General features: G+C 45.4%; 329 protein-coding genes, 9 tRNA genes, 3 rRNA genes, 3 pseudogenes, 2 riboswitches and 1 other annotated feature. Of the genes and pseudogenes, 290 read left to right on the forward strand and 54 right to left on the reverse strand.

Translation table 11 applies throughout. The features are described from left to right. Positions 1-30 precede the first annotated feature (30 nt). The 36 genes from CCC17_RS01275 (at position 31) to CCC17_RS01450 (ending at position 41263) form a co-directional block, all read left to right on the forward strand. Positions 31-249 carry a FeoA family protein gene (locus CCC17_RS01275; RefSeq protein WP_015525998.1) on the forward strand — a complete coding sequence of 73 codons (219 nt, stop codon included), beginning with the start codon at positions 31-33 and terminating at the stop codon, positions 247-249. Positions 250-307: 58 nt separating this feature from the next. Next, entirely contained in the window at positions 308-2491 is a 2184-nt protein-coding gene (feoB, locus tag CCC17_RS01280; RefSeq protein ID WP_287082370.1) for a ferrous iron transport protein B, read from the forward strand. A gap of 72 nt (positions 2492-2563) precedes the next feature. After that, positions 2564-2908, forward strand: a complete 345-nt coding sequence (locus CCC17_RS01285) for a FeoB-associated Cys-rich membrane protein (protein ID WP_287082372.1) — start codon at positions 2564-2566, stop codon at positions 2906-2908. 18 nt (positions 2909-2926) lie between these two features. Further along, positions 2927-3283 carry a heavy-metal-associated domain-containing protein gene (locus CCC17_RS01290; RefSeq protein ID WP_270484977.1) on the forward strand — a complete coding sequence of 119 codons (357 nt, stop codon included), beginning with the start codon at positions 2927-2929 and terminating at the stop codon, positions 3281-3283. 470 nt (positions 3284-3753) lie between these two features. Then, positions 3754-4527 carry a nucleotide-binding protein gene (locus CCC17_RS01295; RefSeq protein ID WP_021651581.1) on the forward strand — a complete coding sequence of 258 codons (774 nt, stop codon included), beginning with the start codon at positions 3754-3756 and terminating at the stop codon, positions 4525-4527. Beyond that, entirely contained in the window at positions 4524-5828 is a 1305-nt protein-coding gene (locus tag CCC17_RS01300; protein WP_287082373.1) for a nitrogenase component 1, read from the forward strand. Before CCC17_RS01295 ends, CCC17_RS01300 begins: the two co-directional genes overlap by 4 nt. Beyond that, positions 5825-6862, forward strand: coding sequence for a nitrogenase component 1 (locus CCC17_RS01305; protein ID WP_287082374.1), 1038 nt, complete (start codon positions 5825-5827; stop codon positions 6860-6862). The genes CCC17_RS01300 and CCC17_RS01305 overlap by 4 nt, the downstream gene beginning before the upstream one ends. Positions 6863-6940: 78 nt before the next feature. Beyond that, positions 6941-9313 (forward strand): carbamoyltransferase HypF, encoded by a 2373-nt coding sequence (hypF, locus tag CCC17_RS01310; RefSeq protein WP_287082375.1) that lies wholly within the window; start codon positions 6941-6943, stop codon positions 9311-9313. A 90-nt stretch (positions 9314-9403) separates the two neighbouring features. After that, positions 9404-9613, forward strand: a complete 210-nt coding sequence (locus CCC17_RS01315) for a HypC/HybG/HupF family hydrogenase formation chaperone (RefSeq protein ID WP_022426401.1) — start codon at positions 9404-9406, stop codon at positions 9611-9613. Further along, the gene (gene hypD, locus CCC17_RS01320) at positions 9613-10656 is read left to right on the forward strand and encodes a hydrogenase formation protein HypD (protein ID WP_015525988.1); all 1044 of its coding nucleotides are present in this window, start codon (positions 9613-9615) and stop codon (positions 10654-10656) included. The genes CCC17_RS01315 and hypD overlap by 1 nt, the downstream gene beginning before the upstream one ends. Positions 10657-10786: 130 nt before the next feature. Then, entirely contained in the window at positions 10787-11794 is a 1008-nt protein-coding gene (gene hypE, locus CCC17_RS01325; RefSeq protein WP_015525987.1) for a hydrogenase expression/formation protein HypE, read from the forward strand. Between the two features lie 27 nt (positions 11795-11821). Then, a complete protein-coding gene (locus CCC17_RS01330; protein WP_015525986.1) occupies positions 11822-12091 on the forward strand; it encodes a TM1266 family iron-only hydrogenase system putative regulator in 270 nt (89 codons plus the stop codon). Beyond that, positions 12088-12855, forward strand: coding sequence for a nitrogenase iron protein NifH (locus CCC17_RS01335; RefSeq protein ID WP_173758555.1), 768 nt, complete (start codon positions 12088-12090; stop codon positions 12853-12855). Before CCC17_RS01330 ends, CCC17_RS01335 begins: the two co-directional genes overlap by 4 nt. After that, positions 12849-14192, forward strand: coding sequence for a nitrogenase component 1 (locus tag CCC17_RS01340; protein WP_015525984.1), 1344 nt, complete (start codon positions 12849-12851; stop codon positions 14190-14192). Before CCC17_RS01335 ends, CCC17_RS01340 begins: the two co-directional genes overlap by 7 nt. Continuing rightward, positions 14189-15505 (forward strand): nitrogenase component 1, encoded by a 1317-nt coding sequence (locus CCC17_RS01345; protein ID WP_173761118.1) that lies wholly within the window; start codon positions 14189-14191, stop codon positions 15503-15505. The genes CCC17_RS01340 and CCC17_RS01345 overlap by 4 nt, the downstream gene beginning before the upstream one ends. Positions 15506-15685: 180 nt before the next feature. Next, the gene (locus CCC17_RS01350; RefSeq protein ID WP_015525981.1) at positions 15686-16117 is read left to right on the forward strand and encodes a DMT family transporter; all 432 of its coding nucleotides are present in this window, start codon (positions 15686-15688) and stop codon (positions 16115-16117) included. Positions 16118-16227: 110 nt separating this feature from the next. Beyond that, positions 16228-17055 (forward strand): ComEA family DNA-binding protein, encoded by an 828-nt coding sequence (locus CCC17_RS01355; protein WP_287082377.1) that lies wholly within the window; start codon positions 16228-16230, stop codon positions 17053-17055. Positions 17056-17065: 10 nt separating this feature from the next. Next, entirely contained in the window at positions 17066-17755 is a 690-nt protein-coding gene (locus tag CCC17_RS01360) for a response regulator transcription factor (RefSeq protein ID WP_015525979.1), read from the forward strand. Positions 17756-17758: 3 nt separating this feature from the next. After that, entirely contained in the window at positions 17759-19189 is a 1431-nt protein-coding gene (locus tag CCC17_RS01365; protein WP_021651567.1) for a sensor histidine kinase, read from the forward strand. 10 nt (positions 19190-19199) lie between these two features. Then, entirely contained in the window at positions 19200-20147 is a 948-nt protein-coding gene (locus CCC17_RS01370) for a GerMN domain-containing protein (protein WP_021651566.1), read from the forward strand. A 44-nt stretch (positions 20148-20191) separates the two neighbouring features. Next, the gene (locus CCC17_RS01375; protein ID WP_287082379.1) at positions 20192-22471 is read left to right on the forward strand and encodes a DNA internalization-related competence protein ComEC/Rec2; all 2280 of its coding nucleotides are present in this window, start codon (positions 20192-20194) and stop codon (positions 22469-22471) included. Positions 22472-22560: 89 nt separating this feature from the next. Further along, the gene (locus tag CCC17_RS01380) at positions 22561-23940 is read left to right on the forward strand and encodes an NAD(P)/FAD-dependent oxidoreductase (protein ID WP_015525975.1); all 1380 of its coding nucleotides are present in this window, start codon (positions 22561-22563) and stop codon (positions 23938-23940) included. A gap of 319 nt (positions 23941-24259) precedes the next feature. Beyond that, a riboswitch (cobalamin riboswitch) is annotated at positions 24260-24434 on the forward strand. Positions 24435-24596: 162 nt separating this feature from the next. After that, positions 24597-25889: a sirohydrochlorin cobaltochelatase gene (locus tag CCC17_RS01385; RefSeq protein WP_015525974.1), complete on the forward strand. Its 1293-nt coding sequence runs from the start codon at positions 24597-24599 to the stop codon at positions 25887-25889. Between the two features lie 121 nt (positions 25890-26010). Further along, complete coding sequence (locus tag CCC17_RS01390; protein WP_092070160.1) at positions 26011-26910, forward strand: hypothetical protein; 900 nt, start codon at positions 26011-26013, stop codon at positions 26908-26910. Beyond that, complete coding sequence (locus tag CCC17_RS01395; RefSeq protein ID WP_114002183.1) at positions 26907-28052, forward strand: ABC transporter substrate-binding protein; 1146 nt, start codon at positions 26907-26909, stop codon at positions 28050-28052. The genes CCC17_RS01390 and CCC17_RS01395 overlap by 4 nt, the downstream gene beginning before the upstream one ends. Before the next feature lie 96 nt (positions 28053-28148). After that, positions 28149-29168 carry a FecCD family ABC transporter permease gene (locus CCC17_RS01400; protein ID WP_173722773.1) on the forward strand — a complete coding sequence of 340 codons (1020 nt, stop codon included), beginning with the start codon at positions 28149-28151 and terminating at the stop codon, positions 29166-29168. Positions 29169-29171: 3 nt separating this feature from the next. Next, positions 29172-30275 (forward strand): ABC transporter ATP-binding protein, encoded by a 1104-nt coding sequence (locus tag CCC17_RS01405; protein ID WP_021651559.1) that lies wholly within the window; start codon positions 29172-29174, stop codon positions 30273-30275. Positions 30276-30520: 245 nt separating this feature from the next. Next, a complete protein-coding gene (locus CCC17_RS01410; protein ID WP_287082380.1) occupies positions 30521-32194 on the forward strand; it encodes a DUF1002 domain-containing protein in 1674 nt (557 codons plus the stop codon). A gap of 231 nt (positions 32195-32425) precedes the next feature. Next, on the forward strand, positions 32426-33628 hold the full coding sequence (locus CCC17_RS01415; protein WP_059086808.1) for a class I SAM-dependent rRNA methyltransferase: 1203 nt from the start codon (positions 32426-32428) through the stop codon (positions 33626-33628). A 74-nt stretch (positions 33629-33702) separates the two neighbouring features. Beyond that, positions 33703-34116 (forward strand): hypothetical protein, encoded by a 414-nt coding sequence (locus tag CCC17_RS01420; RefSeq protein ID WP_015525969.1) that lies wholly within the window; start codon positions 33703-33705, stop codon positions 34114-34116. A gap of 1 nt (position 34117) precedes the next feature. Next, a complete protein-coding gene (locus tag CCC17_RS01425; protein WP_015525968.1) occupies positions 34118-34966 on the forward strand; it encodes a DUF5685 family protein in 849 nt (282 codons plus the stop codon). Beyond that, positions 34960-35607 (forward strand): J domain-containing protein, encoded by a 648-nt coding sequence (locus CCC17_RS01430; protein ID WP_015525967.1) that lies wholly within the window; start codon positions 34960-34962, stop codon positions 35605-35607. Before CCC17_RS01425 ends, CCC17_RS01430 begins: the two co-directional genes overlap by 7 nt. 193 nt (positions 35608-35800) lie before the next feature. Continuing rightward, positions 35801-36787, forward strand: a complete 987-nt coding sequence (locus CCC17_RS01435; RefSeq protein ID WP_015525965.1) for a diaminopimelate dehydrogenase — start codon at positions 35801-35803, stop codon at positions 36785-36787. A 284-nt stretch (positions 36788-37071) separates the two neighbouring features. Further along, complete coding sequence (locus CCC17_RS01440; protein WP_287082381.1) at positions 37072-38562, forward strand: N-acetylmuramoyl-L-alanine amidase family protein; 1491 nt, start codon at positions 37072-37074, stop codon at positions 38560-38562. A 283-nt stretch (positions 38563-38845) separates the two neighbouring features. Next, positions 38846-40306 carry a C40 family peptidase gene (locus tag CCC17_RS01445; RefSeq protein WP_092070151.1) on the forward strand — a complete coding sequence of 487 codons (1461 nt, stop codon included), beginning with the start codon at positions 38846-38848 and terminating at the stop codon, positions 40304-40306. Positions 40307-40537: 231 nt separating this feature from the next. After that, positions 40538-40707, forward strand: a riboswitch (cobalamin riboswitch). A gap of 268 nt (positions 40708-40975) precedes the next feature. Then, entirely contained in the window at positions 40976-41263 is a 288-nt protein-coding gene (locus CCC17_RS01450) for a cysteine-rich small domain-containing protein (RefSeq protein ID WP_287082382.1), read from the forward strand. A 106-nt stretch (positions 41264-41369) separates the two neighbouring features. Here CCC17_RS01450 and CCC17_RS01455 read toward each other — a convergent pair whose 3' ends face one another. Next, entirely contained in the window at positions 41370-42086 is a 717-nt protein-coding gene (locus CCC17_RS01455; protein WP_021651550.1) for a phosphatase, read from the reverse strand. Between the two features lie 354 nt (positions 42087-42440). On the opposite strand from CCC17_RS01455, the gene CCC17_RS01460 reads away from it, so the two are divergent. From CCC17_RS01460 to CCC17_RS01535, 16 genes are all read left to right on the forward strand, one after another. After that, entirely contained in the window at positions 42441-44966 is a 2526-nt protein-coding gene (locus tag CCC17_RS01460) for a glycyl radical protein (protein ID WP_278655148.1), read from the forward strand. A gap of 11 nt (positions 44967-44977) precedes the next feature. Continuing rightward, positions 44978-45769, forward strand: coding sequence for a glycyl-radical enzyme activating protein (locus tag CCC17_RS01465; protein ID WP_021651548.1), 792 nt, complete (start codon positions 44978-44980; stop codon positions 45767-45769). 186 nt (positions 45770-45955) lie between these two features. Next, positions 45956-46843: a class II aldolase/adducin family protein gene (locus CCC17_RS01470; RefSeq protein WP_059086812.1), complete on the forward strand. Its 888-nt coding sequence runs from the start codon at positions 45956-45958 to the stop codon at positions 46841-46843. A 33-nt stretch (positions 46844-46876) separates the two neighbouring features. Further along, on the forward strand, positions 46877-48265 hold the full coding sequence (locus CCC17_RS01475; protein ID WP_092070142.1) for an aldehyde dehydrogenase family protein: 1389 nt from the start codon (positions 46877-46879) through the stop codon (positions 48263-48265). Positions 48266-48283: 18 nt separating this feature from the next. Beyond that, complete coding sequence (locus CCC17_RS01480; RefSeq protein WP_015525954.1) at positions 48284-49516, forward strand: zinc-binding dehydrogenase; 1233 nt, start codon at positions 48284-48286, stop codon at positions 49514-49516. A gap of 24 nt (positions 49517-49540) precedes the next feature. Then, positions 49541-49855: a BMC domain-containing protein gene (locus CCC17_RS01485; protein WP_015525953.1), complete on the forward strand. Its 315-nt coding sequence runs from the start codon at positions 49541-49543 to the stop codon at positions 49853-49855. A gap of 84 nt (positions 49856-49939) precedes the next feature. After that, entirely contained in the window at positions 49940-50215 is a 276-nt protein-coding gene (gene pduA, locus CCC17_RS01490) for a propanediol utilization microcompartment protein PduA (protein WP_015525952.1), read from the forward strand. Positions 50216-50259: 44 nt separating this feature from the next. After that, entirely contained in the window at positions 50260-50601 is a 342-nt protein-coding gene (locus CCC17_RS01495) for a BMC domain-containing protein (RefSeq protein WP_021977483.1), read from the forward strand. 72 nt (positions 50602-50673) lie between these two features. Continuing rightward, a complete protein-coding gene (locus tag CCC17_RS01500; protein ID WP_005427721.1) occupies positions 50674-50952 on the forward strand; it encodes a BMC domain-containing protein in 279 nt (92 codons plus the stop codon). A 138-nt stretch (positions 50953-51090) separates the two neighbouring features. Then, the gene (locus CCC17_RS01505) at positions 51091-51702 is read left to right on the forward strand and encodes a phosphate propanoyltransferase (RefSeq protein ID WP_370816971.1); all 612 of its coding nucleotides are present in this window, start codon (positions 51091-51093) and stop codon (positions 51700-51702) included. Positions 51703-51771: 69 nt separating this feature from the next. Next, positions 51772-52038, forward strand: a complete 267-nt coding sequence (locus CCC17_RS01510; protein ID WP_015525950.1) for a EutN/CcmL family microcompartment protein — start codon at positions 51772-51774, stop codon at positions 52036-52038. Between the two features lie 4 nt (positions 52039-52042). Beyond that, a complete protein-coding gene (locus tag CCC17_RS01515) occupies positions 52043-53371 on the forward strand; it encodes a 4Fe-4S dicluster domain-containing protein (RefSeq protein ID WP_021977480.1) in 1329 nt (442 codons plus the stop codon). 16 nt (positions 53372-53387) lie between these two features. Then, positions 53388-53936, forward strand: a complete 549-nt coding sequence (locus CCC17_RS01520) for a BMC domain-containing protein (RefSeq protein ID WP_015525948.1) — start codon at positions 53388-53390, stop codon at positions 53934-53936. A gap of 72 nt (positions 53937-54008) precedes the next feature. Continuing rightward, positions 54009-54773, forward strand: a complete 765-nt coding sequence (locus CCC17_RS01525; RefSeq protein WP_022426929.1) for a DeoR/GlpR family DNA-binding transcription regulator — start codon at positions 54009-54011, stop codon at positions 54771-54773. 136 nt (positions 54774-54909) lie between these two features. After that, complete coding sequence (locus tag CCC17_RS01530) at positions 54910-56061, forward strand: 1-propanol dehydrogenase PduQ (protein ID WP_015525945.1); 1152 nt, start codon at positions 54910-54912, stop codon at positions 56059-56061. A 487-nt stretch (positions 56062-56548) separates the two neighbouring features. Continuing rightward, positions 56549-57775 (forward strand): cob(I)yrinic acid a,c-diamide adenosyltransferase, encoded by a 1227-nt coding sequence (locus CCC17_RS01535; RefSeq protein ID WP_287082384.1) that lies wholly within the window; start codon positions 56549-56551, stop codon positions 57773-57775. A 110-nt stretch (positions 57776-57885) separates the two neighbouring features. Here CCC17_RS01535 and CCC17_RS01540 read toward each other — a convergent pair whose 3' ends face one another. Then, positions 57886-59196 (reverse strand): hypothetical protein, encoded by a 1311-nt coding sequence (locus CCC17_RS01540; protein WP_287082385.1) that lies wholly within the window; start codon positions 59194-59196, stop codon positions 57886-57888. 287 nt (positions 59197-59483) lie between these two features. Between CCC17_RS01540 and recQ the strand changes: the two genes are divergently transcribed. Then, on the forward strand, positions 59484-61313 hold the full coding sequence (gene recQ / locus CCC17_RS01545; protein WP_287082387.1) for a DNA helicase RecQ: 1830 nt from the start codon (positions 59484-59486) through the stop codon (positions 61311-61313). Positions 61314-61928: 615 nt separating this feature from the next. Here the strand turns inward: recQ and CCC17_RS01550 are convergent. Further along, the gene (locus tag CCC17_RS01550; protein ID WP_021651531.1) at positions 61929-62777 is read right to left on the reverse strand and encodes an AraC family transcriptional regulator; all 849 of its coding nucleotides are present in this window, start codon (positions 62775-62777) and stop codon (positions 61929-61931) included. A 206-nt stretch (positions 62778-62983) separates the two neighbouring features. On the opposite strand from CCC17_RS01550, the gene CCC17_RS01555 reads away from it, so the two are divergent. The 4 genes from CCC17_RS01555 to CCC17_RS01570 all read left to right on the forward strand — a co-directional run bounded on the left by CCC17_RS01555 (position 62984) and on the right by CCC17_RS01570 (position 70408). Then, positions 62984-64780, forward strand: coding sequence for an L-fucose isomerase (locus CCC17_RS01555; protein ID WP_015525941.1), 1797 nt, complete (start codon positions 62984-62986; stop codon positions 64778-64780). Positions 64781-64941: 161 nt separating this feature from the next. Then, the gene (locus tag CCC17_RS01560; protein WP_287082389.1) at positions 64942-65982 is read left to right on the forward strand and encodes an aldo/keto reductase; all 1041 of its coding nucleotides are present in this window, start codon (positions 64942-64944) and stop codon (positions 65980-65982) included. Beyond that, positions 65979-67127 (forward strand): exonuclease SbcCD subunit D, encoded by a 1149-nt coding sequence (locus tag CCC17_RS01565; protein ID WP_015525939.1) that lies wholly within the window; start codon positions 65979-65981, stop codon positions 67125-67127. Before CCC17_RS01560 ends, CCC17_RS01565 begins: the two co-directional genes overlap by 4 nt. After that, positions 67124-70408, forward strand: a complete 3285-nt coding sequence (locus CCC17_RS01570) for an SbcC/MukB-like Walker B domain-containing protein (RefSeq protein ID WP_287082390.1) — start codon at positions 67124-67126, stop codon at positions 70406-70408. The genes CCC17_RS01565 and CCC17_RS01570 overlap by 4 nt, the downstream gene beginning before the upstream one ends. Here the strand turns inward: CCC17_RS01570 and CCC17_RS01575 are convergent. Then, complete coding sequence (locus CCC17_RS01575) at positions 70402-71973, reverse strand: response regulator transcription factor (RefSeq protein ID WP_287082391.1); 1572 nt, start codon at positions 71971-71973, stop codon at positions 70402-70404. The two genes, CCC17_RS01570 and CCC17_RS01575, sit on opposite strands and share 7 nt — an antisense overlap. Continuing rightward, positions 71970-73715 carry a sensor histidine kinase gene (locus CCC17_RS01580; RefSeq protein ID WP_287082392.1) on the reverse strand — a complete coding sequence of 582 codons (1746 nt, stop codon included), beginning with the start codon at positions 73713-73715 and terminating at the stop codon, positions 71970-71972. Before CCC17_RS01580 ends, CCC17_RS01575 begins: the two co-directional genes overlap by 4 nt. A gap of 156 nt (positions 73716-73871) precedes the next feature. Here CCC17_RS01580 and CCC17_RS01585 point away from each other — a divergent pair, with 156 nt between their 5' ends. The 4 genes from CCC17_RS01585 to CCC17_RS01600 all read left to right on the forward strand — a co-directional run bounded on the left by CCC17_RS01585 (position 73872) and on the right by CCC17_RS01600 (position 77789). Continuing rightward, positions 73872-75161 (forward strand): ABC transporter substrate-binding protein, encoded by a 1290-nt coding sequence (locus CCC17_RS01585; protein ID WP_021651522.1) that lies wholly within the window; start codon positions 73872-73874, stop codon positions 75159-75161. A gap of 60 nt (positions 75162-75221) precedes the next feature. Continuing rightward, on the forward strand, positions 75222-76109 hold the full coding sequence (locus CCC17_RS01590) for a carbohydrate ABC transporter permease (RefSeq protein WP_118513151.1): 888 nt from the start codon (positions 75222-75224) through the stop codon (positions 76107-76109). An 83-nt stretch (positions 76110-76192) separates the two neighbouring features. Then, entirely contained in the window at positions 76193-76927 is a 735-nt protein-coding gene (locus tag CCC17_RS01595) for a carbohydrate ABC transporter permease (RefSeq protein WP_243101071.1), read from the forward strand. 13 nt (positions 76928-76940) lie between these two features. Beyond that, on the forward strand, positions 76941-77789 hold the full coding sequence (locus CCC17_RS01600) for an MBL fold metallo-hydrolase (protein WP_182433930.1): 849 nt from the start codon (positions 76941-76943) through the stop codon (positions 77787-77789). A gap of 111 nt (positions 77790-77900) precedes the next feature. Here CCC17_RS01600 and CCC17_RS01605 read toward each other — a convergent pair whose 3' ends face one another. Continuing rightward, positions 77901-79385, reverse strand: a complete 1485-nt coding sequence (locus CCC17_RS01605; protein WP_118513148.1) for a DUF1846 domain-containing protein — start codon at positions 79383-79385, stop codon at positions 77901-77903. 175 nt (positions 79386-79560) lie between these two features. Between CCC17_RS01605 and ftsH (CCC17_RS01610) the strand changes: the two genes are divergently transcribed. The 4 genes from ftsH (CCC17_RS01610) (at position 79561) to CCC17_RS01625 (ending at position 85626) form a co-directional block, all read left to right on the forward strand. Then, positions 79561-81699, forward strand: a complete 2139-nt coding sequence (gene ftsH / locus CCC17_RS01610; protein ID WP_118513147.1) for an ATP-dependent zinc metalloprotease FtsH — start codon at positions 79561-79563, stop codon at positions 81697-81699. Between the two features lie 72 nt (positions 81700-81771). Beyond that, positions 81772-83619, forward strand: a complete 1848-nt coding sequence (uvrC, locus tag CCC17_RS01615; RefSeq protein WP_118513146.1) for an excinuclease ABC subunit UvrC — start codon at positions 81772-81774, stop codon at positions 83617-83619. A gap of 110 nt (positions 83620-83729) precedes the next feature. Further along, positions 83730-84677, forward strand: a complete 948-nt coding sequence (gene hprK, locus CCC17_RS01620) for an HPr(Ser) kinase/phosphatase (protein WP_021651515.1) — start codon at positions 83730-83732, stop codon at positions 84675-84677. 13 nt (positions 84678-84690) lie between these two features. Then, positions 84691-85626, forward strand: a complete 936-nt coding sequence (locus tag CCC17_RS01625; protein WP_138277122.1) for an ROK family glucokinase — start codon at positions 84691-84693, stop codon at positions 85624-85626. 177 nt (positions 85627-85803) lie between these two features. Here CCC17_RS01625 and CCC17_RS01630 read toward each other — a convergent pair whose 3' ends face one another. Beyond that, positions 85804-88401, reverse strand: a complete 2598-nt coding sequence (locus CCC17_RS01630; RefSeq protein WP_287082393.1) for a transglycosylase domain-containing protein — start codon at positions 88399-88401, stop codon at positions 85804-85806. Positions 88402-88580: 179 nt separating this feature from the next. On the opposite strand from CCC17_RS01630, the gene CCC17_RS01635 reads away from it, so the two are divergent. Continuing rightward, a complete protein-coding gene (locus tag CCC17_RS01635; protein WP_138277124.1) occupies positions 88581-89237 on the forward strand; it encodes a YigZ family protein in 657 nt (218 codons plus the stop codon). A 104-nt stretch (positions 89238-89341) separates the two neighbouring features. On the opposite strand, the gene CCC17_RS01640 is transcribed toward CCC17_RS01635, so the two are convergent. Next, positions 89342-89860, reverse strand: a complete 519-nt coding sequence (locus CCC17_RS01640) for a peptidylprolyl isomerase (protein WP_118623612.1) — start codon at positions 89858-89860, stop codon at positions 89342-89344. A 93-nt stretch (positions 89861-89953) separates the two neighbouring features. On the opposite strand from CCC17_RS01640, the gene tsaE reads away from it, so the two are divergent. The 13 genes from tsaE to CCC17_RS01705 all read left to right on the forward strand — a co-directional run bounded on the left by tsaE (position 89954) and on the right by CCC17_RS01705 (position 100177). Then, a complete protein-coding gene (tsaE, locus tag CCC17_RS01645) occupies positions 89954-90394 on the forward strand; it encodes a tRNA (adenosine(37)-N6)-threonylcarbamoyltransferase complex ATPase subunit type 1 TsaE (protein WP_015525922.1) in 441 nt (146 codons plus the stop codon). Then, entirely contained in the window at positions 90391-91116 is a 726-nt protein-coding gene (gene tsaB / locus CCC17_RS01650) for a tRNA (adenosine(37)-N6)-threonylcarbamoyltransferase complex dimerization subunit type 1 TsaB (protein ID WP_138277125.1), read from the forward strand. Before tsaE ends, tsaB begins: the two co-directional genes overlap by 4 nt. Further along, the gene (gene rimI / locus CCC17_RS01655; protein WP_138277126.1) at positions 91113-91556 is read left to right on the forward strand and encodes a ribosomal protein S18-alanine N-acetyltransferase; all 444 of its coding nucleotides are present in this window, start codon (positions 91113-91115) and stop codon (positions 91554-91556) included. The genes tsaB and rimI overlap by 4 nt, the downstream gene beginning before the upstream one ends. A gap of 77 nt (positions 91557-91633) precedes the next feature. Further along, entirely contained in the window at positions 91634-92545 is a 912-nt protein-coding gene (locus tag CCC17_RS01660; protein ID WP_118513248.1) for a ribonuclease Z, read from the forward strand. 5 nt (positions 92546-92550) lie between these two features. Continuing rightward, positions 92551-93570: a tRNA (adenosine(37)-N6)-threonylcarbamoyltransferase complex transferase subunit TsaD gene (tsaD, locus tag CCC17_RS01665; protein ID WP_138277127.1), complete on the forward strand. Its 1020-nt coding sequence runs from the start codon at positions 92551-92553 to the stop codon at positions 93568-93570. A gap of 21 nt (positions 93571-93591) precedes the next feature. Further along, positions 93592-94296 carry a 2-C-methyl-D-erythritol 4-phosphate cytidylyltransferase gene (ispD, locus tag CCC17_RS01670; RefSeq protein WP_138277128.1) on the forward strand — a complete coding sequence of 235 codons (705 nt, stop codon included), beginning with the start codon at positions 93592-93594 and terminating at the stop codon, positions 94294-94296. Positions 94297-94462: 166 nt separating this feature from the next. Then, positions 94463-94548 (forward strand) — tRNA-Ser (locus CCC17_RS01675). Between the two features lie 138 nt (positions 94549-94686). Further along, a tRNA-Ser gene (locus tag CCC17_RS01680) sits at positions 94687-94775 on the forward strand. Positions 94776-95019: 244 nt separating this feature from the next. Further along, positions 95020-96549: ribosomal RNA gene (locus CCC17_RS01685) — 16S ribosomal RNA — on the forward strand. A gap of 61 nt (positions 96550-96610) precedes the next feature. Next, a 5S ribosomal RNA gene (gene rrf / locus CCC17_RS01690) occupies positions 96611-96728 on the forward strand. Between the two features lie 324 nt (positions 96729-97052). Beyond that, positions 97053-99940: ribosomal RNA gene (locus CCC17_RS01695) — 23S ribosomal RNA — on the forward strand. The 16S, 23S and 5S rRNA genes sit together here with 4 tRNA genes alongside, the layout of an rRNA operon. A 90-nt stretch (positions 99941-100030) precedes the next feature. Then, positions 100031-100103, forward strand: a tRNA-Asn gene (locus tag CCC17_RS01700). A 3-nt stretch (positions 100104-100106) separates the two neighbouring features. Further along, a tRNA-Cys gene (locus tag CCC17_RS01705) sits at positions 100107-100177 on the forward strand. A gap of 180 nt (positions 100178-100357) precedes the next feature. Here the strand turns inward: CCC17_RS01705 and CCC17_RS01710 are convergent. Further along, positions 100358-100696: a hypothetical protein gene (locus CCC17_RS01710; protein ID WP_138277129.1), complete on the reverse strand. Its 339-nt coding sequence runs from the start codon at positions 100694-100696 to the stop codon at positions 100358-100360. 327 nt (positions 100697-101023) lie between these two features. Between CCC17_RS01710 and CCC17_RS01715 the strand changes: the two genes are divergently transcribed. The 11 genes from CCC17_RS01715 (at position 101024) to CCC17_RS01765 (ending at position 116173) form a co-directional block, all read left to right on the forward strand. After that, positions 101024-101737 carry an ABC transporter ATP-binding protein gene (locus CCC17_RS01715; protein ID WP_118512987.1) on the forward strand — a complete coding sequence of 238 codons (714 nt, stop codon included), beginning with the start codon at positions 101024-101026 and terminating at the stop codon, positions 101735-101737. Next, on the forward strand, positions 101731-105603 hold the full coding sequence (locus tag CCC17_RS01720; RefSeq protein WP_270483670.1) for an FtsX-like permease family protein: 3873 nt from the start codon (positions 101731-101733) through the stop codon (positions 105601-105603). Before CCC17_RS01715 ends, CCC17_RS01720 begins: the two co-directional genes overlap by 7 nt. Before the next feature lie 64 nt (positions 105604-105667). After that, complete coding sequence (locus tag CCC17_RS01725; protein WP_118512989.1) at positions 105668-106411, forward strand: creatininase family protein; 744 nt, start codon at positions 105668-105670, stop codon at positions 106409-106411. A gap of 413 nt (positions 106412-106824) precedes the next feature. Further along, a complete protein-coding gene (locus CCC17_RS01730; protein WP_118513122.1) occupies positions 106825-109479 on the forward strand; it encodes a valine--tRNA ligase in 2655 nt (884 codons plus the stop codon). Between the two features lie 15 nt (positions 109480-109494). After that, positions 109495-111606, forward strand: coding sequence for an LTA synthase family protein (locus CCC17_RS01735; protein ID WP_118624211.1), 2112 nt, complete (start codon positions 109495-109497; stop codon positions 111604-111606). A 171-nt stretch (positions 111607-111777) separates the two neighbouring features. After that, on the forward strand, positions 111778-113076 hold the full coding sequence (locus CCC17_RS01740; protein WP_138277132.1) for a bifunctional folylpolyglutamate synthase/dihydrofolate synthase: 1299 nt from the start codon (positions 111778-111780) through the stop codon (positions 113074-113076). Continuing rightward, on the forward strand, positions 113073-113225 hold the full coding sequence (locus CCC17_RS01745; protein WP_021977044.1) for a hypothetical protein: 153 nt from the start codon (positions 113073-113075) through the stop codon (positions 113223-113225). Before CCC17_RS01740 ends, CCC17_RS01745 begins: the two co-directional genes overlap by 4 nt. A gap of 10 nt (positions 113226-113235) precedes the next feature. Further along, entirely contained in the window at positions 113236-114555 is a 1320-nt protein-coding gene (locus tag CCC17_RS01750) for a hypothetical protein (RefSeq protein WP_287082394.1), read from the forward strand. A gap of 124 nt (positions 114556-114679) precedes the next feature. Further along, positions 114680-115039, forward strand: coding sequence for an STAS domain-containing protein (locus CCC17_RS01755; protein WP_287082395.1), 360 nt, complete (start codon positions 114680-114682; stop codon positions 115037-115039). Beyond that, positions 115023-115448 (forward strand): anti-sigma F factor, encoded by a 426-nt coding sequence (gene spoIIAB / locus CCC17_RS01760; protein ID WP_015526893.1) that lies wholly within the window; start codon positions 115023-115025, stop codon positions 115446-115448. The genes CCC17_RS01755 and spoIIAB overlap by 17 nt, the downstream gene beginning before the upstream one ends. Positions 115449-115450: 2 nt before the next feature. After that, positions 115451-116173: a SigF/SigG family RNA polymerase sporulation sigma factor gene (locus tag CCC17_RS01765; RefSeq protein WP_287082396.1), complete on the forward strand. Its 723-nt coding sequence runs from the start codon at positions 115451-115453 to the stop codon at positions 116171-116173. A gap of 62 nt (positions 116174-116235) precedes the next feature. Here the strand turns inward: CCC17_RS01765 and CCC17_RS01770 are convergent, their stop codons facing one another. Next, positions 116236-116733 carry a QueT transporter family protein gene (locus CCC17_RS01770; RefSeq protein WP_287082398.1) on the reverse strand — a complete coding sequence of 166 codons (498 nt, stop codon included), beginning with the start codon at positions 116731-116733 and terminating at the stop codon, positions 116236-116238. A 169-nt stretch (positions 116734-116902) separates the two neighbouring features. Then, on the reverse strand, positions 116903-119434 hold the full coding sequence (locus tag CCC17_RS01775; RefSeq protein WP_287082400.1) for a leucine-rich repeat domain-containing protein: 2532 nt from the start codon (positions 119432-119434) through the stop codon (positions 116903-116905). 333 nt (positions 119435-119767) lie between these two features. On the opposite strand from CCC17_RS01775, the gene rfbD reads away from it, so the two are divergent. After that, positions 119768-120619, forward strand: coding sequence for a dTDP-4-dehydrorhamnose reductase (gene rfbD / locus CCC17_RS01780; RefSeq protein ID WP_118071093.1), 852 nt, complete (start codon positions 119768-119770; stop codon positions 120617-120619). Position 120620: 1 nt separating this feature from the next. Further along, the gene (locus CCC17_RS01785; RefSeq protein WP_287082402.1) at positions 120621-121919 is read left to right on the forward strand and encodes a dicarboxylate/amino acid:cation symporter; all 1299 of its coding nucleotides are present in this window, start codon (positions 120621-120623) and stop codon (positions 121917-121919) included. A 120-nt stretch (positions 121920-122039) separates the two neighbouring features. On the opposite strand, the gene CCC17_RS01790 is transcribed toward CCC17_RS01785, so the two are convergent. Beyond that, entirely contained in the window at positions 122040-122957 is a 918-nt protein-coding gene (locus tag CCC17_RS01790; RefSeq protein ID WP_287082404.1) for a LysR family transcriptional regulator, read from the reverse strand. 191 nt (positions 122958-123148) lie between these two features. Between CCC17_RS01790 and CCC17_RS01795 the strand changes: the two genes are divergently transcribed. Then, a complete protein-coding gene (locus CCC17_RS01795; protein ID WP_015526902.1) occupies positions 123149-124072 on the forward strand; it encodes a 4Fe-4S binding protein in 924 nt (307 codons plus the stop codon). Positions 124073-124267: 195 nt separating this feature from the next. After that, the gene (locus CCC17_RS01800) at positions 124268-126250 is read left to right on the forward strand and encodes a sodium-translocating pyrophosphatase (RefSeq protein WP_044961021.1); all 1983 of its coding nucleotides are present in this window, start codon (positions 124268-124270) and stop codon (positions 126248-126250) included. 123 nt (positions 126251-126373) lie between these two features. On the opposite strand, the gene CCC17_RS01805 is transcribed toward CCC17_RS01800, so the two are convergent. From CCC17_RS01805 to CCC17_RS01825, 5 genes are read right to left on the reverse strand one after another with little or no spacing between them, the layout of a single operon-like run. Next, complete coding sequence (locus tag CCC17_RS01805) at positions 126374-127000, reverse strand: stage V sporulation protein AA (protein WP_015526904.1); 627 nt, start codon at positions 126998-127000, stop codon at positions 126374-126376. A gap of 24 nt (positions 127001-127024) precedes the next feature. After that, positions 127025-127381 (reverse strand): SpoVA/SpoVAEb family sporulation membrane protein, encoded by a 357-nt coding sequence (locus tag CCC17_RS01810; protein WP_059085334.1) that lies wholly within the window; start codon positions 127379-127381, stop codon positions 127025-127027. Positions 127382-127383: 2 nt separating this feature from the next. Continuing rightward, on the reverse strand, positions 127384-128439 hold the full coding sequence (locus CCC17_RS01815) for a stage V sporulation protein AD (protein WP_015526906.1): 1056 nt from the start codon (positions 128437-128439) through the stop codon (positions 127384-127386). Further along, positions 128436-128894 (reverse strand): SpoVA/SpoVAEb family sporulation membrane protein, encoded by a 459-nt coding sequence (locus CCC17_RS01820; protein ID WP_270388719.1) that lies wholly within the window; start codon positions 128892-128894, stop codon positions 128436-128438. Before CCC17_RS01820 ends, CCC17_RS01815 begins: the two co-directional genes overlap by 4 nt. Before the next feature lie 41 nt (positions 128895-128935). Further along, positions 128936-129352 carry a stage V sporulation protein AB gene (locus CCC17_RS01825; protein ID WP_015526908.1) on the reverse strand — a complete coding sequence of 139 codons (417 nt, stop codon included), beginning with the start codon at positions 129350-129352 and terminating at the stop codon, positions 128936-128938. 191 nt (positions 129353-129543) lie between these two features. On the opposite strand from CCC17_RS01825, the gene CCC17_RS01830 reads away from it, so the two are divergent. The 32 genes from CCC17_RS01830 to CCC17_RS01985 all read left to right on the forward strand — a co-directional run bounded on the left by CCC17_RS01830 (position 129544) and on the right by CCC17_RS01985 (position 149864). Then, positions 129544-130275: a tRNA threonylcarbamoyladenosine dehydratase gene (locus tag CCC17_RS01830; RefSeq protein WP_044961026.1), complete on the forward strand. Its 732-nt coding sequence runs from the start codon at positions 129544-129546 to the stop codon at positions 130273-130275. Positions 130276-130392: 117 nt separating this feature from the next. Then, positions 130393-131310 (forward strand): UDP-N-acetylmuramate dehydrogenase, encoded by a 918-nt coding sequence (murB, locus tag CCC17_RS01835; RefSeq protein ID WP_021650759.1) that lies wholly within the window; start codon positions 130393-130395, stop codon positions 131308-131310. Positions 131311-131497: 187 nt separating this feature from the next. Further along, a complete protein-coding gene (rapZ, locus tag CCC17_RS01840) occupies positions 131498-132376 on the forward strand; it encodes an RNase adapter RapZ (protein ID WP_015526911.1) in 879 nt (292 codons plus the stop codon). 48 nt (positions 132377-132424) lie between these two features. Then, positions 132425-133381 (forward strand): DNA-binding protein WhiA, encoded by a 957-nt coding sequence (gene whiA, locus CCC17_RS01845; RefSeq protein WP_287082405.1) that lies wholly within the window; start codon positions 132425-132427, stop codon positions 133379-133381. Next, entirely contained in the window at positions 133378-133632 is a 255-nt protein-coding gene (locus tag CCC17_RS01850) for an HPr family phosphocarrier protein (RefSeq protein WP_015526913.1), read from the forward strand. Before whiA ends, CCC17_RS01850 begins: the two co-directional genes overlap by 4 nt. Before the next feature lie 145 nt (positions 133633-133777). Beyond that, positions 133778-134857 (forward strand): hypothetical protein, encoded by a 1080-nt coding sequence (locus CCC17_RS01855; protein WP_022427085.1) that lies wholly within the window; start codon positions 133778-133780, stop codon positions 134855-134857. A gap of 350 nt (positions 134858-135207) precedes the next feature. Continuing rightward, entirely contained in the window at positions 135208-135525 is a 318-nt protein-coding gene (gene rpsJ / locus CCC17_RS01860; protein ID WP_015526916.1) for a 30S ribosomal protein S10, read from the forward strand. Between the two features lie 65 nt (positions 135526-135590). Continuing rightward, positions 135591-136223, forward strand: a complete 633-nt coding sequence (gene rplC, locus CCC17_RS01865) for a 50S ribosomal protein L3 (RefSeq protein ID WP_015526917.1) — start codon at positions 135591-135593, stop codon at positions 136221-136223. A 21-nt stretch (positions 136224-136244) separates the two neighbouring features. Further along, the gene (rplD, locus tag CCC17_RS01870; protein ID WP_015526918.1) at positions 136245-136865 is read left to right on the forward strand and encodes a 50S ribosomal protein L4; all 621 of its coding nucleotides are present in this window, start codon (positions 136245-136247) and stop codon (positions 136863-136865) included. Then, positions 136865-137164 (forward strand): 50S ribosomal protein L23, encoded by a 300-nt coding sequence (gene rplW, locus CCC17_RS01875; RefSeq protein WP_015526919.1) that lies wholly within the window; start codon positions 136865-136867, stop codon positions 137162-137164. Before rplD ends, rplW begins: the two co-directional genes overlap by 1 nt. 62 nt (positions 137165-137226) lie before the next feature. Further along, a complete protein-coding gene (rplB, locus tag CCC17_RS01880; protein ID WP_015526920.1) occupies positions 137227-138072 on the forward strand; it encodes a 50S ribosomal protein L2 in 846 nt (281 codons plus the stop codon). 15 nt (positions 138073-138087) lie between these two features. Then, positions 138088-138369, forward strand: coding sequence for a 30S ribosomal protein S19 (gene rpsS, locus CCC17_RS01885; protein ID WP_015526921.1), 282 nt, complete (start codon positions 138088-138090; stop codon positions 138367-138369). A gap of 86 nt (positions 138370-138455) precedes the next feature. Continuing rightward, entirely contained in the window at positions 138456-138845 is a 390-nt protein-coding gene (rplV, locus tag CCC17_RS01890; protein WP_015526922.1) for a 50S ribosomal protein L22, read from the forward strand. 11 nt (positions 138846-138856) lie between these two features. Beyond that, a complete protein-coding gene (rpsC, locus tag CCC17_RS01895; RefSeq protein WP_015526923.1) occupies positions 138857-139513 on the forward strand; it encodes a 30S ribosomal protein S3 in 657 nt (218 codons plus the stop codon). After that, the gene (gene rplP, locus CCC17_RS01900; protein ID WP_015526924.1) at positions 139513-139950 is read left to right on the forward strand and encodes a 50S ribosomal protein L16; all 438 of its coding nucleotides are present in this window, start codon (positions 139513-139515) and stop codon (positions 139948-139950) included. The genes rpsC and rplP overlap by 1 nt, the downstream gene beginning before the upstream one ends. Continuing rightward, positions 139940-140149, forward strand: a complete 210-nt coding sequence (gene rpmC, locus CCC17_RS01905; protein WP_021650762.1) for a 50S ribosomal protein L29 — start codon at positions 139940-139942, stop codon at positions 140147-140149. Before rplP ends, rpmC begins: the two co-directional genes overlap by 11 nt. Before the next feature lie 17 nt (positions 140150-140166). Further along, entirely contained in the window at positions 140167-140421 is a 255-nt protein-coding gene (gene rpsQ / locus CCC17_RS01910) for a 30S ribosomal protein S17 (protein ID WP_021650763.1), read from the forward strand. Positions 140422-140434: 13 nt separating this feature from the next. Then, positions 140435-140803 (forward strand): 50S ribosomal protein L14, encoded by a 369-nt coding sequence (rplN, locus tag CCC17_RS01915; RefSeq protein WP_019162495.1) that lies wholly within the window; start codon positions 140435-140437, stop codon positions 140801-140803. A gap of 11 nt (positions 140804-140814) precedes the next feature. Further along, positions 140815-141126: a 50S ribosomal protein L24 gene (gene rplX, locus CCC17_RS01920; protein ID WP_021650764.1), complete on the forward strand. Its 312-nt coding sequence runs from the start codon at positions 140815-140817 to the stop codon at positions 141124-141126. A 22-nt stretch (positions 141127-141148) separates the two neighbouring features. Then, positions 141149-141688 (forward strand): 50S ribosomal protein L5, encoded by a 540-nt coding sequence (gene rplE, locus CCC17_RS01925; protein ID WP_021650765.1) that lies wholly within the window; start codon positions 141149-141151, stop codon positions 141686-141688. A gap of 13 nt (positions 141689-141701) precedes the next feature. After that, positions 141702-141887 carry a type Z 30S ribosomal protein S14 gene (locus tag CCC17_RS01930; protein ID WP_015526927.1) on the forward strand — a complete coding sequence of 62 codons (186 nt, stop codon included), beginning with the start codon at positions 141702-141704 and terminating at the stop codon, positions 141885-141887. Between the two features lie 81 nt (positions 141888-141968). Then, positions 141969-142370, forward strand: coding sequence for a 30S ribosomal protein S8 (rpsH, locus tag CCC17_RS01935; RefSeq protein WP_015526928.1), 402 nt, complete (start codon positions 141969-141971; stop codon positions 142368-142370). A gap of 96 nt (positions 142371-142466) precedes the next feature. Further along, entirely contained in the window at positions 142467-143006 is a 540-nt protein-coding gene (gene rplF / locus CCC17_RS01940) for a 50S ribosomal protein L6 (protein WP_015526929.1), read from the forward strand. Positions 143007-143023: 17 nt separating this feature from the next. Then, complete coding sequence (gene rplR, locus CCC17_RS01945) at positions 143024-143392, forward strand: 50S ribosomal protein L18 (RefSeq protein ID WP_015526930.1); 369 nt, start codon at positions 143024-143026, stop codon at positions 143390-143392. Positions 143393-143409: 17 nt separating this feature from the next. Further along, positions 143410-143919 carry a 30S ribosomal protein S5 gene (gene rpsE / locus CCC17_RS01950; protein ID WP_015526931.1) on the forward strand — a complete coding sequence of 170 codons (510 nt, stop codon included), beginning with the start codon at positions 143410-143412 and terminating at the stop codon, positions 143917-143919. A gap of 13 nt (positions 143920-143932) precedes the next feature. Then, positions 143933-144112 (forward strand): 50S ribosomal protein L30, encoded by a 180-nt coding sequence (rpmD, locus tag CCC17_RS01955; protein WP_015526932.1) that lies wholly within the window; start codon positions 143933-143935, stop codon positions 144110-144112. A 12-nt stretch (positions 144113-144124) separates the two neighbouring features. Continuing rightward, on the forward strand, positions 144125-144565 hold the full coding sequence (gene rplO, locus CCC17_RS01960) for a 50S ribosomal protein L15 (protein WP_015526933.1): 441 nt from the start codon (positions 144125-144127) through the stop codon (positions 144563-144565). Beyond that, positions 144565-145878, forward strand: coding sequence for a preprotein translocase subunit SecY (gene secY / locus CCC17_RS01965; RefSeq protein WP_015526934.1), 1314 nt, complete (start codon positions 144565-144567; stop codon positions 145876-145878). Before rplO ends, secY begins: the two co-directional genes overlap by 1 nt. 98 nt (positions 145879-145976) lie before the next feature. After that, on the forward strand, positions 145977-146621 hold the full coding sequence (locus CCC17_RS01970; RefSeq protein WP_015526935.1) for an adenylate kinase: 645 nt from the start codon (positions 145977-145979) through the stop codon (positions 146619-146621). Between the two features lie 2 nt (positions 146622-146623). Continuing rightward, entirely contained in the window at positions 146624-147382 is a 759-nt protein-coding gene (gene map / locus CCC17_RS01975) for a type I methionyl aminopeptidase (RefSeq protein ID WP_015526936.1), read from the forward strand. 34 nt (positions 147383-147416) lie between these two features. Beyond that, the gene (gene infA / locus CCC17_RS01980; RefSeq protein WP_005428560.1) at positions 147417-147635 is read left to right on the forward strand and encodes a translation initiation factor IF-1; all 219 of its coding nucleotides are present in this window, start codon (positions 147417-147419) and stop codon (positions 147633-147635) included. A 183-nt stretch (positions 147636-147818) separates the two neighbouring features. Continuing rightward, positions 147819-149864 carry a hypothetical protein gene (locus CCC17_RS01985; protein ID WP_287082406.1) on the forward strand — a complete coding sequence of 682 codons (2046 nt, stop codon included), beginning with the start codon at positions 147819-147821 and terminating at the stop codon, positions 149862-149864. Between the two features lie 176 nt (positions 149865-150040). Here CCC17_RS01985 and CCC17_RS01990 read toward each other — a convergent pair whose 3' ends face one another. The 6 genes from CCC17_RS01990 to CCC17_RS02015 form a co-directional block, all read right to left on the reverse strand. Further along, positions 150041-150283, reverse strand: coding sequence for a GlsB/YeaQ/YmgE family stress response membrane protein (locus CCC17_RS01990; RefSeq protein WP_287082407.1), 243 nt, complete (start codon positions 150281-150283; stop codon positions 150041-150043). A 19-nt stretch (positions 150284-150302) separates the two neighbouring features. Then, entirely contained in the window at positions 150303-151754 is a 1452-nt protein-coding gene (locus tag CCC17_RS01995) for a hypothetical protein (RefSeq protein ID WP_287082408.1), read from the reverse strand. A gap of 43 nt (positions 151755-151797) precedes the next feature. Further along, positions 151798-152961: a hypothetical protein gene (locus tag CCC17_RS02000; protein ID WP_287082410.1), complete on the reverse strand. Its 1164-nt coding sequence runs from the start codon at positions 152959-152961 to the stop codon at positions 151798-151800. 639 nt (positions 152962-153600) lie between these two features. Beyond that, entirely contained in the window at positions 153601-154923 is a 1323-nt protein-coding gene (locus CCC17_RS02005; RefSeq protein WP_287082411.1) for a sodium-dependent transporter, read from the reverse strand. A gap of 174 nt (positions 154924-155097) precedes the next feature. Continuing rightward, positions 155098-155823 carry a UTRA domain-containing protein gene (locus CCC17_RS02010; protein ID WP_287082412.1) on the reverse strand — a complete coding sequence of 242 codons (726 nt, stop codon included), beginning with the start codon at positions 155821-155823 and terminating at the stop codon, positions 155098-155100. Between the two features lie 319 nt (positions 155824-156142). Further along, positions 156143-156874, reverse strand: coding sequence for a YoaK family protein (locus CCC17_RS02015; protein WP_114002452.1), 732 nt, complete (start codon positions 156872-156874; stop codon positions 156143-156145). 221 nt (positions 156875-157095) lie between these two features. Between CCC17_RS02015 and rpmJ the strand changes: the two genes are divergently transcribed. The 13 genes from rpmJ (at position 157096) to CCC17_RS02080 (ending at position 166399) form a co-directional block, all read left to right on the forward strand. Next, entirely contained in the window at positions 157096-157209 is a 114-nt protein-coding gene (rpmJ, locus tag CCC17_RS02020; protein ID WP_003022746.1) for a 50S ribosomal protein L36, read from the forward strand. A gap of 307 nt (positions 157210-157516) precedes the next feature. After that, complete coding sequence (rpsM, locus tag CCC17_RS02025; protein ID WP_008707282.1) at positions 157517-157885, forward strand: 30S ribosomal protein S13; 369 nt, start codon at positions 157517-157519, stop codon at positions 157883-157885. A gap of 55 nt (positions 157886-157940) precedes the next feature. Then, on the forward strand, positions 157941-158333 hold the full coding sequence (gene rpsK, locus CCC17_RS02030) for a 30S ribosomal protein S11 (protein WP_015526942.1): 393 nt from the start codon (positions 157941-157943) through the stop codon (positions 158331-158333). A 16-nt stretch (positions 158334-158349) separates the two neighbouring features. Continuing rightward, entirely contained in the window at positions 158350-158943 is a 594-nt protein-coding gene (rpsD, locus tag CCC17_RS02035) for a 30S ribosomal protein S4 (RefSeq protein WP_015526943.1), read from the forward strand. Positions 158944-159027: 84 nt separating this feature from the next. Next, on the forward strand, positions 159028-159987 hold the full coding sequence (locus CCC17_RS02040) for a DNA-directed RNA polymerase subunit alpha (RefSeq protein ID WP_059085345.1): 960 nt from the start codon (positions 159028-159030) through the stop codon (positions 159985-159987). 91 nt (positions 159988-160078) lie between these two features. Then, positions 160079-160615: a bL17 family ribosomal protein gene (locus CCC17_RS02045; protein WP_287082414.1), complete on the forward strand. Its 537-nt coding sequence runs from the start codon at positions 160079-160081 to the stop codon at positions 160613-160615. Between the two features lie 198 nt (positions 160616-160813). Then, positions 160814-160978, forward strand: a complete 165-nt coding sequence (locus CCC17_RS02050; protein WP_015526945.1) for a hypothetical protein — start codon at positions 160814-160816, stop codon at positions 160976-160978. A gap of 35 nt (positions 160979-161013) precedes the next feature. Next, positions 161014-161193, forward strand: a complete 180-nt coding sequence (locus CCC17_RS02055) for a LytTR family transcriptional regulator DNA-binding domain-containing protein (RefSeq protein WP_287082416.1) — start codon at positions 161014-161016, stop codon at positions 161191-161193. 379 nt (positions 161194-161572) lie between these two features. Then, positions 161573-162277 carry a phosphatidylinositol-specific phospholipase C/glycerophosphodiester phosphodiesterase family protein gene (locus tag CCC17_RS02060; RefSeq protein ID WP_227588377.1) on the forward strand — a complete coding sequence of 235 codons (705 nt, stop codon included), beginning with the start codon at positions 161573-161575 and terminating at the stop codon, positions 162275-162277. A gap of 30 nt (positions 162278-162307) precedes the next feature. Beyond that, on the forward strand, positions 162308-163642 hold the full coding sequence (locus CCC17_RS02065; protein WP_015526950.1) for a MurT ligase domain-containing protein: 1335 nt from the start codon (positions 162308-162310) through the stop codon (positions 163640-163642). Further along, entirely contained in the window at positions 163639-164367 is a 729-nt protein-coding gene (locus tag CCC17_RS02070) for a type 1 glutamine amidotransferase (protein WP_173723135.1), read from the forward strand. Before CCC17_RS02065 ends, CCC17_RS02070 begins: the two co-directional genes overlap by 4 nt. Positions 164368-164376: 9 nt before the next feature. Beyond that, entirely contained in the window at positions 164377-164994 is a 618-nt protein-coding gene (locus CCC17_RS02075) for a WYL domain-containing protein (RefSeq protein WP_015526952.1), read from the forward strand. A gap of 13 nt (positions 164995-165007) precedes the next feature. Next, positions 165008-166399 (forward strand): substrate-binding domain-containing protein, encoded by a 1392-nt coding sequence (locus tag CCC17_RS02080; protein ID WP_173776188.1) that lies wholly within the window; start codon positions 165008-165010, stop codon positions 166397-166399. 95 nt (positions 166400-166494) lie between these two features. On the opposite strand, the gene CCC17_RS02085 is transcribed toward CCC17_RS02080, so the two are convergent. Continuing rightward, positions 166495-167067, reverse strand: a complete 573-nt coding sequence (locus CCC17_RS02085) for a xanthine phosphoribosyltransferase (protein ID WP_015526955.1) — start codon at positions 167065-167067, stop codon at positions 166495-166497. Between the two features lie 173 nt (positions 167068-167240). Between CCC17_RS02085 and CCC17_RS02090 the strand changes: the two genes are divergently transcribed. The 3 genes from CCC17_RS02090 to CCC17_RS02100 all read left to right on the forward strand — a co-directional run bounded on the left by CCC17_RS02090 (position 167241) and on the right by CCC17_RS02100 (position 168782). Then, entirely contained in the window at positions 167241-167468 is a 228-nt protein-coding gene (locus CCC17_RS02090) for a hypothetical protein (RefSeq protein WP_015526956.1), read from the forward strand. 14 nt (positions 167469-167482) lie between these two features. Beyond that, positions 167483-167851 carry a metal-sensing transcriptional repressor gene (locus CCC17_RS02095; protein WP_015526957.1) on the forward strand — a complete coding sequence of 123 codons (369 nt, stop codon included), beginning with the start codon at positions 167483-167485 and terminating at the stop codon, positions 167849-167851. A gap of 94 nt (positions 167852-167945) precedes the next feature. After that, positions 167946-168782, forward strand: a complete 837-nt coding sequence (locus CCC17_RS02100; RefSeq protein WP_015526958.1) for an Mrp/NBP35 family ATP-binding protein — start codon at positions 167946-167948, stop codon at positions 168780-168782. A 167-nt stretch (positions 168783-168949) separates the two neighbouring features. On the opposite strand, the gene CCC17_RS02105 is transcribed toward CCC17_RS02100, so the two are convergent. Further along, positions 168950-169828: a LysR family transcriptional regulator gene (locus CCC17_RS02105; RefSeq protein WP_021650784.1), complete on the reverse strand. Its 879-nt coding sequence runs from the start codon at positions 169826-169828 to the stop codon at positions 168950-168952. Positions 169829-169982: 154 nt separating this feature from the next. On the opposite strand from CCC17_RS02105, the gene CCC17_RS02110 reads away from it, so the two are divergent. The 28 genes from CCC17_RS02110 (at position 169983) to CCC17_RS02245 (ending at position 200656) form a co-directional block, all read left to right on the forward strand. After that, positions 169983-173738 (forward strand): phosphoribosylformylglycinamidine synthase, encoded by a 3756-nt coding sequence (locus tag CCC17_RS02110; protein WP_287082417.1) that lies wholly within the window; start codon positions 169983-169985, stop codon positions 173736-173738. Positions 173739-173931: 193 nt separating this feature from the next. Next, a tRNA-Val gene (locus tag CCC17_RS02115) sits at positions 173932-174004 on the forward strand. A 16-nt stretch (positions 174005-174020) separates the two neighbouring features. Next, positions 174021-174094: transfer RNA gene (locus CCC17_RS02120), tRNA-Met, on the forward strand. A 7-nt stretch (positions 174095-174101) separates the two neighbouring features. After that, positions 174102-174174, forward strand: a tRNA-Val gene (locus tag CCC17_RS02125). Between the two features lie 16 nt (positions 174175-174190). Further along, a tRNA-Met gene (locus CCC17_RS02130) sits at positions 174191-174264 on the forward strand. Between the two features lie 179 nt (positions 174265-174443). After that, positions 174444-175409 (forward strand): diacylglycerol/lipid kinase family protein, encoded by a 966-nt coding sequence (locus tag CCC17_RS02135; RefSeq protein ID WP_059085348.1) that lies wholly within the window; start codon positions 174444-174446, stop codon positions 175407-175409. Between the two features lie 93 nt (positions 175410-175502). Beyond that, positions 175503-177620, forward strand: a complete 2118-nt coding sequence (locus CCC17_RS02140) for a glutamine synthetase III family protein (RefSeq protein WP_287082418.1) — start codon at positions 175503-175505, stop codon at positions 177618-177620. A gap of 203 nt (positions 177621-177823) precedes the next feature. Next, complete coding sequence (locus CCC17_RS02145) at positions 177824-178741, forward strand: AAA family ATPase (RefSeq protein WP_015526964.1); 918 nt, start codon at positions 177824-177826, stop codon at positions 178739-178741. Further along, the gene (locus CCC17_RS02150; RefSeq protein ID WP_173740425.1) at positions 178734-180533 is read left to right on the forward strand and encodes a nitric oxide reductase activation protein; all 1800 of its coding nucleotides are present in this window, start codon (positions 178734-178736) and stop codon (positions 180531-180533) included. Before CCC17_RS02145 ends, CCC17_RS02150 begins: the two co-directional genes overlap by 8 nt. A 218-nt stretch (positions 180534-180751) precedes the next feature. After that, a complete protein-coding gene (locus CCC17_RS02155; RefSeq protein ID WP_059085350.1) occupies positions 180752-182650 on the forward strand; it encodes an OPT family oligopeptide transporter in 1899 nt (632 codons plus the stop codon). Beyond that, entirely contained in the window at positions 182650-183024 is a 375-nt protein-coding gene (locus CCC17_RS02160; protein WP_021650789.1) for a PqqD family protein, read from the forward strand. Before CCC17_RS02155 ends, CCC17_RS02160 begins: the two co-directional genes overlap by 1 nt. 191 nt (positions 183025-183215) lie before the next feature. Then, entirely contained in the window at positions 183216-184085 is an 870-nt protein-coding gene (locus tag CCC17_RS02165) for a YitT family protein (protein ID WP_147603372.1), read from the forward strand. A gap of 136 nt (positions 184086-184221) precedes the next feature. Continuing rightward, positions 184222-185313 (forward strand): PucR family transcriptional regulator, encoded by a 1092-nt coding sequence (locus CCC17_RS02170; RefSeq protein ID WP_015526970.1) that lies wholly within the window; start codon positions 184222-184224, stop codon positions 185311-185313. 608 nt (positions 185314-185921) lie between these two features. Beyond that, on the forward strand, positions 185922-186605 hold the full coding sequence (gene ftsE / locus CCC17_RS02175) for a cell division ATP-binding protein FtsE (protein ID WP_015526972.1): 684 nt from the start codon (positions 185922-185924) through the stop codon (positions 186603-186605). Further along, complete coding sequence (ftsX, locus tag CCC17_RS02180; RefSeq protein ID WP_114002027.1) at positions 186595-187500, forward strand: permease-like cell division protein FtsX; 906 nt, start codon at positions 186595-186597, stop codon at positions 187498-187500. Before ftsE ends, ftsX begins: the two co-directional genes overlap by 11 nt. Before the next feature lie 172 nt (positions 187501-187672). Further along, positions 187673-188860, forward strand: a complete 1188-nt coding sequence (locus CCC17_RS02185; RefSeq protein WP_287082419.1) for a S41 family peptidase — start codon at positions 187673-187675, stop codon at positions 188858-188860. A gap of 21 nt (positions 188861-188881) precedes the next feature. Further along, a complete protein-coding gene (locus tag CCC17_RS02190) occupies positions 188882-189805 on the forward strand; it encodes an AEC family transporter (protein ID WP_287082421.1) in 924 nt (307 codons plus the stop codon). Between the two features lie 206 nt (positions 189806-190011). Further along, the gene (locus CCC17_RS02195) at positions 190012-190659 is read left to right on the forward strand and encodes an L-rhamnose mutarotase (protein ID WP_287082422.1); all 648 of its coding nucleotides are present in this window, start codon (positions 190012-190014) and stop codon (positions 190657-190659) included. Positions 190660-190983: 324 nt separating this feature from the next. Then, positions 190984-191682 (forward strand): phosphatase PAP2 family protein, encoded by a 699-nt coding sequence (locus CCC17_RS02200; RefSeq protein ID WP_044961052.1) that lies wholly within the window; start codon positions 190984-190986, stop codon positions 191680-191682. Continuing rightward, the gene (locus tag CCC17_RS02205) at positions 191682-192704 is read left to right on the forward strand and encodes a lysylphosphatidylglycerol synthase transmembrane domain-containing protein (protein ID WP_022426551.1); all 1023 of its coding nucleotides are present in this window, start codon (positions 191682-191684) and stop codon (positions 192702-192704) included. The genes CCC17_RS02200 and CCC17_RS02205 overlap by 1 nt, the downstream gene beginning before the upstream one ends. 110 nt (positions 192705-192814) lie before the next feature. Further along, positions 192815-193498 carry a CDP-alcohol phosphatidyltransferase family protein gene (locus CCC17_RS02210; RefSeq protein WP_021650799.1) on the forward strand — a complete coding sequence of 228 codons (684 nt, stop codon included), beginning with the start codon at positions 192815-192817 and terminating at the stop codon, positions 193496-193498. Further along, complete coding sequence (locus CCC17_RS02215) at positions 193495-194361, forward strand: phosphatidylserine decarboxylase (protein ID WP_287082423.1); 867 nt, start codon at positions 193495-193497, stop codon at positions 194359-194361. Before CCC17_RS02210 ends, CCC17_RS02215 begins: the two co-directional genes overlap by 4 nt. A gap of 226 nt (positions 194362-194587) precedes the next feature. Beyond that, entirely contained in the window at positions 194588-195268 is a 681-nt protein-coding gene (locus tag CCC17_RS02220; RefSeq protein ID WP_015526981.1) for a response regulator transcription factor, read from the forward strand. Continuing rightward, a complete protein-coding gene (locus CCC17_RS02225; RefSeq protein ID WP_287082424.1) occupies positions 195265-196782 on the forward strand; it encodes a sensor histidine kinase in 1518 nt (505 codons plus the stop codon). Before CCC17_RS02220 ends, CCC17_RS02225 begins: the two co-directional genes overlap by 4 nt. A 146-nt stretch (positions 196783-196928) precedes the next feature. Continuing rightward, positions 196929-197558 (forward strand): imidazole glycerol phosphate synthase subunit HisH, encoded by a 630-nt coding sequence (gene hisH, locus CCC17_RS02230; protein WP_021650803.1) that lies wholly within the window; start codon positions 196929-196931, stop codon positions 197556-197558. A gap of 2 nt (positions 197559-197560) precedes the next feature. Further along, entirely contained in the window at positions 197561-198319 is a 759-nt protein-coding gene (gene hisF / locus CCC17_RS02235) for an imidazole glycerol phosphate synthase subunit HisF (RefSeq protein WP_059085355.1), read from the forward strand. A 21-nt stretch (positions 198320-198340) separates the two neighbouring features. Next, positions 198341-199015: a uracil-DNA glycosylase gene (ung, locus tag CCC17_RS02240; RefSeq protein ID WP_118513038.1), complete on the forward strand. Its 675-nt coding sequence runs from the start codon at positions 198341-198343 to the stop codon at positions 199013-199015. A 15-nt stretch (positions 199016-199030) separates the two neighbouring features. Beyond that, a complete protein-coding gene (locus CCC17_RS02245) occupies positions 199031-200656 on the forward strand; it encodes a putative polysaccharide biosynthesis protein (protein ID WP_287082426.1) in 1626 nt (541 codons plus the stop codon). Between the two features lie 133 nt (positions 200657-200789). On the opposite strand, the gene pepT is transcribed toward CCC17_RS02245, so the two are convergent. Further along, entirely contained in the window at positions 200790-202016 is a 1227-nt protein-coding gene (gene pepT / locus CCC17_RS02250) for a peptidase T (RefSeq protein ID WP_287082427.1), read from the reverse strand. Positions 202017-202204: 188 nt separating this feature from the next. Between pepT and uraA the strand changes: the two genes are divergently transcribed. From uraA to xerD, 6 genes are all read left to right on the forward strand, one after another. Next, positions 202205-203455, forward strand: coding sequence for a uracil permease (gene uraA / locus CCC17_RS02255; protein WP_021650809.1), 1251 nt, complete (start codon positions 202205-202207; stop codon positions 203453-203455). A 264-nt stretch (positions 203456-203719) separates the two neighbouring features. Further along, on the forward strand, positions 203720-204772 hold the full coding sequence (gene recA / locus CCC17_RS02260; RefSeq protein WP_015526986.1) for a recombinase RecA: 1053 nt from the start codon (positions 203720-203722) through the stop codon (positions 204770-204772). A gap of 3 nt (positions 204773-204775) precedes the next feature. Then, a complete protein-coding gene (locus CCC17_RS02265) occupies positions 204776-205264 on the forward strand; it encodes a regulatory protein RecX (RefSeq protein WP_195635124.1) in 489 nt (162 codons plus the stop codon). A 293-nt stretch (positions 205265-205557) separates the two neighbouring features. Next, the gene (gene rny, locus CCC17_RS02270) at positions 205558-207117 is read left to right on the forward strand and encodes a ribonuclease Y (RefSeq protein WP_021650814.1); all 1560 of its coding nucleotides are present in this window, start codon (positions 205558-205560) and stop codon (positions 207115-207117) included. A gap of 131 nt (positions 207118-207248) precedes the next feature. Beyond that, positions 207249-207857 carry a stage II sporulation protein M gene (locus CCC17_RS02275; protein WP_021650815.1) on the forward strand — a complete coding sequence of 203 codons (609 nt, stop codon included), beginning with the start codon at positions 207249-207251 and terminating at the stop codon, positions 207855-207857. Between the two features lie 179 nt (positions 207858-208036). Further along, positions 208037-208921 carry a site-specific tyrosine recombinase XerD gene (gene xerD, locus CCC17_RS02280; protein WP_287082428.1) on the forward strand — a complete coding sequence of 295 codons (885 nt, stop codon included), beginning with the start codon at positions 208037-208039 and terminating at the stop codon, positions 208919-208921. Between the two features lie 139 nt (positions 208922-209060). On the opposite strand, the gene CCC17_RS02285 is transcribed toward xerD, so the two are convergent. Both CCC17_RS02285 and CCC17_RS02290 read right to left on the reverse strand, forming a co-directional pair. Beyond that, positions 209061-210092 (reverse strand): 3-deoxy-7-phosphoheptulonate synthase, encoded by a 1032-nt coding sequence (locus CCC17_RS02285; protein ID WP_015526991.1) that lies wholly within the window; start codon positions 210090-210092, stop codon positions 209061-209063. A gap of 42 nt (positions 210093-210134) precedes the next feature. Then, positions 210135-211469: a polysaccharide biosynthesis protein gene (locus CCC17_RS02290; protein ID WP_287082430.1), complete on the reverse strand. Its 1335-nt coding sequence runs from the start codon at positions 211467-211469 to the stop codon at positions 210135-210137. A 123-nt stretch (positions 211470-211592) separates the two neighbouring features. Here CCC17_RS02290 and CCC17_RS02295 point away from each other — a divergent pair, with 123 nt between their 5' ends. The 4 genes from CCC17_RS02295 to CCC17_RS02310 all read left to right on the forward strand — a co-directional run bounded on the left by CCC17_RS02295 (position 211593) and on the right by CCC17_RS02310 (position 216357). After that, positions 211593-212021: an RrF2 family transcriptional regulator gene (locus CCC17_RS02295; protein WP_015526993.1), complete on the forward strand. Its 429-nt coding sequence runs from the start codon at positions 211593-211595 to the stop codon at positions 212019-212021. A 25-nt stretch (positions 212022-212046) separates the two neighbouring features. Then, complete coding sequence (gene nifS / locus CCC17_RS02300; protein ID WP_021650819.1) at positions 212047-213234, forward strand: cysteine desulfurase NifS; 1188 nt, start codon at positions 212047-212049, stop codon at positions 213232-213234. 28 nt (positions 213235-213262) lie between these two features. Next, on the forward strand, positions 213263-213709 hold the full coding sequence (gene nifU / locus CCC17_RS02305) for a Fe-S cluster assembly scaffold protein NifU (protein WP_015526995.1): 447 nt from the start codon (positions 213263-213265) through the stop codon (positions 213707-213709). An 89-nt stretch (positions 213710-213798) separates the two neighbouring features. Then, positions 213799-216357, forward strand: a complete 2559-nt coding sequence (locus tag CCC17_RS02310) for an HAD-IC family P-type ATPase (protein ID WP_287082431.1) — start codon at positions 213799-213801, stop codon at positions 216355-216357. A 143-nt stretch (positions 216358-216500) separates the two neighbouring features. On the opposite strand, the gene CCC17_RS02315 is transcribed toward CCC17_RS02310, so the two are convergent. Together CCC17_RS02315 and CCC17_RS02320 are read right to left on the reverse strand one after the other, a co-directional pair. Further along, entirely contained in the window at positions 216501-218675 is a 2175-nt protein-coding gene (locus CCC17_RS02315) for an alpha-amylase family glycosyl hydrolase (protein ID WP_287082432.1), read from the reverse strand. Between the two features lie 75 nt (positions 218676-218750). Then, on the reverse strand, positions 218751-219569 hold the full coding sequence (locus CCC17_RS02320) for a histidinol-phosphatase HisJ family protein (protein WP_022426901.1): 819 nt from the start codon (positions 219567-219569) through the stop codon (positions 218751-218753). 305 nt (positions 219570-219874) lie between these two features. Between CCC17_RS02320 and gap the strand changes: the two genes are divergently transcribed. From gap to tpiA, 3 genes are all read left to right on the forward strand, one after another. Next, positions 219875-220894, forward strand: a complete 1020-nt coding sequence (gap, locus tag CCC17_RS02325; RefSeq protein ID WP_021652276.1) for a type I glyceraldehyde-3-phosphate dehydrogenase — start codon at positions 219875-219877, stop codon at positions 220892-220894. 185 nt (positions 220895-221079) lie between these two features. Continuing rightward, on the forward strand, positions 221080-222276 hold the full coding sequence (locus CCC17_RS02330) for a phosphoglycerate kinase (RefSeq protein WP_110102521.1): 1197 nt from the start codon (positions 221080-221082) through the stop codon (positions 222274-222276). 44 nt (positions 222277-222320) lie between these two features. Further along, entirely contained in the window at positions 222321-223070 is a 750-nt protein-coding gene (gene tpiA, locus CCC17_RS02335; protein ID WP_015527001.1) for a triose-phosphate isomerase, read from the forward strand. 115 nt (positions 223071-223185) lie between these two features. On the opposite strand, the gene CCC17_RS02340 is transcribed toward tpiA, so the two are convergent. Then, positions 223186-223464: a helix-turn-helix domain-containing protein gene (locus CCC17_RS02340; RefSeq protein ID WP_015527002.1), complete on the reverse strand. Its 279-nt coding sequence runs from the start codon at positions 223462-223464 to the stop codon at positions 223186-223188. Between the two features lie 101 nt (positions 223465-223565). Here CCC17_RS02340 and CCC17_RS02345 point away from each other — a divergent pair, with 101 nt between their 5' ends. The 7 genes from CCC17_RS02345 to CCC17_RS02375 all read left to right on the forward strand — a co-directional run bounded on the left by CCC17_RS02345 (position 223566) and on the right by CCC17_RS02375 (position 231945). Next, the gene (locus CCC17_RS02345) at positions 223566-223787 is read left to right on the forward strand and encodes a hypothetical protein (RefSeq protein WP_021652279.1); all 222 of its coding nucleotides are present in this window, start codon (positions 223566-223568) and stop codon (positions 223785-223787) included. Positions 223788-223970: 183 nt separating this feature from the next. Then, positions 223971-225089, forward strand: a complete 1119-nt coding sequence (locus CCC17_RS02350; protein WP_287082433.1) for an Mbeg1-like protein — start codon at positions 223971-223973, stop codon at positions 225087-225089. 53 nt (positions 225090-225142) lie between these two features. After that, positions 225143-226438: a homoserine dehydrogenase gene (locus tag CCC17_RS02355; protein WP_287082434.1), complete on the forward strand. Its 1296-nt coding sequence runs from the start codon at positions 225143-225145 to the stop codon at positions 226436-226438. A 211-nt stretch (positions 226439-226649) separates the two neighbouring features. Beyond that, a complete protein-coding gene (gene gpmI / locus CCC17_RS02360; RefSeq protein ID WP_287082435.1) occupies positions 226650-228191 on the forward strand; it encodes a 2,3-bisphosphoglycerate-independent phosphoglycerate mutase in 1542 nt (513 codons plus the stop codon). 257 nt (positions 228192-228448) lie between these two features. Continuing rightward, positions 228449-229801, forward strand: coding sequence for an MATE family efflux transporter (locus CCC17_RS02365; protein WP_287082437.1), 1353 nt, complete (start codon positions 228449-228451; stop codon positions 229799-229801). A 127-nt stretch (positions 229802-229928) separates the two neighbouring features. Further along, on the forward strand, positions 229929-231563 hold the full coding sequence (locus CCC17_RS02370; RefSeq protein WP_021652284.1) for a L,D-transpeptidase family protein: 1635 nt from the start codon (positions 229929-229931) through the stop codon (positions 231561-231563). Between the two features lie 82 nt (positions 231564-231645). Further along, on the forward strand, positions 231646-231945 hold the full coding sequence (locus CCC17_RS02375) for a DUF3784 domain-containing protein (RefSeq protein WP_015527011.1): 300 nt from the start codon (positions 231646-231648) through the stop codon (positions 231943-231945). A 106-nt stretch (positions 231946-232051) separates the two neighbouring features. On the opposite strand, the gene CCC17_RS02380 is transcribed toward CCC17_RS02375, so the two are convergent. Both CCC17_RS02380 and CCC17_RS02385 read right to left on the reverse strand, forming a co-directional pair. After that, on the reverse strand, positions 232052-233410 hold the full coding sequence (locus CCC17_RS02380) for an MATE family efflux transporter (protein ID WP_442859765.1): 1359 nt from the start codon (positions 233408-233410) through the stop codon (positions 232052-232054). Between the two features lie 2 nt (positions 233411-233412). After that, a complete protein-coding gene (locus CCC17_RS02385) occupies positions 233413-234033 on the reverse strand; it encodes an HAD family hydrolase (protein ID WP_021652286.1) in 621 nt (206 codons plus the stop codon). A 303-nt stretch (positions 234034-234336) separates the two neighbouring features. Here CCC17_RS02385 and sfsA point away from each other — a divergent pair, with 303 nt between their 5' ends. The 3 genes from sfsA to CCC17_RS02400 are packed head-to-tail and all read left to right on the forward strand — an operon-like array spanning position 234337 to position 237098. Then, on the forward strand, positions 234337-235017 hold the full coding sequence (gene sfsA, locus CCC17_RS02390) for a DNA/RNA nuclease SfsA (RefSeq protein ID WP_044961964.1): 681 nt from the start codon (positions 234337-234339) through the stop codon (positions 235015-235017). A 12-nt stretch (positions 235018-235029) separates the two neighbouring features. Then, on the forward strand, positions 235030-236085 hold the full coding sequence (mutY, locus tag CCC17_RS02395; RefSeq protein ID WP_250789486.1) for an A/G-specific adenine glycosylase: 1056 nt from the start codon (positions 235030-235032) through the stop codon (positions 236083-236085). Continuing rightward, positions 236082-237098: a glycosyltransferase family 2 protein gene (locus CCC17_RS02400; RefSeq protein WP_287082441.1), complete on the forward strand. Its 1017-nt coding sequence runs from the start codon at positions 236082-236084 to the stop codon at positions 237096-237098. The genes mutY and CCC17_RS02400 overlap by 4 nt, the downstream gene beginning before the upstream one ends. A gap of 25 nt (positions 237099-237123) precedes the next feature. Here the strand turns inward: CCC17_RS02400 and CCC17_RS02405 are convergent, their stop codons facing one another. Beyond that, positions 237124-237813 (reverse strand): phosphatase PAP2 family protein, encoded by a 690-nt coding sequence (locus tag CCC17_RS02405; RefSeq protein ID WP_287082443.1) that lies wholly within the window; start codon positions 237811-237813, stop codon positions 237124-237126. 73 nt (positions 237814-237886) lie between these two features. Further along, the gene (locus CCC17_RS02410; RefSeq protein ID WP_059085371.1) at positions 237887-238819 is read right to left on the reverse strand and encodes a diacylglycerol/lipid kinase family protein; all 933 of its coding nucleotides are present in this window, start codon (positions 238817-238819) and stop codon (positions 237887-237889) included. A 180-nt stretch (positions 238820-238999) separates the two neighbouring features. On the opposite strand from CCC17_RS02410, the gene CCC17_RS02415 reads away from it, so the two are divergent. The 6 genes from CCC17_RS02415 to CCC17_RS02440 all read left to right on the forward strand — a co-directional run bounded on the left by CCC17_RS02415 (position 239000) and on the right by CCC17_RS02440 (position 245280). Beyond that, positions 239000-239674, forward strand: a complete 675-nt coding sequence (locus CCC17_RS02415) for a response regulator transcription factor (protein WP_148447401.1) — start codon at positions 239000-239002, stop codon at positions 239672-239674. 150 nt (positions 239675-239824) lie between these two features. Then, the gene (locus CCC17_RS02420; RefSeq protein ID WP_287082445.1) at positions 239825-242020 is read left to right on the forward strand and encodes a DNA topoisomerase III; all 2196 of its coding nucleotides are present in this window, start codon (positions 239825-239827) and stop codon (positions 242018-242020) included. Positions 242021-242068: 48 nt separating this feature from the next. After that, positions 242069-242515, forward strand: coding sequence for a DUF6483 family protein (locus CCC17_RS02425; protein ID WP_242981955.1), 447 nt, complete (start codon positions 242069-242071; stop codon positions 242513-242515). After that, a complete protein-coding gene (locus CCC17_RS02430; RefSeq protein WP_114002017.1) occupies positions 242515-243186 on the forward strand; it encodes a YkgJ family cysteine cluster protein in 672 nt (223 codons plus the stop codon). Before CCC17_RS02425 ends, CCC17_RS02430 begins: the two co-directional genes overlap by 1 nt. A gap of 79 nt (positions 243187-243265) precedes the next feature. Then, complete coding sequence (locus tag CCC17_RS02435; RefSeq protein WP_015527022.1) at positions 243266-244165, forward strand: LysR family transcriptional regulator; 900 nt, start codon at positions 243266-243268, stop codon at positions 244163-244165. 326 nt (positions 244166-244491) lie between these two features. Continuing rightward, the gene (locus CCC17_RS02440; protein ID WP_021652296.1) at positions 244492-245280 is read left to right on the forward strand and encodes a shikimate kinase; all 789 of its coding nucleotides are present in this window, start codon (positions 244492-244494) and stop codon (positions 245278-245280) included. A 141-nt stretch (positions 245281-245421) separates the two neighbouring features. Here the strand turns inward: CCC17_RS02440 and CCC17_RS02445 are convergent, their stop codons facing one another. Further along, positions 245422-246330, reverse strand: a complete 909-nt coding sequence (locus tag CCC17_RS02445) for a LysR family transcriptional regulator (RefSeq protein WP_173775628.1) — start codon at positions 246328-246330, stop codon at positions 245422-245424. A 286-nt stretch (positions 246331-246616) separates the two neighbouring features. Between CCC17_RS02445 and CCC17_RS02450 the strand changes: the two genes are divergently transcribed. The 5 genes from CCC17_RS02450 to CCC17_RS02470 all read left to right on the forward strand — a co-directional run bounded on the left by CCC17_RS02450 (position 246617) and on the right by CCC17_RS02470 (position 253323). Next, positions 246617-247456, forward strand: a complete 840-nt coding sequence (locus tag CCC17_RS02450; RefSeq protein WP_022426446.1) for a sugar phosphate isomerase/epimerase family protein — start codon at positions 246617-246619, stop codon at positions 247454-247456. Between the two features lie 113 nt (positions 247457-247569). Further along, on the forward strand, positions 247570-249495 hold the full coding sequence (locus tag CCC17_RS02455) for an FAD-dependent oxidoreductase (RefSeq protein WP_287082447.1): 1926 nt from the start codon (positions 247570-247572) through the stop codon (positions 249493-249495). A 114-nt stretch (positions 249496-249609) separates the two neighbouring features. Next, a complete protein-coding gene (gene aroE, locus CCC17_RS02460) occupies positions 249610-250491 on the forward strand; it encodes a shikimate dehydrogenase (protein WP_015527027.1) in 882 nt (293 codons plus the stop codon). A 5-nt stretch (positions 250492-250496) separates the two neighbouring features. Further along, on the forward strand, positions 250497-251696 hold the full coding sequence (locus CCC17_RS02465) for an MFS transporter (RefSeq protein ID WP_021652301.1): 1200 nt from the start codon (positions 250497-250499) through the stop codon (positions 251694-251696). A 232-nt stretch (positions 251697-251928) separates the two neighbouring features. Continuing rightward, positions 251929-253323, forward strand: coding sequence for a hypothetical protein (locus tag CCC17_RS02470; RefSeq protein ID WP_287082449.1), 1395 nt, complete (start codon positions 251929-251931; stop codon positions 253321-253323). Positions 253324-253546: 223 nt separating this feature from the next. Here CCC17_RS02470 and aroD read toward each other — a convergent pair whose 3' ends face one another. From aroD to CCC17_RS02485, 3 genes are all read right to left on the reverse strand, one after another. After that, entirely contained in the window at positions 253547-254308 is a 762-nt protein-coding gene (gene aroD, locus CCC17_RS02475; protein WP_287082450.1) for a type I 3-dehydroquinate dehydratase, read from the reverse strand. 37 nt (positions 254309-254345) lie between these two features. Beyond that, on the reverse strand, positions 254346-255224 hold the full coding sequence (locus tag CCC17_RS02480; RefSeq protein ID WP_118608570.1) for a shikimate dehydrogenase: 879 nt from the start codon (positions 255222-255224) through the stop codon (positions 254346-254348). Between the two features lie 221 nt (positions 255225-255445). Further along, positions 255446-257443, reverse strand: a complete 1998-nt coding sequence (locus CCC17_RS02485) for an oxidoreductase (protein ID WP_287082451.1) — start codon at positions 257441-257443, stop codon at positions 255446-255448. A gap of 357 nt (positions 257444-257800) precedes the next feature. Here CCC17_RS02485 and CCC17_RS02490 point away from each other — a divergent pair, with 357 nt between their 5' ends. The 8 genes and pseudogenes from CCC17_RS02490 to CCC17_RS02525 form a co-directional block, all read left to right on the forward strand. After that, a complete protein-coding gene (locus tag CCC17_RS02490) occupies positions 257801-258304 on the forward strand; it encodes an NUDIX hydrolase (protein ID WP_118624127.1) in 504 nt (167 codons plus the stop codon). Between the two features lie 341 nt (positions 258305-258645). Then, a complete protein-coding gene (locus CCC17_RS02495) occupies positions 258646-259011 on the forward strand; it encodes a BMC domain-containing protein (RefSeq protein WP_015527035.1) in 366 nt (121 codons plus the stop codon). 11 nt (positions 259012-259022) lie between these two features. After that, positions 259023-259454: a BMC domain-containing protein gene (locus CCC17_RS02500; RefSeq protein ID WP_044961969.1), complete on the forward strand. Its 432-nt coding sequence runs from the start codon at positions 259023-259025 to the stop codon at positions 259452-259454. Positions 259455-259472: 18 nt separating this feature from the next. Further along, on the forward strand, positions 259473-260003 hold the full coding sequence (locus CCC17_RS02505; RefSeq protein ID WP_022426452.1) for a EutP/PduV family microcompartment system protein: 531 nt from the start codon (positions 259473-259475) through the stop codon (positions 260001-260003). A gap of 129 nt (positions 260004-260132) precedes the next feature. Beyond that, a complete protein-coding gene (locus tag CCC17_RS02510; RefSeq protein WP_015527038.1) occupies positions 260133-260315 on the forward strand; it encodes a hypothetical protein in 183 nt (60 codons plus the stop codon). After that, the gene (locus CCC17_RS02515) at positions 260308-261759 is read left to right on the forward strand and encodes an alanine/glycine:cation symporter family protein (protein WP_021652308.1); all 1452 of its coding nucleotides are present in this window, start codon (positions 260308-260310) and stop codon (positions 261757-261759) included. Before CCC17_RS02510 ends, CCC17_RS02515 begins: the two co-directional genes overlap by 8 nt. A gap of 3 nt (positions 261760-261762) precedes the next feature. Next, positions 261763-263373: an amidohydrolase gene (locus CCC17_RS02520; protein WP_021652309.1), complete on the forward strand. Its 1611-nt coding sequence runs from the start codon at positions 261763-261765 to the stop codon at positions 263371-263373. 228 nt (positions 263374-263601) lie between these two features. Further along, positions 263602-263832: pseudogene (locus tag CCC17_RS02525) on the forward strand (DEAD/DEAH box helicase family protein); the annotation flags it as partial. Positions 263833-264145: 313 nt separating this feature from the next. On the opposite strand, the gene CCC17_RS02530 reads toward CCC17_RS02525, so the two are convergent. Further along, positions 264146-265009, reverse strand: a complete 864-nt coding sequence (locus CCC17_RS02530) for an AraC family transcriptional regulator (protein ID WP_092069611.1) — start codon at positions 265007-265009, stop codon at positions 264146-264148. 201 nt (positions 265010-265210) lie between these two features. Between CCC17_RS02530 and CCC17_RS02535 the strand changes: the two genes are divergently transcribed. The 6 genes from CCC17_RS02535 (at position 265211) to uvrB (ending at position 275029) form a co-directional block, all read left to right on the forward strand. After that, positions 265211-268249, forward strand: coding sequence for a glycoside hydrolase family 2 TIM barrel-domain containing protein (locus tag CCC17_RS02535; RefSeq protein ID WP_287082452.1), 3039 nt, complete (start codon positions 265211-265213; stop codon positions 268247-268249). Between the two features lie 167 nt (positions 268250-268416). Further along, positions 268417-269814, forward strand: coding sequence for an MFS transporter (locus CCC17_RS02540; RefSeq protein WP_114002010.1), 1398 nt, complete (start codon positions 268417-268419; stop codon positions 269812-269814). Between the two features lie 351 nt (positions 269815-270165). Beyond that, positions 270166-270966: a helix-turn-helix transcriptional regulator gene (locus CCC17_RS02545; protein WP_015527044.1), complete on the forward strand. Its 801-nt coding sequence runs from the start codon at positions 270166-270168 to the stop codon at positions 270964-270966. 161 nt (positions 270967-271127) lie between these two features. Beyond that, the gene (locus tag CCC17_RS02550; protein ID WP_021652318.1) at positions 271128-271940 is read left to right on the forward strand and encodes an HAD-IIA family hydrolase; all 813 of its coding nucleotides are present in this window, start codon (positions 271128-271130) and stop codon (positions 271938-271940) included. A gap of 32 nt (positions 271941-271972) precedes the next feature. Then, a complete protein-coding gene (locus CCC17_RS02555; RefSeq protein WP_015527045.1) occupies positions 271973-272521 on the forward strand; it encodes a hypothetical protein in 549 nt (182 codons plus the stop codon). 519 nt (positions 272522-273040) lie between these two features. After that, entirely contained in the window at positions 273041-275029 is a 1989-nt protein-coding gene (gene uvrB / locus CCC17_RS02560; protein WP_287082454.1) for an excinuclease ABC subunit UvrB, read from the forward strand. An 86-nt stretch (positions 275030-275115) separates the two neighbouring features. Here the strand turns inward: uvrB and CCC17_RS02565 are convergent, their stop codons facing one another. The 3 genes from CCC17_RS02565 to CCC17_RS02575 all read right to left on the reverse strand — a co-directional run bounded on the left by CCC17_RS02565 (position 275116) and on the right by CCC17_RS02575 (position 278899). Continuing rightward, complete coding sequence (locus CCC17_RS02565; protein ID WP_287082456.1) at positions 275116-275385, reverse strand: hypothetical protein; 270 nt, start codon at positions 275383-275385, stop codon at positions 275116-275118. A 117-nt stretch (positions 275386-275502) separates the two neighbouring features. Beyond that, positions 275503-277098: a response regulator gene (locus CCC17_RS02570; RefSeq protein WP_021652321.1), complete on the reverse strand. Its 1596-nt coding sequence runs from the start codon at positions 277096-277098 to the stop codon at positions 275503-275505. After that, positions 277073-278899 (reverse strand): sensor histidine kinase, encoded by a 1827-nt coding sequence (locus CCC17_RS02575; RefSeq protein ID WP_059085385.1) that lies wholly within the window; start codon positions 278897-278899, stop codon positions 277073-277075. Before CCC17_RS02575 ends, CCC17_RS02570 begins: the two co-directional genes overlap by 26 nt. Before the next feature lie 245 nt (positions 278900-279144). Here CCC17_RS02575 and CCC17_RS02580 point away from each other — a divergent pair, with 245 nt between their 5' ends. From CCC17_RS02580 to thiI, 14 genes are all read left to right on the forward strand, one after another. Next, positions 279145-280380 (forward strand): ABC transporter substrate-binding protein, encoded by a 1236-nt coding sequence (locus CCC17_RS02580; protein ID WP_287082457.1) that lies wholly within the window; start codon positions 279145-279147, stop codon positions 280378-280380. A 78-nt stretch (positions 280381-280458) separates the two neighbouring features. Then, on the forward strand, positions 280459-281337 hold the full coding sequence (locus tag CCC17_RS02585) for a carbohydrate ABC transporter permease (protein ID WP_044961978.1): 879 nt from the start codon (positions 280459-280461) through the stop codon (positions 281335-281337). Positions 281338-281348: 11 nt separating this feature from the next. Continuing rightward, positions 281349-282203, forward strand: a complete 855-nt coding sequence (locus CCC17_RS02590) for a carbohydrate ABC transporter permease (RefSeq protein WP_021652326.1) — start codon at positions 281349-281351, stop codon at positions 282201-282203. Positions 282204-282244: 41 nt separating this feature from the next. Further along, a complete protein-coding gene (locus tag CCC17_RS02595) occupies positions 282245-283354 on the forward strand; it encodes a glycoside hydrolase family 172 protein (RefSeq protein WP_021652327.1) in 1110 nt (369 codons plus the stop codon). Between the two features lie 15 nt (positions 283355-283369). Further along, positions 283370-284056 carry an ABC transporter substrate-binding protein gene (locus CCC17_RS02600; protein ID WP_287082458.1) on the forward strand — a complete coding sequence of 229 codons (687 nt, stop codon included), beginning with the start codon at positions 283370-283372 and terminating at the stop codon, positions 284054-284056. Next, positions 283963-284622: an ABC transporter substrate-binding protein gene (locus tag CCC17_RS02605; RefSeq protein WP_330577286.1), complete on the forward strand. Its 660-nt coding sequence runs from the start codon at positions 283963-283965 to the stop codon at positions 284620-284622. The genes CCC17_RS02600 and CCC17_RS02605 overlap by 94 nt, the downstream gene beginning before the upstream one ends. Positions 284623-284797: 175 nt before the next feature. Continuing rightward, on the forward strand, positions 284798-285841 hold the full coding sequence (gene hrcA, locus CCC17_RS02610) for a heat-inducible transcriptional repressor HrcA (protein ID WP_015527075.1): 1044 nt from the start codon (positions 284798-284800) through the stop codon (positions 285839-285841). 18 nt (positions 285842-285859) lie between these two features. After that, positions 285860-286495: a nucleotide exchange factor GrpE gene (gene grpE, locus CCC17_RS02615; RefSeq protein ID WP_021976671.1), complete on the forward strand. Its 636-nt coding sequence runs from the start codon at positions 285860-285862 to the stop codon at positions 286493-286495. A 53-nt stretch (positions 286496-286548) separates the two neighbouring features. Next, positions 286549-288441 carry a molecular chaperone DnaK gene (gene dnaK / locus CCC17_RS02620; RefSeq protein ID WP_270614351.1) on the forward strand — a complete coding sequence of 631 codons (1893 nt, stop codon included), beginning with the start codon at positions 286549-286551 and terminating at the stop codon, positions 288439-288441. Positions 288442-288462: 21 nt separating this feature from the next. Continuing rightward, positions 288463-289653 (forward strand): molecular chaperone DnaJ, encoded by a 1191-nt coding sequence (dnaJ, locus tag CCC17_RS02625; RefSeq protein ID WP_021652330.1) that lies wholly within the window; start codon positions 288463-288465, stop codon positions 289651-289653. Between the two features lie 158 nt (positions 289654-289811). Then, positions 289812-290765, forward strand: a complete 954-nt coding sequence (gene prmA, locus CCC17_RS02630) for a 50S ribosomal protein L11 methyltransferase (RefSeq protein ID WP_195274178.1) — start codon at positions 289812-289814, stop codon at positions 290763-290765. A 4-nt stretch (positions 290766-290769) separates the two neighbouring features. After that, the gene (locus CCC17_RS02635; RefSeq protein ID WP_092071274.1) at positions 290770-291513 is read left to right on the forward strand and encodes a 16S rRNA (uracil(1498)-N(3))-methyltransferase; all 744 of its coding nucleotides are present in this window, start codon (positions 290770-290772) and stop codon (positions 291511-291513) included. Positions 291514-291516: 3 nt separating this feature from the next. Then, positions 291517-292671 carry a cysteine desulfurase family protein gene (locus CCC17_RS02640; RefSeq protein ID WP_287082459.1) on the forward strand — a complete coding sequence of 385 codons (1155 nt, stop codon included), beginning with the start codon at positions 291517-291519 and terminating at the stop codon, positions 292669-292671. A 24-nt stretch (positions 292672-292695) separates the two neighbouring features. Beyond that, the gene (gene thiI / locus CCC17_RS02645; protein ID WP_015527083.1) at positions 292696-293877 is read left to right on the forward strand and encodes a tRNA uracil 4-sulfurtransferase ThiI; all 1182 of its coding nucleotides are present in this window, start codon (positions 292696-292698) and stop codon (positions 293875-293877) included. Between the two features lie 165 nt (positions 293878-294042). On the opposite strand, the gene CCC17_RS02650 is transcribed toward thiI, so the two are convergent. Further along, entirely contained in the window at positions 294043-294279 is a 237-nt protein-coding gene (locus CCC17_RS02650) for an HPr family phosphocarrier protein (RefSeq protein ID WP_015527084.1), read from the reverse strand. Between the two features lie 133 nt (positions 294280-294412). Here CCC17_RS02650 and mtaB point away from each other — a divergent pair, with 133 nt between their 5' ends. The 9 genes from mtaB (at position 294413) to CCC17_RS02695 (ending at position 301562) form a co-directional block, all read left to right on the forward strand. Beyond that, the gene (gene mtaB, locus CCC17_RS02655; RefSeq protein ID WP_287082461.1) at positions 294413-295741 is read left to right on the forward strand and encodes a tRNA (N(6)-L-threonylcarbamoyladenosine(37)-C(2))-methylthiotransferase MtaB; all 1329 of its coding nucleotides are present in this window, start codon (positions 294413-294415) and stop codon (positions 295739-295741) included. A gap of 185 nt (positions 295742-295926) precedes the next feature. Continuing rightward, positions 295927-296199 (forward strand): IreB family regulatory phosphoprotein, encoded by a 273-nt coding sequence (locus CCC17_RS02660; protein WP_015527087.1) that lies wholly within the window; start codon positions 295927-295929, stop codon positions 296197-296199. A gap of 1 nt (position 296200) precedes the next feature. Further along, on the forward strand, positions 296201-296653 hold the full coding sequence (ruvX, locus tag CCC17_RS02665; protein WP_092071282.1) for a Holliday junction resolvase RuvX: 453 nt from the start codon (positions 296201-296203) through the stop codon (positions 296651-296653). 92 nt (positions 296654-296745) lie between these two features. After that, positions 296746-297015, forward strand: coding sequence for a DUF1292 domain-containing protein (locus CCC17_RS02670; protein WP_059086846.1), 270 nt, complete (start codon positions 296746-296748; stop codon positions 297013-297015). 281 nt (positions 297016-297296) lie between these two features. Next, positions 297297-298931: a ribonuclease J gene (locus tag CCC17_RS02675; RefSeq protein WP_118513134.1), complete on the forward strand. Its 1635-nt coding sequence runs from the start codon at positions 297297-297299 to the stop codon at positions 298929-298931. A gap of 4 nt (positions 298932-298935) precedes the next feature. After that, positions 298936-299274, forward strand: coding sequence for a YlbF family regulator (locus CCC17_RS02680; RefSeq protein ID WP_015527090.1), 339 nt, complete (start codon positions 298936-298938; stop codon positions 299272-299274). Positions 299275-299285: 11 nt separating this feature from the next. Then, on the forward strand, positions 299286-299690 hold the full coding sequence (locus tag CCC17_RS02685) for an endolytic transglycosylase MltG (protein ID WP_015527091.1): 405 nt from the start codon (positions 299286-299288) through the stop codon (positions 299688-299690). Next, positions 299687-300379, forward strand: a complete 693-nt coding sequence (locus CCC17_RS02690; protein ID WP_021652340.1) for an O-methyltransferase — start codon at positions 299687-299689, stop codon at positions 300377-300379. The genes CCC17_RS02685 and CCC17_RS02690 overlap by 4 nt, the downstream gene beginning before the upstream one ends. Continuing rightward, complete coding sequence (locus CCC17_RS02695; RefSeq protein WP_015527092.1) at positions 300339-301562, forward strand: peptidase U32 family protein; 1224 nt, start codon at positions 300339-300341, stop codon at positions 301560-301562. The genes CCC17_RS02690 and CCC17_RS02695 overlap by 41 nt, the downstream gene beginning before the upstream one ends. A gap of 54 nt (positions 301563-301616) precedes the next feature. Here the strand turns inward: CCC17_RS02695 and sigK are convergent, their stop codons facing one another. Further along, entirely contained in the window at positions 301617-302246 is a 630-nt protein-coding gene (sigK, locus tag CCC17_RS02700; RefSeq protein WP_144094545.1) for an RNA polymerase sporulation sigma factor SigK, read from the reverse strand. A 181-nt stretch (positions 302247-302427) separates the two neighbouring features. Between sigK and CCC17_RS02705 the strand changes: the two genes are divergently transcribed. The 3 genes from CCC17_RS02705 to CCC17_RS02715 are packed head-to-tail and all read left to right on the forward strand — an operon-like array spanning position 302428 to position 308014. Further along, the gene (locus CCC17_RS02705; protein ID WP_287082464.1) at positions 302428-305967 is read left to right on the forward strand and encodes a DUF5717 family protein; all 3540 of its coding nucleotides are present in this window, start codon (positions 302428-302430) and stop codon (positions 305965-305967) included. Then, a complete protein-coding gene (locus CCC17_RS02710) occupies positions 305964-307238 on the forward strand; it encodes a DUF5716 family protein (protein WP_244790294.1) in 1275 nt (424 codons plus the stop codon). The genes CCC17_RS02705 and CCC17_RS02710 overlap by 4 nt, the downstream gene beginning before the upstream one ends. Continuing rightward, the gene (locus CCC17_RS02715; protein ID WP_173753885.1) at positions 307235-308014 is read left to right on the forward strand and encodes a hypothetical protein; all 780 of its coding nucleotides are present in this window, start codon (positions 307235-307237) and stop codon (positions 308012-308014) included. The genes CCC17_RS02710 and CCC17_RS02715 overlap by 4 nt, the downstream gene beginning before the upstream one ends. Here the strand turns inward: CCC17_RS02715 and CCC17_RS02720 are convergent. Then, positions 308011-309450, reverse strand: coding sequence for a hypothetical protein (locus CCC17_RS02720; protein WP_287082466.1), 1440 nt, complete (start codon positions 309448-309450; stop codon positions 308011-308013). The genes CCC17_RS02715 and CCC17_RS02720 overlap by 4 nt on opposite strands. A gap of 167 nt (positions 309451-309617) precedes the next feature. On the opposite strand from CCC17_RS02720, the gene CCC17_RS02725 reads away from it, so the two are divergent. The 7 genes from CCC17_RS02725 to CCC17_RS02755 all read left to right on the forward strand — a co-directional run bounded on the left by CCC17_RS02725 (position 309618) and on the right by CCC17_RS02755 (position 316824). Next, positions 309618-310340, forward strand: a complete 723-nt coding sequence (locus tag CCC17_RS02725; RefSeq protein WP_287082467.1) for a LytR/AlgR family response regulator transcription factor — start codon at positions 309618-309620, stop codon at positions 310338-310340. A gap of 92 nt (positions 310341-310432) precedes the next feature. After that, complete coding sequence (locus CCC17_RS02730; RefSeq protein ID WP_138277206.1) at positions 310433-311323, forward strand: amino acid ABC transporter substrate-binding protein; 891 nt, start codon at positions 310433-310435, stop codon at positions 311321-311323. A 228-nt stretch (positions 311324-311551) separates the two neighbouring features. Beyond that, a complete protein-coding gene (locus CCC17_RS02735) occupies positions 311552-312202 on the forward strand; it encodes an amino acid ABC transporter permease (RefSeq protein ID WP_022426149.1) in 651 nt (216 codons plus the stop codon). A gap of 21 nt (positions 312203-312223) precedes the next feature. Then, complete coding sequence (locus CCC17_RS02740; protein WP_110102490.1) at positions 312224-312916, forward strand: amino acid ABC transporter ATP-binding protein; 693 nt, start codon at positions 312224-312226, stop codon at positions 312914-312916. A 122-nt stretch (positions 312917-313038) separates the two neighbouring features. Continuing rightward, the gene (purB, locus tag CCC17_RS02745; protein WP_044961987.1) at positions 313039-314472 is read left to right on the forward strand and encodes an adenylosuccinate lyase; all 1434 of its coding nucleotides are present in this window, start codon (positions 313039-313041) and stop codon (positions 314470-314472) included. Between the two features lie 121 nt (positions 314473-314593). Further along, entirely contained in the window at positions 314594-315868 is a 1275-nt protein-coding gene (locus CCC17_RS02750; RefSeq protein WP_022426147.1) for an adenylosuccinate synthase, read from the forward strand. 134 nt (positions 315869-316002) lie between these two features. Continuing rightward, positions 316003-316824 (forward strand): HAD-IA family hydrolase, encoded by an 822-nt coding sequence (locus tag CCC17_RS02755; RefSeq protein ID WP_015527102.1) that lies wholly within the window; start codon positions 316003-316005, stop codon positions 316822-316824. Positions 316825-316947: 123 nt separating this feature from the next. Here CCC17_RS02755 and CCC17_RS02760 read toward each other — a convergent pair whose 3' ends face one another. From CCC17_RS02760 to CCC17_RS02770, 3 genes and pseudogenes are all read right to left on the reverse strand, one after another. Beyond that, positions 316948-317505, reverse strand: coding sequence for a helix-turn-helix transcriptional regulator (locus CCC17_RS02760; protein WP_287082468.1), 558 nt, complete (start codon positions 317503-317505; stop codon positions 316948-316950). 345 nt (positions 317506-317850) lie between these two features. Then, on the reverse strand, positions 317851-318138 hold the full coding sequence (locus CCC17_RS02765) for a hypothetical protein (protein ID WP_195456655.1): 288 nt from the start codon (positions 318136-318138) through the stop codon (positions 317851-317853). 217 nt (positions 318139-318355) lie between these two features. Continuing rightward, positions 318356-319433, reverse strand: a pseudogene (locus CCC17_RS02770) (IS1380 family transposase); the annotation flags it as partial. Positions 319434-319864: 431 nt separating this feature from the next. Here CCC17_RS02770 and CCC17_RS02775 point away from each other — a divergent pair. The 3 genes from CCC17_RS02775 (at position 319865) to thrS (ending at position 323239) form a co-directional block, all read left to right on the forward strand. After that, the gene (locus CCC17_RS02775; protein ID WP_021652360.1) at positions 319865-320374 is read left to right on the forward strand and encodes an SEC-C metal-binding domain-containing protein; all 510 of its coding nucleotides are present in this window, start codon (positions 319865-319867) and stop codon (positions 320372-320374) included. Further along, complete coding sequence (locus CCC17_RS02780; RefSeq protein ID WP_279201286.1) at positions 320374-320856, forward strand: YdcF family protein; 483 nt, start codon at positions 320374-320376, stop codon at positions 320854-320856. The genes CCC17_RS02775 and CCC17_RS02780 overlap by 1 nt, the downstream gene beginning before the upstream one ends. 421 nt (positions 320857-321277) lie before the next feature. Further along, positions 321278-323239 carry a threonine--tRNA ligase gene (gene thrS, locus CCC17_RS02785; RefSeq protein ID WP_287082469.1) on the forward strand — a complete coding sequence of 654 codons (1962 nt, stop codon included), beginning with the start codon at positions 321278-321280 and terminating at the stop codon, positions 323237-323239. A 126-nt stretch (positions 323240-323365) separates the two neighbouring features. On the opposite strand, the gene CCC17_RS02790 is transcribed toward thrS, so the two are convergent. Beyond that, positions 323366-324232, reverse strand: coding sequence for a shikimate dehydrogenase (locus tag CCC17_RS02790; protein ID WP_287082470.1), 867 nt, complete (start codon positions 324230-324232; stop codon positions 323366-323368). Positions 324233-324529: 297 nt separating this feature from the next. Here CCC17_RS02790 and CCC17_RS02795 point away from each other — a divergent pair, with 297 nt between their 5' ends. From CCC17_RS02795 to CCC17_RS02870, 16 genes are all read left to right on the forward strand, one after another. Then, a complete protein-coding gene (locus tag CCC17_RS02795) occupies positions 324530-325381 on the forward strand; it encodes a sigma-E processing peptidase SpoIIGA (RefSeq protein WP_182465473.1) in 852 nt (283 codons plus the stop codon). Between the two features lie 16 nt (positions 325382-325397). Continuing rightward, positions 325398-326123, forward strand: a complete 726-nt coding sequence (sigE, locus tag CCC17_RS02800) for an RNA polymerase sporulation sigma factor SigE (protein WP_015527110.1) — start codon at positions 325398-325400, stop codon at positions 326121-326123. Between the two features lie 40 nt (positions 326124-326163). Continuing rightward, positions 326164-327318, forward strand: coding sequence for an HD domain-containing protein (locus CCC17_RS02805; RefSeq protein ID WP_287082472.1), 1155 nt, complete (start codon positions 326164-326166; stop codon positions 327316-327318). A 230-nt stretch (positions 327319-327548) separates the two neighbouring features. Continuing rightward, positions 327549-327758 (forward strand) — a binding site (T-box leader). Positions 327759-327916: 158 nt separating this feature from the next. Continuing rightward, positions 327917-329356: a proline--tRNA ligase gene (gene proS, locus CCC17_RS02810; RefSeq protein ID WP_015527114.1), complete on the forward strand. Its 1440-nt coding sequence runs from the start codon at positions 327917-327919 to the stop codon at positions 329354-329356. Between the two features lie 275 nt (positions 329357-329631). Beyond that, positions 329632-330972: a CCA tRNA nucleotidyltransferase gene (locus CCC17_RS02815; RefSeq protein WP_287082473.1), complete on the forward strand. Its 1341-nt coding sequence runs from the start codon at positions 329632-329634 to the stop codon at positions 330970-330972. A gap of 59 nt (positions 330973-331031) precedes the next feature. Next, positions 331032-332006, forward strand: coding sequence for a hypothetical protein (locus tag CCC17_RS02820; protein ID WP_287082474.1), 975 nt, complete (start codon positions 331032-331034; stop codon positions 332004-332006). 98 nt (positions 332007-332104) lie between these two features. Then, complete coding sequence (locus tag CCC17_RS02825) at positions 332105-333838, forward strand: phospho-sugar mutase (RefSeq protein WP_287082476.1); 1734 nt, start codon at positions 332105-332107, stop codon at positions 333836-333838. A gap of 103 nt (positions 333839-333941) precedes the next feature. Continuing rightward, complete coding sequence (locus CCC17_RS02830) at positions 333942-334235, forward strand: HU family DNA-binding protein (protein ID WP_270427032.1); 294 nt, start codon at positions 333942-333944, stop codon at positions 334233-334235. Between the two features lie 74 nt (positions 334236-334309). Beyond that, entirely contained in the window at positions 334310-334549 is a 240-nt protein-coding gene (locus tag CCC17_RS02835) for an RNA-binding S4 domain-containing protein (RefSeq protein WP_015527118.1), read from the forward strand. Positions 334550-334639: 90 nt separating this feature from the next. After that, positions 334640-334921: a sporulation protein YabP gene (yabP, locus tag CCC17_RS02840; protein WP_173753898.1), complete on the forward strand. Its 282-nt coding sequence runs from the start codon at positions 334640-334642 to the stop codon at positions 334919-334921. A gap of 111 nt (positions 334922-335032) precedes the next feature. Continuing rightward, positions 335033-335347, forward strand: a complete 315-nt coding sequence (locus tag CCC17_RS02845; protein ID WP_227752318.1) for an FtsB family cell division protein — start codon at positions 335033-335035, stop codon at positions 335345-335347. Positions 335348-335466: 119 nt separating this feature from the next. Then, positions 335467-336960 carry a SpoIIE family protein phosphatase gene (locus CCC17_RS02850; protein ID WP_287082477.1) on the forward strand — a complete coding sequence of 498 codons (1494 nt, stop codon included), beginning with the start codon at positions 335467-335469 and terminating at the stop codon, positions 336958-336960. A 25-nt stretch (positions 336961-336985) separates the two neighbouring features. Next, positions 336986-338428, forward strand: coding sequence for a tRNA lysidine(34) synthetase TilS (gene tilS / locus CCC17_RS02855; RefSeq protein ID WP_287082479.1), 1443 nt, complete (start codon positions 336986-336988; stop codon positions 338426-338428). Then, the gene (gene hpt / locus CCC17_RS02860; protein ID WP_138277220.1) at positions 338425-338952 is read left to right on the forward strand and encodes a hypoxanthine phosphoribosyltransferase; all 528 of its coding nucleotides are present in this window, start codon (positions 338425-338427) and stop codon (positions 338950-338952) included. The genes tilS and hpt overlap by 4 nt, the downstream gene beginning before the upstream one ends. Positions 338953-338968: 16 nt before the next feature. After that, positions 338969-340816: an ATP-dependent zinc metalloprotease FtsH gene (gene ftsH / locus CCC17_RS02865; RefSeq protein WP_118624037.1), complete on the forward strand. Its 1848-nt coding sequence runs from the start codon at positions 338969-338971 to the stop codon at positions 340814-340816. Between the two features lie 287 nt (positions 340817-341103). Next, complete coding sequence (locus CCC17_RS02870; RefSeq protein WP_287082480.1) at positions 341104-343221, forward strand: glycoside hydrolase family 13 protein; 2118 nt, start codon at positions 341104-341106, stop codon at positions 343219-343221. Positions 343222-343302: 81 nt separating this feature from the next. Here CCC17_RS02870 and CCC17_RS02875 read toward each other — a convergent pair whose 3' ends face one another. Both CCC17_RS02875 and CCC17_RS02880 read right to left on the reverse strand, forming a co-directional pair. Further along, on the reverse strand, positions 343303-343614 hold the full coding sequence (locus CCC17_RS02875; protein ID WP_022427364.1) for an ArsR/SmtB family transcription factor: 312 nt from the start codon (positions 343612-343614) through the stop codon (positions 343303-343305). A gap of 134 nt (positions 343615-343748) precedes the next feature. Next, positions 343749-346061, reverse strand: a complete 2313-nt coding sequence (locus CCC17_RS02880; RefSeq protein ID WP_330577270.1) for a heavy metal translocating P-type ATPase — start codon at positions 346059-346061, stop codon at positions 343749-343751. A gap of 12 nt (positions 346062-346073) precedes the next feature. Between CCC17_RS02880 and CCC17_RS02885 the strand changes: the two genes are divergently transcribed. The 11 genes from CCC17_RS02885 (at position 346074) to CCC17_RS02935 (ending at position 354202) form a co-directional block, all read left to right on the forward strand. Then, positions 346074-346862: a hypothetical protein gene (locus CCC17_RS02885; RefSeq protein WP_287082564.1), complete on the forward strand. Its 789-nt coding sequence runs from the start codon at positions 346074-346076 to the stop codon at positions 346860-346862. A gap of 253 nt (positions 346863-347115) precedes the next feature. Then, positions 347116-347658 (forward strand): 5-oxoprolinase subunit PxpA, encoded by a 543-nt coding sequence (locus CCC17_RS02890; protein WP_022427366.1) that lies wholly within the window; start codon positions 347116-347118, stop codon positions 347656-347658. A 168-nt stretch (positions 347659-347826) separates the two neighbouring features. After that, positions 347827-348609 carry a ZIP family metal transporter gene (locus tag CCC17_RS02895; protein WP_021652375.1) on the forward strand — a complete coding sequence of 261 codons (783 nt, stop codon included), beginning with the start codon at positions 347827-347829 and terminating at the stop codon, positions 348607-348609. A 19-nt stretch (positions 348610-348628) separates the two neighbouring features. Further along, complete coding sequence (locus CCC17_RS02900; protein ID WP_287082481.1) at positions 348629-349540, forward strand: ketopantoate reductase family protein; 912 nt, start codon at positions 348629-348631, stop codon at positions 349538-349540. A gap of 14 nt (positions 349541-349554) precedes the next feature. Next, entirely contained in the window at positions 349555-350223 is a 669-nt protein-coding gene (locus CCC17_RS02905) for a class I SAM-dependent methyltransferase (RefSeq protein ID WP_173741811.1), read from the forward strand. Then, positions 350213-350914: a transglutaminase-like domain-containing protein gene (locus CCC17_RS02910; protein ID WP_287082483.1), complete on the forward strand. Its 702-nt coding sequence runs from the start codon at positions 350213-350215 to the stop codon at positions 350912-350914. Before CCC17_RS02905 ends, CCC17_RS02910 begins: the two co-directional genes overlap by 11 nt. A 40-nt stretch (positions 350915-350954) precedes the next feature. Continuing rightward, the gene (locus CCC17_RS02915) at positions 350955-351506 is read left to right on the forward strand and encodes a class I SAM-dependent methyltransferase (protein ID WP_287082484.1); all 552 of its coding nucleotides are present in this window, start codon (positions 350955-350957) and stop codon (positions 351504-351506) included. 53 nt (positions 351507-351559) lie between these two features. Continuing rightward, complete coding sequence (gene tnpA / locus CCC17_RS02920) at positions 351560-351982, forward strand: IS200/IS605 family transposase (protein WP_287082486.1); 423 nt, start codon at positions 351560-351562, stop codon at positions 351980-351982. After that, positions 351982-353079 (forward strand): IS200/IS605 family element RNA-guided endonuclease TnpB, encoded by a 1098-nt coding sequence (gene tnpB, locus CCC17_RS02925; protein ID WP_287082488.1) that lies wholly within the window; start codon positions 351982-351984, stop codon positions 353077-353079. The genes tnpA and tnpB overlap by 1 nt, the downstream gene beginning before the upstream one ends. 507 nt (positions 353080-353586) lie before the next feature. Next, complete coding sequence (locus tag CCC17_RS02930) at positions 353587-353859, forward strand: hypothetical protein (RefSeq protein WP_021650832.1); 273 nt, start codon at positions 353587-353589, stop codon at positions 353857-353859. A 175-nt stretch (positions 353860-354034) separates the two neighbouring features. Next, a complete protein-coding gene (locus CCC17_RS02935) occupies positions 354035-354202 on the forward strand; it encodes a tyrosine-type recombinase/integrase (protein WP_110925739.1) in 168 nt (55 codons plus the stop codon). A gap of 278 nt (positions 354203-354480) precedes the next feature. Here the strand turns inward: CCC17_RS02935 and CCC17_RS02940 are convergent, their stop codons facing one another. Next, positions 354481-355404 carry a LysR family transcriptional regulator gene (locus CCC17_RS02940; protein ID WP_015527133.1) on the reverse strand — a complete coding sequence of 308 codons (924 nt, stop codon included), beginning with the start codon at positions 355402-355404 and terminating at the stop codon, positions 354481-354483. Between the two features lie 164 nt (positions 355405-355568). On the opposite strand from CCC17_RS02940, the gene CCC17_RS02945 reads away from it, so the two are divergent. Beyond that, a complete protein-coding gene (locus CCC17_RS02945; protein WP_279032182.1) occupies positions 355569-355910 on the forward strand; it encodes a hypothetical protein in 342 nt (113 codons plus the stop codon). Then, positions 355838-356120, forward strand: a pseudogene (locus CCC17_RS02950) (NAD(P)-dependent oxidoreductase); the annotation flags it as partial. The gene CCC17_RS02945 and the pseudogene CCC17_RS02950, both read left to right, overlap by 73 nt. 891 nt (positions 356121-357011) lie before the next feature. On the opposite strand, the gene CCC17_RS02955 reads toward CCC17_RS02950, so the two are convergent. Continuing rightward, a tRNA-Tyr gene (locus CCC17_RS02955) sits at positions 357012-357093 on the reverse strand. 194 nt (positions 357094-357287) lie between these two features. On the opposite strand from CCC17_RS02955, the gene fba reads away from it, so the two are divergent. From fba to CCC17_RS02990, 7 genes are all read left to right on the forward strand, one after another. Then, a complete protein-coding gene (gene fba, locus CCC17_RS02960) occupies positions 357288-358151 on the forward strand; it encodes a class II fructose-1,6-bisphosphate aldolase (RefSeq protein WP_015527136.1) in 864 nt (287 codons plus the stop codon). A gap of 276 nt (positions 358152-358427) precedes the next feature. Further along, entirely contained in the window at positions 358428-359756 is a 1329-nt protein-coding gene (locus tag CCC17_RS02965) for an ABC transporter substrate-binding protein (RefSeq protein ID WP_015527137.1), read from the forward strand. Positions 359757-359874: 118 nt separating this feature from the next. Then, positions 359875-360723 carry a carbohydrate ABC transporter permease gene (locus CCC17_RS02970; RefSeq protein ID WP_110104281.1) on the forward strand — a complete coding sequence of 283 codons (849 nt, stop codon included), beginning with the start codon at positions 359875-359877 and terminating at the stop codon, positions 360721-360723. Next, positions 360723-361559 (forward strand): carbohydrate ABC transporter permease, encoded by an 837-nt coding sequence (locus CCC17_RS02975; RefSeq protein WP_021650827.1) that lies wholly within the window; start codon positions 360723-360725, stop codon positions 361557-361559. The genes CCC17_RS02970 and CCC17_RS02975 overlap by 1 nt, the downstream gene beginning before the upstream one ends. Before the next feature lie 89 nt (positions 361560-361648). Beyond that, positions 361649-363187: a response regulator transcription factor gene (locus CCC17_RS02980; protein WP_059085412.1), complete on the forward strand. Its 1539-nt coding sequence runs from the start codon at positions 361649-361651 to the stop codon at positions 363185-363187. Further along, complete coding sequence (locus CCC17_RS02985; protein ID WP_021650824.1) at positions 363162-364865, forward strand: sensor histidine kinase; 1704 nt, start codon at positions 363162-363164, stop codon at positions 364863-364865. The genes CCC17_RS02980 and CCC17_RS02985 overlap by 26 nt, the downstream gene beginning before the upstream one ends. Further along, positions 364855-366552, forward strand: coding sequence for an extracellular solute-binding protein (locus tag CCC17_RS02990; protein WP_287082489.1), 1698 nt, complete (start codon positions 364855-364857; stop codon positions 366550-366552). The genes CCC17_RS02985 and CCC17_RS02990 overlap by 11 nt, the downstream gene beginning before the upstream one ends. Positions 366553-366815 lie beyond the last annotated feature (263 nt).

Raw genomic sequence — 366815 nt, forward strand, 5'->3', positions numbered from 1 at the left:
ATTGGAATATGAACAGGGAGGAAAAGAGAAATGACTTTACGTGATGCAGCAGTAGGTTCTACAGTAGTTGTTTCCAAGATCACCGGCGACCCGGCTTACAAGCGTCGTATCATGGATATGGGAATCACAAAAGGCAGCGAGGTTTATATCCGAAAGGTAGCTCCTCTTGGAGATCCGGTTGAGATCACCATCAGAGGTTATGAGCTTTCCCTGCGTAAGCATGACGCAGCATGTGTGGAAGTAAAGTAAATAAGCTTCGAAAAATGACAGAGCGTCAGGCTCTGATCTGAAAAAAGGAGGATGCAAAATGTCTGTAACAATAGCTCTTGCCGGAAACCCGAACTGTGGTAAGACTACAATGTTCAATGCTCTTACAGGCGCAAACCAGTACGTTGGTAACTGGCCAGGTGTTACTGTAGAGAAAAAAGAGGGCAAGCTGAAAAACCAGAAGGATGTAACGGTAACAGACCTTCCGGGTATCTATTCACTTTCCCCGTATACACTTGAGGAGGTTGTCAGCCGTGATTACCTTCTGAAAGAGAAACCGGATGTGATCATCGATCTTGTGGATGCAACAAACATCGAGAGAAACCTGTATCTTGCAACTCAGCTTCTTGAAATCGGTATCCCGGTTGTTATCGCTCTTAATATGGTGGATCTTCTGAAAAAGAACAACATCCATATCAATGTAAAAGGCTTAAGCTCCGCGCTTGGATGCCCGATCGTTGAGACCTCTGCTCTTAAAGGAACAGGCCTTAAAGAGGTTGTTGATGAGGCAATCAAATGTGCGAACCAGCACAGAGTACCATCTAAGCAGATGGAATTTCCGAAAGCAGTAGAAAAAGCTGTAAATGAGATCGAGGGATTTGTTCCTGCAAACATCGCTGAGGAGAACAAGAGATGGTATGCAGTAAAGCTTCTTGAGAGAGACAGCAAGGTAAAAGAAGGTCTGAACCTTCCGGCTTCTGCACAGTCCAGGATCGAGGAGATTGCTTCTGGCCTTGAGAAGGCAGAGGATGATGATACAGAGAGTATCGTAACGGATGGAAGATATCAGTACATCCAGAAGGTTGTTTCTGCAAACGTTAAGAGAAGCGGAAATAAGATGACAGTTTCCGATAAGATCGACCGTATCGTAACAAACCGTGTTCTCGGTCTTCCGATCTTTATCCTTACCATGTTCATCGTTTATTATGTATCGGTAACAACAGTTGGTACCATGGTAACAGACTGGACAAACGACAGCTTTGTGGGAACCATCCAGGGTGTTGTATCGGATGGACTCGGCAATGCCGGCGTTGCGGACTGGCTGGTAAGCCTTGTATCAGATGGTATCATCGGTGGTCTTGGTGCAGTGCTTGGATTCGTTCCGCAGATGGCAATCCTGTTCCTGTTCCTTTCCATCCTTGAGGATTGCGGTTACATGGTTCGTATCGCATTCGTCATGGACCGTGTATTCCGTCATTTCGGACTTTCCGGAAAGAGCTTTATCCCGCTTCTTATCTCCTCCGGCTGTGGAATCCCTGGAATCATGGCTTCCAAAACGATCGAGGCAGATAATGACCGTCGTCTGACGATCATGACAGCGACATTTATCCCATGTGGTGCCAAGCTTCCGGTTATCGCCCTTATGGGTGGTATCATGACTGCTTATGCAACCGGTGACTACGTAGCTGCTGGTTTCATCACACCACTGATGTACTTTATCGGTGTTGTAGCAGTTCTTGTATCTGCGATCATCCTGAAGAAAACAAAACCTTTCTCCGGTAAACCTGCTCCGTTCGTAATGGAGCTTCCGCAGTACCACATTCCGTCTGCAAAGACAGTTCTGCTTCACGTTTGGGAGAGACTGAAAGGCTTCATCATCAAAGCCGGTACCATTCTTTTCCTTGCAACCGTTATCATGTGGATCCTTTCCAGCATCGGAAATACAGGAAGCGGAATCGGATTTGTTGAGGACAGCAACGACAGTATCATGGCTATCCTTGGCGGTATCCTTGCTCCGATCTTTGCTCCTCTTGGATTTGGCAAATGGCAGCCGGTTGCAGCCTCCATCTCTGGATTCTCCGCAAAAGAGTCCATCGTAAGTACAATGGGTGTTCTTGCAAACGTAGCTGGTGATGATGCAGAGGATACCATGATCGTTGGTGCAGCGATCAAAGCATGGTTCCCGACAGCAGTAGCAGCATTTTCTTTCCTGCTGTTCAACCTGCTTGACTCTCCGTGCCTTGCAGCTATTTCTACAATGGCACATGAGATGCAGTCCAGAAAATGGTTCTGGTTTGCAATTCTCTTCCAGAACATTTTTGCTTATGTTGTAACACTTTGTGTATACCAGATCGGTCTTGTTGTCACAGGTGCCGGTTCCTTCGGAATTGGAACGATCGTAGCGCTGATCCTTGCAGCGATCCTGCTCTTCCTTCTGTTCAGACCAGATCCGTACAAGAACCAGAACGATGTTACAAAGAGATCTGTACAGGCAGCAGAGTAATTGAAAACCGGTCATACAGTAACGATCCGGTACATATGATAGCTTTGAAATGATGCTGTAAGAACAGCTGAAATGATAAGAAATGCAGGAGACCGGGGATGTAAATACCTGGTCTTCTGTGCTATAATAAGCCTGAAAAAATATGGAAGTTTTTTTACAAAAGTATTCATCAGAGGCTGGCAGCAGTTTACAGGCTGTACAGCGAAAGAAAGGGTGACAGATATGAGTATGATAGCGGATATTATTGTACTGGCACTGGTGATCGCATATGGCGTATTTGTGATCAGTTATCTCTATTCAAGAAAGAAACAGGGGCTCAGCTGTGTCGGCTGTGCCGGTAATACACGTACAGGCGGTTGTGCCGGCCATTGCTCCGGCTGTTCTGGCTGCTCCGGGTGCAATGGAATGCATAAGTGATCAGGAGGGAAAGAAATCATGGCAAATGCAATTGTTGTCATTGCTGTTATCATCATTATGTTGTTTGCCGGAAAAGGTGCATATAAACATCTGAAGGGGGAAGGTGCCTGCTGCGGAGGCGGCAGCAAGCCGGAGATCCCGAAGAAGAAGCTGGATGGAACCAAGCTGGGTGAGAAAACCATGAAGATCACAGGCATGCACTGTGAGAACTGTGTGGCCAGCGTCACAAGAGCGATCAACCGCATTGACGGTGCGGCAGCAAAAGTAAGCCTGAAAAAAGGTGAGGCAGTGGTTTCCTACGACAGAGAGATCTCCAACGAAGAGCTTAAGAAGGTAGTGGAAGACAGAGGATATCACGTAGTTTCTATCCAGTAAAGCTTTATCATAAGAATAACTTTGCCGCGGCTTCTGAGTCGGCAGATCAGAGAAGAGACTTCTCGGCGAAATGCTTAAAAATATTTCGCCTGGAGGTCTTTTTTTGTATAAAAAGTCAGAGTTGCAATTGACTCACTAATGTACACCATTGTATAATAAAAACAGAAAAATTCAGACGGAACGAAATATTTTCTTTCTATCCGGATGAGACATTAAAACAAAATACAGCAGGAAACAGACTTTGACGGCAAGGAATATCCGAGCAGGAATCGTTGTTCATCCGGCACAGCTTAACCGAATCAGCTGCGAAGCAGTTATTCGGTTATGAACAAGCAGCAAATGCGGATCGCGAATATCCGCTTGACTTTGTTTTGTGAGCGGAATACGGGACTCTTTCACCTTGTGCGTGAAAGAGCTTTTTTTATGAAAAATACCTGCGGGAGCGGACAGAATGAATTAGGGAGGATTTTATGCTGAAGGTAGCAGTATACGGAAAGGGCGGTATCGGAAAGTCTACAGTGACGTCCAACCTGGCGGCGGCTTTTGCAGCCATGGGGAAAAGAGTGATCCAGATCGGTTGTGATCCCAAGGCGGATTCCACCATCAATCTTCTTGGGGGAGAACCTCTGCGGCCGGTAATGAATTATATGCGGGAAGAGGATGAGGAGCCGGAAAAGCTGGAGGATATTTCAAAGGAGGGTTTTGGTGGAGTCCTCTGCATTGAGACCGGCGGCCCCACGCCGGGACTTGGCTGTGCAGGCAGAGGTATCATCGCAACCTTTCAGCTTCTGGAGGATCTGAAACTTTTTGAGACCTGGAAGCCGGATGTAGTGCTTTACGATGTTCTTGGAGATGTAGTATGCGGTGGTTTTGCGGCACCGATCCGGGAGGGCTATGCGGAAAAAGTACTCATTGTCACATCCGGAGAGAAAATGGCACTCTATGCAGCCAATAATATTTCCAGTGCTGTGCGGAATTTTGAGGATCGAAGCTATGCGAGGATCTTCGGGATCGTGCTGAATCACAGGAATGTGGAGAATGAAACGGAAAAAGTAAATGCTTTTGCAGAAAAAAATAATATCCCGATCGTGGGTGAGATCCCGAGAAGTGACGAGATCATCCGATGGGAGGATCAGGGCAAAACGGTGATCGAGGGAGATGAGAATTCTGAGATCAGTGAGAAATTTTTTGCACTGGCCAGGAAGCTATTGGAAAGTGAAGAAACGGAGAAGGAGGATATATGAAAAAGGAAGCATATTTTGCAACTGCAGAAGAACTGGCCCGGGGCGGGCTGGAAGCGATCCCTCCGCAGATGATCTCCGGGAAGCATCTGATCTACAGCTCTCCGGCAACTCTGGCATTTAACTCTCCGGGAGCGGAGGGCTTTGGCGTAAAGCGGGCCGGGCTTGCAGTGCCGGATTCCATTATGCTGATCGTGGCACCGGGATGCTGCGGAAGAAATACTTCTCTTATCAGCTCCATGCCGGAGTACAATGATCGATTTTTTTATCTGATGATGGACGAGACGGATATTGTTACAGGCCGTCACCTGAAAAAGATCCCGAAAGCGGTAAAAGAGATCTGCGACTGCTGTGAGAAGAAGCCGTCTGTGGTGATGATCTGTATCACCTGTGTGGATGCACTTCTGGGAACGGATATGGAACGTGTCTGCCGGAAGGCAGAGGAAAAGGTGGATATTCCGGTGCGTCCCTGTTACATGTACGCACTGACACGTGAGGGCAGAAAGCCGCCTATGGTCCATGTGCGCCAGTCCTTATACTCCCTTCTTGAGCCACAGAAGAAAAAGGGAAATGTGGTCAATCTTCTGGGATTTTTTTCGCCGCTGGTTGATGACTGCGAGATGTATGAGCTGCTGCAGCAGGCAGGCGTAAAGACCATCCATGAGATCTCAAGATGTAAGGATTATGAAGAATATCAGACCATGTCACAGGCCAATTTTAATCTGGTGCTTCATCCGGAAGCAAGGTTTGCAGCGGAGGATTTTCATGACCGGCTGAAGATTCCTTTTATTGAGCTTCGGAGGCTCTACCAGACAGATAAGATCGAAAATCAGTATCGTGCCTTGGGACAGGTTCTTGGAGTCTCTTTTGATCAGGAAGTGTATAAAAAAGCAGCAGAAGAGGCAGTGGAGCGATTCCGGGAGGTCTGTCCGGATGCGTCTTTTGCTGTAGGGGAGTGCATGAACGGAGATTCCTTTGAGCTGGCCCTTGCCCTGGTGCGGTATGGTTTCCGGGTGCCGGAGATCTACGGAACTATCACAGCCGAGAATTTTGTATACATACGGCATCTTGCGGAATTGAGTCCGGATACAAAGGTTTTTTCCAATATGGAACCCACCATGCTGTATTACGATCCGTCCGGGAGCGGAGTGAACCTCACTATAGGAAAGGATGCAGGATATTATCACCGGGATCAGCCAAATGCAGTGTGGAATCAGGACCGGCAGCCCTATGGCTATGCAGGGGTACGCAGTCTGTTTGAGACACTGACAGAGAAAGTTTTGCAGAAGGGAGAAAAGGTATGAGAGGACTTCGGAAATATCTGACACCCTTTGCACCAGATCAGTCCGGAGCCGTGTCAGTGCTGTATGAGCTTGGCGGGATCATCGTGATCTGTGATGCAGGAGGATGTGCGGGAAATGTCTGCGGCTTTGATGAACCAAGATGGTTTGAACAGAAAAGCGCGGTATTCAGTGCAGGACTTCGGGATATGGATGCCATCCTGGGACGGGATGACCGCCTGGTTGCCAAGCTTGTGGATGCGGCAGAAAAGGTGGAGGCAGGCTTTGCAGCCATTGTCGGAACACCGGTACCGGCTGTGATCGGAACGGATCATCAGGCACTGCGGCGGATGTGTGAGAAGAAAACAGATCTTCCGGTGCTTGCGGTAAATACCAACGGAATGGAGCTTTATGATGCGGGAGAGCGAAAGGCTTATCTGGAGCTTTTTAAAGCCTTTGCCCGGGAAAAGCTGCCTGTGGAGGCTGGTAAGACAGGAGTTCTCGGAATGACACCTCAGGATGTCAGTGACCTGAAAGCAGCAGATAAGATCCGTGAAAAGTTCCGTACCAGAGGACAGAGAGCCGTCTGCTATGGAATGGGAGACGGGCTTGATGAGGTAAAAAAAGCCTCCTCTGCGGAAAAAAATATCGTGGTTTCTCCTGCGGCACTGGAATGTGCCAGATATCTGGAGAAAACCTTCGGAACACCTTATGAGGTGGGATATCCTCTGGCGGAAGAGCTGGTTCCTGATATGGATTATACAGGAAAAAAGATTCTCATCGTGCAGCAGCAGGTGATGGCCGGTTCCATAAGAGAGGAGCTACGGAAACGTGGTGCGGACGGAGAGCTCACCGTGGCAAGCTGGTTTTCCATGGAAAAAAATCTCCTGGAGGAGGGCGATGTGTCATTAAGGGATGAGGAAGATTACATGGAACTGGCAGAGAAGGGCGGATATGACGTGATCTTTGCAGATCCATGTATGAAGCGGATGACAAAGGCTTTTTCAGGAGTGTTTGTGGATACAGTGCATTTTGCGGTATCCGGAAAATGCAGGTAGTCCATAAGGGCAGGATATAAAGTTACATGCATGCTGCAGCCGGATCAGTGGAAACAGCTGCAGGGAATGGAGAAACATATGGAGCGGGAAATTACGAAAATGATCCGTGTTTACGGGATCGTACAGGGAGTGGGATTTCGCCCTACGGTGAGTCGTCATGCTATGGCAAGAGGAATCCGTGGCAGTGTGTCCAATAAAGGACCCTATGTGGAGATTTTTGCTCAGGGTAAGCAGCAGGATGTGGATGCCTTTATCGCAGATATCGGGAATAAGCCACCGAAGCGTGCAGCTATCCTGAAGCTTCTTGAAGAACCGGTGGAGGAGCCGGAGAAATTTACACAGTTTGATATCATCGAAAGTGAGAAGACAAAGGGCGAAATCTTTGTCTCCCCGGATATCGCGATCTGCGATGAATGTAAGGCGGAGATGTTTGATCCGGAAAACAGGCGGTATCTGCATCCCTTTATCAACTGTACCTGCTGCGGTCCGAGACTGACGATCCTGGATTCCCTTCCTTATGACCGTGAACGGACCAGTATGAAGGAATTTCCTATGTGTCCCTCCTGTGCGGATGAGTACCATAACCCGGATACCAGACGCTATGATGCCCAGCCGGTGTGCTGTAATGACTGCGGCCCTGAGGTATACCTGGCGGGAAGAGAGGAACGGGGACGGGAGGCTATCACTTATACAAGGAAGATCATTGCTTCCGGCGGGATCGTGGCCATCAAAGGGATCGGTGGTTTTCACCTTTGCTGTGATGCTACCAGTGAGGAGGCTGTACAGCGGCTGCGGCAGCGGAAACGGCGTCCGGTGAAGCCTTTTGCAGTGATGGCACAGGATATGGAAGCTGTGAAGAAGATCTGTAAGGTCAGCGAGGAACAGGAGAAGATCCTTACCGGTCATCAGAAGCCGATCCTGCTGTTGGATAAGCTGCCGGGAGAAACGGGGCTTTGTGAGAGCATTGCACCCGGGAATCCCAAGGTGGGTGTCATGCTTCCCTATGCACCGGTTCAGCTGCTTCTTTTTCATTACGATGATGGGATCCGGATGCCCGGGCTTCTGGTAATGACCAGCGGAAATACTTCCGGGGCGCCGATCTGCAGAGATGATGAGGAGGCGGTAGAGGAGCTTTCCCATCTCTGTGACTGCATTCTTTCCCACAACAGGAAGATACGTATCCGGGCCGACGATTCGGTGATGGATTTCTATAAGGGTGAACCCTATATGATCCGCCGTTCCCGCGGGTATGCGCCTCTTCCGTTTATGGTCTCCACACCCTGGAAGGGCCAGGTGATCGCAGCAGGTGGAGAACTTAAGAACACCTTCTGCATTGGTGTGGATAACCGTTTTTATCCTTCCCCTTATGTGGGAGATCTGGAGGATCTTCGAACGGTAAAAGCCCTGAAGGAAACGATCGGGCGGTTGGAAACACTTCTGGAGGTGCAGCCGGAGGTAGTGGTCTGTGATCTTCACCCTAAATATAATTCCACAGTGGTGGCAGAGGAGCTAGGGCTTCCGGTTCTGAGGGTGCAGCATCATTATGCACACATTTTATCCTGCATGGCAGAAAATGACTGCGAAGAAAAGGTGATAGGGGTTTCCTTTGACGGAACAGGCTATGGAACCGATGGAACCATCTGGGGCGGAGAGCTCCTGGTTGCAGACTGTCAAGGATTTACAAGGCTTGGAAGTATAGAACCCTTTGTCCAGGTTGGCGGAGATATTTCCGCAAAAGAAGGCTGGCGGATCGCCGTTTCCCTGATCTGGAAGAATATGGGAAATCTGGAAAAAACCCTGGATACTATCCGTAAATTGGGACTTTGTACAGATCAGGAAGCAAAGGTACTGGTGACTATGGCACAGCGGAAGATCAATGCCGTGACTTCCACCAGTGCAGGAAGACTTTTTGACGGAGTCAGTGCGATCCTGGGGATCCGGAGAGCGTCTACCTTTGAGGGAGAAGCGTCCACAGCATTGGAATTTGCGGCGGAGGCCTGGAGAAAGCAGCGGGAGATGCAGAAGAAAAATCCGGAAGAAAATCTGAAGATACGGATGTCAGAAAAGGAAGACATTCCGGAAAGCACAGGCATCTCAGAAGCGTCTGAAGATGAACGAAAATTTATTTTAAATACAGGTGAGATCGTTGCATATCTGGTCCGGGCAAGGCTTGCAGGAGAGGATCCCGGGAAGCTGGCTTATGGATTTCACCGGGCACTGGCAGATGAGATCCTTGCAGCCTGTGAGGAAGCAGAGCGGCAGACCGGAATCCGGAAAGTGGCATTAAGTGGCGGTGTCTTTCAGAACCGGCTGCTTCTGGAGCTGGTAGATGACGGCCTTACGGAAATGGGGTTTAAAGTTTTGAAGCACAGCCTGATCCCGCCGAATGACGGAGGGATCGCACTGGGACAGGCGGTGTATGGGATGGCTTATGTGCAGCGGCACAGATAAATATAGACGAGATTATGCAGATACGGATCAAAAATGTTTTATGATAACGCATGGAGCATACAGCAGAAATGCAGGATGGGAGGCACAGATATGTGTGTAGGATTATCAGCAAAAGTAGTAAAGATCAGTGACGGAACAGCAGTGGTGGATGCAGGCGGCGCAAAGAGAGAGGTTTCCGCCCAGCTCCTGGGAGACCTGGAGCCGGGGGATTATGTGATGGTGCATGCAGGTGTTGCCATTGCAAAGATCACCGATGATGACGAGGAAGAGACAGACCAGCTGATGGAGGAACTGCTGTGATGGAAGAGAGGAAAAAAACAGCAAGAGAGATCATAGAAGGATATCAGGGGCCGCCGGTGCGGATCATGGAGGTCTGCGGAACACATACCCACGAGATCTTCCGTCTGGGGATCCGCAAGCTTCTGCCGCCGCAGGTGGAGCTGATCTCAGGACCGGGATGTCCGGTCTGTGTAACACCGGTAGGGTTTATTGACGAGGCCGTTTATCTTGCTCTGGAAAAACAGGTGACGATCTGCACATTCGGTGATCTTGTCCGCGTACCGGGAACAAAGAAAAGCCTTGCAGATGCCAGGGCAGAAGGCGCCAGGATACGGATCGTCTATTCACCGGCAGATGCAGAAAAATATGCGAAAGAGCATCCAAAAGAGCAGGTGGTATTTCTTTCCGTTGGCTTTGAGACCACCACGCCTGCCGGCTGTCTTTCCGTGAAAAAGGCCGGAGAGGACGGACTTTCCAATTATTCGCTCCTTGTGGCAAACAAGACCATGCCCCAGGCTTATCAGGCATTAAAGGGCAGTGCGGATGTGTTCCTTTATCCGGGACATGTCAATGCGATCACAGGAACTGCGCTCTGTGAGCAGCTGGCAGAGGAAGGTATCAGTGGTGTGGTGGCAGGCTTTACAGCGAAGGAGCTGCTTACGGCACTGGCTGTTGCACTGGTACGTTTTCAGGAAGGAAAACCGTTCTTTGTGAACTGCTATCCCCGTGTGGTAAAAAGTGAGGGAAGCCCGGAGGCACAGAAGCTGATCGAAGAACTGATGGAGCCCTGTGATTCCGAATGGCGCGGTCTGGGTGTGATCCCGGGGTCCGGCCTGGTGCTCCGGAAGGAGTGGGAAGCCTTTGATGCCAGAAAAAAATATGCAGTGCCGCCGATCCAGGGCAGGCCAAATCCGGCCTGTCGCTGTGGGGATGTGCTTCAGGGAAAATGCAGGCCATCAGATTGTAAGGTATTCGGAAAGGTCTGTACCCCGCAGCATCCGGTAGGTGCCTGTATGGTATCCAATGAAGGAGCATGTTCCGCATATTTTATGTACGGAAACTGATGTCCGCTTTAATGGACTGCGAAATATGATACATTACATATAGTACAAACGAAGGATCGTATCCGGAAGATCTGACAGGATGAAACCGATATGAAATTCCTTTGACCCAGCATAGAAAGAAGATAATATTATGGAAAATAAAACAGTGACCATGGCACACGGTGCCGGAGGCCGTCAGACCTCAGAACTGATCGATGAAGTATTCAAAGCGCATTTTGCAAACCCGGATCTCACAGCCGATGATGCGGCCGTGCTGGTTCCGCCTGCAGGAAAAATGGCAGTATCCACCGATGGATTTATTGTTTCTCCGGCATTTTTTCCGGGGGGAAATATCGGCAAGCTTTCCATCTGCGGAACCGTTAATGACCTTGCCTGTATGGGAGCAAAACCGATGTATCTTACCTGCGCTTTTGTCATTGAGGAGGGTTTTCCCATGGAGAAGCTGGAGGAGATCGCCGCAGCCATGGAAAAAACAGCAAAAGAAGCCGGAGTGCGTATTGTTTCCGGAGATACTAAGGTGGCAGGAAAAGGTCAGGTTGACGGTGTGTTTATCACAACAACCGGAATGGGTGAGATCCAGGAGGGCGTTCAGGTAGGCGGTGAGCTGGCAAAACCGGGAGATGCCATTATTGTAACCGGTGATGTGGGAAGACATGGATGCACCATTCTTCTGGCAAGAGAGGATTTCGGCATTGACGCAGATGTGACAAGTGACTGCGCACCGCTGTGGGGAGCTGTAAAAGAGGTACTGGATGCCACCCACAACATTCATGTGATCCGTGATGCCACAAGAGGTGGTGTCGGAACGGTTCTTTATGAGATCGCAGGACAGAGTAACGTAGGAATCCGCCTGGATGCAGCAGCTGTTCCGGTAGCTCCGGAGGTAAAGGGTGTCTGCGGCATGCTTGGCCTGGAGCCTCTTTATCTGGCATGTGAGGGACGAATGGTGATCATGGCACCAAAGGAAGAGGCAGGAAGGATCGTGGAAGCACTGCGTAAATGTCCTTATTCCAGGGACGCAGCCATTATCGGTGAAGTTACGGAAGAACAGTCGGGAAAGGTTGTCATGACTACGGAGATCGGAACGCAGGCACTTCTTCCGCAGCCGGGAGGAGAGCTTCTGCCGAGGATCTGCTGATAATATCGGAAAGGAGAGTCAGATCTTATGGAGACAAGAGTGGCATTGATCTCGATCATTGTGGAAAACAATGACGTGATCGATGATATCAACCGTTTTCTTCATGAAGCGGGAAAATATATTATCGGGAGAATGGGGATCCCTTACCGGGAAAAAGGCATCAATATCATCAGTATTGCCATTGACGCACCACAGGATGTGATCAGCTCCTTATCCGGAAAGATCGGACGCCTCAGTGGAGTTTCCGCCAAAACGGCATATTCCAATGTGATCACAAAAGCGGAGGACAGAAAATGATAAAAGTTGCGGTATACGGAAAGGGCGGCATCGGAAAATCTACTACGGTTTCCAATGTGGCAGCTGCCCTTGCGGAAAAAGGAATGAAAGTGATGCAGATCGGCTGTGATCCCAAGGCAGATTCCACGATCCTTCTCAGGCATGGAAAAAAAGTTCCCACTGTGCTGGAGCTTTATAACGAAAAACGCCAGGAGCTGAAGCTTACGGATATGGTGCAGATCGGATATGGGGGTGTAGTCTGTGTGGAAGCCGGCGGTCCTGCACCGGGGCTTGGATGTGCGGGAAGAGGTATCATTACTGCTCTCGAGAAGCTTAAGGAAAACGGAGCCTATGAGACCTATAAACCGGACATTGTTTTTTATGACGTACTGGGAGATGTTGTCTGCGGTGGATTTTCCATGCCCATGCGAAATGGGTATGCAGATAAGGTATTTATCATCACCTCCGGAGAAAACATGGCCATCCATGCAGGGGCAAATATTGCCATGGCAGTGGATAATTTTAGAAACAGAGGATATGCATCTCTTGGCGGCGTGATCCTGAACCGGCGGAACGTGCCGGGAGAGGAAGAAAAAGTCCGGGAGCTGGCAGAGGATTTTCATACGCGGGTAGTGGGAACGCTTTCCAGAAGTGCTCTGGTTCTGGAAGCAGAGAATCGAGGAAAAACTCTTCTGGAAGCTTATCCGGATTGTGAGATGGCAGAGGAGTACCGGACACTGGCCGAGCAGATTCTGAATGCATGCAGGGAGGAAGGCTCATGTTAAAAAGAGTTGGTAACAGAGAGCTTTCGGGAAAAACAGAAATATTTATAAAGGAAGCCTCTTTTCCGGTTCCCTTTCAGCCGGGGCTGGAATTTAATTCACCGGTCCATGGAAACTGGAATATCGTACATACGGGAATGCTGGTTCCGGAAGCAAGGCAGATCTACGTCTGTGCGGATAACTGCATGCGTGGCGTTGTGCTGACTGCCGCAGAGATGAATGCGGCAGACCGTTTTTCCTTTGTGATCGTGGAGGAAAAGGATCTTCTGGGCGGAAATCTGGAGGATGTGACCATTGAAGGAGTGACGGACATTCTGAACCGGCTGGATGAGAAGCCAAAGGCAGTCTTGCTTTTTACCGTGTGTCTTCATCATTTTCTGGGAAGTGATCTGGACCGCATCTACGGCGAACTGGAAGAAAGATTTCCGGAGATCTTTTTTATGCGATGCTTTATGGATCCTGTCATGCAGAAAACAGGTCCGACTCCGGATCAGAAGCTGCGCCGTGCCATGTATGATGCAGTACCGGAGAGGAAAGCAGATCCGGAATGTGTCACAGTCCTGGGCAGTGATTTTGTGCTGGATGAGAGTGCAGATATCTGCCGGATCCTGAAAAAGAACGGAATCCGTCTCCGGGAAGCACCGGCCTGTAAGAACTGGGAGGATTATCAGAGCCTGGGAGAGGGAAGCCTGATCCTTAACTGCTATCCGGCAGGAAAATTCGGAGTACAGCAGCAGGCGGAGAGACTTGGAAGGCCGTTTTTATATCTGCCCGGAAGCTTTGACTATGAGGAGATAGAGACGCAGGAAAAGTATTTGCTGGAGCTGCTGGATCAGCACAGCTGCGGTAAAAATGGCCTGGATATCAAAACGGAGATCCGAAAATGCGAGGAGGCTCTTTCCCATGCACACCAGATCATCGGTGACACTCCCATAGCTGTGGATTATCTTTTTCATCCAAGACCTCTGGGACTTGCAAAGCTTCTCCTTACCCATGGATTTCAGGTACAGTCCGTTTTTCTGGACAGTATCAGCCCGGAAGAAAAAGAAGTATTTTTCTGGCTGAAGGAGAATTATCCGGAACTCAGGCTGATTTCGACTGTTCGCCCGGAGATGAGAGTGCGGCCACGGCAGCATTTCGGAAAAATCCTTGCCGTCGGACAAAAAGCAGCCTGGTTTACCGGAAGCCGGAATTTTGTCAATATGGTACAGGGCGGCGGGCTCTGGGGCTTTGACGGGATTAGACGTACTGCACAGCTGATGCTGGAGGCATTTAATGAGGAAAAAGCTCCGGAGGATCTGATCGTTCGAAAGGGATGGGGGTGCGAAAGCTGCATATGAGACAGGCATATCGGATCATACCAATCTACACGGCAGACGTGTCGGGTGTCTGCTCCGCGTTGTATGAGCTTGGAGGAATGACAGTGATGCATGATCCCTCCGGCTGTAATTCTACCTATAATACCCATGATGAGATCCGGTGGTACGACCAGGACAGTCTGATCTTTATCTCAGGTCTTACGGATATCGATGCCATTATGGGAAATGATGAGAAATTTCTTCAGGATATCGAAGAGGCGGAAAAGGAGCTGAAACCGAAATTTATTGCACTTGCAAGTTCACCGATCCCCTTTATGAACGGAACAGATTTTCAGGGACTGGCCCGTGCACTTACAGCAAGGACCGAAATTCCGGTATTTTCGGTTCCGACCAGCGGCATGCACGACTATGTATACGGAGCAGGGCTGGCACTGGCGGAAATCGCCGGACATTTCACAGGAGCAGCAGAGAAAACCGGAAGGTGTTTAGAAGTACCGACGGGATCTGCGGAAAGATCTACAGAGAAGAGAAGCAGGAAATTAAATCTTCTTGGAGCAACACCCCTCGATCTTGGCCCGCAGTCTGCAGTAGATGCAATGAAAAAACGTCTGAAAAACTATGGCTGGGAGATACTTTCCACCTGGGCTATGGGGGATACGCTGGAAGCTTTGTCCCGTGCCGGTGAAGCAGCGGTAAACCTTGTGGTATCCTCTGTGGGGATCCCGGCGGCCAATGTGCTGAAAGAAAAATTCGGTACGCCATTTCTCGTGGGGACTCCTGTGGAAGGCTATGAGGGACAGATTTCAGATGCACTTGAGCGGATCGCGGATAGATCCTGTGGAGAGTGGGTAAATAAGAAGGATGACTCCGCAGAGGAAAGCGGAGGGCAGATCTTAGGAAAACAGGAGGAACTGTGGAAAGTAACTCCGGAGCAGGTAATCTATTTTCAGGGAAGGAACAGTCTGTCAGCAGTATCTGACCCTTCAGGAGAAAGCAGGGAAATGCCCGACAAAGATGAGATATTTTTTTCCGTACCGGACATTACCATCATCGGAGAACCGGTTACCATGGGCTCCCTGGCAGCAGTCATAGAGCAGAAATACGGAAAAAAGGTTCAGCTGCTCTGTCCGCTGGAGATCACAGAGGGACTTTTGCGCAAGGGAGATGAAACCATCTGTGGCGAGGAAGCCATGGAAGAAAAGCTGAAAACAGCCAGGATCATTGTGGCAGACCCACTCTATCGTCCAATCTGTCCGAAAACAGCCATTTTTTATGAGATGCCGCATATTGCGTTTTCCGGAAGGATATATCTCAGAAAATATTTTCCGGAATAAAGAGCGTTTCGTGATCATGTATATAAATATTATGCGGATGAGAAAACAGAGCAGCAGTGTGTATAATTGCAGGAAAATCACATAAACTAAATTATAAGAAACCGTAAAGGCGTTGCAGAAATATGCAGCGCCTTTTTCCAACAGTAATACCGGAAATGGAGTATATATGGAGGGATTTTTATGTGGGGATTTTGGTCAGCACTGCTCTCAGGTGCACTGATGAGTATTCAAGGGGTATTTAACACAAATGTAACAAAACAGACCAGTCTGTGGGTTTCAACCGGCTGGGTACAGTTTTCTGCATTTCTGGTCTGTGTGGCAGCATGGTTTTTCACAGGCAGAGAAAGTATCGGCATGCTGTGGCAGGTAGAGGATAAATATAATTTACTCGGAGGAGTGATCGGTGCATTTATCACTATCACAGTGATCCGGAGTATGGGAAGTCTGGGGCCTGCGCGGGCGGTTATGCTTATTGTCATTTCTCAGCTTGCGGTGGCTTATCTTATAGAATTGTTGGGGATTTTCGGTGTGGAAAGAGCAGATTTTCAGTGGAGAAAGCTGTTGGGAATGCTGATCTGTATTGCAGGTGTGGTTATTTTCAAATGGAAATAGAAATAAAAGTATTGTAATATTTGTAATACTTCGTTAAAATAAGGTATGGTTTTGCATGAGTAACGGGGCACCTGCCGCCACATCGGCGGAAAGGAGTGAACCGCCTACCTATGAAAATAAGATCACATATCAGAAGTGTTCGGTTTGTTTTTTACATATTTTTGTTACAAATCCTGGCAGGGCTGACAGGCTGTAAGGATAACGGAACAGAATTTCTGGAGAAAGAACTGGTGCAGGAAGAAAGTACGGAAGCATCCGGAATGGATGCAGAGCAGGAAAAACCGAAGGATACGGAAAGTGAAGTATCCGGGAAGGCATCCGCAGGGGCTGCGGCAGATATATCACAGAAGAAACAGAATGAGTCTGCGGAGGAACCGGCTCCGGAGGTTGAAAAACAGCTGCCGGAGATCTCAGACACCCCTCAGACCATTTATGTAGATATATGTGGAGCAGTGACCAGTCCGGGAGTCTATGAGCTTCCATATGGCAGCCGTGTTTTTCAGGCTATCGAGCAGGCCGGAGGATATCTTCCGGAAGCTGCAGCAAGCTATCTCAACCGTGCTAAGGGACTTTCCGATGGACAGCAGGTTTATGTGCCTACCCAGGCGGAGGTGGACAGCCAGCGGATCGCAGCTACCCAGGATGGATCGGAAGTCACAGCAGAAAACAGTACCGAAACGGCGAGCGGACAGAAATCCGCCGGAGAGGATTCCGGTGAAGCTGAGACTGCATCTTCCACAGAGCAGAAGATCGATCTGAACACCGCTGATGTATCCCAGCTTACTACTCTCACAGGTGTAGGGGAGTCCAAGGCCCTGGCGATCATCGCTTACAGGGAAGAGAACGGTCCCTTTACTTCAGCAGAGGATATCATGAATGTACCAGGCATCAAAGAAGGAACCTATGAGAAGATAAAGGATAAAATAGCAATAAAGTAAGGAGCGCTAAATGAGCAGGAAAGTATTGGTAGTAGATGATGAGAAACTGATTGTCAAGGGACTTCGCTTCAGTCTGGAGCAGGACGGAATGGAAGTGGACTGTGCCTATGACGGAGAGGAAGCACTGGAAAAAGCAAAAGCAGGAGAGTACGATATCATCCTTCTTGACCTGATGCTTCCAAAAATGGACGGTCTTGAGGTATGCCAGCAGATCCGTGAATTTTCCAATGTTCCGATCATCATGCTTACAGCAAAAGGAGAAGATATGGATAAGATCCTGGGTCTGGAATACGGAGCTGATGATTATGTCACCAAGCCTTTCAACATCCTGGAAGTCAAAGCCCGCATCAAGGCAATCATCCGCCGTGCAGGCAGCAAACAGGACAAGCAGGAGAAGGCCAAGACTGTGGAAGTCGGAGAACTGAAGCTGGACTGCGAAGGACGCCGCGTATTTATCTCCGGAAAAGAGATCAACCTCACAGCCAAGGAATTTGATGTGCTGGAGCTGCTGGTATTCAATCCGAACAAGGTATACAGCAGAGAAAATCTTCTGAATATCGTATGGGGCTATGAATATCCGGGAGATGTCCGTACCGTAGATGTACATATCCGCCGCCTGAGAGAAAAGATCGAGGCCAATCCCAGTGAGCCGAAATATGTACACACCAAATGGGGTGTGGGCTACTATTTCCAGGCATAACCTGTGAAGTTCAAAAAGAACGGCAAATTTTTCAAAAGTCTCCGCTTTCGTATTCTGATCATCCTGATCATACTGGGAATCGTACCGAGTGTCATCGTAACGGAAATGGTCATTGCCAACTATGAAGATCGTGCCATTGCCAACCGTGTGCAGAGCATGGAGAACATCTGTGACATCATGTGCGACCTGCTGATCAAGGAGAATTATCTGAATGACACCAGCTCTCAGACGGTGAACAGCAAGCTGGAATTACTGTCCAACAGCTATGGTGGCAGGATTCTCATTGTAGACAGGGATTTCAGGATCATCAAGGATACCTATGGCGTGGATGAGGGCAGGACTCTGGTTTCCCAGAAAGTATTGAACTGTTTTAAAGGAGAAGATGCCTACCAATATGACTCTGACAGCCAGAAGCTGATCCTGGCAGTTCCGGTAAAAAGTCCGGATGTAAAACAGGTGCAGGGTGCCATGATGATCATGGCATCTTCCAGTGAGGTGACAGCAACCATCCATGAACTGGAGCAGAAAGGGATTCTGATCATCGGTATCATTGTAGTGCTGGCCATTTTTCTGGGATATATTCTTTCCACGATCCTGGTGAAGCCATTTGCCAGGGTAACGAAAGCAATCGAGGACCTTACAGACGGATATCAGAATGAGGAGATCTCGGTACCGGATTATACAGAGACAGCTTTGATCACAGATGCATTTAACAAGATGCTTTCCAGAATGAAGACGTTGGATGAATCCAGACAGGAGTTTGTATCCAATGTGTCTCATGAGCTGAAGACACCTATGACTTCAATGAAGGTTCTGGCGGATTCGCTGGTAGGACAGCAGGGGGTTCCGGAGGAACTGTATCAGGAATTTCTTTCTGATATCACAGAAGAGATTGACAGAGAGAACAAGATCATCACCGATTTGCTCTCCCTGGTAAAAATGGACAAAAAAGCAGCAGATATGAATATCCGTAATATGAATATCAATGAGCTGCTGGAGAATATTCTGAAGCGTCTCCGTCCTATTGCAGATCAGAGAAGGATTGACCTGATCCTGGATTCGTTCCGACCGGTAACGGCAGATGTGGATGAGGTGAAATTTACCCTTGCCATCAGTAACCTGGTCGAAAATGGTATCAAATACAATGTAGATGAGGGATGGGTCCGCGTAACACTGGATGCGGATCATAAGGATTTCTATGTGACGGTTGCAGATTCCGGCCTGGGAATACCGGAAGATTCCATTGAACGGATCTTTGAGCGTTTTTATCGTGTGGATAAATCCCATTCCAGAGAGATCGGCGGAACCGGTCTTGGACTTGCTATTACAAGAAGTTCTATAGCCATGCATCATGGGATCATCAAGGTATCCAGCAAAGAGGGCGAGGGAACCACATTTACCGTGAAAATCCCGCTGTCCTATATCCCGTCCTAGGAGGTACAGCATGAAAAAAACGATTTTGATCATCTGTGTGGCCGCTGCCTGCATCCTTTTTGGTCTGGTTGCTTTCATAGGTTTGTCGGGAAGAAATAAAAACGAAGAACAGCAGTATAGATTTTATTATATCAACAGCGATGAAACGAGACTGAAAGAAGAAAAATATACTCCTGAGAAAGAAACAACAGAAGTGATGCTGCGCAATTTTTCCGAGAGTCTGAATAACCGTGAGACCCGGGAAGACGGAATCTCACTTTTTCCGGATGGGGTAAAGATTTCTTCTTATTCCATACAGGATGGAGTCCTGAACGTAGAATTCAATGAGGCCTATGATAAAATGTCACGTACCAGAGAACTTCTGGTGCGGGCAGGTATAGTGAAGATCTTTTTACAGGTTCCAGGAGTGGATTCTGTGGAGATCTATGTGGGTAAAAAGCCGCTGACAGATACCAGGGGTGAAGAAGTGGGAGCCATGAACAACGACACCTTTGTGGAGTTTTCCGGGTCCGATGGGGATGTGTACAGCTATGACACCTTTACTCTGTATTTCACAAATAAAAACGGAGATAAACTGGTAGCGGAACAGAGAAGTGTCCGCTACAGACGAAATCTTCCGAAGGCTACGGTGGTTCTGGAGCAGCTTGCAAGAGGTCCGCTGGAAAAAGGACATTATCCTACAATACCGGAGAATTCAGAGGTACTTTCCCTGACGAGAGCAAACGGAATCTGCTATGTGGATTATAATTCCGTATTTCAGGATTATGCGCTGGATGTTTCGGAACAGATTGCCGTGTATTCGGTGGTAAATACGCTGATCGCGGCAACGGATGTGGACAAAGTTGAGATTTCCATCGAAGGAAACAAGGAAGTGACCTTTGGCCAGAATATGCAGCTTTATAAGTTCTATGAATGGAACGACAGCCTGCTGGCACACACAAAGGCTAAAAAAGAATAGAAAAAATAAAACATTTCAAAATATCAGAAAACGGGAGAACATTTATGGCGAAAAGGCCGATGTGTCTTTTGTGTGTTCTTATGGTGCTGAGTCTTGGCGCACTGGAGCTTATGGGGATTCCTCTGATCAGGGGGAATCCCCTTCCGTTAAATGTGCAGGAGCAGATCGAAGCGCACCCTGGTTCCATGATCTGCGGGGAGGTGGAACAGTATGAAAACACAGAATTTTCCCAGTCTGTTTATCTGAAAAAAACATATCTTATCCATCAGTCAAAAAAATTTCCAATTGAAAATGTAAGAATATTTCTCAAAAAAGAAGAAGATCTGAAACCGGGAATGCGGATCCTGGTCAAGGGAACGCTGAAAAGAGTGGAAGGTCCTGCGAATCCGGGGGGCTTTGACAGCCAACACTTTTACGCCTGTCGTCATATTTATTATTTTATGAAGAACGCTGTGCTCCAAAAGAAAACAGCAGTGTATTCCGGCTACAGGCAGCTCCTTTTGGAGATAAAAGAAAGCTGCAGACAGATCCTGAAGGAAGCTGCAGGAAAAGATGCGCCTGTTTTTTGTGCCATAACGCTTGGAGACAAACAGGAACTGGATCCGGAAACACAGATGCGCTATCAGCTGGCCGGGATCATACATATCCTTGCCATCAGCGGACTTCATATCAGTATTCTGGGAATGGGGCTTTACAACCTTCTAAAGAAGATGGGACTGGGAATCTGGCCTGCCGGGATTTTTTCTCTGGGAGTGATGCTGCAGTATGGGATCATGACCGGAGGGAGTGTTTCCACCATGCGTGCAGTAACTATGTTTTTGATCGCTATGGGAGCCAGGATCACCGGACGGATCTATGATATGATGAGTGCTCTTTCCGTAACTGCCATGATGATCCTTGTGGAATCTCCGGCCTATCTCCTGGACAGTGGATTTCTTCTGTCCTTTGGCTGTGTTCTGGGAATGGGGCTCGCTGCGGAAAAGATCTGTGCCCTTGCAGGAGCGGAGAAAAAATGGACAAAGGCACTGGTAAGTCCTATAGCTCTTCAGCTTGTGACTCTGCCGGTGATGCTGAAGTTTTTCGGAGAAGTCTCTATTGCCGGATTTATCTTGAATCTGTTGGTGCTTCCAAGTGTGGGGGTAGTGCTGACTGGAGGAATGGCGGCGCTGCTTCTGGGAATTCTCAGTATTCCCGTGGCAAAACTGGTGCTCCTGCCGGCAAGGGTACTGCTGCTTTTTTATGAACATCTCTGCAGTCTGGCAGGAAGGTCAGGATGGAGTACCTGGATCGGAGGAGAGCCGGAAATATGGCAGATCCTGGTATATTATGGCTTTTTGATCACAGTTCTGTTTATGGGGCAGTATATAAAAGAACAGCTCCGGAAGAAAAAAGCAGTCTGTGAGGAAACGGAGCTAGCAGAGGAGCGGGCGGAAGCAGGTTGTTGGAAGCTATATGCTATCCGGATAACAGCCGGTATTTTTCTGGCAGTCGGAATCCTGATACTGGGATATCATCCAGCAGGAAGTCTGAAGGTGATCTGCCTGGATGTAGGACAGGGGGACGGTATTCTTGTGGAGACCCCGGAGGATCATCATTTTCTGATTGACGGAGGAAGCAGCAGCCAGTCGGATCTTGGAAGATACTGCCTTTTGCCGGCATTGAAAAGTCAGGGGATTTCCTGGCTGGATGGGATTTTTATTTCCCATACAGATCAGGATCATATCAACGGTGTGAAGGAGCTTCTGGAATATATGGGAAAAGGTCTTACAACCATCCGGGCCGGATATCTGATCCTGCCTGCCTGGGCAGAAAGACCAGATGCATGGAGGGAGCTTGCAGAGGCAGCAAAAACAGCCGGAGTTAAGGTCGTGACAGCAGGAAAAGGGGATGAATTGCCTTGCGGCAAAGTATCTTTTTCTGTTCTGTGGCCGGAGAAAAATGCCACAGGAAAAGATGTGAATGAGGAAGCTATGGTGATGGAGCTGTCTTTTGGAGATTTTCAGATGCTTTTTACCGGAGATATCGGTGCAGATACGGAGAAAAAGCTTCTGGCAGCCGGGGGGCTTGAGGATGTTGATTGTCTGAAGGTGGGACATCACGGTTCCCGTTATTCTACCACAGAAGCATTTCTTGAGAAAATAAAGCCGGAAGTGGCGATCATTTCCTGTTCTTCCACCAACACCTACGGACATCCGTCACCGGAAACCGTAGAGCGGCTTAAAGCGGCCGGAAGTCAGGTGGAATACACCATGAAAAACGGTGCTATTACCGTGGAAACAGATGGAAAGAAGCTTAAGATCGGAAGGTTCCGAAAAAACAGGTGACTTTTGAACACACTTGTTGTAGAATAGACAGGGTTTGTGCAAAAACAAAGCACTGAAAATGTGCAATACAAGATAAGGAGTTTTTATTTATGAAATATGATGTACTGATCGTAGGAGCAGGTCCCGGTGGAATCTTTGCGGCCTATGAACTGATGAATAATGATCCGGAGAAAAAGATCGCGGTTTTTGAAGCCGGTCATCCTCTGGAAAAAAGAAAATGTCCCATCGACGGAAAGAAAGTAAAATCCTGTATTCACTGCAAAACCTGTGCGATCATGAAGGGATTTGGCGGTGCAGGCGCTTTCTCCGACGGAAAATACAATATCACCAATCAGTTTGGCGGAACTCTGTACCAGCATATCGGCAAGGATACAGCTACAGAGCTGATGGAATATGTAGATAAACTGAACCTGATGCATGGCGGTGAGGGAACCAAACTTTATTCTACCACAAACAGCGAGATCCGTAAGCTCTGCCTTCAGAACGGCCTGCATCTTCTGGATGCATCAGTCCGCCATCTGGGAACAGATATCAACTATGTGGTACTTCAGAACCTCTATGAAAAAATGAAAGACCATGTGGACTTCTATTTTGACGCATCTGTTGACAAAGTAGAAAAAACTGAAGACGGTTATGCAGTTTTTGTAGGAGATGAGCGTTACGAGGGAACTTACTGTATCATCTCCGCAGGACGAAGCGGAAGTAAATGGATGGAGACGGTATGTACAGAGCTTAAGATCCCGACTCTTTCCAACCGTGTGGACATCGGAGTCCGTGTGGAGCTTCCGGCAGAGGTTTTCAGCCGTCTGACAGATGAGCTTTATGAGAGCAAGATTGTTTACAGAACTGAGAAGTTTGAGGATATGGTCCGTACCTTCTGCATGAACCCGCGAGGTGTTGTCGTGAATGAAAATACCAACGGTATCATCACAGTAAACGGTCACAGCTACGAAGATCCGGCAAAGCATACCAACAATACAAACTTTGCCCTTCTGGTATCCAAGCATTTCTCAGAGCCGTTCCATGACAGCAACGGATACGGTGAGAGCATTGCAAGACTTTCCAATATGCTTGGCGGTGGTGTTATGGTACAGCGGTTTGGAGATCTGATCCGCGGAAGACGAAGCACAAAAGCCCGTATTGAGGAAAGTTTCGTAACACCTACACTTTCTGCGACACCGGGAGATTTAAGTCTTGTTATGCCGAAACGTATCCTGGATGGCATCATCGAGATGATCTATGCTCTGGATAAGATCGCACCGGGAACCGCGGATGACGATACTTTGCTTTATGGCGTGGAGGTTAAATTCTACAACATGGAGGTTGAGATCGACGAAAATCTGGAAACCTGCCACAAGGGTCTCTTTGTTATCGGAGACTGCAGCGGCGTGACCCATTCTCTGTCCCATGCATCTGCCAGCGGAGTCTACGTAGCCAGATACCTGGAGCAGGAGTATTTTAACAGATAAACTGCAAAGCAGTTTATCTGTTATGAGCAAGTAGCGAAGCGGATTGCGAATATCCAGTGTAAGACAGTCCTTTTCTGATATCAGGGTGATGACAGAAAGGGGCTGTTTTTTATGCAGGATGTGCATGAATATTGGAGAAAGTATTCTGATAATAACTGACAGATACAGGGAGAAAACCGGTTACTGTTCACTGGTAATATTTCGCGAGGTGTTTTTGGTGAGCGAAGATCACAGAAAACCGTGAATCGTCTGACATCAATCTTGACAAATTTATGAGTTTGTGGTAAAAGTTAGATAACCAGGTAAAAGAAAATATGTGCAAATGTTATAATGATAAGGTTGCATCCAGTCGGATGTGCAAAAGAGAATCCGGTGAGAATCCGGAACGATACCGTCACTGTGAAAGGGGAGTTGCTTTTATAACCACTGGGAGACCGGGAAGGGAAAGCAGCGTGGAACCAAGTCAGGAGAACTGCCTTATTGTGAGATTCAGGGATTCGCGGTTTACGAATCGGTATTCTCCATAACAATACAGAACTTCTTTTTATGTATTTGTATTGCGCAGAGAATCATGTGTGAGCAGGCGGCCGCAGAGAGCTGCTGCTTTTTTGTACATATCAGTATTCTGGAAATACATGAAAAGAGGACAATGAGAAATGAAAAGAAAAACAATGTTAGCTCTGATGCTCGCAGTTTCCATGACATGCTCTATGGGTGCGGCTACAACAGCAATGGCAGCAGAGGATTCTGCTACAGAAGAGAACGCTGAGGCAGCTGATACCACAGAGGCTTCTGATGCAGATCAGGAAGCAGCAGATAATGTAGCAGCTCTGATCGACAAGATCTATGTACAGGAAAGAAACGACACAACAGATGAGGACTGCAAGGCAGCCAAAGAAGCATGGGATGCTCTGACAGATGCTCAGAAAGAACTGGTAGAGGGTGAGAATGCAGATCCGGATTATTTCGGACGTGACACAGGAGATGCTTCCAAGGACGATCCGCGTAACCAGGATGAGATCGGTGAGAATGAACTTCTTGTTGTAAGCTTTGGTACTTCCTTCAATGACAGCCGTGCAGAGGATGTCAAGGGAATCGAGGATGCTCTTGCAGAAGCTTATCCGGACTGGTCTGTAAGAAGAGCATTTACAGCACAGATCATCATCAACCATGTAGAGGCAAGAGATGATGAAGTGATCGATAACATGCAGCAGGCTCTTGACCGTGCAGTAGAGAATGGTGTTAAGAATCTGGTTGTACAGCCTACCCATCTGATGCATGGTGCTGAGTACGATGAGATGACAGAAGCGATCAATGGCTATAAAGATAAATTCGAGTCTGTAGCTATCGCAGAGCCAATGCTCGGTGAGGTTGGAGACGATGCAACTGTGATCAATGATGACAAGAAAGCCGTTGCTCAGGCGATCACAGATACGGCTTGCAAAGAGGCCGGATTTGACAGCATGGATGCAGCAGCTGAGGCTGGCACAGCATTCGTATTCATGGGACATGGAACATCTCATACAGCTAACGTTACATACGATCAGATGCAGACACAGATGGAAAACCTTGGATTGAAGAACGCATTCATCGGTACTGTAGAGGGTAAGCCGGAAGATACAGCCTGCGACAAGGTTATCGAGAAGGTAAAAGAAGCAGGATACAAGAACGTTGTTCTTCGTCCGCTGATGGTTGTTGCCGGAGACCATGCAAATAACGATATGGCCGGTGATGAGGAGGATTCCTGGAAGAGCCAGTTTGTAGCATCCGGAAACTTCGATAAGGTTGACTGCCAGATCGAGGGTCTTGGAAGAATCGAAGCAGTTGAGAAGCTTTATGTAGAGCATACAAAGGCAGCCATCGATTCTCTGGGAAGCACTGAGGAGTCCGCAGATTCTGATGCAGCAGCAGATACAGAGGCTGATTCTGCTGAGGAGTCCGCAGAATAATAAATATAAAAATATCTGAGTGAGTTCAGATACCTATAAGAAATCAATGTAACTGCCCGGAAAGATCAGGAAGACTGTTTTCCGGGCAGATTGCTGTATCTATGGAAGGGAGAAGATTATCATGAAAAAACGCTATGTAAACTTAATTCTTGCAATGGCAAGTGCATCAGTCCTGGTGCTGGGCTCTGTGCCTGCGATGGCAAAAACAGATGAAACAAAAACAGAGTCCGGTGAGGAAGCAGAAGCTTCCGAAGAAAAGGATACAGATGCAGCCAAAGCAGATACCCTGGAAGATGGCGTTTATACAGCAGAGTTTGGTACAGACAGCAGCATGTTTCATGTAAATGAGGCCAATGACAAAAAAGGAGAGCTCACGGTCAAAGATGGTAAAATGACCATCCACGTAAGTCTGGTTTCCAAGAAGATCGTTAACCTGTTTGCGGGAACTGCCGAGGATGCCCAGAAGGACGGAGCAGAGATCATTGAGCCGACCACAGATACAGTGAAGTACAGCGATGGTTATACAGAGGAGGTTTACGGATTTGATATCCCGGTACCGGCCATTGGTGAGGAATTTAACGTGGCGATCCTGGGAGAAAAAGGCAAATGGTACGACCATAAAGTCAGCGTAAAGAATCCTGTAAAAACCTCTGACGACAAAAAATCCGAAGGGAAAAAACCGGAAGAGCTGAAGCTGGAGGACGGAACCTATGAGACGGATGTAACCCTTACAGGCGGAACAGGAAGAGCATCTGTAGAATCTCCGGCTAAAGTAGAGATCAAGGACAAAGAAGCTACGGCAACCATCATCTGGAGCAGTCCGAATTATGATTACATGATCGTGGACGGCGAAAAATATGAGCCGGTGAACAAAGACGGAAACTCCACATTTGAGATCCCGGTCACAGTCTTTGACGCAGAAATGGAAGTGACTGCAGATACTGTAGCCATGAGTACTCCTCACGAGATTGAGTATACCCTGAATTTTGATTCTTCGAGCATGAAAAAGGAAGAAAAATGAAAAAAATAATTTCATACATATTTCTGACGCTGACCCTGATCCTGGGGTGTGCTTTTGCAGTGCAGGCAGCAGAGACAGAACATAAGCCTGCGGATATTCCAGGCCTTACCTTTGACCACAGTATGGATCTTTCCTACGCAAAGGAATTTAATGTGGATTACTACAACGATGGCTATGCGCTGCTCACCATTGATCAGGAAGGACAGTTTCTTGTAGTTCCCGAAGGCAAGAAAGCACCGGAGGGGCTGGATCCTGACATTGCGGTTCTGCAGCAGCCCATAAACAATATCTATCTGGTAGCAACCTCGGCCATGGATCTTTTCCGCGCTATCGACGGGATTGACAGCATCAAGCTTTCCGGAACCAAGGAAGACGGATGGTATATCCAGGAAGCAAAGGACGCCATGGAACAGAAAAAGATGATTTATGCCGGCAAGTACAGTGCTCCGGATTACGAGCTGATCCTGAACGAGGGCTGTGACCTTGCCATTGAATCCACCATGATCCATCACAATCCGGAGGTACAGGAGAAGCTGGAGCAGTTCGGGATCCCTGTAATGGTAGAGCGTTCCAGCTATGAGAGTCATCCTCTTGGAAGGACCGAGTGGATGAAGCTTTACGCAGTTCTTCTGGGAAAAGAAGATGTAGCAGAAAAGGTTTTCAAAGAGCAGACGGACAAGCTGGATAAGGTTCTCACAGCAGATAAAACAGACAAGACCGTAGCGTTCTTTTATATCAACTCCGTAGGTGCGGTAAATATAAGAAAAAGTGGCGACTATGTTTCGGAAATGATCTCTCTCGCAGGAGGAAATTATGTTCCGGAGGATACGGGAGTAAATGACAATGCTCTTTCCACCATGAATATGCAGATGGAAGAGTTTTATGCCAAGGCGAAGGATGCGGACTATATCATCTATAACAGTACGATTGACGGGGAACTTAAGACCATTGATGAGCTTCTTTCCAAAAGTAAGCTTCTTGCAGATTTCAAGGCAGTGAAGAACGGAAATGTCTGGTGCACAGGCAAAAATCTCTTCCAGGAAACCACCGGACTTGGAACCATGATTGAGGATATCCACACCATGCTGACTACAGACGATGATTCTCTGGATGAGCTGACCTATATGCATAAACTAAAATAAATTCCAGTGTTCGCTTTAACTCCTTTGCCGGTTTCCACCTGTGAGCAGGAAACGAAAGGACAGGATAACAAAACAGAAGAGGAGTGTACCAGAAAAATGAATGACAGAAAACGCGCAGTCCGATACGGGATCTCTTTTGTGATCCTTGCGGTACTTTTGATCTTTTTATTTATATGGAATGTAAATTCAGGAAGTATCCACCTCTCTGTGAAGGAGATCCTGAATATCATATTCCGGCATCAGGGAGATGAAACTTCTTATAATATCGTCTGGGAGATCCGTCTTCCCAGGATACTGGCAGTTATCATCCTTGGCGGAGCACTTTCTGTTTCCGGATTTTTGCTGCAGACCTTTTTTAACAATCCTATCGCGGGACCCTTTGTACTGGGAATCTCTTCCGGTGCCAAGCTGATCGTGGCGCTTCTGATGATCTTTTTTTTAAGCAGATCGGTGTCCATCGGTTCCGGTGCCATGATCCTGGCTGCTTTTGCAGGCTCAATGATTTCCATGGGCTTTGTGCTCCTTGTGGCAAAAAAAGTCCACAACATGTCCATGCTGGTCATCAGTGGTGTTATGATCGGCTATATCTGTTCGGCCATCACAGACTTTGTGGTGACCTTTGCAGATGATTCCAACATAGTCAATCTTCACAACTGGTCACTGGGAAGCTTTTCCGGTATGACCTGGGGGAATGTGCAGACTATGGCTGCTGTGGTACTTCTTACCATGGTGATCGTATTTTTTATGTCAAAACCGATCAGCGCCTATCAGCTGGGGGAGACTTACGCGCAGAATATGGGAGTTAATATCAAGGCTTTCCGGATACTTCTGATCCTGCTTTCCAGTATTCTTTCTGCCTGTGTGACCGCTTTTGCAGGGCCGATCTCCTTCGTGGGGATCGCTGTGCCTCATATTGCAAAAAGTCTCCTGAAGACTGCAAAACCCCTGCTTGTGATCCCGGCCTGTTTTCTGGGCGGTGCAGTGTTCTGCCTGTTCTGTGACCTGATCGCAAGAACTGTATTTGCACCGACGGAGCTGAGCATCAGTTCTGTGACAGCAGTTTTCGGAGCACCGGTAGTTATCTATATCATGATTCACAGACAGCAGAGGATATAAACGATGAAATCATATTTTTTTTATACAGATCAGCTGACCGTAGGCTATGATGGAAAACCGCTGATCAAAGAAATCAATATTCAGCTGAATAAAGGAGAAATCCTGACACTGATCGGTCCCAACGGTGCCGGAAAATCTACTATTTTGAAGAGTATCACAAGACAGCTTTCCCTGATCAGCGGAACGGTATATCTGGAACAGGAACAGATGAGCCGGATGACCAACAGGGAAGTGTCAAAAAAACTGGCTGTAGTACTTACCGAGCGCATGCGACCGGAGCTTATGACCTGTGAGGATGTGGTATCCACCGGACGATATCCCTATACCGGAACTCTCGGGATCCTTTCCGCAGAGGACAAGGAAAAAGTTAAAAGTGCCATGGAGATGGTTCACGCCTGGGATCTGAAGGATCGGGATTTTACAGCCATCAGTGACGGACAGAGACAGCGTATCCTTCTGGCACGCGCCATCTGCCAGGAACCGGAGATCATTATCCTGGATGAACCGACCTCCTTCCTGGATATCCGGCATAAGCTGGAGCTTCTTGCCATTTTGAAGAAGATGGTATTGGAAAAACAGATGACGGTGATCATGTCCCTTCATGAGCTGGATCTTGCCCAGAAGATTTCTGACCAGGTGATCTGTGTTCATGGAGATCACATTGAGAAATATGGTGCACCGGAGGAAATCTTTACTTCCGATTATATTCGGAAGCTTTATGGCATCACCCGTGGAAGCTATAATGCAGAATTCGGCTGCGTGGAAATGGAACCTCCGGCCGGAAAACCGGAGGTGTTTGTGATCGGAGGAAATGGAAGCGGGATTCCGGTATATCGGAAGCTGCAGCGACAGGGGATTCCTTTTGTGACCGGAGTTCTCCATACCAATGATGCAGATTATCAGGTGGCAAAAGAACTGGCTGCAAAAGTGATCACGGAGAAGCCTTTTGAATGCATTTCGGAGTCTGCCTTTGAAGAAGCACTGGAGTTCCTGGGAAAATGTGAAAAAGTGTACTGTCCGCTGAAGGATTTTGGTATCATGAATGAAAAAAACCGGGAATTGTTGAAAAAAGCAAAAGAAACCGGAAAATTAAACCAGATCAGATAAGTTCTCTGGGAAAATGAGAAAAGCAATAAAACGCTGTCAGAAATGAGTGATATAATTTCCGGCAGCGTTTTTTATATAATATAAATTACAAATATTTCAGCAGCTGTGTTATAATATGACAAGAACGACAGATCGTGAAGCGCTCGCATTCGTGGAGATGTAAGTAACGAAGAGGAATGTCCGCTTTACACCGCAAAAGTTAAGCAGATACAATCGATCCGAAAAAATATATGGAGGGAAGATCAATGAAAAAAAGAAACATGATCGCAGCTCTGCTCTGTAGTGCATGCCTTGTGGCAGGAAGTGTAAATCCCGTATTTGCAGATGCATCGAAGGTAGTAACACTTGGAGCAGATCTTACGGATGCCCAGAAGCAGACAATGATGAAATATTTTAATGTAAGTTCCGATCAGGTGCAGGTGATGACCATTACAAATGAGGATGAGCATAAACACCTGGATAATATCGCACCACAGTCCCAGATCGGTTCCAGAACTTTGAGCTGTGCCTATGTGAAGCCTACACAGTCCGGCGGGATCAAGGTCCGCACAGCAAATCTGAACTGGGTGACAGGTAATATGATCGCAACGACACTTTCCACATCCGGTGTGAAGAATTGTGAAGTAGTTGCTGCCTGCCCGATGGAAGTATCCGGAACAGGTGCACTTACCGGTATTCAGATGGCATATGAGAAGGCCAGTGGAGAGAAGCTGGATGAGACCAAGACGAAGCTTGCCAACCAGGAGATCGTAACCACCGGTGAACTTGCAGATAAGGTTGGTAAAAATGAGGCGACAACAGTTGTAAATCAGTCTAAGATGGATGTGATCCAGAACGGAGTACAGAATGCAGATGAGATCCAGAATATTGTCATCAATGTGGCTGAGCAGAACAATATTTCCATAAGCCAGGACGATATTGACAGGATCGTGTCTCTTCTGGGACAGATCGCACAGCAGGATTACAATTATGATGATGTGAAGGAAACACTGGAGCAGGTAGATGCCAATACCACAGGCCAGGCCTCTTCCTCTGATGATACACTGGATGGAGAGAGCAGTGATGACACCGTAGATGTGGATGAAGACTCTTCAGATGATATCGTCAACAATGTAAATGACAGCATTCTTGGGGACGATGTGATCCAGAGCTCCACAGAAGACCCGGGTCTTGAGAAAGAAACAGGAGCAGATTCTCAGGATACAAGCAATGAGACCGGAATTCCGGATGCTACCGACGACGGAACCTATGGCAATGAGGAAAACTCGGACGAAAGCAGCACAGACGAAAGTACCTCTGATGAGAGCAGCACAGATGATAGTGCATCCGACGAGAGCAGTACAGACGAAAGTGCTTCTGACGAGGCTGCATCCGATGAAACCGGAATCCCGGAAGCAACAGAAGACACAGAATCTTCAGAAAGTACAGACAGCTCAGACCAGGCAGACAGTGCAGAAAACGATACTTCTGTGCTCAGCGAAGAAGCAAAGAACAATTATGACAAATTTGTCCTCTTTGTAAAAGGTGAGTATGAGGGCGATGCAGAATCCCTTCTTGCTGCAACGGAAGATACAGAGGCAGTGGCAACTGTAATACTGGATGAGCAGACAGCGAAGAGTGTGGCAGAAACTGTTGAGAAGGATTATTATGACATTCTGAAGGATGGTACAGAATCCTATGAGGCAGATGGTACAGAAAAATATCAGAGTACAGAGCTGAATATGATGGATCAGAAGCTGAAGAAGCTGTTCGGTATTGACAGTTCCCAGGATGCCACAGATGCCACAGACGTGACAGCTACTATTCTTGCAGATGTTCCCCAGGAAGATAAGCAGACGCTTTATAAAGAAACCATGAATTATCTGGCAGGTCTTTACGGCGAGAACACGGACGCTTCTGAGGAATCCGCAGCAGAATAAAAGATCAGCAGAAAAAGAGATGAATACGCCGCAGCAGAGAAAACAACCTCTGCTGCGGTATTTTTTGTCGTGCCGGAAAGATATCATGAAAATTTTGTGATTTACGACAAGGATTTGTGTAAGCACTGGAAAAATGGATTTTTCTGTGATAAAATTGACCGTAAATCGGTTTTGTGGACTCATACATCGCAAACCGTGATAGGGAAACGAGAAAGGGAAAAGGTAGAATTTATGAGCCTGGCAGTAGTAACATTAAAAAAAGGCGAAGGCAGATTCCTGAAATCAGGAGGCCTCTGGGTATATGACAATGAGATCGCAAGCATCATGGGAAGCTTTGTGAACGGAGATATCGTTCTGGTCCGGGACTTTGACGGATATCCAATGGGAAGAGGATTTATCAACACCAATTCCAAGATCACAGTCCGTATGCTTACCAGAGATGAGCGTACAGAGATCAGTCCGGAATTTTTGAAACAACGTGTCCGCGACGCATGGGAGTATCGTAAGAAGGTAGTAGATACCGGAAGCTGCCGTGTGATCTTCGGAGAAGCAGACTTTCTTCCGGGTCTTGTTGTGGATAAGTTTTCAGATGTGCTTGTTGTACAGTCTCTTGCACTGGGAATCGACCGTCTTAAAGAAACGATCCTAGATGCACTGAAGGAAGTCCTTGCTGAGGATGGGATCCGGATCCGTGGAGTCTATGAGCGAAGTGATGCAAAGGTACGCCGCCAGGAAGGAATGGAACTTACCAAGGGATTTATCGGAGAAGAATTTCCGACACTTGTTCAGATTGAAGAGAACGGTGTGAAATATGAAGTAGATATCAGGGACGGGCAGAAGACCGGATTTTTCCTGGATCAGAAATATAACCGTCTTGCTATCCAGAAGCTCTGCAAGGGGGCGAAGGTTCTGGACTGCTTTACACATACCGGCTCTTTTGCCCTGAATGCGGGAATTGCAGGGGCACAGAGTGTTCTCGGTGTGGATGCGTCGGAAACTGCAGTCCTGCAGGCAAGACGAAACGCCAGTCTGAACGGCCTGGACGGAACAGTGAAATTCCTCTGTGAGGATGTTTTTGAACTTCTTCCCGAGCTTGAGGAGAAGGGAGAGAAATTTGATGTTGTGGTACTGGATCCTCCGGCATTTACGAAATCCAGAAGCTCTGTAAAAAATGCCATCAAGGGATACCGTGAGATCAATCTCCGTGCAATGCGTCTTGTAAAGGACGGCGGATTTCTTGCAACCTGTTCCTGCTCTCATTTTATGACGTATGAGCTGTTTACACAGACCATCGGTCAGGCAGCGAAGAATGTCCATAAGAGACTGCGCCAGGTAGAGTACCGTACACAGGCACCGGATCATCCGATCCTCTGGTCAGCAGATGAGTCCTATTATCTGAAATTCTACATTTTCCAGGTATGCAATGACCGTTAGGAACTGCCATCCGGATTTTTTTACGGAAATTTTTGGGCAGTGCCGTCTGGCAGTGAAAAGGAGATGCAGATCATATGAGAGACAAATTCAATAAATTTATGCAGGGACGTTATGGAGTGGATGATCTTTCCAGGTTCACCATGGGAGTCGCACTGGTTCTGATCATTCTGGCAATGTTTGCTAATATATTCAGCAGAACTGTCGGCAGCACCCTTGACATTCTCGGGGTCGCAGCAATCGTATATGCATATATACGTATTTTTTCCAGAAATATCCAGCAGCGTTATGCCGAAAATCAGAAATTCCTTCAGATGACGTCAAAGTTCCGTTTTCGCTTTAATAAAGAAAAGGATCTGATGAAGCAGAGAAAGACCCATCACATCTACAGCTGTCCGGGCTGCGGACAGAAGATACGTATTCCAAAGGGAAAGGGCAAGATCGAGATCGAATGTCCGAAATGCCACACAAAATTCGTAAAAAGGAGCTGACATGTTCGGATATGTGACCGTTAATAAACCGGAAATAAAATTCAAGGATTTTGATGTGTACCGTTCTTTTTACTGCGGTCTTTGCAGAGAATTGCGGGAGAGATACGGGATACCGGGACAGATCTCACTGACTTATGATATGACATTTGTGGTCCTTCTTTTAAGCGCTCTTTATGAACCGCCAACGAAGAAGGGAACCTCCAGGTGTGTGGTCCATCCGCTGAAGCCCCAGCCGGTGCGCAAAAATACAGTAACTGAGTACTGTGCGGATATGAATGTGATCCTTACCTATTACAAATGTATGGATGACTGGCAGGATGAACACAAACCACTGCGCTATGCATATGCAGGAATTCTGAAGAATTGCGGAAATATGCATATGTCCGCTTATCCGGAGAAGATCCAAAGGATCCGAAACGCACTAGAGGAGCTTTCTTCCCTGGAAAAACAGGGGGAAACCGATGTGGACCGTGTAGCCGGATGTTCCGGACGTATCATGGAAGAGATTCTGGCCTTCCGTAAGGATGTCTGGGAATCGTCCCTGCGCCGTCTGGGATTTTATCTCGGAAAATTTATCTACATCCTGGATGCTTATGACGATGTGGAAAAAGATGCAGAAAACGGAAATTACAATCCTTTCCTTGAAAAATATAAGATAGAAGGGTTCGAGGAAGAGGTACGTCGGCTTCTTATGATGATGCTTGCAGAATGCTGCAGAGAATTTGAAAAGCTGCCGATCCTCCGATACGGAGATATCCTTCGAAATATTTTATATTCCGGCGTCTGGTGCCGCTTTGCGGCGATCGGACAGAAGCGCAGGGAAGAACGGGAGAAAGAGAAAAAATGTTAGATCCATACAGCGTGCTGGGAGTTCCCAGAAACGCATCTGATGATGAAATAAAAAAGGCATACCGGAAGCTGAGCCGAAAGTATCACCCGGATGCCAATATCAATAATCCGAATAAGGATCAGGCCGAAGAAAAATTCAAAGAAGTGCAGCAGGCTTACGAGCAGATCATGAAAGAGCGTGAGTACGGAAGTAGTTCCCAGAATGGCTATGGCGGCTACGGAAATTACGGTGGTTTTGGAAATTACGGAAATGCCGGTTCCAGTGCCTATCAGGATGAGGAAAGTATGCGCAGAAGGGCGGCCGCCAATTATGTGCAGAGCGGTCATTTTCAGGAAGCTATGAATGTACTGGATTCTCTTGGTCAGAAAAATGGGGAATGGTATTACCTGGCTGCTATGGCAAATATGGGAATGGGAAATAATGTAACAGCTCTGGATCAGATTCGTGAAGCAGTCCGTCAGGAACCGGATAATATGCAGTACCGTATGCTGCTCCAGAGAATGGAAGGCGGTGGCGGCTGGTATCAGCAGCGGCAGGATCCCTTTGGGGGAATGCCGACTGCAGAAGGGGATATGTGTGATGCCTGCTGCAGGACCATGGCCTGTTTCATGTGCTGGCCGGGCGGCTTTTTCTGCTGCTGATGCAGGAACAAAGCGGTCATCGATATCCCGGAATTGAGAATCGGAATATCCTGAGGCAGCATATCCATATGTTTGTAAGGCGGATCCTGCAGATCCGTTTTGCGATATAGATCGCAGAGGGATTTTTCTGACAGAAATTCACAATGCTGTCCGGAAAATGTCATACTGCAGAGAAAAAGAGGAGGAAATCGTTATGAGTATAAGAATTGGTATTTTAGGTTACGGAAACCTGGGACGCGGCGTGGAGTGCGCCATCAAGCATAATCCGGATACAGAGCTGGTTGCAGTATTTACCAGACGTGATCCAGAGACTGTAAAGATCCTTACAGAGACCGCAAAGGTTTATTCTGTAAAAGATGCGGAGAAGCTGAAGGATGAGATCGATGTCCTGATCATCTGTGGAGGAAGTGCTACAGATCTTCCTGTTCAGACACCGGAGTATGTAAAATATTTCAATGTTGTGGACAGCTTTGATACACATAAGAAAATCCCGGAGCATTTTGCAAATGTTGACAAGGCAGCAGCAGAGAGTGGACATGTAGGAATCATTTCCGTAGGCTGGGATCCAGGAATGTTTTCTCTGAACCGTATGTATGCAAATGCGATCCTTACAAATGGAAACGACTACACATTCTGGGGCAAGGGTGTCAGCCAGGGACATTCTGATGCAGTCCGCCGCATCAAAGGCGTAAAGGATGCAAAGCAGTACACTATTCCGGTAGAAGCTGCACTTGAGGCAGTAAGAAACGGAGAAAATCCGGAGCTTACCACACGCCAGAAACATACAAGAGAGTGCTTCGTAGTTGCTGAGGAAGGTGCTGATCTTGCACGCATCGAGGAAGAGATCAAGACCATGCCGAACTACTTTGACGAGTATGATACAACGGTACATTTCATTTCCCAGGAAGAGCTGGACCGTGACCACAGCGGTATCCCGCACGGCGGTTTTGTGATCCGCAGCGGAAAAACAGGCTGGAACAATGAGAACAGCCATGTGATCGAGTACAGCCTGAAGTTGGATTCCAATCCTGAGTTTACATCTTCTGTGATCGTTGCCTATGCAAGAGCTGCATACCGCATGAACCAGGAAGGACAGAAGGGCTGCAAGACTGTATTTGATGTTGCACCTGCATATTTAAGTGCCCTTGACGGAGCAGAGCTTCGCAAAAAATTCCTGTAAGGATCTGTAACAGATCTGTAACAGACAGGAGCAAAACTGCATAAAAGATCATATCCCCGGAGCATCAGTGAATATTTCTGATGTTTCGGGGCTTTTTTCTGCATAAAATCAACATTGGTAATACCTGGATGATGATTTTTCTGAAAGAAAAGGAAAGAGTTGACGGACCGTAAAGAATGTTATATAATATGGACGTAAAATTGTAACAAAATCGTAATGTTTACGATCAGCCGGACTTAAGAAATAGTAAATATCAATGATCTATCTATCAAAGGAAGGTATGTATGCGAAAATTAAGCAGAAAATGGAAACTCTGGGGACTTTTTTTTGTTCTGATGTTCTTTGCAGCCGGAGCAACTGTACATACAACGGCAACCGATGTACAAGCTGCGGCCAAGAACGGCTTTAAGACCGAAAAAGGAAAATCCTATTATTATCAGAATGGCCAGAAGGTAAAAGGCTGGCTTACACTGAACGGGAAGAAATATTTTTTTAATAAATCCACAGGCGTGCAGATGAAGCGCTGGGCTAAGGATTCCAAGGGCAAACGATATTTTTATAATGTTAACGGTGTCAAGGGCTATATGGCAACAGGCTGGCTTACAGACAGAGAGAACAATACCCGCTATTTTAATCCCACCAGCGGATATATGACAACGAGATGGGCCACGATCAGTAATAAGAAATATTATTTCTACAGCGGCAGTGGTGTTGCTGCAAGAAGCGTATTCCTTACAGACAAGAAGAATGTGACCAGATATTTTACCAGCAAATGCTTTATGGCAAAGGGCTGGGCAACGAATAAGAAAAAGCAGAAGCGTTATTTTGATCCAAACACGGGAGCTATGTATAAGGGCTTTAAGAAGATCGGCAGCAATACCTATTATTTTTACAGCAAGAGCGGCGTGATGGCTACCGGATGGGTCACAAATTCCAAAAAAGGATATAAATATTATTTCGATCCGTCAACCGGTGTCATGGCTACGGGAACGAAGACGATCGATGGCAAGAAGTATACATTTGGCAGCAATGGTGTCCTGGATACCAACCCAAGCACTACTACAGCTACAAGCTCCAGGACCATCAAGAATTTCCTTGCTAATGCACTGCTTCCGGTAGGAAAGACTCTTTACGTATGGGGCGGCGGTCACAACTGGTCGGATGCGACCAGAAAGGGCGTCAGTCCAAAATGGAAACAGTGGTATGACAGCAATTCCAGCTCCTATAATTACAGATATTATATGGATCTCAGTGAAGCTACAGAACAGAAGGGCCTTGACTGCTCCGGCTTTGTAGGATGGTCTGTATATCAGATCATGCAGAGCAGATCCGGTGGACCTATGTACACGGATGTTTCCGGAAATCTTGGATCTTTGTATTCCGGCAAGGGAATGGGTACCGTTGTTTCCCAGTCTCAGCTGGCAAGCTCAAACTGGAAGCTTTATCCGGGAGATATCGGATACAACAGCGGACATACTTGGATCGTTCTCGGACAGTGTTCCGATAAGAGTGTTGTGATCCTCCACTGTACACCGAATGCCGGCGTACAGATTTCCGGAACACCGACACCAAGCGGAACTTACGGAAGCCAGGCAATCAAGCTGGCAGAAACTTATATGTCTAGGTATCCTGGAGCCAGCAAATATGACTATCATGAATCCAGTGGTAACTATATCCGAAACGGTGCATACTTCAGATGGAACAGAAGCACTCTTTCCGATCCCAACGGATATCTGAACAAGACAGCCAATCAGATCCTTGCAGATCTGTTCTGATTAGGATGTGCTGAAAGAAATTTGTATGTAACAAATAGCAATAAGAAACGTGAGAGGAGAACCTGAGATAACCCGGGTTCTCCTTTTTTAATGTCAAAATCATTAATAAATGTTACAAAGTTTTAAACTAATTAATAGAAAATCCTTGCAATCCAAATAACACTGTGTTAATATATAAAAAGATTGAAACAAGATATTGCAAAAGTATTACAAAGAAAACCAACGAAGCGGATGGTCAGATCCGCTGTATTAAATTAGAATCAGATTGCGAGGGTGAACAGTCATGAAGAAAAGGATATTATGTCTGACACTGGCGCTCATCATCAGCGGAGCACAGGTAGTCAGCGTAAGCGCAACAAGAGAAGATGAGGCAGCACTTCAGCAGGAGATGGATGCGACCAACGAACAGCTGAATGCGACTTATTCCAGATTGGATGAGCTTTCCTCACAGAAGTCACAGATTGAAGGCGAGATTTCGACTCTTGATGCCAATCTTGTAAACGTGATGGTTTCGATCCAGACACTGGAGGGAGATATCTCCAATAAGGAAGCCGACATTGCATCTACACAGACCAACCTTGAGAAGGCTAAAAATGCCAAGCAGAAACAGTATGAGGCAATGAAGAAACGTATCCAGTATCTCTATGAGAAGGGTGGAGACGATGCATGGTTCCAGATGATGCTGAATGCAGAGAACCTGTCTGACCTTCTTACAAGAGCAGAGTACACACAGAAGACTTATGAGCAGGACCGTAAGAGTCTTGAAAAATATTCCAATACGATCCAGCAGGTGGCAAACCTGGAGGCACAGTACACACAGGAGAAGGCAGAGCTGGAGGGAATGAAGCAGGAATATGAGGCAGAGTCCCAGAACCTGCAGGCACAGCTGGATGAGAAGCGTGCCACATCCGCAGATTATGATAATGAGATCGCCTACGCACAGCAGCAGGCTACAGATTATGCTAACCTTCTTGCAGAGCAGACTGCAGAGCTTCAGAGATTAGAGGCTGAGCGTATTGCAGCAGAGGAAGAGGCAAGACGTCAGGCCGAGGCTGAAGCAGCAGCGAGAGCACAGGCTGAGGCAGAAGAGGAAGCAAGACGTCAGGCAGAGCAGGAAGCACAGCAGGATGAGGCGGACGAGAGCGAAGACGTACAGCACGATGAGGACGGCGACGTGATCGAGAATGCAGATGAGGATACTGCAGAAGATGACACCGAGGCTGTGGATGAAGATGCAGACAATGGTGAGAATGATGATGCGTCCGAGGATACTGAGAATACAGAGGATAATGCAGACGCAGATTACGATAACAGCACAGACGCATCTGAAGAAAGTGCAGAGGACACATCTAATGCAGAGGATACATCTTCAGACAGTGACAGTTCTTCTTACAGCAGTGGTTCCGGATCTTCTGTTGTGAATTATGCTACACAGTTTGTGGGGAATCCTTACGTATGGGGCGGAACAAGCCTTACCAATGGTGCAGACTGCTCCGGATTTGTACAGAGTGTCTATGCGAACTTCGGAGTCAGCCTTCCGAGAACCTCCTATGAGCAGCAGAATGCAGGTACAGAAGTATCCTACGCAGATGCACAGCCGGGAGATCTGATCTGCTATGGCGGACACGTGGCTATTTACATGGGTAATGGCCAGATCGTTCATGCATCGAACTCTCAGGACGGGATCAAGATCAGCAATGATGCTACATACAGAACAATTGTATCTGTAAGACGTCTTGTATAATAAGAACGTACAACAGAAAATAAAAATACAGCAGCCCGACAGCAGTTTGTCGGGCTGTTTTTGACGTCGGAAAAAATATTGAAAACCCATGGAACGGAGTGAACAGCAACAAAATATGCTCAAAAATGTATAAATATTGAAAACAGTATTGACATATAATTAACAGGATGTTATTATAATGTCAGTATAATTCCATATTGAACATAGCAAGTGCTGAGGATAGCTGACAGTTATATATTGATTATCAGAAGTCCACAGAAAAGGGAATCAGGTGTGAAACCTGAGCGATCCGGTCACTGTAACGGAGGAGCGAATCTCATAGTCCATTGTACGTATGTATGAGAAGGAGAGAGGAGTCATGATCCCGGAGCCAGGAAACCTGCTTGTTATGGCGAGGTTAAACTTCCGTGTAAAGTGTAACAACCATTTCAGGGACTCCGCACCCCTGGGACGTTGTCTACTTTTTTACGAGAGTAGGCATTTTTTTATGGAATGCGCCTGTTCATATGAATTATACATGATTAAATGGCAGGCGATACTACTCCGGATACATTCGTTCCCTCCGCGCACTCATGAACGGATTATATTTCTACCCCGGGGTGGCATCGCTACCTCTTTTTTTATAGGAAAAAATTATGTGTGGTTATGTCAGGAGAGGAGAAAAGAGCCATGGAGAAACCATACTGGGAAGGCAAAGAATACTCTTACTTCAGCCACAAAAACTGTGAATATTTTCCGTGCCATAAAGGAGCAGATCCGGAGAACTTCAATTGTCTGTTCTGCTATTGTCCTTTATATGCACTGGGAGATAAATGTGGTGGTAATTTCCGCTTTACGGAAAGCGGGATCAAAGACTGCACCGAATGCAAGCTTCCTCACAGAAAAGAAAATTTTGGATATGTTACAGGTAAATATAGCGAGCTTGCGGAAATTGTACGAAAGCAGCGGGAAAAATAAAAAACAGGCCAGTTCAGATACAGGAAAATGTATATTCCTGTGTTTGAACTGGCCTGTTTTGTTTTAGGGGACAATATCTGTTATCTGTCGGAAAAGATACAGAAGATCATTCTCTGGTTTGGAGAAAAACCTTGAGTCTGGGAATCTGGTTGTTGAGGATCAGCTGTTCCGGAAACATGGCCTGATGAACAAACTCAGCAGCACAGGTAAAATCTCCGATATGCTCCGGGCCATGGCTGTCACTGGAAAGAAGCAGCGGCAGATCATATTTGCGGCAGCATCGAAGGATCTCGAAACAGTTTTCTCTTGTGTCGCCACGATAGCCATAAGGTGCAAGAGAAGCTTCGTTGATCTCAAAGATCGTGCCGGTTTCCCTGGCAGCCCTTGCAAGCGCATCATAATTAACCGGGTAATGAGTGTTATCACTATGTCCGAGGATCTTTACACAGGGGTTTTTCATTACATTGATAAAAGCTTCTGTGTTTTCGGCTCTGGTACCGCAACGGTAATTCCAGGCATGCATGCTGGCAATGGCGTAATCAAGTTTACATAATAATTCCTGATCTAAATCTACCGTTCCGCTGCGATCAAGGATATTCAGTTCAATTCCGTAGAGTAATTCTACACCGAAATGTTTTTTGGGAGAATAGGTAAGGCTGCGGAAATAGGAGGAAGTTCCGGCTGCCAGAGTGCCGGGACCGTGATCAGTGATCCCGAGAAGCCGGAGACCTTTCTCGGCAGCTGCGCGTGCCATGTTTGTGATGGTACATTCCGTGCCGTGACCACTGGCGATGGAGTGGGTATGCATATCAGAAAGATACATAAAAATACACCTCTTTTACTGTTTGAGAACATGTGACAGAGCGGAATACGAATGTCCGCTTTGCATAAATTTTTTCTGAAAAACAAAGGAATTCCTATATAAATCCAAGTATGGCAGAGCAGAAAAACAAAGTCAATAGAGAAAAACATAAAAATACAAAAAACAAATAAAATCAACAGGGCGCAACCGATAAAAACCACAAAAACAGCTAGAAACACATGTTGGATTTCGTTGACATCGAAGTAGGGGTAAGGTATAATAAAACTACATGAGCACATAGCCGGACAGGAGCGGTTCTGGAAGCGTAGAGGCAGACAGATCACCAGAAACAACCGGTTATGAGAAAGGAGAATCATGGAGAAATTTCATATAGCAGATGTTCCGAAAACAGACAGGATCACACATCTTGTAGATAATCTTTATGCAAAGATGCCGGTGATCGAATCTGCCAGAGCAAAACTGATCACAGAGTCTTACAAAGCAACAGAAGACGAGCCGATTATCACCCGCAGAGCCAAGGCATTTGCCCACATCCTGCACAACATTCCGATCATCATCCGTGATGAGGAGCTGATCGTTGGAAGCAGCACTTTGGCGCCGAGAGGCTGTCAGACGTTTCCGGAGTATTCTTTCCAGTGGCTGGAGGATGAGCTGGATACAGTGGCTACCAGAACAGCCGATCCATTTTATATTGCGGAGGAAACCAAGGCGGAGCTCCGTGAGGTACATAAATACTGGAAAGGCAAGACTACCAGTGAGCTTGCAACCTCCTACATGGCACCGGAAGCGATTCTTGCCATTGACCACAATATTTTTACACCCGGAAACTATTTCTACAATGGTGTAGGACACGTAACCGTTAAATATGAAGAAGTTCTGGCGATCGGTTATGAAGGGATCATTGCCAAAGCTCAGAAGGAACTGGATGAGTGTAATGTAGGAGATGGTGATTACGCAAAGAAATCCCGTTTCCTGGAAGCAGTTATCATGAGCTGTCAGGCAGTTATCGACTATGCACATCGCTATGCCGAGCTCGCAGAGCAGATGGCATATCAGTGTCAGGATCCGACCAGAAAACAGGAACTCCTTCAGATCGCATCCAATTGTACACGCGTACCGGCGAAGGGCGCCCGTAACTTCTATGAGGCGTGCCAGTCCTTCTGGTTTGTACAGCAGCTGATCCAGATGGAAAGCAGCGGACATTCTATTTCTCCGGGACGTTTTGACCAGTATATGTATCCATATTACAAGAGTGATATGGAAGCAGGCAATCTTACCAGAGAATTTGCCCAGGAACTGATGGACTGCATATGGGTAAAATTAAACGACCTGAATAAATGTCGTGATGCTGCATCTGCAGAAGGCTTTGCAGGCTACAGCCTTTTCCAGAACCTGATCGCAGGTGGTCAGAACAAGGATGGCGAGGATGTGACCAATGATCTCTCCTTTATGTGCATCCAGGCGTCTATGCATGTGCACCTTCCGGCACCGTCTCTTTCTGTAAGAGTATGGAACGGATCACCACATGAATTCCTGATCAAGGCTGCAGAGCTTACAAGAACAGGAATCGGACTTCCGGCTTATTATAATGATGAGGTTATCATTCCGGCGCTGCAGAACAGAGGACTTTCTCTTGCAGATGCCAGGGAATATAACATCATTGGATGCGTAGAACCGCAGAAAGCCGGTAAGACAGACGGCTGGCATGATGCGGCATTCTTCAATATGTGCCGCCCGCTGGAGATGGTTTTCTCCAATGGTATGGATAAAGGAGTCCAGATCGGTGTCAGGACAGGCGATGTCACAGAGATGAAGACCTTTGATGAGTTTTATGACGCATATAAGAAACAGATGGAATATTTTATTTCCCTGCTTGTAAATGCAGACAATGCCATTGACGTGGCACATGCTGAGAGGTGTCCGCTTCCATTCCTTTCCTGTATGGTGGATGACTGCATGAAACGTGGTAAATCCGTTCAGGAGGGAGGCGCTGTTTATAACTTTACCGGCCCTCAGGGATTTGGTATTGCAAACATGGCAGATTCTCTGTATGCGATCCGTAAACTTGTTTATGAAGAAAAGAAAGTTACCATGGAAGAGATGAAGGAAGCTCTGGCATGGAACTATGGCAAGGGTATTGATGCACAGTCTGCAGCAGATATTACTACAATTGTAATGCAGAAGCTTCAGGAAAATGGCATCGGTGTAAATGAGCAGACAGCCAAGGCTGTTATGACAGCAGCGCTTGGAGCAGAACCATCTCCGGAGAAAAAGGCAAGATTTGAAGAAATCCACAAACTGATCGATGAAGTTCCGAAATACGGAAACGATATTCCGGATGTGGATTATTTTGCAAGAGATGTTGCCTATACTTACACAAAACCACTTCAGAAATACAAAAACCCGAGAGGCGGACATTATCAGGCCGGACTTTATCCGGTATCCGCAAATGTTCCCCTTGGCGGACAGACCGGTGCTACACCGGATGGCCGTTATGCACATACACCAGTTGCAGATGGTGTTTCTCCGTCAGCAGGCAAGGATGTGAAGGGCCCGACAGCAGCAGCAACTTCCGTATCCCGTCTGGATCATTTTATCGTATCCAACGGAACACTGTTCAATCAGAAATTCCATCCGTCTGCACTTGCAGGAAGAGAGGGCCTGGAGAAATTTGTAGCACTGATCCGTGGATACTTTGATCAGAAGGGTATGCATATGCAGTTCAATGTTGTCGACAGAGAGACACTTCTGGATGCACAGAAGCATCCGGAGAAGTACAAACATCTGGTTGTACGTGTTGCAGGCTACAGCGCATTGTTCACTACACTTTCCAGATCTCTGCAGGACGATATCATCAGAAGAACAGAGCAGGGCTTCTAAAGGAGTAACGAATGGACTATTTGGATACAAAGGGCAGGATCTTTGATATTCAGAAATATTCAGTACACGATGGACCGGGTATCCGTACCATCGTGTTCCTGAAGGGCTGCGTTCTTCGCTGCCGCTGGTGCTGTAATCCGGAATCACAGGAATACCGGATCCAGAACATGAAGGTTCTGGGAGAAGATAAAGTGATCGGCCGCGACGTGACAGTTCGTGAGATGATCGAAGAGGTGGAAAAAGACCGTGCCTATTATTACCGTTCCGGAGGCGGGATCACCCTTTCCGGAGGGGAATGTATGTGCCAGGCGGACTTTTCCAGAGACCTTCTCCGCGCAGCAAAGGAGAGAGGAATCAACACAGCAGTGGAAAGCATGGCCTGTGCCCCATGGGAAAAGATCGAACAGGTACTTCCCTATCTGGATGTATATCTGATGGATATCAAGCATATGGATCAGGAAAAACATAAAGAATTCACAGGACGGGCCAACGGACTGATGCTGGAGAATGCAAGAAGGGTTGCGCTCTACGGAAAAACCAGATTGGTGATCCGCGTTCCGGTGATCCCCACATTTAATGATTCTGTGGAAGAGATCCAGGCGATCGCAAGATTTGCAGCATCCCTTCCGGGCGTAAACAAGATCCATCTTCTTCCGTACCACAGACTGGGGCAGGATAAATATGAAGGACTTGGCAGACCCTATTTAATGGAAGGAATCCTTCCGCCTACAGCAGAACATATGCAGATGTTAAAGAATGCAGTGCATGCGGTATGCAGCCTGGACTGCCAGATCGGCGGCTGAGAGATACAGGATTACAGAAAAAAGATCCTTTACAAACAGAAAATATAAAAAACAATAAAAACAACACAAAATACAACAAGAAACCAACATAAAACAACGGATTGTCCTTGACTTATTTTGTGGTATGGGGTAAAATGTTCTCAGAAACAAAATAGTGCAATCCAATGCTCAAGGAGGAAATTAAGCATGGTAAACGAGTTTGAAATCAAAAAACAGCTTTGTGACATCGGTAAGAGAATCTACAACCGTAACATGGTTGCAGCTAACGACGGAAACTTTTCTGTTAAGATAGCTGAGAATGAATATCTTTGCACACCAACTGGTGTATCCAAAGGATTCATGACACCAGAGTTCATCTGTAAAGTAGATGGTAAAGGTAATGTAATCCAGGCTAACCCGGGATTCAAACCATCATCTGAGATCAAGATGCACATGAGAGTATATGAGAAGAGACCGGACGTAGGATCTGTTGTACATGCTCATCCGATCTATGCAACATCTTTCGCAATCGCAGGTATTCCGCTTACACAGCCGATCATGCCGGAGGCAGTTATCGCTCTTGGATGCGTTCCGATCGCTGAGTATGGTACACCTTCCACAATGGAGATTCCGGACAACCTTGAGAAATACCTTCCATACTTTGATGCAGTACTTCTTGAGAACCACGGAGCACTTACATGGAGCACAGACCTTAACGCTGCATACATGAAGATGGAGTCTGTAGAGTTCTACGCACAGCTTCTGTATCAGACCAAGCTCCTTGGCGGACCGAAGGAATTCGACAAAGAGAACATCGAGAAACTCTATGCGATCCGTCGTAAATTTGGTATGCCTGGTAAACATCCGGCAAGCCTCTGCCTGAACAAAGACGGCAAGAACTGCCACAACTGCGGTGGTGCATGCCACAGTGAGGACTACAAACAGTTCCCGGGATATCAGTATGATTTCGTTGGAAAAGACTGCGGAACAAGCGCTGCTGATCCTCAGGGTGAGGCTCCGGCTGCTGCAAACAACGATGCAGAGCTTGTTGCTCAGATCACAAAACAGGTTATGGCTCAGCTTGGCCTGAAATAATCTTTTGACGGAATAATTAAGGAGGACAATCTCATGCCAATAAGTGAGAATATGGTACAGGAAATTGTACAGGAAGTTATGGCAAAGATGCAGATTGCAGATGCTCCGGCCGGAAAACATGGCGTTTTCAAGGATATGAATGATGCTATCGAAGCAGCCAAGAAGGCTCAGCTGGTAGTTAAGACAATGTCTATGGACCAGAGAGAAAAGATCATCACCTGCATCCGCAAGAAGATCAAAGAGAATGCGGAAGTACTGGCACGTATGGGTGTTGAGGAAACTGGTATGGGTAATGTGGGAGATAAGATCCTGAAGCATCACCTGGTAGCAGACAAGACACCTGGAACAGAAGACATCACAACAACTGCATGGTCCGGAGACAGAGGACTGACTCTGATCGAGATGGGACCGTTTGGTGTTATCGGTGCGATCACACCATGTACTAACCCGAGTGAAACAGTTCTCTGCAACACAATGGGTATGCTGGCAGGTGGAAATACAGTAGTATTCAACCCACATCCGGCAGCAGTTAAAACTTCTATTTACGCAATCAATCTTTTAAATGAGGCTTCCCTGGAATCAGGCGGCCCGGATAATATCGCTGTCACAGTTGAGAAACCAACTCTTGAGACAAGCAATATTATGATGAAACATAAAGATATCCATCTGATCGCAGCAACAGGAGGTCCTGGTGTTGTAACAGCAGTTCTTTCCTCCGGTAAGAGAGGAATCGGTGCAGGAGCAGGTAACCCACCGGCACTGGTTGATGATACTGCTGATATCCGTAAGGCAGCTCAGGATATCGTAAACGGATGTACATTCGATAACAATCTTCCATGTATCGCTGAGAAGGAAGTTGTTGCAGTATCTTCCGTAGTTGATGAGTTAATGCACTACATGCTTACAGAAAATGACTGCTACCTTGCATCCAAGGAAGAGCAGGACAAACTTGTTGAGACTGTACTTGCAGGTGGCAAGCTGAACCGTAAATGTGTAGGACGTGACGCGAAGACACTTCTTTCCATGATCGGAGTTCAGGCACCGGCAAATACCCGCTGCATTATCTTCGAAGGACCGAAGGAACATCCGCTCATCACAACAGAGCTTATGATGCCAATCCTCGGAATCGTAAGAGCTAAGGATTTTGACGATGCTGTAGAGCAGGCTGTATGGCTTGAGCATGGCAACCGTCATTCCGCACATATTCATTCCAAGAATATTGATAACATTACAAAATATGCGAAAGCAATTGATACCGCAATCCTTGTAAAGAACGGCCCGTCCTATTCCGCACTTGGATTCGGAGGAGAAGGTTTCTGTACATTTACCATCGCAAGCCGTACAGGTGAGGGACTTACAAGCGCAAGCACATTCACAAAGAGAAGACGCTGCGTAATGACAGACAGCCTTTGCATTCGTTAATCAGGAGGAACAGAAACAATGGATATGAACAATGTAAATATCGAAGAAATCGTTAAACAGGTTCTCTCCGGCATGACAGGAAACGCTCCTGCAGCAGCTGCTGCAACAAGCGCTCCGGCTGCTCCGGCAGGAAACACAATTCCGAAAAAAGCAAGAGTAGCAATGATGACAGAGAAGAAACATTTTGAGCTTCAGGAGTATGATCTTCCGGAAGTTGGTGACGACGACATCCTCGTTAAAGTTGAGGGCTGCGGCGTCTGCGGAACAGATGCTCATGAGTACAAAAATGACCCGTTTGGTCTTATCCCAGTAGTTCTCGGACATGAGGGAACCGGTGAGATCGTAAAAATGGGTAAAAACGTTAAAGTTGATACAGCTGGTAAACCGGTTAAAGTCGGCGACAAGATCGTTACCTGTATGATCTTCAAAGATGATCCGGAAATCACAATGTTCGACCTTAACAAGAAGAACGTAGGCGGCGCTGACGTATATGGACTTCTTCCGGATGACGACGTTAAATTCAACGGCTGGTTCGCTGATTACATCTTCATCAGAGGCGGAAAATTCGGTTCCACATTCTTTAATGTAAGTGACCTGGATCTTGATTCCCGTATCCTCATCGAGCCATGTGCAGTACTTGTACATGCTGTAGAGAGAGCAAAAACAACAGGAATCCTGAAATTCAACAGCAGAGTTGTTGTTCAGGGTTGCGGACCGATCGGTCTTATCTGCATCGCAGTTCTCCATACAATGGGCGTTCATAATATCTGTGCAGTAGACGGAAATGAGAAACGTCTTGAGTTTGCCAAGAGAATGGGAGCAAACACAACCGTTAACTTCATGAACTTCAAGGGCATTGAGGCACTTACTGAGGCTGTTAAAGAGGCTCAGGGCGGACATCTTGCAGATTTCGCTTTCCAGTGTACTGGAAATCCTCATGCACACTCCAACATCTACAAATTTATCCGCAACGGCGGCGGTCTTTGCGAGCTTGGTTTCTTCATCAACGGTGGAGACGCTACCATCAACCCGCACTTCGACCTCTGCTCCAAAGAGATCAACCTTGTTGGTTCCTGGGTATACAACCTCAGAGACTATGCAACAACATTTGATTTCCTTAAGAGAGCAAAAGCAATCGGACTTCCAATGTCTGAGCTGATCACACACAAGTTCCCGCTTGAGGAGATCAACGAGGCACTTGAGACAAACCTGGCAATGACAGGTCTTAAGATCGCGATTGTTAATAAATAACCTTAACGGGAAAGGAGAAGCAACATGGCAGAAGCTGTAGGAATTCTTGAGGTCTTCGGACTTGCAACAGCCTTTGTGGCAGCTGACGCCGGGTGCAAGGCTGCAAATGTCCACCTGGAGGTATTCGATAAGAATAAACCGGCGAATGCGGACAGCCTGCCAGTACCGCTTCTTGTCTGCATCAAGTACCGCGGAAGCGTGTCAGATGTCACGGCAGCGGTAGAAGCCGGCATGAAAGTTGCAGAGAGCATGACAGGCGTGGTACAGCATTACATAATCCCCAACCCGGAACCAGGTACACAGAAAATGCTGAAAATCAGCGCCTTGGATAAAGATTAAGAGGATTCCGAAGTTCACTTTACAAAAGTGGCGGAATCATATATGATAAAATGTAACGAAGATAAGATTCAGGAGGATAGAATCATGGCACAGGAAGCATTAGGAATGGTTGAGACAAGAGGCCTCACAGCTGCAATCGAGGCAGCAGATGCAATGACAAAAGCAGCAGAGGTTGCACTTGTAGGAACAGAGAAGATCGGTTCCGGTCTTGTAACTGTTATGGTTCGTGGAGACGTAGGCGCTGTAAAAGCAGCAGTAGAGAGCGGAAGCGCAGCAGCATCCAGACTTGGAGAGCTCGTAGCTACACACGTAATCCCGAGACCTCATACAGACGTAGAGAAAATCCTTCCGAAGCTCTGATTTCAGGCTTTGAGAGGAACGGAAATTAATTAAGGAGTTCGCTCATGGGAAAATCATATGGATTTATAGAAATCACAGGTGTGGTTGCGGCGATCAATGCCCTGGACATCATGTGCAAAACGGCAGACGTTGAGCTGGCGTCATGGGAGCGTAAGCTGGGCGGACGACTGGTGACCCTGATCGTACAAGGCGATGTATCAGCAGTTACAGCAGCTGTCAATGCGGCAGTAGAGCAGGCAATCAAGAAACCTGCCAGTTATGCGGTAATTGCCAATCCTCACGAGGAAATCGTCAAACTGGTTGAGCTGAGTGCAAGCCGGTGGAAAAAGAAACAGCAAGAGAATCCGGAAACAGCACTGGAAAGCAAAAACAGCAGCGAAAAATAAACTGCTGCACCAAAAAAGTCAGAAGTAAACAGAACAAATAAAGCATTAGCAATCCATAAGGAGGATATAATCATGACACAGGAAGCATTAGGAATGGTTGAGACAAGAGGACTTACAGCAGCTATCGAGGCAGCTGACCAGATGTGCAAGGCAGCTAACGTTGCACTTGTAGGAACAGAGAAGATCGGTTCCGGTCTTGTAACTGTTATGGTTCGTGGAGATGTAGGAGCAGTTAAATCTGCAGTAGAGAGCGGAAGCGCAGCAGCATCCAGACTTGGAGAGCTTGTAGCTACACACGTAATCCCGAGACCTCATACAGATGTTGAGAAAATCCTTCCGGTTCTTAAATAATTTCAACTGATTCTTACTGATACGCACCGGCCGAAGGGCCATTAAGGCTTCTGGCCGGTGCTTTTCAGTTTTCAGTTATGAGACCGAAAGAAAGCAGGTGTACTCTTGGAAACGAATAATATTGAAATGATCACAAAAATGGTGATCGATGCGATCAACAAAAACGAAGACAAGGGCAATGGTTTTGTTGTACCTATCGGAGTTTCCGCAAGACATATTCACCTGACACAGGAGCATGTGGAGGCACTGTTCGGAGAAGGCTATCAGCTTACCAAGAAAAAAGATCTGATGGGCGGACAGTTTGCATCCAATGAAACAGTTACCATCGTAGGACTGAAGCTCCGTGCGATCGAGAATGTAAGAATCCTCGGACCTGTCCGCAGCAAATCTCAGGTTGAGGTTTCCGCAACAGATGCGATCAAGCTGGGAATGAAGGTTCCGGTACGTATGTCCGGTGACCTTGCCGGAAGCGCGCCGATCGCCATTGTCGGACCGAAAGGTGCTATTTATCTGAAAGAGGGATGTATTGTGGCCATGCGTCACATTCATATGGCTCCGAAGGATGCCCAGGCTGCGGGTGTACATGATGGTGATATTGTTTCTGTTAAAGCGGACAATGAGCGCGGAACAATCTTTAATCAGGTTAAGATCCGTGTAGATGACAGCTTTACACTGGAAATGCATATTGATACAGATGAAGCAAATGCAGCAAGAATTGCCACAGGCAATACAGTTACCATAATCAAATAATATTCCTCCTTTGGGGATGCCACTTTCTGGCATCCCTAACAGAGGATATGGAGAAAAACGGAGGCTCATATGATCGTAGGCAAAGTAGTTGGAAGCATTGTTTCCACACGAAAAAGTGAAAAACTGATAGGAAATAAATTCATGATTGTAGAGCCGGTGCATCATATGAAAGCCGAGCACAGCCAGATTGTTGCCATCGATATCATCGGTGCGGGAATCGGCGAGTATGTATTGGTGGCACAAGGAAGCGCAGCAAGAATAGGCTGCGGCGTAGAAACAGCACCGGTAGATGCCGCAATCGTCGGAATCGTAGATGACGGTGCAGGATTGGAGTAACGCCATGGATATCAAAGAATTACAGAAAATTATGCAGGAGAATGGTGTTGTCGGAGCAGGTGGTGCAGGTTTCCCTACATACATGAAACTGACAGACAAGGCGGATACCATTCTTATGAACTGTGCAGAGTGCGAACCATTACTGAAACTTCACAGACAGTTGTTGGAAAAGCACGCATATGAGATCATGAAAACATTCGATATGGTTGCGGAGACGGTAGGAGCTTCCCAGGCCATCATCGGAATCAAAAAATCTTATGTACAGACAATCAATGCCTTAAATCAGCATATCGAAGAATTCCCAAGGGTTAAGATCCATCTTCTGGATGAGGTTTATCCGATGGGTGATGAGGTTGTTCTTATTTATGAGGCAACCGGACGCGTGGTACGGCCAGGAGGACTGCCTATTGAGCAGGGAGTAGCCGTATTCAATGTAGAGACACTTTACAATGTATATCGCGCGGTAGAAGAACACAAACCGGTCACAAGCAAATATGTTTCCGTTGTTGCAGAGGTTGAGAACCCTGTTACAGTGAAAGTTCCGTTAGGATGTACACTGGAAGAGGTTGTTGCCCAGGCAGGCGGAACAACTGTGAAAGATCCAGTATATTTCGTAGGCGGCCCGATGATGGGACGTATCGGAAATGGTTCTGATCCGGTTACAAAAACAACGAATGCAATCCTGGTTCTTCCAAAGGACCATGTTATTGTCATGAAGAAGCAGCGGACTTCTTCCATAGATTTAAAGAGAGCAGCATCCATCTGCTGCCACTGCCACACATGTACAGATCTTTGCCCGAGACATAATCTGGGACATCCGATCGATCCGGCAATGTTCATGATGGCAGCATCAAACCAGGATTTCAGAAATGTAAATCCTTATATCAATTCTGCATTCTGCAGCTCCTGTGGTGTCTGCGAGATGTATGCGTGTCCGCAGAGCCTGGCTCCGAGAACACTGCTTGCAGATATGAAAGGCGGACTTCGTAAAGCCGGAATCAGACCACCTCAGGGTGTTCAGCCGAAACCGGTACAGGAGTCAAGAGAATACCGCAAGGTTCCTGAGGAGCGCCTGATGGCACGTCTGGGACTTACCAGATATGACAAGGATGCACCGCTTCAGGAAGAGCTTGTAAATGTATCCAAGGTAAAAGTTCTCTTAAGCCAGCATATTGGTGCACCGGCACAGGCAATCGTAAATGTAGGCGATATGGTAACAGAAGGTCAGATGATCGCACAGCCTGCACAGGGATTAAGTGTCGGAATCCATGCAACGATCAGCGGAAAAGTTACAGAAGTAACAGACCGCCATGTTGTAATTGCAAGAAATTAGAAAGGACGTGCACAAAATGAGTAGAGCAATCGGAATGATTGAGTTTAAAACCACACCAGCTGGTATCACTGCAGCAGATGCCATGGTTAAGACATCTGAAGTAGAGATCGTGGAGGCGCAGACAGTATGTCCGGGAAAATATATTGCAATTATCACCGGAGATTTAAGCGCAGTAAAAGCTGCTGTAGACACAGCTGTAACAACATACGAGGACAAATGTATTGACAGTTTTGTACTGGGCAATCCACATGAGTCCATTTTCCCGGCAATCTACGGAACCACACAGGTCGAGGAGATCAGTGCCCTGGGAATTCTTGAGACCTATGATGCAGCATCTATCATCGAGGCGGCAGATCAGGCAGCTAAGACAGCTATCGTTGATCTGATCGAGCTTCGTATCGCCAAGGGTATGTGCGGTAAATCATACATGCTTCTTACCGGCGAGGTTTCTGCAGTGGAGGCTTCTATCGAAAGAGCAAAAGAGCTGGTAGCTGAAAAAGGAATGTACATGGATTCCTCAGTGATCGCTCATCCGGACAAGAGAATGATCGATACGATCCTTTAATATTGTCTTTATATCTGAGGGATATCCTTTTGAAGGGTATCCCTGCAATGACATCTGAAAAGGAGGCATCTTATGCTAGCATTAGAAAGAAGAAATCTGATTCTCGAGAAATTACAGGAAGAGAAAAGGGTTGTTGTAAGTGAACTAAGCCAGCTTTACAGTGTCTCAGAAGAAACCATCCGCCGTGATCTGGACAAGCTGGAAAAAGAGGGACTTGCCACAAAGAGTTATGGCGGTGCGGTGATCAACGAAGATGTCGGTATTGATTTACCATTTAATGTTCGTAAAAACCAGAATGTACAGGGAAAGCAGAAAATGGCGGAGATTGCTGCTTCCATGGTGAATGACGGAGATCACATTTTTCTGGATGCCAGCACAACGGCAGTTTTTGTAGCCAAGGCTCTGAAAGAAAAGGAACGTCTTACCGTTGTTACCAATTCTATGGAGATCCTTCTGGAGCTCTCGGATGTATCCGGCTGGAATATTATTTCCACCGGTGGAGTGATGAAGGAAGGATATCTTGCATTTCTTGGTGCCAGGACCGAGGAAGTGATCCGTTCTTATTATGTGGACAAGGTGATCTTTTCCTGTAAGGCATTAAACGAGGATATGGGGATCATGGAATCCAAAGAAGCCTTTGGAACAACCAAAAAAGCCATGATCAATTCCGGAAAAATGCGTATTCTGGTGGTAGACAGCACGAAATTTGATCAGACTGCTTTTTCCGTGGCAGGACAGCTGCGGGATATCGAGACGATCATCACAGACAAAAAACCGTCTGAAAAGTGGTTGGATCATTTCAACAGGCATAAGATCGAATGCATCTACCCGAAATAGACGGAACATATATTGTGAAACGATTATGTTCATGAGCATGCAGTGTATGCGGAATGCGGAGATCCGCTTTACTTTATCCGAACACAGACAGACAAAAGAGAACTGTGTTTCGGTTTGACGAGAGGGAGCAGTTTCTATGAATACATTTGAAATGAAAACAGCCATCCATTTTGGAGCTGATGCCCTGGGAAGACTGAGAGATATTCCATACAAAAGAGTCCTTGTTATCACAGACCCGTTTGTTGTAAAAAGCGGAATGATCGATATGATCACAAAACCGCTTCAGGCAGGTGGAAAAGAATTTGATATTTTCTGTGATGTTGTTCCGGATGCACCGGTTGGAAAAATTGCCGAAGGAGTTAAGAAATTCCTTCAGTATCAGCCGGAAGCTATTGTTGCAGTAGGTGGTGGTTCTGCCATCGACTCTTCCAAGGCAATCCGTGAGTTTGCCCTGAAGATCAATAATTACGGAAAAGTCGGACTGGTTGCCATTCCTACAACAAGTGGTACCGGTTCCGAGGTTACTTCTTTTGCAGTTGTAAATGATACAGAAGCACATGTGAAGTATCCGCTGATCTCAGACAGCCTGACCGCTGATGAGGCAATTCTGGATGCGGAGCTTGTACGCAGTGTTCCGCCTGCGATTACAGCAGATACGGGTATGGATGTTCTGACTCATGCAATTGAGTCTTATGTCAGCATCAACCATAATGAGTTTACATCTGCACTTGCAGAGAAAGCAATCGAGATCTGTGGCGTATATCTTTATCGTGCATATGTTGACGGTAATGATATGCATGCAAGACAGAAGATGCATGTAGCGTCCTGTCTGGCAGGACTTTCCTTCAATGCAGCAGGTCTTGGAATTACTCACAGTATGGCTCATCAGCTGGGTGCTATTTTCCATATTCCTCACGGAAGAGCTAATGCGATGCTGTTGCCGCATATTGTTGAATATAATGCAAATATCAACAAACGCAGCAGAAGCCAGAAAGAATATCTTCCGGCAGTAAAGAGATATTCCAATATTGCACATCTTCTTGGACTGAGCAATTATAACGAAGTTATGAGCGTAAGATCTCTTGTAAACTGGATTCAGTTTATGCAGAAAGAGATGAATATCCCGCTTACCATCGAAGAGATGAAGACGATCACACCGGATGCTTATTTTGCGGCGGTTGATAAGATGGCGGATATGGCACTTGCGGATGCCTGCACAGCGGCAAATCCGCGTGTACCGAAGAAAGAGGATATTATTAAGATTTATACTAAACTTTGGTCTTTTTAAAAAGACAGTAAAACCGCAAAGGGGCCGCAAAGCCGCGGCCCCTCTGCACACCCCTCGGGCTTTTTTTAGAGTGCTTGACTGTGGCGGGCGGAAGGGTATTGACTTGTGCCTGTATGCTGCGGTTGTTCCGGGTTGAACGTTGTGCCGATGGGGCGCCGTGGGCGCTTTGGATGTGTGACGTTGTTGGCAGGGGCTGGCGCGTTTGTGAACGCCGCGCTTGGTTTGCTGGGATGGTTGTGGTGTGTTACGTTTGCGTGGAATACGTGGGCGCGTTTGTGGACACTGCGCCTAGTTTGCCGGGATGGTTGTGGTGTGTGTTACGTTTGCGTGGAATACGTGGACGCGTTTGTGGACACTGCGCCTGGTTTGCCGGGATGATTGTGGTGTGTGTTTACGTATGTGTGGTATGCGTAGCATTTCGAGGATTGTAAAATTGGTCTGATATGGGTGGATTATTTATCAGGAGTTGCTGGGAGGTTGAGCTGGGATGGAGGTTTATACCGGGTATGGTGATAAGGGGATGACGGATCTTTCCCATACGAAGAATGTTTCAAAGTCGGATGATCGGATTTGTCTGATGGGGTCGGTTGAGGAGCTGATGAGTCATATTGGGCTTGTGCGGGTTCTGGTTGATGATGTGGATGTTGTCCGGATGCTGGAGAAGATCTCGGAGACTTTGAAGAAGATCATAGATGGGGTTTCTGATCCTTATAATCGGGAGTTTAAGGTCAGTGAAGACCGGACGGAGCTTCTGGAGGAGGAGATTGGCCGGATGAAAGAGATTTTTTCCGGAGAGAGGCTTCCGATTCTTCCGGGGGATTCCCGAGTTGCGGCTGAGATCGATGTGACAAGAGCTGTGGCACGGAGGTCTGAGAGAGAGCTTGCGCTGGTCAGCGTGAAGTTTGGATCGGATACCGGAGCCAAGAAATATATGAACCGTCTGTCAGATTATTTTTATGTGCTGGCAAGGTATGTGGATGTTGCGAAGATTGAAGAGAAGAAGACAGATATTTCTGAAAGTGTTCAGAAATCTGTGAAAGCAGAAACTGCTGGGATTGTAGCTAATGTTGGGGTAGAGGCTGTAGGAACTGTTGGAAGTAGTGCGGATGTTGCAGCGGGTACATCGGCGGTGGATGTAAGAGCACAGGATTCGCAGATGGTGCAGAAAAGGGATGTACAGACTTTTAATGCGCAGAATGGAATTGTGACAACAACAGCGGGAGGAAATACGGCAATGGCACAGAATGACAGTATGGCAGCAAATACGGCGATGATCCAGGAAGTGCTGAAGCGTATGGGTATCCAGGGTCGTATCACATTGGATTCTGCCAAGAGGCTTATCGAGAAGATCGAGCAGGAAGCTTTGAGAAGAAACAAGCCTTCTGTAATTGCGGTATGCAGCCCGGATGGAAATCCGGTTGCGGTTCATGTGATGGATGGATCTTTTCTTGTAAGCTTTGATATGGCCGTAAAAAAGGCATATACATCTGTGGCAGTGAAGATGTCCACCATGGAGCTTTCCAGACTGACACAGCCGGGTCAGACATTTTATGGCCTTGGAAAAATGAGTGACAATATTGTGATATTCGGAGGCGGTGTACCCCTGAAGGTTGGAGACACCATCATCGGCGGTCTCGGTATCAGCGGCGGTACCGGCGAAGAGGATAACAGCCTTGCAGAGTATGGACTGCAGGTACTGAATGAGGTACTGTAGGATACAGGATAAAAACAAAACGTATAGACAGCTCAGAGAGAATAAATACAAGGGACGTGTTGCAGTGATGATTTTTAAATCAATACTGCGGCACGTCCCTTTTGAAGTATTTACTTCCAGCTAATCTTCAGGCATTTAACGGAAATATCATTTTTTTCCGGTGCCTGGACCATGTTCTGGATGAAATAGGTTTTTTTCATGGTTTTTCCGGGCTTCAGGTTCAGTGTCAGATTTTTGGTCCAGTACATCTGGTCATAGATACCGGAACCGGTGGTGATCTTTACTTTTGCGGTGGTGATGGTTTTCGCAGAAGTATTGGTGAACTTTAAGGTATAATAGGTCTTCATGTCATTGGGGCCATACTTGATACCGGCAACACTGATCTTCAGATTTTTGACGGTAGGTTTGGCGGCCGGTGCAGATACAGTAATAGTGATCTTACGATTGACACCGTTTAAGTTTGCGGTAACCGTGGCTGACCCTTTTTTCTTTGGGACAAGATAGTTTCCGGAAATGGCAAGTACGGAAGGCTTGCTGGATTTTGCATTTTTGATGGTCAGACTGGTACCGCCCTTCAGATTGATAAGGGAACGCATGCTGACCTTGGAGCCAACCTTGAGTGTAGTTTTGGAAGCACGGAAGGTTGCTACGGTTTTTGAAGGCGAGGTTACTTTTCCGGTCAGCTTACAGGCTGCGGCCTTTGGATAGGATAAAGTGATCTTTGCGGATCCAGCTTTCATGCCCTTCAGGGTGACTGTGAAACGGCTGCGTTTTTTGGAATCCTGAGTGATGCTCTGTACCTTGAGAACAGAGCTGTTGGAAGAAGTAACCTTGAATTTTGATTTGCTGATGGTTTTTACGTAGGGATCAGAAATCTCAATTCCGATGGAAGTGGTTTTTCCGGTTCGGATGCTCTGGTTCAGATAATTGTTGTTGGTGATAAAAATTTCAGGCACTGCCTGTTTGATGGTAACCTCATAGTCACAGTCTACCGGTACCGGACATTTTTTATTGCCGAAATCGAACTCCAGGTAGCCATCCTCTATGTTGTCATCGTAGGTGAAAAAGGTTTCCTTGTATGCCAGTGGTGTATAATTTGAAGTGCTCAGCTTAACCACATTGATCCCATCGATGGAAAATGTGGTGCTCTTTGGGATGACTCCCTTGGGTGAATAAAAGCTTACACGAACTGTCACGGCATAGATCCGTTTTTGGCAGTTTGCATTTTTGATGTTGATCGGGAAATTAATGTCTGAAGACTCATCTTCGATCACACCGTCGGTATCACGGATAGTGGAAGTGGTTCCTTTGGTCACGACCCGGATTCTGGCGTGGGCATCCTGGGGAAGCAGGAGCACAATAACGGAAAAAAGAAACAGGAAAAAAATTGCTTCGATGGTTTTTATTTTTCTTTTACACATAACAAACCTCCTTTTTTTATGAGCATACCGGCTGTTACTGAACAGAGGCTCGGGTACTCCATGAATTCATGGTCCTCTGCTGCGGAACAGTATAAACAGACTCTTTCTCTTATATCATTATGACAGGAAACCAGGGAGGAAGTGCTTTGTGATTTTTTTGTATCAATTGGCAATTTATCTGTAAATATGTTAAAATAAAATATTCGGAAAACAGCAGCGATTCGACAATGAAAAAGAGAAGCGTTACAGTTCCGGTGGGAACGTAACAGAAAGGATCATGTCGATTTATGATGAAACAGGAACTTTTAAAGACCCACTTCGGGTATGATACATTCAGAGAAGGGCAGGAAGCGGTGATCGACGCGCTTCTTGCAGGAAAAGATGTTCTGGCAGTGATGCCAACCGGCGCAGGAAAATCAATCTGCTATCAGGTACCGGCACTGATGATGAAGGGGATCACACTGGTAATATCACCGTTGATCTCCCTTATGAAGGATCAGGTGAGAAGCCTGAACCAGGTCGGCATCTCAGCAGCATACCTCAACAGCTCTCTGACGCAGGGGCAGTATTTCACAGCCTTGCGCTATGCAAAGGCAGGACGATATCCGATCATCTATGTAGCACCGGAGAGGCTTACCACAGAGGCGTTTCTGGATTTTGCGCTGAGCGCGGATATTTCCATGATCGCAGTGGATGAGTCACACTGTGTATCACAGTGGGGACAGGATTTTCGGCCAAGCTATCTGAAGATCGCAGAGTTTGTGGCACAGCTTCCAAAAAGACCGGTGATCGGTGCATTTACAGCTACAGCCACGAAGGAGGTCAGGGAGGATATTGCAAGACTTCTGGGGCTTCAGGATCCCTTTTGCACAACCACAGGATTTGACCGGGAAAACCTTTATTTTGCAGTGAAAACACCGAAAGATAAATATAAGGAAGTACACGATTACATACTGGAGCATCCGGACGACAGTGGAATCATCTACTGTCTCACCAGAAAGCTGGTGGAGGAGGTCTGCGGAAAGCTGATCCGTGACGGCATCACGGCCACCAGATATCATGCAGGACTTTCTGATGAGGAACGCAGGAACAATCAGGATGATTTTATTTATGACCGCTGTCGTGTGATGGTAGCCACCAATGCATTTGGAATGGGAATCGACAAGTCCGATGTGCGTTATGTCATTCATTATAATATGCCGAAGAACATGGAAGGCTATTATCAGGAAGCCGGTCGTGCGGGCCGTGACGGCGATCCTGCGGAATGTATCCTGCTTTACAGCGGGAAGGATGTGGTTACCAATCAGTATCTTATCGAGAGAGGACAGGATAACCAGGAAATGGAAGCGGCAGTCTGGCGCCTTGTCCGGGAGCGTGATCAGGAGAGGCTGAAGCAGATGACCTTTTACTGCTTTACCCATGATTGTCTGCGTGAGTACATCCTGAAATATTTTGGGGAATACGGAAAAAGCTACTGCGGAAACTGCCTGAACTGCCAGACCGAGTTTGAAGAGCAGGATGTGAGCCAGGAGGCCAGGGCAATGATCCGGTGCGTGGAAAGCAGTGGTCAGAGATACGGAGTGAACGTGATCCTGGATACTCTGCGCGGCGCATCTACGGCGAAGATCCGGCAGTATGAGATGGATGGAAATCCGGAATATGGAGTCTGTGCAAAGATTCCGGCACACCGGCTGCGGCAGATCTTTAATTATCTGGTACTGAAGGAATATCTTTATCTGACGGATGACGGATATACGATTGTGAAGCTGACTGCCGCTTCTAGGTCACTTCTGGAGGAGGCGCATATCCTCACAATGAAAATGTCAAAAGAGCTGGAGACGAAGAAAAAAGAGAAACGGAGCAGACTTCCGAAATCTGCAGTCGGGGAGCTGGGAGAACAGGATGAGCCCCTTTTTCAGAAGCTCCGTGCTCTTCGCCTGGAAATCGCCAGAGAGGAAAAAATCCCCCCTTATATGGTCTTTTCCGACAAAACCCTTATCCATATGTGCATTCTAAAGCCTGGAAACGAGGAGGAAATGCTGAATGTGACAGGAGTCGGCAGGCACAAGTACGAAAAATACGGAAAAAGGTTTATAGACGCGGTGAAAAATCTGTAGGAAATAGACTTTTGCCGTCGGAAAATGAAGAGCGAAATGTTCTGAAATTTCTTGCATTTTAAAGAGGCATTTGTTAGAATAAGACAAGCAGGAAACATCCGGCGGCTATAATGCGGCCGGATCGTTTTTAACTGTATCATATTTCTGCTGCATGTTCCGGTGCAGCGTACAGGCATTTCGCAAGCAGAGTTCTATGCAGCAGTGGAATCCCTTCGAGTAGATGGACCAACTGTGTGAGATATCCGTTGGTCAGAAGCAAGCAGTGAGGTGGATGATCGTATCCGCTTTCAATTAAGACATAATCTGGTGCTGGTCACTGCGTAAACAGAGATCAGGCTCCTTCACGATCTGCGTCGGCTTTTTCATGCAGAAAATCTGCCCTGCCGGCTTTTTTTCTCATACAGAAGAGTAGCATGTATTCATAAAGACATGAACATAGCCCGTCTGCAAAACGGGAATCCGTTCCGGCATGACTGTTCTCCGCCAGGCCGAAAAAGCTGTATTTACATAAAACAGCCCAATTCCTCAAAAAGCAGGATATCCGCAATATGTGCGAGATCCTGCTTTTTGTCATGTAATACTCTGATATGTGCCATTAAGACGTGGAAAAATATTTCAGCGTCTTTTATATTTGCCGGGGGTGATCCCCTTGTACTTTTTGAAGGTACGGATAAAATAGCTCAGATCATTAAAGCCATTCCGATAGGCAATCTCTGTGATGGAATCATCGGTGGTAGCCAGCTGGCAGCAGGCCTGCTCGATCCTCTGGCGGTTGAGGTAATCCATTGGTGTCTGATGCGTCATCTCGGAAAAGAACCGGCAGAAATATTTGGGAGACATGGAAACCGAAGCGGAAAGCTCCTGCAGGGTAATGGGGCTGGCATAGTTCTTTTCAATAAATTCCACGACCTGCTTCAGCTGGACAATGCGCTTGTAATCTCGTCTGGTTTTCCGCAGGCTTTCCAGGTAGTAATGATTACCAAAAACCAATCCGAAAAAGTGGTAAAATTGTCCAAACACAACCAGCTCATATCCTGGCTTTCTCTGCCAGAAAGAATCAAAAAGAGAGTTCACTGCTCTCTGGATATCAGGCTGCTTTTCAGTGAAATGGTGATAGATCAGAAGCTCCTGGTGACTGATCTTCTGCATATATTCTGTGCAGACGGAATTAAATTTCAGAAACATGTTCATATCAAAAACAATGCACTGATAGATACAATCCTGAGGAATTCCGGAATGCAGAACTCCACTATTGACAAAAATCACATCTCCGGCTTTTGCTGTAAAACTTTTTTCGTCTAAAGTGACGGTGAGAGTGCCCTGTAATACACGCATGATTTCACATTCCACATGCCAGTGGTAGGACATGACATAGCGTGGGTGGCTGCTGTCAATGTGGTGGAATTCAAAAGGAAATTCATAGGTACCTCGAAGCCTGTCCTCATTTCTTCCAAGATCGTGCAAAATACAACCCTTCTTTCTTAAATTTTATAGATTTTTTAGGAACTCATATGAAAAAAGTGAATATTGTACTGTTTTTTGCTATTATAACACAAGTAATTTAAAAGATGCAATCGTATAATAAAAGCATAGTTCGGACAGGAGTTGTCAGAACGTGAAAAAACTGTAAGTTATAATAGTGAATATAAATTTAGGAGGTAATTGTTACTATGGCAAAGAGCAGATTAGTAGGCAGCTATCCGGTTATCGGTATCAGACCAACCATCGACGGACGTAGAGGCGCCCTCGATGTAAGAGGATCTCTGGAAGATCAGACTATGAACATGGCCAAATCCGCAGCAAAGCTTTTCGAGGAGAACCTGAAATATTCAAATGGTGAGCCTGTAAAAGTTGTTATTGCTGATACCACCATCGGACGTGTTGGTGAGAGCGCTGCATGTGCGGATAAATTCCGTAAAGAGGGTGTAGATATCACTCTTACAGTTACACCATGCTGGTGCTACGGAGCTGAGACTATGGATATGGATCCACAGACCATCAAGGCTGTATGGGGATTTAACGGAACAGAGAGACCTGGTGCTGTATATCTGGCATCCGTTCTTGCTACACATGCACAGAAGGGCCTTCCGGCATTCGGTATCTACGGACATGACGTTCAGGAAGCTGACGACACATCCATTCCGGAAGACGTTAAAGAGAAACTGTTAAGATTCGGCCGTGCAGCAGTTGCAGCTGCATCCATGAGAGGTAAATCCTACCTGCAGATCGGTTCTGTAACAATGGGTATCGGCGGATCTATCATCGATTCTGATTTCATCGAGTCCTATCTCGGAATGAGAGTTGAGTCTGTTGATGAGGTAGAGATCATCCGTCGTATGACCGAGGGTATCTACGATCACGAAGAGTTTGAGAAAGCTCTCAAATGGGCAAAAGAGACCTGCAAGATCGGCTGGGACAAGAACCCGGAAGAGCTTCAGTTCTCACCAGAGAAGAAAGAGGAGCAGTTCGAGTTTGTTGTTAAGATGGCAGTTATCATCAAAGAGCTGATGAACGGCTGTGATAATCTTGCTCCGGAATTCTCCGAGGAAGCAATCGGACACAATGCTCTTGCAGCTGGATTCCAGGGCCAGAGACAGTGGACAGACTTCTATCCGAACGGTGACTTCGCAGAGGCTATGCTGAACACATCCTTCGACTGGAATGGCGCTCGTGAGCCGTACATCCTTGCTACAGAGAACGACGTTCTCAACGGACTTGGAATGCTGTTCATGAAACTTCTTACAGGACGTGCTCAGATCTTCGCTGATGTTCGTACATACTGGAGCCCGGAGGCAGTTAAGAAAGCTACAGGATATGACCTTGAGGGTGTTGCCAAAGAAGCTGGCGGATTCCTTCATCTGATCAACTCCGGTGCTGCTTGCCTGGATGCTAACGGACAGGCTAAAGAGGCTGACGGAACACCAGTTATGAAACAGTGGTGGGATGTTACAGAGGCAGACCAGAAAGCGATTATGGACAATACAGAGTGGTGTATGGCCGACAACGGATACTTCCGTGGAGGCGGATACTCCAGCCGTTATGAAACACGTGCTCAGATGCCTGCAACTATGATCCGTCTGAACCTTGTAAAAGGACTTGGACCGGTTCTTCAGATTGCAGAGGGATGGACAGTAGCCCTTCCGGAAGAGGTATCTGACAAGCTCTGGAAACGTACAGATTACACATGGCCATGTACATGGTTCGCTCCAAGATGCGATGGCAAAGAGGGACCGTTCAAAACAGCTTACGATGTAATGAACAACTGGGGTGCTAACCACGGTGCGATCTCCTACGGACACATCGGTGCAGACCTGATCACAATGTGCTCTATGCTGAGAATCCCGGTATCCATGCACAACGTTCCTGAGAAGGATATCTATCGTCCGGCAGCTTGGAACGCATTCGGTATGGAAAAAGAGGGTGCAGACTTCCGAGCTTGCAAGAACTATGGACCACTTTACAAATAAATCATATTGTTAAGATAACGGAATATCAAATCCTCCGGCATGTATGTGCCGGAGGATTTTTTTGTGCCGTGGTATATGGATAGTTGGGAAATATACTGTTCGGATCTACGGAAAAAAGTTATAATAGAAAAAGATATATATGAATACGGGAGGTTACGTAGATGAAATATATACAGCTGAAAAATACAGATCTGAACATCAGTCCTATCTGCCTCGGAACAGCAGGATTTGGAGATAAATCAGACCTGGAAAAAAGCTTTGAGATTCTGAACGCATTTGTACGCGCAGGCGGAAATTTTATTGATACGGCAAATGTCTATTGCAAATGGCTAAAAGGACATGGAAATTGCAGTGAGCAGATCATAGGAAAATGGCTGAAAGAGAGTGGCATGCAAGGAAAAGTTATTGTGGCAACGAAGGGCGCGCACTATTCCTTTGAGGATCCGGGCCACAGCAGAGTGAACAAAGAAGATATCCGCATGGATCTGGATGAGAGCTGCCGCACACTGGGAAAAGATGAGATGGATTTTTACTGGCTTCACAGAGATGATCCGGAGAAACCGGCGGAGGAAATCGTGGATATTCTGGAAGAATTGAAAAAAGAAGGCAGGATCCGTTATTATGGATTTTCCAATTACCGCACAGAGAGGCTGAAAGAAATTGCTCAGTGTCTGAGAGAACGAAATCTTTCAGGAATCACAGCAGTATCCAATCAGTGGAGTCTTGCAGGAATCAATCCCGGAGGAAATACAAATCCGGATCCTACACTTGTGGAGTTTTCCAGAGAAGAATATCAGTGGCACTGTGAGACAGGTGCTGCTGCCGTTCCGTTTTCTTCCACTGCAATGGGATTTTTTTCAAAACTTCAGAAAATGGGGCTTTCCTTTACAGAAGCAGAGATGGATGAATCCTGGATGCGGGAGAAAGAATCACAGATCACAGATCTTTCAGAAAGTATGAAAAAATCCTACTGGAACGAGACAAACCTTCGCACCTATCAGAAGCTGTTAAAGCTGCAGAAAGAAACCGGCCACAGCCTGCAGGCCCTGTCCCTGGCGTACTTTTTCCATCAGCCATTCCAGGCTGTGCCTGTAACCGGCGTCAGCAATCCTTCACAGCTAAAAGATGTGCTGGATGCCTGTGAGATCGACCTTGCACCGGAACTGTTCGGAGGCTGGGTGAGCGCAGGAGGTGATCGATGAAACTGATCCATTTATCAGACCTTCACCTAGGAAAACGTGTCAATGAGTTTTCCATGATCGAAGATCAGAAATATATTTTGAATGAAATCCTGAGGATCATTGATGAAGAAGCACCGGATGGGATCCTTCTCGCCGGTGATCTTTATGACAGACCGGTTCCTTCGGCGGAGGCAGTGCAGCTTTTTGACCGGTTTCTTACCAGGCTTGCAAAGCGGAAGCTCCCGGTGTATGCCATCAGCGGAAATCATGACAGTGCGGAAAGGATCGCTTTCGGTTCACAGATCATGAGCAGCAGCGGGATCTGTATGTCCCCGGTATACGATGGAAAAACAGAAAAGTACTGTTTAACGGACAGCTATGGAGAAGTTTGGATCCATCTGCTTCCATTTGTGCGTCCGGCAACTGTGAGGCACGGACTGGAAGGAGAAGAAGAGGTGGATGAGATCCGTACCTACCAGGAGGCAGTGCAGGCAGCAGTTGCACATATGGAGATTGATAAACGTTATCGCAATGTATTGATCGCCCATCAGTTTGTGGTCGGTGCCATGCGCTGCGATTCTGAAGAGATCTCCGTTGGAGGTATCGACCAGGTGGAGGCAGATGTGTTCCGGGATTTTGACTATGTGGCACTTGGCCATATCCACAGTCCTCAGAATGTGGGAAGCGAGCACATCCGCTACTGCGGAACTCCTTTGAAATATTCTTTTTCCGAGGCAGGACAGCAGAAATCCGTGACAGTTGTGGAGCTTCTGGAAAAAGGAAATCTCAGGATCAGGGAGATTCCGCTGAAGCCTCTTCGGGATATGCGAAAACTGAAAGGCACATACATGGAGATCACATCACTGTCCAGTTATCAGGACACAAACACAGAGGATTATGTGCAGATCACGCTGACAGATGAAGAAGATATTGTAGATGGAATGCAGAAGCTCCGTACTGTTTATCCGAATCTGATGAGGCTGGAATATGATAACCGACGTACAAGAGAAAACCAGGAGATCGCAGGTACAGAAACGGTGAAAAGGAAATCCGAGCTGGAATATTTTGAGGAATTTTTTGAACTGCAGAATAACCAGCCCATGAATGAAGAACAGCGGAAATATTCCGAAGATCTGATCCGTAAGATCCAGGAGGTGAAACAATGAGACCGGAAAAACTGACCATCAGTGCCTTCGGGCCCTATGCAGACAAAACAGAGATTGATTTTTCAAAGCTTGGAGAGGGCGGTCTCTACCTGATCACCGGTGACACCGGAGCGGGAAAAACTACGATCTTTGATGCGATCACCTTTGCGTTATATGGAAGAGCCAGTGGAGAGGTAAGGGAATCCGCCATGTTCCGGAGTAAGTATGCAAAAGATTCCACGGAGACTTTTGTGGAGCTTGTTTTTTCCTATCAGGGGAAAATCTATCACGTGCGCCGGAGTCCGGAATATATGGCTCCGAAAAAAAGAGGCACCGGACAGACTCTTAGGAAAGCTGAGGCACAGCTGATCTATCCGGATGACCGGCAGCCGGTGACAAAGGCAAAAGATGTTACTGTGGCAGTGGAACAGCTTCTGGGACTGAGTTATGATCAGTTCACACAGATCGCAATGATCGCCCAAGGGGATTTCCAGAAATTACTTCTGGCAGGAACTACACAGAGAGGAGAGATCTTCCGACAGCTCTTTCACACAGGACTTTATCAGCAGATTCAGATGAAACTTAAGGATGCGTCAATAGCCAGATATAAGGAATATGATGAAATGCGCCGCAGTATTGCCCAGTATTTGGATGGAGTGAAAACGGAGACTGCTTCATGGCAGGAGGCAGAGGAATTTGACGAACTGAAAAAGATAAAATTCGAGGGAAAACTGGAGCGGAGTCTGGAACTTCTGAAGCAGTTTCTGGAATATGGTGAAGCACAGGAAAAAGAGCTCCGGGAAAAAGAAGACTCGCTTAATCAGGATATACGAAAATCAGAAGAGGCACAAAATCTTGTGGCTCAGAAACGAAATCTGGAGCTGAAAAAGAAAAAAGCGGAAAAAGATCTGGAAGAATTAACACCACTTCTACAGCTTGCAGTAGAAGTGGCGGAAAAATATAAAGATGCAGATCACAGATGTGAAGAGCTTGGAATCAGGATCCGTGAAAAAGAAGAAAAGCTGAAAAAATATCAGGAGCTGGAAAAGCTGAAAAAAGAGCTGGAAACAATCGAAGGAAAGCTTGAAACAGTCAGTGAAAAAAAAGAGAAGGATATTTCCGAAGAGCAGCTTTTGCAGAAAAAAGATGAGGAAGAAAAAAAACGCCTTTCAATACTGGCAGATGCAGGAGAAGAACTACAAAAATACAAGTTTGAGTACGATAAACTGGACAGTGAAAAACGAAGCTATGACAGCTGTCTGCTGACGGAAGAAGAGATCAAAAAAGAACAGAAACAGATAGATGGATGGCAGGAAGAAATCATCCGGAAAGAAACGCAGCAGAAGGAAGAGCTGGAGCAGCAAAAGAAAGACAAGGCGCTGTTGGACAGCGCGGAGCTGGAACTTCAGAAGGCAGAGACGAAAAAGACAGAAGGGCTTCGGAAAAAGAAAGAATTAGAAGGACTGATTGCTCTGGTTAAGGAGTTTCAAGGGGCTTATAATGCCACGAAAGAGCAGCAGGAAAAATATAAGATTTCCATTGAAAAAGTACAAAAGCAGAGAGAAGTTTACCAGAAACTGTTTCAGAGTTTTCTGGACGCGCAGGCAGGGCTCCTGGCGCAGGAACTGAAAGAGGATTGCCCATGCCCGGTATGTGGTTCTTTCGAGCATCCGCGTCCGGGAATACTTCCCAAAGGACAGGTTGTGGATCAGGAAATCCTGGACAGAGAGAAACAAAAACTGGACAGACTGGAGAATGACGCAAATACGCAGAGTGTGGAAGTAGGAAAACGAAAAGAACGCCAGAAAACATTATGGCATCAGATCCAGAGGGAGGCACAAGAGCTTTTACATGAGACGGAATGGAAAAAGCTGATCCCTTTGCTGAAAGAAAAACAGGACCAATGTGAAAAGCAGCTGGCAGACAGCGAGGAAGAGATTCGCATAGCAATAGAACGTAAAAAAAAGAAGAACGAAACAGAAACGTGGATCGAAAAGCTGGAAACAGAGATCGTTCAGTTACAGGAAGAGAAAAATCAATGTGACAGAAAACAGGCCGGTCTTCAGACAAGAGACGTGGAAAACAAAAAGCAGCAGCAGATAACAGCAGAAGAGATCCGAAAACTGATTCAGAAAAGTCTGGTGTCAGGAAATGGAGAAGTGACGGACAACACAGCTGCAGGATTTGAAAGACAGATACAGGATATGCTCAGCTGCCTGTCAGAAAAAGTTCAGGGAAAGGAAAAAGAAGCAAAACAGAAACAGGATCTTGAGAAGCTGATCATAGAAAGAGAAAAGACTCTGAAAGAACTGGGAAGAGTTATCAATGAAGCTGTACAGGACATCGTACGTCTGGAAACAGAGAGGAAGAATAAAGCACAGAAAGTGGATGAGCTGAACGAAGAGATCGGAGAAGGTGGAAAAGAATCTCTGGAACAGGAAATAAAAACACAGAGGAAGCTGTATGAAGAGCTGAAAGAAAGCAGCAGAAGAGCTCAACAGAAATTACAGGAGATCCGGGCGGAAAAGGAAAGAATAACAGCGGTTGTAAAAAACTTTGAGGAGCAGAAAAAAGAAATCGGAGAAGTAGATGAGGATGCGCTCAGAGAGCAGTACAGCCGTTTTAGGGAAGAGAAAACACAGCTTTCGGAAAAACGAAAAGCACTTTTTTCTGTTCAGAAGGGAAATGAGGAAATATATCATAAAGTGCAGGTACGTCAGACGGAAATGACTGCGGCGGAAAAAGAATATGTCTGGATGAAAAATCTTTCGGATACAGCCAATGGAAAACTGAACGGAAAGGCAAAGATCGAGCTGGAAACTTATATCCAGATGGCATATTTTGACCGGATCCTGCGAAGAGCCAATCTCCGTCTTATGACCATGAGTAGCGGTCAGTACGAACTGAAACGCCAGGAGCAGAGCAAAAATCAGAAAGAAAAAGCAGGTCTCGATCTGAATGTCATAGATCACTATAACGGAACAGAACGAAGTGTAAAGACATTGTCCGGTGGGGAATCCTTCCAGGCATCTCTGTCCCTTGCACTGGGCCTGTCTGATGAGATCCAGGCCTGCGCAGGGGGAATCCGGCTGGATTCCATGTTTGTAGATGAAGGATTCGGATCCTTGGATGAGGAATCCCTGGAACAGGCCCTGAAAGCCCTGACAAGTCTGGCCGACGGAAAACGGCTGGTAGGAATTATCTCACATGTGTCAGAATTGAAAGAGCGGATCGAAAATAAGATCATCGTTACAAAAAAATGCGGTGGGGATAGTGTGGGAAGTAGTATAAAAATTCAGTGAAAACGGCAGGAAATCTTCCGGTAATCATTGGGAGTCATACCGGTCTGCTGCTTGAAAATACGGCTGAAGTAACGAAAATTGGGATATCCTACCATGTGGGATATCTCATTTACGTGATAGGAAGAAGTTTTCAGCAATTCTTTAGCTTTCTGGATACGCAGATCGGTAAGAAGATCCGTAAAATTTTTGCCGGTTGTCTGTTTGATCAGTCTGCTGATATAAGGAGTACTTCGGTTAAATTCATCAGCGATACTGTATAGGCTCAGAGGTTTTTCATAATTTGCGCGGATATATTCAATCAGCTGACTGGTCAGGTAGTTGTTTTTATTAATTTTATCAGTATTCAGAAGGCCTGCAATCTGAAACATCCAGTCCTGAAATATTTCAGTCTTTTTTTCCGGAAGTAAGGAGGTTGAAAAAAGCTCTTTCTGTGTTTTGGTGATCTGACGTACCGAATCTGACAGTTCCGTGGAAGCTGACTGAAAAAAAGAAAGAAAAAGAGTCATAAAACTATACATGAAACTGTTGAACTCATCAGGAGTTTGCCGGGTGAAAAACTGGGAGATTTCATCAAAATGCTTTTGAATCATTGTTTTGTCACCGGAAGACAGGGAATTGAGAAGAACCTGAAAATAGTTGGATTTTTCATACATGACAGCAACGGGGTTGGTTTCCAGATCACGGTAGAGCATGACAAAATGACTGGAATTTTTCAGGGTATTAAAAATTTCTACAGTCTGGCTTCGAAGCAGGGGAATTTCAGACAGATTCTCAGAGTGACTGCTGATGGCTGCGGACATGAGAACGTGATTCTTTTTCAGTTCCCCATGTATGAAATTAGTTATTTTTGTAAGCTGTTTTTCATCAATGTCCGGACATAAGGAATACAAAGCGTTTCCATAAGAAAAAATAAGAGCTCCCGGAATCTGTTCCTGAAGATAATGTTCGGCGATATGCGTAAAGTAATATTCTTTTTCCAGATCTTTTGAAACTGTTGTAGAACATTTGCAGTATAAAAGGTAATAGCTTTTAATATGATCCAGGCGGAGCATGGTGACTTCTTCATGAAAAGAAGAAGAAAGGGAAGTGGTGTTCCTGAAAAGCAACCGTTCAAAAAAATCTTTTTGAAGATTTCTGATATTTTCTTTTAGATAGGATTCATATTTTTTGCGCATGATCGCCTGATTTTTCCGTTCTGTGATAGTATGTATAGCTTTCAATACGGACTCTTTCAGGACGTTTTCGTCTACTGGTTTTAGGATATAATCGAAAACATGGTTTTTAATCGCTGTCTGTGCATACTTGAAATCAGAAAAACCGGTAATCAGTATTACGATCTTATCTGGAAAATTATTATGCACGAAAGAAGAAATATACAGGCCGTCTTTTCCAGGCATACGGATATCCGTAAGAATGATATCTGGTTGCCGGGAGGATATGATCTCCAGTGCTTTTGCTGCATTGTCAGAAGTAAAAATATTCTCTTTTTCTGTAAAAATCTGTGAAATATACATTTTAAGTTTTTCCAGGATGATCTTTTCATCATCAACGATCAGAATTTTCATTTTGTCAGGTCCTCCCTTTGATGTATTTGTGGAATACGGATCGTAACACATACAGAAGTACGGTCTTCCATATTTTCAAGAAGCAGTCCATAGGAATTTCCGAATTGGGACCGTAGCCGCATCTGAATATTTATAAGCCCAATGCTTTTCTGGTCGGAAAAAGAAGTTTGTGATACAGAGTGAATCTTTTCAATTACCTGGTGAGAAAACAGGGGGCCGGTGTTATAGACTTTGATCAGTACATCGTCTTTAAAAGTAAATAATTGAATAGAAAGAAAGCCATTTTCCACAGATTCACTGATACCATGTATGATAGCGTTTTCAACGACCGGCTGTATGATCAGTTTTGGGATATACAGATCTTCCATGGGATCGTTACATTCGATCAGAAAAAGAAGCCGATCCTGGAAACGCATTTTCTGAATATCCAAATATTCTCTTACGTAATTTAGATCTTCTGAAATAGGAAGAAGATCAGGGCCTTTGATGCTCATTCGCATGATATCAGCCAGTTTTGGAACGATATCTGTAATCTGCGCTGTTTTTTCAAGAGATGCCAGGCTTGAGATACAGTCCAGGGTATTGTAAAGAAAATGTGGGTTGATCTGTGCCTGAAGCGTTTTCAGCTCTGCGTTTTTCAGAAGAATCTGCTGTTCTGTGATTTTCTTTCCGGATTCCTGAAGGCGCAGGAGCATATGGTTGTATTCCTTTGTCAGCTCAGAAAATTCGTTGCTGGAAACTGTGTGGATCAGGGCGGTTTCATCGGCAACAGAAGTTTGTTTTAATTTGGTGATAAAAACCTGAAATTCCTGGGATATGGTTCTTGAAATCTGAATAACGGCGAAAACCAGTATCAAGAGAAAAAATATGGAAATAACCAGTAGCTGACGCCATACACGATTGATCGAATGAAATGCGCCGGTTGTGTTGAGAAGCCCTCCGATTTGCAGGAAATCGTTTACAGAATAGCGGATGGCATAAAAATTATTGTTCCCCCTGTGGGAGTGATAATTCATATTCATGCTGGCTGTGACGGATGGGGCGTAGGGGGAAGTTGTATATACCAGGTCACTATTTTGAAAAAGGGAATAATAACTATATTCGGAATCCTGATGTTCCGTGATCATATCCACCATAAACCGGATATTGATCTCAGTCAGTAAAATACCGATCTTTTTTTCCGGCTTCTGGATATCAAAAATATTTTTGGCAGCAGTGATGGTATAAGGTTCCTTTGGAGAATAGTAATAACAGAGGGTTCCCTTTGGTTGTTTTAGATACTCACTGAGCTGCTCCAGTTTTTGTTCCTGTTGTTCCAGGGTGGAATTATAAATAGTCTGATTGGAAATAATCCCATTATCGGTCAGAACAATATAAACCCGTTGAATTTTAGACTGAGCACCTAAAAGATATGTGGAGAAAAGGGTGTTACACTGGGACTGAACTTCTTCCGGACTGAGCTTTTTGTCTGCATAGGAATGGATCAGAGACTGAATTTCTGTTCCGTAAAGCAGCAGATCAATGTTGGAGTTCAGTGAGGAAAAATAACTGGCTGTATTTTTGGCGATAGACAGAGTATTCTTTTCATGTTCCAGAAGAATATTGTTACGGGATTCTTTTACATAAATCATATAAAAAGAAGATAACAAAATGATATAACTGAGGATCACAACTGGAAGAACGATGACAAGAATTCGAAATTTTATAGAGTGTTCTTTAAATTTTGCAGTAATAGAAAACAATTCTTACCCCTCCTTTTGGCATTATTATATAATGATGAGCAAAAAAAACCAATACATATTATGAAAAGTGACACATAATGTCAAGAAGTGTGCACTGTTTTGATATTAAAAATTATAATATAATGAGTTCATCAAAAAAGAACGGAGGGTTTACAAATGAAGAGAAGAAAGGTGACAGCGTGCGCAATGGCAGCGCTCATGGCAATGGGGCTTGTTGGAACAGTGATGCCGGTTTACGCAAAAAGTAATCTGAAAAATGCAGACGATGTAGTTGAGATCAAGATGGCAGTGTGGACTTCCGGAGCTGCGGATATTTACAATAAGGCAGCGGAAGGGTTTAATCAGACTCATGATAATATAAAATTATCTGTGGAGATGCAGTCCGGAGATTATAACCAGTATCTTGGAGCAAAGACAGCGGCAAAAGATCTGCCGGATCTTTTTGAAGTAAGTTCTTATTCCCAGGTATATGATTTTGCACAGAACGGGCTGCTGGCAGACGTAAGCGATCATGAGTTTGTGGACAAACTTTATGACAATGCAAAAGAAGCAGTTACTTATGATGGCAAAGTGTGGGGATTTCCACAGATGTATGAATGGTGGGGTGTACTTTATAATAAAGATCTTTTTAAAAAAGCAGGAATTGAAAAAGTGCCGGAAACTTTTGATGAGATGAAAGCAGTCTGTGAAAAACTTCAGGCTGCGAATATTACACCATTTACCGCTATTTATAAAGATAACTGGACAGTAAGTCAGGAATTCTGCTCCTTGTTCGGAGGAGTACTTGGTGGAAAAGATAAGATCGACAGCTGGCTGGATTCCATGAATAAGGGAGAAGGAAGCTTTAAGGTGGATGGCGTAGACAGAGTCTTTGATTTTATGGATCTTATGAAAGAAAATTCCGGACAGAATTATATGGATTCGGATGCGGCCACAGGATTTTATGCATTTGCAAACCAGGAGGCAGCAATGATCTTTCTTTCAGATGCGGCAACGATTTCTGTAGGAAGTGTAACACAGGATCTTCCCATCGGATTTTTTGCAGTTCCAGTAAGTGACAACGCAGATGATGCAGAAGTTGTGGCATGTGCAACAGATGCGATCGTGGCCAACGCAAACGGGGAACACTTGGATGAAGCCCTGGAGGTGCTTGATTATATCGGAGATGGTGGGGACTGGCTGAAAACAGTGACCAACAGCTACGGCGGCTTTATGGCTTGCATGGACATTGAAGCAGATGATGAAATTGCAAGTAAGGATTATTATAAAGATCTGAAAGCGTATATGGATGCAGGAAAGGTTAGAAGTACTTTGTGGAATCAGCTTCCAAGCGGAGCAAGCGATGTTCTGGGCGATGATGTCCAGGGGTATTTTGCAGGAATAACCGATGAAGATCAGACACTGGATGCGCTTGATGAAGGATTTAAAAAGCTTGCAGAAGAATAAACACACAGGAAAACAGGCGGACTTTTAAAAGTCCGCCTGCTATATACGGGGGTAGGAAACATGTCGGACATTTTATACAGAAAACAGAAAAAATATTATTTCCTTCTTGTGCTGCCGGCACTGTGTATTTATACCTTTGCGCTGGCAGGACCGTTAATTTTTGGAACGATCCCGAATTCATTTTTCAGTTGGAATCTGATCAAAGGAACGCATAACTGGATCGGAATAAAAAACTTTGTCGATTTGGTTCATGATAGAGATTTTATACAATCCATGTTTTTGACGTTTAAACTTGCAGTGGTTACGATTGTTCTGACCAATGTACTGGCTTTTTTTATAGCTCTGGCGTTGAATACACATATTTTCGGTAAGCCAGTGATCCGGGCGTTCTTTTTTATTCCGAATATTATCAGTGGAGTTATGATCGCCTTGGCGTGGACATTTATTTTTCAGAAAGTAACACCAATAATTGGAGAACTCTTACATTCGGAAGCAGTAAAAAGTTTCAGCTGGTTCGGGAGTTCGACAGCAGCATTTGCGGCGGTATCAGTAGTTACCGTGTGGCAGGGTCTGGGATTTTTGATGATCCTTTACATCACAGGTTTGCAGTCGATTCCTCTTGATGTGATGGAAGCGGCATGCATTGACGGATGTGTGGGCCTGAATCGTATTATAAAAATCCAGCTTCCGCTTCTGATGCCAACGATTACGATCAATCTGTTTGTATCTATTGCAAATGCATTTAAAGCATTTGATATTAACTACGCTTTAACAGGCGGCGGACCTTCAAAAACAACACAGACGATTGCCATGAATATTTATGATGATGCATTTGGAACTTTTAATATGGGGTATGGCTGTGCGAAATCGGTGATCCTGTTTTTGATCATAGCAGCAATTTCCTTGATTCAGCTTAATATTACTAGAAAAAGAGAGGTGCAGTCATAATGACATGGAAAAAGAAAATTGCAGGTACCGCAGCAATGTTTATATTGGGCTTTATTTTTATTTTACCGGTATTGTGGATAGTTATGAATTCAATTAAAACAAGTCCGGAAATTGCGGCTGATTTTCTGGCATTACCAAAATTCTTATATCTTGATAATTTTAAAAATGCCATGGAAAGCATGAATTTTTTAGTTGCATTAAAAAATTCTGTTGTGATTACTTTGGGAGCCATGTTGGGCGGGCTGTTTGTATCGTTTGCCGGCGCTTTCGGAATCTCACATCTTCGTGGGAAAATCTCACAGAATCTGTATCTGTATTTTGTTTTCGGACAGATCGTGCCGTTTCATGCAGTTATGATTCCCATTTCTGTACTTGCTACAAATACCAATCTTACCAATTCTCTTGGAGGAATTATCATTCTTGATATTGGATTTTTCTGTGCGTTTGGAATTCTGACATTTACGGGATTTTTGAAAAATGTACCTCGGGAGCTGGAAGAAGCAGCCGCGATAGATGGATGTGGAGTTTTTCGAATTATGACGCAGATCGTATTTCCACTTGTTAAACCAGCAACGGTCACGATTGGTGTATTGTTTTTTATGTGGTCCTGGAATGACTTTCTGCTTCCAAGTATTCTCATTGGAGACAGTGAACTGAGACCGTTGACGGTAAATCTTTTCATGTTCAGAAGTGCTACCAGCACACAGTGGAATCTGTTTATCGCAGGACTCACCTTGTGCATTATTCCCACAATTATCCTTTACATCTGTGCACAAAAATATATTACAAGCGGACTGACAATGGGAGCTGTAAAATAAAGGAGGAATGAAGATGCAGTTATTCAGGATCATTCCGTTGGAAAAAGATCTGTGGGCGATCAATGAAATAGATAAGACGGTTATGTATGTGATAAATGGAACAGAAAGAGCTCTTCTTCTGGATACGGGACTGGGACTTACCGATTTAAAAGAAGAAGTTTTGAAACTTTGTGGAGAAAAATCTCTGATTGTTGTAAATACTCATGCTCATGTGGATCATAATTCAGGAAATCATCAATTTGAAGAAGTATGTGTGGGAAGGTATGACGAACCTTTTTCCCATCAGATCGTAGACCAGGAGCTGAGAGAAATGTCTGAGCTCATGTTCTTTGAAATTCCTGAAAAAGAAGGATTCTCGTTTGAAATGTGGAATCCCGGACCGGCAAGAAAAATCTGTACAGTCAGGGATGGGGATATCTTTGATCTGGGAGATAAAAAGCTTAGAGTTCTGGAAGTTCCCAGTCATACCCTGGGTTGTATTGCATTGTTTGAGGAGAAGAAAGGATGGCTTTTTACAGGAGATATCATGCTCACCTGGGAAGTGTGGGGACATTTGAATCCTGGAAAAAGTCCGCTTGCCCCATCTGCTTCTTTGCGTGTGTACTATGAAAGCCTTTTAAAATTGAAGAAAATCAGAAAAAAAGTAAGCAGCGTTTTTCCTGCCCATGTCTGCGAAAAAGAAAAAGACTGTTATAAAAAGTATGCGTTATCTCCGGAAATTATAAATATATATTGTGACGGAATTGAGAAAATATTTTCAGGAGAACAGAAAGATGAACCTTATTTTCATATGGTCGAAAACGGAAGTGTTGTGAAATTTACAACAGGTGGTATTGTCTATCAGAAAGATAGGATGAATTAAATAGGAAAATATCGGCAAGTTGATTGATTATAGATTCCCTCAAAAAAAATCCCCTGTACGGTTCGGCGTTTGTACGTAGATCCGGCACAGGGGATTTTGGTGTTTATAAGATCAGACTTTCTGATATTCTTTCTTTTTCTCAGCCTTGGCCTCGCAGGTAAGCTCAATACCAAGCTTACGGAAGCTGATCACATCCACATCGGAAAGCATTACGGAAGTATGAACCTGGCATCCACGGAGATTCGGGATCTGTTCCAGGGCAAGGCGTGCGGCATCGCTGGTTGTAGCACTCATGGAAAGGGCGATCAGGATCTCATCAATGTGAAGACGTGGATTTTTGCTTCCAAGATATTTGGTCTTCAGCTGCTGGATCGGATGGATGGCATCAGGGGAGATCACATGGAGATCGTGATCGACACCTGCCAGCTCTTTCAGGGCATTGAGAAGAAGAGCAGCGGATGCGCCGAGAAGATCGGAGGTTTTTCCGCATACAATCTTTCCGTCGGGAAGTTCCAGAGCGGCAGCAGGGCCATTGGTTGCTTTTTCCTTTTCGAGGGCAGCCGGAACAACCTTACGGTCAGTGATCTCTGCATGAGCCTGCTGGAGAAGAAGCTCGATCTTACGTACCTCATTCTCTGTGCCGGAGCCGGAAACCAGAGCGTTCATGCTCTTATAATAACGACGGATGATCTCCTGGCGGGAAGCCTCCTGGCATACTTCATCGTCAACGATGCAGTTACCTGCCATGTTGACACCCATATCTGTCGGAGATTTATAAGGGCAGCTGCCCATGATCTTCTCAAACATGGCCTGTACAACAGGGAAAACTTCTACGTCACGGTTATAGTTGACGGTAGTTTTGCCGTAAGCCTCCAGATGGAACGGGTCGATCATGTTGACATCGTTCAGATCTGCAGTGGCAGCCTCGTAGGCAAGGTTTACCGGATGTTTCAGAGGAATGTTCCAGATCGGGAAGGTCTCGAATTTTGCATAGCCGGCTTTTACTCCACGTTTGTATTCGTGGTAAAGCTGGGAAAGGCAGGTTGCCATCTTTCCACTTCCTGGTCCCGGGGCCGTGATCACGACCAGCGGTCTGGTAGTTTCAATATAATCATTCTTTCCATAACCTTCGTCACTTACAATGAAGGAAGTGTTGCTTGGATAGCCGGGGATCAGGTAAAGCTTGTAGACACGGATTCCCAGCTTCTCCAGACGTTTTTTGAAGAGATCGGCACTTTCCTGGCCGGAGTACTGTGTGATGCATACGCTTCCCACATACAGGCCACGGCTTGTAAACGCATCCATAAGGCGGAGAACGTCTTCGTCATAGGTGATCCCAAGATCGCCACGTACTTTATTCTTGTCAATGTCATTGGCGCTGATAACAATAACGATCTCCGCCTGATCAGAAATCTGCATCAGCATGCGGAGCTTGCTGTCCGGTTCAAAACCCGGAAGAACACGGGATGCATGGTAGTCGTCAAACAGTTTGCCGCCGAATTCAAGATAAAGCTTGTTGCCGAACTGACCGATTCTTTCACGGATGTGTTCTGACTGCATTTTCAGATATTTGTCATTATCAAAACCTATTTTCATTTGTCTGATTTCCTCTCCTATTTAATTTTCCAATTCACTGGGAACAGTATACTACAACTTTACGTTCACTGGCAATATCCAGTGCGGTGTTTTTTTGATGGTATTTTTGTAATCTCGCAGTTGATTTATATGGTTTTTCTCTTTATAATAAAGAAATGACAAGAGGAGGAAAAAAATGAATAATCAATTGAATAATGATCAGGACGGGAAGCGACCTGACAATAAAGATCCCAGGCAGGGATCAGGTAAAAATCATCAGTCGATCCTGGCTTTTCTGATATGCCTCCTGGTCACACTGGTGTGCTTCGCGTTGTTTACCAATATGCTGAAGGATAACAGCAGTGAGATATCCTATGATAAATTTATCGATATGGTGGATAAGGACCAGGTTAAAGAAGTAACGATCCAGTCCAGTACATTGACGATCGTACCCAAGAAAAAGAATTCCAAGTACGAGGATATGAGCTATTACACCACGAAGACCGAAGACAGCACAGCACTTACCAAGAGACTGGAAGGAAAGGGAATCAAGTTTGAGACCGATCCGCCGGATGTTTTTGGTGAGTTTGTTGCGATGATCCTGAGCGTGGTTCTGCCGACACTGCTTCTGTTCGGACTTCTGATGTTCTCCATGCGCCGCATGAACAAAGGCGGCGGGATCATGGGCATGGGCGTAGGCAAGAGCAAAGCCAAGGCCTATGTGCAGCAGGAAACGGGAGTTTCCTTTAAGGATGTGGCAGGTCAGGATGAAGCCAAGGAATCACTCCAGGAAGTTGTGGATTTTCTTCACAACCCCGGAAAATACACAGCCATCGGAGCTAAGCTGCCTAAGGGCGCACTTCTTGTAGGCCCTCCGGGAACCGGTAAGACATTACTTGCCAAGGCAGTTGCAGGTGAAGCGCAGGTGCCGTTCTTCTCTCTTTCCGGATCAGAATTTGTGGAGATGTTTGTGGGCGTGGGTGCCTCACGTGTCCGTGACCTTTTCGAGGAAGCCAAGAAGAATGCTCCGTGTATCGTATTTATCGATGAGATCGATGCCATTGGTAAAAGCCGTGATTCCCGCTATGGCGGCGGAAATGATGAGCGTGAGCAGACATTAAACCAGCTGCTTGCGGAGATGGATGGCTTTGATACATCCAAGGGACTTCTGATCCTTGCTGCAACCAACAGACCGGAGGTTCTTGATCCGGCTCTTCTCCGTCCGGGACGTTTTGACAGACGTGTGATCGTTGACAGACCGGATCTTAAAGGAAGGGTGGATATCCTGAAGGTACATGCCAAGAACGTGCTTCTGGATGACACCGTTGATTTTGAAGCTATTGCACTTGCAACTTCCGGTGCGGTAGGTTCTGATCTTGCTAATATGATCAATGAGGCTGCGATCCTTGCAGTCAAGAAGGGACGTAAAGCTGTATCACAGAAGGACCTGGAGGAATCCGTAGAGGTAGTCCTGGTGGGAAAAGAGAAGAAGGACCGTATCTTAAGCAAACAGGAACGTCGGATCGTATCCTACCATGAAGTCGGACACGCACTGGTAAATGCACTCCAGAAGGATGCGGAGCCTGTACAGAAGATCACCATTGTACCCCGTACCATGGGAGCCCTGGGTTACGTTATGCAGGTACCTGAGGAAGAAAAATATCTTAACACCAAAAAAGAACTGGAAGCTATGCTGGTAGGCTATCTTGGCGGACGTGCTGCAGAGGAGATCGTTTTTGACACAGTCACTACAGGTGCTGCCAATGATATCGAGCAGGCTACCAAGGTGGCCAGAGCCATGATCACACAGTATGGTATGTCTGAGAAGTTCGGACTGATGGGACTTGCTACACAGGAGAACCAGTATCTCAGCGGAAGAGCAGTTTTGAACTGTGGTGATGATACCGCAACAGAGATCGATCATGAGGTGATGAAGCTTCTCCACCATTCCTATGAGGAAGCCAAGAGGATCCTTGGAAGTCACAGAACAGAGATGGATAAGATCGCGGAATATCTGATCCGCAAGGAAACCATTACAGGTAAAGAGTTCATGAAGATCCTCCGTGCAGTTCAGCAGGGCCTGGATATCCCGGAGAATCTGGATGATCTGGTACTTTCCGAGGATGAAAAAGAAGTATCCGATAAACGGGGCATTGAACTGATTGCAGAAAATAACGAGGCAGCAAAAAATACAGAATCGGTTCCGCGCAGAACTGAGATATCCGGGCAGGAACTGACAGAGAATATGCAGGCACCGGAGAAAACAGAAGAATCTGTTCAGAAAACAGATAGCGATCATGCAGAAACAGAAGAAAAGCCGGGATCACAGGCATAAAACAGATCATCATAAAACCGGGAGAAATCCCGGTTTTATTGTTACTGCAATGGTAAAACAGGAGAATAAATTATGTTCATAATCGAGGAAGAATTAAAGAAACTGCCGGCAAAACCGGGAGTTTATATCATGCATGGCGAGAAAGACGAGATCATCTATGTGGGAAAAGCCATCAGTCTGAAGAATCGTGTGCGCCAGTATTTCCAGAGCAGTCGTAATAAAGGTGCCAAGATTGAACGGATGGTTACACATATTACCAGATTTGAGTACATTATTACGGACTCTGAGCTGGAAGCCCTTGTGCTGGAGTGTAATCTTATCAAGGAGCATCGTCCAAAATATAATACCATGCTCAAAGATGACAAGAGCTATCCGTTTATTAAGGTGACAGTTCATGAGCCATACCCGAGAGTGCTTTTTGCCAGGAGAATGAAAAAGGACAAGGCAAGATATTTTGGCCCCTATACAAGCGGCGGAGCAGTAAAGGACGTGATCGAACTGGTGCGGAAACTGTATCAGGTACGCTCCTGCAACCGCAGTCTTCCGAGAGATACCGGAAAGGACCGGCCCTGTCTGTACTATCATATGAAACAGTGCAAGGCACCCTGCCAGGGGTATATCAGCCAGGAAGAATATCGAAAGAATATCAATAAGGTGATCAAATTTCTGAATGGAGATTTTCAGGACGCCATTAGTGAGCTGATGGAAAAAATGCAGAAAGCTTCGGAGGAAATGCGCTACGAAGATGCTATGGAATACCGGGATCTGATCAGCAGTATCCGGAAGATCGGGGAACGGCAGAAAATCACCGGCTACGGGCAGGAGGACAGGGACATCATTGCAGTAGCAATGGATGACAGTGAAGACCTCAGGGATCAGGATGCGGTTGTCCAGGTGTTTTTTATCCGGGATGGCAGGCTGATCGGCAGAGATCATTTTTATCTCCGTGTGGCAAAAGGCGATACAAAGGCGCAGGTCCTTTCAAGCTTTCTGAAACAGTTTTATGCGGGAACGCCATTTATCCCATCTGAGATCATGCTGCAGTGTGAGATCGAAGATGCAAATATCATAGAGGAGTGGCTGTCAGGAAGAAGAAAGCAGAAGGTACACATCCGGGTCCCGAAGAAGGGAACAAAGGAAAAGCTGGTAGAACTTGCCCTGGAAAATGCCCGTATGGTACTTGCCAAGGACAGAGAACGGATCAGGCGGGAGGAAGGACGAACCATCGGAGCTGTTCACGAGGTGGAAGAATGGCTGGGACTGAAAAATGTGGTGCGCATGGAAGCCTATGATATTTCAAATATCAGTGGCTTTGAGTCTGTGGGATCCATGGTAGTTTATGAAAAAGGTCGTCCCAAACGCAGTGATTACCGTAAGTTCAAGATCAAATGGGTACAGGGCCCCAACGATTATGCCAGCATGGAAGAAGTTCTGACCCGAAGGTTCACTCATGAGAGTAACGGCGAATTTGACAGCTTTGCAAGGCTTCCGGATCTGATCCTGATGGATGGTGGAAGAGGGCAGGTAAATATAGCTATGAAGGTGCTGAATGAGCTTGGGATAAGCATCCCGGTTTGCGGTATGGTCAAGGACGATCATCATCGGACGAGAGGCCTGTATTTCAACAATGTGGAGATCCCTATTGATACATCCGGCGAAGGCTTCCGCCTGATCACCAGGATCCAGGATGAAGCCCACCGGTTTGCCATTGAATACCATCGTTCCCTCAGGAGCAGGGAACAGGTCCATTCTATCCTGGATGATATCCCGGGGATCGGTGATACCAGGAGGAAAGCCCTTCTGCGTAAATTTAAATCTGTGGAAAATATCCGGGATGCATCGGAGGAAGAACTGGCACAGACAGAGAGCATGAATGCCAGAAGCGCCCGTCAGGTCTATGAATTTTTTCATAAATCCTGATGCTGCATTGCAGTTTCAGCAGTGATTGTGTATAATTGAAGATAAGGTGTCTCACGCCCCGGTAAAACGGCAGTGAGAATGCAAACTTTCAGCGAAAAGGAGACAAAAGTATGAAGGGTGTACAGTTGACAAAAATGGTACAGGAACTGGAGCTTAATAATCTGACTCCGGAGATCGACCTGTCAGGCATCGTGATCAAGACTGCGGAGATCAACAGACCTGCGCTTCAGCTTACCGGATATCTGGAGCATTTTGCCAATGAACGAGTTCAGATCATCGGATATGTAGAGTATACGTATCTGATGCAGCTTAATGAGGAGGAGAGACGTTTTAAATATGAACGTTTCATTTCCAGCAAGATCCCATGTGTCATTTTCAGTACCATGACCCGTCCGTCTCAGGATATGATCGATCTGGCTGTTAAATATAATGTTCCGACATTCGTGACAGAAAGAACAACTTCCAGCTTTATGGCAGAGATCATCCGCTGGCTGGGCGTGCAGCTTGCACCATGTATTTCGATTCATGGTGTGCTGGTTGATGTTTACGGCGAGGGAATCCTGATCACAGGTGAGAGCGGTATCGGTAAGAGTGAGGCAGCCCTGGAGCTGATCAAGAGAGGCCATCGTCTTGTCAGTGATGATGTTGTTGAGATCCGTAAGGTCAGTGACGTAACACTGGTGGGATCTGCACCGGATATCACACGTCACTTTATCGAACTTCGTGGTATCGGTATCATTGATGTAAAAACACTGTTCGGTGTTGAGAGCGTTAAGGATACCCAGTCTATCGATCTTGTGATCAAGCTTGAGGAGTGGGACAGAGACAAGGAATACGATCGTCTTGGACTGCATGAGGAGTATACAGAGTACCTTGGAAATAAGGTGGTATGCCATTCTCTTCCGATCCGTCCGGGCCGTAACCTGGCGATCATCGTTGAGGCAGCGGCTGTCAACCACAGACAGAAGAAGATGGGATACAATGCGGCAGAGGCTCTGTACAAGCGTGTACAGGCAAATCTTGCGAAAAAAAGAGAAAATCCGGATGACGAAGAATAAGAGAGGGTAAGAAATGAGAACATATTGTTTTGGAATCGATGTAGGTGGAACAACTGTAAAATGCGGACTTTTCCGCACGGATGGTACTCTTGTTGAGAAATGGGAGATTCCCACCCGTAAAGAAAATAATGGAGATCAGATTCTTCCTGATGTGGCAGCAGCAGTAAATGCCAAGATGGAAGAAAAGGGTATCTCCAAAGAGGATGTGGAAGGCGTCGGAATCGGTGTTCCGGGACCGGTAAACTCCAAAGGAGAAGTATCATGTGCAGTAAATCTCTACTGGGGATATAAGAACGTTGTTGGAGAGATGGAAGAACTTACAGGCCTTCATGCTGAAGCCGGAAATGACGCCAATGTAGCGGCATTGGGAGAGGCATGGAAGGGTGCTGCAGCAGGCTCCTCCGATGTGATCATGGTAACACTTGGAACAGGTGTAGGCGGTGGTATCATTGTTGACGGAAAGATCGTGACCGGACATCATGGTGCCGGCGGCGAGATCGGACATGCCAATGTGGATCATCATGAAACAGAAGCCTGCAACTGCGGAAACAGGGGCTGTCTGGAACAGTATGCTTCTGCGACCGGAATTGTCCGCATGGCAAAAAAAGAGCTTGCAGCTTCCGGTGAGAACAGTGTTCTCAGAGATGCCGGAGAGATTTCAGCAAAAGCAGTTCTGGACGCATTTAAGGAGAATGATCCGGTAGCTGTAGCAACCATGGAAAAGGTCGGAGAGCAGCTGGGTGGTGCTCTTGCCATTATTTGCTGTGTGACAGATCCGGAGACCATTGTTGTCGGCGGAGGAGTTTCCAAGGCCGGACAGCCGCTTATTGACTGTATCCGGAAATATTACAGAGAGTATGCTTTTGAATCCTGCAAGGATACTCCTATCGTGATCGCGACACTTGGCAATGATGCAGGAATCTACGGTGCAGCCAGGATGGTACTTTAACCGAACCAGGGAAGTCCCCTGCTTCAATTGCGAAAAGCAATAAGCAGGGGGTGGGACTTGCCTGAACTGATAAACTGCGAGACAGTAAGAAGTTATTAAAAGTAAAAAAAGTGGTTTCCATAATTTCAGGAAACCACTTTTTTATATGGTGTTTATGAAAGATACGTATGCTGGAGGTCATTCATAATATTCTACCGGATCTTCGCCGGTGTCATCGCTGCCATCATCGCCACCGGTGTTGTCGTCTGTTCCGGAATTGTCAGTATCATCACCGGTATTCTCGGAACCGTCATCGGAACCATCATCGGAATTGTCAGTACTGTCCGGAGCTGCGCTTGGAATCGCTTCAGCTGCTGCATCGGTATCGGCGTCCGTATCTTCGTTATAATAATAGTCCTCTTCATCGTAATCGCTGCTGCCGTAGAAATGCTGATCGCAGTATTCGGTGGGAAGACTGGAGATATCAAAATACTCTGTGATAGTCGGGCATCCGGATCTGGGAAGAAGACCGGTTTCTGCGCAGACACTGGCTTTTTCCACACTGGAAGGCATATCGAAATCTCTGTCCTCCAGGCCTTCGTGGATACGGGTCATAACCTTTTTCCAGAGGTTTTTGTGGAAGTTACGGGCATCTTCCGGAATTTTTTCGTTGTTGTCATAGCCGGACCATACTGCACAGGTGTAGTACGGTGTGTAGCCTACAAACCACAGGTCATTGTAGTCCTCTGTAGTACCTGTTTTTCCGGCTACAGTCATATTGTCCAGCTGGCAGGCGGTACCGGTACCTTTTTTTACAACGTCTTCCATGGCGCTTGTAAGAAGATAAGCAGTACTGTCTTTGATCACAGATCTGGAAACGGAGGAGTTCTCGATCAGAACATTTCCGTCATGATCAAGGATCTGTGTATAATAGATCGGTTTGATATAGTTTCCGCCATTGGCAATGGCTGCATATGCAGCACAAAGCTCCACGTTCTTGACACCTTTGGTGATACCGCCAAGAGCAGTAGCCAGGTTGGCGTCACTCCAGATATTTCCGTTGGCATCTTTATCTGCCTCAGTTCCGTGAGCCAGTGTGGTGAAACCGAAATCATCCAGATATTTAAGGCCGAGAGCCGGGGTAACCTGTTCCAGACATTTAACAGCTACAACATTGATGGAATTCTGGATCGCTTTACGGATGGTGGTCTCACCGCCATAGCTTCTTGAGGCATTGTTGACAGGAGATCCGTCTGGGTATTCGTAAGGCTCATCCATAAAGGTTGTAGCAAGTGTATCGCCTTTTTCGTTTAACGCCGGTGCATAGGTGGAAACAATCTTAAAGGTAGAACCAGGCTGTCTGGTCGTATCAGTGGCACGGTTCAGGGTCAGGCTGGCTGTTTTTTCGCCACGGCCTCCGATCAGGGCTTTTACGTAACCGCTATGCTGGTCAATGACAGTCATGGAAGACTGTGGCTGTGGCGCAAAGTTTACACGCTCAGATACTACGGTGCTTCCGTCTGCTAGGATGTTGGCCTTGTACTGATCCACATACTGCTGACCTTCCTCAGGAGAATCAAAGAGAAGATCAAATTCCGGATCCTGATCGCGGAAATACAGCTGCAGCATTTCTTTGCTGTAGTTGGTCTGTTTTCCATCCGGACCTTGTACAGTCAGTGCATAATCCAGTTCATACTGAACATTGGCCGGATAGTTGTCAGGGTTCGCATATTCCTCATCAAGGATCTGCTGCATGTTGGAATCCAGGGTTGTCATGATCTTCAGACCACCGCTGTAAAGAAGATTGGTAGCCTGTGTCTTGGTATATCCTTTAATGTTCATCAGGTCGCTGATGACCTGATTGGTAACCTCATCTTCGAAATACGTGTAAACAGTACTTTCTTCTTCGGTGTTCTCAAGCTGTGCGGCCTGGATACGGGAATAAACGTCATCATTCAGTGCTGCATTATATTCATCCTGTGAGATGTAATTCTGATCCAGCATGTGATCCAGGACTTCCTTACGTCTCTTAGAGTTCGCTTTTGGATTGGTGATCGGATTGAATTTGGTAGGGTTCTGCGTGATGCCGGCAAGGGTGGCACATTCAGAAAGATTCAGATCCCATACGTCTTTGTTAAAGTATTTTTTGGAAGCGGCCTGTACACCGTAGGAACCTGCACCCAGGTTAATGGTATTCAGGTAATTCTCAAGAATCACATTTTTGTCATATTTTTTTTCAATCTGTACAGCAAGGTACTGCTCCTGGAACTTACGTGTGAAACGTTCCAGCTGTGTGGATTCGTTGGTCCAGTCAGTGAAAACATTATTCTTCAGAAGCTGCTGTGTGATGGTACTGGCACCCTCGGAAAAGTTACCGGTGGTGACCGCCTTCATTGCGGCACGTGCGATACCGCGGACATCAATACCGTTATGTTCATAAAAACGCTCATCCTCAATGGCTACCACTGCATGCTGCAGACTGACCGGGATCTGGTCCAGGGAGACCGGAAGACGGTTGGATGTAGGGGCTGAAAGCTGTCGGATCTGTGTTCCCTGGTCATCATACAGGAAGGTTGCATATCCGAGAGGTGAAATATCCACATCGTTGACGTCAGGTGCTCCGGCGATCACGCCCCGGAAGGAGCCGATACCAAGGCAGACAACCATGACGCAGACTGCGATCAGAGCTGTAAATAAAACCCGGATAAACGAAACATGTGCTCTTTTTTCCAGCATGGAAGTACGGGAGATCAGAGCATTCCGCTTCTTGGAAGTGGATCTTTTTCCGTAGTTCATAATATTCCTCCTTTATAATCCGTTTTATTATAACAAATATGGAAAGCCAAATAAAGCCTTAAAAAAAATTTCACAATTCATGATATCTTATACATTGTGCAATGAAGATAATTATTATACAATAAAGAAAACTCTGCCTGAAACAGAGGGTTTGGATACAGATAACGGAGGCGTAAACCATGCTGGAACATTATAAAACCATATACGAAGGTGGCGAAGGCGAACTTGTGGAAAAAAAATCCCGTTTTATCGCAACCGTCCGTCCTGTGGAAACTGAAGAAGAGGCCCTTGCCTTTATCGAAGAAATGAAAAAAAAATACTGGGATGCACGTCATAACTGCTATGTATATTCCGTAGGGATGAACCGGGAAGCCACCCGCTGCAGTGATGACGGAGAACCATCCGGAACAGCCGGAAGGCCTATGCTGGATGTGCTGCTGGGAGCTGGGATCTATAACGCAGCCATTGTGGTGACCAGATATTTTGGAGGTGTCCTTCTTGGGACAGGAGGGCTTGTGCGGGCATATTCCGGTGCAGTCCAGGCAGGACTGGCGGCAAGTACTGTCATTGAAAAGCATCATGGGATATCCCTTCAGGTAACGACGGATTATACAGGAATCGGAAAGATCCAGTATATCGCAGGAGAAAGAAGTCTGCCGATTCTGGATTCCGAATATACCGATAAGGTTGTCCTGAAACTTTTGGTGCCGGATGACCAGATCGAAGAGGTAAAGAAGACGATCACAGAGGGAACAAACGGAAGAGCCGGACTTGAGAAAGATGCAGAGCTGTATTTTGCAAAAGTAAACGGAGAAGTGAAGACCTTCGAAAAATAAAAAAAAAGAGAATGTCGGTATAAAAATACCCCGGGAAGAGGTCAGAGGATCTGCGTTACAGTCTGCTCTTCGCGGGGCTTTTTTATTTCAGAAAATTATGCCTGTCAGCATTTCTCCGGTTCCGGATAATCCACACCAAAGGTATCAACAGTCACGGAGCTGATCTTCTGCTCGTCAAGAGGACGGTCACTGTAGTCCGTGTCTGTCTCTGCGATAGCATTTACAACATCCATACCCTCAATGATCTGACCGAATGCAGCATAGCTTCCGTCAAGATGCGGAGCAGCCTTGTGCATGATAAAGAACTGGCTTCCGGCAGAGTTCGGATTCATGGCTCTTGCCATGGAGAGAACACCTGGTGTATGCTTCAGGTCGTTTTTGAAACGGTTCTGAGAGAACTCACCCTTGATGCTGTATCCCGGGCCACCCATACCGGTTCCGTCCGGGCATCCGCCCTGGATCATAAAGCCGTTGATGACACGGTGGAAGATCAGGCCATCATAAAAGCCTTTTTTAATAAGGCTGATGAAGTTATTTACTGTGTTTGGGGCAACTTCCGGATATAATTCCGCTTTCATTACATCGCCATTATCCATTGTGATGGTAACGATAGGATTTGCCATAGTTTTCGCACTCCTTTTCAAAAAGTATTGTATTTCGCTGTTCGCTCTATTATAATATGCAAAGAATAATTGTGCAAGAAAAAGGTGGAAAATATGGTCATAGAAACGCATGATCCTGAGGAAACATTCGAGGTCGGAAGAACGATCGGAATGAATGCGAAACCGGGACAAATCTACACACTGACAGGCGATCTCGGAGTTGGAAAAACCGTGTTTACACAGGGAGTGGCAGCAGGTCTTGGAATTACAGAACCTGTAAACAGCCCTACATTTACCATTATCCAGGAATATGAAGACGGACGTCTGCCATTTTATCATTTTGATGTATATCGTATCGGGGATCTGGAAGAGATGGAAGAGATCGGATACGATGATTATTTTTTCGGGCAGGGAATCTGTCTGATCGAATGGGCGGAGCTCATTGAGGAGATCCTGCCGGAAAAAAGGATCGAAGTTACCATTGAAAAAGATCTTGAGAAGGGTTTTGAATACAGAAAGATCACCATTGAGGAGAGAGGAGAAAAGACAGAATGAGAGTTTTGGCACTGGACAGTTCCGGAATCGTGGCATCTGTAGCCGTTGTGGAGGACGATACACTGGTAGCGGAATATACAGTTAATTACAAGAAAACACATTCCCAGACTCTTCTTCCCATGCTGGATGAGATCGTGAAGATGACAGAGCTGGATCTGAAGACTATTGACGCTATTGCGGTAGCCAAGGGACCGGGCTCTTTCACCGGACTCCGTATTGGCTCTGCTACAGCCAAGGGACTTGGACTTGCCCTTGACAAACCACTGGTCGGGATTCCGACAGTGGAGGCACTGGCCTATAATCTCTATGATGTAAACGGGCTGATCTGTCCGATCATGGATGCTAGAAGAAAGCAGGTTTATACGGGAATCTACCGTTACGAAGATCACAGGCTCATGACGGTAAAGGATCAGATGGCAGTGGGAATCGAGGAGCTTCTTTCCATGCTGAATGATATGGGAGAAGCCGTAACATTTCTCGGAGACGGAGTCCCGGTATTTAAAAATACCATCGCAGATATGCTTACTGTACCGTTTTCTTTTGCACCGGCCCATCTTTCCAGACAGAGAGCAGGTGCTGTAGGTGCACTAGGTATCCTTTATTATAAAGAAGGCAGAACCGAGACAGCGGCTGAGCACAAACCGGATTATCTCCGCGTCTCACAGGCTGAGCGGGAGCGTGCCCAGAAATTGAAAAAAGGATCAGAAGGGGAAAACGCATGATCTTAAGAGAAATGCTTGTGGATGACCTGGATCAGGTTATGGAGATCGAAGAGGAGCTTTTTTCAGTCCCCTGGACAAAAGAGGGATTTCTGACATTTCTTATGAAAGAGAATGGGATGTTTCTTGTTGTGGAAGAAAAGGACCGGATCCTGGGATATTGCGGTCTTCTTACGGTGCTGGATGAGGGGGATGTGACCAATGTGGCTGTCCGCAGAGACCGTCAGAGAGAGGGAATCGGAAATTTCCTTATGGAAAGCATGATCCGTCTGGCAGAAGAGCGTGGGATCACCATGATCCATCTGGAGGTCCGGGCAGGAAATGAGACTGCGATCCGGCTTTATGAACGTCAGGGATTTGTGCGGGATGGCCTGCGAAAGGGATACTATACAGATCCCACAGAGGATGCTGTTCTTATGACACGCACTGCAGTTTCTGAATAGGCCTACCCGGGAGAGGTACTTGTCTGTACGGGATAAGTATGCTAAACTTTGCCACAGAACAGGAAAAGAGGAAAAATATGTTAGATGTTTGTTTACTTGGCTGCGGAGGAATGATGCCGCTGCCACGCAGATGGCTTACCGCGCTGATGACCCGTTATAACGGCAGCAGTCTGATGATCGATTGCGGGGAAGGCACCCAGGTGGCCATTAAAGAAAAGGGCTGGAGCTTCAAGCCTATTGATGTGATCTGTTTTACCCATTATCATGGGGATCATATCAGCGGACTTCCGGGACTCCTTCTGACTATGGGAAATGCAGACCGCACAGAACCGCTGACTCTGGTAGGCCCAAGAGGACTGGAACGTGTGGTAAGCGCACTTCGTGTGATCGCACCGGAGCTGCCCTTTGAAATTAAATTTATCGAGATCACGAAACCGGAGGAAGTTCTGGAACTGAATGGTTACCGGATCACTGCATTTCGGGTGAACCATAATGTTACATGCTATGGATATACCCTTGAGATCCTGCGCCAGGGAAAATTTTCTCCTGACAGTGCCAGAGAGCATGAGATCCCGCTGAAATTCTGGAATCCGCTGCAGAAGGGACAGACCGTTGAGGATGAAGGAAGGATCTACACACCGGATATGGTGCTTGGTCCGCCGAGAAAAGGGATCAAGCTTACCTATACCACAGATACCAGACCGACAGAGTCTATTTTACGTAATGCAAAAGACTCCGATCTTTTTATCTGTGAGGGAATGTACGGTGAAGATGACAAGATCGAAAAGGCAAAAGGCTACAAACACATGACGTTTCGTGAAGCGGCTACTCTTGCCCGTGATGCGGAAGTGGGGGAAATGTGGCTGACCCATTACAGCCCTTCTCTGGTACGTCCGGATGATTACATGGATACAGTACGTGAGATCTTTCCGAAGGCATGGCCGGGAAAAGACGGGAAGAGTGTGGAACTGAATTTTGAAGAGGACTGAAAAAAATGAAAGATACATTAATTCTTGGTATTGAGAGCTCCTGTGATGAAACAGCAGCCTCCGTTGTAAAAAACGGAAGGACTGTCTTATCAAATGTGATTTCTTCACAGATCGAGATCCATAAACTGTATGGAGGTGTTGTACCGGAGATCGCCTCCAGAAATCATATAGAAAGGATCAATCAGGTCATCCAGGAAGCACTGGACGAGGCAAACGTCACTCTGGATGATATTGATGCTATCGGTGTAACCTATGGACCGGGGCTTGTCGGTGCACTTCTTGTAGGTGTGGCAGAAGCCAAGGCTATTGCCTATGCAAGAAACTTGCCGCTGGTAGGCGTGCATCATATAGAAGGACATGTTTCTGCCAACTATATTGAGCATCCGGATCTGGAACCGCCGTTTCTCTGTGCCATTGTATCCGGTGGACACACCCATCTTGTTATTGTGAAGGATTACGGTCAGTTTGAGATCCTGGGCCGAACCAGAGACGATGCGGCAGGAGAGGCATTTGATAAGGTTGCACGTGCCATTGGGCTCGGATATCCAGGAGGTCCGAAGATCGACAGGCTGGCAAAGGAAGGAAATCCGTATGCTATTGAGTTTCCACGTGCAAAAATCGGTGAAAATCCATATGATTTCAGCTTCAGCGGCGTGAAGTCTGCAGTTCTTAATTATTTAAACGGGGCAAAAATGAAAGGTGAGGAAGTAAACCGTGCAGATATCGCAGCATCCTTCCAGAAGGCGGTTGTTGATGTACTGGTAGAGCATACCATGCAGGCAGCAGCTGATTTTGGCATGAAAAAGGTTGCTATTGCAGGAGGTGTTGCTTCCAATGGAGCACTTCGCACTGCTATGGAAAAAGCGTGTACAGAACATGGATACAAATTTTACCGTCCGTCACCGATCTTCTGTACGGATAACGCAGCGATGATCGGAGTGGCAGCTTACTATGAATATATCAGGGGAACACGCCACAGCTGGGATCTGAATGCGGTTCCGAACCTGAAGCTTGGCGAAAGATAAAAGAATCCGGGGTAATTGATCATGGGAGAGTGCAGAAATACAGCTATTGTTCTGGCAGCAGGTCAGGGAAAGAGAATGCACAGTAAAATACAGAAGCAGTTTATAGAGCTTGACGGGATGCCGGTGCTCTGTTATTCTCTGCGCTGTTTCCAGGAAAGTCCGTTGATCAGGGATGTGATCCTGGTAATAGGGGAAGAGTATGTTTCCTGGTGCAGAGAAGAAATCGTGAAAAAATATGGTTTTACAAAGGTTTCTGCTGTAGTATCCGGCGGAAAAGAACGGTACGATTCCGTTTATGAAGGACTTTGTGCGTGTAAAGACACAGAGTATGTACTGATCCATGACGGTGCCAGACCGTTTATTGATCATGGGATCATTGAAAGAGGACTTATGGCAGCGGCACAGACAGGTGCCAGTGTTACAGGCATGCCTTCCAAGGATACAGTTAAGATCGCAGATGAGGATGGGAATGTCAGTGAAACTCCGGATCGCAGCAGTGTATGGATCGTCCAGACTCCGCAGATCTTTCAGTACTCGCTGATCTATGGCGCATATACCAGTATTCGGCAGAAGGAAATGACCGGAATCACAGATGATGCCATGGTAGCAGAACATGAGACAGGGGTGAAAATCCGCTTTTCAGAAGGTTCTTATCGCAATATCAAGATCACAACGCCGGAAGATCTGGTGGTTGCGGAGGCATTTTTGAAGGAAAACAGAGAGTAGAACCGGGTGAAAATCCCAGTAAATATGGACATATAGCAGAAATTGAAGCTATATGTCCAATTTTTTGAAAAAAATATCAAATTTGTTATTGACAGGGGGGATATTTGATGATAGAATACAACATGCGCTGACAAAACAGCACAAAAAATGTTGAAAAACATTATATGGAGAGATATCGAAGTGGTCATAACGAGGCGGTCTTGAAAACCGTTTGTCCGCAAGGGCGCGTGGGTTCGAATCCCACTCTCTCCGCTTGTTAAGTACAAAATAAAAACTTTTTAAAAAAGTTAAAAAAGTACTTGACAATATAAAACATACGAGATATAATATCACCTGTCGCTGAGAACGACAGAGATGAATATCAGAACTACTTAGTAAGTAGGGCAATTTGGAGAAGTACCCAAGCTGGCCGAAGGGGCTCCCCTGGAAAGGGAGTAGGTCGTTAACGCGGCGCGAGGGTTCAAATCCCTCCTTCTCCGCTTTAATTTTTCTGGAGACTGAATACTTCAAAAAAATTAAAAAAAGTTCTTGACAAACAGTTGAGGATGAGATAAAATAAGCGAGCTGTCTGAGAGACAGACACAACAAACCTTGATAACTAAACAGTGAAACACATACGATTCTCGAAAATTTCTTTACATTTAAAGAACGGTTTAAACAAACCAAAAGCAGTAAAAACGAGAGATAGCCAAACGGTTGTCTTGAGTAAAAGATTCAAACATTTTATCAGAGAGTTTGATCCTGGCTCAGGATGAACGCTGGCGGCGTGCTTAACACATGCAAGTCGAACGGGAATTACTTTATTGAAACTTCGGTCGATTTAATTTAATTCTAGTGGCGGACGGGTGAGTAACGCGTGGGTAACCTGCCTTGTACAGGGGGATAACAGTCAGAAATGACTGCTAATACCGCATAAGCGCACAGAGCTGCATGGCTCAGTGTGAAAAACTCCGGTGGTATAAGATGGACCCGCGTTGGATTAGCTAGTTGGTGAGGTAACGGCCCACCAAGGCGACGATCCATAGCCGGCCTGAGAGGGTGAACGGCCACATTGGGACTGAGACACGGCCCAGACTCCTACGGGAGGCAGCAGTGGGGAATATTGCACAATGGGGGAAACCCTGATGCAGCGACGCCGCGTGAAGGAAGAAGTATCTCGGTATGTAAACTTCTATCAGCAGGGAAGAAAATGACGGTACCTGACTAAGAAGCCCCGGCTAACTACGTGCCAGCAGCCGCGGTAATACGTAGGGGGCAAGCGTTATCCGGATTTACTGGGTGTAAAGGGAGCGTAGACGGATGGACAAGTCTGATGTGAAAGGCTGGGGCTCAACCCCGGGACTGCATTGGAAACTGCCCGTCTTGAGTGCCGGAGAGGTAAGCGGAATTCCTAGTGTAGCGGTGAAATGCGTAGATATTAGGAGGAACACCAGTGGCGAAGGCGGCTTACTGGACGGTAACTGACGTTGAGGCTCGAAAGCGTGGGGAGCAAACAGGATTAGATACCCTGGTAGTCCACGCGGTAAACGATGAATGCTAGGTGTCGGGAAGCAAAGCTTTTCGGTGCCGCCGCAAACGCATTAAGCATTCCACCTGGGGAGTACGTTCGCAAGAATGAAACTCAAAGGAATTGACGGGGACCCGCACAAGCGGTGGAGCATGTGGTTTAATTCGAAGCAACGCGAAGAACCTTACCAAGTCTTGACATCCCTCTGACGGACTCTTAACCGAGTCTTTCCTTCGGGACAGAGGAGACAGGTGGTGCATGGTTGTCGTCAGCTCGTGTCGTGAGATGTTGGGTTAAGTCCCGCAACGAGCGCAACCCCTATCCTCAGTAGCCAGTATTTAAGGTGGGCACTCTGGGGAGACTGCCAGGGATAACCTGGAGGAAGGCGGGGATGACGTCAAATCATCATGCCCCTTATGATTTGGGCTACACACGTGCTACAATGGCGTAAACAAAGGGAAGCGAACCCGCGAGGGTGGGCAAATCCCAAAAATAACGTCCCAGTTCGGACTGTAGTCTGCAACCCGACTACACGAAGCTGGAATCGCTAGTAATCGCGGATCAGAATGCCGCGGTGAATACGTTCCCGGGTCTTGTACACACCGCCCGTCACACCATGGGAGTCAGTAACGCCCGAAGTCAGTGACCTAACCGCAAGGAAGGAGCTGCCGAAGGCGGGACCGATGACTGGGGTGAAGTCGTAACAAGGTAGCCGTATCGGAAGGTGCGGCTGGATCACCTCCTTTCTAGGGAAAAAAGTAGAGAAACAAGATGTGTTTTACTGTTTAGCTATCAAGCTGAAAGATTTCTGGTGCCGATGCGGTTGGGGGACACACCCGTTCCCATCCCGAACACGACGGTTAAGACCCAATCGGCCGATGGTACTGCACTGGAGACGGTGTGGGAGAGCAGGTGGGCGCCAGATCAAAAAAAAGAAAAACAGGAGAGATCCTGATGAGGATAGATGCTGGTTTTACCAGTGATCTGAGAGAAAAAGCTATTTTCCTTTCAGATGGCTGATAAAACATCAGCCAGTATTGTACCTTGAAAACTGCATACATGAGATTTGATTAAGTTAATCAAATATCCTTAAACGCAAAGTATTAAGAAATTAATGCAAACGCAAAGATAGGAAGACATCGATTTATCTGTTATGAACAGAGTAATCAAACACCGTTGTAAAACGCGAGAGGTGATACAACAGAGAATCAAGAGACCGCATCACCTACGCTAGGGTGATGAAGCGAAAGGTCAAGCAATAAGGGCACAGGGCGGATGCCTTGGCACTAAGAGCCGATGAAAGACGTGATAAGCTGCGAAAAGCTTCGGGGAGGAGCAAATATCCCGTGATCCGGAGATGTCTGAATGGGGAAACCCGCATGAGCAGACCTCATGCATCCATACGCCAATCCATAACGTATGGAAGGGAACCCGGGGAACTGAAACATCTAAGTACCCGGAGGAAAAGAAAGAAACATCGATTCCGTAAGTAGCGGCGAGCGAACGCGGAGGAGCCTAAACCGGTGTGCGTGCATGCCGGGGTCATGGACTGCATTTAAGATTCAGCGAAGTTAACAGAACGGTTTTGGGAAAGCCGGCCGGAGAGGGTGAAAGCCCCGTACGTGAAAGCAGAGCTGACTGAGCAGGATCCGGAGTACCACGAGACACGAGGAACCTTGTGGGAAGTAAGGGGGACCACCCCCTAAGGCTAAATACTACTTAGTGACCGATAGCGCATAGTACTGTGAAGGAAAGGTGAAAAGGACCCCGGGAGGGGAGTGAAAGAGAACCTGAAACCCTGTGTCTACAAGCTGTGGGAGTACTTTATATGTACGACCGCGTACTTTTTGTAGAACGGTCCGGCGAGTTACGCTTACTGGCAAGGTTAAGTCCTCAAGGGATGGAGCCGTAGGGAAACCAAGTCTTAACAGGGCCAGAGTCAGTAGGAGTAGACCCGAAACCGGGTGATCTATCCATGTCCAGGTTGAAGCTGCCGTAAGAGGTAGTGGAGGACCGAACCCACATCCGTTGAAAAGGGTGGGGATGAGGTGTGGATAGGGGAGAAATTCCAATCGAACCCGGAGATAGCTGGTTCTCCTCGAAATAGCTTTAGGGCTAGCCTCGGTGTGAGTCTTGCGGAGGTAGAGCACTGAATTTCCTAGGGGGCGTCAAAGCCTACCGAAGAATATCAAACTCCGAATGCCGTGTAGATATCACCGGGAGTCAGACTGCACGAGATAAGTTGGGCGGTCAAAAGGGAAAGAGCCCAGACCTACAGTTAAGGTCCCAAAGTGCGCGTTAAGTGGAAAAGGATGTGGGATTTCGAAGACAACCAGGATGTTGGCTCAGAAGCAGCCATACATTCAAAGAGTGCGTAATAGCTCACTGGTCGAGAGGTCCTGCGCCGAAAATGTCCGGGGCTGAAACGCGCCACCGAAACTAAGGAATCCGTAAGGATTGGTAGAGGAGCATTGCATATGGGAAGAAGCAGTACCGTAAGGAGCTGTGGACTATATGGAAGAGAGAATGCCGGAATGAGTAGCGAGATAGAGGTGGGAATCCTCTAGGCCGAATATCCAAGGTTTCCAGGGTAAAGCTGATCTGCCCTGGGTGAGTCGGGACCTAAGGTGAGGGCGAGAGCCGTAGCCGATGGACAACAGGTTGATATTCCTGTACTGCAGTATGACAGAACTGTGGGGACACGTAAGGAGAGCGGGAGCCGGGAATGGAAAGCCCGGTACAAGCGAGGTACCAGTATGGTAGGAAAATCCGCCATGCAATGGGAAGACGTGATGTGGAGTGAATTTTAGTAGCGAAGCCCGTGAGCCATGCGTCAAGAAAAGCCGCTATCGTTCATATTGTACCCGTACCGTAAACCGACACAGGTGGATGAGGAGAGAATCCTAAGGCCGGCGGAAGAAGTATTGCCAAGGAACTCGGCAAAATGGCCCCGTAACTTAGGGAGAAGGGGTGCCTGCGAGAGCAGGCCGCAGAGAATAGGCTCAAGCAACTGTTTAGCAAAAACACAGGTCTATGCGAAACCGAAAGGTGAGGTATATGGGCTGACGCCTGCCCGGTGCTGGAAGGTTAAGAGGAGAGGTTAGCAGCAATGCGAAGCTTTGAATTTAAGCCCCAGTAAACGGCGGCCGTAACTATAACGGTCCTAAGGTAGCGAAATTCCTTGTCGGGTAAGTTCCGACCCGCACGAAAGGCGTAATGATTTGAGCGCTGTCTCGGCAATACATCCGGTGAAATTGAAGTGCCAGTGAAGATGCTGGCTACCCGCGCCAGGACGGAAAGACCCCATGGAGCTTTACTCCAGTTTGGCACTGGGGTCCGGTGTTGCATGTACAGGATAGGTGGGAGGCTGAGAAACGGTAACGTCAGTTGCCGCGGAGCCGCTGTTGGGATACCACCCTTGTGATATTGGGCTTCTAACCAGCCGCCGTAATCCGGCGGTGGGACAATGCCAGGCGGGGAGTTTGACTGGGGCGGTCGCCTCCGAAAGGGTATCGGAGGCGCCCAAAGGTTCCCTCAGAATGGACGGAAACCATTCGAAGAGTGCAAAGGCAGAAGGGAGCTTGACTGCGACACCGACGGGTGGAGCAGGTACGAAAGTAGGGCTTAGTGATCCGGTGGTATTAAGTGGGAATGCCATCGCTCAACGGATAAAAGCTACCCTGGGGATAACAGGCTTATCACTCCCAAGAGTTCACATCGACGGAGTGGTTTGGCACCTCGATGTCGGCTCATCGCATCCTGGGGCTGTAGTAGGTCCCAAGGGTTGGGCTGTTCGCCCATTAAAGCGGTACGCGAGCTGGGTTCAGAACGTCGTGAGACAGTTCGGTCCCTATCCGGCGTGGGCGCAGGATATCTGAGAGGAGCTGTCCTTAGTACGAGAGGACCGGGATGGACGGACCGCTGGTGGACCGGTTGGCTTGCCAAAGCCATGGCCGGGTAGCCAAGTCCGGAAGGGATAAACGCTGAAGGCATCTAAGCGTGAAGCCCCCCTCAAGATGAGATATCCCATTCTTAGTGAAGTAAACCCCCTTGAAGACGACGAGGTAGATAGGGCAGAGGTGGAAGTGTGGTAACACATGGAGCTGACTGTTACTAATCGGGTGAGGGCTTGACCAAGAAACGCAGGTTAAGAATTGATTCAAGAAGTTTGATTAACGATCAACAAAGCATGTATGTAGTTTTTAAGGTACAAACCTTAATAAGTATTCCTCCTTAGCTCAGTCGGTAGAGCATGCGGCTGTTAACCGCAGTGTCGTTGGTTCGAGTCCAACAGGGGGAGCATGGTGCCATAGCCAAGTGGTAAGGCAAAGGTCTGCAACACCTCTATCCCCGGTTCAAATCCGGGTGGCACCTCTCAGAAAGCCCTGGAAGAATAAATTTCCAGGGCTTATTAATTGTTATTTGACAAAATAAAAGAGCTGACAGCAGAAGCAAAAAAGCTCGCTGATTCCATAAGAAAATAATCAAACTTAATACACATATTCAATAAAAAAAGCAGAACCCTGCACAACCAGGCAGAGTTTTGCTTTTTTGTCAATTATTGTGAAAATAGATCAATGAAGCAGGATCCGCAGAAGCTTTTTCTGGTTCAGCTGCCAGATCAGCGGCAGAATCTGCAGAAGGTTTCTGAAGATCCATTCGGTAAAGATATAAGATCCCACCGAAGAAACCGGGAATCAGTCCGGCGTATCCACCGGCACATAAGATCACAATCAGCTTCACCATCAGTTCTGTCTGAAGTCCCAGACAAACAAGTAATCCGGCAAGAATTCCGGCTACACTCCATCCAGATGTCAAAAGTGTAAGAAAAACAGCTGGCGCAGGGGCCTTTTTTTTATTTTGATCTAAGTGATTCCATAGTGTTTTATACATAATCCATTCCTCCTGTTTTGATGGAATTATACTTCTGCTGTTGTCAGCAACAGTCAGCCATAATATTGATTTCCTTTATCTGTATCTGTCTGTATTATAGAAAAGAAATGTAAAATACAAATGCGCAGGAATGAAAAATTTTTGTAAAATATAAGTAGAAATTGCATTTTGAATTAAGAACCGATATACTTATAAATATAGTTATTGATAATATTCGATCACAGCCGAAAACATTTTTCTATAGCTGTGATACGTGAGTGAGAGAATTAAAAGGGGGCAGATAAAAGCCCCCTGAAATCATATAGAGAGCAAAGAGGAGGGGTGGAAATGGAGCATACGGAAGATTATGTGAAGCTGGAGAATGTATCCAAAATATATGGCTCAAAAGAAGTGAAGATCATAGCAGTGGATGAGATCAGCTTCCGGATAAAAAAAGGAGAATTTGTGGTTGTGGTAGGACCCAGCGGTGCCGGAAAGACGACGGTGCTGAATATCCTGGGCGGAATGGATAAGGCCACATCCGGCAATGTCTGGATCGATGGAAAAAATATCGCAAAATATACAGACCGGCAGCTGACCGGATACCGGCGGAAGGATATTGGATTTGTATTCCAGTTTTATAATCTGGTGCCAAATCTGACTGCATTGGAGAATGTGGAGCTTGCTCTTCAGATCTGTAAGGATCCTCTGGATGCCAGGACAGTTCTGGAGGAAGTGGGTCTGAAGGAGAGACTGACTAATTTTCCGGCACAGTTATCCGGCGGTGAGCAGCAGAGAGTTTCCATAGCCAGAGCTCTGGCGAAGAATCCAAAGCTTCTGCTCTGTGATGAACCTACAGGAGCGTTGGATTATCAGACCGGCAAGGCAATCCTGAAGCTCCTTCAGGATACCAGCAGGGAACGGGGCATGACGGTTATTGTCATTACTCACAACTCTGCACTGACACCTATGGCCGACCGTGTGATCAAGATCAAAAACGGCAAGGTTTCCAGGATGACCGAAAATGCACATCCCACACCAGTGGAAGAGATTGAATGGTAGGTGACGGAATGAAAGCATTGCACAAAGATTTCTGGATGGAGATCCGGAAAAGCAAAGCACGTTTTATCTCGATCTTTCTGATCGTGGCACTGGGCGTTGCATTTTTTTCCGGGATCCAGGCGTCTTCTCCGGATATGAGATATTCCGGAGATGCCTATTATGAAGCAGCAAAGCTGATGGACCTGAAGATCCAGGGAACACTGGGACTGACTGAGCGTGATGTAAAAGCGGTATCAGACATTGACGGTGTGGAATTGGCTGAGGGCGGTTACTCTACGGATGTTATGAGTGGAGAGGACGATGCCAGGAAGGTTCTTCATCTGGAATCCATCAGCAGCAATTTTAATCTGCTCACAGCAGATGAAGGAAGGATACCGAAAAAAAGCGGCGAGATTTTTCTGGACAAGCCATTTGCAAAGAATCGGGGGTATAAAATCGGGGATACCATATCCGTCAGGGAGGATGGAGACAGTGAGCTTCTGAAAAAAACAACCTATACAGTTGTGGGAATCGGAAGCAGCCCTCTTTATATTTCGTTTAACAGAGGAAATACGACTCTTGGATCCGGTGAGGTCAGCGGCTTCGGATACATTCTTCCTGAGGATTTTGAACAGGAAGCTTTTACCCAGATCTATGTTATGGTTCATGAATCCGGGGATGTGATCAGCTATACCGATGCCTATGACAATCTTATCAGGAAAATACAGAAGCGTGTGGAAGGCATCGAAAAAGAACAGTGCAGACTGCGCTATGATGAGATCGTCGCAGAAGCCAATGAAAAACTGGATGATGCCAGAAAAGAGCTTGAGGACGGAAAGAAGGAATCAGAGGAAAAACTTAGCGACGCGAAGAAAAAGCTGGATGATGGGCAGAAGAAGTATGATGATGGAAAAAAAGAGTACGAAGATGGAAAACAGCAGCTCAGCGATGCAAAAAAAGAACTGACCGACGGAAAACAGCAGCTTGCTGACGGAAGAAAGCAGATCGAAGATGGATGGTCTCAGCTTAACAGCGCAAAACAGCAGGTGGAAGACGGTCTGTCCCAGTTAAATGCTGCCAGATCCCAGCTTGCCGACTCCGAAGCACAGATAAATGGGAAGCAGTCAGAGCTGACTGCCGGATATGAACAGCTGACTGCCGCAAAACAGCAGGTAAGTGACGGTGAGGCTCAGCTCCGGGAAGCGGAGAAAACCCTGGAAAGCAAACAGGCTGAGCTTGACAGTGGAAGAGAACAGCTGGAAACGGGAAAGAATACGATCAAAGAAACAAAGGCTGCTCTCACCAGTCAGAAAGAACAGTGTGAGGCAGGACTTGTACAGGTTTCCGAGGGCGAATCCCAGATCAGTTCCGTTGAAGAAGCCCTTTCCGGGCAGCAGGCACAGCTGGATGAACTGACCAGTCAGAAAGAGGCATTAAGCAGTCAGGCGGCGGAGCTGCAGGCGCAGTATGACGCCGGTGCGGAAGCAGGAAAAACTGAGGAAGAGCTGGCGGAGCTTTTCACACAGATTCAGACATTAAATGGTCAGATCAGTGCAATGGAAGAACAGATAAATGCCGGTCAGGCACAGATCGACGGGGCGCGGTCAGAGCTTACTGCAAAAAAATCAGAGCTGGCCCAGACAAGAGCTGAACTGGAGAGCAGCCTAGGTCAGATCAATGAGGGCTTCAGCCAGATCAAAGAACAGGAAGAAACACTTTCCGGGACAGAGGCACAGCTGAACAAAGGCCAGGAAGAACTGGATAAAGGGAAAAAAGAGCTGGAAACAAAGAAAGCAGAGCTTTCAGCGGCAAAAGAAGAAATTGCGGCAAACCAGGCAACTCTGGATGATGGCCAGAATCAGCTGGATTCGGCCAGAGTCCAGCTCAGCTCCGGGAGGCAGCAGCTGGAGGAAAAACAGGCCCAGTTAAATGCCGGTCAGGCAGAAATCCAGGCCAACACAGAAAAGCTTACCAGCAGTCAGGCTGAACTGGATGCAAATGAACAGAAACTCCTGGACGGAGAAAAGGAAATCCAAGAAAACGAACAGAAATTAAAAGATGCAAAAAAAGATCTGGAGGACGCAAAAAAGAAGCTTTCCGATGGAAAGAAAGAATATCAGGATGGCAAAAAAGAGGCCGATGAAAAAATTGCGGAAGCCCAGCAGAAGATCGAGGATGCCCAGAAAGAGGTGGATGATATTGAAACACCGGAGTGGATCATCACAGATCGTAATGACCTTCCGGAATATTCGGATTTTGGTGATAACGCAGAGCGGCTGAAAAACATCGGAAAGGTTTTCCCGATGATATTCTTCCTTGTAGCGGCTCTGATCAGTCTTACCACGATGACACGAATGGTGGAGGAACAGCGAACCCAGATCGGAACCATGAAAGCGCTGGGCTACGGAAAAGCATCCATTGCATCCAAGTATCTCAGCTACGCATTTCTGGCTACAGCAGGCGGAAGCGTTGCAGGAGTACTTTTCGGAGAAAAGGTTCTTCCGTATATCATTATCCAGGCCTATGGGATCATGTACTGGAATATTGGCGATCACATGCAACTGGATTATGAGTTACAATATGCACTGATCGCTTCCGGAGCAGCGGTGATCTGTACTATGGGCGCTACACTGTTTTCCTGTGCAAGAACCCTGGCAGAAACACCGGCATCTCTGATGCGTCCGCCTGCACCGAAAGAGGGAAAACGGATCCTTATTGAACGGATCAGCTTTATCTGGAAGCATCTGAGCTTTTCCTGGAAATCGTCCATGCGAAACCTTTTCCGTTATAAAAAACGTCTTTTTATGACCATTTTCGGAATTGCAGGAAGCATGGGACTGATGCTTGTAGGATTCGGACTTTATGACTCCATTATGGATATTGCGATTCTTCAGTATGATCAGATCCAGCATTACGATGCCATGGTGATCAATGATGAGGATGCCACAGACAGCCAGGAAAAGGATCTTCTGAAATTCCTGGACGAAAACAGCGAGATCGATCACTATACCCGTGTGCAACTCACCAAGATGACGGCACCAAAAGAAAAGGGAAGTGTCAGTATCTATGTGTATGTTCCGGAAAATACGGAAAATTTTAAAGAGGATGTAACGTTACGTGACAGAAAGTCCCACGAGCAGTATGAGCTTACCGACGACGGAGCCGTGATCTGTGAAAAAACAGCTTCACTTATCGGTGTGAAAACAGGAGACGAGATCACCCTGGAGAAAGATAACAGAAAGTATAAAGTAAAGATCACTGCTGTCACAGAGAACTATATGGGACACTACGTTTACATGACCCCATCCTGCTATGAAAAAACATTCGAAGAGAAACCGGAGTATTCAAGTACAGTATATACTATGAAAGAGGATGCAGAGAGTGATCTGGAAACTCTTGGAAATGCGATCCTGAAATATCCGGCGGCTTTAAGTATCAGCTATACAAGCAGCACGGCAGGTCAGGTAGAGCGAATGCTGGGATCCCTCGGAGCGGTGATCTGGGTCCTGATCATTTCGGCCGGAATGCTGGCATTTGTGGTACTGTATAATCTGAACAACATCAATATCACAGAGCGTCAGAGAGAGCTTGCAACATTGAAGGTCCTGGGATTTTATGATGGCGAGGTTTCCCAGTATGTATTCCGGGAAAATATCCTGCTGTCCTTCATAGGAATCCTGGCAGGCGCAGTGTTCGGAATCTTCCTCCATCGGTATGTGATCACAACCGTTGAGGTAGATGCGGTGATGTTCGGAAGAAATATCAAGCCAATAAGCTTTGTTTACAGTGGAATCATTACCTTCGGATTCTCCATGTTTGTAAATATGGTGATGCATTTTAAGCTGAAAAAGATCAATATGGTAGAGTCACTGAAAAGCGTAGAATAAAATAATAAAAAATAAGAAAGCGAAAAATTAATTACCGGAGAGGTAAAAGGATAAGGAGACGAGCATGAAAAAAGTATTATACGAGGAATTACTTCCGGAAGAATGTGTACAGAGGATAAAGGAGATGCCGGTTGCCTATCTGCCACTTGGCACACTGGAATGGCATGGGCCGCATATGCCTCTTGGAGCTGATGGAATCCAGTCAAAAGAACTGTTTGTCCGGGTGGCAGAAAAGGTCGGCGGTGTTGTGCTTCCGATGCTGTTCATGGGACCTGACCGTTTATTTGATGATCGTGGAACTGTATTTTATGGAATGGATATCAATACAGAGGGTGCATTGAATACCTATTATGCCCAACAGATGAAAGGCAGTGCCTACTGGATGGAAAAGGGACTGTTTCAGGATCTGCTGCGCAGTATTTTTGCTCAGCTTTCCAGAGCAGGAGTCCGTATCGTTGTGGGACATGGACACGGTCCGTCGACAAATGTATTTCAGGAAATGAAGGAAGAGGCAGAAGAAAAATACGGACTGTGCATTATGACAGCATGGACCTATGCGGATGATGAGAGACTGAAATATCAGAATGATCATGCCGGAGCAAATGAGACCTCTATTGTAATGGCTGTTCGGCCGGAGCTGGTTGACTTTGGACAGGTAAAAGAAGATGAGAGTAATCTGATCGGTATTGCAGGACGTCATCCGGTCAGAGAATCATCGGAAGCATTCGGAAATGAAATTCTGGAATATACAATGAAAACACTGATCTCAGGCATTGAAAAGGAGTACAAAACAATAAAAGAAAGATAGATACCTGTCTTGACAAAAAAAGAAAATTTCATTATAGTAGGAACATGGCAAAGGCGTTGAATAAGAGGAGTATGCAGATCTACGCTGACAGAGAGAAATGCACAGACGCAAGAGAAGCGCAGGCTGAAAGGCATTTTCAGATGGAAGACTGCAGAAGGTAGCTTAGGAGCCGGGAAACTGAAAGCAGAAATGCAGAACAGATGCTGCTGTGTAGGTTTTCACGTACCCCGCGTTAAGGGACAAGAGATAGACGGGAATAACAGATGTTTTTTCCGGATAATGAAGGTGGTACCGCGAGAATGATCGCCCTTCGCACATTAGTTATTGGCTTTTGTGTGGAGGGCGTGTTTTTTTCTTGCAGAAAACAGGAGCATTTTAAGGTTCCTATAATCAGAAAGATTCAGGAGGAAAACATGAGCAAAGAACTTGCAAAGACTTATGATCCTAAGGGCATTGAGGATCGTCTGTACAAAAAATGGATGGATAACGGATACTTCCATGCAAAAGTTAATCCGGACAAAAAACCTTTTACAATTGTAATGCCGCCGCCCAATGTAACCGGACAGCTGCATATGGGACATGCACTGGATGAGACCATGCAGGATATCCTGATCCGTTTCAAAAGAATGCAGGGCTATGAGGCACTCTGGCAGCCGGGAACTGACCATGCAGCCATTGCTACAGAGGTTAAGGTAACAGAGAAGCTTCGTAAGGAAGGGATTGATAAGAACGAGATCGGCCGTGACGAATTTATGAAACATGCCTGGGCATGGAAAGAGGAGTACGGCGGAAAGATCATCAATCAGCTGAAAAAGCTGGGAGCATCTGCAGACTGGGAGCGTGAGCGCTTTACCATGGATGAGGGCTGTTCCAAGGCTGTTCAGGAAGTATTTATCCGTCTTTATGAGAAAGGATATATCTACAAAGGCTCCAGAATCATCAACTGGTGTCCTGTGTGCCAGACCTCTATTTCTGATGCAGAGGTTGTGCATGAGGACCAGGACGGATTTTTCTGGCACATCAATTATCCCATCGTAGGTGAGGAGGGCCGTTTCGTTGAGATCGCGACCACTCGTCCGGAGACACTTCTCGGCGATACAGCAGTTGCTGTAAACCCGGAGGATGAAAGATATAAAGACCTTGTAGGAAAGATGCTGAAGCTTCCTCTTACAGACAGAGAGATCCCGGTTATTGCCGATGAGTATGTTGACAAGGAATTCGGAACAGGCTGCGTTAAGATCACACCGGCACACGACCCCAACGACTTTGAGGTTGGACGCCGTCATGATCTTGAGGAGATCAACATCTTAAATGATGATGCCACCATCAACAGCCTTGGCGGAAAATATGCAGGTATGGACCGCTACGAGGCACGTAAGGCCATGGTAGAAGACCTGAAGGAGCAGGGACTTCTTGTAAAAGTCGTTCCGCACAGCCACAGTGTTGGTACTCATGACCGATGCGGTACAACGGTAGAGCCGATGATCAAACCACAGTGGTTTGTAAAAATGGACGAAATGGCAAAAGCTGCTATCAAGACTCTGGACGAAGGAAACCTTCAGTTTGTTCCGGCACGTTTTGACAAGACTTACCTGCACTGGCTGGAGAATATCCGTGACTGGTGTATTTCCCGTCAGCTCTGGTGGGGACACAGAATTCCGGCTTATTACTGCGATGAATGCGGTGAGATGGTTGTTGCAAGAGAAATGCCTGAGAAATGCCCGAAATGCGGATGCACACATATGCATCAGGATGAGGACACTCTGGATACCTGGTTCAGTTCCGCACTTTGGCCGTTTTCCACACTTGGATGGCCGGACAAGACACCGGAGCTTGAGTACTTCTATCCTACAGATGTTTTGGTAACCGGATATGATATCATCTTCTTCTGGGTTATCCGTATGGTATTCTCCGCACTGGAGCAGACCGGTGAGACACCGTTCCACCATGTTCTGATCCACGGACTGGTACGTGATTCCCAGGGACGTAAGATGAGTAAATCTCTTGGAAACGGTATCGATCCGCTGGAAGTTATCGACAAATACGGCGCAGATGCCCTTCGTCTTACACTGATGACAGGTAACGCACCTGGAAATGATATGCGTTTCTACTGGGAGCGTGTAGAATCCAGCCGTAACTTTGCAAATAAGATCTGGAATGCTTCCCGTTTCATTATGATGAACCTGGAGGGCAAGACAGTAACAGAGCCGGGAGACCTGAACGCATTGTGCAACGAGGATAAATGGATCCTTTCCAGACTGAACACAGTGATCCGTGATGTTACTGAGAATATGGATAAATATGAGCTTGGAATTGCCGTACAGAAGGTCTATGATTTCCTGTGGGATGAGCTCTGTGACTGGTATATCGAGATGGCAAAGGTAAGACTGTGGAAGGCAGAGGAAAACCCGGCAGCAGCAAACGATGCACTGTGGACACTTCGCACTGCGCTGACACAGGGACTGAAGCTTCTTCATCCGTTCATGCCATTTATCACAGAGGAGATCTACTGCACACTGCTTCCGGATGAAGAGTCCATCATGATCTCTGACTGGCCGGTATACAGAGACGAGATGAATTTTGCAGATGCTGAGAAAGCAGTTTCAAGCTTCCAGGAGGTTGTACGTGGAATCCGTAATACCAGAAACGAGATGAACGTACCGCAGAACAGAAAGACCAATATCTACATCGTAGGCAAAGATGCAGAGTGCTGTGCCCATTTTGAGTCCTGCAAGAAGTCCTTTACAAACCTTGCGTTTGCAAAAGAGATCCACGTACAGCAGGATAAGAACGGAATCGGTGAGGATGCGGTATCCATCGTTGTGGCAGACGGTGTAGTATATCTGCCGCTGGAGGATCTGATCGACCGTGAAAAGGAGATCGAACGTCTCACAAAAGAGCAGGAGCGTCTCACAAAAGAGATCGCACGCTGCGAGGGAATGCTGAACAATCCGAATTTTGTGAACAAGGCACCAGCATCCAAGGTAGAGGCAGAGAAGGAGAAACTTGAGAAATACAAAGAGATGAAAGAGAAAGTGAACCTGCAGTTAACACAGATGGTGAAATAACGAAGGAGTGTTTTAATGAAGTGGTGTAACTTTTTCAATAAGATTTCGCTGATACTTCAGGCTCTGGGCTGTGCAGTCCTGTACTTTGTGATCGAGGCCATATGCAGGCACTCGTTCACAGAGGCGTGGACCTACATGACCACAAGGCCACTTGTATTTGCTTATAATGCGGCGTTTATCTTTACGACGATGCTGATTGTTTATCTCTTCCGAAAGAGAATTTTCTGGCGTATATTTGTGGGCAGCTTATGGCTGTTTCTGGGAATAGTAAACGGTGTGCTTCTTCTCAACCGTGTCACACCGTTTACAGGACCGGATGTGAAGAATCTGACAGATGGACTCAGTATTGCAAAAAAATATCTGACCCGTACCCAGATGACCATAGGTGCAGTTCTTCTGGGGATTGCAGTTCTGATTCTTCTGATCATCCTGATAAGATCGCCGAAGTACAGAGGCAAGCTGAAATATAAGGTAAATATTCCGCTGGTCCTGGTCGGGGTTCTTGCATTTGGAGGAATCACACAGCTTGCTCTGGAAAAAAGAGTTCTTTCCAATTATTTTGGAAACATTGCCATAGCTTATGAGGATTACGGATATCCCTACTGTCTGGCAACGACGATCTTTAATACCGGAATCAGTGCTCCGAGAGACTATTCCGAGAGTGAGATCAAAAGGATCGAGAAGTCGGAAGAAAATCTTCCGGAAACGAAAGAAGGCAGTCATCCGAATATTCTGTTTTTGCAGCTGGAGTCCTTTTTTGATCCTACGCTGGTAAATTATCTGGAACTGTCAGAAGATCCTATTCCGAATTTCAGAAAGCTGATGAAGGAGTATTCCTCCGGATATTATAAGGTACCTTCCGTAGGAGCCGGAACCGCAAATACCGAGTTTGAGTCCATTACCGGAATGAGCCTTCATTATTTTGGACCAGGAGAGTATCCTTACAAGAGTATCCTTAAGGAAACTACCTGTGAGAGCGCACCGTATGTTCTGAAGAATCTGGGCTATACTGCTCATGCAGTACATAACAATGAGGCGAATTTCTACGGAAGAAGAAGCATTTTTCCGAATCTGGGATTTGATACCTTCACTTCGGCAGAGTACATGAAGGATGAAAACCAGAAGAACCCGTTGGGCTGGACAAAGGACAGTGTCCTCACCGATGAGATCGTCAAGTGTCTGGATTCCACAGAAGGACCTGATTATGTATATACTATTTCCGTGCAGGGACATGGAGATTATCCTTCAGAACCGGTACTGGAAAATCCGGAGATCACAGTTTCCGGGGCACCTACTGACGAGCTGAACAATAAGTGGGAGTATTATGTAAATCAGATCCACGAGATGGATAATTTTGTCAAGGAGCTTACTGATAAGCTGGAAGATTATCCGGAGGATGTGGTGCTTGTCATGTATGGTGATCACCTTCCAACCATGGGACTGACCGTGGAGGATGTGGAGAATAAATATCTGTTCCAGACAGAGTATGTGATGTGGGATAATTTCGGACTTAAGAAAAAGAAAGAAAATCTTGCGGCATACCAGATGGCAGCAGAGGTTATGGATCGTGTAGGAATCCATGAGGGAAATGTTTTCAAGTATCACCAGGCAAGAAGAAACACCAAAAATTATCAGGTGGATCTGGAGACCCTGCAGTACGATCTTCTCTACGGAAAACAGTATACATATGACGGAGAGAATCCTTTTGAGCGGACAAAGATGCGTATGGGAATCTATGATACCACACTGGATTCGATTCAGGTTGTGTCTGAGATGGATCACACCTATTATATCCAGGGAACAAACTTTACGCCATCCAGCCAGGTCAAGATCAACGGAGAATGGTACGATACGGTTTACGTGAATCCTACCAAGCTGATCATTACCGGAAAGGAACTGGATGATTTTGACCGGCTCTCGGTAGTGCAGCGAAGCAACAGTTCCACCAGAAAGGCCATGACAAAGAGCCATGACCGGGCAGTTTATGCACTGCTTGCTGACAGCAAGTGGAAGCTTGACAGTGAAAAGAGCAGTTCTGATACAGGGCTAACGGAGGAAACGGATATAGCGTTAGAAACGGGATCCACAGAAGATTCCGGTGAAGAAAACAGTACAGACAACCAGTAAATGGCATAGAAAAAATACTCCGATACAAAAAATGTCGGATAAAATATTACGATTAGGACTGGACATCTTCCACCACTATTATATAATGGTATCGTAACGAACAGGAGGGGAGAAGCTTTTCTCCCCAAAAGTTCTTTACGAATACATTATAGATAAGTGATGGTTTTTTTTATGAATTACGAAGAAGCAGTTGCGTATATTGAAGATATACCGAGATTTACTACTAAGAACAGCCTGGACCATACCAGAGAATGCTTAAGAAGACTTGGAGATCCGCAGGAGAAATTCCGTGTGATCCATGTGGCAGGAACCAACGGAAAGGGAAGTACCTGTGCTTTTATCACATCGGTCCTTCGGGAAGCAGGATATTCCTGCGGACTTTTTACATCTCCTCATCTGGTGGAGATCAACGAGCGTTTTCAGATCAACGAGGAAGTGATCGATGACGATACCTTCCTTCGTGCTTTTGAAAAAGTTAAAAAGCTTTCCGATGAGCTGGTTGCGGAGGGAAGCTATCATCCCACCTATTTCGAGACACTCCTTCTGATGGGAATGGTGATCTTTGCAGAAGCCGGCGTGGATTATGTAACACTGGAGACCGGTCTTGGCGGACGTCTGGATGCAACCACTGCTGTGGAGAATCCGGCAGCCTGTGTGATCACATCCATCAGCCTCGATCATATGCAGTATCTTGGAAATACAGTTTCCGAGATCGCAGGAGAGAAGGCAGGGATCATGGTGCCGGGTGTTCCGGTGATCTACGATGGAAATGATTCGGATGCGGCCGGAGTGATGCGTGAGCATGCAGAGAAGCTGGGATGTCCATATTATGAGCTGAAACGGGAGGATACAGAAATCCATAAGATCACAAAGGACGGAATCAGGTTTTCTCTTAAGGACGAGACATATGGCGATACCGTATTTGATATACCGTTTATCGCTCGTTATCAGGTTATGAATGCAGCTCTTGCGGTGAAAACCATTCAGGTACTGGAAGATCAGATCCCGGTATCTCTGGAGGCGCTGAAGGCCGGTATGGCAAAAACACGCTGGCAGGGAAGGATGGAAACGGTTCTTCCGGGTGTGATCGTGGATGGCGCACATAACGAAGACGGTGTCGAGAAGTTTGTAGAGACAGCAGAACATTTCCAGAAGGAATTTCCTCTGACTCTGCTGTTTTCCGCAGTGGATGACAAGGACTATACGGATATGATCCGCACGATCTGTACCAGGATCCGTTTCCGACATGTGATCGTCACACAGGTAGGCGGATATCGTAAAGTTCCGGTAGAAGAGCTTGCGGAGATCTTCCGTGAAGACGGAGTACCGGAAGTGGAAGCAATAGAGGATGTTCCAGCAGCTTTTGAACGGGCAGTAAAGGAAAAAGGCGAGGATGGAATGCTGTTCTGTGTAGGATCCCTTTATCTGGTCGGTGAGATCAAGGCTGTGATCAGGAGGAAAAAATTATGATCGATTACGAAGAGGAACTGAAGAAATTTGAACCATGTCTGGATGTGGCAGATGTAGAAGGTGCCATTTATGACCGGGAGATCACAGATATCATGGATGTACTCCAGGAGATGCTGCGTGAGGTCAAGAGCAACAGACGTGTAAGATAAGGAGAAGTGAATGAACTGCATAAACTGTGGAGCGTTCCTGACAGATACAGATCTGGATTATTGTCCGCACTGTGGAGCCAATGTACTGATTCAGAAGAAGGTGGATTACCTTTCCAAGCTTTATTATAACCAGGGGCTGGAAAAAGCCAGCATCCGGGATCTGTCCGGGGCGATCAGCTGTCTGAAGCAGAGTCTTGCCTATGACAAACGGAATATCCGTGCAAGAAATCTTCTTGGTCTTGTATATTTTGAGACCGGTGAGGTGGTTGCCGCACTGAGTGAGTGGGTCATTAGCAAGAATATCCAGAAGAACCGAAATCTGGCTTCAGAATATATTGCCAGGCTTCAGGCAAACCAGAACAAACTGGAAACGATCAACGAAAGCATCAAGAAATATAACAATGCCCTCGCCATGTGCAGGGAAGGCCATGAGGATATGGCGGCCATCCGCCTGAAAAAGATCCTGTCCCAGAATCCCAAGCTGATCAAGGGGTATCATCTTCTTGCTCTGATCCAGATGAAGAATCAGGAGTGGAATAAGGCAAGAAGAACCCTGAAAAAAGCAGCCAGGATCGACAAGACCAATACCACCACACTTCGTTTCCTGCGTGAAGTTGACGAGCAGACGGGTGTTACCACAAAGATGGAAAAACGGCGTAAGGGCTTGTTTGGAAATGAAAAAAATGAGAATGATAATATTTCAGGAGAAATCGTTGTAAGGCCGTCGTCTTATAAAGAAAGATCAAAGATATCACTTTTCTTTACCACGGTACTTGGATTTGCGGCAGGAGCGGCAGCATTCTGGCTCCTTGTACTGCCGGCTGTGAAACAGGATATTTACAGGCAGGCCAATCAGCAGATCATACAGTACAGTGATTCTCTTTCCAGCCAGAGCGTGGAGCTTACCAAAGCTCAGGGAGAAGCTGCCCAGTCCAGTGATACGGCAGATGCAGTTGCCAAGCAGGCAGAGGAAGAGCAGAAACGCAGTCAGAGCTATGAAGCTTTGTTTAATGCATATACTGCCATGCAGCAGGATGATCTGGATACAGCGGCGCTGGAACTCCAGAAGGTATATGTGGATACACTGTCAGATTCTGCAAAGGGAATCTATAATACTATCAGCGGAAAGACCGGTGTAAGCGGGGTCGAGAGCGGAGCTTCTGACGGAACGTCCGGTGATGACAGCAGCACAGATGGAACAGCTGGAGCTGATGCCGCAGCTTCGGATGGAGAAGATACACAGAGCTCTGACGGAGATATCGGAGAAGACAGCAGCTACAGTGACGGAGGATATGAGGATTCCTCTTACGATGGAAGTTATACAGAATAAAAAAGATCATAACTCATACAGAGGAGAAACCTCGGATAAGGGGAATGTGCGTTGGCACATTCCCTTTTTTTACCCTTTGGTCATTAAAAATGGAATAAAAAATCAAAAATGGGGGAATGATAGAATGACATCAGGTTTTGAAAAATCCGGAACCGTGCTGACTGTACATCTTCCGGCGGAACTGGATCATCCGGCTTCTGACGAGATTCGGAGAGATTCAGACCGGATTATCGGACATGACTATATAAAAAATATGATTTTTGATTTCTCAGAGACCGTTTTTATGGACAGTTCAGGGATCGGTCTGCTGATGGGGAGGTACCGGGCACTTGGCATGAGAGGGAAATGTGTGCAGGTTATCAATGTGAACAGTCATATTGCAAAGCTTCTGCGGCTATCCGGAGTGGGAAAATATATTGAAATCTGTGGAATTGAAAAATCGGCAGGTGAACAGGAGGGTGTTTATGATGGAAAACACAAATGAAATGACGATCATTTTTGACAGCAGACCGGTAAATGAAGCACTGGCAAGAGTGGCTGTGGCTTCATTCTGCACACAGCTGAATCCTACGCTGGAGGAAATTTCGGATCTGAAGACCGCAGTATCGGAGGCAGTGACCAATTGTATCATACACGGGTATGAAGGAGAGATACATAAGATCCGGGTAGAATGTCGTCTCCGGGGGCAGGAACTTCAGGTAGATGTGACAGATCACGGAGCCGGGATCCCGGATATCAAAAAAGCCATGGAGCCTTTGTTTACCACAAAGGCGGATAAAGACCGCTCCGGTATGGGGTTTACATTCATGGAGGCGTTTATGGATGAGCTTCAGGTGGAATCGGAGGTTGGCCGTGGAACTACAGTGCACATGAAAAAGATCATCAGGAGGTAACTATGGATCGTACTCTTGTCCTCATCGGGCGTGCACACCAGGGGGATAAAGCGGCAAGAGATCTTTTGTTTGAGGAAAATACAGGACTGATATACAGTGTGGCAAAGCGTTTTCTGGGACGTGGGGTGGAGATGGAGGATCTGTTCCAGATCGGCAGCATCGGACTTCTGAAAGCAGTGGATAAGTTTGACATGTCCTATGATGTGAAATTTTCTACTTATGCAGTTCCCATGATCATCGGAGAGATCAAACGTTATCTCAGGGACGACGGGATACTGAAGGTAAGCCGTTCTCTGAAGGAAAATCACTACAGGATCTATCAGGTGAGAGAAGCACTGACGCGCCGGCTGGAGCGGGAACCTACGACGGAGGAAATGGCAGCGGAAATGGGAATTTCCATAGAAGAACTGGTAATGACTATGGAATCCGGTGCAGAGGTGGAATCTCTTCACAAAACGATCTATCAGGGTGAGGGAACGGAGATTTCTCTGATGGACAAGCTCCCGGAAAAAGAAAATCGGCAGGAAAAAGCACTGGATAGGATTTTTCTGGAAGAGATACTGGGGACTCTGGAGGCAAAGGAACGGAGGCTGATCTATATGCGGTATTTTCAGAACATGACCCAGATGGAGATTGCCCGTGAGCTTAGAGTATCCCAGGTACAGGTATCCAGAATGGAAAAAAAGATCCTGCGCAGTCTGCAGGAATCCGCAGAGAAAAAATAAAAGGGAGCCATGAGAAATGCTGCTGTTTTCTCATGGCTCCTTTTTGTGGGCAGCAGATTTAGTCAGACTGCTGCTTTTTTATGAAAAAGTACATTTTTGTATTTGGAAAGCGCTCCAAGAAGGATCATACCGATCACACCGGCTGAGATAAATTCGCCGGCTCCTACTGTGAGCATCATAAACGGGATAGGAAGGTTAATGCCATATCCGTAACGAAGCACAAGAGGAACGATCACAATGTTGGAAACGATAGGCGGGATCGGGGCTGTCCATTTGCCTGTACTGCGAAGCTTGTAGGTAAAGAGTGCACCGATAAGTGTGGCAATGCTTCCGAAAATGATGTCAACCGGAATCGCACCACCAAGAAGATTGGCGATGATACATCCCACGAACAGTCCCGGGATGGCAGCCGGTGTGAAGAACGGAAGTACAGTCAGTGCCTCGGAAAACCGGATCTGAACTTCACCGAAGCTAAGTGGCGCGAATACCAGTGTCAGGACAACATATACAGCTGCTATGGCAGCTCCCTGTACCAGAAAATGAGTACCTTTGTTTTTCATGTTTTTTATTCTCCTTTAGTTTTGTTTTACGAGTGGAAGGTCACGAACACTCGGCACATTTATAGGCGGTGACCGCCGTGTAAGCCCTGTACGACCTTGGTTTTTGCGGGCTTTTGCAGCGGAATTGAGTATAGCATAAGGGGCGTGGAAATGCAAGGTACGATCCTGACTATTTGATAACCCTGGCCTGTGTGGACAGACCCTGGCTCTGAAACAGCTTTTTGTAAGAGGAAAGCCTGTTTGCCGGAACTTTTACAGTCAGTTTTTTGTAATTATTCTGACCTGCTCTTGTGAAGATATATTTACCTGAGCTTTTGGAAGTAAGACGTCCTGTCTGTATGGTGACAGAGGTAAGGGCCTTACAGTCACAGAAAGCTTTCGTGCCGATCACAGAAACTCGGGAACCGATTTTTACAGTACGAAGACTTGTGCATCCCTGGAAGGCTCCGGCACCTATGCTTGTGATATTTCCTGAAATCGTTACCTGTTTCAGGTTTTTACAGTTTTTGAAGGCATTGGCTGCAATGGCCGTGACTTTGTAGGTTTTTCCGTTAGCTTTGACAGTGGCCGGAATCTTTGCAGTGACAGTATTGCGTGAACGCGGTCCCTTCAGTGCTACGGAAGTTCCGGTGGCGTTGACTGTGTAGACATTATAAGCATCCCGGAATGTTTTTGCAGTCTGTGGCTTTGGTGTGGCAGCAGGAGTAATCTGGAAATTTAAGGTGATGGTTCCGTAGAAATGGTTATCGCCGATGATCTTCAGAGTAGCGGTTCCTGCTTTTTTATTGTTCTGGTATGTCACATGATAATCATTGATGCCAGAGAGCTTTGCTTTTCCAAGAGTTACGGTTGGAACGGGCTTTATGTCAGAGCCTGTATAAGTATATGTTTTTTTGATCCCTGTTACAGCTGCACCGGAAATATTGCATGCGTAGCTGATATTGTTTTTCTTGGCATATGTAACTGCGTAAGAGCCGTACGGAGCATGGATCTTGCAAAAATATGCATGAGAACTGTCAGACCAGTAATAGCCGCACCACACAGCATCCATTCCAATGCTTTTAACGGTATCAGGTATGTTGATCCTGGATAGCTTGTCACAGTAGGCGAAAGCTTCTTTTCCGATCTTTGTGACCCCTTTCTGGATGTCCACCTCTTTCAGCTCAGGAAGATAAACAAAGGCCCTTTCAGAAATACTTGTGATCCCGGGTTTTATTATGACTTTTCTGATCTGGTTTTTGATAGCTTTCCAGGAAGAATCGCTGGAGAAGGAAAACCAGCCGTTTGTTGAAGAGACCGGGTACCTGTTGTTTTCCTCTGTGGAAATAGAAAGTGGTCCGTAGCCGGAGATCGTAAGGATACCATTTTTGAAATTCCAGGTTGCGTTGTCACCTGCAATATGGTAAGTTTTTTTGTCAGCTTTTCCGTTGTCGGAATTAATGGAATAAAAGTTCAAGGTGTTGGAGTTTGAAGCATAATAAACGACCTTGGAATCCTTTACCACAGGCTGACAGTCAGAAATCGGAGCAGCTGTTGTAAACTCTTTGCTGAGGCTCTTTCCTTTTCCGTCCACAAAAAGATAATGAAGGGTGCTGGAAGAGAGCGGATCGTTAGCGGAAGAGCTTTTTCTGTCATCGTCGGAAACGTATTCCTCCCAGGAAATCATAAAACGGTTGTCATTTATTTTGGTGATCTTTACGCCCGCAAAGCTTTTTCCTCCGCCTGTAAAGTTGGTAAGCTTCCTGGTAGCGGTTGCTTTTTCGGAAAAGTCAGATATTGGTGTGACGGACAGATAAAGATTATGAGGCGTGTTTTCAGATACCTTATCATATTTGGACTGATCGATGGAAGTGCCGACGCATAATACACTGTCAGAGGAAACAGCCATGCCGTCAACGCTTGCGTAGCAGGCCAGTGCCCACACAGAAGTACGTGAGCCTCCGTATGGCAAAAGTTCTATGGTGGTGCAGTCAAGTGTATTGCTGTCATATCTGGAAAGCTTTGTACATCGTGAACCCTCACTCTGCTCCAGTACGTAGAGATAAGAACCATGTGATTTGATATACTGTGCAAAGGAATGCCACAGATCGCAGGAAACGATCTTTCCTTTCATGGTTGCCTGGTCGATCTCGGCCATAAGGAAGCCCTGATGTCCCCGACCGACAGAGGAATCCACATATCCTTCGTGACCGGTAACAACATAGAGCTTGCCGTTGCTTTCTGTCATTTCCACACAGCCATAGTCAAAGGGCGTGCGGACCTCACCGCCAAAAAGCTCAGGGTTACTGGTAATTGCTGCCGCACCGGTTCGTTTCCAGTTTATATCGTAGCGGATGACGCGGATAACCTCAGCGGAATCGTTTTCCTTGTTGTTTGTCTGGCCTTCTACCAGATAATATCCGTCAGATCCGGCATAAAAGCCACCCCACAGCGGAAGCTCCATGTTGATCTTGCGTTTGCTTCTGATCTTCAGATCATTATCATAGTATTCAACGCCGATAGAATTTTTCTGGTGGAAGAGCCTCATGTATCCGCCGGAAACAGGAACAAGGTCAGAGGTACGGCGTAACCTGACATTGAGATTGTCCTGTGCGGTTGGCGTAAGAGAGCCTGCCCGAGCTGTCTGCGGAAACAGGATCAGACAGAAGCAAAGACAGCAGAACAGAAATAGCAGAGATGTTAATTTTTTTAGCTTTTTCATAAGTTTCTCCTTTGTATGTATTTTTTGATGATCTTCTGTTTAGATTATAATTCATGGGACAGAATTTACAATACAAAATCGGGAGTTATGTAACTACCGGTTCTCAGGATTTCTGTAAATTCTGTTCACAAAAAACATCTTGCGGAAATACTGCCGGTGGGCAGTAACATCAGCAGCAGGAACCTTATGGAAACAGGGGCTTTTTTCTTGACAGCTTTTTGTGATATTGATAAAATATATTACAGTATATAGGTTAAAGGGGCATTGGTTTTGATCTAAATCGATGTCTCTTTATTTTATGTATCACACATATTACACCAGGGAGGTAGAAAGATGTTAAAAGTATGGATCGCAGGTGCCAACGGACAGATCGGACGGGCACTGAATGATGTTCTGGATCCAATGCAGATCGAGACTCTGAACACAGATCTTGATGAGCTGGATATCACAGACACAGATGAAGTGATCAACTTCGGTTCCATTAACCGTCCGGATGTGATCATCAACTGCACCGGTATCACAGATACCGATGAGTGTGAGAAGAATCCGGAACATGCATACCGTGTCAACGCACTGGGAGCAAGAAACTTAAGCATCGTGGCAAGAAAATGCGGGGCAAAGATCGTCCAGCTTTCCACAGATGATGTTTTCGACGGAAAGAGCAAAAAACCGTATACAGAGTTTGACGATACCAATCCGCTGACTGTTTACGGCCGTTCCAAGAGAGCCGGAGAGAACTATGTAAAAGAGTTTACACACAAACATTTCATTATCCGAAGCAACTGGGTATACGGAAAAGGCGGAAACAATTTTGTAAACCGTGTGCTGGAGACAGCAGAAAAAGGCCAGGCACTTTCCGTTGCTTCTGATCAGTTCGGATCACCGACCAGTGCCAAGGATCTGGCAAGAATGATCCTGTATCTTATCGATACCAACGAATATGGAACTTATCACGTAACCTGCAGCGGTGTATGCAACCGCTATGAGTTTGCAACAGAGATCCTTCGCCTTGCAGGAAAGGAGATCGAACTGAGATCCGTGCCGACAGAGCAGTCAGATCTTTCTTCTGTCAGACCGCCTTATGCCGTCCTTGATAATTTTATCCTCCGTATTATTGAAGTGTACGACATGCCGGACTGGAAAGCATCATTGAAAGAATATATGGATGAAAGAACGGAGGACTAGGATGAAAGAAAAAAATATAAAAGAGAAAACACAGCAGAAAAAGAAAATGGGTCTTACCACGAAGATCTTTGTGGCGCTGATCGCAGGTGCGATACTGGGAATCATTCTCTGTTACCTGGTTCCTGACAGCAGCTTCAAGAAAGATGTGATCGTGGAGGGAATCCTTTATGTGATCGGACAGGGATTTATCCGTCTGATGAAAATGCTGGTTGTACCGCTGGTATTCTGTTCCCTTGTCTGCGGAAGTATGTCCATCGGTGATACCAAGAAGCTTGGAACCGTAGGTGTGAGAACACTGGTATTTTATCTGGCGACTACAGCTCTGGCTGTTTCTGTTGCTCTGACTGTGGGTAATCTGATCAATCCGGGTGTGGGACTCGATATGAGCTCTATTCAGTCCTCCGCTTCCTCGGTGGAGACTATGGAGGCTACCTCTCTTACAGATACTATCCTGAATATCATCCCGGACAATCCGATCAATTCCCTGGCAAGCGGAACCATGCTTCAGGTTATCGTATTTGCCCTGATCGTGGGTGTGATCCTTGCGAAAATGGGAGAGCGTGCAGAGACAGTGGCAAACTTTTTCAGCCAGTTCAATGACATCATGATGGAGATGACCATGATGATCATGGCACTTGCACCGATCGGTGTATTCTGTCTCATCAGCAGAACCTTTGCAAACATCGGTTTCAGCGCGTTTATCCCGCTGGCAAAATATATGATCGGTGTTCTCCTTGCACTGGCGATCCAGTGCTTCGGCGTATACCAGATTCTGCTGAAGATATTCACAGGACTGAATCCAATAAAATTCATCAAGAAAATTTTCCCGGTTATGGCATTTGCATTCTCAACAGCTACATCCAATGCCACAATCCCGATGTCCATTGATACTCTGTCCAAGAAAGTGGGTGTTTCCAAGAAGATTTCTTCATTTACCATTCCTCTTGGAGCTACCATCAATATGGACGGTACCTCTATCATGCAGGGTGTTGCCGTAGTATTTGCGGCACAGGCCTTCGGTATCCACTTAAGTCCGATGGATTATGTGACAGTTATCGGAACTGCAACCCTTGCTTCCGTAGGAACTGCCGGTGTACCAAGTGTTGGTCTTGTTACCCTGACCATGGTATTTAACTCTGTAGGACTTCCGGTTGAGGCAATTGGTCTGATCATGGGTATTGACCGTATCCTGGATATGACCAGAACAGCGGTTAACATTACCGGTGATGCAGTCTGCACAACCATCGTTGCACACCAGAACGGTGCGCTGGATAAAAAAGTGTTCAACGAATCAAACTAAATATCCGGTTCAGAAAAAGATCCGACCCTGTCGGGTGAGAAAAAAAACGAAAAACGGCTGTACATATCGTAAGAACGATATGTACGGCCGTTTTTTAACTGAATCAGATAAGTCCCCTGCCTATTCCTGTTCCAGAACCCCCATGACAGAGGGCAGTTCCAGCTGCTGATAGGTGTGAAGGATTTTTTCCAGCTCAAAGATGGCAGGGGTAAGAAACTTATTCTTGTGATAGACCAGCTTGAATTTCCGGTTCCATTCCCCTGCTTCGTTGCAGAAGACCCGGACTGAACGGTGACGGATCTCATGAGGCATAAGACGGATGGACATAACAGATAGCATCTGGTTATACAGCACTGCGTTCAGCAGTGCCTGCGGACTGTTGGCTTCCCAGGCAGTCCGGATCTTCAGATCATGGCGAAGTGTATAGTCCTCAAAAAGCTGTCTGGTACCGCTTCCATATTCCCGGACTGCAAATTTCTGGTTGTTCAGCTCCTGGACATGGATGCGTCCTCTGCGGTAAAACGGATGCTTTTTTCCGGCGGCAAGGACCAGACAGTCGTCGATGATGGGAAGAACGACAAGGTCCGGGGAATGGATCTCACCTTCTACCACAGCAGCGTCCAGCTCAGAACGCAGAAGCTTCTGTTCGATATTTTGCGTGTTGGTGACAAAGGAGTAAACGTCAAGGTCCGGGATTTTTTTCTGCAGATCCAGGATAATGGATGGGGTCAGGCAGGTTCCCACAGTGAGGGTGGAGCCAAGCTTCAGGGTGGAAGACTGTCCCTGGTTCTGCATCAGCTCTTCCAGCTGCTGAAACTGGCGGATCATTTCACGGGCATGGGGAAGAAGAAGCTTTCCCCGTTCTGTGAGATAAAGCTTTTTTCCAAGACGTTCAAAGAGAAGGCCGTTATAATGAGCTTCCAGCTCACGGACGGCCTGACTGACTGTTGGCTGGGAAAGATAAAGATGTTTGGCAGCAGCACTCATGGAGCCCTGTTCCGCAACGGCCGCAAAAACAGTGAGATGGCGGATGGTCATATGGAATCTCCTTTTATTGTAAATTGGTATATAGGTAAAACCTATCATTTTTATAAAATAATATCATTTCTCAAATACATCTTCAAGTGGTATAGTAGGAAGTACGTGAAAACGATTTCAACATTGCAAAATACAGGGCAACGATACCATGGGAAAGTATCGGAATACCGGTGAGACCAGGAGGAGGAAATATGTCAGCATTAACTGTAAGCAAAGAGGAAGAGAAAAGACTGAAGGGGCAGGGTTTTTTAAATAACCGGGGAACCGATGAATTTTCTGCACGGGTGATCACTGTAAACGGAAAGGTGACAGCGGCACAGCACAGATGTATGGCGGAAGCAGCAGAGAAATTCGGCAACGGAAATCTTACCTACACGACCAGGCTCTCCGTGGAGATCCAGGGAATCCCCTATGAAAAGATCGAAGAGTTTCAGGAATTTATTGCGAAGGAAGGTCTGGAGACAGGAGGAACAGGAGCAAAGGTCCGACCGGTAGTATCCTGCAAGGGAACCACCTGTCAGTATGGACTTCTGGATTCCTATGCAATTTCAGAAGAGATTTTCCGGAGATTCTATAAAGGCTACCGTCAGGTTGCACTGCCGCATAAATTTAAGATCGCAGTAGGCGGATGCCCGAATAACTGTGTGAAACCAAATCTGAACGATGTGGGGATCATCGGACAGAGGATCCCGCACTTTGACAGCGAGGCCTGCAAGGGCTGTAAAAAATGTGCCATTGAAGCTACATGTCCAAACAAAGTGGCGAAGGTCGTTGACGGGAAACTGCACATTGATGAGGAGCTTTGCAGACACTGCGGAAGATGTGTGGGAAAATGTCCATTTCATTCCATCCCGGACGGTACCTACGGATTCAAGATCTATATCGGTGGACGCTGGGGAAAGAAAATTTCTCATGGAAAGGCCCTGAACCGGATCTTTACGTCAGAGGAAGAGGCACTGGATGTTATTGAGAAGGCAATCCTGCTTTTTAAGGACCAGGGATTAAAGGGAGAACGTTTTGCCGAGACTATAGAACGAATTGGATTCGAAAATGCAGAAAAACAATTATTGGAAAAAAATCTTCTGGAAAGAAAAATGGAAATTTTGTCCAAATAGAGATATAAAAAAACTTCCTATTATATAAGCTGTCTGAAACTGGAAAAATGCGAGCAATAATATAAAAAAATTTATTTCATTTATATAAAATTTTATTATATCACAATATTAACAGAAAACTAAGTGAAAATTCTATTTGAAATATGCAAAATAATGTGATAAAGTATTAACAATACATGAACGGAGGTAAAAAGAGTGGAAAACTACATGTATTTGGTGCCGGTGGCAGCAGTACTGGCACTTCTGTTCGCAGCATACCTTGCAGCGAAGGTCAGCAAGCAGGATGCAGGAACAGACAGAATGAAGGAGATCGCAGGTGCGATCGCAGAAGGTGCCCGCGCCTTCTTAACAGCAGAGTACAAGATCCTGGTTATTTTTGTAGCCGTACTTTTTGTACTGATCGGAATCGGAGTTGGAAGCTGGGTAACAGCAATCTGCTTCGTAGTAGGTGCTCTGTTTTCAACAATCGCAGGATACTGCGGTATGACCGTTGCAACAAAGGCTAATGTAAGAACAGCAAATGCAGCAAAAGAGGGAGGAATGAACAAGGCTCTTTCCATTGCATTCTCCGGCGGTGCTGTTATGGGTATGTGTGTTGCAGGTCTTGGTGCACTGGGTGTCAGCGTTGTGTATATCATCACAAAGAACGTTGACGTACTTTCTGGATTCAGCCTTGGTGCTTCTTCCATCGCACTGTTTGCACGTGTTGGTGGTGGAATCTATACAAAGGCAGCTGACGTAGGAGCTGACCTTGTAGGTAAGGTTGAGGCAGGAATCCCGGAGGATGACCCTCGTAATCCGGCTGTTATCGCGGATAACGTAGGTGATAACGTAGGTGATGTTGCCGGTATGGGTGCAGACCTTTTTGAGTCCTATGTAGGATCTCTGGTATCTGCCCTTACACTTGGTGCGGTAGCCGGAGCAGTTTCCGGTGTTCTCTATCCGCTGGCTATTGCAGGCTGTGGACTGATCGCATCCATCATTGCAACATTCTTTGTAAAAGGTGATGATAATTCCAATCCGCAGAAAGCCCTCACAAGAGGAAGCTATGTATCTGCAGCACTTGTTATCATCGTGTCCCTGATCCTCAGCAAGACTCTCTTCGGAGACATGAAGGCAGCCATTGCTGTGATCGCAGGTCTTGTTGTCGGTGTCATCATCGGAAACATTACAGAGTATTACACATCTGCAGATTACAAACCGGTTCAGGGAATCGGCGAGCAGTCTGAGACAGGTGCAGCTACAACTATCATCAGTGGTATCGCAGTAGGTATGAAATCTACAGCATTCCCGATCCTGCTGATCTGTGTTGGTATTTTTGTAGCATACGGTGTGGATGGATTATACGGAATCGCTCTTGCAGCAGTTGGTATGCTTTCCACAACAGGAATCACAGTTGCCGTTGACGCGTATGGACCCATCGCTGACAATGCCGGTGGTATTGCAGAGATGTCAGGTCTGGATGAGTCAGTTCGTGAGATCACAGATAAGCTTGATTCTGTAGGTAACACAACAGCAGCTATGGGTAAAGGCTTCGCGATCGGTTCCGCAGCTCTTACAGCGCTTGCTCTGTTTGTATCTTATGCGAATGCAGTAAATCTGGATGCGATCAATATCCTTGCTCCTCGTGTTACGATCGGTATCTTTATCGGTGGTATGCTTACATTCCTCTTCTCGGCCTTCACAATGGAATCCGTTTCCAAGGCTGCTTACAAGATGATCGAGGAAGTAAGACGCCAGTTCCGTGAGAAACCGGGTATCATGAAGGGGACTGAGAAACCGGATTACAAATCATGCGTTGCGATCTCCACAACAGCAGCTCTTCACGAGATGATGCTTCCTGGAATCATGGCGGTCGTTGTTCCGGTTATCGTAGGTGTTGTTCTTGGCGTTGAGGCTCTTGGAGGACTTCTTTCCGGTGCGCTTGTAACAGGTGTACTGATGGCAATCTTCATGTCCAACGCAGGTGGTGCATGGGATAATGCAAAAAAATACATCGAGACAGGTCATCATGGCGGAAAAGGCAGCGAGGCGCACAAAGCAGCCGTTGTCGGCGATACAGTCGGCGATCCGTTCAAAGATACATCAGGGCCTTCCATTAACATCCTGATCAAGCTTATGACTATTGTATCACTGGTATTTGCGCCTCTGTTCTTATCTATCGGAGGACTTCTGTAAATATCATTTCAGAAAAAAAGTAAACCCATATTATATAAAAAAAGCTCTTTGCAGAGAAATCTGCAGGGAGCTTTTTTTGTGCGACAGGCGGCGGAATTGTACGGATATGAGAGTGGGCTCTGGTTATGAGTCAGTTTCTGGATTTTCTGTTCGTGCAGCCTGTTCGATCAGTGTCCGGTTTACATCATCCTCATAGGTCCGCATCTGCACCTGCATAGGTGTGGGATCATCGCTTAGCTTCAGATGCCCGAAATGATTAAAGAAGATCAGTACGCCGAGGCCGATCCCGATGGAGTAGGAAATCTCCAGGATGGTAAAGCCGGAGGAACTTTTTCCCGTAACAAGAGTGTAAAACTGGCTAAAAAGGCTGCCCATATCTACGTCATTATTAAATGTCATAATGGAAAAAGCGGCGCCGAAAAAGGAAACCAGGCATACAAAAAGGATTTTCACATACCGGAAAATTTTCCCTGTGGCAGAGCTGATGCGGTAGGTGATGATAAAATCCGTTTCCCCGATGGGAGAAATATCAATGGAGGGTTCCAGCTTCTGGATCTTTTTCAGAAGATCCGAGACAGACATCACATAGCGTCCGGGCTTTTTCGCATCCAGAACGATCACAGGCATGACCCGCAGACGATTGAGGATTTTGGGGTCACTCATGGAAAGTGCAGCGATATCCTGAAGATATACATGTGGGTTGGTGACTTCAATGTTCTGATCCAGTTGCAGATAAAGAGTATCACTCATGAGAAAAACTCCTTTCCCGAAATATTATTTCTTCATTTTTGGACGGAAGAAGAGACTGGCCAGATAAGAGAAGATCAGGGCGGAGGAAACTCCGGCAGCACAGGCAGTGAAGCCTCCTGTAAAAAGCCCAAGGATGCCGTCTTCTTCAATGGCTTTTTTCATACCCTCCCATAATACATGTCCGAAACCGATCAGCGGGACGGAGGCCCCGGCACCTGCAAAATCCACCAGCGGCCGGTAGACGCCAACGGCACTTAACAGGGCGCCGCTACATACCAGAAGTACCATCACACGGCCAGGCATCAGCTTTGTCTTGTCCAGAAGGATCTGAATCAGGGCACAGACAAGGCCGCCGAACCAGAATGCGTTAAAGTAATCCATGCTCATACCTCCATATGCTCGATGACAACTCCGTGGGCAATACCCGGAATACTGTCACCTTCATTAAAGCTTACTTTGGAAAGAAGCGCTCCTGTTGGTACAAAAAGGATCCGCTTCCATTCTCCGGATACAATCTTCGGAAGGATGTAGGAGGCAAGGACTACAGCAGAACAGCCGCAGCCGCTTCCTCCTGCGTGAGTGTCCTGAGAAGGATTGTCATAGATCAGGATACCGCAGTCTTTATGAATGGGAGAAAGCCGGATATTTTGTTCCTCCAGAAGATCCAGGAGAATTTTCTGCCCGATGATTCCCAGATCCCCGGTAAAGACGGCATCATAATCCGAAGGCGTCCGCCCGAAATCCGAAAAGCTTCGTGCAATGGTATCGCAGGCTGCAGGAGCCATACAGCCTCCCATGTTCATGGAATCCCTGAGACCGTAATCCATCACACGGCCGGCAGTAAGGCCAGTGATAGCAGCACAGCCTTTGCCGGAGCGCAGAGGAGCTTTTTCTCCGGGAGGAGATGTACTTAGGATACAGGCACCGCTTCCGGTTACTGTCCAGGTGGCAGAAAACGGCCGCTGGTTTCCGTATCCCAGAGGAAAACGAAATTCTTTTTCCGCACTTGCGAAATGGCTGGAGGTGGCACATAAGACTCGTGTGCCGAATCCGGCGGTCAGAGCAAGGGAACCGAGAGAAAGTGCTTCCCCTATGGTGGAGCAGGCGCCGTAAAGACCGTAAAAGGGAATTCCAAGTCCAGCGGAGCCGAAACAGGTGGCTGATGTCTGAGCGAGAAGATCTCCGGCGAACATCAGATGGATATCTTCGGAGCTCAGTCCGGCTTTGCTTATGGCCTGAGTGGCAGTTTCTTTCTGCAGTGTGCTTTCCGCAGATTCCCAGGTGTCACAGCCAAACATGGGATCTTCACAGACCAGGTCAAAAAGATCTCCAAGAGGACCGTCCGCCTCTTTCTGACTGACGATGGATGCGGCGCTTTCGATATACAAAGGCTGTGAAAATGCAATGCTGGCTGCGCCAAGTCTGAGATTTTTGCTCATGATATCACCTCCAGGATCTTTAGGATATAATAGATCACACCCAGTCCCCAGGCGCTTAAGATGCCGTAGAGGATCACAGGACCTGCAATAGTAAAGATCTTGCATCCTATGCCGAAAACCTGTCCTTCTGCCCGGAACTCAATGGCGGATGCAGCCACTGAGTTGGCGAATCCGGTAATGGGAACAAGACTTCCTGCACCGCCGAATTTGCCGATTTTGGGATAAATACCAAAGCCTGTGAGAAGGACGCTTAAGAGAATGAGAAGGACAGAACACCAGGTTCTGGAATCGGAAGCATCTGCACCGAGAGCCTGTGCTGTGTTTAAGATAACCTGTCCAAGAAGACAGATCAGTCCGCCTGTGAGAAAAGCTTTTGCCATATTCAGCGGCAGACTGTGGGTGGGAGTAAGCTGCTTGACATATTGTTCATATTTTTTTGGGTTGATATTTTGCATATGGAAAATCCTTTCGTGAGATGGTAGAGTGACAGTAAGAATTACATCCAGCTCATGGCATAATAAAACAGGGAGCCCAGGGCTTTTCCGGCAGCAATGGAAATTATTACCGGAGAAAGCCCCTGAGAGAGCTTCAGCCGTCTGGCAAAGACGGGAAAGACTTTTGCGATTTCTGCCAGTGCAAGGATCCAGCCGCCCAGGAAAATTCCGAAAAATACTCCGCAGACAGCCAGGAAAAAAGGTCCCAGCGGAATTCTGATCGGAAACAGGGTGACGACGGTTCCGGCAACTGTTCCCAGAAGTGTCAGATCTTCATAAAGAAAAATCTGGTCAGCTGTATGCGTGATACCTGCATAGCGGGGAACAATGGAAAGGCCGATCAGCAGTCCGGAGACACCTCCTGCAACGATGATCCCGGCACAGAAACCGATAAAGCACAGAATCAGCTGTTGAAGCATGGACAGAACCTCCTTGTGGGATTGTATGGGAATAGTATGAGAAAATATAAATTTTTTATGCGAAAATCTTAAAAAACAAGAATATCTGTACATTTACGGACAGAGATAGTATAATAAAAAGGAATATAGACAGCGGCGGACAGGCGCTGTCTTTCTCAATCAAAAGAAAAAACAGTGTCAGGAGGACGGATATGCAGGATGCTTTTTCACGTATGGAATTGCTCGTTGGAAATACAGGTGTAAAAAAACTCAGCAGGGCGAAAATTGCAGTATTCGGTCTTGGCGGAGCCGGATCACAGGTGGCAGAGTCACTTGCGCGCTGCGGTGTGGGGAGTCTGACACTGATCGATCATGAAAAGATCACATTGACGAATATCGGAAGCCAGGTGCTGGCACTTCATTCTACTCTGGGAATGAGCAAGGTAGAGGCGGCCAAGAAGAGAATCCGGGATATTGATGAGAATATTTTGGTGCATACCTACGAAACCTTTTATAATGAGGAGACTGCGGGAATGTTTGAATTACGTTCCTTTGATTATATTGTGGATACAATGGGAACACTGTCGTCAAAACTGCTTCTGATCAGCAGAGCAAGGGAGGGACGTGTGCCTGTGATCTCCTGCCTGGACATCGGGGACAAGATAGACCCGTCTAGACTTGAGGTTGCGGATATCAGCAGGACCACAGTATGCCCGGCGGCCAGGATCATAAAAAAAGAACTGCGTAAACAGGGAATACGTAAACTCAAAGTACTGTATTCCAGAGAACAACCGGCAAAAGAAAAGCTTTTCAGACGGAGAAGAACTATGGTGAAGAAGCCTGCCGAAGGAAATATTTCCTTTGTAACAGGGACTGCGGGATATCTGCTGGCGGGAGAAGTTGTGCGGGATATACTGTCAGCCGGAAACGTTTCACACAGCTGACAGCAAATGAGAAATTGAGCGCAGATCACGGACAGATCCAGTTCATGAGCATGAGTCAAGGCGGAACAGTAATGTCTGCTTTACAGAAATAAAACAGAAAGACTGAGGAAATAAAAAGTGAATTCAGAAATCATAAAAAAGTTCTGCGATCTTCTTGGAGAAGAACGTGTTTTTACAGGCGAAGCAATGAGCCGTCATACAACTTTTAAGATCGGAGGTCCGGCGGATTATTTTCTGATGCCGGATAAAGACACAGATGTGGGGCGTATCGTAAAAATCTGTAAAGAAAGTGCGATCCCTTATTTTATCCTCGGAAACGGAAGTAATCTTCTGGTAGGAGACGGCGGTTACCGTGGCGCGGTTATCCAGATCTACAAAAATATGTCTGCCGTTACCGTAGAAGGAACAGAGATTACCGTACAGGCAGGTGCGCTGCTTTCATCGGTGGCAGCAGCAGCAAAAAATGCAGCTCTTACAGGCTTTGAGTTTGCAGGCGGGATCCCGGGAACTATGGGCGGTGCGGTTGTGATGAATGCAGGTGCCTATGGCGGCGAAATGAAGGATGTTCTCACAGAGGTAACTGTGATGGATGAGGAGGGAGAGATCGTTACCCTTCCGGCAGATAAACTGGAACTGGGATATCGTACCAGCATCATCAAAACCGCAGGTTATATCGTGCTGGAAGCAAAGCTGCAGCTGAAGGAGGGAAATCCGGAAGTGATCCGTGAGACCATGAAAGATCTGACGATCCGTCGTACCACCAAACAGCCGTTGGAGTATCCCAGTGCTGGAAGTACCTTTAAGAGACCGGAGGGATATTTTGCAGGTAAGCTGATCATGGACAGCGGTCTTGCTGGATATCAGGTAGGTGGTGCACAGGTTTCTGAGAAACACTGTGGCTTTGTGATCAATGCAGGCGGTGCAACTGCCAGGGATGTCCGCACGCTGATGGATAATGTCAGGGATATCGTTTATAAGAAATATGGAGTTACGCTGGAACCGGAGGTGAAGTTCCTGGGTGATTTTGAAGCCTGATGACCATTTCTGGTACATCGTTTTCAAAATAATTATACCACTTACTTGTCTGTGGATCCGATCGCACAGACCTAAAAGGCTCAGCGTAGTCCGGCTTTCAGGTACCCAGGATACGAAACAGAGGGAACAGGAATGCGTATGTACGCTTTGCAGATAACGGAAGAAGAAATGGAAAGGAAGAGAGACTATGCGTTTTGTGATCGTTACAGGAGTGTCAGGAGCAGGAAAAACAGCTGCACTTAAAATGTTGGAGGATATGGGATATTTCTGCGTGGATAATCTTCCAATCCAGCTTCTGGAAAAATTTGCTTCCCTTCTTCCTGAGATGCAGAGCGAAAATGTTAGAAATGTGGCTCTGGGGATCGATGCCAGAAGCGGAAGTGCCCTTGATGAACTGGAAGTAGTTCTGGACCGTATGAAGCAGACCGGGTATGATTACGAGATCCTGTTTATGGATGCAGAGGATTCTGTCCTTGTAAAACGCTATAAAGAATCCAGAAGAAGCCACCCGCTGGCAAGAGCAGGGAGAGTGGATGAGGGAATCCGCCTGGAACGTGAGAAAACAAAATTTCTCCGGAAACGTGCGGATTATATCATTGATACCAGCCATCTGCTTACTAGGGAGCTTCGCCAGGAAATCGAAAAGATCTTTGTGGATGACAGAGAGTTCAGCAATATCATGATCTCTGTGCTTTCCTTCGGCTTTAAGTATGGAATCCCGGCAGATGCAGATCTTGTGTTTGATGTGCGATTTCTTCCCAATCCCTATTATGTGGATGAACTGCGTCCTCTGACAGGCCTTGACGATGAAGTGTTCAATTATGTGATGGCCAGTGATACGGCGAAAGCCTTCGCGGACAAACTGGAGGATATGATCCGTTTTCTGATCCCTAACTACATTAAAGAAGGGAAAACAAGCCTTGTGATCGGTATCGGATGTACAGGGGGAAAACATCGTTCTGTTACTATTGCCAGAGAACTTTTTTCCAGGCTTTCCAAATCGGATGAATACGGTATCCGCCTGGAGCACAGGGATGCGGAGAAGGACAGACTTCTGAAAAAATAACTGCCGCGATGAAAAGGGTGGCAGGGAAACAGTAAAAGAGGGTTCGGGATGTCATTTTCAGGAAAAGTCAAAGAAGAACTTTCAGGACAGCTTAGTCTGGCCAGGCACTGTCAGGTGGCAGAACTGGCGGCACTGCTCTGCGGCTGCGGCCGTGTGGAAAAAATGTCGGATGGAAACAGAAAACTATGGATCCAGACAGAAAATGAAGCAGTTGCAAGAAAAAGCTTTACATTATTGCGAAAAACCTTTAATATAGAGACAGCGATTGTTATCCGGGAAGGGGCTCATCTCAAACGGGGTAAGGTATATCTTGTTGAGGTTACAGATCCTGCCAGAACAGAGGAAGTACTGCAGGGGACAAAGCTTTCTGTGGATAACGAAACCGGTTTACTTGAAATGGATAATTCGCTTGTGGTTCAGATGAACTGTTGCAAGCGGGCATTTATTCGCGGTACTTTTTTGTCGTCCGGTTCGATCAGTGATCCAGAGAAAGGGTATCATTTTGAGATCGTGTGTCCGGACAGCAGGAAAGCAGAACAATTACAGGGGATTATCCGCAGTTTTCACGTAGAAGCTAAAATTGTGGTGCGCAAGAAATCATATGTGGTCTATGTGAAGGAAGGCGCGCAGATCGTTGACATGCTGGCAGTCATGGAGGCGAACGTAGCCCTTATGGATCTGGAGAACATCCGGATACTTAAGGAAATGCGTAACACGGTAAACCGTAAGGTGAACTGTGAGGCTGCGAATATCAATAAAACGGTAAATGCGGCAGTGAGACAGGGGGAAGATATACAGCTGATCAGCAGAACTATCGGCTTTGAGAGCTTAAGTGATGGACTGGCACAGATAGCCAGGCTGAGACTGCAGTATCCGGATGCCACACTGAAAGAATTAGGTATGATGTTGAATCCGCAGGTGGGCAAATCAGGTGTGAATCACCGGCTTCGCAAGCTGAGTGAGATCGCAGATGAGCTGCGGGAGAACAAGGAGGAGCTATTATGATTAAAAAACCAATCACTATCAACTTATCCACTGGACTGGAGGCAAGACCTGTAGCACAGCTTGTTCAGGTGGCAAGCCAGTTTAACAGTGAAATTTATGTTGAGATTGGCAAAAAAAGAGTCAATGCAAAGAGCATTATGGGAATGATGACTCTGGGACTTGACGCTGGAGAAGAGATTACACTGTCTGCCAACGGTGATGATGAGAATGCAGCGATGGAGAGCATTGAACAGTATTTAAGCAACCAGTAATCAGTTGGAACAGAGCAGTCCGCGGAAAATGGTAGATTCCTGCGGATGTGGAATATAAAGGGATACAGACGGAAAGGAAGACCGATTCCCGCTGTATCCCTTTCCGCTTCAAAGTACCTACAAATATGAAAGAGGAAGATTACCTATGTCAAAAGTATTGAAATTTATCGTACATTTTGTTGTGATATGCACACTGATCTGTGTACTGGGACTTGTTCTTCCGCCGTTCTTCGGGGTGAGAACAGTGATCGTGGATAAATCCGATAAGGCAACGAACCTCCCAGTCGGATCTGTTACATATGCGATCCCGGAGAAGAGTTCTGCGATCAGCGCAGGTACTCCGATCCTTGTACAGAAAGATTCCGAGACATATAAATATACGATCACCAATCTCGATGCCTCCAAGGGAACCGGAACAGTAACAGATCAGTCCGTTTCCGGAGGAAAGACTTTTACCATTAAGGTTGGAGATTATGTTCCGAAAGTTGTAGTTACCATTGGCTATGTGGGATATCTTATGGTGGCTACAGAAAGTATTGAAGGCTTGATCATTCTTGGTCTGGTCGTATTGTTCCTGATCATCCTGTATGTGATCGCAGAGCTCTGGAAGAAAGAGCCGGATGATATTGAGGAAGATGTGAACGATCCGGAACCGGGTTATGTGAAGTCTAGGAAAGAACTGAAGCAGGAAGAAAAAGCACGTGCCAGAAGAATGAAGGAAGAAGAAAAAGAGATCATTCAGGAAGAAAAGGCACGAAAACACAAAAATAAAAAAGCAGATAAGCGTAAGGTCCGTACGGGCGGTTTCGTAGATGAAATTGACGAAGAGGATGTTACAGGCTATTCGGAGAATAAAAAGAAGGCTGCCATACAGCAGACTGCACAGACTGCCGCAAGTGAAGCTCATGCGGAACTTAAGAAAGAGATTGCAGCAGCCACTTCAGAAGAAGCAGATATGCTTTCCAGACTGGAAATGGCAGAACGTACGGTTGAAGAAAACAGAAAGCCGCATCCGGCCGGAAAGGTCGAAGAGGTTCCGGAAGAGGAAGAGGAGCCGGTTACCATTGGAAGCCTTGCGATGCCGTCTTATTCCGCAGCGCAGCTTGCAAGCCGCGTAAAGAAAGCCGGTGATGCACCGGATATCGTTAAGGATGACATCACGAAGGTTACACTGTTTGATTACTCGGATATCATCAGTGGTGATGTGGACGATATGGAAGAATAAAATAAGTACCTATTATATAAGAAGAAAATGGTTCAGAAATGAGCCATTTTCTTCTTTTTTAAAAAAAATCAAAAAAATTAAAAAAAAAGGCTTGCATTCTGAAGAATCATCGTATATACTAATCCTTGCTGTGACATTGATAGCTATGAAGCGCGAGGTTGCTGCCACACTGGCAGGTTTTCCGTGGAGCGAATGTCAAGTTAGGAAACTGACGACAAGTCACTGTACAAAGTTCAATAACCATCTTGGGATGGGACGTGTGTGCAAATATACCATGACACACACGGAGATGTGTACAGTCGCCGCTTGTCGTACTGCTATATAAGTACGAATAGGAGGAGACTTTTTTTATGGCAAATCAGGTAATGAGAATCACATTAAAGGCATATGATCATCAGCTCGTTGATGCATCTGCAGCAAAGATCATCGAGACAGTAAAGAAGAACGGAGCAATGGTAAGTGGACCGGTTCCGCTTCCTACTAAGAAAGAGGTTGTTACAATCTTAAGAGCTGTTCATAAATACAAAGATTCCAGAGAGCAGTTTGAGCAGAGAACACATAAGAGACTTATCGATATCCTGACACCAACTCAGAAAACAGTAGATGCACTTTCCAGACTGGAAATGCCGGCTGGTGTTCACATCGATATCAAGATGAAAAACCGCTAATAATGTCATTTGACATTAACTATATGATTACCGAATGGTAATCCGCTATAAGGAGGAAGAAAGAAATGAAGAAAGCTATTTTAGCTACTAAAGTCGGAATGACTCAGATCTTCAATGAAGATGGAATGTTAATTCCGGTAACTGTTTTACAGGCAGGTCCTTGCGTTGTAACTCAGGTTAAAACTGAGGAGAACGATGGATACACATCAGTTCAGGTTGGCTTCGGCGAGATCAGAGAGAAACTGGTCAACAAACCGGAGAAAGGCCACTTTGACAAAGCTGGTGTAGCTGTAAAGAGATTTGTAAAAGAGTTCAGATTTGACAATGCCGGCGAGTATGAGGTTGGACAGGAGATCAAGGCTGATATCTTTGCAGCAGGAGATCATATCGATGCTACTGCAGTTTCCAAAGGTAAAGGCTTCCAGGGCGCCATCAAGAGACATGGCCAGTCCAGAGGACCTATGGCTCACGGTTCTAAATATCATCGTCATGCAGGTTCCAACGGCGCTTGCTCCGATCCGAGCAAGGTTTTCAAAGGAAAACATATGCCAGGTCACATGGGACATGTTCAGGTAACTGTTCAGAATCTTGAGATCGTACGTGTAGATACAGAAAATAACTTACTGTTAGTTAAGGGTGCTGTTCCAGGACCTAAGAAATCTTTGGTTACAATCAAAGAGACAGTAAAGTCCTTATAATAGGAAAGGAGGAGCATCAGAATGGCTAATGTAACTGTTTATAATATGGAAGGCAATGAAGTTGGCACAATGGAGCTGAATGACGCAGTATTCGGCGTTGAGATCAACGAGCATCTCGTTCATCTTGCAGTTGTTCGTCAGCTTGCAAATAACCGTCAGGGAACTCAGAAAGCGAAAACTCGTTCTGAGGTAAGAGGCGGCGGAAGAAAACCGTGGAGACAGAAAGGAACAGGTCATGCAAGACAGGGTTCCATCCGTGCACCACAGTGGACAGGCGGCGGTGTTGTATTCGCTCCGGTTCCGAGAGATTATGAAGTGAAAATGAACAAGAAGGAAAGAAGAGCAGCTCTTAAATCCGCTCTGACATCCAAGGTTCAGGATAATAAACTTGTTGTTGTTGACAGCCTTGCACTTGCTGAGGTTAAGACAAAAGAGATGCAGAAGGTTCTTACAAACCTGAAAGCAGAGAAAGCTCTTGTAATCACAGCTGACAACGATCAGAACGTAGTTCTTTCCGCAAGAAACATCGCTGACGTGGAAACTGCAACACCGGCTACAATCAACACATACGATGTTATGAAACACAACACCGTAGTTGTTACAAAGGATGCCGTTGCATCTATCGAGGAGGTATACGCATAATGGCAAGTATTCAGTACTATGACGTAATCATCCGTCCGGTTATCACAGAGAAATCCATGGCAGACATGGGTGAGAAGAAATATACATTCCTTGTACATCCGGAAGCTAACAAGACTCAGATCAAAGAGGCTGTTGAGAAGATGTTCGAGGGAACAAAAGTTAAGAGCGTAAACACCATCAACAGTGATGGAAAGAAAAAACGCCGTGGAATGGTAGTTGGAAAAACTGCTAAGACTAAAAAAGCTATCGTAGCTCTTACAGAAGAGAGCAAAGATATCGAGATTTTTGAGGGACTTTAATTAACAGATAAGTCCGAATATGTGCACGAAAGCACGAGAACAAATTCGAAAGGAGAAACATCATGGGAATCAAAAGCTATAACCCATATACACCGTCAAGAAGACATATGACTGGTTCCGACTTCTCTGAGATTACAGCTGCAAAACCAGAGAAATCCCTCGTTACTTCCCTTAAGAAGAACGCTGGACGTAACAATCAGGGTAAGATCACTGTAAGACATCAGGGTGGCGGAAGCAGAAGAAAATACAGAATCATCGACTTCAAGAGAAGAAAAGATGGAATCCCTGCAACAGTTAAAACAATCGAGTACGATCCGAACAGAACAGCTAACATCGCTCTGATCTGCTACGCAGATGGCGAGAAAGCTTACATCCTCGCTCCAGAGGGACTTAAAGTAGGCCAGAAGGTTTACAATGGTCCGGAAGCTGAGGTTCGTGTTGGAAACTGCCTCCCACTGGAGCTTATCCCGGTTGGTACTATGGTTCACAACATTGAGCTTCATCCTGGAAAAGGCGGACAGATGGTTCGTTCTGCAGGAAACGGCGCACAGCTCATGGCTAAAGAAGGAAAGTACGCAACACTTCGTCTTCCTTCCGGTGAGATGAGAATGGTTCCGATCGTATGCCGCGCAACTGTTGGTGTAATCGGAAACGGAGATCACAACCTTATTAACATCGGTAAAGCCGGACGTAAACGTAACATGGGTATCAGACCTACAGTTCGTGGTTCCGTAATGAACCCGAATGACCATCCACATGGTGGTGGTGAAGGTAAGACCGGTATCGGACGCCCAGGTCCTTGCACACCGTGGGGCAAACCTGCTCTCGGCCTGAAGACCAGAAAGAAAAACAAACAGTCCAACAAGTACATCGTAAGAAGACGCGATGGAAAAGCATTATCGAAATAATAAGGAGGAGAAAGCATGTCTCGTTCACTGAAAAAAGGACCTTTTGCAGACCAGAGCTTACTTAAAAAAGTAGACGCTCTTAACGCTGCAAATGATAAATCCGTAATCAAAACTTGGTCTCGCCGTTCCACAATCTTCCCGTCTTTCGTAGGACACACAATCGCTGTTCATGACGGAAGAAAACATGTGCCGGTATATATCACAGAGGATATGGTAGGACACAAACTTGGTGAGTTCGTTGCAACAAGAACTTACAGAGGACACGGAAAAGACGAGAAGAAGTCCGGAGTACGCTAGTCATCAGATTTATAACTGCCCGCTGTCAATTTAAGACAGCTGGCAGATAACTTAGATATCGAATTTAAGAAAGGAGGCACTTTAAGATGGCAAAAGGACATAGAAGCCAGATAAAGAGAGCCAGAAATGAGAATAATAGAGAGACAAGGCCGTCTGCAAAGTTATCTTATGCAAGAATTTCTGTTCAGAAAGCCTGCTACGTATTAGATGCGATCCGTGGCAAAGATGTACAGACAGCACTTGGTATCCTGACATACAATCCGAGATACGCTTCCAGCGTGATCAAAAAACTGCTTGAGTCAGCGGTAGCAAACGCTGAGAACAACAACGGAATGAACGCAGACAACCTTTATGTTGCAGCATGCTATGCAGATAAGGGACCTACAATGAAGAGAATTCAGCCGAGAGCACAGGGTAGAGCTTACAGAATCGAGAAGAGAACTAGCCATATCACAGTTGTGCTTGATGAAAGGTAAGGAGGAAAAGCATGGGACAGAAAGTTAATCCGCATGGCCTTAGAGTCGGAGTTATCAAGGATTGGGATTCCAGATGGTATGCAGAAGACAAGTTTGCTGACTACCTGGTAGAAGACTACAACATCAGAACATTCCTTAAAAAGAAATTATACAGCGCAGGTGTTTCCAAAATCGAGATCGAGAGAGCATCTGACAGAGTTAAGATCATCATCTACACAGCAAAACCTGGTATCGTAATCGGTAAGGGCGGCGCAGAGATCGAGAAAGTTAAAGCTGAGCTTCAGAAATACACAGACAAGAAGCTTATCGTTGACATCAAAGAAGTTAAGAGACCGGACAAAGATGCACAGCTGGTTGCTGAGAACATTGCTCTTCAGCTTGAGAATCGTATTTCCTTCAGACGTGCTATGAAGTCCACAATGCAGAGAACAATGAAGGCTGGCGCTAAGGGAATCAAGACTTCCGTATCCGGACGTCTCGGCGGAGCTGATATGGCTCGTACAGAGTTCTACAGCGAGGGAACAATCCCGCTTCAGACACTTCGTGCAGATATCGACTATGGCTTTGCGGAAGCAGACACCACATACGGTAAAGTTGGTGTTAAGGCATGGATCTACAATGGTGAGATTCTTCCGACAAAAGGAACTAAGGAAGGGAGCGATAAATAATGTTAATGCCAAAAAGAGTAAAACGTCGTAAACAATTCCGTGGCTCCATGAGAGGAAAAGCCCTTAGAGGCAATGTTATCAACTATGGTGATTTCGGTCTTGTTGCTACTGAGCCATGTTGGATCAGATCTAATCAGATCGAGGCAGCCCGTGTTGCTATGACCCGTTACATCAAACGTGGCGGTAAAGTTTGGATTAAGATTTTCCCGGATAAACCGGTAACAGCTAAACCAGCTGAGACTCGAATGGGTTCCGGAAAAGGCGCTCTGGAGTACTGGGTAGCAGTAGTAAAACCAGGTCGTGTTATGTTTGAGATTGCAGGCGTGTCCGAAGAGGTTGCCCGTGAAGCATTACGTCTTGCAATGCACAAGTTACCATGTAAATGTAAAATCGTTTCTCGTGCAGACTTAGAAGGCGGTGATAACAGTGAAAATTAATAAGTTCGTGGAAGATTTAAAAGCAAAGTCAGTTGCAGAACTGAATGAAGAATTAGTAGCTGCTAAAAAAGAGCTTTTCAATCTGAGATTTCAGAATGCAACAAACCAGTTAGACAATACAGGACGAATCAAAGAGGTTCGTAAAAATATTGCCAGAATCCAGACAGTAATCACTGAGCAGGCAAACGCTTCCAAATAGGACAGGAGGACATAATCGTGGAAAGAAATCTGAGAAAAACCCGCGTGGGTAAGGTTATCAGCGACAAAATGGATAAGACCATCGTAGTTGCAATTGAAGACCATGTAAAACATCCTCTTTACAAAAAAATCGTGAAGAGAACATATAAATTAAAAGCTCATGACGAGAACAATGAGTGCAACATCGGAGATACCGTTAAGGTAATGGAGACCAGACCGCTGTCCAAGGACAAGAGATGGAGACTGGTTGAGATCGTAGAGAAAGCTAAATAAGGAGGAAACCAGTATGATTCAGCAGGAAACTAGACTGAAAGTTGCCGACAACACTGGTGCAAAAGAAATCCTTTGTATTCGTGTTATGGGCGGCTCTACAAGAAGATATGCAAACATCGGTGACACAATCGTTGCTACGGTTAAAGATGCAACACCAGGCGGCGTTGTTAAAAAAGGTGACGTTGTTAAAGCTGTAGTTGTTAGAACTAAAAAAGGCGCTCGTCGTAAAGACGGATCTTACATCCGTTTCGATGAAAATGCTGCCGTAATTATCAAGGATGACTTAACTCCGAGAGGAACACGTATCTTTGGACCAGTTGCCAGAGAGCTTCGTGAGAAGAAATTCATGAAGATCGTTTCCTTAGCTCCGGAAGTATTATAGGAGGGTGCCGAATGTCAGCTATGAAAATTAAAAAAGGTGATACTGTAAAGGTAATCGCTGGAAAAGATAAAGGTAAGGACGGAAAGGTCCTTGCAGTTAACGTAAAAGACAACACAGTAGTTGTTGAGAACGTAAACATGGTTACAAAGCACGCTAAACCGTCCGCAGCTAATCAGAACGGTGGAATCGTGACAAAAGAAGCTCCGCTTCACATCTCCAACGTAATGCTCGTTGTAGACGGAAAAGCTACAAGAGTTGGATTCAAGATGGATGGAGACAAAAAAGTTCGTGTTGCTAAAGCAACAGGAAAGACAATCGATTAATTAAGAGAGGAGGCATATAAAGGTGAGTAGATTAAAAGATCTTTACAAGAACGAGATCATGGATGCCATGACCAAGAAATTCGGATACAAAAACGTAATGGAAGTGCCAAAACTCGAGAAAATCGTTGTTAACATGGGTGTTGGCGAGGCAAAAGAGAACGCTAAACTTCTTGACGCTGCAATCGCAGATATGGAACTTGTTACAGGACAGAAAGCAATCGCTACAAAAGCTAAAAAATCTGTCGCTAACTTCAAAATCAGAGAGGGTATGCCGATCGGATGTAAAGTTACTCTGAGAGGCGAGAAGATGTATGAGTTCGCTGATCGTCTTATCAACCTTGCTCTTCCACGTGTACGTGACTTCCGTGGTGTTAACCCGAACGCATTCGACGGCAGAGGAAACTATGCTCTTGGTATCAAAGAGCAGCTGATCTTCCCAGAGGTTGAGTACGATAAGGTTGATAAAGTAAGAGGAATGGACGTTATCTTCGTTACAACTGCTAAAACAGATGAAGAGGCACGCGAATTACTGACATTATTCAACATGCCATTTGCTAAATAGGAGGAAAAGATTCATGGCTAAGACAGCAATGAAAATTAAACAGCAGCGTAAAGCTAAATTCTCCACAAGAGAGTATACTCGCTGCAGAATCTGTGGCCGTCCACATGCATACCTGAGAAAATACGGAATTTGCAGAATCTGCTTCCGTGAGCTGGCATACAAAGGTCAGATCCCGGGTGTTAAGAAAGCTTCCTGGTAGGCCGAGGCGAAAGCAACTTTTTAATCATTTAAATAATATTCACACGACATGTAAAGTCTGAAGAAAGAGGAGGAAACTTACATGACAATGAGCGATCCGATCGCAGATATGCTTACAAGAATCCGTAACGCAAATACTGCAAAACATGACACTGTAGACGTACCGGCATCCAAGATGAAAATTGCTATCGCAAACATCCTTGTAGATGAGGGATACATCGCAAAATATGATCTGGTTGAGGATGGAGTTGTTAAAACTCTTCACATCACACTGAAATATGGTGAGGACAAAAACCAGAAGATCATCACAGGACTTAAGAGAATCTCCAAACCAGGTCTTCGTGTATACGCAGGCAAGGATGAGCTTCCGAAGGTTCTTGGTGGACTTGGTATCGCAATCCTTTCCACAAACAAAGGCGTTATCACTGACAAAGAGGCTCGTAAGCTTCAGGTTGGTGGCGAGGTACTTGCATTCGTTTGGTAGGTCAAAGCCGCTTAACGAAGCAGTCATATAGCTTTTAAACTGAAAACAGAGAGGGCATGGGCCCTCTCCGACAATCTAAGTAAGGAGGACAAATTTATGTCACGAATCGGAAGACTTCCGGTTGCAATTCCAGCTGGCGTTGAGGTTACAGTCGCAGATGGAAACGTTGTAACAGTAAAAGGACCTAAGGGAACACTTGAGAGAGCACTCCCGACAGAGTTAGAGATCAAAGTTGAAGACGGTCATGTAGTTGTAACAAGACCGAACGACTTAAAGAGAATCAAAGCCCTTCACGGCTTAACAAGAAGCCTTATCCACAACATGGTTGTTGGTGTAAGCGAAGGATACAAAAAAGAGCTTGAGGTTAACGGTGTTGGTTACAGAGCTGCTAAGCAGGGCAAGAAACTTGTACTTAACCTCGGATATTCTCACCCGGTAGAGATGGAAGATCCAGAAGGTCTTGAGTCCACAGTTGACGGAAACAAGATCATCGTATCTGGTATCAGCAAAGAAAAAGTTGGCCAGTACGCAGCTGAGATCAGAGACAAGAGAAGACCTGAGCCATACAAGGGCAAGGGAATCAAGTACGTTGACGAAGTTATCAGACGTAAAGTCGGTAAGACCGGTAAGAAATAATTAAGGAGAGTGAGAATATGATTAACAAAGCATCCAGAAGCGAAATTCGCGAAAAGAAGCATAGAAGATTACGTCATCATTTAAACGGAACTGCAACTACTCCTCGTCTGGCAGTATTTCGTTCCAACAAGCACATCTATGCACAGATTATTGATGACACAGTTGGTAAAACTTTAGTATCCGCTTCTACTCTCCAGAAGGACGTAAAAGCAGAGCTTGAGAACACTGATGATGTACAGGCTGCAGCAAAAGTTGGAACAGTGATCGGTAAAAAAGCTGTTGAGGCAGGTATCGAGAGCGTTGTTTTCGACAGAGGTGGATATATCTACCACGGAAAAGTTAAAGCACTGGCAGATGCAGCAAGAGAAGCTGGACTGAAATTCTAAGAGGAGGAAAAGAACACATGAAACGTAATCTTATTGATGCTAGTCAGTTAGAGTTAGAAGATAAAGTAGTATCAATCAAGCGTGTTACCAAGGTTGTTAAAGGTGGTCGTAACTTCCGTTTCACAGCTTTAGTTGTTGTAGGTGACGGCAATGGACACGTTGGTGCAGGTTTAGGAAAAGCAGCAGAAATTCCGGAGGCGATCCGCAAAGGTAAAGAGGACGCTATGAAGAAGCTTGTTACTGTTGCAAGAGACGAGAACAATTCCATTACACATGACTTCATCGGAAAATTCGGAAGCGCTGAGATGCTTCTGAAGAGAGCTCCGGAAGGTACTGGAGTTATCGCCGGTGGCCCGGCACGTGCCGTAATCGAGCTTGCAGGTATCAAAAACATCCGTACAAAATGTATGGGTTCCAGAAATAAACAGAACGTAGTTCTGGCAACAATCGCAGGCCTGAGCCAGTTAAAGACTCCGGAAGAGGTTGCAAAGCTCCGCGGAAAATCTGTAGATGAGATTCTGGGTTAAGGAGGATATGGAAATGGCAGATACAATCAAGGTTACACTGGTAAAATCTCCGATCGGTGCAGTACCGAAACACAAAAAAACTGTAAAAGCTATGGGTCTTACAAAGATGCATAAAACAGTTGAGATGCCAGACAACGCTGCAACTAGAGGAATGATTCAGCAGGTGCAGCACCTGGTAAAAGTAGAAGATTAAGGAGGTGCCAGAATGGAATTATCAAACTTAAGACCCGCAGAGGGTTCCAAGCATAGCGATAACTTCAGAAGAGGCCGTGGACATGGTTCAGGAAACGGCAAAACTGCTGGTAAAGGACATAAAGGACAGCTTGCTCGTTCCGGACACAAGAAACCGGGATTCGAGGGAGGTCAGATGCCTTTATACAGACGTCTTCCTAAGAGAGGTTTCACTAACAGAAACTCTAAAGAAATTATCGCAATCAATGTAGACGTTCTCAATCGTTTTGAGGATGGCGCAGAGGTTACAGTTGACAGCTTACTTGCAAGCGGTGCGATCTCCAAGATCGGTGATGGTGTTAAGATCCTTGGAAACGGCGAGCTTACAAAAAAACTTAATGTTAAAGTAAACGCTGTCAGCGAGACTGCAAAAACAAAAATTGAAGCTGCTGGTGGTACAGTAGAGGTGATCTAATGTTTGAGACTCTTAAGAGTGTTTTCAAAGTAAAGGAAATGAGAAGAAAGCTTCTCTATCTGATCTGGATGATATTCGTGATCAGAATCGGATCCCAGCTTCCTGTACCGGGAGTCGACAGTGACTTCTTTAAGCAGTGGTTTGAATCTAATACCGGTGACGCATTCAATTTCTTTGATGCGTTCACCGGCGGTTCCTTTACTCAGATGTCAATTTTCGCATTGAACATCACACCTTACATTACTTCTTCCATTATCATTCAGCTTCTTACCATTGCCATTCCGGCACTGGAAGAGATGCAGCGTGACGGAGAAGAAGGAAGAAAAAAGCTTACAGCAATCACACGTTATGTAACGGTTGGTCTTGCTCTGTTTGAGTCTGTTGCCATGGCAATCGGATTTGGACGTCAGGGTATGATCCCGAACATGAGCTTCCTTAAAGGAATCGTAGTTGTTGCAAGTTTAACAGCGGGTTCCGCAATGCTTATGTGGCTGGGCGAGCGTATTACAGAGAAGGGCATTGGAAATGGTATTTCCATCGTCCTGACTATCAATATCGTGTCCAGGATCCCGAGTGATATGTCCCTTCTTTATGAGAACTTCGTCAAGGGCAAAACAATTGCAAAAGGAATGCTTGCAGCCTGCATCATTGCTGTGATTATTCTGTTTGTTGTAGTGCTCGTACTTATCCTCAACGGAGCAGAGAGAAGAATTCCGGTTCAGTATTCCAGAAAGATGGTTGGACGTAAAATGATGGGCGGTCAGTCCACAAACATCCCGCTCAAGGTAAATACTGCCGGCGTTATCCCGGTTATTTTTGCTTCCTCTATCATGTCTTTCCCGTCGATCATTGCTCAGTTCGCTGGCAAAGGAAACGGAACGGGCATCGGAAGTGAGATCTTAAGAGGACTTTCCTCCAATAACTGGTGTAATCCAAGTCAGATCCAGTACAGCTGGGGTCTGATCGTGTATGTGGTACTTTGCGTATTCTTCGCATACTTCTATACATCAATTACCTTTAATCCGTTGGAAGTAGCCGATAATATCAAAAAGCAGGGCGGTTTTATCCCAGGCATCCGTCCGGGAAAACCGACTTCAGATTATTTGACTAAAATCCTGAATTATATTATATTTATAGGTGCAGTAGGTCTTGTTATCGTGGCCGTTATACCGTTCTTCTTCAACGGTGTGTTCGGTGCGGATGTTTCCTTCGGCGGTACATCTATCATCATCATCGTAGGTGTTATCCTGGAGACCGTTAAGCAGGTGGAATCTCAGCTGCTTGTACGTAATTACAAAGGCTTCCTGAACTAATTGAAAATGAAGGTTGCGGTGCGAAAGTGTCGCAGCCTTGATTTGTAAACAGGACTGTCTGAAGATCAGGCAGAAAACAGGAAAATGGAGGGTATGCTATGAGAATTATTATGTTGGGTGCACCGGGGGCAGGTAAAGGTACTCAGGCTAAGAAAATTGCGGCGAAATATGGGATTCCGCACATCTCCACAGGAGATATTTTCCGTGCTAACATCAAAAACGGTACCGAGCTTGGAAACAAAGCAAAAACTTACATGGATCAGGGACTTCTTGTTCCGGATGAACTGACCTGCGACCTTGTTGTTGACAGAATCCAGCAGGATGACGCAAGGGAAGGGTATGTTCTGGATGGTTTCCCGAGAACAATTCCGCAGGCAGAATGTCTGACAGAGGCTCTGAACAAACTTGGAAGCAAAATTGACTATGCGATCGATGTGGATGTGCCGGATGATAACATCGTGAAACGTATGGGCGGACGCCGTGCATGTGTGAAATGCGGTGCAACTTATCACGTTGTATTTGCAGCACCGAAGACAGAGGGGGTCTGCGATACCTGTGGTGACAAGCTTGTACTCCGTGATGATGACAAGCCGGAAACAGTCCAGAAGCGTCTGAATGTTTATCATGAGCAGACACAGCCATTGATTGACTATTACACCACACAGGGTGTTTTGAAGACGGTAGACGGAACCAGGGATCTGAATGAGGTATTCCAGGAGATCGTTGACATCTTAGGAGAATAAGAATGTCCGTAACAATTAAGACACAGCATGAAATCGAACTTATGAGAGAAGCAGGCCATCTTCTTGAGAAGGTGCATGACGGTTTGATCCCTTACATCAAACCGGGTGTCAGCACCAAAGAGATTGATAAGATCGGAGAAGAAATGATCCGGTCTATGGGCTGTATTCCGAACTTTCTGAACTACGGAGGTTTTCCGGCTTCTTTCTGCATCAGCCTGAATGATGAGGTTGTGCATGGAATTCCATCCGAGGAGAAGATCATCCAGGACGGGGATCTGGTTAAGATCGACGCCGGCCTGATTTATAAGGGCTACCATTCTGACGCAGCACGTACCTATGCGGTAGGTGAAGTATCCAAAGAAGCACAGCAGCTCATAAAGGTTACAAGAGAGTGCTTTTTTGAAGGACTGAAAATGGCAAAAGCCGGAAATCATTTAAATGATATTTCCAAAGCCATCGGAGCCCACGCAGCGAAATACCGTTATGGTATTGTACGTGACCTTGTAGGACATGGAATCGGAACTCATCTTCATGAGGATCCGCAGATTCCAAACTTCCCGCAGAAGCGCAGGGGCATCAAGCTCCTTCCGGGAATGACCCTGGCCGTCGAGCCCATGATCAACCTTGGTCGTGCGGACGTGGCATGGCTGGACGATGAGTGGACAGTGGTAACCATGGATGGTTCACTTTCCGCCCATTATGAAAACACGATCCTCATCACCGATGGGGAACCAGAGATTCTGACGCTTACGAATCTGTAAGCAGCAATTGTTGTCATGACATAGGAGGTAAAAAATGTCAAAAGCAGATGTGATCGAAGTAGAAGGCACTGTTCTGGAGAAACTGCCTAATGCGATGTTTAAAGTGGAACTGGAAAACAAACATGTGGTACTTGCACATATCAGTGGCAAGCTCCGTATGAATTTTATCCGTATTCTCCCGGGAGATAAAGTAACGATCGAACTTTCTCCGTATGATCTTTCCAAAGGAAGAATCATCTGGAGAGATAAATAAGAAATATTGTAAAAGACGACCTGGTGGCGTTAAGCTGCCGGGTCTTTTTTTGCCTTTTCTGCAGAAAAGGCAAAAAAAGAATTTGAAGTGGAGTTTATCACTCACATTTTTTTCACGCTTTAAACATAAAGTGAACAGATTTTGCTGATATAGTATGAGCATACAAAAAAGAGAGGTGTTCATATGAAGAAAAAATATCTTGCAGCAATAGTGGGAGTTATGATGGCAGCTACATCTGTTACTGCATGCGGGGCAGCGACAACGGATACAAAAGAGACAGTAGCTGAGAGTTCAGATGATAAAGATACGGAAGATACAGCTGCAGACAGCACAGACGAAGAGAGTAGTGACAGCAGTGCAGATGCTGATAAAGAAAGCTCTGATAAAGAGGATTCTGGTAAAGAAGATCCCGAGAAAGAAGATGTGACTTACGGTGAGGTGAAATCCGTGGAGAATGGAAAGATCACCATCGCTGTTGGAACGATGAAAGAAATGGGCGGAAACGGTGAAGTATCTGGAGAAAATCAGGGAGAAGCACCTTCCATGCTGGATCTGACCGGAGATGAGATGACAGTCACAGTGACTGATGATACGGTGATCACGAAAGAAAGCACCGGAGGTCCGGGAGGAGCACCAGGAGGAAAGCAGGGAGAAGTACCTGAGAAACCAGATGGAGATAACGGAAGTGGAGAAGCTCCGGAAAATCCAGACGGAGATAGTGGAAACGGTCAGGCCCAGGGCGGTGCGCCGGACGGCAATAATTCTCAGAGTGAAAACATTGAAATTTCCGACATCCAGGAAGATGACATCGTAGCCATCACAACCGATGATGACGGAAACGCCCTTACCATTAAAGTACAGAGCGAAGAAATGGGCGGCGGTCAGAGAGGCCCTGGTGGAGCACCAGGAGGCCAGGCTCAGGGAGTAGACAGCTACGACGTAGCCAATACCTACGATTCTGATACAAAAGTATCCGATACATCCCTGGAATCCACAGGAACAGATGAAAATGCAGCACTTGTATCATCAGGAGCAAATGTAACCTTTGATAATGTGGACATCACAAGAAATTCTTCCGACAGCACAGGCGGCGATAACTCCAGCTTTTACGGCGTAGGAGCGGCACTCCTTGCAACAGAGGGCAACGCCTATGTAAAAGGCGGAACCGTAACCACTGACGCAGCCGGCGGAGCAGGACTTTTTGCCTACGGCGACGGAACAGTCTACGCGGCAGATACTACCATCAAGACAACACAGGATACTTCCGGTGGGATCCACGCAGCCGGCGGCGGTAAATTATACGCCTGGGATCTGAACGTGGAGACAGACGGAGAGTCCGCAGCTGCCATCCGAAGTGACCGTGGCGGCGGAACCATGGTAGTAGACGGCGGAACCTATACATCCAACGGCGAAGGTTCGCCGGCTGTATATTGCACTGCCGATATTGCGGTAAAGGATGCCACACTTACAGCAAACGGATCAGAAGCAGTATGCATCGAAGGACTGAACTCATTGCATCTGTTTGACTGCGATCTCACCGGAAATATGAGCGATTTAAGCCAGAATGACAGCACCTGGACCGTAATCCTCTACCAGAGCATGTCCGGTGATTCCGAAGTAGGAAACAGCACCTTCCAGATGGATGGAGGAACCCTTACATCACAGAATGGCGGCGTGTTCTACACAACCAACACAGAGAGCGACATCACCCTGAATGCTGTAGATATCACATACAACAATGACAATGAGTATTTTCTACGCTGTACAGGAAATAACAACGAAAGAGGCTGGGGAGAAAGCGGAGCCAACGGAGCAGACTGCGACTTTACCGCGATCAGCCAGGATATGGAAGGTGATGTGATCTGGGACACCATCAGCCAGCTTGATTTCTATATGACAGATGGAAGTAACCTTACCGGAGCCATTGTAGACGATGAAAGATTTGCCGGTAACGGCGGAGATGGCTACTGCAATGTATATGTCAGTGACGACTCTACCTGGACAGTAACCGGCGACAGCACCGTATCCACACTTTCCAATGATGGAACCGTCGTGGATGACTCCGGAAAAACTGTTACGATCAAAGGAACAGACGGAACTGTATATGCAGAGGGCGATAGTGATTATACCATTACTGTAGATAAATATGAAGATACTGCAGACACTTCAGGTATCGATACAATTGCTTCCTGGTCTGATTACGAAGTGGAGAAACCGGATACACTCTAAAATGGAACATCATTTTATATTCGCTTTTTTAGTGAATTAGATATCTATATAGAAAGAGTCATGTATTGGGAATTTAAATTTCAAAATATGTATCGGGCATGATGAAAAGAGAGCTGTTGAAAAATGGATGATTTCTATTCTCCATTTTTCAACAGCGTCTGTAATAATAAATTGAATCATTTCTTTTTTCTTACAAAAATTGCACTAACTAAGAAGATAAATATACAAGCACCGATAAAGGAAATGATTATTTTAGATAATAAACCAAAACTATAAAAGCCAAATACGTAAAAGAGTCGTTCACCGATGATTGAGCCGACAATTCCTAAAAGTGCATTTTGAAGTAAAGTTGTTTTGAACCCCATAATTGAGCTTGCTAGTATTCCTGCAATAACTCCGGCAATGAGATAAGTAAGCATCTTTCGTATCCTCCTTTAATTATTGTTTTTCATATATTGCATTTTGTATAATAAAAGCTTCGTTTTCAGATAATGTAACATAATCATTTCCGTCTATGTAATTTTCTTTATTGAGTAAAAATGTGGTATTAGTAGTATTATAAATAGCCCAATAATGAGAATTATCTGAAGTGTCAGGTATAATTTTATATTCTCCAACAGCGATATCTTTTCCAACTATATAAATTCCTGTAATATCAGGAGAAAGAGATTCAATATCATCGTATTTAACTAAATAAGAATCTTGAGTTACATCGACAATTCCATCTTTCAAATTAAGAATTTTACAGCAATTCAAAGGATTATAATCAATATCTTTTGTAGCACTTGAATCTTTTTTTGTATTAATACTTGATGTCCATTTCTGTGGACCGTAAGCAACATATGTTCCAGCATCGATATCGATTCCGATTCGGTACATATTTTCGGGATATACAGTATTAAACAGCCCCTTCGAAGAGGTATTAATGTTAAGAGATTTACTTGGACATTTAATAGCTTTTGTGTTTTGCAAAATAATAATTTGATCTTTTTTTACGGTTAGGAAAGCTGTATCTGGGTAGTAGTTGTATTCTATTACATTCGATTCAGCAGTATCAGAGTATACGCTATACAAACCGTCATTGCTTGGATCGAGTCTTGTAAGATAATATTCTCCAATGGGAAGTGTATTACCGCCAATAAAAATACCATAATTTTCAGGTCCTTTTGATTCAATATCAGAATATGGAACTAAGGCTAATCCCATTATTTCAAGAAGTTGTCCTTCTTCGATATTGACAAAGCAAAAATAGTTTGACCATCCACCGCCATTTACTGTATCTGATTTAGTACTGTCACTATACAAAGTGGCAAAGCCAGTTCCAGAACCAGTATTAAATGCACCATATTTTCCCGCTGGTATATCTGTGCCAACTTTATAAGTTCCATCTTTATAAATTTTATTGAAATCTGAACCATCGAAGGATGCTACAGATAAGAAAAAATCATCAGGAATCTCATTGATTATATCAGTAGATGATTTTGTTTGGACTTCTTTTTTTATGGTTGGCATAGTGGGAGTTATAGCAGAAAATTTTGGAGCTTCATCAGAATTACTTTGAGAAGAATTAAAATCTTCAGTAGTATATTTTTGTACACCAGTAACCAGACTGTTAGGTCGTGAAATAGAAGAATGCTGGGTGAAAAAATAGGCTACAGAACAAATAATGATTATTAGACATAAAATTCCTGTAAAAAGTAATCTCTTTTTTTTGTAGTCTGTTTCAATTTGAACACGTTTTGTTTTTTCTTTTTCGATGTAAATTTTGTCCATTTCTTCATAGTCAATCATTAATTTTTGACCACAATATGGGCAATAAATTTTGGTATCATCTAAATCAAAATCTAATTTTCCATTGCAACTAGGACAAGTTATGCTGATTATTTTCATTAGAGTTTCCTTTCATCTAAAGAAGCTTTTTATAGGGCAGTTATTACATGGCAAATATTTCTCGATAAAATAATAATTTTTGTTGAGAAATATATTCTCCAGATTTAGTTTGCACAGTAATTTTACAAGAGATTGTATTGAAATTTAATTTACCAGTTTTTTGAAGATCATCAAGTGAAATATAAAAATTACTGCCATATACATATTCGCTAACTTCAAATTCAGAAGAATTTCCCGTTGGCATTAAAAAATTTACATCATCTACCATAATATCAGAAAAGGTAACCGTAATAACTTGCTTAGTAGTATTTTGCACTTCTAATTCAATGACAATATCAGAGGCACCTGGGGTGTAAGAACAATTTCCGATTTTCACGTATGTTTGGTCGTAGGAATATATAAATGGATGAAGATTTTTTTTAGTAATTTCTATCGTATTCCCAGAAGTAGTGACTTGTTCTATTTCTGGTGTGTCCATATTTTTTACAGAAGTATTTTGTAAATCAAATATTTCTCGATAAAATAGTAGATTTTGCTGAGCAAGATATTCTCCAGATTTGGTTTGCACAGTAATTTTACAAGAGATTGTACTGAAATTTGATGTACCAGTTTTTTGAAGATCATCAAGTGAAATATAAAAATTACTGTTGTATGCATATTCGCTAACTTCAAATTCAGAAGAATTTCCCGGTGTCATTGATAAGTTTACATCGTCTACCACGATATCAGAAAAAGAAACAGTAATAATTTGCTTAGTAGTATTTTGTGCTTCTAATTGAATGATGATATCAGAAGCATCCTGAGTATAAGAACAGTTTCCAATTTTCACATATGTATTATCGTTTGAATATATAAATGGATGAAGATTTTTTTTAGTAATTTCTATTGTGTTTTCAGAAGTATTTTGTAAATCAAATGTTTGAAAATATTTGATGATTTTATTATTGTTAAAATAAAGTAATAAAATAAAAGTTATGAGTAGGACTAATATGATTTTCCCTTTTTTTCTGTGGGAATCTTTACGTGCTTGGAGTCTGCCTTTTTCGAATTCATAACCTATAGAATTTGCATTAACAATTTTCAAATTATGTGTTTGTTCATCTATTCGAAATTGAGAATTACAGTATGGACAATAAAATATTGTCGATTTACTGGAAACTGTTAAAGGTGCTCCACAAGAAGGACACTTTATATTTTCAATCTTCATTTTTTCCTTCCTTTAATTTAAATAATGTATAAAAATAATATTGAGTTTTTCATTTATCTCTTAAATATACTCTTCAAAAGTCTTGAGATTTAGCCATAAAATGAGATGTTTCGAATCGCTTGTTGGATAAGAAATATCGTTATGGTTTATTGAAATAGTTTTTTGATTTTTACACAAAGTACTTGAACTCGTAAATAATATCGTAATAAAATCTCATTATATGTAATCAATTTTTGCTCGTCATATACATTTTTGAAATTTTATCCAGAGAGTGTTTTGAACGGAAAATTTATAATTCTTTCTGTGGAATTCTTTATATTTTATCATATTTATCGTTAATCCTCAACAATTAGTATCTGTTCAAGTCAGTTTCATTTTACCATTAATATTTTGCAAAATATATTAGAACTCCACGAGAATAATTAAAAAAAGACTTTCCATTTTATAGAAAAAATCTCTTGGAAATTATAGCGGCTCTTTCTGCGGCCTGAGTAATTACTCTGTTCCATTTTTATTTAGTTAGCCAAATGTCACCTAATAGTGAATTGGGAAACATAAAGATGTTTAAGATGCAAAAGATTATTACTATATTCCAAGAGATTTATTTTTTATAAACTATCAATCTTTATTAATTGCAGATCATCCGATCCCGCCCAGCACAACACCAAGGATCAGCACCAGAAAGCACACCGGAATATAAAGATATTTACACACCGGATAAAAATATTTCGTGAATGGTTTCTCGCGGCCTTTGTTGACCTGGCTTTCCACATAGCTCCGGCCGAAGATCCAGAAGAACATGATCCCTGCAAGTCCTGCGCCGAGAGGACAGATATAGATGGAAAGCACATCCATCCAGTCAGAAACAATGCCCTGGATCAGCAGAGAAGCTACAACGCCGATCACGGCGATCACCATGCAGGAGGGAATCCTGCCAAGACCTGTTTTTTCCTGGACTGTGGCAATGGGTGCTTCATAAAGGTTCATAAGCGAGGTCATGCCTGCAAGGAATACAGCTACGAAAAAGATGATGGCAATGATCCGTCCGCCAGGCATGGTTTTGATCAGGTGCGGCAGGTAGATGAACAGAAGTCCGGGACCGCCCTGGTCAAGCTTGGCACCTGTGGTAGCCATGGCCGGAATGATAACAAGTGCTGCCAGCATAGCAGCCAGAGTATCAAAAAGTGCTACCCTTGCAGCAGATGCAGGGATATCTTCGCTGTCCGGAAGATAAGATCCGTAGATCAGTGTACCGTTGCCTGCAACAGACAGGGAGAAAAATGCCTGTCCAAGTGCGAAGATCCAGGTGGAAGGCTTTGCCAGAACTTCCGGCTCCACGCGGAAGATATAGCGGTATCCGGCAGCAGCTCCCGGCTGAAAGGCAACATAGATGCCAAGGATCACAAATAGTATAAAGAAGATAGGCATCATCACTTTATTGGCCTTTTCGATGCCGCTTCCAACGCCGTACATCAGGATAAACATGCAGATCACAAGAGCAGCCAGCTGCCAGAGATTATTTCCCCAGGCAGAGGCCATGCCTCCGAATTTGGCGCCAAAGGACTCAATATCTGCCGGTGCCAGGGTAGATCCTGTAAAGGTTCCGAGCATATATCGGAAGATCCATCCCATAACAACCGTATAACCGATAGCCATGGCCAGTGCACCGATCACCGGTATCCAGCCTAGTGTTTCACCCAGCCTTCGTCTGCATTTGGTTTCACAGGCCATGCCGAAGGCGTCAATGGGTCCGGAACGTGTCCCGCGGCCAAAGCTCATCTCACCGATCACCCCGGTAAAGCCGATCAGTGCCACAAAAATAAAATACGGGATCAGGAACGATCCCCCGCCATACAGGGAAACTCTGGTGGGAAACATCCAGATATTTCCCATTCCAACCGCAGACCCGATGCAGGCCAGAATGAACCCCCAGCGGCTGTTAAAAGATTCTCGTTTTTTCATAAAAATAAAATTTCCTCTCTCCGTTGATCGTTTCAGTATAACATAATTTTGGAAAATAGGAAACTGCAGCATCTATACAGATCCAGGTATCTATACAGATCTAGGCGGATATTTGTGAGCCACATTTGTCACCTGCTCATAACCGTATAGCTGCGAAGCAGTTATGAGCCGGGCTCATCGGCGCAGGGCATTAGCATAAAATCGAAAATGATCCGGTCTGTGCCGTGACTGGGTATACTCAAACATTACACCGTCACTGTTATAAGTCTGGCTGGACACCACAGCCACGCAGTTATAATCCTTTACATTCAGATGAAGATATTTTTCATCAATTTCTGTAACCTTTTCCACAGTCATGATACGTTTGCTGTTGACAATGGTCATATGAAGCACCTGTTCCAGATATTCATAGATAGAATGACTGGCAATCTCGGCAGTAAGGCCGGGAACGGATTCCTTCAGAAAATAATTATGGTTGATGATCAGCGGGATATCTTCAAGATAATGGATACGCTGAATATAATATACTTCTGCACCAGCGGGAAATCCTGTGTAAGCTGACTGATTTTTGCTGATACAAAGCTCTGCAAAAAGAGCCACCTCCGTATGGGCATTCTGACCGTTCCTTGCAGCAGATTCTTTGAAGGTTTCGATCTCTCCGATGGTGAAAGCAGTCTTCTCGTTTGGACGGTAGATATTGCGGACACCTTTTCCCTGCATGGTCTGTACATAGCCGTCACTGACAAGAAGACTGACCGCACGTCGCAGGGTATTGCGGGAGCAGCCGTAAGTCTGGATCAGAGTGTTTTCGGAAGGCAGAAGCTCCTGATAGGCAAAGGTGTTGTCCTCTATTTTCGTTTTCAGATCTTTATAGATATCTTCGTAAATACTTTTGGGCATTTCAATTCTCCATTCATGTTCGGTCAAAAATATATAGCAGGATTTATGATTTCTGGAATAATTATAAAAGATTTTCCCGGTAAGTGCAATGTAAATACCGTGGAATGTTTAAACAAGTTACAGAGCATATTGATATGTTATGAGGATAGTATGAGAAATATAGATGAAATCAATTTGTGGCCATTCAAAATCATGATACTGGATTTCAAACACATATAAGCTGTAAGCGTCAGAGGGGCTTACGCGTAAACAAAAAAGGAAATGTGACAGTGTAAAAACAGATCACATTTCCTCTTATTTTATCAAAGCTAAAATAAAGTCAGGCCTCTTTTTTCTTATAGGAAAGATTCCTGAAGCTGCTGCCGTCAGAAGCTGTGCTTCGGGTAACTGCCGGTGTATCGGCTGCGGTATTCCGGTCTGCACTGATCAGCCATACAGCATAGAAGGCAGGAACCAGACAGAGCCATACGCCTGAGAGACCGCAGGTCATATACAGGATCAAAGACAAAGCTGCACCTGTATGAAAAGAAAGCAGCGTCATTCCGTAGAATTTTGCTTTATCGCACTGTGCGCTGTCCTTTTTCATAAGGAACTGAGTGACAGCTGTGGTGAACTGGCGAAGGTTGTTGGTGGAAAAGATCGTGGAGCTGTTATATCCGCCGGGAGCCTTGAAGGTACACCACTGGAAAGGCATTGCAAAGAACACGGGGTAAAGAGCCACAACCGGAGACATTCCGGAAGGAAAGAATCCCAGGAGCAGGATCGCAAAGATATCGATCCCGATACTGATAAAACGAAGATCTGTGGAAAAATACTCTGGGATCCAGACCGTAAGGATAACAGCAGCCATATATATGAGAAGCGCACCCACACGCAGAAGCATATCCGAAAAATTCCTGCCTATGAGATCCCGCACAACACCAATAAGATTGGCTGTCTGGGCATTGCCAAAAAGATCTGCTCTTGACACAATGGCATAAAGCCCCAGGTATCCACCGATAAAAGATAAGGTGTAATGTATCAGAAAACGATATTTCATTTCCGTATGCATATGTAAAGATTCCTTTCATTAAAATAGGCAGATTCCATATGTCTGCCGGACTTTGCCACCCATTATAATACAGCCTGCAAAAAAAATCAAAAATTTTTTAAATTTTTTCTTGCATTTCAGGAAAACAGGTGTTAGTATATATTTCAAGCGCGCAAATACTGTGTATGAGTGCGCCTGTGAAACTGCAGATATGAGACTAATTTACGGAAGGAGGATTTCCAGTGAAAGTAAGATCATCTGTAAAGCCGATCTGCGAGAAGTGCAAGGTCATTAAGAGAAAGGGATCCATCAGAATCATCTGTGAGAACCCGAAGCACAAACAGCGTCAGGGTTGATTTCCATATCGGAACTTCTTTGGAATGTTTGTGAAACGTGCGGCTGCAGTATGAAACACCCGGTAGGGTTGTTCTACTGAACAGATAATAAGCATGTATTGCCTAATACCGAGAGGCAACAGCGGTTAAGATCCGCAATTTCGGAAAGGCTGTGATTTGCCAATTACAGCTGGGTGTTTTACCGAGGCACCCCAATTAGGAAACTAGAAAAGAAAGCGGCAGGTCGATATGTCCCATTTCACCTTGCGAGAGCAAGTGACATACGATATGCGGAACTTTCAGAAACAGAAAATGGAGGAAACAGTACATGGCTCGTATAGCTGGTGTAGACTTACCAAGAGAGAAACGTATTGAAATCGGTCTTACCTACATTTATGGAATTGGTAGACCAAGCGCAGATAAAATTCTTGCTAAAGCAGAGGTTAATCCTGACACACGTGTCAGAGATCTGACTGATGACGAGGTTAAGAGACTGAGTGCTGTTATTGATGAGACAATGACAGTAGAAGGTGATCTGAGAAGGGAAATCGCCCTTAACATCAAGAGACTGCAGGAGATTGGATGCTACAGAGGTATCCGTCATCGTAAAGGACTCCCGGTTCGTGGTCAGAAGACTAAGACAAATGCGAGAACTCGCAAGGGACCGAAGAGAACTGTTGCAAACAAGAAGAAATAATTTATAGATATAACTAATTAATTTCAATAAAAGGAAAGTGTAGGTTAGTTTTAAAATGGCAAAAGTTACAAAGAAAACGACAAAACGTCGTGTCAAGAAAAACGTTGAACACGGACAGGCACACATTCAGTCTTCCTTCAACAATACAATCGTCACACTGACAGATAACGAAGGAAACGCTCTTTCATGGGCAAGTGCCGGTGGTCTTGGATTTAAAGGTTCAAGGAAATCTACCCCTTATGCAGCACAGATGGCAGCAGAGACTGCAACAAAGGCTGCTTTAATTCATGGATTAAAAACAGTAGACGTTATGGTAAAAGGCCCGGGCTCAGGCCGTGAAGCTGCAATCCGTGCGCTTCAGGCATGCGGACTTGAAGTAACCAGCATTCGTGACGTAACTCCGGTTCCTCACAACGGATGCCGTCCACCAAAACGCAGAAGAGTCTAATTAGGAGGTAGTTGAAATGGCAGTAAATAGAGTACCTGTTCTGAAAAGATGCAGATCCCTTGGCCTGGATCCGATTTACTTAGGAATTGATAAGAAGTCCACAAGACAGTTAAAACGTGCAAACCGCAAGGTGTCTGAGTATGGTCTTCAGTTAAAAGAGAAACAGAAAGCAAAATTTATCTACGGAGTTCTTGAGAAACCTTTCCGTAACTACTACAAGAAAGCCGACAGAATGCAGGGCCAGACAGGTGAGAACCTTATGGTTATGCTTGAGAGCAGACTTGACAACATCGTTTTCCGTATGGGATTTGCCAGAACAAGAAGAGAGGCTCGTCAGATCGTAGATCACAAGCACGTACTTGTTAACGGAAAATGTGTAAACATTCCGTCCTACCTGTGCAAAGCAGGAGACACAATTGAGATCAGAGAGAAGAGCAAAGGCTCTGAGAGATATAAAGGAATCCTTGAGATCACTGGCGGAAGACTTGTTCCGGAGTGGATCGACGTTGATCAGGAGAACCTGAAGGGTGTAGTTAAAGAGCTTCCTACAAGAGAGCAGATCGATGTTCCTGTAAACGAGATGCTTATCGTCGAGCTGTATTCTAAATAATTAGTAACTGTTTACTGTGTCTACAGTTATAAAAATTGGTAATACCCTCGAATGTTGATTAACCCAGAAGGAGGGAACCTTATAGTGTTTGATTTCAATAAACCAAAAATCGAAATTACCGAAATATCCGAAGATAAGAAGTTTGGAAGATTCGTTGTAGAGCCTCTGGAAAGAGGTTATGGTACTACCCTTGGCAATTCTTTAAGAAGAATTATGCTGTCCTCCCTTCCGGGAGCTGCAGTAAGCCAGGTGAAGATCGATGGTGTACTTCATGAATTCAGCTCCATTCCGGGCGTGAAGGAAGATGTGACCGAAATCATCATGAATCTGAAATCTCTTGCCATTAAGAATCACAGCAGTGATAATGAGCCGAAGACCGCATACATTGAGTGTGAGGGCAAAGGTGTTGTTACAGCAGCTGATATCCAGGCAGATCAGGATATTGAGATCATGAACCCGGATCAGGTGATCGCAACCCTGAACGGTGGAAAAGACTGCAGACTGGCCATGGAGCTTACCATTACCAAGGGACGTGGCTATATCAGTGCAGACAAAGGCAAAACCGATGACATGCCGATCGGTATGATCGCAGTGGATGCGATCTACACACCGGTAGACAGAGTCAACATGATCGTAGAGAATACACGAGTTGGTCAGGTAACTGACTTCGACAAGCTTACACTGGATGTATATACCAATGGAACACTTGATCCGGATGAGGCAGTCAGCCTTGCAGCGAAGGTTCTCAGCGAGCATTTAAACCTGTTCATTGATCTTTCCGAGAATGCTAAGACCGCAGAGGTTATGATCGAGAAAGAAGACAATGAGAAGGAAAAGGTCCTGGAGATGAGCATTGATGAGCTTGAGCTCTCTGTTCGTTCCTACAACTGCCTTAAGAGAGCCGGTATCAATACGGTTGAAGAATTATGCAACAAGACTTCTGACGATATGATGAAGGTTCGTAATCTGGGCCGCAAATCCTTAGAGGAAGTACTTGCAAAACTCAAAGAGCTGGGACTTCAGCTCCAGCCTACAGAGGAATAATCCGGAAACAGAGTAATGAGTGGGGTGTCAGCAGCAGGGCAGTAAGACCGAACAAGCATGTCCTGGTGTCCCACAGATGGAGGATAATAAAATGGCAAAATATAGAAAATTAAGCAGAACATCTAACCAGAGAAAAGCACTTCTCAGAAATCAGGTTACAAACCTTCTTCATCACGGAAAGATCGTGACAACAGAAGCTAAGACTAAAGAGATCCGTAAGATCGCTGAGGGACTTATCGCTATGGCTGTACGTGAGAAAGACAATTTCGAGACAGTTACAGTAACAGCTAAGGTTGCTCGTAAAGATGCTGACGGAAAACGTGTAAAAGAAGTCGTAGACGGCAAAAAGAAAACAGTTTACGATGAAGTTCAGAAAGAGATCAAGAAAGATGCTCCTTCCAGACTTCATGCACGTCGTGAGATGATGAAAGTTTTCTATCCTGTAACAGAGGTTCCTGCTAAGGGCGCTGGCAGAAAGAAAAATACAAAAGAAGTTGACATGGTTGACAAGATGTTCAGCGAGATCGCTCCGAAATACGCAGATCGTAACGGCGGTTACACAAGAATCGTTAAGATCGGACAGCGTAAAGGCGATGCAGCAATGGAAGTTCTTATCGAGCTTGTATAATTTACTTCTGACCGATTTAAAGGACATTTGCAGAAATGCAGATGTCCTTTTTTAATATTCCAAAAAACTCGAAAAAATGCATAAATGGTGGGTTTTCGACCATAAATTACATTAAGATATCATAATTTGAATAATAAATCATGGTATAATATATAGAACAAAAAGTAACAATGATGGAGTAAAAGGGGATACATAAATATGACGATGATGACCATTGCCATTTGTGATGATATGCAGGCGGATGCGAGAAGACTTCACAAACAGCTTGAGCGGATCGTTCCAGGGTCAGAAATTCGGATATTTAAAAGCGGCGAGCTTTTATTGGAAGAATTGGAAAAGAAAAGGAAACCTGAGGTAAGCTGAATGACTTCGAAAAACAGCTTGACGACGGTACATTTTTGCGGTGTCATCAGAGCTTTATAGTAAATATGGAACGGGTCACAGGAGCTGAAAATGTCAGCTTCCATATCGGAGAGCATGTAATACCGATCTCCCGATCCTATAATCGGAATGCACACGAGAAATATGATGAATATCTGAGGCTTCAGCAGGAATATGATGAGGAAGAAGAGGATTAACTTGATTATTATCCTTTTTTAGCGTACAATCGGTAATGTATGAAATACGACTACACGTATGCGAAAGGATGATAAACATGGTCGGTGGGACTTTTGGTATTACCGGACAGAAACAATATAGAAATGATTTGGGACAGGTTCCCGGATATGATAAATTTGCAGAAGATAAAAAGGAAAGCAGCGAGGAAATGTTTTCCTTTACGTCTTGTGCATTTTTTTGTTGCCTGAGATGATGCGACGTTTTATACTGACATTGGAAATACTGTTTGTATCACTTTTTCTTCTGGGAGGAAGTTTTCCGGAAACAGAAACTGCCCGGAATACATCAGGAGGATTTAGCTGGAAGGACTACAGGACCATTGCACATGCTCTGGGAGGTATGGACGGAAAGGATTACCTGAATTCCAGAGAGGGATTTCTGTTCATGTATGAACAGGGAGTTCGTCTTTTTGAATTGGATCTTTCCAGGACATCTGATGGAGTATGGGTCTGCAGGCATAACTGGAACGATTCCATGGGACAGTGGGATGGCAACGGAAAAAAAGTCCTTACAGAAAAGGAATTCAGACAAAGTAAAATATATGGGAAATACACCCCCATGACACTGGAGGATTTTTTCCTTCTTCTGAAAGATTATCCGGATGCATATGTGCTGATCGATTCCAAACAGTATTCTCTTCGCAATTATCAGAGAACACTGGAGGATTACAGTGATTATGTGGAAATCGCCAGGAATGCAGGTGCCGGTGAGACGCTGGATCGGATCATTCCGGAAATCTACAATGAAGCAATGTTTCCCGGAACGGCCATGCTCTATTCTTTTCCTTCCTATGTATATTCACTGTGGCAGGAGTATTCTGTGGAAGAGCTGGAGTATATTGCATCCTTCTGTAAAGAAAAGGGAATTCCGGCAGCAACAGTATACTGGGAGTATTGGTCAGAAGAAACGGAGAAGATCTTTGAAAAAAACGGGATCAGTCTGTATGTTTATACGGTTAATGACCGTGACCAGGCCAGAAGATACATTTCGCAGGGAGCAGAAGGAATCTGTACCGATTTCCTGACAGCGGAAGATCTGTGGTAAGAGAAATAAAAACAAAGGAATCAGAAGATTATGAAAATAAGAACAACCATTGCTGTGATGGCAGCAAAGATCACAGGACATGTCTGTAAGCTTATGGGCCGGCAGGGTGTGACCTGGGCCGGTAAGGTCGCGATGAAGATCTGTCCGGATATCCTGGAAGAGCTTTCTTCTCAGGTAAGAGAAAAAATATTTGTAGTATGCGGAACCAACGGAAAGACCACAACCAATAACATGCTGTGCGCAGGCCTTGAGGCAGAGGGAAAAAAGGTCATCTGCAATCATACCGGTTCCAACATGCTCAACGGAGTTGTGGCAGCCTTTGTATTGGGGGCAAAATTCAGCGGAAAACTGGATGCGGATTATGCCTGTATCGAGGTGGATGAGGCATCCACAAGACATGTGTTCACAAGGATCAGACCGGATTATATGGTTATGACCAATCTGTTCCGTGATCAGCTGGACCGTTATGGCGAGATCGATATCACTATGAACATCCTGGAAGAAATGATGAAAAAGGTTCCGGATATGAAGGTCATTGTCAATGGTGATGATGCACTGTCTGCATATCTTGCCATGGACTGCGGAAATCCTTTTGTAACCTACGGGATCAGCAAACCGGTGATCGAGAACAAAACAAACGAGATCCGTGAGGGCCGGTTCTGTAAGTGCTGTGGAGAAAGGCTGATCTACAGCTTCTATCATTACAGTCAGCTGGGAGACTACAGATGTCCGAAATGCGGCTTTAAACGTCCGGAGATCGACTTTGATGCCACAGATGTGAAGGTGGATGATCAGATTGCCTTTACAGTGGAGGATAAACGGATCGTGGCCAATTATAAGGGATTCTATAATGTGTATAATATTCTGGCTGCCTATGCGGGAATTCGTACCGCAGGCTTTAAGGCGGAGCATTTTAATGAGATGCTCCGGAAGTTTAATCCGGAGAACGGACGCAATGAACAGTTTCGGATCAAGGGCACCAGTGTTGTTCTGAATCTTGCCAAGAATCCGGCCGGTTTTAACCAGAACATTTCAGCTGTGATGCAGGACGGATCACCAAAGGATATCATCATTGTGATCAATGATAATGCACAGGATGGAAAAGATATCTCCTGGCTCTGGGATGTGGATTTTGATCTTTTCGGAGGTGACAATATCAATTCCATCACAGTCAGTGGTATCCGGTGTCAGGATATGCGCCTCCGTCTGAAATATGTGGATATCCCGTCCATGCTGGAAAATGATGTGGAGACAGCCATCCGCAAACGAATCGGGGATGGATGCGGCAATCTTTATGTACTTGTAAATTATACGGCGCTGTTTGGCACCAGAAATATCCTGAAGAAACTGGAGGGTGAGAAATGAAGATAACGATAGGGCATTTATATCCGGATCTTCTGAACCTTTACGGTGACAGAGGAAATATCCAGTGTCTGATGAAGCGCTGTCTCTGGAGAGGAATCGAGGCAGAAACCATAGCTTATGAACTGGATGACAGAATCGATTTTTCCAAACTGGATATCGTACTTCTTGGCGGTGGCTCCGACAGAGAACAGATGCTGGTATGTGAAAAGCTGAAGGAAATCCAGAAGGATTTCAAGGCGTATGTGGAAGACAATGGAGTTGTGATCGCAATCTGTGGAGGGTATCAGCTCCTTGGAAATTATTATAAGACGGATCAGGGAATGATCGAGGGTCTGAAGCTTGTAGATATGAGCACTGAGCAGGGAAAAGGCCGCCTTATTGGAAACATTGTGATGCAGAGCGATCTTTTTGATATGCCCATCGTAGGTTTTGAAAATCATGGAGGGCGTACCACCATCGGAAACAACAGATCCCTGGGAAAGGTTCTGGCAGGATACGGAAATGACGGACAATCCGGTGAGGAAGGGGTTGTATACAAAAATGTGATCGGTACGTATCTTCACGGACCGCTTCTTCCCAAGAACCCGCAGCTTGCAGATCTTCTGATCAGCCGTGCACTGGAAAAGAAATACGGTAAAAAGATCGAACTTGAGAAACTGGACGACAGCGAGGAACAGGAGGCAAACTCCTATATTTTCCATCGCTTTGTAAAAAACGAAGGATAAGAGGACAGTATGGCAAAATCAAACAATCAGAAGGCGAAGATCCTGTACCTTGAAAAAATGCTGCGGGAAACAGGGGAGCATCGGGTAATATCTATGCAGAAGATCCTTGAGAATCTTGAGAAACAGGGAATCCGTGCAGAGCGAAAGAGCATTTATGATGATGTGGAGGTATTACGTTCTTTTGGAATGGATATCCGTTATACAAGAGAACGGCCGGGTGGGTATTATCTTGCCGGTGAGAGTGCCGGAGAGGAACAGCCGTCTGAAGAACCCGGGCTGACTGCGGAAGCTAAGGAGATTCATGAAACTAAAGATATTCATGAGACCTCTGTGACAGGGTACCGGAAGCTTCTTGAGGCTTCAGCCGGAACCATAAAAAAAGAAATAAAACTTCTCTGTACCGGAGCTGTACAGGCGGAGGTGCGTGACTTTTTCGGTACAGATGCAGAATATAAGATGAAAGATAGCGGAGATCTGACGGTAACTGCAGAGCTTCCGGAAAATGGAAAATTCTACGGCTGGCTGACCGGGATGGGCGGCAGTGTACGTATCCTGAAACCCAAGAAATCTGCAGCCGCCTACAGAGACTATCTGAAATCACTGGCAAAGGACTATAAAGGCTTATAGGAGAGATTTGATCATGAAGAAAAAAACAGCAATCCTGCTTGTGGGAGCTTTTGTCTTTACAGCAGCCTTTTCCGGCTGTGGAAAAAACAAAGAGGCGACAGAGGCAGCCAATGAAAGTGTGGAGTCTGAAGACCCGGAGGGAAAAGCCAAAAACAGCAATGATGCAGAGGAAGAAGAAAAAAAAGAAGCAAAAGAAACTGCGGCAGCAGATAAGAAAGTAGGTGTGTTTCTGCCTTCATCAGCAGATGATCCCCGTTGGTCTGCTGATGGAGAAACTCTTCAGAATACACTGGAAGATGATGGATATGATGCAGAGATATTTTGGGCAGATGAAGACAGTGATACGCAGGTATCACAGATCCAGTCCATTCTGGACGATGAAGAGCTTTCTGCACTTGTCATCGCACCTTCAGATGCTTACAGCCTGAACGATGTGCTGGAGCAGGTGTATGAGAAATCTATCCCTGTGATTTCTTACGATCAGCTGATCATGGATACAGATAAGGTCAACTATTATGTTACCTTTAATACAAGAAAAGCCGGAAAAATGGTGGGAGATTCCATCATAAAAAAAATGGATCTGGAGAAAGCCCGGGAAGAAAAGAAAACTCTGACCATTGAGTTCCTTATGGGCTCTCCGGATGATCGTGACGCACTGTTTTTTTATAATGGCGTGATGGAGAAGCTTCAGGAATATTTCGACGACGGAACACTGGTATGTACTTCAGGAAAGCTGACCTTTGATGATACTGCAGTGATGCGTTCCGGAAGAAATACCGCAAAGAATGATATGGCGGAGATCCTTTCTCAGAATTATACAGAGGGTGCGCCGGATATTATCTGCACAGGTGCCGACGACCTTGCACTTGGGGCTGTGGATGCCCTGGAGGATGCAGGACATGTGTCTGGAGAGGATGGTTGGCCTATGATCACAGGAGGCGGCTGTGAGGCAGAAGCAGTGACCGCTGCGATCCAGGGAAAGATTGAGGATGATCTGCTGTTTGATAACCGTGTACTGGCACATGACTGTGTGACGATGGTGGATGCTCTTCTGAAAGGGGAGAAGCCGGAGATCTCCGATTATGAGCAGTATGACAACGGGACCAAGATCGTGGGAACTGTGACCAGTGATATCCAGCTGATCGATGCAGATAATTATCAGATGCTTGTGGATGACGGATATTATGAAGAAAAAGAGATCATGCCGGAGGCAACTGCCACACCAACGCCGACAGTGACATCGGAAGCTACGGTGACGGAAGAACCGGATATAGATGAAAATACACCGGAAGCTGCATCGGCTTCATCGGAAAAGGAAGAAACGGAAATTTCCGGAACACCGACACCGGAGGAAACAGTAACTCCGACACCTTCAGAAAAGTCGGAAAAGGGTGCAGATGCGTAGATCAGAAATGATATCATGATCTGGCTGTGATAAAAATAAAAATACTCCCGGAAACAATGTATATAAGTTTCCAGGAGTATTTTTTATGATAAATCTTATTCACGGAAAGTAAGTTTGCCATCAGCAATGGAATCAATGATAGCAAGGGATTCCAGATGGATACCCATGTCACGGATGGTCTGTCCGCCGGACTGGAAGCCTTTTTCGATAACGATTCCGGCTCCTTCAAGAGTTGCGCCGGATTTCTTAACGATGTCGATCAGACCGAGAAGTGCACAGCCATTGGCAAGAAAATCATCGATCAGGAGTACGTGATCTTCCGGTCCGAGAAATTTCTTGGAAAGGATCACATCGTAAACTTTCTTGTGGGTGAAAGACTCTACCTTGGTGGTGTACATCTCGCCGTCAAGGTTCACACTCTGTGCTTTCTTGGCAAATACAACCGGTACATGGAAATACTGTGCCGCAATGCAGGCAATACCGATACCGGAAGCCTCGATGGTAAGGATCTTGGTGATTGGACAGTGGTCAAAACGTTTCTTGAATTCTTTGCCGACCTCGTTGATCAGGTCAATATCCATCTGATGATTCAGGAAGCTGTCCACTTTTAAAATATTTCCTTCTTTTACTACGCCGTCTGTCAGAATTCTGTCTTTTAAAAGCTGCATGAAATTTATCTCCTTTGATTTATCACATTAATATATGTTTACTGCCCACGGACAGAGCAGTAATATTTTTAATATGTATCATACGACAATATTTGCGTGAGTGCAATTATTTTTGACAAAAAAACATAAAATTATTATAATGGATAGGATGACTAAGAAAGGAACAGGCACAGATGAAAGAGTACGAAGTAATCTGGGAAATTTTTAACAAATGTCCGAGAAATCAGATGCGTGATGTATTTGTGGAAGAAGTGGAGATTGCAGATCCGGAAGCGTATGTGAAACAGAAATTTCAGGGGAAGGATGTCTCCTACGAGAAGACAGTACTGGAAGACGGAACCATCATTTTTGACATTCAGACATCTATGATCCGGCAGCGCTGTTCTTTCACGGAGATCTGAAGGAGGAAATACACATGAAAGAAACACATGTGCACGTTCTCGAGGATGGAACCGTTCTTGAACATACCCACGGGGAACAGGAACATGTGCATACTCACGATGGCACACATCCTCATCATCACAGCCACGCACAGACCAAGGCCGTACTCAACAGACTTTCCAGGGCCATCGGGCATATGGAATCCATTAAGCGTATGGTGGAGGAAGGACGTGACTGCAGCGAAGTGCTGATCCAGCTGTCAGCCGTAAAATCTGCGATCAATAATACAGGCAAGATCATACTGCAGGATCATATAGAACACTGCATCGTGGATGCAGTGGAGCATGGAGACAGGGATGCGATCAAGGAACTGGAAAAAGCGATCGACAGATTTATGAAGTAAGGTAAGGAGTTCATGAGAGATCGTGAATGAGAAAAATACACGGACAGAGAGCCAGTTCTGTCTGTGTAAATACAAAGAATGAGAGGAATCTATTATGGCAAAAGAGTGTAGCAATACATCCTGCAACAAATCAAGCTGTGAAGGCTGCGGACAGAAACAGCCCCAGAGCCTCATGGCAGAACCAAACGTTTTTTCTGACGTAAAACATGTGATCGGAGTTGTCAGCGGAAAGGGAGGCGTGGGTAAATCCTTCGTAACAGGCTCCCTGGCAAACCTGATGGCTTCCAAGGGATATAAAGTGGGCATTATGGATGCTGATATCACCGGTCCGTCCATCCCGAAGATGTATGGCATCAAGGGCAATGCACAGGGCAGTGACAATGGGATCTATCCGATGCCAACTGCAAACGGAATCGAGGTTATGTCTGTAAACCTTCTTCTCCCGGATGAGGAGACACCGGTGATCTGGAGAGGTCCGGTCCTTGCAAATATGGTAAAACAGTTCTGGAGTGATGTGATCTGGGGTGAATTGGATTATCTCTTTGTAGATATGCCGCCAGGAACCGGAGATGTTCCGCTGACAGTATTCCAGTCCCTGCCGATCGAGGGTGTCGTGATCGTTACTTCTCCGCAGGATCTGGTCCGCATGATCGTCAAGAAGGCCTATAACATGGCTGATATGATGAAGGTTCCGGTCCTTGGAATCGTGGAGAACTATAGCTATGTGAAATGTCCGGACTGCGGAAAAGAGATCAAGGTCTTTGGCGAGAGTCATATCGATGAGATCGCTGCAGAACTGAAGGTTCCGGTCCTGGGCAAGATGCCGATTGACGTGAAGCTTGCAGAGCTTGCAGACAGCGGCCTGTTCAGTAAGATCGAGAATGAGTATATCACTGCGGCAGCAGACGTGATGCCGAAGGCTGAAGCGTAAGTAATAAGAATAATATCTGACCGATATCAATAACAGAAAAGACCACCGGAATTGAGTACATAAGGATCGTAATAACCTTATGGCAGATTCCGGTGGCTTTTTTACTGAATCAGGGAAGTATCCTGCTTCGATCGCGAAAAGCAGTAAGCGGCAGGAACTTGATCGTATCAGATCTGGGAAAAATATTTAAGAAAGCACTGGGCAGCCTGGGAAAGCTGCAGTGCTTCATGATGAGCGATCACGGCACTTCTTGCGGGCAGAGGTGTTTTCAGATGGACAGGTTCCAGACCCGGACGGTTGCGGAGCATATAATCCGGGATACAGGCAATACCAAGTCCGATCTCTGCAAGATCGATCAGCAGATCGTTGCTGTTCAGTTCAACCTCAGGCAACAGCTTCAGTCCCTGGGCTGCAAACACCTGATGAAGATATTCGCTGGTGGTACTCTTTGGAGCGAGCATCAGGATGGGATAATCCAGAAGATTTTCCATGGAAAGAGGCGATTTGCCCATGGTGAAATAGTCCGGATTTGCCACGAAGATATCCCGGAATTCCAGCACAGTCTGAAGCTTGGTGTGGGCTGAAAGCCGGGAATTCGGGTAGTTGGTGACGATCAGCTCAGCCTGGCCGTTTTCCAGAAGCTCCGCACATCCGATGGAGGTACTGTTGATGATCTTGATCCGTACCTCCGGATGATCCTTGTGGAAACGGCGGAGATAGGGGATGAGAAAATAGCGGCACAGAGTATCGCTGGCACCGATCCGCAGCTGACCGGTAAGATTTCCTTCTCCGGAAAGGACAGCCTCTCCTTCGTTTAGCATGGAAAGTGCCGGCTTTACATGCTGGAGGAGAAGTTCTCCCTCCGGAGTCAGGATGACCCGTTTGGTACTGCGCACAAACAGAGTATGGCCCAGCTTTTTTTCAAGGTTTTTGACGGCCTGGCTTACTGCAGACTGTGAGATAAAAAGCTGTCTGGAAGCCTCCGAAAAGCTCAGCGTCGTGGCCACGTAATAAAACACTTTGTAAAGTTCAAGATTGATATCCATATGTGAAAAATCCTCCGCTTATAAATGATATAAGATATATTAATTTTACTAATGATATTTCCTATGATACTATATTTTCAGCAGAAAAGAAAGACTGAAATGCTTTCTGCACGTTTACCATCCTTATTATCGGATATAGAGAAAGGAGCCTTCTATGAGCAACGTAAGACGTGTGTATGTAGAAAAGAAACCTGCCTTTGCAGTAAAAGCAAAGGAACTGAAACATGAGATCAAACATTATCTTGGTATCAGCACTGTGACAGCAGTCCGTGAGCTGATCCGTTATGACGTGGAGAATATCTCCGATGAAGTATTTGAGAAAGCCTGCAAGACCGTATTTGCAGAGCCGCCGGTAGATGATCTGTATCTTGAAAAATTTGATGTGACAGAGGGCGCACGTGTATTTTCCGTAGAATTCCTTCCCGGACAGTTTGACCAGAGAGCCGATTCTGCAGTGCAGTGTGTACAGTTCCTGGATGAGAATGCAGCACCGATCATCCGTTCAGCAACTACTTATGTAATCGAAGGAAACGTTACAGATGCAGAGTTTGAGGCGATCAAACATCACTGCATCAACCCTGTGGATTCCCGTGAGACAGGTCTTGAGAAGCCGGAAACACTGGTAACAGTATTCCCGGATCCTGAGAATGTGAAGATTTTTGACGGATTCAAGGATATGGCTGAGGCTGATCTGAAGGAGCTGTACGCTTCTCTGAACCTCGCCATGACATTTAAGGACTTCCAGCATATCCAGAATTATTTCAGAAATGAAGAGAAACGCGATCCTTCCATGACAGAGATCCGTGTTCTGGATACCTATTGGTCTGATCATTGCCGTCATACTACTTTCTCCACAGAGCTTACCAGCGTGAAGTTTGACGAAGGTGATTATAAGACTCCTATTGAAAAAACATACAAAGAATATCTGGATGCCCATAAGGATATGTACAAGGGCCGTGATGATAAGTTTGTCTGTCTGATGGATCTTGCACTTATGGCAATGAAGAAACTGAAAGCAGAAGGCAAGCTTGCAGACCAGGAAGAGTCTGATGAGATCAATGCCTGCAGTATCGTGGTACCGGTGGACGTGGACGGGAAAGAAGAAGAGTGGCTGATCAACTTCAAAAACGAGACACACAACCATCCGACGGAGATCGAGCCTTTTGGTGGTGCGGCAACCTGCCTTGGTGGAGCCATCCGTGATCCGCTTTCCGGACGTACCTATGTATATCAGGCAATGCGTGTGACAGGTGCAGCAGATCCTACCGTATCCGTAAAGGAAACTCTGAAGGGTAAACTTCCGCAGAAGAAGCTTGTCCGCAGCGCAGCCCACGGCTACAGTTCCTACGGAAACCAGATCGGTCTTGCAACCGGTGCTGTAAAAGAAATCTATCATCCGGACTACGTTGCAAAACGTATGGAGATCGGTGCGGTTATGGGTGCGGCTCCGAGACGTGCGGTCATCCGTGAAAATTCCGACCCTGGAGATATCATCATCCTTCTTGGCGGACGTACCGGTCGTGATGGTATCGGCGGTGCAACCGGTTCCTCCAAGGTCCACACAGAGGCTTCCATTGAGGTCTGCGGTGCTGAAGTGCAGAAAGGTAACGCGCCTACCGAGCGTAAGATCCAGAGGATGTTCCGCAGAGAGGAAGTCAGCCATATCATCAAGAAATGTAACGACTTTGGTGCAGGCGGTGTTTCCGTTGCCATCGGCGAGCTGGCACCGGGACTTCAGATCGACCTCGACAAGGTTCCGAAAAAATACGCAGGTCTTGACGGCACTGAGATCGCCATCTCTGAGTCTCAGGAGCGTATGGCTGTTGTAGTTGACCCGAAAGATGTGGATACTTTCCTGAAATTTGCAAATGAAGAGAATCTCGAGGCAATTCCGGTTGCAGTTGTAACGGAGGAGCCACGCCTTGTCCTTAACTGGAGAGGAAAAGAGATCGTAAATATCTCCCGTGCATTCCTGGATACCAACGGTGCACATCAGGAGACCTCCGTTGAGGTTGAGATCCCGTCAAAGGACGGAAATCTTTTCGAGGAACGTCCGGATGTAACAGATGTAAAGAAAAAATGGATGGATACTCTTGCTGACCTGAATGTATGCTCACAGAAGGGTCTTGTGGAGATGTTTGACGGTTCCATCGGCGCAGGCAGTGTATTTATGCCTCACGGTGGCAAATATCAGCTGACAGAGACACAGTCCATGGTTGCAAAGGTTCCGGTACAGAACGGAAAAACAGAGACTGTTACCATGATGAGCTACGGCTTTGATCCATACCTTTCCTCATGGAGTCCGTATCATGGAGCTACCTACGCAGTAACCGAGTCTGTTGCCAAGATCGTTGCAACCGGTGGTGACTATAAGAAGATCCGTTTCACCTTCCAGGAATACTTCCGTCGTATGACAGAAGATCCTAAGAGATGGAGCCAGCCGTTCTCCGCACTGCTTGGTGCTTATGCGGCACAGATCGGATTCGGCCTTCCTTCCATCGGCGGTAAGGACAGTATGTCCGGAACCTTCAATGACATTGATGTTCCTCCGACACTGGTGTCCTTCGCAGTGGATGTTGCAAAGGTAAAAGATGTGATCACACCGGAGCTCAAAAAAGCAGGAAGCAAGCTGGTATGGCTCCGTGCACCGAAGGATTCCTATGATCTTACGGATTACCCGGCTCTTATGGAGCAGTATGATAAATTACACCAGGATATCCAGGCAGGCCGTGTGATCTCCGCATATGCACTTGACCGTCATGGAATCGCTGCTGCAGTCAGCAAGATGGCCTTTGGTAACGGCATGGGTGTAAAGATCGAGCATAACCTTGATCCAAGAGATTTCTTTGCTCCGGCATTCGGCGATATCATCTGTGAGGTTCCGGATGGAAAAGTCGGTGAGCTTGCCATTACCTATACTGTGATCGGTGAGGTTACGGATAATGCGAAGTTCACCTACGGTGATACAGAGATCACTCTGAAAGAGGCGCTTTCCACATGGGAAGGAACTCTGGAGAATGTATTTAAAACAGCAGCAGGAACCGAGGACGTCAAGGCAGATGACGGTTCCCTTTACAAAGCAGACAGCATCTATGTATGCAAACATAAGGTTGCAAAACCGCGTGTATTTATTCCGGTATTCCCTGGAACAAACTGCGAGTATGACAGCACCCGTGCATTTGAGAGAGCAGGCGCTGAGGTAGACGTAAAGGTATTCAAGAACCTTACAGCAGAAGATATCCATGATTCTGTAGAGCTCTTTGAGAAAGCCATCGATCAGGCACAGATGATCATGTTCCCGGGCGGCTTCTCAGCCGGAGATGAGCCGGACGGATCCGCGAAATTCTTTGCTACCGCGTTCCAGAACGAGAAGATCAAGGAGGCAGTTATGAAGCTCCTCAATGAGCGTGACGGTCTTGCTCTTGGTATCTGCAACGGATTCCAGGCACTGATCAAACTGGGACTGGTACCGTACGGTGAGATCTGCGGACAGAAAGAGGATTCTCCGACACTGACCTACAACACCATCGGACGCCACGTATCCAGGATGGTTTACACCAAGGTTGTCAGCAACAAGTCTCCATGGCTTCAGAAAGCACAGCTTGGCGGCGTATACTGTAATCCGGCTTCTCATGGTGAGGGACGTTTTGTCGCAAATGATGAGTGGCTGAAGAAACTCAAGGAAAATGGACAGATCGCAACAGAGTATGTACCGGTAGATGAGACCGGATATGAGGGTGAGTTTAACGTAAACGGCTCTTATATGAACATCGAGGGTATCACAAGCCCGGATGGACGTGTTCTCGGAAAGATGGCACACAGTGAGCGTCGTGACGCAGGCGTGGCTGTCAATATCTACGGAGAGCAGGATATCAAGATTTTCGAATCTGGTGTTGAGTACTTTAGATAATACCAGGGTTGCGTGAGCTGCATGCAGTGGCAGGGGATTTCAGACCTCCCTGCCACTGTAAAAATACAAAAAAGCATATATTTTTTAAAAAATTAAAAAAAGTGAAAAAAACTGTTGACACAAGTCACAAACCATTATATAATAGCAAAGCGAGTTGCGGAACGGAAGAGTTCCTAAGGCGAACAACTGTTATGGGATCTTAGCTCAGCTGGGAGAGCATCTGCCTTACAAGCAGAGGGTCATAGGTTCGAGCCCTATAGGTCCCATGTTACAAAAAGATATGGCGAGATAGCTCAGTTGGCTAGAGCACACGGTTCATACCCGTGGTGTCGAGGGTTCGAATCCCCCTCTCGCTATTTATATGGGATCTTAGCTCAGCTGGGAGAGCATCTGCCTTACAAGCAGAGGGTCATAGGTTCGAGCCCTATAGGTCCCATGTTACAAAAGAATATGGCGAGATAGCTCAGTTGGCTAGAGCACACGGTTCATACCCGTGGTGTCGAGGGTTCGAATCCCCCTCTCGCTACTTAACAAAAGGTCTGAAGATTCAATTTTATTGGGTTTTCGGACTTTTTTTGTTATAAAATTCCGGCTGCCTGTGGTAAGACCAGATGTGAAAAGTTAAGATTGACATTTTACATCGTTTTTTTTATCATAGTAAAAGAATAGACATAACGAATCATTTCGGGAAATGAGGATTGTATAATGAAAAAAAGAATGCTTTTTGTTTTCAACCCCAAAGCAGGAAAAGGAAGAATCAAGATGCATCTGCTGGACATTGTGGATATCTTTAATAAAGGTGGGTACGAAGTGATCATCCGTGCCACGCAGGGACCGAAGGATGCTTATGAACAGGTGAAGGAATATGCAGATCAGGTAGATCTGATCGCCTGCAGTGGAGGTGACGGTACACTGGATGAGGTGGTTACCGGAATCGTGGAAGTGGGCAGCCAGACACCGATCGGGTATATCCCTGCAGGAAGCACCAATGATTTTGCCAACAGTCTGTTTATGCCGAAGAGTATGACTGCAGCTGCCTCTATGATCATGGAGGAGCAGATCTATCACTGTGACATCGGTAAATTTAATAATCAGACATTTGCCTATGTGGCTGCGTTTGGACTGTTTACCAATGTTTCCTATGAGACAGACCAGGATCTGAAAAATATCCTGGGACATGTTGCCTATGTGCTGGAAGGGATGAAGCAGCTTTTTGAGGTGAAATCCTATCATCTGAAGGTAACCTCCGATGAGCTGACTGTGGAGAATGATTTTATCTACGGTATGATCAGCAATTCCAGATCTGTAGGCGGATTTAAGAATCTTACCGGAAAAAACGTGGATATGAATGACGGACTGTTTGAGGTGACACTGATCACCAATCCGAAGAATCCGCTGGAGCTTCAGGAGATCATGACTGCGCTTCTTACTGCAGAGGATAATACAGATCTGATCTATTCTTTTAAGTCTGCGCATGTTGTGATAGAGTCAGAGGAGGCTGTTCCGTGGACGCTGGATGGAGAGTTCGGTGGAGATCAGACCCGTGTGGAGATCGATAATCTTCATGAGGCCATGAACCTTTATCTTACCAGCAGTAAGAAACAGAAAAAAAGCCGGCTGAACCAGAAAATGCAGGAGATCAAGGAGATTACCCAGAAGAGCGAAGAATGATCCGGGTATCCGAAGACAAGGTGATCATACAGAGGTGAAAATGTCTTTCCTCATAAGAAAGACTAGATATACAGGAACGAAAAGGAGGAAGAAATGGGAGATTATATCAACGTAAAGGAAATCTTTGGCTGCGATGTATTTAACGATTCTGTTATGCAGGACCGTTTGCCGAAGAAGGTATACCGCGAACTGAAAAAGACAATAGAAGAGGGTAAGGAGCTGTCCATGGAGATCGCTGATGTGGTTGCACATGAGATGAAGGAATGGGCTATTGAGAAAGGTGCTACTCATTATTGTCACTGGTTTCAGCCGCTGACAGGTGTTACTGCCGAGAAACATGACGCATTTGTCACAGCGCCAAGAGAGGACGGAAAGGTACTCTTAAGCTTTTCTGGCAAGGAGCTGATCAAGGGTGAACCGGATGCATCCTCATTTCCATCCGGAGGACTTCGTGCAACATTCGAGGCAAGAGGCTATACAACATGGGATTGCACATCACCTGCCTTTGTACGTCATGACGCAGCCGGCGGGATCTTATGTATCCCCACAGCATTCTGCTCCTACACAGGAGAGGCGCTTGACCAGAAAACACCGCTTCTTCGTTCCATGGAAGCGGTCAATACACAGGCGCTTCGACTTCTTCGCCTTTTCGGAAATACAACATCAAAAAAAGTAACTCCTTCCGTTGGAGCTGAGCAGGAGTATTTCCTGGTTGATAAGGAGAAATGGCTCCAGAGAAAAGACCTGATCTATACAGGAAGAACTCTTTTCGGTGCTATGCCGCCGAAGGGACAGGAGATGGATGACCATTATTTCGGAACCATCCGTCAGAGAATCTCCGCATACATGAAGGAAGTCAACGAGGAGTGCTGGAAGCTGGGCGTAACAGCAAAGACACAGCACAATGAGGTTGCACCTGCACAGCATGAGCTGGCACCGATCTACGCACCGGTAAATATTGCAGCAGATCACAACCAGATCATGATGCGTATCCTCAAAAAAGTTGCAAGCCGCCATGGTATGCGCTGCCTGCTTCATGAGAAACCGTTTGCAGGAGTTAACGGTTCCGGTAAGCACAACAACTGGTCCCTGACAACGGATGACGGGATCAACCTTCTTGAGCCGGGAAAAACTCCTCATGAGAATATCCAGTTCCTTCTTGTTCTCACCTGTATCCTGAAAGCCGTTGATGAGCATGCAGATCTTCTGAGAGAGTCTGCAGCAGACGTTGGAAACGATGAACGTCTCGGAGGAAATGAGGCACCGCCGGCAGTTATCTCCGTATTCCTTGGTGAGCAGCTTCAGGATGTTCTGGAGCAGCTGATCAGCACAGGTACCGCCACACACAGTAAGACCGGCGAGATTCTGGATACCGGTGTTAAGACACTTCCGGATTTCATGAAGGATGCTACAGATCGAAACAGAACATCACCGTTTGCGTTCACAGGAAACAAATTTGAGTTCCGTATGGTTGGTTCCCGTGATTCCATTTCCGAGTGCAACGTAGTTCTGAACACGATTGCAGCAGAAGTATTCCGCGATGCATGCGACCGTCTGGAAGCAGCAGAAGATTTTGATACTGCAGTACATGACCTGATCAAGGAGTATGCGATCCAGCATCAGCGTATTGTATTCAACGGAAACGGATATGCACCAGAGTGGGAGGCAGAGGCAAAGAGACGTGGACTTCCGATCCTTCCGTCCATGGTAGATGCCATTCCTGCGCTGACTACAGATAAGGCTGTGAAGCTTTTTGAATCCTTTAATGTATTTACAAGAGCAGAGCTTGAGTCCAGAGCAGAGATCCAGTATGAAGGCTATGCAAAGGCTATCAATATTGAGGCCAAGACCATGGTGGATGTAGCTACTAAGCAGATCATCCCGGCAGTGATCCGTTATACAACGGTTCTTGCAGAGTCCATCAATTCTGTGAAGGCAGTGAGCGCAGCGCTTGATGTCAGTGTACAGACAAGTCTTCTGGAAAAAACCTCCGCACTTCTTGCTGAGACCAAGACAGCTATGGATAAGCTTTCCGGACTGATCGCTGAGTCGGAATCCCATGAAGAGGGACGTGACCGTGCTGTATTCTTCAGAGAGAGCGTGGTACCGGCAATGCAGGCTTTAAGAAAACCTGTAGACGAGCTTGAGATGATCGTAGATAAAGATATGTGGCCGATGCCATCCTACGGTGATCTGATCTTTGAGGTATGATCGGTTAAATAAAATCAGGAAATAAGAGATGTTCCCTGGGTGCAGCGGCATCTTTGAAATCAAATGACGGGACAGATGTAAGATCTGTCCCGTTTTTTACCTGGCGGAGAAAAAATCTGTAAGCGGTTATCCGTCATAGGATCATATAATAACTGCGGATGAGGATATCTGCGGCATTCAATCAGATTCAGGAGTAAGTATATATGATAGAATTAGAATTTTTAAAAGAACAGAACGTTTCCGAAAGCCTGATCCACGGCATCGAGGAGTTTCGAAAAAATTATAACGTTGACGAGGGGGCTGCAGCCAGAGTTACCAGACCGTCCATACCGTTCTACGGAAAAGAAATCCTGGAAATGGCCATTGCAGGACTTCTGGAAGGAGAAAATCTTCTTCTTGCAGGCCCAAAGGCCACGGGAAAAAATATCCTGGCAGAAAATCTGGCATATGCTTTTGGCCGCCCGGTTTATAATGTATCTTTCCATGTCAATACAAACAGCGGAGACCTGATCGGAACGGATACCTTTGTAAACAATGAAGTCTGCCTCCGAAAGGGCAGCATCTATCAGTGTGCCGAGTATGGCGGCTTCGGTATTCTGGATGAGATCAATATGGCAAAGAACGATGCGGTTTCTGTCCTTCATGCAACTCTGGACTATCGCCGCTCCATTGATGTTCCGGGCTATGACCGGATCGACCTTCATCCTGCGGCACGTTTTATCGGAACCATGAACTACGGATATGCAGGAACAAAGGAGCTGAACGAAGCTCTGGTTTCTCGTTTCCTGGTGATCGATATGCCAGCGCAGACAGAAGAAACCCTGGGATTTATTTTCCGCAAAATGTTCCCGGAGGCAAAGGAAAAGGCAGTGGAACAGTTTATCGGTGTATTTATGGATCTTCAGAAGAAATCCGTAAACAGTGAGATCTCCACAAAAGCGCTGGATCTTCGAGGACTTCTGGCTGCCATGAAGATTGTTCGTGCAGGACTTTCTCCCCTGGCAGCAGTGCAGATGGGAGTGGTGAACAAAACCTTCGATATTTTTGAAAAGGAGATCGTGGACGATGTAGTCCGTACAAGGATCCCGGAAGAGTGGACAAAGGACGATGTCTATGCATAAAGATCTGACAGAAGAACTTTCTATAGAAGATTACAAGATGGAGCTGGAAAACCGGATCCGTAATCTCCTCTGGACGGTAAGCGGCGACTATACACTGGATGTGAAGCCGGATGTATCGCTGTTTCTCCGCTCAAAAGAGATCGCTCTTTACGATGGAATCAAACAGGGGGCTTTTGCCAGATATTTTGACAAAAATCTGCTTGGCCTTTATCTTGTAAAAAAAATCTATCTGGATGCCTCTGAGACGGAGCTGACCGGGCTGACACAGCTCTGTATCGAAGCGGCAGTGGGAGAGCGGATCTGTGAAGAGCGCCCCGGGGTTCGCCGCATGAGAAAAAAAGCTCTGGAAGATATCCTGGATCAGGAATATGAAACCCTGCCTTTCTACGATAAGTTGTTAGACAGGCTGAAAATTGCAGTATTCCGTGATGTACTTACAGGAAGCGTACAGCCTCTGGAGAAAAAACTGTCTGCATTCCGGGATCAGATTTATGCCTGCGCAGAAAGCAGAGACACCATGGAACTGATTCGGATCATCGACAGCCTCTATAATGCGGTCATCGATCCGGACTTTGAGAAGAAAAACGGTTCCCTTGAACGGGTAATGGCGGTGACGCTGGAAGAACTGACGGAATTTGGCTGGGAAGACTACCTTAATGAAGAGATGTATGAGGAAGCTCTGGAAAATTACGTGGAAAAGCTCACAGACCGGATGACAGATATAGAAGATTCCTCACTGACACAGGATATGGAAGAAAAACGTAAGGTGAAAAACAAGATCACGGTGATTTCAGAGGAAGCTCTTCAGAAAGCTCATACCTATGTGGAACTGAATTTTGGAAAAACCTATCTCACACCTGCGGAAGAAAAAAGAATGAACCATCTTATGTGCCGGGGAATACACGGAGACTGCAGCCTGTATTTTACAGAAGGAATCCTGAAAAATCCGGTTCGTGATAATTATCAGTACCAGTATGCAAAGCGTCTGCGTAATAAGAACATATGGATCTATCATGACAAGCACAGAATTGCAAAACGAAATATTGCCATATTGACTGAACTCCTGAAAAAAGCACTGGTGATCCGAAGTGAAAACCAGGAAGTCCTATCAGACCGGGGAACTATCGTTCCTTCCAGGCTGTGGCGTATAGGCAGAAGCGGTGAGGCAAATCTTTTTAAGAGGATTCTTCGTGGAGACAATACGGATTTTGTGGTGGATATACTGATCGATGCCAGTGGTTCACAGATGAGCCGACAGGGAGATGTGGCACTGCAGGCTTATATGATCAGCTCTGCCCTGAGCAATGTGGAAATCCCTCATCGGGTTATGAGCTACTGCACATTCTGGGATCATACGATCCTGCACAGGTTCCGGGAATATGATGATCCGGTTTCGGCAGATGAGGATATTTTCAATTATGTGACTTCCTCCAATAATCGGGACGGGCTTGCCATAAAAGCAGCGGGATACAGTCTTTTGCAGAGGGAAGAGGAAAAAAAGATCCTGATCATCTTAAGTGACGGACGCCCCTACGATGTGATCATAAACCGCCCCAATGCAAAAAATCCGGCCCCTTATCAGGGAAAATATGCCATTTCAGATACTGCAACAGAGGTGCGGCGTCTTCGGAGCCAGGGCGTCAGTGTTCTGGGGGTATTTGCAGGCGAAGAGAAGGATCTTCCGGCGGAAAAGAAGATTTTTGGAAAGGATTTTGCCTATATCCGGGATATCGGAAATTTCTCGAAGATCGTAGGGCGATATCTGACAAAACAGCTGGAAACGGACAACTGAAAAAAAAAAGTATTTTATTTTAAATGTATAATATTCAATTGTAAGGAATAAGGTCACTATGTTAGCATAAAAGCTGCATAGTGACCAATTATTTGCTTATAATTATACAGAAAATTGTAAATAATATATAATATCTCAGATATAATTTCTTGCAAAATACTGCGAAATTTGCTATACTATATAACGTTACTAATTTACTAGATAAAGGGAGAGGAAATATGAACAAAAACACAGAGTTCAAACCTTACATTCCTGCGGAGAAAATCACTCCGGAGCTCACAGTTACATCTGTGATCATGGGATGTATTCTTGCTGTCATCTTCGGCGCAGCCAATGCTTACCTTGGTCTTCGTGTTGGTATGACAGTATCTGCCTCCATTCCGGCGGCAGTTATCTCCATGGGTGTTATCCGCGTGATTCTTCGCAGAAACTCCATTCTGGAGAGCAATATGGTCCAGACTATCGGTTCAGCCGGTGAGTCTCTTGCAGCAGGTGCTATCTTCACCATGCCTGCACTGTTCCTCTGGGCAGAGGAAGGACTTACAAGCAAACCAGGCATCGTTGAGATCACTCTGATCGCACTTTGCGGTGGTATCCTTGGTGTACTTTTCATGGTACCCCTTCGTAATGCCCTCATTGTTAAAGAGCATGCAACTCTTCTCTATCCGGAAGGAACTGCCTGCGCAGACGTTCTTCTTGCCGGTGAGGAAGGCGGAGCAAATGCTTCCACAGTATTCTCCGGTATGGGACTTGCTGCCATCTTCAAATTTGTTGTTGATGGACTGAAGCTTCTTCCGGCAGATGTTTCTGCAGCATTTAAATCCTTCAAGGGTGAGATCGGTATGGAGGTTTATCCGGCACTTCTCGGTGTTGGTTATATCGTAGGACCGAAGATCGCATCCTACATGTTTACAGGTTCTCTTATCGGCTGGATGGTCATCATTCCGCTGATCTGCCTGTTCGGACCTGATACATGGATGTATCCGGCAGCAGAGGGAACGACCATTGCCCAGCTTTACGCAAACGGCGGAGCATCAGCGATCTGGTCTACTTATGTTAAATATATCGGCGCAGGTGCTATCGCAACAGGCGGTATCATTTCCCTGATCAAATCCCTGCCGCTGATCGTTACAACCTTCCGTGACTCCATGAAGAGTATGAAGGGAAGCAAGAACACAAGCACAGAGAGAACCGCACAGGATCTTCCGATGCAGTTCATCCTTCTCGGTGTTATAGCAATGGTATTTATCATCTGGATCGTTCCGGCAATCCCGGTAACTCTTCTTGGTGCAGTTATCATCGTAGTTTTTGGATTCTTCTTTGCAACAGTATCTTCCCGTATGGTAGGTCTTGTAGGAAGCTCCAACAACCCGGTTTCCGGTATGGCTATCGCTACTCTTCTGATTGCTACATTTGCGATCAAGAGCTCCGGTAAAACAGGTATCGACGGAATGACAGCAGCGATCGCTGTTGGTTCTGTTATCTGTATCATCGCAGCGATCGCCGGTGATACCTCTCAGGACCTTAAGACAGGATACCTTCTCGGTGCTACACCTAAGAAGCAGCAGATGGGCGAGATGCTCGGTGTTGTTGTTTCCGGTCTTGCTATCGGCGGTGTTCTGTATCTTCTGGATGCAGCATGGGGCTACGGTACAGCAGAGATCCCTGCGCCACAGGCTCAGCTTATGAAGATGATCGTTGAGGGAATCATGGGCGGAAACCTTCCATGGGGACTTGTATTTGTAGGTGTATTCCTTGCGATCTGCCTTGAGATCCTCCGTATCCCGGTAATGCCTTTCGCAATCGGTCTTTACCTTCCAATCTACCTGAACGCAACCATCATGATCGGTGGTATCGTTCGTGGATTACTTGACAGCAGAAAAGGTGTTGACGAAAAAACCAAGACAGCTCAGTCCACAGATGGTACCCTGTACTGTGCTGGTATGATCGCCGGCGAGGGTCTTGTTGGAATTCTTCTTGCGATCTTTGCAGTTGTCGGTATCAGCCTTGATATGTCCGGCGTTGTAAACCTTGGAAATATCGGCGGCGTTGTGCTGATGATCATCATGATCCTGTCACTGCTTAAATTCTCTATCTGGAGAAAGAAGAAAGCCTGATGAGAAAAAACAAAAAGGATAAGAAACAGGATATCAACTATCTTGATCTGATCCCGGAAACAAACCAGTCGATCCGGTGGCACCGGGACCTGAAGCAGCGGATCATTCTTGAGATAGAGAATAAGGGTATGTTCAATACCATCGCGCAGAAGGTTTTTGGCAAGCCAAGGTTTTCCAAGGTTCATCTTGATGAAATGGGAACTTTTATCTGGCCTGAGATCGATGGAGCCAAAACCGTGCAGGAGCTTGCCCTGCTGGTGAAAGAGCATTTCGGAGATAAGGCAGAACCGCTTTATCCGAGAATCGTAAAATACTTTCAGATAATGGAAAGCTATGAATTTGTTCATTTTATAAATAAAAAGACAGAAAAATAGCATGGAGAACGGGAACGGACGCAGAATAGTGTACGGTCCCGTTCTTTTTATGACACGTCAGTGCGGGAAACTGATGCAGTTGTCATATGATACTATAGCATTTCCGGGATTTTCACAACGGAATAGAAATATTGAGGACATTTCAAGACAGAAATTCCGGGAATTGCTGTAAAAAATGAAAGGAGCACTTTATGAGTCTTGTGAAAAAAAAGGACTGGTATCTGGATTATCTTCTGATCATAGTAGGAACCGGGCTGATGGCACTTGCCATCAATTCCGTTTTTGATGCAACCGGGCTGGTAACAGGCGGCTTTTCCGGTATAGCGATCCTGGTGAAGCACTGGACCGGTGGGATCGTAGATGGCGGGGTTCCACTGTGGCTTACCAATATCACGCTGAACATTCCGCTGTTTTTTCTGGGATGGCGGATCAAAGGCTTTTCCTTTGTAAGAAAAGCTCTGGTCGGTGAGATCTCCCTTTCAACCTGGCTTGCCATTCAGCCGGTGTGGAATATTGCGGGAGATGATCTCCTTCTGGCTGCTGTATACGGTGGTGTGATCCTGGGAATCGGCATTGGAATGGTTTTCCTTGGACAGGGAACCACAGGCGGAACGGATATGATGGCAGCACTGATCCAGAAGTATATGCGTCATTATTCCATCGCACAGATCATGCAGTTTATTGATGGGCTTATTGTGATCGTAGGAATGTATGTGTTCGGTATCCAGCGGGCCCTGTATGCCATCATTGCGGTTTATCTGGTAACAAAAGTATCCGACAGTCTGATCGAAGGTCTGAAGTTTTCCAAACAGACATTTATCGTCACGGAGAAGCCGGATGAGGTTGCCAGAGTTATTATGGAAGACCTGGATCGCGGAGCGACAGGAATCTGTGGCAAGGGGATGTATTCCGGTCAGGAGAAGACGATCATCTTCTGTGTGGTAAACAAAAAGGAAATTGTGAAGCTGAAAGAGCTGGTAGATGATATTGATCCCAACGCTTTTGTGATCGTTTCCGATGCAAGAGAAGTTCATGGAGAAGGTTTTATAGAGAAAAATTAGGCGGATTTCAACAAAAATTTGTAAATTTTTTCAGTTTTACTCTTTCATTTTTGGTGATTTTGTATTAAAATAGCCATAGATAGAGAGGGAAAGACAGAAGATAAGCATACACATAAGTGAGAAGGGATTGAACGGAATGATATCGAATCAGGTGTTACAGAATACGCTCGAGGGACTTAAAGAAATATCAAGGACGGAATTTTGTGTCATTGACACAGACGGCAAGGTACTTGCGTCTACCTTTTCTGATTTTGAGATCCAGCCGGCAGATATCCAGGCTTTTGTAGAATCCCAGGCGGACAGCCAGCTTGTCAAGGGATTTCAGTACTTTAAGGTCTGTGATGATTATCAGTTGGAATATGTCCTGGTAGCCCACGGAGATGATGAGGATACTTATATGGTAGGCAAGCTTGCAGCCTTCCAGATCCAGAATCTGATCGTTGCGTACAAGGAGCGTTTTGACAAAGACAGCTTTATCAAGAATCTTCTTCTTGATAATCTTCTTCTGGTGGATATTTACAACAGAGCGAAGAAGCTTCATATTGAAGCAGATGTCCGTCGTGTAGTTATGATCCTGGAACTGAACCAGGAGAAAGATCACAGCTCTGTAGAGAGCGTGAAAAGCCTTTTTGGCGGAAAGAGCAGAGATTTTATCACTGCTGTTGATGAGAAGAGCATCATTATAGTCAAGGAACTGGAAGAGGGAGAGGGCTATCCGGAGATGGATAAGCTGGCTCATACGATTATGGATACTCTGGATCTGAATAAAGATGGTGAGGATGTCCACATGGCATACGGTACCATTGTCAATGAGTTGAAAGAAGTTTCACGTTCCTACAAGGAAGCGCGTATGGCCCTTGATGTAGGCAAGATCTTCTTCGGAGACAGGGAAGTTATCGCATACAGCTCACTTGGAATCGGACGCCTGATCTATCAGCTGCCTATTCCTCTGTGTAAGATGTTTATCCGCGAGATCTTTGACAACAAATCTCCGGATGATTTCGATGAGGAGACACTTGTCACCATCGATAAATTCTTTGAGAACAGTCTGAACGTATCTGAAACTTCACGTCAGCTGTATATCCACAGAAATACGCTGGTATATCGTCTGGATAAACTCCAGAAGAGTACAGGCCTTGATTTGAGAGTGTTTGAGGATGCCATTACATTTAAGATCGCGCTGATGGTTGTTCGATATATGAAATATATGGAGACATTAGAGTATTAATAGTATTCGGAATGCAGGATGATAGTTTGCTATATTAAGGTAACATATTAGAACTTTTAAACTGCCGCCTATTCCTTCCCGGAATAGGTGGCAGTTTTTGTATGAGCGTTTTTCATCATGGAATATTGTGTAAATGTCCCTCCTGTTTGGAAGCATTCACGAAGTGTGTTACTGAGAACAGAGTGAGCAGTAACGAATTCACATGAACTTCACAGATAACATCCATGACTCTATTGTAATTTTGGTATTTTTACGTTAAAATAAATAATTTGAAGAGGGCCGTTGATTACTGTTCACTGGTAATATTCCGCGGAGCGCATTACTGAGAATGGAGTGAACAGGTTACTGTTCACTGGTAATGTCCCGCGAGGTGTTTTTTGTGAGCGAAGGTCACAGAAAACCCGAGACATATCGCGCGAATTTATGCGATCAGCATAAATTCTGTGCATCGCGAAGCGTGTTACTGAGAACGGAGTGAACAGTAACGTGAACAGTAACAGTTGTAGGGCCCGGGAAATTTATTCTTGCATTTAAACAGAAAATATATTACAATAATATTACAAAAAAATTAAGAAAATTATGCTTTTATAATATAGAGGAGGATATATATGATCGATCTTGTAGATGTGAGCAAATCTTACGGCCCGGGTCTTCCGGCTGTGAATCATGCGAACTTACATGTTGATAAAGGGGAATTCGTATTTGTAGTAGGAAGCAGTGGCTCCGGTAAATCCACACTGATCAAGCTTCTGATGAAAGAACTGGATTCTACCAGCGGAACGATCACAGTCAGCGGGGAACGTCTGGAGAAGATGAAACACAGACGCGTTGCCAAGTATCGCAGAAAGCTTGGGGTAGTATTTCAGGATTTCCGTCTTTTAAAAGACCGTAATGTATATGAGAATGTAGCATTTGCGCAGCGTGTCATAGGAAGACCTACCCGTGTGATACGCAAACGTGTGCCGGAGGTTCTCCAGGAGGTAGGACTTGCAGGAAAGTATAAGGCATACCCGGATGAGCTTTCCGGTGGTGAGCAGCAGAGAGTTGCTCTTGCCAGAGCACTGGTAAACCGCCCGGACATCCTTCTGGCAGATGAGCCGACCGGAAACCTGGATCCGAAAACCTCTGAAGAGATCATGGCTCTGATGGAGCAGATCAATGACAGAGGAACCACAGTTCTGGTAGTTACCCACAATAAGGACATCGTCAATGCCATGCGCAAGCGAGTAGTCACCATGCACAACGGCAAGATCATCAGCGATGAGAAAGAGGGAGGATATCATGAGGCCTAGTACGATCTGGTATACCCTGAAGCAGGGCTTTAAGAATATAAAAAGAAACTGGATGTTTTCCCTGGCATGTATCATCACGATGGCAGCCTGCATTTTTCTGGTAGGCATTTTCTATTCCATCGTGAACAACGTCGGTAATATTGCCCATAAGGTGGAAGAAGAAGTACCGATCACAGTATTCTTTGATGAGGGCACTTCAGAGGAAGAGATCCAGGCGATCGGCGATGCTATTCAGTCCAGGCCGGAAGTGGCCAGGATGGACTATCAGTCCGCAGATCAGGCATGGGAAGAATACAAACAGAAATATTTTGGAGATGAAGATGCGGCAGATGGATTTAAAGATGATAACCCTCTTGCCAATTCATCCAATTATCAGGTATATCTTAATGATATTACCAAGCAGACAGAACTGGTGAATTATATCCAGGGACTGGAACATGTCCGGAAGGTAAATCAGTCTGAACAGGCATCCAGGACACTTGGTTCCATTAACAAGCTGGTTTCTTATGTGTCGATTGCCGTGATCGCAATCCTTTTGGTCATTTCCATATTCCTGATCAGCAATACAGTATCTATGGGTATTTCTGTCCGCAAGGAAGAAATCGGAATTATGAAATACATAGGAGCTACAGATGCTTTTGTACGACTGCCATTCCTTCTGGAAGGTATGGTCCTCGGTGTGATCGGTGCGGCGATACCGCTGATCTGCCTGTTTTTCCTGTATAATTCCGCTGTAGAGTTTATTCTGACAAAATTCAATGTATTGACAGGAATCGTGGATTTCATTCCAATCTGGCAGATTTATGAAGGTCTGGTTCCCATGGGACTTGGACTTGGTGTGGGAATCGGTCTTTTGGGAAGCTTTTTCACAACAAGAAAACATCTCAGAGTATAACCAAATAGCAGAGAATCTTATGTATCCGCATGATGTGTGATCATAAGATATACAGCGGCTGTCGGAATATCGGCAGCCGTTTTCGGTATATAAAAACCGGACGGCGCACAGAGGAGTACAGAAAATCTGTGATCTTATCGGCTTTACCGGCTGTGCAGAAGAAAGGAAAAATATGAAAAATAAAGAATTCAAAAAAGGTATAGCCATTGGAGTGGCAGCAACGCTGGTTGTGACAGGCGCTGTTTTTACCAGCTATCAGAAAGTACTGTTTCCGAAAGGCAATGCGCTTTCCGATGTGAAAACGGTTCAGAAGCTGAATTACCTGGAAGAACTGATCGATGAAGAATATCTGGATGAAAAAGACGAAAGCAGCCTGCGTGAGGGGCTTTATGCTGGCCTGCTTGCCGGCCTGAAGGATCCGTACTCCACCTATTACACAGCAGAACAGTATAAAGAGCTGAATACTTCCAATGAAGGCTCCTACGTAGGGATCGGTGCCGTTCTTCAGAAGGATGACACCGGAGGGGCAAAGATCATACAGCTTTATGAGGGTGGCCCTGGAGAACAGGCGGGACTGAAAAAGGGAGATGTGATCAAGGCAGTAGATGGAGCTGATGTTACAGACAAAGAAACTTCCGATATTGCTGCCATGGTCCGTGACAGTGAGAAAGCTTCCGTAATGCTGACCATACAGCGGGAAAACGAAGAGAAAACCCGGGATGTCAAAGTGGAAATCCGGGATGTGGAGATCCAGATGGTTTCCCATGAGATGCTTTCCGTAGACACCGGCTATATCCGGATCTCCGAATTTTCTGAGGTGACCAGCGATCAGTATAAAAAAGCATTTGCAGATCTGAAGGAACAGGGAATGAAGAAGCTGGTTGTGGATCTCCGTGATAATCCGGGCGGTCTTCTTACTGCAGTCTGCGGCGTGCTACGCCAGATTCTTCCGGAAGGACTGATCGTCTATACAGAGGACAAAAACGGAAAAAGGGAAGAGGAGACCTGCGACGGAAAAAATGAACTGGACATGCCGCTGGCTGTTCTGGTAAACGGAAACAGTGCCAGTGCATCGGAGATCTTTGCGGGGGCGGTAAAGGACTACGGGATTGGAACGATTGTAGGAACAACTACCTATGGGAAGGGCGTGGTGCAGACCATCCAGCCTCTTACCGATGGCAGTGCGGTAAAGATCACCATCGCAAAATATTTTACGCCAAAGGGCAATGATATCAACAAAAAAGGAATCACTCCGGATGTGGAAGCAGAGCTTTCCGGAGACATCACAGACTGGACAGAACTTACACATAAAGAAGACACGCAGCTTCAGACAGCCCTGAAAGAGATCGGACAGAGCTGACGCGTTCGGAGGGGAGAAAAAATGATAACTTTACAATTATTGCAGCAGATCATCGTATTTTTTCTGATGATGTCCTGTGGATTTACAGTGGTAAAATGCGGACTTATCGATGCAAAAAGCAGCAGGACATTTTCAGTCATCTGTATCTACATCATCATGCCCTGTGTAATGATCAATGCTTTTCAGATCGAATATTCCAGAAGCATCCGGAATGGCTTCCTTCTGGCAGTGGCAGCAGCCATCCTGATCCATATTTTTCTTCTGGTATTTGTACAGATCATCGGCAAGCCACTGAAATTAAGTGTGGTAGAAAAAGAATCTATCATCTATTCCAATTCCGGAAATCTGGTGATCCCTCTTGTAACGGTAGTCCTTGGTGAAAAATGGGTGATCTATGCCAGTGCTTTCCTGAGTGTGCAGATGATCCTGATGTGGACCCACGGACAGTCGCTGATGGAGGCGAAGGCCGGCATCAACTGGAAAAAAATCCTCTGCAACATCAATCTGATCGCTATTATCCTTGGAATCGTTCTGTTCTTCACGCAGATCAGACTGCCAGTGATCCTTGGAAACACCATGAGCCAGATTTCAGCCACCCTGGGACCTGTATGTATGATCATGCTTGGAATGACCATGACGGAGGTAAAATGGAAAGATATTTTCAGCCATTCCAGGATCTATCTGATCACGATCTTGAAAATGGTGGTGACTCCGCTGCTCATACTGTTGTTTTTGAAGTATCTGCCCTTGGCTTCAATGGTAAAGGATGGAAAAACCATTCTGCTTATCAGTCTGATGGCAGTGATCACACCGTCGGCAACAACGATTGTACAGCTGGCACAGCTCTACGATCAGGACCCGGTCTATGCCAGCACCATCAATGTAATGACAACGCTGGTAAGTATCATAACCATGCCACTGATGGTCATGTTGTATCTTGCCTGAGCATCTCAGGGAATCGTTACGGATAACTTTGTGTCAGGCAACATGCTTTGCGGATATTACCTGTGAACAGTGATCGGAAATCCTGCCCTCATAATTGTAAAAACAAAATAAAAGTGATAGAATCAAATCATATGAGGGCAGAAGAACTATATCTGCTCATAGTGGAAAACATAGCACAGGATCATCAAAACAGGAGGATAGCATAAATGGAACGACATGCTTTTGCAATGAAAGTAAAAGAAGGAAAAATGAATGATTACCGTAAGACCTTAGGCGAGATCTGGCCGGAGCTTACTGCATATCTTGACCGTAACGGCATCCATAATTTCAGCATCTGGAATGCGGCAGACCTGATCTTCGGATATTACGAAAATGCAGACGGAGAGGTGCTCTCTCCGGAAGAGGAGAAAGTAAAGGCAGCATTGACTGAAAAGATCGGAGATACCTTTACCTGGATCTCTACTCCTGGAAAAGACATGCGCCTGATGTATCATAATTTTGGTGTTGTGAGAGAAAACAAAGAGCTGATCCGCCACAGAATGTTCATGACAAAATTAAAAGACGGCTGTGAGGAAGAATATAAAGCCCGTCATGACGGACTTGTGGCGCAGAGAGGCGAAACAATAGATCCGGGCCCGGACAGCAACTTCAGCATCTGGAGTGCAGGCGGATATATTTTTGGATATGATGAGATCGACACAACTATGGAAGTGGAAGAAACACCGGAAGCAAGAGAGGCAACCATCGCATGGGAGACACGCCAGCTCGGGATCATGGACTGGATCACCAACGATGTGGACTGGATGACAAAAGAAGTACATCCATCCAGTGTACGTCTTGCATGGCATAATTAAAAAATGGGAAAATAAAAAGGAAGGAGGCCGGGGCTTTGTTTGGAGGTAGCCCCGGCAGTATGAAAAAGAAAAAAGTGTTATCAAAGGTAGTACCCTTTGCACATCTAATAATATACTCATATTTTGTGGTCATTCTGTGACGTCATTCTGAAAAAAGTATGAACAAAAAAGAAAAAATAACTGAACTCAAATCTTAACAATTCTTAAACTTTCCATATTTAGTTGAAACCATACGCCCCGACTGTTATACTGTGACTAGCAGATGTTAGCAGGAGAAGAATATGTTTTATTCCTGATATCAATAAAATAATGAGGCGTGAATTTATGAAACGTTTTTGGAAATATGTAACAGGGATCGTACCTGCGTACGGGCTTTTTCCCCTTGTTTTTTCATTTGTATTTAACTGTCTTGTATATTCCGGTTCAAGGGCGATCGCAGGCGGTTGGTATCATCACAATATAGAAAGTAATCTTGATCTGCGGCTCCCATTTGTGCCGCAGTTTTTGATTATCTATTTTGGCTGTTATGTATTCTGGGCAGTGAATTATATCCTTGCGGCAAGGCAGGAGCGGGAACAGGTTTACCGTTTTTTTACTGCGGATATTATATCCCGTTGTGTGTGTCTGATCATATTTCTGGCATATCCCACTACCAATACAAGACCGGTGATCGAAGGAAACGGAATCTGGGATCTGCTGGCCGGCTGGCTGTATTCCATTGATGCGGCAGATAACCTGTTTCCATCTATCCATTGTCTGGTAAGCTGGTTCTGTTTTCTGGGGATTAAGGATCAGAAAAGAATTCCGACATGGTATAAGGGGGTATCGTTTACACTAGCTGTGCTGGTTTTTCTGTCTACCATTTTTACCAAGCAGCATGTACTTGTGGATGTGGCAGGTGGTGTGATCCTGGCTCAGGTATGCTTTATTCTGGGACAGAAAACAAAACTCTGGCATATTTATGAACGGTTTGGAACTAAAATTGAAAAGAAGATCAACAGCTATACAGAAGGTGTCAAGTGATGAAGAGCAGAAAAAAGATCATATTTAACGGAGTGTTCCTGGCAGTAGTTTTTGCCCTGACTATCTACGGCGTTTTTCACGGAGAAGACCTGTCTTCCATGATGGATGCCATACATAGGGCAGATAAACGGTGGCTGCTTCCGGGAATTGCACTGGTAGCATTTTTTATCTGGGGGGAATCCATCATTATCTGGTATATGATGCGTTCCAGCGGGATCCATCTGAAAAAAAGAACCTGCTTTCTGTTTTCGTCTGTAGGATTCTTTTTCAGCTGTATCACACCATCCGCCAGCGGCGGACAGCCCATGCAGATCTACTATATGAAAAAAGAGAAGATTTCCATTCCGGTGTCAACGGTGATCCTGATGATCGTGACGATTACCTATAAGCTGGTGCTTGTGGTAATCGGTATTGGGATCGCGATTTTCGGAAGAGGATTTCTTCACAAATATCTGGAAGGAATCCTGCCGGTGTTTTATCTGGGGCTGATGCTGAATATCTTCTGTGTCACTTTTATGACCATTCTGGTATTTCATCCGCTTTTGGCAAAAGCGATCCTGATGAAGGGCATGAAGCTTCTGGAACGGTTTCATCTGATGAGGAAAAAAGAGGGACGGCTGAAAAAACTGGAAGCTTCCATGGATACTTACCGAAATACTGCGGCATATCTGAAGAATAATCCGCTGGTGATCGTTAAAGTAATAGAGATCACTTTTATCCAGCGTATGGCACTGTTTGCAGTAACCTGGTTCGTATATCAGGCTTTTGGACTCCATGGAACCGGTTTCTGGGATATCCTTTTTCTCCAGGCAGTGATATCGGTATCTGTGGATATGCTGCCGCTTCCGGGAGGAATGGGAATCAGTGAGACTTTGTTTCTTACCATTTTCAGTCCGGTATTCGGTGGCCTGCTGCTTCCGGGAATGGTGCTTAGCAGAGGGCTGGGATATTACGGAGAGCTGCTGATCAGTGCGGTGTTTACTGCGGTGGCTCAGCTCACTATCGGAAAAAAGGAATCCTGAAAAGATTTGATCGAATGCAGATCGCGGAGATCTGCTTGACCCAGATCAGGTAAGTCTCCTGTGGGACTGTGAATATAGCCTGACATGAAAAAGAAAAAAGAGGTGTGCAAATGATAGGATTTTATGATTATACGGTAATAATGACTTACATAAGCGTAGTTTCTTCCATGATCGGAATCTTCTGCGCTGTGACGGACCATATTTCAGCAGCGGTGTGCTGTCTTGCATTTTCCGGACTGTGCGATATGTTTGACGGAAAGATCGCAAGAACCAAGAAGAACAGAACGGAGGAAGAGAAATGCTTCGGGATCCAGATCGATTCCCTTGCAGATATCGTCTGTTTCGGGATCCTTCCCATTGTGCTGGGATTTAAGCTTGGAATGTGTCATATCTACGGAATAGCTATTCTTTTATTTTACGGTCTGGCAGGCCTGATCCGTCTGGCATACTTCAATGTTATGGAGGAAAAACGTCAGAATGAAACCTCCGAAAACCGAAAATATTATCAGGGACTTCCCATCACATCCATGTCTGTGGTCCTGCCGCTTCTATTTGTGGTATCCCTGCTTTTTCCGGAGTATAAATGGTTTGTGGTGCTCCTTCATATCGCAATGCTGACGGTAGGACTTCTGTTTATCCTGGATTTTAAATTCCGTAAGCCCACCAACAGGGAGCTGGTGATCATTGTTGCGGTAGTTGCTGTGGCAGTCCTTCTTGTACTTTTCTACAACGAAGGATGGTGGAAGTTCAATTATCTCTATAAGCTTTCCATGGAGAGAGGTGGTAATCTATGATCCGGACAGCGGACAGAATGGGGCATATTACAGAGGAGGATTCCTTTCAGAACAATCTCCTGGAAAAAATCTACGGTTCTGTAGCCGGACGCATGCTGATCCGGCCGCTGGTCACTCCCGTTGTTTCCATTGCCATGGGATGGCTTCTGGATTCCAGGCTTTCGGCAGCAGCGGTGAAACCCTTTATACGGTTCAATCATCTGGATATGAGTGATTATGAAAAGCGTAAATACATCTCTTACAATGATTTTTTCAAGCGGAAGATCCGGGAGGGTGCCCGCCATATTGATATGGAACCGGGACATTTTATCAGTCCCTGTGACTGCAGGGTGAGTGTGTATCCGGTAGATGAAAAAGCCTATCTTCATATCAAACAGACCGAATATACCATAGATGAGCTTCTCAGGAATCCGTCTCTTGGAAAAAGATATCAGGGTGGCTATGTGTGGGTGCTTCGTCTCTGTGTTCAGGATTATCACAGATATATTTATCCGGACAATGCGGCGGAGTCCGGACGCATCAGGATCCCGGGAATCCTGCATACAGTCAACCCCGTGGCCAACGATGCCTATCCGATCTACAAGGAAAACAGCAGAGAGTATTCTCTTTTGAAAACAGAGAATTTCCGTACCGTGCTGATGATGGAGGTAGGTGCTCTTTTTGTCGGAAGGATTGAAAACCGGCCAGGGAAAGCATTTGTGAAACGGGGAGACGAAAAAGGAAATTTTGCTTTCGGCGGCTCCACCATTGTGCTGATCACCGAAAAAAATGCGGTAAAGCCGGATGAAGATATTTTGAACAATTCCCGTGAAGGAATTGAAACAAGAGTACTCATGGGAGAAAAGATCGGAGAATCCTTTTAGAGGGTTCTCCTTTTTTGGGCGGATAAAATTAAAAAAATGAAATTACGTTCACACACACAACACAAACCTGTGATATATTATGAGCAGTAGCAAAGTGGAATGGAAATATCCGCTTTAGAATGAACCGGAAGTAAAATCGCAGCTTTTTGTAAAGAGGGATAATACAGAGCATTTCGGGCTGTCAGCAGCTGACCGGAACAGCGACTGAGAAACGGAGGAAGATAGAATGGATGCATTAAAAATTCTTGTAGTAGATGACGAGAGCAGAATGAGAAAACTGGTAAAGGATTTTCTCACCAAAAAGAATTTCCAGGTACTGGAAGCCGGTGACGGTGAGGAGGCCATGGATATTTTTTATAAAGAAAAGGACATTGCGCTTCTGATCCTGGATGTGATGATGCCGAAGATGGATGGCTGGGAAGTATGTCGTGAGATCCGCAAAAATTCCAAGGTTCCCATCATTATGCTGACGGCAAGAGGAGATGAGCGTGATGAGCTTCTGGGATTTGAACTCGGGGTGGACGAATATATCTCCAAACCCTTCAGCCCCAAGATCCTTGTAGCACGTGTAGAAGCCATTCTTCGAAGAACGGGACAGAGCAACCCGGATGAGATACTTTCAGCAGGTGGGATTGTCATTGACAAGGCAGCGCATCAGGCAACGGTAGATGATAAACCGATGGATCTGAGCTTCAAGGAATTTGAGCTTCTGACTTATTTCCTGGAGAATGAGGGAATCGCTCTTTCCAGAGAAAAGATCCTGAATTCTGTGTGGAATTATGATTATTTCGGAGATGCCAGAACCATTGATACTCATGTCAAAAAACTGAGAAGTAAAATGGGCGATAAGGGCGAGTATATCAAGACAGTCTGGGGGATGGGCTATAAGTTTGAGGTAGGAGAATGAAAAAACCGAAGGAAAAAATAAAAAAGATCCACAGTCTCCGCCATCAGATCACAGCATACTTTATCGGTCTGCTGTTTTTATCTATTCTGACTATTACCGTGATCAACGGAGCCTTTCTTGAAAAATACTATGTGACAAAAAAGATCGATGTACTTCTGAATCTCCGAACAACTCTGGAAAATACAGATATTGACAAGATGATGAACAGCAACAGCTCGAAAGGTATGGAGAGTATTCCCGATGAAATCCAGAGAGCCTGCTCCAGAAACAATCTTTCCTGGGTTATCATTGACAGCAGCAATACCAGCTGGCTTTCCTGGGGCGAAAATGAAAAAATGCTTCAGAGCAAGCTGTTCGGATATGTCTATGATCTGGATGAGGACGGAGATAAGAGCCGGACCTTGAAGCAGGGTGACAATTATACCATCCAGCAGTCGCATGACCGTTTTGCGGGAATGGATTATGTGGAATGCTGGGGACAGCTGGATGAGGAACGTTATTTTATCATAAGGACACCCCTTGAGAGCATCCGGGAGAGCGCTGATATTTCCAATAAGTTTTACTTTGCGGTAGGTCTGATGATCATAATCTTAAGTGGTCTGGTCATTATGGTCGTGACCAGGAGGATCACCCGTCCCATCAGTGAGCTTACGGAACTTTCCAGAAAAATGTCAGATCTGGATTTTGAGGCAAAATACGAGAGCAAGGTCGGCAATGAGATCGATGTTCTGGGAGATAATTTCAACCGGATGTCCTCACAGCTGGAGACTACCATCAGTGAACTGAAATCTGCAAACAATGAACTGCAGCGTGACATTGAGGACAAGATCAAGATCGACAAGATGCGAAAGGAATTTCTGGATAACGTGTCCCATGAACTGAAAACTCCCATTGCCCTGATCCAGGGCTATGCAGAAGGCTTAAAAGAAAATATTTCTGATGATCCTGAGAGCAGAGAGTTCTATTGCGATGTCATTATGGATGAAGCCTCCAAGATGAATAAATTGGTAAAAAATCTTCTAACACTGAATCAGCTGGAATCCGGCAAAGATGCAGTTGTAATGGAGCGGTTTGATATCGTATCCCTGATCCGCGGCGTGCTTCAGACCATGAATATCATGATCGGGCAGAAGAATGCAAAAGTGATCTTTGAGGCGGAGAAGCCGGTTTATGTATGGGCCGATGAGTTTAAGATCGAAGAGGTTGTGACAAACTATGTAAGCAATGCCCTGAACCATCTGGAGGGAGAGAAAGAAATCGAGATCAAGCTGCAGGATGAGGGTAACCGTGTGAAGATCAGTGTGTTTAACACAGGGACTCCGATCCCTGAGGCAGATGTACCGAATCTCTGGAATAAATTTTATAAAGTTGATAAAGCGAGAACTAGGGAATACGGCGGAAGCGGTATCGGTTTATCCATTGTAAAGGCCATCATGGAAAGCATGAACCAGGAATATGGCGTGCAGAACTTTGATAATGGCGTGGAATTCTGGTTTACACTGGACCGGAAATAATAAAACTTTACCGTGATAATGTGAAAAAATGGGCGGCAGCAGAGAAAAGTCTTTGCAACCGCCTGTTTTTGCGTTATACTAAAGCAATGTAAATCGAAGGTGAGAGAGGAATATCGAGATACAAAAGAGCAGGAGGAAGCATTATTATGATAGGAATCATTGACTATGATGCAGGAAACATCAAAAGTGTGGAAAAAGCACTTCAGTATCTGGGACAGGAGACTGTCGTCTCAAGAGATCCCCAGGTGCTTCTGAAAGCAGATAAAGTAATCCTTCCGGGGGTTGGAAGCTTTGGTGATGCTATGGAAAATCTCAAAAAATACGGACTTGTTCCGGTAATACATGAGATCGTGGAAAAGGGAACGCCCTTTCTTGGGATATGCCTGGGACTGCAGCTGCTTTTTGAGAGCAGTGATGAGACACCGGGAGTGGAAGGTCTTGGAATCCTGAAGGGGAAAATCCTGCGCATCCCGCCAAGTCCGGGACTGAAGATTCCGCATATGGGCTGGAATTCCCTGCATATTCAGAACAGCGGAAGATTATTTAAGGGTATTCCGGAAAACACATACGTTTACTTTGTACATTCCTATTATCTTCAGGCAGAGGAGGAAGAGATCGTGAAAGCGACCACTCAGTACAGCACATGCATCCATGCGTCTGTGGAGAAGGGAAATGTATTTGCGTGTCAGTTCCATCCGGAAAAAAGCAGCCGGTGGGGCTTGAAGATCCTTGAGAATTTTGCGGCACTTGAGTCAGGCACCGGAAAGGAGGCATAATCATGTTTACAAAAAGAATCATTCCATGTCTGGATGTAAATAAAGGACGTGTAGTAAAAGGCGTGAATTTTGTTGATCTTAAGGATGCCGGAGATCCGGTGGAAATTGCCAAAGCTTACGATGCAGCCGGTGCGGACGAGCTTGTTTTTCTTGATATCACTGCCTCCTGCGAGGAGCGTGATACCGTGGTGGATATGGTAAGAGCTGTTGCAGCCAACGTATTTATCCCGTTTACCGTAGGCGGAGGAATCCGTACCGTAGATGATTTCCGGAAGCTTCTCCGTGAAGGTGCAGATAAGATTTCTGTAAATTCCGCAGCTATCGACCGTCCGGAGCTGATCCATGAGGCCGCACAGAAATTCGGAAGCCAGTGTGTAGTAGTTGCCATTGATGCCAAGAGAAGACAGGATGGCGGCTGGAATATCTACAAACATGGCGGAAGACTGGATACCGGTATTGATGCTCTTGAATGGGCAAAGAAGGTGGAAGAACTTGGCGCAGGTGAGATCCTTCTTACCAGCATGGACTGTGACGGAACCAAGGCCGGGTATGATATTGAACTTACAAGAGCCGTTGCAGATGCGGTTTCCATTCCGGTGATCGCCTCCGGTGGTGCCGGAACCCTGGAGCATTTTTATGATGCACTGACAGAAGGCGGAGCAGATGCGGCACTGGCAGCATCTCTGTTCCACTACAAAGAGCTGGAGATCCGGGAAGTGAAGGATTACCTTGCGGAAAAAGGAATTTCCGTGAGAAGATAAGTTGGATGAGAGGTGATAGATATGGCTCCTATAGCAGGAGACTGGCAGGAGGCACTGAAAGGTGAGTTTCATCAGCCCTACTATGCCAAACTTTATAAAACCGTGATGACAGAATACAGAACAAGAAAGATTTTTCCGCCGCCGGAAGATATGTTCAATGCGTTTCATTTTACGCCTCTGCATCAGGTAAAGGTTGTGATCCTGGGACAGGACCCCTATCACAATGACGGACAGGCTCATGGGCTTTGCTTTTCCGTAAAAAAAGGTGTGGAAACACCGCCATCTCTGGTGAATATTTATAAGGAACTTGAGGATGATATGGGATGTTATATCCCAAACAATGGTAATCTGGAAAAATGGGCAAAGCAGGGCGTGCTTCTTTTGAACACAGTGCTGACTGTACGTGCACATCAGGCCAATTCCCACAGAGGAATCGGCTGGGAACAGTTTACCGATGCGGCCATCCGGATCCTGGACCAGGAGGATCGCCCGATCGTGTTTCTTCTCTGGGGGCGGCCTGCTCAGATGAAGGCATCCATGCTTCATAATCCGAAGCATCTGATCCTGGAAGCACCACATCCAAGTCCCCTTTCTGCCTACAGGGGATTTTTCGGATGCAGGCATTTCAGCAAGGCTAATGAATTTTTGAAAGCCAATGGGGTAGAACCTGTTGACTGGCAGATTGAGAATATTTAAGTTAGGGAAAGTAAAATGGGTAAAAAAAATGATAACACACTTGTGAAAAACGCATCTTTTCTTATGGTTGCGGCGCTGATCTCCAAGATCATCGGAATGCTGTATAAGAGTCCGCTTTCAACCACACTGGGAAGTCAGAGCTTTGCACTTTTTCAGTTTGCACAGAATGTATATTTTATTCTGCTGATGATTGCGTCCTTCAGTATTCCTCAGGCTGTATCCAAGATCATGGCGGAGAAGATTGCTTTTCACAGATATAAGGATGCACAGAAGGTATTTTACGGCGCACTGATCTATGCGGCAGTTGCCGGCGGTATCGTGGCGCTGATCTGTGTATTTGGCGCAGGGATCCTGGTTCCGGACAGCATGGCGAACGCCCGTCTGGCACTGCAGATGCTTGCACCCACAATTTTCATGTCCGGTCTCTGCGGTGTATTCCGTGGATATTTCCAGGCATACCGCAATATGATGCCTACATCGATCTCGCAGATCATTGAGCAGATCTTTGTGGCAACCTTTGCGCTTCTGATGTCACATGTATTTATCCAGCATTTTTCCGCAACAGGAGATATGGATCTGGTCCATCGCTGGGGTGCGGCAGGTGCTACCATGGGTACCGGAGCAGGTGTGGCTTCCGCGCTGATCTTTATGCTGATCGTTTATGGGGTAAACCGTAAGATCATCCGGAAAAGGATCGTCAATGACCGCCATTCTGTAAATGAGAGTATGGGTCATGTAATGAGCAATATCGTGCTCATCATCATGCCGATCATTCTCAGTGCTTTTATTTATAATGTAAACGGATATATCAACAGCTATATGTATTCCGGTATCATGGATATCAAGGGTGCTGCCAAGGACGTGATCCAGACCTTGTATTCCGAGTACGGATATTATATGACGCTGATCAATATCCCGCTTACCCTAGCAAGTACAGCACCGACATCTATGATCCCTGAGGTTTCCGCGCATTATGCAATGCACGATATTGAAGGTGCAAATATGAAGACAGACCGTGCCACATGGATCAGTATGCTGATCTCTATTCCGGCGGCAGTAGGTCTTGCAGTTCTTTCCGGACCGATCACGAGACTGATCTTCCCGGGAACCAATGGCGTAGGCGGACAGCTTCTGATCCTGGGAGGAATCACCATTATCCTGAATGGCAACTCCAATATCACCAACGGTGTACTTCAGGGAATCGGCAAGCCGAAGCTCCCGATGATCCATGCAGCCATTGCACTGGTGGCAGATGTGATAGCCATGGCCCTGCTGCTGGTATTTACCAATCTTGGTGTTTATACTATTGTCATCGCCCAGATCGTTTATGCAGTTGTGATGTGTCTTCTCAATGATCGTTCCATCAAGAAATATATGGGCTATAAGAATCCGTGGAGAAGTGCTTATTTAAGCCCGTTCCTTGCATCTATCCCGATGGGAGTTGTTGCGGGAGTGGTGTATTACGGATTGTATGCACTGATCCATTCCAATGTGATCTGTCTTGGTATTTCCGTGATCCTGGCAGCAGGTGTATACTTTATTGTATATCTGTTTGTAAGCAAGCCCGGTGAAGATGAGCTGGGTATGATGCCTGGTGGAAGATATATGAAGAAGCTGGCGAGAATGATGAAGATCATCTGATTTTGAGAGTTTTACAGGATAATAAAAAAATACCCGCAGATTTATTCCGGCGAATGATGGATCGGATGATCTGCGGGTGTTTTTTACATTATCTCAGATTACTGGTAATGCAGGTTTTGAAAAAAGTTTCTTCTCAGTATTCCCTCTGGGAAAACAGCTTTATGATCTCCAGGGTAACTTCTACAGCGGCATCCATTCCTTCCACTGTGATGTGCTCATAAGGCCCGTGATAGGCATGTCCGCCGGTTCCCAGATTCGGGCAGGGCAGTCCCATGAAGCTTAGCTGTGCACCATCTGTGCCGCCGCGGATAGGCAGGATGAGAGGTGCGACATCACAGTTACGGCAGGCTTCCTCTGCCAGGATGATCAGCCACGGGCAGGTATCGATGACCTCTTTCATATTGCGGTACTGCTGGGTGATGGTAAGAGTTACGGTGCCTTTGCCCCATTTTTCATTGAGGATTTCTGCGATATGTGAGAGCGTTTTCTGGCGTACTTCAAAAGAAGCGGCATCGTGATCACGGACAATATACTGAAGTTCAGCCTGGGAAACATCTCCTTTCATGGAGCAAAGATGGAAAAATCCTTCATAGTCCGCTGTGTTCCTTGGAGTATCCGCAGATGGAAGCATGGAATTAAACTCCATGGCAACGAGAGCAGCGTTGACCATGGTATTTTTGGAGGAACCGGGGTGGACATTGACACCCTGGAAAGTCACTTTTGCGCCGCAGGCGTTGAAATTCTCGTACTGGATCTCGCCTTCCGTATCACCGTCCAGGGTATATGCATAATCCGCACCGAATTTTTTTACATCAAAGTGGGCCGGTCCCATGCCGATTTCTTCATCCGGAGTAAAAGCGACGCAGAGAGGTCCGTGAGGTATTTTTTCCGTAAGGATATGCTCCAGCGCAGTGATGATCTCTGCAATGCCGGCCTTGTCGTCTGCGCCCAGGATCGTGGTTCCGTCTGAGGTGATCAGGGTACGCCCGGCAAGTGAAGCAAGATGGGGGAACATTTCCGGGGAAAGAGTTCTGCCGCTTGTGCCGAGAGGGAGCTCTTTTCCATCGTAATCTTCTGTAACCACCGGTGTGACTGCATGGTCGCAGAAATCGGAAACCGTATCCATATGAGCGATAAAGCCCAGTGCTTTGCAGTGCTCCAGACCTTCTGTAGCAGGAAGATGTGCATAAACGTAGCAATGTTCATCCAGAGACACATCGGAGATCCCAAGATCCTTCATTTCCTCCACAAGAAACCGGGCCAGGTCAAACTGGCACTGGGAAGAGGGGGAAGAAGAGCTTTCTTCATTGCTGGGTGTGGATATTTTTACATAGGATAGAAGTCGTTGGTATGCTTTCATAGAAGAATATTCCTTTCTGAAAAAATCTATCCGGAACAGGTTATGGCCGCATTTATGAAGCCGTTCTGTTTTTCCGGAGATAATAACAGTATACCACACAGTATCCGTATATTTTCAGAAAAAATCTCCCACGATATGAAAACCTGTGCTATAATCTGTGAGATAATAAAAAACAGGAGGATTTGAGAGTGGAAAAAAGAATCATACAGGTCGAAGAAAAAGTACCTGCAAAGATGCTGATACCGTTAAGTATCCAGCACATGTTCGCCATGTTCGGAGCATCCGTACTGGTGCCATTCCTTTTTGGTATCAGTCCGGCTATTGTGCTTCTGATGAATGGTGTGGGAACACTCCTTTTTATTTTCATCACAAAAGGAAAGGCACCGGCTTATTTGGGCTCCAGTTTTGCCTTCCTTTCACCGGCTCTTCTGGTGATCAGCAAGTATGGATATGAGTATGCCCTTGGTGGTTTCGTTGTTCTGGGTATTGCTGGTATGTGCGTGGCATTGATCGTCCGCCAGTGCGGAACAGACTGGATCGATATCGTGCTTCCTACAGCGGCAATGGGACCGGTAGTGGCACTGATCGGTCTGGAACTTGCGGGAAATGCAGCAAGTACGGCAGGACTTCTGGACGAGAAGGTAGATCCGAAGAATGTGATAGTATTTCTGGTCACACTTGGAGTTGCGGTATTCGGGCAGATCCTGTTTCGGGGCTTCCTTTCTGTTATTCCGATCCTGATCGCGATCATTGCGGGATATGTGGCAGCAGGTGCATGCGGGCTTCTGGATTTTACACAGGTAAGGGAAGCGGCATTTTTGGCTCTTCCCAACTTTACATCTCCGAAATTTAATTTTGAGGCCATTATGACGATCTTTCCGGCATTGCTTCTGGTAACCTCCGAGCATATCGGCCATCAGATTGTAACCGGAAAGATCGTTGGAAGGAATCTTCTGAAAGATCCGGGTCTCCACAGATCCCTGTTTGCAGATTTCTTCTCTACCACAGTTTCCGGATGCCTTGGTTCTGTGCCGACAACTACTTACGGTGAGAACATCGGTGTCATGGCAGTGACAAAGGTTTACAGTGTACAGGTGATCGGTGGTGCGGCAGTGCTTTCCATCTGCTGTTCCTTCCTTGGTAAACTGGCAGCCCTGATCAGTACCATTCCCGGTCCGGTGATCGGTGGGATTTCTTTCCTTCTTTACGGAATGATCGGAACCTCCGGCCTTCGTATGCTGGTTGACAATCACGTGGATTACAGCAAGTCCAGAAATCTGACGCTGACAAGCGTTGTCTTTGTTGTAGGTCTTTCCGGAATTGCCCTGAAGCTTGGAAATGTTGAGCTTACCGGTATGGTGCTGGCATGTGTGGTTGCCATGGCATTAAGCCTTGTATTCTATATTCTGGACAAACTGAAGCTGACCAACGATCAGTGACAGGAAATATATTGCATAAAAAGCAGATGAAGAGGGAAATCTTTTTATCTGCTTTTTTGCATTCAGAGAGGAAAAAGAAATCATGTATGGGAAGTTTTTTGTCGGATTTTTAGAGATCCTGTCAACAAAAAAACAGAAGGATTTTCAAGTATCTTATTGACAATCATTCCGTTTTATAATACTATGTAATACAGAAAACACGAACAAAGGTTCGGATTAAAGGAAACCTGATTAGAAAGAGAATAAAGAATAGGAGATTACATAATGATCAGTGAAGAGAAGCAGAAGGCGCTGGAAGCGGCTCTTGGAAATATTGAGAAACAGTTCGGTAAAGGCTCTGTCATGAAGCTTGGAGATTCCAGTTCCCATATGCAGGTGGAGGCAGTTCCCACAGGATGCTTAAGCCTGGATATCGCCCTTGGCGTAGGTGGTGTTCCCAAGGGACGTATCGTGGAGATCTACGGACCGGAGTCCAGTGGTAAGACAACGGTAGCCTTACATATGGTCGCTGAAGTGCAGAAGAGAGGCGGAATCGCAGGATTTATCGATGCGGAGCATGCTCTTGATCCTGTTTATGCCAAGAGTATAGGTGTTGATATCGACAACCTTTATATTTCACAGCCGGATAACGGAGAGCAGGCGCTGGAGATCACAGAGACTATGGTACGTTCCGGTGCTGTGGATATCGTGATCGTGGACTCTGTTGCAGCCCTAGTCCCCAAGGCTGAGATCGAAGGAGATATGGGAGACAGCCATGTAGGTCTGCAGGCCCGTCTGATGTCACAGGCACTCCGTAAACTGACAGCTGTTATCAGCAAGTCCAACTGCGTGGTGATCTTTATCAACCAGCTTCGTGAAAAGGTTGGAGTGATGTTTGGCAATCCGGAAACTACAACCGGTGGACGTGCGCTGAAATTCTATGCATCTGTCCGTATGGATGTACGCCGTGTGGAAACATTGAAGCAGGGTGGTGAGATGGTCGGAAACCACACCCGTGTGAAAGTAGTTAAGAACAAGGTGGCTCCGCCATTTAAGCAGGCAGAGTTTGATATCATGTTCGGAACCGGTATTTCCAGAGAGGGAGATATCCTGGATCTGGCTGCAGAATGCTCCATCGTAAACAAGAGCGGAGCCTGGTATGCATATGAAGGGGATAAGATCGGACAGGGACGTGAGAATGCCAAATTATTCCTGAGAGAGCATCCGGAGATCCGCGATGAGATCGAGAAGAAGGTTCGTGTACATTATCATCTGGATCCGGCAGATGAGACAGCAGAAGCAGCAGTACAGGCAGAAGATACAGAGAAGGAAGAGTAATCCATGCTGGATCTGGAAGAACGAAACCGTGCAAGAAAGAAAGCCATGCGGCTTCTGGAACATATGGACCGCACAGAGAAAGGCCTGACGGATAAACTCCGTCAGGCTGAATTTTCACCGGAGGCAGTAGAAGATGCCATTGCTTATGTGAAGTCCTATGGGTATATCAACGATGCCCGTTATGCCAGAACCTATATCTCCTTCCGTATGGAATCCAGAAGTCGTCAGAAGATCCTCTCGGAGCTTCAGTTAAAGGGTGTGGACCGTCAGACTGCCCTGGATGCCTGGAATGAGATGGAAGAGCTTATGGAACCGGACGAGCGGGAGGTATTACGCAGGACGATCGAGAAGAAATATGCGCCGGACACAGAGCTTGATGAAGGACAGATGCGAAGGCTGTATGGATATCTGGCCAGACGAGCGTTCCGGTATGAGGATATTTCCCATACCCTGGAAGAAATGAACATCCGGGTGAACCGTGATATGGAATAACTCGTTACTGTTCACTGGTAATGTCCCGCGAGGTGTTTTTTGTGAGCGAAGGTCACAGAAAACCCGAGACATACCGCGCGAATTTATGCGATCAGCATAAATTCTGTGCATCGCGAAGCGTGTTACTGAGAACGGAGTGAACAGTAACAATAACTCTGCGGAGAAAAAGAGCCAGTTTATATGTGCTAACCAAAATCTGCTTTTTCATGAGAAAAACTTGACATAAATGTGAAAAACAGCTAAACTTGTATTGTTGTATTTGTACAATGAAAACTAAATAAGGAGGTGCTCCTGTGGCAGGCACAATTATCGGTGTTATTGTCGCTGTGGTAGTCACGCTACTTATTGCAGTTCCTGTTACTTGCAAGGTTGCTGTTGACAAGAAAGTACGCAAGGATGCGGAAATCATAGGTACAGCAGAGGATAAGGCAAGGAATATTCTTGATGAAGCATTGAAAGCAGCAGAGACCAAGAAACGCGAAACTTTACTTGAAGTAAAGGAAGAATCTCTGCGAACTAAAAATGAACTGGAAAGGGAAACCAAGGAACGGAGAAACGAGCTGCAGAGATACGAGAAGCGAGTTTTGTCAAAAGAGGAATCTGTTGACAAAAAAGCCAATGCAGTGGAGAAGCGTGAGCTGGAATGTACAGCGAAATTTAACGAGTTACAAGAAAAAGAAAAACGAGTAAATGAACTTGAGGAAAAAGGAGTACAGGAACTGGAACGAGTTTCAGGTCTTACCTCCGAACAGGCAAAAGAAGAATTACTGAAATCTGTAGAAGATGACGTAAAGGTGGATGTTGCAAGACTCTATAAAGAGCTTGAGAACAGAGCCAAGGAAGATGCCAATAAGAAAGCCAGGGAATATGTAGTCAATGCCATTCAGAAATGTGCAGTGGATCATGTTTCCGAGACAACGATTTCTGTGGTACAGCTTCCAAGTGATGAAATGAAGGGAAGGATCATCGGTCGTGAAGGCCGTAACATCCGTACACTTGAGACACTTACCGGTGTGGATCTGATCATTGATGATACACCGGAGGCAGTGGTACTCTCCGCATTTGATCCGATCAGGAGAGAGATCGCCAGAGTGGCTCTTGAGAAACTGATCGTGGATGGACGTATCCATCCGGCAAGAATTGAAGAGATGGTAGAGAAAGCCCAGAAAGAAGTGGAAGCACAGATCCGGGAAGACGGTGAGAATGCTGCCATGGATGTAGGGGTACATGGAATCCATCCGGAACTTCTGAAGCTTCTTGGACGTATGAAATTCCGTTCAAGCTATGGACAGAATGCTCTGAGACATTCAATTGAGGTTGCACAGCTTTCCGGACTCCTTGCAGGAGAAGTTGGTGTGGATGTGCGTATGGCCAAGCGTGCCGGACTTCTTCATGACATTGGTAAATCCATTGACCATGAGGTAGAAGGTTCTCATATTCAGATCGGTGTGGATCTCTGCAAGAAATACAAGGAGTCCCCGATCGTTATCAACACGGTTGCGTCTCATCATGGTGATGTGGAGCCGGAATCTCTGATCGCGTGTATTGTACAGGCTGCTGATGCAATTTCCGCAGCAAGACCTGGAGCAAGACGTGAGACCCTGGAAACCTATACCAATCGTCTGAAACAGCTTGAGGATATCACCAATGAATTCAAGGGTGTAGAGAAATCTTTTGCTATTCAGGCAGGAAGAGAAATTCGTGTTATGGTCGTGCCGGATCATGTAAGTGATGCAGATATGGTTCTCCTTGCAAGAGATATTGCAAAGCAGATCGAGGCAGAGCTTGAGTATCCTGGACAGATCAAAGTTAATGTGATCCGTGAAAGCAGAGCGGTTGACTACGCAAAATAAGCTTTCAATGGAAGAAAGTTCTGGAAATACCAAAGGCCGGACAGCTTTTTAGCTGGCCGGCCTTTTTTTGTCATGTGGAAAAACGGTCATATTACTGGAAAAACAGGCGTAAACTGGTACAGGGTGAGTAAATGGAGAGTAAGACAGAGAACCGGAAGTGGAAAAATGCCGGACGTTTTCCGGCGGAGCTTCTTTTTATGACCGGAGTTTTTGCGGGAAATGTGTTGCCGAATCTGATCTGGAAAATGGAGTGGAAGCAGAAAACCCTGGCTTCTTTTTATCTGATCCGCAGCTTTGCAGGAAAAGATATTTCCGGCGGAGCTTATTTCCTGGAAGTGCTGCGACGAAGAGGAGGTTTTTTTCTTCTGTTGTTTTTATGCGGATTTACAATATTCGGAGTGCCTTTGACGGTCGCATATATGCTGTTTTTGGGAATGGAGACAGGAATGATCCTGGCATTATCGGTTCTGGAATTTGGTATTTATGGCGGTGTGGCCGGTGCCGGACTTCTGATGCCGCAGTATCTGGTCTATATTCCGGCGTATTTTTATCTTGCAGGTATCGTATACAGACAATCGTATGGGATCTGGAAAAATTATGGACTTGTGCCGCAGAAAACAGGGGCTTATTTTCGGCAGGGGATCACAGTTTTTCTGCTGTATACAGGAGGAATCCTTGCAGAAAGTTTTCTGAATCCCTGGATCGTAGAAAAAGTTATAAAGGGCCTGAAATTTTTTTGAGGAAAATTTCCACAATATCTAGTAATGGTTTCCATAAAATCTGCGATATTTGGTGGTTTGTGCCGGAAAGTGTTGAAATTGTGCGGTTTTACGATGAAAAACTGTTTGATTTTATGTAAAATTCACAGTATAATTCAGTCATAAACGAGTATGATTTTAGAGAAACGGGATGCAGAGAAATGGACATAGAGATACGGGAATTTATTACATATTTACATAATAGAAAAAGGACGTCACATAATACAGAAGTATCTTACCAGAGAGACCTGAAGAAGATGGCAGTGTATTTTGCAGATCGTGGGATCTATGATATCCGAGATGTAGGAGAACTGGAGCTGGAAGGCTATCTCAGCTATATGGAGAGAGGACAGTTCGCTTCCTCAACGATCTCCAGAAATGTAGCATCTATCCGTGCCTTGTTTCAGTATCTTTATCAGGAGAACAGGATCGAGAGGGATCCGTCTCTGGAACTGAAGCCGCCCAAGGTTGAGAAGCGGATACCGGAGATCCTTACTGTGGATGAGGTAGACCGCCTTTTGAAACAGCCGGATCTGAATACACCGAAGGGAATCCGGGACAGTGCCATGCTGGAGCTTTTGTATGCTACAGGAATGCGCGTCAGTGAACTTTTGCGGCTGAATCTGGAGGATCTCAATCTGCGGCTTGGTTATGTAGTCTGTCACGATGAGGATAAGGAACGGGTGATCCCGATAGGAAATGTATGCAAAACAGCCATGGAGAAATATCTGAAGGAAGCCCGTGGAAAATTTGTGAAAGAAAATGAGACGGAGAGTCTTTTTACCAACTGTTCAGGAAAATCCATGAGCAGACAGGGATTCTGGAAGGTTCTGAAGGGATATGCAGAGGAAGCCGGGATCCAGCATGATATCACGCCGCATACACTGAGACATTCTTTTGCCGCACATATGCTGCAGAATGGAGCGGACGTGAAGAGTGTGCAGGAAATGCTTGGACATTCGGATATTTCCACCACACAGGTCTATCTGAATTTTGGCGTTGCGAAAATGCGAGACGTATATATGAAAGCACATCCGAGGCATTGATCTGTAAGAAATAATATAAAAAACGCGTTCAAAAAAGAACCGGCAGCTTCCAAAATGGAAGAATGCCGGTTCTTTTTTTGAACATAAAGTGTAAAAGGATCACAAATATCCGTTTCCTGAACTGCAGATCAGATAGATCTTAGCAATTTTCAGCAATCGTGTAAAGCAGCTTCTCAGACTCATCCCAACCAAGGCAGGCATCTGTGATGGATTTTCCGTAGATGTGATCTCCACCGATCTTCTGGTTGCCTGGCTCGATATAGCTCTCGATCATGAGACCCTTTACCATGGAGTGAAGCTCAGGATCTACCTGACGGCTGTGAAGAACCTCACTTGCGATACGAACCTGCTGCTCGTAATGCTTGTTGGAGTTGGAGTGGTTGGTATCCACGATCACTGCCGGGTTGGCAAGGTTCTTTGCATGGTATTTGTCATAGAGAAGACGAAGATCCTCGTAATGGTAGTTCGGGATCGCTTCCCCATGCTTGTTTACTGCACCGCGAAGGATTGCGTGAGAGAGTGGGTTGCCGGTGGTCTCAACCTCCCAGCTTCTGTAAATAAAACGATGAGCGCCCTGTGCTGCAACAATGGAGTTCAGCATAACGCTGTAGTCACCACTGGTAGGGTTCTTCATACCAGCCGGAACATCCATGCCGCTGACAGTGAGTCTGTGCTGCTGATCTTCAACAGAACGTGCGCCTACAGCAACGTAGGAAAGCAGATCAGAGAGATAACGGTAGTTCTCCGGGTAAAGCATCTCATCTGCACAGGTGAAGCCACTTTCGCGGATAGCACGCATGTGCATCTTGCGGATCGCGATCAGTCCGGCAAGAAGGTTCGGTTTTTTCTCAGGATCCGGCTGATGGACCATTCCCTTGTATCCTTCACCGGTCGTACGTGGTTTGTTTGTGTAAACACGCGGGATGATAAGGACTTTATCCTCGATCTTTTCCTGAACTTTGCGAAGTCTTAAAAGATAATCGCATACGGCATCTTCGTTATCTGCAGAACATGGTCCGATGATAGCGAGGAATTTATCGGATTTTCCGGTGAAAACGTCGCGAATCTCAGCATCGCGTTTCTCCTTGAGCGCCTGAAGTTCAGCATCGAGCGGATACTGATTGCGGATTTCCTCAGGAGTTGGCAGTTTTTTTATGAATTCAAAACTCATAGTACTTTATTCCTCCATAACTATAGACATTTCGATTATTTATTATAAACGATTATTGGTCGATTGTCGATAGGGAAATTTTAGCGCTTTCACGTGTAGAAGAGTAAGCAGCAGCTCACCCAGAAAAATTCCGTAAAAATAGCCTCGGATCCCTGTTGCCGGAATTATAAAAACAACGGAGAAAATACGGATGAGAATGCCGGCAATACTGTGGATCAGACAGAGCCCCGGTTTTCCAAGTCCCTGCAGGATGCTGGTGAGCATGGTGTTTGTATAAAGAAAAGGACAGATAAAAGACAGATACCGTATGTAGGTTCCGGCAGTCTGGCTGTGAAAAAGCAATGTTCCGAGGAATGGGCCAAAAAGAAAGAATCCGCTTCCGCACAGAAATCCCAGGAACATGCACAGAAAAAAGGTCTGATCTGTGACACGGCGGATCTGCTTCTGCTTTCCCAGTGCATCAAGCTGTGCGATGGAAGGCATCAGCATTACAGCAGCGGAAGACGTAAGTGTGGAAGGAAACAGGAGCAGGGGCAGTGCCATTCCTGTAAAGATCCCATAGATCTTCAGTGAGTCTGAGGCTGTCATGCCGGAACGCAGAAGCATCTGTGGGATCAGGACCGCTTCTATGCTGCCGAGAAGTGTCAGAAGGATCCTGTTCAGGGAAATGGGAAAAGACAGTGTGAAAAGGTCCTTTATCAGCGGAAAGATCCTGACGGGAGTCTTTTCGTGTACAGGGTGATTTCCGAAATGAAAGGAAACTACCAGCAGCGACACCAGCGAAGCGGCAGTCTCTCCGGCAAGGGAACCTCCCGCTGCAATCAATGCAGTGATCGGACGTCCTTCGGAAAGAAAGATCAGATACAGGATATAGGTAGTGCCGATCCGTGCAGACTGCTCCGAAAGCTGCACGGCTGCCGGAACAGAGGCTTTTTTCCGGGCATAATAATAGCTGTTAATGCAGGAATGAATGGCACAGAGAGGAATACTGACAGCTGTTATTCGAAGAAGACCGGCAGTCTGCGGTGTTTTCAGAATTGCGGAAGCAAAAAAATATGCGTGCTGAAAAAGCAGAAAACCGGCTACAGCAGAAAAAAAGACAGCCATAAGTGTTCCTGTGACCAGCGAAAAACGTGCCTCCTTTTTCTCCTGAAGGGCAAGTCTGGACGCGATCAGTCGGGAAAGGGCAGACTGGATCCCTGTATAGGATAAAGCGGCCATAAGTCCCTGGAGAGGAAGAACCAGCTGATACAAACCAAGACCTTCCGCACCAATGGCATGGGAGAGGAATATTCTATAAAAGAAACCTGCGATACGGCTGATAAGGCCTGTGCAGGCAAGAATCAGGGTTCCTCTGAGAAATATTTTTTTTGACATGGATAACCTTGAGTCTTTTTTGTCAGTATATGAAGAAGTTAGTCTTGACAGAACCATATGTTTCTGATAGAGTAAACATGAAATCCGAGGAAAACACTGGGAATTGAAAAAAGAGGTGAGCGGATGAAACTGTCAACAAGAGCAAAATACGGACTTAAGGCTTTGATAGACCTTGGTCTTTACAGTGAAAAAGAAGCGGTCTCGCTTCAGAGTATTGCGGGCCGTCAGAATATATCAGTCAGCTATCTGGAGCAGCTGATGGCACTTTTGAAGAAAGCGGGCCTTGTGAAGAGTGTCCGCGGTGCAGCCGGAGGATATTTCCTTGGAAGACCGGCAGAAGAGATTTCAGTGGGAGATATCCTTCGTGTCCTGGAGGGTGGCCTGGAGGCTGCAACATGTCCGGGAACAGAAGGTGACGGTGGCTGCCAAGGTTCTGATCTCTGCGTGGCTAAATTAGTGTGGAAGAGGATCAACGACAGCATCACAGATGCAGTGGATACCCTGATGCTCAGTGAGCTGATCGAAGAAAGCCGGAGAATACACGAAAAATAATTATCCTGAACAGGAGGAAAAGAAAATGGGAAAAATGATATATCTGGACAATGCGGCTACCACAAAGACCGCACCGGAAGTTGTGGAGGCTATGCTGCCGTATTTTACAGAGTTTTATGGAAATGCTTCAACCGTTTATGATTTTGCGGCAAACAGCAAGGCTGCCATCGCAAAGGCAAGACAGCAGATCGCAGATGTGATCGGAGCCAAAAAAGAGGAGATCTATTTTACTGCAGGTGGTTCCGAGTCTGATAACTGGGCTCTGAAAGCGACCTTTGAGGCATATAAAAATAAAGGAAACCATATCATCACAACAAAGATCGAGCATCATGCCATCCTTCATACCTGCGAGTACCTTGAAAAAGAGCGTGGTGCCAAGGTCACATACCTGGATGTAGATGAGAATGGTTTCATTGACCTGGATGAGCTTCAGAAAGCCATTACACCGGAGACCATCCTGATCTCTGTTATGGCTGCAAACAATGAGATTGGTACTCTTGAGCCGCTGAAAGAAATCGGACAGATTGCACATGAGCATGGAATCCTGTTCCATACAGACGCTGTTCAGGCATTCGGCCAGATCCCGATCAATGTAGATGAGTTCAATATTGATATGCTCAGCTCCAGCGGACATAAGATCAACGGACCGAAGGGAATCGGCTTCCTCTATATCCGTAAGGGTGTTAAGATCCGCTCCTTCGTACATGGCGGAGCACAGGAGAGAAAACGTCGTGCAGGTACAGAGAACGTTCCTGGTATCGTAGGATACGGTCTTGCAGCAGAGCGTGCAAACAAGTCCATGAAAGAGCGTACTGCAAAAGAAATCGAGATCAGAGATCATATGATCAGCAGGATCCTCACAGAGATCCCGTACGTACGTCTCAATGGAGATAAAGTAAAACGTCTTCCGAACAACGTAAATGTAAGCATCCAGTTCATCGAGGGAGAGTCACTTCTTCTGATGCTTGATAATTTCGGAATCTGTGCATCCAGCGGTTCCGCATGTACATCCGGTTCTCTGGATCCGTCACACGTTCTGTTAGCTATCGGTCTTCCTCATGAGATCGCACACGGATCTCTCCGTATGACCTTAAGCGAGGAGACGACAATGGAGGATGTTGATTTTGTAGTAGATAAGCTGAAAGATATTACTGCAAACTTAAGAAGCATGTCTCCATTATATGAAGATTTTATTAAAAAGCAGAAAAAATAATAAAAATACTTGCCAGGAGGAAAAAATAATGTATAGTGAAAAAGTAATGGATCATTTTCAGCATCCACGTAATGTCGGTGAGATCGAGAACGCAAGCGGCGTGGGTACTGTAGGAAATGCAAAATGCGGTGATATTATGAGAATATTCCTTGATATCGATGACGAAACTCATATTATCAAAGACTGCAAATTTAAAACATTTGGATGCGGTGCAGCAGTTGCAACAAGCAGCATGGCAACAGAACTTGTAATGGGCAAGACCATTGAGGAAGCTATGGAAGTAACCAACAAGGCCGTTATGGAGGCTCTGGACGGACTTCCGCCGGTAAAGATCCACTGTTCCCTGCTTGCTGAGGAAGCAATTCATGCAGCTCTCTGGGATTATGCAGAGAAACATCACATTAAGATCGAGGGTCTTTCCAAACCGAAGTCTGATATCCACGAGGGTGAAGAGGATACAGAAGAGGAGTATTGATTCCTTTTATTTATGATCATAACCGGGGCATGAGCAAGCTTCAGTTGAACAGAACCGTAAGCCATTGAAAGGACAGGTAAGTAAGAAGCATGACAGGACTTACGAACGAAGAAGTTCAGGAAAGAATTGCGCAGGGCCAGGTAAATAATAACGAAAACCCCAACACCAGGACATATAAGCAGATCATTCTGGAGAATACGTTGACATTCTTCAATTTTCTGAACCTGGTGCTGCTGGTTCTCGTACTGCTGGTTGGTTCCTACAAAAACTCCATGTTTGTAGGAATCATTTTTATTAATACCGTGATCGGGATCATTCAGGAGGTCCGTGCTAAGAAGACGATTGACAAGCTGGCCATCCTGACAGAATCCAAGACGGTTGTTCTGCGTGAAGGAAAAAAATGGAAAATTTCTACAGAGAAGCTGGTTGTCGATGATCTGATATTCCTGAAGGCCGGAGAACAGGTTCCGGCAGATGCGAAGATCCTGGAGGGAAGCCTTGAGGTCAATGAATCTCTGCTTACCGGTGAGGCAGACAATCTTCCGAAGAATCCGGGAGATGAACTTTTTTCCGGAAGCTTTGTGACGGCGGGACAGGCCTGCTGCCAGATCATCCATGTGGGAAGTGACAACTATGCGTCAAGGATCACCAGCGAGGCCAAGGAATTCAAACGCCATAATTCAGAGCTTAGAAATTCCCTGAATGCCATTCTGAAGGTGATCAGTATCATTATCGTACCAATGGGTGCGCTGCTTTTTTATAAACAGTATTATTTTGTGGGAGACAATATCCGGGATTCTGTTGTCAATATGGTTGCAGCGGTCCTGGGAATGATCCCGGAGGGACTGGTCCTTCTTACCAGTGTGGCACTGACTCTGGGTGCGCTGAAGCTGGCCCAGAAGAAGACGCTGGTGCAGGAGCTGTACTGTATAGAAACTCTTGCACGCGTGGATACGCTCTGCCTGGATAAGACAGGAACTATCACAGAGGGTACCATGTGTGTGGAGGCGGTGGAGAGCTATCCGCCGGTGTATGATGAGATTTCAGAGACAATATCCGGGAAAGATCCTGAATCCGGCGAAGGTGACAGCAATGGAACTGAGAGTTCTGCGACTTCTGCAGTTTCAGCAACAGATGCGATCGCAAAGGAGGATGGAAGTGCGAATCTCGTATTACAGGAAAAGTCAGAAGCTGACCCGGAGAAACATAGTCAGGAAGATCCGGAGAAGACCCGGGAGATCGAGCATATCATGGGAAATCTGCTTTCTGTGCTGAAGGATCAGAATGCCACTGCCGATGCACTCAGGGCAAGATTTAAAGTATCTCAGGATATGAAGCTGGATCATGTGATCCCGTTTTCTTCTGACAGGAAGTACAGCGGAGCTGCATTTACAGATACAGGTACTTATCTGATGGGGGCAGCGCAGTTTCTTTTTCCGGAAGGGAACCTGGAGCTGATGGAGTATTGTGGAAGATTTGCAGAGGAAGGTCTTCGTGTGCTGGTTCTTGCCCATAGTGTAAATGTGAGTGAGGGAGCGGAGCTTCCGGAGGGACTGGAACCTGTCGGACTTTTGCTTATTACCGATGTGATCCGTGCAGAGGCACCGGATACACTGGCATATTTCGAAAGTCAGGGTGTTGATCTGAAAGTGATCTCCGGTGATGATCCGGTGACAGTTTCTGCCATTGCCAGACGTGCAGGCCTTAAAAATGCAGAGCATTATATCGATGCGACAACGATCACAACCCAGGAACAGATGGACGAGGCAGTTGCAGAATATAGTGTGTTCGGGCGTGTAACACCTCAGCAGAAGCAGGCAATGGTGAAGTCTTTACAGGCTCAGCAGCATACGGTTGCAATGACTGGTGATGGTGTCAATGATGTTCTGGCGCTTAAAGAGGCGGACTGCAGTATTGCCATGGCTGAGGGCAGTGATGCGGCCAAGAATATTGCCAATGTGGTATTGCTGGATTCTAATTTTGCAGCAATGCCGGAAATTGTGAATCAGGGACGCCGGGTTGTAAACAATATCCGTACTGCGGCATCTATGTTTCTGATCAAAACGATTTTTTCCGTGCTGCTGTCACTGATCACGATCTTCTTCGGGGATTCCTATCCCTTTGAGCCGATCCAGATGTCTCTGATCAGTGCCTGCGCTGTTGGTATTCCTACATTCCTTCTGGCACAGGAGAATAATTATGAGAAGATCGACCATACATTTTTGCGTCATGTATTTATGAATGCATTTCCGGCTGCTGTGACCATCACGGGCTGTGTGTTCAGTGTGATGCTGGTATGCCAGAATGTATACCATTCCAATGTTATGCTGAATACAGCTTGTGTGCTTGTAACAGGATGGAATTATATGGCGGCACTTAAGACAGTTTACGCACCTCTGAATAAGTATCGAAAGGTGATCATTTACAGTATGCAGGTGATCTTTTTCGGTGCGGCGGTGGTTCTGCAGAATCTTCTGACACTGGGATCGCTGGAATTCGGAATGATCATTCTGGTGTTCCTTCTGATGACATTTTCTCCGATCCTGATCGATGTGATCACGGCCTGGCTCAGAAATATTTACAGCCGTTCGCTGGATAGTGGGGAACAGGGGAAATTTGCTGCATTTATTGATAAGCTGAGAAAATAATAATATGAGAAATAAAAAAGGACACTGCCCGTTGAAAATGGCAGTGTCCTTTTTTTGCAAATAAACTGTGAAGCAGTTATCCAGTTATCCGGTGCAGAGCTGTGTAGAGAATGCAGATTGTGGATATCCGCCTGACAAAGCTATTATTTTGTGTGCATAAGCCAGATAAATCCGAAGGCCGGGATCTCTACAGCCTGTGCGTCTCTCTGAACTCCTGTGAGAAGATCTGTGTAGGTACCGTCCTGTTCGTTGATCCAGGCTACCTTATCCTGGTCGCTGAAGTTGTAGATGCAGATCAGCTTTTCTTCAGAAGTTTCTCTTACCAGGGCAAGGAGAGCTTTTTCCCAGGTTTCCAGTGTATGTGCAGAAACTTCAGGTGCAAATACCGGATGGCTGGCACGGATGGATTCCAGCTGCTCAAGGCTGTTGAAAATGCGTCCTTGGATCGTTTCGGCATCGGCTCTGTTCCGGGCAAGTGCCCAGTTGAAACGTCCATTGTGGAGCCAGCGGGGATCAGCTGCTTTGGAAATGTCTGTTTTATAGGTGTAGTCATTCAGCTGTCCGACCTCGTCACCGCTTCGAAGTACCGGAATTCCGGGGAGGGAAAGAAGCAATGCATGAAGTGCTACGTCATAGCGGATTCCCCGGCTGACACCCTCCATATTTCCTTCATAATCAAAACGCTCGATTCCTGCAAGAGATGCGGTTGTTCCGCAGAGCTCAGATTCCTCGGTTTCCGGATTTACATAAATTTCACCCCGGGCAAAGGAATCAGGGAAAATACCTGCCAGGAATTCATTCAGATAATCTCTGTGAGGCCCTTCTGTGATAAAGCTTCCTTTCAGGAAATCATAGTCCAGATTCCAGCGTACCGTGTTGCGGTTACGGAGGTAATTCTGGAATACCGGTGCCTGCGGAAGGTTTGCAGCTCTGTCGATTCCCCGGCGGAGAAGGGCAGTGTCCTTTGTGGCAACGGTATGCCAGAGATCGGACATCAGCTGGGTGCTGTTTACAATGTGAAGTTCCGGCATATCGGAAGTTCCGCCAAATGCAGCAGCCTCTGCAGGTGGGCGGTCTGTTTCACCAAGGAGAAGAATTCCGGGGCATACGATCTCACACACCATTCGGGTCATACGCAGCAGAGAGTGAAGCTTCCAGAGATTTTCTTCCGGTATCATCGGAAGGACACCAAGGCTGAATATAGAAGCACCTTCATTTGCAAGCTCCAGGATCTGAAGAAGCATTGCATTGAAATAAGCTGGAGTCTGGAGCACGCATGGCGCACCGGACTGTGGGTCATCCACAGAAAGACTTAACGGGATCTCAAGAGCCAGGCGGATACCTGCTTTCCTACAGTTAGCTGCAAGTGTATGCAGATCTTCGGAGGTTCCGATCTCCGGGATAATGCGAAGGGAGCAGTTGGAGGTTGCCTGGAAAAGATCTGTCAGGTACAGAGTGTCTGCTTTGCATTCACTGATATAGTCCAGTTTATCGGACAGCCCGGAAAGAGTATCTGCGAAGTCAGCAGGATTTACAGCCATTCCGGTGAAAGTAGTCTTACGGAACCAGTCAGGATCAGCAACGCAGGTCTGGTCAGCTTCCTTCATGGAAAGAGAACGCTCACGATAAATCTCTTTCATTTTTTTTGTGAGGCTTGAGAATGTGCCGGCAACTTCCGGATGATCGCGGAACAGCTCGCAGTAGAGCCATTTCAGATCATTGTAGTAGTGTTTCAGACGTTTCTCGTAGAGGGCATCGTAAGCTGTGTCCTCCTTGGAAGTTTCGACTTTCAGAGGCTCGGTCTTGGAAGTAGTAACTTTCGCCGGTTCAGTCTTTGAGGTCTCAACCTTGATCGGCTCGGTCTTGGAAGTCTCGACTTTGATCGGCTCAGTCTTGGAAGTCTCAACCTTGATCGGCTCAGTCTTGGAAGTCTCGACCTTGATCGGTTCGGTCTTGGAAGTCTCAACCTTGATCGGCTCAGTCTTGGAAGTCTCGACCTTGATCGGCTCGGTCTTGGAAGTCTCGACTTTGATCGGCTCGGTCTTGGAAGTCTCGACTTTGATCGGTTCGGTCTTGGAAGTCTCGACCTTGATCGGTTCGGTCTTGGAAGTCTCGACTTTGATCGGTTCAGTTTTGGAAGTTTCGACTTTAAGCGTTTCCTTCTTTACGGTTTCAAGTTTTTTCACTTCGGCTTTAGCATTTTCAACAGATTTGGCAGCACTGGAACTGGTGCCGGCAGCAGAGGTATTTTTTTTCAGCTGCTTTTCTTTTTTTGCCTGCATGGCAGCTTTCTTTTTCTGGAGTCTTTTTGTTGACATATAGAGTTCCTCCTTAGATAAAATGATATTTTCGGTATAAAAATGTAAACTCTCTCACCGGAGAGAGAAACAGAGCTACAGCTTATGAAAAACAGGACGGCGGTTTTTAAATACAGCATAATAGGAAAAACCACATTCACGGAGAACATCAGCCGCCTTGTCAAAAGCATAGCCGATCTTATCCGGAGTATGGGCATCTGCACCGATGGTGATGATCTCACCGCCAAGCTCACGGTAACGTCGGATAATATTGACACAGGGATTCGGTTCACCAAGCCCGTAGTGATAACCGCCTGTGTTCAGCTCGATTCCCACATTTTTGCGGATCAATGTCCGCAGGATCTCGTCCAGGATCTCCTTATATCGTCCGTAAGAATACTGACGGTTCTGATTTGGACCATAACGTACTACATAGTCGATATGTCCGTACACATCCATCTCGTCAAAAGCAGCGATATTTTCCAGGATGGATTCAAAATATTCCATGTAGCATGCGGATTCCTTACGGCCCTCAAAATAAGAAGGATAATAAGGATCGTATCCGTGCACCACATGGGAGGAACCAATAACGAAATCAAAGGGAACTTCTTTCAGAAGATCGGAAAAAGATTCTGCAAGCTGAGGCTGAAGTCCAAGCTCGATCCCGAAGTTAACCTGAATCTGGTCTTTAAAAGCATCCGCAAGACTCTCAAGTTTCTGGCGGTATGCAGGGATGTTCAGGGAAAAATCAAGATTTTCCGGAGTATCGGGATAATCCGGATCAAAATGTTCAGTAAAACAGATTCCCGTGAGACCCTGGTCTGCGGCAGTCTGGATCATTTCTTCCATCGGTGTATCGGAATCTGCGGAAAAAGAGGAGTGCATATGGCAGTCCCATAAAATTTTCTGGTCCATTTTGTACCTCCATATTCAAGCCTTTATATTCTGTGACAATGATCGTATCTGCCTGTTATGAATCCGGGAAAGTCAAACTCCCAGCGGGAATATAGATATCCGTTTTGGGAATCAGCAGGACAGAACTTTCTATCAGAGAATTATAGCACATTTTTCAGAAATTTTCTTAATATTTATTTTAATGTTCTTTTTTATAAATAGCTCTTGAATTTTTGTTTGGAATTAGGTACAATATGAAACAGGTTGATGTTTCTTTAACAAAGGAACGATTTAAATCACCATTCAATTCATAGGAGGAATTTATCATGGCAGTAAAAGTTGCAATTAATGGTTTTGGACGTATCGGTCGTCTTGCATTCCGTCAGATGTTTGGAGCAGAAGGATTTGAGATCGTAGCAATCAACGATCTTACATCTCCTAAGATGCTTGCTCACTTATTAAAATATGATTCTACACAGGGAAGATATGCTCTTGCTGATAAAGTAACAGCAGGCGAGGATTCCATCACAGTAGACGGAAAAGAGATCAAAATCTATGCTAAGGCTAACGCTGCAGAGCTTCCATGGGGAGAGATCGGTGTAGACGTAGTTCTTGAGTGCACAGGTTTCTACACATCCAAAGACAAAGCTCAGGCTCATATCGATGCAGGTGCTAAGCACGTAGTTATTTCCGCTCCGGCTGGAAACGACCTTAAGACAATCGTTTACAACGTAAACCATCAGGGTCTTACAAACGAGGACAAGATCATCTCCGCAGCTTCCTGTACAACAAACTGCCTTGCACCAATGGCTAAGGCTCTTAACGATCTTGCACCGATCAAATCCGGTATCATGTGCACAATCCACGCTTACACAGGCGATCAGATGACACTTGACGGACCGCAGAGAAAAGGCGATCTGAGAAGATCCCGTGCAGCTGCAGTTAACATCGTTCCGAACAGCACAGGTGCTGCTAAAGCTATCGGACTTGTTATCCCAGAGCTTAACGGCAAACTTATCGGTTCTGCACAGCGTGTACCTACCCCAACAGGTTCTACAACAATCCTTACAGCAGTAGTTGAAGGAAACGTTACTAAAGAGCAGATCAACGCAGCTATGAAAGCAGCTTCCAATGAGTCCTTCGGATACAACGAGGATGAGATCGTATCCAGCGATATCGTTGGTATGAGATTTGGTTCCCTCTTCGATGCTACTCAGACAATGGTACTTCCACTTGAGAATGGCACAACAGAGGTTCAGGTAGTTTCCTGGTATGACAACGAGAACTCCTACACAAGCCAGATGGTTCGTACAATCAAGCACTTCGGAAAACTTCTGAACGCTTAATTTTCTGCGAACGGGTGTAGAAGAATAGACTCAGAAAGGGTCCGGTCTGAAGAGGACCGGGCCCTTTTTTTCCAAAAGACCAAACAAAAAAATGTCTGAGGAATGACTGTTAACAGAGCGGACAACAATACCGCTCGCCCTTATTCATCTGCTTTTGCAGAAATAAAAGTTAAGGAGATATAGAGATGCTGAACAAAAAAAGTGTTGACGATATCAATGTAAAAGGACAGAAAGTACTTGTAAGATGCGACTTCAATGTTCCGCTTCAGGATGGAAAGATCACAGATGAGAACCGTCTTGTAGCTGCTCTTCCTACAATCAAGAAACTGATCGCAGACGGCGGAAAGGTTATCCTTTGCTCCCACCTTGGAAAACCGAAGGGAGAGCCGAAACCGGAGCTTTCTCTTGCACCTGTAGCAGTTCGTCTTTCTGAGCTTCTTGGCCAGGAAGTAAAATTTGCAGCAGATCCTGAGGTAGTAGGACCGAACGCAAAAGCTGCTGTAGCAGAGATGAAAGATGGCGATGTAGTTCTTCTTGAGAACACACGTTATCGTGCAGAAGAGACAAAGAACGAAGACAAGTTCAGCGAAGATCTTGCTTCTCTTTGTGATGTATTTGTAAATGATGCATTCGGAACTGCTCACAGAGCTCACTGCTCTAACGTAGGTGTTACCAAATATGTAAAAACAGCAGTTGTAGGATATCTGATGCAAAAAGAGATCGATTTCCTTGGAAACGCTGTAAACAATCCGGAGAGACCATTCGTAGCAATCCTTGGCGGCGCTAAGGTTTCCAGCAAGATCTCTGTTATCAACAACCTTCTTGACAAGGTAGATACACTGATCATCGGTGGTGGTATGTCTTATACATTCTCCAAGGCTATGGGCGGACATATCGGAACATCCCTCTGCGAGGATGATTACCTTCAGTATGCTCTCGACATGATGAAGAAAGCAGAGGAGAAGGGCGTGAAGCTTCTTCTTCCTGTAGATAACAGAATCGGTGATAACTTCTCCAATGACTGCAACATCCAGGTTGTAAAACGTGGTGAGATCCCGGACGGATGGGAAGGAATGGATATCGGACCGGAGACTGAGAAGCTTTTTGCAGACGCTGTTAAAGATGCCAAGACAGTTGTATGGAACGGACCGATGGGATGCTTCGAGATGCCGAACTTCGCACATGGTACAGAGGCAGTTGCAAAAGCTCTTGCTGATACAGACGCAACAACCATCATCGGTGGTGGTGATTCCGCAGCAGCTGTAAATATCCTCGGATATGGCGACAAGATGACACACATCTCCACAGGTGGCGGTGCTTCTCTTGAGTTCCTTGAGGGAAAAGAGCTTCCGGGTGTAGCAGCAGCTAACGATAAAGACTGATAAAAAATAAAGTGTTCCAAGAACACAAAAAAGGAGATAAAACCATGGCAAGAAAGAAAATCATTGCTGGAAACTGGAAAATGAACATGACACCAAGCGAGGCTGTAAAGCTGGTTGAGACTTTAAAACCGCTTGTTGTTAACGACGAAGTTGATGTAGTATTCTGCGTACCGGCTATCGACATCATTCCTGTTGTTGAGGCAGCTAAAGGAACAAACATCCAGGTTGGTGCTGAGAACATGTACTTCGAGGAGAAAGGTGCTTATACAGGCGAGATCGCTCCTGCTATGCTCGTAGACGCAGGCGTTAAGTACGTAGTACTTGGACACTCCGAGAGAAGAGAGTACTTCGGTGAGACAAACGAGGACGTTAACAAAAAAATGCTCAAAGCTTTCGAGCATGGCATCACACCGATCATGTGCTGTGGTGAGACACTTACTCAGAGAGAGCAGGGCGTAACAATGGACTTCATCCGTCAGCAGGTTAAGGTTGGATTCCAGGGTGTTACAGCTGATCAGGCTAAGACAGCAGTTATCGCTTACGAGCCGATCTGGGCTATCGGAACAGGTAAGACAGCTACAACAGAGCAGGCTCAGGAGGTTTGCGCTGATATCCGTAAATGCATCGCTGAGATCTATGATGACGCTACAGCAGCAGAGATCCGTATCCAGTACGGCGGATCTGTAAACGCTGCAACAGCTCCTGACTTATTCGCTCAGGCTGACATCGACGGCGGTCTTGTAGGCGGCGCTTCCCTGAAACCAGATTTCGGAAAGATCGTAAACTACAAATAAGATTCACTTAAAAAGGGGCTTCGGCCCCTTTTTTTATATCTTTTTATAAAAAAACCAGAAAAACTCTCCCTGACACGGATAGCACAGCTAACAAAAAAGCTGCATCTGATCACAGTCAGAGAGAGTTTTTCTTATCTTCAGAGTAAGGATTGTTTTTCTCTGAAGCTTTTTCTGTATGTTCGTTCCTTTCGTCAGGCTCGGGAACGTGTTCCACAATGTCCTCGATCTCGCAGTGGAGAATGGAACACAGCCTGTCTATGGTATAAATTTCAACATTTTTATTTTTTCGAAGTCTGTCCAGAAGTGAACGGGTGATCTGGTAATGTTCATAAAGATCATACTGAGTGATTCCACGCTCCTTCATCGTGACCCAAAATCTGTCATATTTTATCATATATATATCCTGTCCGATTCATCCTTGAATTAATCTTATTATGAAGGTAAAATTGGAATCACAACAGTGTCCTTATATCGACACTACAGAAAGGAGAAGCAATGAGGAAGTTTTTTAAAATCTTAATTTCAGTGGTGATCACACTGTATTTTTCAGCTACCATGTTCTACTGCTTTGTGGCAGGAACACCGGATGACGGAAAAGGGGCAGTGATCTATATGATGTCAGCAGCAGGCCTGTCGATACTGTTTCCGGCTTTTACCTGCGGCTGCATTCATTACATCCTTTATCTCAGAAAAAAAATGGATGAAAGGAGCAAATGATCAGGATTTATGGTATGATAACAATAAATATCTGGCAGGATATGTCGTTTCAGAAAACGGTTATCTGATAACGGCAGAAACGCATCAGATGGCTGCGCTGTGATGCAGCCGTTACGTATTATAATAGAAAGAAAGCCTGCAGCTGTGCGTAAGATGCTTATATGATCATTTGCGGAGGATTTTATGGGGAATATTCTGGATTATCTTGACTGGAGAGGAGATCTTACCTTTGAGCAGTCACCCTTTAATGAAGTTGACAATCTGATACTGGCGTGTTTTTCCTATCTTGATCTGGATGAGAGGGTAGAAGTAAAAAACGGAAATACTCTTTCTGTAGAAGAACTCTTTGCGGCTTTTTCCAGACGGGAAATGAAGAAGGATCTGAAAGCAGAAAGCGCCTTTCTGCAGAATACACCGGTGCTCCTTGAAAAAATGGCCTGTGCGGAGAGATTCCGGAAATGTACAGTAGGAGGCTTTGTCAATGAAATCCTTTCCAGTCAGGCTCAGCAGTTTGCGGCAGTGACTATAGGACTGGATGATGGAACCACATATATTTCCTTTCGGGGAACCGATGATACCATTGTGGGATGGAAGGAGGATTTTAACTTAAGCAACGGAGTTGTTCCTTCGCACAGAAAAGCGTTGGAATATCTGGAAACGCATGGAACTTATATACAGTCCATGCTGCGGATCGGCGGTCATTCCAAAGGAGGAAATCTGGCTATGTATGCAGCGATGCAGTGTAGTGACATCCTGCAGGAAAAGCTTCTTTCTGTCTATGATAATGATGGCCCGGGTTTTCCAGAAGGATTTTTCAGTCCCGGAAGAGTGGAAAGTGTTTTGCCAAAAGTCACTCGTATCATTCCCGAGGCATCTGTGATCGGTATGCTGCTCAGTCACCAGAAAGATCCGCGGATCGTAGCCAGTACACAGAAGGGGATCCTGCAGCATGATGCTTTTACCTGGGAGGTAATGGGGCCATCCTTTATAGAGAAAGAAAGTTTGACAAGAAGAGCTGCGGCGTCAGATCGAAGTCTTCATAAATGGATCGACCATATGGATGAAAAACAGAGAGAGCATCTCATCGGGGAACTCTTTTCTGTGTTGGAAGCAACCGGAGCAGATACCATTTCCCAAATCCAGGAAGGTGGTCTGAAAAGTCTGGCTGCCATGGTGCGCCAGCTGGATAAACTGGATCCACAGTCAAAAGCTATGGTGCAGGAACTGATCACCGGACTTTTTGGCAGCTGGCTGGAATTACTTCCTCTGCCGGAACTTGACAAAAAGCGTTTTCTGCCATAACATAGGAGTTACTCTGATAAAAATTGGAAAAAACGGAAAGGGGACATCAGAAAATGAACGAAAAAGTCGTAAATGCGGCCCTTCTTGGTTTCGGAACAGTAGGAACCGGTGTATATAAAGTGATCAAAAGCCAGGAGCAGGAAATGACAGCCAAGCTTGGATGCCAGGTAAAGATCACAAAGATCCTGGTGCGTAACCTTGAGAAAGCGTCCGGGAAGGTAGACGATCCTTCTGTTCTTACAACAGACTGGGCAGATATTGAGGGAGATCCTTCCATTGATATTGTGATCGAGCTGATCGGCGGGATCGAGCCGGCACGTACTTATATCCTTGCAGCACTGAAAGCCGGCAAGAACGTTGTAACTGCAAACAAGGATCTGATCGCAGTCCACGGAAAAGAGATCCTGGAAACTGCCAGGGCAGCGCAGAAGGATTTTCTGTTTGAGGCAGCAGTTGCCGGAGGAATCCCGATCATCAGCCCGTTGAAGAACAGTCTTGAGGCCAACCATGTAACGGAAGTTATGGGAATCGTAAACGGAACTACGAACTTTATCCTTACCAAGATGTCCCAGGAGGGAATGGAATTTTCAGATGCTCTTGCTCTTGCTACAGAACTTGGATATGCAGAGGCAGATCCTACTGCAGATATCGAGGGAATTGATGCTGGAAGAAAGGTTGCCATCCTTGCATCAGTTGCCTTTAATTCCAGAGTTACCCTTGATAATGTTCATATAGAGGGAATCACAAAGATCACGGCAAAGGATATCCGTTACGCAAAAGAAATGGGCTGCGAGATCAAGCTTCTGGGTGTTGCACGCTGTCAGGAGGACGGCGTTGAGGCCTATGTCTGCCCGATGCTGATCCCGGCAGAGCATCCCCTTGCATCCGTCAATGATTCTTATAATGCAGTTTTTGTACACGGAGATGCAGTAGGAGATACCATGTTCTACGGACGTGGAGCAGGTGAGCTTCCTACAGCAAGTGCGGTTGCCGGTGATGTATTTGAGGTAGTCCGTAATATGAAGGCAGATTGCTGCGGAAGAGTAGGCTGCACCTGCTATAAGACACTTCCGGTAAAAAATATGGCAGATACCCATAACCGTTATTTCCTCCGCCTGCAGGTAGAGGACCGCTGCGGTGTGCTGGCTGAAATCCTGGAGCATTTTGCAAAATATCAGGCAAGCGTGGCACAGATCATGCAGAAAGAAAGCAAGAGACCGGATACCGCAGAGGTTGTTGTGATCACCAAACTTGTAAGCGAGGGCGCTTTCTTTAAGGTTAAGGAAGAACTGGAAAACAGCGCATCTGTAAGAAAGATTTCTTCTATGATCCGTGTATACCAGAAATAATATCTTTCGCGTAAATTTACAGATCAGCCGTATCAGTTGTCGGGAAATTGAAAACAGACAAATTTTTGTCAAAGAAAACGTTGCAAAATTTCTGGATTTTGGTACTATATAAAATGGAAAACAAAAGAATCCTGAATGGTACAGAGGGTTTCAGAATCAGTGAAGAGCTGTGCCGGACAGATTTTCGATCAAAGATAAGAAGGGGAAAATTATGAGCAAAAAACCAACAGTTTTAATGATCCTTGATGGATACGGACTCAATGACAGACATGACGGAAATGCTGTATATGAGGCAAAAACACCGGTTATGGACGGACTCATGAAAGATTATCCGTTTGTAAAAGGCAATGCCAGCGGTCTTGCGGTAGGTCTTCCGGACGGACAGATGGGTAACTCCGAGGTTGGTCATATGAACATGGGCGCAGGCCGTATCGTATACCAGGAGCTTACAAGGATCACAAAAGAGATCCAGGACGGCGATTTTTTCAAGAATGAGGCACTTCTTACTGCTATGAAGAATGCAAAAGATAACGATTCCGCGATCCATTTTATGGGACTTCTTTCTGACGGTGGAGTACACAGCCACAATACACATCTCTACGGACTTCTTGAGATGGCAAAGAGAGAGGGACTCAAGAAAGTTTACGTACACTGCTTCCTGGATGGACGTGACACACCGCCTGCATCCGGTAAAGAGTTTGTAGAGCAGCTGGAAACTAAAATGAAAGAGATCGGCGTTGGTGAAATCGGTGTGATCTCCGGACGTTATTATGCAATGGATCGTGATAACCGCTGGGATCGTGTTGAGCTTGCATATAAAGCTCTTACACAGGGCGAAGGCGTAAAGGGAACAGATGCTGCAGCAGCAGTTCAGGCTTCCTATGATGATGACAAGACAGATGAATTTGTGCTTCCGACTGTTATTGAGAAAGACGGCAAACCGGTTGCAACTATTTCCGATAAGGATTCCGTTGTATTCTTCAACTTCCGTCCGGACCGTGCAAGAGAGATCACAAGAGCTTTCTGTGATGACGATTTTAAGGGCTTTGAGAGAGCAAAGAGACTGGATACCACATTCGTATGCTTCACAGAGTATGATGATACCATCCAGAATAAGCTGGTAGCATTCCACAAGGTTCTTCTTCACAATACCTTTGGTGAGTACCTTGCAGCTCACGATATGACACAGGCACGTATCGCCGAGACAGAGAAATATGCACATGTTACATTCTTCTTCAACGGTGGTGTTGAGGAACCAAACAAAGGAGAGGACAGGATCCTTGTAAAATCCCCGAAGGTTCCGACCTACGATATGCAGCCGGAGATGAGTGCACCGGAGGTTTGTGAAAAGCTTGTAGAGGCGATCAAGTCTGACAAATATGATGTGATCATCATCAACTTTGCGAACCCGGATATGGTTGGCCATACAGGTGTTGAGGCAGCTGCGATCAAGGCTGTTGAGACTGTTGATGCGTGTGTTGGTAAGGCTGTAGAGGCGATCAAAGAGGTTGACGGACAGCTCTTTATCTGCGCTGACCATGGTAACGCAGAGCAGCTTGTAAATTATGAAACAGGTGAGCCGTGGACAGCTCATACAACGAACCCGGTACCGTTTATCCTTGTAAACGCAGATCCGAAATACACACTTCGTGAGAACGGATGTCTTGCAGATATCGTTCCGACTCTGATCCAGCTTATGGGTATGGAGCAGCCGAAGGAAATGACAGGAGAGTCTCTTCTTGTTGAGAAATAAATAAGCTTCACGGAATCCCGGCAGATTTTTACGGATCTGCCGGGATTTTTTCATCCGATTGTTTCTGTTTCCACACATGAAAAAAATTTTCAAAATCATCTTGTAAAATCATTCCATTTCAACTATAATCCCTCTGATACATAAAAACAGGTAACTTTTGAGCAACTGTAAAGTTACAGAAAGAATAATAAAAAGAATAACAAAAAGCAGCACAAAGTTTAGGAACGATCAAATTAAATGGGGGGAAAAAAGATTTCATGAAAACAGACATGACACAGGGAAAACCGGTAAAAGTGCTCCTGGGATTTACGATCCCGGTATTTATTGGTAATGTATTTCAGCAGTTCTACAATATGGTAGATGCGGTGGTTGTAGGAAAATTTGTAGGAACAAAGGCACTGGCGGCAGTTGGCTCAACAGGAACTATCATCTTTTTGATCATAGGCTTTCTTCTGGGACTTACTGCCGGTTTTACCGTACTGACTGCACAGAAGTACGGTGCGGGAAAAATGGATGAGATGCGTCAGACCGTGGGAAATGCACTGATCCTGACAGCGCTGGTCTCGGCAGTGATGACAGCAGTCAGCATGACAGGTATGCATGCACTTCTGAAATTTATGCATACGCCGGATGATATTTTCAAGGATGCATATGCTTACGTTATGATCATCTGCGGAGGGATTTTTGCCCAGGCATTATATAATATCCTGGCCAGTATCCTCCGTGCACTGGGAAACAGTAAGGTACCACTGTATTTTCTGATCTTATCTGCAATGCTGAATATTGTGCTTGACCTTGTATTTATCATCGTGTTTAAGCTGGGAGCGCCTGGAGCAGCCTGGGCTACCATTATTTCCCAGGGAGTTTCAGGAGTCTTATGTCTGGTATATATCTGGAAGTTTGTGCCGGAGCTCCGTATGAAAAAAGAAGACTGGTATTTCAGACGTAACCTCGCAGCCAAGCAGATCGGTGTGGGAATCCCAATGGGACTGCAGTATTCCATTACGGCGATTGGAACCATGATGGTACAGTCAGCCTTAAATATGCTTGGCTCTTATGCGGTGGCGGCGTTTACAGCAGGAAGTAAGATCGAGCAGATCTTCACCCAGGCATATGTGGCACAGGGAACTGCCAGCGCTACCTACAATGCACAGAATATCGGAGCCGGAAAGCTTGAGAGAGTGCGGGAAGGCTTCCGGGCTTCGCATTTTATAGGAATTGTATATTCTGTTGTTGTTGGCAGTTTTCTGTTCTTTGCGGGAAAATATTTCGCATATCTGTTTATCTCAGATAACATTGAAGAAGTGCTTCCTATGGTAGCAATCTATGTAAAATGTGTGGCACTGTTTTTTATTCCTCTGTATTTTGTCAATGTACTGCGAAACGGGATCCAGGGAATGGGATATGGTCTTCTTCCTATGATGGCCGGTGTGGCTGAGCTTGCAGGAAGAGGGATCACCGCTACCATTGCAGCCGGAAAAAGCAGCTATATCGGTACCTGTCTTGCAAGTCCGGTGGCCTGGATCTTTGCGTCAGTGCTCCTTTGGGTAATGTATTTCTATGTTATGAAAGATATGGCGCGGAAGCTGTACGGTACAAATAAGTTATAAAAAAAACGTGAAATGAGATGCAATTTCCGGAAAGTATGATATAATGAAAAAGCTGGTGAGTAAGACCAGAAAGTATCAATGGAAAGATGCCTTTTTTGAAGGCACATGAACATAGAGGTGAATAAATATGAGCAACGATGAAAAGAGGGATATCGAGGACAGGATCAATGATGCCATGGCAAAGATCGTCAGTGATACTGCAGGAGAGCCTCAGCCTGAAAATAAAAATAACAGATCAGCTGCTCACAAGTCGGCACGACCTTCGAAATCAGCAAGGCCAAGGAAGATCACCTACGTACCTATCGATGAATCTGAATTTGAACCTATTGTTATACCCGAAAAGAAAAAGCATAAAGCACTGAAGGTAACTGGAATGATCGCCGCCATGGTTTTGGTAGTGGCAGGCTGTGCATATGCAGGAGTATCTTATTATTACACAAGTCATTTCTTTGAGGGCACAACGATTAACGGGATCGACAGCTCCAACAGGACTGCATATGAGGTTGAGCAGGAGATCGCAAAAAAAATGGAAGGCTATTCCATCCAGGTAAAGGCCAGAGATCAGGAACCGCAGACGATAGAAGGAACGGATATCAGTTATCGTTATATATCCAGTGGTGAAGTTCTGAAGCTTTTGAAAGCGCAGAAGCCCTATGAATGGGTGAGAGGATTTTTTGAAAAGACGACTTACACAGCCAGTGAGCAGACAGCTTTTGACAAGTCAAAGCTGGAGTCAGAAGTGAAAGCACTGAACTGTGCCCAGAAAGAGAATCAGGTAGCACCGGAGAATGCGTACGTAAGCTTTAATGATTCCGAGTTTACGATCGTGCCGGAGACAGTGGGAAGTGAACTGAAGGTAAAAGAAGCCTATCAGATGATCAGTGATGCTATCAGCAGCGATGACGGGGAAGTAGATCTTGGCAGTAACCCGGATGCTTATGTGAAAGCAGATGTGACCAGCGACAGTGCAGATCTGCAGGCAACGGTGGATGCATATAATAACTTTGCGAGGGCAAGCATCACCTACACATTTGGAGATGAGACAGTAACACTTGATGGAAGCACCATCAAGAACTGGCTGCAGTTTGACGAAAAGGGCCAGCTGATCCAGGATGATGCATCCTTCAAACAGCATATCGTGGATTATGTGGCACAGCTTGCAGCGGATCATGATACAGTAGGTACAGAGCGTCAGTTCCAGACAACAAGCGGAAGAACTGTTTCGGTTTCCGGTTCTGCATATGGCTGGAAGATCGATCAGGACGGAGAGGTGGCACAGCTTACCCAGGAGATCCAGTCCGGAGCTCAGACGACCAGAGAGCCGGTTTATTCCATGAGAGCCAATTCCTATGGTGTGAATGATCTGGGAAATACCTACATTGAAGTGGACCTTACAGAACAGTATATGTGGTATTATCAGGATGGAAATGTGATCTTTGAATCAGATATCGTATCCGGACTTGCAAGTGATCCCAAGAGAAAAACACCTCCTGGAATCTTCACCTTGTATTATAAGAAGAGCCCGGATGTGCTACGTGGCACCAAGAAACCAGACGGAACCTATTCCTATGAACAGCCGGTAACCTACTGGATGCCGTTTAACGGAGGCATTGGATTCCATGATGCAGACTGGCAGCCGTATTTTGGAGGCGATCGGTATCTAACCGGAGGTTCCCACGGCTGTATCAATATGCCGCCGGATAAAGCGGGAGAGCTTTACAACATTATCCAGTATAATGTTCCGATCGTCTGTTTCTATTGATCGGATCAGTAGTCAAAAAACAAACAGGAGCCAGCCGGTGATCCGGTGCGTGGCTCCTGTTCTTTAGCAGGAGGAAAATATTATGTTTGATCAGTCATTCAGCTTTATACTTACAATCGCAGCACTGGTAGTAGGATTTATGCTTTTTACCGGACACGGTTCCTTTTTTATGAAAGGCGGAAACACACAGGCCAGAGCCCAGAAGTACGATGAGAAAAAAATGGAAAAAGTTTCAGGAATCTGTCTGATACTTATCGGAGTGGCTACAGGAGTTGACGCATTCACCACAAGTGTAGCAGCAAAGATTGCCTATGTAGTAATTCTGTTTGTGATACTTGCGGTATTTCTGTTTGTACTCAGAACAAAATGTATCAAAAAATGATCAGAAGTATCAGAACTATCCTTTAGGTAAAAAAGCAGAATTCCCCGTGAAACGGTAACCTGTCTGATCAGGCTCCAGTATCCGCGGGGAGTTTTTCTGTCTGTATTTAGTTTAATTTCGTTCGGCTGGTCTGCCGGAATGTCAGAGTAAAGATGATTCCCTTTACGATGGAAGTAAGGGAAAGTGCCCACCAGATACCATTAAGTCCCATTCCCGCATGAGTCAGCAGCATGGCAAGCGGGATTCTGGCCCCTGTCAGGATAATACTGATGATACTGCAGAGCTTGGTCATACCAAGGCCGGACAGTGCACCGATGGTCATCAGCTCAATGGCCATGAAAGCCTCACAGAAGCCGATGATGATCAGGTAATTTACAGAAATCCCAAGGGATTCCGGATCATGGAAAAACAGTCCGGAGATCGGGCGTGGGAGCAGCACAAAGGCTGCAGTTATGATAAGGCCCCAGATTGTCAGGATACCAAAGGAAATACGGTAGCCCTGGCGGATGCGGTCGTATTTTTTTGCACCGAAATTCTGTGCGGTAAAAGCATTTAAGGCAGAGGCAAAGCCGTCCGCGGTGTTCCAGGAAACGGATTCGATCTGTCCGCCCACACGCTGGACAGCAATGGCAGCAGCACCGAAGGCGGAAACCATTCTGGTCAGTACCATGGAGATCATACAGTAGAGCATGCTCTGGATAGCGGTTGGAAAACCAATGCGGAAGATATTTTTATAAAATTTTCTCGGAAAACGTGAAAAAAGATGAAGTTCACGAAGTACATTTGTTTCCAGCCCGGAAGTAAAGATCCGGAAAACCAGCACTGCAAAAACCAGAAACTGTGCAGTTACTGTGGCAATGGCAGCACCTGCCGTTTCAAGCCGTGGAAAAGGTCCAATGCCAAGGATTAGGAGCGGATCCAGGAGCATATTTCCCACAAGTCCAAGAAAATTGGCCATCAGCGGAGATCTGGAATCTCCCTGGGCTGTAAAAAGTCCGGTGAGAGTCAGGTTCAGGAAGGAAAAAATGATCAGTCCGCAGGTGATCAGCATATAAGATCTGGCAGAAGAATATGCTTCCGGGTCTGTCAGATTAAAAAATCCGATCAGAGGATCAAGAAATATAATACTTGCTGCAGAAAATAAGAGACCGAAGAGAATGGTCATCTGCAGGGCACTGGCCGCGTAGGAACGTGCCTCTTTATAATCCTTCCGGCCGCAGGATTGTGCGGTGTTTACCTGTCCGCCCATTCGTGGAAGGGCTACCAGTCCCTGGGAAAGCCACACATACATGCCGCCCACACCGACACCGGCAACTGCCTTGGAGCCCAGAAGCCCGATCCAGGCCATATCTGTGATATTATAGGCAGTTCCAAGAAGGGAAGATGCCATGATAGGAAGAGCAAGCTCTGAAAGCGTTTTCAGGATCGGACCGGAAGTAAGGTCTATGGATTTTGATCTTTTCATACTCATCTGCATATCTCCGTAAGGTCAAAAGGCCTGGTGATCCGGTAATCCGGTTTATCCACCTGACCGAAACCGTATTCAGCAAAGATAAAAGGAACTCCTGCTTTCCGGCAGGCATTAAAGTCTCCTATAGTATCACCGATATAAACCGGATCGGAAAGATTATTATCCTCGCGGATCTTCATGATATTTTCCGCTTTGGCCATGCCGGTGTCACCGGGACAGAGATGGCCCTTGAAATAGTGTCCGAAGCCTGTGGATTTCAGGAACACTTCAATATATCCGGCCTGGCAGTTACTGACGATAAAAAGAGGAAAACGGCTGGAAAGAATCTTCAGTGTTTCCTCAAGATCCGGATACAGCGGAGCACATTTGCGAAGCAGTGCCTCGTGCTCTGCCTGGCAGCAGCCGTCGATGATACGAAGCTGTTCTGCTTCCGGAAGCTCAGGGAAAAGAGCCTTTGCGATATCCGGCAGCAGCTGGCCGAAAAGCCCCATCAGTCGTTTGGCGCTTACATCGGTATCCATGTGCTCCGTATGGATAAGGTAATCACTCCAGGCCTCAGCTACGATCCCGGTGGAATCCCAGAGCGTACCGTCAACATCAAAAATAATACTGTCCATCAGAAAAACCTCCCCAAAAAACTATGATATGTAAAAAAAGCAACCCTTTGTACTGGACATAGTACAAAACAAGTTACTGTTCACTCCGTTCTCAGCAATACGCTTCGCGATGCACAGAATTTATGTTAATCGCATAAATTCGCGCGGTATGTCTCGGGTTTTCTGTGGCCTTCGCTCACAAAAAACACCTCGCGGAATATTACCAGTGAACAGTTATCAAAATAATTCTATATGAGAAAAGAAAAAAAAGCAACTGCGCTTTTGAAGATTTTATGTTATAGTAAGGGTTACGAGGGAAAAACTATGAATTATAAGAATACGATCAGAGGTATATTCAAAGACAGGCCTAACCGTTTTATCGCTCATGTGCAGATCGGGGATCAGCTGGAAACGGTCCATGTGAAGAATACAGGCAGATGCCGGGAACTTCTTGTTCCGGAAGCAGAAGTGATCCTGGAAAAGAGTGATAATCCTGCCAGGAAAACGAAATACGATCTGATCAGTGTGAACAAGGAGGGCCGCTGGATCAATATGGATTCCCAGGCCCCGAATAAAGCAGCAGAAGAGTGGGTGGCGGCCGGAAATCTTTTTCCGGAGAAAGTGACTGTCAGGAGAGAAAAGACATACGGAAATTCCCGTTTTGACCTGTATGTGGAATCCGGGAAGCGAAAGGCTTTTATCGAGGTAAAAGGCGTCACTCTGGAAGAAAATAATATCGTGCGCTTTCCGGACGCACCTACAGAACGGGGGATCAAGCATCTCTGTGAGCTGATGCATGCAGCAGCTGACGGCTATGAGGCGTATCTTCTTCTGGTGATCCAGATGAAGGGTGTAAGGTATTTTGAACCAAATCGGGAGACACATCCGGAATTTGGAGAGACACTTAAGGCGGCAGCAGATGCCGGTGTTCACATCCTGGCCTATGACTGTGCCGTCACGGAAGATTCCATGAAGATCTGTGATCCGATACCGGTAAGATTATAGAAAGGAAACGATATGCCTGAAAACATTGCAGAACCCCTTCTGAAATGGTACGATAAAAACAAAAGGATCCTGCCCTGGAGAGATAAAGACAATGCCTATTATACCTGGGTATCTGAGATCATGCTCCAGCAGACCCGAGTGGAAGCTGTGAAACCTTATTTTCAGCGCTTTATCCAGGAACTTCCGGATGTAGCAGCCCTTGCGGCGGCACCGGAAGAGAGGATCATCAAGCTGTGGGAAGGCCTTGGCTATTACAGCCGTGTCCGCAACATGCAGAAAGCGGCTGTTCAGGTCATGGAAGAATATGGAGGCAGGATCCCTGAGGATTTTGAGACACTTCTCTCGTTAAAAGGAATAGGAAGATATACGGCAGGTGCCATTGCGTCCATTGCCTACGGAAAGAAAGTCCCTGCAGTAGATGGAAATGTGCTGCGGGTATACGCAAGACTCACCGAAAACCGTGGAGATATCATGAAACAGTCTGTACGGAAATCGGTGGAAAATGATCTTACAGAGCAGATGTCTGAGGACAGACCAGGGGATTTCAACCAGGCTATGATGGAGCTGGGAGCTGTAGTCTGTGTTCCAAACGGAGTAGCAAAGTGCGAAGAATGCCCGCTGGGGCATTTTTGCCTTGCCAGAAAGCATGGAACTGTAGAAGAACTTCCCGTAAAAGCACCGAAGAAAGCCCGCACCATAGAACAGCGAACGGTCCTTGTGATCCAGGACGGAGCAGGTACAGCGATCCGTAAACGTCCGGATACAGGACTTCTGGCAGGCCTTTATGAGCTTCCAAATGTGGAAGGACATCTGACGGAGAAGGCGGCACTTGCCCGGGTAAAAGCCATGGGGCTGGAACCACTGCGGATCGAAGCACTGTCGGATGCGAAGCACATTTTTTCCCATATTGAATGGAGGATGTGTGCTTATCGTATCGCTGTATCCTCTCTGGAAGAAGCACCGCAGGGGGAATTCCTGTTTGTGGATAAGAGAGAATCCGATAAAAAATATGCAATACCATCTGCGTTTCGCGCATACACCAGATATATGAAGGAGGAAAACTCATGAAACTTTTGAGCGTAGCAATACCATGCTATAATTCAGAGGCTTATATGTCAAAATGCATCAATTCCCTGCTGATCGGAGGAGAGGAAGTGGAGATCATCATTGTAGATGATGGCTCCAGTGACCGTACTGCCGAGATCGCAGATGATTATGCCGAGAAATATCCAACTATCGTAAAAGCCATACATCAGGAAAATGGCGGCCATGGACAGGCAGTCAACACAGGGATCAAAAATGCAACAGGACTTTATTTCAAGGTTGTGGACAGTGATGACTGGGTAAATCAGGACGCCTACTATGAGGTCCTGAAAACACTTTATGAACTGACACGTGGGGCTGAGATCGTGGATCTTCTCATCAGTAATTTCGTTTATGAGAAGCAGGGAGCTACCCGCAAAAAGATCATGCAGTACAGACACTGTTTTCCGACAAACCAGATTTTCGGATGGGATGAGGTACGCCACATGAAAAAAGGCCAGTATCTCCTTATGCATTCCATGATATACCGTACAAAACTTCTCCATGACTGTGGAATGGAGCTTCCGAAGCATACGTTCTACGTAGATAACCTGTTTGCGTTTGAGCCGCTTCCCTATGTAAAAAATCTCTATTATTTGGATGTAAATTTCTATCGATATTTTATTGGAAGAGATGATCAGTCTGTCAATGAGAAAGTGATGATCAAGCGTATCGATCAGCAGATCCGTGTAAACAAACTGATGGTGGACGCCTATCTGAAGGCTAATGTGAGCAACCGCAGACTTCGTGCTTATATGTTCAGCTATCTGGATATCATCACAACCGTTTCTTCGATCATGCTGGTAAGAGCTGCAACGCAGGAATGCCTGGATAAAAAACAGGAGCTGCAGGATTACATCAAAAACCAGAATATGGGACTGTACCGGAAGCTTCGGAGAAGTCTCTTCGGAAGAGTGTCCAATCTTCCCGGAAAAGGTGGAAGAAAGATGTTTGTGGCAGCCTATAAGATCTGTCAGAAGTTTTATGGATTTAATTAAAAAAAGCCCCCAACGGGGCTTTTTTTTATAAATTCTGTTCCGGCTTCTTCTTACGCATATGGGATAGAGAACGCTGTTCCTCGTAATCATCCACTCTCTGTGGATAGAACAGGAGATGTCCGAACAGTGCCAGTGTGGTGCCAAGACATACATCGATCACAGAATGCTGCTTGATAAACATGGTGGACAGGATGATCAGAACAGAAAGGATCAAAGCTCCTCGCTGAAGCCATTTCCTGTCTTTTAGTGCCTGGCAGTGATGAATGGCAAAATAAACAGCCAGGGAATTAAATACATGGATACTTGGCAGGATGTTGGTGGGAGTATCTGTCCGATAGATCTCGGCCACCAGTCGTGTAAAGATGTTGCTTCTGGGGAATACCGCAGGGCGGAGATACTGAACGTTCGGATAGATGTAGGAAACAACAAGGAAAACCGTCATTCCCATCATCAGGTTGAAGATCAGCTGGAAATATTCCTTTTTATTCTTATTGCGAAACAGGAAATACACAACCGTTATTACCACATATGGAAACCATAAAAGGTACGGAATAATAAAAATCTCGCAGAACGGGATCATATCATCAAAAACAGTATGTACAACATGGTAGGCTCGTACAGGCCGCTGCTCCAGATATCCAAACAGGATAAGATAGGCAACGAAATAGATCGCTATGATAAAACCGTGCCTGTATTTTTTTATTTTACTCAACATTTTGCCGCTCCTTTTCTTGAGGTATGGCTGATGTCAGCCTTAAGCTTCTTTTTTGTTAAGTATCTACCTGCTACTATAACACAGGCATTATGATTTTTAAAGGTTTCTTTTCAATGGTCACAGAAAATTCACGCTGGATTCCGCCGGATTCTCCGTCTTTATGCACAGGAAGGGAATGGGCACTTGTAATATGTACGTTCCTGCACTGTAAAATATGTACACCGCGAATGCGGGTATGTTTTCCCCAGAGAGCGCTCGGCAGGCAGAACAGCATTTTCAGCTTGGAGATTCCTTCAATAACGATCACATCCAGTAAACCATCCTCCGGACTGGCGTTTGGACAGAATTTAAAGCCTCCGCCTTCATATTTCTGGTTCATTACAGCCGCAAACCAAGTCCTGCTGAAGGTTTGTGGCTTGTTCCCGTCAAGTGTTATCGTGACCGGGGACGGAGTAAGGAAGAGAAATTGCTTCAGTGCCACCATAAGGTAGATGAGTTTACCCATATGGAGACGGTTGAGAAATTTTTTGCCAGGTGTGATCAGGACTTCCTGACAGATTGCCGCATCGTAGCCTATTCCTGCACTGATGCCGAAACGGTAGGAATGGCTGCCAAGGTGGAGAACAGGAACATCCATGAAAATGGTCCGTCTGTTCTCAAGAATAGAGCGAAGCGCTTCAAAAGGATCAAAGGGCAGGCCCATACTGCGGCAGAAATCGTTGCCGGACCCGACCGGGATAAATCCGAAAACAACCGAAGACAGATCAATGATCCCGGTAAGTACTTCGTAAATAGTGCCGTCACCGCCTACTGTTACCAGAGTTACCGGGTCCTCCGGTGTTCCGGCAGTACTGATCCTTCGTGCCAGTACTGTGGCGTGTCCCACATATTCTGTGAGAAAATACTGATATGAGATCCCCTGACTTTCCATGATGCTGCGAAGCCGGTTCCAGACATTACGTCCCTCACCGGATCTTGAATTGGGATTCACAATAAAAGAATACATAATAAAAAACCTCCAAACAACTCTCTGCTTTATCATAACATTGACGTTCGGCTTTTACAAATTAAAATTTCTTAAGGATTTCTATATTTTACATAAACTTAACCTTTTTTCTATGTTGGATTTTACGAATGCACTTTATACTTGCACGTATCAGATGAAAAATGAAGCTGGAGGAAAATTATGATATATCTTGTGGAAGATGATGAAAGTATCCGTGAACTTGTTGTATATACATTAAACAGTCAGGGTCTGGAGGCACAGGGTTTTGAACGGCCATCACTTTTCTGGAAAGCGCTGGAAAAAGAACTGCCTTCACTGGTGCTTCTGGACATTATGCTTCCGGAGGAAGACGGACTGTCTATTTTAAAAAAAATCCGTATCCGTCCGGATGTGCGGAAACTTCCGGTGATCATGCTTACTGCAAAAGGAAGTGAGTTTGATACCGTGGTAGGTCTGGACAGCGGTGCAGATGATTACATTCCGAAGCCGTTCCGCATGATGGAACTGATCTCCAGGGTACGTGCCCTTCTTCGGAGATCAGAGGACAATGGCGCAGAGGAGTATCGTATGGAAAATCTTTATGTATGTCCGGGAAGACATGAGGTAACTGTTGATCAGGAGCCTGTGAATCTGACACTGAAAGAATACGAGATGCTTTGTCTCCTTCTGAAAAACAGTGGTACGGTTCTTTCCAGAACACAGCTTTTAAATCAGATCTGGGGATATGAATTCGACGGGGAGAGCAGAACCGTAGATGTACATATCCGTACCCTTCGCCAGAAGCTTGGCTCGGCAGGAGATCTGGTGGAAACAGTTCGTGGAGTGGGTTATAAGATCAGCGGAAAATGTGCATGAACCGTTGCTGGATAATATGAAAGTAAAGAGCATTTCGACGAAAAAGGCTTCGGCCCTTTTCTGGACGAAGTGCTTTTTTCATGCTATAATAGTTGAACCCCGGAGCTCTGAAAAACAGGCTCCAAAGAGTAAGAGGTGAAAGAAAAAAATATGAAATCATTAGTAATTGCGGAGAAGCCATCCGTTGCCAGAGACATTGCCAGAGTCCTCCACTGCAGTCAGAAGGGGAACGGAACCCTGGAAGGAAAAGACTATGTAGTGACCTGGGCCCTGGGACATCTGGTAACACTGGCAGATCCGGAAGAATACGATAAAAAATATACCAAATGGGAGCTTTCCACGCTTCCCATGATGCCGGAGAAAATGAAACTGGTGGTGATACGCCAGACCTCCAAGCAGTACAATGCGGTGAAAACTCAGCTTTACAGGAAGGATATCGGGGAGATCATCATTGCCACAGATGCCGGACGTGAGGGAGAACTGGTAGCAAGGTGGATCCTTGCAAAGGCAGACTGCCATAAACCTATCAAGCGTCTGTGGATCTCATCCGTAACGGACAAAGCAATCCGTGACGGCTTTGCCCACCTTAAAAACGGCCATGATTATGATGATCTTTACCATGCGGCACAGGCCAGGGCGGAGGCGGACTGGCTGGTGGGAATGAACGGGACCAGAGCGCTGACCTGTAAATATAATGCCCAGCTTTCCTGCGGACGTGTGCAGACCCCCACCCTTGCCATGATCGCAAGAAGAGAGCAGGAAATCCGGGAATTTAAGCCGGAGGATTATTACGGGATCACTCTGCAGGCGGGAAATGTACGCTGGACCTGGCGTGACGGAAAAAGCGGAAGCCTCCGCACCTTTAAGAAGGAGCGTGCCCAGGAGATCCAGACAAAGGCAGGAAAAAGCAACCTTACCATAACAAAGGTTTCCAGAAAGCCGAAGAAGACCTATGCGCCGGGGCTTTATGACCTGACCACTCTTCAGAGAGAAGCCAATCAGAAATACGGCTTTTCTGCAAAGGAAACTCTGAATATCATGCAGAGGCTCTACGAGAATCACAAAGTCCTTACCTACCCAAGAACGGATTCAAGATATATAGGAAAAGATGTCGTTCCTACCATTAAAGAGCGTCTTCAGGCATGCGGGACAGGTCCTTATCGAAAACTTGCCGGTGCGCTGGTCAATAAACCGATCCAGACCAGTGCTGGCTTTGTGGATGACAAAAAAGTCAGTGACCATCATGCCATCATTCCTACAGAACAGTTTGTACAGCTGGATCATATGACCAACGAGGAATGGAAGATTTACGATATGGTAGTACGCCGTTTCCTGAGCGTGCTGTATCCGCCGGCTGTATATGAGCTGGTAAGCATGGAAGGAACTGCAGCAGGAGAAACTTTCGCTGCAAGCGGACGTATTGTAAAAAGTGCAGGGTGGAGAGAGGTTTATGAAGGCGGCTGGCAGGATGAGGATGAAGATGAATCCGGTGATAAGCTGAAAGACCAGAAGCTTCCGGAGCTTACGGAAGGTCAGATACTTACTGTGGAAGGAGCAGCTCTTACAGCAGGCAAAACAAAACCACCGGCCAGATTTACAGAGGCCACACTTCTTGGTGCCATGGAAAATCCAGTTCATTTTATGGAAAGCCACGACAAAAAAGCGGCAAAAACCCTTGGTGAGACCGGTGGACTTGGAACGGTAGCCACAAGAGCGGACATCATTGAGAAGCTTTTCAACAGCTTTATGATGGAAAAAAGAGGCAATGAGATCTACATTACCTCCAAGGCGAAACAGCTTCTGGAGCTGGTTCCGGAAGAACTGAAAAAGCCGGAGCTTACCGCAGACTGGGAGATGAAGCTCAGTGATATTGCAAACGGAAAGCTCCGTCAGGATAAATTCCTCACAGGGATCCGTAAATATGCCTGTGAGATCGTAGATGAGATCAAAGGCGGACAGGGAACCTTCCGCCATGACAATATGACAAACAAGAAGTGCCCTAACTGCGGCAAACATCTTCTGGCAGTCAACGGAAAGAATGCCAAAATGCTGGTGTGCGAGGACCGGGAATGCGGATACAGAGAGACAGTATCCAGGACCACCAATGCGCGCTGTCCGAAATGCCATAAGCGTATGGAGATGCTTCTGAAGGGAAAAGAAGAGACCTTTGTATGTCAGTGCGGCTATAAAGAAAAGCTTTCATCCTTCCAGGCAAGACGAGCCAAAGAGGGTGCAGGTGTGAATAAGCGTGATGTGCAGCGTTATCTTAAGAAACAGCAGAAAGAGGCCAATGAGCCGGTGAACAATGCATTTGCACAGGCGTTGTCAGGAATTAAACTGGATTAAATAAATTGCCTGTCCAGATATCCGGGGTTCGGATGAGCGGAGGACCGGATGCAGATACATCGGTCGGAGAAATGTGTCTGGCAGAACAGGACAGCAGAAAGAGAGGAAAACGATTTGGGATTACAGGATGACAGAATGTCAGGAAATATTCAGGATATCGCAAGACTGATCACAAGACTTCTTCTTAAGGGAGATATGCCGCAGTATACACTTCCTGCAGCAGAGGCAGATTATACAGAGGCAGACCAGCTTTTTAAGAAGGTTATCGGACTTGCTGATGAGGGTGATATCAACGGAGCGGAAAATGAGCTTCTTATGAACATGGAGGAAGATGATCCGGATTATCTGGAGCTTGCCCTTACCTTTTATCTGCATCTCAATGATATGGACGTAGATTACCTGGATGATCACGATTATTCCAGGGAGGAGATCCTGGACGGGTTGAAAAGCCTGGCTGAGGACTGGGGAGTTACAGGACTGGAGGCACTTGTCTGATGCGGCGGGAGGTTACACTGGAGGAAATTTCCGACGGTCGTTTATACGAGGCAAATGACATGGTAAAGGCAGACTGTCAGGACTGTAAGGGCTGTTTTGACTGCTGTACGGGAATGGGAGATTCTGTTGTACTGGATCCGCTGGATGTATGGCGGTTAAGTCAGGGACTTCACTTAAGTGTGGACCAGCTGCTTGCCGGAAAAATAGAGCTTGGCGTCACAGACGGAAATATTCTGCCGCATCTTAGGATGACAGGGGCAGAGGAACGATGCGTATTTCTGAATGGCAACGGAAGATGCTCCATCCACAGTTTCCGTCCGGGCTTCTGCCGTTTGTTCCCGCTGGGAAGATACTATGAGGACGGGAGTTTTAAATACATCCTTCAGATCCACGAGTGCAAAAAGACCAGCCGCAGTAAGATCAAGGTCCGGAAATGGGTAGATACTCCGGATTTTCGAAATTACGAAAAATTTGTCTGTGACTGGCATTATTTTCTTCTGGATGTCCAGTCGGTTCTCTATGAGAGCGAGGACAGTGATCTGATCCGAAACCTGAACATGTATGTGGTGAACCAGTTTTACAGGAAGCCTTATGATGAGAAGCGGGATTTTTATGAGCAGTTTTATGAGAGACTTGCGGCGGGAAAAGAACTCCTGAGCCTTGGAGTGTGAAACAGACCAGGCAGCGAGGTGTCTGAGCTTACCTGCCTGAAAGTCTCTCGCGCGGAGGAAAGAAAGGATTTTTTGACATATGAACTTAAATCAGCTCACATATTTTGTGACTCTTGCCCAGATCGAAAATTATACCAGAGCAGCCAAGAGGCTGGATATAACCCAGCCAAGCCTGAGCCATGCGATCTCCAACCTTGAAAAGGAACTGCAGGTTCCACTTTTTGAGCGTCACGGAAGAAATGTGACCATGACCAAATACGGGGAAATGTTTCTGAAATATGTGCAGGACTCCTTACATATCCTGAATCTTGGTGTGGAGAGGATACAGGAAGCGGCAAGGATTCCGGGAGGAAGTATTTCCATCGGGTATATCCATACCCAGGGACGCAGATTTATCCCGGAGCTTGTCCGGGGCTTCCTTAATGAACAGGAGGGGAAGAAGATTGATTTCCGTTTTCAGAATGCAGCTACCGGAAGTCTGATCCGGGGTCTGAAAGAAGAGAAATTCGACGTGATCTTCTGTTCCCGGGCAGAGGGCGAGAAGGAGATCAGCTTCGTGCCGGTGTCAGAAGAAAAGCTGGTGGCTGTAGTGCCTGAGAACCATGCTCTTGCAGACCGAAATTCAGTGACCATAAAAGAGCTGGGGCAGTATCCGCAGGTGACCTTTACCCCTGCAAGCGGACTGTATTTTGTGATCCGGGAGCTTTTCGAAAAGGAAGGACTTTCACCGGAGACGGCCTTTGAGGTAGAAGAGGATGGTGCACTGGCAGGTATGGTGGCGGAGGAATTTGGTGTAGGCATTGTGCCGGATGTACCGGTGATCCATACACTTCCTGTGAAAATCTTAAATATTGAGAATCTGCACTGCCGTCGTTACATATACATGGGAATGATGAAAAACCGGTATCCAAGTGCGCTTGTGGAGCAGTTCCGGGATTATATATACAAGCATTACCGGATCTATGAAGTGATACAGTAGAATCTTGGTGATAAAATTTCTGTAAAAAATCTCTGCTTCTGTAAAAGGGCGGAGATTTTTTTGACACAGATCCTGGCGTGAATACTATAGCAATTCCATAAATTACTGCAAACAATCCAGTCCATCATAGCGTGAAGTCCTGCGTCAGATATCTTTGCCGTGCCTAAAAATTATAAAAATAATCTATAGATCACATGCGTAAATTCAATGAAAATTTGGGTTGAGATAAAAATGACCAGTTGGTATAATAAGGACAGATACTTGGTTTAAAGTGATAAAGTGATGACGGAAATCCGTAATAAAATGAACGAAGTAAAGGAGATATTATGAACCAGTTAGAAGTATTAAGAGAAAGCCTTGGACAGTGCGATGAGATCATCCTGGACGCACTCCTTATGAGAAACAGGATCGTAGAGGACATCATGGTATACAAGGAAGCTAACGATCTTCCGGTACTTCAGCCGGAACAGGAGGCGAAGCAGAAAGGATGGCTGGAAGCTAGAATGGAAGGCAGACGTCATAAGAAAGAGGTCAATGATGTTTTTGCAAGCATCACACAGAACAGTAAAAGAATCCAGTCCAGAAATCTTTTCAATTATAATATCTTCCTGATCGGATTTATGGGAGCTGGTAAATCTACGATCTCCGATTATCTGAAGAATGTTCTTGCCATGGATGTTGTGGAGATGGATCAGTGTATCGTGGAGAGACAGGGAATGAGCATTTCCGATATCTTTGAGACTTACGGTGAAGAGTATTTCCGTGAGCTCGAGACAAATCTTCTGATCGAGATGCAGTCCAGATCTAATGTTGTAGTATCCTGTGGCGGTGGTGTTCCGATGCGGGAGCGCAATGTTACCGAGATGAAAAAAAATGGCCGTGTTGTACTTCTGACTGCAAAGCCGGAAACTATTCTGGAACGTGTAAAGGATAATCATGACCGTCCTTTACTTGAGAACAACAAAAATGTTTCATTTATCGCTGATCTGTTGGAAAAACGTCGCGCGAAATATGAGGCAGCAGCAGATATAGTTGTTGAGACAGACGGAAAGAGTGAGCTTGAGATCTGCGAGGAGCTGATCCACAGACTTCGTGAGGCAGAGGCAAATAAATAACTGCTGATCATAAAACAGAATAGTTTTACATATAAAAGGGACAGCTGTCCGATAAACCGTACAGAAACAGAACGGAGATCAGACAGCTGTCCTTTATGATATAAAAGATCCGGACCATATATTTGCAGATGAACAGATCGTTTAATTGGTCTTATAAAAAATTTCCCTCGAGGTTTCCTCGATCACAAATTTTTTAAAGGCTTCCACGACCGGCGGATGGTATACATCCTTCAGCATGGCCATGTAGAAATTCCGCTGCCAGCTTGGAGAGACAAGGGGCAGGATCTTAAGGTTCAGAGAGTGCAGGATCGGGATATCCGGTGCAATGCAGATGCCGAAATCATTGGCAACAAACCCTGCGGCAACCTGATCCTCATCGATCTCAAAAGCTACATCCGGGTACTGACCGATGCTCTTAAATAACTGGTCAATGATCTGGCGGAGACCGCTTCTCTTCTTGAAGATGATCTGCTTGTATGGAAGCGTTTCCTCCAGATGGATCTCGGATTTCTCAGCAAGAGGATGTTCCGGCGGAACGATGACGACCAGATCCTGCTTGGCAACCGGAATAAATTCGATCAGTGGTTCGTCGTCAAATTTGGAACAGAAGCCGATATCGTATTTCTTCTCTTTCAGTCCGGTGAGGATATCGCCGGTAAGCACCTTATCGCAGAACAGATTGAAATGGATCTGTTTTCCCATATTAGCATTAAGAAAGCTGCGGATGATCTTTGGCATAAAGTCAACACCCAGAGTTCTGAGAAAAGCCACATCGATCTGTCCTTCTCCCTTTCCTGCAAGCTGGAGACCGTTTACAGAGGAATCCAGCCGGTTCAGGGTTTGTTCCACATCCTCCAGAAAAGACTTGCCATATTTGGTGAGAGAAACATTCCGTCCGTTTTTTTCAAATAATTTCACTCCAAGCTCTTCCTCCAGAGAAGAGATCGCGTGACTTAGGCTGGGCTGTGTGATGGCCAGAACATCCGCAGCTTTTGTATAATGTTCCAGATGAGCCAGTGTCACGAAATAGCGAAGATGATACAGATTCATTTTTTAATACTCCTTTCGTAAGTTTATCTGAATGTTTTACTTCGGACAGATCCCCGGTAAGTCTGACAGACATAAGAGATTTGCCGGGCCGTATGCAGTGACGGCGGCAATACGGCTGAATGTGTTTTATATAGTATAACATGATATATTGATAAAATCTATGGATTCTCCTGGTACAATCAATTTGTTTTGTATTTAACAAAGTTATATAATGCTTATAGAAAAAAGATACAAAATAATTTAAAAAAAACAAATAAAATTATTTAAATTTTCAGGAGGAATTATCATGTCAAAAGAATTTCCAATCACAATCAGTTCCTGGACACTGGGAGATCAGTGCAAATTTGAGGACCGTGTAAAAGCTGCCAAAGAGGCTGGCTATGAGGGAATCGGCCTGAGAGCAGAAACCTACGTAGATGCCCTGAATGAGGGACTTTTCGACGAGGATATCCTGGCAATCCTGGATAAATATGACATGAAGGTAACAGAGGTTGAGTACATCGTGCAGTGGGCAGAGGAGCATCGTTCCTATGAGCAGAAATACAAAGAACAGCTCTGCTTCCATATGTGTGAATTATTTAACGTAAAACAGATCAACTGCGGACTGATGGAGAACTATTCCGTAGAGTACACAGCACAGAAGCTTCGTGAGCTTTGCCACAGAGCAGGCAAATACATCATCGGTGTTGAGCCAATGCCATACAGCGGAATCCCGGATGTGAAAAAGGGCTGGGCTGTTGTAAAAGCTGCTGACTGCGAGAATGCGAAACTGATCCTTGATACATGGCACTGGGTAAGAGCAAACCAGCCGATCGAGCTTTCCGTACTTGAGGGAATCCCGGCAGACAAAATCGTATCCATCCAGATCAACGATGTATGGGAAAGACCATATGCAACAACGATCTTAAGAGATGAGTCCATGCATGACCGTCTTGCTCCTGGAACAGGAATCGGAACAACAGTACCGTTCGTAAAAATGATCAAAGAAAAAGGCATCAGACCAAATGCCATCGGCGTAGAGGTTATCAGCGATGCAAACCTTGAAAAAGGTATCGAGTATGCTGCAAAACATACATATGAGAACACAAAGAAGGTACTGGAAGAGGCTTGGCCGGAAGTACTGTAATTAATATAAGAAACTAATATTTCAGACGGGCCCCTGTTTCCGACGTCATACCGGTGACAGGGCGTTACCGTGAAAGAAACAAAAAGATTGTTTCAAAGGAAAGGAGAACGCATATGAAATTCAATGCGATGTTTCAGCCGATCGAGATCGGTCCTATGACAGTAAAGAATCGTTTTGTTGTTCCGCCAATGGGAAATAACTTTGCAAACACAGACGGAACAATGAGTGAGCAGTCCGCTGCATATTACAGAGAAAGAGCAAAAGGCGGATTTGGTCTGATCACCATCGAGGCTACTGTAGTTCACAAGGGCGCAAAGGGCGGCCCGCGTAAACCATGTCTTTATGACGACTCTACGATCGAGAGCTTCCGCAAGGTTATCGACGGATGTCATGCAGAAGGAGCAAAGGTGTCCATCCAGCTTCAGAACGCAGGTCCGGAAGGTAATGCAAAGAACGCAGGAGCACCGATCACAGCAGCAACCAGTATCCCGTCAGTGTGCGGCCGTGATATTCCGAAGCAGCTTACAACTGAGGAAGTTTACGAGCTGATCAAAGGCTACGGTGAGGCAGCAAGAAGAGCAATGGAAGCAGGAGCAGATGCTGTTGAGATCCATATGGCACACGGTTATCTGGTAAGTACCTTCCTTTCTCCGAGAACAAACAAGAGAGTGGATGAGTTTGGCGGATGTTTTGAGAACCGTATGCGTTTCTCCCGTCTGATCATCGAGGAAGTTAAAAAAGCAACACAGGGAAAAATTGCAGTTCTTGCAAGAATCAACTGTGCAGATGAGGTTCCGGGCGGACTTGATGTCCACGACAGTGCAGCAATCGCAGCATATCTGGAAAGCTGCGGACTGGACGGACTCCATGTATCCCGTGCCGTTCATATCAAGGATGAGTTTATGTGGGCACCGACTGCTATCCACGGTGGATTCTCTGCAGCAGAGGTTGAGGAGATCAAACGTGCGGTAAATATCCCGGTGATCACAGTTGGACGTTATACAGAGCCACAGTTCGCAGAACTGATGGTAAAAGAAGGAAGAGCAGACCTTGTAGCATTCGGACGTCAGAGCCTTGCAGATCCGGCTATGCCGAAGAAAGCACAGGAAGAGCGTCTTGAGGATATGACTCCTTGTATCGCCTGTCTTCAGGGCTGTGTTGCAAACATGTATGCAGGAAATCCGGTATGCTGTCTGACAAACCCATTCCTGGGTCATGAGGCAGAGCCGCTTGAGAAAGCGGAAGAGCCGAAGAAGGTTATGGTTATCGGTGGCGGTGTTGCAGGACTTTCCGCTGCATTTATCGCAAAAGAGAGAGGACATGAGGTAACACTTTATGAGGCAGGAGATGTTCTCGGCGGAAACATGAGACTTGCTGCATATCCGCCAGGAAAAGGTGACATCACAAACATGATCCGCAGCTACATCCATCGCTGCCAGAAGGATGGCGTTAAGATCGTGATGAACTGTGAGGTAACTCCGGAGCTTATCAAAGAAGAGAAGCCGGACAGCGTGATCATTGCCACCGGTTCCAAGACTCTGATCCTTCCGATCGAGGGAATCGACAATCCGGCTATCATCCACGGCTCAGACCTTCTGGATGGCAAGAGAGCAGCAGGCAAAAAGGTTCTCGTTGTCGGCGGTGGAATGGTTGGATGCGAGACAGCTGCATTTTTAGGCGAGCAGGAGCATGATGTAACTGTTATCGAGTTCCGTGATACCGTAGGTGCAGACGTGATCCACGAGCACAGAGTATATCTGATGAAGGATTTCGAGGACTACGGAATCAAGGAGATCACCGGAGCAAAGGTATGCAAATTCTATGAAGACGGTGTAGAATATGAGACCGCTGACGGAGTACGTCACGAGTCAAGAGGATATGATTCTGTGATCCTTTCCATGGGATTCCGCAACTACAATCCTCTGGAAGAGAAGATCAAAGACCTTGTACCTGAGACACATGTGATCGGAGATGCTATCCGTGCAAGACGTGCACTGGATGCAACAAAAGAGGCTTATGAGGTAGCTTCCAGGATCTGATCTGCCAATCTATCCAATAAAACGGACAGTACAAAAATTAAAAAGATGACCTGTCAGACACCGGAGAAAATATATCCGGTGTCTGACAGGGGAAAATGCAGGAGGTAAAAAGAAATGGAACAGAGAATTAAAGGAACAACTGGTTTACTTGCACTGATCGGAAGCCCTGTAGGACATTCCGGATCCCCGGCTATGTACAACTTCAGCTTCCAGTACCATAACCTGGACTATGCTTACATGGCATTTGATATCAAAGAGGATCAGGTTCCGGCAGCTCTTGATGCAATGCGTCTGTTCAAAATGAGAGGCTGCAATGTAACCATGCCTTGCAAGAACAAAGTAGCTCAGTGTGTAGACGAGCTTTCACCGGCAGCAAAGATCATCGGCGCTGTAAACACCATCGTAAATGAGGATGGAAAACTTGTTGGACATATCACAGACGGTATCGGATTTGTCCGCAATCTGAAAGAGCACGGTGTTGATGTAAAGGGTAAAAAGATGGTAGTCCTCGGAGCAGGCGGTGCAGCTACAGCCCTTACTGTACAGTGTGCCCTTGACGGCGCTGCATCCATTGCGATCTTCAATCCTGACGATCCATTCCTTGACAGAGCAAAAGGAACTGCTGAGAAGCTTGCAAAAGAAGTACCGGACTGCAAAGTAAGCGTATATTGCCTTGACGACCAGGACAAACTGAGAGAAGAGATCGCAAACGCAGATATCCTCGCGAACGGAACACTTGCAGGAATGAAACCACATGATGACATCACACTGGTTGATAAATCCATGTTCCATAAGGATCTTGTTGTTGCTGACTGCGTATACAATCCGGCCGAGACAAAGATGGTAAAAGAAGCAAAAGAAGCAGGCGTGAAGCTTGCGGTAGGCGGAAAAGGAATGCTTCTGTGGCAGGGTGCAGCATCTTACAAGCTTTACACAGGTCTTGAGATGCCGACAGATGAGTACCAGAAATTTCAGGCTGAGAACGAAGGGAAATAAGAAAAATGAGCCAGACAGGTAAGAAAAATTTAGTGATTACTTCTATCGCGCTGTATTTTACATATTTCATCCATGGAATCGGAGCTTCCATCATGGGTCAGTACAAGCCGGAGCTTGCGGCTCACTGGGGAGCAAAGGCTTTAAGTGATGGAACTATGGATGTCAGCATGGTAGTATCTGTAATTGCCGCACTTGGACTTGGAAGACTGATCTCTCTTCCGTTTTCCGGTCCCCTGTCCGACAAATTCGGACGCAGATTAAGCGGAATCATCGGCGTAATCTGTTATGCAGCATACTTTATGGGAATCGCATTTGCTCCGTCTATGGGAGTTGCCTACGCCTTTGCCATTGTAGGCGGTATCGCAAACTCCTTCCTGGACACCTGCGTAAGCCCGACATGTATGGAGATTTATGTAAACAATCCTTCTGTAGCGAACCTGTTTACAAAATTCTCCATGTGTATCAGCCAGTTTCTGCTTCCTTTCCTCATCGGATTTGTAGCAGCGGCGAATATGTCCTACAGAACCATTTTTATTGTTGCAGGTGCTGCGATCTTTATCGATGGAATCCTGATTCTGTTCCTGCCATTCCCGGAGAGAAATACAGCAGGTACAGTAAAGAAAGAAAAAGCAAAATTAAAGATCACTCCTGCAGCTCTTGCAGCAATCCTCATCGGATTTACAAGCTCTTCTACATTCATGCTGTGGCTGAACTGTAACCAGGAGCTCGGAAAGCTTTATAACTTAAGTGATCCTTCCAAAATCCAATCATTCTATGCAGTAGGAACCTTTGCAGCAATCCTGTGTTCCTCTGTATTTATCAAAAAAGGACTGAAGGAGATCAATATCCTGATCATTTATCCACTGATCTCTTTCATCATGCTGGGACTTTGCTACTTTATCCAGAATCCGACAATCTGTCTTATCGGTGGATTTGTGATCGGTTTTGCAGGCGCAGGCGGTGTGCTTCAGCTGGCTGTTTCCACAACTGCGGAGTTCTTCCCGGAAAACAAGGGAACTGCAACATCCATGGTCATGATCGCATCCAGCGTTGCGAACTACACCATTCTGACACTGGCCGGCTACATTACAAAGACTGCCGGAACCAGTGCTCCGAGAATGATCCTGCTTCTCAATATGGCAGTGACATTCATAGGAATCCTTCTTGCACTGTTCGTTAAGATGAACCGTGGAAAAGAGGCTTGACTGAATCAAGGAAATCCCTTGGGGTGAATATCCGTTTGACTACAGTAAAAAAAGTGAATCATTGTATGGATACAGACAAAGATGACTGAATCTGTGCAAAACAAAGTTCCAATTCGGGAACAATTCCCGGATTGGACTTTACCGTTTCTGAAAATGTTTGTTAATTAACAAACTTACAAAATAAAAGATACTATATATGTATTATCAAAAAAAACGATAAAGGAGAATCGTTATGGCACGTGCAGCAAGACAGCGAAGAGAAAACGAACTGCCCTACATTCCGTTTGGGCCATTTCAGATTCGTTTTCCGTTTATTCACTATAAAATTGAGTCCGTAGAGTTTATCCAGGGTCTGATCCTTGGAGTTACGGCACTGGCGGCTGTTCCTTATCTTGAACAGTATCTGGGACTGCCTTATGAGCTGGCATGGAGCTGTGTGATCATAGAGACCATGCTGTATATGCTACACAGCTTACTTGGCGATCCGGTTGTACCGGGATGGATCACACCGACCCTTCCGCTGACTATCGTATTCCTGGAAGGCTTCCCTATGGGAAAAGAACGTATCCAGGCAATGATCGCCCTGCAGATGCTGGTTGGTCTGGTGTTCATATTTATGGGTGTCACCAAGCTTGCGGATAAATTTGTCCATGCAGTACCAAATTCTGTTAAGGGTGGTATCCTTCTTGCTGCGCCGGTGACGGTTATGGCAGGACAGCTGGGTGATGGCGGCAATATGCATAAGTATCCGCTGGCCATCGTTGCCGGTGTAGGCCTTCTGGTCCTGATCAGCTTTTCGGATAAATATCAGGAGAAGAGAAAGAATAACAAATTCCTGGATCTTGTTGCCAGATATGGAAACCTTTTCCCATATCTGATCGCCATGGTGGTAGGTCTTCTTGTAGGAGAGCTGGATGCGCCTGGTCTTGAGCTGGGAACCTTTATCAAGATCCCCCAGTTCAAAGAGATCATCTCCCAGGTAAGTATCTTTGGTGTGGGAATCCCGCCGGTTTCCATGTTTGTCAAAGCACTTCCTCTGGCACTTGTATGCTATGTTATCGCATTTGGTGATTTTGTTACCACAGAGACACTGGTTACAGAGGCACGTCAGTCCAGAAACGATGAGTATATTGATTTCAATTCCAGCCGTTCCAACCTGGTCAGCGGCCTTAGAAATCTGATCCTTTCCGTCATTGCTCCGTTTCCGCCGCTTTCCGGTCCGTTATGGGTTGGAATGACAGTATCTGTTTCCATCCGTTACAAGGAGGGAAAGAAAGCCATGAAGTCTCTGATCGGTGGTATGGCGTCCTTCCGTATCGCAACGTTTTTAAGTGTGCTGATCATTCCGGTTGTAAGCTTCTTCCGTCCGATCTTCGGAGTCGGTTCATCCATTACTCTGATGTTCCAGGCATTTGTCTGTGCAAGGATTGGTATGGATTACTGCAGAACAGACCGTGACAAGATGATCGCAGGTGTTATGGCAGCAGTGCTTGCAACCCAGGGAACTGCATGGGCATCCGCATGGGCCCTGGCTGTAGGCTTTGGCCTGAATATCTTCCTTTCAAACTGGGATCCCAGAAAGAAAGAGGAGAATGCAATCGAGGATAAAAATCGATCAGAGGAATAACAAAGATATAAAAAAGAAAAAGAAGAAGTGTGCTGGATGGGTCAGCACACTTCTTCTTTTTGTCATGAGATTTGTTGTTTTTAATTATTATTTTTAATAGATTTGCTATTATGGGATTAAGATTGCAAAAATTTGTTACATCAATTGGGTTTAAAATTTGGTTTATAATTCATGTTCTGTTACAAAAATCTACCGTAGATCCTTTTTATGGGAGGTCACAGGATCACAGGCTTTTGTGGATAATGTCAAGAACCTGCGCAAGCTCATTGACATTGATCTGTCCCGGTGCGGAAGCTTTGGTAGCTGCACCGAAGGTAAGGGCGGAACCAAAGGTTTCGCCGGTGAGACGGCTGACAACACCGGTACCTGCCATGGACATGGTAATGATCGGGCGGTCGGCGAACTGCTCGGACATTTCCAGCGTGGCACTTAAGAGTGTAAGCACGTCCTGCTTGTTTCTTGGCATAACAGCCATTTTCGGGATATCTGCACCATAGTCCTGCATCATGCGAAGACGGCGCACGATCTCATCCTTCTCAGGAGTTGCGTCAAAATCATGGTTGGAAGCGATGACCTTTACGCCATAGCTGTGAGCCTCCCGGATCATGCTTTTTACGATATCCTCACCTGTGAAGGCTTCTACATCAATAAGATCTACATAGCCGCTTTTTGCCACAGCCATGTTGAGTGCTTTGTAAGCTTCGTTGGAGATGGCTTTTTCTCCGCCTTCCTTTGCAGTACGGAAGGTGAAGAGGATCGGAGTGTCCTTTAAAACGGTCTGGAGATCTTTTGCCACATCTAGAACCTTGTCTGTGTCAAAAACGTCCTCAAACCAGTCAACACGCCATTCCACAACGTCTACGGGGATCCTTGCGAAGGTCCCTGCCTCAAGGAGGATATCATCCTTTGTCTGTCCCACGATCGGGACACAGATCTTCGGTCTTCCCTCGCCGAGTGTAATATTTCTTACCTGAACTGTTTTCATAATGGTCCTTTCTGATACGACAGGAACAGATAGCAGTTTAGTCGTCGTATCTGATGTTAAGAATCTCTTTCATATGCTCGATCGGCATCGGTTCGCCGGTCCACAGTTCAAATGCAGCGGAGCCCTGGAAAAGCATCATGCCAAGGCCGTTCATTGTCTTGCAGCCAACTTCCTTTGCCATAGAACGCATAGCAGTTTCAAGAGGGGAGTAAGGCACGTCAACAACGATAAGCTCCGGGCGGAAGTAAGACTTGTCCGGAACAACGGACTGACCTTCCAGTGGTTTCATTCCAACACCTGTCGCATTTACGAAAATATAACTGTCAGCCATTTCTTTTTTCAGCTGGTCAAGATCTGCCAGATCATAGAGAACAGCATGGCTTGAAGTTCTGGTGTTGATCTTTTCTACCGTAGATACTGCACGGTCCCAGAATTCATCTTTGCGGTTGAAGATCACGATCTCGCCTACACCGTCAAGTGCTGCCTGAATCTCGATAGCAGTTGCGGCACCACCTGCACCTACGATGGTCATTTTCTTTCCGATGGCGTCGATGTTATTGTCTTTCAGTGCTGCCATAAATCCGATACCGTCTGTGATATGGCCTGTAAGATGACCATGATCATTAACGATGGTGTTTACAGCGCCGCACATTTCTGCTGCCGGTGAAAGCTCATCAAGGTACTGGCCTACCAGAGTTTTGTTCGGCATGGAAACGTTGGAACCTCTCATTTTCAGAGTACGGATGGCTTTTACAGCATCCTCGATCTCGTCTGCGCCAACCTCAAATGCAAGGTATGCATAATCATAGCCAAGCTTTGCGAAAGCCTCGTTCTGCATGGCGGGAGAGCTGGAGTGGCGGATCGGATATGCCATAAGGCCGATCAGTTCGGTATGTCCTGTGATTCTTTCTGACATGGTAATAACTCCTCTCATTGGTAAAATCTGGATGAAGATTTGTCTTTTTAAACCTCCCGCCACATAGGCCTGAAGAAGCTGCGGACATTCTCCGGACGGCTGCGGGGGAGGAAGACGTGGAAAATCTATGTTACGGATCAACGAGTGAACTGTAACAGATCTATATACACTTTCCGGTAGAAGGATTGAAATGTTCCCGGAAAGGGTATAGCGGAAAAATATTAAAGGTATCCCTTCTGCTCAAGAACGGTAAGGATGTTACGTCCTTCCTGGGTACCGTCAATGATTCGTCTTGCTCTCTGGCTGTCGCCGATGTTCATGATCTCAACATCCTCAGAAGAAAATTCCTCTGTGAGACTCTGGTAAAGCTGTCCCTGAGCTCTCATTCCGAGACATACGAAGCCGTACTCAAATGGAAGCTCATAAGGCTCACCGTCGCCCCTGACAAGGAAGGAAGAATCCTTAACCTCAAGGAGAGCAGTTTTTGTAAGCTGATGTACATTGTGTTTTTTCATCATGGTCTTTGTGTCATTTTTGCTTACCGGGTCAAGATCACGTCCGATCTGATCCATCATCTCAACGATAGAGATGTCTGCGTTTCTGTCAGCAAAGAATTCCACAACATCAAGACCTACAGCACCGCCGCCTACAACAACAACCTTTTTGCCTTCCAGATCCTTCGGAAAATCATTAATGTGGCTGATCATACCAAGAATAGAATAAATATTATGGTTCTCGTTGTCAATACGATCCTTCAGTCCTGCGATCGGAGGCAGAAGCGGAGCGGAGCCGGTGGAGCTTACGATGATATTCGGATGGAACTTGCGGATGTTTTCCGGTGTTCCTTCTGTGTTTTTGAAGATGTAAAGATTATCAAGCTGTTCAGCACGATGCATGAGATAGTGAGGGAAATCAGCAAGACGGTTCTTTGCAGGGATCTTTGAGATCAGAGATGCAAGTCCGCCAAGCTCATTGCCTTTTTCCAGAAGGAAGGTATTGCATCCAACCTCTGCGGCTGTACAGGCAGCTTCCAGTCCGGCAGTGCCGCCGCCGATAACGACCACGTTGCAGTTTTTATTTACATGTTTTTTCTTATATACATCGCCCTCAAGAACAGATGGGTTTACAGTACAGCGGATCGGACGGTTTACACCGATACGGTTTCCGGCACAGCCAACGTTACAGGAGATACATTTGCGGAGGTCACACTCATGACCTGTGGCAACCTTGTTTACCCATGCAGGGTCTGCAATCAGACCACGGCCCATACCGATCAGGTCTGCATCACCGTCAGCCAGGATACGCTCAGCAACCTTCGGGTCACGGACATTACCCATGGAGATACATGGCTTGTTGAATTTTTCTCTTACGGCCTTTGCCATGTAGGAACGCCATCCGTCCGGGAGATAATTTGCATCGATCTGGTACTGGATGGAACCGTTAAGTCCGCAGGAGACATCAAAGATATCAACCTCTTCCTGAAGATAATCCAGGTATTCCAGAGTATCCTCCAGTGTATTTCCGCCCTCCATCAGCTCATCCGCACTGAGACGGAGCATGATCGGGAAGAAAGGTCCTACCTGTTTTCTTACCTCATCGATGACCATACGGCAGAAACGGGTACGGTTCTCAACAGATCCGCCGAATTCATCGGTACGTTTGTTTGTGATCGGGGAGAGGAACTGACTAATCAGATAGGAGTGTCCTGCATGGATCTCTACCGCGTCAAAGCCAGCTGTCTGTGCACGTTTTGCAGACTCACCGTATTTTTTTACGATGTGAAGAATCTCGTCTTTGGAAAGAGGACGCGGGATCTCGCCGCCTTCTTTGGATGGAACGTCAGATGCGGAAACCGGCTGCATGTTGATCCTGGAAGAAACAGCGGAAGCTCCGGCATGGTTGATCTGGATCGCGATCTTTGTTCCGTATCTATGAATATTTTCACAGAATTTGAAAAGACGTGGCAGATAGTTGTCATGGTCGATGCGCAGCTGTGTGGTTCCGTTGGAGCCCTGCGGGGAATCGATGCTTGCGTTCTCTACGATGATGAGACCTGTGCCACCCTTTGCACGCTGCTCATAATAATTGATATGAAGAAAACTCATTTCGCCGTTCTGTTCACCGTAGTTGGTGCCCATCGGCATCATAACAATACGGTTCTTGATAGTCATATTTTTAACGGTTAATGGGGAAAAAATATGCGGATAATCATTCTTCATCTGAAAAAAACCTCCCTGGTTATTTTAAATAGAATCGTTTGTTTGTGTTAATTATATAACAGAATAATCTATAAAACTAATTCATAATACGAGCGATATAATAAAAATAATCTATAGATTTTTGTATATCATCTTTCAGGCTGCAGGTACTTGCATGTTTATAATGTGAAAAAAACAGATGTAGAACGGTAACGTTAACTGGAAAATGGTATCGGATCCAGGGGTTTACATATATGATTTTAACGTGTTATCATAACAAATAAAAAAGATACAGAAAACGGAGAAACGGGCAGGCTGAAACGGATCAAATGTAAGACTGTATTTCCGCGTTCTGTAAAAAGACAGGAGATAGATAAAATGGAATTCTGGGATATTTACGATGCAGATAAGAAACCGACAGGACGAACTATGAAGCGCAATGACTGGTGTTTAAAGGATGGAGAGTATCATCTGACAGTTTTGGGCGTGGTAGCAAGACCGGACAAGACCTTTCTTATTACTAAACGTGTGATGACAAAGGCCTGGGCTCCGGGCTGGTGGGAGGTTTCCGGCGGTGCAGCCCAGGCAGGAGAGGCTTCCCGTGATGCAGTACTCCGTGAGGTGAAAGAGGAGACCGGACTGGACGCCAGTGAGGCAGAGGGCGGATACCTTTTTACATATAAAAGAGAGAACCCGGGGGAAGGAGATAATTACTTTGTGGATGTGTATCGTTTTGTCATGGATGTGGAGGATAAGGATCTGAAGCTTCAGACAGAAGAGACAGACGGATATATGTTTGCAACCCTGGAGCAGATCCGGGCGTTTGCCGCAGAGGGAAAATTCCTGCATTATGACAGTATTAAGAAGGCGTTTGAGTTTTAAGCAGATTTTTGAATGATTTTTATCCTGATGTGGAAATAGATGTTGTTTTCTGTGGATTTATATTTCGATTAACGTTGTTTTTTGCCTTATTTTCGAAGAATTGTATTGACATTAAGAGGCTCAGATAGTAAAATTTAACGTAGGGAAATTATAAGCCGGATGAACAGAGTCCGGCTTATCGAATATTACGTACGTCGAGAACATCTGACGCATCAAATTATGTTTTGCACAGCTGAACTTGATGCAGTAATTTCTGAGAGTGCTATAGATCAATCGGGAAGAATATAGCAGTAATTAAAAAAATGCTGTAATACGAAATTTTTGAAAGCGAGGAATCATCAATGGCGGATGAACATAGAGATCAGATCAGAATCGTACAGGAAACCGTAGCCGGTAAGGAGATCACATTTGCCCATATCATGGGTGGTCCGGCACCTATCATATATCAGAAGCTTGGACTGAATCCGCAGGTGGACTATGGATCATCTGCAATTGGTATCATGAACATGACACCTTCCGAGTCTGCTGTGATCGCATCCGATATTGCTGTGAAGAGCGGTAATGTGTATCTTGGATTTGCAGACCGTTTTACAGGAACACTGATCATAACAGGAGAGATTTCCGATGTGCAGACTGCAATGGAGGAGATCGTGGATTATTTCCGTGATACTCTGGGATATGTAGTATGCAATATCACCAAGAGATAAGGAAGTGTACCATGGAAGAACGGATAACAAAGGAAGAACTGCTGGAGAGGCTGTTTCATGATGATTATGAGAACCTTAAGGGAAGAAGACTTCGGCTGACCCGGGTGAGAGTACCTGGAAAGGAGCTTTCCTTTGCACATGTTTTTACACCAAATGACAGATCGATATATGAGAATCTTGCGTTACATATCGGTGTTCATGAAGGTGAAGATCACAGAGGAGATGCCATCGGCATGGTCCGTGTCACACCCTGGGAGGCAATCGTGGTTGCGGCAGATGTTGCAGTGAAGGCAGCTCATGTGGAAGTAGGATTTATGGATCGTTTCTGCGGGACGCTGATCCTGACAGGCGGTTTTACGGAAGTGATGACAGCCGTGGAGGAAGTGGTACGATTTTTCCATGAGACATTGAAATTCGATGTCTGTAAGATCCACAGAAGCTGAGGCAGGACGGGATAAAAAATGAAAAAAATTTTTCTGATGGGTCGAAGTGAAGCTGGCAAAACATCCCTGACACAGGCGCTTAAAGGGGAAGAGCTTCATTATCATAAGACTCAGTATACCAATACAAATGAAGATACTATTGATTCACCGGGAGAATATGCGGAATCCAAGCATTTCAGCGTAGGACTGGCCTGCTTTTCCTTTGAGGCGGATGTGATCGCCATTGTACAGGCAGCCAATGAGCCCTTTAACCTGTTTAGTGACGGCAGCAGGAATTTTCTACTACGGCCGCTGATCGGGATCATCACCAAGGTGGATTCTCCCCATGCCAACATTCCCATGGTCAGACAGTGGATGGAGAACATGGGCTGTGAACGGATCTTCATGGTAAATAACAAGACCAGGGAAGGCATCAGCGAGCTGATGGATTATCTGCAGGATGATCTCCCGACGCTTACGCTTGAACAGGCGAAATTCAAGCAGAGCCTTGGCCTTAACGAATGGGATTCCATGCCGGAAGGGGTGGAGTATCCGGAATCCATACGGTAAAATAGTAATATTCACGAAAAATGAATAAAAATACAAAATTCAAACAGAAAAAGTAGAAATTCCTCCGGAACTGTGATATACTGTCATCGTTTGGAAGATTCGTGGGCTGAAATGTAAGATCCCCAGAGCATGAAGGATAAAGAGGATAGAAACGGGGCTCGCAGATATATGGCAGAAGAGCTGTATGTCGGGAACACCGGATATCCGTATCTGCCTTCATGTTCCGGGGATTTTTTATATTCTATACACAGATTTTCCGAATGGATGCAAAAGACAAAAAATAAGAAGGACAGGAGAGGAAAAGATGTTTGAATTATTTGAAAATCTGACCAACTGGCTCTGGGGACTGCCGCTGCTGATCACGATCCTCGCTACAGGCGTATATCTGACAGTACGTTCCGGTTTCTTCCAGTTTCGCCATTTTGGTTACATTGTGAAAAACATGTTCAGTAAAGAACGTCGCCAGGAAGGCGGAGATGACGGAAAGAGCCTGACACCGTTCCAGGCTATTTCCATTGCGATCGGAGGTACTGTTGGTGTATCCAATATGTCCGGTGTTGCAACGGCTATTGCAACAGGAGGACCTGGGGCATTATTCTGGCTCTGGATCGCAGCGCTTCTTGCCATGGTCATCAAGATGGCAGAGGTAACACTTGCTGTATACTACAGAGAGAAACAGCCAAACGGTGAGTACCAGGGAGGCCCGACCTACTACATGCAGAAGGGTCTTGGCGGAGAGAAAAAGCTTCCTTTCTGGAAACTTTTTGCAGTACTGTTCGGCGGCTGTATTTTCATGACATGGTTCATTACTTTGCAGAATTATACAGTATCAGAGGCTGTCGGAAGTACCTTCCACCTGCCGTACATCGTACCGTCACTTTTGTATGTGGCAGCGATCTATCTGATCATCATCGGCGGTGTAAAGAAAGTCGGCGTGATCTCTTCCTATATGACACCGATCATGTGCATGCTTTACATTGTAGGCTCTCTCGCAATACTGGTAGTGAATTTTGACAAGCTGCCGGAAACCTTTGGACTGATCTTCAAGGGTGCATTTACAACACAGGCGGCAGTCGGCGGATTTATGGGAGCCGGTGTTGCAACAGCAATGCGTCTTGGCTTTGCCCGTTCCGTATACAGCAACGAGGCAGGCTGGGGAACATCTCCTATGATCCATGCTTCCGCAAAGACAGACCATCCTGTAAAACAGGGACTGATGGGAGCATTTGAGGTATTTGCAGACACCATCGTAGTCTGCTCCATGACAGGTCTTGTTGTTATCATTACCGGCTACTGGAATTCAGGACTTCAGGGATCAGAGCTGACACTGACAGCATTTGAGTCTGGAATGGGCTCCATTGCGAGAGCACTGATCGCGATCAGTATTTTTCTTTTTGGATTAACAACATCAACCGGATGGTTCACCTACTACAGCGTGATCCTGAAGCACTGGCTGAAAAATAATCAGAAGGTTCTGAAGATCGCAGAGAAGGTTTTTATCCTTGGAACACCATTATGGGGTCTTCTGGTCACAGTGCTTACTCTTTACGGAAACGGAACACCGGCGCAGCTGTGGGTAATTGCAGACTTTACAACCGTATTCCCTACATTTGTAAATGTTGCCACATTATTTATCTTAAGTGGTACTTTCTTTAAACTGCTGAAGGATTACAAGGCGCGTTACATGGGAATTGGAAAGGTAGACAAGGATATGGCACTTTTCTACGAGGATAAAAAAGAAAAAGAGGAAAAATAAACAGTGGATACAATTTTTTTTAACGGATGTATAAGAACACTGGATGACAGTGAAAAAGTGGCAGAGGCTGTGGGAATCGAAAATGGCCGGATCGTTTTTGTGGGAACGGATAAAGAAGCGGAAGCTTTTTCCTGCAAAAAGCGGATCGACCTTAAGGGAAGGCTGATGCTGCCCGGTTTTGTGGATACACATATGCATATGCTGCATTATGCATTTGTGGAAAGATCTGTAAAACTGTTTGACTGCACAAGTGTTGAGGAAATGCTTGCCGCAGCAAAAAAAAGACTGGAGGAGAGCAAAGGTCAGAAGCTGACCTGGCTCTACTGCAGAGGCTGGAATGAGGAGCATTTTGATAAGCCACGCTATCCGCACAAGGATGAGCTGGATGCGCTCTCAACGGAAATCCCCATCATTATGGTGCGTGTCTGCGGGCATGTGGCTGTGTGCAACAGCTGCGGTCTGGAGCTTCTGAAAAAAATCCCGGAGTTCCCGGAGATTGAGAAGGAGGTTGACCTGGATACCGGACTTCTGAAGGAGAATGCAGTACAGTTTTATTCTTCCGTATTGGAAGCACCATCCCAGGAAGAAGTGGAAGACTACATCAAATACAGTGCGAAGAAGCTGAATGAATGTGGATTTACAGGTGTACAGTCCGATGATCTTGCCTCCCTTCCGGGGAAAAACTGGCGTCGGATCATGGCCTCCTATAAGGCACTGGATGCCAGAGGAGAGCTGAGTATCCGCCATTATGAGCAGTGCCTTTTTGAGCGGGCGGAGGATGCGAAGGCTTTTATTGAGGAAGGATATCGTACCGGACAGAGGGAGGATCACTTTACTGTCGGACCGATGAAGCTGATCCAGGATGGTTCCCTTGGTGCAAGAACAGCGGCCATGAATGAGCCTTACGAGGATTCGCCGGGAAATACCGGGATCATCACATTCAGTCAGGAGGAGCTTGACGATCTGTTTGCTTTTTTTGACCGGCATCAGATGCAGGCAGCGGTACACTGTATTGGCGATCGTGCCATGGATATGGTCATTGAGGCAGCTGCGAAATCTCCTTACCGGAAGGATAATAAAAAGGGCAGACATGGTATCGTACATTGCCAGATCACCAATCCGCGTATTTTGCAGGGGATGAAAGACCAGGATCTTCTGGCATATATCCAGCCGGTATTTATCGATCTGGATATGAACACAGTGGAACCTGCCATCGGCGCACACCGTATGGATAAGGTGTATGCATGGAAGAGCATGCTGGATATGGGAATCCATACGTCCGGCGGTTCGGATGCTCCTGTGGTAAGCTTTGATGCCATGGAGAATATTTATTTTGCAGTCACCCGCAAAAATATCAGCGGTCAGCCACAGGAAGGCTGGATTCCATCCGAAAAAATGTCTGTAGATGAGGCGGTGAAGCTTTTTACAAAAAACGCAGCTTACGCTTCCTATACAGAAGACGAGAACGGAACCATCGAAGTGGAAAAAAATGCAGACTTCGTAGTTCTGGAGAAAGATATTTATAAGATTGATCCGGATGAGATCAAGACCACGAAAGTGGATATGACAGTTCTTGGCGGTGAGATCGTTTATGAGAGAAAAGTAGAAGAATGACGGCAGTATAAAAAGAAAAAAGTGAGAGGCAGAGTCTGAGTGGAGCAGGCTCTGCCTTTTTTGTGTGGTGCAGTAAAAAGTACAGAACAAATATTCGGTTGTCCTATACTTTTTTTACGCTGAATGATATACTGTAAAAGCAACAATAATAAAGATAAAAGCACTCTCTTATATAGTAACAGGCGGTATTTACATATCCACAAATTTCAGAACAACAAGGAGAACCGTATGGATCATTTCAAATTACACTCCGAATACCAACCCACAGGAGACCAGCCTCAGGTTATCGAAAAACTGGTCAAGGGTTTTAAGGAAGGCAACCAGTTCGAGACTTTGCTGGGTGTGACAGGCTCCGGTAAGACCTTCACCATGGCGAATGTCATTGCCCAGTTAAACAAGCCAACTTTGGTACTTGCGCACAATAAAACACTTGCGGCTCAGTTATATGGTGAGTTTAAGTAATTCTTCCCTGAGAACGCAGTGGAATACTTTGTCTCTTAGCAGGGAATATTATGGAAGATCAGCAACGACTATTGAAAACAAATGCAAGATAGAGTATGGAACAGAGCACTGATTTATGGAGAAAAAGGGTTAAGCTCGTTGCCAATACAGGATATTGCAGGGGAGCATATAGATACAGATAATGAGTACATGTATTACTATTCGGTTGAATTTATAAAATAGCACTAATAAAAAGAAGAGGATGTCACGTAATCTGCTTTGATTCGTTGGCATCCTTTTTTGATATTTAGTTTTTATGACATTATAGATTTCATAACCTATTTCTTATTTTTCGGTATTCTCTCGGCGAATATCCTTTCAGCTTGTGAAAAAGCCGACTGAAATAAAGCTGGTTATCATATCCGACAATCTTAGAAATCTCATGGATGGAATAAGTTGTTGTTTCAAGTAACATCTGAGCATTGTTGATGCGGATTCCCACAATGAATTGCATTGGTGTAGAACCGGTATATTTTTTGAAATTTCGGATAAACCAGCTGACACTCATGCCTCGTGAGGTAGCATAATCATCAATATTGATATTTTGATTGTAGTTTTCACTGAAAAAGGTAACAGCATTATCCATCTCATGATCAAGGTATTCATTTTTTAATATGTGCTCTCTTGTCAGTTCCCGGTGGAAACTGATCAGAAGATGACGTAGCAAAAGGACAAGCATTTCCTCATAATTGTCTTGACAGCGTTGCAGCTCGATAATGATACGTTTGAAAATTTGTTCATATTCATTAGATGTACCCACTTGAAAGACACGTTCTTTATCCGGAAACCCATATTGACGTAAGATATTTTTCACATTGCTTCCTGTGAAGTGAATCCAGTATACTTCTGTCTTATCTTTTCCGTAATATTCATATTTTTGGAGTTCTTTCGGTCTGTACAGTACAATGTTGCCGGCTGGAACAATCGTTTCATTATTTACATTATCAAAATGAAAATGCCCACAACCAGCAGTGATATATATAATCTGATAATCCAGACGACCCTTTGGACGGTAGGTCGGAAGTTTGGGATGTCTGGAAAGACGGTAAGTACCACAGCTACCTACAATCAGCGGACGACTTTTGTCTTTGAAATCCATATGTGAGTGGTTCAAATAACCGGTGTTCAAATACATAGGACAGCACCTCTTTTCGTACTTTTTATCATTGTATCATTTAGTGCATATTTTGTCTAATCCAATTCATAGACATATTTTGCGAATTAGGATAAGCTATATATATAGCATAACTAAGGAACGTAAACAAAAAGTAAAGTATAAGGTTTTCTTTAGGAAAACAAAGAACAAAAAAGTATATGTATTGGAGGAGAGCTATTTATGATCGTACCACGTTATTATGAAAATCTAAGCGTACTGCACGAAAACACAATGCCAGCCAGAGCCTATTATATTCCGGCATCCAGAAGAATGGATAACTTGGTGGAACACAGAGAAGAGTCAGATCGTATGCAGTTATTGAATGGAACTTGGAAATTCCAGTATTTTAACAGCATCTATGACATTCAGGATTCTTTCTTTGAGAAGAATTATGATACAGAAAATTTTGATGAGATTCAGGTTCCAAGTGTATGGCAGATGGCTGGATATGATACACACCAGTATACAAACATCCGGTATCCATTTCCGTTTGATCCACCATATGTGCCACAGGACATTCCGTGTGGAGTCTATGTACATACTTTTGAGTACAGTAGAGATGAGAAAGCGCCAAAATCTTTTTTGAACTTTGAAGGAGTAGACAGTTGCTTTTACGTATGGATCAATGGCTCTTACATAGGATACAGCCAGGTTTCGCATATGACCAGTGAGTTTGATGTTACCGATGTACTTCAGGATGGAACGAATACGGTGGCAGTGTTGGTAATGAAGTGGTGTGATGGTTCCTATTTGGAAGATCAGGACAAATTCCGTATGAGTGGTATTTTCCGGGATGTGTACATTTTGAAACGCCCAAAACAGGCAATCAGTGATTATCATATTAAAACAAGAATTGAGGATATGCTTGCGAAAGTAGAAATTGAAATGAAATTCTACTCTCCGTTAAATGTAAAAATTTCGATTGAAGATAGAAACGGAGCAGTTGTAGCACTAGGAAGTATTGCTGAAGAAGGAACAGCTGTATTAGAAATCGCAAGTCCGGAACTTTGGAATACAGAAAATCCATATCTATATAAACTGATTCTTGAGACAGAGAATGAAGTAATTGTAGATCACATTGCATTAAGAAAGATAGAGATTAAAGACCAGGTTATTTATTTAAATGGACAGAAGATTAAATTCCGTGGTGTCAATCGACATGATTCCGATCCGGTTACTGGATTTACAATCAGTCTGGAACAGCTCACAACCGATCTTACGTTAATGAAGCAGCATAATTTTAATGCGATCCGTTCCAGCCACTATCCGAACGCACCATTTTTCTATGAAATGTGTGACAAGTATGGATTCATGGTGATAGATGAAGCAGATATTGAAGCTCATGGTCCATTTATGATCTACAGAAAAGAAGACACCGATTACAATCGGTTCAAACGATGGAATGAGATGATTGCAGATGATCCGGCATGGGAAGAGGCAATCGTTGATCGCGTAAAACTTATGGTGGAACGTGACAAAAACCGTTTCTGTATTGTTATGTGGTCAATGGGAAATGAGAGTGCTTATGGCTGCAACTTTGAAAAAGCACTGGAATGGACAAAGAATTTTGATCCAGACCGTATCACACAATATGAGAGTGCAAGATACCGCAATTATGATGAAACATATGATTACAGCAATCTGGATGTGTACAGCCGGATGTACCCAGCGCTTTCCGAAATTCAGGAATATCTGGATAAAGATGGAAGCAAACCCTTCCTTTTGGTAGAGTACTGTCACAGCATGGGAAACGGACCTGGAGATTTTGAAGATTACTTCCAGATGATTCAGGATAATGATAAAATGTGCGGCGGCTTTGTCTGGGAATGGTGTGACCATGCGATTGCTCATGGAACTGCTGAGAATGGAAAGACTATATATGCTTATGGGGGCGACCATGGCGAAGAAATTCATGATGGCAACTTCTGTATGGATGGATTAGTATATCCGGACAGAACGGTACATACAGGACTTTTGGAATACAAGAATGTTTATCGCCCGGCAAGAGTTATTTCCTATAACAAAGAAATCGGAGAACTGGTGCTTCATAACTACATGGATTTTGATGACTTGAAAGATTATGTGAAGATTAGTTATGAGCTGACACAGGATGGTCTTGTGATCAGCAAAGGCATACTTCCGGAGTTTTCTGTGGCACCACATGGGGAAGGAAAAACAAACCTGAAGATCAATGTTCCAGAGAATGGGAAATGTTATTTAAAACTTATTTACCATCTGAAAAAAGAATTGCCACTGTTGGATGAAGACCATATTCTTGGATTTGATGAAATTGAGGTAAGTAAAGAGGATACAAAATGTAAACTTGCAGAGAAATGGATACCAAAAACAGTAGTGGACTCTGAATTACAGGTAAATGAAAATGATACACAGATTCGTATCAAGGGGCGTGAATTTGCTTATACCATAGACAAACGTACTGCACTCTTTACAGAGATGAAATTCGCAGGGCGGGAATATCTGAACCACCCGATGGAATTAAATATCTGGAGGGCACCAACAGATAATGATATGTACATCAAGTCTGAATGGAAGAAAGCCCACTATGATAAAGCTTATACAAGAGCTTACACGACAGAGGTCGTGCAGGGAAAGCATGGTGTGAAAATTACAAGCCATGCATCCGTTGTGGCAGAGACAGTACAGAAGATTCTTGATGTGACGATTACATGGAAAATAGAAGCTGCTGGAAAGATTGATGCAGATATTGCAGTAACAAAAGACGATGAATTTCCGGACCTGCCAAGATTTGGTGTGAGGATGTTCCTGGATAAAAAACTTTCAGCTGCACGATACTTTGGAATGGGACCACAGGAAAGTTATTGTGATAAACATCAGGCTGCGAGCCACGGTTTGTACCGGGCAGATGTAGGGGATTTACATGAGGACTATATCCGTCCACAGGAAAATGGAAGCCATTATGATTGTGAATATGTGGAGCTTAACAACAGCCGATATGGAATTGTGGCATCCGCAGAAAAGGCATTTTCATTCAATGCTTCTTATTATACACAGGAAGAACTTGAGAAGAAAACGCATAATTATGAATTAATAGAATCAGATAGTGTAGTATTCTGTGTTGACTACGCATTAAATGGCATTGGTTCTAATAGTTGTGGTCCAGTTGTATTGGAGCAGTACCGATTTGATGATGTATTATTCCGGTTTCAGTTTACACTGATACCGTATGTAAAGGGATAATAAAGTTTCATGTAACCCGTAAACAAGGAAAGAGAGTCTGATTGTAATGTAAAGTCCGGATATACAGAGCAATCAGACAAAATCAGAGAAAAAAACAGAATTAGATATCATACGGTTAGCCATATTGAGATTCTAAGTGCGATGAAGATGAGGAGCAAAGAAATTCGATGGAAGAAAAAAAGTATTTGAAATGGTATAACAAAATTGGATACGGATCAGGCGATATTGCAGGTAATGTAGTCTATGCGTTCCTGACATCTTTTATGATGGTCTATCTGACGGACTCAGTAGGACTTGCTGCAGGTGTCGTAGGTACCCTGATTGCCGTATCAAAACTATTTGATGGTTTTACGGATATATTTTTTGGATCAATGATTGACAAAACACACAGTAAAATGGGAAAAGCGAAACCCTGGATGCTATATGGATATATTGGTTGTGCCATTACGCTGGTCTGCTGTTTTGCAATACCAGTCAGCTTGGGAACAACGGCTAAATATGCATGGTTCTTTATCTCTTATACACTGTTAAATGGTGTGTTTTATACAGCAAACAATATTGCTTATTCAGCACTTACGTCACTGATTACAAAGAACAGCAAAGAGCGTGTACAGATGGGATCTTACCGTTTTATTTTTGCATTTTCAACAAGTCTTCTGATTCAGGCGATTACAGTTGGATTTGTAGATAAATGTGGTGGAGACGCTGCGGCATGGAGAACGGTTGCTATTATCTATGCAATCATTGGTCTGGTCGTAAATACGATTTCAGCACTTTCTGTTAAGGAACTTCCGGAGGAAGAACTTAATGAAGGAGAAGTAAAGAATGATAATGAAAAGTATGGAATGGTACAGGCATTCAAGCTTCTTGTCAAAAACAAATATTACATGATGATTTGTGGAACATATATTTTACAGCAGTTATATGGTGCCATGATTGGAGCTGGCATTTATTACATGACATGGGTACTGAAAAATAAGAATTTGTTTGGACAATTTGCATGGGCAGTAAATATTCCACTGATCATTGCCCTGATTTTCACACCGACATTAGTTGGTAAGTGGAAAGGTATGTATAAACTGAACTTAAGAGGTTACGTCTTAGCAGTCATCGGTAGAGCACTTGTTGTTGTTGCCGGATATATGGGCAGTGTTCCGCTGATGATGGCATTTACAGCTCTTGCAGCCTTAGGTCAGGGACCATGGCAGGGAGATATGAATGCAGTTATCGCATCCTGCTCTGAATACACTTATCTTACGCAGGGAAAGAGAATTGACGGAACGATGTACTCTTGTACTTCTCTTGGTGTAAAAATCGGTGGAGGTATTGGAACCGCTGTTGTTGGATGGATGCTTGAGTTCAGTGGATATATCGGAACAAATGCAACTCAGCCGCAGTCTGCACTTGATATGATGCAGTTTATGTATCTTTGGCTTCCGTTAATCTTTGATGTATTGATTATGTTTGTACTTTCAAGAATGAATGTAGAAGATGCAAATAAAAAACTGAAAGCAGAAAAAGGAATTGCTGCAGATGAAGTAACAGATGCATTAGACATAAATTAGAATTGACAGGAGAAAGCGTTGTCTGGTCGTTGCTCGATGAGACAGTGCTTTTTTCTATATATAAAGTGATAGAACTGTATTTTGAAAATAAAAAAGGACCACTTCATTTTTGTGAAATGGCCTTAAGAAAATATTCAGTTTTCACAAAATAGTCCTTTTAGTATTTATACATGGTAAGGATGCTCAAAATATTCAGTGTAGAATACTAAAAGGTCATTCAGATATTTTTTTAGGTTGCTCATTTGCAATTCCTCCTTTCCTTATTTACAAGTTGATTATAAGATAGGTGTAAAAGGATTACTTGCCAAATCGAAAGAAGATATAGACAAATGTTGCAAAGGGGAGTATTTCATGCAGTTAAAATATGTTGACACAAAAGAGGAGATTATAGCAATAAATAGGAAGTCAAAACATATTGAACCACATCTTCATAATGCACTGGAGATCGTTTGTGTAACAAGTGGATCATTAGAACTTGGTGTCGGACAGGAACTATACCATATGGAAAAAGGAGATATAGGCTTTGTATTTCCAGATGTTATTCATCACTATCAGGTACTGACACCCGGTGTAAATAAAGCGACTTATCTGATTGCATCGCCATTTACGATAGCCAAATTTGCAGATATCATGCAATCCATGGCTCCTGAATACCCAATCATCAAAGCGGAAAAGGTTGAACCGGAGGTATATAGGGTTATAAATGCAATTTTAGAGACAGAACAGTCGGATATTACTGTTGCCCAGGCATATCTTCAAATTGTGTTGGCACGCTGCATAGGAAAATTAAATTTGGTAGAAAAGAGCAGTGTGGGGAGCAACGATCTTATTTACCAGACAGTTTCCTATATATCAGCAAATTTTAAGAAGAAGTTTTCGTTGGAAGAGATGGCAAAAGACCTGGGCGTGAGCAAATATGTTTTATCCAGACTCTTTTCCAAGACATTCCATAGAAACTTTAATCAATATCTTAATGATGCAAGGCTGAACTATGCATGCCATCGTTTGGAAAATACGAGTGATTCTATTACAAATATTTGTCTGGATAGTGGATTTGAAAGTCAGAGAACGTTTAACCGAGTATTTAAAGAAAGATATAAAATATCACCAAGTGATTATCGAAGTACTTGTGTGAAAGAGATGTTGTCATAAACGGTTCTGTTGATCGAAATATTTACTTTGATTTTACAGTGCTATGTATTTGATTTCATGTGTGGATGATATAATATAAAAATATTTGTAGAAAAAAGAGTTTTATTCTATTATGAAAAGAGTAAGGTGTATTCTAAAGAAACAAGAAAGGCAGGGCGCATATGAACATGATAAAATCCATAATCGATTTTAATGAAAAAAAAGGATTCATCTGTGATATGGATGGTGTGATCTATCATGGCAATCAGATATTGCCAGGTGTTCCAGAATTCATCCAGTGGTTGCATGATGAAAAGAAAGAATATTTGTTTTTGACAAATAATAGTGGATATACACCACGAGAATTAAATCAGAAATTGGCTAGGATGGGACTTGATGTGCCAGAAGAACATTTTTATACCAGTGCATTGGCAACAGCCGCATTTTTAAAAGAACAGGCGGCAGGCTGTTCGGCATTTGTGATAGGAGAAGCCGGCCTGTTAAATGCACTTTATGATGTAGGTATCACAATGAATGATGTAAATCCGGATTATGTTGTTGTGGGAGAGGGACGCTCCTATTCATTGGATACATTAACAAAAGCAACGAATTTAGTTCTGAAAGGTGCAAAGCTGATCGGAGCAAACTCAGATGTTTCCGGACCGATTGAGAACGGCATTGCTCCTGCTTGTCGTGCATTGATTGCACCTATAGAAATGGCAACAGGTACACAGGCATATTTCTGTGGGAAACCGAATCCACTGATGATGAGAACAGGATTGAATATGCTTGGATGTCATTCAGCAGAAGCTGTAATGGTTGGGGATCGTATGGATACAGATGTGATTTCAGGAATGGAAAGTGGTATGTCTACTGTATTGGTTCTCTCTGGATGTTCAACGAAGGATACACTCAAAACTTATGCTTATCTTCCGACAATGGTATTGAATGGAGTGGGAGATATCGCCAGTATGGCAAAAGCAAAAGAGGAATAGTGTGATTAGGCAAATACCAGGAGGTAAAGTATATGATGAAACTTGATAATTTTGTAGGAATGATGACAGGACATTTTGATAATAAGGATCAATTTAATAAGATGCAGGCAGAAGGGAAAACATATCCATATGCGGAACATGTAAATACAATCTGTAATGACAAAATAAATAACCTTCCTGAAGATTTCAAAGGAAAATTTGTTGTTGAAGAGAGTTATTATGAAATTAATGGAAAACGTCATGCATCTCCACATCTTTTCCTTATCACGGAAATAGAACAGGGAATTTTACTTTCTTCTTATAAAATTCCAAAAGGAGAAGATAAAAATACATTTTCATATGATTCTATGAAGAATGTTGATTACTCTAAACTAGAAAAATCTGAAAAATTTAATCCGGCACTTTATCATGAAAAGGACGGAATCTGGGAGGGAGGCAGCACAAGCCAGTTCTCTCCGGTAATGACATTCAAACTTTGGGAAAAGTTTTCCAACAATTTTCTGGAAGTATCGGAAAGCATGGAAGTTAATGGAAAGAGAACTTTTGGATATGATGAACCAATAATTTATAAGCGTGTATAATCAAAGATCTGCATATTGGGATGAACTTCAGTTTGTAGAGGACTCGATGAATTTGCGTAATATTGGGCGTTACATGAATGTTAATTTAAGAAAATAATATGGTAAGCAAAAGCGGGATAACTTTTCAAATATAAAAATAAGCGATATTATAAAAATTCTTTTTCAATTAAAAATAAGAAATAATTATCTGCCGTACGACGGCAAAAGAAAAAAGTACAAATAAGAATCGAACATTTGTACTTTTTTTCTTGAGTTAATCTATATACTTTCAAAAATTTATTTGATATAATAGGGACTGTTACAAGAACAAACAGTAAAAATATGACAGGACCGGAGGTTAGTATTTTCAGGTATTTCCGAGTGCTGTTTTATCCGCAAATATTAGTTTTGTGACTTTTATTCGTAACGAGGTGAGAAACACATCTATTCACTATAAAAATGAGCTTTTCGTTACGAATCTGGGTACGAATTTTTAGCTGATAATGATCATAGTAAAAGTCACAAATGGAGGGATTTACCATGAATGAGTTCAAATTAAAAGCCCCATACAAGCCAACCGGCGATCAGCCCCAGGCCATCGAGAAATTGGTCGAGGGATTTAAAGAAGGCAACCAGTTCGAGACTTTGCTTGGTGTTACTGGCTCCGGTAAGACTTTCACAATGGCGAATGTCATTGCCCAGTTAAATAAACCAACTCTGGTACTTGCTCACAATAAAACACTGGCGGCCCAGCTTTACGGCGAGATGAAAGAATTTTTTCCTGAGAACGCAGTGGAATATTTTGTCTCCTACTACGACTACTACCAGCCGGAGGCTTACGTTCCGTCCACAGACACCTACATCGCCAAGGATGCATCCACCAACGACGAGATCGATAAACTCCGCCTTTCTGCCACAGCGGCCTTATGTGAGCGGAAAGACGTGATCGTAGTTTCATCGGTATCCTGTATTTATGGCCTGGGTGCGCCGCAGGAATTTTTTGATATGATGATCTCACTTCGGCCGGGGATGGAGAAGGATCGTGACGAGGTTATCAAACAGCTGATCGATATCCAGTATACAAGAAATGAGATGGATTTCCACCGAGGAACATTCCGGGTGCGTGGCGATGTGCTGGAGATCTTTCCGGCTAACTCTACAGACCGGGCGGTGCGCGTGGAATTTTTTGGAGATGAGATCGAGCGGATCACAGATATCGATGTGCTTACCGGCGAAATCAAAAGTGTGGAAAGCCATGCGGCCATTTTCCCGGCGTCCCATTATGTTGTGCCTCAGGAGCAGATCCGCCGTGCTGCGGATGCCATCCTGGAAGAGATGAAACAGCAGGTGGAATATTTCAAAAGTGAGGACAAACTGATCGAAGCCCAGCGGATTGCCGAGCGTACCAACTTTGATGTGGAGATGATGAAGGAAACCGGATTCTGTTCCGGAATTGAGAACTATTCCAGACATCTTACCGGGCTTGCACCAGGGCAGCCACCGTATACACTGATGGATTACTTCGGAGATGATTTTTTACTTATTATAGATGAGTCCCATAAGACAGTTCCCCAGGTTGGCGGTATGTATGCCGGTGATCAGAGCCGTAAACAGATACTGGTGGATTACGGCTTCCGACTTCCATCTGCCAAGGATAACCGTCCATTGAGCTTTGATGAATTCGAGAACAAGCTTGACCAGGTAATGTTTGTATCTGCGACACCGGGAGAATATGAATATGACCATGAGCTTCTCCGCGCAGAGCAGATCATCCGTCCTACAGGGCTTCTTGATCCGAAGGTGGAGGTGCGTCCGATCGAAGGACAGATCGATGATCTTGTAGCAGAAGTAAATAAGGAAATTGAAAAGAAAAATAAAGTCCTGATCACGACTCTGACCAAACGTATGGCAGAGGACCTTACCGATTATATGAAGGATCTGGGAATCCGTGTCCGATACCTTCATTCAGACATTGACACTCTGGAACGTGCGGAAATCATCCGCGATATGCGCCTGGATGTGTTTGATGTGCTGGTCGGGATCAACCTTCTGCGAGAAGGACTGGATATTCCGGAGATCACGCTGGTAGCGATCCTGGATGCAGATAAAGAGGGCTTCCTCCGTTCGGAAACATCCCTGGTACAGACCATCGGCCGTGCAGCACGAAACAGCGAAGGCCATGTGATCATGTATGCAGATAATATGACAGAATCCATGGAAAAAGCAATCTCGGAGACAGAAAGAAGGAGAGCGATACAGGAGGCTTACAACAGGGAGCATGGCATCACTCCGACCACGATCAAGAAGGCGGTCCGTGATCTGATCGCTGTTTCGAAGAAGGTGGCAGAGACAGAAGTGAAGCTTAAAAAGGATCCGGAATCCATGAACCGAAAAGAACTGACGAAGGTAATCGCTCAGGTAGAGAAGCAGATGCGTGCTGCGGCAGCAGACCTGAATTTCGAGCAGGCTGCTGAGCTGAGAGACAAGATGCTCGAATTAAAAAAGAATTTGGAAGAATTAACGGAATAGGCTGCGAAGCAGTTGACAGTACAACACCCCTGGCTGTAATAGCCAGGGGTGTTGTCGGGTATGCTCGATCTGTTTTTGGGAAAAGCTTATTTTGTAGTTGAAAAGCCCAGGGAGCGCAGGGTGATGCCGGAGCCCTTGAGAAGATCAGCCCAATATGGAACAGCCATATCCAGAGTGTCGTTGGCAAGCTCGGAAGCATCTTTTTGTGTCAGGATCTGCTTTAGCCTGGAAGAACTGATCCTGGGAGCGGCCTCTGTAACACAGACTGTGCCAGGCAGAATTGCCGATTCTGCCGGAAGAATGGCCAGTACAAAGACTGTTATCAGAGATATCAGGATTTTTTTCCATTTTTTCATAGCGATCCCTCCTTCGAAAAAATATGATGGTTCTCTTTATTGATTGATTATAAGTAAAATTCCGGAGAAGGGCACTGGCATTTGTGCCAGTAACTTTGTTATAAAGAAGAGAAGAAGTTATGTATGCTGTTCCCGATAGGCGGAAGGTGTGATCCCCATTTTCTTTTTGAAGCTGGTGCTGAAATAATATTGATTGGCATAACCACATTTCAGGCTGATCTCCTTCAGACTCATAGTAGTCGTAGTCAGGTAACGGGCGGCTGCGGAAATTCGCTGAGATGTGATAAAGTCACTGAGACTGATTCCCTGATTTTTTTTGAAAAGAGCACTTAAATAAGCAGGGCTTACATTGGCAGAGGCAGCAATATCATTGAGGCAGAGCGTATTGTCAGTGTAGTGTTCGTTGATATAGGAAATCACCAGTTCACAGAGCTTCTGGTGATAATCATTCATGGAGGAATCAAGCTTCCGACATAAAAGATGGCACAGATCCTTCAGCCATTGACATAGCTCTTCCGTATTATGAAACTCATTTATGTGGTTGTAAACATACAAAATTTTAGCTTCAAGGTCATGCGTATCCAGATTTAATTCATAGAAAAATTTCAGGATCCGGCCAAGAAGAGAATAAATCTGTATGAAAGCGAAATTCTTTGTGCGAAATTTCTGAGTGAGCCAGTCGGAAAAATTCTGAAACCAGAGATCTATGGCAGCGGTATCCTTTTTGCAGAGAAGCCGGATCAGTTCATCCTCCTTTGTATCTGAAAAATCTGCAACAGACAGATCGGAACCCAGAGCCTCTCTTCCGTCAAAGATATTCTGATGCGGGAAAAAGAATCTGTATTCCAGTGCATGTACGGCGCTTTTATAAGAATGGTTCAGGTTCCAAAAATCCTGGACAATTGTTCCAATACCTGCGTTGAGAGAAAGTCCCAGTGGCTGGCAGGCATCTGCGATTGAGGAAATAAGTCCGCTGGTAAGCTGGCGGAAGCTGTTGGACTGACAGCCGCTGTGTCCCAGAATGCACAGATAGCCATCCATATCCGGGAGAAGATACACAAAATCAAGAGAAGCGGTTTCCTCAGTTATCAGATCCTGAAGGTTGAAAAGCTCCATCTGAAACTTTTCAATCCCGTAAACAGCTTTTAGATCCGGAGCATTTTCAAGCTCCAGAATAACAACTGTATAAAAATCATAATTCAGCTCCAGGTTCAGATACTTAAGATAAGGCTTCAGTCGGTAGGCTGCTTCAGAAGACGGAAGGTGTGTGATCTCGCGGAAAAATTTTTCCGTAAGAAGAGGCCTGCTTTGTTTCAGAAGCTGGAGATTTTTCTGTTCCTTTTCCATCAGTGCAAAAGCGTTTTTTACCTTCTGGATAAGATAGGCATAATCCAGAGGCTTTTCGATATAATCCAGAGCACCGAGGAGCAGAGCGCGTCTTGCATATTCAAATTTATCATAGGCACTGATCAGGATGATCTTCACCATAGGATTGATCTCAAGAGCTTGACGGCTCATGGAAATGCCGTCAAGATCAGGCATTTCAATGTCAGAAATGATCAGATCTGCCGGTTCTTTTTTCATGGCTTCGATAGCAGAGGTTCCATTGTAGCAGACATGGATGATCTCTGCATTCAGTGTTTCCCAGTCTATGTTTTTTTCGATACCTTCTGCAGATAAGTAATTATCATCTACGATCATTATTTTTTTCATCGATATCTTCCTCCATCTGTTCGAATTCAATGGTGACGTATGTGCCGTTTCCGGGGTTGCTGCGGATCCTTACGGAACCGTTTCCGTATAATGGGTTGGAAATACGGGAACTTACGTTGGAAATTCCAAAATGCTTCTCATAATCAATAACATTATGCTCAATAGCATGGCGCAGCTGTGCAAGGGTTTCGGAGTCCATGCCGGCACCGTTGTCCTCAATGGAGATCACAACCGTATCATCGCCATAAAGAACATGGATCGAAATGAAAACAGCTGGTGTGCCCGAAGAAATCCCGTGCAGAATGGAATTTTCGAGAAATGGCTGAAGTGTAAACTTGCAGATCAGGAAATTTTCGATTCCATCTTCTGCTTCGATCTCCCAGTCCAGATTATCTTTATGACAGAGCTTTTCCATTTCCAGATAAAGCCGGGCAATTTCCAATTCATCTTTAATAGGAATAAGTTCCTTTGATTTACGCAGGGTAAGACGGTAAAAGGCAGTCAGATTTGCAATCATCTGATCAGCAATGTCAAGCTTTCCAAGGGACTGGCAGGTACGGATCGATCCCAGGATATTGTAAAGAAAATGCGGATTGATCTGTGACTGGAGCAGCTGGTATTTCAGACGTTCTTCGTTTACGGAAAGATTTACAATGGACTTCAGGTTTCCGGCTATTGTGTGCTGCATATCTTCAAAGGTGATGCCCAGTCTGTCAATCTCATCATACCTGGAAGGATCATCCGGGTGGGGAACAGTAACGATAGATAGATGTTCCGGGTCATATCCCAGCTGAAAGGCTTCCATTGCATAGGAAAGTGCAGTGATCTTCCGGGTAAGATTTTCGGAAAACAGGATAACGATGATAACAGTAAGGAGCAAGAAAATAAGGACAGTGATCAGTAAGGCACGGATCAGGATGTGCGTGTTGCCCTGAATATAGCTTTCCGGGATTTCGGTAACATGAAGCCAGCCATTGCTTAAGGTGCAGCAGTTATAATATTTGTCGCCGCTGTGAAAAGAAGAATCTGCATTTCCTTTGAGTTTCTGAAACTGTGCTTTGGAAATTCCGGATAAATTCAGTGAGGATGTATTTTTTGCTGCAATCTCTCCGTGATCTGTGAGAATGTAGCTGTATATGCGGGAATCCAAAGCAGCAGGCTGCAGATAAGTGGTAAGCTCTGAGGTGTCCAGAGCAATGCCGTAGGCGTATTCCAGAATACCGGTGGCCTGATTTTTCAGTGCCCGGACGCAGAGGATCACATCGGCAGATGATTTTTTTGTGGACAGTATTTTAGGCAGAGGCATATTGGAAACCGGTATCCAGACAGAGGAAAAGCCTGAACCGGAAACAATATTTTTATCCAGACCATATGCAGAAAGCTCATCTGTGGAAAAGAAGTACAGGCTTTCTTTTGAACCGAGCTGATCGGGCTGCAGAAAAACATATATATGGAAGAAATCGAATGTGGATTTATACAGCGAAATATTGTTTTTTACAGTGGTGAATTTTTTCAGTGCATCTACCTTATTAGAGGAAGGCTGATTTAGGGAGTACATTTGAAACTGTATGGTATCTGCTACATTTTCAACCTGACCGAGGCGGTCGTTCAGCTGAGAGACCAGCTGCTTGTCAGTCATTACGGCAGAATCGATGATACGATCTCTGGCAATGTTATAGGAAATGTGATAGCTGATGAAGGTCAGGGAAATCAGAGGTACCATAGTTGCGATCAGAAATGCGAGCAGGAGCTTATAGCGAAATGAGGAAAAAATGGGTGGGATACATTTGTGGAATTTCATAGTACATATTCTCCTTTATGTCAAAAACAAATTAATGAAACCGAATTCAGCTGTGAAAAAAGCCGTTACAAATATAGATTATATAAAAGGATTATAAAAAATTAACAACAAAAATACAAGAGAACGAAAAATAATATAAATAAATCATAAAATATTGTATTTAGAATGAGGGGGCTCTCTGGTATCCTTAAACCATCAAAAACAGGTGTGGACAAACACGAAAATGTCCAGAAAGGAAGAAAGATATGAAGAAAAAAGTAATGAGTGCAGTTTTGGCAGCAGCGATGGTTGTGGGTATGGCAGGTAACGTGGTTACTGTTTCCGCAAAGGAAAAATATGATCTTACCTTATACAGCATCGACACCACAGACCCGGATTTTGAGGACTGGCTTGCAAATGTGGAAGATGCCACGGGCCTGAACATTAATGTAATTGCGGCACCTACAGATACAGATACCCGTCAGCAGAAGATCACCACAATGCTTTCCACAGGAGATGCTTCCGTGGATGTCATTCAGATCAACGATGAGATGAGTGCGGCATTTAAAAATTCCGGATGGCTGGAAGGACTGAATGATACAGTAATGACAGATGATATCGCTGATCAGTTTGCCCAGGGATATGTAAAGAATATGATCACAGATAAGGACGGAAACATTATCGGTGTTCCAGGCTATACAGGATATTTTGCATTCTGGGTAAATCAGGAGATCATGGATGAGGTCGGAATCAAATCCATTGATACAAAAGAGGATTTCATGAAGTATATGAAGGCTGTTTCCAAGGACGGAAGATTCGGCTACGGCGGTTCCTGGGAGAAAACCTATGCATTTAACGAGCTTGCACAGTTTGTAAACATGTTCGGCGGCGATTATTTTGACTGGACCAAAGAGGAAAACAAGGAAGCAGTTCAGTTCCTCCACGATCTGGTTGCTGATAAAGAAACATCCATCGAGCAGATCGCTGATAAATATGAGCAGATGAATCCGAAGATCAATGACGGAAAATACGGATGCTGGTTCATGTGGGGCCTTGGAACAGATTATGCAAAGGCAGATATGCTTGGCGCAGATAAGATCCACATGGAAATGGTACCGGATTTCAGCGGCAAGGGAGAGCGTGCGATCTTTACAGATTCCTGGAGCTATGTTCTCAACAAAGCATCCAAGAATAAAGATGCAGCTGTGAAATTCCTCCAGTATATGGCTGATGAAGGCGGAATGGAAGCTTCCTATAAAGCATTTGACAGATATCCTGCAAGAAAGGATGTTGCAGAGAAGGTAGTTCCGGATTCTGACCCGGCAAAAGAAATGTACAGCAGATATGCAAATGAATGCAATGTACAGGGACGTCCGATGGTGGCACAGACAATGGAATTTATCAGCGATATGGGAACAATCTTCCAGTCCTGTATGAAAGACGAGATTACAGTTGATGAGTTCTGCAAGAAGGCTCAGGATGTGGTAGATATGTATAAGTAAAAGATATAAAAAAACAGCAATGTAAAGCAGAGGTAAAAGTCTGCTTTACATTGCTTGATGAACAGGGAGGAAAGTTCCATGACAATAAGCAAAAAAAATATGAAGTGGATACCATGGCTTTTGATCCTGCCGGTTGTACTGATTCGAGGTTTTACAACAGTATATCCCATTCTGATGACTGTGAAAAACAGCTTCTTTAATATCAGTATCCTTGCAGGTATCAATGAATTTATAGGCTTCAAGAATTACCTGAAGGTATTTTCTGATCCTAAAGTGCTCACATCGATCAGCTTTACGGCAATATTTGTGGTTGCTTCCATGATCTTTCATGTGATCCTCGGAGTTATCCTGGCACTGATCCTGAATATGAAATTCAAAGGCCGCCGTTTTCTGAGGACCATCGTGCTGATCCCGTGGGCTATGCCTGCAGTAGTAGCCGGTATGGCTGCAAAATGGGCATTTAACAATGATTATGGTCTGATCAATGATTTTATCCGCTGGTTTGTACCGGGTTACCAGAACAGCTGGCTGATCAATACAGGTACTGCAAGAGCAGCGGTAATTGCAATGGACCTGTGGAAGGACCTTCCGTTCTTTGCAATTCTTGTACTTTCCGGACTTCAGTTTATTTCCGGCGATATCTATGAGGCAGCAAAGGTAGACGGTGCAAACGGGATCCAGAGCTTTTTCCGGATCACACTTCCGCTGATCGCAAAAAATGTCCTGACTTTATGTATTCCGTTCACACTCTGGAGACTGACAACCTTCGATCTGGTTTATTCCATGACATCTGGAGGCCCTGGAGAGGATACTGCGCTGATCGCATACAGAATCACAACAGAAGCATTTACAAATCTAAACGTAGGATATGCTTCGGCGCTGGCTATGCTGCTGTTTGTTGTAATGGCGATCTTCAGCTGGCTGAATATACGTGTTATGAATAAGTTTGACAGTTAGGGGGAATTATCGTGAAGAATACAGGAAAATATAATGTTTATCATGGAGTGGTAGCCGTTGGAAGATGGGTTCTGTTTGCAGTTGTGGCTTTTCTGATCCTGTTCCCGGTTTACTGGATCTTTATTTCTTCGATCACACCGTCAGGAGAACTGTTTAAAACACCGATCGATTATCTTCCGGATCATCCCACACTGGAAAGCTATAAATTTCTGATACAGAATGTAGGACTGCTTTCAAAGATCGGAAATACAGTTCTGATCGTAGGCATTACACTTGTGATCAGTACCGTGCTGTGTGCAATGGCTGCCTATGGCTTCTCAAGATTTAACTCAAAGGGAGTTTCTGTTGCATTTGCGTTTGTTCTGGCTACCATGCTGATCCCTGAGGTTGTCACAGCCCGCCCGCTGTATGAGTTTATGCAGAAGGTAAAGCTGTATGATACATATCCGGGACTTATCCTTCTTTATATCAGTACCGTTATACCGTTTACGGTTCTGATCCTCAGAAACTTTGTCGGTGAGATCCCGATCTCACTGGAGGAGGCAGCTGCTATTGACGGCGCATCTTTTTCACAGAGACTGTTTACGATCGTTCTGCCGCTGATGAAGCCGGCAATCGCTACGGTTTGCATTATCAACTTTATTACCTGTCTGAATAACTTTTTCACACCGTTGTTTTATTCAAATGGTATTCAGGTACTTTCTGTTTCCATCGTACAGCTTCCGTTACGTGACAACATGTATGGAGTTCCGTGGGATCTGGTCAGCGCCATGGGATGGATCATCCTTCTTCCGATCATTATCTTTGTAGCTGTTTTTGAGAAACAGATCATGGATGGTATCATGGCAGGTGGAGTAAAAGCGTAAATATAATATTTTTAATTTCCAAAAGAGAGGAGAAAACAGATATGTATCAGGCATTTACAGGCGGACTGGGAGGGATCGCACTTGCAAAGCATGGAAAAAGCCGTGCGATCAACGCAGAAAATCCTCATGGAGAAAAAGGCAGAGGCGGTATGGCTGCAAGTCATCTGGGACCGTCCAGAAAAGGAAGCCCGTGTCTCAGGGATATTGAGCCGGGAACTGTGGTAACTCTGGCAGAAATGGAAGGACCGGGACAGATCAATCATATCTGGATCACCGTTGATAACAAGACTACAGAGGCAGATTGCTTTGTACTGAGAGATCTTGTAATCCGTATGTACTGGGATGACGAGGAAACTCCTTCCGTGGAAAGTCCTCTGGGTGATTTCTTCTGCTGCGGATTCGGAAGGGAATGTTTTGTAAATTCTGTTCCGGTGGCTGTTGTTCCAAACAGGGGCTTTAACTGCTATTTCCCGATGCCGTTTAAGAAGAAAGCAAAGATCACACTGGAAAACCAGCATGCAAATAAAATCCCGGCTTTCTTTTATCAGGTAGATTACTGTCTCTATGATGAGCTTCCGGACGATATTGCTTATTTCCATGCGCAGTGGAGAAGGGAACGGTTGACAGAAAAAACAAAAGATTATACAATTTTGGATGGAGTAAAAGGAAAAGGCCATTATATAGGAACCTACATGGCACTTACCACACTGGAACGTTACTGGTGGGGCGAGGGAGAAATGAAGTTTTATATTGACGGAGATGAGGAGTATCCGACCATCTGTGGAACAGGAACGGAAGATTACTTTGGTGGTTCCTGGAGCTTTGCCAAACAGGTGGATGGAAAAACCGTGGAACAGAATTATAACACGCCGTATCTGGGATATCCGTATTATTCTGCCCATGACGAGCTGATCCACAATTTTTATCATAATGATGACTGCCCGCCAATGAGAGGCTTTTACAGATGGCATTTACAGGATCCAATCTGCTTTGAAGAGGATCTTCGCGTTACGATTCAGCAGATAGGCGTCGGATACCGTGGCCTGTTTGAACGACAGGATGATGTGGCAAGTGTAGCGTACTGGTATCAGACACTTCCTCATGCACCGTTCCAGCCGTTGATGTCAAAAGAGGATAGATGGCCCAGATAAAAAGGGTGGTAGAGATTGAAAAAACAGGTATTTTGCGGGGTATTTGCCCTGGCTCTGGCAGTGACAGGATGTGGAGTCCAGAAGAAGGAGGCTGCATCTGATATTGTGCCGGAGAACAGACAGGAACTGACGATCCTTCATGTGGATGCAGGCACAGAAGGCTTTGATTCTTTTATCAGCCAGGCGGAAAAAGATCTTGGAATAAAGATCCATATTGAAAAATGTCCGGCCAATGCGGACAATCGCCAGGCCAAAATAGCAACTCTTCTGACATCAGGAGATGATTCTGTTGATCTGATCACAGTAAATGATGAGATGATATCCGAATTTAAACATAAGGGATTTCTTCTTCCGTTGGAAGATACGGTTATGACAGAGGAGACAGCGGCGAATTTTCTGCAGGAATACCTGAAAGAAATATGCATGTCAGACGGACATATTTTTTCGGTACCGTTCAGGATGGATATCATGGCATTCTGGGTGAACCAGGAATGCTGGATCAGGCTGGTCTGGACAGACTCTCCTGTCTCAGTGATCTTGAGATCCTTCAGAAAAAGCTTCAGAATACGGGAAAATATGCATATGGGGATGCATGGGAGATTTCTTACATATATAATAGTATCAGCGAGTATGTCGATTTTTTCGGAGGAGATTATACAGACTGGACGGATCCGAAAACAAGAGAAGCGGCAGAATATATGAAGCGAATGCTGGATACAGGGATGATATCAGAGGAGAATCTGATCGACCAGCATGACCAGCTGAATGAAAAATTTATAAACGGCCAGTATGGATGTATGTTTATGTATACCGGTGTGTTGAGTACTTTTCAGAATGCAGGCGTGTATAGAAAAGATAAGATCCATATGGCACCATTTCCGGAATTTGACGAGAAGGTGACCAATATCGCAACCTGGCAGTATGTACTGAATAAAAATTCTGATCATAAAGAAGCAGCTCTGAAGTTCCTTCAGTATGTGTCCGGATATGAGGCCAGTAAAAATTACGGACAGCTGACAAAAATGTGTCCGGCAAGACTGGATGTGATCGAGGATAAGAATTTTGATTTGGATGGCATTGAAATGATCCGGCAATATCTGAAAGATTATAAGCTGAAGGCAAGACCACTGTGTGCCGATTCCATAGAAGCTGTTTCGGCTATGGGTACGGAATTTCAGAAATATGTGCTGGGACAGAAAACAGAAGCGGAATTTTTTGCCGGGGCACAGAACTGCATAGACCAGTATTACAAAAAAGCATCGTACTGATGCTTTTTTTGTTTTGAAAAAATAAGAACTTTTTTTCAAAACATATTGACAAATATTTTACATGGTGATATCTTAAAGACTGTAGATGTTAGCACTCCACTAAAATGAGTGCTAACAGATATAAAAAAAGAATCAACATCCGTCAGGAAGAATAAAAAGGAAAGGAGATGGCTTCATGGAAGAGGTGTTGAATGAGCGCAAGCAAAAAATCTTAAAAGCAATCATCAAGACCTATATGGAGACCGGAGAACCGGTTGGTTCCAGGACCATTTCCAAGTATGCGGATCTCAATGTAAGTTCCGCAACGATCCGAAATGAAATGTCAGACCTGACAGATATGGGCTATATCGTCCAGCCTCATACCTCAGCAGGAAGGATTCCTTCAGATAAAGGCTACAGACTTTACGTCAATGAGCTGATGAAGGAGAAGGAAGCAGAGGTTGCAGAGCTGCGAGATCTGATCATTGAGAAGACAGATAAGATGGATAAGGTGCTTAAGAAGGTTGCGAAGGTTCTTGCTTCCAATACCAACTATGCTACCATGGTTTCCGTTCCGCAGTACAGCGGCAACAAGATCAAGTTCATCCAGCTGTCGAGAATGAGCGAGCTTCAGCTTGTGGCAGTGGTTGTCAGTGACAACAACACAGTCCGGAACCAGATCATCAATCTGGATGAGGAAATGGACGACCAGACGATCCTGAAACTGAATCTTCTTCTTAACACCAATCTCAATGGGATCCCGATCCAGGATATCAACCTTGGGATGATCGCCAGACTGAAGGAACAGGCAGGCAGCCACAGCGGTGTGGTGGCAACGGTTCTGGATGCAGTGGCAGCCACCATTCATGTGGAAGAGGAAGATATGGAGATCTATACTTCAGGTGCAACTAACATCTTCAAGTATCCGGAGCTTGCCGATAAAGAGAAGGCAACGGAGCTGATCTCCGCATTTGAGGAGAAGCATGAACTTGCCGATCTTGTAAAAGAACAGATGTCAGATGGAGAGAATACAGGAATCCAGGTTTACATCGGTGATGAGATGCCGATCCAGACCATGAAGGACTGTAGCATTGTAACTGCCAGATATGAACTGGGAGACGGAATGTATGGAACCATCGGTATCATCGGTCCCAAACGAATGGATTATGAGAATGTAGTGGACAGTCTGAAGGAACTGAAGAATCATCTGGATGACGTTTTGAAAAAGAAGAAAACTTAGAAAGGCGGTAGAAAAAAAGTGTCGGAGGAAACAAAGAAAACATCCGAAGAGCAGGAAGCGGAGAAGGAAATCCCCGTAACTGACGGAGATCAGGAAGAAGAAAACCTGACACCGGAGGGAGAAGATCTGCCGGAGGAAGAAAACAATACTCCAGGCGAAGAAGCTGCCTCAGAGGATAAAAAAGAAGAAAAATCAAAAACTTCCTTCTTTGGAAAGAAGAAAAAAGATAAATCTGAGCAGAAGGTGGAGGAACTTACCGATCGCCTGAAGCGTACCATGGCTGAATTTGATAATTTCCGTAAAAGAACGGAAAAAGAAAAATCCAGCATGTACATCATCGGAGCGAAAGAGATCGTTGAAAAGATCCTGCCGGTTGTGGATAACTTCGAAAGAGGTCTTGCACAGGCACAGGAAGGCGATGCTTTTGCAGATGGAATGAAAATGATCTACAAGCAGCTTACCACAACACTGGATGACCTCGGTGTGAAACCGATCGAAGCAGTGGGAAAGGAATTCAACCCGGATTTCCATAATGCAGTGATGCATGTGGAGGATGAAGAGGTTGGAGAGAACATCGTGGTGGAAGAATTCCAGAAGGGTTACACCTACAAGGATTTCGTAGTACGCCACAGTATGGTAAAGGTTGCGAACTAACTGACAACAAACTTTATTTTAACAGATACAGACTAAAACAGGAGGAAAAAATCATGGGAAAGATTATTGGTATTGACTTAGGTACAACAAACAGCTGTGTAGCCGTAATGGAAGGTGGACAGCCGACAGTTATCGCAAATACAGAAGGCGCAAGAACAACACCATCCGTTGTAGCATTCACAAAAACAGGAGAGCGTCTGGTAGGTGAGCCTGCAAAACGTCAGGCAGTTACAAATGCAGACAGAACGATCTCCTCTATCAAAAGAGAGATGGGTACCGATTACCGTGTAACCATCGATGACAAGAAATATTCTCCACAGGAGATCTCAGCAATGATCCTTCAGAAACTGAAAAAGGATGCAGAGGCATATCTTGGTGAGAAAGTAACAGAGGCAGTTATCACAGTTCCGGCTTACTTCAACGATGCTCAGCGTCAGGCTACCAAAGATGCAGGTAAGATCGCAGGTCTTGATGTAAAACGTATCATCAACGAGCCTACAGCAGCAGCTCTTGCATATGGCCTTGACAATGAGAAAGAGCAGAAGATCATGGTATACGACCTTGGTGGTGGTACATTCGATGTATCCGTGATCGAGATCGGTGATGGCGTTATCGAGGTTCTTTCCACAGCTGGTAATAACCGTCTTGGTGGAGATGACTTTGATAAGAAAGTTACAGATTACATGCTTGCTGAGTTCAAGAGAACAGAGGGCGTAGACTTAAGCAACGACAAGATGGCTCTTCAGAGACTGAAAGAGGCAGCTGAGAAAGCTAAGAAAGAGCTTTCTTCCGCAACAACAACAAACATCAACCTTCCGTTCATCACAGCAACTGCTGAGGGACCGAAGCATTTCGATATGAACCTTACAAGAGCTAAATTTGATGAGCTGACACATGATCTTGTAGAGATGACAGCAGAGCCGGTTCGCCGTGCACTGTCTGATGCAGGTATCACAGCTTCTGAGCTTGGCCAGGTACTTCTGGTTGGTGGTTCTTCCCGTATCCCGGCTGTACAGGATAAGGTAAGACAGTTAACTGGCAAAGAGCCAAGCAAGAACCTGAACCCGGATGAGTGTGTTGCACTTGGTGCTTCCGTACAGGGTGGTAAACTTGCAGGTGATGCAGGTGCCGGTGATATCCTTCTTCTGGATGTTACTCCGCTGTCTCTGTCCATTGAGACAATGGGTGGTATCGCAACTCGTCTGATCGAGAGAAATACTACAATTCCTACAAAGAAGAGCCAGATCTTCTCCACAGCAGCAGACAACCAGACAGCTGTAGATATCAACGTTGTACAGGGTGAGCGTCAGTTCGCAAAGGATAACAAATCCCTCGGCCAGTTCCGTCTGGATGGAATCCCGCCAGCACGTCGTGGTGTTCCGCAGATCGAGGTAACATTTGACATCGATGCCAACGGTATCGTTAATGTATCTGCTAAGGATCTTGGAACAGGTAAGGAGCAGCACATCACGATCACAGCTGGTTCTAACATGTCCGATTCCGATATCGACAAAGCTGTCAAAGAAGCAGCTGAGTTCGAGGCTCAGGATAAGAAACGTAAAGAGGCGATCGACACAAGAAACAATGCAGACTCCATGGTATTCCAGGTTGAGAATGCACTGAAAGAAGCTGGCGACAAGCTTGACGCAAACGATAAAGCAAGTGTTGAGGCTGACCTCAATGCACTGAAGGATCTTCTTGCACAGACAGCAAATGCACAGGAGCTTACTGATTCTCAGGTTGCAGACATCAAAGCTGCACAGGAGAAGATGATGGAGAGCGCTCAGAAGCTGTTCTCCAAGATGTATGAGCAGACTCAGGGAGCTCAGGGTCAGGCTGGTCCTGGACCGGATATGGGCAACATGGGCGGAAACTCTGGTGCTCAGGGCGGAAATGAAGCAGGATACGGCGATGATGTTGTAGATGCTGATTACAAGGAAGTCTAAGACAAGTAGGAAATAATTACAATGGCTGATAAAAGAGATTATTATGAAGTCTTAGGTGTGGATAAAAACGCCGACGACGCAACATTAAAAAAAGCATATCGTAAGCTGGCCAAGAAATATCACCCGGATGTAAATCCGGGTGATAAAGAGGCTGAGGCGAAGTTCAAAGAGGCGACAGAGGCTTACTCCGTTTTAAGTGATGCCGACAAGAGAAGACAGTATGATCAGTTTGGTCATGCAGCATTCGAAAACGGCGGCGGAGGCGGTGCCGGCGGCTTTGGTGGATTCGACTTCAACGGTGCGGATATGGGAGACATCTTCGGAGATATCTTCGGAGACCTGTTCGGCGGCGGAGGCAGAACCAGACGGGCCAACAATGGACCGATGAAGGGTGCCAACCTTCGTGCACGTGTGAACATTACTTTTGAGGAAGCGGTTTTCGGATGCGAGAAAGAGCTGGAGATCGTTCTGAAGGATGAGTGTACCACATGTCACGGAACCGGAGCGAAACCTGGAACATCACCGGTCACATGTCCGAAATGTAAAGGCCAGGGTCAGATCGTTTACACCCAGCAGTCCATGTTTGGTATGGTACGTAATGTTCAGACCTGTCCGGACTGTAATGGAACCGGTAAGGTGATCAAGGATAAATGCAGCGCCTGCCGTGGAACCGGATATACCTCTTCCAGAAAGAAGATCCAGGTATCTGTACCGGCCGGTATCGACAATGGTCAGTGCATCCGTATCCGTGAAAAAGGTGAGCCGGGAACCAACGGCGGTCCGAGAGGAGATCTGCTGGTTGAGGTAAATGTAGCCCGTCATCCGATCTTCCAGAGACAGGATATGAATATCTTTTCAACAGCTCCGATCACATTTGCACAGGCTGCACTCGGCGGTGAGATGCGTATTAATACCGTTGACGGTGAGGTTTCCTATGAGGTGAAACCGGGAACACAGACGGATACAAGAATCCGCCTGAAGGGCAAAGGTGTTCCGTCATTACGTAACAAGAATGTTCGTGGTGATCACTATGTAACCCTGGTAGTCCAGACTCCGACAAATCTCAATGAGGAAGCAAAGAAAGCTCTGGAAGCTTTTGATGCGGCATGTGGAAACCGTCCGTCAGAGGACAGCACATCCGAGACTTCCGAAAAAACCGAAAAGAAGAAAAAAGGTTTCCGTGAGAAAGTTAAGGAAATGTTTGAGGAATAAATAAAGTGAAAACAGGAAAGAGGCACAAAATGCCTCTTTCTTTTTTTTCTGTATTCGTGTATATTAAAAGAAGTGCCCGTTTTCGGGACAATAGAAAACAGGCGACAGACTGGAATGAAAATCCGTAAATGTGTATACAGCATAAGGAGATATAAAAGATGAAATGGAACCGTTTTACACTTAAGACAAAAACAGAGGCAGAGGATATTGTGATCTGTACACTTGCCGAGGTGGGAATTGAAGGTGTGGAAATCCAGGATAAACAGCCGCTGACCGATGAGGACAAGGCACAGATGTTTGTGGATATCATGCCGGAAGGACCAGCAGATGACGGGATCGCATATCTGAACTTCTATCTGGAAGAGGATGCGGATACCGAGGCAATCCTGAAAGATGTGAAGGCTGCACTGGAGGATCTGAGAAGCTTTGTGGATATCGGAGAGGCAACCATCACAGAATCCCAGACAGAGGACAAGGACTGGATCAATAACTGGAAACAGTACTTCCATCAGTTCTATGTAGACGACATTCTGATCGTACCGTCCTGGGAAGAAGTGAAGGCAGAAGATAAGGACAAGATGATCCTCCACATTGATCCGGGAACTGCCTTTGGTACAGGAATGCATGAGACCACACAGCTTGTGATCCGTCAGCTGAAGAAATTTGTGAAGCCGGGAATGGAGATCCTTGATGTGGGAACCGGAAGTGGAATCCTGGGGATCGTTGCACTGAAGCTTGGTGCAGGCCATGTGGTTGGTACAGACCTTGATCCCTGTGCAGTTCCGGCAGTGGCTGAGAACAAGGAGGCCAACCAGATCGAGGAGAAATCCTTTGACATGATGATCGGAAACATCATCGATGACAAAGAAGTTCAGGAACAGGTCGGATATGAGAAATATGATATCGTAACTGCAAATATCCTAGCAGATGTTCTGGTACCGCTGACTCCGGTGATTGTTGCACAGATGAAAAAAGGCGCTTACTACATTACATCAGGCATCTTGGATGTAAAGGAGGATGTCGTAGTGAAGGCTGTAAAAGACGCCGGTCTGACGCTTGTTGAGGTGACTCATCAGGGCGAGTGGGTATCTGTGACAGCAAGAAAGGACTGATCTCATGCAGCGATTTTTTGTGGAACCTCATCAGATCGACAGGGACAGACATGAGATCCGTATCACAGGAAATGATGTCAATCATATTGTCAATGTACTCCGCATGAAAAAAGACGAGGAGCTCTGGATCAGCGATAAGGAAAAAGAATATCACTGTGTGATCGAAAACGCGGGGGAGGATGAAGTCCTGCTTCATATCCTCTATGTACAGGAGCCGGATTATGAGCTGCAGAACCGTATTTATCTTTTTCAGGGACTGCCGAAGGCTGATAAGATGGAGCTGATCATCCAGAAGGCAGTAGAGCTTGGAGCATATTCTGTTGTTCCTGTTTCAACCAGGCGCTGCGTGGTAAAACTGGATAACAAAAAAGCAGAAAAAAAAGTATCCCGCTGGCAGCAGATCGCAGAAAGTGCGGCAAAACAGTCCAAGCGTATGCTGGTGCCGGAGGTACATTCTGTGATGACCTTTAAAGAAGCCCTTGTCTATGCAAAAGAATTGGACGTTCTATTGATCCCTTATGAGCTTGCAAAGGGAATGAAAGAGACGAAAGAACTGATCCGGTCGATCGAACCGGGAAAAAGCATCGGTGTCTTTATCGGCCCTGAGGGTGGTTTTGAAGAGCAGGAAGTGGCAGATGCCATGGAAGCCGGTGCGAAACCCATCACCCTGGGACACCGGATCTTACGGACAGAAACTGCGGGACTCGCAGTACTTTCTGTTCTGATGTTTCAACTGGAGGATGAATAAACTATGGAAGCATATTTTGACAATTCCGCGACAACGAGATGCTTCGATGAAGTAAAGGATATTGTCTGCAAAACCATGACAGAAGATTTCGGAAATCCTTCTGCCATGCATAAAAAGGGAATGGAAGCGGAGAATTATGTCCGCAGAAGTGCCCAGACCCTTGCAAAATTACTGAAAGTGAATGAAAAAGAGATTCTTTTTACCTCCGGTGGAACAGAATCGGATAACCTTGCTATCATCGGTGGTGTGGAAGCCAATAAGCGAATGGGAAACCATATCATCACAACTGCAGTAGAGCATGCAGCAGTGGCCCAGCCTTTTGCTTATCTGAAGGAACAGGGCTATGAGGTGACCATCCTTCCAGTTGATCATCAGGGCGTTGTAAAGCTGGATGCACTGGAAGCGGCTCTTCGTCCGGATACCATTCTGGTGTCTGTGATGTACGTGAATAATGAGGTGGGAGCCGTGATGCCGGTAGAAGAGATCGGAAAGCTTGTCCATGAAAAAAGTCCGAAAGCACTTTTTCATGTAGATGCCATCCAGGCATTCGGAAAGTATCGTATCTATCCGAAAAAGCTGGGGATCGATCTTCTTTCTGTGAGCAGCCATAAGATCCACGGACCAAAGGGTGTGGGCTTCCTCTACATCAACGAAAAAGTAAGAGTACAGCCACAGATTCTTGGAGGCGGACAGCAGAACGGCATGCGTTCCGGAACGGACAATGTACCGGGAATCGCAGGCCTTGGCGTTGCCGCAGATATGGTATACACAGATTTTGATAAAAAGATACAGCACCTCTATGCTCTGAAGGAGCGGATGGCAGAGGGTCTTTCAAAGCTTGGCGATATCACTGTCAACGGAATGCCGTTAATGGAGGGAGCGCCACACATCATGAGTGTAACCTTCCACGGAGTACGGAGTGAGGTTCTTCTCCATACGCTGGAAGAATTCGGAGTATATATTTCCGCAGGAAGTGCATGCTCCAGTCATAAGAGAAAACCAAGTGCAACACTGACAGCTATAGGCTTGAGCAGAGCCGATGTGGAAAGTACCGTCCGCATCAGCTTCTGTGAGGAAAATACCTTTGAAGAGGTAGATTACTGCCTGGAAGCACTGGGAAAAACAATTCCGATGCTGCGCAGGTATGCACGTCGATAGAGAATACAGAAGAAAGGGATTTTTATGTTAGTACATGCATTTCTGATCAAATATGCGGAAATTGCCCTTAAGGGAAAAAACCGCTATCGTTTTGAAGATGCTCTCGTACATCAGATGGAGATCGCACTCTCCAAGATCGAGGGAGATTTTGAAGTAAAAAAAGAGCAGGGAAGAGTTTATGTATTCTGCCCGGAGAATTATGATTACGATGAGGCTGTAGATGCGCTGCAGCATGTATTCGGTATTGTAGGCATCTGCCCGGTTATGATCTATGAAGAACAGGGCTTTGAGAAGCTTGCCGAAGATGTTGTGGGTTATATGAAGCAGTGGCATCCGGACTTTAACGGAAGCTTCAAGGTCTGGACACGCCGCGCAAAGAAATCCTATCCGATCAGCTCCATGGAAGTCAGCGCTGAGCTTGGCGGACGTATCCTGGATGCGTTCCCGGAGGCAAGTGTAGATGTTCATCATCCGGAGCTGGATCTTTCTGTTGAGATCCGTGACAAGATTTACGTATATTCCCAGACCATTCCGGGCGCAGGCGGAATGCCCATCGGAACAAACGGAAAAGCCATGCTTCTTCTTTCCGGTGGGATCGACAGTCCGGTTGCCGGCTATATGATCGCAAAACGTGGTGTCAAGATCGATGCGGTATATTTCCATGCACCGCCCTACACCAGTGAGCGCGCAAAACAGAAGGTAGTGGATCTTGCCCGCCTGGTAGCCAAATACAGCGGACCGATCCGTCTCCATGTAGTTAACTTTACAGATATACAGCTTTATATTTATGATCAGTGTCCTCATGATGAGCTTACTATTATCATGAGAAGATATATGATGCGTATTGCCGAGCATTTCGCTAAAAAAGACCGTTGTCTCGGACTTATCACAGGTGAGAGCATCGGACAGGTTGCAAGCCAGACCTTACAGAGCCTTGCTTCTACAAATGAGGTCTGCACACTTCCGGTATATCGTCCGGTGATCGGCTTTGATAAAGAGGAGATCGTCCGTATTTCCAGAAAGATCGATACCTTTGAGACTTCTATTCAGCCGTTTGAGGATTGCTGTACCATCTTTGTAGCGAAACATCCTGTAACAAAGCCGAATCTTAAAGTGATCCGCCGTTCTGAGCAGAAGCTTTCTGAGAAAATCGATGAGCTTATGGAAACGGCTCTGAATACCACAGAGATCATTGAAATTCAGTAATCCGTTTTTAGATAAGAAAAAACAAACAGGGAACCTCGCTGCAGAGGTTCCCTGGAATTACCGATATATCAGGAAAAGGGAGTTCATTGAGAACAGAAGGATTCTGAAAGCATGAAAAAAGAGGAACTGTATCCGATACAGTTCCTCTCAAATATACAGTATAGATTAGTCGATTGTATATTTGGAAATAATCTGCATTACGTTATCCAGAGCAGCGCCATCTGCATGGATGTTGAGGTCGATCGGCTTGGAAAGATCCAGGCTGAAGATACCCATGATGGATTTTGCATCGATCACATATCTTCCGGATACTAAATCAAAATCGCAGTCGAATTTGCTGATCTCGTTTACGAATGCTTTCACCTTATCGATGGAATTCAGTGAGATTTTAGCTGTTTTCATTATAATAACCTCCCTTGATAAATTTTTGTTGTTTTACAGCTTTCATCTTACCTGTCAGTACCCAAAAAGTCAAGGTGAAAAGAGATAAAAATTGTTTTAATAATTAGTTAAAGTGTAAAAAAAGTGAGGAAAAATGGGAAATAAAGTTGCATTACACAACCTGGGCTGCAAAGTAAATGCCTATGAGATCGAGGCCATGCAGCAGCTTCTGGAGGAGGCGGGATATGAGATCGTGCCTTTTGAACCGGGAGCGGATATTTATGTGATCAATACCTGCACAGTAACCAATATTGCAGACAGAAAATCAAGACAGATGCTCCACAAAGCAAAAAAAATGAATCCGGAAGCGATCGTGGTGGCAACGGGCTGTTATGTACAGACCGGTGGCGAGAAACTGGAAAAAGACGAAGCCATTGATCTTGTTCTGGGAAATAACCAGAAGATCAATATTGTGGAGGCACTGGCCGAATATGCGGAAAACAAACCGGGCCATGGTTCCCATGTGATCAAGATCAATCAGACAAAAGAGTATGAGGAACTTTCCATTGATCATACAGCAGAACATGTAAGGGCATATATCAAGGTTCAGGACGGATGCAATCAGTTCTGTACGTACTGTATCATTCCCTATGCAAGAGGCCGTGTCAGAAGCCGGAATATTGAAAGTGTGCTGAAGGAGGTCCGTGCACTTGCGGAAAAAGGGTATAAGGAAGTGGTCCTTACAGGAATCCATTTAAGCTCCTATGGAGTGGATTTCCCGGAGGAGAAAAAAGAGACACTGCTTTCTCTGATCCGTGCTGTGCATGAGATCGAAGGAATCAGGCGTATCCGTCTGGGATCGCTGGAACCGGGAATCGTTACAAGAGAATTTGCGGAAGGGATCGCGGCGCTGCCGAAGGTATGCCCGCATTTCCATCTTTCCCTGCAGAGTGGATGTGATGAGACCCTGGAGAGGATGAACCGCAGATACAGAAGAGGGGAATACAGAGAGCGCTGTGAGCTTTTAAGAGAAGTGTATGGAAATCCGGCACTGACAACGGATGTGATCGTAGGCTTTCCGCAGGAATCGGAGGAAGAATTCCGGAAATCCTATGATTTTGTGGACAGCATCCGTTTTTACGAGACTCATATCTTCAAATATTCCAGAAGACAGGGAACAAAGGCGGCTGCCATGGACGGACAGCTGACAGAGGCGGAGAAATCCTTCCGCAGTGAGAAGATGATCGAGCTGCATCATCGTCATGCAGGGGATTATGAGAAATCCATGCTTGGCAAAAACCTGGAGGTACTGATCGAGGAAGAGTATACAAAGGATGGACGGACCTGGTATCTGGGACACAGCCGGGAGTATATAAAAACTGCTGTACCGAAATCGGAAGCTTATGGCGTAAATGATATCGTAATCGTAAAGGCAGAAGGCTTTCTTGAAGAGCATATCATGACCGGTGAAGCCGTGGAGTGAAGAACGGGATCGTATGTTGAAAGGTTATTTGTTCACTGGTAATATTTTGCGAAACGTGTTACTGAGAACGGAATGAACAGTAACGTTGACAGTTTGTATCCGCAATCCTCGTTAAATTTAAGATTGTAATTTATGTAAATTTATATTAAAATAAAAAAGAATATATTTTAAGGACGTGAGAGACAATGGCAGAGAATAATCTGGGAAATACACAGTATTTCAGAACAAAACCGGATCAGGAGCTTCAGGTAAAAGAAGTCCTGGATCTGGTGTACAATGCAATGGATGAGAAGGGCTACAATCCGGTGAATCAGATCGTAGGATATATTATGTCCGGAGACCCGACCTACATCACAAGCCACAAGGGTGCGAGAAGCATGATCATGAAGGTGGAACGTGATGAACTGGTAGAAGAGCTTCTCACCGAGTATATCAAGAACAAGTCCTGGGAACGGTAATATGAGAGTACTGGGACTGGATTATGGCTCGAAGACTGTGGGGGTTGCAGTGAGCGATCCCCTTGGTCTGACAGCCCAAGGTGTGGAAACCGTATGGCGCAAGCAGGAAAACAAGCTTCGTCGTACTCTGGCACGTATTGAAGAGATCATTTCGGAGTATCAGGTTACGGAGATCGTTCTGGGATACCCGAAAAACATGAACAATACAGTAGGAGAGCGGGCCGAGAAATCTCTGGAGTTTAAGGAAATGCTGGAGAAACGTACAGGCCTGCCTGTTGTTATGTGGGATGAGAGACTGACTACCATGGCGGCAGACCGTACTCTGGAAGAGACCGGTGTGCATAAGGAAGACCGCAAACAGTATCTGGATCAGGTAGCGGCAGTTTTTATCCTGCAGGGATATCTGGATGCTGCCGCACACAGAAGAGAGCAGCAGGAAGGCGTGGAAGAATGATCGGAAACGCAAATAGATATTTTGAGCGGATCAGGTAGCAAATGCGGATTGCGAATATCCGCTTGACAAGAACGGATAAGGAAGAATTAAATATGGAAAAAATAATATTTCAGTCAGACGACGGCACAGCTGCTGAGTTTTACGTAGAGGAGCAGACCAATATTGCGGGTGTGACTTATCTTTTGGTGTCCGATTCACAGGATGAGGAAGCAGACGCATATATTCTGAAGGATATTTCAGCTCCGGGAAGTACAGAAGCCTGTTATGAGATGGTCGAGGATGATGACGAACTTCAGGCTGTATATGCAGTTTTTCAGCAGATGCTGGATGACGTGAATTTTGAATGGAGGAGCGATTTTTGAAAAGCGAGAACAACGATGACAACAAAAATGCGGAGAGCAGAGTACAAGTTTCCGCAGGCGGTGCCAGAAGAACCGCAGCAAGACAAAAGAATGCCGGATCAAGAACAAGACAGTATCGTGGTGGCAGCAAAAACCGTCAGGATAAGCCTTTCCGGCCAACAACAAAGAAAACAGCAGCCGGTGGCGCTGTAAAAAACAGCAGAAACACACAGAAACCGGCAAAGACCGGCGGCAGGCCATCCGGTCGGAAAACCGGCCGCAGAGCAACATCCAAGCTTAAGATTATACCACTTGGCGGTCTGGAGCAGATCGGAATGAACATTACTGCTTTTGAGTATGGTGACAGTATTGTAGTTGTAGACTGTGGTCTTTCTTTCCCTGAGGACGATATGCTGGGAATCGATCTGGTCATTCCGGATGTAACATACCTTAAGGAAAATATTTCCAAGGTGAAGGGCTTTGTGATCACTCACGGACATGAGGATCATATCGGAGCCCTTCCGTATGTGTTGAAAGAGATCAATGTTCCGATCTATGCTACCAAGCTGACACTGGGACTGATCCGCAACAAACTGAAAGAGCATAACCTTGTGCGTTCTACCAAACTGAAAGAAGTAAAACACGGACAGGTGATCAATCTTGGGGATTTCGCTGTGGAATTTATCAAAACGAATCACAGTATCCAGGATGCATCCGCACTTGCTATTTATTCACCGGTGGGAATCGTGATACACACAGGAGACTTTAAAGTTGATTATACACCGGTATTTGGAGATGCCATCGATCTGCAGCGTTTTGCAGAGATCGGCAAGAAGGGTGTGCTTGCACTGATGTGTGAGAGTACCAATGCAGAGAGACCGGGATTTACAATGTCCGAGCGTACAGTGGGACATGTATTTGATAATCTTTTTAATGAGTACCGGACATCCAGGATCATCATTGCAACCTTTGCATCCAACGTGGATCGTGTGCAGCAGATCATTAACACTGCATACCGGTTCGGAAGAAAGGTTGCTGTGGAAGGCCGCAGTATGGTCAATGTTATTTCCGTAGCGTCAGAGCTTGGCTATCTGCAGATCCCGGAGAACACACTGATCGAGATCGATCAGGTGAAGAATTATCCGGACGATAAGGTGGTTCTGATCACAACCGGAAGCCAGGGTGAGTCCATGGCGGCACTTTCCCGTATGGCAGCCAATATCCATAAGAAGATCACGATCAAGCCTAACGATACCATCATTTTCAGCTCCAATCCGATCCCCGGAAATGAAAAGGCAGTTTCCAAGGTCATCAACGAACTGTCTATGAAGGGAGCCAAGGTTATTTTCCAGGATGTCCATGTTTCCGGACATGCCTGCCAGGAGGAGATCAAGCTGATCTACTCCCTCGTAAAACCGAAATATGCCATTCCGATCCATGGTGAGTACCGTCATCTGACTGCACAGAAACACATTGTGGAAGATCTGGGAATCCCGAAGGAGAATATTTTTATCCTTTCTTCCGGAAATGTTCTGGAGTTGGATGGACAGGATGCCAAGGTGACAGGAAGCGTTCATACAGGTGCGATCTTCGTAGACGGACTTGGCGTTGGCGATGTGGGAAATATCGTACTCCGTGACCGTCAGCATCTGTCTGAAGATGGAATCATGATCGTAGTTATGACACTGGAGCGCCACAGTAATGTAGTTCTCGCAGGTCCGGATATCGTTTCCAGAGGTTTTGTGTATGTAAGAGAATCTGAGGATCTTATGGAGCATGCCAGACAGGTTGTGGAAACTGCACTGGATTCCTGCCTGGAGAACAATATCACTGACTGGGGCAAGATCAAAACCGAGGTCAAGGATGCCCTTGGAGAGTATCTGTGGAAACGGACCAAGAGAAATCCTATGATCCTGCCTATCATTATGGAGGCGTAGGTTCATGGATGAGATCAGCATGGAGATCGAGAAGCTTCTCGATGCTGTGCACAGAAGCGATGAATATCAGGAATATCAGAAACAGGCAGCCCAGCTTGAAGCGGATCCTGAGCTGAAAGCCAGAGTGATGAGATTCCGTGGAGATAATTTCAGACTGCAGAATCATTCAGACAAGGATGAGCTGTTCCATATTGCGGAACAGCTCAATCAGGAGTCTGCAAGTCTGAGACAGAACCTGAAAGTAAATGCCTATCTCGACGCAGAGCTTGCGCTGTGCAGACTGATGCAGCGGATATGCAGGACGCTGGTGGACGGGATCGACATACAGATTCCTGACTTATAGGAGGAAAGACTATGGCAGACACAAGAGACAAGGTTGGCAGGGCCGGCGTTTTTCTGGCTGGAGGGGTATTTAAAACCGCTGTATATATCTTTATTATCGTATTTCTGATCTGGGTTGGAAAATCAGCCTATCAGTTTGGCTACGATGTGTTTAACCAGCAGGCTATGAGCCCGGGAGAGGGACAGCAGGTCACGGTAGTCATAAAAGAAGGTGCCTCTGCATATAAAGTAGGCAAGACACTGGAGCAGAAGGGTCTTATCAAGGATGCGCTTGCATTTACCATACAGGAAAGAATGTCCGCATATCACGGACAGATCAAAGCAGGTACATACCTTCTCAGTACAGCTTATACACCGACCAGGATCATTGCAGTGCTGTCAGGAGAAGAGAGCAAGGAAGGATCGAACAGCCAGTGATCGTAGAAGAACGCATGCAGACCTATATCAATTCACTGGATATGGGGAATACTCCATTTCTGCAGGAGTTGGAGACAAAGGCACTTGCAGATCGGGTGCCGATCATCCGGAGAGATATGCAGAGCTTTATGAGGATGCTTCTGGCACTGAAACAACCGAAGCGCATTTTGGAGGTGGGGACTGCCGTAGGCTTCTCCACACTTCTTATGTGTGAGTATGGGCCGGAAGATATGGAAATTGTTACCATAGAGAATTATGAAAAAAGAATTCCTGTCGCAAAGGATAATTTCAGGCGCGCAGGAAGAGAGTCACAGATCACGCTTCTGGAGGGAGATGCCGGAGAGATCCTGAAGAATCTTACCGGAACCTTTGATATGATCTTCATGGACGCAGCCAAGGGCCAGTATATCCACTGGCTTCCTGACGTGCTGAGACTGATGAAAGAGGGAAGCGTGCTGGTATCTGACAACGTGCTGCAGGAAGGGGATATTATTGAATCTCATTATCTTGTGGAACGGCGTAACCGTACAATCTATAAAAGAATGAGAGAATATCTCTGGCAGCTGACTCACAGTCCGGTGCTTCGTACATCGGTGCTTCCTCTTGGAGACGGAGCGGCTGTAAGTGTAAAAACAGGAGAACAGGTTTATGAAACGACCAGAACTATTGGTTCCGGCGAGCAGCCTTGAGGTTTTAAAGGTTGCCGTCATATATGGTGCAGATGCTGTTTACATCGGCGGAGAAGCTTTTGGACTTCGTGCAAAGGCTAAGAATTTTTCAAAAGAAGATATGTGTGAGGGAATCGCATTTGCCCATTCCCATGGTGTAAAGGTTTATGTGACAGTAAACATCCTGGCGCATAACCGTGATCTTGAGGGTGTAAGGGAATATCTTCAGGAACTGAAGGAGATCGGACCGGACGCATTGATCATCGCAGATCCGGGAATCTTTATGTATGCAAAGGAAATCTGCCCGGAGATCGAGCGTCACATCAGTACACAGGCAAATAATACCAATTATGAGACTTACCGTTTCTGGTATAACCTTGGTGCCAAACGTGTGGTAAGTGCAAGAGAGCTTTCTCTGGAAGAGATCCGGGAGATCCGGGCACATATTCCGGAGGATATGGAGATAGAAACGTTTATCCACGGCGCCATGTGCATTTCCTATTCCGGAAGATGTCTTCTCAGTAACTTTATGGCAGGAAGAGATGCCAATCAGGGAGCCTGTACCCATCCCTGCAGATGGAAATATTCTGTTGTGGAGGAGAAGCGTCCGGGAGAATACATGCCAGTATTTGAAAATGAGAGAGGAACTTTTATTTTTAATTCCAAGGATCTCTGTATGGTAGAACATATGGAAGATATCCTTACAAGCGGTATTGACAGCCTGAAGATCGAAGGACGTATGAAAACAGCTCTTTATGTGGCAACAGTGGCAAGAACCTACCGCAAAGCCATTGACGACTGTATGGAAAGTCCGGAAAAATATCATGCAAATATGCCGTGGTATCAGGAGCAGATCTCAAACTGTACCTACCGTCAGTTTACCACCGGATTTTTCTACGGAAAGCCGGATGAGAATACCCAGATCTATGACAGCAACACATATGTAAGAGAATACACATATCTTGGATTTGCAGAAGAGATCGATGAGAGAGGTCTGGCAAGACTGACACAGAGAAACAAGTTTTCTGTAGGAGAGACCATCGAAATCATGAAACCGGACGGAAGGAATATTCCGGTCACAGTGGAAGCCATTTATAATGAAGAGGGCGAAGCTATGGAGAGTGCACCACATGCTCAGCAGAGGATCTATGTGAAACTGACTGAGATGCCGGAGGTATTTGATATTCTTCGAAGAGGTGAATGATCCGAAAGGGTGGATAAGAGAGTAAAGGGGAGAACGAAAAGAACGTTCTCCCCTTTACTGATTTTCAGGAAAAAGAGTACGGAGTTTTCGAAGAGCGTTCTTTTCGATACGGGATACATAGGAGCGGCTGATGGAGAGATTTTCAGCAATCTCTCGCTGGGTCAGTGGCTCCTGACCATTCAAACCGTAGCGGCAGCAGATCACCTGGTATTCCTTTGGGGAGAGTACTGTCCGGATATAACGGAGAAGATAGGAAATGCTGTCCCTTTTGAAACAATCATCCACAACATCAACGGGTGGACTTTCAATGATATCGAGAAGGCTGATCTCGTTGCCTTCCCGGTCTGTGCCGATGGGTTCATAGAGAGAAACTTCTCTGGAACGTTTCCTGCGGGCACGGAACATCATGAGAAGCTCATTGTCAATGCACCGTGCAGCATAAGTGGAAAGCTTGGAAGTCCGGCTGGGATCAAAGGTGGAAATGGCTTTGATCAGACCTATGGTGCCTATGGAGATCAGATCATCCGGATCCTCGTCACATCCCTGATATTTTTTTGCAACATGTGCTACGAGGCGGAGATTGTGTTCGATAAGGATATTTTTTGCTTCCGGATCGCCCCTTTGGAGCTGTAGAAGATAGAACTGCTCTTCCGCAAAAGAAAGCGGTTTCAGAAAGGTTTTCAAGGGTTCACCTCAAAGGGGATTTCCTTATAGCTTATGAGCCGGACGTGCTTTTCGTGCTTTTCCAACAGAAACTTTATAAAAAGGACAGAGGCGAACACCTGTTGCGTCACATTCTGATCTGGTGTATAATCATAAAATACGAGTGACAACAATCAGTGTATATTGATGAGGAGTATATATTTTGAAAAAGAGGATAGAACAGCTTCTTAACGGAAAATTTATTTATGAACAGCCTGAGCTTCTGTTTTCACAGGACCGTATTTTCGCTACGCTGAAGGCAGGAGAGACTACAAAGGATGAGATTTATTTCGGTACCGATGACAACCGCAGGATCAGTGGCTTTGTGACTTCATCTGACCGGAGACTGGTGCCCGGATTTGACCGCTTTTCCGGAACCACAGTGCGCATGCCTTATGGGGTAGATGCAGAGGGAATGAAACCGGGAGAGAGCTTTGAAGGCTGGCTGTGTTTTACTACCAGTATCGGAGAATATAAGCTGCCGTTCACTGTACAGGTACAGACGGAAGAGGTGAAGAGTGCAGGCAGAAAGGTAGCTTCTCTGGAAGAATTTCTGCACATTGCAAGGGAAGATTTCCATGAGGCTTACCGGATCTTTACAGAACGACATTTTTCCCTGATTCTGAGTGATCAGAGTGAGAAGATCCGTTCTCTTTATGCAGGAATGTCACAGCAGCCGGTGACCTATCAGCATCTGGAGGAATTTCTGATCGCAGCCGGTGCCAAGGAAAAGGTGACATTGAGTCTGAACAGAGAAGAGGCGAGTTTTTATGATGTCAGTGAATCTGTTCAGGAATCCCTTTATATCCACAGGAGCGGATGGGGACACCTGCGGGCAGATATTGAGGTAAACGGGGATTTTCTGGAGGCAGGCAAGCATGTGGTCACAGAAGAGGATTTTATCGGAAGTACCTGTGAAATAAACTATGTGATCCGCCAGGAAAAACTGGGAAAAGGAAATCAGTACGGCGAGATCATTGTAAAAACCCCATACCAGAAACTGGTATATCACGTTCTTGCATCCAGAGGAACTGAGAGTGCCGTGAACCTGGATCTTCTGGAAAAACAGTACCGGATATCTTTGATGAAGGAATACCTGGGATATCTCTGTAAAAGAACAGATTTTCAGGCCTGGACAGCCTCTACTCATGAGAAGCTTGACCGTATGGGCGAAAACGGACTGAAATATCCGGAATATCAGCTTCTGGAAGCCTATCTTCTTCATCTGGAAGGAGAAGATGACCAGGCTTCAGAAATCCTTGAGCGTTATCAGAATAAATCCTTTCATCACAATGAACTGGAACTGGCAGGGATTTATCTGTATCTGTGTACACAGACCGGGCTGTACCGGGATAAGGAACAGGCCCTCCGCAAGGTACAGAATTTCCAGATGCAGAAGGAAGACAGCTTTATCCTTCTGAAACTGGTATTTGAAATGGATCATACGCTTTCTCCGTCAAAAAAGATCTTTCTGATGGAGGAACTTTTTGAGCGGGGATGTACAAGTCCTTTTCTGTATCTGGAAGCATGGAACCGTATTTGTGCAGATATGTCTCTGCTGCATCGGATCAATGGGTTCTGGGCCCAGGTATTCCTTTTTGCAGGAAAAGAACAGATGCTGACGGAAGAGCTGGTCATGCGCCTGGCATATCTTTCCGGTTATGAGAAAGCTTTTAACGAAAGTCTGTACCGTGCTATGGCCATGGGATGTGAAGCCTTTCCGTCGGATGATACCGTGGAAGCTATCTGTAAATATATTATGAAGGGAAATCCAAGAAAACCGGAATATTTTCAGTGGTTTTCCGCTGCCGTGGACCGCGGGATCCGGATCACACGGCTGTATGAATATTATGTGGAAACACTGGATACTTCTTATCGGAGAGTCCTGCCGAAACCGCTTTTGATGTATTTTACCTATAACAACAATACTCTCGGTGATTCCAAGCGTGCCTATCTGTATGCATGCATCATTGCAGGGAAGGAACGTGATCCACAGACATACGAAAGTTATCGTGAAAGCATGGAGGAATTTGCTTTCCGTAAGTTACGGGAAGGCCGGATGAATGAAAATTATGCCGCTGTTTATCAGGAATTCATGCGGGAACCATCGGACAGCGAAAAAGCGCAGGTGATCGCCTCCAGAATGTTTACCTGCCGGCTGTATACGGATGATCCGAAGGTTCGCAGTGTGATCGTCCGTCACAGACAGATGAAACAGGAAGAAATCTATCCGTGTATCCATGGGATCGCTTACCCAAGGATCTGCAGCGAAGATGCGGCCGTTGTATTTCAGGATGAAAAACAGAGACGTTATGCTGCTACGGTAGATTATAATCTGACACCACTTTTTGATGATCGTGAGATGGTTCCGGCAGTGCTGGAAAAAGGGGCGGATGAACCGGCTGTGCTTTTGTATTACTGTCAGGGTCAGGAGATCAGTCGTAAGAATCTGGGAATTTTTCAGAAACTGGTCCTTTCACCAGCGTTTACCGATGAATATAAGAGGCTGATCCGCAAAAAGATCCTGGATTATTATCGGGATCACGTGCAGGGAGAAGATCTGGATGCCTGTCTGGAGATGATGGATTATCGGGAATATGCCATGGTCGACCGGAAAACCCTTCTGGAGATCCTGATCCAGCGGGGACTGTTTCCGCAGGCTATGAGCGTGGTGGAAGCATTTGGATTTGAAGGAGTAGAGGAGCGTGCTCTTCTGAAGCTGGTAAGCCGTATGATCATCCGCTGTGACTGTGCGGAAGACGAAGAGCTGATCGCACTTTCCTCTCATGTATACCGACAGGGAATCTATGATGAAGTGATCCTCATGTATCTGATGAAATTCCGGTTTGGACCTGTGGATGAGCTTCTGGATATCTGGAAAAGTGCCTGTGGGTTTGAGATGGATACCTATAATCTGGAGGAGAGGATCCTTTCTCTTCTGATGTTTAACTGGGATTACCGGTCAGAGGGTGCGGATATCCTGAAAGCATATATCCGCCATTCCGGAAAAGAGAGTGTGATCGGTGCGTATCTGACTCTGATGTCTTACGGAATGTTTGTAAAAGAAATGCCGGAGATGCCGGGACTTAAGGAGTATCTGAAAAATCGTAGAGAAAAGGAGTGGCCCGGAGACCGGATCTGTGACCTGACCCTTCTGAAACTGCTTTCCGAAGAAAAAACTTCTGATGAAGAAAATCTGGAAATGGAGGAAAAAATCCTCTCTTCCTGTGTAAAGGAAGGAATGATATTTGAGTTTTTCCGGAACCTGGATCAGAGTATCCTGCGACCGTATCAGCTGGATGATAAGACTTTTGTAGAGTATCATACTTCACCGGAGGCTTCAGTCACACTGTATTATTCCCTGGATACCGGACTTGGAACTGTACCGGACTATAAAAGTGAACCGCTCAAAAATATCTATGAGGGAATTTTTGCCAGAGCATTTACATTGTTTTATGGAGAAACCCTGCGATATTATTTCCAGACAGAAGATGAAACCGGTGTACACAAAACGGAAGAAAAAATACTGACCATGAACCAGAGTAGTGATCAGGCATCCAGCAAATATCAGCTGATCAATCAGATACTCTGTGCAAGAAAACTTGAGAAAGAAACGGAAGTGAAGGAGAAGCTGGCACAGTATCTCCGACAGGAACAGTACGTTAATGAAATGTTTGTCATAGAGAAGGAACCGGAAAGATGAATGAAATTCGTGACTTGATCATAGGAATTGATATTGGAAAAGAATACACACAGATCTGTTATTATGACAGAAAAGCAGAAGAAGCCCGTTCTCTTTCCATGAAGGTAGGAGCCAGTCAGTACGAAGCTCCGGGCTGTATCTGCTATCGTACCGATCACGGTGATTACTGCGTAGGCCTGGAAGCAGAGTATTTTGCCAGGGAAAAGGGCGGGATCATGATCGGAAATATTTATGATATCTGTCAGAAGGAAGAAAAGATCCAGGTGGCAGGAGAGGAAAAAGAGCCGGCAGAGCTTCTGGCACATTTTCTGAGGGGAATCCTGAAATTTCTGGGAATCCAGGATATTGTAAAGAATACCCGGTGCCTTTGTATCACATCGCCGGAACTTAGTACACTTCAGGTACGGAATTATCAGAAGGCCTGCAGCCTTGCAGGTTTTTCACGTGAGAAATATATGCTTATGGACTATGGCGAGAGTTTTTATTATTATGCGCTGGGGCAGAAACGGGAAACCTGGAATCGAAGTGTAGGATGGTATGCCTTTGCAGGCGATACGGTAACCTTCCGGAAGCTGACTATCAACGGCTCTTCCAGACCGGTGCTTGTAAAACTGGAGGATCCGGTCAGCACAAAGCTTGAACCGGAAGATGAGATCCGTGATGTGGAATTTTACCGTTTTATCAGTAAGACTCTCGGCAAGGAACTCTTCTCCAGTGTGCAGATCACGGGAGAAGGATTTGACCAGAAGTGGGCACAGCAGTCTGTAAAGCTCCTGTGTCATCAGGGACGGAAGGTTTTTTACGGAAACAATCTTTTTGCAAAGGGAGCCTGCATAGCCGGTAAGGACAGGCTGGAGGATAAAAAACTCAAAGGTTACCGCTATTTAAGTGATTCGCTGGTGGCTGTGGACGTAGGAATGGATATGCGGGTGATGGGCTCTCCGGCTTACTATCCGCTGATCGAAAGCGGCAGCAACTGGTATGAATGCAGTGCATCCTGCGAGCTGATCCTGGATGATACCAGTGAACTGGTATTTGTGGTAAGTATTCCGGAAGAAACCGAGAAGAAACGTGTGGCCATGGCACTTGACGGTCTGCCAAAGCGGCCTAATCGGACTTCAAGGCTTTCCCTCACGCTGAAATACGTATCGCCGAGAGACTGCGAGATCACAGTGAAGGATCTGGGATTTGGCGAAATGTATCCTTCCAGTGGAAAAATCTGGAGGGAACTGGTACGATGGGATGAGCAGGAAGAAAGGAATCAGGCATGAGCGGATATATTTTATGTCAGGTAAAAAAAGCAGAGAAGCCGTTTTATATCGAAAATATCAGTACCAATATCTATTCTATAGAAGAACTCTGCTATTATCTTTATAACAATCTTTATCTTGTGGACAGCTCATTGATCAGCAGTAAGCTTTGTACCTGGCTGGAGGAAGAATTGGAGCTTCCGAAGCTTGCGGCCAAGCTGAAACCTTATATTGGAAGAGAGGCCGGACTTGAAGAAGTACTGTATCCGATATTTAAAGAGATCAATTATCTGGCTTATGAAGAACTTAAGACCTTAAACGGGCGCATCGAAGCCAGAAAACGTGAACCTGAAGAAATACGGGAGAAGCGAAAAGGCGACGCACTGATGGAAAACCGGATGTATGTGAATGCGCTCCGTGTTTATCAGAAGCTTCTTGAGCACGGCGGGAAAGAGATTACCGGAGAGATGCGTGAAAGAATCCTGCATAACCAGGGATGCGCATACGGTTATCTGTTCCAGATGGATAAGGCGCTGGATTGCTTTTGGAAAGCATGGAAGGAGAATCATTCAGAGAAAGCAATGAAGGTTTATCTTCTGGCCTACCGCAGTGTTCACAGTGAAGAAGAATACAGGAAACGACAAGAAGAGCTGAAGACAGATGAAAGGGTAATACAGGAAACAGACCAGGCTCTGAAAAACTTTGCCGGTCTCCCGGAGCAGCATATCGTATCCGGAGAAACCGACAGGATCCTGGAGGATCTTACAAGAGAATATCACAGAAGTACCGGCTCTTAAAGCTGTTCAAGAAGTCCCAGCAGGATCTGCCGGGCTTCTTTTTTTGTATATACGGATTCTTCCTCAGACAGAGAACAGAGGTAATCATTCAGGGCCTGTCCGATACTGGTCTCTTTCAGATAGATACAGAGAAAAGTATCTTTTTCGGAAAGAAAGCAGAGAAAAACGGAATAGTCAGATAGAACTTCCAGATGGATCCCGGTTTCCGGAAGTACGGAAGGCTTCAGGATCCTGCATTTTTCATGTCCCATATCTGTGTCAAGAAGATGCCTGAGGGCTTTTTTTCGTTCTTCTTTCGGAAGAGGGGTCTGATGGTAGGAATAAGGTCCGTCAAGGAGTCCGGTACGGGCAAATTTCCGGATCCCGCTCAGTGTAAAATAATTGCAGGAAAAGGCAGCTTCTGTAAAAGCAAAGGAAGTCTGGTTCAGGACTGCTGCCAGCTGGGTATAGACCGGATCGGAAAGATCGATATCCCTGTTATCAAACAATGACTGAATAAAGCCCGGACCATAGGACATCAGTGCAAGGCAGGGATGAGATTCCAGTGCAAAATTTGTTGAGATATTTGTCTGCATGATAGAATCAAAGATATTAAGGATCCTGTCCGGAGAATCCGATTGCAGGAAGAATTGACTGGAATTCTCAAGAACCCGCCGGAATTCCTGCTGATATGCGTGGATCGCTTCCGGATTTTCGGTAAAAATACAGGTCATCATATCCGAGGATAACAGCAGCAGTTTTTTTTCAGTGAGTAAGAAAAAAGGAAACAGTTCATAGCTGGAAAACTCCCGGCCTGCCTGAGTATAGTAATAATATGGCTGGTAGCCCGCAAAACCTGACAGGATCGGAAGGAGTGTGCAGAGAAAGGTTTCCAGATTCATGTTGTAATCCGGTGAGGAGGACGGGTTCTGGTGAAGCGGCAGGATCTGGATCACCGGTGGCAGTTTCTCATATTTGGGATAAAGATGGGAAAAAATCTGTACAAGAAGCCGGCAGTTGGCCGGAAGGTTGGTACGGATCGTTTCGGAAGAACCGGAAGACAGGATGTCCTCAAAAAGGCTCAGGACCTTCTTTTCCACATCAAGAGAAAAAGTTCCACGGTAAAAGGGAAAGGATGGAAGCCTGAGAAAACCTTCCCGGGAAATGACCTGCCGGGAGCTGATAACACCCAGAAGTTCCTGTATATATTTGCGGTTGTAATAAATTTCTTTTCCGATTTTTTCTATTTTATATAATTCCATCAGTTCCCGGCGTTGGGAAGGGTTGATCCGGAGGGAATCGCAGAACTGGCGCACAAAATCAATACCGGGAAGACGTTTCCCTGTGATCATACGCTGCAGAGAGGTACGGTCAAGTCCCGAATAAGCAGATAACTGATAAACGTTTTCTCCTGTATCCTTTAGGTATTCCCGGCATTTGCTGCTGAAATCAGACATGATAGTACTCCTTTTTGTGCTTATATGGCATTATTATACGAAAACAGATCATGAATTGCAATAATTTGTAAAAAAACAAGGCACAATTAGAAGCACATATTGCGCAGGTCTTTCCTTGAAAATAAAATGTTAATATCAGAAAGAGCATGAGGGAGGAAAACACGGCAATGGCAGTGATGACGATCGCGATATGTGATGAAATACGAAAGGATGCACAGAAGCTGTACAGGCAGCTTTCCACACTGGTCCCTGATGCAGAGCTCCTTCTGTATCGGACCAGAGAGAGTCTTCTGAAAGGACTGGCAGAGGGACACAAGATCTGCAATCTGATATTTCTGGGGCTGGATGGTGATCAGGGCAGGAGTCTGGAAACTGTACGGACAATGCGCCTGAAAGGACATTATATCCCGGTTGTGCTGGTGGCAGAGAATGAAAAATTCTATAAAGAAGCATTTGAAGTGTTTGCCTATAACTATCTGGTCAAACCGGTTGAAAGTGGAGAACTGGAACATGTTCTGGTACATATCCTGGAGGTATGCAGGCGTGAAGGCGGAAGAGCGCTGTATTTTCGCTACAGGACACATGTTTATACACTGCAGCACGATCATCTGGCATATATATCCAGTAGTCTTCACAGTGTGACATTTCATCTTACCGATGGAAAAAAGATCAGCTGCAGAGCCAGGCTGGGGGATTTTTCGGGACAGCTGTCAGACAGCAGCTTTCTGAGATGTCATCAGAGTTTTTGTATCAACATGGAGAAGGTAACTTCACTTAAGAAGAACAGTTTTGTGGTCGGACAGACGGAAATCCCAATTTCCAGAACATATCTGAAAACGGCCAGAAAGAAATACAAAGATTATCTGGCAGAGCAGAAGGTTTGCTCTTGACAGCTCCTTTTGGGTATGTTACTATAACCATACGCTTTCACGTGGTAGAGTGACCATGTGATAAAGAGATAACCGAAAAAAGGAGAATGACCATGAAGAAAAGAACAGTTGCAGTAGTAATGGCGGCAGCGATGACAATAGGAATGATGGTAACAGGAGTGAGTGTACAGGCAGGTGTTGAGGATAAGACCCTGATCGTAGGATTTGATGCTGAATATCCTCCGTTCGGATATAAGGATGATAGCGGAGAATATGTAGGATTTGACCTTGACCTTGCCCAGGAAGTATGTGATAATCTTGGCTGGGAACTTGTTAAGAAGCCTATCAACTGGGATTCCAAGGATATGGAGCTGAACTCCGGAACGATCGACTGTATATGGAATGGATTTACTATCAACGGACGTGAGGATGACTATACATGGAGTGATCCATACATCAACAATGAGCAGGTGATCGTAGTTGCCAAGGATTCCGGAATTGAGAAGCTTGCGGATCTTAAGGGCAAGAACGTAGTTGTACAGGCTGCATCCGCTGCACTGGACGCATTGAACAACGATGACAATAAGGAACTGAAGGACAGCTTTGCATCTCTTACAGAGAATCCGGACTACAACACTGCATTTATGAATATTGATTCCGGAGCTGCAGACGCTGTTGCTGTTGATATCGGTGTTGCTAACTATCAGCTTTCCCAGAGAGGCAAGGATAAATATGTGATCCTTGACGAGCCGATCCAGAACGAGCAGTATGGCATCGGATTCAAGAAGGGAAATGATGAACTGAAGGATCTCGTATGGGATGAGGTCAAGAAGCTTGACGAGTCTGGTGAGGTTGACAAGCTTGCAGATAAGTATGAACTGGATAAGAGCATGCTCTGCATCAGCGCGGACAAGGATAAGACAGAGAATTCTGATTCAGCAGAAGCTGATACAGAAGAAAGTGCAGACAGCACAGAGAAAGAAACCGATTCTGAATCCAAATGATCCGGTACAGATCCGGTACAGTAAAAGCTGTGAAGATATTTTTTAAGCTATCCAATAGCAGTAGAAATAAGAAACATAGCAGAAGCTTTTGAAGCTTCCGCATAAAAAGGAAATGAGGGTGCTTCGGCGCAGAAAGAGCTGCCGTACACGCTCATTTCCTGTTGTTTACAGGAATTACAGGTATCAGTCCGATAAATGGGACTGATACTCCGAACCAGGAGGAAAAAAATGAGTTTTAGTGTAATGCTCCAGCAGCTGGCAGGAGGAATGCTGGTCTCTATTGAGATCTTTTTTGTAACCTTGCTGTTTTCTCTGCCGCTGGGACTTCTGATCTGTTTTGGCAGAATGTCCAGAAACAAAGTGATCCGTACCATTGTATCCGGGTACATATCCATCATGAGAGGAACGCCGCTGATGCTGCAGCTGATGGTGGTATATTTCGGCCCTTATTTTATCTTCGGGATCCGTATTTCCATGGGATATAGTCTGATCGCTGTATTTATCGCATTTGCCATCAACTATGCAGCTTACTTTGCAGAAATCTACCGCGGCGGCATTGAATCCATGCCGGTGGGACAGTATGAAGCTGCAAAGATCCTTGGATACAATAAGGTACAGACATTTTTCCGCATCATCCTTCCACAGGTGATCAAGAGGATCCTGCCGTCTATTACGAATGAGGTCATTACGCTGGTCAAGGATACTTCCCTTGCGTTTGTTGTGGCAGTTGCGGAGATGTTTACCATTGCCAAGCAGATCGCAAGTGCACAGACAACAATGATGCCATTTGTGATCGCTGCGATATTTTATTATGTGTTCAACCTGATCGTGGCTGTTGTGATGCAGAAGGTTGAGAAAAGTATGAATTACTACCGCTAACCGGAATGGAGAGTATAAAATATGAAATTATTTGAAATGAAACATATCAAAAAAAGCTTTGACGGACTGGAAGTTCTCAAAGATATCTCTCTTGACGTGGAAGAGGGAGAAGTTTTAAGTATCATCGGTCCTTCCGGTTCCGGCAAGTCAACCATCCTGCGTTGTGCCACAGGACTTGAGACGCCGGACAGCGGCGAGATCATCAAAAACGGTGATGTGGGACTGGTGTTCCAGCAGTTCAATCTGTTTCCGCATTTTTCCGTACTGAAAAATATAGTGGATGCACCTCTGAAGGTGCAGAAGAGAAAGAAAGATGAGGTTTACGTCCAGGCAAGAAGCCTTCTTAAGAAAATGGGCCTTGCAGACAAGGAGAAGGCATATCCTTTTCAGCTTTCCGGAGGACAGCAGCAGCGAGTTTCCATTGCCCGTGCGCTCTGTATGAATCCGAAGATCCTGTTTTTTGATGAACCTACATCTGCACTTGATCCGGAACTGACCGGTGAGATCCTGAAGGTTATCAAGGATCTTGCTCAGGAGCATATCACCATGGTGATCGTTACTCATGAAATGAATTTTGCAAGAGATATTTCCGACCGTATCATCTTTATGGATAAGGGTGTGATCGCAGTGGAGGGAACGCCGCAGGAGGTATTTTCTTCCGAAAATGGCAGAATGAAGGAATTTTTGGGAAAATTCCATCAGGGTATGGAGTAACAAACGGTTGCTTTTAAAGAGGCAATGTTATATAATTTCAAGAGGCGTGAATTAACCAGATTCGGGCAGATAACGGATCATTCGCCATTCCGGCCCGGATGTATGTAATCAGGAGGATAATAATGAATACAGACAGATATGTAAGCCCGCTGTCAGAGCGGTACGCAAGCAAAGAGATGCAGTACATTTTTTCCCCGGACATGAAATTCCGCACATGGAGAAAGCTGTGGATCGCACTTGCTGAGACGGAACGTGAGCTTGGCCTTAACATCACCCAGGAGCAGATTGACGAGATGAAAGCTCATGCGGATGATATCAACTATGATGTGGCTAAGGAGCGTGAGCGTCAGGTTCGCCATGATGTAATGTCTCACGTGTATGCGTTTGGTGTACAGTGCCCGAAGGCAAAAGGTATCATCCATCTGGGAGCGACCTCCTGTTATGTAGGAGATAATACGGATATCATCGTTATGACAGAGGCACTGAAACTTGTCCGCAAGAAACTTGTGAACGTGATCGCTGAGCTTTCCAAGTTTGCTGCACAGTATAAGGATCAGCCGACTCTGGCGTTTACTCATTTCCAGCCGGCACAGCCGACAACCGTAGGTAAGAGAGCAACTCTCTGGACTCAGGAATTCCTGATGGATCTTGAGGACCTTGAGTATGTATTAAGCACTATGAAGCTTCTTGGCTCCAAGGGAACAACCGGTACACAGGCTAGCTTCCTGGAACTTTTTGACGGGGATCAGGAGACCATCGACAAGATCGATCCGATGATCGCAGAGAAGATGGGATTCAGATCCTGCTATCCGGTTTCCGGACAGACCTATTCCAGAAAGGTTGATACCCGTGTGCTGAATATCCTTGCGGGAATCGCTGCAAGTGCACATAAGATGTCCAACGATATCCGTCTTCTTCAGCATCTGAAAGAAGTAGAGGAGCCATTTGAGAAATCCCAGATCGGATCTTCCGCTATGGCATATAAGAGAAATCCGATGAGAAGTGAGAGAATTGCTTCCCTGTCCAGATATGTGATGATCGATGCACTGAACCCGGCGATCACATCTGCAACACAGTGGTTTGAGAGAACTCTGGACGACTCTGCAAACAAGCGTCTCAGCGTTCCGGAAGGATTCCTTGCAATCGACGGAATCCTGGATCTCTGCCTCAATGTTGTAGACGGATTGGTTGTTTATCCGAAGGTTATCGAGAAGAGACTGATGTCTGAGCTTCCATTTATGGCAACTGAGAATATCATGATGGATGCAGTTAAGGCAGGCGGAGACCGTCAGGAGCTTCATGAGCGTATCCGTGAGCTTTCCATGGAAGCAGGCAAGAACGTGAAGGTAGAAGGTAAAGATAACAACCTTCTTGAGCTGATCGCTGCGGATCCGGCATTTAACCTGACTCTTGAGGATCTTCAGAAATCCATGGATCCGTCCAGATATACAGGACGTGCCAAAGAGCAGACAGAAGCTTTCATTGCAAATGTGGTACAGCCGGTTCTGGATGCACATAAGGATCTGCTTGGCGTTAAGGTTGAGATCAACGTATAATTCCAAGATGTTATAAACATTAAGAAATGAACACAGACAGGAATGACGTGTCTCTGTGTATTACAGGCAGAGAACATGCCGTTCTGAATAATAGAGAAAGACACAAGGAGGAAACTGTGTTATGGTAACTGCAGTAGTAGGAGCAAACTGGGGAGATGAGGGTAAAGGCAAGATCACTGACATGCTTGCTGAGAAAGCCGATATCATCGTAAGATTTCAGGGTGGAGCCAATGCGGGCCACACCATCGTAAATGATTACGGTAAATTCGCACTTCATACACTTCCGTCAGGTGTGTTTTACGGACATACAACAAGTGTCATCGGAAACGGTGTTGCACTGAACATTCCGGTATTCTTCAAGGAGTACAACGAAGTAGTAGGCCGTGGAGTACCGGCACCGAAGATCCTGATCTCCAACAGAGCACAGATGGTAATGTCTTACCACATTCTGTTCGATCAGTATGAGGAGGAGCGTCTTGGCGGCAAGGCTTTCGGTTCCACAAAATCTGGAATCGCTCCGTTCTATTCTGACAAATATGCAAAGATCGGCTTCCAGGTAAGTGAGCTTTTTGATGAGGAAGCACTGAAAGAGAAGGTTGTACGTATCTGCGAGACCAAGAACGTAACACTTGAGCATCTCTATCATAAGCCTCTTCTGAAACCGGAAGACATCATGAATGAGTTGATGGAATACAAGAAGATGGTTGAGCCATACGTATGCGACGTATCTCTCTATCTCTGGAATGCGCTGAAAGAGGGAAAACAGGTTCTTCTTGAGGGACAGCTCGGAACTCTGAAAGACCCGGATCACGGAATCTATCCGATGGTTACATCCTCTTCCACACTGGCTGCTTATGGTGCTATCGGTGCAGGCCTGCCTCCATATGAGATCAAGAAGGTCGTAACCGTATGCAAAGCTTACTCCAGTGCAGTTGGAGCAGGTGCATTCGTTTCTGAGATCTTCGGCGAGGAAGCAGATGAGCTGAGAAAACGTGGCGGTGACGGTGGTGAGTTCGGTGCTACTACAGGCCGTCCGAGACGTATGGGATGGTTCGACTGTGTTGCATCCAAATACGGATGCCGTCTCCAGGGAGCTACAGACGTTGCTTTTACAGTACTGGATGTTCTGGGATATCTGGATGAGATCCCGGTTTGCACAGGCTATGAGATCGACGGAGAGGTAACAACAGAATTCCCGACAACTGTGCAGCTTGAGAAAGCAAAACCGGTTATTGAGAAGCTTCCGGGATGGAAATGCGATATCCGTGGAATCAAAAAATATGAGGATCTTCCGGAGAACTGCAGAAAATATGTAGAGTTCGTAGAAAAACATATTGGATTCCCGATCACAATGATCTCTAACGGACCAGGAAGAAACGACATCATTTATAGATAATTATTTTTACAGTATCAGGATTATGACAACAGGAAGCGCCGGGGAAGAATTTCTCCGGCGCCCTTTTGGTTCAAAGAGATATTCAGTTAAAATAACAGATAGAATAGCGGATGTATCATGTGAAAGGAAGCTCAATGAAAAATTTTAAAAGAATCGCGGCACTTGCAGGTGTTGTCATATTACTTCTTATATTCTGCCTTCCAATGGCATTTGCCTGGGGAAGCAGTGAAAACGCCCAGGCTTTGTTCCGGGGGGCTTTTGCGGCAGCAGTTCTGGTACCGATCGTAGCGTATGTTTTCTGGATGGCGTACCGGATCTGGGGAAATAAGAAGCCGAGAGAGGATGAAAACCGTATGATCGAGAATATTATTTTTGATGTGGGAAATGTGCTGATGGGCTATGACTGGGAAGAGTATCTTCGGAGCTATGACTTCCCGGAAGAAAAGTATCAGAAAATTGCAGATGCAGTATTTCGAAACCCGATCTGGGAGGAACAGGACCGTGGACAGCATGAGGAGTCCTGGTATGTAGATAAATTTGTGGAAAGTGCACCGGAATATGAAGCAGATATCCGTGAGGTGGTACGACGTGATCCGGAGTGTATGCATCTGTATGATTATGCGGAAACCTGGGTGAAATATCTCAAAAATCAGGGATATCATCTCTATGTCCTTTCCAACTACGGAACTTATATGCTGGATCGTACAAAGCAGGATATGTCTTTTCTGAAATATATGGATGGAGTGGTATTTTCCTGTGATGTGCAGCAGATCAAGCCTGAGGTGGATATTTACAAAACACTTCTGAAGCGTTACAGCCTGAAACCGGAGAAATCGGTATTTTTGGATGATCGTGCCGTGAACTGTGAGGGAGCCGGAAAAGCCGGTATCCATACCATCCAGTTTGAGAATCTGAAGCAGGCGGCGAAGGCGCTTGAGAAGCTTGGTGTGAAATGACCTTCAGTGTGAAAAGAGAAACGCAGAGGACCTGCACCATCGCGAAGCCCTCTGCATTCTAAAGGGGAGGATATGATAAGTATATCCCGGAACGGCATCTGTTATACAGAAAATATATAAGATTTATTCCCTGTTTTTCTTCCGATATTCACCAGGAGTCATTCCATATGCTTTTTTAAAAGTACGCATAAAATGTTCCGGACTTTCATATCCTACAAGTTCGCAGATCGCAAGATTGCTGAGAGATGTTTCACGCAGGGCGCGGCATGCCTGGTCCAGCTTGATATCCCGGATGATCTGCAAAAACGTGCGCCCGGTACTCTCTCTGATCAGAGTACTGAAGTGAGAAATACTGTAGCCAAAATGCCTCGCAGCGTCACGTAAAGTGACGCTTTGATAGTTGCAGTTCAGGTAGTTTAGGATTTCCGTCACAGATTTCCCGGTGCTGTTCTTTGTAAGGATGGATTCAATATCATTTTCGTGAAAACGCAGCAGCATGGCCCAGAACATGACCAGCATGGAGTTGAGAAAGGTGCAGCTGTATTTGGCGTGGCCGAGATATTCGATATAGAGATTTTCCAGCATGTCATGGATCTGTGCATCATTTCCACTGTGAAAGATCAGATAATTTCCCACGGTCTTGCGGTACAGCACATGGGCAGTTACTGCTAACGGTAACAAAAGCTCATGGGTACCCTGGCAAATACTTCCTGTACAATATAAGCATACTTTTGGCTATGAAATGCTTTTAAACATAGTGGGTATTTTAGATCCCGGTATGCTGTTTCCTGTGACCATCTGAGATGGTAGAGTTCTTTTAAGTGATCCATATCAAAATCCTTTTTTTACAAGGAAATTCCTTAAGTAAATGACATTGGGAGTGAACAGTAACTCTGAAACAGTTAAGACAGGCGGAAAATCCGCCTGCTCTTGACATGCAGATTTGCACCTGTTATATATAAAGAGCAAGGGCAAAAAGCTCTGTGAAAGAACTTTTCACCCTTCATTATCATAGAAGAATCTTATTTACAGACTTTTTCTCACAGTCTCTCTGTAGTTTACTATTGCTTTTTGGGCAGCATCAAAATCCTTTTCTAGTACATAAATACATGTTGTTTCATTCTTATGATCAATTCCCGATGCAAAAGTATGATAAAAAATCAAGAAAAAAAGATTATTGATAAATGTTGCTTTTTTCAATCTGGTTTCATAAGGAATATTATTTTCATTCAACGCTTGTGTTAACCGCACAAGATGATCCATATTATCAGTTTCACATAATTTAATTTTCCCATTATCCTGAATATACTTCATAAAACCACCTCCGTGCTATATGTACATATATAAGAATAAATAATTTCCTGAATCCGTGAAATTCATCCTTTAAGTGAACCAACCTGCCAAGGGCAAGTTGGTTCCATGATAAAAATATACTTCCCTGTCTATTTTCAATACCAATGTCGTGACTCCAAGCGCTCATTGGGCAAAAAAAGGTACACGAAATAAGCCTACTATAAAATTGCTTTGTTACTTATGCGTTTGTGACAGCATATTTCTGACAGATATCAGAAAATATATGCCGCCAGACGTTGCTTTTTCCAAGGCCGATTATCAACTGGCGTGCATGCATGGTTACATGGCTTGCCATCATGATCAGGCTGCTGATAACTGTGCGTAAACGACGGCGTTTAACATCCCTCTTCTGACAAGGTGTTCGTCCTCCAATTGTGCCCTGACCGATCATACGGAGAATGTTATATGCGATCATCCCTAATTCGAGTATCAGTGCATTGGTCGTGAACTTTCCAGATGGAAGTCGCTCCAGATCCATGTCAGTTTTTACCTCACTATGAAACTGCTCGCATTCTCCATGGGCATGATACAGACGGATGATTTCCTCATCCGGGTCACCAAGGTTTGTCCACCAGGTTTCAACTTCAACATCGGGAACCAGATTGAACTGACCATATTTATCAATGGTTCGTTCCGTAATCTCGTAGCCGGTACGGAGTGTAAACTCTTTATTGAACTGCTTATTGGTAACGGTTTTCCAGTCACTGCCTATATAAACAGTTTTTCCATCTCTGGGGCTGTTTATATTCTGGCAGTACTGCTTTGCCATTTCAAACCAATCATCCGTGCTTTCCCGGCGAAGGTTCCGCTTGATAATAAAAAAGCAGCCTGCATCCATCAGAACAGCAACAGTGTCGATGGAGTCATTGCCGGAATCAAGGCGAATCAACAGCGGCTTATCTGTCAGTTTGTGGCAAAGCGTTATTGTTTCCTGCGGAAATTCAACCGTCCCCTTCTGACAATGCTGTTTTCCTTCACGGAGTTCGAAATTGATGGCGTACCCCTCTGTATCTATATATGCCATCATAGGCGCATAGCCGTCACCCCTTTGTAGGTTCGTGAAACACCTTCCTTTTTGGATTTCGAATTATCCATAGGTGTCACGTCGATATCTACCGGAACAAGACCATTTGCAAGAGCTGTCGGTTGTATTTTGTTTGTAAGGAGCATCTCAACATTCTGCCCATGCAAAGCATTCCAAGGTAAGTGAGTACAATATCACCGTTCTTAATCTGATGCTGAGACCGGTTGGGTGAATAATGATATTGAACAACAGAGTATCGCAAAATCTTGAAATTATAGGATTTAAGGAGCCTGTGAAGAAATCAACTTCACGGATTCAGGGAAGATATAAAAGTGGAGCTGCATAGAGCAGTTCTAAACTGATTTAATTTTAGCAAAGAAGGTGATGCCTGCCAAGAGGAAAACACAAATTTATGCACATTTTTTTAGAGAGGGAATCCGTGTAATCATTCAATGTGGATAACTTTCCTAAATTTATAAGAAATGTGTAAATATGTGAAATCACAAAATGGGTAGGCTATAAAATAAATTTACCTTTCAAAACTGATATGAAACAGATGTATTTGATTTCTTCGCCAAAAGATGATATAATAAATAGAAATTGCGAAGCGGAATATAAATCTCCGTCTTATTTATCTAAAATTTTGGAAAAGAGGATCAGACAATGAGCGATATGACAATTCTTGAGCAGTGGCGTTCCATTGCTTATAATCAGAATGCAGATAAGAATAAGCTTCAGCGCTTCTGGGCAAATTATTTTAACATTGAGAAGAATATTTATGAGCAGCTTCTTGAGAACCCGGATGAGATCGTTTCCGGAACTGTAAAAGAGCTTGCTGAGAAATACGGTCAGGATGTTATGACTATGGTTGGTTTCCTTGACGGAATCAATGACAGTCTGAAGGTTCCGAACCCGATCGAGACTATGGATGAGGATACCAAGGTAAACCTTGCATTTGATAAAGAGGCACTCTATAAGAACATGGTAGATGCCAAGGCTGACTGGCTTTACAATCTTCCTCAGTGGGACAAGATCTTCACAGAAGAGAAAAAGAAAACCCTCTACATGGAGCAGAAAAAATCCGGCACAGTTGTGAAACCGCACAAGGTCGGAAGAAACGATCCGTGCCCATGCGGAAGCGGCAAGAAATACAAACACTGCTGCGGAAGATAATGAGCGTAAAGAAGAATCTGGATTACATTATCGTGTTAGGTGCCCATGTGGACGGAACACGGATGACACTTGCCCTTCTGGAACGAGCCAGAAGGGCTCTTCTTTATCTTGAAGAAAATCCGGGTACGAAGGCAGTGCTATCCGGAGGAAAAGGCGATGGAGAAAACATTTCCGAGGCAGAGGCCATGTATCGTTATCTTACCGGTCACGGAATAAACAGGGACAGACTGATACGGGAAGAGGAATCTACCAGTACAAAAGAGAATTTGGAATTCAGCCGCAGAAGGATCGGAACCACAGACTGTTCCGTAGGCGTGGTGACGAACAATTTTCATGTATGGAGAGGAGCAGCCATTGCAAGAAAATGTGGATTCCGGGAAGTGGCCATGGTACCTTCCAGGTATCGAAGCTGGCGTCTTTTTATTTACATTCCCCGTGAGATTCTGGCCATTATCAAAGACAAACTCATGGGAAATCTGTAGATCTGTGCGAGAAGAGAAATCTCAAAAATTTTGTCAACATGCGTTGACAAATAAAAATACTGCGCTTATAATGAACCACAGAAAAAGAAATAAAAAACACGTTGACGAGACGAGTAAGCTGTGAAACGTTACAGAGAGAGATGTGAAGTGCTGGAAACATCTTATCGGGAAACAGCCGAAGACTACCTCCGAGTGGCCCCAATCCGGTCCGGTGATTCCGTTATCATCATAATTGAGAGGCTTTGCATCCTGGCATGACCGGGCAGCAGAGCAAGCAGGGTGGAACCGCGAGAATGAATGAACTCGTCCCTTACAGTATGTGATGTGCTGTGAGGGATTTTTTTATTGCAGAATCTCTTGCAAAAGCAGACACATACTGTGTACCATAGAAACTTCATTTAAAATGAAAGGAGAAACAACAATGATCATTACATTAAAAGACGGCTCAAAAAAAGAATATGCAGAAGCAAAAGCTGTGATCGATATCGCATATGACATCAGCGAAGGCCTTGCACGTGCTGCATGTGCAGGAGAAGTAAACGGAGAGGTCGTAGATCTTCGTACAGTTCTTGACAGCGACTGTGAGCTGAATATCCTTACAGCGAAAGACGAGAAGGGCCTTGCAGTTCTCCGTCATACAGCATCTCACGTAATGGCACAGGCTGTACAGAACTTATACCCGGAGGCAAAGGTTGCCATCGGACCATCCATTGATACAGGCTTCTACTATGATTTCGACCACGAGCCATTTTCACGTGAGGATCTTGACGCCATTGAGAAAGAGATGAAAAAGATCATCAAAAAAGGCGCAAAGATCGAGCGTTTTACAAAATCCCGTGAGGATGCCATCGCATACTTTAAAGAGAAAAATGAGCCATACAAGGTTGAGCTGATCGAGGATCTTCCGGAGGGAGAAGAGATTTCCTTCTATTCACAGGGAGACTGGACAGACCTCTGTGCAGGCCCGCACCTGATGAGTGTAAAAGGCGTCAAGGCATTCAAGCTTCTTTCTTCTTCCAGCGCATACTGGAGAGGCAGTGAGAAAAACGCAATGCTCACACGTATCTACGGAACAGCCTATGCTACAAAGGATGAGCTGAAAGAGCATCTGGAGCAGATGGAAGAAGCAAAGAGACGTGACCATAACAAGCTTGGCCGTGAGATGAAGATCTTCACAACTGTAGATGTGATCGGACAGGGACTTCCGCTTATCATGCCAAACGGTGTGATCATAATGCAGGAGCTTCAGCGCTGGATCGAGGATGAGGAGACAAAGCGTGGATATGTAAGAACAAAAACTCCTCTTATGGCAAAAAGCGATCTTTACAAGATCTCCGGACACTGGGATCATTACAAAGATGGTATGTTCGTACTTGGTGATGAGGAGAAGGACAAAGAGGTTTATGCACTTCGTCCGATGACATGTCCGTTCCAGTACTATGTATACAAAGCAGAGCAGCATAGCTACCGTGATCTGCCGATCCGTCTCGGCGAGACCTCCACACTGTTCCGTAATGAGGATTCCGGAGAGATGCATGGCCTGACACGAGTTCGTCAGTTTACTATTTCCGAGGGACATCTGATCGTAAGACCGGACCAGATGGTAAAAGAGTTCAAAGACTGTATCGCACTTGCCCAGTACTGTCTGCAGGTACTTGGTGTTGAGGAAGATGTAACCTATCATCTTTCCAAATGGGATCCGACAAACAAAGAAAAATACATCGGTGAGCCGGAGGTATGGGAAGAGACAGAAGGCCATATCCGCCAGATGCTTGAGGAGCTGAACATTCCATTCACAGAGGATGTGGGCGAGGCTGCTTTCTACGGACCGAAGGTTGATATCAACGCAAAGAACGTATACGGAAAAGAAGACACCATGATCACGATTCAGTGGGATGCACTTCTTGCAGAGCAGTTTGATATGTACTATATCGATGAGAATGGTGACAAACAGCGTCCGTACATCATCCACCGTACATCCATGGGATGCTATGAGAGAACACTGGCATGGCTCATTGAGAAATACGCAGGAATGTTCCCGACATGGCTCTGCCCGGAGCAGGTTCGTGTGATCCCGATCTCCGAGAAGTACAACGATTATGCACAGAAGGTTGAAGCTCAGATGAGAGAAGCAGGAATCCGCTGCTCTGTAGACGGACGTTCCGAGAAGATGGGATACAAGATCCGTGAGGCACGTCTTGAGAGAGTACCTTACATGCTTATCGTTGGTGCAAAAGAGGAAGAAGAGGGTAAGGTTTCTGTAAGAAGCCGCTACCTTGGTGATGAGGGAATGAAAGAGCTTGGTGAGTTCATTGACTTCATCAAAGAAGAGATCAAGAACAAAACAATCCGTAAGATCGAGGTTCAGGAAGAGAAGAAATAAACAAAACAGATGATTGACGGATAAATAAAAGGCGACCCGTGTGATAGGCGGGCCGCCTTTATTTTTGATCCGGCAATATTGAGGCCACGCTGTGATGCGGAGGCGGTCAGTATTGCCGGATATTTTTTATTTAAAATATTTCTCCCTCACGAGCTCAACCGGCATGTCCAGTCCGGTCCAGATGTGGAAAGCCTTTACACCCTGGTGGAGCAGCATGTACATTCCGTTAAAGGTCGGACATCCAGCTTCCCGGGCTTCCCTGAGAAGTCTTGTTTCTCTTGGTTCATATACAACATCGGCTACGGTAAGCTCCGGATGGAACAGAGTCTTGTCCGGGATCACGGTGCCTGTCACATCCGGAACCATTCCCACAGAAGTTGCATTGATGAGGAGATTGCTTTCCTCCAGTGCGTCCTTCAGCGCAGTGTGATCATCCATCTCATGAAGGATCATCTCACATTCTGTCATATGAGACATTTTTTCTGCCATGGAAACGGCGCGTTCCCAGTAACGGCTGGTAGGACGTGCAAAAACATGGATCTTTTTTGCACCCTCCAGGGCGGACTGGCCGCAGATCGCCATTCCGGCACCGCCGACGCCCATAACGGTGATGGTGCGTCCTTTTACATCACAGCCGGCATCTCTGGCAGACTGGGTAAATCCATAACCATCCGTATTAAACCCCTTTAATTTTCCGTTGTCGTTGCGTACGGTATTTACCGCTCCGATCAGCTGGGCAGTGGGAGAAAGCTCGTCCAGAAGCTCCACGATCTTATTCTTGTTTGGCATGGTCAGGTTAAAGCCCTTGATCCCACAGGCTTTCAGTCCTTCCACAGCCTGGGGAAGGGTCTCCTCTGTTACATCAAAACAGAGATACACATAATCAAGTCCAAGATAACGGAATGCCTCATTGTGCATTAAAGGTGATACGCTGTGTGCCACGGGGCTTCCCAGAAGGCCGGTAAGCCCGGTATGTCCGGTAATATTGATCATTGTTCGATTCCCTCCTGTATCTCATAAAATAGAATTTCTTTACGAAATATAATAAAAAATATTTTAGCACTATAAAGTGCGAAAATCAACAAATACAAATATTGTACGGAAATTTATACATTTTTGTCGCCGATTCATAGAAAAAATCTATAAATGTCGAGGCAGACAGAAACGACCCGATAAGTTAGAAGAATCGACATCCGGATTTGACAAAATATGCAAAGAGCCTGCCCTATAATAAATACACTTACCAAAGTTGAGAATCGATGGCAGACGAAACAGCAGTGGGGGAAGCTTATGTATCAGAGGATGTACATAGATATCGTTTTTATGACGAATTTCCTTATGGATTACATGCTTTTAAGACTTGTGGGAAAATTTCTGCATCTTGATGGGAAACGCAGAAGATGTGTGATATCCGCTGCCTTTGGATCTTTTGTATCCTGCCTGCTTGTATGTGCACCTTTTAAGATCATTTTTCCTGCCGCTGTACTAATCCATGGCGGCTGCGCTTTTTTTATGGCGTCGTTTGCTTTTCGACTGAAAAAAGGCGGCCTTCTTGTAAAAACCATTCTGGCTCTGTATTTCACAGCTTTTGTGGTTGGCGGGATCTATCAGGCACTGGAAACGGAAAGAACCATGACGGTGAAAATATTTCTGCTTTTTCTGGCAGGGATTTATGGCACACTTTATACTCTGGGATGTGTGACCGAGACCTTCCGGTTTGGAAGAAGAAATATTTTTCCGGTCACTTTGAAATATCAGGGGAAGCTGCAGCAGACATACGGCTTTTATGATACCGGAAATCTCCTTATGGATCCTGTGAAAAAACAGCCGGTATCGATCATCAAACAGGAACTCCTGGGAAGCCTGATATCGAAAGAGCAGGTGAAAAAACTGATGGATATTAAAGATAAACCAGAGGCACTGGAAAATACAGGATTTGTCAGTCTGCAGCCGCATTTTCTGAGCTGCCATACCGCAGATGGAAAAAAAGGACTGCTGCTGGCAGTGATCCTTGATGAACTTCTGATCCAGACTCCCGAAAGGGTGGTACATGTAGGAAAACCGGTGCTTGCCATAACATCCGAGCCCTCAGCTTTGGGAGAAGAGTACGAGATACTTTTGAATTCCAGACTATTAAATTGAGAAGGGGGCTTATGTTATGAACAGAGCAGCTGCAAGATCCTATCCGTTTCAGGTGATCCGGAAATTTATGTTCAATCGTCCGGGAGAGGTTTTTTATATTGGTGGAAATGATATCCTTCCGGCGCCGTTGTCAGCGGAACGGGAGGCTGAAGTGATCGAAATGCTGGGAACAGAAAAGGAAAAAGAGGGAAAGTCGGTTCTGATCGAGCACAATCTACGGCTGGTGGTTTATATTGCAAAGAAATTTGATAATACAGGGGTAGGTGTGGAGGATCTGATCTCCATCGGAACCATAGGGCTCATAAAGGCTATCAATACCTTTGATCCGGTAAAAAATATCAAGCTTGCTACCTATGCATCACGATGTATCGAAAATGAGATCCTGATGTATCTGAGGAGAAACAGCAAAACAAAGATGGAGGTTTCCATTGATGAGCCGCTGAATGTGGACTGGGATGGAAATGAGCTGCTACTTTCGGATATCCTGGGAACGGATGACGATGTGATCTCCAGACGTCTGGAAGATGAGGTGGAGATCGCACTTCTTGGAAAAGCCATCAGCAAACTGACAAAGCGGGAACAGATGATCATCCGTCTGCGATTCGGTATCGGAAACCGGGAAGGAAGCGAGAAAACACAGAAGGAGGTAGCGGATCTTTTAGGAATTTCGCAATCCTACATTTCTCGCCTGGAAAAGCGGATCATGAAGCGGCTGCGGAAAGAAATCGTAAAGTATGAATAGATGAAACCGAAAAAAACGGTTTACCGGACAGGTTTCCCTTATGGAGGAAGTAAAACCAAAAAATATTTTTGAGACACCACAGGGAGATGAGCGTCTTGGATGGACCGGTGATGCAGAAATCTTCTGCCGTACGGCATGCTTCCTTGAAAATACCTATTCCTTCTACCGAAAATGGCTCCGTGATGTGGAGGCAGACCAGACAGGGGAGGACGGTGTCGCCCATGTTGTTCCGGATATCATTTCCGAAAACGAAGGGGATAACTGGCTCTTTGAGCAGGGAAGTCATTCGGCAGCAGCGAGAAGATTTAAAATTCCGGGAAATACAGTAGAATTCGTCAGAGACCTTCGGTATAATAAATACAGAGTGTTTACAGAACTACAGAATGAACAAAAGAAGGGATGTGGCAGAATGATCGACATTGCACATGCAAAACAGGAATTCGAAAAATATCTGGATGAGTACGACCGGGAGGATGAACAGATCTATCTGAAGATCGTACATACCTATGGAGTGGTGAAATACGCAGGAGAGATCGCCAGAAAAATGGAATGTTCCGATGAAGATGTGGAACTTGCGGAGCTGATCGGTCTGCTTCATGATATTGGCCGTTTTGAGCAGATCCGTAGATTTCACAGCTTTGAGCCGGGGACCATGGATCATGCAGTGTTCGGTGCAGAACTTCTTTTCGGGGAGGAGAAGCTGATCCGGCGCTTCGTGAAGGATGATAAATTTGATGAACTGATCGATGCAGCAATTCGGAAACACAGTGATTTCAAACTGGAAGGAATCCACGATGCCAGAACACTTTTCCATGCAAAATTGATCCGTGATGCCGATAAGCTGGATAATTGCCGGGTGAAGCTGGAAGCATCAATAGGGGCCATGTTTGGTGTATCAGAAGAGGTTGCCGGGGAAGGGCTGATCTCACCGGCAGTGTGGGAGTCCTGTCTCAGAAGAGAATCCGTGTTATCCGCAGACAGACATGTGCCGGTGGATTACTGGGTATCTTATCTTGCACAGTATTATGATATTAATTTTCCTGAGACCTGTGAGATCATCGAAGAAGAGGATTATATCACCAGGATCGCAGGCCGGTTGACTTACCAGGAGCAGGATACCAGAACTAAGATCCATATTCTCACAGAAGATCTGAACAGGTATCTGGAGATGCCGGCTGTGTCTGTGAAGGAATAGGATCATAGCAGTTACTGTTCACTGGCAATGTTCCGCGAGGTGTTTTTTGTGAGCGAAGGTCACAGAAAACCCGAGACATACCGCGCGAATTTATGCGATTAGCATAAATTCTGTGCATCGCGAAGCGTGTTACTGAGAACGGAGTGAGCAGTAACTCATAGCAGAGAGACTTGTTATATTTTTTTGTTTGGGGTTGACTTTGAGGCGGTTTTCACCTAAAATATATCAGAGATACGGCGATGATGAGAATAGTACACAGGGAATTATCTCAGAGAGGGATCTGCTTTGGTGGAAGGATCCTGTGCGTGAACTGTGGAACCGGCCTCGGAGCTCTGCGTGATTGAAGCGTGGCGTGTGTTTCCGGCGTTAACGGGTGTTGAGAGAACAGCTTTTCTGGCTGTTAACTGGGGTGGTACCGCCGAAGTCATTCGGTCCCTTGTGAGGGATCCGGAGGGCTTATTTTTTTGTCCGTAAAACGGGACTGTAAATGTAGTGTACGGTTTATGGGACATAAGAGCAAGCTGGAAGGATTCCGGATTGCTGTGGCTGCCTGACAGCCGGCAATATGTAACAGATCACAAGAAAAAGGAGATTTATCATGGCAAAAGAAAAGAAATTAGTACAGGCCATCACATCTATGGATGAGGATTTTGCTCAGTGGTATACAGACGTTGTTAAGAAGGCTGAGCTTTGTGGCTATACAAGTGTTAAGGGCTGTATGGCGATCAAACCTGCAGGTTATGCGATCTGGGAGAATATCCAGCATGAGCTTGACCGCAGATTTAAAGAGACCGGTGTAGAGAATGTTTACATGCCGATCTTTATTCCGGAGTCTCTTCTTGATAAAGAGAAAGATCATGTAGAAGGTTTTGCTCCGGAGGTTGCATGGGTGACTCATGGCGGCCTTGATCCGCTGCAGGAGAGACTTTGCGTGCGTCCGACTTCTGAGACTCTGTTCTGCGATTTCTACCAGAAAGAGATCCAGTCTCACAGAGATCTTCCAAAGGTATATAATCAGTGGTGTTCCGTTGTACGCTGGGAGAAGACAACACGTCCCTTCCTTCGTTCCAGAGAGTTTCTGTGGCAGGAGGGACATACTGCTCACGCAACAGCTGAGGAAGCGGAGCAGCGTACCATCCAGATGCTGAACATCTATGCAGACTTCTGCGAGGAAGTTCTTGCGATTCCGGTCATCAAAGGCCAGAAGACAGATAAAGAGAAATTTGCAGGTGCTGAGGCTACTTACACCATCGAATCTCTGATGCACGACGGTAAGGCTCTCCAGTCCGGTACAAGCCATAACTTCGGAGATGGCTTTGCCAAAGCATTCGGAATCCAGTACACAGATAAAGATAACACACTGAAATATGTTCACCAGACATCCTGGGGAATGACAACCCGTATGATTGGTGCTATCATCATGGTTCACGGTGATAACAGTGGACTTGTTCTTCCTCCGAGGATCGCTCCGGTACAGACTGTGATTATCCCGATCCAGCAGCGTAAAGAGGGCGTTATGGAGAAGGCTGACGAGCTTCTTGCAGCACTGAAGGCAGCAGGTATCCGTGCAAAGGTTGATGCGACAGACAAGAGCCCGGGATTCAAGTTTGCTGAGCAGGAGATGCGTGGTATCCCGCTTCGTGTGGAATGTGGACCGAAGGATATCGAGAATGGCCAGGCAGTTCTCTGCAGAAGAGATACCCGTGAGAAATACACAGTATCCTTCGAGGAGCTTGCAGATAAGGTAAAAGAGCTTCTGGATACCATTCAGCATGATATGCTGGAGCGCGCACGTGCACACAGAGAGGCGCATACTTATGTAGCAAAGAATTATGAGGAGTTTGGCGAGATCATCAACAGCAAGCCTGGCTTTATCAAAGCTATGTGGTGCGGAGATCGTGCGTGTGAGGACAAGATCAAGGAAGATTTCCAGGCAACATCCAGATGTATGCCGTTTGAGCAGGAGCAGTTAAGCGACGTTTGCGTATGCTGTGGAAAACCGGCTAAGAAGATGGTTTACTGGGGACGCGCATACTAAAAAATATAGCAGGCCACTTCAAAAAAGTGGGACGATCATATTGTAGAAACAACGGCGGGGCAAAATATGCTCCGCTGTTTTTATGAATCTATGTTATAATAGCGTTAAGGAAAACATATCAGAATATTATTCGGCTGCTGACATGGAGATAATACAGCGAAATGTAAACGTGTTTTGAACGCAGATCGCGAAGCGACTGCGTTCATGAGCAAGTAGCGAAGCGGATTGCGAATGTCCGCTTTACCGGACAGCAGCGATCATCAAGAGGAGTTATTATGACGATAAACATACCACAAAAGGCAGAACAGATCCTGTGCACTCTCAATGAAGCCGGCTATGAGGCATATGTTGTTGGCGGCTGTGTCCGGGATTCCATCCTGAACCGGGTGCCTGGGGACTGGGATATCACTACCTCCGCACTTCCGGAGCAGGTGAAGGCGCTTTTTCACAGAACTGTAGATACGGGGATTCAGCATGGAACAGTAACTGTAATGATGGGCAAAGAGGGCTTTGAGGTGACAACCTACCGTGTAGACGGAGAATATCATGACGGCCGCCACCCGGATGCCGTGACCTTTACCAGAAGTCTTGAGGAAGATCTGAAACGAAGAGATTTTACTATTAACGCCATGGCTTATCATCCGGAGCATGGACTGGTGGACCTGTTTGGCGGAATGGAGGATATCAATAGGAAGATCATCCGTTGTGTCGGGGAACCGGTGGAACGTTTTACAGAGGATGCTCTTCGGATGCTCCGTGCAGTGCGTTTTTCCGCACAGCTTGGTTTTACTGTGGAAGAGAATACGAAAGCGGCACTGGCACGGATGTCGGGGAATCTGGAGCATGTCAGTGCAGAGCGTATCCAGACAGAGCTTGTAAAGCTTCTGGTATCAGATCATCCGGATTACCTCCGGACAGCCTGGGAGACAGGCCTTACCCGGGAATTTCTTCCGGAATTTGATGCTTGCATGGAAACAGCGCAGAATACCCCCCATCACTGCTGCAGCGTAGGCGAACACATCCTGAAAAGCCTTACGGAGATTGAGAATGACAGGCTTCTTCGTATCACCATGCTTCTTCATGACATTGCCAAGCCGGTTGTAAAAAAGACAGACGAGAATGGAAGAGACCACTTTAAGACTCACGGACCGGCAGGCGAGAAGCTGGCAGGAAAGATCCTGCGCCGTCTGAAATTTGATAATGTAACGATCCGAAATACCTGTCGGCTGATCCGGTATCATGATCTTCGTCCCACACCGGACGCCGAGGATGTGCGGAGAGCTGTGAATCTTATCGGAGAAGAGCTTTTTCCGCTGTATCTGAAAGTACAGAAGGCAGATCTTTTATCCCAGAGTACTTACAAGAGGGAGGAGAAGCTGGCACGGTTAGGCGGTGTGACGGAAGCTTATCAGGGGATCCTTGAAAGAGGAGAATGTACATCCCTGAAAACCCTGGCAGTTTCCGGAAAGGATCTTATAAAGGCAGGACATCCGGCCGGACCGGCACTGGGAGCGCTGCTCGAAAGACTTCTTGACTGTGTGCTGAAAGATCCAACCCTTAATACAAAAGAAAAACTTCTTGAAACAGCAGAAAAAGACAGCATAAAAACCGAATAGAATAACAAAAATCCCCCCTGCATAAGATAGAACGTAAAATAAGGCAGGGGGGAACTTTTTTGTATGATTATGGGTTGAGCGTGCTGGAGCAGTATGGGCTTACGGCTTCATTCTCCGTCAGGGTGCGGGGGGCACTTCTGTGCCGGACAGAAAAAGGTCCGGTGATACTCCGGGAATTTCATGGCTCGGAAAAAAAGCTTTCCATGCAGCAGCAGCTTCTTGAAAAAATGAAAGAACAGAACTGTCTTGTGGACGCTTATCTCAGAAACAGGGAAGGCGTACTGGTAAGCAGGGACAAAGATTCTGTTCCATATACTGCACAGGTCTGGTTTGAGGGACGGGAATGTGACACGAGATCCGAAAACGATATTTTAAAAAGCATCCGGACTCTGGCGCAGATCCACAAGATCATGCAGCTTCCTGTGGAAATGGATTACGCGGGAAGAAATCTGCAGGAAGAATACGTCCGGCATAATCAGGAAATGAAAAAAATACGTCGTTTTATCCGAAAAAAAGGAGCGGTCAATTCTTTTGAGAAAGATTATCTGAAAAGCGTGGAATGGTTTCTGCAAAAAGGAGAAGAAGCGGCAGCTATGCTGGAAACCACGGATTATAAAAATCTGCGGCAGCAGTCTCTTCAAAGCGGCAGTATCTGTCATGGCGAATATAATCAGCATAATGTGCTGATGCTTGGGAAAAACACAGCGGTGACGAATTTTAGCCACTGGAGCTTTGATGTGCAGATGGCAGATCTGTACCGCTTTATGCGGAAAATCCTGGAGAAATACAGCTGGGATCTGCACCTCGCGCAGAAGATGCTTTCTGAATATGATTCCGTGCGGCCGCTCTCAGAGTCTGAGTGGCAGAACCTGAGAGTCCGGTTCTGTTATCCGGAAAAATACTGGAAACTGGCAAACCATTATTATACACATAACAAGGCTGTGATCTCCGGAAAAAATGTGGAAAAGCTGAGAACCCTGATTTATCAGAAAAAACAGTGGGAGGAATTTTCAAAACAGTGCTTCAGACAGTAATGATTCTGAATGTAACGAAAACAAAACTTCCCTTTTTCTGAAAATTGTTATATAATACTAAGTATCTTATATAAAGAAACAGGGAGGTATTTTGGAACATGGATTATAAAGAAATCTATAATCAGTGGCTTGAAAACCCATACTTTGATGAGGCGACAAAGGAAGAACTGAAAGCGATCAAAGACGACGAAAATGAGATCAAAGAGCGTTTTTATATGGATCTTGAGTTTGGTACGGCAGGCCTGCGTGGTATCATCGGCGCAGGTACCAACCGTATGAATATTTATGTGGTAAGAAGAGCGACCCAGGGGCTTGCCAACTATATTGCCAAGGTTGACAAGAAATCTCAGGGAGTTGCCATCGCATATGATTCCCGTCATATGTCACCGGAGTTTGCCCAGGAAGCAGCACTTTGCCTGGCAGCAAACGGAATCAAGGCTTATATCTTTGAGACACTTCGTCCGACACCGGAGCTTTCCTTTGCAGTACGTCATCTGGGCTGTGTGGCAGGTATCAACGTAACAGCCAGCCACAATCCTCCGGAATACAACGGATACAAGGTTTACTGGGAGGACGGCGCGCAGATCACACCACCTCATGATTCCGGTATCATGGGCGAGGTAAAGGCAATCTCCGACTGGAATACCGTAAAGACCATGGATAAGGAAGAAGCAGTAAATGCAGGACTTTTCGAAGTGATCGGACAGGCTGTCGATGACGCTTACATGGCAGAGCTTAAGAAACAGATCATCCATATGGATGCGATCCAGGCAGAGGGCAAGAACCTGAAAATCGTTTACACACCTCTTCACGGAACCGGCAATATTCCGGCCAGAAGGATCCTTAAGGAGCTTGGATTTGAGAATGTATATGTAGTACCGGAACAGGAGCTTCCGAATGGGGATTTCCCGACAGTCAGCTATCCGAACCCGGAGGCAGCAGAGGCATTTGAGCTTGGCCTGAAGCTTGCGAAGGAAGTGGATGCAGACATCGTACTTGCCACAGACCCGGATGCAGACCGTCTTGGCGTTCGCGTAAAGGACAAAAACGGAGAGTATCATGATCTTACTGGTAACATGTCCGGATGCCTTCTTGCAAACTATGAGCTGAGCCAGAGAAAGGCTGTGAACGGAAGCCTTCCGGAGGACGGAGCTCTTGTAAAGACTATCGTTACAACAAACCTGGCAGATGCTATTGCCAAGGGATACAACGTGAAGCTTATCGAAGTGCTTACCGGATTCAAATACATCGGACAGCAGATCCTCGGATTTGAGAACAGTGGCAAGGGTACATATCTTTTCGGATTTGAGGAGAGCTACGGCTGCCTGATCGGAACCTATGCAAGAGACAAGGATGCCATTGTTGCTACCATGGCACTTTGTGAAGCTGCTGCTTACTATAAGACACAGGGCAAGACTCTCTGGGATGCAATGATCGATATGTATGAGGAGTTCGGCTACTATAAGGATGCCATCCAGGCAGTTACCATGAAGGGTATCGAGGGACTTCAGAAGATCCAGGAGATCATGACAACACTTCGTCAGAATCCGCCTGCCGAGTTTGCCGGACATAAGGTGACTGCTGTACGTGACTACAAGCTGGATGAGATCACAGATCTTGCAACAGGTGAGAAGAAGCCGACAGGACTTCCGAATTCCAATGTTCTCTACTATGAGCTTACTGATGATGCATGGGTTTGCGTAAGACCGTCCGGAACAGAGCCTAAGGTTAAATTCTATTATGGCGTTAAGGGAACATCTCTTGCAGACGCGGACGAGAAGTCTAATGCAATGGGCAAGGCTGTTCTTGAAATGGTTGATTCCATGAAATAATAAAATAGGTCACATTCCGCCTGTAATATGCGAAAAACCTTGACATTATAAGCCAAAAGCGGTATATATATAAAGCAAAGTCAAAAATAAGAGAACATCAATTATAGGAGGAAACACCATGAATAAAACAGAGTTAGTGGCAGCAATGGCGAAAGACACCAATCTTTCCAGGAAAGATGTAGAAGCTGTTCTGAAATCTTTTATCGATGTTGTAACAGACGAACTGAAAAAAGGCGAGAAGATTCAGCTGGTTGGATTTGGAACTTTCGAAGTAAGCACAAGAGCTGCAAGAGAGGGAAGAAATCCTCAGACTGGTGAGACCATGACGATCGAGGCTTCCAAGTCTCCGAAGTTCAAAGCAGGAAAAGCTTTAAAGGACGTTGTCAACGGCAAATAATCTGTTGGTTCAGAGTGATAACGGCAGGGGAAACCGGTTTTTTGGTTTCCCCTGCTTTTTTAGGAGGAAAAATTATGCGTCTTGATAAATATCTGAAGGTATCCAGACTGATCAAACGCCGTACGGTGGCAAATGAAGCCTGCGATGCAGGAAGAGTTCTGGTCAATGACAAGCCGGCTAAGGCTTCTGTACAGGTAAAGACCGGTGACACTGTGGAGATTCAGTTTGGAAGCCGTAATGTAAAGGTTGAAGTCCTGGAAGTTAAGGAAACGGTAAAAAAAGATGAAGTGGAAAGCATGTTCCGCTATATCTGATGCAGGGACAGCTGCCGTTTAGGCGTGATGGTCTATTCCGGATGGATTTTTCATAAAATAAAAGAGAAATCATCCCCAGGGAGGTATGGATTGGACGAGAAGAGAACGGCAGCATTTCACAGTCTGATGCTGGAGCGGCAGAAAGGTGGCACCATAACGGGAATCCGGGAGGTGATCTCTTTCGATGAAAAAGAAATACTGCTGCATACAGAGGAAGGAAAGTTATCCATAAAAGGCGAAGGACTTCATGTAAAACATCTTGATCTGAAAAGCGGGCAGCTTAGCCTGGAGGGAAAAATCGACAGTCTTACCTATCTTGGCAGGAAAAAAGACAAAAAAGAAGGATCCCTTTTAAAAAGACTGTTCCATTAAAGCTAAAAAGACAGCAAACCGGTTGATATTTTTTTGAAGAAGTTGTAAAATCTGGATGTATAAGCTCGTAAAAGGTAAAGAGATCAGATCGTGTAAAAAAGGAGCAGCAGATTGAAAAATCCAAAAAAGGGAAAAGAAAAAAAACGGATCGGATATAATTATCTTGGCATGGCGGGGATCATGGTGATCGCACTGGTGTTGCTGGGAAGCCTTATGTTACAGAGTAAGACTCTGGAACGGCGCAGGGATTATTATGATTCCAAAGCTACAGCACTGGAGAAGTCGATTGAAAGTGAGAAGGAACGTACCAAGGAGATCGAAGCAGAGAAAGAATATATGAAGACCGACGAATATGTGGAAGAGGCGGCTCGTGAGAAACTGGGACTTGTGAAAGACAACGAGATCGTGTTTCAGGAAGAAAAATAGCTGAAAATCAAAGGTTTCGACGAAATTTTTTTTGACATTTTCGTGCGGCTTTGACAGATATTTCAGGGATCTTCCTTTATAATGTTCAGTCAGTGAAGGTTATAAGGGGAGGGGAAAATATGCAGGAATGGATCATTGCCATGCTCGTAGTCAGCATATTGCTGATACTCCGGGACATGGCAAAAACTGTCTTTTCGGGAAAAACGAAGGAAAAAGAAGAAATGCTGCCGCTTTGTGAAAGCCATCCCCAGAAGGAAAAAGTGGAACGGTATGCAGCATCCTTCCGGAAGCTTGCGGATACATTCTACGGAATGCCTTACCGTAAGGAATTTTTGAGCGGAGGACAGCTGAACCGTATCATATCGGACACCAGTGCGGCTGTATGTTCCAGATGTTATCAGAGAGAGATCTGCTGGGGAGAGCATGCCGGGGAAACCATGCGGGGCAGTGAGAATATGATCCGTACCATGGAGGAAGGCAATGAGGAGAATATCCAGAGAGCCCGCAGTGAATGGATGAGAGCATGTGGCCGTTCCGCCCAGTATTTTCAGGTCCTGAATGAGGGATTTCGTGAAGAAAGGCAGAATCTCGTGTGGGACAACCGGATGATCGAAAGCCGGCTTGCAGTTGCACAGCAGCTGACGGAGATCTCGAGGATTATGGATCATATGGCAGAAGAGCTGTATGATATCATGCCGGCAGATCCGCAGTTTCAGGAAGATCTGAAAAAGGCTCTTCGTAAAAAGCATGTACTTGTAAAAAATGTCTGGGTCATGGATAAGATTGAAGGAAGACGGCAGATATTTCTGAATCTGAGAGCCAGGAGCGGACAGTGTGTTTCTATGACAGAAATCGCACAGATCCTGTCCAGGATCTGCGGAAGCTCCATGACGCCGGACGCTGGCAGCCGCAGTATTGTAAATGGAGATTTTCGTATGGTTCATTTTGTGGAGGATGTCAGTTATCAGATGCTTTACGGAGTAGCGCGGCTTACAAGAGAAGCGGAAAAAGTTTCCGGAGATAATTATATCTGTCGTCAGGAAGAGGATGGCAGGTTTTTTCTCTGTCTGTCTGATGGGATGGGTTCCGGAATAGAAGCGTTTAAAGAAAGCGAGATCGTGGTAGAACTTCTGGAACAGTTTCTGGAATCCGGCTTTTCTCAGGAGACAGCTGCCAGAATGGTGAATTCCGCATTGCTGTTGAAAGGACGGGAAGGGATGTTTTCTACTGTCGATATCTGTGCGGTGGATCTTTATACCGGGATTTGTGATTTCCTGAAAGCAGGGGCGTCTTCCACATTTATTAAAAGAGATCACTGGGTGGAATCCATTGCTTCGGAAAATCTTGCCGCAGGCTTGGTCCAGCAGTTGGATTTTGATACTGCATCAAGAAAGCTTTATCATGGAGATTACCTGATCATGATGACAGATGGAGTTCTGGATGCACTTCCTGCAGAACGGGAAGAAGAAACTATGAAGGAGATCATTATGGATGTTCGGGAAAAAGAGCCCCGGGAGATGGGACGGGGAATACTGGAAAGGGTCCTGGGATACAGCGATTATCATGCCAGGGATGATATGACAGTAGTTGTGGCAGGATTGTGGAAAAAATAGAGTATTTTTGGTTACAGGAGAAAAAATGATCACACGTGTAAGAAAATATATCAGAGACCATCAGATGCTGAAAGCAGAGGATATGGTTGTGGCAGGGGTTTCCGGAGGGGCAGATTCCATAGCAATGCTTCATATTCTGAAAAATCTTCAGAAAGAGATTGGTTTTTCCATGGAAGTGGTTCATGTCCATCATGGGATCCGGGGCCAGGAGGCGGACCGGGATGAGCAGTTTGTGGGAAAAATCTGCCGGGATTGGGGAGTCCCTTTCCGGTCCAGGCATTATCCGGTTCCGGAGCTTTCCGAAAAGTGGAAGCTGGGAGAAGAAGAAACCGGAAGGATCGTGCGAAAACAGGCATTTCAGGAGGAAAAAAAGAGACTTGGTTTTTCTGGGGAACAGTCAGAAAAGAACGGACAGTTCCGGATCGCACTGGCACACAACCGCAACGATCTGGCAGAGACTATGCTGCATCATCTGGCAAGGGGAACCGGTATCCGGGGACTTTCCGGGATACAGGCGGTAAACGGTGAGATCATCCGGCCGGTTTTGTGTTTAGAACGGAAGGAGATCGTCAATTATCTGAAGGAGAGAGGTATTTCCTATATCACAGACAGCAGCAATCTTTCAGATGACTATACAAGAAACCGGATCCGTAACCATATTCTTCCGGCTATGGAACAGAAGATCAATGCAAAAGCGGTGGAGCATATGGCAGAAACCGCACGGGTTCTGGCAGAAGCAGATTCGTATCTTCAGAAAAAGGGAAGGGAGCTTCTGGCAAGCTGCCGGAAAGAAAATGGCTATCTTCTGGATGAAAAATTTTTTGCACAGGATCCTATCCTTCAGGAATATGCGGTGATGGAGGCATTTGAGATACTGGCAGGAAAACGTAAGGACTTTACATCTCTTCATGTGGACCAGGTCCTTTCGCTTCAAAAAAAAGAAAACGGTCGTTATATCAACCTTCCGGAATCGCTGCGGGTAATACGACAGTATGGAGGGGTATGTCTGAAAAACAACTCTGCATCAGACAGAGAGAACGCTGCTTCCACTGAAAAAAAAGTATTGGCAGGTCTCAGAGAAATGTCTATGGAGCTTCCGGTACCTGGGATTCTGGAAAGTCCTTTCGGAGTTTTTGAGTCGAAAATTTTTTCTTATAAGAAACAGAAGATTGAAGAAAAAAAGTATACGAAATGGTTTGATTATGATAAAATAAAAGACAGTCCATGCGTTCGGACCAGAAGACAGGGAGATTATCTTACTGTAAACAGTGAAGGCGGAAAAAAGAAGCTGAACCGGATCTTTATTGATGAGAAGATTCCGGCGGAGATGAGAGACAGGCTTCCGGTTGTTGCGGCAGGATCTGAGATACTCTGGATCCCGGGAGGACGGATGAACGAGAAGTATAAGATCACTTCCACTACAGGGAGAGTGTTAGAATTACATTACCAAGGAGGAGCTTTAGCATGAGCGAAAAAATCAGGGTTTTACTCAGTGAAGAAGAGGTAGATGCCCGTATCCAGGAAGTTGCAGACATGATCAACAAGGATTATGAAGGAAAAGATGTACACATGATCTGCGTTCTGAAAGGCGGCGTTTTCTTTATGTGTGAGCTTGCCAAGAGAATCACACGTCCGGTAACACTGGATTTCATGTCTGTGTCCAGTTACGGTGATGATACGAAATCCAGCGGTGTTGTAAAGATCGTCAAGGATCTGGATCAGCCACTGGATGGGAAAGATGTTCTGATCGTAGAGGATATCATTGATTCAGGCAGAACCTTAAGCTATCTGCTGCGTATCCTGAAGGGCAGACATCCGGCAAGCATCAAACTCTGTACACTTCTTGACAAACCTGAGAGACGTGTGACAGATGTAGAGGTAGATTACTGCTGCTTCAATATTCCGGACGAGTTTGTAGTAGGATACGGACTTGATTATGCCCAGAAATACAGAAACCTTCCTTACATCGGAGTAGTGGAGCTTCAGGACTGAAAGGAGATTTAACCAAGTGAGCAAGCATTCAGGTAAGATAGGCCTGTACCTTCTGCTTATTGTGGCACTGATCGCAGGATATCTGTATCTCAATGACCAGGTATCTACCCAGGGCAGCTACACAATGGGCCAGCTGGAAAAGGCTCTGGAAGAAGACAAAGTGACGGATGCGGTGATCCATCAGAACAGAGAAGTGCCCACCGGTTATGTAACAGCAAACATTGTTTCAGACGGTCAGAAGACAGTCTACGTAACCGATGTAAAGGAAGCGGAGGAGCTTCTTGAAGAACATGGTATCGATCCGACGATCCGCAATGTACCCAAGGACAGCTCCATGATCGGAACGGTACTTCCGGTAGTGCTTACCGGCGCGATCCTTATCTTTTTCTTTATGATGATGAACCGGCAGATGTCCGGAGGCGGCGGAAGCAATGCGAAGATGATGAACTTCGGAAAAAGCAGAGCAAGGATGTCATCCCCTGATGATAAGAAAGTAACATTCAAAGATGTTGCAGGTCTTCAGGAGGAGAAGGAGGATCTGGAGGAGGTAGTTGACTTCCTGAAATCCCCTCAGAAGTATACGAAGGTAGGTGCCAGGATCCCGAAGGGAGTGATCCTTGTGGGCCCTCCGGGAACAGGTAAAACCCTTCTCGCGAAGGCAGTTGCAGGAGAGGCCGGAGTTCCGTTTTTCTCCATTTCTGGATCCGATTTCGTGGAGATGTTTGTTGGTGTCGGTGCTTCCCGTGTACGAGATCTTTTTGAAGAGGGCAAGCGTCATGCACCGTGCATCATCTTTATTGATGAGATCGATGCGGTAGCCCGTCAAAGGGGAACCGGTATGGGCGGCGGCCACGATGAGAGAGAACAGACGTTGAACCAGCTTCTTGTAGAGATGGATGGTTTTGGAGTAAATGAAGGAATCATCGTAATGGCAGCGACCAACCGTGTGGATATTCTGGATCCTGCGATCCTCCGTCCGGGACGATTTGACCGTAAAGTCGGTGTGGGACGCCCGGATGTCAAGGGCAGAGAAGAGATCCTTATGGTCCATGCCAAGGACAAACCGCTGGGAGATGATGTGGATCTTCGCCAGATCGCCCAGACAACCGCAGGATTTACAGGCGCAGATCTGGAGAACCTTCTTAACGAAGCTGCCATTGATGCTGCAAAAGAGGGTCGTCCTTATATCATGCAGAAGGATATCAAAAAAGCATTCATCAAGGTTGGGATCGGTGCAGAAAAGAAGAGCAAGGTCATCTCTGATAAAGAGAAAAAGATCACAGCTTATCATGAAGCAGGCCATGCGATCCTGTTCCATGTACTTCCTCATATGGATCCGGTATACACCATTTCCATTATTCCTACGGGAATGGGAGCTGCCGGCTACACCATGCCGCTGCCGGATAATGATGAGATGTTTAATACAAAGAACAAAATGCTGGAGGATATCACCACGCTTCTTGGCGGACGTGTGGCTGAGGAGATTATCTTCGGAGATATCACCACCGGTGCTTCCAATGATATCAAACGTGCCACAGAGACTGCACGCTCTATGGTAATGAAATACGGCATGTCTGAAAAAATCGGTCTGATCGCTTATGGCAACGATGACGATGAGGTATTTATCGGCCGTGATCTGGCACATACCAGAGGCTACAGTGAGGAAGTGGCAAGAGAGATTGATGGGGAGATTTCCCGTATCATCCGTGAGTGCCATGAGAATGCAGAGAGCATCATCCGTGAGAATATCGGCGTTCTTCACAGCTGTGCGGCCCTTCTTCTCGAGAAGGAAAAGATACATCGTGAAGAGTTTGAAGCACTTTTTACAACAGAAAAAGAAGAGGTTGCAAAAACAAACGAATAAAATGCACAAAAAAAAATATTGAATTTTGTGAACTTTGTGCACACTTTTTGGTGGACACATGGTACTATAAATACCGTAAAAACCCCCCAATACATTATATAGTTTTTGCTACACCCCATAAGAAGAAATACCTTCTCCAAAAAAGGCAGCTTAACCAGCTGCCTTTTTTACTGCCCAAAAATAAAAGACGGATTACGGAGAAAACAGATATATATGCTTGCGGGATGGAAAAAATTAAGATAATATATTTAAAAACATGGTACTAAAAACGGAATGAGGAAAATAGAATGTTATATGAAAGCATGGAGACTGCAAAGAAGATGCGGTATATACTCAATATGAGTCCGGTATTAAATAAAGACGCAATGTTCAGTGACGGGACGGAATATTACCGTACACCTGTGGAGCCGCGGGAAGGTGATACAGTTACGATCCGTTTTCGTACCCAGAGAAATAACGTGGACAACGTCTGTCTTGTGCATGACGGAGAATATCTGGAAATGAAGCGGGAAAAAACTTCCGGAAGCTTTGATTATTATACTGCACAGATCGTAATGGGAAAAGATCTTGTACGATATTACTTTGAGATCCATTCAGGACTTGTTACCTGTTATTATGATACAAATGGTGTAAGCACCAGACATGAGGAAAGGACAGAATTTGAGATCTATCCCGGATATCATGTGCCTGAGTGGCTGAAGGGTGCTGTGATGTATCAGATTTATGTGGATCGTTTCTGTAACGGAGATCCTTCCAATGATGTGGAAACAGGGGAATATTTCTATATCGGGGACACTTCCGTAAAAGTGGATAACTGGGAAAAGGTTCCGGCTGTGATGGGTGTCCGGGAATTTTATGGCGGCGATCTTCAGGGAGTTATGGATAAGCTGGATTATCTTCAGGAGCTTGGAGTAGATGTGATCTATCTGAATCCGGTCTTTGTTTCTCCCAGCAACCATAAGTATGACTGTCAGGATTACGATCATATCGATCCGCATATCGGAAGGATCGTAGAGGACTGTGATGGTCTGTTAAGTCCCGGAGACAGTGACAACAGTCATGCCCTTAAATATATCCGCCGTGTGACCGATAAACGGAATTTGGAGGCCAGTAATAAGCTTTTTCAGGAGCTTGTGGAGGAAATTCACAGAAGAGGGATGAAAGTGATCCTGGATGGGGTATTTAACCATTGCGGATCCTTTAATAAATGGATGGACAGGGAACGGATCTACGAAAATCAGGAAGGCTACGAAAAGGGGGCCTATGTTTCGGCGGACAGCCCTTATCGTTCTTTCTTCTGCTTCCAGGATCAGAACCGCTGGCCCTATAATCCAACCTACGACGGCTGGTGGACCCATGATACCCTGCCAAAGCTGAACTACGAAGAATCTGAGGAGCTTTGCCGGACGATTCTTGATGTGGGCAGAAAATGGGTTTCGCCGCCGTATAACGTAGACGGCTGGAGACTGGATGTAGCTGCAGATCTGGGCCACAGTAATGATTTTAACCATCACTTCTGGAAAGAGTTCCGGAGGACAGTAAAAGAAGCCAATCCTGATGCAGTGATCCTTGCAGAACACTACGGAAATCCGGAAAGCTGGCTTCGCGGCGATGAGTGGGATACGGTTATGAACTATGACGCTTTTATGGAGCCTGTAACCTGGTTCCTGACCGGAATGGAGAAGCACAGTGATGAGTACCGGGAGGACCTTTATGGCAACAGCGAGGCCTTTATCGGGGCGATGAAGCATCATATGCAGTCTTTGCATATGGGCGCGCTTTATGGAGCCATGAATGAGCTTTCAAACCATGACCATTCCAGATTTTTGACAAGGACCAATCACAGAGTAGGAAGGCTTTCCTATGCAGGCGCAGAGGCAGCATCTGCAGGCATCAATCCTGCCATCATGAGAGAGGCTGTTGTGATCCAGATGACGTGGCCTGGTGCGCCTACGGTATATTACGGGGATGAGGCCGGCGTCTGCGGCTTTACAGATCCGGATAACCGCAGAACTTATCCCTGGGGAAAAGAAGACCAGGAGATGCTGGACTTTCATAAACGTATGATCTGCATACACAAGGCATATCCGATTCTTGCAAAGGGTTCCCTGGAATTTCTGTGGAACGATCATCAGGGCTTGAGCTATGGTCGTTTTTCTGATTCTGAACAGATCCTAGTGATCCTTAATAATCAGGATCAGGAGAGAGACATAAGGGTAACAGCCTGGAAAACCGGTGTAAGCCGGAAAGAAGCAACGGCTTTTCAGCGCCTGATGCTTTCTTCCGGAGAGGGTTATACGGAAATGCCGGAAGAATATATTGCAGATGCAGGGATTCTTCAGGTGAAGATGCCTGCATACGGAGCGATGGTGCTTCACCACAGGGCGAGGGATAAATATAAATGATGCACGAGTAAGGCAGAGAAAAAAAGCCAATCTGTTCTTCCATTGGGAAGCAGATTGGCTTTTTGCATTGTGTTTTATGCGTTATTCTTCTGTAACGTGTTCCAGACCCTGATTCATGATGGTTGCCACATGGCTGTCTGCCAGGGAGTAGTAAATGGTTTTTCCATCTCTTCGAAATTTGACCAGTGACATCTGCTTCAGTACCCGGAGCTGATGGGAAATGGCACTCTGGGTCATGGAAAGACGATCGGCAATATCCTGAACACAGAGTTCTTCCACAGAAAGTACGTACAGGATACGGATCCTGGTAGGATCACCGAAAACCTTGAACAGGTCGGCAAGCCGGTACAGTGTATCATCATTGATCGGGTAATCTATATGTGTTTTCTTCATTTGCGTATCCTCCAAACTGTTAACTTCTATTGTAGCTGAAAAAAACGCACCGGTCAAATTCTTTTCTGCATCACTGGGGAGTTGTATGGATGCACAGGGATCCGCTGCAGGATATCTGCCCTGCAGAACGGATCTTATTTTTTATACAGGATACGAATGGAATTCAGCACGCAGATCATGGCAACGCCAGTGTCTGCAAATACGGCCATCCACATGTTGGCATGTCCGGCAAGACCAAGGATCATAACTGCGATCTTGATCACCAGGGCAAATATTACGTTCTGCCATGCAATACGGTTTGTGCTTCGTGCAATGGCAATGGACTGAGGGATCGCATCTACATTGGAATTCATAAATACGGCATCTGCGGCTTCAATGGCAGCATCTGCACCGCTTCCCATGGCAGCACCTACATCAGCACCTGCAAGAACAGGAGCGTCGTTGATACCGTCACCGACAAACATAACCGTTCCATGTGCCTGGCGGACCTTTTTCAGGGCATTGAGCTTATCCTCCGGAAGAAGCTTTGCATAGATCTCATCGATCCCGGCATCTTTTCCTACAGCCTGTGCACTGTCTTCGGAGTCTCCAGTGAGCATAACGGTGTGGAGACCAAGCTTTTTCAGAGAAGCAATGGCTTCCTTTGCGTCAGGTTTGATGGTATCGGAGATCAGCATATATCCTGCGAAGGTTCCGTTTACTGCCATAAATACTTCAGAGCCGTAAGCGGCTTCCTTTAATTCTCCGATTGTAACTCCGAATTTATCCATCAGCTTGCGATTTCCGCAGAGAACTTTTCCCTCCGGCATTTCCGCAACGATCCCGTGACCGGAAATTTCTTCCAGGGAGATCGGTTTTTCAAATTGGATCTCACGTTCCTTTGCGGCAGCAACGATGCTGTTTGCAATAGGATGTGTGGAGTTCTGTTCACAGCCTGCACACATGGAAAGGAGTTCATTTTCCGTGTATTTACCGGTGGCAACAACCTTCTGAAGCTGGAAGTTACCCTCTGTGATAGTACCGGTCTTATCCATGATCACAGCGCCGAGCTTACTTAATCCTTCGATGGAAAGGCCACCCTTGAAAAGGATACCCTTTTTGGAACCGGCACCAATCCCAGAGAAGAAGGCCAGCGGGATACTAAGTACAAGAGCACAAGGGCAGCTCATTACCAGGAAAGTAATGGCTGTGTAGATCCAGTAATGCCAGTTTCCGGTAACAAGGGATGGGAGTATGGCAGTTGCCACTGCGATTCCTACAACACAAGGAGTATAAACCCTGGCAAAACGTGTGATAAAGCGGTCGATCTTCGGTTTGCTTGCTGCCGCGTTTTCTACGGAATCCAGAATACGAGTGACCATGGATTCTTCCAGAGGTTTTTCCACGCGGATCTTAAGCTGGCCGGAAGTGTTGACGCAACCAGAAGTGATCTCATCACCTTCATTTACAGCAACCGGTACAGGCTCTCCTGTGATCGGAGAAGTGTCGATACGGCTGTTTCCCTCAATTACGATACCATCAAGAGGGATGCGGTCTCCGGGACGGACCAGAAGAATGTCTCCGATCTGAGCCTCTTCAGAGGGAATTACCTGGATATCATCGCCTGTGACCAGGTTTACAACTTCCGGACGAAGGTCTACGGCATCCATGATCTGCCCGCGGCTTCGTTCAACGGCTTTTTCCTCAAAAAGCTCGCCGATGCGGTAGAAGAGCATAACGCCTACGGCCTCAGCAGAATCATTGATGGCAAAAGCGGCAAGTGTTGCAATGCTCATGAGAAAGTTTTCGTCAAAAATCTGTCCGTGAGAGATGTTTTTGGCAGCTTTTACAACGATAACACCCCCAAGCGCCAGGTATGCGATCACAAATACAGGAAGAGTGGCACTGGTACCAAAGCCTTTGTGTTCCATGATCTCTCCGGCAACGAAGAGTACTGCACCGATGATAATACAGATGATATCTACGTTTTCCCTGGAGAAAAATTTCTTCTTGGAAGCGGTTTGGTGAGTCGCTGTTGTTGGGGACTGAGCCTTTGGCTTCGGATCCTTTTCTTTTACAAGAACTTCGGATTCAATGGATGTACAGATCTTACGGATTTGATCCAGGTATCGATCCGGATTCTTTGCAGTTAAGCGAAGCTGTTTTGTTGCAAAAGTGATGGTTGCTTCGGAAATGCCTTCAAGGTTTGCAATCTGTTCCTCCATTTTGGAAGCGCAGTGAGCGCAGCCTAGATTCTCCAGAAGATAGGTCTTAGTTGTTGTGTCAGTGGAAGCTGCCGGAGCTGGATTTCTCGGAACAACTTTAACTTCAGACTCAATGGATGTGCAGATCTTGCGGATCTGCGGAAGCAGAGCGTCTGAATCTGCAGCCCCTAAGCGAAGCTGTTTTGTTGCAAAAGTAATGGTAGCGCTTTCGACGCCTTCAAGAGCCTGGATCCGTTCCTCCATTTTGGAAGCACAGTGAGCGCAGCCGAGGTTCTCCAGAATGTAGATACGCTTTGCGGTGAGAGCATTGTGGGAGTGACCGTGGTGCTCATGATCTCCGCAACCACAACCACAGTGCTCGTCATGGTGGTGAAGGTGCTCGTGTTCATGATGTTCATGTTTATGATCTTCACAACCACAGCTGCAGTGCTCGTCATGGTGATGATGCTCGTGTTCATGATGTTCATGTTTATGATCTTCACAACCACAGCCGCAGTGCTCGTCATGGTGATGATGATGCTCATGTTCATGATGTTCGTGCTCATGATCCTCGCAGCCACAACCACAGTGCTCGCCATGGCTGTGATGGTGCTCGTGTTCATGATGTTCGTGCTCGTGATCCTCGCAACCACAACCACAGTGCTCGTCATGGTGATGATGATGCTCATGTTCATGATGTTCGTGCTCATGATCCTCGCAGCCACAACCACAGTGCTCGCCATGGCTGTGATGGTGCTCGTGTTCATGATGTTCGTGCTCATGATCCTCGCAGCCACAACCACAGTGCTCGTCATGGTGGTGAAGGTGCTCGTGTTCATGATGTTCATGTTTATGATCCTCACAACCACAGCTGCAGTGCTCATGGTGGTGAGGAGGCTCATGTTCATGATCTTCATGGTCATGATTCTCGCAGCCACAGCCGCAGTGCTCATCATGGTGATGGTGCTCATGATCGTGATGTTCTTCATGCTCATCATGGCTGTGATGCGCATGCTCGTGACCGCAGCCGCAGGAATCTGCGGACTTCATGGAATCTTTCTTTAATTTTTCTTCCATATGAACTCTCCTTGCTGATTCGTTTGTTTTTTATATGAATATATGAATCAATGTTCATATGACTATTTAATCATATATAAAAATCTTTGTCAACAGCTTTTCAAAGAACGGATCAAAGAAAAGTAAAATTTATTGCAAAAGAAATATAGAAAATATTAATATATTCTGAAAAAATAATCTATTTTATTATTTTTATTTAACATGTTATACTTTCAACAAGTAAAGAAAGAAAGGTAGCAACATGTACAGTATCGACTTAAACAGTGACATGGGTGAGAGCTTTGGCGCATATAAGCTTGGCGGCGATGAAGAGATCATCAAATATGTCACAACAGCAAATGTTGCATATGGCTGGCATGCAGGCGATCCGATGGTAATGGATAAGGTAGTCCGCATGGCAAAGGAACGTGGCGTTATGGTTGGAGCCCATCCTGGATATCCGGATCTTCTTGGCTTTGGACGAAGAAAGATGGTTCTCTCTCATGATGAAGTTAAGAATTATGTCAGATACCAGATCGGAGCACTGGCTGCATTTACCAAGAGCTACGGAATGAAGCTTCAGCATGTCGCTCCTCATGGAGCAATGGGGAATGGCTGCCAGTATGACGAGGATATTTCCACAGCGATCTGTGAGGCAATCTGCGAGTATGACAAAGATCTGATCGTTTATTACTGTGCAGGAGCAGTTCTTGGTGATATCGCTGAGAGCAAGGGACTTCGCACAGCATCTGAGATTTTTGCAGATCGTGCATACATGGATGATCTTTCTCTTGTAAATTGTTAAAAGAATTATATTGTTATATGATTTCGTAAGTGATATACTTAAACATAAGGAAAACCGTGTGAAATTACAGTTTGCTTTTTGCACGGTTTCTTTTATATATGATAGTTAGTTAAAACTAACAACAGAACGATGTGAAAGTACTTTTGACTATACAGAAAGGAATACATAATGCTAATGAATGTTTTTGAAGGTATACTGATTCCATTTGTTGGAACAACGCTAGGTGCAGCATGCGTGTTTTTTATGAGAAAAACACTTAGCAAGTTACTGCAACGTGCACTTGCAGGGTTTGCAGCAGGTATAATGGTTGCTGCTTCAATCTGGAGTCTTCTGATTCCGGCAATTGAACAATCTGAGAATATGGGAACTTTATCGTTTGTTCCGGCAGTTGTTGGGTTCTGGATTGGTATATTGTTTTTACTCGCACTTGATCATTTGATTCCACATCTTCATGTTGGAAGTGATCAGACAGAGGGACCGAAAAGCAAACTTGGCCGTACTACGATGATGGTGTTGGCAGTTACATTACATAATATCCCTGAAGGTATGGCAGTTGGTGTAATGTATGCAGGATTTCTTGCTGAAAATGCACAGATTACAGCAACAGGTGCACTTGCTTTATCACTTGGAATTGCTATCCAGAATTTTCCAGAAGGAGCGATTATATCCATGCCGCTTAGGGCAGAGGGTGAAAGTAAGAGAAAGGCATTTCTGGGAGGTGTACTTTCAGGAGTCGTTGAACCGATTGGAGCAGTAATGACGATTCTTGTCGCACAGCTGGTAATCCCGGCATTACCATATTTACTCAGCTTTGCAGCAGGAGCTATGTTATATGTCGTGGTTGAAGAACTAATTCCGGAAATGTCTCAGGGACAGCACTCGAATATCGGTACGCTTTTCTTTGCACTTGGATTTAGTTTGATGATGATCTTGGATGTGGCACTGGGGTAAGAGGAGAGGAATGATTCTTATGAGAATATTGATTTATGGTGCTGGTGTGATTGGATCCTTGTATGCGGCTTTATTTGCAGAAGCCGGTTATGATACAAATATTTATGCCAGAGGTAAAAGACTTGAGGCTTTAAGAAATAATGGATTGAAATATAAGAAAAATCAGGAAGTAATAAAGGCAGAGATTAGGATTCTTGGAGAACTACCAAACGATGATATTTATGATTTTGTCTTGCTTACTGTCCGGGAAAACCAGCTGTATGAAGCACTTACTGAATTGAAAAATAATAAAAGTAATACGATTGTTACAATGATAAATTCACTGGACAGTTACAATAAATGGGAAGACATTGTCGGAAAAGGAAGAATATTACCGGCTTTTCCAGGAGCAGGCGGAAGTATAAATGATGATGGTATCCTTGATGCAGCACTTACTCCAAGGTTGATTCAGCCGACAACATTTGCAGAAATATCAGGAAATAAATCCGTAAGAACTAAGCAGTTTTCAGAGATATTGAGGCATGCTCATATACCATACCAGAAAGTAACGGATATGCATCTATGGCAGCTTTGTCATCTTGCTATGGTGGTACCGATTGCAGATGCGTATTATGAATCAGACGATCCGGAGAAAGTGGGAAAAGAATGGAAAATCATGAGGAAAACAGCAGAAAGGCTGAAAAGAAATTTTAATTTTTTGCGAAAACAAAAGGGTAAACTGTCACCATGGAAAATGAATATTTTTCGCTTTTTACCATTGTCATTTCTGACGATTATGCTGGCAGTTACATTTGGAAGCAGTTTTGGAGATAAATTTATGTATCAACATGCTATGAAGGCACCAGATGAAATGAGGGAATTGCATAAGCAGTTTTATGCTTATATGAAAAAAATGAAGAAATGCGGATGCAAGGCGAAAAAGATACAGTGATTGGAGAAAAAAGCATGAAAAATGAAGAATATAAAAAATTGTCAATTAAAGAGTTTACAAAAGCAGCAGGAAGATATGAAAGTAACCATGCTGGCATTTACGAAATGTGCAAGAAAGATTATCCGGATATTTTGGAAGAATTAGAGAAGGAGCCATTTAGAGATTTATTAGATGCAGGCTGTGGGCCTGCTCCGATGATTTCTTTATTAGCAGAAAAACATCCAGACCGGCATTATACAGGACTGGATCTGACTCCTGCCATGATTGAACAGGCAAAAAAGAAAAATATTCCAAATGCAACATTTGTTGTAGGAGACTGTGAGAACTTTCCTTTTGAAAAGGATTCATTTGATGCAATTATTTGTTCTATGAGCTTCCATCATTATCCGGATCCACAGGCATTTTTTGACAGTGTGAAAAGATGTCTTCGCCCAAATGGAAGATTGATACTGAGAGATGTGACCAGTGACAATAAAGTATTGGTATGGCTAATGAATACATTGGAAATGCCGTTGGCAAATATATGCGGACATGGAGATGTCCAAGTGCCAACAAGAGATGTGGTCATAAAATGTTGCAAAAAAGCAGGATTAAAAGTAGAAAAATTTGAAATTCGTAAAGGTATGCGAATGCATTGTGTTGTGAGAAAACCTATGGGAAAGGCGATAGGAAATGAAAGATAAGTATCTTAGGGAAACACGAATGGTTGATTTTTCTAATCCGGCAATTCAAAAACTTATTCAAAATATGAAATGGAAGGAAATGGGTGAATTTGAAAGGATTAAGGCAATCTACAACTATGTAAGAGATGATGTTTTATTTGGATATAATATTGATGACGGAATTTCAGCTTCAAAAGTACTTGCAGATGGTTATGGACAATGTAATACAAAAGGAACTTTATTTATGGCACTTTTACGTGCCTGCAATATTCCATGCAGAGTACATGGTTTTACGATTGATAAAAGATTGCAGAAAGGGGCTATGACTGGGTTTGTTTACCGTAATGCTCCAAAAAGTATTTTCCATAGCTGGGTAGAAATTAATTTCGAAAATCAGTGGTACGAACTGGAAGCTTTCATTTTGGATAAAACCTACATAAAGAAGTTACAGGAACAAAATTCGGAATGTACAGGTGCATTTTGCGGTTATGGAGTAGCAGTCAAGGATTTCAGAAATCTCATTATTGAGTTTGATAGGAACAATACTTATATTCAGAGCGAGGGAATCAATCAGGATCTTGGTGTTTATGATTGTCCAGATGAACTGTTGAAGGAACATCATCAAGAAATTTCAGCCTTTAAAGCATTTGCTTATAGACATATTGGAAGACACCTCATGAATCGTAATGTCAGGAAGATTAGAGAACGATAGTTTTAAGCTTTTAGAATTAAAATTAAATTTGGAGGGTAATATGGCAGACAAAATACAAAATGCTTATGAAACATCAAAAAATATATATGACGATGTTCTTACGCAAAGAAATATTTTCAGCAAACTGTATATTAAGTTATTTTGGAGTGGCACGGATGATAATGATATAGCACGAAAAGTTTTATCATATGTTCCTAATGACTTTTCAGGAAAGCTTCTTGATGTTCCGGTTGGAACTGCTGTATTTACGGAAAACAAATGGAGCTCTCTGAAAAATGCACATATTACTTGTATTGATTACAGCATGGATATGCTTGAACAAGCCAGAAAAAGACTTGGTAGTCATGCGCATATCAAATGTATTCAGGGGGATGTGGGGAACCTGCAAATGGAGAATGAATCCGTTGATACCGTTGTCAGTATGAATGGTTTTCATGCATTTCTTGATAAGCAAAAAGCATTTCATGAAATATGGCGTGTTTTGAAACCAGGCGGCGATTTCATTGCCTGTTTTTATCCAATGCGTCGTAAAACCCCTTGCTTCAGTTATGGGGATATAAGACGCGTCCATCGAATTTATGCAAGTAATTGAAGATGGACAAAATAGTAATTGTATTAACTAATGAACCATAATATAATATAAATATGAACACAACATATAAATCAAACAACAATGTCGTCTATTCCTGTAAATACCATGTAGTATGGTGTCCAAAGTATAGACGAAAAGTATTAATTAACGGTGTGGACGTCCGGCTGAAGGAGCTGCTCACAGAGTATGCTACAAATCTTTCTGTAGACATTCTGGAAATGGAGATCATGCCAGATCATGTTCATATGCTTTTGGAAGTAGATCCTCAGTTTGGCATCCACAAAGCTGTAAAGTCATTTAAAGGCTATACGTCCAGAATTTTAAGACAGGAATTTCCCTATCTTAAAACGAAAATGCCGACTCTCTGGACAAACAGCTATTTTGTATCGACGGTGGGCGGTGCTCCGCTGGAAACAGTAAAACAGTATATTGAAAACCAGAAAACATCGCAGAGACAAAAGGAGAAGATGGGATAATGCAAAAAGGAATTAAATTTAGAATCTACCCGAACAGAGAACAGAAAAACTTCATCCATCAGACCCTGGGATGCTGCCGGTTCATCTACAACCGGGGACTTGCCATGCGTAAGGAAGGCTATGAAAATGGGGAAAAGATCGGCTATTCCCAGACTTCCGCCATGCTGACTGAACTGAAAAAGCGAGAGGAGTTTGCCTTTCTGAAAGCAGCAGATTCCATTGCATTACAGCAGTCTTTGCGGGATCTCGACCGGGGATTTGTGAATTTCTTTGAGAAACGGGCTTCCTATCCAACCTTCAAAAGTAAACATAACCGGTTCCAGTCATACAGAACGGTAAATCAAAAAGATAATATTCGTATTGTGGGAAGATATATCAAACTTCCGAAACTTGGATTTGTTAAAATACGGCAGTCGATGGAAGTGGAAAAGATTAATCACGTGATCATTGAGCACACACCGGCTGGAAAATATTTTGCGGTTTTAAATGTTGATTTTGAACCGGAACCACGCTCAAATGCTGGCGGAACGATAGGGATTGATGTCGGAATCAAAGCGTTCTACTCCGACAGTAATGGAAATACGGTATCAAATCCCAGATATCTGGAACGCTCAATGCGAAAACTCATAAGAGAACAGCGCAGGCTTTCCCGAAAACAAAAAGATTCCTATAACCGCGAGAAGCAGCGGATCAGGGTGGCAAGAGTGTATGAGAAAGTAACCAATCAGCGGAATGATTTCCTGCAGAAACAGTCAACGATGCTGGTGCGTGAAAACCAAACCATCTGTATTGAAGATCTGAATGTTAAGGGGATGATCCGGAATCATAAACTGTCAAAATCGATAGCGAGTGTTTCCTGGGCAAAATTTTTTGAAATGCTGAAATATAAAGCTGGCTGGTATGGAAATGAAATTCACAGAGTACCAACGATGTATCCGAGCAGTCAGACCTGCAGCTGTTGTGGCTACAGAAATCCACGGATAAAAAATCTGGGCATTCGTATCTGGGAGTGTCCCAAATGCCATGCGGTTCATGACCGGGATACGAATGCAAGTATCAATATTCTGAAAAAAGGACTGCAGATGCAGTCTGCATAAAGATAAAAACTGTACCGTAGGGCATACGGGAACAGTATAAATATAGCTTGTGGACACTGTGTAAGACATTGCAGTACCGTAAGGTGTTTGCCAATGCAGTAGTGGGAGAAGCAAGAATCCCCCTACTTTAGCTGTGGGGAGTGTCAAATCAGGGGAAAATCGAAACGGACAGATTGGCTGGTAAAAAATATTCTTGCAAAGAAAGGGTGGTTTTCTCCACCGTTTCAGACGGAGAAAGAGCTGAGAGATATCCTTCAAAAACTATATAAAGAAACGGATATCCATGTTGACGGTTCTATGGTATATTTCCGTTGTGTGAAGTAATGCAATGATGCTGGATTTATAATAAAGTTTCAGATAATAAGTCTGGCACTTTATTTTTGTCTAAATGGATTATTGTCGTCCGTTCAGGTCTGGATAATGCTCGATTCTCATGTTAAGATAATAGAAAAAAAGGTTAGATGAAACTAATACAAAGAAATACCACTATGTGAAAGGAGAAGAAATTTGAATGTAAATGAAATTGCAAGTCTTGGAAGTAATGTGAAGCCTGTGATTCAGAATGAGAATTGCGCTGTTCTTATGTTAAATGATGCGACAGGAGAGGGCGTTATGACGGTTTACCGAGTAATGCCAGGTGTGATGATTTGTTTTTCAGACATGTACATGGAACAGTGCGCATCTGAATTTTATCTGTATTCTTTTGTGGCTTACCTGTATGAACTGGAGAGTGGGGCTGATTGCAGTGACGGGTGCTGCTGTTTCTCTGATTCAGGATGAAATTGAAATCGAATGGAATTTTGACGATATTTTTTCAGAACAGAGATAACTTGAGCAGGACAAGAATGATTTATCAGAAGATAATAAAGGTGCTGGGACTACCTGATGGAAACGTCAGATAGTCTTCGGCAGAAAAAAATAAAATTTTTTTGTCCTATACTTGACACATCCACATATGCTGAGGCATACGTTTTGCACCAGATGTGCAGAAGCTGGCCTAGATATCAAAGTTTTACAAATGATTATGGGACATAGTGACATAAGCATTACAATGAACATATACAATCACGTAGATGCTGCAAGAGTACAGAATGAAATAAAAAAGCTTGAAAATATAATGTAATAATCAGAGCCATTCCCTTTATCGGGCGTGGCTCTTTTATGACAATTTTTGTGACAAATAAAAGAAAATAGACGCAATCAGACGAAATATTGTTTTTCATGGAAATGCTGAAAATCCTTGTAAACAAAGTGTTCTTGATATATGATGAAACAAGTCGAAGCCCGTTGTTGCTTTATGTGGCGGAAAGCGGTGGATCAAAAATCCTGGTATAAATAATATAATAAGAAGAAACGGTAAAGCAGAAAATCTTCCTGACGGACTTGTGCTTACCGTTTTTTTTATTTCTGTCGTTCCCATACCTGGCCGATCGGGAAGGACGGAGTGGATTCTGCAAGAAAGTCTTCCAGTGCATTTTCGAAGAATTCCACGGCACGTTTGCTAGTGGACTTTGGATATTTATGCTTGATCTTATAGCAGACACGGTTTGGCGGTGTGTTTTTCAGTTCACTGATAAAAAGAGGCCGGTAATGGGAAAGCTCCAGGATCACAGACTGTGGTGCGACCATCCAGTTTCCCGGTTTTTTCCAGAGACGGTCCAAAAGTGTGATGGTATCTGCCGCAATGTGAGGCCTGGAAGCGGAGGAAAGCCAGCGGTCATGCCAGATCTGATAATTGTCATCCCAACTTAAAAACAGCTCCAGGGATGGATCCAGCTCATCGGTATGTATTGCCGGAGCCGGAATCACTGGCTGATCCGATTGTATCAGATAAAGTTTTTCTTCGAAGATTTTCTCTGTTATGATATTCTTGTAATGCAATTTGTGGTAGACAAATCCGATATCAATGCTGTGTTCTCCAAGAAGACCGTAGAGCTCTGAAGAGTGATGGGACTCGATGTTCAGGTCCAGCTTGGTCTGTTCATTTAAGATCCTGTCATACAGTGGTGCGAAAACAGCTACGTTCAGGCTGTCTGTACAGCCGATGGTAAGTAGCAGGGAATCCTGATTGCGCTGCAACTCCATAGTTTCCTTCCAGAGAGACATCCAGCGTTCCGCAAGGATGATAAAATCTGTTCCCTTGGCAGTCAGTTCCACCTGCTTGTGGCCTTTCTGACGGATCACAAGGGGAAAACCCAGTTCGTTCTCCAGAGATGTGAGCCGGTGGCTGACAGTAGGCTGGGAAAGAAAAAGAAGATCCGCTGTACGGGTGATGCTCTTGGTATTTACAATGGTGAGAAAGGTTTCGATTTCAGCAAGATTCATATGAACAGCTCCTTTTCTTTGGTGTTGTCTATAGGATGGTTTAAGCTTTGATAATATAAAAATTATTTATATTATACAGAGAAATTATTCGTTATTCAATAGTAAGCTTGTATGATATGATAAATACAATTAAAAAAGAAAATCAAAAGAAGAGAGGTTTTCATATGGCATTAGGATGTAGGATCAGACGAAACTTTGAAAGACCGTCAAAAGAATTAGTAGAAGCCTTCCGTAGAATTCCAGTTGCAAATATTGATGATAACTGTGGAAAGATCGCTGCCGTAGATTCCAGTATTTTCCCGCTGAACCCGAAGGCAAGACTTCTGGGAACTGCATTTACAGTAAATGCACCGGCAGGAGATAACCTTCTGTTCCATAAAGCACTGGATATGGCTCAGCCGGGAGATGTTATCGTTCCTGCAAACAAAGGAAGCAGGATGGAGTTATCCTTATCAACAACAGCCGTGGTCAGCTTGTTGTTGAGCAGGATCTGGCAGATGCTCTGAATAGTGGGAAGTTTTATGCTGCTGGTCTTGATGTTGTTTCTACTGAGCCGATCAAGGGGGGATAATCCGCTTCTCAAGGCTAAAAACTGCATCATCACTCCGCATATCTCCTGGGCTGCGCAGGCTTCCAGACAGAGGATCATGGATATTACGGTTGATAATATCAAGGCTTTTCTGGATGGTAATACGGTTAACAGAGTTAACAAATAGATTTTTTTCGGTGTTTCGATTTCCTATGTATGATGTGTGAGGAAAGGACGGCTGTCTCGTTTTTTGGGGTGGCCGTCTTTTTCTTTGTGTGGTGGATGGAAGTGTGGTGGATGGAATGAACCGTACGCCGGGGATGTGGCAGCGGTACGGGCAGGGCTCCGTCGGCGGATACTGCTAAGGCTCCGGAAATCGGCTAAAAACATTGAGACAGGGTCAGAACTCGCCTCTGGCTCAGACAGCAGCCCCTGTCTCAATAACGCCGATCCCCGCAGCCTAAGCAGTATCACACCTCCTCCACAGCAGCCCATACCGCTGCCACATCCCCGGCTGAAAATTCAACCGCAGAGAGCAGACAATAGAAGCGAATGTACATTCTGCCCAGTGCCCAAAAAACACAATATATAAAAATAAATCGGCACAGCGTTCCACGTCCAACACCGAAGAATACAGGAACCAGATCGGCACAGCATCCCACAACTAACACCGAAGCATACAGAAAACGGCCTCAAAACAATCCATAACCAATAAAGCAGCCGGCCGTATCCCCAAAAAAATAAATCGGCACAGCACCCCGCATCCAACACCGAAGCATACAGGAACCAGATCGGCACAGCGTCCCACAACCAACACCGAAGCATACAGAAACTAGATCGGCACAGTGTCCCACAATCAACACCGAAGCATACAGGAACCAGATCGGCACAGCGTCCCACATCCAATATCCAAGCATACAGACACAAGTCAACACCCTCCCCTCATCCACAACCAAGAACTCCTTAAAAAAAGCCCGAGGGGTGTGCAGAGGGGCCGCGGCTTTGCGGCCCCTTTGCGGTTTTCTTTTTGCACAAAAAAATAGCTCCTACATCGCAAAGATGTAAGAGCTAAATTCGCTGGATGGAGAAGGATTCGAACCTTCGAAGGCGGTGCCAACAGATTTACAGTCTGCCCCCTTTGGCCACTCGGGAATCCATCCGTGAACAACAAATATATTATACATAACATTTGATAAAATTGCAAGCTTTTTCTCAAAAAAAATAATAATTCCCACAGCATCAGCATTTTTGGTAAAATACTGGACTTACCAAAGGAAATCTGCTATTATGAGTACGGTTGGATATAAAGGACACGGTTTTTCCGTATCCTAATACAGGTTAGGAGGATTTTATCATGTTAGTAAACGCAACAGAAATGCTGAAAAAAGCAAAAGCAGGCCATTATGCAGTTGGTCAGTTCAACATCAACAACCTTGAGTGGACAAAAGCTATCCTTCAGACAGCTCAGGAGCTCAACTCTCCTGTAATCCTTGGTGTTTCCGAGGGTGCCGGTAAATACATGACAGGTTATAAGACTGTTGTAGGTATGGTTAACGGTATGATGGAAGAGCTGAACATCACTGTTCCGGTTGCTCTTCATCTTGACCACGGCAGCTATGATGGATGCCTGAAATGTGTTGAGGCTGGTTTCTCTTCCATTATGTTCGACGGATCTCATTATCCGATTGATGAGAACGTAGCTAAGACTAAAGAGCTGGTTAAGATCGTTGCTGAGCACAACATGTCTCTTGAGGCAGAGGTTGGTTCCATCGGTGGCGAGGAAGATGGTGTTGTTGGTATGGGCGAGTGCGCTGATCCTGAGGAGTGCAAGAGAGTTGCAGATCTTGGAATCAACTTCCTTGCAGCTGGTATCGGTAACATTCACGGAAAATATCCGGCTAACTGGCAGGGCTTAAGCTTTGAGACTCTGGATGCTATTCAGAAACTGACAGGAGATATGCCGCTTGTTCTTCACGGTGGTACAGGTATCCCGGCAGACATGATCAAGAAAGCGATCAGCCTTGGCGTTTCCAAGATCAATGTAAATACAGAGTGCCAGCTTGCATTTGCTGAAGCTACACGTAAATACATTGAAGAGGGTAAGGATCAGCAGGGTAAAGGATATGACCCACGTAAGCTTCTTGCACCTGGAGCAGAAGCGATCAAAGCTACTGTTAAAGAGAAAATGGAGCTTTTCGGATCTGTCAATAAAGCATGATGAATCGAAAATAATATATGGAAGAAGCCGGAATGGGAGCAAGCCTGTTCCGGCTTCTTTTTTCATGGTAAAATATCAATATTTTTACTATATAAAAAAATCAACATGTTTCTTGATTTTTTTATATAGTGAAAATGACCTCTTCGATTTACAATAATATCAAGTTAATCGAGAAGCTGATTTGAAGCTTATCGGTCAGGAATATGCGAAATGGACGTTTTAAGCATATCCGCGAAACAAATTGAATATCATATAAGGTAAAGGAGAGGTACGATTATGAGAATGAAAAAAGCAACAGCATTTGGTCTTGCAGCTTTGATGGCAGCTACCATGCTCCCGGCAGTTCCTGCTATGGCAAAAGGGGATGACAGTGAAGGCTCTGTTTATTATCTGAATTTTAAACCGGAGCAGGCAGATCAGTGGTCAGACCTGGCAAAGAAATACACCGATGAGACTGGTGTACCGGTTACCGTTGTTACAGCTGCTTCCGGAACTTATGAGTCTACTCTGAAATCAGAGATGGCCAAGGATGAGGTTCCGACACTGTTCCAGGTTAACGGACCGGTTGGACTTGCATCCTGGAAGGATTATTGCTATGACCTGAAAGACAGCGATGTTTACAAAAATGTGGAGAGTGACGATTTCGTACTGAAGGAGGACAGCGGTGCAGTTGACGGTATCGCCTATGTAATTGAAACATATGGAATTATTTACAACAAAGCGCTTCTTAAGAAATACTGTGAGATGGATGGCGCTGTGATCAAGTCTGCAGATGAGATCAACAATTTTGAGACATTAAAGAAGGTTGCAGATGATATCCAGGCTAAGAAAGATGACCTTGGAGTTGACGGTGCATTTACTTCCGCAGGCTTTGATTCTTCCAGTGACTGGCGCTTCAAGACACACCTTGCAAACCTTCCAATCTATTATGAGTACAAAGAAGACGGAATCACATCCACAGATGCGATCAAAGGGACCTATCTTGACAACTTCAAGAACCTGTTTGACCTTTATATCACAGATTCTACCTGTGAGCCAAGCCTTCTTTCCAGCAAGACTATCGATGATGCAAATGCTGAATTTGGTCTTGGAGAGGCTGTGTTCTATCAGAATGGAACCTGGGCTTATGATAACATCAAAGATAACGAAGTAGCAGACGAGGATATGGGAATGCTTCCAATCTATATTGGTGTAGATGGTGAAGAGGACCAGGGACTTTGCACAGGCAGTGAGAACTACTGGTGCGTAAACAAAAAAGCAGATGAGAAGGATATCCAGGCAACTCTTGATTTCCTCAGCTGGGTTATCACAAGTGATGAAGGAAGAGAATCTATAAGCCAGGAAATGGGATTTACAACACCATTCAAGACCTTTGATGAGAATTATGAGTCTGCAAATCCGCTTGTAAAAGCAGCCGACGAATATGTAAAAGCTGGTAAAACTCCGGTTTCATGGAACTTTACAACCATGCCTTCTGAAGAGTGGAAAAACCAGGTCGGCAGTGCAATGCTTGAGTATGCACAGGGTACCGGCGAGTGGGATGCTGTGAAAACTGCATTTGTTGACGGATGGGCAAAAGAGTACAAAGCAGCAAATGAAGGCTGATAAGGTATAACTGAAACGTGATCACGAAGGGGTGGGCGGTTTCCGCCTGCCTCTTTTAATGAAGAGAGGATGTGTAAAGTAGGGAAGGATGCATCCTCAGGAGAAAGGAAGAGAAAACATGCAGAATAAGATGATGAAAAAGTATTTTCCGGTTTTTGTCCTGCCTACCCTGCTGGCATTTACCATTGGATTTATCGTTCCCTTTATCATGGGCGTATATCTTTCCTTCTGTAAATTTACCACAGTAACGGATGCAAAATTCGTGGGATTACAGAACTATGTGAAGATTTTTACTGAGGATGGAACCTTTGGACATGCATTATGGTACACCACCGCATTTACGGTTGTATCAGTAGTTCTGATCAATGTGATCGGTTTTGCAGTTGCGTTGCTTCTGACCAAGAAGATCAAAGGAACCAATATATTCCGTACTGTATTTTTTATGCCAAACCTGATCGGTGGAATCATCCTTGGTTATGTATGGCAGCTTCTGTTAAACGGTCTGCTTCTTCAGATCAATAAAACACTTACATATTCTTCTGTTTACGGATTCTGGGGCCTTGTGATCCTGATGTGCTGGCAGCAGATCGGATATATGATGATCATTTACATTGCAGGTATCCAGAATATCCCGGGTGAACTGATCGAGGCTGCACAGATCGATGGTGCGAACAAAGGACAGCTTCTGAAGCATGTGATCATTCCTATGGTCATGCCGTCCATCACCATCTGTACTTTCCTGACACTTACCAACTCCTTCAAGCTTTTTGACCAGAACCTTGCTCTTACAAATGGTGAGCCTTCCAATATGTCAGAAATGCTTGCACTGAATATTTACAATACCTTCTATGGACGTACCGGATGGGAAGGTGTAGGACAGGCGAAGGCCGTGATCTTCTTTATCCTGGTTGGAGCAATTGCCATGATCCAGAATCGTCTCACAAGAAGTAAGGAGGTACAGCAGTAATGAATAAAAAAGTAAAATTCAGCGGTCTGTGGACTGCGATCCTGAGTGTGGTATCTGTTGCTTATATTTTCCCGATCCTTCTGGTTTTGATTAATTCTTTTAAGAAAAAAGCATACATTAGTCGTTATCCCTTTGCAATCCCAACGGATAAAATGTTCGTAGGTCTGGAAAACTATGTAAATGGTCTCACAAAAACCGGATTTTTCCAGGCATTTGGATGGACATTATTTATCACAGTATTTTCTGTTGCGGTAATTCTGCTCTGTACCTCCATGTGTGCCTGGTACATCAACCGTGTTACCAACACGCTGACAAAAACCATGTACATGCTGTGCCTGTTTTCCATGGTCGTACCATTCCAGATGGTAATGTTTACTCTTTCCAAGATCGCAAACATCCTGAAACTGAATACTCCGTGGGGACTGATCATCATTTATCTTGGATATGGAGCAGGACTTGCGGTATTTATGTTCAGCGGTTTTGTAAAATCCATTCCGATCGAGATCGAGGAAGCTGCCATGATCGATGGCTGTACCCCGATCCAGACATTTTTTAAAGTGGTTCTTCCGGTTATGAAACCGACCTGTGTAACTGTAGCGATCCTGGAAACCATGTGGATCTGGAATGATTATCTTCTTCCATATCTGGTACTTGATATCAAGAAATATAAAACCATTTCCATTGCCATCCAGTATCTGAAGGGCGGTTACGGAACCATTGATATGGGAGCGATGATGGGCGTTCTTGTCCTTTCCATCATTCCGATCATTGCCTTCTATCTTGCATGCCAGAAATATATCATTGAAGGTGTGGTTGCAGGAGCTGTTAAGGGCTGACAAATTAGTTGAATAATGTTAAAATGAAAGAAAAACGGCCTGATCTGCGTGCTTTTACGTGGATCAGGCCATATTTGGCGAGGTGAGGAATGTACAGAGTTTTGGTGGTAGATGATGAAAAACTGGAACGTGACGGAATCCGCTTTCTTCTGTCTATGGAGGAGGGAGAGTGGGAAATTTATGAGGCGGCTAATGGCAAGCTGGCATTAAATGAGCTGAGAAAGCATCCGGTGGATCTGATGCTGACAGATATCAAAATGCCGCATATGGATGGTCTGGAGCTTTCAAAAAAAGCAAGAGAGGAATATCCGGATCTGGAAATTATCATTTTCAGCGGTTATGGAGATTTTGCTTTTGCTCAGGAGGCGATCCGCTATGGTGTGACGGATTATGTACTGAAACCGGTGGATCCGGACCGCTTTCATGACACCATACAGAAGATCCAGAAGGAGATCGCATCCCGGAAAAATAAAGAGCAGCAGTCCATAAAAGAAAAGAGCTTTCTTCAGCAGTATTTTCTGCTGGGCTACATTTATTCCGGAGATCAGGAGCGTCTGAAGGAAGCGGAAGGAATTGTGGATTTTTCTGTCTGGGAGCAGTGGCACTGTGCAATTCTTATTGAATCGGATGAAGCTTTTTTTGATTCTGCCAGTGATGAGGTTCCCCTTGAGATCCGGGAAGAGCTTCGCCGTTCTTTCTTCTATTTGAATCTTAATGGCCGTCAGTCTTTGCTTCTTTTTAAGGATGTGTACTGTGATTATGTCCTTGTGGCAAAAAATGTCTATAATCTTCTGAAGCGCCTTCATCCTGTTCGCTTTCATCTGGCTGTAAGCCGGCGTTTTGACGGATATCAGGAATTGCCGGAAATCATGGAACAGCTGGAGCAGCAGATGGAAGAAAAATTTTATCATCCGGATATCCATGTCTACACCAGCGAGGAGGACGAGGAAAAAAATACCGGAGAAGAGGAGCAGGATTCCAGGCTTATGGAAAAAATCTCAGAAGATATTTCCAGAAAGGATGTGAAGCAGCTGTGGAGCCATTTCCGCAGCCTGGCATCAAAATATCAGTCCAATACCCAGTTTTCGGCCATGTATGTGAAATTTGTTTTTTCCAATGTGATAAGGGAGCTGTTTCAGGAGAATCGTTTTGCCGGAGAGCACAGGCTGGATCTGGAGGTGGATCATCTGTATGGCTGTTCTACCATTCAGGAGATCATTGAGGTTACAGAAAAAAATATCCGCCAGTACGAGGAGTTCCTGGACCGTTCCATGAGCGAATCCAGAGATGAGGTGGCAGCAGTCAAAAATTATATTTACAATCACTATGCGGAAGATCTGAATCTGGAAACACTGGCAGAAAAAGTATATCTTTCTTCCGGCTATCTCAGCTTTATTTTCAAGAAGGAGACGGGGATGAACCTGAATCGTTTTATCCGTGTGTTCCGCATGGAAAAGGCCAAGGAGCTTCTACGAACCACCAACATGAAAGTAGCCATGGTCAGCGAGCAGGTAGGATTTGCCAATTCTTCGTATTTCTGCCGGAGCTTCCGGGAATATTACGGAAGCAGCCCGGAGTCCTATCGGAAAGGAAACAATGAGGATGAAGAGTCTTCTGAAGAAGTATAATAATATGAAATACCGGTACAAGCTGACAAATCTTCTTGTGGTGGTATCCCTGGTGCCGATGACTGTGTTGGCACTGTATAGTCACAGTCGTATGAGTAGTCTTGTACGGAAAAATGAGATGGAGGATATGTACTCCATTTTGGAGCAGACCAGAGAAAACATTGACGGGCAGATCGAAATTTATGCCAGCCTTTTGAATTATCTTACCTATTCTCCTGAAATCCAGGAGGTGATCTTCAACAAAGATATGGATCGTTATACTGCATATGAACAGTATACGGAAGTTGTGGATCCGCTATTGACGGTGCCGAAATCCTACCACGAAGCAATTCTGGGGATACATCTTTTTGCAGAAAGCATTCCCGTGCGCCATGAATATACCTTGGCTCCGCTTTCAGAGGTTGATGGGGAATGGTGGAGTGACAAATTAAATAATACCGTGACGGTTCAGTGGATCGTGGACCGGGATAATCGTCAGATTGCGGCAGTCAGGGAAATATATGATGGTAAGATCAGGGAGGCTGTGCTCTGTATTTTGTTGGATTACGGAAAAGTATTCCAGCCTCTGGCTAATATTATTGAACGGAATTCCGGAGGCTTTGTGGTGGATGATCAGCAAAATATCGTCTATCATGGAGAAAATCTGGCGGCCAGTGATATTTCAGCACAGAAAGAAACCGCAAAAAAGCTGGATCGTCTGAGGGAAGAATATACCTATGTCAGCAGCAGCGGACATGAAACAAGATGGACCTATTATTTTTACAAACCTCCGGCTGTGATCGAGAGCTCGGTTTCAAAAGTATTGATCAGTGAGATCCCACTGATCGGCTTCTGCGTTGTGATCATCATTGTGCTTGGAATGACGTTTTCCAAGCTGTTTACCAGAAAGATTGAGCAGCTTACCAGAAATATGGAACAGGTGAACCAGGGAAGCCGTGAAGTTACGGTTTACAGTGATTCCGGAGATGAGGTAGGACAGCTGGTGAGAAGCTTTCACCATATGATGGATGAAATTAATCGACTGATCGAAGAAGTGTATGAAAATAAGATCGCTCTGAAGGAATTTGAACTGAAAGCGCTGACTGCCCAGATCAATCCTCATTTTCTTTATAATTCTCTTTCTATTATAAACTGGATGGCGATTAAGAGCCGTCAGAAGGAGATCAGCCGTGTGACACTGGCATTATCTACATTTTACCGGACAGCGCTCAGTAAGGGAGCAGATATGGTGACTGTGGAAACCTGTATTCGGAATATCGAAGCTTATCTGGAAATCCAGCTGATCATGCATGACAATGATTTTAAGGTGGAGTGGAATATCGATCCGTCTGTTCAGCAGGAGTTGGTTCCGAAGCTTGCCCTGCAGCCCATCGTTGAGAATGCTCTGGAGCATGGCCTGGATGTGAAGGAGGAAGGGGAAAAGCTTCTGAAACTTTATTTCTTTGAAGAGAATGGAGATGTAGTGATCCGGGTTGAAGATAACGGAATAGGGATGGAGCAGGAGCAGGCAGAAAAGCTGCTCACATATCAGGCAAAAGGCTATGGTCTTAAAAATGTCAATGACCGTATGTGCATTTTATATGGAGAGAAATATGCCATCCGGATCCTGAGCAAGGTAGGTGAGGGGACAAGCGTTGATATGAGGATCCCGAAAGAGGTAAAAAAAGATGAGACTTAGTCTGGGAAAAACAGTGGTATTTCTGAGTACGATACTGAGCCTGGCACTTTTGACGGGGTGTTCTTTAGGAACTGCAGAAATGGAAAAAACAGATATAGATGTTCTGTCCGAAAAGAGCAGTAAGAGCTGGGAACAGGCAGAAACCACGCCTCTGGGGAAATATCCGGAGCTTGTAACTTATACTCTGGGACAGATGAAAGGGGCTAATAATTCTAATCTTCCGGACGGGCAGACTTATGAGGACAATGCATATACCCGGTATCTGAAAAAAACACTGAATATTCAGAATAAGAATGTTTTTATGGAGAGTGAGGAGCGGTATGACGAAGCCCTGAACATCCTGGTCAAAGATCGGAATCTTCCGGATGTTTTTCTGGTGTTGGACAGGGAAACTCTGGAAGAACTGGTTGAAAATGATCTTATCGAGGATCTGACGGAAGTATACAAAAGCTGCGCTTCCGATAAAATAAAGGAAATGTATGAGAGCTATGGAGAGGAACTTTTGGCATCCGGGACTTTTGACGGAAAACTGTATGCACTTCCGGAGACTGCCATTGATGATGGGCAGCAGCTTTTATGGCTGAGACATGACTGGATGGAGCAGCTGGGACTGAAAGAACCGAAGACACTGGAAGAGGCTTTTTCAGTGATCCGTGCGTTTCAGGAAAACCGGATGGGTGCAGAGGATGGTGAAGATCCTGTGGGACTTGTCTGTGATCCGGGACTTGTGGGCACGGTCAGCACCAGCTATTCGGTGGACTCTGTGTTTGAAAAGTTCGGGGCATATCCGCAGCAGTGGATTGAAAATGCAGATGGAGAAATTGTCTATGGATCGCTGACGGAGGAGACAAAGGAGGCTCTGGGGTGTCTCAGAGAGCTTTACAGGCAGGGAATACTGGATTCGGATTTTGCTTTACGTGCACAGAATAATATCCGTGATCTTGTGGTGAATGGAAAATGCGGAGCGTTTTTCGGGCTCTGGTGGACTCCGAATAATCCTCTTATGGATGAGTATCGGAAGAATAAAGAGGCAGACTGGGAACCGTATTATCTGACTGCGGATGTAAAGCGGACTGTGGAGGTATACTCTACGTTTCGAGATAATAAATATGTAGTTGTGCGTAAAGGGTATGAGCATCCGGAGATTGCAATGAAGATTTTGAGTGTGTTGTTCGACTATTCCAGATATGAAGCGGAGGATGCGGATGAGATGAACACTTATTTTGCCTTGAATGTGGATCCTACGGCGCGTCCGCTAATGATCAATGTGGATTATAATGAGGCTACTTATATAGTGACAAAGCATATCCGTGAGGTTCTTTACAGTCCGGGCGATGAGAAGACCAGGGAGGATCTCAGTGCCATTGAGGCGTCTTATTTTGATGCGTGTAAGGAGTATCTTGAGGCGGAGGTGCCTTCGGTAGAGGCCTGGGCGGCGTATAAGTCCAGAATCTCGGCGGTGGGACTTCTGGTGGATGCGAATTACCGTGCTCCGGAGAAAAAGTTTCTGGGGGATGGTGACGGGGAGATTCCTCAGACTTTGCGTTTGCTGGAGAAGAATGCATTTATCCAGATTATTATGGGGAGGATGCCTGTGAGCTCTTTTGACTCTTTTGTGGAAGATTGGTATCGTAAGGGTGGAGACAGTCTTACGGAGCGGGTTCGGGAAGGGCTTGTGGACTCGTGAGGCGGATGTATAGAGGGACGCCAGAGGAAGGTGGCATCGCTCCGGGAGTGGATGCAGTCGGGGATGCTTTTTGAGATTTTGAGAGGTGGATGTGTTTGAGGGACGCCAGAGGAAGGTGGCATCGCTCCAGGCAGGGACTCCGTCGGGGGATACTACTAGGGCTCCGTGAGACGGCTAAAAGCATTGTGGCAGGGCCAGAACTCGCCTCCGGCTCAGACAGCAGACCCTGCCACAATAACGCCGTCTCCCGCAGCCCAAGTAGT

This window comes from Blautia sp. LMAG:36 (genome assembly GCF_008680535.1).
GTDB classification, from domain to species: domain Bacteria; phylum Bacillota; class Clostridia; order Lachnospirales; family Lachnospiraceae; genus Blautia_A; species Blautia_A fusiformis.

Excerpts from the sequence above, each read along its gene's own strand:
- CCC17_RS02485 (WP_287082451.1), bottom strand. The coding sequence starts at position 257,443 with ATGAAGAATGATTATCCGCATATTTTTTCCCCATTAACCGTTAAAAAT.
- CCC17_RS01360 (WP_015525979.1), top strand. The coding sequence starts at position 17,066 with ATGAGCAGGAAAGTATTGGTAGTAGATGATGAGAAACTGATTGTCAAG.
- CCC17_RS01525 (WP_022426929.1), top strand. The coding sequence starts at position 54,009 with ATGCTAGCATTAGAAAGAAGAAATCTGATTCTCGAGAAATTACAGGAA.
- CCC17_RS02510 (WP_015527038.1), top strand. The coding sequence starts at position 260,133 with ATGAAGGATAAAGAGGATAGAAACGGGGCTCGCAGATATATGGCAGAA.
- CCC17_RS02215 (WP_287082423.1), top strand. The coding sequence starts at position 193,495 with ATGATCCGGACAGCGGACAGAATGGGGCATATTACAGAGGAGGATTCC.
- CCC17_RS02400 (WP_287082441.1), top strand. The coding sequence starts at position 236,082 with ATGAAACTTTTGAGCGTAGCAATACCATGCTATAATTCAGAGGCTTAT.
- CCC17_RS01515 (WP_021977480.1), top strand. The coding sequence starts at position 52,043 with ATGGATATCAAAGAATTACAGAAAATTATGCAGGAGAATGGTGTTGTC.
- CCC17_RS02465 (WP_021652301.1), top strand. The coding sequence starts at position 250,497 with ATGAGCCAGACAGGTAAGAAAAATTTAGTGATTACTTCTATCGCGCTG.
- CCC17_RS02780 (WP_279201286.1), top strand. The coding sequence starts at position 320,374 with ATGAGCGTAAAGAAGAATCTGGATTACATTATCGTGTTAGGTGCCCAT.
- whiA (WP_287082405.1), top strand. The coding sequence starts at position 132,425 with ATGTCATTTTCAGGAAAAGTCAAAGAAGAACTTTCAGGACAGCTTAGT.
- CCC17_RS01555 (WP_015525941.1), top strand. The coding sequence starts at position 62,984 with ATGGCAAAGAGCAGATTAGTAGGCAGCTATCCGGTTATCGGTATCAGA.
- CCC17_RS01330 (WP_015525986.1), top strand. The coding sequence starts at position 11,822 with ATGGAGACAAGAGTGGCATTGATCTCGATCATTGTGGAAAACAATGAC.
- rfbD (WP_118071093.1), top strand. The coding sequence starts at position 119,768 with ATGTTAAAAGTATGGATCGCAGGTGCCAACGGACAGATCGGACGGGCA.
- CCC17_RS02660 (WP_015527087.1), top strand. The coding sequence starts at position 295,927 with ATGGCAGAGAATAATCTGGGAAATACACAGTATTTCAGAACAAAACCG.
- CCC17_RS02735 (WP_022426149.1), top strand. The coding sequence starts at position 311,552 with ATGAGTTTTAGTGTAATGCTCCAGCAGCTGGCAGGAGGAATGCTGGTC.
- CCC17_RS02000 (WP_287082410.1), bottom strand. The coding sequence starts at position 152,961 with ATGAAGATTGAAAATATAAAGTGTCCTTCTTGTGGAGCACCTTTAACA.
- purB (WP_044961987.1), top strand. The coding sequence starts at position 313,039 with ATGAATACAGACAGATATGTAAGCCCGCTGTCAGAGCGGTACGCAAGC.
- CCC17_RS01770 (WP_287082398.1), bottom strand. The coding sequence starts at position 116,733 with ATGAAAAACAAAGGTACTCATTTTCTGGTACAGGGAGCTGCCATAGCA.
- CCC17_RS02580 (WP_287082457.1), top strand. The coding sequence starts at position 279,145 with ATGAAGAAAAAAGTAATGAGTGCAGTTTTGGCAGCAGCGATGGTTGTG.
- CCC17_RS01565 (WP_015525939.1), top strand. The coding sequence starts at position 65,979 with ATGAAACTGATCCATTTATCAGACCTTCACCTAGGAAAACGTGTCAAT.
- CCC17_RS01600 (WP_182433930.1), top strand. The coding sequence starts at position 76,941 with ATGCAGTTATTCAGGATCATTCCGTTGGAAAAAGATCTGTGGGCGATC.
- CCC17_RS02100 (WP_015526958.1), top strand. The coding sequence starts at position 167,946 with ATGGCAAAAGAGTGTAGCAATACATCCTGCAACAAATCAAGCTGTGAA.
- hypD (WP_015525988.1), top strand. The coding sequence starts at position 9,613 with ATGGAAGAGAGGAAAAAAACAGCAAGAGAGATCATAGAAGGATATCAG.
- CCC17_RS01435 (WP_015525965.1), top strand. The coding sequence starts at position 35,801 with ATGAGTATAAGAATTGGTATTTTAGGTTACGGAAACCTGGGACGCGGC.
- rpsD (WP_015526943.1), top strand. The coding sequence starts at position 158,350 with ATGGCAGTAAATAGAGTACCTGTTCTGAAAAGATGCAGATCCCTTGGC.
- CCC17_RS02285 (WP_015526991.1), bottom strand. The coding sequence starts at position 210,092 with ATGAGTTTTGAATTCATAAAAAAACTGCCAACTCCTGAGGAAATCCGC.
- rimI (WP_138277126.1), top strand. The coding sequence starts at position 91,113 with ATGATCTTAAGAGAAATGCTTGTGGATGACCTGGATCAGGTTATGGAG.
- uvrC (WP_118513146.1), top strand. The coding sequence starts at position 81,772 with ATGTTCATAATCGAGGAAGAATTAAAGAAACTGCCGGCAAAACCGGGA.
- CCC17_RS02105 (WP_021650784.1), bottom strand. The coding sequence starts at position 169,828 with ATGGATATCAATCTTGAACTTTACAAAGTGTTTTATTACGTGGCCACG.
- rplO (WP_015526933.1), top strand. The coding sequence starts at position 144,125 with ATGGAATTATCAAACTTAAGACCCGCAGAGGGTTCCAAGCATAGCGAT.
- CCC17_RS02940 (WP_015527133.1), bottom strand. The coding sequence starts at position 355,404 with ATGAATCTTGCTGAAATCGAAACCTTTCTCACCATTGTAAATACCAAG.
- CCC17_RS02155 (WP_059085350.1), top strand. The coding sequence starts at position 180,752 with ATGAACAAAAACACAGAGTTCAAACCTTACATTCCTGCGGAGAAAATC.
- CCC17_RS01625 (WP_138277122.1), top strand. The coding sequence starts at position 84,691 with ATGAGAACATATTGTTTTGGAATCGATGTAGGTGGAACAACTGTAAAA.
- CCC17_RS02075 (WP_015526952.1), top strand. The coding sequence starts at position 164,377 with ATGGCAAAATCAAACAATCAGAAGGCGAAGATCCTGTACCTTGAAAAA.
- CCC17_RS02470 (WP_287082449.1), top strand. The coding sequence starts at position 251,929 with ATGGCACGTGCAGCAAGACAGCGAAGAGAAAACGAACTGCCCTACATT.
- CCC17_RS01830 (WP_044961026.1), top strand. The coding sequence starts at position 129,544 with ATGCAGGATGCTTTTTCACGTATGGAATTGCTCGTTGGAAATACAGGT.
- CCC17_RS02160 (WP_021650789.1), top strand. The coding sequence starts at position 182,650 with ATGAGAAAAAACAAAAAGGATAAGAAACAGGATATCAACTATCTTGAT.
- CCC17_RS02220 (WP_015526981.1), top strand. The coding sequence starts at position 194,588 with ATGGATGCATTAAAAATTCTTGTAGTAGATGACGAGAGCAGAATGAGA.
- CCC17_RS01755 (WP_287082395.1), top strand. The coding sequence starts at position 114,680 with ATGACATCAGGTTTTGAAAAATCCGGAACCGTGCTGACTGTACATCTT.
- CCC17_RS02725 (WP_287082467.1), top strand. The coding sequence starts at position 309,618 with ATGGCAGTGATGACGATCGCGATATGTGATGAAATACGAAAGGATGCA.
- CCC17_RS01730 (WP_118513122.1), top strand. The coding sequence starts at position 106,825 with ATGAGCAAAGAACTTGCAAAGACTTATGATCCTAAGGGCATTGAGGAT.
- CCC17_RS01575 (WP_287082391.1), bottom strand. The coding sequence starts at position 71,973 with ATGAAAATTCTGATCGTTGATGATGAAAAGATCATCCTGGAAAAACTT.
- CCC17_RS01500 (WP_005427721.1), top strand. The coding sequence starts at position 50,674 with ATGACACAGGAAGCATTAGGAATGGTTGAGACAAGAGGACTTACAGCA.
- CCC17_RS02870 (WP_287082480.1), top strand. The coding sequence starts at position 341,104 with ATGTTATATGAAAGCATGGAGACTGCAAAGAAGATGCGGTATATACTC.
- CCC17_RS02150 (WP_173740425.1), top strand. The coding sequence starts at position 178,734 with ATGCATAAAGATCTGACAGAAGAACTTTCTATAGAAGATTACAAGATG.
- rpmD (WP_015526932.1), top strand. The coding sequence starts at position 143,933 with ATGGCAGATACAATCAAGGTTACACTGGTAAAATCTCCGATCGGTGCA.
- CCC17_RS02165 (WP_147603372.1), top strand. The coding sequence starts at position 183,216 with ATGAGTCTTGTGAAAAAAAAGGACTGGTATCTGGATTATCTTCTGATC.
- CCC17_RS02550 (WP_021652318.1), top strand. The coding sequence starts at position 271,128 with ATGAACATGATAAAATCCATAATCGATTTTAATGAAAAAAAAGGATTC.
- CCC17_RS01410 (WP_287082380.1), top strand. The coding sequence starts at position 30,521 with ATGAAAAAAAGAAACATGATCGCAGCTCTGCTCTGTAGTGCATGCCTT.
- thiI (WP_015527083.1), top strand. The coding sequence starts at position 292,696 with ATGTTAGTACATGCATTTCTGATCAAATATGCGGAAATTGCCCTTAAG.
- CCC17_RS02640 (WP_287082459.1), top strand. The coding sequence starts at position 291,517 with ATGGAAGCATATTTTGACAATTCCGCGACAACGAGATGCTTCGATGAA.
- CCC17_RS01275 (WP_015525998.1), top strand. The coding sequence starts at position 31 with ATGACTTTACGTGATGCAGCAGTAGGTTCTACAGTAGTTGTTTCCAAG.
- CCC17_RS02370 (WP_021652284.1), top strand. The coding sequence starts at position 229,929 with ATGAGCAACGATGAAAAGAGGGATATCGAGGACAGGATCAATGATGCC.
- CCC17_RS02750 (WP_022426147.1), top strand. The coding sequence starts at position 314,594 with ATGGTAACTGCAGTAGTAGGAGCAAACTGGGGAGATGAGGGTAAAGGC.
- hprK (WP_021651515.1), top strand. The coding sequence starts at position 83,730 with ATGAAGGGTGTACAGTTGACAAAAATGGTACAGGAACTGGAGCTTAAT.
- dnaJ (WP_021652330.1), top strand. The coding sequence starts at position 288,463 with ATGGCTGATAAAAGAGATTATTATGAAGTCTTAGGTGTGGATAAAAAC.
- CCC17_RS02440 (WP_021652296.1), top strand. The coding sequence starts at position 244,492 with ATGAACCAGTTAGAAGTATTAAGAGAAAGCCTTGGACAGTGCGATGAG.
- CCC17_RS02975 (WP_021650827.1), top strand. The coding sequence starts at position 360,723 with ATGAATAAAAAAGTAAAATTCAGCGGTCTGTGGACTGCGATCCTGAGT.
- CCC17_RS02555 (WP_015527045.1), top strand. The coding sequence starts at position 271,973 with ATGATGAAACTTGATAATTTTGTAGGAATGATGACAGGACATTTTGAT.
- ispD (WP_138277128.1), top strand. The coding sequence starts at position 93,592 with ATGGGAGAGTGCAGAAATACAGCTATTGTTCTGGCAGCAGGTCAGGGA.
- CCC17_RS01535 (WP_287082384.1), top strand. The coding sequence starts at position 56,549 with ATGGAGGTTTATACCGGGTATGGTGATAAGGGGATGACGGATCTTTCC.
- CCC17_RS02680 (WP_015527090.1), top strand. The coding sequence starts at position 298,936 with ATGGATGAGATCAGCATGGAGATCGAGAAGCTTCTCGATGCTGTGCAC.
- ftsX (WP_114002027.1), top strand. The coding sequence starts at position 186,595 with ATGAGGCCTAGTACGATCTGGTATACCCTGAAGCAGGGCTTTAAGAAT.
- hrcA (WP_015527075.1), top strand. The coding sequence starts at position 284,798 with ATGGAAGAGGTGTTGAATGAGCGCAAGCAAAAAATCTTAAAAGCAATC.
- rplX (WP_021650764.1), top strand. The coding sequence starts at position 140,815 with ATGTCAGCTATGAAAATTAAAAAAGGTGATACTGTAAAGGTAATCGCT.
- CCC17_RS02050 (WP_015526945.1), top strand. The coding sequence starts at position 160,814 with ATGACGATGATGACCATTGCCATTTGTGATGATATGCAGGCGGATGCG.
- CCC17_RS02915 (WP_287082484.1), top strand. The coding sequence starts at position 350,955 with ATGGCAGACAAAATACAAAATGCTTATGAAACATCAAAAAATATATAT.
- CCC17_RS01505 (WP_370816971.1), top strand. The coding sequence starts at position 51,091 with ATGGTGATCGATGCGATCAACAAAAACGAAGACAAGGGCAATGGTTTT.
- CCC17_RS01725 (WP_118512989.1), top strand. The coding sequence starts at position 105,668 with ATGAAAAAAGTATTATACGAGGAATTACTTCCGGAAGAATGTGTACAG.
- CCC17_RS01640 (WP_118623612.1), bottom strand. The coding sequence starts at position 89,860 with ATGGCAAATCCTATCGTTACCATCACAATGGATAATGGCGATGTAATG.
- CCC17_RS02480 (WP_118608570.1), bottom strand. The coding sequence starts at position 255,224 with ATGTCAGAAAGAATCACAGGACATACCGAACTGATCGGCCTTATGGCA.
- uvrB (WP_287082454.1), top strand. The coding sequence starts at position 273,041 with ATGAATGAGTTCAAATTAAAAGCCCCATACAAGCCAACCGGCGATCAG.
- CCC17_RS01635 (WP_138277124.1), top strand. The coding sequence starts at position 88,581 with ATGCTGGAACATTATAAAACCATATACGAAGGTGGCGAAGGCGAACTT.
- CCC17_RS02450 (WP_022426446.1), top strand. The coding sequence starts at position 246,617 with ATGTCAAAAGAATTTCCAATCACAATCAGTTCCTGGACACTGGGAGAT.
- CCC17_RS02740 (WP_110102490.1), top strand. The coding sequence starts at position 312,224 with ATGAAATTATTTGAAATGAAACATATCAAAAAAAGCTTTGACGGACTG.
- CCC17_RS02685 (WP_015527091.1), top strand. The coding sequence starts at position 299,286 with ATGGCAGACACAAGAGACAAGGTTGGCAGGGCCGGCGTTTTTCTGGCT.
- secY (WP_015526934.1), top strand. The coding sequence starts at position 144,565 with ATGTTTGAGACTCTTAAGAGTGTTTTCAAAGTAAAGGAAATGAGAAGA.
- CCC17_RS02195 (WP_287082422.1), top strand. The coding sequence starts at position 190,012 with ATGGAACGACATGCTTTTGCAATGAAAGTAAAAGAAGGAAAAATGAAT.
- CCC17_RS02545 (WP_015527044.1), top strand. The coding sequence starts at position 270,166 with ATGCAGTTAAAATATGTTGACACAAAAGAGGAGATTATAGCAATAAAT.
- recQ (WP_287082387.1), top strand. The coding sequence starts at position 59,484 with ATGATGAAACAGGAACTTTTAAAGACCCACTTCGGGTATGATACATTC.
- ftsE (WP_015526972.1), top strand. The coding sequence starts at position 185,922 with ATGATCGATCTTGTAGATGTGAGCAAATCTTACGGCCCGGGTCTTCCG.
- CCC17_RS02710 (WP_244790294.1), top strand. The coding sequence starts at position 305,964 with ATGAATGAAATTCGTGACTTGATCATAGGAATTGATATTGGAAAAGAA.
- infA (WP_005428560.1), top strand. The coding sequence starts at position 147,417 with ATGTCAAAAGCAGATGTGATCGAAGTAGAAGGCACTGTTCTGGAGAAA.
- CCC17_RS02505 (WP_022426452.1), top strand. The coding sequence starts at position 259,473 with ATGAAAAAAATTTTTCTGATGGGTCGAAGTGAAGCTGGCAAAACATCC.
- hisH (WP_021650803.1), top strand. The coding sequence starts at position 196,929 with ATGATAGGAATCATTGACTATGATGCAGGAAACATCAAAAGTGTGGAA.
- CCC17_RS01585 (WP_021651522.1), top strand. The coding sequence starts at position 73,872 with ATGAAGAGAAGAAAGGTGACAGCGTGCGCAATGGCAGCGCTCATGGCA.
- CCC17_RS01370 (WP_021651566.1), top strand. The coding sequence starts at position 19,200 with ATGAAAAAAACGATTTTGATCATCTGTGTGGCCGCTGCCTGCATCCTT.
- CCC17_RS01790 (WP_287082404.1), bottom strand. The coding sequence starts at position 122,957 with ATGACCATCCGCCATCTCACTGTTTTTGCGGCCGTTGCGGAACAGGGC.
- CCC17_RS01530 (WP_015525945.1), top strand. The coding sequence starts at position 54,910 with ATGAATACATTTGAAATGAAAACAGCCATCCATTTTGGAGCTGATGCC.
- CCC17_RS02065 (WP_015526950.1), top strand. The coding sequence starts at position 162,308 with ATGAAAATAAGAACAACCATTGCTGTGATGGCAGCAAAGATCACAGGA.
- CCC17_RS02095 (WP_015526957.1), top strand. The coding sequence starts at position 167,483 with ATGAAAGAAACACATGTGCACGTTCTCGAGGATGGAACCGTTCTTGAA.
- CCC17_RS02010 (WP_287082412.1), bottom strand. The coding sequence starts at position 155,823 with ATGCCCAAAAGTATTTACGAAGATATCTATAAAGATCTGAAAACGAAA.
- CCC17_RS01315 (WP_022426401.1), top strand. The coding sequence starts at position 9,404 with ATGTGTGTAGGATTATCAGCAAAAGTAGTAAAGATCAGTGACGGAACA.
- CCC17_RS01395 (WP_114002183.1), top strand. The coding sequence starts at position 26,907 with ATGAAAAAAATAATTTCATACATATTTCTGACGCTGACCCTGATCCTG.
- rplC (WP_015526917.1), top strand. The coding sequence starts at position 135,591 with ATGAAGAAAGCTATTTTAGCTACTAAAGTCGGAATGACTCAGATCTTC.
- CCC17_RS02330 (WP_110102521.1), top strand. The coding sequence starts at position 221,080 with ATGCTGAACAAAAAAAGTGTTGACGATATCAATGTAAAAGGACAGAAA.
- CCC17_RS01460 (WP_278655148.1), top strand. The coding sequence starts at position 42,441 with ATGGAGAAATTTCATATAGCAGATGTTCCGAAAACAGACAGGATCACA.
- map (WP_015526936.1), top strand. The coding sequence starts at position 146,624 with ATGTCCGTAACAATTAAGACACAGCATGAAATCGAACTTATGAGAGAA.
- CCC17_RS02410 (WP_059085371.1), bottom strand. The coding sequence starts at position 238,819 with ATGTATTCTTTTATTGTGAATCCCAATTCAAGATCCGGTGAGGGACGT.
- CCC17_RS02535 (WP_287082452.1), top strand. The coding sequence starts at position 265,211 with ATGATCGTACCACGTTATTATGAAAATCTAAGCGTACTGCACGAAAAC.
- CCC17_RS02835 (WP_015527118.1), top strand. The coding sequence starts at position 334,310 with ATGCGTCTTGATAAATATCTGAAGGTATCCAGACTGATCAAACGCCGT.
- CCC17_RS01590 (WP_118513151.1), top strand. The coding sequence starts at position 75,222 with ATGTCGGACATTTTATACAGAAAACAGAAAAAATATTATTTCCTTCTT.
- aroD (WP_287082450.1), bottom strand. The coding sequence starts at position 254,308 with ATGAAAACAGTTCAGGTAAGAAATATTACACTCGGCGAGGGAAGACCG.
- CCC17_RS02910 (WP_287082483.1), top strand. The coding sequence starts at position 350,213 with ATGAAAGATAAGTATCTTAGGGAAACACGAATGGTTGATTTTTCTAAT.
- CCC17_RS02825 (WP_287082476.1), top strand. The coding sequence starts at position 332,105 with ATGGATTATAAAGAAATCTATAATCAGTGGCTTGAAAACCCATACTTT.
- tsaE (WP_015525922.1), top strand. The coding sequence starts at position 89,954 with ATGGTCATAGAAACGCATGATCCTGAGGAAACATTCGAGGTCGGAAGA.
- CCC17_RS02895 (WP_021652375.1), top strand. The coding sequence starts at position 347,827 with ATGCTAATGAATGTTTTTGAAGGTATACTGATTCCATTTGTTGGAACA.
- mutY (WP_250789486.1), top strand. The coding sequence starts at position 235,030 with ATGCCTGAAAACATTGCAGAACCCCTTCTGAAATGGTACGATAAAAAC.
- CCC17_RS01375 (WP_287082379.1), top strand. The coding sequence starts at position 20,192 with ATGGCGAAAAGGCCGATGTGTCTTTTGTGTGTTCTTATGGTGCTGAGT.
- pepT (WP_287082427.1), bottom strand. The coding sequence starts at position 202,016 with ATGAAAGCATACCAACGACTTCTATCCTATGTAAAAATATCCACACCC.
- rplF (WP_015526929.1), top strand. The coding sequence starts at position 142,467 with ATGTCACGAATCGGAAGACTTCCGGTTGCAATTCCAGCTGGCGTTGAG.
- hypE (WP_015525987.1), top strand. The coding sequence starts at position 10,787 with ATGGAAAATAAAACAGTGACCATGGCACACGGTGCCGGAGGCCGTCAG.
- gap (WP_021652276.1), top strand. The coding sequence starts at position 219,875 with ATGGCAGTAAAAGTTGCAATTAATGGTTTTGGACGTATCGGTCGTCTT.
- CCC17_RS02315 (WP_287082432.1), bottom strand. The coding sequence starts at position 218,675 with ATGTCAACAAAAAGACTCCAGAAAAAGAAAGCTGCCATGCAGGCAAAA.
- CCC17_RS01660 (WP_118513248.1), top strand. The coding sequence starts at position 91,634 with ATGTTAGATGTTTGTTTACTTGGCTGCGGAGGAATGATGCCGCTGCCA.
- CCC17_RS02375 (WP_015527011.1), top strand. The coding sequence starts at position 231,646 with ATGTTTGATCAGTCATTCAGCTTTATACTTACAATCGCAGCACTGGTA.
- nifU (WP_015526995.1), top strand. The coding sequence starts at position 213,263 with ATGTATAGTGAAAAAGTAATGGATCATTTTCAGCATCCACGTAATGTC.
- CCC17_RS02635 (WP_092071274.1), top strand. The coding sequence starts at position 290,770 with ATGCAGCGATTTTTTGTGGAACCTCATCAGATCGACAGGGACAGACAT.
- CCC17_RS01445 (WP_092070151.1), top strand. The coding sequence starts at position 38,846 with ATGAAGAAAAGGATATTATGTCTGACACTGGCGCTCATCATCAGCGGA.
- CCC17_RS02225 (WP_287082424.1), top strand. The coding sequence starts at position 195,265 with ATGAAAAAACCGAAGGAAAAAATAAAAAAGATCCACAGTCTCCGCCAT.
- sigE (WP_015527110.1), top strand. The coding sequence starts at position 325,398 with ATGAACAGAGCAGCTGCAAGATCCTATCCGTTTCAGGTGATCCGGAAA.
- CCC17_RS02145 (WP_015526964.1), top strand. The coding sequence starts at position 177,824 with ATGATAGAATTAGAATTTTTAAAAGAACAGAACGTTTCCGAAAGCCTG.
- CCC17_RS02185 (WP_287082419.1), top strand. The coding sequence starts at position 187,673 with ATGAAAAATAAAGAATTCAAAAAAGGTATAGCCATTGGAGTGGCAGCA.
- CCC17_RS01415 (WP_059086808.1), top strand. The coding sequence starts at position 32,426 with ATGAGCCTGGCAGTAGTAACATTAAAAAAAGGCGAAGGCAGATTCCTG.
- CCC17_RS01485 (WP_015525953.1), top strand. The coding sequence starts at position 49,541 with ATGGCAGAAGCTGTAGGAATTCTTGAGGTCTTCGGACTTGCAACAGCC.
- CCC17_RS01480 (WP_015525954.1), top strand. The coding sequence starts at position 48,284 with ATGGATATGAACAATGTAAATATCGAAGAAATCGTTAAACAGGTTCTC.
- CCC17_RS02430 (WP_114002017.1), top strand. The coding sequence starts at position 242,515 with ATGCGGCGGGAGGTTACACTGGAGGAAATTTCCGACGGTCGTTTATAC.
- CCC17_RS02085 (WP_015526955.1), bottom strand. The coding sequence starts at position 167,067 with ATGCAGCTTTTAAAAGACAGAATTCTGACAGACGGCGTAGTAAAAGAA.
- CCC17_RS02515 (WP_021652308.1), top strand. The coding sequence starts at position 260,308 with ATGTTTGAATTATTTGAAAATCTGACCAACTGGCTCTGGGGACTGCCG.
- CCC17_RS02765 (WP_195456655.1), bottom strand. The coding sequence starts at position 318,138 with ATGAAGTATATTCAGGATAATGGGAAAATTAAATTATGTGAAACTGAT.
- CCC17_RS02500 (WP_044961969.1), top strand. The coding sequence starts at position 259,023 with ATGGAAGAACGGATAACAAAGGAAGAACTGCTGGAGAGGCTGTTTCAT.
- rpsS (WP_015526921.1), top strand. The coding sequence starts at position 138,088 with ATGTCTCGTTCACTGAAAAAAGGACCTTTTGCAGACCAGAGCTTACTT.
- CCC17_RS01710 (WP_138277129.1), bottom strand. The coding sequence starts at position 100,696 with ATGTATAAAACACTATGGAATCACTTAGATCAAAATAAAAAAAAGGCC.
- spoIIAB (WP_015526893.1), top strand. The coding sequence starts at position 115,023 with ATGGAAAACACAAATGAAATGACGATCATTTTTGACAGCAGACCGGTA.
- CCC17_RS02320 (WP_022426901.1), bottom strand. The coding sequence starts at position 219,569 with ATGGACCAGAAAATTTTATGGGACTGCCATATGCACTCCTCTTTTTCC.
- hpt (WP_138277220.1), top strand. The coding sequence starts at position 338,425 with ATGAGCGAAAAAATCAGGGTTTTACTCAGTGAAGAAGAGGTAGATGCC.
- CCC17_RS02420 (WP_287082445.1), top strand. The coding sequence starts at position 239,825 with ATGAAATCATTAGTAATTGCGGAGAAGCCATCCGTTGCCAGAGACATT.
- CCC17_RS02350 (WP_287082433.1), top strand. The coding sequence starts at position 223,971 with ATGGGGAATATTCTGGATTATCTTGACTGGAGAGGAGATCTTACCTTT.
- CCC17_RS02210 (WP_021650799.1), top strand. The coding sequence starts at position 192,815 with ATGATAGGATTTTATGATTATACGGTAATAATGACTTACATAAGCGTA.
- rpsE (WP_015526931.1), top strand. The coding sequence starts at position 143,410 with ATGAAACGTAATCTTATTGATGCTAGTCAGTTAGAGTTAGAAGATAAA.
- CCC17_RS01820 (WP_270388719.1), bottom strand. The coding sequence starts at position 128,894 with ATGCAAAATATCAACCCAAAAAAATATGAACAATATGTCAAGCAGCTT.
- CCC17_RS02490 (WP_118624127.1), top strand. The coding sequence starts at position 257,801 with ATGGAATTCTGGGATATTTACGATGCAGATAAGAAACCGACAGGACGA.
- CCC17_RS01390 (WP_092070160.1), top strand. The coding sequence starts at position 26,011 with ATGAAAAAACGCTATGTAAACTTAATTCTTGCAATGGCAAGTGCATCA.
- CCC17_RS01290 (WP_270484977.1), top strand. The coding sequence starts at position 2,927 with ATGGCAAATGCAATTGTTGTCATTGCTGTTATCATCATTATGTTGTTT.
- rplW (WP_015526919.1), top strand. The coding sequence starts at position 136,865 with ATGGCAAGTATTCAGTACTATGACGTAATCATCCGTCCGGTTATCACA.
- CCC17_RS01930 (WP_015526927.1), top strand. The coding sequence starts at position 141,702 with ATGGCTAAGACAGCAATGAAAATTAAACAGCAGCGTAAAGCTAAATTC.
- CCC17_RS01785 (WP_287082402.1), top strand. The coding sequence starts at position 120,621 with ATGAAAGAAAAAAATATAAAAGAGAAAACACAGCAGAAAAAGAAAATG.
- CCC17_RS02045 (WP_287082414.1), top strand. The coding sequence starts at position 160,079 with ATGGCAAAATATAGAAAATTAAGCAGAACATCTAACCAGAGAAAAGCA.
- ung (WP_118513038.1), top strand. The coding sequence starts at position 198,341 with ATGGCTCCTATAGCAGGAGACTGGCAGGAGGCACTGAAAGGTGAGTTT.
- CCC17_RS02565 (WP_287082456.1), bottom strand. The coding sequence starts at position 275,385 with ATGAAAAAATGGAAAAAAATCCTGATATCTCTGATAACAGTCTTTGTA.
- CCC17_RS02875 (WP_022427364.1), bottom strand. The coding sequence starts at position 343,614 with ATGAAGAAAACACATATAGATTACCCGATCAATGATGATACACTGTAC.
- rpsJ (WP_015526916.1), top strand. The coding sequence starts at position 135,208 with ATGGCAAATCAGGTAATGAGAATCACATTAAAGGCATATGATCATCAG.
- CCC17_RS01995 (WP_287082408.1), bottom strand. The coding sequence starts at position 151,754 with ATGAAAATAATCAGCATAACTTGTCCTAGTTGCAATGGAAAATTAGAT.
- CCC17_RS01775 (WP_287082400.1), bottom strand. The coding sequence starts at position 119,434 with ATGAAAAAGCTAAAAAAATTAACATCTCTGCTATTTCTGTTCTGCTGT.
- CCC17_RS01425 (WP_015525968.1), top strand. The coding sequence starts at position 34,118 with ATGTTCGGATATGTGACCGTTAATAAACCGGAAATAAAATTCAAGGAT.
- tilS (WP_287082479.1), top strand. The coding sequence starts at position 336,986 with ATGATCACACGTGTAAGAAAATATATCAGAGACCATCAGATGCTGAAA.
- CCC17_RS01340 (WP_015525984.1), top strand. The coding sequence starts at position 12,849 with ATGTTAAAAAGAGTTGGTAACAGAGAGCTTTCGGGAAAAACAGAAATA.
- CCC17_RS02110 (WP_287082417.1), top strand. The coding sequence starts at position 169,983 with ATGAGCAACGTAAGACGTGTGTATGTAGAAAAGAAACCTGCCTTTGCA.
- CCC17_RS02275 (WP_021650815.1), top strand. The coding sequence starts at position 207,249 with ATGGAGAGTAAGACAGAGAACCGGAAGTGGAAAAATGCCGGACGTTTT.
- CCC17_RS01985 (WP_287082406.1), top strand. The coding sequence starts at position 147,819 with ATGAAGAAAAAATATCTTGCAGCAATAGTGGGAGTTATGATGGCAGCT.
- rplB (WP_015526920.1), top strand. The coding sequence starts at position 137,227 with ATGGGAATCAAAAGCTATAACCCATATACACCGTCAAGAAGACATATG.
- CCC17_RS01380 (WP_015525975.1), top strand. The coding sequence starts at position 22,561 with ATGAAATATGATGTACTGATCGTAGGAGCAGGTCCCGGTGGAATCTTT.
- CCC17_RS02850 (WP_287082477.1), top strand. The coding sequence starts at position 335,467 with ATGCAGGAATGGATCATTGCCATGCTCGTAGTCAGCATATTGCTGATA.
- CCC17_RS02310 (WP_287082431.1), top strand. The coding sequence starts at position 213,799 with ATGACAGGACTTACGAACGAAGAAGTTCAGGAAAGAATTGCGCAGGGC.
- CCC17_RS01560 (WP_287082389.1), top strand. The coding sequence starts at position 64,942 with ATGAAATATATACAGCTGAAAAATACAGATCTGAACATCAGTCCTATC.
- CCC17_RS01990 (WP_287082407.1), bottom strand. The coding sequence starts at position 150,283 with ATGCTTACTTATCTCATTGCCGGAGTTATTGCAGGAATACTAGCAAGC.
- hypF (WP_287082375.1), top strand. The coding sequence starts at position 6,941 with ATGGAGCGGGAAATTACGAAAATGATCCGTGTTTACGGGATCGTACAG.
- CCC17_RS01465 (WP_021651548.1), top strand. The coding sequence starts at position 44,978 with ATGGACTATTTGGATACAAAGGGCAGGATCTTTGATATTCAGAAATAT.
- CCC17_RS02495 (WP_015527035.1), top strand. The coding sequence starts at position 258,646 with ATGGCGGATGAACATAGAGATCAGATCAGAATCGTACAGGAAACCGTA.
- CCC17_RS02070 (WP_173723135.1), top strand. The coding sequence starts at position 163,639 with ATGAAGATAACGATAGGGCATTTATATCCGGATCTTCTGAACCTTTAC.
- CCC17_RS02290 (WP_287082430.1), bottom strand. The coding sequence starts at position 211,469 with ATGTCAAAAAAAATATTTCTCAGAGGAACCCTGATTCTTGCCTGCACA.
- CCC17_RS01735 (WP_118624211.1), top strand. The coding sequence starts at position 109,495 with ATGAAGTGGTGTAACTTTTTCAATAAGATTTCGCTGATACTTCAGGCT.
- CCC17_RS02905 (WP_173741811.1), top strand. The coding sequence starts at position 349,555 with ATGAAAAATGAAGAATATAAAAAATTGTCAATTAAAGAGTTTACAAAA.
- CCC17_RS02965 (WP_015527137.1), top strand. The coding sequence starts at position 358,428 with ATGAGAATGAAAAAAGCAACAGCATTTGGTCTTGCAGCTTTGATGGCA.
- CCC17_RS02265 (WP_195635124.1), top strand. The coding sequence starts at position 204,776 with ATGCTGGATCTGGAAGAACGAAACCGTGCAAGAAAGAAAGCCATGCGG.
- tpiA (WP_015527001.1), top strand. The coding sequence starts at position 222,321 with ATGGCAAGAAAGAAAATCATTGCTGGAAACTGGAAAATGAACATGACA.
- CCC17_RS02900 (WP_287082481.1), top strand. The coding sequence starts at position 348,629 with ATGAGAATATTGATTTATGGTGCTGGTGTGATTGGATCCTTGTATGCG.
- CCC17_RS02140 (WP_287082418.1), top strand. The coding sequence starts at position 175,503 with ATGGGAGATTATATCAACGTAAAGGAAATCTTTGGCTGCGATGTATTT.
- CCC17_RS02795 (WP_182465473.1), top strand. The coding sequence starts at position 324,530 with ATGTATCAGAGGATGTACATAGATATCGTTTTTATGACGAATTTCCTT.
- CCC17_RS01605 (WP_118513148.1), bottom strand. The coding sequence starts at position 79,385 with ATGAAAATAGGTTTTGATAATGACAAATATCTGAAAATGCAGTCAGAA.
- CCC17_RS01345 (WP_173761118.1), top strand. The coding sequence starts at position 14,189 with ATGAGACAGGCATATCGGATCATACCAATCTACACGGCAGACGTGTCG.
- CCC17_RS01440 (WP_287082381.1), top strand. The coding sequence starts at position 37,072 with ATGCGAAAATTAAGCAGAAAATGGAAACTCTGGGGACTTTTTTTTGTT.
- CCC17_RS02435 (WP_015527022.1), top strand. The coding sequence starts at position 243,266 with ATGAACTTAAATCAGCTCACATATTTTGTGACTCTTGCCCAGATCGAA.
- CCC17_RS01720 (WP_270483670.1), top strand. The coding sequence starts at position 101,731 with ATGGTAGGTGACGGAATGAAAGCATTGCACAAAGATTTCTGGATGGAG.
- nifS (WP_021650819.1), top strand. The coding sequence starts at position 212,047 with ATGGGAAAAATGATATATCTGGACAATGCGGCTACCACAAAGACCGCA.
- CCC17_RS02990 (WP_287082489.1), top strand. The coding sequence starts at position 364,855 with ATGAGACTTAGTCTGGGAAAAACAGTGGTATTTCTGAGTACGATACTG.
- CCC17_RS02540 (WP_114002010.1), top strand. The coding sequence starts at position 268,417 with ATGGAAGAAAAAAAGTATTTGAAATGGTATAACAAAATTGGATACGGA.
- CCC17_RS02935 (WP_110925739.1), top strand. The coding sequence starts at position 354,035 with ATGCTGAGGCATACGTTTTGCACCAGATGTGCAGAAGCTGGCCTAGAT.
- tnpA (WP_287082486.1), top strand. The coding sequence starts at position 351,560 with ATGAACACAACATATAAATCAAACAACAATGTCGTCTATTCCTGTAAA.
- CCC17_RS02015 (WP_114002452.1), bottom strand. The coding sequence starts at position 156,874 with ATGCATACGGAAATGAAATATCGTTTTCTGATACATTACACCTTATCT.
- gpmI (WP_287082435.1), top strand. The coding sequence starts at position 226,650 with ATGAGCAAAAAACCAACAGTTTTAATGATCCTTGATGGATACGGACTC.
- CCC17_RS02365 (WP_287082437.1), top strand. The coding sequence starts at position 228,449 with ATGAAAACAGACATGACACAGGGAAAACCGGTAAAAGTGCTCCTGGGA.
- CCC17_RS01810 (WP_059085334.1), bottom strand. The coding sequence starts at position 127,381 with ATGGATTACTTTAACGCATTCTGGTTCGGCGGCCTTGTCTGTGCCCTG.
- CCC17_RS02880 (WP_330577270.1), bottom strand. The coding sequence starts at position 346,061 with ATGGAGGAACGGATCCAGGCTCTTGAAGGCGTCGAAAGCGCTACCATT.
- CCC17_RS02530 (WP_092069611.1), bottom strand. The coding sequence starts at position 265,009 with ATGTATTTGAACACCGGTTATTTGAACCACTCACATATGGATTTCAAA.
- CCC17_RS02650 (WP_015527084.1), bottom strand. The coding sequence starts at position 294,279 with ATGAAAACAGCTAAAATCTCACTGAATTCCATCGATAAGGTGAAAGCA.
- CCC17_RS01805 (WP_015526904.1), bottom strand. The coding sequence starts at position 127,000 with ATGAGTGATACTCTTTATCTGCAACTGGATCAGAACATTGAAGTCACC.
- CCC17_RS01970 (WP_015526935.1), top strand. The coding sequence starts at position 145,977 with ATGAGAATTATTATGTTGGGTGCACCGGGGGCAGGTAAAGGTACTCAG.
- CCC17_RS01285 (WP_287082372.1), top strand. The coding sequence starts at position 2,564 with ATGATAAGAAATGCAGGAGACCGGGGATGTAAATACCTGGTCTTCTGT.
- CCC17_RS02170 (WP_015526970.1), top strand. The coding sequence starts at position 184,222 with ATGATATCGAATCAGGTGTTACAGAATACGCTCGAGGGACTTAAAGAA.
- CCC17_RS01355 (WP_287082377.1), top strand. The coding sequence starts at position 16,228 with ATGAAAATAAGATCACATATCAGAAGTGTTCGGTTTGTTTTTTACATA.
- CCC17_RS02345 (WP_021652279.1), top strand. The coding sequence starts at position 223,566 with ATGAGGAAGTTTTTTAAAATCTTAATTTCAGTGGTGATCACACTGTAT.
- CCC17_RS01470 (WP_059086812.1), top strand. The coding sequence starts at position 45,956 with ATGGTAAACGAGTTTGAAATCAAAAAACAGCTTTGTGACATCGGTAAG.
- CCC17_RS02340 (WP_015527002.1), bottom strand. The coding sequence starts at position 223,464 with ATGATAAAATATGACAGATTTTGGGTCACGATGAAGGAGCGTGGAATC.
- CCC17_RS02570 (WP_021652321.1), bottom strand. The coding sequence starts at position 277,098 with ATGAAAAAAATAATGATCGTAGATGATAATTACTTATCTGCAGAAGGT.
- CCC17_RS02730 (WP_138277206.1), top strand. The coding sequence starts at position 310,433 with ATGAAGAAAAGAACAGTTGCAGTAGTAATGGCGGCAGCGATGACAATA.
- CCC17_RS01420 (WP_015525969.1), top strand. The coding sequence starts at position 33,703 with ATGAGAGACAAATTCAATAAATTTATGCAGGGACGTTATGGAGTGGAT.
- CCC17_RS02190 (WP_287082421.1), top strand. The coding sequence starts at position 188,882 with ATGATAACTTTACAATTATTGCAGCAGATCATCGTATTTTTTCTGATG.
- CCC17_RS02200 (WP_044961052.1), top strand. The coding sequence starts at position 190,984 with ATGAAACGTTTTTGGAAATATGTAACAGGGATCGTACCTGCGTACGGG.
- CCC17_RS01400 (WP_173722773.1), top strand. The coding sequence starts at position 28,149 with ATGAATGACAGAAAACGCGCAGTCCGATACGGGATCTCTTTTGTGATC.
- rplR (WP_015526930.1), top strand. The coding sequence starts at position 143,024 with ATGATTAACAAAGCATCCAGAAGCGAAATTCGCGAAAAGAAGCATAGA.
- ruvX (WP_092071282.1), top strand. The coding sequence starts at position 296,201 with ATGAGAGTACTGGGACTGGATTATGGCTCGAAGACTGTGGGGGTTGCA.
- rplP (WP_015526924.1), top strand. The coding sequence starts at position 139,513 with ATGTTAATGCCAAAAAGAGTAAAACGTCGTAAACAATTCCGTGGCTCC.
- fba (WP_015527136.1), top strand. The coding sequence starts at position 357,288 with ATGTTAGTAAACGCAACAGAAATGCTGAAAAAAGCAAAAGCAGGCCAT.
- CCC17_RS01570 (WP_287082390.1), top strand. The coding sequence starts at position 67,124 with ATGAGACCGGAAAAACTGACCATCAGTGCCTTCGGGCCCTATGCAGAC.
- CCC17_RS02890 (WP_022427366.1), top strand. The coding sequence starts at position 347,116 with ATGTACAGTATCGACTTAAACAGTGACATGGGTGAGAGCTTTGGCGCA.
- CCC17_RS01430 (WP_015525967.1), top strand. The coding sequence starts at position 34,960 with ATGTTAGATCCATACAGCGTGCTGGGAGTTCCCAGAAACGCATCTGAT.
- rplD (WP_015526918.1), top strand. The coding sequence starts at position 136,245 with ATGGCTAATGTAACTGTTTATAATATGGAAGGCAATGAAGTTGGCACA.
- CCC17_RS01855 (WP_022427085.1), top strand. The coding sequence starts at position 133,778 with ATGTCAAAAGTATTGAAATTTATCGTACATTTTGTTGTGATATGCACA.
- mtaB (WP_287082461.1), top strand. The coding sequence starts at position 294,413 with ATGGGAAATAAAGTTGCATTACACAACCTGGGCTGCAAAGTAAATGCC.
- CCC17_RS02135 (WP_059085348.1), top strand. The coding sequence starts at position 174,444 with ATGAAAAAAAGAATGCTTTTTGTTTTCAACCCCAAAGCAGGAAAAGGA.
- rplN (WP_019162495.1), top strand. The coding sequence starts at position 140,435 with ATGATTCAGCAGGAAACTAGACTGAAAGTTGCCGACAACACTGGTGCA.
- rpsK (WP_015526942.1), top strand. The coding sequence starts at position 157,941 with ATGGCAAAAGTTACAAAGAAAACGACAAAACGTCGTGTCAAGAAAAAC.
- CCC17_RS02805 (WP_287082472.1), top strand. The coding sequence starts at position 326,164 with ATGGAGGAAGTAAAACCAAAAAATATTTTTGAGACACCACAGGGAGAT.
- thrS (WP_287082469.1), top strand. The coding sequence starts at position 321,278 with ATGATCATTACATTAAAAGACGGCTCAAAAAAAGAATATGCAGAAGCA.
- CCC17_RS02445 (WP_173775628.1), bottom strand. The coding sequence starts at position 246,330 with ATGAATCTGTATCATCTTCGCTATTTCGTGACACTGGCTCATCTGGAA.
- CCC17_RS02575 (WP_059085385.1), bottom strand. The coding sequence starts at position 278,899 with ATGAAATTCCACAAATGTATCCCACCCATTTTTTCCTCATTTCGCTAT.
- CCC17_RS01475 (WP_092070142.1), top strand. The coding sequence starts at position 46,877 with ATGCCAATAAGTGAGAATATGGTACAGGAAATTGTACAGGAAGTTATG.
- CCC17_RS02595 (WP_021652327.1), top strand. The coding sequence starts at position 282,245 with ATGTATCAGGCATTTACAGGCGGACTGGGAGGGATCGCACTTGCAAAG.
- recA (WP_015526986.1), top strand. The coding sequence starts at position 203,720 with ATGATCAGTGAAGAGAAGCAGAAGGCGCTGGAAGCGGCTCTTGGAAAT.
- pduA (WP_015525952.1), top strand. The coding sequence starts at position 49,940 with ATGGCACAGGAAGCATTAGGAATGGTTGAGACAAGAGGCCTCACAGCT.
- prmA (WP_195274178.1), top strand. The coding sequence starts at position 289,812 with ATGAAATGGAACCGTTTTACACTTAAGACAAAAACAGAGGCAGAGGAT.
- CCC17_RS02080 (WP_173776188.1), top strand. The coding sequence starts at position 165,008 with ATGAAGAAAAAAACAGCAATCCTGCTTGTGGGAGCTTTTGTCTTTACA.
- rpsC (WP_015526923.1), top strand. The coding sequence starts at position 138,857 with ATGGGACAGAAAGTTAATCCGCATGGCCTTAGAGTCGGAGTTATCAAG.
- ftsH (WP_118513147.1), top strand. The coding sequence starts at position 79,561 with ATGAATAATCAATTGAATAATGATCAGGACGGGAAGCGACCTGACAAT.
- CCC17_RS02060 (WP_227588377.1), top strand. The coding sequence starts at position 161,573 with ATGGACGGAAAGGATTACCTGAATTCCAGAGAGGGATTTCTGTTCATG.
- hisF (WP_059085355.1), top strand. The coding sequence starts at position 197,561 with ATGTTTACAAAAAGAATCATTCCATGTCTGGATGTAAATAAAGGACGT.
- rpsH (WP_015526928.1), top strand. The coding sequence starts at position 141,969 with ATGACAATGAGCGATCCGATCGCAGATATGCTTACAAGAATCCGTAAC.
- tsaD (WP_138277127.1), top strand. The coding sequence starts at position 92,551 with ATGAAAGATACATTAATTCTTGGTATTGAGAGCTCCTGTGATGAAACA.
- CCC17_RS01450 (WP_287082382.1), top strand. The coding sequence starts at position 40,976 with ATGGAGAAACCATACTGGGAAGGCAAAGAATACTCTTACTTCAGCCAC.
- CCC17_RS01850 (WP_015526913.1), top strand. The coding sequence starts at position 133,378 with ATGATTAAAAAACCAATCACTATCAACTTATCCACTGGACTGGAGGCA.
- CCC17_RS01765 (WP_287082396.1), top strand. The coding sequence starts at position 115,451 with ATGGATCGTACTCTTGTCCTCATCGGGCGTGCACACCAGGGGGATAAA.
- CCC17_RS02455 (WP_287082447.1), top strand. The coding sequence starts at position 247,570 with ATGAAATTCAATGCGATGTTTCAGCCGATCGAGATCGGTCCTATGACA.
- CCC17_RS02380 (WP_442859765.1), bottom strand. The coding sequence starts at position 233,410 with ATGAAAAGATCAAAATCCATAGACCTTACTTCCGGTCCGATCCTGAAA.
- CCC17_RS01595 (WP_243101071.1), top strand. The coding sequence starts at position 76,193 with ATGAATTCAATTAAAACAAGTCCGGAAATTGCGGCTGATTTTCTGGCA.
- CCC17_RS01745 (WP_021977044.1), top strand. The coding sequence starts at position 113,073 with ATGATCGATTACGAAGAGGAACTGAAGAAATTTGAACCATGTCTGGAT.
- CCC17_RS01305 (WP_287082374.1), top strand. The coding sequence starts at position 5,825 with ATGAGAGGACTTCGGAAATATCTGACACCCTTTGCACCAGATCAGTCC.
- CCC17_RS02245 (WP_287082426.1), top strand. The coding sequence starts at position 199,031 with ATGGGTAAAAAAAATGATAACACACTTGTGAAAAACGCATCTTTTCTT.
- xerD (WP_287082428.1), top strand. The coding sequence starts at position 208,037 with ATGGACATAGAGATACGGGAATTTATTACATATTTACATAATAGAAAA.
- CCC17_RS01520 (WP_015525948.1), top strand. The coding sequence starts at position 53,388 with ATGAGTAGAGCAATCGGAATGATTGAGTTTAAAACCACACCAGCTGGT.
- CCC17_RS01715 (WP_118512987.1), top strand. The coding sequence starts at position 101,024 with ATGGAGCATACGGAAGATTATGTGAAGCTGGAGAATGTATCCAAAATA.
- CCC17_RS01295 (WP_021651581.1), top strand. The coding sequence starts at position 3,754 with ATGCTGAAGGTAGCAGTATACGGAAAGGGCGGTATCGGAAAGTCTACA.
- CCC17_RS02585 (WP_044961978.1), top strand. The coding sequence starts at position 280,459 with ATGACAATAAGCAAAAAAAATATGAAGTGGATACCATGGCTTTTGATC.
- rpsM (WP_008707282.1), top strand. The coding sequence starts at position 157,517 with ATGGCTCGTATAGCTGGTGTAGACTTACCAAGAGAGAAACGTATTGAA.
- feoB (WP_287082370.1), top strand. The coding sequence starts at position 308 with ATGTCTGTAACAATAGCTCTTGCCGGAAACCCGAACTGTGGTAAGACT.
- CCC17_RS02205 (WP_022426551.1), top strand. The coding sequence starts at position 191,682 with ATGAAGAGCAGAAAAAAGATCATATTTAACGGAGTGTTCCTGGCAGTA.
- CCC17_RS01495 (WP_021977483.1), top strand. The coding sequence starts at position 50,260 with ATGGGAAAATCATATGGATTTATAGAAATCACAGGTGTGGTTGCGGCG.
- rapZ (WP_015526911.1), top strand. The coding sequence starts at position 131,498 with ATGCGTTTTGTGATCGTTACAGGAGTGTCAGGAGCAGGAAAAACAGCT.
- aroE (WP_015527027.1), top strand. The coding sequence starts at position 249,610 with ATGGAACAGAGAATTAAAGGAACAACTGGTTTACTTGCACTGATCGGA.
- CCC17_RS01825 (WP_015526908.1), bottom strand. The coding sequence starts at position 129,352 with ATGCTTCAACAGCTGATTCTGTGCTTTATCGGTTTCTGTGCCGGGATC.
- CCC17_RS02790 (WP_287082470.1), bottom strand. The coding sequence starts at position 324,232 with ATGATCAATATTACCGGACATACCGGGCTTACCGGCCTTCTGGGAAGC.
- CCC17_RS01750 (WP_287082394.1), top strand. The coding sequence starts at position 113,236 with ATGAACTGCATAAACTGTGGAGCGTTCCTGACAGATACAGATCTGGAT.
- CCC17_RS01540 (WP_287082385.1), bottom strand. The coding sequence starts at position 59,196 with ATGTGTAAAAGAAAAATAAAAACCATCGAAGCAATTTTTTTCCTGTTT.
- CCC17_RS01795 (WP_015526902.1), top strand. The coding sequence starts at position 123,149 with ATGTCAGCATTAACTGTAAGCAAAGAGGAAGAGAAAAGACTGAAGGGG.
- CCC17_RS01455 (WP_021651550.1), bottom strand. The coding sequence starts at position 42,086 with ATGTATCTTTCTGATATGCATACCCACTCCATCGCCAGTGGTCACGGC.
- CCC17_RS02980 (WP_059085412.1), top strand. The coding sequence starts at position 361,649 with ATGTACAGAGTTTTGGTGGTAGATGATGAAAAACTGGAACGTGACGGA.
- CCC17_RS01740 (WP_138277132.1), top strand. The coding sequence starts at position 111,778 with ATGAATTACGAAGAAGCAGTTGCGTATATTGAAGATATACCGAGATTT.
- CCC17_RS02775 (WP_021652360.1), top strand. The coding sequence starts at position 319,865 with ATGAGCGATATGACAATTCTTGAGCAGTGGCGTTCCATTGCTTATAAT.
- CCC17_RS02695 (WP_015527092.1), top strand. The coding sequence starts at position 300,339 with ATGAAACGACCAGAACTATTGGTTCCGGCGAGCAGCCTTGAGGTTTTA.
- CCC17_RS02295 (WP_015526993.1), top strand. The coding sequence starts at position 211,593 with ATGAAACTGTCAACAAGAGCAAAATACGGACTTAAGGCTTTGATAGAC.
- CCC17_RS02355 (WP_287082434.1), top strand. The coding sequence starts at position 225,143 with ATGAACGAAAAAGTCGTAAATGCGGCCCTTCTTGGTTTCGGAACAGTA.
- tsaB (WP_138277125.1), top strand. The coding sequence starts at position 90,391 with ATGAGAGTTTTGGCACTGGACAGTTCCGGAATCGTGGCATCTGTAGCC.
- CCC17_RS02755 (WP_015527102.1), top strand. The coding sequence starts at position 316,003 with ATGAAAAATTTTAAAAGAATCGCGGCACTTGCAGGTGTTGTCATATTA.
- CCC17_RS01630 (WP_287082393.1), bottom strand. The coding sequence starts at position 88,401 with ATGAACTACGGAAAAAGATCCACTTCCAAGAAGCGGAATGCTCTGATC.
- CCC17_RS02945 (WP_279032182.1), top strand. The coding sequence starts at position 355,569 with ATGGCATTAGGATGTAGGATCAGACGAAACTTTGAAAGACCGTCAAAA.
- CCC17_RS01335 (WP_173758555.1), top strand. The coding sequence starts at position 12,088 with ATGATAAAAGTTGCGGTATACGGAAAGGGCGGCATCGGAAAATCTACT.
- CCC17_RS02720 (WP_287082466.1), bottom strand. The coding sequence starts at position 309,450 with ATGTCTGATTTCAGCAGCAAATGCCGGGAATACCTAAAGGATACAGGA.
- CCC17_RS01300 (WP_287082373.1), top strand. The coding sequence starts at position 4,524 with ATGAAAAAGGAAGCATATTTTGCAACTGCAGAAGAACTGGCCCGGGGC.
- CCC17_RS01350 (WP_015525981.1), top strand. The coding sequence starts at position 15,686 with ATGTGGGGATTTTGGTCAGCACTGCTCTCAGGTGCACTGATGAGTATT.
- CCC17_RS02670 (WP_059086846.1), top strand. The coding sequence starts at position 296,746 with ATGGAAAAAATAATATTTCAGTCAGACGACGGCACAGCTGCTGAGTTT.
- dnaK (WP_270614351.1), top strand. The coding sequence starts at position 286,549 with ATGGGAAAGATTATTGGTATTGACTTAGGTACAACAAACAGCTGTGTA.
- CCC17_RS02425 (WP_242981955.1), top strand. The coding sequence starts at position 242,069 with ATGCAGATACATCGGTCGGAGAAATGTGTCTGGCAGAACAGGACAGCA.
- CCC17_RS02385 (WP_021652286.1), bottom strand. The coding sequence starts at position 234,033 with ATGGACAGTATTATTTTTGATGTTGACGGTACGCTCTGGGATTCCACC.
- CCC17_RS01405 (WP_021651559.1), top strand. The coding sequence starts at position 29,172 with ATGAAATCATATTTTTTTTATACAGATCAGCTGACCGTAGGCTATGAT.
- CCC17_RS01385 (WP_015525974.1), top strand. The coding sequence starts at position 24,597 with ATGAAAAGAAAAACAATGTTAGCTCTGATGCTCGCAGTTTCCATGACA.
- proS (WP_015527114.1), top strand. The coding sequence starts at position 327,917 with ATGGCAAAAGAAAAGAAATTAGTACAGGCCATCACATCTATGGATGAG.
- CCC17_RS02415 (WP_148447401.1), top strand. The coding sequence starts at position 239,000 with ATGATATATCTTGTGGAAGATGATGAAAGTATCCGTGAACTTGTTGTA.
- CCC17_RS01510 (WP_015525950.1), top strand. The coding sequence starts at position 51,772 with ATGATCGTAGGCAAAGTAGTTGGAAGCATTGTTTCCACACGAAAAAGT.
- CCC17_RS02715 (WP_173753885.1), top strand. The coding sequence starts at position 307,235 with ATGAGCGGATATATTTTATGTCAGGTAAAAAAAGCAGAGAAGCCGTTT.
- CCC17_RS01815 (WP_015526906.1), bottom strand. The coding sequence starts at position 128,439 with ATGAGCAAAAATCTCAGACTTGGCGCAGCCAGCATTGCATTTTCACAG.
- sfsA (WP_044961964.1), top strand. The coding sequence starts at position 234,337 with ATGAATTATAAGAATACGATCAGAGGTATATTCAAAGACAGGCCTAAC.
- rplV (WP_015526922.1), top strand. The coding sequence starts at position 138,456 with ATGGCAAAAGGACATAGAAGCCAGATAAAGAGAGCCAGAAATGAGAAT.
- tnpB (WP_287082488.1), top strand. The coding sequence starts at position 351,982 with ATGCAAAAAGGAATTAAATTTAGAATCTACCCGAACAGAGAACAGAAA.
- CCC17_RS02985 (WP_021650824.1), top strand. The coding sequence starts at position 363,162 with ATGAAGAGTCTTCTGAAGAAGTATAATAATATGAAATACCGGTACAAG.
- CCC17_RS02090 (WP_015526956.1), top strand. The coding sequence starts at position 167,241 with ATGAAAGAGTACGAAGTAATCTGGGAAATTTTTAACAAATGTCCGAGA.
- CCC17_RS02815 (WP_287082473.1), top strand. The coding sequence starts at position 329,632 with ATGACGATAAACATACCACAAAAGGCAGAACAGATCCTGTGCACTCTC.
- CCC17_RS02405 (WP_287082443.1), bottom strand. The coding sequence starts at position 237,813 with ATGTTGAGTAAAATAAAAAAATACAGGCACGGTTTTATCATAGCGATC.
- CCC17_RS02970 (WP_110104281.1), top strand. The coding sequence starts at position 359,875 with ATGCAGAATAAGATGATGAAAAAGTATTTTCCGGTTTTTGTCCTGCCT.
- CCC17_RS02005 (WP_287082411.1), bottom strand. The coding sequence starts at position 154,923 with ATGAAAAAACGAGAATCTTTTAACAGCCGCTGGGGGTTCATTCTGGCC.